Here is a 461,373-nt window from a genome sequence, read left to right on the forward strand (position 1 = left end):
GAACGCGAAATCGGCGGCCAGGCGTTCGGAGTAGTCCAAAAGGGTTTCCAGGTCGTCAGGTCGTTCGACCTCTCCCTCCAATATGGGCAGCGAGGAAACGAACGGTTGGCGCTTCCAGTCGGGCGTGAAGAATTGCTTTTCGTTGCTGCCGTGCGGGTCGTGCATGGCGCCGACGTAGCGGGCCTTGCCGTTGAAGCACCACACTTGGTATTCCCATTCGATGTCGTCGAGCAGTTCTTCCGCGAATACCTTGCGCGGGATGTCGCTGTACCAGCGCTCCAACATAGTCAGCGCGAAATCGGTGTCCAGCCATTGCGCGCATGCTTCGCGCGTAGCCTGCATGTCTGCGGCCGCCATATCGTTCACCATGCTCATCATGCCCGAACCGTGGTTCGCCTTCAGCACGAACGAGGCGGGAAGGCCATGGAAGTCCACGTCTTCGGCGCGTTCCCACGTACGAAAGACCTGGGGAAGCACCTCCTCGCCCACGCGTTGCGCTACGTAGGGGCGTACGGCAAGCTTGTCGGCGCAGATGGTCTTCAGCGGAACCGCATCGTGAATCTTCAGCCACTGCATTTTCTCGTTGAACGTGGTCGGGTCCTGCAGGTTGGGATGCTCGCCATAGCGTGCGTAGTAGGCCCAATCGAGTTCGCGTTCCAGCAGGCTCTGGCTGCAGAGCGTGCGTTCGTTCACCGGGTGGAGATGACGGTGGATCCAATAGCGGACAAGGCGGAATAGGCGATTCAAGGCGAGGTTCTTCCTTCTAGCTGGCCTGACGGCATCCGATTATACAGCAGGCGTTTTTGCGTGGGATATAATCGGGCAGCGAAGGTATGGGTGGGCTGCGTGTGCTCACCGTTTGGAAGGACGTGAAGTGGCAGCGAACAGCGATGCGCCGTGCGAGAACAATGTGCGGGTAACGGTTCTCATTCCCGCGTACAACGTGGAAGATAGCCTGCGCGAGGGCGTGGAGTCCATTTTCGAGCAGGGCGTTTCCGATATTCAGGTGCTCATCGTGGATGATGGCAGTACCGACGGCACGCTGGAGGTTGCCCGCAGCCTTGCTGCGCAAGATACGCGCGTGACGGTCCTTCATCAGGAAAACGCCGGCGCCGCCGCTGCGCGCAATGCGGGTGTGCTGCAGGCGCGTGGCGAATGGATTTGTTTCGTCGATGCCGATGACCGCCTGCTGCCAGGCGCATTGCGCACGCTGTTGGCTTGTGCGGCTCCCGATCCGCGGGGTTGCGTGCCCGATATCGTGGTGGGTGACTTCGTTGAGGTTGATGGTTCTTCGCGCCGTCTGCGCGTGAACTTTTCCAGCGAGCGCACGTATTTCGGCCGCGAAGATCGTGCGTACTTGCTGAACATGGTGCTTTCCAATATTGAGCCCGACGGCAGCAGGGGCAGTGGCCTGGCTGGTGCCGTATGGGCGCGCATCTATCGCAGGGCCTTTCTGGTGGAGCATGAGCTCATGAGCGATGTTGCGCTGCGGCGTTCGCAGGACATCGCGTTCAACTTGCATTGCTTCGATCTGGCAACGTGCGTTGCGTGCTGTCACGAGCCCGTGTATGAATATCGCATCAACTCCGCTTCGGCTACCAGACGTCATGACCCCGAATCGTTGAAGAAGACGCTCGTGTACTATGCCGCCGTGCAGCGGTTCATGGAAGAGCACGACGCCGGATTCCTGCGCAATACGTTTTACATGGCCTGCGTCGATTGCATTCCGCCTATTTGGCGACAGATGGGCGACGAGAGCAAGCGTTCGTTCGTTGGCCTGTGTCAGACCGAGCCGTTTGCTACGGCCATTCGCGACATCGACGATAAGCCGCTCGATACGAAAACGCGTATCGAGATAGCCCTCCTGCGACGTCATATCTATTTCCCGTTGTATTGGTACGCGAAGCGAACCCTTATGTGCGCCCGTAGGGCGTAGGTCCCGTTCGCACCCAATCATCCCACCGATTAAGGGACGGTTCGCACGCTCGAATTCCCGTCTGCGATAGTGGCGTTTCGGCTGGTTACTCGGTATACTGAGCGAGTTACGCTACTTTGTCCTGGGTGGGGGTTATTATGGCGAACGCATACACTCAACCGCATGCGCGCACGCTCCGCATTGGCCTTGCCATTGCCGTTTGTCTGCTGGTCGTTTCCCTTTTCTGCATGGCAGATCCCGCCTATGCGCTCGACGACCCCGCTGATACGCAGGTGGATGCCGTTCTGGATGGCTCGTCCGACCAGGCTCCCGCAGCTCAGGTTTCTTCGCAGGGCGAAGTGGCCAACGGCGTCTCTTCGGCTGATAACCAGAAGGCGTCCGCTGCTCAAACGAACGAATCCGCTCCGGCGGCCCAAGAAGGCTCCGCGCCCGTCGCAGGTGAGAGCGATGTCTCTGCTGCAACTGCTGCCGAGACGCCGGCCGTCTCCGTAGACGAAGGCGCTAACCAAAGTGCCGCCGATTCCTCCAGCCAGCTTGCCCCGGCGTCCGATGCCGCCTCGCAGGGTGATGCTGCCGAGCCGGGGCTTGTCGTTGCTTCCGATGGCGAAACGCCCTCGTACGAAGAATCCCATGTGAATATGTATCGCCTGTACAACCCGAATTCGGGCGAGCACTTCTATACTTCCAGCGAATCTGAGGCAATGAACGTTGCCAGTGCCGGTTGGCAGTGGGAGGGCATCGGCTGGGTGGCTCCCACCACGTCGAGCACGCCTGTGTATCGTCTGTACAACCCCAATGGCGGCGATCACTTCTACACGACGTCGAAGAGCGAGCGCGATGGCCTGGTGAAGAAGGGCTGGAAGTACGAGGGCATCGGCTGGTACTCCGATTCAGAGGACACGGGGCTCGTCGTGTATCGCCAATACAACAAGAACGCCAAGACGGGCTCGCATAACTACACCACCTCCGCCTCCGAAAACGCCTCGCTCGTGAAGAAGGGCTGGAGGGCCGAGGGTGTTGCCTGGTATGCCACGAACGGCGCGAACCTGCCGTTTGCGGCGCGCTGGCTCGTGACCACCGCATGGACGGGGTCCCTGGAGCGCTACTGGATTGCCTCCGATGGCTCCATTGCCAAGTCTCGCCTGGTCACTACTTCGGAAGGTGCTGGCTTCACGGCGTATGCGAAATCGAATGGCGCGGTCGTGCGTGGCAAGTGGGACAACGGCGCTGGCTACGTCTACGTGGCCAACAATGACGGCAAGCTGGCATCTACGTCCGATGGCAACACCGGTTGGCTCGTGACCAAGGCCTACGATGGCTCCTACCAGCGCTATTACTACGACGGCGTGAAGCACGCCATGCACTCGGGCTTCTTCAAGGTCGATGGCACGCCGTATTTTGGCCTGGGCAATCAGGGCTATGTGCTGCGTGGCAAGCAGCTGTACGGCAACTATATGCTGCTAGCCGACAACGATGGCAAGATGCCCTCCAATGCCGGCTGGGTCGTTTCCAAGGATTACGACGGTGGGGTTTACCAGCGCTACTACATGAAGAGCGTGTTTAGCGGTGGCTACTACGGCGCTCGTAAGGGCTACTTCACCGTGGATGGCTCGCTGTACTACGGTATCAACGACGTGTACTACGTGCTGCGCAATGGCTATGTGGCACGTAACAACGAGCTCTACCATGCCGACAACGACGGCAAGATCACGCGTTCGTACGACTATTCGAGCGCTCAGCTGGAGATGTTCCTGCGCGCGCAGAGCAAGAGCAGCTCCACGGGCTACCTGCTCATGACCGATACCTCGGAATGCTGGTTCGGCGTGATGGTGGGGTACAAGGGCTTCTGGCAGTTCAAGTACTTCTGGCGCTGCGTGTGCGGTGCCAGCGATTATCGCACGCCCACGGGAACGTGGACCACGCAGACGCACGAGCGTTATCTCATCTGGGCGGGTGAGCCCGAGATGACGTCGCAGTGGGCTACGAAGTATACCGGCCCGTATGCCATCCATAGCATCTTGGCATCGAAGAGCGAGTTGGGTCAGCATTTGTCGCATGGCTGCATTCGCCTGGAGTGGAAGAACGCGCAGTGGGTGTACGACAACGTCCCGCTGGGTACTACCATCCACAATTACCGTCCATAACACCTGGGGTAACGGGGATAGTGTAGAATATCCCCGTTATCGAAGGGCTGTAACGGGGGAGTGATTACCACGGCTGTGCAAGGGAAGAACGCTTCACGGCCCTCGCTTCTCTTTGTCCTTGCGTTCGCTGCCGCGCTGGTGGTGGGCCTGGCGTTCTGCATCGCGAAATCGGGCTATTTCGTTGACGAAATCTATTCGTACGGCCTTTCCAACAGCTACTATTTTCCCTTCCTGAAGAGCGCCTACGATGACGACATTACCGGCAAGGTAATCGAGCGCGACGCTCTTCTGGAATACGTGCAGGTCGACGAGGGCCAGCAGTTCACATTCGATTCCGTTTTCTACAACCAGTCGAAGGACGTGCATCCGCCGCTGTACTACTGCGTCGTGCATCTGGTGTCGTCTTTTCTCCCTGGTGTGTTTTCGAAATGGATAGGCCTGGCCATAAACCTGGTCTTCTTTGGCCTTACGCTCTTCTTCCTCTACCGCCTTTCGCGGGAGCTGTTCGACGACGAGGCGGCTGCCGTTATGGCGATGCTCGCGTATGGCATGAGCCAGGCGTGCCTCTCTACGTTGGTGCTCATTCGTATGTACATGCTCATGTCGCTGCTCACGGTGCTGCTGGCCTATGTGGTCTTGCGTCTGCACCGCAGCGGAAAGCCTGCATGGTACGTTGCTCTTTTCGCCGTGGCGTATTGCGGTATGCTCACGCAGTACCTGTTCGCGTTCTATCTGGCGTTGCTTGCGGCGGCATACGTTGCCTACTTGGTGCTGCGTAGGCGGGAGCTACGACGGGCTGGTGTATTTGCGGTGGTGGTCGTCGTGGCGGGTCTTGCTATGTTGGCCACGTTTCCGGCCGTGTTCGAGCAGATGACGAACGTGACCGACCGTTTCGCGCCCGTGGAGGCCACGCCTTCGCTTGCGTATCTCGTGGCTGTTGCGTTCAAGTATCTCGCCTTGTCGTGCTTCGTGATGTGCGCTACGTCGCTGGTCCTTGTTGCGTGCGTGGCGTGGCGCATGCTTCGTGGGCATGTTGCAGCTCGCGAAGCCCTGCGTGTCGATCCGCTGGCGTGGATTATCGTGGTGCCGGCGTTTGCCGCGTACTTCCTGGTGCGCACCGTATGGGGCTATCACGATGAACGTTACACCTTCTCGGTGATTCCTCTTATGGCGCTTCTTGTGGGCATGCTCGTGGCGTGGGCGCGCGGTTTGGGCGCGTTCGATCGTTCGCGGGTCCTTGCTCCTTCGTGCTGCGCGTTGGTGGCGCTTGCGTCTCTCGCTATGAGCGTTGCGGTTGTGCCGCCGAATTACATGATGCCGCAAGACCCCGAGCGAACTGCCTTCGCCCAGGAACATGCTAGTGACCCGGTGTTGTATTTCGTGTCTACGTATCGCGATGCGGCCATGACGAATGACTACGAGCAGCTGGTGGAATACGGCTCCATTTGCACGGTGAATGCCGATGGTCCGTACGATGAGAGCCTGTCGCTCGTGAAGGATTATCTGGCCCGCTATCCGGAAGGTTCGCCTGTCGTGGTCTACATTCAGACGTATTCTACGTCGCCCGATCCAAGCGTCATGCTTGATTGGCTGTCTGGCTCGTTGGGGCTGGACGTTTCCTCGCTTGCGTATGAAAGCGATTTGTCGGAAACGTACGTGCTCGTATCGAACCAGGGAAAGGAGTAGTGGCTATGGGTGCTTATGCGAATGGCGCTGCTGCGCTTCCGGGCTTTGCGCCCGATGGGTCGCTGCTCACGCCGACTCCCATTGTTGAACTTGATGGCATGGCTTGCGACAACGAGCTTTACGTGAAGCGCGATGACCTGATTCCGTTCTCGTTCGGGGGCAACAAGGCGCGTATCGCCCAGTGCTTTTTCTCCGATGCGCTTGCGCGTGGCTGCAATGCCATCGTGGCGTATGGCAGTACGCGTTCGAATCTGGCGCGCGTTATGGCGAATGGTGCGGCGCGCATGGGCATGCCTTGCGCGGTGGTGTCGCCCGACGAGGCCGACGGATCGCGCCCTCGTTCGTTCAACGCTGAGCTTTGCGCGCGTTTGGGCGCCCAGGTACACCCCTGCCAGAAAGGCGAGGTGGCCCAGGCGGTGGAAGCCGCTCTGGACGAGCTGCGCGAACAGGGCTTTCGGCCGTATTACATCTACGGCAATCGTTTTGGGAAAGGCAATGAGGCCACTCCCGTGCAGGCGTATGTGCATGCGAGCAGGGAAGTCGCCGATTGGGAGCGCGCTTCGGGCGCCTCGTTCGACTACGTCTTCCTGGCTACGGGCACAGGTATGACGCAGGCGGGTCTGCTGTGCGGGAACGTCCTAACTGGTTCGTCGTGCGAGGTCGTGGGCATTTCCGTGGCGCGTTCTGCGGAAGCGGCTACGGAGCACATCGAGGGGTATTGCCGGGCGTATTTAGCGTCGCGTGGCGTTGACGTACCGGCCGACCTGCATAGCCGCATTTGCGTAAGCGATGGGTTCCTGCATGGTGGCTATGGGCGCGCCGATGCCGCTGAGCAGCAGACCATTCGCCATGCGTTTGCGCACGCGGGCATGCCGCTTGACGAAACGTATGTGGGGAAGGGCTTCGATGGCATGCTTCGATACCTACGTGAGCGTGACATATGCGGAAAGCGCATACTGTTCTTGCATACGGGTGGCACGCCACTGTTCTTCGATGCGCTCGATGGCTCGGAAGGCGTGGTGCGTGCATGACGCGTCATTTCCCCCGCCGTCCTCAGTTCGTGATCGTGTCGCCCCGGCAGAGCGGGGGCGGCGCCATCGTATTGCATGCCCTTGCGAAATACGCTTCCGAACTGGGTTATCGTGCGCGCGTGTTCTATCCGGGCGAGCGTAAGTACGAACCGGGTCGCAAGGCGTTCTTCTGGCGGCAGCAGATCGTGTTTACCATAACCGACGTTGCGCGCGTGGCGCTGGTGAAGCTCTTCGGCGAGAAGCCGTTCCTAAATAACCCCCTGTTCAAGGGGTATGTGAACGTGTCGGTGCGCGGTGTTGCGCGCAAGTGGTTGCCACGTGTGACCGACGATGACGTGGTGGTATATTCCGACAACATCGTGGGGAATCCGCTGCACGCTACGCATGTGGTGCGCTGGCTGCTTTACCACTATACGTACAAGGACCGCCCTGGCGTGGCCTATAGCGAAAGCGACGTGTTCTACTGCTACATGCAGCCGTTCAACGATGTGGACCTGAACCCCCAGGGTCGTCAGCTCACCACGCCGTATTACGACTTGGGACTGTACAAGCAGACGAACTTCGGTGAGCGCACGGGCACGTGCTACGTCGTTCGAAAGGGCGCCGATCGCCCCGACTTGCCTGAGTCGTTCGATGGCATCGTGGTGGATGACCTTTCCGAGGCGGAAAAGGTTCGCGTGTTCAACGAGTGCAAGTACTGCGTGAGCTACGACATGCAGACGGCATACTCCACGTTGGCGAGCATTTGCGGCTGCATTTCGGTGGTGGTGCCCGAGCCGGGCAAGACGTACGACGACTATTACGCCGAAGACTACAAGATGTACGGCGTGGCATTTGGGTTCGACCCCGAGCAGCTGGCGTATTCCGAGCGCACGCGTTCCGATGCGCTCGCGTATTACACCGCGCGCAACGAGGAGAGTCGCGCGCAGGCCCAGGCGTTCGTGGAAGATTGCAAGGAGCTGTTCTTCTCGTAGGCGTCGGGATTTCGTAGTCTATAATGTGCGGACCGATTTCTCCTTGGGGCGAAACGGTGTGTTCGACGGATGGAAGGGTGCTGTATGAGCGACGGTATGCAGGGTGTTCAAACGGGGCTTACCCCCGAGCGACCCAACGTGCTCATTACGTCGGTGGGCCGCAGGACCTACCTGGTGCGCTGGTTCCAGGAGGCGCTTGCCGGCGAAGGCGAAGTGCATGTGGTGAACAGCTCGTCGCTCACGCCCGCATTTGCCCTGGCGGACGCTGCGGAAGTATGTCCGCTCATCTATTCCGACGAATACATTCCCTTCCTGCTGCAGTATTGCCGCGACCATCGCATCGGCGCGCTGCTCTCGCTGTTCGACATCGACGTGCCCGTTCTGTCGGCCCATGCAAGCGAGTTCCGCGCGTTGGGGGTAGAGCCCATCGTGGCGCCGTTGCAGGTGGCTCGGGCGTGCAATGACAAGTACCTGGGGCAGAAGCTCGTGGCGGGCGCTGGCATTCCTGCGCTTGCCACCTACCTTTCCCTAGATGACGCCAGGCGCGCGCTTGCGGCGGGGGAGGTATCGTTTCCCCTGTTCGTGAAGCCACGTTGGGGCATGGGCTCCATTGGCATCTATGCGGCCCATTGCGAGGAAGAGCTCGAGGCCATGTATCGCCTGGTGCGCGCCCAGGTCGCCAGCTCGTATGTGAAGTACGAGTCGTGCGAGGACCCCGACCACGCCGTGCTCATTCAGCAGGCGGCGGCGGGCGAGGAATACGGCATGGACGTAATGTGCGATCTGCGGGGTGCGTTCGCTGGCGTTTCGGTGCGCAAGAAGATTGCCATGCGCTCGGGTGAAACCGACATTGCCCAGGTCATCGAGCCTCCGTGCGAGTTCGTAGAGCTTGCGCGTACGCTTGCCCAGGCGGCGCCCCATCCGGGGAACATGGATGTCGACGTGTTTGCGGTGCAAAACGACGACGGGTCGTATGCTTCGTTGCGCGTACTGGAAATGAACGCGCGCTTCGGTGGCGGCTATCCGTTTTCCCATCAGGCGGGCGTGAACCTGCCAAAGGCTTTGGTTGCTTGGCTGCGCGGCGAAGAGCCTGCGCCGGGGTTGCTGATTGCCGATAATCCGGGTTTGTACATGAAGGACATATCGGTCGTTCAGCTTGGGTAGGGGCAAGGCGTTTCCGCGGTTGTTTTATTACGGGAGCGTGTCGTTTTGGCACTCAATTTAGTTGAGTGCTAGCATGGTACAAAAATTTTAAGGCCCACTGTAGAAAAGAGGAGCCACATGTCATTCGACAAGTTTACCGACAAGGCGAGAAAGGTGCTGGTTATCGCGCAAGACGAAGCCAGGGGCCTGCATCAGCCTTATGTCGGGACCGAGCACATACTGCTCGCTCTCATCAAGGAGCAAGATGGTCTGGCCGCTCAGGCGCTCGACCGCTTGAACGTTCATTACGACGAGGCCGTGCATGCCGTGAAGCAGGTCGTGGCCATCGACCCCGATTCCGACGTTTCGGGTCATCTGGGCTTCACGCCGCGCGTGAAGCGCGTGCTGGAGAACAGCCTGCGCGAGGCCATGCAGATGGGCCAGAGCTACATCTCTACCGAGCATCTGCTGCTGGGCATCGTGCGCGAGGGCGAAGGCGCCGCAATCGACGCGCTTGGCCGCCTGGGCGTTTCGGGCGACGCTGTGCGTAGCGCCCTGAACGACCTGGTGGGCCAGTCGTCGGTGTTCGCTGGTCGCGCTGGGGTCGACCCTGGTGCGCAGCCGAAGGAAAGTGCCCTGGCCGAATACGGCACCGACCTCACCAAGAAGGCCGCCGAAGGCAAGCTCGACCCGGTCATTGGCCGTGCTGGCGAAATCGAGCGCATCATGCAGGTGCTCTGCCGTCGCCAGAAGAACAATCCGCTGATCATCGGCGATCCGGGCGTTGGCAAGACGGCCGTGGTGGAGGGCCTGGCCCAGCTCATCGTGAGCAACCAGGTTCCCGATATGCTGCGTCATCAGCGCCTGTTCACGCTCGATATTTCCAGCCTGGTTGCGGGCAGCAAGTACCGTGGCGAGTTCGAAGAGCGCCTGAAGAAGTGCATCAAGGAAGTCATCGCGGAAGGCGATATCATCCTGTTCATCGACGAGCTGCATACGCTCATCGGCGCGGGTGCAGCCGAGGGCTCCATCGACGCCGCCAGCATTCTGAAGCCGCCGCTGTCCCGTGGCGAGATTCAGGTCATTGGCGCCACCACCATCGACGAGTACCGCAAGCACGTGGAAAAGGATTCCGCGCTCGAGCGTCGTTTCCAGCCCATCACCGTGGGCGAGCCCAACGAAGAGCAGTCCATTCGCATCATGCAAGGTCTGCGCGATCGCTACGAAGAGCATCACGGCGTGAAGTTCACCGACGATGCCCTGCAGGCGGCCGTTCAGCTTTCCAGCCGTTACATTCAAGATCGCTTCCTGCCCGACAAGGCCATCGACGTCATGGACGAAGCGGGCGCGCGCATGCGCATCCGCAACATGACGCTGCCGCCCGAACTGGCGGAACTCGACGACAAGCTGCGCAAGGTGCGCCAGAAGAAGGAAGGCGCCATCGCCGATCAGGACTTCGAGCAGGCCGCCGCCCTGCGCGACCAGGAAGAGCAGTTGAAGCGCGACCGCGAAGTTGCCCAGCAGAAGTGGGAAGAGGAATCGCACAAGACGCTTCAGCAGGTTTCCGCCGAAGACATCGCCGACGTGGTGAGCATGACCACGGGCGTGCCCGTAAGCGACCTCACGGAAGCCGAGGCCGATAAGCTGCTGCGCATGGAAAGCGTGCTGCACGAGCGCATTGTGGGTCAGGACGAGGCGGTCACCGCCGTTTCGAAGGCCATTCGCCGCGCTCGCAGCGGCCTGGCCGACCCGAAGCGTCCCACCGGTTCGTTCATCTTCCTGGGCCCCAGCGGCGTAGGCAAGACGGAGCTTTCCAAGGCGCTCGCGGAGTTCCTGTTCAACAGCGAAGATGCGCTCATCAGCTTCGACATGAGCGAGTACATGGAAAAGCACACGGTATCGCGTCTCATCGGTTCGCCCCCGGGTTACGTGGGCTACGATGAGGGCGGCCAGCTTACGAAGGCCGTGCGCCAGCGTCCGTATTCCGTGGTGCTGTTCGACGAGATCGAGAAGGCCCATCCCGACGTCTTCAACATCCTGCTCGAGATCCTGGAAGAGGGTAGGCTCACCGACGGCCAGGGCCGTTCGGTCGACTTCCGCAACACCGTCATCATCATGACGAGCAACGTGGGTGCGCGTGACATCGCCCAAACGGCGCCGCTGGGCTTTGGCGGTTCCGAGCAGGCGGGTCTTTCCGATACGGAAATCAAGAGCCGCGTGACGAGCGAGCTGAAGAAGCTCTTCCGTCCCGAGTTCCTGAACCGCATCGACGAGACCATCGTGTTCAAGAGCCTCACGAAGGAGGAAATCGGCCAGATCGTGAAGCTGATGGTTGCCGACCTTCGCGAACGCTTGATCGCCCAGAACATGACCATCAACATCACCGACGACGCCTGCCGCTACATTGCCGAGCAGGGCACCGACACCACGTACGGTGCGCGCCCGCTGCGTCGCGCCATTCAGCGCCTGCTGGAAGACCCCATTTCCGACCAGGTTCTGGAAGGGAAGTGGCGTTCGGGTTCGGTTATCGACGTCAGCCTGAAGGATGGCGAGCTCGTGTTCGAGCCTGGAACCGGCGACATTCCTGCGCCGCGTAAGCGCGATAGCATCGCGCACGACGCCGAGTTGCTCATGCGCGGCTACGACCTCTCCGATACCGGTCGCGCCCTGCGTTCGGGCGGCTCGGGTTCGGGTGGCGTTCCCGCAGCCGATGGGGCAGCGAACTAGCTGATGACGAAGGCGCATGATTCGCTCATGCGCCTTCTCTTTTGCCCCGTCATTCCGCATGTTGTGGGTTTTGTCGTATCATGGGGTAACGTGCGCGGGGGTTTCCGCGCTTTGAATTGCAAAGGAGGCGCACCATGCGCAACGTAGATGCGCAGTACAACCTTGCGGGCACGATGGATCCCATTTACGCTCCCTCGGCGCTGCGCTCGCCCGAGGCTCTTATCAGCGCCATCGATTTCGATGCGCTTACTCAGAACCTCGTGGGGTTGGAAGGCAAGGTCGACAAGGAACCGAAAACCGCAGCGATTATCCTGGCTGGTGGCCAGGGTGAGCGCTTTGGCCGCGATGGTGGCAAGCAACTCGTTGAAATCGCTGGCAAGCCCGTGCTCACGTGGTCGGCTGAAGCGTTCGACGCTGTGGGCGATGTGGGTCTTATCGTGGTTGTGTGCCCGAAGGAGCGCCAGGCGGAATACCTGGCCCGCGCCATCGACCCGTTCCCCTTCGTGACGCCCGTTGTCATGGCTCCAGCTGGCGACATTCGCCAGGAAAGCGCCTTTTCCGGCTTGGAATACGTTGACGATCGCTTCGAGTTCGTAGTGCTGCACGATGGCGCCCGTCCGCTCATCAGCCCCGAGCTCATCGCGCACACTATCAGCGTGCTGAAGGGCAACGTCGACGCCGATGGCGCCGTGGTGGCCCATCCTTCGGTCGACACGCTCAAGGTCGTGGAAAACGGCGTGATCATGGGTACGCCCGATCGCACCGTGTTCTGGAATGCGCAGACGCCGCAGGTGTTCCGTACGGGCATCTATCGTCGCGCCCATGCTTCGGCGCTGTCCGACGGTTTCGTGGGCACCGACGACGCCTCGCTCATCGAGCGCTTGGGCGGCAAGGTGCTCGTGGTGGAAGGCAAGCGCGACAACATCAAGCTCACCGTGCCGGAAGACTATCTCATGTTGGCTGCAGCCGTGCATACCATGCTGCGCGAAAGGGCGGGTGAGCAGGAATAATGTCTATTCCCAACCTGCGCATCGGCCTGGGCGCCGATACGCATCAGCTGGTGGAGGGCCGCGATCTCATCATCGGCGGCGTGAACATTCCCTACGAAAAGGGCCTGCTGGGGCATTCCGATGCCGACGTGCTGGCTCATGCCGTTGCCGACGCCGTGCTGGGCGCTGCCCGCGCGGGCGACATTGGCAAGCTCTTCCCCGATACCGACGCTGCGTATGCCGGGGCCGATAGCATGGTGCTGTTGGCGAAGGCCGCCGAGCACGTGCGCGAGCTTGGCTTCGAGATCGTCGATGTCGATAGCGTCATTTCCGCGCAGGCTCCCAAGATGTCGCCGCATCGCGACGCCATGCGCGCCAACTTGGCCAAGGCCATGGGCATCTCCGTGGAAAACGTGGGCGTGAAGGCCACCACAACCGAGCATCTTGGCTACGAGGGTCGCGGCGAGGGCATTTCTGCCCAGGCTACCGCTCTGCTCGCGCGATGTAACTAGGTGCCGCCCACAACGCATGCTGCTACGCTCGCCCCGTTATGCGGGGCGCTGCCATTTCGTGTGCGTTCTTCCGATTGGGTATTCGCTATGATGTTCAATCGGCTATCATGCTTTCCACAGGAACACGAAGGATAGGCTCGTAGATGATCCGCATTTACAATACGAAGACGCGCGAGAAGGAAGACTTCCAGAGCGCTCAGCTGGGCAAAGTGCACATGTACGTGTGCGGCCCCACGGTTTACAACTACATTCACATCGGCAATGCCCGCACGTTCATCAGCTTCGACGTCATTCGTCGATACCTTTCGTGGCGTGGCTTCGATGTCACGTTCGTGCAGAACATCACCGACGTCGATGACAAGATTATCAACAAGGCAAACGAAGAGGGCCGCAGTGCCGCCGAGGTCGCCCAGGAATATACCGAGGCGTTCATCGCCGACATGCATGCCATGGGCGTGCTCGACCCCGACGTGCGCCCGAAGGCCACCGAGGAAATTCCCGCGATGATCGAGCTTGTGCAGAAGCTCATCGATGCTGGCTGCGCATACGAGGCCGAAGGCGACGTGTACTTCAGCGTCCGCAGTTGGGAAAAGTACGGCGCCCTTTCTGGCCGCGACGTGAACGAGCTGGAAAGCGGCCATCGCGACCTGCGCACCGAGGGTATCGGCGATCGCAAGCGCGATTCGCTCGACTTCGCCGTCTGGAAGGCCGCCAAGCCCGGCGAGCCCGCGTGGGAATCCCCCTGGGGCATGGGCCGTCCCGGCTGGCACATCGAGTGCTCGGCCATGGCCAAGAAGTACCTGGGCCTTCCGCTCGACATCCATGGTGGCGGCGCCGACCTGGTGTTCCCGCATCACGAAAACGAGACGGCGCAGAGCGAAGCCGGTTATGGCGAGACGTTCTGCAACTACTGGATGCACAGTGGCATGCTGCGCATCAATTCCGAGAAGATGAGCAAGTCGCTGGGCAACTTCCTGTTGCTGCGCGACGTGCTTGCCACCACGAAGCCCGATGTTCTGCGCATGCTCATGCTGCAGACGCACTACCGCAGCCCGCTCGACTTCTCCCAGGACCGCCTGGATGAAGCCGAAGCTGCCCTCGAGCGCATTTCGGGCCTGGTAGCGCGCCTGGATTGGGCTATGAAGAACGCCCAGGACATCCCCAGCCCGCTCGATACGCGCACCATCATGAAGCGCACCAAGGAAATGCGCAACGAGTTTATCGTCACCATGGACGATGACTTCAATACCGCTGGCGCTCTGGGCGTGCTGTTCGCCTTCGTGGGCGAGCTCAACACCCAGCTGGGCGACAAGACCTGCTCGCTTACCGACGTGCCTATCCTGCGTGGCGCCCATACGGTAATCATCGAGCTCATGAGCGTGTTCGGCATCATGCTGGGCCAGGAGGAAGAAGGCTCCGACTTCCCGCAGGAAGTTGTCGACCTTTCCCGCGAGCTTACGGGCTACACGGGCGCGAATCCCAAGCAGGCGGTCGACGTGCTGCTGGCCGCTCGTGCCGAGGCGCGCAAGAATCGCGACTTCGCGCTGGCTGACAAGGTCCGCGACGGTCTTGCGGGCCTGGGCTTCACCATCGAAGACACGCCCCAGGGTGCGCGCGTTACGTATAACGCGTAACTGAACAGGCTTGGTTGCATGCTTCACGACCTCGGATTCTTCCGGGGTCGTTTTGCGTGTGGTGGGGTAGGCGTAGAGAACGCGTGATGAATGCGCGGCCTAGCGTATGGGCGTCCTTTCAGCTCGTTATAATGAGCCAATTAAGCGAAATTTTCGGCGAAAGGGATGCTCCATGGCCTACATCTTCGAAGAACCTTCTCGTACTTTCAATGCGTACCTGCTCGTTCCCGGTTACTCATCGTCCGAGAATCGTCCCGAAAACGTGAGCCTGAAGACCCCGCTCGTCAAGTTCAAGAAGGGCGAAGAGCCCGCCATCAGCCTGAACATCCCCATGGTGTCCGCCATCATGCAGGCTGTCTCCGACGACGGCATGAGCGTTGCCCTGGCCACCGAAGGCGGCATGAGCTTCATCTACGGTAGCCAGACCATCGAAGACGAAGCTGCCATGGTTGCCCGCGTGAAGGACTACAAGGCCGGTTTCGTAACCAGCGATTCGAACCTTTCCCCCGACATGACGCTTGCCGACGTGGTGGCCCTGAAGGAGCAGACGGGCCATTCCACCATGCCCGTTACCTCCGATGGCACGGGCCATGGCAAGCTGCTCGGCGTTGTCACCGAGCGTGACTATCGCCTTTCCCGCATGAGCATGGACGAAATTGTGCGCGACTTCATGACCCCGCGCGAAAAGCTCATCGTGGCTCCCGCCGACACCACGCTGAAGAAGGCAAACGACATCATCTGGGACAACAAGCTGAACTCCCTGCCCATCGTCGACGAGAACGACAACCTGGTCTATATGGTGTTCCGCAAGGACTACGATTCCCACAAGAGCAACCCCAACGAGATGCTCGACGCTCATAAGCGTTACATGGTAGGCGCTGGCATCAACACGCGCGACTACGCTGAGCGCGTTCCCGCCCTGGTAGAGGCTGGCGTCGACTGCCTGTGCATCGACAGCTCGGAAGGCTTCTCCGAGTGGCAGGCCCTCACCCTCAAGTGGATCCGCGATCACTACGGCGACAGCGTGAAGGTTGGCGCTGGCAACGTAGTCGACCGCGATGGCTTCCGCTTCCTGGCAGAAGCTGGCGCCGACTTCATCAAGATTGGCATCGGCGGCGGCTCCATCTGCATCACGCGTGAGCAGAAGGGCATCGGCCGTGGTCAGGCCACGGCTACCATCGAAGTTGCCAAGGCGCGCGACGAGTACTTCGAGGAGACGGGCATCTACATCCCCATCTGCTCCGACGGTGGCATCGTGTACGACACGCACATCACGCTGGCCCTGGCCATGGGCGCCGACTTCGTCATGCTGGGTCGTTACTTCGCCCGCTTCGACGAGGCTCCCAACAACCGCGTCATGGTGAACGGCAGCTACATGAAGGAATACTGGGGCGAGGGTTCCGCCCGCGCTCGCAACTGGCAGCGCTACGACCTGGGCGGCCAGAAGAAGGGCATGACGTTCGAAGAGGGCGTCGACAGCTACGTGCCTTACGCTGGCAGCCTGAAGGACAACGTGAACGTTACGCTGTCCAAGGTCAAGAGCACCATGTGCAACTGCGGTGCGCTCACCATCCCCGAGTTCCAGGACAAGGCAAAGCTCACCGTGGTCAGCGCTACGTCCATCGTGGAAGGCGGCGCGCACGACGTTCTGCAGAAGGACAAGAACCCTTACGTTACGAACGTAGGTTAATCGCTGTATTTCGCGATTCGCAGGGCGTCTCCTACGGGAGGCGCCCTTTTTTTGCGCTCGCAGCTGCATTGGCGGACCTGAGGGCGTAATTCGTCCCCGTTCCGCTCGTTTTCGGCGTTGTCGAACGCTCACCGTTCCGAATTGAGGCGCATTTTGCGAGTCATTTGCTTCCGTTGGGAGGCTGAATCGTAAAATGGGCAAAATCGAGGGTCGTTTTTGCAAAAATGCGCCGTTTTGCACATGAATCATCGCGATTTGGGCTCTTTGAAGGGGGTAACGGAGCTACTTCACGCTTCTGGGTCGGTATTTCCTCAGGTCGGCTTTTGCCATGCGTGATTCCAAGCGCTGAAAAATGTGTAAAAGGCTGCATTTTTTACATTTTGCCGCCTGAATTTGCCCAATTGCATGGACACGTGGGTGTTGGGGCAGTGGGGCGAGCCCGTATACGTATGCTTTGCCCGCGCTCCTCGCCATCTGGGCTGGTCGTACGTAACCGGCCACGCCGCCGAGTTGCGACCAGGCGTAGACGCGCATCCTTGGCGATGGTTCTGGCCCCTGCTAGCGGGTGAGGTGGAGAATTTCTTCTCGGCTTGAAACGTTCAACTTGCGGTAGATGTTATGGATGTGCGTGCGAGCGGTGTTGGGGCTAATGAACAGCACTTTTGCGACATATGCTCCCGTATGGCCCTTGGCGAGGTAATGCAGAATCTCGGTTTCGCGGCGCGTGAGGTTGTGCGCTTGGGCGATAGCGTCGATATGCTCCTCGCTCGCTTTGTGGGCGTCCGGCAGGTCGTGATTTGGGTCTTGTCCGTGTTCGGGCTGTGCGTCAGGCTCTGCATCTGCCTTGTTGAAAACGCCCTGCGATTGGACGGTGGTTATGGCGTACAGCGCGGTGACTACGATGGCGAGCGTGTTCATGTCGGAATCGGCGATCATCTCTCCTGCACGCACGCCAAGGAACGATGCGAGCGCGAAAAGCGAGAGGGCAAGGAGGAACACGGAATCGCTGGGAAATTCTCCGGCGTGCGCAATGGCGCAGATGATGCCAAGGGTCAAGATCGCTACGAACATGTACAGCAGCATGGTCATGACGGCGTTTAGGACGGAGCCGCCAAGTACGGCAAGCGTAATGCTGAAGATGGAAAGCGTGCTTACTGCGATGAGCGGAATAACGCGTTGGTAGAGAACGCGAATAAGCGGGGCATTGCGCGTGAGTAAGACGCAGCTAATGACGATGGCTGCTGCGATAAGCGTGCCCACAATGTACGTATCGTACATCTCCATGAACACGGTGCGCATGGAGCCAGTGATAAAGGCGCAAAGGGCGAGCCCTAATGCAGGCGCAGCGGTTACATGAGCGAGCGAAGGAAGGTGCTCCGAGAACGCCGGCTGGCTGGTTGCCTGATGCGAGCGAAGCGCATACGGCAACAGTGCAGCGGCTATGACGCAGGCCGCAAATGCTCCCAGGGCGATTTCGACGGGTGCGTAGTACTCGAATGCGTGAATTGCCGCGCAGATAACGGCCGCTGATGCGGCGGTGATGAGCGCTCGGCTGAATGACAGGCGCTTGAGGATTCTGCCCCACGTAAGGCAAAGCAATACGCTTCCTAGGCTGCAGGTGAGAGCGGTAGCAATGCAGGTGAACGCAATAGCGTTGCTCGGCAGCGCATCGAATACGCTGGAAGCGATGAACGAGGCGGAGCCGATGACGTAGAGGAGCGCACCCGTGGGGCGTGCGACGGCATCGGGAATGCGGCGCCCGCGAAACGCCAGGAGCGCCACGATCAGCGCAAGGACGAACGTGCATGCGAGCAGGATTTGCGCGAACGACCCCACGAAGGCGGTGGTTCCTGGAAGTCGCTGGAAAGGCAAGATTGCGGGGGAATAGAGCTGTATGGAGGCGACGAACGCTGCCATGCCACCGGTAATGAATACTGTTTCGCGACGCAGGGCGCGCGTGTTGTTGTGGTCCTCGGTCACTTCTATCTCCTCCTGACGGCAGGGTAGCATACCCGTGAGGGGCGTTGGCGGCGCTTGCCAAATTGGAACGGGTTGTACACTTATGACCTGGGGGTTTCGTAAAAATACGTAAAAACGTTGAGAGTTCGTAATGGCCCAATCGCAAGCGAAATAAACATTTTTTCGGATGGCAGAGGGTGCTGTGGGCGCGGAATATGTTCCCTGGCTCGCTCGAAGAGGTGGCGGGCTTGTCCAAAGATCCATTGGAGGGAAATATGGCACTTTCACGTCGTAGTTTTCTAAAGGGCGCTGCGGGCGCGGGCGTAATGGCTGCAGCAGCGGCCGGCATGGCAGGTTGCGCTTCGCCGAAGACGAGCTCCACCAAGAGCGGAAGCTCTGCGCAGGCGACGCGTCCCGACTATTACATGTGCGATAGCGATTGGCTGGGCGAAGCCCCGGAAATCGCGAGCAGCGAAATCACCGAGACCAAGTCTTACGACGTCGTCGTCGTTGGCGGCGGCCATTCCGGTACGCAGGCCGCGCTGGCTGCGGCTCAGCTGGGCGCCAGCGTTTGCGTCGTTGAGACGCACGAAGATGGTTCGATCGTCTATCGTGGCGACGACATCTGCAGCTACAACAGCGAGCTGCTGAAGAGCTGGGGCTTTGGCCCGTACGATCTGGAAGAGATCGTCAACGAGTACGTGCGCCGTGCAAATGGTCGCTGCAACACCGATGTCATTCGCTCCTTCGTGTACAACTCGGGCGAAATGATGGACAACCTGGTAAGCATCGTTCCCTCTACGAGCACGATCTTCGATCGCGATGGCGGTCAGTGTATCGTTCAGACGGCCTACGATAAGCCCGATGGAAGCTCGTATCCCGTCGAGATTGCTGGCTACAAGATGTGGGCTAGCACCGTGCAGACCATCGGCACGGAAAACGAGCAGCCGGTTGGCAAGCGTCAGCTCACTGGCATCAGCCGCCTGGCCGAAATCGAATGGTACTCCCGCGAAGCGGCCGAGGATCTGGGCGCTGAATGGCATTGCGGCTGCACTGCCTCCAAGCTCGTTCAGGATTCCAACGGTGCCGTGACGGGCGTTATTGCCAAGAGCAGCGCGGGCGGCTACGTCGAATTCGACGCGACCAAGGGTGTCATTCTGGCAACGGGTGACTTTGGCGCCAACTACGAAATGGTCTGGGAACTCTGCAGCGAATGTGCTGAAAATGCCATGCGCCACGGCGTTGAGAAGACCGACCTGATTGGTATGACCGACTGCGATGGCAGCGGCCACAAGCTGGGCTGCTGGGCTGGTGGTGCAATCGAAAGCCATCCCCGTCCGGTTGCCGGCAATGCGCCGATGATCTCCTTTGGCCCCTGGGGCTCCACGCCCTGCCTGTGGCTGAACTGCAAGGGCGAACGCTTCATGAACGAGGCTTTTGCTGGCCTGGTTCTGGCTCAGTCCATCCGTCAGCCTGTCGATGCGGATGCCGCCATGCAGGGCAACTTCGCCATCATGGACGCTAACTACATGAACTACATCCAGCGCGCTGGCCTCGACCACGGTGCTCCCAACTGGGGTTTCCCCGAGGGCGTCGAAGAGTTCGACACGGCCATGAAGAACGCCGATGTGTCCGCAGGCGTCGTGAACGTTCGCGGTCTGGAAATCGCGAACCGCACGAGCCCCATGTACAACGACGTATACGTGGGCGCTACCGCCGAAGAGGCGCTGAAGAACGCCGGCCTCACGGGCGATGCCCTGACCACGGCCCTCGAATCCCTCGAGCGCTACAACGAGCTGTGCGCCGCCGGTGCCGACGCCGACTACGGCAAGCCCTCTGACGTTATGCTCCCCATCGAGCAGGGCCCCTTCTACGTTGCCACCCAGGGTACGACCTCGCTGTACGGTCCTGGCCTCAACACGCTGGCCGGCCTGTGCGTGAATGGCAACTACCAGGTTCTCAAGGCCGACAAGAGCGACGTCATCGAAGGCCTGTACGCCGTGGGCAACACCATGGGCGAGCGCTACGGCAATGCCTACAACTGCCCGAGCGCAGGCAACAACATGGGTAACGCCATGACCAGTGGCCGCGTTGCGGGTAAGCACGCCGCCAGCAAATAGCAATTCCGCATAGCCGCGCAATTCCCCTCCCAGGCGTTGGCTGTCATAGGATCGAAAGCGCCCGGTCTCTGCAGGACTGGGCGCTTTCGCCATTCTCTGCCTTCGATTGTGGGTTTCGGGGTGGGTGCGCCTATCGTGTTCAAACATGCGTATAATTGGGAAAACTATCGACCAGATGCACGAAGGAATGCACATGAAGGAATACAATCCGCGCGAGATTGAGCCCCGTCTGCAGCAGGCGTGGGCCGATGCAGAGCTCGACAAGGTAAACGAGAGCGCCGACAAGCCCAAGAAGTACGTGCTCGAGATGTTCCCCTATCCTTCGGGCGATATTCATATGGGCCACGTGCGTAACTACTCCATTGGCGACGTGGTTGCTCGCTACAACCGCATGCGCGGCTTCGACGTGCTGCATCCCATGGGCTGGGACGCCTTCGGCCTGCCTGCGGAAAACGCGGCCATCAAGCGTAATTCGCATCCCGCCACCTGGACGTATGCCAACATCGAAACCCAGAAGGCCAGCTTCAAGCGTATGGGCTTCAGCTACGACTGGGACCGCACCGTGGTTGCGTGCGACCCCGAGTACTATCGTTGGGGTCAGTGGATCTTCGAGCAGTTCTGGAAGCGCGGTTTGGTCGAGCGCCGCAACTCTCCCGTGAACTGGTGCCCGGGTTGCCAGACCGTTCTGGCGAACGAGCAGGTCATCGAAGGTCGTTGCTGGCGTTGCGATAGCGAAGTGGAAAAGCGCGACCTCACGCAGTGGTACTTCAAGATCACCGACTACGCGCAGGAGCTGCTCGACGACCTCGATCAGCTGGAGGGTTGGCCCGAGCGCGTAAAGCAGCAGCAGGCCAACTGGATCGGTCGCAGCGAGGGCGCGGAAGTTCAATTCGCCCTGTGCGATGCCGATGGCAATGAAACCGACGATCTCATTACCGTGTTCACTACGCGCGCCGACACGCTGTTCGGTTGCAGCTTCTTCGTGCTGGCGCCGGAATATCCGCGCGTGGCCGAGCTCGTGGCGGGCACGGAATACGAAAAGCCCGTTATGGACTTGGTGGAAGCCTCGAAGAAGGTAACCGCCGTGCAGCGTGCCCAGGGCGATCACGAAAAGCATGGCGAGTTTACCGGCCGTTACGTGGTGAACCCCATCAACGGCCAGAAGGTGCCCGTATGGGTTGCCGACTACGTAGTGGCCGATTATGGTACGGGTGCCGTCATGGCCGTTCCCTGCGGCGACCAGCGTGACTTCGAATTCGCGCGTAAGTACAACCTGCCCATCATCCCCATCATCCTGGGCGACGACGATCCGCTCATGGAACAGCTGGCGGGCGAGAAGAATCGTGTTGTCACCGAGGTTCCGTGGGAAGAGGCCATGGATGCTGAGGGCACGCTCGTGCAGAGCGGCCCGTACACGGGTATGCGCGGTGGTAAGCATTCCGAAGGCGAGGCCGCCATCGTGGCCGCGCTGGAAGAGGCGGGCCGCGGCAAGCGCAAGGTGGAATTCCGCCTGCGCGACTGGCTCATTTCTCGCCAGCGTTATTGGGGCAACCCCATTCCCGCCATCCACTGCCCGGAATGCGGTGTCGTGCCCGTTCCCGAAGAGGACCTTCCCGTGCTGCTGCCGAAGGACATCGACCTGGCTGCAGGCGAGACGCTTGCCTCCCATGAGGAATTCTGCTCTTGCACGTGCCCGAAGTGCGGCGGTCCCGCCAAGCGCGAAACCGACACCATGGACACGTTTACGTGCAGCAGCTGGTACTACATGCGCTATACCGACCCGCACAACCAGGATGCTCCCTTCGATTCCGCGAAGGCGAATCGCTGGATGCCCGTCGACCAGTACATCGGTGGCATCGAGCACGCCATCCTGCATCTGCTCTACAGCCGTTTCTACACGAAGGTGCTGCGCGACTGCGGTCTGCTGAATTTCGATGAGCCCTTCACGAACCTGCTCTGCCAGGGCATGGTGCTCGACGAGCATGGCGACGTCATGAGCAAGAGCAAGGGCAACGTCATCGCTCCCGAAACCATGATCGAGCGCTATGGCGCCGACGCCGTGCGCGCGTACATCCTGTTCATGGCTCCGCCCGAGAAGGAGCTGCTGTGGAACGAGGATGGCCTTGCCGGCGTGCATCGCTTCCTGGTGCGCGTGTGGCGTCAGGTACACGACCTGCTGGGTATCGCCGGCGAGGAAACGCTGTTCGACCCCGAGGCCGTAAACGATAAGAAGGCTCCGGCACCTGCCGATGCCGCCAAGACGCTGCTGCGCGAGCGCCATCGCGTGGTGGGCAAGGTCACCGACGACTTCGAGCGCACGAACTTCAACACGGCCATCGCCGCCATCATGGAGCTTTCCAACGCCGCGGGCGCGTTTCTGCGCGTTACGAACGCCGAGCAGCGTGCAGCGGAATACGCTGACATGGCTGCTGAGGTAGCAAGCGTGCTCGTGCGTCTGCTGGCTCCCGTTGCGCCCCACTGGGCCGACGAGCTGTGGCAGACCGCCCTGGGCAACGAGGGCTCGGTGCATCGCGCCGAATGGCCCACGTTCGACCCCGAAGCCGCCAAGGCCGACGAAGTCGAACTTGCCGTGCAGATCAACGGCAAGGTGCGTGCGCGCATCAACGTTGCCGCCTCTGCCGCCGAAGATGACATTCGCGCGCAGGCCCTCGAGGCTATTTCCGCCTACACGGAAGGCAAGAACGTGCTGAAGGCCATTGTCATTCCGGGTCGTCTCGTGAATGTGGTCGTTAAATAAGTGCGTTTGATTAGGTTCGTTTTCAAACTCGTATTCAGGATCGTGGGCGCCATCATCGCGGTGGCGCTCGCCGTTCTTCTCGTGCCTAATGCATGGGAATACGCCACGCAGGTGGGAAAGCTGCGCGAAAGCGATGCCGTGGAGGCGTCTGTGCAGGCGGGCACTGCCACGTATGACTGTATTTTCGTGCTGGGCGCGGCGGTGCAATCCGATGGTGAGCCTTCCACTATTTTGCAGGATCGCCTGGATGTGGCCATCGCCCTGTACAAGGCGGGCGTGGCCCCGAAGATCATCATGAGTGGTGACGACGAGAGCGATTCCTCGTATGACGAGGTCATGAACATGAAACGCTATGCCGTCGAGGCGGGCGTTCCCAGCGAAGACGTCTTCTGTGATCATGCGGGCCTGAATACCTACGACAGCATGTACCGTGCGAAATACGTGTTCGGCGTTTCCTCCATGGTTGTGGTTACGCAGGAGTACCACCAGTATCGCGCGCTGTTCGATGCCAGTTCCTTTGGCATGCAAGTCGTGGGCGTCTCCAGCGACCTGCATAGCTATGCAAAGCAGACGTACTTCGACGTTCGCGAGGTGTTTGCGCGCATCAGCGATATGGGCAAGGTGCTTACCAATCAGCAGGCCACGCGTCTGAGCGAGCCCGTGAGCCTTAGCCAGTCGGGGGATGTTACCAGCTGGTAGTGGTTGCCCTTTCGGGCTGCGGCTATGGAAATTCCCGATATCCAGTTGGCGTCGTGTCGCAATCGACCGCTTTATCACGCGAAAGTGCTACCATACTCATTCAAACAGTGAAAGCGGCGAAAGGAATCGGCCATGTTGAATACCACGATGCAATCGCTGGGCGCGGCCCCGTCGGCTATCCGCACGCTCTTCGCGTATGGTGCCGAGCGCAAGAAGGTTATTGGCGCAGATAAGGTGTTCGACTACAGCATCGGCAACCCCAGCGTGCCTGCTCCCGAGGAAGTGGGAAGTGCCTTGGTCGAGCTCGGTCAGGCCGACCCGGTTGCCATTCATGCGTACACGCAGGCTGCGGGCGATCCCGACATCCGCCAGCGCATCGCCGATTCTCTGAATCGCCAGCATGGCACCAGCTACGACGCCTCGAATCTCTACCTTACGTGTGGCGCGGCTGCGGCTATCAGCATTTCCCTGAAGGCCATCATCGAGCCAGGCGACGAAATCATTGTCATCAGCCCGTACTTCCCCGAGTATCGCGTATGGATTGAAACCCATGGCGCGCGCATTGTGGAGGTTCCCGCGCGTCTCGATAACTTCGAAATCGACCTTCCCGCGCTGGAGGCCGCCATCACTGCGCATACGAAGGCAGTTATCATCAACACGCCTAACAACCCGGTGGGTGTTGTGTACTCGCTGGAGAACCTGCAGGGCCTGGCTAGTGTGCTTACGCGCAAGAGCGAGCAGAATGGCCGCCCCATCTTCCTAATTGCCGACGAGCCCTATCGCGAGCTCGTGTATGGCGGGCGTGAAGTGCCTTGGGTGCCCAGCATCTACGACAACACGATTGTCTGCTATTCCTGGAGCAAGTGCCTCTCGCTGCCGGGCGAGCGCATTGGCTACGTGCTCGTGCCGCCTACGGCAACCGAGCATGTGGCGCTTACGCAGGCCGTTTCCGGTGCCGGCCGTGCGCTGGGCTTCATCTGCGCTCCCGCGCTTTTCCAGCGCATCATCGAGCGCTGCGTCGACCTGCCTGCCGACATTGCCACGTACGAGCGCAATCGTCAGATTCTCTGCGATATCCTCGATGAGTTCGGTTACACCTACATCGAGCCGCAAGGTGCGTTCTACCTGTGGGTGAAGGCTCTTGAGGACGACGCGCAGGCGTTCAGCGACAAGGCAAAGGAGCATGAGCTTCTGTTGGTGCCCAGCGATAGCTTCGGCGTGGGCGGTTGGGTGCGCCTGGGCTACTGCATCGCGGAAGAAACGATCCGCAACTCGCGCGAGGCCTTTGGCGCGTTGAAGCGCGACTACGAATAGTTCGCCTTTTCGTTGTATAAAGAGCGACCCCGTTGGCGCAGGCCAGCGGGGTCGTTTTGCTATCGAGCCATATTTGCCAGGTTGGCGATGAGGTCTTGCGCGCCCTGGACTGCGGCGTCGAAGCCGTTTGCGGCGGCTTCTCCGAATGCCTGTCTAATTGAATAGCCCAGATTCTCGAAGAGATACGGGTTGAACTGGATGACGTACACGAGCCCGAAGATGAGCAGGACCAGTATCACGATGAGCGCGATGCGGCCTGCGTACGACTTGCGCGCGGTGTTTTCCGAGGAGAACGTGCGTGCGTTCGTGGCGGGTTGCGCGTAGCCGTAGGCGTCGACCCCAATGGGCTCCATGACCTCCGTGCCGCTGCGCGTGACCGGGGTGGCGGCGGGTGCGCTCTGGGGCATGTTGGTGGTTGCCTGGGGCGTCATGCCACTTGTCCATCCCGCGGGACGTTCGCTGGCCCATTCGTCTTGCCCGAAGGTGTCGGGCCGTGGCGCAGCGGGGATGTCGAAGCCGCTCAGGTCGGGTTCGCCTGGGTCTGCCTGGGAAAAGACGGAGGGGTTGGGCGGAGCCGCCGCGGCAAGGATCTGCGTCTTGTCGGCATCGACCATGCCTGTGGCGACGGCATAAGACGGGTTGGGTGCGATGACGGCCGTTTCGTCGCGGTTGATTGAAGCGGGCTCGATGGGCGGGATGTGCGCCAGGCGAGATGCCTTTGCAACGGGGTCCATCATTTGCGTTGCCGCGGGAGCCATGGTTTCCTGCGCCCCTGCTTCCGAAAGCGGCTCGGGAATGTTCTCGATGCCGCTCCATGCGGCCTGCGCCCCGAGCTCGGAGGGTGGGACGATTTCCTTTCCGCAGTTCATGCAGAAGCGCGCCCCTTCATCCAGGGGCGTACCGCAAGCGGGGCAGAAATGCGCGGCCATTCGTTCTCCGTTTCGATTGGCGTGTCGGTCGTTGTTATACATGGCTTTCTATCTTACGTGCCATAACGGTTTCGGAAAAACTCTGTACCGAATCGTCACGAACCGTGCGTCACGTTTTCAAAACTATGGAGGCGTTTCTGCCTGGTATGATGGCTTTAGTGGTCATATGTACAGGGGGTACATTCATGCATCGTATTCATGATGCGGCCGTGGCACGTGCTCTTTACGCGCGCGTGCTGGCTGCCGTCCTTGCTTTGTGCCTTTCGTTTGGCGGGGTGGCGCTTGCGGGATGCAGTAGCGCCGATTCGTCGAGTGGGTCTTCCGAAGCGCAGCAGACGGTTGCTACGCAGTCTTCGGGATCGTCGTACTCTGCCGAGCAGGCGGATCCTTCTGCGCAAGCAGGCGAGCGCCTGGCTGCGCCCACCGAATGGGATGAAGCGGCTTCGCCCGATTACTATCGCGTTGTTGGCCCCGCGGTCTGCGATTACGCGGCGGAAGAGGGAGTGGCGACGTATCAGGGCCTCGATTCCCATTCGCGTGCTGGGGCCGTGTACACCGTGGTCACGTATTCTATGATGGAGGCTGGCCTGGCGCGTGAGCGTCAGGACATGAGCGATCTGCATCCTTCGGGGTGGCAGCAGAACCAGCAGGTGTCCATTCAGATGCCTGATGGCACGACCTACAACGGCTATTTCTACAATCGCAGCCATCTGCTCGCGAAGTCGCTGGGCGGTAAAGAGGCGCTTGAAAATCTCATCACGGGCACGCGCACACAGAATGTGGGCGCCAACGATCAGACGTCCACGCCGGGAGGTATGGCATACGCTGAAACGAAGGCGCGGGATTGGCTGGAAGCTCATCCCGAGGGAACGGTGTATTATGCGGCGACGCCCCTGTACGTGGGCGATGAGCTGGTAGCTCGTTCGGTCGTCGTGGACATTCGCTCCTCGGATGGAAGCATCGACGAAGAGGTCGAAGTCTACAACTGCGCAAAGGGGTATGTCATCGATTACGCCACGGGCGCGTATGCATCCGATGGTTCTGCGCCCGAACCGGCTGCTAGTGAGGGGCAGGGGTCGTCTTCCGGCTCGAGCGAAAGCGCGCAGCAGGAGCAATCTGCGCCCGCCGAATCGAGCGCGCAGCCGGAGCAATCAGCGACTTCCGAAGCGCATGACTACGTGATGAATACCAACACCCATAAGTTCCACTACCCGGATTGCTCTTCGGTGAAGAAGATGAGCCCCAAGAACAAGCAGGAAGTGCATTGCACGCGCGATGAGCTCATCGCGCAGGGTTACGAGCCGTGTAAGAACTGTCGACCCTAGGAAAGATTGGCTTCTCGCTCCAGCAGAACCACGTTCTCCACATGGTCGGTGTGGGGGAACATGTCAACGGGGCGGATGCGCTTCGGGCGATACCCGAACTTGCGTAGGTATTCCACGTCGCGCGCCTGCGTGGTGGGATTGCACGAGATGTAGACGATGCGGCCGGGCGAAAGCACGTTCACGGCGTCGAGGAAGTCTTCGCTGGCACCTGCACGCGGCGGGTCCATCATGAGCACGTCGACGGTGCGGTTCTGCGCAGCGCATTGCTTCATGAATGCGCCCGCGTCGGCGGTAACGAATTCCGCGTTCTTGATGCCGTTATGCGCGGCATTGGCGCGTGCGTCGCGAATGGCGGAATCAACGCTGTCCACGCCGATGACCTGCGCGCGGCCGGAAGCGGCTGCGGCAATGAGCCCAATCGTCCCCGTTCCGCAGTATGCGTCGAGCACGGTAATGCTATCGTTTCGGCTGCCTTCGGCGTTGTCGTCCGCCAGACCCGCGAACTGTACGGCGGTGCGGTACAGGACTTCGGTTTGCTTGGAATTGACCTGGTAGAACGAGTGCGAGGAAATGCGGAACGAAAGGCCGCAGAGCGTGTCGATGATGAAGCCCGGGCCGTAGATGGTGTGTTCCTCTTGCCCCAGGATGACGTTTGTCTGGCGCAGGTTCACGTTCTGCACGATGGTGGTAATGGCGGGGCAACGGCGCTTTAGCTCGCGTGCGAAGTTCTTCGCTCCGGGGAACTGCTTGCTGTTGGTGACGAGCGTGACCAACAGCTCGCCGCTTTCGTGGCCTACGCGCACGATGGCGTGGCGCATGAATCCCGCGCCACTGTCTTCGTTGTATGGCTCAATACCGTACTTGCCCATGATGGCTTTGATGGCCGCAACAACCTTACGGCCGATTTCGTTTTCGACGGCGCAGGTATCTGCGGGAATGATGCGGTGCGAATGTGCAGCGTACATGCCGCAGAGAACCTCGTGACGTCGCTCTTGTCCCCCTCGCCCGCCTTTCTGCACGCGTCCAGGTGCAAAGGGCGAGGTGATCTTGTTGCGGTAGTGCAGGGGCTCTTCCATTCCGGCAATGGGGTCGAGCATGCATGATTCGTCGGCTAGGTCGCTGAACAGGTCGACGATGCGCTTCTGCTTGTTCGCCAGCTGTTCCGGATAGGGCACGTGGATGGCCGAGCATGCGCCGCATTCGGCGGCAACGGGGCAGAGCTGCGACTTTGGGCCCTGCGCGTGCTTGTTATTACGCGCTTTGCTCGTGGGCTTCTTGCCCATCTTCGCCTGAGCGTTGGCTTTGGCGTGGCGCGTTTGTTTCTCGCTGCGCTTCTTGTCGCCCCGTGCGGGGGCGGGGGAGTGCTTGCGATGGGATTGCTTGTGTTCGTGTTTCGCGTTCATGCGGCTATTGTGGCATATTTTGCGCGAGCACGTTCGGGGCCCATAGTTATTGCAGGAAGATGGAGCGAAGCGTGTCCTCTTCAGCCAGGCCTACGCCACACACGTCTTCCAGGAAGCCGGCAAAGTCGCCGAAGTTCCCGTCGATTGCCTCTATTGCGGCGGCGATGTGCTCGTAACGCGCTTCGAGCAGGGGGCCCATGCGGTGCGTCATGCTGGGTTCAACGCCGCGATCGCGTGCGTCCTGCAGGATCTTCGCGCGATAATCTGCCAGGCCGGAATTCGAATCCATGTAATCGGCCAGCACCGTTTCCTCGGGGATGCCGAGCGCCAGCAGCACCACGGCCGCCACGACGCCCGTGCGGTCCTTTCCGTTCGTGCAATGCCATAGGACGGCTTGGTCGCCTGCTTCCAGCAGGACTTGGAAAATCTGATGCCAGCGAGGCGCCATGGTGGGGCTTACCATCTTGCGGTAGAGCGCACATGCGTCGTACAGGTCGGGGCTCCAGGTACCGCGTAGAAGCTCCTGCCAATTGTAATCTTCCAGCGTGATGCTCAGCGCGCTTACTGGCATGAGGGGTACTTCCAGGTGCGTGACGCCGGGTAGGTCGGGGTCGGGATTGCTATTGCGTTCCAGGCCCGTGCGCAGGTCGATAACGGTTCCCACGTTGTAGTATCCAGCTAGCAGGGCACGTTCGTTTGCGTCGGTGGCGCCCAGCGCGGCGCAACGGTAGAGCTTGCGCGGCTTGATGATGTAGCCGTCGCTCGTGGCCATTCCGCCCAAATCGCGGAAGTTCATTATGTGCGGTAAGTCTCTCATATGCTAGTGCAATACTACCACATTTGACCAGTTAGGGCGCACATTTGCCGCTTCCTTTTTCTGCTGAAAATGTGTTCCCATCTAATCTCCACAGCAGTATGATGGGTCCAATATGTTTGCCTGGGAAAGGGGGCTGCTATGCAGGGAACCAGCGAACTCACACACGCCATTGGGCGTACTCCGCTCATTCTACTTCGTAGCTTTTCCGAGCAAGTAGGGGCTCGGGTGCTTGTGAAGTACGAGGCGGCAAATCCAGGCGCATCGCTGAAGGATCGCGCCGCGCTCTGGATGATCAATCGTGCAGAACGCGAGGGCATCATCGCCCCTTCTCGTAGCGTTCTCATCGAACCCACCAGTGGCAATACGGGTATTGCCATCGCCATGATCGGCGCCGTGCGCGGCTATCGTGTCATTCTGGTCATGCCCGAATCCATGAGCGTGGAACGCCGCAAGCTTGCGGCCGCCTATGGTGCGGAAGTGGTCCTTACGCCTGCCGAACTGGGCATGCAGGGCTCCGTCGCCAAGGCGGAAGAGCTGCGCGATTCGTTCCACTCTGGCTGGATCGTGGGGCAGTTCACCAATCCGAACAACCCATTGGCTCACGAGCGCACTACGGCTCCTGAAATCTTCGAGCAGCTGGGCTTCGACCCCGATTACGTGCTCGCGGGTGTGGGCACGGGTGGCACCATTTCGGGCTGCGCGCATTACTTCGCGCAGAAACATGCCCGCACGAAGTGTTATGCCGTGGAACCGGCGGAAAGCCCCATCATCTCGCAGGCGCTTGCCGGGGAAGAGCTTACGCCGCATGCTCATGGCATTCAGGGCATTGGCGCCAATTTCATTCCCGAAACGCTCGATCTGGGGGCCTTGGCGGGTGCGCTTCAGGTTCCCACCGAAGACGCCATCGAGGCCGCCCGCAGTACCGCGCGCGACGAAGGCCTGCTTGTGGGCATTTCCACGGGCGCGAACCTGGCTGCCGTGCTCGAGCTCATCGAGAGCGATCGCGAGGCTCGTGGCTCCACCATCGTCACGTTTGCGGTCGACACGGGCGAGCGTTATCTGTCTACCGACCTGTTCCACGGGTTGGGGTAGTTGCGTGTCCGCGTCAAAGGAAACCACGCAGGTTCGCTTCGCGCGCACCATCCAGGAAAAGGGGCTTGCTGGCCCCGATACTCCCGTGCTGCTCATGGTGTCGGGTGGCTCCGATTCCACGTCGCTTGCGTACTTGGCGGCCGATTTGCATCGCCAAGGGGGTTTGGGCCAGCTTGCCATATTGCATGTGAACCACAATCTTCGCGGCGAGGCATCCGACGGTGATGCGGAGTTCGTGCGGTCCCTGGCCGGCGCCCTTCGCATTCCGCTGTTCATGGTGCAGGTCGATATTCCCCGCCTGGTGCAGATGACGGGCGACAACATGGAAGCCGTCGCTCGTCAGGAACGCTATCAGGCTGCCAACGAGGCGCTGGAAAGCCTGTGCCTTCATGTGGGCGCGCCGCTTTCCGAGGGGCGCATCTTCACGGCGCATACGCAAGACGACCGAGTCGAGAACTTCTATATGCGCTCCATCGTGGGAACGGGCCCGGGCGGGTTCCGCTCCATGCGCTATCGCAACGGCTCCATCGTGCGCCCCTGCCTCGACGTTTCGCGCGACGATCTGCGTGCCTACCTGGGCATGCGTGAGCTCGATTCCGCCGAGGACGAAAGCGTCGTCCTGGTGCGCGACCCTCAGGGCAACCTGTGGCGCGAAGATGCCACCAACGCGCACACCGATCGTTTTCGTGCGTACGTGCGCCACAAGATCGTGCCCGTTGCCAAGGAGCGCAACCCGCGTCTGCTCGACACGCTGTGCCGCTCCATGAACCTCATTGCCGACGAGGACGACATGCTCGAAGGCATGGCGCTCGACGTGCAGAATCGTTTCGTTTCCTGGCTCAGCGAATCGTCCGAGCCGCGTTATTCCGAAGGCTGCCTTCTGGGGCCCGGTATGGCGATTCAGCCGAAACCCCTGGTAAGGCGTTGCATTACAAACGTCCTGCAGCTTATGCTGGGCGACGAGGTCCGCGTGGAATCCACCTCCGTTCAGGCGGTGTGCCAGGCGTATGATGGCCAGGCCCCGGTGTCGGGGTATACCGCCAACATACAGGGTGACCTCGCCGTTTCCGCAAACAAGCGGGGTGTACGCATCGAGCCAATGAGCGCGTTTCGCGCGCGCAGGAAGAGGTAGTAGTGGAAATCGTTCTTGCTTCGGGAAGTCCTCGTCGTCGCGAGATCCTGAAGAGGGCGGGCGTAACGTTTCGCGTAATCCCCAGCGAGGCCACCGAAGAGCTTACCGAATCCGAGCTCGCCGACCCGTCGAAGGCGGCTCGTACGCTTGCCGACCGCAAGGCCGGTTCCGTGGTTCAGTTGCTTCTGGCGGTCCCGCGTCCGCTCAACCAGCCCGTGGCCGTCATTGGCGCCGATACCATGGTCGTGAAGGACGGACGCATCTTTGGTAAGCCCCGCTCGCTTGAAGAGGGCACCCACATGCTGCAGCAGCTTCAGGGTGCAACGCACCAGGTCATTACGGGCGTTTCCGTATGGATGCTCAGCCCCGACGAAGAGGGCCACGTGTCCATTGCGCGCCGTGCGTTCTCCGAGACCAGCGAAGTCACGTTCAAGCCGCTCTCCAGCCAGGAAATCGCCGATTATCTGGCTTGCGGCGAAAGCTTCGACAAGGCGGGCGCCTACGCCATCCAAGGCGAGGGGGCCAAGCTCGTTGCCGGCTACGAAGGCGATTACGACAACATCGTGGGGCTTCCAGTTTCCACGTTGCTGCACCTTGTTCCCGCGCTTGCCGAATAGCGTTTAGCCGCAGGTCCGCTACGTGGCGTGTCCAGCGTGTAAATAACGTGCTCAATAGCGTGCCGTTACCTGTTTGTCGAGTTAGGGACTGGGGGGATTTGCTACACTCAGAAACCGAGTGTAGTTTGTGGCGCCGTGCGCTTCTGCTCATGGCGTAATCAGGAAGAGGTAATGGCTTTGTCGTTCCAGGATATCCATGAAGATGTAGACCGCATTCTGTTCACGGAAGAAGATCTGCACAATCGAATTTGCGAGATGGGTCGCCAGATTACCGCCGACCACGAAGGCGAGAGCCTGCTTGTCATTTCGGTGCTGCGTGGCGCCGCCATTTTCATGGCCGATCTGGTTCGCGAAATCGAGCTTCCCCTCGAAATGGATTACATGGCCATTTCCAGCTACGGTAACGGCGTGAAGAGCTCCGGTATCGTGCGCATCCTGAAGGATCTTACCTCCTCGGTGGAAGGCCGTCACGTGCTCATCGCCGAAGACATCCTCGATAGCGGCCTTACGCTCAGCTACCTTATCCGTAACCTGCAGGCGCGCAACCCAGCCTCCATCGAGGTTGCCACGTTGCTGCGCAAGAAGACGCTCCAGCAGGCGAAGATCGACTGCCGTTATGTGGGCTTCGAATGCCCCGACGAGTTTATCGTCGGCTACGGTCTCGACTACGCCGAACGCTATCGCAACCTGCCTTACATCGGCGTTCTGAAGAAGAGCGTTTACGAGAAATAGCCCGAACTTCCATTCGGACAGCAAGGAAGTACATACCACATGCCAGATCAGAAACCGCCTATTAAGCCCAGTTCCAGGACGACCGTCGTCTGGACGATCCTCATGGTTCTCATTTTCCTGTTCCTGGGTTCGCAGCTCACGGGTATTGGTCATCAGGCGGAAACGCGCCAGACCGACACCCTGAAGACGAGTGAGTTCATCGCCGCCGTGAACGAGGGCCGCGTGCAAGACGTCACGTTCGATGCAGGGTCCGACACCGTTTCCGGCACGTACTATCCCGCGGCAACTGCGGGTGGCACCACCAGCGAAGCGTACAACACGGCTTTCCAGGCGCTTTCCTCGGCTCTGGGTACGCTGCACACCAACGACGAGTCTTCCATTTCCAACACGGTCGAAACCAACGCGCTCGACGTGCAGAATCTGGGCACGGAGCGCAATTACACGGCAACGTGGGTGGGCCAGGATTCGCTGGGCGAGCTCATGGCCGCCCATCCCAACATCAGCTACCAGGTTACGCTGCCTTCCGGCCTGCTTTCCGGCCTGCTGTCGTATCTGCCCATGATTCTCATCGCCGTCTTCTTCGTTTGGATGTTCTACCAGATGAACAAGGCGAATAGCTCTCAGATGTCCTTCGGCAAGACGAAGGCGAAGATGGCTTCCGAAGAGCGCCCCGACGTGAAGTTCGACGACGTTGCTGGCGTCGACGAGGCCGTCGAGGAGATGCAGGAAATCCGCGACTTCCTGGCCAACCCGAAGAAGTACCAGGACATTGGCGCGAAGATTCCCCGTGGTTGCCTGCTGGTGGGTCCTCCGGGTACCGGTAAGACGCTGCTTGCACGTGCTGTTGCCGGTGAGGCGGGCGTTCCCTTCTTCAGCATTTCGGGTTCCGACTTCGTGGAAATGTTCGTGGGCGTGGGCGCAAGCCGCGTGCGCGACCTGTTCAAGCAGGCCAAGGAAGCTGCTCCCGCCATCGTGTTCATCGACGAGATCGACGCCGTGGGTCGCCAGCGTGGCACGGGCCTGGGCGGCGGTCATGACGAGCGCGAGCAGACGCTCAATCAGCTGCTCGTGGAAATGGACGGCTTCGAGGCCAACGACTCCGTGGTCCTCATCGCGGCCACCAACCGTTCCGACGTACTCGACCCGGCCCTGCTGCGTCCCGGCCGCTTCGACCGCCAGATCGTGGTTGACGTGCCCGACGTGCGTGGCCGCGAGAAGATTCTGAACGTTCATGCGAAGGGCAAGCCTATCGCGCAGGACGTCGACCTGCCCAAGATCGCCAAGCTCACGCCTGGCTTCACGGGTGCCGACCTGGCAAACCTTCTGAACGAGAGTGCCCTTCTTACCGCTCGTCGCAACAAGAAGGTCATTTCCATGGAAGAAGTTCAGGACAGCATGGAACGCGTCATCGCCGGCCCCGAACGCAAGGGTCGCGTGATGGACGACCAGACGAAGATGACCATCGCCTTCCACGAGAGCGGTCATGCCCTGGTAGGCCATACGCTTCCGCTGGCCGATCCGGTGCACAAGATCAGCATTGTCAGCCGCGGTCGCGCCCTGGGCTACACTCTGTCCATTCCCAAGGAAGACAAGGTGCTGAACAGCCGCAACGAGATGATGCAGGAACTGGCCGTGCTTCTGGGCGGTCGCGTCGCCGAGGAAATCTTCTGCGACGACATCACCACGGGCGCCAGCAACGACCTCGAGCGCGCTACCAAGATGGCTCGCCAGATGGTCACGCAGTACGGCATGAGCGCCGAGCTGGGTACGCAGATCTTCGGCCAGCCGAACCACGAGGTGTTCCTGGGTCGCGATTATGGCAACACGCAGGACTACTCCGAGGAAACGGCTCGTCGCATCGACGACGAAGTCGCACGTCTCATGAAGCATGCGCACGATACCGCCTACGAGATTCTCTCCAGCCACAAGGAGCAGATGAACCTCATGGCATCCGTGCTGCTCGAGCGCGAGACGATCGACGGCGAAGCCTGCCAGGCGCTGCTCGACAACGAGTGGAGCGCTTACCTAGAGCACGAGCAGAGCGAAGCCGGCAAGGCCGAACGCGAGCGCGCGGCTACCACGGTCGTTGCGCCCGAAGAGGCTCCCGCTCCCGTTGCCACGCAGACGCAGACCCCGCAGCCTCCCGCCCAGCCGGGTTCGGGCGCTCCGGGCGTGCCGTATGCGCCGAAGCCCCAGCATCCGCATGCGGGCGAGGGTTCCGATTCGCCCTCTTCCAACAATCAGTAGTTCTTTTTCAAGTGAGGTACGCCTGTGATTTGGCGTTGTGGTTCTTTTAGCTTCGATTCCAGGATGCCCGTCGTCATGGGCATCCTGAATGTCACTCCTGATTCCTTTTCCGATGGTGGTTCGTATGCCAATGCGGAAGAGGCCATTGCCGCCGGCCTGTCCATGAAGGAAGCCGGCGCGTTCATTATCGACGTGGGCGGCGAGTCCACGCGTCCCGGTTCCACGCCCGTGAGTCCGCAGGAAGAGCTCGATCGCGTTCTTCCCGTCGTGCGCGGCTTGGCTCGGCAGGGCGTGTGCGTAAGCGTCGACACACGCCACGCGTCCGTTGCGCGTGCTTGCGTGGAAGCGGGCGCTGCCATTATCAACGACATCTCGGGCTTCAGCTCTTCCGACATGGTGCGCGTGGCCCAGGAATGCGAAGCGGGCCTCATTGTCATGCACATGCAGGGCGAACCGGCTACCATGCAGCAGTTTACGCAGTACGATGACGTGGTTGCCGAAGTGCGCGACTATCTTGAACAGCGCTGCCGCATGCTCGAAGAGGAGGGTATTGCGCGCGATCGCATTGCCATCGATCCCGGTCCGGGCTTCAGCAAGACGCCCAAGCAGACCATCGAACTCATGCGCAACCTCCACGAGTTCGTGCGCACGGGGTATCCCGTCGTGGCTGCCCCCTCGCGTAAGAGCTACATTGGCTACGCCTACGGCATCGAGGATCCGCGCGACCGCGACGAAGCGAGCGTCGAGGAAGCCCTCATGGCCTGCGAACTGGGCGCAAGCGTTGTTCGCATGCACAACGTGCCCCTTACCGTGGAAAAGCTGGCGGCCATTCGACCCTACGTTTTGCTGGGACTGGGCTGCAACGTGGCGCTCGTGGGCGAGCGCGGCCAGGAACAGGAAGCTAAGATTGCTCAGCTCAATCAGGCGATTTCGTCTATCTGCATGATGCCCGACACCCAGATGATCGACTGCTCTAGCTTCTACGCCAGCGAGCCTGCGTATCTGGAAGACCAGGATGCATTCGTGAACGCGGTCGTTCTGCTGCGCACGGGTTTGGCGCCGCGTGATCTGCTGCAGTATTTGCATGCCGTGGAGGATAGCCTGGGTCGCGTGCGCACCGTGAAGAACGGTCCGCGTACGTGCGACATCGACATTCTGGATTATCAGCTTTACGTGTCCGACGACGAGCAGCTTACGCTGCCGCATCCGTTGCTCACCGAGCGCGATTTCGTGGTGAAGCCGCTCCTCGAGCTGCTGCCACGTCATATTCTTTCCGATGGCACGCCCGTTACGCTCGACACGGTAACCGTGGGCGCCGCGCAGAAGATTCGCTAGTCGCGTATTTCATCTGAATAGAGGAAACAAGAAGCGCAGGGGAGGCCTTCGCCCCTGCGCTTCAGTAACCCAGTGTGACGTTGCGGTTTTTGGGGAGGATTTGGAACGTCGCATAGGCTGGGCTTCCATAACTCTAAACCCAAGCGTATATTATACACAAAATGGCACCTCATGTATAGCATTACATTGCGGCTATGCGTCTATTGTGCGCGTTCTCGCAAGCTTGGCTAAACGGAGTAAGCTAGGTGAGCATTACACAACGATAAGTAAGATAGGGGTATTGTGGCGGAAGAACGAAACGATCTGTTTGACTCGGCGTCGAGCACGGGAGCGCCCGTAGGGCAGGATCCGAAGAATCCGGGGCGTGACGACAAGGTCAATCGCATGGGAAGCGCCAGCATTCCGCGCTTGATCACCGAGTTTGCCATCCCTAGCATCATCGGCATGGTGGTGAACGGGGCGTATAACATCATCGATTCGATCTTCCTGGGTAGCGCAATGCACGAAACGGGCCAGGCCGCGGTTACCGCCGCCGTGCCCATCATGATCGTCTTCATGGCCATTTCCATGCTCATCGGCAATGGCGGCAATGCACTTGCCGCGCTTCGCATGGGCGAGGGCGATCGTCAGGGCGCCGAGCGCAGCCTGGGCAACACCGTCACGCTCTCCCTTATCGTGAGCGCAATCGTTGCCTTGCTCGCGTTTGTCCCGCCGTGCATCAACGGCCTGCTCTCCATTTCGGGCACTACGACCGAGGTGTGGGAGTATTCCAAGACGTTCATCCAGATCATTTCGCTGGGCTTCTTCCTGCAGTGCATCGGCATGGGCGTGAACAACTTCATTCGTACGTCGGGCAATCCCAATCGCGCACTGGGCACCATGATTATCGGCGCCGTAGTGTGCGTCATCTTCAACTACCTGTTCGTTATCGTGCTGGGCTGGGGCATTGCCGGTAGCGCATGCGCCACGCTTGCGGGCCAGGCGGCAAGCTGCGTAAGCGTGCTCTGGTTCTTTATCTTCACCAAGAACGTCCCCATGAAGCTGCACAAGCGCTTCATGAAGCTCGAGCGCCGCACGGTTCGCCTGATCCTGTCGCTGGGCTTTGCCAGCTTTGCCATTCAGGCTGCTGCTGCCGTGGTCAACTTCGTGCTGAACAACCTGCTGGTGAAGTATGGCGCGCAGAGCGCTCTGGGGCAGGACGCGGCGCTGGCCAGCATCGGCGTGGTAAGCCGCGTGGCCATGTTCACAATCTTCCCGCTCATTGGCGTGGCCGTCGCGCTGCAGCCGCTGCTGGGTTACAACTACGGTGCTCACCTGTTCAAGCGCGTGCGCACCACGTTGTTCCAGGGCATGCTGGGTGGTACCGTTATCGCCGTTGCCATGTGGGCTGCCGTGCATCTGTGGCCCAACCAGATCGTGGGCGCATTCGGCTTGGAAGACCCCGAGCTCATCGAGTTCACCGTCTTCGCGCTGAAGGTGCAGCTCATCTTGCTGCCGTTCGTTGCGTTCCAGATCATTGGTTCCAACTACTTCCAGGCCACGGGCCAGCCCGTGAAGAGCGCGTTCCTCTCGCTCACGCGTCAGGTGCTGTTCCTCATTCCGCTGTACATTCTGCTGCCCGAGCTGCTCCCGCAGATCATGCCGCAGTATTCTGGCCTTGACGCCCTGTACTTCGCGGTGCCCATGGCCGACTTCCTGGCCATCTTCACCACGGTAATTTTCATGCTTGTCGAGCTCAGGCGCATGAAGCGCTTGGAGTCGGGCGAGCTCGAAGCTGCCGCCTTCTAATCGACGACGACAATAAGGATGCACCATGAGAGCTGAGCGCAAGAACGGGTTTTCGTATTTTGCCTTGGCTCTTATGGTGCTTGGGTCTAGCTTGGGAGGCATGGCCCAAACGGGCATGAACACCGCGCTTCCCTCCGTGATGACCGACCTGGCCATCACCACCGATGTTGCTCAGTGGCTGGTGACCGTATTCCAGCTCATGCTGGGCATCGTTATGCCACTCGTGGCCTTTCTTTCGCGGCGATTCAGCACCAAGGCGTTGTTCGTTGCCAGCTCGCTGCTCTTTTCGCTTGGCAGCGTGGTAATCGCTCTCGCTACGCTCTTCCCCGTAGTCTTTCTGGGGCGCGTCCTCCAAAGTATTGCCGTGGCCATCATGCTCACCATGGTGCAGGTGGTGGTCTTCAAGAAGTTCCCGCGCGAGCGCTGGGGCACCATCATGGGGTTCGTGGGGCTGGCCATGGGGTTCGCTCCCAACATTGGCCCCACCATCATGGGCGTGCTCATTCAGGCGTGGGATTGGCGCGCAGCCTTCTGGTGCTTCGCTGGCATTTCGGCGCTCATTGCACTCCTATCGTGCTTCGCCATGCATAAGAGCAGCACCCAACATGGCGCGTCGGGCTTGGATGCGCTCTCGCTCATTGCCTCCACGTTGGCATTCGGCGGCCTGCTCATGGGCGTCTCGAACATTTCCTCGTTCGGCATGGGGTGGCAGTGCATCGTTCCCTTGCTGGTAGGCGTCGCGTCGATGGTGTGGTTCGTGCATCGCGAGTCGAGGGTGTCGAATCCGCTGCTTTCTCTCGAGCCGTTCAAGAACCGCGATTTTACGCTGGGCACCATCATGACCTGCCTGCTCTTCAGTGCGTTCATTGGCGTTACGCTCGTGTTGCCCTTGGAGCTGCAGAGCGTGCATGGTCGTTCTGCGCTCGAAGCGGGCATGTCGCTGCTGCCCGGCACGGTTGCCGCGTTCATCATGAACCCGGTGTCGGGTATCCTCTACGACCGCATTGGTGCGCGATGCGTAACGTGCGTGGGCTCTGCCCTGCTCGTGATTGGCACGCTGGGTATGTATGACCTGGGCAACATGGATTCTCTGGCGCTGGTTATGGCGTGGCAGGCAGTTCGGGCCTTTGGCATCAGTTCGCTTATTCAGCCGCTTACCACGTGGAGCGTGCGTAATTTGAGCGAGTCCATCGTCGCCGATGGCACAAGCGTGAGCAATGCTGTGCGCCAGATTGCGGCTGCGTTTGGTACGAGCATCATGGTGCTGCTCATGGCCATTGGTGGCGAGGTGGGTTCCGTTACGGCATTCGGCGTGAATTGCGCTATCTATTTCTCGCTAGCCTGTTCGCTCATTCTGATGGTGATGTCTTTCGCCCTGGTGAGGAAATAGTTTGACGATTGTAAACCTATAACGAAAAACAGGTTTACAATACCGCTTCACTCTACTAAAGTGAACCGCGTTCGCTAATAGAGAGGAAGAAGAGAACATGCAAACTCGTTCATCGGCCGTATCACGTACGCGTTCCATTGCGTTTGTCGGGCTGTCGGTTGCCCTGCTGACGGTATCCGCGTGGATTACCGTTCCGCTCGGCCCCGTACCGTTCACCATGCAGACGTTCGTCATCGTTTTTCTGCTGCTTGCGCTGAAGCCGAGCGAGAGTCTTTCGGCTATTGCCGCATACTTGGTGCTGGGTGGTATCGGCCTGCCCCTGTTTTCGGGGATGAAGGGTGGCATGGCCGCACTGCTTGGCCCTACGGGCGGCTTTCTTTGGAGCTTCTTCGTTGCTGCCGCTGTGGCTATCGTGTTTTTGCGCGTGACGGGCAAGCGCTCCATCGTGTTCGAATACGTTGCCGCGGCAATTTACCTGGTAATTAGCTACGCGATGGGCTGGTTCTGGCTCATGACGTCTACGGGCATGACGCCCGAGGCTGCGTTCGTAGGCGCCGTCGCACCGTTCATCGTTATCGACATCATCAAGATCGTGCTTGCCGTTCCCGCTGCGCATGCCGTGCGCAAGGCTGTTACCGACAAGGTGAAGCCCCAGGTTCAGGCTGCATAGTTTTCGATTGATGCTCAACAGTGCCAGGTGGCAGGGGTGTCGCCGGTGCTGAGCGGATGGAATGCCCCGGGCATTGCCGAGTGGAATAGCTCGGGCCCCGCGCGTTCGCTTCGATTGCTTTTACACAACCTCCCCTCTCTTTTATGCGGAAAGGGGAGGTTGTCGTATGTCTGGGGTGCCTTAGGCGATGCCGAGTTAAGGCTTCGATGCGGGTGAGGATGGGTGTTCGATGCGAGCGAAGGGCGAGTTGGGCAAAAACGACGACTGAAAGTGAAAAAATTCGTCGTCGTACAGGTTCCTTGGGGCCGGGCGGTTTCATCTCAAAGATGCAACCTGGGGAAATGGATTGGGAGGGGGTCGGCAAGCCCGAATTTTGCCGCTCAAATCGCAGACTTCGCCCCGATATTCCTCGTCAAGCCTGTACGACGACGAATATTTGCAATATTTTCCGTTGATTTTGCCAAAGAAGCTCCCGGAGCGTCTTTGGCGCGCATCCGTTCAATCGTTCCATCAGCGCAGGGGAGGTTGCTTACAGCTCTGCCTTTGCCTGGTAGATGAGGCGGAGGCCCTGGAGCGTGAGCTCGGGATTCACGTCGGTTACGGTTTGCGACAGGCTCGACATGAGATAGCCGAAGCCGCCGGTAGCGATGACGGGCGTTTCGGTGCCGAGTTGCTTCCAGATACGGCGCACCATGCCGTCGATAGCATCTACCTGGCCGTATACGACGCCAATCTGGATGGCCTTCACCGTGGAATTGCCAATGGCGCATCCCGGGTCGGCGAGCTCGACGTCGGGGAGCAGGGCCGTGCGGTTCACCAGCCCCTCGATGGACGTTTGGATGCCCGGGGCTATGGCGCCACCTAGGAAATGTCCGTTTTCGTCGATGACTTCGATGTTCGTTGCAGTGCCCAGGTCGAGCACGATGGCGGGGCTGCCATAGAGCGCGCGTGCGGCTACGGCGTCGGCCAGACGGTCGGCACCAGGCGTGCCGCCGTATCCCGAAGTGTCAATCATGTCGGCTACCACGTTTGCGTCAACCGACACGACAGGGCAGTGGCACAGCGTTTTTCCAACGGTGTGCCACAGGCGGTTCAGGCTGGGAACCACTGTGGCAAGGGCAATGCCAGAAATCTGGCGCGCTTCGATGTCCGCCATTTGGAACAGGCCGTTCAGCGCCACACGCGCCTCGTCGGAGGTCTGTTGGGCATCGGTCTGCACGCGCCACATATGCAGCAACTCTTCACCCTCGTATACACCGAGAACGGTATGCGTGTTGCCTACGTCGATGGTAAGTAACATGTACGTGTCAGCCCCTTAGCGGTTCGAAATTGTATTTTGGGTGATATGATAATACGAGCTCAAGAAAAACTTCTGTTCACCTTCCGATTCGGCACGTGTCCTATCGGCGAACATAGTCAAGGAGCAGCCCATGAACGATAACGCAGCGCGCATCCTCGTAGTAGACGACGAGCAGACCATCACCGATTTCGTCGGATACGCACTGAAGAAGGAAGGGTTCGAGCCTGACGTGGCAAGCAATGGCGAAGACGCCTTGGCCATGGCGGGGAAGAACGACTACGACCTGTTCATTCTCGACATTATGCTTCCCGGCATGGACGGCTACGAACTATGCCGCCGCCTGCGCAGCAAGACGAGCGCCCCGGTGCTGTTCCTCTCTGCGCGAGACACGGAACTCGACAAGGTCGTCGGCCTGGAAATTGGAGGCGACGACTACCTGAGCAAGCCGTTTGGCCTGCGCGAGCTCGTGGCGCGCGTGCGCGCCCTGCTTCGCCGCGGCACTGGCCAGATGGAACAGAGCCATGCCATTACGGCAAGCGGTATCACGCTCGACGAAGATGCTCACACCGCTGTGGGCGAATCGGGCCCCATTGATCTCACGCCGCGAGAGTTCGAATTGCTGGCCGCGCTCATGAAGCACGCGGGTAATGTGGTCTCCCGCGAAGACCTGCTGCGTGATGCGTGGGGCTGGGAATACCTCACCGAAACGAAGACGGTCGACACGCACATCAAGCGCCTGCGCGATAAGATCTCCCAGGCGGGCTACGACGCCGCCATCGTGGAAACGGTGCGCGGTTACGGGTATCGCTTCCGTGCATAGGGGCGCCTCACGAATAAACTCTCAACATATTTCGCGTGCTTCGTCACGCTGATCTGCATATTCGCTTGCGCGGCCATTCTTGTCATCGCGAGCGTGTACGGCGCCATCGATGCGTTTACGTTCAGCCTTATCGTGCCGCTGGCGCTGGCGATCTTCATGTTCTCGCTTGTGGTGGGTCACTTCATGGGACAGCCGCTATCCGATTTGCGTGACGCCATCAAGGCGTACCGCGCGGGAGATGCGAACGTGAATTTCCGCAGGCGCGGGGCGCTGCGCGAAGCCGATGACTTGGCCGTCGACTTCAAGGACCTACTCGATTCCTCGTATGCCCAATGCGCCGACTTGTCTCGCAGGGAAAAGCAACAGGTTCAGTTCGTGGGCGACGTCGCTCACGAACTGCGCACGCCGCTTACGGCCATCCATGGCAATGCCGAGCTCCTATCCGATCCCGACCTGCCTCCCGAGTTGCACGATAAGTTCTGCAACACCATCATTCGGGAAACGGAACGCCTTACGCGCCTTACGAACGACTTGCTCTCGTTGCAGCACATCGAAGGCGACAGCCATGTGCTTAACTTCAAGCGCATCAACTTGAAGCCGCTTGCCCAGGAAGCGGTGGATGCCCTGGCTCCGGTGCTGGCCGACCGACAGGCGAACGTCGAGATCACGGGCGAAGCGCCCGATGTGCTGGGCAATTGGGATCGCCTGAAGCAGGTCGTCTCGAACCTGGTGGACAATGCGAGTCGCTTCGTGGAGCCAGGTGGCCACATCCGCGTGGAACTGTATGGCGTGAAGGGAAATTCCGTCATCGCCGTGAAAGACGACGGTACGGGCTTCGGCGACGTGGATCCGAAGATGCTATTTGAGCGCTTCTATCGCACCGACTTCAGTCGCGCCCGCAACACGGGTGGCAGTGGCTTGGGCTTGGCCATTGTGAAGAGCGTTGTGGAGTCTCACGACGGCACGGTCGAGGCATACAATCTGCCCGAGGGCGGTGCGTGCTTCATCGTGGCCATCCCCAGCGTGGGCAGCGCCTCCTAACCGCTCACCGTTGAAACGTTCCGCGCGTCTCGCGTGCCGGCGTACAGGGCATCACCCCTATCGTGCCATTTTTGGAGGCTTCGGTAGTTTGTGTGACAAGGGGCTAGCCTAGGCAGCAACGCTCTTCGCTCCCTTCACGCCCTTCTTCCTCGCCTTCACCGGGCGACCCGGGAGCTGGGGCTGGCAGTCGCCGCACCTGAGCATGAGCAGGGCCACGAGGTTGTCGGTGTTGCGGAAGCCGTAGCCCATCCTCACCGTCACCTTGATCTTGTTGTTGATGGCCTCTACGCGCCCGTTGCTGATGCCGAGCTCGACTGCGGCGATGATGTCGTCGCGCCGGCGGCGCACCTTCTTCTCCACGGCGACGACCTTGGCGATCTTGCAGTAGGCGGCCCTGTGCATCCAGTCGTCGAGCAGCTCGGCGGCCTCGGAGCCGTCGGCTGCCCGGAAGACGGCCCGCAGGTCCTCCTTGAGCTCCCAGGCCCTGACCAGCCGCGAGCCGGCCCTCTTCTTGAGCGCCTCGAGCCTCGCCCTCTGGCCGTCGGTGAGGTCCTCGGGGTTCTTCACGAGCGCGTAGCGGCTGCCCTTGATGGAGGCCGCCTCCTCCTCGAGCGCCCTGACCTCCTCGGGCGGCAGCTCGCCTTTGGCAGGCCTGCCGCGCTTGCCCTCGGGCCTGGGCCTGGCGGCCCTGGCGGCGGCCCTGGCGGCGTTCCACTCCTCGCAGCGCACGGCGTCGAGCGCGTCGTTCATCCACTGGACCACGTGGAAGGGGTCCATGACCCACCTCGCGTTGGGGCAGCGGCGCTTGACCAGCTGCCTTATCCACCTCGCGCCGTCGGCGGTCACCACCTCTATGGCGCGCCTCTGCTCGCGCGTGAGCTCGTCGAGGAACAGGTTGAGCACGTCCTTGCCGGTGCCCTCGTGCGCCCAGATGAGGCAGCCGCGGTCGTGGTCGACGACCACCGTGACGTACTTGTGGCCCTTCTTGTACGACGTCTCGTCGATGCCGATGCGGCGCACGCCGTCGAACCTCGAGGCGCCGCGCGCGGCCTCCAGCTCGGCGTAGACGCGCCTGCACACGCCGCCCACGCTGTGCCACTCGACGCGGGCGAGCTCGGAGACCGCCGAGGCGGTGCAGCGGACCGCCAGCCACGCCACCCAGTCCTCGAAGTCACGCGTGAAGCGCGCCCCGTGCCGCGCCCAGGGGACGGCCTCGGTGCGCACGCCGTGCTCCGGGCAGCGCACCCTGCAGGGCGCGTACTCCAGGTAGCAGGCCGAGCGCGCCAGGTCCATCGCCCTCCACAGCCTGGGGGCCCCGCGGTTCGCCATGTCGTAGAAGTCGCAGGCCCTGCCGCATACGGGGCAGCGGCGCTGCTCGCGCTTGTAGGGCCGGACGCTCACGACGATGCGCTCGGCCTCGATGCGCGCGCCCAGGACGACCGTGCGGGCCAGACCGAGGGCGAGAAGTAGTAGACTCTTCATGCGTCACACCTCTTCGGTTGTCTGAATTTGGCTTAGCAATCATAGGCGGATGACGCGGAAACGGCCCCTCCCGGGGCCGTTTCAGTTCCAGATCGTTGTTTTCGCCCGCTGAGCTGGGCCTATGCCGGAATCTCTCCCACAGAAACCACCGAAGAGCCCATTTTTGCCATATCCGTTCTGCTTTTGCGTCGTTCGCGGCAACCACGTCAGCGCCGTCGCGCCCCTGAGATACAATGCGCCTAGGTGAAGTCCGCGAGAGAAAGGCGCTGCATGCTGACCGATATCGAAATCGCCCAGGCGACCAAGGCTCGTCCCATTACCGAGATTGCCGATGTGGCCGGTGTTCCCCGCGAATACCTGGAGCTTTACGGCAATACGAAGGCTAAAGTCGATTACAACCTGCTGCGCGATTCACAGCATGAAGATGGCAAGCTCGTACTCGTTACCGCCATCAACCCCACTCCTGCGGGCGAAGGCAAGACCACCACGACGGTGGGCCTGGCCGATGCCATGAACCTTATTGGCAAGAAGACGGTCGTTGCTCTGCGCGAGCCGTCGCTTGGCCCGGTGTTCGGCATCAAGGGCGGCGCTGCCGGCGGTGGCTATGCCCAGGTTATTCCCATGGAGGACATTAACCTGCATTTCACGGGCGACTTCCATGCCATCGGCGCTGCGAACAACCTGCTTGCCGCACTGCTCGACGCGCACATCCACAATGGCAACGAGCTCGACATCGACACGCGCCGCATCACGTGGAAGCGCGTCGTCGACATGAACGATCGTCAGCTGCGTCACGTGGTCGACGGCTTGGGCGGCAAGGCGAATGGCGTGCCGCGCGAAGACGGCTTCGACATCACGGTGGCCAGCGAGGTCATGGCCATCTTCTGCCTGGCTACCTCCATCACTGACCTGAAGGAGCGCCTGGGTCGCATCGTGGTTGGCTACAGCCATGCTGGCGAGCCCGTTACCGCGCATCAGCTGCATGCCGAAGGTGCTATGGCGGCGCTTCTGAAGGATGCGCTCAAGCCCAACCTGGTCCAGACGCTGGAAGGCACGCCTGCATTCATCCATGGCGGCCCGTTCGCAAACATCGCGCATGGCTGCAATTCCATCATGGCCACTCGCATGGCCATGGCCCTGGGCGATTACTGCATCACCGAGGCCGGCTTCGGTGCCGACCTGGGTGCCGAGAAGTTCCTGGACATCAAGTGCCGCCTTACGGGCCTGAAGCCCGACGCGGTGGTCGTCGTTGCTACGGTGCGCGCGCTGAAGAATCATGGCGGCGTTCCGAAAGACCAGCTCAACGATGAGAATCTCGAGGCGCTCGAGGCTGGCCTGCCCAACCTCCTGCAGCACGTGGAAAACATTACGAAGGTCTACAAGCTTCCCTGTGTGGTTGCCATCAACGCATTCCCGACCGACACGAAGGCCGAGCTCGATCTGGTCGAAGCCAAGTGCAAGGAACTGGGCGTGAACGTGGCGCTTTCCGAGGTGTGGGCTCAGGGCGGCAAGGGCGGCACGGCGCTGGCCGAAGAGGTCGTGCGCCTGTGCGAGCAGCCCAACGACTTCTCGTTCAGCTACGAGCTGGAAGGTGGCATCGCCGACAAGATCCGCACGCTGGCCAAGCGCATCTACCGCGCCGACGACGTGGATTTCACGGCCGCTGCGAAGAAGGAAATCGCCGAGCTCGAGCGCCTTGGTTTCGCCGACATGCCCGTATGCATGGCGAAGACCCAGTACAGCTTTAGCGACGACGCCTCGCTGCTGGGCGCGCCCCGCGGCTTCCGCATGACAGTGCGCAACGTGAAGGTCAGTGCAGGTGCGGGCTTTATCGTCGCGCTCACGGGTAGTATCATGACGATGCCCGGCTTGGGCAAGCGTCCCGCGGCGTTCAATATCGACGTCGACGAGACGGGCAAGATTACCGGTCTGTTCTAAATGCATCCGCGTAGCTACGTGGTCATATGAGGTATGGGAAGCGGGAAGGTTCTGCCTTCCCGCTTCTGTAAGGTGGGGAAATGGTCGACACTACGTTTATCGACAAGTTGGCGAGCGCCGATCCTACGCCCGGCGGTGGTGGGGCCTGCGCATATTGCGGCGCCCTGGCTGCGGCCCTGGGCTCCATGGTGGGAAACCTTACGGTTGGCAAGCCGAAGTACGCGCAGGTGGAAGAGCGCGTGAAGGAAACCCTTGGCGAGCTCGAAGCGCTGCGCGTTCGCTTGCTGGAGCTCATCGACGAAGACGCCCGCGCGTTTGCGCCTCTGGCTGCGGCGTATGGCATGCCGCGCAGCACGCCCGAAGAGCTTGCCGAGCGCGACGCTGCGTTGCAGTCGGCACTCGTGGGCGCAACGGAAGCGCCGCTTGCTATCATGAACGCGTGCGTGCGTGTCATCGAGCTGTGTGACGTCATGGCGCATGATGGCAGCCGCCTGGCGGTCAGCGATGCTGGCGTCGCGGCGGCGTTTGCCCGCGCGGCGCTTATGGGGGCATCGCTCAACGTGTATATCAACGCGAAGTCTCTCGCGGATGCTTCCGCGGCGGACGCCTATCGCGCTCAGGCCGACGCGCTCATCGCGGAATACGCCGCAAAAGCCCAGGCAACATTCGATTACGTTGCGCAGGAGGTGCGCTAGCATGGCTCGTATTCTTTCCGGTAAGGAAGTCGTCCAGGCAATGGCCCCTGGCTTGAAGGAACGCGTACAGGGGTGCGTCGAAGCTGGTGCGCAGCCTACGCTCGCCATCTTGCGCGTGGGCGAAAACCCCAGCGACCTTAGCTACGAGCGCACGGCATGCAAGCGTGCCGAGGCGCTTGGGGTGGGCATTCGCTCCATCGTGCTTCCCGCCAACGTAACGAACGACCAGCTTCTTGATGCGATTGCACAGGTAAACGCCGATGAATCCATTCATGGCTGTCTTATGTTCCGTCCGCTGCCTGCCGGGCTCGATGAGGCGGCAGCGTGCGCGGCACTCGATGCGCGCAAGGATATCGATGGCATCTCTCCCGCATCGCTCGCGCGCGTGTTCACGGGTGCGGGGTATGGCTTCCCGCCGGCAACGGCCCAGGCCTGCATGCACGTGCTCGACCATTATGGCGTGCAGCTGCATGGCGCCCGCGTCGTGGTGGTGGGGCGCAGCCTGGTCATTGGCAAGCCCGTGGCCATGATGCTGCTCGCGCGCAACGCCACCGTCACCATGTGTCATTCGCGTACCGAGGACCTTGCGGCTCGTTGCCGCGAGGCCGATGTCGTCATTTGCGCGACGGGGCGTGCGAAGGCGTTCGGAGCGGAATGCTTCGCGCCTGGTCAGACTATCATCGACGTGGGCATCAACTTCGACGAGGCGAGGAATCTATGTGGCGACGTCGACTTCGACGCGGCCGAGCCCATCGTTGGAGCCATCACGCCCGTACCCGGCGGCATTGGCACGGTTACCACGTCTACCACCATGGAGCACGTCATCCATTCGTGCGAAAGCGCGCTCGGAATCGCGTAATCCTGCGGCTTGCGCGCGTGGCGGTACCTTGCGCGCAAGCTGTTATTCGTTTGAAGACGGGTCGGGGGCGCTACAATAGCGGCATGAACGATGAACTCGCATATACGTGCACGTGCGCCGATCTGGAACAGACGGGCGCCCTGGCTTCCCAGCTCGCCCCGCTTCTGCGCGCGGGCGACGTCGTCATGCTCAATGGCGATCTGGGTGCTGGCAAGACCAGTTTCGTCCAGGCCGTTGCGCGTGCCCTTGGCGTCACCGATGACGTCACGAGTCCCACGTTTACCATTCAGCTTACTTACGAAAGCGGTTCGCTCGTGCTAAATCATTTCGACCTGTATCGTCTCGACGATGCCGATCAACTCTACGACCTTGGCTATTGGGAAACGCTCGAGGGATGTGGCGTCTCCTTCGTGGAATGGGGCGAAAAGTTCCCCGACGAGGCGCCGGAAGACTACCTGGAGCTGCTGCTTTCCGCAAATGGCAAGGGCGGCCGCGATTATCGCGCCATCGCCCGCGGCAAGCGCGCGAACCAGCTGCTGTTCAACTGGGTGCAGGCTGCCCCGGATGCCTGGCATCGCCTGGGCGAATAGCGTTTCGCTGGGCTAGCGTGCTTTTGGGAAAGATACCGATGAAACCTACGTACATCCTCGCATTCGATACGGCAAACGAAGTCATCGCCCTGGGCTTGGGCGTTCTGCATTCCGAAACCCGTTCGGTGGAGTGCGTCGCCTCACGTCGCATTCCCGCGCATCGCGCTTCGAACACGCAGTTGCTGCCCGCCATCCAGGAGCTTCTGAACGAAGCGGGCGTTTCGCGCGATGGCATTGCATGCGTTGCCTGCGGCCGTGGGCCGGGAAGCTTCACGGGCGTGCGCATCTGCATTGCCTCCGCGAAGGGCGTGGCTCAGGCTCTGCGCGTGCCGCTCGTGGGCGTATCCACGCTCGATGCCATCGCCTGGCAGCTTCAGGCGGCGGGCCATCGCGGCCGCGCGCTCGTGCTAGCCGATGCCATGCGCAAGGAAGTCTATCCCGTTCGCTATGAGCTTTCTGACCAGGCTGCCGAGCGCCTGGAGCCCGATACCGTCGTGAAGGCGCAGGCATTCGCCGAATCCCTCGCGCACGGTGACGGTGTGCTCATTGCGGGCGACGCGCTCGAAAAGTACGCCGAGCTGTTTCAGGATGCGGGCTCTCTTGCCCCACGCGAGCTTTGGACGCCCGAAGGCGCGGGCCTGCTTGCGGCTGTGCAGGCGGCCTGGCAGGCGGGTACGGTCGATCCGTTCGATGCTGTTCGTCATGACCCGGCGCTGCTTCTGCCGGTGTACACGCGTCTTTCCGATGCGGAAGAGAACGAGCGCGTCCGCCTGTCTTCTTCCGAGCCCAAGAACCTGCGCACGGGCGTGCAGCATGCTGGTGCGCACGATGGGGAAGCGCAGGAGATCGAATACCGCCCCCTCGACGCCGCTCATGCCGCCGACGTTGCCCGGTTGGAAGCTACCGCCATGGGTACCGATGCCTGGAACGAGCATTTGGTCGTCGACGAGCTGCCCCGCAAGGATCGCAGCTGGTGGGCTGCGTACGATACCAGCGGCACGCTGGTAGGGTATGCAGGCGGTTGGATTACCGATGGCCAGTTGCAGATCCTGAAAATTGCGGTGGACCCCGCGTTTCGTCGTCGCGGCATTGCCCGCGTGCTCATCGCTCGCGTGGCCAGCGATGCGCGCGACCTGGGGGCACGTACGTGCTCGTTGGAGGTGCGCGCAAGCAATGCGGGTGCGCAGTCGTTCTACGCCTCGCTCGATTTCGCGCCCATTGGCACACGTCCGCATTACTACAGCGACCGCGAGGATGCGGTCATCATGGAAGGCCCGCTTCCGCTTGAAGAGCGTGACGTAGCGGGCATGACGTTGCGCGTCGACGCTGCCGCCATGCAGGATGCCCCTGCGAATGTGGCGCATCCGCTGATTCTGGCTATTGAGTCGTCGTGCGACGAGACCGCTGCGGCCATCATCGACGGCAAGGGCGAAATCCTGGCCGATACCGTGGCCAGCCAAATTGACTTCCATGCGCGCTTCGGCGGCGTGGTTCCCGAAATCGCAAGCCGCAAGCACGTTGAGGCCATCTGTGGCGTGGTGCAGGTGTGCCTGGAAAGTGCCGCTGCCCGTTTGGGCGTGCCTGCGCTCTCTCTGGCCAACATGGATGCTATTTCCTGCACCTATGCCCCTGGCTTGGTGGGTGCGCTCGTGGTGGGCGTTGCCTACGCCAAGGCTGCCGCGTGGGCTGCAGACGTGCCGTTCGTGCGCGTGAACCATCTGGAGGGGCATCTGTACGCGAACAAGATCGCCACGCCTGACATGACGCCTCCCATGGTGGTTTCGCTCGTCTCGGGCGGGCATACCATGCTCGTGCACGTGCGTGACTGGGGCGATTATCGCATTCTGGGCTCCACGATCGACGACGCCGTGGGCGAAGCGTTCGACAAGGTGGCGAAGGCCCTGGGCCTGGGCTACCCAGGCGGCCCCATCATCTCGAAGCTCGCCGCCCAGGGAAATGCGAAGGCCGTTCGCTTCCCGCGCGCCATGATGCATTCGGGCGACCTGCGCTTCTCGCTTTCGGGCCTGAAGACGGCCGTTATTACGTATATCAACCAGCAGCGTGCCGAAGGCGCCGAGTTGAACCTGCCCGATATTGCCGCAAGCTTCCAGGCTGCGGTTATCGACGTGCAGGTGGCGAAGGCGGAAACTGCCCTGCGCGAAACGGGCGCCAGGGAATTCTGCCTGGGTGGTGGCGTGGCCGCCAACCCGGCCCTGCGTGCTGCCTATGAGCGCATGTGCCGCAAGCGCGGCGTGCGCCTTACCATGCCGCCGCTTTCCGCATGCACCGACAATGCTGCCATGATCGCCCTCGTTGCGCTCGATCGCTTCAACCAGGGCAAGACGAGCGGGCTCGATGCCGACGCCTGCGCCCATACGAACCTGGAAGAGCCTTACTAGGAGCCTACTATGACCGATTCGAAATCGCATACCATCGATACGGCTACGGGGAAGGAAGCTCCCGCGGAAATCTCCGAGGAGCGCGTGCTGAACATCTTCACTGAAATCGCCGAGCAGTACGAGCGCTTCAATCGCTCGTCTAGCTTCCATCAGGACCATAAATGGCTCGATCGCCTGGTGGAGCTTGCGCCTATCACCTCGAGCTCGCGCATACTCGACGTAGCGGGTGGCACCGGCGAGGTCACCTTCGCCATCTGTCGCAAGGCGCACCCTGCGCACATTCTTCTCACCGACTATACGCCCGCCATGCTGGAAGTGGCCAAGCGCCGCATTGCCGCGGGTGACGCACGTAGCGTGAACGTCGACACCCAGGTCGTTGACGCCCAGGTCGTTGACGCCCAGAAGATGCCGTTCGAGGATAATTCCTTCGATGTGGTCACCATGGCCTACGGCATTCGCAACATGCCCGATCGCATGGCTGCCCTGCGCGAGATTCGCCGCGTGCTCGTTCCCGGCGGCACCGCATGCATTCTGGAATTTTCGACGCCGCCGCGTCCTGTTGAACGTGCCTTCTACAACCTATATCTGAAGTGGGGCATTCCCGCTTGGGGGCAGCACTATACGGGCAAGCGCGAGGACTTCGTCTACCTGGCCGATTCTATCAAGGCTTTCCCCGCGCAAGAGGAGTTCTGCGATATGCTGCGCGCGGCTGGATTTGGCCACGTGGCATACGAAAACCTGGCCTTCGGGGCGGTTGCCATCCACACGGCGGTGAAGTAGCCGCCTTTCCTGTGTGCATTCCGCCGTGTCCGCTGGTTCAATGCTAGAATGTGCGCTACGAATTCACCAGGAGGACGCCCATGCTGTTGTGCGCTGAATACGTGTTGCCCATCACGTCCGACCCCATCGAGGCGGGCGCGGTTCTTATTTCCGAAGGCCGTATACGCGATATAGGCCCGGTGGAGCAGCTGCGCGCACGTTATGCGAACGAGGAAATTCGCGATTTCGGCCAGGCGGCCATCCTTCCCGGTTTTGTAAATGCCCATTGCCACATGGAGTACACGGTGCTCCGCGGCATGATGCACGACGAGCCGTATGCTACGTGGATGGGTCGCGTCAGCGCCCTTTCCAGCACGCTCAACGCGGCCGATTTGTACGACTCCACGCTCATTGGCGGTCTTGAGTCCATCGCATCCGGCATTACCTGCGCCGCAAACATCGCTTCCTCCGAACCCGCCGTGCGCGCCATGAACGACCTTGGCATGCGAGGCATAGCCTATCGCGAGGTGGGGGCCATGGACGGCCGTCGCGTGAACTACGCAATGCGCCAGGCCATCGAAGACATCGAGTCGTGGCGCGGCATGGTCGATGGCGATCTGCTGCAGATTGGCATCGCCCCTGCTCCGCTCTACGAATGCCATCCGCGCGTGTTCACGGAAGCTGCCAAGTACGCGGCCGACACCACGCCGCTTGCCATGCACGTTGCCAGCAGCCGCGAGGAATACGCCTTCATCAAGTACGGTCGCACGCCGTTTTCCGTCGACGCCATGAAGCGTCGCGGTTACATGGAGGTTCCGCCCTGGCTGCCCACGGGTGCTACGCCCGTCAACTATGCTCTGAACTGGGGCGCCTTCGAAGCCGAAAACGTTACGGTCGTGCACGGCGTGCACGTTCGCTGGGATGACATCCAGAAGTTGCGCCAGTATGGCGTGGGCGTGGCTCATTGCCCGCGTTGCAATGCGAACCTGGGCATGGGCGTTGCGCCCATCGAGGAGTACATGAAGGCCGGCATGGCCATTGGCCTGGGCACCGACAGCCCCGCTGCCACCGATTCCACCGACATCTTCGCCGAGATGCGCATTGGCATGATGGTCCAGCGTGCGGTCAGCTCGGAAACCAACTGGTTCATCTCTTCGCACGACCTGCTGGAAATGGCCACCATTGGCGGTGCGCGCACCATGCACATCGACGATCAGGTTGGTTCGCTGGAAGTGGGCAAGATGGCCGATATCATTGCCGTCGACCTTTCGGGCTCTCACTCCACGCCCACCAACGACCCGTGCGCGGCAGTGGTGAACACCGCTACCCCGAACGACGTGCTCATGACCATGGTGGGCGGCAAGGCCCTGTACGACCAGGGCAAGTGGAACATTCAAGCGCCGTTCGGCTCGAGCGTCGCCCAGATGATCAAAACGCGTACGCGCCTGCGCAGGCAGTGCGCCGACACTTTGTAAGAAGGAAGTACCATGGCAAAGAAGCAGAAGATGTCTGCCAAGCAGCGCGAGGCACGGCTCGAAGCGGCCCGCGCGCGCGAGGAAGCAGCTCGCCTGAAGAAGGAACGTTCCGAGCGCTTGAAGCGTATCGGCATCGTTATTGTGTGCATCATTCTCGTTCTCGCACTTGGCGTGCCCACGGTTGCCCTCAGCTTCCTCTCGGGTGGCGCTGCGTAGTCGAATACGGTAGAATTTCACGTTTGGTAACGGTAGGCGCGAAAGCGTCGCACGGTAGTAAGTAAGAGGTTTTTCATTGTTTGGAATTGGTGCAAACGAGCTTCTGCTCATTTTGCTCTTCGGGTTCCTCATCTTCGGGCCCGATAAGCTTCCGGCAATGGCGAAGACCATTGGTCGCGCTATCGCCAAGTTCCGCAACGCTCAAAACGAAATGAGCGATGTCATCAAGAAGGAAGTCTACGATCCCGACGCCGAGGATCCGTTCAAGAATCCCCTCGACGCCATCAGCAAGATCGAGAACGACGTCAAGAAGGAAGACAAGGGCGAAAGCTTTACGGCTCGCAAGGCTCGCTACGACAAACAGCGTGCCGCGCGCAAGGCCGCCGAGGAGCGCAAGGCTGCCAATGAGGCCAAGAAGGCCGCCGAGGCTGCGGGCGCAACCGCGGTAGCAGCGGAAGCTGCGCCCAAGGAGGAGGCCCCGAAGAAGGCCGCTCCCAAGGTTTCCGCCGACGAGCTGTATGGCACGAAGCCCGTTGCCAAGCGCCCCGTGCGCAAGGCCGCGTCCAGCGATGCCAAGGCTCCCGAGCCCGTTTCGGCTCCCAAGAAGAATGCAACCGCCGGCAGCAAGGCCGAAGCCAAGCCTGCCACCAAGGAAGAGAAGGGGGAATAAGACATGCCTATCGGTCCTGCGCGAATGCCCCTCTTCGATCACCTGGGCGAACTGCGTATGCGCTTGGTTCGCATCGTGGTCTGCATGCTTATCGCCGTATGCGTTTTCTACATGGCAACTCCTACGTTGTCTCAGTTCCTGCTTGCACCTGTAGCTGAATACATGCCCACCGACGCCAATGGCAACGTGACCATGATCGTCCTGGGTGCGTTCGATGCCTTCGCGGTGCGTTTCACCATTGCCCTGTGGGCGTCGGTTGTTGCCTGCATGCCGGTTATCATCTGGCAGCTGCTGGCCTTCTTCCTGCCCGCGCTGAAGCCCAACGAGCGCAAGTGGTTCATCCCCACGTTTGCCATTGCCTGCGCGCTGTTCGTGTTCGGTACGGTGTTCTGCTACAACATCATCCTCGACCCGGCGTTCCAGTGGCTTACCGACCAGGCGGCCGGCTTCGCCACCATCACGCCTCAGGCCGACAAGTGGGTTGACATCATCATCAAGTTCGAAATTGGCTTCGGTGTCGCGTTCGAGCTTCCCCTGGTGGTGTTCTACCTCACCATCTTCGAAATCGTCCCGTATGCCAAGCTGCGTTCCCTGTGGCGCGAGGTGTACATCGGCCTCATGGTGCTTTCCGCATTCATCACGCCCGATGCTTCTCCCGTCACCATGGTCCTTCTGTTTGGCGCCATGCTGGCTCTGTACGAGCTCAGCCTGCTGGCATCCCGCCTGGTGCTGGGTCGCCGCATCAAGCAGCAGAAGCTCGAAATGGAACAGCAGGCCAAGGAAGACGCCGAATGGGAAGCCGAATGGGCCGAACGTCAGCGTCAGCGCAAGCTCGAGCGTGAGTCGGAAGACTAGGCCATGCACGAGCTGGGCATGATGACGGGCGTCGTCGACGCCGTTTCCGAAGCCGCTCGCAACGCGGGTGCTACCCGCGTGCTGGAAGTGAACCTTTCGGTGGGCGAGATGACGGAAGCCATCGAGGATTGCCTGGTCTTTGCTTTCGAAGCGCTTACGGAGGGCAACGAGCTCATGGAAGGTTCCAAGCTGAACCTCACCATGGTGCATCCGCACAGTAGGTGCCTGGAATGCGGCGTCGAATTCGATCACGACCGCTTCCACATGACCTGTCCGGAATGCGGTTCCATCGCAACCGAGCTGCTTGCGGGGCGCGATTTGCAAATCGACAACATTGAGGTCGATATCCCCGAAGAGTAGCAATCGCTTCATTGCCATTGTGGGTCGTGCGCGTAAGCGCGCGGCCCTTTTTGCGCTTGCAGCCGTCTGATGCGCGCTTTCACACAATCTTGCGTATTCGTGTGCAGGGTTGTGCCATAATAGCGCCTGAAACAACGTCGAAGGAGCGCATGTCATGCATATCGATATGAAGCAGCCCATTCTGGACAAGAACGATCGTCTTGCGCAGGAAAACCGCCGTCTGTTCGCGGAGAAGCGCGTGTTCGTGTTGAACATCTTGGCAAGCCCCGGCTCGGGCAAGACGTCTACCATCCTTGCCACCATCGAGGCTCTGCGCGACGAGTTCAACATCGCCGTCATCGAAGGTGACATTGCCAGCAGCGTCGATTCCGAGAAGATCAAGGCCCAGGGCATCGCCGCCGTGCAAATCAACACGGGCGGGGCGTGCCACCTGGAAAGCGACATGATCAAGCGCGCGGTCGACGTGCTCGACCTGGACAATCTCGACCTCATCCTGCTGGAGAACGTGGGTAACCTGGTATGTCCTACCGATTTCGACCTGGGCGAGAACGCCAAGGTCATGATTCTTTCCGTACCCGAAGGCGACGACAAGCCGCTGAAGTACCCGGGCGTGTTCCAGGTATCGCAGGCCGTCATCCTGAACAAGGTCGACACCATGCCCGTGTTCAATTTCGACGAGGAGGCGTTCGACAGCCACATCGAGCGTTTGAACCCCCAGGCCCCTGTGTTCCGCATCAGCGCCACCACGGGCGATGGTGTGGAGGAATGGGCCGAATGGCTCGCCGAGCAGATTCGCGCGCTGTAGCCTGCTAGGCTGCGCGTAACCCCGCATATGCAAAAGGCGCCGTTGGGAGAGAACCAGCGGCGCCTTTGTCGTTACGAGAGGGGCTTCCAGACGCGCACCGTGCACGTCTGGTTGGCGTTGCTTTCGGTGTCGACCTCGTTGATTTGGCTGATGGTGACTACGCGGTCGTGCGTGCCGCTCACGGCTAGGTAATCGCCCCAGCTGGTGGCTCCGCTGATGATGCCAAACGTGCAATACGACTTCGAAGCGAAGTTGATGGCGACCACCGATTGGCTTGACTTCACGATGAGCCAATCGCCGCACCACGCGGGGGGTGCCAGGGGCGTACGCCCGAAGCGGAACCACGAAGCGCTGTCGTAATTGCCGTTGGGGTTGGTTGCGGGCGTGTACGTGCCTAGGTTCGCAATGCCGTCGCCATAGCTGTAGATGGCTTCGAAGCAGAACGAGAAGCGGTCGTTGCCATAGCCAACTTCGACGGGCTGCATGGCCGAGGGGAGCGTGATGCTGTCATCCACTTCGCCCGTGGAGCCGTTTACGTGAACGAGCTGGAAGTACGAGGTCCCATCGGGGTGGCGGGGCGTGATAACCACGCCGTCGCTGGCGCCGTAGAGGGGTGCGGCCATGCGACCCGTGCCCTCGTATACCGTCTGAGTGCTTTCCTGGCCGAATTGCGCGCGCTTGAGCTGAGCAGTGCCCGTCTTCTCGTTGTCGGCACCTGCAGGGGGCATAACAACCCAGTACGCATAGCCGTCGACGGCTGCGATGGAGGGCGTTTCGGTAGAGGAATCGCCGCTATCCACGACATGGGCCGTGCCCACCGAATTGGAGGAGCTGAGCGTGGCCGTAAGGATGCGCCAGGTTCCTTCGAAGATGTTGGCTTCCGTCCATACCAGACCCGATGACGTGCCGCGCACATCGTAGATCTCGAAGCCGTCGGAGGCGCCATTAGCCGCTTCGACAACCGTTTCCAGGTTGCCGCTGGAAAGCTTCATGACGCCAATCTGCGTAAGCGGGGAAGCGGTTTCGGTGGGGATGAGGCACGTGGCGATGGAGTCGTCGTTGCACCACATGAGCGTGCCGTAGGGGAGCTCGTATTCGCCTACTTGCTCGAAGGCGTTATTCAGCTCGATTTCCGCGTAATCGTCGAGCGTGGAAACGTTGCTTGCGGGTACCGAAAGCGTTGAGATGGTGCTGGATGCGGCGTTTCGCTGCTGGATGAGCGTGTTCGCGCCAAAGCCCACGGCTGCGACCGCGCCTACGCCGATGGCGCCGTACAGAAAGTGACGCCTGGTGAGTAGCGTGCCGCTTGCGCCTGCGTGGTTGGCCTTGCTTGCGCGCGGGCGCCCGGTTCCTCGTGCGGAGCGGTGGCTGCCCATGCCGCGCACGGATGCGCTGGGGGGAGTGGTGTTGCGAACGCGAGTTCCCCGCGTTCGGGTGCTGGGGCGCGCGTAACCCGTGGTGCCCTTACGCCGCGACTGCGCGGAAGGCCTGTTCGCGGGCCGACGTTGGCCGGGTCTGCGGTCCATGCGCTCCTTCATCCTCTTGCAGGTGTATCATTTCACGTTTATTGTGTCATTTGACACGGGGTTTCAGCGGTGTTTAAGTGCAATTGCTACAATAAACGCATTCGCATGTTACGTACATGGCATATTCCGCTTAGAACTCCTGTTCAAGTTGCCATAAGCGCTAAACTATCGGAAAGAAGAGGCATACATGAGCAACAACGAAACGCGACGCATTCTACTCGTGGAAGACGAAAAGGCGATTCGTGATGCAGTGGCGGCGTACCTGGAGCGCGAAAACTACTGGGTAACGGCTGCGGGCGATGGCCAGGAGGCCCTCGAGGAATTCAGCAAGCACCACTTCGACCTCGTTATTCTCGACCTCATGCTTCCGCGCGTTCCCGGTGAGCGCGTCTGCCGCGCCATTCGCGACAACTCCGACGTGCCCATCATCATGCTCACCGCAAAGGGTGAAGTGGAAGACCGCATCATCGGTCTGGAACTGGGCGCCGACGACTATCTGGTGAAGCCCTTCAGCCCCCGCGAGCTGGTTGCCCGCGTTCGTGCGCTGCTTCGTCGCGTGCATTCCGACGTGGAACCCCAGCGTGAGGTTCTGGAATTCGGCGACCTCACCATCGACGTATCGGGCCACAAGGTGCTCGTGCGCGGCGAGGAAGTCGACCTCACGGCTAGCGAGTTCAAGCTGCTCACCACGCTGTCCCGTTATCCCGGCCGCGTGTATTCCCGTATGGAGCTGGTGGAAAAGGTGCTCGGCTACGACTTCGAAGGCTACGAGCGCACCATCGACTCTCACGTGAAGAACCTGCGCGCGAAGATCGGCGATAATCCGCGTAACCCCACCTGGCTGCACACGGTGCATGGCGTGGGCTATCGCTTCGAAGATCCCACCAAGCAGAGCCAGTAAGCTACTGCAACAGGGGGAGGGCGCATGCGCGAGTCTCGGTCGGGCAAGCATAAGAGGCGCTGGGGAAATCTTACGTATACAACGCGCGTAACCGCAGCGTTTGCCTTGGTCTCGGCCATGACGGCTCTGGTTGCCTTTGGCGTGCTCTCGTTCGTGTGGGAACAGCATTTCCAGACCTACACGCGCGAGAACATGCAGCGCATCGCCTCCACTACCGCTTCGGCCATTGGGTCGAAGTACGAACAGAGCAACGATTGGTACAATGGCGCGCTCACGCCCGCTTCGTCTGCAAGCGAGCTTTCCAATGGCGTGGGCGTGCAGGTGCTCGATTCCGCGGGTGCCATCCTCTACGACGACTCGCGCACTACCGATAGTGCCGAGCAGATCTCCCTTGCTCCCACCAGCAAGGATTCCATGGCGCAGGCCACCATTTACGCCAATGGCCAGGAAGTGGGCACCGTGCGCGTTTGGGTGTACGGTTCAAGCACGCTTCTTACCCAGGCCGACCAGGAATTCCGGAACAAGAGCTACCAGGCTATGGTGTTCTCCACCGCGCTTGCCGTGGTGCTAGCCCTGTTCCTGGGCTTCGTGTTTGCACGTGGCCTGGTCCAACCCATCCGGCGCATCGCCAAGGCCGCCAAGTCGTTTGGCGATGGCAACCTTTCGGCGCGCACCGAGCTGCATGGCGACGACGAAATTGCCAAGCTGGGCGAAACGTTCGACGCCATGGCGGAATCGGTTGAGAAAGACCGCCAGCTCGAACGCCGCCTCACCACCGACGTCGCGCACGAGTTGCGCACGCCCCTCATGGCCATTCAGTCTACGGTGGAGGCTATGGTCGATGGCGTATTTGCGGCCGACCAGGAACGCCTGGAAACGGTGAACTCCGAAGTTCAGCGCCTTTCCCGCCTGGTAGATGCCATCCTGAAGCTTTCGCGCCTGGAAAATCGTTCCGTAAGCACGAATATGCAAATCGTGAATGTGGGCGATCTCATCCAGAGCATCGTTTCCACGCACGAGGCCTTCGTGGCCGATTCGGGTCTGGAACTGCGCTATTCGGCCGACCCCGACGTCTACGTCTATGGTGACCCCGATCTCATTCGCCAGGCCACGGCAAACTTCATCTCGAACGCCGTGCGCTACACGCCTGAAGGCCACATTACCGTTACGGTGAGCAAGGGTGACGAAAACGCCGCCATCGCCGTGGCCGACACGGGCATCGGCCTTTCGCCCGAAGAAGCCAAGATGGTGTTCAGTCGCTTCTGGCGTGCCGACGCTGGGCGCAACCGCGCTCAGGGCGGTCTGGGCGTTGGCCTTTCCCTGGTGAAGGAAATTGCCGACATCCACGAAGGCTGGGTCCGCGTGGAAGGCGAAAAGGGCGTGGGTTCCACGTTCACCATGTACATTCCGCTCTTCAGTGAGGAGCGCGTGAAATCCTACAAGCAGCGGATGAAGCGCTCGTTCGAAGCGCATAATGAGGAAGCAGAATCCGGGGAAGAGCCCCGCTAGACCATTCTGAAAGGAAAGCACGTTCATGAACCCCATTGACATCAAGCCCGATGCACAGGGCAAGGTGCGCGATCTGTACGACCTGGGCGATAAGCTCCTGCTTGTGGCAACCGACCGCATTTCCGCGTTCGACTACATCCTTCCCGACGAGATTCCCAACAAGGGCAAGGTGCTCACGCAGCTTTCGTGCTTCTGGTTCGAACTGCTTTCCGATGTGGTAGACAATCACCTCATCAGCGCCGACGTGGCCGATCTGCCCGAACAGTTCAAGCCCTGGTCTGAATACCTCGATGGCCGCTTCATGCTCGTGCGCAAGGCCGAAATGTTCCCCGTGGAATGCATCGTGCGCGGCTATCTTACCGGTAGCGGCCTGAAGTCCTACCAGGCCGACGGCACGGTGTGCGGCATTAGCCTGCCTGCCGGCCTCACCGAAGCCTCCAAGCTTCCCGAGGCCCTGTTCACGCCTTCCACGAAGGCTGAAATCGGCGGTCACGACGAGAACATCAGCTTCGAGCAGTGCGCTAAGCTGGTGGGCGACGAAGCTGCTCAGGACCTGCGCGATCTTACGCTTGCCGTGTACACGAAGGCCGCCAACCACGCGGCAGAGCGCGGCATCATCATCGCCGATACCAAGTTCGAATTCGGCGTCATCGACGGCAAAGTCATCCTGGCCGACGAAGTGCTCACGCCCGACAGCAGCCGCTTCTGGGGTGCCGACACGTACAAGGAAGGCGAAGTGCAGCCCAGCTTCGACAAGCAGTTCGTGCGCAACTGGCTCAACGCCAATTGGGATCGCACGGGCGAGCCGCCGCATCTGCCTGCCGACGTCATTCAGGCTACCAGCCAGAAATACACGCAGGCTTACGAGCTCATTACGGGTCGTTCGCTGTAAAATAGTCAACTTGCAGGGCCGCCGCGGGCGCAATGCCGTCGCGGCGGTTTTCTTGCATGGTAGTTTGCAATATCCATCGAGGAGAACCCATGTCCCAGCGTAATCCCATGAACGAGCGTTATCAGAACGCCGACGAACATAAGGGCAAGACCCGTCGCAGCGCGGCATCCGCCAAGCCGGCAACCAAGGCCGCATCGAGCGTTCGCATCGAAGGCGCGAAGAAGCCCGAGAAGACGGGCCTGTTTGGCCAGAAGAAGCGCCCGCAGGAAAGCGCAGAATCTCGTGCTGCGTCGCGCGAAGAGCGTGCGCGCTACTACGATCCGGCTACGCCCGAATACAAGAAGTGGCGTCGCTACTGGTGGGTTTCCATTGCCGCTGCGCTTATCCTCACCATTCTGTCGTTCGCGCTGCAGATGTGGCTGCCCGCCGACCTGGTATGGGTGAGCTATGTTTTGCTGGGTCTGGGCTATGCGCTGCTCATCGTGTCCATTGCCATCGACGTGGTGAAGGTGCGCAAGATTCGCAAGAACTATGCCGCGAACGCCGCCGGCTCCCGTTCCAAGGAAGCCACGCGTCAGCGTAAGGCTGCCAAGGCCGCTGCGAAGAAGGCCGAGGAAGAGCGCGCCGAGCGCGAGGCTCTCGACGCAGCCAAGCGCGCTGCTGCCAAGGAAAACCGCACGAGCCCTCTGGGCGGCCTGAAGGCCAAGTTCGCCAAGAAGGATTCCGCCGAATAACGGTTTCGCTCATAGATGCATCGAGCCCGGTTCTCGCAAGCGCGAAGCCGGGCTCTCTCTTTTCTGGTCGCCCTTGACCCATCTTCTGTTTTCCCTACGCTGCGATTTGCGCAAGGGGCGTGGCATTTGCTAGGGGCGGTATACTCTTGCCTAGTAAAGTGGCAAACAAAGGATGGTCATGAAACTCGTTTCGTGGAATGTGAATGGCCTGCGGGCGGTGGCGAAGAAGGGCTTTGCGGAGTCGTTCGAGCAGCTTGATGCCGACGTGTTTGCCCTGCAGGAAACCAAGCTGCAGGAAGGCCAGATCGACCTGGAATTCCCTGGCTATACCAGCTATTGGAGCTATGCCGATCGCAAGGGCTATTCGGGCACTGCCGTGTATTCGCGCGTCGAACCGCTCCAGGTGCTGCATAGCATGGGTCGTCCCGAGCTCGACGCCGCAGGTGAGGGGCGTATTTGCGCACTCGAGTTCCCGGCGTTTTGGTTCGTGTGCGTATACACCCCCAATGCCAAGAACGAGCTTGCGCGCCTCGATGGGCGCATGGAATGGGACGACGCGTTCCGCGAGTTCTGCAAGGGCCTGGAAGAGGGCACCACGCCCGAAGGTCCCCATACCGCCGAGCCCAAGCCCGTTGTGATGTGCGGCGATTTCAACGTCGCTCACAACGAGATCGACCTGAAGAACCCTGGCCCCAACCGTGGCAAGGCTGGCTTTTCCGACGAGGAACGCGAGAAGTTCACCACGCTGCTCGATGCGGGCTTCGTCGATACCTTCCGCATGCTGAACCCCGACACGACGGGCGCCTATTCATGGTGGAGTTACCGCTTCCACGCGCGTGAGAACAACGCGGGGTGGCGCATCGACTATTTCCTGGTGAGCGAGCAGTTGCGCGACAAGGTGCGCATGGCGCTCATTCATTCCGATATTTATGGCAGCGACCATTGTCCCGTGTCGCTGGAACTCGACGCATAAGGAGACTACGTGAGTAACGAACTCGATATTTCGGGCAAGTCTATGGACCTGAAGAAGGTCGAGGAGGGCGTGCGCCTCATTCTGGAGGGCGTGGGCGAGGACCCGAATCGCGAGGGCCTGCTGAAGACGCCGGAGCGCGTGGCGAAGATGTACGCCGAGTGCTTTGCCGGTCTTGCCGCCGACCCGGCCGAATACTTCGAGACCACCTTCGACGAGCATCACGAGGAAATGGTCCTCGTGCGCGACATCCCGTTCTATTCCATGTGCGAGCATCATCTGGCGCCCTTCTTCGGCAAGGCGCATGTGGCGTATATCCCGGCTAGCGACGGCCGTATCTGCGGTATTTCGAAGCTCGCGCGCCTGGTGGATGCCTTCGCGCGCCGTCCGCAGGTGCAGGAGCGCCTTACCAGCCAGATTGCCGATACGCTTATCGAGCAGCTCCATCCGCAAGGCGTCATCGTGGTTATGGAGGCCGAGCATCTGTGCATGAGCATGCGCGGCGTGAAGAAGCCTGGTTCGAAGACGACGACCAGCGCTGTGCGTGGTGCGTTCGAAAAGAACCATGCCACGCGCGCCGAGGCGCTTTCCCTTATTTTCCGGTAGTAGCAGTTCAACGAAAGGAACTTGTACATGCGTTGCGTAATTTCCGTACTCGGCAAAGACCGAAGTGGCATTGTGGCCGCCGTTTCCGCGGTGTTGTCCGAATGCCATGCGAACATCGATGACATTTCCCAGACCATCCTGTCGGGTATCTTCAGCATGACCATGATGGTCACGCTCGATACCGATACGGCAGATTTCAACGAGGTCCAGGAAAAGCTCGCCGCGACTGCCGAGGAGCTTGGCGTGCAGATTACGCTGCAGCGCCAGGACGTCTTCGACTTCATGTACAAGATCTAATGTCTGCTCGCGCGGACATGGTCTCGTGGGGGCCGTATAGTGCTGGCCGTGCGCACGTGTTCCGTGCGTATGGCCAGTTCATTTCTGGAAACGAAGCGGGTCTGTTCGTGGTGCTCTCGGGCGCGGATTGCACCGATGCCGCGCGCGAGGCGCTTGCCAAGTCCGCTCAGGCCCTTGGGTATGGCGCCGACGGCGTCACGTTCGTGAGCGTTGCTGGGCAAGAACTGTCGGGCGATGCGCTGTACGAGGTAGTCGAGGGGCTCGACCCCATTGCGCTGGTGTGCGCGGGGGAGGAAGCAACTCGCTTGTTTTCCCAGGCGTACCGCCTTCAGGCTGCGCCCCATGCTGCGCAGCGCGTGCAGGGTAGGGAAGTCCGCCTGCTTCCGCAGATAGCCCAGAACATGGAAACGCCCCAGGGTAAGCAGCTTGTTTGGCATGCGCTGAAGAGCCTGCCTCGATTGGACGCATAGCTGCCAGGCGCAGATAAGCCACGAGCCCCTCCATTCCTGCCTGAGAATGGAGGGGCTCGTTCGTCTGGGGAGAAGGGTCCCAGACGGTAAAAGAGCCGCTTGCGCGGCCCCCTTACCAGACGAGAAAGCATTAATGCTTTTGGAAGAGTGACTACACTATAGGCCATATATTATTCTCCGTCAAGAATAGATGTCGAAAAAAATAATGATGTTGTGGGAAAAGGCGAGAAACCAAGGTTGAGTAACGCTCGATTCGCTCTCGTAACCGCAAAGAATGCAAATGTCTTGGGAAAAAGTGACGCCGCACGGTGTAAGAGTTTGTAGTAACGTGGTCATATTGTGCAAACCGAACTGCCAATTCTCCGCTATGGGAAAATTGGGACGTCTACAGAACTGCAATTATGCAAGGAAGGCACGTATGAACACTTCATTTGTTGCACGTGCGGCAAGCGCTGCGGCCCTTTCGGTCGCATGCCTGTTCGGTCTGGCAGCCTGCTCTTCGTCGAGCAGCTCCAGCGACTCGATTGCCGCCACGGTGAATGGAACGGAAATCTCCGAGCAGACCATCACCGACTACATCGAATCGTTCCGCTCTTCGCAGTCCCTGGAAAGCGAAGAGGACTGGGGCAACTGGATGGCCTCTTATAGCCTCGACCCCTCGAGCGTGCGTTCCGAGGTTATCGACTACTTCGTTCAGAAGGAACTGAAGGTTCAGGCTGCCGCTGAAAATGGCGTCGAGGTCACCGACGACGAAGTCAACGAGCAGGTCGAGAAGATGAAGGCGAACTACTCTTCCGACGATGCGTGGCAGCAGGCCCTTTCCTCTGCCGGCACCACCGAAGACCAGTATCGTGACAGCGTGCGTACCGCCATGCTGGAAAGCAAGCTGAAGGAAGTCGTGGTAAGTGACGAGGACATCGAGCCTACTGACGACGAAGTGCTTTCCATGGTCAGCCAGTACGCCTCTGCGTTCTCGGGTGCTAAGCGTTCCTCGCACATCCTATTCAGCAGCGACGATGAGGCTACTGCTCAGCAGGTGCTCGATCAGATCAACAATGGCGAAATCTCCTTCGAGGATGCCGCCAAGCAGTATTCCACCGATACCGCTTCTGCGGAAAACGGCGGCGATGTGGGTTGGGACCTGCTGAACTCCTTCGTTACCGCTTACCAGACGGCACTCGACGGTCTTGAGGCTGGCCAGGTGAGCGGCCTTGTCACCAGCGACTACGGCATCCACATCATCAAGTGCACCGAGGTGTACACGGCTCCCGACGAGGTAACGAGCCTCGATCAGGCCCCCGAGGCTCTGGTGGAGTACGTGCGTGCCATGGTGAAGAGCAGCAACTCCAGCACGGCCTACAACAACTGGCTGTCCGACTACAAGGATAAGGCCGACATCTGGACGGCCGACATGCCTTCCGGCCTGCCGTACGACCTGGATATGTCGAAGTACCAGACGGATGACAGCACGAGCACCGATAGCTCTTCGAGTACGTCCACCGATTCCTCTAGCACCGATAGCTCTGCCACCACCGATAGCAACAGCACCGACGCCTCGTCTACGGATAGCTCCACGAGCACCGATGCTTCGACCTCCTCGACGGACAGCACGAGCTCTTCTAGCTCGTCTTCCTCGAGCACCGATAGCTCTTCGAGCTCGTCGACGACCACCAATTAAGCGATACTCCATATTCGCACATGCAACGACCCGGGTTTTCGCCCGGGTCGTTTTTTTTTTTGCGCGCTTGGAGAGCACGGGACGGCGGCTCCTCTCCCGGCCCAGGCATGCCCATATGCCCCGAGCGCTCAGTTGCGACCCGATTTGTCCGGGTGCCAGGTCCCAACAGGTAAAGTGGGACAACCGAGGAGGCTTCTGCCGGCGGGGAACAGAGGCGAAGCCGAATGTTCCCCGTCCGGGCATCGGCCCCAACGGGCAAAGCGGCGCAATCGCGATAGCTTCTGCCGACGGGAGGAACGGAGGCGAAGCCAATCGTTCCGCCCGTCGGGCAATGGGTCCCAACCGAATTTCTGTGCGGATTGTTTCTCCCGTTGTCCCAGGGGCGTAAAACTGCTACCATACCCAATTGCACCTCACGGAGGGGTGGCAGAGTGGTTGAATGCGGCGGTCTCGAAAACCGTTTTACCCGTAACCCGGGTAACGAGGGTTCGAATCCCTCCTCCTCCGCCATGGTAAACACGCAGGTCCGGCAACGGGCCTGCTTTTTTATTCCCTCGGGACGGGGGGATTCGAACCGATGAGGTGAAAACGCGTTTAGCGCATGCCCCAGTGGGGCATGCGTGGCGTTTTGCCCGACCGAGCCTGCGAGGGAGGGGTCGGCGTTCGCACAGCGAACGCAGGAATCCCTCCTCCTCCGCCATGGTAAACACGCAGGTCCTATTTCTAAACGGGCGTCAGAACGAAAACGAGCAAAATACGGGTCGTTTTTGCAAAAATGTCGTCGTTTACACGGTAATCTTGGCGCTTTTGGCTCTCCAACGGAGCGAAAGGGGGCGTCCCGCCCTTTTGTATCGGTATTGTCCCTGGTCGCTATTTCCTATGCAGAATCTCGGAGAGCTGCAAGCGTGTAAACGACGACATTTCTTACATTTTGCCGGCTGAATTTGCTCGTTTACGAGGTGCGCGGCCGTTTGGGCGGAAAGGATTCGAACCGATGAGGTGAACAGCGAACCCGGATACGCCCAAGCCGACCCCGAAGAGCCTACCAGCATGACGCCATGCGAATGGGAGGGTGGCGGAGGGGGATCGCTTCTATGCTGGTGATTGTCGTCCTGCCGGGGATGCCCGCAAGGTCACTGTGAAAACACTAATAGGCGCTGTACCCGGGGTTGTCCGCGGAGAGCGGGAGGCGAAGCCTCACGCAAATCCGCGGACAACCCCGGGCAGCGCAAAGTGAAAGCATGAACCAGCGAGCGCACGAGCGTAGGGCAAGGCCCGTGTGGGGCCTTGCCCTACGCGAGCAGCGGAGCGGGTGACCTGAAGGGCATCCCCGGCAGGACGACGCGATCGGGAAATAAAAAAGCAGGCCCCTTTCGGAACCTGCTCGAATTTCATGGCGGAGAGATGGGGATTCGAACCCCAGATACCCTTTTGGGGCATACACGATTTCCAATCGTGCTCCTTCGGCCAGCTCGGACATCTCTCCATAAACCGAATGGCTGCCTGTAAAGCAGCGAATACGAAGTATACAGCATTCGATGGCCGTACGGCAAATGCGTTTTTCGTCTTCGCCGTTTATTCAAAACCCCACGTGTGAAATGCCCTATACTACTAGCAGCATAGAACCCCGCACCGTGTCGGGAGCCCGAAAGGAGAGGCGTTATGGCCGATAGAATCGTTGAAGATACGCTCGAGAGCATTCCCGAAATCCCTGAGCGCTTGCAGGCCGTGCTCATCGCCTCGCTGAAGGAGGCACGCGAGCGTCTGGAAAAGGGCGAAAGCGTCGTTCCCTTCACCGCCCTTGCCGTGAAGGAGAACCTGTTCCTGGAATCGCATCCTGCCGACGATACGCAGCAGTGCTTCAACCTGGCTCGTCATACCGTGCAGAACGTGCGCGGCGCCGATGCCTATGCGCTCTGCTACGACGGCTACGTGGAAACCGACGACGGCACCAAGGATGCTCTCATTGCCGAGGGTGGCATGGCGGGCGAGCCCGAGGGCTATGCCATTGGGTATCTGTACGAAGAGGCCAAAGAAGAAGGCGCCTTCCCGAAGGTGACTTCCCAGCCTGTCTACATTGGCCCTGCTCCGAACTTCATGATGCTCACGCCTGACGTGCCGGCGGAACCTGCCACGGAAGCCGAGGCGGCCGAGGCGGAGGCTACGGACGCTGCGGAATAGCGCGTGAATCGCGTCATGGCGGCTGGGGTGACCCAGCCGCCATTTTTATGCAAGCTTTTCGCGACTTTTTTAGTGTCGCGGTGTCACTGCGTTCGTTCATGCTGCAAGGCAACGTTCGGGTAACGCGCTGCAGGTTTTGTGAAAGGGCGCGTACGTGTGCTTGCGCGTGCAATATGCGTTTGTTAGTATGACAAAGCTATTCCTGCTTCGGGAAAGGAAAGAATGCCCGAAGCCGTAAGTCCACAGGAGGAGGTGAGCCGATGAAGGCTTATGAATTGCTGTATTTCGTCGCTCCGTCGATCGACGAAGAATCCCGTACCAACGTTTCCACGCGTATCGCGAACACCATCGCCGAGGGCAATGGCGTGATCGATGAGACCGAGGAGTGGGGTAAGCGCAAGCTTGCGTACGAAATCGATGGTCTGACCGAGGGTGACTACACGCTCGTCAACTTCCATGCAGAACCCGAACACATTGCAGAGCTGAATCGCGTGCTGGGCATTACCGATGCCGTGAAGCGTTTCATGATCGTGTGCCGCGCTGACCGCGACTAAGCAAATTTGTTCGGAGAGGGCTTGCCCTCTAAGCAAGGATAGGAAGAGACTATGAGCATCAATCGAGTTGTTATCAGCGGCAATCTCACGCGCGACCCCGATCTTCGCCAGACCAGCAGTGGCATGGCGGTTCTGGGCTTCGGCGTGGCGGTAAACGATCGTCGCAAGAACCCGCAGACTGGCGAGTGGGAAGACTATCCCAACTTCGTCGATTGCACCATGTTCGGTTCGCGTGCCCAGAGCATTTCCGGTTTCCTGCACAAGGGAAACAAGGTTGCCATCGAAGGTAAGCTTCGCTGGAGCCAGTGGGAACGCGATGGACAGAAGCGCAGCAAACTCGAGGTCATTGTCGACGAAATCGAATTCATGACCCCGCGTGGCGATAACGGCGGCTATAACAATGGCGGTTACAGCAACGGTGGCTACAGCCAGCCTGCTGCTGCACCTGCGCCTGCGCCCCAGCCAGCGGTGGATGCTTCGGTCTACGATGAAGACATCCCGTTCTAGGGATCACGAAAGAGGTATGTAATGTCTGATTACGTGAAGCAGCCTCGTCGTAAGTACTGCCAGTTCTGCAAGGAAAACACTGAGTACATCGACTACAAAGATACCCAGATGCTGCGTAAATATGTAACCGACCGCGGTAAAATCAAGCCTCGTCGCGTCACGGGTGCCTGCACCCAGCATCAGCGCGACATCGCGAACGCCGTGAAGCGCGCCCGCGAGATGGCTCTCATGCCGTACGCCGTGCCGTCCATCAGCGGCCGTGGCGATCGCCGCAATCGCGGTTAGTTCGAAAGGATAGCCATGAAAGTAATTTTGCTTCAAGAGCTGAAGGGGAGGGGAGTCGAAGGCGACGTCATCGAAGTTGCCGACGGTTTCGCCAACAACTTCCTGCTCCCGCAGAAGGTGGCTGTCAAGGCCACGAAGGGTAACCTGAAGCAGCTGGAAATGCGCCGTCACAACATCGCCAAGCGCGAAGAGACCCGCACGGCTACCGCCAACCAGCTGAAGGAAACCCTCGACGGCACCACCGTTCAGATCGACGCCCGCGTGGGCGAAGAGGGCCAGCTGTTCGGTTCCGTTACCGCTCAGATGATCGCCGACGCCGTGAAGGAACAGCTGGGCGTCGAGATCGACCGTCGTCTGATCGACCTGAAGGTTCAGATCAAGACGGCTGGCGAGCACGAGGCCACCGTTGCCCTGCATCGCGACATCAAGGCCACGATCAAGATGATCGTTGGCGACCCCGAGGCCATCGCTGCTGCCGCTGCCGCAGCTGGCATCATCGAGGAAGCTCCCGAGCAGGAAGCCGCTGAAGAGGAAGCTGCCGAAGAGGCCGCTGAATAGTTCAGTAAAAAAATCTTTTCCACTGTCGCAGACGGTGGAAAATGTGGAAAACCCCCGAAGGCACAGGTTATGCCAAGGGGGTTTTCCTTTGCCGTTGTGGAAAACCAAAGAAGCGAATTCGACCATAAAAACGCCACTTGAACAGCGGTTATATTGGGTTGGAATCTGGTGTACTATAACGGAATTGCACGAAGAAGAAGGAACTAGGGAGCACGCATGCCCGATTACAATGAACCGGCTCTTTCGAAGGGCGGATCGAAGGAAACCCCGCATAACATCGAAGCCGAGCAATCGGTTCTTGCTGCGTGCATGCTCAACCAGGAAGCCATCGACGAGGTGGCTTCGAAGCTCATTCCCGAAAATTTCTACCGTCCCGCGCATCAGATCATTTTCCGCAGCATGTGCGAACTGCATGCGCGCAATCTGCCCATCGACCAGATTTCCCTTGCCGAGAATCTTCGCGCTTCGGGTCAGCTGGAAGCTGCTGGCGGAAAGTCGTACCTGGTCGATCTTGCCGACAACACCTTCGCGCTCACGAACTGGATCATGCACACCGACGTGGTGAAGCGCACCTCCATCTTGCGCGACCTCATTCGTGCGTCGGCTCAGATCACGGCCATGGCCTACGACGCTCCCGACGATCTGAACGAGGTCGTCGAAGGCGCCGAGAAAACGCTGTTCAGCGTAACCGAGCAACGCGTGTCCTCCACGTTTTCGCCTATTACCACGCTGCTCACCGAAGCGTTCGATGACATTACGAAGCTGGCCGAGCAGAAGACGCATATGGCGGGCGTGCCCACGGGCTTTACCGATGTCGACAACCTGTTCCATGGCTTCCGTGGCGGCGACTTGGTCATTCTTGCCGCACGTCCTGGCGTTGGCAAAACGTCGTTCGCGCTGAACCTTGCCACCAATGCGGCGAAGGCGGGCTTTCCCACCACGTTCTTCTCGTTGGAAATGAGCGCGTCCCAGCTCGTTCAGCGTATCTTGTGCGCGGAAGCGCGCATCAGCTTGGAAAAGGTGCGTGGCGGCTTCCTGGGCGAATCCGATTGGCAGGCCCTGGCCGATGCCATTACCCGCCTTTCCAGCGTGGAACTCTACATCGACGATACGCCCTCGCTTTCCATTCTGGAAGCTCGCGCCAAGGCGCGCCGCGAGCTGCGCAATAAGGACAAGGGCCTCATCATCGTCGACTACCTGCAGCTCATGAACCCGCCTCAAGCCCGCAAAGACGGCAACCGCGCCGTCGAGGTTGGCGAAATCAGTCGAGGCCTGAAAGTTCTGGCCAAGGAAATGGACATGCCCGTTATTGCTCTGTCGCAGCTTTCTCGTGCCGTTGAGCAGCGTGGCAAGAATAAGCGCCCCATGCTTTCCGACCTTCGTGAATCGGGCTCCATCGAGCAGGACGCCGACATCGTTATGTTCATCGACCGAAGCATGGACGAGGTGGAGGCCGAATCCGATGAGCGTCCCGATCTGGGCACGGCAAACCTCATCGTGGCCAAGCACCGTAACGGTTCCACGCGCGACATTACGCTTTCCTGGTCGGCCGAGAACACGGCATTTGGCAACTACATCGACGATAGCCGATTTGGGGGCATCTAAATGGGACCGGTGCGCTAAACTCTTACCATGAGCAAGCGCATTACATGGATCCACACCGCCGACCTTCACCTGGGCGCGCCCTTCAGGGGGCTGCGTGCGCTTTCGCCCGCTTGGGCCGATCGCATGGTGGAGGCTATTCCCGAGGCGTTTGATCGTCTTATCGACCTGGCCATTCAGCGCGAAGTTGATTTCATGGCCATCGCGGGCGACATTTTCGATGCCGCGCAGCCGTCATATCGCGACGTGCTGCACTTCGCCGACGGCATGAAGCGCCTCTCCGATGCCGGCATTCCCGTGTATTTCTGCACGGGCAATCACGATCCGTATACCAGCTGGAAAAACTCCTACGTGCGCCTTCCCGAAAGCGTGCACATGTTTCCCGCATCGCAGCCAGGGTTCTTCTTGTACGAGCGCGACGGCGAGCCCCTGTGCGTGCTGGGGGGTCGTGGGTACTACAATCAGACGGTTTCGGCCGAGGAGAACCTGGCTGCGGGCATTACGAAGGCTGCTGCCCAGGCGGCTCTAGGCGTGGAAGCCCCCTTCGGCGTGGGCGTGCTCCATACGGGCTTGCATCTAGACAACATCAAGGCGCCCACCGATCCGCGCGAGCTTCGCGCCGCAGGATTCGACTATTGGGCGCTGGGCCATATCCACCAACCGTACTTCGACACGCCAACCGATCCCCATCTGGTCTTTTCCGGATGCATTCAGGGTCGCGACATCAAGGAGACGGGGCCGCGCGGCTGCTATGTGGTCACGCTGGAAGAGGGTGCCCCGAACCAGGCGGAGTTTGTTCCCCTGGCCAGCGTGGTGTGGCAGAAGCTCACGGTGGACATTTCCGAATGCGCCACGCTCACCGATTGTCATGACGCCATCATGCGCGAGCTGTTTACGGCGAACGGCCACGCCCAGTGCGAGGAAATGGTCGAACGCGTAACGCTGGTGGGCAAGACGCCCCTGCATCACATCCTGCGCCAGCCTGGCGTGGTGGAAGACCTGCGCCAGCAGATCAACGATGGGTACCCCGTCTTCTTCTGCGATGCCCTCATCGACCGTACGAGCCAGCCCATCGACCGTGCCGCCTTGGCGGCGGAGGGGCTGTTCCCCTCGGCGCTGCTCGCGCAGTCCGCTCGAATGGAGGATTCCGCGAACGACCAGGTTGATTACCTGCAGCGCGAATTCCTGGCGCATAGCCTGCAGCTCCCCTCGTCGTGCGTGCGGAATATTGACCGGCTCATACGCGAAGCCGAAGAGGAAGTGCTCGATTTGCTGGGAGGTCCCAACGATGACTAACCGGCTGGGAACGCATTATCTGAAGCGTGTGATTATGGATGCCTATGGCGCCTTCGCGCGGCGCGAGGTGGGCTCGTTTGTTCCAGGGCTGAACGTGGTGTTCGGTCCGAACGAATCGGGAAAGACCACGTTGGCCTCGGCCATTGGCGGCGTGCTGTTTGGCTGGCCCGACGCGCGTACCGAACGCAATACCTATCGTCCCGCTCATTCCGAGCGTGCCGTGACGCTCGAGTTCGCCGAAGATGGCGGCCCCGATGTCGTTCGCTGCACGCGCGTGCGTAATGCCGAGGGCATCAAGCCCGATCCGCACCCTTCAATCATTTGCGATATCGACGTTGAAACGTACGGAACGATCTTCTCGCTCGACTCCGATGAGCTTCGCAGCTTGGGGCATGTGGGAGACGTAACGTCGCGCCTGCTCACTGCAGGTGCTGGTACGGCATCCTCGCCGGCGGGCGCCGTGCGCGCCCTCAACGCATCGCTTTCCGATTACTTTTCGCGCGCTGCCGCGAAGGGCAATTCCATTGCCAACATACAGGCACGTCTCGATGAGGTTCGTGCGCAAGTGAACGAGGCCCAGGCCCAGGCTGCGCGCTATCGTCGCGAAGACGGCGAGATGGCCGAGCTTGCCAAGCGCCGCGTCGAGTTGCAGCGTGCCGTCGTTCGCTTGAACCAGGAGATCGAGTCGATTACTGCCCAGCGCGAGGCGCTTCTCCATGCTCAGGACGAATCCGAACGGCTTTCCGCCGACCTTGCCGCGCTTGATGAGCAAATGTCCCAGTTAGAAGCCGAGGAAGCGGAGCTCGAGGCCCGTCGTGGCGAGCGCTACCTGCGGCTCGATGCCGTGGAGGAACGCACGCTGCGCGAATCGCTCGACGACATGGCCGAAGAGCGGAATCGCCTGGAACATGGCGTTGCTTTGGCGAAGCAGGACTACGCGCTTTCGGTGGCGGGGCACGAGGCGTTGGAGGAAGCCGATGACGTGAAGCGCCTCCAAGAGCGCGCTACGCGCCAGAAGCGCCTGCAGGTCGCCCTTTCCGCAGTATTGCCCATCTTGTTCGCCGTGGCGGGTACCTACGTGTTCGTGCGCGGTCGTCATATTTCCAGCCTCTCCATCACCGTGCTTGGCGTTGCGCTGGTGTTTTCCGCCGTCATTATGGCGCTTGCCGCCATCGTCATGCTCTTCCGTCCCAATCGCATGGAGGAAGACGTGGAAGCACGTTTGCGCGACTCTCAGCTGGTCATGCAGAAGGACAAGCGCAAGCTTCAGGTGAGCGAAGAGGCGCTGTCCGAACATAACCGCAGGGTAGACGAGTTCCTGGCCGAAGCGGGCATGCAGCGCGCTCGGGGTAGCTTGCGTCGCGCCCGGGCCTTGCTCGACGAGACGGGCGAGCTGCGAGCTCAGGCCACGCTGCTCGACCAGCGCCGACAGTCCATCGAATCTCAGCGCGCCTCGATCCAGAAAGCGCTTGATCGCTGCTCGTCCGATAGCCAGAATGCCTTTTCCGCGTTGGGACAAGAGGGCAGCGCTCCGCTCTCCGTCATCGATGAGCGCCTGCGTTTGCGCACCGAACAGCGCGATGCGCAATTGCGCACGATGGAAAGCGTCAATGCCCGGTATGGCGAGCTTTCCGCCACGTTGGGGCAGGCGCGTCATGCCAAGGCGTTTGACGAGGCGAAGCTTGCCCAGAACATGTTGCGTACGCGCATGCAGGATGCCCTGGAAGATTACGCGCGTCTGCTTCTGGCGCGTCGCATGCTGGAAGAGGCCATTGCCTCATGGGAGGGCGACAGCCAGCCAGCGGTGTACCGCCAGGCATCCGAGCTGTTCTCGCTCATGACCGATGGCGCCTGGTCGCAGGTGCGCATCAGTCGCGAAGGCGCACTCGAAGCGGTGCGCGCGAACGGTGAGCCATGCGCCATCGAGGTGCTTTCTCTGGGCACCTGCCAGCAGTTGTACCTTAGCCTGCGCATCGCCCTGCTTATGACGGCTCGCAATGTGGGCGTGAACGTGCCCATCGTTGCCGACGACATCCTGGTGAATTTCGATGCGTCGCGCAGGAAGGGGGCGGCCCGTGCATTGGCGCTTCTGGCAACGCGCAGGCAGGTCATCGTCCTCACGTGCCACAGGGAAGTTGTAAGGCTTATGCAGGATGTCGCCAGCGATGCTCATGTGGTCGAGCTGTCATATATAATGGGCGATTGTGCATAGCGGGTTAGGCACGCGGCGTTATCAGCCCAAACGCAGGTGTTTGGGGCGCTCGCGAAACGCATCCCGCATTTTCTTCTGAGGAAAGGAAGTATCATGCCCAGCACCGTGCTCGTCGGCGCCCAGTGGGGCGATGAAGGCAAGGGCAAAATCACCGATCTCATCTCGCGCGATTTCGATTACGTCGTTCGCTACCAGGGCGGCAACAACGCCGGCCATACGGTAATCCATGGTGACAAGAAGCTCGCGCTGCATCTTATTCCTTCGGGCGTTATGTACGAGGGGATCACGCCGGTTATCGGCAACGGCGTCGTGGTCGACCCGCGCGTGCTCGTCGATGAGATGGCGAAGCTCGAGGCGCAGGGCATTTCCTGCGAGCATTTGGTCATTTCCTGCGATGCGCACGTCATCATGCCCTATCACATCGACCTTGATGGCGCTTCCGAAATGCGCTTGGGCAAGAACGAAATCGGCACGACCCGCCGCGGCATTGGCCCCTGCTATCAGGACAAGGCCGCCCGCACGGGCATCCGCATTCAGGACCTGCTCGACGAGCATATCTTCCGCCAGAAGCTGGAAACGGCGCTCGAGCTGAAGAACCAGATTCTGGAAAAGGTGTACGGCATGGCTCCCTACACGGTCGACCAGATCTGCAACGAGTACCTTCCGTATGCTGAGATTATTCGACCCCATATGGCCGAGACCGCTCAGCTGCTGAACTCTGCGCTGGCCGAGGGCAAGAACATCCTGTTCGAAGGCGCGCAGGCAACTCTGCTCGACATCGACCATGGTACGTATCCGTTCGTTACCAGCTCCAGCTGCTGCGCTGGCGGCGCATGCATCGGCACGGGCGTGGGCCCGAAGGCTATCGACCGCGTCATTGGCATTTCGAAGGCCTACATCACGCGCGTGGGCAGCGGCCCGTTCCCCACGGAGCTGTTCGACGAAGACGGCGAGGCCCTGTGCGAAATCGGCGGCGAGTACGGCGTTACCACGGGTCGCAAGCGTCGCTGTGGTTGGTTCGATTCGGTTATCGCTCGCTACGCGGCCGATTGCAATAGCCTCACCGACATGGCGCTCACCAAGCTCGACGTGCTTTCCGCGTTCGACACCATCAAGGTGTGCGTGGGCTACGAGGCCGACGGCAAGACGTACGATTATTTCCCCATGCAGCAGTCGGCGCTTTATCCCAACCACGTGAAGCCCATCTACGAAGAGCTTCCCGGTTGGAAGGGGCAGGACATCACCGGTTGCCGTTCCTTCGAGGAGCTGCCCGAAAACGCCCAGGCCTACGTTACCTATCTCGAGGAAAAGGTTGGCGTGCCCATGAGCATCATCGCCGTAGGCCCCGACCGTGACCAGACGATCTTCCGCGGCTGGCAGTCGAAGTAATTGAAACGGCTTCGTTTCCCTGCGGAACGAAGCCGTGTGGTATGTTCACCTATTATCGTGAATGAAAGAAGGAGCTAACAACATGAACATCGTGGTACTGGGTTCCGGTGGACGCGAGCACGCCATTTGCTGGGCGCTTGCTCGTTCGCCGCGTTGCAGCACCCTGTATGCTGCTCCCGGCAATGGTGGCACGGCCCAGGTAGCCGAAAACGTTTCCGGCCTCGACATTACCGATGGCAATGCCTTGGTTGGCTTCTGCCGCGATCACGATATCGATATGGTGGTCATTGGCCCCGAGGCTCCGCTCGTAGCGGGTGTGGCCGACGTGCTGCGCCAGGCGGGCGTGCTCGTGTTTGGCCCCAGCGCTCAGGGTGCCCAGCTCGAGGGTAGCAAGACGTATAGCAAGCGTTTCATGCTGGACAATAACATCCCCACGGCCGCGTATGGCACGTTCACCGACGCCGCTTCGGCCGAGCAGTACGTGCGCGACATGGGCGCTCCCATCGTGGTGAAGGCCGATGGCCTGGCCGCGGGCAAGGGCGTTATCGTGGCGGGCGACGTGGAAACCGCCGTCGATGCCGTGCGCAGCTGCTTCACCGGTGCCTTTGGCGAGGCTGGCAGCCGCGTCGTCGTCGAGGAATGCCTTACGGGCCCCGAGTGCTCGCTGCTGGCGTTCGTTTCCGGCGGCAAGGCCTTCTGCATGGCCACTGCGCAAGACCACAAGCGCGCCTACGATGGCGACCTGGGCCCGAACACGGGTGGCATGGGCGTGTACTCTCCTGTGCCCATCGTTACCGACGAAGAGCTCGCTGCCATGACGAAGGTCATGGAGGATGCTGCGGCTGCTACGGCGCGCGAGCCGTTTGAGCAGGATTACCGTGGCGTGCTCTACGGCGGCTTCATGCTCACGCCCCAGGGCCCGAAGGTCCTGGAGTTCAACGCCCGCTTCGGCGATCCCGAAACGCAGGTCATCCTTCCGCGTCTCCAGGGCGACCTGGTGAGCATCATGGAGGCCGTTGCCAAGGGCGCTCCTCAGGAAATTGAACTTTCCTGGCGCGAGGAATGGGCCGTGTGCGTGGTTCTGGCCAGCCAGGGTTATCCTGGCGCCTACGAGAAGGGCAAGGTCATTCTGGGCATTGACGAAGCCGAGCAGCTTCCGGGCGTTACGGTGTTCCATGCGGGCACCACGTTCAACACCGATGGCGAGCTGATTACCAACGGCGGTCGCGTGCTGAATGTCGTTGCCCTGGGCAGCTCGTTCGAAGAGGCGCGCGAGCGTGCGTACGAGGCATGCGACTGCATCAACTTCGAGGGCAAGCAGCTGCGCACCGACATTGGCGCGAAAGCCGCAGCGGGGCGCGCTTCCTGGGACTAGCCCGCATCATAGGGGGGTACTCAGAGTAATTGAGGGGACGCGTATGCGTCCCCTGTGTGTGAAAAGGATTGGCAATGCTCGAAGAACGAATTCTCTCACGTGTCATTCGTGGATGCATGGATGACTTCCTGAAACTCTCCCCGTGCAAGGAGCACGACATTCCGGGCCCTCAGCCGGGTAAGCGCTATATGCTCTATATGCATATTCCGTTCTGCGAGCGCCTGTGCCCGTATTGCTCGTTCAATCGATTCCCCTTTGCCGAGGATCGCGCAAAGCCGTATTTCGAGAACCTGCGCACCGAAATGCGTATGCTTGCCGACAAGGGCTACGACTTCGATAGCGTCTACATTGGCGGTGGCACGCCCACCATCATGATCGACGAGCTTTGCAAGACGATCGACCTGGCTCGCGAGATGTTCTCCATCAAGGAAGTCTCCAGCGAGACGAATCCGAATCACCTCATTCCGGAATACCTGGAAAAGCTGGAAGGTCGCGTGCAGCGCCTTTCCGTGGGCGTGCAGAGCTTCGATAATGGGCTGCTCAAGCAGATGGGGCGTCTGGAAAAGTACGGTACCAACGAAGAGATCTTCGAGCGCATCAAGGTTGCCTCGCCGTACTTCCAATCCATGAACGTTGACATGATCTTCAACTTCCCCGCGCAGACCGAGGAAATGCTCATTACTGATCTGGCCTACGTGCTGGAAAGCGGTGCGACGCAGACCACGTTCTATCCGCTCATGGCATCTCCCTCGGTGGAACGCTCGCTTGCTGCTACGGTGGGTGCGGTAGATTATAGCCGCGAGGCTCATTACTACGACATCATCTGGCATGCCCTTACCGAAGGTGGCTTTGACATGTCGAGCGCCTGGACGTTCGATCGCTCCGCGGGCGACATGATCGACGAATACGTGGTCGACTACGAGGAATACCCTGCGCTTGGTTCGGGTGGCATTACGTATCTGAATGGCAAGCTGTACGTGAACACCTTCAGCGTTACCGATTACAACGAGCTCATTCCTGCGGGCAAGCTTTCCGTGAAAGACGAGCAGACGTTCTCGCTGCACAATCGCATGCGCTACCGCTTTATGATGCAGCTCTTTGGCCTGCGCCTCGACAAGAAGCAGTTCAAGGAGGACTTCGGCATGTCGGTCGAGCGTGGGTTGCCGGCCGAAATGGCCTTCATGTCGGCCGTGGGCGCCTTCGACGTCAACAACAGCGACGAGATCACGCTTTCCCCCAAGGGCCGCTACCTGCTGGTTGCCATGATGCGCCAGTTCTTCATCGGTGTGAATAACCTGCGCGACCAGGCGCGTGCCAAGCTTACCGGCTTCGAGCGCGATCTCATCTTCGGCGACGGCAAGAATTGCGCCGCCGCTCCCGAGATTTCGGTGGGTTCGCCTCTTCTCTAGCGCTGGCTTCAATAGGGTTGCCTTTTGCGGCGTAACGGTTATCCGTTACGCCGTTTTCATTTTTACCCGTATGAATTGTGCAGATTTCGTGATAATCTGAACGGTAGCATCCAGGTGGGGTGAAGGGGGTAGGGATGGACGTTGTCGTCTTGTCGCGGTTCCAGTTTGCGTTCACCGTGGCATATCACTTCTTGTTTGTGCCGCTATCCATTGGCTTGGGCCTGATCATGGCGCTTGCGCAAACGCGCGCGTATCGTTCGGGCGATGCAGCCGACCAGGCTTCGGCGCGTTTCTGGGTCAGGCTCTTTACCACCACGTTTGCAGTGGGCGTAGCTACGGGCATTACCATGGAATTCGCCTTCGGCACCAATTGGGCCGACTACTCGCGCTTCGTGGGTGACATCTTTGGCGCGCCCTTGGCGGCAGAGGCTTTGTTCGCCTTCTTTCTGGAAAGCACCTTCCTGGGCGTGGTGCTCTTTGGTCGTGACAAAGTATCCCCGAAGTTCTATCTAGTCGCGTCGTGGCTGGTGTGGGCTGGGTCACTGCTTTCGGCGTTGTGGATTCTCATTGCCAATTCGTGGATGCAGACTCCTGCGGGATATGAGATCGCCGCCGATGGCAGCAAGGCCGTTCTCACCGATTTCTGGGCTGCGGCGTTCAATCCCTCGGTGGTGGCGCGCTATGCACACACCATCATCGCCCTCATCATCATGGGCGCATTCGTGGCCATTGCCATCGGCGCTTACCATATGCGCAATGGCAAGGGTGACTTCGGGAAGAAGACCCTGGCAACGGGCACGGTTGTCGCCATCGTCGCCTGCGTTCTCATGATCCCCGCGATGCATCAGCAGGCTGTGGTGGTTGCCAACGAGCAGCCCGAAAAGCTTGCCGCCATGGAAGGTCAATATGAAGAGGGCCCCGTGGGAATGTACGTCTTCGGCTGGGTCGACGAGGCAAACGAGACGGTGGTCGGCATCGAGGTTCCCATTGGGGGCATGACGTCCATTCTGGCGTCGGGCGACCCTTCCACCTCGTATATTGGTCTTCATCAGGTGCAGGCTAAATATGGCGAGACGGCTCCCGTGCAAATCGTCTTTCAGGCGTACCACCTCATGGTTGCCATGTTTGGCGCGATTGGGGTGTGGATCATTCTTTCCCTGGTGGCCACCCTGCGCGTTCGCAAGGGCGCGGAACCCTCACGCGGGTTACTCAAGGCGCTCATGTTTGCGCCGTTGTTTCCGTTTGTCGCCATCCAGACGGGTTGGATGGTAACCGAAGTCGGCAGGCAGCCATGGATCGTTTGGGAGGAGCTGCGAACCGCTGATGCGATCTCCCAGTCGGTTGACGCCACGCAGCTGCTCATCACCATCGCCCTGTTCGTCTTGGTGTATGCCTTCATTTTGGTGATGTACCTGCGCGTTGCTCTGGGCATCATCAAGGAGGGTCCCGTCACCGCCGCCATAGAATCGTCCGAGGCAAAGGGGGCGAACTAGCCATGACGTTCCTTCAAGTTCTCTGGTTCATTCTCATCTTCGTTCTCATCGCGGGGTACTTCGTGCTGGATGGCTTCGATTTGGGCGTGGGCGTGCTTTACCCATTTCTGGGCAAGAGCGACGGCGAGAAGGCGTTGCTACGTCGCGTTATCGGCCCGGTTTGGGATGGCAACGAGGTTTGGCTGCTTACGGCGGGTGGCGCGTTGTTTGCCGCGTTCGCGCCTGCGTATGCATGCACGTTCTCGGGGTTCTACCTGGCCATCATGCTGGTTCTGTTTGGCCTGATCGTGCGTGCCGTGTCCTTGGAGCTCTACGCTCATGACAAGGGCAATGCGCATATCTGGGATGCCCTGTTTTTCGTGGGCAGCTTGCTTCCGGCGCTTTTGTTCGGCGTGGCCGTGGGAAACGTCATCGAGGGCATCGTTTTGAATGCCAATGGCGACTATACGGGCGGGTTCTTTGCCTTGCTCAATCCGTTTGCGCTGGTGTGTGGCGTGCTGGGCCTTGCCCAGTGCTTGCTTCAGGGCGCGGCGTGGATTGCGCTGAAGACGCAGCCTGGCAGGTTGCATAGTCTCGCCGTCGCGTTGCGGAAGACGCTTGCGTTGTCTGTGTTGGTGGTATTCGGCCTGGCAACTCTTGCGTACTTTACGCTTGGCGCCTCGGCTGCAGCGGGTAGTGTTCCTTTTGCCGCGCGTATCGCATGCGTCTGCGTAATCGTGTTGCCCCTCGTGGCGTGCATGCTTCTGCGCAATGCGAGCGACCTTGTCCAGTTTGCTCTTTCGAGTCTTGCATGCGTGGGGCTGGTGGCCCTGACCGCCACGACGTTGTTCCCGAATATCGTTCCGGCAACCGATGCAGCGTTGTCCATCACAGTGGAGAGTGCGGCTTCCAGCGACGCTGCGCTGGGTGCCATGACGGTCATCACGTGCATTGGCCTTCCGCTGGTCTTGCTTTATCATTTCCTTGTGTATCGTTCGTTTGCCGGTCGCGTTTCCAGTGATGACGCGGCGGAATGAGCCTCGATGGGACAATGATTCATGGATAAGATACTCGTGCTTGTGCGGCATGGGAAAGCGCAAACGCGAAACCAGGACATACCCGATGAACAGCGCGAGCTTACCGAAGCGGGAAGGCGCGCCTTGCGTGCGCATATGCCGCTTGTAGCCCGTCGTTTGGATTTCGAGGGCGTGGTTCTGGAGCCCGCGCAAATCTGGACGAGTCCCGCCGAGCGTGCGGTGGGCACGGCCGAAGAGCTGCTTGCTTCGCTGCAGAACGAGGGCTTGCCCATCGAGCCAGAGATGCGCCCTTGCACGTCCTTGCTGGGGCAGAACGAGGATATGTTCCTGGAGGAGCTGCGCAACACGTCATCGCGCGTGGTGTATGCCGTGGGCCATAACCCCATGATCGAAGACATCGCCGAGCGCCTGACGGGCGTTCATCTGCCTTTCGCTACGGGTGGTATGGCGGCAATCCGCATTTCCTGGTCTGCGCATGCCGCTGTGGAACAAGAGCCCGATACGCGTTTGCTGTGGTTCGTGCAGGGTCCCGAGGCAAAGCGCTGGAAGACGCTCATCGAGATGGAGCACAAGCTGAAGTCCGCAAACGAGACGGTTCACAAGCGGCTTATCTCGTTTTTGGCCGACCCTTCCGATGTGGAGACGATGCACAAGTTTCGCGTGTCCATCCGCACGTTTCGCAGTTTGCTTGCGTTCGTGCGCCCCTTCCAGAAGAAGGGGCAGAATGCGTCCATGCAGGATGATCTGCGCGAGGTTGTGCGGCTGACGTCGCGTCTGCGCGAGCTTGACGTGCTCTATGCGGAGCTTGCCGAACAGGAGGGCATAGACCAGGGCCTGCTGAGCGCGGTGAACATCCAGCGCAATGACGAGCGGGGCAGAGTGTATCGCCAGCTCCACGGCAAGAAGGTGCGCAAGCGTCTTAGCCGCGTATCGGCAGAGGTGAATCGTATCGAATGGAAGCGGCAGTATTCGTGGGGCGGTCTTCCTGCGGGTATTGTGCAGAAGCGCTTCAATGGCATGGTTTCCGATATCTATGCACGGTTGGGGGCTCTGCATATCGAAGACGCTGAGGAAACGCATACGGTGCGCAAGCGCGCCAAGCGCGTGCGCTATGCGGCCACCCAGTTTGCCGACATGCTTACGGCCGACGCCGCGGATGTGTCCGTTGCCATGGAAGAAGTCCAGGATAGCCTGGGCGCTTTGTGCGATGCCCGCGTGAATGTCGAGATCGTCGACGACTTTCCCGTGGTGGGGCTTTCGGAAAGCGCATTGCGCGACCTTATGGAGTTCTATGAGAAGAACCGTCGTTTCGTGTTAGCGTCCACCGGTGGCATAGAGGATGCTCCGCGAGGGTAGGGCGTTGCCGTTGCTCCCTTGTTCATGGGCGCGTAGATGCTGCTAATCGTGTGCGCTTCGTGAACGAAAAATCCCGCTTGACCGACTGCGGGGTGATGGGTATAATTTCAACTCGCGCTTCGATGAGGCGTCACATAACTGGTCGGGTAGCTCAGTTGGTAGAGCAGGGGACTGAAAATCCCCGTGCCGAGGGTTCAAGTCCCCCTCCGACCACCATGATCGTGCAGGCCCCAGCAATGGGGCCTTTTTCACGTCCGTAAACCCCGTAGGGACTTGAACCCTGCGAAGGGCGAACGCGCCAGCGGCGCGTTCGGGGCCGAGCGCCGCGACAGCGGCGGGCGAGGCCTGCGGGTTCCGAAGGAACGCGCCCAAGTCCCCCTCCGACCACCATGATCGTGCAGGCCCCAGCAATGGGGCCTTTTTCACGTCCGTAAACCCCGTAGGGACTTGAACCCTGCGAAGGGCGAACGCGCCAGCGGCGCGTTCGGGGCCGAGCGCCGCGACAGCGGCGGGCGAGGCCTGCGCGCGATTTGGGCAGAATCGGCCGGCAAAATGTAAAAAATGTCGCGTATTACACATTGGTCGGCACCCGAGCTGCCGCATGAAAAAAGCGACCTGGGGAAACGCTGATTCGGGTATGGGGGATGGCGTCATTCGGTCCATCAGAGAGACAAAACAGGGGTTATTCGTGTGTAAAACGCGACATTTTTGCAAAAACGGTCCTCGATTTTGCCCATTTTGCCTTTGGCTCCTGCCTGGCTGCTCCGTTTGAACAAACAAGTCCCCGTTCCTACTCAACTTGTAGTATCTTTGCCGCGGAAATACCGAGTTAGGAGACAATTGTTTATAATAGGCGCACCTGTAGATGCAAGGATAGGAGTTATTACATGCAGGCAGGATACTTTTCTACCGCATGGGCGGATATCAAGTCCACGCAAGGGTGGTTCGGCAAGATGTGCTTGCTCGCGCTGCTTCAGTTCGTGCCGGTATTCGGCCAGATCGTGCTGCTTGGCTATGCGTATGGCTGGGCGCGTGATATCGCGTGGAACGTGCATAAGCCGCTTCCCGCGCGCATTTTCGCAAACGAAGACGGCAAGCTGTACCGCCGCGGTTGGTTCCTTTTCCTGGTTGCGCTGGTGATTTCGCTCGTCCCCATGGTCTTCCTGATCATCTCGGACGTACTTTCCGCCACCTCTTCGGTTGCGTCGTACGCGTCCTATGGCGTTAATGCCGGCGCCGGTGCCGCAGCAGGCTTTTCCATGCTGTTCTACCTGATTTACCTGGTGGCTACGTTCGCCGCTATGTTCTTTACCTGGGTGGGCTCGATGCGCGCTTCCATTTACGACAACATCAGCGCGGGTCTTCAGTTTGGCCAGATCTGGAAGATGATGCGTCGCGATGGCGGTGGCCTCTTCCGCATCTTCGGCATGAACCTCATCTTTGGTCTTATCTTCGGCATTATCCTGTTCGTCCTGAGCATGATCGTGTTTGCAATCTGCTTCGCATCGGTTGCGCCTCAGATCGCTTCCCTGGGCGGTTCTCCGTACTACGATTACTCGTATCCGTATAGCGTTACGGGGTCGAACCAGTTTGCTGCCGTTCTGTCTGCCATTCTGCCTATGCTGGGCATTCTGTTCGTGTTCATCATCATTCTGGTGTACATTTGCTGCGTGTTCGATTCGTTCATGGCCATCCTCACCGCCCGTGCGCTGGGCTATTGGACGCGTCAGTTCGACGTTGCCCAGTGGGGTGCTCAGGCCGACCCCATGCCCTTTGAGGCTCAGCAGCAGGCTCCGTACCAGACGTACCAGCAGCCCTATCAGGCTCAGCAGCCTCAGGCCCAGCCCGTGCAGCAGCCCCAGGCTCAGCCCACGCAGGCCGCTCCCGTTGCTCAGCCGACCCAGCCTGCAGCCGCTCCCGTGGCACAGCAGGAAGCCCCGGCGGCGCAGCCTGCTCCTCAGGTTGCTCCCACCACGCCCGTGGTTGCTACGGCTCCCGTGGTGGTTCCTGCTCCCGAGGCCCCGGCAGCTCCTGCGCCTGAAGCTTCGGCTGCGGAACCTGCCGCCCCTGTCGTCGAGGCCCCGGCCGTTCCCGCTCCCGCAGCGGAAGAGGCGAGCGCGCCGGCGCAGCCTCAGAGTGCTCCTGCCGAAGGCGAGTCCAGCGAAGGCAGCGCTCCCACGGCGTAAGCACCCATAGGCACATTGCCCTCATAGCGTTCAACGCCCGCATGCCTTGGGTATGCGGGCGTTTTTGCATGCGGCGGCATCGGAATTGCTTTTGTTGTGATTCGTTTTCGTTCCACAACATATGGTGTTCGCATGTGAAGACTGTTTGGTGCGTCTCTGAATAATGCTCTGGTCATTCGGGTCGGCTAACCGTTAACGCTACAGTTTCCGAAGTTGCTAAACGCCGACTACACATGCACCCTAAATGAAAGAAGAGTCGACGCATGAAGGTACTGTACGCTAAGCACGTGCGGCCAGCGCAGCGTAATCGCCTCGTGGCGATGCTGGCAGCCTGTATTCTTGTTTGCGGTTTGGTCTTTGCCTCGACCACGCCGTCTTCCGCGCATGCCAACGCGTCCGCGGGCATTCTGAACAATGGGCTCGATGGTATTACCATCGACATCAATTCCGATCCGTATGCCTATTTCGCCACGAAGCGTTCAGGCGAATATGCCTATGGCACGCAGGGATGCGCTTGGTTTGCCAGCGCGCGCATCTGCGATCTTACCGGCATCGACGTGACCATTTGGAGCGGCAGCAATTGGTATTACTCAAAGTATGCCGACTATGGCTTTTCGACCGGAACGTCGGTTCCCACGGGCAAGGCGCTTGCGTGCTTTACCGATCACGTGCTGGTTATCGAAAATGTTTCGGGTGACACTTACACCATTAGCGAAGGCGGCATGAGCAGTGCCGGTTCCGAACATGGCTACTGCCAAATTACCACTATGAGCAGGGAAGACCTGGAATCTGCGAGTACGCGTGGTTATGGCAGCTTCTTGGGGTACGTGTACTTGGGCGTGAACTTCCCCTCGTGCGAATCGGGGTCCATGTTCCGCCTGTACAATCCCAATTCCGGCGAGCATTTCTATACTGCGAGCTCGTCCGAGCGCGACAATCTGGTAGTGTGCGGCTGGACGTACGAGGGTGTTGCCTGGAACGCTCCTTCGAGCGGCTACGAGGTGTATCGCCTGTACAACCCCAATGGCGGCGATCATCACTACACCATGAGCGCGGAAGAACGCGACTGGCTGATCGGGCTTGGCTGGCGCTATGAGGGTGTGGGTTGGCATTCCGACACCGCGCAGACCACGCCGCTCTATCGCCTGTACAACCCCAATGCCGAAACGGGTTCGCATCACTACACCATGAGCGTCGAAGAGCGCGACGGATTGGTTGCGCTTGGTTGGAACGACGAGGGTATTGGCTGGTACGGTCTGTAGCCACGATGGCGAAGCTACGGTATCGGGCTGTTTGCCAGGGTTCGTGGAGCCCCGCGCTCGATGTTGAATTATGATATTCACGTTTGTTGGTGCTAGGGGTCCGCGCATTGCGCGACGCTGGGTGCGGGAAGGAATGGTATGGCCGCCAAGCCCATTATCTGGATAATTTCGCCTTGCTATAACGAAGAGGACGTCCTTCCGTATTCGCTCGAGACCTTTACACGCAAGATCGACGAACTTGTAGAACGCGATCTCATCTCTCGTCAGAGCCGTGTATGCTTCATCGACGACGGCTCGCGCGATAATACATGGCGCCTTATCGAGGAGGCCTCGCAGGCCGACCCGCGCGTGATAGGAATCAAGCAGAGCCGCAATCGGGGACATCAGAACTCGCTGCTCTGCGCAATGATGGAAGCGCGTGGCAAGGTGGATGCGGTGGTGACCATCGACTGCGATGGCCAGGATGACGTCAATGCTATCGACGAGATGGTCCTGCGGTTCCTCGATGGCGACGATGTCGTATATGGCGTGCGCTCGAATCGCGATTCCGACACGCGTATGAAGCGCGGATCGGCGCAGTTCTTCTACCGTCTCATGAATGCCATGGGCGCTGAAACCGTATACAATCACGCCGATTATCGCCTGCTCAGCGCACGGGCCCTCGACGGGCTTGCCGAATATGGCGAGGTGAACCTATACCTGCGAGGCATTATGCCGCTTGTGGGACTGCCCCATAGCACGGTTGAGTACACGCGCGACGAGCGCGTTGCCGGCGAGAGCCATTACCCTCTTAGGAAGATGCTCCACCTTGCCTTCGATGGCATCACGAGCTTTTCCATCAAGCCCGTGCGCATCGTGTCGATGCTCGGCATCATCTTCAGCCTCGTTGGCCTTGTGGGCGTCATCTGGGCAATTGCATCCTTTTTCCTGGGTTCCACGATTTCCGGCTGGTCTTCGACGGTGTGTATCATTTGCACTATTGGCGGCATCCAGCTTGTGAGCGTTGGCATTATCGGAGAGTATCTGGGCAAAGTGTATCTGGAGGTCAAGCGCCGTCCCCGCTATCTGGTCGAGCGACGTACGTGGGATTCAAGCGCGCGCGAGTATAGGGGCTAGTCATAATGCAGGGAGGTTCGCGTAAGGGCACGAGCGTACTCTGCCGCTTGAATTCCGTTTTCGAGTCGCGCGTTGTGGACGTCGCGCTTCCCGTTATCTGCACGTTGGTGTACTTGTCGTTCGCCTTGTCGCTGAGCGCGTACGAAACGCCCGACGAGCCCCTTCGCGAGGCGCTTTCCCTGTTCATCCTTCAGAATGGAACGCTTCCGCTGGGCCCCGAACCTTCTATCGTCAATCCTATCTGGGGCTTTTCATACGCGTATACGGCATATGGCCCTTCGTTGGTGGCCGTTCCATTTCTGGCGATTGCCTCCTTGTTTACCCACGACCTTATCGTGCTCACCATCGTCGTGCGTTTGGTGAACGTCTTGTGCGGTGGCATATGCATATGGGTGACGCTTCGTATCGGGCGGCGTCTCTTCGATAGTCCCGTGTATGCCGTATTGCTTGCCGTGTTCGTGGGTTTTACTCCTCAATTCGCGTTCATGTCCTCGTATCTCAATAACGACGTTCCTTCGGCGCTTGCGTGCGCCGTGATCATCTTGGCTTGGGTGCGAGGTCTGCAGGACGGATGGGATGTGAAGACCTGCGCGCTGCTGGGTCTGGGAATCGGTCTGTGCGCCATTACGTATTACTTTGGCTTCGGGTTCATCGTCCTTTCCATCGTCGTGTATGGCGTGAGCGCGTTTCGCGCGCATGCGCGGGAGCAAGTTTCCGTGAAGCGTCTGCTTGCGCTTGCGTTGCTGGTTTTCGCCGTGGCGATGCTCGTAGGCGGCTGGTATTACGTGCGCAACGCGTTTATCTACCAGGGCGATATCTTTGGATTCGGGCCCCGCAACGAACTGGCGGAGGCGTGCGCGCAAGTGGGCTTCAAGCCAAGCGACCACGTAACGCCGCGGAACCTGGGTTGGTCCGTGGGGCAGATGCTGTTCGAGCCGTGGGGCGAAATCATCTGGTGGAAGTGGACGTTCTACAGCTTCTTCGGTTTGTTTGGCTATATGAAGCACATGCTTCCCAATGCCATGTACGGCGCATATGGTGTTGTTGTCTTGCTTGCGATTCTGGGAGTGGCGGGTTCCAAAACGATCGCCGTGCGGGGAAGGCTTCTGCTCCCGCTTGCGCTTGTGGCAAGCGTGCTCTTTGCGGTGGCGTTTGCGGTTTACTATTCTTGGTCGGCTGATTACGAGCCGCAGGGGCGCTATCTTTATTCGGCATTCGTTCCGGTGATGATCTTTGCCGTATGCGGCGTTCGTCTTGCGTCTCGAGGGCTGTCTTGGCTGGTCCGTGCAGTGTCGAGCCGATGGGCGCATCGTGCCGCGGAGGGCGTTGACGCCATCGTGCGCGTTGCACTGCCACTCGTCGTTGCGGTGCTGTATGTCGTTCTGTTCGCTCTTGCCGTGCACGTGGGCCTTTCCCATTGCCTTCTTGGCGCCGATTTCAATACCGATCTTGCTCCGTTCGCGCAGGGGTTCTAGGCGATACGCGTAGGGTTACGCCGTATGGTTTGGAGCCTGTCTCCATACGTCGCACTTTCGCGCGCTGGAGTGCCTTGCAATGCTAGAATGGCAGGCAGTATCTACATTCTGGCGAAGGAGAATAGCGCATGGCAGACGTAACGCCCGTCGTAGGCATCATCATGGGCAGCAACAGCGATATGCCCACCATGGAAGCATGCATGAAGCAGCTCGACGAATTCGGCATTCCCTATGAGGTAAAGGTGGCAAGCGCTCATCGCAAGCCGCTCGAAGTGCACGAATGGGCGTCCACGGCCGAGGAGCGCGGTATCCGCGTGATCATCGCCGCAGCTGGCAAGGCTGCTCACCTGGGTGGCGTCGTTGCCGCTTACACGCCGTGCCCCGTCATTTGCGTCCCCATGAAGACGAGCGATCTGGGTGGCCTGGATAGTCTGCTCTCTATGGTGCAGATGCCCAGTGGCGTGCCCGTTGCTTGCGTTGCCATCAACGGCGCCAAGAACGCCGCCATCCTCGCGCTCCAGATGCTGGGCACGGGCGATGACGAGCGTCGTGCGCAGATGGCTGCCTACAAGAAGGACATGGCAGATGCCAGCTAAGCTGCTCATGGCCAACGAGGCGTTCGCGTATGCTGCCCTCGAGGCGGGCGTGAACGTCGTAGCGGGGTATCCGGGCACGCCGTCCAGCGAACTCGTGGAAACGGTGGCGAAGCTGCATTCCGCGGGCGTTGCGCAGGGCGTGCACGTGGAATGGTCCACCAACGAAAAGGCGGCGCTCGAGCTTCTGGCTGGCGCGTCCATGAGCGGCGCGCGTTGCCTGTTTACGTGCAAGCAGATGGGCATGAATGTTGCCAGCGATGCGCTCATGAGTTTGAACTACGTGGGCATTCGCGGGGGCCTTGTGCTGTTCGTGGCCGACGATCCCGGTCCTATTTCCAGCCAGACAGAACAAGACACGCGTCGCTACGCGAACTTTGCGAAGGTGCCCGTGTTCGACCCCAGTACGCCCGATGAGGGCTATGCCATGATGAAGGAGGCCTTTGAGGTTTCCGAAAAGTATGGCACGCCCGTCATCGTGCGCCCCACTACGCGCGTGAATCATGCGAGCACGTTTTTCGACGTGCCCGCGGAAACGCATGCACGCCCCATTCCCGAAGGCGGTTTCCAGCGCAGCGACAAGTGGATCATCTTTCCGCGTCGCGCCTACCAAGCTCATGGGGAAATCAACGAGCGCCTTGCCGCCATTGCCGAAGAGCAGTCTGGGGGCGCGTTCAACCAGATGGAGCAGCGGGGGAGCGCTCCCGTGCGAGGTATCGTTGCCGGCGGCGTAAGTAGCGCGTACGTGCGCGATGCGCTTGCCATGCTGGAGGGCGAAGCCCAACATGCGGGTAAGCCTAGCCCGGAATATCGCTTTCTGCATGTGGGCACGCCGTTTCCGTTCCCCGAAGGGAAGGCGCTGCAGTTTGCAGAGGGCCTGCAGGAAATCATCGTCTTCGAAGAGCTCGATCACGTGCTCGAAGACGAGTTCCTGAAGCTTGCGGGCAAGCATCATCTACCGTATGCCGTGCATGGCAAACTCGATGGTCGCACGCTCGATCGTGGCGAGAATGGCATCGACGACGCGCTCGCTCGCCTGCGCGCGTTCCTCGCGGCGGACGATGCGCGCCCCGAAGAATCCCCGATGGAAAGTGCGAACGAGGCGCCTGAGGCCATTCAGCCGCCCATGCGCCCGCCCGTGTTGTGCGCGGGCTGCCCGCATCGTGGCGCGTTTTATGCCGTGAAGCGTGCGGTGGGGAAGCGCCCTGCCGTGTTCTGCGGTGATATCGGTTGCTATACGCTGGGCAATGCGAAGCCGCTTGAGGCCATCGATACCTGCCTGTGCATGGGTGCGGGCATTACCATGGCGCAGGGTTTTGCCGTGGCCGAGCCTGATAGGAAGTGCATTTCGTTCGTGGGCGACTCCACGTTCTTCGCCAGTGGCATTACGGGTGTCGCGAATGCGGTCTACAACCAGCACGACATTACCGTGTGCGTGCTCGACAACGCCACTACGGCCATGACAGGTTCCCAGCCGCATCCTGGAACGGGGCAAACGCTCATGGGGCCAAAGACCAAGCCCATCAGCATCGCCGAGGTGTTGCATGCGCTGGGCGTGGAATGCATCGTGCGGGCGAATCCGCTTTATGCCGAAGAGGCTATGGAGGCTGCGCGGGAAGCTATTGACTTTCCGGGGCCGTCGGCCATCATCTTCGAATCGCCTTGCATGCAGCTCGTGCGTCCCGAAGCGCCTGCCACGGTAGACGAATCGGCGTGCATTGGGTGCAGAAAGTGCCTTACTACGCTTGGATGTCCTGCTATGACCTGGCGTGATGGTGTAATGCGCATCGATGCTACTCTGTGCTATGGATGCGGTCTGTGCGTGGATGCCTGCCCCGTGCAGGCTATTGCTTCCCCCGTGCGCGAGGCTGGCCAGGTGCCCTTCGCCGCATTTCGGAAGGGGGCAAAGTAGCATGCTTAACGTGCTTATTGCTGGTATTGGCGGCCAGGGCTCGGTGCTCGCTGCGAAGATTCTCGCCCAAGCCGCGCAGAATCGCGGCTGGCAGGTGCGTACCGCCGAAACCATCGGCATGGCGCAGCGAGGCGGCAACGTAACGTCGCACATTCGTATGGGCAGTAATGGCGAGGCGATTCACTCCTCGCTCGTGGCGCATGGCCAGGCCGACCTTGTCATTGCGCTCGAACCGGGCGAGGGCGTGCGCGCTCTTCCGTATTTGGCGCCCAATGGCCTTATGGTTTGCGCTTCCACGCCTATTCCCTCCGTGGCTACCAGCTTGGCGGGCGATGTCTATCAGGCGGGTGAGCTGCTTTCCCACTTGCGCTCCCATGCGGCCCATTTCGTGCAGGTCGACGAGGCTGCCATCTGCGATGCGGTGGGTAGCCGCAAGGTGGCGAATGTGGTCATGCTTGCCGCTGCCGTCATAAGTTCCCGCAGCTGTCAGGCGGGGCTGGGCGATGCCATTGACCTGGACGAATTGACGCGCGCACTGGAAATGTGCGTGAAGGAGCGCTTTATTGCGCTAAACTGTTCCGCAATTGAACTGACGAACCAGGCGCTTTCGGGCGTCGAATAGACCAAGGCGATGATCAGGCTATGCAAATGACCTCCGACCAGTTCGCGTTGCTTGCCAAGCAGCTCGAGAACCTCAAAGATCGTTCCGCGTTCTATGCGAAGAAGTTCGAGGGCATCGATCTGGCCAGCATAAAGACCCAGGCCGATTTCGAGAAGCTTCCCTTCAGCGAGAAGGCCGACTTGCGCGAGGCGTATCCGCTGGGACTGGCTGCCGTGCCGGAAGAGCAGATCGTGCGCATCCACAGCAGCAGCGGCACCACGGGCACTCCCGTCATCGTTCCCTATACCGCCAAGGACGTGGACGACTGGGGCGAGATGTTCAAGCGCTGCTATGAAATCGCAGGCATCACGAACCGCGATCGCATTCACATCACGCCTGGCTATGGCTTGTGGACTGCTGGTATCGGCTTCCAGAATGGCGCCGAGAAGCTGGGTGCCATGGCCATCCCCATGGGCCCGGGCAATACGAACAAGCAGATTCAGATGATGATCGACCTGAAGTCCACGGTTCTGTGCGCCACGGCCAGCTATGCCCTGCTGCTTGCGGAGGAAATCGAAAAGCGTGGCATTCAGGACCAGATTCACTTGCGCAAGGGCGTTATCGGCAGCGAGCGCTGGGGTGCCAAGACGCGCGAGCGCATTCAGGAAATCCTGGGCATCGAACTCTACGACGTGTATGGCCTTACCGAAATCTACGGCCCCGGCATTGGCATTAGCTGCCCGGAAAACGATGGCATGCACGTGTTCAACGACTACGTGTACGTGGAAATCATCGACCCGGAAACGGGCGAGGTGCTTCCCGATGGCGAGTGGGGTGAAATCGTGCTCACCACGCTGCAGAAGGAAGGCGCTCCGCTTATTCGCTTCCGCACGCACGACCTTTCGCGCATCGTGCCCGGCACGTGTGCCTGTGGCCGCGAAGACGTGCGACTCGACATCATTTCGGGGCGTTCCGACGACATGATGAAGATTCATGGCGTGAATGTGTTCCCCAGCCAGATCGAGGAAGTGCTCTCCGCGTTCGACGGCGCTTCGAGCGAGTATCAGATTCGCATTTCGCACCTGGACGGCCGCGACACCATGCGTCTGTATGTTGAGGCGGTAAGCGGCGAAGTCGACTTCGCGCAGCTGGGCAAGCAGATTGCCGCCGAGGTGAAGAGCCGCATCGGCTTTACGCCGCTGGTGAAGATCGTCGAGCTGGGCCTGCTGCCTCGCAGCGAGAAGAAGAGCAAGCGCGTGTACGACGAGCGCTACGAATAGCGAATCTTCCATATGCGCTAAAGGGGCGGCTGCGCGATTGCGTGGCCGCCCCTTGCTATGTGCGCATTTTGACAAGGTATTCCCTTTTTCGCGCCGTATTGTATAATACCCCTAACACTTTAGCACTTTACCGTACTAAAGTGGCCAGGTCAGAAACCTGTTATCAATAATCCGCTCAGAAAAATGAGCGGATTTGGAAGAAGAGCGACCAGTATACTGGTGCATGGGCCAAGCGAAAGGTGGGGATGACATGAATTACGTCACGCCGGCGGGATTGCGCGATGTTATGCCCGAAGAAGCGCTGCAGCGCGAACAGATCAACAGTCGGGTTCAGGCGTTGTTCTCGGAGCATGGCTACGCGCCCATCGAGACCCCGTCCCTCGAGCGCATGGATGTCCTGCGCGCCGCGGGGCGCATTCCGTCTCTGCCCTTCAAGCTCTTCGACGCTTCGGGCGATCTGCTCGCCCTGCGTCCCGACGTGACCATGCAGGTGGCGCGCATGTGCGCAACGCGTCTGCGCGGTCAGGCGGGCCCTTTCCGCTTTCGCTATACGCAGCGAGTGTTCCGCGAGGCCGATCAACAGGCCGCTTCGCGCGAGCTCACGCAGATCGGCCTGGAATGCCTGGGCATCGAGGGGCCGCAGGTTGACGCTGAAATAGTGGGGCTGTTCGCATCGGCGCTGCGTTCTGCGGGGCTCAACGAGTTCAAGATTGCGCTTGGCACCGTGGGCGTCCTGCGCGCGCTGCTGGAAACCTGCCCTGCGGATGGCGCCTGGAAGAACCAGGTGCTCGAAGCGTACCACGCATCCGATTTCATCGAGCTCGATCGCCTGACCTCACTGCCCGAGGTTCCCACGGCGTTCGCGCGCGCCATTGCCCAGCTGCCGTTCATCCGCGGTGGGCGTGACGCCATCGAGCGCGCCCGTCAGCTTGCCGAGCCGCTGGGGTGCGCCCGCGGTCTGGCCGATTTGGCCAGTACGTTCGACATTCTGTGCGAACAGGGCATGGAAGACGCGCTGCTCATTGACTTCAGCATCATGAGCTCGTTCGACTATTACACGGGAATCGTCTTCGAGGCGTATGTGCCCGGCATGGGCGCAAGCCTGGGAAGCGGCGGCCGCTACGACGGCATGCTTGCCTCCTACGATGGCGATTCGCTTCCCGCTGGGGGCTTCGCGTTCTACTTGGAGCAGGTCATGGCCGCGCTTGCGGGGCAAGCGGGAGCCAGCCGCCCCTTGCGCATTGCCGTGCCGAAGGGCTCGCTCAATGCCGACACCATTCGCGTCTTGGCGCAAGCCGGCCTCGATACTTCCGGCTTGGAAGACCCTGGCCGTCAGCTCATCATTAGCAACCCGGGTGTCGATTACATCATCGTGCGTCCTACCGATGCTCCGGTTTTCGTGGCCATGGGCGCCGCGGATTGCGGCATCTGCGGTCGCGATAGCCTGGTCGAGGCAAGCCCCGACGTGGTGGAGCTCGTCGATTTGCAATACGGCGCATGCAAGTTCGTGGTGGCGCAGCCCAAGGGTGCAACGCCCGCAGTGCAAGAGCGCTATCGCAAACTGGGTAGCATCCGCGTTACCACCAAGTACCCCAACATCACGAAGGCGTATTACGACCGCATTGGCCAGCAGGTGGAAATCGTTCGCCTGCACGGCAATATCGAATTGGGCCCGCTCATTGGCATGTCCGACCGCATCGTCGACATCACCGCCACGGGCACCACGCTTCGTGAGAACAACCTGGAAGTGGTGGACGACGTCATGGAATCCACCGCCCGTTTCTTTGCCAACCCTTGCGCGTTCCGCATGGACGAACGCGTGTTGCGCCTAGCCACAACGTTGAAAACCAACATCGCAGAGTAGAAGGAGAGTGACCCATGCGACGTGTAGTGCTGAATGCGGGAGAAAAGTTCAATAACGGCCACCTGAAGCGCACGAGCGCCTTCAATGCCCAGGCCCTGAAGGCTGCCACCGACATCGTCGATGCGGTGCGCGAAGGCGGCGACGCTGCGCTGCGCGATTTCACCGCGCGCTTTGACGGCGTCGAACTCGAGAGCTTCCGCGTAAGCCAGGAGGCCATCGATGCGGCTCTGGCTACGCTCGACCCCAATCTGGCGAAGAGCCTCCAGCACGCCGCCGACCAGGTTCGCGAGTTCCACGAGCGTCAGCTGCAGGAAAGCATGTTCGCCGTGCGTCCCAACGGCGCGCTTATTGGCAGCAAGCTTACGCCCATCGAGGCCGTGGGTATCTACGTTCCCGGCGGTCGCGCCCTGTATCCTTCCAGCGTCATCATGAACGCCATTCCCGCCCAGGTGGCAGGCGTGGAGCGCATCGTATGCGTTACGCCTCCCACGAAGGACGGTTCGCTCGATCCGGCCGTTCTGGAAGCGTGTCGCATCTGCGGCGTAAGCGAGATCTACTCCATTGGTGGCGCTCAGGCCATTGCCGCACTGGCGTATGGCACAGAAACCATCGAGCCCGTCAACAAGATTACGGGTCCTGGCAATGCATACGTTGCGGCGGCCAAGAAGATTGTCATGGGCGATGTGGGCATCGACATGATTGCCGGTCCCTCCGAGGTTTGCGTAGTGGCCGACGAAACGGCCGACCCGAAGATGGTTGCCATCGACCTCATGGCCCAGGCCGAGCACGATCCGCTGGCCAGCTGCTACCTGGTGTGCTTCGATGCCGCATATGCCGATGCGGTGGAAGCCAACATCGAGCAGCACATGAAGCGCAGCACGCGTGCCGACATCACCACGGCAAGCCTGCGTGACCAGGGTCTCATCGTGGTATGCCCCGACATGGAAACGGCCATGGGCGCCGTGAACGTCATTGCTCCCGAGCACCTGGAAATGCACATCGCCAACGCCATGGGCCAGCTGGGTGCCGTCCGCAACGCGGGCGCCATCTTCCTGGGCGAGTGGACTCCCGAGGCCGTGGGCGACTACGTGGCCGGCCCGAATCACACGCTTCCCACTGGCGGCACCGCGAAGTTCAGCAGCCCGCTTGGCACCATGGACTTCATGAAGCACTCCAGCGTCATCCAGTACACGCGTCAGTCGCTCGCCGACGACGGTGACGCCATCGTCGCCATCGCCGACCGCGAGGGTCTGTGGAGCCACGCGGAAAGCGTGCGCCTGCGTCTGCAGGAGCTGAATCGTGGCTAAGCTGCGCGCTTCGAATTCCCTGCTTCGCGGCGTCGAGCCTTATGACCCGAAGTACCTGCCTGCGCAGGTGGGACTCAACGCCAACGAGACTACGTTCGATGTTCCCGCCGATGTAAGGCAGGCCATCGAAGGGGAAATCGCGCGCATGGCGTTCAATCGTTATCCCGACCCCATGGCCAATGAGCTGCGTCAGGCCATTGCCGAATGGCATGGCGTGGAGCCTGACCAGGTTATTTGCGGCAATGGCGGCGACGAGTTGCTGTTCGACCTGGCTTTGGCCTGGGGTGGCGAGGGCAATGCGCTTCTGAACGTGCCGCCCACGTTCAGCGTATACGCGGCCAACGCGCGCCTTACCGGCACGCAGGTCATCGATGTTCCGCGTCGGGCCGATTTCTCCATCGACCAGGACGCGGTCGTCGAACGTGCTTCGCGGGGCGATGTGGGTATGGTGGTCATCACCAGCCCAAATAATCCCACGGGCGATGTGGCGCCCCTTGCGTTCATCGAGCGCCTGCTGCAGGCCACCGATGCATTGGTGCTGGTCGACGAGGCATACATGGAATTCGCGCCGCGCGAAGCCAGTGCCGAGCCGTTGCTTGCGAAGTATGACAACCTGGTCATCCTGCATACGTTTTCCAAGGCATATCGCCTTGCGGGCGTGCGCATGGGGTACCTGCTTGCGTCGTCGGCGGTTGTGGCCGAGCTCACGAAAGTGCGTCAGCCGTATTCGGTCGATGCCGTTTCGCAGGCCATCGCGCTGCAGGTAGTGCGGCATCGCGCCTCGTTCGACGAGGGCATTGCGCTCGTTGTCGCCGAGCGTGCTCGCCTTGTCTCGGAATTGCAGGCTCTGCCGGGCGTTACGGTGTATCCGAGTGCGGCGAACTTTCTGCTCGTGCGTTTCGAGCAGGACGCCTCTACCGTGTGGGAGCGCCTGTATGAACGGGGCGTGCTTGTGCGCGACTTCAGCGCGGGCCCGCTCACCGCTGGGTGCCTGCGCATAAGCGTAGGCATGCCCCAGGAAAATGATAGGCTTATCGCTGCTTTGCAGACAATTCTGGCATAGAGAGGGGTCGATCGTGGCTGAAGGCACTCGCGTGGCGCACGTTACGCGCACCACCAAGGAAACCGATATCGATATCACCATCGACTTGGATGGCACGGGCGTTACCGACATTCAGACGGGCGTGCCCTTCTTCGACCATATGCTCGACGCGTTTGGCCGTCATGGCTTGTTCGATTTGAAGGTGCGCGCCAAGGGCGACATCGAAGTCGATGCGCATCACACCGTGGAAGACTGCGGCATCGTGCTTGGCCAGGCCATTGCGCAGGCCCTGGGCGACAAGCGCGGCATTGTGCGCTTTGGGAACAGTTTCGTTCCCATGGACGAGTCGCTTCTGCTTGCGGCTATCGATATCTCGGGTCGAGGACAATTGCACTATGCTGTCGACCTGCCCATTCAGATCATCGGCACGTTCGATACCTCGCTGGCGAAGGAATTCTTCATCGCGCTGGCTAGCAATGCGGGGCTTACGTTGCACGTGCGCAGCCTTGCGGGAGAGAACGCGCATCACATCATCGAGGCTGCCTTCAAGGCCGCGGGTCGCGCGCTGTGCCAGGCCACACGCATCGATCCGCGCATTGCCAACGTGCTGCCCTCCACCAAGGGCGCCCTATAGCGTTCGTTTTGCCAAGGAGTTCACATGATCGCGGTCGTCGATTATTGCAAGGGGAATTTGAAGAGCGTCCAGCGCGGGCTTGCTGCCGTAGGCGGGGAGGCGGAAATCGTTTCCGACCCCGCGCGTATTGCATCTGCCCAGGCCATCGTATTGCCGGGCGTGGGTGCGTTCGCCGACGCTTCCGCTTCCATGCTACAAAGCGGGCAGATGGAAGTCATTCGCGAGCGCATTGCCCAAGGCGTGCCGTTTTTGGGCATCTGCTTGGGTCTGCATCTGCTTTTCGCCGAGGGCACCGAAGGGGGCAACCCTACGGAACCTGGCTTGGGCGTCATCCCGGGTGTTGTGGATCGCATGCCCTCGCATGACGAGGCGGGCGCATTCTACAAGGTTCCCCACGTGGGGTGGAATACCATCGAACCCGTTCAAGGGGCCAATTGGGGTGACTGCCGCCTGCTTGCGGGCATTCCTGCGGGCGAGTACTTCTACTTCACCCACAGCTACATTGCCTGCGAAAACGACTGCACGGTTGCCATGACCCAGCATTCGGTTGCGTTCCCCAGCGTCGTGCAGCGTGGTAATGCGTATGGCGTGCAGTTCCACCCCGAGAAATCGTCGGATGCCGGCTTGGCCGTGCTCCGCAATTTCCTGAGCATCGTAAAGGAAGGATAGCCATGTACCTGCTTCCCGCCATCGACATTCTTGACGGTCGTGCTGTGCGCCTGGCGAAGGGTGACTACAATCGCGTGACGGTCTATAACGAGGACCCTGTTGAACAGGCCAAGCGCTTCGAAGACGCGGGCGCTACGTGGGTGCACGTGGTCGACTTGAACGGGGCGCGTTCGGGCAAGCAGGAGAATCTGGCCCTTATCGAGCGTATTGCCGAATCAACGTCGCTCAAGGTGGAAAACGGCGGCGGCGTTCGCGATATGGCTGCCGTGCAGCGCCTATACGATGCGGGTGTGAGTCGCGTGGTTCTGGGAAGCGCGCTGGTGGTCGACAAGGAGTTCGCCGAGCAGGCCATTGGCACGTTTGGCGATCTGCTGTGCGCGGGCATCGATGCGCGCGGTGGGGAAGTGGCCATCCAGGGTTGGCGCGAAGGCGCGGGCGTGCCTGCTGAAGAGCTGGTAGCCGAAGTGGCTGCCGCTGGGTTCAAGCACCTGGTGTACACCGACATTTCGCGCGATGGCATGCAGACGGGCATTGATGCATCAGCCTACGAACGTATGTCGCGCGTATTCGGCAACCCGGTCATCGCCAGCGGCGGCGTGACCAACATGGACGACCTGCGCAACCTTGCCCAGGTGGCACAGTCCATCGAGGGTGTTATCACGGGTCGTGCCGTATACGAGGGCACGCTTGGTGTTGCCGAGGCGCAATCATTCTGCGATGCCCTGTAGGGGCCAAGGTTCTGCTAGTTGCCGCGCTTCGGCGCATGGCTGTATACGGGAAGGAGCGACATGCTGGCGAAACGCGTGATTCCCTGCATGGACGTAAAAGACGGACGCGTCGTGAAGGGAGTGAACTTCGTGAACCTGCGCGATGCGGGCGACCCCATCGAGCTTGCCCAGCGTTACGACGAGCAGAAGGCCGACGAGGTCATTTTCCTGGATATCACGGCCACGCACGAGGGGCGTGCCACTACGGTGGCGCTGGCCAGCAGGGCTAGCGAAGAGCTGCACTTGCCGTATTGCGTGGGTGGCGGCTTCCGCACCGTTCAGGATATTCGCACGATGATTGCGGCGGGAGCCGACAAGGTGTCGGTGAACAGCGCAGCGGTGGAAGACCCCACGATCATTACGCGTGCGGCTGCGGCGTTTGGCAGCCAGGCCATTATTTGCGCCATCGACGCCAAGCAGGTGGCGGGCAACCCCAACAAATGGGAAGTGTACGTGCATGGCGGGCGCAAGAACACTGGCATCGACGCCGTGCAGTGGGCCCAGAAGGTTGCCGCATGTGGCGCGGGCGAGATTCTGCTTACCAGCATGGACCGCGATGGCAGCAAGGATGGCTTCGATATCCCTCTTACGCGGGCCATTGCGCGCGCGGTGGATATTCCCGTCATAGCCAGTGGTGGCGTGGGCACGCTCGAGCACTTTGCCGAGGGCATCATCGAAGGCGAAGCCGATGCCGTGCTCGCTGCGAGCGTCTTTCACTTCGGCACGTATACGGTGCGCCAGGTGAAGGAGTATCTGCGCTCCCAGGGCGTTCACGTACGCCTGTAGCCACGCGGTTCAATACATGCATATCATGAAAAAGGGCAGGCCATTGGGCCTGCCCTTCGCTTGCGTGTTGCGTTGGCGTGCTATTTCGCCTTGGCGTACCAGGCAACGCCTTCGTCGTGCCAGCCTAGGCGCACGAGCATATCGCGTTCGGTCGTGCTCGTGGTGAAGTTATGCGCGCCCGACTTGGCGTTGGGATTGTACTGGCGGTACAGGGGCACTCCCGACTCGCCTGCGCTATACCATCCCACACCCTCATAGCGCCAGCCCAGGCTCACGAGATGGTTTTTCTCTTCGGCCGAAAGGGTGTAGTGGTGGTCTCCGCCGTTCGGGTTGTACAGGCGATAGACGGCGCTGCCCGACGTGGGGGCAACCCAACCCTTGTCTTCCCAGTTCCATCCAGCCAACGTGAGGAATTCGGCCTCGTGCTGGCTTGCGGTGTAGAAGTGCTCACCCGAGTTCGGGTTGTACAGGCGGAACATGGTGCCCGAGGCATAGTTGCCCTGCAGGAATCGCATGTTTAGATCGGCTACATTCACGTCGGTGGTGTTGCCCGGAATGCCGGGAAGCTGGGCCATCGAGCTGTATTGCCAGATGCCGCAGCCATTGCTCGCCAGGCTGCTGAACTTGCCGCCGAAGGGCGTGGTGGCGTAGCCGTCTTGTCCGGGCGTGTAGTAGTCCTTGCTGTAATAGCGGGCGATCCACATCCAGTCGCTGCCCATATCGATTTCGGAAAGGTTGTCGGCCCACCACGAGCAGCTTGCATATACGCCCACTTCCCAGTAGCCGTTGCTCTGCAGCTCCTCGCGGAATGCGTCAACGATTTGCGCATAGGTGCTTCTGCTCAGGCCATTGGTGGTGTTGTCTTCCATGTCCAGATAGATGGGCAGGGAGAGTTCCTCGTACGTAATGCCCTGCTCACGGAGCTGACGCAGGACGTGCTGCGCCTCGTCACGTGCTTCGGTGGCGTTCGTGGCATACGAGTAGATGTATACGCCGAAGGGGATGTCGTTCTGTCGGACGCCGCGAATGTTGTTAGCCCATTGGCTGTCGTCTTGGGCTGAGGTGTTGTGCCCCCAGCCGCAGCGCACGATGGCGTAGCGCACGCGTGACTTGGCTTTGGCCCAGTCAATCGTCTTCTGGTGGTGGCTTACATCGATGCCGAACTTTACCAAGTCGGGAGACGTGGACTGCGCGGTGAGGCCGGAAACTTCGCCTACATCGAACGCGCCATCGTCGTCGGAGGCGCCAATGAGCTCGCCGTCGGAGTAGCGCCAGCTGTTTTCCAGGCCGTCCTCCTGGCTGGCCCATGCGGTGGAAGTGGTGGCAGCGAATACGAATGCAAGCGCGACCACGACCAGGGTCGCTTTGATGCCATGGATGATAGGTGCGTTTGAAGTGCGAGTCATATGGCCTGCTCAATGAATCTATGTAGGTCCCACTTTACCATGGAACGTATGTCCATGCATGGATTCGGCTAAGAGCGCATATGTTCGAATGGCTCGCTTCGCATGCGGGTTGCGAGCCCCGAAAAACCACCTGATGGGAGTATCGTTCTGCGGTATGATGATGCGAACGTTTTTCGATTGAAGGAGCACCCGTGGCAGTTCTATTTCCCTTTGTGTTTATCGCTTTCGTCTTCCTGCTCTTGTTCCTCAGCGGCATCTTTGTCGTTCAGCAGCAGCAGGAATACATCATCGAGCGCTTCGGGCGCTTCAACCGCACGGCCCTGCCCGGCCTGCATGTGAAGATCCCCTTCGTGGAGCGCATTGCGTCGAAGGTCGACCTTCGCACGCGTCAGACGGCCATGCAGATCGATGGCAAGACGAAGGACAACGTAACCATCACCATGACGGTGGCGGCGCAGTACCACGTGAACTACGATCGCGGTGCCGATCCCACCCAGAGTGGCGTGTTCCGCAGCTACTACATGCTGGCCGACCCCGAAGACCAGATGCGCGCCTACATCGCCGACGCCCTGCGTTCCGCCATCCCGAACTACGACCTCGACGCCGTGTTCGATAACAAGGACAGCATCGCCGCTGACGTGAACACCACGGTGGCTGCGCGTATGGTTGGCTATGGTTACGACCTCGTAAGCACCCTCATTACGTCCATTGGCCTTCCCGCCGACGTGGAAGCGTCCATGAACAAGATCAATTCCGCCCAGCGCGAGAAGGAAGCCGCCCAGGCGCTGGCCGATGCCGACCGCATCAAGGTCGTCGTCGAGGCTCAGGCCCAGGCCCAGGCCATGGAGGAGTCTGGCCGCGGTATTGCTGCGCAGCGTAAGGCCATCGCCGAGGGCATTGCCGGTTCGCTTGACGTCATTCGCGAATCGGGCGTTTCCACGACCGAGGCCAATCAGCTGTTCCTGTTCACCCAGTGGGCCGAGATGATGGGCGAGTTCGCCAAGAAGGGCAATTCCTCCACGGTGGTCCTTCCCAACGACTTCAACCAGACTTCCAGCATGTTCGAGCAGATGCTGGCAGCCAACAAGGCCGACGATAATCAGTAGGCTCGCATAGAGATTGCACGGCCGGGGTTGCGCATGCGCCCCGGCCGTTGTATTTCATGTATACCAAGTGCGAACCAGAATGCAGGAGGCATGCCGTGAACAAGGAAATCGACGCGCTCAACGTGGCCGACCTCACCTATAACGAGGCGGGGCTCATTCCCTGCATCGTGCAAGATGCCTCCACGAAGGACGTGCTCATGATGGCGTGGATGAACGCCGAAACGGTGCAGCGTACCCTCGACGAGCGTACGACCTGGTTCTTTTCGCGTAGCAGGAACAAGCTGTGGCACAAGGGCGAAGAGAGCGGCAACGTGCAGAGGCTCGTGGAGCTGCGCTATGACTGCGATGCCGATACGCTGCTTGCCCTGGTGGAGCCTGCGGGTCCCGCATGCCATACGGGCCAGAACAGCTGCTTCTATCGTTCGTTCGACCTGTAGTTGCGCATGCCCGCCAATCAGCAAGGTATTACGCCCGAAGCGGCTCTCAAGCGCCATTTCGGGTACGACGCGTTTCGCCCCAACCAGGCCGAGATCGTGCATGCCATCATGGCGGGGCGCGACGTGCTGGCCGTCATGCCCACGGGTGCGGGCAAGAGCGTGTGCTATCAAGTGCCTGCCGTGTGCCTGGGTGGGTATGCCCTAGTGGTATCGCCCCTCATATCGCTTATGAAAGACCAGGTGAATTCCCTGGAGCAGGCGGGCATTGCAGCGGCATTCGTAAACAGCTCCATTTCTCCGCTTGCCCAACGTGATACCCTGAAGGCCGTGGAAGCGGGTCTCGTTCGCCTGCTCTACATTGCCCCCGAGCGCCTGTCGCGCGATGACTTCCGAGCGTTTTGCGCCCAGTGCCCGCCAGCGTTGGTGGCCATCGACGAGGCGCATTGCATCAGCCAGTGGGGGCAGGATTTCCGGCCCGATTACCAGCACATTTCTTCGTTCGTGGAAGAGCTGCCCACGCGTCCCGTCGTGGCGGCGTTTACTGCCACGGCTACGCGCCAGGTGCGTGACGATATTCGCGAGAGCCTGCAGCTGCGCGATCCCCTGCAGATCACGGCAAGCTTCGATCGCCCTAACTTGCATTTCTCGGTGAAGCGTCCCACGGGTTCCAGCGGTCCGAAGAGCAAGGACGGCATGCTGCGCAAAATCGTGGAAGAGCACGAAGGCCAGGTGGGCATTGTCTACTGCATGTCTCGCAAGGCGGTGGAAGAGGTGTGCGATACCTTGAATAGCTGGGGGTATTCCGCCACGCGCTACCATGCCGGCCTGGGCGATCGTGAACGCCGCGCCAACCAGGAGGCGTTCGTGTACGACCGCGCCCAGATCATGGTGGCCACGAATGCGTTTGGCATGGGCATCGACAAGAGCAACGTGAACTTCATCGTTCACTACAACATATCGCTCGACCTGGAGAGCTATTACCAGGAAGCCGGCCGTGCGGGCCGCGATGGCGAGCCCGCCGATTGCATTCTGCTGTACGCGCCCAAGGACGTGCGAACGGCTGAGTTCCTCATTAACGCGGGATATGGCGAGCAGCCGGGCATCGATGGCCCCACGCGTGCCGAACTGCTCAAGCGCGCAAAGCGCCGCCTGAAGATGATGACGTTCTACGCCACCACGCAGGATTGCCTGCGCAAGTTCATTTTGAACTACTTTGACGAGGAAGCCCCAGGGTATTGCGGGAGCTGCGGCAATTGCGAGACGCAGTTCGAAGAGCGCGACGTTACGGTCGAAGCGCAGAAGATCATCAGCTGCGTGTATCGCCTGCAGCAACGGAACCGTACGGTGGGGAAGAGCACCATCGTCGACATCCTGCGTGGTTCGAAGGCTCAGAAGATGACGCTTGGCGGCTTCGATACGCTTTCCACGTATGGCATCATGCGCGATGAGGGCACGCGTCACATTCGGTTCATCCTTGATGCGCTCGTCGAGCGCGGCATTCTGGCTCAGGTCGACATTCGCGATGGGCAGTTCCAGGTGGTGCAGGCCACGCCGCAGTCGGCGGAATTCCTGCGCAGCCATCAGCGCTTCAGCTTGAAGGTTCCCAAGGAAAACGATCTCGATCGCGACCGCAAACGCATGCGCGAAGGACGTCCGGGTCCGGTGGGTACGCCCCGCAACAGGGGATATGCCGAATCTCCGGCCAACCCCGAGCTCTTCCGCAAACTCAAGGAGCTGCGCGCCGACATTGCTGCGGAAGCGGGCATTCCCGCCTACGTGGTATTCAGCAACCACACGCTTCACGATATGTGTCGCAGGATGCCCCATGACGAGGCGGAACTGCTGGAGGTGAGCGGCGTGGGCCAGGTGAAGGCCGACCGCTATGGCGCCGACTTCCTGGAGGTCATCAACGCAGCGCGTGAGTAGCGCTATTGCTTCGCGCCCTGCTCGATGACGTCGTGCAGGCTCTGGCGGTCGTATACGCCAATCTTGCGATACAAGTTCGATACGTGATGTTTCACCGTGCCGTTGGCAATGACCAGTTCCTTGGCGATGTAGGGAATGCTGCGGCCGCGTGCCAGCAGCCTGAGCACTTCGCTTTCGCGATTGGTAAGGCCGAACGCTTGGGCGATGTTTTCGCAGCGCTCGTCAAGCGAAACGGTGGCGGCGTGCACGGGAAGCGTGCGGTATAGCTTCATGAGGTCGGATTGCGTGAACACGAGCGAGCCAACGATGATGGCAATGATTGCGCAGGTGAGGATGGTGTCGTGCATCCAGTCACCGTTGGTAAGCAGGTAGACCATCATCTCGTGTGCGGCTATGGTTCCCACGGCGGTGCCGATGCGCGTGGCAAAGACGGCCAGTGCGAAATAGCGTACGGGTGGCTTGCGCATGCGGAATGCTAGGTCGGTGGATACGAGCATGACGAGCATGTCGAGTGCATAGATGCCCACCATCACCAGGCCGTTGCCCACGTTGGCCATCAGCTCGGGTGCGATTACGATCATGATCAAGCCGCACGATATGGAGGGCACGATGATGCGGTAGAGCGCCACGGGCTCGATGGAGGGCGGGAACACGATGGTGGAAACGAGCACGGCGGCCAGGAGAAGCCCTGCTGCCAGGGCCGATGCGCCGATGCTTCCCCCGCCTTGCGTATCCAGATAGGGAAAGATCGCCTGGGTCGTACCCCAGACGATGCTCAGCAGCACCAAGGGTACGAAGATGAATGCCGACGGCTTCGACTCCATCTCGAACTGGGTTTGCGCTGCTTCGCGTTTCGGTTCGTTGCGCGAAAGGTACAGGACCAGAAGCGACGCGGTGGGCATGATGGCCAGCAGCGGCGCACCCAGGGCGTTGGGAACGCTTAGAACGGCGAAGAACAGCACGAATGCGAATACGTAGGACGCCATGAGGCACCGTGCGACGCGGCCCATGGCCAGCGTGCTCCAGAATTCGCCCCACATGGCCAGCAGCAGGGCATTGCCTAGCGAAAAGCAGATGACGCTTGCGACGAACACTACGTAGGCGGACGTTCCTGAAAGCAAGCCGGCCGCAACGAGGCCCAGCGAACCGCCCGTGGCGAGAAATGCGCACACGCCGTAGCACGGAATATTGCCCACCAAGGGCATGATCTTCTTGGGCAGGAAGGCCACGGCAAGGTATCCCAGCGCGGTGGCCACCATCACGAAGGCGAGGGGTCCCGATCCTTCGGTGTTATGCAGCGGAAGCATGTTCGAGCACATGGCGATCATCCACCATGCTTGCCAGAAGCCAAGTCCGATAAACGTTAGGAGCGATCCATTCGCTCGTGGGCGTGGTGCCATACATTCCTCCCTTGCGACGGAGATAATCGATCTCTCGCGGGCGTCCCTCCCGTCCGCGCGCTGTCGCGTGGGGCACATTCTACCCCACGCGCGCGTAAAGAGGGCCCAATTCACGCAATGGCCTATGGGCCGAAACGGTTCATTTTTGGGAATGGGCTGCTCTAGCCCATAGTTTTGTATATGCGCCGATCCTATGATTCAGGGCGTGCCGCGGGGAGCGGCATGCGCATCGGCGGGAGGCCCCTGCGCTTTTCCGACATAGGAGGGAATATATGACGAAGGACATTTCTCGTCGCGGTTTTCTGACCGGCGCGGCGCTTACGGGCGTTGCTGCCGCCGCGGCATCTCTCACGGGATGCGGCAACACGAAGTCGCGCAGCGAAGAGGCTGCTGCGACGGCGGGTTCCGCCACGAGCGGCTACGAGTGGGAAACTGCTCCCGAGCCCATTACCGATATCGCCAAGACGGTTAACACCGACATCCTGGTTATCGGTGCTGGCATTTCCGGTTGCGCATGCGCTTGCGCCGCAGCCGAAAAGGGCGGTCAGGTAACCGTCGTCGAAAAGACCAGCAGCTGGAACGGCCGTGGTGGCGGTTTTGGTGCCATCAAGTCCCGTTACCTGGACGAGCTGGGCATCAAGGTCGACAAGGTCAACGCCAAGCAGCACTGGATCGCTCAGTGCGCCAGCCGCGCGAACGAAGACCTCATCGTGAAGTTCTTCAACAATTCCGAGGAAGCCAGCAACTGGCTCCTCGACAAGGCAGAGGCAGCTGGCTGCTCCGTCATGGTTGGCGCATTCTACAGCCATGACGACGTATACGCCGAGCAGCCTGGCTATCACATGGTCATGGCTCCCGAAGGCAGCGGCATGAAGTCCACGGGTTTCGTGGGTGCCGAGCTCCTCTACAACGACGCCGTGAAGGCGGGTGCGGAATTCGTGTTCGATTCCCCGGCCGAACAGCTCGTTACCGAGAGCGGCAAGGTCACGGGTGCTATCTGCAAGACCAAGGAAGGCTACGTGCAGTACGTCGCCAAGAAGACCGTCCTGTGCACCGGTGACATCGGCGGCAATCGCGACATGTGCGAAGCCTATGCTCCCATCTGCATCGACTACGGCTTCGATCGTTCCCAGTACACCCCGGTGGGCGTGAACACGGGCGACGGCCACAAGATGGGCATGTGGGCTGGCGCTCAGCTGCAGGATCTGCCCCTGCCCACGATGATGCATCCGCAGGCGTTCTGCTGGTTCCATGGCCCGTTCCTGTTCGTGAACGACAACGGCGAGCGCTTCATGTGCGAAGACACCTGGGTACAGGGCAAGTCCCTGGCCATCAACCGCCAGCCCAACGGCGAGGCTTGGTCGATCTTCGACGCCAACTGGCAGACCGACCTGGTGAACGGCCTTCCCTATGGTGGCGGCATGTTCTGGGATAGCTTCCGCCCCTATGGCAGCGACCTTTCCCTGGCTCCCGCATACTTCGAGACCCAGATCCCCACGTACATCGAGGCTGGTATGGCATATCAGGCCGATACGCTGGAAGAGCTGGCCAAGAAGATCGGCTGCGATGCCAAGACGTTCTCCGCTACCGTCGAGCGCTACAACGGCATGTGCGAAGCGGGCGAGGACACCGACTACTACAAGAAGCCGGTCTTCCTCACGCCCGTGAAGCAGGGGCCCTTCTATGCTCTGAAGGTTGGTCCCGCGCTGCTCACCGTTACGGGCGGCCTGAAGGTCAACACCGACTTCCAGTGCCTGGGCGAAAATGGCGCTCCCATCGATGGCCTGTACTGCCTGGGCAACGTGATGGGCGACGTGAACGCCGTTGACTACCCCATCAACGTGGCTGGCAACAATCATGGCCGTTGCATCACCTACGGCTACCTGCTGGGTCACGACCTGGCCAAGGCGTAAGCCGTATAAATAGTTCTCACCGCGTATCAACGCGTTGGGGAAACCCCTCCCGTGAAAGGGCGGCATGCATGTTCGCATGTCGCCCTTTCCATATGGCGCATATTGCGATGCCCTCTCGTTCTTTTGTGAAAGGGGATGCAACTCGTTCGCGTAATGCGCTACACTGCGATGCACAAATGAATACCAAAGGCTATGACGAAGACAGCGCCGCGGTACGTGCGAACGCAGAGAAGGGCCCCTTGGCTGAAAGGGCCCGGCAGCATACGCGGTGATTCCCTTTACCAGCCGCATGGGTGAACGCGCACGCAAGTAGGTCATGCCGGTAGCCTCCGTTATCGGGCGTACAAGTGGGTGGGCAGCATGTCCGCCAACCAGGGTGGTACCGCGAGAGCCCCTTCTCGTCCTTGGAAGCAAGGATGGGAAGGGGCTCGTTTCGTGAAAGGAGACATGCATGGCAGTCGTTGATGAACTCGTTGCCCTGCAAGCCGAATCGCTGGCGGCAATCGAAGCTGCTTCCGACACGGCGGCGCTCGAGCAGGTGCGCGTGAGCGTTCTGGGCAAGCAGGGTAGCCTGACGGGCTATCTGCGTGGCATGGGCCAGGTGCCCAAGGAGCAGCGTGCTGAAGTGGGCAAGACGCTCAATGTCGTGCGCAATGCGGTAGAAGGCGCCCTGGAGGCGAAGAAGGCAGACCTGAGCCGCGCCGAACTGGAGGCGAAGATGGAAGCGGGCGCCGTGGACATCACGCTTCCCGGTCGCGCGCAGCAGGTAGGCACGCGTCATCTTATCAGCCGCATTACCGACGAGATCGCCGATATCTTCATGGGCATCGGCTATTCGGTGGCCAGTGGCACCGAAGTCGAGAGCGACTACTACAACTTCGAAGCGCTCAACACGCCCGCCGACCATCCGGCGCGCGGCATGCAGGACACCTTCTACGTGGTGGATCGTTCCGGCGACACCGCGGCTGTGCGTGGCGAGAGCGACGTTCTCCTGCGCACGCAGACCAGTGGCGTGCAGGCTCATGTGATGGAGCAGCAGAAGCCGCCCATCTACATCATTGCTCCCGGCAAGGTGTACCGTCGCGACGTGGCCGACCCCAGCCACCTTCCCCAGTTCAACCAGATCGAGGGCCTGGTAGTCGATAAGGGCATCACCTTTGGCGACCTGAAGGGCACCATCGATTACTTCTGCAAGCAGATGTTCGGCGAAGACCGCAAGACGCGTCTGCGCCCGCATTACTTCCCCTTCACCGAGCCTTCTGCGGAAGCCGACGTAAGCTGCGGCATCTGCCATGGCGAAGGCTGCCGCTTCTGCAAGGGCACGGGCTGGGTGGAAGTGCTCGGCTGCGGCATGGTCGACCCGAACGTATTCGGGTATGCCGACATCGACCCCGAAGTGTATTCCGGCTTCGCTTTCGGCATGGGCGTCGAGCGCATCGCATGTCTGAAGTACAACGTGCCTGACTTGAGGATGCTCCTCGAAGGCGATATGCGCTTCCTCCGTCAATTCTAGCGGCACGAGAGGCGCTCCGGGCTACGGTCGTTGGGCATATAGCCAACTCCCTTCGCCCGTCGGGCCTCTCGCGCTCGCTAGAATTGCCGGAGTCTCCGGCAGTCGGGTCGCGGGGTTGTTTGGTCCCGCTCGGCCCTGCGGGCCTTCGGCTACGCGGGGTGCGGGGTTTCCGATCCGGCTCGGCCCTGCGGGCCTTCGCCTTTGCGGGCGCGGGGTTCGGATCCCGCTCGGCCCTGCGGGTCTTCGGCTACGCGGGGTGCGGGGTTTGGGTCCCGCTTGGCCCTTCGGGCCTTCGGCTTGCCGGGCTGGAGTGCTTGGCAAGGTAGCGGAAGGGGAGTCATCGGACTTTCGTTCCCAAAACAAGTAAACGTGATTGCTTCTGGTAAAGGAAGATGCACATGAAAGTAAGTTTGAAATGGCTGTCGCAGTACGTGGACGTGCCCGCCGATACGAAGGCGCTGTGCGACAAGCTCGATCTTACGGGCACGGGCGTCGAGGGCGTGGAAGAGCGCGCTGGCGGCTTTACGGGCGTCTACATTGGCGAAATCGTAGGCAAGGTGCCCCATCCGAACAGTGATCATATGTTCATCACGCAGGTGAACGTGGGCGAGCGTAATGTCAATGCGCAGGGCGAGCCCGAGCCCCTGCAGATCGTCTGCGGCGCGCAGAACTTCAACGAGGGCGACCGCGTTCCCGTTGCCATGATTGGCGCAGAGCTCCCCGTGGGCAAGATCAAGAAGAGCAAGCTGCGTGGCGAAGTGAGCATGGGCATGAACTGCGGTCCGCGCGACCTGGGCTTCGAGGGCGATAACTACGGCCTCATCATCCTGCCCGAAGACGCGCCCCTGGGTATGGATTACGCCCAGTACGCCGGCCTGTCCGATCGCGTGCTCGATCTGGAGATCACGCCGAATCGCCCCGACTGCCTTTCTATGGAGGGCATGGCGCGCGAGATGGGCGCCATGTATCGTGTGCCCGTGAAGGACGCTACTGAGGGCTTCGAGCTTGTCGAGTCTGCTCCGGCTACCGATTCCCTGGTGGAAGTCGAAGTGGCCGATGCTTCTCGCTGCCCGCGCTACACGGCCCGCGTCATTCGCAACGTGAAGGTGGGTCCCAGCCCCGAATGGCTGGCGGAGCGCATTACCGCTGCTGGTGCGCGCCCCATCAACAACGTCGTCGACATTACCAACTACGTGCTGTTCCTGCTGGGCCAGCCGCTGCATGCGTTCGATTTCGACAAGGTTGCCGCCAGCGGTAAGGCTCACATCGTTGTGCGCGCTGCCGAAGATGGCGAGAAGCTCACCACGCTCGACGGCGAAGAACGCGAACTCACCAACGACATGACGGTCATCGCTACGCCCGAGCGCGCCATTGCGCTTGCTGGCGTTATGGGCGGTCTGGAAACCGAAGTCTCTGAGGAAACCACCACGGTGCTGCTCGAGGCTGCCACCTTCAGCCCCGCGCATACCAGCCGCACGAGCCGCAACTTGGGCCTCATCAGCGAATCGAGCATGCGCTACGAGCGTCGCGTCGACAATGCGACTATCGCCCGCAACGCCGATTTCGCCGCTGCGCTCATTGCCCAGGTTTGCGGTGGCGAGGTTTCGGAAGGCCTGGTCGACCAGTGGCTTCAGAAGACCGAACCCCACACCCTTACGTATCGTCACGACCGTTGCCGTCAGATGATGGGTGCTGACATTCCTGCCGAGGAAGCCGTCGACATCCTCGAGCGCCTGGGTTGTGCGGTCGCGCTTTCCCAGGATGAGACGTACACGGTTTCCGTGCCCACGTTCCGCCCCGACCTCGAGCGCGAAATCGACCTCTACGAAGAGGCCCTGCGCCTCTATGGCATGGAAAAGGTGCCCGGCACGCTGCCTGGCGGTCGTGGCCGCATTGGCAAGCGCACCTGGGAAGAGCAGGTTACGGCGAAGCTGCATCTCACGATGCGCGCTAGCGGCGTAAACGAGACGCAGACGTATGCGTTCGCCAACCCCACGGACATGGAGCGCCTGCGCATGGTTCCCGCCGAGGGCGAGGAGGCCGTGGAGCTCATCAATCCCATCAACGCCGACCAGTCGGTCATGCGTCAGAGCCTTATCCCCGGTCTGCTGCGTAGCGTTGCCTACAACCAGAACCATGGCGTTGCCAACATCCAGTTGTACGAGGTGGGCAATGTGTTTGCTGCCCACGAGGGTCGCAAGCTGCCCCGTCAGCGTACGAAGATCGCCTGCGTGCTTGCGGGTGCAATGACGGCTGATGGCTGGAATGTCGCAGCGCGCCCGTTTGATTTCTTCGACGGTAAGGGCATTCTGGAAAACATCGTTCGTGAGCTGGCGCTGCCCAAGGCTCGCTTCAAGGCGCTTGACGCGGAAGCTGCTCCGTTCCTGCAGCCGGGCCGTGCGGCAGAGCTGCAGGCAGGTGGCGCTCAGGTTGGTTGGGTTGGCGAGATCCATCCCCTGGCTGCTGATGCCTTCGAGGCGAATGCCCCCGTGGTTGCCTTCGAGCTCGACCTGGAAACCCTGGTGAAGGTCGCCCGCTTCGAGCGTGAGACCGAGGCCGTTCCCGAGTTCCCGCCTGCGTCCATCGACGTGGCATTCGTGGTTGACGAGGCCGTGACGTGCGAGAGGCTCATGCAGTGCATGACGAGCGCTGGTGGCAAGCTGCTGGGCAGCGCGCATCTGTTCGACGTGTATCGCGACGAAGAGCGCCTGGGTGCTGGCAAGAAGTCCATGGCCTTTGCTCTGGAATATCGCGCGGCCGACCATACGCTTTCCGGTGAGGAAATCGAGAAGGCCCATAATCGCCTGGTCAAGAAGGTTTGCGCTGCCACGGGCGCTGAAGTTCGCAGCTAGCGAACCGTTCCATACGCCTTGTGCGCCCTGCTCCCGCATCACGGGGGCAGGGCGTTTTGCATTGGGGCATAGAAAAGGCGCTGGGGTTTCCAGCGCCTTGAATGGGACGGCTCTGCGCCGCCTCTTGCTTGTGTCGCTATGCGCCTAGTCGCAGATCTCCACGAGGGTGATTTCGAAGTTCAGCGCCTGGCCGGCGAGCTCGTGGTTCATATCGAACGTCACGATGCCGTCTTCCATGGAAACGACCTTCACGGGGAAGGGCTGGCCGCCAGGGCCCTGCATATACACGGTCTGGCCAACGGGAAGCTGGTCGGCGTTGGGGATCTGGTCGGCGGGGACCTTCTGCACCAGCTGCTCGTCGCGTTCGCCATAGGCCTGGTCAGCGGGGATGTGAACCGTCTTGGTCTCGTCCTTTTCCATGTCCTTTACGGCGGCGTCGAAACCGGGGATCATCTGGCCAGCCATGCACGTGAACTCAATGGGTTCGCCGCGCTTTACGCTGGAGTCGAATTCGGTACCATCGTCGAGCGTGCCGACGTAATGCACTTTAACGCGCTTGCCCTCGTTGCTCATGGGGCATCCTTTCTGTCTGGGGTGCGGGTTTCGTTCCCGCATGGTGGCTAAGTCTAGCGTACTTTACGCACAATGGGTACCTTGTCCCCTCCTTTGCGCATACTCGGTGAATACTCCGTGGCGACGAAAAACACTCCTGGACTTTGTGCTATATTCCCCACACTGCATAAAACAGTGCAAATATATAAAAATCTTGCATAATGAAGGAGGTTCAAGAATGGTTTTTAAAGCTGGCGTAGTTGGCGCAGCGGGGTTCGCGGGGGTCGAACTCGTCCGACGAATCATCGAGCATCCTTCATTCGAACTCAGCATTATAACGAGCGATTCCGATGCGGGGCAGTCGCTTGCAAGTGTGTACCCGGCATTCGCGGGAATTACCGACATTGCGTTCTCCCGTCACGATGACCCTGCTCTCGAAGGGCTCGACGTTGCGTTTCTTGCCGTTCCGCATACGGCTTCGCTTGCGGTCACGCCGCGCCTCATCGCCGCCGGCGTTACGGTCATCGATCTTTCCGCCGACTATCGCCTGAAAGATCCCGACCTCTACGAGAAGTGGTACGGCGTGCCCCATACGTCAACGGAGCTGCTTGCCCAGGCTGCCTTTGGCTTGCCCGAGCTGGCAGCGGGGGAACTGCAGCAGGCCGCCCAGCTTCACGCGCAGGGCAAGGCCGCGCTGGTAGCGTGTGCGGGTTGCTATCCCACGGCCAGTTCGCTCGCCGCGTTTCCCGCGGTGCATGCCGGCATCGTCGAGGGCGTCATCAACGTTCACGCGGTCTCGGGCGTCACAGGTGCGGGCAAGAAGCCTTCGTCGCGTACGCATTACTGCCATGCTAGCCAGGGCGCGGAGGCGTACGGCGTGGGAACGCATCGTCACACACCTGAAATCGAGCAGATTCTCTCGGCTCCGGGGCGCGTTATGTTCGTCCCGCACCTGGTGCCCATGAATCGCGGCATTCTCTCCACGGTCAGCATGCAGGTGGCTTCTGCCGCGAGCGATTTTACGCTTCAGGTGGCGCATCAGCTGTATGCCGATTTCTACGCTGCGAGCCAGTTCGTGACGGTGTTGCCCTTGGGCAGCCAGCCTCACACCAGTAGCGTTGCGGGCACGAACAATGCGCATATTGGCGTGGGCTATCGTGCGGAAACGCGCAGCCTGGTGGTTACGTGCGCCATCGACAATTTAGGCAAGGGTGCAGCCGACCAGGCTATTCAGTGCGCAAACATCGTATTTGGGCTGTCAGAGGGCGAAGGCCTTTCGTCTGTGGCCCTTCCCGTGTAGGAGCAAATCATGGATTGTATTGAACTTAGCACCATTGAAGACGGAAGCGTGGTAAGCGCCGCGGGCTTCCGTGCGGCGGGTTTGCATGCGGGCTTCCGCAAGAACCCGCAGCGCTACGACGTGGCCCTGCTGGAAGCCGACGAGCTGTGCGTCGTAGCTGGCACGTTCACGCAGAATGTGTTTTGCTCGGCTCCCGTTCAGGTGTGCAAGGCTCGCCTGGGCAACCGTGGGTATGGCATGGCTCGCGCTGTCGTTATCAACTCGGGCATTGCCAATGCCGCCACGGGCCCCGAAGGCCTGCGCCGTGCGCGCAAGTCGGCGCGTATCGTGGCGGGTGCGGTAGGCTGCGCCGAAGACGACGTGCTTGTGGCCTCCACGGGCGTCATTGGCGTTCAGCTTCCCATGGAGCCGTACAAGAATTACGCGGCTCAGCTGCATGAAAGCGCATCGGCGTCCGCCCAATCGGGTCATGATGCCGCGCGCGCCACCATGACCACCGATACGCATCCCAAGGAATACGCGGTCAGCTACGTAAGCTCCGCTCCGGGGCTCCAGGGCGTCACGTTCACCGTTGGCGGCATGGCGAAGGGCTCGGGCATGATCATGCCGAACATGGCTACCATGATTTCGTGCATCACCACCGACGCTCCCTTGTCGGGCCCCGTTGCCCATCAGGTCCTGCTCGACGTGGTGAACCAGACGTTCAACAAGGTCACCGTCGATTCCGACACTTCCACCAATGACACGTGCCTTCTGCTTGCCAGTGGTAAAGCTGCTCCATCTGCCATGGCCGAATTCACTCAGGATTCGCAGGCGCTGGCCGAGTTCCGCAGCGCTCTGCTTGCCGTGTGCACGTGGCTTGCCCGCGATATGGCTCGCGATGGCGAAGGCGCTTCCAAACTGGTCACGGTGAACGTTTCCGATGCGGCGAACAATGCCGATGCCGACGAAGTCGCTCGTTCCATCGCCAATTCGCCCTTGGTGAAAACGGCCATCTATGGGCATGATGCCAACTGGGGCCGCATTGCCGCGGCTGCGGGCAAGACGCATGCCGCGTTCCAACAGGAAGACGTCAACATTGCCATCATGGGCATGCCGGTGTGCCAGGCAGGCCTCCCTGTGAAGTTCAGCGAGGAAGAGGCGCTCGCGCGCTTCGAGGAGCCCGAAATTGTCATCGATGTGGACCTGGGCTCGGGCGATGCCGCTACCACGGTCTGGACCTGCGATTTCACGCACGAATACATTACGATCAACGGAGATTACCGCTCATGAAGTTTGCGAAGGACACTCAGCTGCGTGCCAATCTGCACGCCGATGCGGAAACGCTGGCCGAGGCGCTTCCCTGGATCAAGGAAGCCACGGGCAAGACCGTGGTCATCAAGTACGGTGGCAGCGCCATGGAAGACCCCGAGCTTCGCGCGAAGGTCATGAGCGATATCGTCCTGCTGAAGATCATTGGCCTGAACCCCGTGCTCGTGCATGGCGGTGGCAAGGCCATCAACAAGGCGTTCGAGCGCTATGCCTTTCCCGTCGAGTTCAAGGATGGCCTGCGCGTTACGTCGCCCGAAGCCATGGACGTCGTGCGCATGGTACTCGTAGGCGAGGTCAATCAGAATCTCGTGCGCGATTTGAACGAACACGGCAACCTGGCCGTTGGCGTATCCGGTGGTGATGGCGGTACCATCGTCGCCCGTCAGCTTGCGCCGGAGTACGGTCGCGTGGGCGAAATCGTGCAGGTGAATGTTGAATACCTGAACGCGCTCATCGAAAAGGACTACATTCCCGTGGTGGCTGGCGTGGCCCAGGGCCTCGACGGTGGCTATTACAACATCAACGCCGACGTGGCGGCTGGAGCTATTGCTGGCGCTATCGGGGCGCATAAGTTCATTGCCCTCACCGACGTCGATGGCGTGTATTACGACTACCCGAATCGCGATTCGCTCATTTCCAATATGACGCGCGACGAGGCGCGCGCGATGGTCCAGAGCGGCTCTATCGACACGGGCATGATTCCCAAGCTAAAGAGCTGCATCGATGCGCTCGATGCGGGCGTCATGCGCGCACATGTCATCAATGGCAAAACGCCCCATGCGCTCTTGCTCGAGCTGCTTACCAACACGGGCGTGGGCACGGTCATTCACGGAACCGAGGAAAGCTACGAACGGGAAATGCATCCGCTGGGCGCGTTCGCTTCCAAGCTTTCGGTTAATCAATAACGCAATCCAAGGAGGAATCCATGTCTCTGGAGGAACAGAAGCAGCTTGAGTCCGAATACGTGATGGGTACGTTCGCCCGCAAGCCCGTCTGCCTGGTGGAAGGTCAGGGCATGCACGTTGCAGACGATGCCGGTCGCGATTATCTCGACTTCATCGGCGGCATTGGCGTATGCAGCTTGGGGCATTGCCATCCTGCGGTGGTCGCGGCCGTGCAGGAACAGGCTGGCAAGCTCATGCATGTGAGCAACTACTACTACATCGAAAAGCGTGGGGAAGTGGCAAAGCTCCTTTCCGATGCGTTGAACTATGTGCCTGCGGGCGAAAGCGCATCCGCCGAACAGTGGAAGACGTTCTTCGCGAACTCGGGCGCCGAAGCGAACGAGTGCATGATGAAACTTGCTCGCCTCTATGCCCGCGTAAAGGGAAATGGCGGCACCACCATCGTCACGCTCGACGGTAGCTTCCATGGCCGCACCATGGAAACGCTTGCTGCTACGGCCCAGCCTGCCAAGCAGGAGAGCTTCCAGCCCTTGCCCGGCGGTTTCGTGCACGTGAAGCCCAACGATGCTCAGGCTCTGCGCGCTATGTTCGATCAGCTGGGTTCAGAGATCTGCGCATTCATGTTCGAGCCCATTCAGGGCGAGAGCGGCGTGCATCCCTGCGAACCGGAATATCTTCAGCTTGCGCAGGAGCTGTGCCGTGAAGTGGGTGCGCTCATGATCGCCGACGAAGTGCAGACGGGCGTCTATCGTACGGGCACGCCGTTCGCGTTCCAGCAGATGGGAATCCAGCCCGACATCGTGTCTATCGCCAAGGGCATTGCCGACGGTTTCCCCATGGGGGCATGCGCTGCTCGTGCCCAGGTGGCCGACGCGTTCAATCCCGGCGACCATGGCTCTACGTTTGGCGGCAGCAACCTGGCCATCGCCGCTGCTTGCGCCACGCTGAGCGAGCTTGCCGCGGGCACATTCACGGAAAGCGTGCCTCGCGTGGGCGCCTATCTGAAGGAACGTCTGGCGCAGCTTCCCGCCGTTACGCAGGTGCGGGGTAGGGGCCTTATGGTTGCATGCGATATCGCCCAGCCGCTCGAAGCTCCTGCGGTGGTTCAAAGTGGCCTTGCGCAAGGCTTGCTCCTGAATGCCACGGGCCTGCATACCCTTCGTTTCCTGCCTCCCTTGGTATGCTCTGAGCAGGAAATAGACACGCTTATGGAAAAACTAGGCGTGATTATGCAGATTTGTGGCTAGGGTTACTTTTTTCTGCTAAAGTACGTGCATGTTGCGTTTGAAGTCGTGTTTTATGCATACTTAAGCGCAACATGCTTAGTATTATTGGATATAGGCAACGTAAATTTTCATTTTAGGTGAATTAGGAAGTCATGAAGAAGCGCACTCAAAGGCACGAGGTTATTCGCGAAATCGTTCGCGATAATAACATTCGTACGCAGCGCGACTTGGCTGAAAAGCTCCAGGAAGCTGGTCATGACTGCACGCAGGCTACCATTTCCCGCGACATCACCGATATGGAACTGCTTAAATCCAAGGAAGGCTTCTACGTTCTCCCCGAAGACATGCGTCTTCAGCACATGGTTGTTGAACTGGTAGAAGAAGTCTACACGGCTGGTTATCTGGTTATCGTGCGCACCTTCCCGGGTGGCGCTGCAGGCGTCGCTGGCGCCATCGATAACGCTGGCCTCAATGGTTCGCTCGGCACCGTTGCCGGCGACAACACCATCATGATCGCAGCTCGTACGCCCGAAGATGCTCTGAACATCAAGGCCGAGCTCGACGGTCTCCGACGACGTTAGTCGTCTACTTCTGTTTGGGCTGAAAGCCCGCCTCCATCCCCTGTATAGCCATAGGCATATCGCTGCCTTCTATGCACTCTAGCTACCCGTATGCCCAGGTAGCACTCAAATCGTATTCAAAAAAATGAATATATGCAGCGAAAGCTGCGAAAGGATTGATTGTCATGACCAAGGAAAAAGTTATTCTCGCGTACTCGGGTGGCCTCGACACCTCCTGCTGCATCAAGTGGCTTCAGGTTGCCATGAACCTCGACGTCATCGCTGTTGTGGGCGAAGTTGGCCAGGAGCATGACGGCCTGGAAAAGGTGAAGGCGAAGGCCCTGCGCATGGGCGCTATCGACTGCATCGTCGCGGACATGCGGGACGATTTCGCCGACAACTTCCTTACGAAGGCCATTGCGGCGAACGCCATGTACGAGAACAAGTATCCGCTGCTCTCCGCCCTGTCCAGGCCCGCTATCGCAAAGTATCTGGTGCAGGCCGCCCATACGTATGGCGCAAAGTACGTGGCTCACGGCTGCACGGGCAAGGGCAACGACCAGGTGCGCTTCGAGAACAGCATCGCCATGCTCGACCCCACGCTTACCATCCTCGCTCCGGTAAGGGACTGGGAGTTCAACACCAGGCCCCAGGAAATGGAATGGGCGGCCGCTCACGGTGTGGAAGTTCCCACCACCAAGGCCTCTCCGTATTCCATCGACGATAATCTGTTCGGCCGTGCCATCGAATGCGGCATCCTCGAGGACCCCTGGGCGGAGCCTCCTGCGGACATCTACACCATGACGGTCGACCCGCAGGATGCCCCCGATGCTCCCGAGTATGTGGACATCGACTTTGAGCAGGGTGTTCCCGTAGCCATCAACGGCAAGAAGATGTCCATGAAGGACATCGTCATGGACATGAACGAAATCGCCGGTCGGAATGGCTATGGCCGCATCGACATGGTTGAGAACAGGCTCGTGGGCCTGAAGAGCAGGGAAGTGTACGAGTGCCCCGCAGCTCTGGCGCTCATCATGGCTCATAAGGGCCTGGAAGACCTCTGCCTCGAGCGCGAGGTGCTGCACGCCAAGCTCGATCTCGAGCAGAAGTGGGCGGTTTCGGTGTACTACGGCGAGTGGTTTGGCCCGCTCAAGCAGGCTATCGACGCGTTCATGGCGAACACGCAGCAGTGCGTGACGGGTACCGTGAAGCTGAAGTTCTACAAGGGCAATTGCACCGTGGTCGGCCGCAAGAGCGAGTACTCGCTGTACAACCCCTCTTTGGCCACGTATTCCGAGGGCGACACGTTCAATCACAAGGCTGCTGCTGGCTTCCTCGAGATCAACGGTCTGTCCGCGCGCAACTGGGCTGCCAATAGGGCTAAAATGGGCGCGCTGAACGATTCCACGAGCGTTTGCCAGCCCCATATCATCGACGAGGATTAATCATTTCGTCTTGCGTATGAGCAGCTGCGCTCCAGGCGCGCTCTCTCGTGGTGCGGCGGTCCGCAAACTCGCCGCCGCCCCGTAGGTCGAATAACGAGAAAAGGTAGTTTCATGGCACTCTGGTCAGGCAGGTTCGAAGAAGGCGTCGACGATTTCACGCAGCGCTTTGGCGCGTCGCTTCCCGTCGATAAGCGCATGTACGCGCAGGATATCGCGGGCAGCCGCGCTCACGCGAAGATGCTCGCGGCAACGGGCGTCATTAGCGCTCAGGACGCTCAGGAAATCGACGCCGGATTGGCCGGCGTCCTTGCCGACATCGAAGCGGGCACGTTCGTGTTCGACATCAACGACGAGGATATCCACATGGCAATCGAGGGCGAGCTCACGCGCCGCATTGGCAGCGCGGGCGCACGCCTGCATACGGGCCGCAGCCGTAATGACCAGACCATTACCGACACCCGTCTGTTGGTGAAGGACTTCTGCGTTCAGCTCATGCGGGGCAATCTCGCCCTGCGTCAGGCGCTCGTGAATCAGGCGAAGGCACATCCGGAAGTCGTCATGCCTGGCTATACGCATATGCAGCACGCCCAACCCGTTCTGTTCGCTCATCACATGCTTGCGTACTATTGGATGTTCCAGCGCGATTTCGGCCGCATTGCCGCGGCTCTTCAGGCTGCCGACGTGAACCCGCTGGGTTCTGCGGCGCTGGCGGGAACCACGTACCCGCTCGATCGCCGCATGACGGCGCAGGAGCTTGGCTTCTCGCAGGTCACGCCCAACTCGCTTGATGCCGTTTCGAATCGCGACTTCCTGCTCGACCTGCAGTACGCTTGCAGCGTCACCATGATTCACCTGTCGCGTCTGGCCGAGGAAATCATCCTGTGGTCCACGCAGGAGTTCGGCTTCATCACGCTGTCCGATTCCTATTCCACGGGTTCGTCCATCATGCCGCAGAAGAAGAATCCCGATTTCGCGGAGCTCATCCGCGGCAAGTCGGGGCGCGTCGTGGGCGATCTTATGTCGTTGCTCATGGTCATGAAGGGCCTGCCCCTGGCGTACAACAAGGATATGCAGGAGGACAAGGAAGGCGCTATCGATGCGTTCGATACGGTATGCGATTCCATGCGCTGCATGTGCGGCATGATCGAGACGATGCAGATTCACCCCGATGCCATGATGGAATCCGCGCGCAAGGGTCATATGGCTGCTACCGATGTGGCCGACTACCTGGCGAAGAAGGGCCTTCCGTTCCGCGAAGCCCATGCCGTGGTAGGCCACTTGGTATTGCTGTGCGAAAAGCGTGGTTGCCAGCTCGACGACCTTTCGCTTAGCGACTTCAAGGCCGAATGCGACCTGTTCGAGGCCGACATCACCGAACAGCTCGACCTGCCTAGCATCGTGCGCGCCCGCACTACCGAGGGTGGCACGTCTCCCCAGGCCGTTGCCGTGCAGATGCAGGCAGTGGAAGAAACCATGGCTCACGACGCTGCGCTTCTGGGGTAGGCGCAAGAGCATATTCACGTCATGTATGGGGCGTCTTGCGGCATGTTCGCGGGGCGCCCATCGTGTATCTCTTGACGTTTACTTGTGTACTTTGGCGTGCTTCTAAACGCAGATGGTAGAATAGCGCCAGCTTACCAGGAGGTTACATGGGCTCACGTGCAATGAAAAAACGCCTCGGTACGAGGAACAAACGCCGATACGCACCGCTTCTGTTCATTCTCTGCGCGCTCTTCGCGCTCGTCGTGGTCGGCGGAATCGCGGTATACACCGCAGCTGAATCGTGGCTGGAAGACCTCCCCGATTATGCCGATTCCTCGGCATATAACTATTCCCAGAAAACGCGCGTGTACGCGTCTGATGGCACGACGCTGCTTGCCGAGTTCTACGTGGAGAATCGCGAACCGGTTAGCAGCTTGGATGACATCAGCGAATTCGTGCGCAACGGCACGGTTGCCACCGAGGACGTGCGCTTTTACGAGCATAGTGGCGTCGACCTTCTGGGTATTGGCCGTGCATTGGCAAACAACCTGTTCGGTGGTTCCACCGAAGGCGCGTCTACGCTTACCCAGCAGTTCGTCCGCAATACGGTACTTGCTGACGAAGCAAGTGAACAGACCATCAAACGTAAGGTTCGCGAGGCATACATCGCGTTGAAGCTCGAGGAGATGTACTCGAAGGACGACATCCTCCTCATGTACCTGAACACCGTTAACTACGGCTCGGGTGCTTACGGCATTGAAGCCGCTGCCAAGAAGTACTTCTCCGTAAGCGCGAGCGACCTCACGCTTGCCCAGGCGGCTTTGCTCGTGGGCATTCCCCAGTCGCCTACGTACAACAATCCCATCAATTACCCCGACAATGCGCTCTCGCGTCGTAACACGGTGCTCAACCGTATGCTTACGAACGGCTATATCACGCAAGAGCAATATGACGAGGCGGTAAACGAGCCGCTTGGCCTGAACGTTTCGGAAGACGAATCCGATGACGGCATTTACGCGTATCCGTACTTCACCAGCTACGTACGCCAGACGCTTTTGGAAGACTATTCCGAGGCCGAGGTGTTCAAGGGCGGTCTTACGGTGTACACCACGCTTGATGTAACGGCGCAGGAAGCGGCCGAAGCCGCGTGTGCCGAAAAGGAAGAGGCCGTCGACGACGACTTGGAAGTCGCCCTGGTGGCGGTCGACCCCGACACGGGCTTCATCAAAGCCCTGGTAGGCGGCAAAGACTACAACGAGAACGAATACAATCTTGCTACGCAGAGTACGCGACAGCCCGGTTCTGCGTTCAAGACGTTTACCCTTGCGGCGGCCATCGAAAACGGCATCGATCCCAGTACGTACGTGAACTGCTCGTCGCCAATCACACTCGATAACTGGACGGTCGAAAACTACGATGGCGCCTCGTACGGCACGCGCTCGATCGAAAGTGCCTTTGCCATTTCGGCTAATACGGGTTTTGCGCGCTTGTGCGTCATGCTCGGTCCCGATAAGGTTGCCGAAATGGCCACGCGCCTGGGCATCGAAACCGATCTCGAAACGGTACCCTCCATCACGCTGGGTTCGCAGGGCGTTACCGTGCGCGAAATGGCCGGTGCATATGCCACTATTGCCTCGGGCGGTATCAAGCGCGATGCGGTGGCTATCGAAAAGATCGTCGATTCCGACGGCGACATCATCTTCCAGGCCGACACCACGGGCACGCGCGTCATCTCCGAGGAAGTGGCCCATGCCACGGAAAAGGTCATGGAGGGCGTTGTGACGAATGGTACGGGTACCGCAGCTGCGCTGTCCTCGGGGCAGACGGTAGCCGGCAAGACGGGTACCAGCCAGAATTGGCGCGATAGCTGGTTCTGCGGCATCACACCTCAGTATTCTGTGGCCATTTGGCTGGGTGCGCGCGAGGAGCGCCAGATGAGTTCGTCGTACAGCGCTACGAGCGTCTTCAGCTCGTTCTTGAATCAGCTCATCTCGAAGAGCGATACCGAGAAGTTCGTCATGAACAGCGCGAGCAATCCGAAGTACCGCATGCTCACGTCCGATGAGAAAGAAGCGCTTGGCGCTACGTCCAGCACCACCAGCAGCGACGATGAGAAGTCGTCGGATTCCAGCTCGTCGTCCACTTCCACGACCACGAACTCCACTACGAGTTCCTCGAGTAGCTCTTCGCGTTCGAGCTCGTCGGGTTCCAGCAGCTCGTCGTCGAGTAATGGTTCGTCAACATCGAATGGTTCGTCTTCGGGCTCTTCGAGTGATAGTTCACAATCGGGTACCGGAAGCTCCTCGAGTTCCGGTGACTCATCGGAATAATGCATAAGGTAAGGAACAACATGAATCGTGTATCTCGCTCTATTCGCGTGGCGGCTGCTGCTTGCGCCGTTGCCTGCGCGCTGGTGGTAACCGGCTGCGTAGCGCAATCGACTACCGGCGTCACCAGCGAGGCGGAGCAGAATCGCCAGTACATGGCTACGCTCAATCAGCAGGTTACCGATATCCAGGAAGATCTCACGGCATTTCAAGATGCGGTGGCGAAGCAGGATGCCGTAACCATGCAGGCCCATCTTACTTCGGTGGACAAAGTCATCGAAAGCGTGAAGAACACCGATTGCACGTCGAAGCTGCAGCCGGCGAAGGACCTCTACGTCGACGCGCTGTGCTCGCTCGACGATGCGCTTGCGTCTTACGTTTCGCTCTACACCGATGTCGCCAATGGCACGGTCGATTCCGCAACGTACGACGAACGTCTTTCCAGCGTCCAGTCGGCGTACAACGAAGCCATGGACAAGCTGAAGTCTGCTGATGACAAGATCGTTTCTATTAGCAATGGGGAAGATTCCGAATCTCATGAATAACACGCTCGAGCTTCTTGCTCCTGCAGGTAACATGGTCTGCCTCCACGCGGCTATCCGCGCGGGGGCAGATGCCGTATATCTGGGGGCTGATCGTTTCAACGCCCGAAGGGGTGCTGATAATTGAGGCTTCGGTAGTTTGTGTGACAAGGGGCTAGCCTAGGCAGCAACGCTCTTCGCTCCCTTCACGCCCTTCTTCCTCGCCTTCACCGGGCGACCCGGGAGCTGGGGCTGGCAGTCGCCGCACCTGAGCATGAGCAGGGCCACGAGGTTGTCGGTGTTGCGGAAGCCGTAGCCCATCCTCACCGTCACCTTGATCTTGTTGTTGATGGCCTCTACGCGCCCGTTGCTGATGCCGAGCTCGACTGCGGCGATGATGTCGTCGCGCCGGCGGCGCACCTTCTTCTCCACGGCGACGACCTTGGCGATCTTGCAGTAGGCGGCCCTGTGCATCCAGTCGTCGAGCAGCTCGGCGGCCTCGGAGCCGTCGGCTGCCCGGAAGACGGCCCGCAGGTCCTCCTTGAGCTCCCAGGCCCTGACCAGCCGCGAGCCGGCCCTCTTCTTGAGCGCCTCGAGCCTCGCCCTCTGGCCGTCGGTGAGGTCCTCGGGGTTCTTCACGAGCGCGTAGCGGCTGCCCTTGATGGAGGCCGCCTCCTCCTCGAGCGCCCTGACCTCCTCGGGCGGCAGCTCGCCTTTGGCAGGCCTGCCGCGCTTGCCCTCGGGCCTGGGCCTGGCGGCCCTGGCGGCGGCCCTGGCGGCGTTCCACTCCTCGCAGCGCACGGCGTCGAGCGCGTCGTTCATCCACTGGACCACGTGGAAGGGGTCCATGACCCACCTCGCGTTGGGGCAGCGGCGCTTGACCAGCTGCCTTATCCACCTCGCGCCGTCGGCGGTCACCACCTCTATGGCGCGCCTCTGCTCGCGCGTGAGCTCGTCGAGGAACAGGTTGAGCACGTCCTTGCCGGTGCCCTCGTGCGCCCAGATGAGGCAGCCGCGGTCGTGGTCGACGACCACCGTGACGTACTTGTGGCCCTTCTTGTACGACGTCTCGTCGATGCCGATGCGGCGCACGCCGTCGAACCTCGAGGCGCCGCGCGCGGCCTCCAGCTCGGCGTAGACGCGCCTGCACACGCCGCCCACGCTGTGCCACTCGACGCGGGCGAGCTCGGAGACCGCCGAGGCGGTGCAGCGGACCGCCAGCCACGCCACCCAGTCCTCGAAGTCACGCGTGAAGCGCGCCCCGTGCCGCGCCCAGGGGACGGCCTCGGTGCGCACGCCGTGCTCCGGGCAGCGCACCCTGCAGGGCGCGTACTCCAGGTAGCAGGCCGAGCGCGCCAGGTCCATCGCCCTCCACAGCCTGGGGGCCCCGCGGTTCGCCATGTCGTAGAAGTCGCAGGCCCTGCCGCATACGGGGCAGCGGCGCTGCTCGCGCTTGTAGGGCCGGACGCTCACGACGATGCGCTCGGCCTCGATGCGCGCGCCCAGGACGACCGTGCGGGCCAGACCGAGGGCGAGAAGTAGTAGACTCTTCATGCGTCACACCTCTTCGGTTGTCTGAATTTGGCTTAGCAATCATAGGCGGATGACGCGGAAACGGCCCCTCCCGGGGCCGTTTCAGTTCCAGATCGTTGTTTTCGCCCGCTGAGCTGGGCCTATGCCGGAATCTCTCCCACAGAAACCACCGAAGAGCCTGATAATTTCACGTTGGAGTCGCTTGCCGAGGCATGCGACTACGCGCATGTGCGCGGCCGCCGCATCTATCTCACGGTGAACACCGTTATCCTTCCGGGCGAGCGCGAAGCCGCGCTCGAGCTGGTTCGCCAGGCGTATCGTCGTGGCGTCGACGGCTTCATCATGCAGGACGTGGGCTTGGCCGCCGAGGTCCATCGTACGCTCCCCGAAGCCGAGATTCACATCTCTACTCAGATGAACACGCACAATGTTGCCGGCCTTGACGCCGCCGTTTCGTTGGGCGCATCTCGCGTGACGCTCGCACGCGAGATGGCCCTTTCCGAGGTGGTTAACATCTGCGCCGAAGCCGCAGCGCGCAATCTCGAGGTCGAGATCTTCGCGCATGGCGCGCTTTGCGTGTGCTATTCGGGGCAGTGTCTCATGTCCTCCATGATTGGCGGACGTTCGGCCAATCGCGGCATGTGCGCTCAGGCATGTCGCCTGCCGTACGAGCTGCATAATCGCGCGGTTCGCAAGGACCTTCCTTCCCCGGGCGAGCATCTGCTTTCCCCGAAGGACCTGTGCCTGGTGAATCGCCTTCCGGAACTGGCGCTTTGCGGCGTTTCCTCCTTGAAGATCGAGGGTCGCATGAAGTCGCCCGAATACGTCTCCGCCGTGGTGGGCGTGTATCGCTCCGTGCTCGACCGCGTGCTTGCCTGGGTCGAAAGCGGCCAGGCCGCTAGCGATGATGACGTCATCCCCGGTGAATTGCGCGCTACGCCCGAAGAGATGCGCGTGCTGGAGGAAGCGTTCAGCCGTGGCTTCACCGAGGGCTACCTCATGGGCGAAGATGATAACGAGATGATGAGCTATGGCCGCCCCAACAATCGTGGCGTGTTCATTGGCCGCGTGTCCTCCGTGGGAGATGGCTGGGTTGCCGTCGATCCCGAGGAAACCCTGCATGAGGGCGACGTACTCGAATTCTGGACCAATCGCGGTCATTTCGCGCACACCGTTTCCGGCATCGAAGCGGTGCGTGGCGGCGTGCGTTTCGCACTCGACCGTCGTGTTGGCAAGGGCGATCGCGTCTTTCGCGTGCGCAGCGCGGAAGCCCAGTTCGTAGACGTGCCCTTCGAGCCGAAGGTTGCCGTTTCGGGTTCGGTGGTCATTCAGCTTGGCCAGCCCATTTCGCTTACGCTTACCGCGCCGTCGGGTGCATCGGTGTGCGCGCAGGGTCCCGTTGCAGAGCCCGCTCGCACAAAGGCCCTGCTCGAAGAGGATGTGCGCGACCATATCGACCGTTTTGGCAATACGCCCTTCGCGCTTCAGAACCTGGAAATCCAGCTCGACGAGGGCGTGGGCATGGGCTTCTCGCAGATTCACAAGCTGCGTGCTGCCGCCGCCGAGCAGCTTGAGGAAGCTCTGCTCGCCGATTATCGCGCTCGCACGCTTCATCGCGCTCCTGCAAAGCCTCCGGTTCCGCGTCGTCCGCGTCGCAATTCCTGCCAAGTAGCCGTGTGGGCTACGAATGCCGCATGCGCTCGTGCCGCCAAGCGCGCCGGCGCCGATGCCATCTACGTGCCCGCTCTCAATTACAAGCGCGGAGAATCCCTGGTGGCTGGCCAGATTTCGGGCACCGTTGCGCAGACGGGCTATCCCAAGCAGGCCATTATCGCGATGCCGGTGGTCGACCACGATCCGCTTCCCGGCACGCGCGAAGAACGCTTGGGCTTCGATGCTTGGAAATACGTGAAGGCCGACAAGCCGGTGTTTGTCGAGAACCTCAGTCAGCTTGTGCGCGCTCATGAAATGGGTGCGCATGTCGAGGTTGGTCCGCACGTTCCCGTGTCCAACCCGCTGTCGGCCATGGCGCTTGCGCAGATGGGCGCCGAACGCGTGTGGCTCTCTCCCGAGCTCACGCTGGGGCAGATTCAGCAGATTGGCGATGAAACCGATGTTGAACTGGGTTTGTTCGTAAGCGGGGCAACCGAGCTCATGGTTACCGAGCACTGCATGCTCATGAGCCAGGGCCCCTGCAATCGCGACTGCTCGGTATGCCCGCGTCGCAAGAGCCCGCATTACCTGAAGGATCGCAAGGGCTACGAGATGCCCGTTGTCACTGACTGCACGGGGCGCAGCCATCTGTATAATGCAGTGCCCCTTGACATCCTGCACGCTGCCCCCGACCTCATTGCAGCTGGCGTCAGCTCCTTCATGGTCGATGCCACGATGATGAACGTCGAAGAGACCACCAAGGCGACGGCTCGTGCCGTGCGCGCTCGTGATATCGCCTTGAAGAGCGGCAATGCGGTGGGGAAGACGTCTGATACCACCTCGGGGCATCTGTTCCGGGGCATTTCCTAACTATGCTACAATGCATCGCTACATATAAGTGAAAGGCTATTTGATGCTACCTGCGGAAGAACAACTACGAATCATTCAATCTGGTGTGGCCGAGATCGTGCCCTCCGAGCTGCTTCTCGAAAAGCTGAAGCGTGGGGTGCCCCTGAACGTGAAGCTGGGCGTCGACCCGACTGCTCCCGACATTCACATTGGCCATGCCGTTCCGCTGCGTAAGCTCCGCACGTTCCAGGATCTTGGCCATCGCGTTACGCTCATCATCGGCGACGGCACGGCGCTCATTGGCGATCCGTCTGGCAGGAACAGCACGCGTCCGCAGCTCACGCCCGAGCAGGTGGCCGCCAATGCTCAGACGTACATCGATCAGGCGTTCAAGATTCTCGATCCCGAGAAAACGACCCTGGTTCACAACGCCGACTGGCTCCTGAAAATGAACCTCGAGGATATTCTGAAGGTAACGGGCCAGTTCACGGTTGCACGTATTCTCGAGCGCGACGACTTCCACAAGCGTTACACCAACAACCTGTCCATTGGCGTGCACGAGTTCCTGTACCCGATCATGCAGGCGTACGACTCGGTGGTCATCAAGGCCGACGTTGAACTTGGCGGTACCGACCAGCTGTTCAATTTGCTTGCCGGCCGCGAGCTCATGGAGAAGATGGGCATGGAGCCGCAGGTCTGTCTTACGCTTCCTTTGCTCGAGGGCACCGACGGCGTACGCAAGATGTCGAAGAGCTATGGCAACTACATTGGCCTCACCGACGAGGCTCCCGATATGTTCGGCAAGGTCATGAGCATCCCCGACGAGATGATCGTGAAGTACTACCGCTTGGCCTCCACCGCTAGCGTCGACGAGATTGACGAAATCGAGGCGGGCCTCGCCTCCGATTCGCTGCATCCCAATAAGGTAAAGCGCGCATTGGCTCGCAATATCGTTGCCGCTTACCACGGCGAAGAGGCTGCGGTTGCAGCCGAGGCCGAGTTCGATCGCGTCTTCAAGCAGCATGCCATTCCCGAGGACATCCCCGAGTTCGCTGCCGACCTTACGCCTAACGACGAAGGTCTGGTGTACCTGGCCAAGTTGCTGGCGGATGCCGGCCTGGCGAAGAGCGCCGGCGAGGCCCGTCGTCTCATCGACGGTGGCGGCGTGAAGATCAATGGCGAGGCTCTGCCCGCCAAGGCTTACAACGTGGAGCCGGCGAAACTGGAGGGTTCCGTCATCCAGGTTGGCAAGCGCCACTTCGTGAAACTGGTATAGCGCATACATGCATAGCAGAATGGAGGACCGGGCATACGTGCTCGGTCCTCTTGTTATTGCGCGTCAAAATAGTGCTTTACACACGTGAAAACACAACATGAGCCCCTGTCTGTGGGTGGTTTGTGAAGCCTTCCGAATACGCTTGAACGGCACCCACGGGGGAGGTACTATGCACAAGCTGCATTTGCAGCGGGGAGTTGCTTCCGAGGGCCCAGAGGGCCCGTCCGGCGGCGGCGAGCCGGGAGCTCAGCTCGAAAAAACTTTTTCGAAAAAAGTTCTTGACACGCCCCACTGGTTAGCGTAAAGTAATTCTTCGCCGCTTCGAACGGAGCAAGTTCGGAACGGCGGCGGCGGAAGCCGCCGGAGGACCTTGAAAACCGGATACTGCGATAGGAAGAATCAAGCTAGCGAGCATGTTCGCCTCCAACGGGGAGGCGAGCTCGAATTCAATTCTTAACTTTTTGAATCCATCAGGATTCGCACATACAAGATCCGACTCACACGGAGACTTGACGCGGGGTTCTCGAACCCCGCTGCATTTCAACGGAGAGTTTGATCCTGGCTCAGGATGAACGCTGGCGGCGTGCCTAACACATGCAAGTCGAACGAATAACCCGCCTTCGGGCGGTCATAGAGTGGCGAACGGGTGAGTAACACGTGACCAACCTTCCCCCCGCATGGGGATAACCGGGCGAAAGCCCGGCTAATACCCAATACTCCGGGCCCTCCGCATGGAGGGGCCGGGAAAGCCCAGGCGGCGGGGGATGGGGTCGCGGCCCATTAGGTAGACGGCGGGGTAACGGCCCACCGTGCCCGCGATGGGTAGCCGGACTGAGAGGTCGATCGGCCACATTGGGACTGAGATACGGCCCAGACTCCTACGGGAGGCAGCAGTGGGGAATTTTGCGCAATGGGGGAAACCCTGACGCAGCAACGCCGCGTGCGGGATGAAGGCCCTAGGGTTGTAAACCGCTTTCAGCAGGGAAGAAACATGACGGTACCTGCAGAAGAAGCTCCGGCTAACTACGTGCCAGCAGCCGCGGTAATACGTAGGGAGCGAGCGTTATCCGGATTCATTGGGCGTAAAGCGCGCGTAGGCGGCTGGCCAAGCGGGATCTCAAATCCGGGGGCTCAACCTCCGGCCGGATCCCGAACTGGCCGGCTCGAGTTCGGTAGAGGAAGACGGAATTCCCAGTGTAGCGGTGAAATGCGCAGATATTGGGAAGAACACCGATGGCGAAGGCAGTCTTCTGGGCCGCGACTGACGCTGAGGTGCGAAAGCCGGGGGAGCGAACAGGATTAGATACCCTGGTAGTCCCGGCCGTAAACGATGGGCACTAGGTGTGGGGGAGCCTTTCCTCCGCGCCGCAGCTAACGCATTAAGTGCCCCGCCTGGGGAGTACGGCCGCAAGGCTAAAACTCAAAGGAATTGACGGGGGCCCGCACAAGCAGCGGAGCATGTGGCTTAATTCGAAGCAACGCGAAGAACCTTACCAGGGCTTGACATGCGGGTGAAGCCGGGGAAACCCGGTGGCCGAGAGGAGCCCGCGCAGGTGGTGCATGGCTGTCGTCAGCTCGTGTCGTGAGATGTTGGGTTAAGTCCCGCAACGAGCGCAACCCCTGCCCCATGTTGCCAGCATTAGGTTGGGGACTCATGGGGGACTGCCGGCGTCAAGCCGGAGGAAGGTGGGGACGACGTCAAGTCATCATGCCCCTTATGCCCTGGGCCGCACACGTGCTACAATGGCCGGTACAGAGGGCTGCCAGACCGCGAGGTCGAGCGAATCCCCCAAAGCCGGCCCCAGTTCGGACAGGAGGCTGCAACCCGCCTCCTCGAAGCCGGAGTTGCTAGTAATCGCGGATCAGCACGCCGCGGTGAATACGTTCCCGGGCCTTGTACACACCGCCCGTCACACCACCCGAGTCGTCTGCACCCGAAGTCCCCGGCCCAACCTCGTGAGGGAGGGGCCGAAGGTGTGGAGGGTGAGGGGGGTGAAGTCGTAACAAGGTAGCCGTACCGGAAGGTGCGGCTGGATCACCTCCTTTCTAGGGAGATTCAAATACAATTCCTAATCGCAGCATCCGGTTTCCGGGGCCCTCCCCGGAGGCGGGGAGACCCGCCGGCACCTTGAGAGCTGCATAGCGTTCTATTTTGACGAATCATCAAACTAGATTCTCCTAATCGAATTTTCAATTCAATGCGGAAAAGCTAGCGGGTGATTCGCATCACGATCGCATACGATTAGATATGCAATACCCGAGATACTTTTTATATCTCATAGGATAGATTATCCGAACGATGGAAAGAAGATATCGAGGGCGCACGGTGGATGCCTTGGCACAGGAAGTCGACGAAGGACGTGACAAGCTGCGATAAGCCGCGGTGAGGCGCAAATGGCCTATGACCCGCGGATCTCCGAATGGGGCAACCCGCGCGGGTCCATACCCGCGCACCGCCGGCCGAACACATAGGCCGGACGGGGGCAACCGGGGGAACTGAAACATCTAAGTACCCCGAGGAAAGGAAATCAACCGAGACTCCGCGAGTAGCGGCGAGCGAAAGCGGACCCAGCCCAAACCCATGCATGCGTTACAGCCCAGGGGCGATGCTGCATGCGGTGTTGTGGGGCGGGACATCCAGGCGGCCCTAGACGCCTGGCGCGGTCATAAAGGGATGTTGAAGGGGAACCGGCTGGGAAGCCGGGCCGAAGAGGGCGAGCGCCCCGTACCCGAATCAGCATCCCCCGCGAGTCCCGTACCCGAGTAGCGCCGGACACGTGAAACCCGGTGCGAATCAGGGGGGACCACCCTCCAAGGCTGAGCACTCTCCTGTGACCGATAGCGAACCAGTACCGTGAGGGAAAGGTGAAAAGCACCCCGAGAGGGGAGTGAAACAGTACCTGAAACCGTGCGCCCACAAGCAGTCGGAGCATCCCTACGGGGGTGTGACGGCGTGCCTTTTGTAGAATGAGCCAGCGAGTTGCGGTGCGCGGCGAGGTTAAGGAGGAACCGAGCCGCAGCGAAAGCGAGTCTTTAAACGGGCGATGAGTCGCGCGCCGCAGACGCGAAGCCGGGTGAGCTATCCTCGGGCAGGCTGAAGCGCGGGTAAGACCGCGTGGAGGGCCGAACCCACTTCGGTTGAAAACGGAGGGGATGACCCGAGGATAGGGGTGAAAGGCCAATCAAACCCGGAGATATCTCGTTCTCCCCGAAATAGCTTTAGGGCTAGCCTCGGACGTTATCCACCGGAGGTAGAGCACTGGATCTCCAAGGGGGCTTCACCGCCTGCCGAGGGGAACCAAACTCCGAATACCGGCGGACCAGAGTCCGGGAGTCAGAGCATGTGGGCTAAGCTGTGTGCTCGAGAGGGAAACAGCCCAGACCGCCCGCTAAGGTCCCCAAGTTCGTGCTGAGTGGCAAAGGATGTGCGTTTGCCTAGACAACCAGGATGTTGGCTTAGAAGCAGCCATGCATTTAAAGAGTGCGTAACAGCTCACTGGTCAAGTGGACATGCGCCGACAATTCACGGGGCTAAGCACGGCACCGAAGCGGCGGACTAGATTTCTAGTGGTAGGGGAGCTTTCCGAGAGGGGCGAAGCAGGCGCGGTAACGCCCTGTGGACTTCTCGGAAGTGAGAATGCTGGCATGAGTAACGAGAGCAGAGCGAGAAACTCTGCCGCCGTATGCCCAAGGTTTCCTGGGGAAGGCTAATCCCCCCAGGGTCAGTCGGGAGCTAAGGCGAGGCCGGCAGGCGTAGCCGATGCACAACGGGTCGATATTCCCGTACCATCGTGTTGCCGTCACGACGATGGGGCGACGGAGAAGGATAGGCGGGCGGGGTTCTGGACGTCCCCGTGAAAGCGCGTAGGGCGCGTCGCATGGAAACCAGCGACGCATGGGGCCCGAGACGCGAGACGAAGCGAATGGGTGAAGCCGCCGAGTCCATGCTTCCTGGAAAAACCCCTAAGCAGGCACACGGTGCCCGTACCAAAACCGACACAGGTGGGCGGGTAGAGCATACCGAGGCGATCGGGAGAACCATGGTTAAGGAACTCGGCATACTGACTCCGTAACTTCGGGAGAAGGAGTGCCCCTGAGGGTGAAGGGACTTGCTCCCCAAGCCCATGGGGGTCGCAGCGAAACGGCCCAAGCGACTGTTTATCAAAAACACAGGACTCTGCGAAGCCGCAAGGCGATGTATAGGGTCTGACGCCTGCCCGGTGCCGGAAGGTTACGCGGAGGTGTTAGCCGCAAGGCGAAGCACCGAAGCCAAGCCCCGGTAAACGGCGGCCGTAACTATAACGGTCCTAAGGTAGCGAAATTCCTTGTCGGGTAAGTTCCGACCTGCACGAATGGCGTAACGACTTGGGCGCTGTCTCAACCATGGACCCGGTGAAATTGTATTATTCGTGAAGATGCGAATTACCCGCGGAAGGACGGAAAGACCCCGTGAACCTTTACTACAGCTTGGCATTGGCCGTTGGTGCGGCGCGTAGAGGATAGGTGGGAGGCTTCGAAGCCGGGGCGCCAGCCCCGGTGGAGCCATCCTTGGAATACCACCCCCGGCGCACTGGCGGCCTAACTCGCGGCCGTGATCCGGCGCGAGGACCGTGCCAGGTGGGTAGTTTGACTGGGGCGGTCGCCTCCCAAAGAGTAACGGAGGCGTGCGCAAGGTCCGCTCAGAACGGTCGGCAACCGTTCGCAGAGCACAAGAGTACAAGCGGGCTTGACTGCGAGGCCCACAAGCCGAGCAGATGGGAAACCAGGTTCTAGTGATCCGGCGGCACAGCGTGGAATGGCCGTCGCTCAACGGATAAAAGGTACTCCGGGGATAACAGGCTGATCTTGCCCAAGAGTCCACATCGACGGCAAGGTTTGGCACCTCGATGTCGGCTCATCGCATCCTGGGGCTGAAGTCGGTCCCAAGGGTATGGCTGTTCGCCATTTAAAGCGGTACGCGAGCTGGGTTCAGAACGTCGTGAGACAGTTCGGTCCCTATCCTCCGCGGGCGCAGGAGAATTGAGGAGATCCGCCCCTAGTACGAGAGGACCGGGGTGGACGGACCTCTGGTGTCCCGGTTGTCGACCAACGGCACGGCCGGCTAGCTACGTCCGGAACGGATAACCGCTGAAAGCATCTAAGTGGGAAGCCGTCTCCAAGATGAGTTCTCCTTTCGGTAAGGGCCCAGGTAGACTACCTGGTCGATAGGCCGCAGCTGCAAGCGCCGCGAGGCGTTCAGGCGAGCGGTACTAATAGCCCGAGCTCTTCTATTCACATCGCGCATATCTAGTCAAAGATCAACCGAACGCTATGCGGCACCCAGGGTAGCCGGCTCCCGCCAGCACCTGACAATCGCATAACGAGCGATTTGGGGGAACGCCCCCCATGAGCGCGACCATGGAGAGGGGGATCACCCGATCCCATTCCGAACTCGGCAGTTAAGCCCCTCCTCGCCGAAAGTACTGCGGTGTAGTCCGTGGGAGGATAGGGCGTCGCGCTCATGGGGGGCATTTCCATGCCATGGGGCCGCCCGGCTGGCATGAACTGCGCCCCAAAACTTGGACGCGATAAATAAGAACCTAGGCGGCTTGGGACTGGCTCCGGAACTCCTCCGGGGTCAGTCCCTTTAGTTTAACTTGCCTCCTCTGCGTGTTCCAGTACTCGATGTATCCCTCAAGCTCCCTCTTGAACGTCTCGAAGTCGGGGAACTTTCTGCCTCGGAAGAACTCGTCTTTCAAATGGCCGAACACCTGCTCGGTCGCGCCGTTGTCGATGCAGTTGCCCTTACGTGACATGCTCTGCACGATGCCTGCCTCCTCGAGCCTTCCGCAATACCCTATGTGCTGGTACTGCCAGCCCATGTCCGACTGCATGACCGGGTGAGCACCGTCCGGAATCTTCGGGATGAGCATGTCGAGCATCTCCTTCTGCTGCGACATGTCCGGGTGCTGGGATATGGACCACGCCGCGATCTCCTTGCTGCCGAAGTCGTAGACGGGCGCGAAGTACGCCTTGCCCCATTCCTGCTTGAACTCGGTGACGTCGGTGCCAAGCTTCTGCCACGGCCCATCTGCCTCGAAGTCGCGCCCCAGCACGTTCTCGAAGGTCTTGCCGACCACGCCCTTGTAGGAATTGTACTTGTGGTAGTCCGTCTCCCGGCGTATGCCGCAGCTTATTCCTATCTCGTGCATCATCTTGAGCACGGTCTTGTCGGCGATCGTCGCCCCTTCCTCGGCGCGCAGGCACATGGCTATCTGGCGATGGCCGCAGCCGTTTGGCGAGCGCGAGAAGATCTCGATCGCCTTGCCCCAAAGCTCCGGCCTGGTCGGCGCCTTGGCCGGCTTCGACTTGTTGTAGTGGTAAGTCGATGCTGGAACGCCCGACACGGCCAGTAGGTCCGCAAGCGCGTGCCCCTGCCCCGAAAGCTCCCTGATCACCTGGCATTTCTCCCAGGCGCTCGCTTTGCCGCTTCCAGGGCACGCAGTTTTTTTAGGTACGCCACCTCGGCCCTTAGCCTGCGGTTCTCCGCCTCCAGCTCCTGTTCGCGGCTCCTTGGTTCCGGAGGGTCACCCCCGTCTTTCCGCGGCCGCCCCTTCGGCTTGGGCCTCAGGGCCTCCGGACCGCCCTCGCGGTAGGCCTTCGCCCAATTCTTCAGCTGCGTCAGGTTCGCGATTCCGTGCTTGGACATGACCTCCTGCCTGGTCATGCCGAGGTCGACGAAGTCGCGCGCGGCGGCGAGCTTCGTCTCGTAGTCGTAACGCCTGTGCTTGGACCCCATGCCCAGAAACGCCTCCTTGCCTACCGCCCTGTACGTGTGGGTCCATTTTTCCGCAATGCTTATCGGTATGGCAAGCGCTGTCGAGAGCGACCCCTTGCCATATCCTCGGTCGATGAGCTCGACCGCCCTTGCTCTCGTCTCCAGGCTGTATCTCTTCAAAACGAAACTGCACCTCCCGAACTCGGACTTTCTTTTCCTAGTCCAAATTCGGGGGTGCAGTTCAGCACTCGCGTGCCGCCGGGCGGCCCCTTTTTGCGTTCGGGCATCGCGGTGGCTCCGGGAGTCCGCGCGTGCTCGCTATCGCCGGGCGTGTGGTGGCCCCGCGCATGACCGCTCTCGCCGGGCGCGGCGGAGGCCCCGTGCGTGTTCTCCGCCGTGGGAGAGAAGTCGGGAGCCTGCGGAAGGCCTGCGTATGCCCACTCTCGTCAGGGCGCTGGCTGGCCCTCTCGAATGGAGGGTCCAATCCGTTGGGTTCATCTGTGAGGCTGGAAATCCGGAAATCCCGCCCAGGATGCTCTGCGCATGTCTTTGCCTGTGCGGAAATAGCTAGGGTGCGTTATGTGCTCGGCCTGCTGCACTATGGCATCCGACTGCGGTTTTAGGCAAATTTTCAATAATGAGGTAAAATCTTATGGTTAAAACTGCGTTGCCAAAGGAGACTACGTGAGCGATAAGGAAGCTATCGAGCAGGCAATTAAGATTGCATCCACCCGTGACGGCATGCTGAAGAAGGTCGTTGACGAGCTTTCCGGTTCATCGCGCCGCGCAAGGCAGAACTCTGCTGCCGTTGTGGCGGGCGTTGCCAAGAAGAATCCCAGCAAGGTCGTGCCCTACGTAGACCAGATCGTTGATGCCCTGAATCGCCCCGAAGCCCAAACGCGTTGGGAATGCCTGAATGCGCTTACGGAAATCGTTGCGCTCGAGTCGCGCGTGTGCGACAAGGCCATTCCCGGTGCCGAAACGGCGCTGTTTGACGAGGACAGCGGCCCTGCACATCTGGCTGCCATGCGCTTCCTCTGCAAGCTGGGCTCCACCACGGAAAATCGTTCCGAGAAGACGTGGCCCCTTATCGACGAAGCCATACAGTGCTATCACGGTGACATCGAGTTCCAGGAAATGCTCGTTGCCGTCATCGGCTTTTCCGAAGGCAAGCTTGCCCCTGCCGTGAAGGAAGAGCTGAAGGCTCGCATGGAGTTCGATTCGAAGAACGGTAAGGGCGCGTTGAAGCATAGGGCTCAGCAGATTATCGATAACCTTTCGTAGCCCCCGCTTCGGTAAGCGGCTACCATATACGGAATTGGCGCGGTGATTTCCGCGCCTTTTTCTATTTAGCGGATATGTATGGTAGGAATAAGGGACACTTTTGCATACTAAAGTACAGAGCGAATCCGAAGGAGACTCGATGGCACAGCACACCGTTACCCTTATTCCCGGCGATGGCATTGGTCCCGAAACGAGCTCGGCCATGCAGCGCGTTCTGGAAGCTGCAGGTGCGGAAATCGAATGGGAAATCGCCGAGGCTGGCGCCCATCTGATGGAGGAGCATGGCACGCCGCTGCCCCAGAGCACGCTTGATGCGGTGAAGCGCAACAAGGTTGCCATCAAGGGCCCCGTTACCACGCCGGTGGGCTCGGGCTTCCGCAGCGTGAACGTTGCCCTGCGCAAGGCATTCGACCTGTACGTGAACTTGCGTCCCAACATCAGCATCGAAGGTGCGGGTGGCCGTTACAACGACGTAGACCTGGTTATCGTCCGCGAGAACACGGAAGACCTGTACGCGGGCATCGAGTTCGAGCAGGGCTCCTCTGAAGCTGCCGAGCTCATCGAATTCTGCGCTTCTCATAACGCGGGTACGATTCGCGAGGACGCCGGCATCTCCGTGAAGCCCATTTCCGTTACCGGTTCGCGAAACATCGTGAAGTACGCGTTCGAGTATGCCATTGCCCAGGGCCGCAAGAAGGTTACGGCGGTGCACAAGGCCAACATCATGAAGCATTCCGACGGCCTGTTCCTGCGCGTTGCGCGTGAAGTTGCCAAGGAGTACGAGGGCCGCATCGAATTCGAGGACAAGATCGTTGACGCGTTCTGCATGAACATGGTCATCGACCCCAGCCAGTTTGACGTCGTGGTGCTGCCGAACCTGTACGGCGACATTGCGAGCGACCTGTGTGCTGGTCTGGTGGGCGGCCTGGGCATTGCCCCTGGCGCGAACATCGGCAAGGAATACGCCATCTTCGAGGCCGTGCATGGCAGCGCTCCCGATATTGCGGGTCAGAACAAGGCCAACCCCACGGCCGAGATTCTTTCCGCTTGCATGATGCTCGACTATCTGGGCGAGCAGGAATGCGCCGAGCGCATCCGCTCCGCCGTGCGCGCCGTGTACGCGGAGGGCGAGCACCTTACGGGCGACATTCGCTGGGCCACGGGTTCCAGCAAGCCGGCATGCAGCACCACGGAGTTCACCGACGCCCTGATCGCTGCACTGTAGGAATGTAATCGGGGCCGCCAGCGCGGCCCCGCGTTGTTGGCAGGAGAAGCATAGATGTCACAATTGAAAGCAACCGCGCAGCTGCAAGTTGCGAACAAGGAATATCGTTACTACCCGGTGAAGGCCGTAGAGGGCGCTGAGCGCCTGCCCTACGCACTCACCGTTCTGCTCGAGAACATCCTGCGCTGCGCTCCCGATGAGGAAACGGCGCAGCTTCTGGTCGATCGTCTGGTGGAAGCTGGCACGAAGGGCCAGGCGGGCGACGAGATCGAGTTCAGCCCTGCACGCGTTCTGTTCCAGGACTTCACGGGTGTGCCCGTGTTCGTTGACTTTGCGGTTATGCGCGAGGCCTGTGCTGCCCTGGGCGGCGACCCCTCGAAGATCAACCCGCAGGTTCCCTGCAACTTGGTCATCGACCATTCGGTCATTGCCGACAAGGCGGGTTGCTCGGGCGCCCTGGAAGAGAACATCGAGTTGGAATTCCAGCGCAATCGCGAGCGTTACGACTTCCTGAAGTGGGCGCAGAGCTCGTTCCAGAACGTGAGCATCGTGCCGCCTGGACAGGGCATCTGCCATCAGCTAAACATCGAGCGCTTCGCGAAGGTCGCTATGACGCGCGAAACCGAAGAGGGCACGCTCGCGTATTTCGACACGCTGGTGGGCACCGATAGCCATACGCCTACGGCCAATGGCGTTGGCGTGCTTGGCTGGGGCGTTGGCGGCATCGAGGCGGAGGCTGCCGCTCTGGGTCAGCCCATCACTACGCTTGTGCCGCGCGTGATTGGCGTCGAGCTCACCGGCTCGCTGCCCGATGGCGTTTCCGCTATGGACCTCTCGCTGCGTTTCGCGCAGATGCTCCGCGCCGAAGGCGTCGTGGGCTGCTTCGTGGAATGCTTCGGCGAGGGCGTTTCCAACCTGACCGCCACGCAGCGCGCGTGCGTTTCCAACATGACCCCCGAATATGGCAGCACCTGCACGCTGTTCCCGGTCGACGAGCAGACGCTTGAGTACCTGCGCGTTACGGGCCGCACCGAAGAGCAGATTGCCTTGGTGGAGGCTTATGCAAAGCAGCAGAACCTGTGGAACGATGGCCGCGAGCGTTCGTATGCCAAGGTGCTTCGCATCGACCTGTCTTCGGTGGAGCGCAGCATTGCCGGTCCGTCGCGTCCGCACGACCGCATTTCGTTTGCGGGTGCGCGCGATCGCTTCCAGGCCATTTGTGCCGAGCGCAACGTCGAAGCGGGCAAGACCGTAAACGTCGACATCGACGGCGCAAGCTACGAGCTCACGCATGGCGCCATCGCCATCGCTGCCGTGACCAGCTGTACCACGGCTACCGACCCCGCCATGATGCTGGCGTGCGGCATCGTTGCCAAGAACGCCGCCCAGGCGGGCCTTGCGCCCAAGCCTTGGGTGAAGACCATTCTTGCGCCGGGCAGCAAGGCGACCGAACTCCTGCTCGAGCGTGCCGGGCTTATGGATGGCCTGCGTCAGCTTGGCTTCTATACGTGCGGCTTTGGCTGCATGAGCTGCATTGGCAATTCGGGTCCCGTTCTGCCCGCGCTGCATGACGTGGCCGATGACATCGAGCTCGCCAGCGTGCTTTCCGGCAACCGCAATTTCGAGGGCCGCATTTCTCCCGACGTGGCGCAGAACTATCTGTCGGCTCCTGCAGGCGTTATCGCCTACGCGCTTGCCGGCACGCTCGACTTCGATTTCGAGACGCAGCCTCTGGGCGAAAACGCACAGGGCGAGCCCGTGTTCCTGAAGGACATTTGGCCTACCAATGCCGAAATTGCCGCATTGCAGCAGCAGGTTGTGAATCGTGCGCTGTTCGACGATGGGGCAGAGGGCCTGTTCGAGGGCGACGAGTCCTGGCGCAGCCTGGGTCGCGAGCCGAGCGACCTGTTTGCGTGGGATGATGCTTCTACGTACGTGCGCCGTGCGACGTACTTCGATGGCATGACGGCGAACCCTGTGGCTCCCGAGCCGGTGCGTGGTGCTCGCGCCATCGTCAACCTGGGCGACTTCATCACCACCGACCACATTTCCCCGGCAGGCGCCATTGCCTCCGATTCCGCGGCTGCCCGCTACCTGCGCGAACGTGGCGTGGACGAGGCCGACTTCAACACGTATGGCAGCCGTCGTGGCAACCACGAGGTCATGGCGCGCGGCACGTTTGCGAATGTGAAGCTCGCGAACCTGCTTGCCGAAGGCCGCAAGGGCGGTTGGACGCGCGATATGACCGACGACGCCATCAAGCTCATCTTCGACGCCTCCGAGGCCTATCGCGAGGCTGGCGTGCCCCTGGTGGTTCTGGCTGGCAAGATGTATGGCAGTGGTTCGTCGCGTGACTGGGCTGCGAAGGGCCCCATGCTCCTGGGCGTGCGTGCTGCGTTTGCCGAGAGCTTCGAGCGCATCCACCGCAGTAATCTTATCGGCATGGGCGTGCTTCCCCTGCAGTACGAAGAGGGCCAGAGCACGGCTTCGCTGGGGCTCGATGGCACCGAGACGTTCGACATCGACGAGATCGACTTCAGCCAGGGCCTGCCCAATCCCGCGCATGTTGGCGTGCATGCCACCAAGCCGGACGGAACGGTCATCGACTTCACGGCGCTCGTGCGCATCGATACGCCCACCGAAGGCGAGTACTACTATCACGGCGGCATTCTGCAGTACGTGATTCGCAATCTGGCCGCACAGTAGGCGTTGCGCTCGCGCGGCTGATTGTCCAAACGAAAACGAGACGGGGCGGGCCTAGTGCTCGCCCCGTTTGCGCTGGTATACTATCGCGAAATGCAAGTGTATGAGGGGATGTAACCGTGGATAAAGACCAGATGGACGAATTCTTCAGGATGGTAGGCTTTGTGCCTCCCCAGGAAGGTGCCTCCCATGCTTCTTCGGCCGAGGAGAAAGCCTCTGACGCCTCTTCGCAGGGCGCATCGAAGAAGCGCAAGGCATCGCATGGGCAGAGGAATCCCTTTGCATCCGATGGCAAAGATGGCGAAGGCCTTTCCAGCGTGTTCGAAGCCATCAAGCTGCCCAGTTGGCGCAAGCGCACGCTGATTATTGCGATTCTCGTGCTGATCCTGGTCATTGCTGGTGCGTACTGGTGGTTCCATCCACCCATCAACATCCACTCTGCCGACACCTGGACGTTCTTGGTAGTGTTCGTGCTGCTTCCGGCGTTCATCACCTTCCGCGCGCTTTCGGCCTCGTATAAGGCGGGCTCGAACGCGCGCCCGAAGAATGCGGGCAAGGCTAAGCGCTTCAAGTGGCTTTCCTGGATTCCCGTTGCCGTCTTTGCGGTTGCAGTGCTGGGTTGGGCCGCGTCGTACAGCATTTGGCCGGGTAACGCTGAGAAGTACTCGAGTATCCTGCAGATTCAGGATACCGACTTCGCCACCGACATTCAGGAGCCTGATTACGACACCATCCCCGTTATCGATCGAGATAGCGCCGTGCTCCTGGGCAACCGCACGCTGGGTGAGATTCCCGAATACGTGAGTCAGTTCGAGATTTCCAGCCTGTATTCCCAGATCAACTATCAGGGGCGCCCCGTCCGCGTGAGCCCGCTGAATTATGCCGACCTGTTCAAATGGTTCTACAACAAGGACACGGGAATTCCCGCCTATGTAATCGTTGATATGGCCAGCCAGAATACCCAGGTGGTACGTCTGTCTTCGCCTATGTACTACTCGGAAAGCGAGCCGCTCGAGCGCAATATCGACCGCTACGTCCAGCTGCGCTACCCGTTCTACATGTTCGAGGAGAAGAGCTTCGAAATCGACGAGGACGGCACTCCCTGGTGGGTGTGTCCCGTCCAAACGCGCACCATTGGCCTATTTGGCGGCGAGACCATCGATCGCGTGGTGCTGGTGAACGCCAGCACGGGAGAATGCCAGGATTGCGCCATCGACGAGTGCCCCGAATGGGTAGACCGCGCCTATCCCAGCAATCTGCTCATCCAGCAGTACAACTGGTATGGCAGTCTGCATAATGGCTGGCTGAACAGTTGGCTCGGGCAGAGCGGCGTGGTGCAGACCACTCCGGGCACCGATGGCGAGTTGGGCTACAACTACATTGCCAAAGACGATGACGTCTGGGTATACACGGGTGTCACCAGCGCTACGAGCGACAACGCGATTGTGGGCTTCGTGCTCGTGAACCAGCGTACGGCGGAGGCGCACTACTACAGCGTGGCGGGCGCCACCGAGGAAAGCGCGATGAGCTCGGCGGAGGGCCAGGTGCAGAACCTGCAGTACAAGGCTACCTTCCCGCTGCTGCTGAACATCAATGGCCAGCCTACGTACTTCATGGCCTTGAAGGACGCCGCGGGCCTGGTGAAGAAGTTCGCCATGATCGACATCCAGCGCTACCAGAACGTAGCCGTGGGCGACACGGTGGAGGAATGCCAGAAGTCGTACAAGGCCCTGCTTGCCACCAATGGCGTGACTACGGGCGACGATTCAGTTGCCAGCGAGGTTACGGGTGTGGTGCGCACGTCCATGCAAGCCGTCATCGATGGCAACTCTCACGTGTACTTGTCGCTCGAGGACAGCTCGCTTATCTTTGACTGTCCGCTGCCCACGGTCATGAATGCCGTGATCGTGCGCCAGGGCGATACGGTGACGATTTCCTACATCGAGGGAGATCCCACGTGCACGGTGGAATCGCTCGAGGTGAAGAGCGCTGAAGCCGCGTCGGCTGCGGTGGGGCAATCTTCCTCGGTGTCCTCGTCGACTGTTGATGCGAGTTCGAATCAGCCTGTCGCAGAAGCTGCATCGGCCGATGCTGGCGGCAGTGCTTCTGCGTAGCCCCAATGTGGAGGACGCGTGCGCTTCCTTGCATTCGCCGTGTGAGTCTGGCATAGTGTAACGGCTGCAGAAATGCAGTAGCAATGAACAGTAGTTCCGCTGCCAGAGACAGCAGGCACCGCAAGGTTTAATCGCGTAAGCGGCCCGCCGAGGTGGTTGTAAAGCACAAGCTTTCACGACCCCCTGCGCTCTCTGGTGCAGGGGGTCGTTCTTATTCGTGCGACCTTCCCCTGGGGTGGAACCCGGAATGGGAAAGAAGGAGGTGCACAATATGCCCAACGCACAGAATGTCGAAACGCTCGCAAAGATCAAGGAAGAGCTCGAAGGCGTGTCCGCTCTGTGGGTCGTCGACTACCGTGGCCTGAGCGTGAAGGAGGCGCAGCAGCTGCGTCGCTCCATCCGCGAAGCCGGTGCTCATCTGACGGTCTACAAGAACAAGCTGGTGCGCATCGCCCTGGCCGAGTCTGGTCTCCCCGAAATGGAGGACATTCTCGCTGGCCCGAGCGCATTCGTGTTCGCTGATGGCGATCCGGCTGCTGCCGCGAAAGCTATCAAGGAGTTCGCCAAGGATAACGAGAACCTCGTAATCAAGGGCGGCATGATGGACGGTGTTCAGTACAGCGCAGAACAGGTGGAAGCTATCGCTTCTCTGCCTTCTCGCGAGGCTCTCATCGGCCAGATCGCTGGTCTTATCTCCGGCGTTGCTCGCGGTCTTGCCGTTACCATCAACGGTGTGCCGTCTGGCTTGGCTCAGTCGATCAAGCAGGTCGCCGAGCAGAAGCCCGCTGCTTAGCAGCACCCTGCGGCGCCCGCGCCGCGTAGCAAGAATGTATGGCCGGAAGAACCCGGCCCCTTTGAAAGGAAACTAACATGGCTGTGACCAAGGAAGAAATCATTGAGGCTCTGAAGGAGATGTCCCTCCTCGAGGCTAGCGAACTCGTGTCCATGATCGAAGAGACCTTCGGCGTGTCCGCTGCTGCTCCCGTGGCTGTTGCTGCTGCTCCTGCCGCTGATGGCGCTGCTGCTGCCGACGAGAAGTCCGAATTCGACGTTGTGCTCGAGGGCTTCGGCGACAACAAGATCGCTGTCATCAAGGTTGTCCGCGAGCTCACCGGTCTGGGCCTGAAGGATGCCAAGGAAGTCGTCGAGGGCGCTCCCAAGGCCATCAAGGAAGGCGTTGCCAAGGAGCAGGCCGAGGAAATGAAGGCCAAGCTGGAAGAAGCCGGCGCTGCTGTAACCCTGAAGTAAATTCGCTTCTTGCGAATTGCGGGAGCCGTCCCTTATGGGGCGGCTCCTTTTTTGCGCCGTTCGCGGGTTTATACGAACCGCTTTCAAGAACGTGCGCATTCTTTCGTCTGAGCTAGTGTGGAAGCCTCTATTTCTTCCCCGTTATAGGGAAGTGTTTTTACCGTTCTCCACGCTTTTTCCGCTTGATTTTGGCTCGATTCGACCTGCTTCCCATACGAACTGCGCTTATGCTAAAGGTGTGAAAATGGGATATATGGTGTATCATTAGAAACCACAAGATATGGTGTGTGGTCGAAATATGAGCGACAATATTTATTGTTTTGTGCTCACGTGCGAAAACGTAAGGAGCGCTAAAGTCAAGCCTTGTGAACAATAAAAATTAGATGCAAAACTATGTTCAGACAAGAAATGAAGCAGAAATACGAAAGGGGTTTGGGCATATGAAGGTTATCAAGCGCAATGGCTCTGAGGTCGCTTTCGACGTCACGAAAATCGTGAACGCCATATCGAAGGCGAATAGTGAGGTAGTGCCGGAAAACCGTCTTACGCACGATCAAATTATCGCCGCAGCAAACAACGTCACCACCGAATGCGACGTCTGCGGTCATGCCCCTGCTGTCGAGGAAATCCAGGACATGGTCGAGGACCAGATCATGGCCCTTGGTGCGTTCGAAGTCGCTCGCAAGTACATCATCTATCGCTACGTGCAGGGCTTGAAGCGCACGTCCAACACCACCGACGACAAGATTCTCTCGCTCATCGAATGCAACAACGAGGAAGTGAAGCAGGAGAACTCGAACAAGAACCCCACCGTCGTCTCCGTCCAGCGCGACTACATGGCCGGCGAGGTTTCGAAGGACCTTGCTCACCGCATGCTTCTTCCCGCCGACGTGGTCGACGCCCACGAGAAGGGCATCATCCACTTCCACGACTCCGACTATTACGCGCAGCGCATGCATAACTGCGACCTGGTGAACCTGGAAGACATGCTGCAGAACGGCACGGTTATTTCCGGCACGCTCATCGAGAAGCCCCATAGCTTCAGCACGGCCTGCAACATCGCCACCCAGATCATCGCCCAGGTTGCCAGCTGCCAGTATGGCGGCCAGAGCATCTCGCTTGCGCATCTGGCCCCGTTCGTTGACATTAGCCGTCAGAAGATCCGTCGCGCTACCATCGACGAGCTGAACGAGCTGGGCGTGGAGCCTTCGCCCGAGCGTTTGGATGCCGTGGTCGAAGGCCGCGTGCGCGACGAAATTCGCCGTGGCGTGCAAACCATCCAGTACCAGGTGGTTACGCTCATGACCACCAACGGCCAGGCTCCGTTCATCACCGTGTTCATGTACCTGAACGAGGCACGCAACGAAACCGAGAAGCACGACCTCGCCATGGTCATCGAGGAAATGCTGCGCCAGCGTTTCCAAGGCGTGAAGAACGAGGCGGGCGTGTGGATTACCCCCGCGTTCCCCAAGCTCATCTACGTGCTTGAAGAAGACAATATCGACGAGGGCACGGAATTCTACTACCTCACGAAGCTCGCAGCGAAGTGCACGGCCAAGCGCATGGTGCCCGACTACATCTCCGAAAAGAAGATGCGCGAGTACAAGCTTTCCAAGGGCGAAGTGGAAGGCGAAGGCGATTGCTATACGTGCATGGGCTGCCGTTCCTTCCTTACGCCCGACCGCTCGGGCAATGGCTACGACAACGTGGCCAATGCGAAGAACTACGACCCCACGAAGCCGAAGTACTACGGTCGCTTCAACCAGGGCGTGGTCACCATCAACCTGGTCGACGTTGCGCTTTCCAGCGAAGGCGACTTCTCCAAGTTCTGGGCCATCTTCGACGAGCGCCTGGAACTGTGCCGCAAGGCCCTTATGTGCCGTCATAACCGCCTGAAGGGCACCACGTCCGACGCTGCCCCCATCCTGTGGCAGTATGGCGCTCTGGCGCGCCTGAAGAAGGGCGAGAAGATCGACAAGCTCCTCTATGGCGGCTATTCCACCATTTCGCTGGGCTACGCTGGCCTGTACGAGTGCACGAAGTTCATGACGGGCAAGTCGCATACCGACGCCGAGGCCACGCCGTTTGCGCTGGAAGTCATGCAGCACATGAACGACAAGTGCGCCGAATGGAAGGAAGCCACCGACATCGACTTCAGCCTGTACGGCACGCCGCTGGAATCCACCACGTACAAGTTCAGCAAGTGCCTGCAGCGTCGTTTCGGCATCGTTCCCGGCATCAACGACAAGGGCTACATCACCAACAGCTACCACGTGCACGTGGCCGAAAAGATCGACGCCTTCACGAAGCTGAAGTTCGAGAGCAAGTTCCAGAAGCTTTCGCCGGGTGGCGCCATCAGCTACATCGAGGTCCCGAACATGCAGGACAACCTGCAGGCGGTGCTCACGGTCATGCGCTACATCTACGACAACATCATGTACGCGGAACTGAACACCAAGAGTGACTACTGCCAGGTGTGCGGCTACGATGGCGAAATCCAGATCATCGAAGACGATGGCAAGCTGGTGTGGGAATGCCCGAAGTGCGGCAACCGCGACCAGAACAAGCTCAATGTGGCCCGTCGTACCTGCGGCTACATTGGAACCCAGTTCTGGAACCAGGGTCGTACCCAGGAAATCAAAGACCGCGTTCTGCATCTGTAGAACCGCTTGAATCTACAAGGGAACGAGGCGAATGGTCGTGCGATCGTTCGCCTCGTCTTCTCTTCGCGCAGGGAGGCAGCCGTGAATTATGCAGCCATAAAATACTCCGATATCGCCAATGGGCCTGGCGTCCGTACCGTGCTGTTCGTTTCGGGGTGCACGCACCATTGCGCGGAGTGCTTCCAGCCCGAAACCTGGAGCTTCTCCTTCGGTCGCCCGTTTACCCAGGAAGTGGAAGACGAAATCATCCAGAGTCTGAATGAACCCTGGGTGGCTGGCATCACCGTTCTGGGCGGCGAGCCCATGGAGCCGGTGAACCAAGCGGGCCTCCTGCCGTTCCTGCAGCGCGTCAAGCGCGAATGCCCGGGGAAGAGCATCTGGGTCTACACAGGCGATGTGTACGAGAACCTCCTTTATGGTGGCAGGAACTGTCCGGAAACGGCCGACTTGTTCGATTGCATCGACGTCCTCGTCGACGGACCCTACGCGAAGGACCTGAAGGATATCTCGCTGCGCTTTCGGGGTAGCAGCAATCAGCGTATCATCGACGTGCCCGCGTCGCTTGCCTCGGGTGAGGTAGTTCTCTGGGAAGACGACCCGCAGTTCGCCTCGCACAAGATGGTCTAACGCAGCTGCGTGTCTCTTGCGCCCGCGTCTTGCCGTAAGGCCAGATGCGGGCATCGTTTATTCTGTCCGCTTCTTGTATCGCGTTGCCTGGTGCGCCCATCGAGCCATATAATCAAAGCTCGAGTTAGGGAACCAAGGAAGGCTACTCGTGAATACACCCCGTCCATTTGCCGCGATTTCGCAGATGCTCGACGAGCGCAAGCGCAACTCCGCGCCGCGCCAGCCGGGTCCACTTCGTCGTCGTATTGATGCGTGGGGCGAAAGACTGCTGGGTGTCGTATCCAATCGGTCGTTCGCGCAGGAAGCCGAATACGAAAGCCATCAGACGAAGCTCGATTACGTGTGGAACACGGCGGGTCTGGCTTCCTGGGGCGTTATCTTCCCCCTGCTTACCATCATCGTTACGCAGTTGGTGGGCAGCGAGCAAGCTGGTATGTTCTCGCTGGCGTTCGTGGCCGCGCAGTTGCTCATGTTCCTGGCGAACTACGGCGTTCGCACGTATCAAGTCTCCGACCGCGACGAGGAACACTCCTTTGCGGAATATCAGATTCAGCGCGCCATAACGTGTCTGCTGGCCATAGTGGCTGGTTCGCTCTTCTGCGATTTCCATGGCTATGACGAAGCCATGCGCACTATGGTTATGGCCGTTGTGGTGTATAAGACCGTTGATGGCTTCGCCGACGTGTACGAGGGTCGACTGCAGCAGATGGACAAGCTGTATCTGGCGGGCATTTCCCAGGTGCTTCGTTCGGCGGGCGTGTTCGTGGTGTTCGCGCTTCTGCTGCTCATTACGCACAGCCTGCAAGTAGCCAGCATTGCCATGGCCATCGTGGCGGTGGTGTCCCTCGTGCTGTTCACGGCACCGCTTGCCCTGCTCGAAACGCCCACGTCGAATCGTAGGAGCTTTGCGAGTATCGGTCGCCTGTTCACGAAGTGCTTCCCGCTGTTCTTGGCGCTGTTCCTCTATGCGCTCATCGACAACATTCCCAAGTTCATGATGGAGGGTACGCTCTCCTACGACAATCAGCTGTATTACAACGCTCTGTATTTCCCGGCCCAGGCCATTCTCATTACGGTGGGCCTTGTGTACAAGCCGCTGCTCGCACGCATGGCCGATGCATGGAACGACCTCGATCGCCGCAAACGCTTTGACTTCTTCATCGTTGCCATGCTGCTCATCGTCTTGGCTGTTACCGTGGTGGTTTTGCTGTTCATGAACTGGCTGGGCATTCCGCTGCTCACCATTCTGTACGGTCTCGATTTCGAGCCGTATCGTTCCATGGGCCTGCTCATGGTCATTGCCGGCGGCATTACGGGTGGCATCGACTTCCTGTATCAGGTTATGACGGTCATGCGCCGTCAGAAGTCGGTCCTGCGCCTGTACCTCATCACCTTTGCCTTCTCCCTGGCCATTCCTTATATGCTCATTCACGTGAGCGGCCTGCGTGGCGCTATCATGGGCTATCTCATCGTCATGGCGATCTTGCTTGCGCTGCTCGTGCTGGAATACGTGAGCGTGCGCCTTATGTACAAGCGCCACCCCGAGGACGACCCCACGTATTTGGCTGCAAAGGCGCGTGCGCGTCGTAATGCCGAAGGGGACACTGCGCGCCCTGCCGATAACGAGCCCGATACGCTGGATGTTGAACGGGCGCCGGAGTCGCATGGCGAATCCGTGCCGCATTCCGTTCGCCGCGAGGCGCGTACGGATAGGCCCGCTCATGAAGCTCCGCGTCCGCGTGCACGCGCGCAGCATGCTGCTCCATCGGATGGAACGCAGGAATTTTCCCCGCGTGAAGCTGCGCGTCTCGAGCGCATTGCACGTGAGGGTGGGGAAGTCGATCCGCGCTTCAGGGCGCGCCGGGCATTGCGCGACCGTCAGTCTCGAAGGGATTCCGAATAGTGGCTTCCGAACTGCATAACGAAATGACCCGATGCGCTCGCATTCTGGGTTCCGAAGGCGTTGCCGCGCTCGCGTCGAGCTGCGTAATGGTGCTTGGACTGGGCGGCGTGGGCTCGAGCTGCGTAGAGGCGTTGGCACGAGGCGGCGTGGGCAAGTTCATCTTGGTCGACCACGACGTGGTGGATATCACGAACATCAATCGCCAGGCCATTGCCTTTCATAGCACCATCGGCCGCAAGAAGATCGATGTCATGCGCCAGATGGTGCTCGATATCAACCCGCAGGCTCAGGTGGAGGTCGTCGACTCGTTCGTTCTTGCCGAAAACCTGGATGCGCTGCTCGATGAGCATGCCGTCAAGGCCGATTTCGTGGTAGATGCCATCGATACCATTTCCACGAAGCTTGCTATTGCGGCGGCTGCCCAGGAACGCGACATCAACCTGATCAGCGCCATGGGTGGTGGCAACAAACTGCATCCCGAGTACCTGCGGGTGGCCGACATCTACGACACGGTCAATTGTCGCATGTGTCGCATCATGCGCAAGGAATGCCGTAAGCGGGGCATCTCCCATTTGCGCGTGCTGTATTCGTGCGAGGAAGCCGCGGCGGCCACGGCTCGCCCAGGCACGGAGCGTGGCGAGCGTTCGGGGCTGGGTACCATGCCGTATTTTCCGCCCATCATGGGTCAGATGATTGCCGGGTACGTCATTCGCTCCATTGCCGGCGTGGAATCGCGCGAGGACGTGCTGGCGCGTCGGAAGTAGCTTGCCTGCATTGCGCGTGATGACGCGAGCTTGCGACTAAGGAGGGTTCATGCAATACGTCGACATGCATTGCCATCCGTCGTTTCTAGACGCCATGAGTCCATTGCTGGAACGTGCTTCGCGCAATCACGTGGGTATGTTTGCGAACACCGTCTTGCCTTCGGAATATGTTGACGCCCGCGATTCCGTGGAATCCTTTCGGGGGATGCGCCTGGGTTTGGGCCTTCATCCCTGGTGGGTGGCGCAGGGGAAGGCGGACGACCGGGAAGTGCGCCTCTTCGAGGAGCTGGCGCCCCAATGTCGCTACATCGGCGAGATAGGCTTGGATTTTGGGAAGCGTTTCGCAGGGGAGCGCGAAGAGCAGGGTATGGTCTTCCGCCGCGTGCTTGCCGCGTGCGCGCAGCCGGGTGTTCCGCATGTCATATCGTTTCATTCGTCCTCTGCGGCAAGCGTGGTCATGGACGAGGTCGAGCGCGCGGGCTTATCCGATGCCATACGCATTTTCCATTGGTTCTCCGGTTCGTCCGACGAGCTCATGCGTGCTCGGCGCTCTGGCTGGTATTTCAGCGTGGGGGAGCGCATGCTTGCCACGAAGCGCGGACGAGCGTATTTGCAGGCTATTCCCGAAGACCGGCTGCTGCTGGAAACCGATCTTCCCTCATCGCCGCAGAGCAAGATGGATTATGATGGGTACTACCGCAGTTTGGCTGGCGTGGCACAGGTTGTTGCCGCCGAACGCGGCGAACGTGTTGTGCAGCGTGCGCTGGAGTCCAGCTGTAAGCTGCTTGAATTGGATGTGATGAACGATGACTGACGAGAACAAGAGCGAAGCGATGCCCCAGACCGAGGACGAGGCCCTGGCCGAGGAAGCGCGTAAGATGGCGCAAATCAGCAGCGAATACGTGGCCATGACCGACGAACTTGCCGAGCTGAATGCGCTCGAGGCGTTTGTGGACGCCCATGATGCCAGCGAGTTGGGCGGCGTATACGGTTCCATGCTTGGCATGTTGGGCAATCGCAAGTAGTCGTGCGTGTACGTACTATTTAGCGCGCGCAACGAATAGTTACTTGCGCGCGCTAAAGCGTGCATGCTAGTATGACCCCATTCACAATTGAATAGCCAAACCGTTGAAGCGGAAGTAACGGCGAATATGCTTTCACAGAGAGCCCGCGATGCTGGAAATCGGGTAAAACACAGTTCGTCAAATGGACCGCTGAGGGCGCGGTGAACGGCCTTGGCCAAGTAGCACGCGACGTGTGGGCATACGTTAGTTGCCGGGAATGTGTTGGCATTCTGCAAAGTGCGCGGCCCAGGTCGCGAATCAAGGTGGCACCACGGATCTATCGATTCGCCCTTGATGGAACATAGGTTCCGTCGGGGCGTTTTTTATTGCCCCGACGCGCTCGCCTCCAACAAGGTGGGCATGGCGGAAGGAGGCTTCCATGGGTGTTGCTGAAGTACCTGATATCGCGGATGGCGTGCGCAATGGTCCGCCTAGGGGGCAGGCGCGCCTGCGCGTTGCACCTTCGCTCGAGGAGGCGCAGGCGATAGCGCGCGAGCAGGGCGTTTCGCGTGTTCCCCTTGCGGCGGAATTGCTTTCCGATGCGTATACGCCGCTTGGCGTGCTTTCCAAGCTCAAAGCGGTTTCGCACCACTGCTTCGTATTGGAAAGCGTGGCGGGAGGCGAGAAGCGCGGTAGGTATACGTTTCTGGGGTTCGAGCCTTGCATGGCAATTGCCTGCAAGGATGGCGTGATGGTCATCGACGGCCAGGCGCACGCCACCAGCGATCCCGCTTCCGAATTGCGCGCCATCTTGCACGCATATCGTACGGCGCGCGTCGAGGGGCTGCCGCCGTTCGCTGGCGGCTTGGTGGGCTATTTCGGCTATGACTACCTGAAGTACGCGGAGCCCACGTTGCGACTCGATGCGCGTGACACCGAGAATTTTCAGGACTTTGATCTCATGTTGTTCGATCGTCTGATTTGCTTCGACGACGTGAGGCAGAAGATCATCCTTATTGCTCACGCCGATTTGTCGTGCGGTGATTCCGGGTATGCCGAGGCGCAGGGCGCGCTGGCGGAAATGGCGCGAATCATCCAAGATGGCGCGTCTGCGACCGAGACTCCTGGTCATGTGCTCGGGCCGGCAAAGGCGCTGTTCGACGAGGAATCCTACTGCGACATGGTGCGCAGGGCCCAGCGTTACATTCGCGAGGGCGACATCTTCCAAGTGGTGCTCAGCAACCGTTTGGAGGTTCCATACGAGGGAAGCCTGCTGAACGCGTATCGCGTGCTGCGTGCCATAAATCCCTCTCCGTACATGTTCTATTTCAGCGGCAGCGATATGGAAGTCGCGGGCGCGAGTCCCGAGACGCTTGTGAAGCTGGAGGATGGCGTGCTACATACGTTTCCCCTGGCCGGCACGCGTCCTCGGGGAAAGACGCCCCAAGAGGATCGTATGCTCGAAGAAGAGCTGCTTGCCGACGAGAAGGAGCTTGCGGAGCATAACATGCTCGTTGACCTGGGGCGTAACGACCTGGGCAAGGTGAGCGAATTCGGCTCGGTGGAAGTGGAGCGCCTGCATTCCATCGAGCGTTACAGCCACGTGATGCATATCGGCAGCGTGGTGCGAGGCCGTTTGCGTGAAGGGTGCGATGCCCTGGACGCCATCGAGGCTGTGTTGCCGGCGGGTACGCTATCGGGCGCACCCAAGATTCGCGCGGCGCAGATCATCAACGAGCTCGAAGACAACAAGCGCGGCATATACGGTGGTGCGCTGGGGTACTTGGATTTTGCGGGCAACATGGACGTGTGCATTGCGATCCGCATCGCCTACAAGAAGAACGGGCGTGTGTTCGTGCGCAGCGGCGCGGGCATCGTGGCCGATAGCGACCCGGTAAAGGAGTACCGCGAGTGCGTGAACAAGGCGGCGGCGGTCGTGCGTGCCCTGGAGGATGCGGAGGAGCTGCGATGATTCTGCTTATTGATAACTACGACAGCTTTTCCTACAACCTGTTTCAGATGCTTGGTGCCATCGAGCCTGACATTCGCGTTGTGCGCAACGACGCTCTTACGGTGGAGGAAATCGCCGACTTGCGTCCCGCGGGAATCATTCTGTCGCCGGGGCCGGGTCGTCCGGAAGATGCGGGCGTGTGCGTTGACGTAGTGCGCGAACTGGGTCATTCCATTCCCATATTGGGCGTATGCCTGGGTCATCAGGCCATTGCCGTTGCTTGTGGCGCACGCGTGGGATACGCCTCCACACTCATGCATGGCAAGCAATCGGTTACCGCGTTCGATGTGGCATGCCCTCTGTTCGCGGATGTTCCCGCGTCAGCGCCCGTGGCTCGGTACCACTCGCTTTCCGTGGACGAGGACACGTTGCCGCATTCTGTGCGCGTAACGGCTCGCGCGGACGACGGGGAAGTGATGGCCATTGCCTGCCAGGATGCTCCCGTGTGGGGCGTTCAGTTTCACCCTGAGAGCATCATGACGCCCGACGGCGCCTGTATGCTTGCCAATTTCATTCAGCTTACGAAGACGGCTTGCCCGCAAGGAGGAAACCATGATTAAGGAAGCCATCGAGAAGATCGTCCGCAAGGAGGACCTGACGTACGACGAGGCATATGCCGTGATGAACGAGATCATGAGCGGCGAAACGTCGGCTACGCAGAATGCCGCGTTCCTGGCGGCGCTTTCTACGAAGAGCGCGAAGGCAGAAACCATCGACGAAATTGCCGGGTGCGCCGCCGCGATGCGCGATCACGCAACGCCGGTTCCCCATCCTGGCATGGAAGTGCTGGAAATCGTGGGAACGGGCGGCGATCGCAGCAATACGTTCAACATTTCCACCACAGCGGCACTGGTGGTTGCGTCGGCGGGCGTGAAGGTTGCCAAGCATGGCAATCGCGCTGCATCGAGCAAGTCGGGCACTGCCGATTGCCAGGAGGCGTTGGGCGTGAACTTGCAGCAAAGCCCGGAAAAGGCGCTTCAGCTGTTGGACGAGGTGGGCATGTGCTTCTTCTTCGCGCAGATGTACCACGCTTCCATGAAGTACGTTGGCTCGATTCGACGCGAACTGGGATTCCGCACTGTGTTCAACATTCTGGGTCCGCTTACCAATCCGGCGCGTCCTGAATACTTTCTGCTGGGCGTGTACGACGAGTACCTTGTGGAGCCCATCGCGAAGGTGCTCGACGCCATGGGCGTGAAGCGCGCGCTCGTGGTGTACGGCTCCGATCGCATGGACGAAGTGTCGGCAAGCGCGCCGACCGTTGCGTGCGAGCTGAGGGATGGCTACTATCGCACGTCCCGCATTGCGCCCGAGGATTTTGGCCTGGAGCGGTGCCGCAAGGAAGACCTGCTGGGCGGAACGCCTCAGGAAAACGCAGCCATCACGCGCGCTATCCTTGCGGGCGAAGCGGGTCCCAAGCGTAACGTGGTGCTGTTGAATGCCGGTGCGGCCTTGTTTGCGGCCGGGGCGGTAAGCGATATCGACGAAGGCGTGAAGCTTGCGGCTCATCAGATCGATAGCGGCGCTGCGCTGGAAACGCTCGATGCGTATATCCGTGCGAGCAATAACTAAGCGGTGCGCCATGACGAGCGTTTTGAACGAACTTGCGCAGGCGGCTCGAGAGCGTGTTGCCGTGCAGCAGGAGGCGCTGCCGATAGGGGAGTTGCGTTCCCGTGCTCGTTCGCTAGCGTGCGCAGACGGGTTTCCCTTTGAGCGTGCGTTGTCCGGGCCGGGCATGTCCTTCATCTGCGAATGCAAGAAGGCATCTCCCAGCAAGGGCCTTATAAGCGAGAGCTTTCCGTATCTCCGGATAGCGCGCGAATATGAGCAGGCGGGGGCCAGCGCGCTTTCGGTGCTCACCGAGCCAACGCGTTTTCTGGGGAGCGATGCGTATCTGAGCGAGATTGCCGCCACCGTGGCCGTGCCGTGCTTGCGGAAGGATTTCACGGTCGATGCCTACATGGTTTACCAGGCGAAGCTCTTGGGCGCGCAGGCGATCTTGCTCATCTGCTCGATTCTCGACGACGGTCAGCTGAAAGAGTTTATCGCCTTGGCGGACGAGCTGGGCATGAGTGCGCTCGTGGAGGCCCATGACGAGCGCGAGGTAAATCGCGCATTGCGGGCGGGTGCGCGTATCGTGGGCGTGAACAATCGCAATCTTGTCGATTTCAGCGTCGATTTCCGCAACTGCCTGCGCCTGCGCGACATGGTTCCCCCCGAGGTGCTGTTCGTGGCCGAAAGCGGCGTGAGTGAACCGAGCCAGGTGAGGGAGCTCGAGGGGCATGGCGTGAATGCGGTGCTCGTGGGCGAGGCGCTCATGCGCGCGGCTGACAAACGAGCCGCCCTGAGCGCATTGCGGGGTGAGCCCCTATGACGCGTATCAAGATGTGCGGCTTGCATTCCCGTGCCGACATCGAGGCCGTCAACGAGGTGCTTCCCGAATACGCGGGGTTCGTATTCGTGCCAAACTCCCATAGGGGCGTCACGCTTGACGAGGCGCGCGCGTTGAGCGCGTTGCTCGACGAAGTGATATGCCCCGTCGGGGTGTTTCTCGATGCGCCCGTTGCATTCGTTGCCGCAGCGTGCGACGTGGGGGCGATTCGCATGGTCCAACTGCATGGGCGTGAGGACGAGGCATATGTCGCGGCGCTTCGCAAGCGCGTGTCCGCCCCCATCATCCAGGCGTTCGTCGTACGTGATGCCGCGGATGTCCAGCGCGCCCTTGCCTGCAGTGCCGATTACGTCCTGCTCGATGCCGGGCGAGGCGATGGCAGGGCGTTCGATTGGTCGCTCGTGGCCAACGTGCAGCGTCCGTTCTTCCTGGCGGGCGGCCTCGATTCCGGAAACGTTGCCCAGGCCGTTCGGGCCGTGCGCCCATTCGCCGTGGACGTGAGCAGCGGCATCGAAACGAACAAGACGAAAGACATACGGAAGATGCGCGCATTTGCGATGGCAGTGCGCGCGGAAGGAGAGTTGTAATGAGCGATGCGAAGGGGCGCTATGGCGTGCATGGCGGGCAGTACATGCCCGAGACGCTCATGAACGCCGTCATCGAGCTCGAGGAGGCGTACGAGCATTACAGGCAGAACCCGCAGTTTCAGGAGGAGCTTACGGCGCTGCTCAATGGCTATGCCAACAGGCCTAGCTTGCTGTATCCCGCGCGTAAGATGACGCAGGATTTGGGCGGGGCAAAGGTATATCTGAAGCGCGAGGACTTGAACCATACGGGTGCCCACAAGATCAATAACGTTTTGGGCCAGGCGCTGCTCACCAAGAAGATGGGCAAGACGCGCATGATTGCCGAAACGGGTGCGGGGCAGCATGGTGTGGCTGCCGCAACGGCGGCGGCGCTGCTCGGCCTTGAATGCGTGGTCTTCATGGGCAAGGTGGATATCGAGCGGCAGGCTCTTAACGTGTACAAGATGCGCCTGCTTGGCGCGAAGGTCGTATCGGTAGAAACGGGTACGGGCACGTTGAAGGATGCTGTGAGCGAGGCCATGCGCGAGTGGACGGGTCGCATGGCGGATACGCATTACTGCATTGGGTCCACCATGGGCCCTCATCCGTTTCCCGCCATGGTGCGCGATTTCCAAGCCATTATCGGGCGCGAGATCAAGCAGCAGCATCTGCAGGCCGAAGGCCGCCTGCCTGATGCCGTGGTGGCGTGCGTGGGCGGTGGAAGCAATGCGGCAGGCACGTTCTACGACTTCATCGACGATGAGGACGTGGCACTCTATGGCTGCGAGGCGGCGGGGCGTGGCATCGACACGTTCGAGACCGCGGCAACTATCTCCACGGGTAGTTTGGGCATCTTCCATGGCATGAAGAGCTATTTCTGCCAGGACGAATACGGCCAGATCGCGCCCGTGTACAGCATTTCCGCGGGGCTTGATTACCCGGGCATTGGGCCCGAGCACGCGCATTGGCATGACGTGGGTCGCGTGACGTACGTGCCCGTAACCGACGATGAGGCGGTCGATGCGTTCGAGTACCTTTCGCGCATGGAGGGAATCATTCCCGCCATCGAGAGCTCTCATGCGCTGGCGTATGCCATGAAGCTCGCGCGGCAGATGACGCCTGATCAGAGCATCGTCGTTACCGTATCGGGGCGTGGCGACAAGGACTGCGCGTCGGTTGCGCGCTATCGAGGGGAGGATATCCATGAGTAACATCGCGCGAGCCTTTCAGGACGGCAAGGCGTTCATTCCGTTCATCACCGCGGGCGACCCATCCGTGGCCGTTACCGAAGAGTGCATAAGGGCCATGGCGCGTGCGGGCGCCGACCTTATCGAGATAGGCATTCCGTTTTCCGACCCTACCGCCGAGGGGCCGGTCATCATGGCCGCCAACGAGCGCGCCCTGGCGGGCGGCGTCACAACTGACGACGTGTTTGCCATGGTCGCGCGCTTGCGTGAAGGGGAGGGCGGCCCTGCCGTGAGGGTGCCGTTCGTGTTCATGACGTACGCGAACGTCGTATTCAGCTATGGGGTGGAGCGCTTCATGGAACGCGCCGCGCAAGCGGGCGTTGATGGCCTTATCCTTCCCGACGTGCCCTTCGAGGAGCGCGGCGAGTTCGCCGATCCGGCGCAGCAATGTGGTCTTGACCTGGTGTCGATGGTGGCACCGACCTCGAAGGACCGCATTCGCACCATTGCGCGCGAGGCGTCGGGGTTCGTGTACGTGGTCTCCTCGCTGGGCGTTACGGGTATGCGCAGCGAGATCACGACCGATGTGGGGGAGCTTGTGTCTCACATTCGCGAAGTTTCGGACGTTCCGGCAGCGATTGGCTTCGGCATTTCTACGCCCGAACAGGCGCGTTCCATGGCGCAGGTGGCCGACGGGGCCATCGTAGGCAGCGCGATCATGAAGATCGTGGCGGCGCGTGGCGCTCAGGCTCCTGTCGAGGTGGAGGCGTACGTTTCGCGCATGGCGCAAGCCGTGCACGGGGCCAGCGACGCTACGCCTGGCGTCTAAATACGCGTCACGCCGAAAAAAGTGTATGCGTGGGCACTTTGCTGTGGTAAAGTGCCCCTATGCATCACGAACAGGGACATAGCGCGAACATTTGCCGCACGGCCGCATATGCCGTGGCGTATCGCTATTCCTATTCCTATCGATACCTGTAGCGTACGGGTCCCGGGCCACCTGGTTCCATCCTGGCCGAGCGGGGGTCGTGCGCGCCTGCAAGGGCGGTCTGCCCATTTGTCGTGTCAACTCTTTGGAAGGAATACTCGTGATAGCGAAACTCCTCATGATCGTCGTCTTCGTTGCCATCGTGGTGGCGATTGGCATATACACGCGCCATCATGCGAAGAGCGTTGATGGCTTTGTGCTGGGCGGCCGCAACGTGGGCCCGTGGCTTTCGGCTTTCGCCTATGGAACCAGCTACTTCTCCGCCGTCATCTTCGTGGGATATGCAGGCCAGTTTGGCTGGAAGTTTGGTATCTCCGCGTTTTGGATTGGCCTGGGCAATGCGTTTCTAGGCAGCTTGCTGGCCTGGTGGGTGCTTGGTCCGCGCACGCGCGAGATGACGCAGCGCCTGAAGGCCGCCACCATGCCCGAATTCTTTGGCAAGCGCTATGGCAGCAAGGCGTTGCGCGTAGCAAGCGCGGCAATCATCTTCGTGTTTCTCATTCCCTACACCGCTTCCGTATACAACGGCCTATCACGCCTGTTCACTATGGCATTTGGCATTCCCTACGAATGGTGCGTCATAGGCATGGCTGTGGTTACGTGCGTCTATGTGGTGCTGGGTGGCTACATGGCCACCGTGGTGAACGACTTCGTGCAGGGCTGCATCATGCTCGTGGGCATCGTGGCCGTTATCGTGGCGGTCATGCTCTCGAATGGCGGGTTCAGCCAGGCAGTCATTTCGCTTTCCCAGGTGCAGGCCGACGCGAGCGGCTTCCAAGGTGCCTTCACCAGCATGTTCGGTCCCGACCTGTTCAACCTGCTGTGCGTCATCGTGCTCACCAGCTTGGGCACGTGGGGATTGCCCCAGATGGTGCAGAAGTTCTACGCCATCAAGAGCGGCCCCGCCGTGAAGGAGGGCGCCATCATCAGCACGCTGTTCGCCGTGGTCGTGGCGGGCGGCAGCTACTTCCTGGGCGGCTTCGGGCGCCTGTACGAGGGCGACATCGCCTTTGCCGCAAACGGAACGCCCATTTACGACTCCATCATGCCCACGATGCTTTCCAGCTTGCCCGACGCGCTTATTGGCCTGGTGGTGGTACTGGTGCTTTCCGCGAGCATGTCCACGCTTAGCTCGCTGGTTCTCACGAGCTCCAGTACGCTCACGCTCGACCTGATCAAGGGTAACGTGGTGAAGAAGATGTCCGATGCGGCCTCGCTCACGTGGATGCGCGCGCTCATCGTGTTCTTCGTCGTGATCTCTGCCGCCATCGCGCTCGTGCAGTATCACAGCACTATTACGTGGATTGCCCAGCTCATGGGCATTTCCTGGGGCGCGCTTGCCGGCGCCTTCCTGGGCCCGCTGCTGTGGGGCCTGTTTAGCAAGCGCATTTCCAAGGCGGCGGTATGGGCGAGCTTCATTTGCGGCGTGGGTTTGACCACGGCGAATATGATCGTTCCGTTCATGGGCTCTTCCATCGTTGCGGGCGCGGCGGCCATGCTGCTTTCCATCATCATCGTTCCACTGGTAAGCCTGGTCACTCCCGCCGTTCCGTTCGAGGTCATTCCGCCGCGTGCGAGCGCCGCCATCGATCGCGAATATGCGCACGAGCTTGCTGAGGGCGGCCAACCGGCATTCGATAGCGCCGAGCCTCTGGAACGCTTGTAGGACGGGTTGCACTCGGGCTTGCCATTTCCTGGTTGCAGACGCGATGCGGGGCGCGGTTCGCGCTGCGCCTCGTCCGTTCTGGGGTATAATCCCCTCTGGAAAGACGCGTCAGACGACGGGAGGGTTGCACGATATGCTGCTTATTCGCACCGATGCGAATGCCGACGCCAGTATCGGGGTAGGGCATGTCATGCGTTGTGCCGCCGTTGCCGAACAGGCCATAAACGCGGGCGAACGCGTGTTGTTCCTGGTCTCCACCGAAGAGTCGGCCGTTATCGTGGAGTCCTTTGGGTTCCCCTGCGAAATGGTCGGGGGCGACCCCCATCTGTTCATGCGCGTCGACGCCATCAATCTTGCGCGCGTTGCGCGTGACGAAGACGCTTCGGCCATCCTCATCGACTCGTATGCCGTTACCAATGGCTTCTTTGACGAGCTAGCCAACCTTCTGGCCGCGCGCGATACGAAGGTTGCCTACATCGACGACGCCTTTACGTTCAAGGAAGGCTTTACGTCGCATCCGGCGCCCATTCAGGCCGACGTCGTTATCAATTACGGTTTCGCATTTACGGAAGCGCAGTATCGCAATGCGTACGAGGGCCTTTCCACCATGCTGTGCATTGGGCCCGAATATGCGCCCGTGCGCGCTTCGTTTGGGCAGGCGCGTTCTGGCGACCATGTGCGCGATGACGTGGAAACCATCTTGGTTACCTGCGGCTACGCGAACCCCGATGGTATCTTGGAAAAGCTTGCCGAATGCTGCCTGCAGGCACATGAAACCGCGCGCGTGCAGGTCGTGCTGGGTGGCGACGCTCCCTTTTCGCTGGGTTCGTTCGGCGCGCAAGTTGCCGGTCGCGTCCACTTGCTGCGCAACGCCCAGAACATGCCCGAGCTCATGCGCTCGGCCGACATCGCGCTTTCCGCCTCGGGGCTTACGCTCTACGAGCTTGCATGCATGGGCGTTCCCACGGTTGCGCTTCCCACCGCGGAAAACCAGGCGGGCCACGCCCTTGGCTTCCAGGATCTGGGTTTGGGGCCGCATGTGCCGCTCGACCGTCCATTCGACTTCGACGGAATCACCGCATCGCTTCGTGAATTGGCTTCGAGTGCCGCCCTACGTACCCGTTTTTCGCACGCTGAGCAACGGGCAGTTGACGGATGGGGCGGCAAACGCATCTTTCAATGCATCACGGGCGGTATCAATTAGTCCTTTGCTATAATTAATAGCTACTTGGGGGCGCAGTTTGGGGCCTATTGCATGGGCTCCATGTTGCGAAGGGTATTGCCGTGCCAGAAGCTGTGGGTCTATATACGGCGAAAGATAGCGTGACGGGTTTGCTGAGCGAGCCCGCCTTTCGTTCTCATACGGCCGCGTTCATTTCCCAGATGGAAATGCCCGGGTCGCATTGCCTTATTGTGCTCAATATCGGCAATTTCAAGGCCATTAATAGTCGTCATGGCTATATGCGCGGCGATGAATGCCTGCGTACCATGGGCGAGGTTCTCCGCAGCATTTTCCCTGATGCCATACTGGGTCGTTTGTATGCCGACCATTTTTGCGGAATCGTTCGCAACGAGCGCATCGAGCAGGCCATTGTGGCCATTCATTCCCATATGGCCTGGCATTACGAACGCACTTCCCTGGGAATCATCGCGGGCGTCTACGTTCTCGACAACCCGGCAGTAAGCGAAAAGCAGGCTATCGACCGCGCTCTCTTTGCGTGCCGGAGTGTGAAAGATCGCTTTGGCGTTCACCTTCGTTATTTCGACGACGAGCTTGCGCAGAAGCTGAGCCGCGAGGGGTACGTGCTCAACAGCTTGGAAGATGCCATCGCGGCTAACGATCTCGAGGTGTACTACCAGCCCATCGTGCGCGTTATCTCGGGGAAGATATGTGGGATCGAGGCGCTTGTGCGTTGGCGTAGTCCTCTGCATGGGATGCTTTCGCCTGCAACGTTCATCCCTACGCTCGAGGCGAGCCGATTCATCCATAAGCTCGATGCCTTCGTCGTGAACACGGCGTGCGATGAGTTCCATCGTATTCGCGAGCTCGTTCCCACGGCAAGCGTTTCGGTCAATCTGTCGCGCTTGGACTTCGAACTATGCGACATTTTCGAAATCGTTGATTCCGCCGTACGCAGGAACGGCATGGACCCATCCGATTTGGATATCGAAATAACCGAGAGCGCGTTTTCCAGCGATTTCACGCTCGTGCATGAGGGAATTGATCGCTTTCGTCGCGCTGGCTACAAGATCTGGATGGACGATTTCGGCAGTGGATACTCGTCGTTATCGGCACTTACCGCCGTTCCGTTCGACACGGTGAAGATCGACATGAGCCTTATTCGCGATATCGACAAGAACCCGGCTACGCGAACCGTGCTTTCCCAGGTCATCGGCATGGTGAAACGCCTGGGCGCGCACACGCTCACCGAGGGCGTGGAAACGGAACGCCAGCTTGAGTTCCTGAGGTCCGTTGGCTGCGAGAAAGCTCAGGGCTATCTCTTCTCGAAGCCCGCTCCCATAGGTGAAATCGTCGAACTGGTTCAAACGGGCGGGATCGAAGCGGAAACGGATGTGGAAAGCGGCTACTTCAGCGATATTGGTCGCGTGAGCCTGGCGGGTGGCTTGGCCGACGCCATGGCCGCGTCTGACATGCTCATTGCGGGCACGGTGCCGCTTGCCGTGGTCGAAGTCGATCGCGGTCGCGTGCGCGTCATTTCCCAGAACCGTCCGTTCGGGGGCTTTCTTGCGGCGTTGGGCGTGCACTACTTCGAGGACCTTATGAGCGAAAATCGCGAATTCGGCAGCGTGCTGCGCGATCGCTTCTTGCATACGGCGCTCGAGGCGAAGACCGAGCAATCCGACCGTGCCGTTGAGTTCAATTTCGGGGGCGAGCTGTGCGCGTTGAGCGTACGCCATGTTGCTCAGGCGAATCATCTGGACGCGTACCTTGTGCGCGCCGTGAACTTGACGCGCTTGGATTCCGCTGACAGCTGGGACAACCAGGTTACCGTTCGTTCGTTCGTGTATAGCCTGTTCGAGCGCATAGACGTCATCGACCTTGCCACGGGTGAATTCGACAACATTCGCTTCATGTCGGAAATCGACAAGAATCCCTTTGCGCGCGGGAAGGTTTCAATGGCCATTCAGGTCGTTTCGGAAGGGTATGTGCATCCCGATGAGCGCCAGCTGTTCGCAGCGTTTTTCGAGCTGAAGACCATGCGTCGGCGGCTGCGTTCCAATGGCGGGATCATCTCTCTCATTTTCCGCATGCGTCTGCGCATGAAGGGGTATCGCTGGATGCGCGCCGTCATTACGCCCATTGCCGCTTCGGGCGATCAGCGCGTTGCCGTATGTTTCAAAGTAGTCGGCGTTCCCAATGTCGACCAGGGCGTTTCCTCCATTGTTGGCGGACTTGCCACCACCTCGCTGGTGGATGCCGTTTTGAGCGCTACCGAGACCAAGGTTTTCTGGAAGGACGAGCAGCGCAGGTTCCTTGGTGCGAACAGGGCGTTTATTGATTATTACGGTTTCGGAAGCGTAAAGGACCTCATTGGCAATACCGATGAGGATATGGGGTGGCATAGCGATCCCGGCCCGTTCAAATCAGACGAGGAGCGCGTCCTGGAAGGCGAGTGCATTCACGATGCCCATGGGTTCTGCATGGCGCATGGCCAGGAGCGGGCCATTGTCGCGAGCAAGATGCCCGTATACCAGGGTGGCCACATCGTTGGCCTTCTGGGGTACTTCTCGGATATTACCGACCGCGTTTAGTGTGGGAAGCGCAAGCCGCAGACGAATTTCGAATACGAGAGCGAATCGGTGGTGCGCACGAGCGCGCCCGTGTTGGGTGCGTGCACGTAGGGGAGTCCGCCGTCTGCGAGTGCAATTCCGCAATGACCAGGGCGGAAGAGGATGTCGCCTGGCTTCACGTCGGTAAGGTTCACGATGGCGCCCCGCGCATGCGCCAGTTCGTAGAGGGATCCGGTGTAGTGGGGCATGCCTTTGATGCCTGCTTGTGCAAACGCCCAAATCACCAGGCCAGAACAATCGAAGGTGTCGGGTCCGGCGGCGCCCCATACGTAGGGGCAGCCCACGCGCGAGAGCGCATAGTCGATGATGTCGGGGAAGGGTTCGATGTTGCGCGGATTGCCAATGATGTCGACGGGCCAATCGGCGCTGGCCATAGCCTGCGCCTGGGCGACTTCCAGCAGCTCCTTCGCCTGGGCGTCCAGGCTATCGTAGAGCGACTGGAGCTCGGCGGTCTTCTGCTCCGCCTCCGTCTTGATGCGGTTCGCTTCGTCCATCTTCGAGCGGGCGATCTGCTCCTGCTCTTCTTTCTTCCGCTTGGCTTCCTCGTTTTGCGCACGCAGATCCTTCGTTTCCTGCACCATGTCGGCGTCGGCCTTGTTGATGTAGTCGTACATGTCGATCTGCGTGACGAACTGCTCGAAGGTGCTTGCGCCGAAGAGCAGGTCGTATATGCCCGCCAGGCCGGTCTTGTATTCCAGGCGCATGCGATCACCCATGCGATCCTGCAGCTCGCCTATGCGCTTGTTGTTCACACCGATGAGTTTCTGGGCCTCGGCGACCTCGCCTTCAGCCGCCGTGTGCTCTTCCAGGGCCTTCTGGTAGTTGTCGGCGGCCGTTTCCACTTCGCCGCGCATTTGGATGATTTGCTGTTGGATGTCGTATTGCTTCGTTTTGAGCTCCGTCAGCTCATCGGCGTGGGCAAGGCGTGGTAGCGCGCACCCCAACGCTCCCGCAGCAGCGAGAGCGCCCATACCAGCTACCACGCGTCGGCGCCCTGGGTTAAATGATATGTAACTTGTATCATTCATGGAAGGCCATTGTATCGCGCACTCCATGCACACGCAATTGAGGGCGATGAAGCCTAATCAAGTTGTTACGTGGCTTATGCTCGTGCGTCGAAGAAGCCCTTGACCTTGGCAAGCGCGTGGGCGAGCACGCGCTGCTCTTCGTTGGTGAGGCCATTGAGCGCCTCGGAGATCATGCGCTTGTGGAAGAGCAAGTGGGCGCGATACGCCTTGCGCCCCTGCGTGGTAAGGGAAAGCAGGACCTTCCGGCGGTCTTCCTGCGAGCGTTCCCTGCGCACGTACCCCAGCTTTTCCAGTTTGTTTACGGCGGTGGTGAGCGTGGCGAGCGTGACGTCGAGCCGCGTTGCGCAGACGTTCATGGGATTTCGCTCGTAGAGGCCCACGGCTACGATAGTATGGATATCGGTGATGGTGAGCCCTTGGGTATAGCGGTTATCCAAGGCGCGTTCCTCTATGCGCATGACCGATTGGAAGGTCCCCGAAAACAGGTCGTCCAATTCCAGATTGTGCGCGGCCATGGCCGGATATGCAGATGATGCCATAGATGGTCCCACCTTCATTGCCGTGGGCGTTGCATGTATCCGCTTGCAACGCTGTGGGGCATTGGATAATTTTGTTAGAGTTTCAAAGTATTTTATCGCATCGTAGGCATTGCGCGCATGCTGCACAATACGACCATGCGCGAACGATGCGTGAAGGAGGCATACGTGGGTTGCACGGTTATTGGATGCGGCAAGGCGCTCCCGAAGCTATCGGTGAGCAACGATGATCTGGCGAAGATCGTCGACACGAGCGACGAATGGATCGTAAAGCGCACGGGCATCCACGAGCGCCGCATCGCCATTTCGGAATCGAGTACCGACCTTGCGTCGGCGGCATGCTCTGCTGCCTTGGGTGCGGAAGGTGGCTCCATCGAAGCCTCTTCCTGGAATCTTGGCCAGGTTGATCCCGAAAGCATCGACTTGCTCATCTGCATGACCATCACGCCCGATGCCACCATTCCGTGCCAGGCCTCGCTCATCAAGATGCGCCTGGGCCTTTCGAATGCGGTCGCCTTTGACCTGAATGCCGCTTGCTCGGGGTGCGTGTACGGTATCACCGTTGCCGAGAACATGATGCGTGCATCGCAGAGCGCGCCGGGGGCGTGCAATCCCATTCGTCGCGCGTTGGTGGTGGGCGTCGAGCGTCTGTCCCGCATCGTCGATTGGACCGACCGCGCTACGTGCGTGCTGTTCGGCGACGGCGCTGGCGCGGTGCTGCTGGAATGGAACGAATCGCGCAAGGGCATCATCAGCTCGTTCTTGAAGAACACCGACGACGTGGAGCTCACGCTCTCCCGCGCCAACATGTTCAATCGCGCCCTGTTCCCGTTCGACGAGGCGGGCGTTGCCGCGCAGTCCAATGATGCGGCTTACGATTGCGCCATTCCCGTTACGGAGTACATTGGCATGGCCGGACGCACCGTGTTCAAGTTTGCGACGGCGGCCATGCGCGAGGCCATCGACGCCGTGCTCGAGCGCGGCGATATGACGGTCGACCAGGTGGCGCGCATCGTTCCGCATCAGGCGAACGAGCGCATCATCGCGCACGTCGCCAAGAAGATGGAAGCCCCGCTCGACCTCTTCCAGGTGTCCATCGGCTCAAGTGCCAACACCAGTGCCGCAAGCGCGCTCATGGCGCTGTGCGACGCCTATTGCCAGGGTCGCATCGCGCAGGGCGACAACGTCGTCATGGCGGGCTTCGGCGGTGGCCTTACCTCCGGGGCGGTCCTGTTCGAGGCGTAGGGCGCCTGCATGCCTGCGCAAGACGCGCTGGTGGGGGCGTGGTAAAATGGGGCGCATCGCGGCCAGGCAGTCGCATATCGTAGCTGAAACGGAAAAGGATAGACATGCAGTGTCCTCGTTGCGGAGCAAGGAACAGTAAGCAGGCAGAGCGCTGCCATGCATGCGGTATGCCGCTCATGCAGACGGGCGGGCGCGTCGTGCCCGTTCAGGTGCATCATAATCGCAGCCGCTTAGCCGATCGCCAGATGCGGCCCCAGGGTGGCGCCTATTCGGCGGTTCCCCTGTACGAGCGTCGCCAGCCCTGGTATCAGAAGGCCCTCATCTTCGTTGTCGCCGTTGCGGTAATCGTGGGCGTCATCTTCGGCGTGTATTCGGCCTTCCAGGCATTTCAGAACGACAAGGTGAGCCAGGCGGCCTACGACGCGGAACACGTGAAGCAAACGGTAAAGGTCACGTTCGACGTGCCCGAATACAAGGCGGGTTCCTCTTCGGTCATTCCCATTCGCGTGCAGGGAACCGATATCGATGGCAACGCCGTCGACGAGCTGCACCTTATGACCTTGGCCGACAACACCGTTGAGCTCATGCCGGGCACGTATTCGTTCGTTCCTGCTGGCTCGCCCGTTACGGCTGCCGGCATTACCTACGCCGTCCCCGCTGCGGTAAATGTATCCGCTACTTCCAGTGGGGTCACCGTTGGCTCCACCGAGGGTGCAACCGTGTCCTTGTCGTATTCCGCCATCCAGCCCATCGACGCCACCGACGATCAGATTGCGGCCATCAAGCAGTGGATGACCGAGGCCTCGCTCGAAGACGCCACGATTCAGAAGTACGTCGATGCCATCACCAATGCGCGTACCACCGCGCAGGAGGAAGAGGCCGAGGCGTCGGGCAGCATTGTGGAAACCGATTACTTCACGTTCACCATTCCCTCGCTGTGGCGTGACGAGGTGAGCACCAAGACCACCAAGAACAACGGTCTTCCCACGGTAACCGTGTATCTCGATGGCTATAGCAGCCTGGAGCTCATGACGGTTACCTGCGTGAAGGATGGCGGGGAAAGCGACGAGGAAGACAACGTCGACCATATCGCCGGTACGGTGCAGGGGAATGGCTATCGCGTGGAGGTGTGGACGACGAACTGGGCGTACTACGCATCGCTTATGGCCCAGGGCTCGGTTGACCCCATTGTGTCGACGAGCGTGCTGGATGATCTGGTGCGGCTTTCCTCGGGTGGCACTCTTACCTATGAAGATGTCTCCGAGATGAGCAAGAGCGCCATTGGCACGCCCGACATCGAATTCGTGTCGGATAACGTGCTTGCAACGCTGAAAGCCACGGGCGCTGTGGACAGCTCTTCTTCCAGTTCCAGCGACGAAGACGACTACGTCACCACTACGACCACAACCACAACGACGACCAAGCGCTCCAACTAGGCGTTCCCTGCGGGAAACATTGCGGGACGGTTACAGCTGCGTGTGCACGCGGCGGTTGCCGTCCCGTCTTGCATCATGGCTATCTTCATGGAGTACAATGACCCCGATACAAGTCATTGGCCGCTGCGATTATGCAGAATGGAGTGCAAAACGTGAAACATACCTTTGATGTGACGGGGATGTCGTGCGCCGCATGCTCGTCGCGCGTCGACAAGGCTACGCGCAAGGTTCCGGGCGTTGCCGATTGCGCCGTGAACCTCTTGAAGAACAGCATGGAAGTCGAATATGATGCCGATGTGGCTCCCGAGCAGGTGTCGGCTATCGACAATGCCATAGCCGAGCAGATTTCCAAGGCGGGGTACGGGGCTATCTTGCGTGAGGAGGCTGTGCCTGCGCCGGGCCGAAAGAGCGCCGCGCGCGTTGCCCACGAGCGCCAGGAGAAACTTGCCGCCGAGCAGGAACTGCGCATGCGTGTGCGACTTATCGTGTCCGCGCTTTTCTGCGTCCCACTGTTTTACCTGGCTATGGGCCATATGTTTGGCTGGCCGTTTCCCGCTGTGTTTTTGGGTGACGAGCATATGATGGTTGTCGCGCTTACCGAGCTTTTGCTTGTCGTGCCCATTGTGTTCGTGGGTCGTCCGTTCTTCAGCGGCGGCTTTCGAAGCCTGTTCCACCTTTCGCCCAACATGGATGCGCTCATTGCCATTGGGGCCACCGCCTCGCTGGGGTACAGCATCGTGAAGGTGTACGGCATGGCGCTTGCAATGGGTGTTGGCGATATGGAAGCTGCTCACCAGGCGTTTTCGGGGCTCTACTTCGACTCCGCTGGCATGATTCTTACGCTTATCACGGTGGGAAAGTACTTCGAGGCCCGTGCGAAGGGTCGCACGACGGATGCCATTTCGAAGCTTATCGACCTTGCCCCCAAGACGGCACGCGTCTTGCGGAATGGTTCTGAAGTCGAGCTTCCCGTCGAGCAGGTGGCCGTGGGCGATGTGCTCGTGGTGCGCGCGGGTGAGGCCGTGCCGCTCGATGGCGTGATGCTGGAGGGCTCTGCTTCCATCGATGAGTCGGCGATTACCGGCGAAAGCGTGCCCGTGGACAAGGTTCCGGGCGATATGGTGACGGGCGCCACCATGAGCAAGTCGGGCTACTTCACCATACGCGTCACGAAGACGGGTGACGAGACGGTGCTGGCGGGGATTATTGCCCTGGTCGACGAGGCCACGAGTTCGAAAGCCCCCATTCAGAAGACGGCAGACAAGATCGCCGGCGTGTTCGTTCCGGTGGTTATCGCCATTGCCCTTATCGTGTTCGTGGCATGGATGGCGCTGGGCGCGGGGGTTTCCATGGCGCTCAATTACGCCATCAGCGTGCTCGTCATTTCCTGCCCCTGTGCCCTGGGCCTCGCTACGCCTACCGCCATCATGGTGGGTACGGGGCGTGGTGCGCGCAGTGGCATTCTGGTGAAATCCGCCGAGGCTCTTGAAGCGGCGGGTAGCGCCCATACCGTGGTGTTCGACAAGACGGGCACTATTACGGCGGGCACGCCCTCGGTTGTGGGAGTCCATCCCATGGGGGTGGACGAGGATGAGCTCATGACTCTGGCGGCCGCTCTTGAAGCCAAGAGCGAGCACCCGTTTGCGCAGGCCATTATGGCGTATGCCGACGAGCGGGGTCTTTCGAAGTCGTATGCCGTGGAGTTCGAGCAGATTCCCGGCGGCGGCGTGGCGGCTCTCGTTGATGGCAGGTCCGTCTGCGCGGGCAATGCCAGTCTTATGTCCAATCGTGGCATTGCCGTCGAATCGGCCGATGACGTGGCACGACAGTATGCCGATGAGGGCGCAACGCCCTTGTTCGTCGCCTGCGACGGCGTGTTGGCGGGAATTATTGCAGTGGCCGATCGCATCAAGCCCACGAGCGCGCATGCCATTTCCGAACTGAGTGCGATGGGCGTGCAGACGGTCATGCTTACGGGGGACAACGAACGTACCGCGGCTGCCATTCAACGTCAGGCAGGCGTGGATCGCGTCATTGCCGGCGTGTTGCCGGCTGACAAAGAACGTGAGGTCGCACGCCTTTCCGAAGCTGGTCACGTAATCATGGTGGGCGATGGCGTGAACGATGCCCCGGCCCTTGCCCGCGCCGACGTGGGCATCGCCATCGGCAACGGTACCGACATCGCCATCGACAGCGCCGATGTGGTGCTCATGCGCAGCGACCTTATTGACGTGGTTTCGGCCGTGCAGCTTTCGCGACGTACGTTGCGCACCATTCGTCAGAACCTGTTCTGGGCGCTCATTTACAACGTCATTTGCATTCCCATTGCGGCGGGTCTGTTTGCCTGGGCGGGTTTGGTTATCAACCCCATGATTGGCGCGGCGGCCATGGGCTGCTCTTCCATCTTCGTGGTGGGCAATGCCCTGCGCATGCGTGCGTGGCGACCGCGATTTGCCTCGCCTGTAGTCACGCAACCCGCAGATGGGGAAGGTGAATTGGAACCATCCGGCCAGAATGACGAGCCGGTGAAGGAGCAATCTCGTTCGAAGGAGATACACATGGAAAAGAAGTTCAACGTCGAGGGCATGATGTGCCAGCACTGCGTCGCCCACGTGAAGAAGGCCCTTGAGAGCGTTGAGGGCGTCACGTCGGCCGATGTCGACCTCGATGCGAAGACCGCCGTTGCGCACCTGTCTGCCGACGTTGCCGATGACGTGCTCGTGACCGCCATCGTGGACGCTGGCTACGAAGCTGTCGTGGCCTAAGCAAGCTTGGTTTTTCCCTCGCGCGGCGCTGAGAAGTGCCGCGCGAATACTGTGAAGACGGTTGCGTTCTCCTGGGGATATCCCTACCATACGTAAATAGTTAGATTATCTAAGGAATTAGATTCCGAAGGAAAGGAAGATGTTCATGGCTACCATCGACGTCATCAAAGAAGTGCTCTCCGACAACCTCGACATCGATCCCGAGACGGTTACCCCGGAGTCCACTCTGGAATCCCTGGGTATCGATTCCCTCGACATGGTAGAGATGACCTGCGACATCGAAGAGAAGCTCGACATCGAGTTCGGCGAGCCCGAAGGCCTGGATACCATCGGCGCCATGGTGGAATATATCGACTCTCTGAAATAAGGCGCGCGTATGAATACTCGCGTAACTGAGCTTTTGGGCATTCGCGTGCCCATTATTCAGGGCGCCATGGCTCGCATCGCCGATGCGAGCCTTGCGTCTGCCGTGAGCGAAGCGGGCGGCCTGGGCATTATTGCCTGTGGCGGTGCGCCCCTTTCCTGGGTGGAAGAGCAGGTTGCGGCCGCTCGCGCCAAGACCAGCGCCCCCATTGGCGCCAACGTTATGCTCATGGACCCGCAGGCTGCCGATCTGGCGAAGCTCCTGGTCGATCTGAAGATCGACGTTATCACCACGGGTGCCGGTAGCCCGGCTAACTACATGGAAATGTGGAAGGAAGCTGGCATTAAGGTCATTCCCGTTGTGGCCAGCGCTGCGCTTGCCCGCCGCATGGAGCGCCTGGGTGCCGATGCCGTTGTGGCGGAAGGCACCGAATCGGGTGGACATGTGGGCGAGCTGACTACCATGGCCCTTATTCCCTCGGTTTGCGAAGCGGTGGACATTCCCGTTATTGGCGCTGGTGGCATTGCCGATGGCCGCGGTCTGGCGGCTGCGTTCGCCCTGGGTGCCGAAGGCGTGCAGTGTGGCACGCGTTTCCTTACGGTCGAGGAGTGCACCGTTTCCGATGCGTACAAGGAAAAGATCCTGGGTGCCAAGGACGCCGACACCGTTGTTACCGGTCGTGGCTCGGGCCATCCCGTGCGCTGCCTGAAGAACAAGTTCGCGCGTACGGCGCGCAAGCTCGAAGTCGACCCTTCGAAGGGCGCCGAACTCGAAGCCATGTACGTGGGCAGTCTGCGTCGCGCCGTTGAGGGCGATGTGGACAATGGCACTATCATGGCTGGCCAGATTGCCGCTATCGTGCACGAGCGCGAGACTGCGGCTTCCGTCCTTGCGGAAATGATGACCCAGGCCGAAGAACTGTGCGGCCTTACGCTCGAAGAGCGCGCCGCGAAAAGCGCCGAACGCGCTTTGAACCGGAAGTGATTTCATGGAACTGAACCAGACGCTGTCATGCGTGTTCATGTGCTCGGGTCAGGGCTCTCAGAAGCCTGGCATGGGTGCCGACCTCATTGACGTGCCCGAAGTTGCCCAGGTGTTCGATTGCGCCAGTGACATACTCGGCGTAGACGTGCGTAATCTGTGCACGCAGGCCCCGGCAGAAGAGCTCAACGAGACGCGCAATGCGCAGGCTGCCATCGCCACGCTGTCCATTGGCATTGCCACGGCGCTTATTGCCCGTGGCGTGCAGCCGCAGGCGGTGTTGGGCTTTTCCCTGGGTCAGATTAGCGCGCTTGCCATTTCCGGCATGCTTTCGGTGGAAGACACGTTTCGCCTGCTGGCGGTTCGTTCCGAGGTCATGGCGAAGGCAGCGCAGCAAAACGAGGGCGTTATGAGCGCGTTCATGAAGGGCACTCCCGAAGAGGTCGAGGAGGTGTGCGCCAGCTGTGCGCAGGGGCAGGTGTTGGTTCCCGCCAATTACAACAGCGCAGCCCAAATCGTTGTCTCCGGCGAAGTTGCCGCCGTCGAGCGCGCGGAAGCCGCCTGGAAGGAGCGTGGCTACAAGGCCCGCCGTCTTGCCACGTCGGGAGCGTTCCACAGTCCGCTTATGCAGCAGGCTGCCAGCGAATTCTCCGCGTACCTGGAAACGGTTCAGTTCTCCGATCCTCGCGTGCCGCTCATCTGCAACACCGACGCCCAGCCCTTGAAGGCGGCCGATGCGCCGGCGCATCTTACCGCGCACCTTACGCATCCGGTGCGCTTCATGCAAAGCGTGCAGGAGCTTGCCGCGGCGGGCGCAACCAGCTTCGTGGAAGTGGGCTTTGGTGGAGTGCTGAATAATCTGGTGAAGCGCATAGATCCCAACCTGGATCATGTGTGCGTGCAAGATAGGGCCAGCATGGAAGCCCTCATCCAGAACCAAGCTTAGATACAAGCGGGCGTCGGGCCGAACCGGCGCCCGAATTTCTGGGAGTACTCAGAGCGCCCGCGGTAGCCCTGGGCTATTTGCGTGGGCGTAGATATGAAGGAGTAGGAATGCAAGAACAGGAAACCCCCATTACCCGTTCGGCTATCGTAACGGGTTCGGGTCGCGGCATCGGTCGTGCCATCGCCCTGGAATTCGCCTCCAGGGGATACAACGTATGCGTGAACTGCTCGAGCGAATCGTCTCTGGAGAGCGCGAATGACGTGGCTTCCGAGATCGAGCGCGATTTTGGCGTACGTGCCATCGTGGCCGTTGCCAACGTTGCCAGCATGGAGCAGACCAAGGCCATGGTTGACACGGTGCTTTCCGAGTTCGGTCGCGTGGACGTGCTGGTGAACAATGCCGGCATCACGCGTGATGGCCTGATCATGCGCATGAAGGAAGAGGATTTCGACAGCGTTATCGCCGTGAATTTGAAGGGTGCGTTCAACTGCTGCAAGGCGGTTTCCCGTGCCATGACCAAGCAGCGCTACGGTCGCATCATCAGCCTTTCCAGCGTGGTGGGCGTATACGGCAATGCGGGGCAGGCCAATTATGCCGCTTCCAAGGCGGGCATCATCGGCCTTACCAAGTCCCTGGCAAAGGAGCTTGCCGGTCGCGGCGTCACGGTGAATGCCGTGGCTCCTGGCTTCGTGGAAACGCCCATGACCGATGCCCTCACTGAAAAGCAGCGCACGGCTATTATCGACCGCATCGGCTGCGGTCGCCTGGGCCAGCCCGAGGACGTGGCGCATCTGGTCGCATTCCTTGCTGAAGAAGAATCGAGCTATATCACCGGCCAGGTGGTATGCGTGGACGGAGGTCTTTCCGAATGAGCGAACTGAACACCGCAACCCGTCGACCCGACGGTTCCCATCGCGTTGCCATTACGGGCATGGGTGCCGTTTCCCCCGCGGGCATTGGCATCGACGCCCTGTGGGATGCGCTCATGGAGCGTTCTTGCTGCATCGCCCCCATCCAGCGCTTCGATACCGAGGAATACCCCGTTCATAACGCAGGCGAAGTGCGCGATTTCGACGGCACCGAGCATGGCCTTACCAAGAAGGAGGCCCGTCGCTTCGAGCGCTTCGTGCAGTATGCCATCGTGGCGAGCGATGAGGCTCTTGCCATGAGCGGCATGAAGATGGAAGAGGAAGACGCCTCGCGCGTTGCCGTCATCTTCGGTTCGGGCATTGGCGGCATCGACGAGCTGCAGAAGGGCTTCCACGACCTGGAGAACAAGGGCCCCAAGCGCGTGAGCCCGCTGTTCGTTCCCACCATGATTAGCAATATTGCCGCAGGTAACCTGGCTATTCGCTACGGCATGAAGGGCGAGTGCCTTGATATCGTCACGGCGTGCGCCACGGGTGCCCACTCCATTGGCACGGCTGTGCGCGATATCCGTCATGGCTACATCGACGCGGCCCTGGCTGGCGGTGCCGAAGAGGCTATCAGCCCCATTTGCATTGCGGGCTTCAGCAACCTGGGTGCGCTTTCCAAGGAAGAAGATCCCACGCAGGCGTCGTTGCCGTTTGACGTGCGTCGCGGCGGCTTCGTGGCTGGCGAAGGCGCAGGTGCCGTGGTGCTCGAGTCGTTCGAACACGCCATCGCGCGTGGCGCCACCATTCTGGCGGAGGTCACGGGTTATGGTTCCACGGGTGACGCCTACCACATGACCGCTCCCGACCCCAGCGCCGAAGGCATCATGCGCGCCATGAGCATGGCCCTGCAGGAGGGTGGCTTTACGCCTGCCGACCTGGGTCACCTGAATGCCCATGGCACGGGTACGGCGGCCAATGACAGCACCGAATCGAAGGCCCTGCTTGCCCTGTGCGGCGAAGAAGCGGGCAAGAAGGTGCCCGTCACCAGCGTAAAGGGATGCATTGGCCATACGCTGGGCGCTGCGGGAGCCATCGAGGCCATCGTTTGCGCGCTGTCCGTCATGCGCGATGCGGTTCCGCCCACGTCTGGCTTCGAGCAGCCCGACCCCGAATGCCCCGTAAACGTGGTTTCCCAGCCCATGCAGGGCTACGAGCAGAAGGTTGCCCTCACCACCTCTCTGGGCTTTGGCGGGCATAACGCGGCTTTGGCCATTTCGCCGTATAAGGCATAATGCGCATAGCGCAAAAGGAGTGTACAAGATGGATATCACCTTTCCCGCAGATGCGTCTGTAGTCAAGAGCGTACTGCCGCATCGCGAGCCGTTCGTGTGGGTTAGCCGCGTACTCGAATGCACGCCGTGCGAGCATGTGGTCGCCGAGCTGGATGTCGACCCCGAACTCGAGCTGTTCAAGGGGCATTTCCCCACGCATCCCGTGCTGCCGGGCGTCATCCTCATGGAGGCCCTGGCGCAGGCTGCGTCGTTCTGCGTGCTGGCTGGCCGTGGCATCGAGGGCACTGTGGGCTTTCTCACGGGCATTGACAAGGCCAAGTTCCGCCGTCAGGTGCTGCCGGGTGAAACGGTGCGCCTAGAAGGCACGATCGTAAAGGCTGGCTCTCGCATGGTGGTGGCCGAGGTCGTTGCCACCGTCGATGGGGAAGTGTGCGCCCAGGCCACGCAGAAGTACGTGCTTGCCACTGCTCAGCAGGCGTAACGCACGGAGGGGGTTTACATGGAGAACTACTATACCTATGGGCGATCATCGGTCGCTTCCAATGCCGATGCCGCAGATGCGTGCAAGGTGCTCTATCGCCTGGACCGCATTACGGAAGAGGCGCCTGCGACGATTCCCGTCGCCCTGGTCATGACGCATGGGAAGGATGCGCGTACGGTGCTGCAGGACGTGGCTTCCGCCGGTATGCAGCCTTGCGCCGTGTACACCGAAGACCATAAGGCGGCTTCGTACCTTCGCTTCGCCGAAAAGCGCGTATGTCTGGGCGAGAAGTACTCCGACGAGCTCTTCTCGAACGCCTACGCCGTCTTGGGCGCAGCGCTTGAAGCTGAAGCTCAGGTCATCTTGCTGTGCGAGGAAGCCCTGCCTCTCGCCACGGTCGACGCCTTCCTGGCGCGTGCGAAGCGTCACGGCATCAGCGTCTACGCCACCGAAGACGTGACGGCCAACTTGCTGGGCTGGAAGCTTTGCGAGACCGAGCGCGATTTCGTGGAAGACGAGCATTGGTGCACGTGCCGCAACTGCAAGCTCACGTTCGCGGAGTCTTCGCTGGCGAAGAGCTATTACACGTGCCCCTCGTGCGGAACGTACTACCGCCTTTCCTCCACGCAGCGCATCAACGACCTGCTCGACATGGATAGCTTCGAGGAGTGGAATGCCACCTGCACGGAAACCGACCCGCTCGATTTCCCCGGCTATCAGGAGAAGCTGGAAAAGCAGCGCGAGAAGACGGGCCTCGACGAAGCCGTGCGTACGGGCAGTGGCCGCATTGCTGGTCTTCCGTGCGCCATTGGCGTCATGGAGGCGGGTTTCTTCATGGGCTCCATGGGCTCGGTCGTGGGCGACAAGGTATCGAAGCTCTTTGATCGCGCTACCGAAGAGGGGCTTCCCGTTATCGTGTTCTGCGCCAGCGGCGGTGCCCGCATGCAGGAGGGTCTGGTGTCGCTGATGCAAATGGCCAAGGTCAGCTGCGCGGTGGAACGCCATTCGCGTGCCGGTTTGCTCTACATTTCCATCATCACCGATCCCACTACGGGTGGCGTGACGGCTTCGTTTGCAACGCAGGGCGATATCATTCTTGCCGAGCCTCATGCCCTCATCGGCTTCGCTGGCAAGCGCGTTATCCAGGACACCATTCGCCAGGAGCTTCCGAAGGGCTTCCAGACGGCCGAATTCGCGCTGGAGCATGGCCTTATCGATGCCATCGTCCCGCGTGATGAGCTGCGTCGCACGTTGGCCCAGTTGCTGGCCATGCATCGTGCAACCACCAGCTCGGTGGAGCCTGGCACGCCCACGGAGATCCTTACGTATGGCAGCGTGAAGGACGCGCTGGAGACGGGTCGTAATTCGTATAACCACGTTACCTACGGCCGCGTTCCCGTAACCGAAATCGAGGAGCCCGAACCTGGGTTCTTCGATGCCCTTCGCAAGAAGCTGGGCATTCCCGAATTGCAGGAGGCGCTGGGTGCGCGCGATGCCGTGGCGTTTTCCGATGGCGTGCCCCTGTACAAGGAGCCGAGCCCGGTGGCCGATGCCACGTTGTCGAGCGAAGAGCCGAATGCCGCTTGGAAGAGCGTTCAGCTTGCCAGGAACACGCATCGTCCCACCGCCATTTACTACATCCGCAACATGATCGATGGCTTCATCGAGCTGCACGGCGACCGTGCCTTTGGCGACGACGGCGCCATCGTGGGTGGCATTGGCTGGCTGGGTGGCCAGGTCGTGACCGTTATCGCCGAGGAAAAGGGCGAGAACCTGAAGGAACGCATCGCGCGTAACTTCGGCTGCCCGCAGCCCGAGGGCTACCGAAAGAGCCTGCGCCTTATGCGCCAGGCCGAGAAGTTCGGGCGTCCCATCATCTGCCTGGTTGATACCCAGGGCGCGTTCTGCGGTGCGGAAGCCGAGGAGCGTGGCCAGGGCAACGCCATCGCCGAGAACCTGCAGGCCATGGCTGGCTTGCGCGTTCCCGTGGTGAGCGTGCTGCTGGGCGAGGGTGGTTCCGGTGGCGCGTTGGCGCTGGCGGTTTCGAATCGCGTGGCCATGCAGGAGCATGCGGTGTATTCGGTGCTTTCGCCTGAAGGCTTCGCGTCCATCCTGTGGAAGGATCGCTCGCGCGCTGCGGAAGCCGCCGCGGTTATGCGCATGAACGCGAACCAGGTTTACGATATGGGAATCATCGATGCGGTGCTTGCCGAAGGCGATGCCCCGGCGCATGAAAATCCCGAGCAAGCTGCACGTGAGCTGCGGCATTACTTGAAACGCAGCCTGAACGACCTCGCCGATCTTACCCCCGACGAGCTCGTAGCGCAGCGACAGGAGCGTTTCGCGAAATTCTAGAATCCTTGGCGTCATGTTCGTAGTAGCATGGCGCCAATACTTTTTACGACCGAAAGGAATCCCCATGCCCATGCATGTTGTCTGCCTCGACCTTGAAGGCGTGCTCGTGCCCGAAATCTGGCAGGAATTCGCCAAGGCGCGCGAAATCCCCGCGCTCATGAAGACCACGCGTGACGAGCCCGATTACGATAAGCTCATGGCCTATCGCATCGACATCCTGCGCGAGGCAGGCCTGGGCCTGGCTGATATCCAGGAGACCATTAGCGGAATGGATCCGCTTCCCGGTGCTGCCGAATTCCTGGACGAGCTGCGCTCCATCGCGCAGGTCATCATTGTGAGCGATACGTTCGACCAGTTCGCGCAGCCGCTTATGCGCAAGCTTGGCTGGCCTACCATCTTCTGCAACACGCTGCAGGTAGACGAGGCGGGCATGCTGTGCGGCCATGTTATGCGCGTGCAGGATTCCAAGCGCACCACGGTACGTGCGCTGCAGAGCTGCGGCTTCGAAACGCTTGCCAGCGGTGATAGCTATAACGACCTGGGTATGATCGAGGCGAGCAAGGCGGGTTGGCTGTTCTGCGCCCCCGAAAGCATCAAGGCCGAGCACCCCGAGATTCCCGCGCTGGAAACGTATGACGAGCTCCTGGCCGCCATTCGCGAGCAGCTGGCGTAGGCGTAGCTAGCGTAAGTTGTTTCGCTTGTCCTTGTAGAGCCGTTCGTCGGCAAGTTGGCATAGCTCGTCGACGGTGGTGGGCCGTCCGCCGAGCGACATGGCGATTCCCACCGACGCGCTCACGTACAGACCCGACTCCCAGTCGACGCAAATGAGCCCAATTCGATCGATGATGCGCTGCGCCATTTCGTGCGCAGCGTTTTCATTGGACAGGCCACGTGCGGCGATGATGAACTCGTCTCCGCCCAGGCGTGCCGCGAAGTTGCTGCCGTCGTTGAGCGTCTGGTTCATGAAGTCCCATGATTCTTCGTTCATGCCAATTTCCTCGCGGAAGGCGGCGCTCACGGCGGCGAGCGTTGCGTCTCCGCGTTTGTGCCCGAAGCTGTCGTTGACGTTTTTGAAATCGTCCAGGTCGAAGGCAAGGAAAGCCACTCGTTCGTTCTGCGCGTCACGAAGGATGCTGCTTGCGAGCTCGTAGAATGCGGGCCGGTTGAGCATCCCCGTAAGCGAGTCGAACGTAGATTGCACTTTGAGCTCTCTGCGACTTTCCTCGAGCATGCGTGCCGTTATGAATCGCTCCATTTTCTCGCGTTGGAACATGAAGTGCAGAATGAGCGCGCCTGCTAGGAAGATGATGACGTTTACGGCGTCTCCCGCGGCAAATACGGGCTCCTTGGTAACGAACGAAGAAATGACCAGGATGCTGCCGAATAGCGCAAGTCGAAAGCTCATGATGACCATGGTTTCCATGAACACGATGGCTACGATGACCATGATGACCAAGAAGCTGGTCGCCACCATGGCGGGGTCGACCACGCTGGCCGCTACGCCGAAGGCGAGCAGGTTTGTCATGATGCCGTGGGAAAGCGTACGAATGATCCGGTTGCCGTCGTCGCCCATTGTCTCGAGGTCGAATTTTCTGATGCGCAACGACGCAACTTCGCAGACGACCGACAGCGCGGCGAAGAATGCGTATACGGGGAAGAACGCGGTGGGGAAGACGCCAATGCCCGAGAAGAGAGTCAGTGCAGCCATGATGGCGAGAAACCACGTGTTCAGGTGATATCCCGCGTTGAAGTTGTTGATGGAGACGTCACGGAGGGTCTCGCGGAAGATTCGCCGAGAATAGCCATAGTGGTTGAATTCTTCGAGCGTCATCCGCAGGTCCCCCTAATGATGCTTTTGGTGTGCCATTTCCTACACTATACTCCCTTTTCCGCATGCCCACCGATCTTGCCATCCTTTTGCCATATTGCATTTGAATGTTTAGGCCCTTGCCGCTCGGCTAAATGTAATAAATTGACCAGCGACGAATGGGGCAAAGACTGGTACATTTTTATCCAACTAGATATGCGCATGCGGTGGATTGCGGCATGAAATAGGGGCTCGTGCCCAGTTCGTGTGTGCCTTCGCTGGGAATAGGGAGACCCGGCGGCCATCGAGGAGGGAGTCTACATGGCTTTTATGAAGCGTTCGTATGGCGGTGTACAGCCTTATATCCCTTGCGGTTTACTGCGCATCAGGCTCCCGTTCATTCATTTCAAGATTTCACCTCCCGAAATCGTTACGGGTCTCATGAACGCGTGCACCAGCTATGGCGCGCTTGCCGTTCTCATCACCACGTTGGGCCTCGACCCGGAAGTCGCTTGGGCGCTCGTGGTGTTCGAGACCATGATGTATACGCTGAATTGGCTGCTGGGCGAACCGTCCATCTGCGGCTGGATTACGCCCGCCATGGCTATCGTCATTGTGTACCTCGAAGGGTTCGATCCGGGCGTCGTGCGATTGCAGGCGCTTACTGCCGTTCAATTGGAATTGGCCGCGATGTTCATATTCTTGGGCCTCACGGGGCTTTCGAAGAAGCTAAACACCCTGGTTCCGCCAGGGGTCAAGGCGGGCATCGTGTTGGGCGCTGGCGTCAACGCCGTGTATGCGCGCCTTCAGCAGGGTGGCGCCGTAGACACCGTTACCGTGGGCTGCATGGCCGGTCTCATCGTCGTGTTCTTCCTGATGTTCAGCCAGCGCATCCGTAGCCGCATGGAGAAGAACCGCGTGCTGCAGGTGCTGGGCAACTACAGCTTCCTGTGGGCCGTCTTGGTCATGTTCATTGCGGGTGGCATCTCCGGCGAGTTCAATTACAACTTCAGCGGGCAAATCTTCAAGGTGCCCGACTTCGGCGCCCTGTTCATGGCGGTTTCCCCGTTCTTCATTGGCTGGGCGGCTCCCACTATTTGGATCTCCAGCCTGCCCATCGCGCTCATCGCGTGGGTCATTGCCTATGGTGACTTCATCACCGTGCAGCAGCTGGGCATGCAGGCGCAGCGCGAAGACGAGTATATCGAGTTTGATACCAACCGCACCAATGTCATCTGTGGTATTCGTAATCTGGTGCTGGCCCTGTTCGCTCCGTACCCCGCACTTGCCGGCCCGCTTTCCGCTCCGTATTGCGTTGCCACGTACCAGCGCTACAAGGTTTCGGGTCGCCAGGGTATGGACAGCATCTACGACGGGTCGGGCACGAACCTCATCTTCACCGTCATTGGCCTGTTCATTTATCCGCTGTACGAAGCCGCTGCCGCGGCGGCGGGCGCTATGCTCGTGGTGGTGCTGTGCATCCAGGGCTTCGTATGCACGCAAATCTGCTTCGATTTGGCCAACGACAAGCTCGACCAGGGCGTGGCGGGCATGATGGCCGGCTTCATCCTAGCCCGCGGTGGCGGCGTCGGCTTGGTGGCTGGCATTGCGTTGTACCTTCTGCTTGCGAGCAATTCCAAGATTCGCGAGGACTATCGCGGCAACAAGGAAAAGCAACGCTTGGAGGACGAGGAAACGGCACGTCAGATTGCTGCGCTCGAAGAGCGAAGGCGGCGATTCCAAGCGGGCGAGCAGCAAGAGGAACCAAGCGCTCGCGAGTAGGCGTATCGTGAAACGCATCGCATGATCAATCCTCCCAGTGGGTCGCGCACCGCGCGTTCCTGCTGGGAGGATTTTCATGTGGTGGGCGCGTGTCGTGCATTTCGCTGTGCTCAACGTGAATTGCATGTTTCGCGCGTGTACCGTTTCGCATGGTTGTGATAATCTCGCAACCGTTTATGCACATTTCTGCAAGGATGGAAGGAAAGGGACTGCAGTGGCGGAAGATAAGACGATTATTCCCACGATGGGAGCGAAGGATAGCGAGGATGCGGTATACGACGCCCGCACTCTTGGCGCTCCCAAGATGACCGTGTTCGGCTTGCAGCACATGTTCGCCATGTTCGGCGCGACTATTCTGGTCCCCACGCTCACGGGTCTCTCCGTTTCCGCAACGCTGTTGTTCGCCGGTTTGGGTACGCTGCTGTTCCACCTGCTCACGCGTGGTAAGGTGCCCGCGTTTCTGGGTTCCTCGTTCGCGTTCATTGCCGGCTATGCGGCCATTGCCCCTGCAGGGGAACCCGAGCTGCTGCCGTACGCCTGCCTGGGCGTTGCGTGCGCCGGCCTGCTCTACCTGGTGCTTTCCGCGCTGTTCAAGGTGTTTGGCGCCGCGCGCGTCATGCGCTTCTTCCCGCCGGTGGTAACGGGCCCCATCGTTATCTCCATCGGGCTTACGCTTGCGTCTTCGGCCATCGCCAACTGCTCCACGAACTGGCTCGTTGCCGTGGTGGCCATCATTGTGGTCATCGCCTGCAACATCTGGGGCCGCGGCATGATCCGCATCATCCCCATCCTGCTGGCCGTTATCGTGTCCTATATCTTCGCCGCCATCCTGGGCGAGGTCGACTTCACTCCCGTTGCCGACGCTGCGTGGTTCGGCCTGCCCGTGCTGTATGACAACACGGTGTTCTCCCTGTTCACCAATGGCATGGATTCCGGCCTTGCCATCACCGCCGTCATCACGATCATGCCTCTGGCCTTCGCCACGATGATTGAGCACATCGGCGACATCTCGGCCATTAGCTCTACCTGCAATCGTAACTACATCGCCAACCCCGGCCTGCACCGTACGCTGCTGGGCGATGGCCTTGCTACCATTCTGGCGTCGCTGTTTGGTGCTCCGGCCAACACCACGTATGGCGAGAACACGGGCGTTCTGGCGCTCACGAAGGTGTTCGACCCGCGCGTCGTTCGCCTAGCTGCTCTGTTTGCGATCGTCTTCTCGTTCTGCCCGAAGTTTGCTGCGGTTATCGAGGTCATGCCCGCGTGCGTCATCGGCGGCATTTCGCTCATTCTGTACGGCATGATTTCCGCTGTGGGCATTCGCAACCTGGTGGAAGCCCATGTCGACTTCACGCTGAGCCGCAACGTCATCGTGACCGCCCTCATCATCGTGCTGTCCGTGGGCATCGCCTACAGCACGGCGGGTGCCATCGTCATTCCCGCGGGCTCTATTACCATTTCGCTTTCCGGTCTGGCCATTGGCTCGCTCGTGGGCATCGTGGTGAACATGGTCCTGCCCGGCAAGGAAACGGTGTACGGCATCGACGGTACGAAGGTGCAGGGGCATGTGGAAAATGCTGCCGTAGCCGATGACCTGCCGCTTGAGGGCCCCACGGTCGAGGAGGTCAAGAACGTCGCGGAGCATATGACGCGCTAGTCCTTCTCCGGCTTTTAGCTCTTTCACCCCGCCTTTTGCCAGTCTGCAAGGGCGGGGTGTTTGTGTATCTTGCGCACGTTCACCGTCATTGCTTTCGGCCTCGGTTATATTCTCTACAGGGGGGAATGAGGTTAGTGCATACGCGTAGAGGCGCGTAATGGTAGAGAGACGAGGGTCGCGGTGGCGGCAGAAGAACAGGCTCATTCGAATAAGCCGTACGTATTCGAACATTTCAGGCTCGGTTATGTCGGTTTTGCCATTCCCTGGGCTTGGGTTTTCGAACTAGCTCATCGCCGTACGTCTGCTTCCTTTTCGTACGATAACGCGGCCGTTCTCTTCCTTATGCTCGCTGCGGGCATGCTCTTCTTCGTTGCGCTGCGCAAGCTTTCGAAGGGCGGCGTCGAAAAACTCCTTCACTGGCCCATGGCCATTCTGGCGGCCATTTCCATCGTGCTTATCAGCTTGCCCCATCTGGGCGTAACCGTTATTCCCGATGTCGTGGGGTTTGCCGTAGCTGGCGTCGCCGGTGCGTTTATGTATCTGTCTTGGGTGCCGTTCTACTCGAGCGTCGACTTGCGCTCTGCCGTGGCCTGCGCGTTTGCCTCCATGGTCGTTTCTTCGGTGCTGAAGTTCGCACTCGATGTCATGCCGCTGCTTCTTGGCAATGTGTGCCTTATCGCGTTGCCGTTGTGCTTGCCCTACCTTCTGAATCAGGCTTCTGCCAATATGCCGCCGAAGGATACGCCGCTCATCTACTTTGGTTCCGCGCGTCAGTCGTTCCCGTATTTGGTGCTTCTTGGCGTGGCCGTGTGCGCGTTCGTCATTGGCGTGGCGCCCGCCGTTTCGCCCAATGCGGTAACCGAGCCGGTTGCGCTGTATTCCTTTGCGCAGCAATCCATTAGCGTTCTTGCGGCCTTGGCTGTCCTGTGGTGGGTGTTCGCCTATCGCGGCAAGTTGCATTTCACCAATACGTGGCGCGCCATCGTCATCATCGTATCCACGGCGCTGCTGTTCCTGCCCAACATCGATTCCGAGCTTGCGGGTTGGGCGCTCGTGCTCGTAGGCGTGGCGCAGGCCATTCTGGTGGCAGTGCTCTGGTGCATGCTTGCCGACGTGGCCCATCATAGCTCCGCAAATCGCTTCACCGTTTTCGGCTTCGCGTGGGTTTGCTATGCGCTTCCTCTTGCGTTGGGGCGCCTGGCTGGCGGGGTGCTTGCGAATCTCGATAACGTGGTGTTCGTTATCGCACTGCTGTCGTACGCCCTTACCGTTACGGGCATCCTGTCGCTCAACGAGCGCAACTTCATCGAAAGCCAGATCTTCCGCGATCTCGATATGCCGGAAACGGGTCATTCCATGTATGCCAGCATCGACGAGGGCTGCGAGCATCTTGGCGCCCGATACAAGCTTACGGGTAGGGAAGTGGAAGTGCTCAAGCTGCTGTGCAAGGGCCGTTCGAAGAGCTATATCGCCGAAACGCTCGTTATTTCCGAGAACACGGTGCGCAGCCATGCGCGTCATATCTATCGTAAGCTCGACGTCCATAGCAAGCAGGACGTCATGGACATGATTTCCGAGAAGAGAAACTAGCTGTTGCGTACAGCATCCTAGAAATGAAAACAGCCTCCATAGGGAGGCTGTTTGCGTGTGAATGGTGCCCGAGGCGGGATTCGAACCCGCATGTCTTGTGGACAGCGGTTTTTGAGACCGCCGCGTCTGCCATTCCGCCACTCGGGCGCAGAATGCGATTATACCTGAAAGCCCCTGGCCCGCAAGTGGGGAGGCGGCTTCCATCATTGATTCACGGGGTTGCGCAACGGCGACCGTGGTGCCGTGCGCGTCTACGTGCGGTTATGCAGGGCGATTCAAGAGCTCGCGTATATTTTGGGAAGAATGGCACAGTTGCAGTCACATATTTAAGAATCCCTTAAGCTATATGTAGATAGCGGTAGCATTTCGATGAATTAGAGATATCCCGTTCATTTGCGCGGCATCATAGACGAACGATGTTGCTACAATGCGAATGAATGGATTTAGGTAGGGGCGATGTCAGGCAAAAAAGAAACTATGGGCAAGCACGCGGCAGCACCTCAGAGCCCGCAAGACGCTTCCCAGACACAGCAGATTCCTCCGGTTCAGCAAGCGCAGCCGGGTGCATTCAATTCCGCGTTCCAGGCGGCAGGTGTTTCCGATCCGAAAGTGGGCAAGGGCTTCAACAAGCGCCTTGCTATGAGGGTCGGCATCGTTATTGCTGCCGTGTTGCTGGTGGTCTACATTGCTGGCGCTTTCTTCTTCTCGGGGCATTTCTTCCCGAACACCACGCTTGGTTCTCAGGATATCTCCCTGAAGTCCACGTCGGACGTTGCCGAGGTTGCTACCGACATCGGAAGCGACTACTCCGTTACCGTTACGGGCGATGGCCTTTCGTTTACGGTGTCCTCTTCGCAGGCTGGCCTCGAAGTCGACGGCCAAGAGGTTGCCGAGCAGTCCATTGCCGATAACAACATCTGGCTGTGGCCCATCGAGGTCTTCCGCGCGCACGACGAAAGCGCCAACCTGTCTTCCGAGTACAGCGAGAGCGGTTTGGGCGATGTCGTTCGCCAGCAGGTGGAAACGTTCAACGCCACCGCTACCGACCCGGTGAACGCTTCGGTGCAGTATTCTTCGGCTTCGGGTCAGTTCGAGGTGACCGCCGAGAAGGCAGGCACGAAGCTCGACGTCGATGCCGTTATCCTGAAGGTCAACGATGCCGTGCTCGATATGTCGTCTTCGGCCGTGCTGGGCACGAGCGAGCTTGTGCAGCCCACCGTGCTTTCCAGCAACCCCGCGCTTACGACAGCTGCCGATACGGCGAACAGCTACCTTACGGCCGATATCGAGCTCGTTTTGGGCACCACGGCCATCCATGCCGCCGACATTGGCGCGAACGAGATTTCCCAATGGGTTGTCATTGGCGACGACCTTGCCGTCAGCTTCGACGAAGAGGCCATGGATGCCTGGGTCGAAGAGCTTGCCGCCAGCTTGAACACCGTGGGCACCGAGCGTACCTACACGCGTCCCGACGGTCAGACGTTCACCGTTTCGGGTGGTACGTACGGTTGGACGATCGACGATGACGCCATGGTCGCCGACGTCGAGGATGCCATTCGCAATGGTCTGGTGGGGCAGCTTACCGTTGCCACCACGCTCGAGGGCTACACCTACAATGGCTCGGGCGTGCAGGACTGGGGCGCATATGCCGATGTCGATATCTCCGAGCAGCACGTTCGCTTCTATAACGAAGCAGGCGAGCTCGTGTGGGAGGCCGATTGCGTTACCGGCAAGCCCGACGGCAGCCACGACACCCCCACGGGCGTATGGCGCGTGCTGAACAAGAAGACGAATTACACGCTTACGGGCGATATCTCGGTGGCTACGGGCCAGCCGGAGTACGAGACCAAGGTGTCGTACTGGATGCCCTTCACGTATTCGGGCTGTGGCTTCCATGACGCCACGTGGCAGTCTGCCTTTGGCGGTACGCGCTACAAGGATGGCTATGGCTCCCATGGCTGCGTGAACCTGTCGCTTTCCGATGCGGCGTCCCTGTACGACATCATCGCCGTCGGCAATGCCGTAGTGGTTCACGAGTAGCGTAAGCGGTATACAAGAGGGTATGATGAGGGCCGCGTCTGCGGCCCTCGTTTTCGTTCTGGAGGGGTTATGCTCGATGTGCGCATGCTGAAAACGTATTTTGGCTACGTGGTCCCATCCACGCTTGCCTTCGTGCTCACAGGCGTGTACAGCATCGTTGACGGCTTTTTCGTTGGCCAGATGGCGGGGGACGTGGCCCTTGCAGGCATCAATGTCGCCTGGCCCATCGTTGCGCTCGTGATGGCCCTGGGTACGGGCATTGGCATGGGTGGCGCGGTGGTGTCGTCCATTCGCGCGGGCGAGGGGAATGAAGTGGCATCCCGTCGTGCCATCGGCTGCGCAATCGCCCTTCTCGTTGCGGTAACGCCCGTTGTGATGGCGGTGTTGCTCTTGGGAGGGCAGCCGCTGCTGTGGGTTATTGGCGGCCGCGAAGAGGTTCTGGTGCAGGCGCAAGCCTATCTTTCCGTTATTGCCTGGGGTTCGGTATTCCAGATGGTCGAGGGTGGCTGCGTTCCTCTTGTGCGCAACATGGGGCACGTGAAGTTCGCCATGGTGGCGCAGATGGTGGGCGGCCTCGTGAACGTGCTGGGTGACTGGCTGCTCGTGATGGTCCTGGGCTGGGGCATCGTGGGGGCTGCTGTTGCCACGGTTTCGGCGCAGGCGATCGCCTCCGTCTTCTTCATTGTCTTCTTCCTGCGTGGCGGGCGCTTGTCTCGTGCCGACTTGGGTGTCGACCGCAGCATCGTGGGACGCATGTTCAAGATCGGATTCGCTCCGGCGGCGCTTACACTTCTGCCCGAGGTGACGACCGTTGTCATGAACATCGCCACCGTTACGTATGGCGGCGTTACCGCCCAGGCGTCGTTCGCCATCATGTCGTATACCGTGGTTGCGGTGCAGTGGGTCATCCAGGGCGTGCACGATGGATCGCAGCCCATCATCAGCTTGTGCTATGGGTCGGGCGATGCGCGTAGCGTTCGCCGCCTGCGCCATATCAATTACGTGCTTGCCATCTTGGTTGCGGTGCTTGGCTGGGTAGGGTTGTATATGTCGCGTTGGCAGATTGCCGCGCTCTTTGGCGCGTCGCCCGAAGGCGCTGCCGTCTTCGCCCATGGGGTTACGCTCTTCGCGTTGTGCCTGCCGTTTTACGCAATCGCCCATGTGGTCGTCTCGTTCTTCTATGCCGTGGAACATGCGCGCGGGTCGTTTGCGCTCATCGTGGGTGAAGTGGTCCTCATGGTTGCGTTTCCCATCGTGCTGCCGCTGTTCTGGGGGCTCGACGGGGCATGGATGTCGGCGTTGTTCTGCTACGCAATCCTGGCCGTCATGGCGCTGGGCCTTATGCATGCGGGTCGTGACGCCTTGCGCGAACGTCTGCTCAGGCAAAAGCGTTTACATGATGAAAAAGAAAACGAGGTCGTGTGAATCGTCTAATTCGTCTTGCGTAATCCGATTTGCTATGGGACAATACCTCAGCATTCGGGCGATTGGCGCAGCGGGAGCGCAAATGCCTTACAAGCATTAGGTCGCAGGTTCGAATCCTGCATCGCCCACCACGAATCACGTCCGCACCGGTTTCGGTGCGGGCTTTTTTGTACCCAAAATCACGTTGCGATTGTGTCATGCGGGCGGGTTTTCCACATCATCTGGCATCTGAGGGTAACGGATTTGGACAGTTGATGGGGATTGTTTGGCTCTGTGTGTGGAAAAAGTGGATAGAAAAACACGCGGGGTAAAATGAAAAGCGGAGATGATATAAATGTTAAATTTTGCCCTCAATGACATTGTTTTGTACGGCTCGAATGGCGTTTGCAAGGTGGATGCCATCGAGGAACGCGATATGGGAACCTATTACATCTTGCGTCCCGTTCACAAGTCTCATACCAAGCTCATGGTACCTGCGAACAACGAGCGTTTGCTCAATCGCATTCGCGCTATTCCTTCGGAAGCCGATGCCAAGCAGTCTATCAAGGCTGCCCTCAGCGCAGAGCCCTGTTGGATTTCCGATGCCAATGCGCGCAAGGAACGCGCGAAGGAGATTCTGGAAAGCGGCACCGAATACGAGCTGCTCATGCTTGCGCGTAGCTTCTACCTTCACAAGCAGAAGGTGCTTGAGGCCGGAAAGAAGGCCACGTCGAGCGACAATGGTATTCTGCGTTCTGCGCAAGAGCGCGTGCGCGACGAGTTTTCCGTCGTGTTCGGCATCGAGCCGGAAGAGGTTGACGAGTTCATTTTCGCCGAAGCCTAAATCGCTTGTCCCATAGCTTTGCAGCCCCGCATGCGTCAAGTCGTCGCATGCGGGGCTTTCGTATGCGCGTCTGGGCGTATTACGCCTGCTGGTGTGCTAAAGTGAAGACATCCGATACCCGAGGTTAGGGGGCTGTCATGTACCATTCGATCCTCGTTCCGTTCGATAATTCCGAACATGCGCGCAATGCGTTGAAATCCGCTCTCGAGATTTCGAAGCTGGAAGACGATTCGCGCATTACCGTGCTTTACGTAGTGGATATGCCCGATTTCGGCGACCCCACCTTTGCCATGGCTGTTCAAATGGCGGGTGTAACGAGCCCCTCTGCTGAAACGACGCTGGAAATGCAGCGTGAATTCTACGAGAAGAAGCGCGAGTCGCTCATTGCCACGGTTGCCCCCATTGTGGGCGAAGCCGATAACGTGGTGTATCGTACCGGTTCGGGCAAGCCCCAGGACGTCATTTCGGATATGGCTAATAACGGCTCCTTCGACCTGGTGGTCATGGGTTGCCGTGGCTTGGGCGCGCTGCGCGGTGCGCTGGGCAGCGTAAGCTATGCCGTGCTGCGCTCGGTTGACATTCCCGTTCTCGTGATGAAATAGACTTATGCCGAAACCTGCATACGACATTATTATCGTGGGCGCAGGTCCCGCGGGCATTTTCTGTGCCCTTTCGTTGCTGGAAGCTCGTCCCCAGGCGCGTATCGTCATGGTGGAAAAGGGGCTTCCCATTCAGGAGCGTGCATGCCCGAAGGAGAAGGTTGGACGGTGCGTTGGCTGTCAGCCATGCCGCATTACCACGGGCTTTTCGGGCGCGGGCGCCTTTTCCGACGGCAAGCTTTCGCTTTCGTGCGAGGTGGGTGGCAGCTTGCCACAGCTCATTGGCGAGCAGCGTGCGCAGGATGCCATTTCCGTCGTCGATGGCATGTACCTGTCCTTTGGCGCGGATGAACACGTCGAGGGTCTGGGCGCCACGCATGAGGTCGCTGATATTCGCCGTCGCGCCATTAAGGCGGGCCTGAAGCTCGTCGATTGCCCCATCCGCCATTTGGGAACCGAGCAGGCGCAGCAGCTGTATGGTCGTATCCAGCAGGCGCTGCTCGATGCGGGCGTGGAACTGCGCTTCGAATGCGAATGCACGCGCTTGCTCATCGACGATGGCGTGTGCAAGGGCGTTTGCGTTTCATCCAGCGCGGGCGAGGAAGAGCTTCTCGCTCATAAGACGGTCGTTGCCACGGGCCGCAGGGGAGCCGATTGGCTCGATCGCATCTGCCGCGAATACGGCATTGCGCACGAGCCCGGTCCCGTTGACATTGGCGTGCGCGTGGAGGTACGCAACGAGGTCATGGAAACGGTGAACAACGTGCTCTACGAGAGCAAGCTCATCGGTTATCCGAACCCGTTCCGCAACAAGGTGCGTACGTTCTGCCAGAATCCCGGTGGCTTCGTGAGCCAGGAAAACTACGATGGCGGCCTGGCAGTGGTGAATGGCCATTCCTATAAGGCGCGCAAGTCGCCGAACACGAACTTGGCCATTCTTTGCTCCATGAACTTCCGAGAGCCGTTCGACCGGCCTATCGCGTACGCCCAAAGGGTGGGCGAACTTACCAACATGCTGGGTGCTGGGCACATCTTGGTGCAGCGCTATGGCGACATCCTCGACGGAAAGCGCACGTGGCCCAACGAGCTTGTGCGCGCCAACGTGCGTCCCACCTTGCCCGATGCACAAGCGGGCGATATTACCAGCGCCATGCCGTATCGCGCCATGACCAATATCCTGGGGTTCATGAAGTCGGTCGACGAGGTGGTTCCCGGGTTTGCGGCCGAGGAAACGCTGCTGTATTCCCCGGAGCTGAAGTTCTACAGCAATCGCGTGAAGATGGACGATTCGTTCGTTACGAATGTTGGTGGCCTGCATTGCCTGGGAGATTCCAGCGGCTGGACGCGCGGACTCATGATGGCGAGCGTGATGGGATACCTGATGGGCAAGGAGTTAGGCGAACATGTATAGCAATGTGAATTTCGACTTGGGCGGCAACTGCGTGCGCGTGCTCGATCAGACGCGCCTGCCGAACGAGGAGGTGTATCTGCATCTCTCGACTCCCGAGGAATGCTACGACGCCATCGCGCGGCTGTGCGTTCGCGGGGCTCCTGCGATTGGCATTTTCGCGGCGTTCGCGATTGCCCAGATAGCGCGCAATGAATCGCCTTCCCATGAAGATGATGCCGTCTTCTTCGCGCGCATGCGCCAGGTTTCGGAATACCTGGCGAGCAGCCGCCCCACTGCCGTGAACCTGCGCTGGGCGCTGCGTCGCATGGAAGGCGTCATGGGTGCGTGCGAGGGGCGGGGCCGCGAGGATACGCTTGCTGCGCTGCAGGCCGAGGCGCTTGCCATCCAGGCGGAGGATGCGTCTATTTGCGAACGCATTTCCGAACTGGGCCTTTCGCTCTTGGAAGATGGTTGGGGGCTCATCACGCATTGCAATGCGGGGGCCATCGCAACGAGCGCATATGGTACGGCCTTGGGCCCCATGCTTCTGGGCGCACAGCGCGGCATGCAGTTTCACGTGTACGCCGACGAAACGCGTCCGTTGCTCCAGGGGGCGCGCCTTACCACCTACGAGCTGAGCAAGGCGGGGGTTGATGTCACGCTCATCTGCGACAACATGGCCAGCATCGTCATGTCGCAGGGAAAGGTGCAGGCGTGCCTGGTGGGCTGTGACCGCGTGGCTGCCAACGGCGATACCGCGAATAAGATTGGCACGAGCGGCCTGGCCATCATCGCGCATCATTACGGCGTGCCGTTCTATGTGATGTGCCCTACGAGCACCATCGATATGTCGTGTGCAAGCGGCGGCGACATTCCCATCGAGGAGCGTAACGGCGACGAGATCAAGACGATGTTCTATTCTCGGCCCGTGGCTCCGGCGAGCGTTCCCTGCTATAACCCGGCGTTCGACGTGACCGACCATAGCCTCATTACGGCCATCGTTACCGAAAAGGGCATCTGCCGCGCGCCATACGACCAGAGCTTGGCCGCAATCATGAAGGGGTAACGCCATGAGCAAGCTGCGCTATCTGGTATTCGCATGCGGCATCTGCCTTGCGCTTGCCGTGTTTGCCCTGGGCATTCTGCTCGTAGGGTACCAAGCGTGGGATGCGAAGCACGTCGTTACGCTCATGGTCCTGTTTGTGGCGGCCGTGGTTCTTGGGTTTCTTGCTTACCGCGAGGCGCAGCGTAGGGACTAGCGTTTGCCGTGGCGGCTGCCCCTACCACCATCCATGCGATTCTTCGGGTAGCTCTACGAGCTCAACTTCGAGCAGTTTTCCGTTTGCGATGAGCGCGGTCATGCAGCTGGGCGCGCTGCCTCCGCGCGGTCGCGAGGTGCTTCCCGGGTTCAGGTAGCGTATGTTCCCGATGGTCTGGTCGCGCGGGATATGCGTGTGTCCATGAACGACGACATCGACGTTGTCGGCGGGGATGCCGATATCCTCGGGGCGATGCACGATGAAGAACGTGACGCCGCCGATGGTGGTCGTCACGCTAAAGGGCAGGTCGAGCGACCAGTCGTTGTTGCCGCTCACGGCCGTGATGGGGGCTATGGTCTGCAGTTCCCAAAGAACGCTTTCGCGTTCCACGTCGCCTGCGCAGATGATGCGCTCGCAGCCTCGAAGGGCCTCGTGCAGCGATTCGGGCACGTGTCGGTGCAAATCGCTTACGATTCCTATCTTCATATGCGGCCTTCTTCCCATGCTGTTTTTGCGTCATCGGTCTTTCGCTGTATTGTAGCGTGATACCGTAATATCCTTATTGATTACAGAGCACTCTCATTGCATCGAGCGGAAGGTGGGCACGGCGCCATGGCTGAATACATCGAAGGTAAACGACCGGTCATCGAGGCGTTGCGCACGCGCGTCCCGGTGGAACGCGTCTTGTTGGCCGACAACGCTCAGCGCGATGGCCTGGTGCAGGACATTCTGCGTAAGGCGAAGGCCGCTGGCGTGAAGGTCGATATGGTTCCCCGTGCGCAGCTCGACAAGCGTTCCGAGCGCGGTAGCCACCAGGGCGTTATGGCCCAGGCAAAGCCCTTTCCCTATGCGGGCCTTTCCGATGTGCTGGCACATGCCGAAGGCCAGGCCAAGCGCGGTAACGGGTCGGCCCTGATCGTTCTGCTCGACCATATCACCGATGCGGGCAATTTGGGCGCCATTGCTCGTTCCGCCGAAGTGGTGGGTGCCGCCGGCATCATCATTCCGAACAAGCGATCCGCGCGCGTGACCGCTGCAACCTATAAGAGTTCTGCGGGTGCCATTGCCCATCTGCCCGTTGCCCAGGTGGCCAACGTGAAGCAGGCGCTCGAGCGTTGCAAGGAGAATGGCTTTTGGGTGGCTGGCGCTTCCGAGAAGGCCGATCAGACCATTTGGGATAGCAACATGAAGGGTAAGATCGTGCTCGTCATGGGCAACGAGTCCGAGGGACTTGCGCGCCTCACGCAGGAATGCTGCGACTTCTTTACCGCGTTGCCGCAGGTGGGTAAAACGGCGTCGCTGAACGTCGCCCAGTCGGCCACGGCCATTATGTACGAATGGCTGAGGCAGAATCAGTAGGCGGCATAGGTTTTGGGGCAGTCGCATTTTGTGCGGGCATGCGGAGGTATGAGTGAAGCATCGCAATAAAATTCTCATCGTTGATGGGTACAACATTTTGCGTAGCGGAAGTCGGTATCGCCATCTGCGCGAATCGGAGGACTTCACCTATGAAGTGCTTAATCGCGTGCGCGAGGCCCTTATCAACGATGTGATTGCCTACATGGGGCGCGACTATCGCGAGGCGGTGGTCGTGTTTGACGCTGGCCAGAACAGCGAGTCCGAAGGTCGCGAGGAGCGCGTGGGCGGCGTGCGCGTGATATTCAGCCCTGCAGGCCGAAGCGCCGATTCCGTTATCGAGAAGATTTCTCACGATGCCCGCGAACGCGGCTGGGAGGTCATGGTGGTCACGAGTGATGCCACCATCCAGGATACGGTGTTTGGCCTGGGCGTTGATCGCATGAGCGCTGATGGCTTTAGCCGCGAGGCCGACCTGCTCGACGAGGAAACGCGTCAGGAAGCCGGCCCCGTCGTGTCGCGTAAGAACACCGTTGCGGGCCGCATAAACGCCGACACGCTTCGCAAGCTCGAGCAGCTGCGCGATTCCATGTAGGCTACGGGGCCGCATGCGCCTATTTTCCCTGGGTTGCCATTTCTGCCGTGTAGAAGACGTGCCCTGTAAACGAGCCCGCCGCGTACATGGTGCCTTCCGTGGAGATGGTATCGTTCGACGGCGTACCGCTTAGGCTTCCGTCTTCGTGAACCGCTCCCATGCAATCCGCGGGCGACCATACGGTTTTCTCCTGGTGGGTCGTCTGCTGGATACGGTAGTTTCCTTCCGAATTGATTTCCGGCTGGCATTCCGCGTCTACGCGAATGAGTTTGCCCTCGGGGATGACGCCCCGAACAAGAATCTGGTAGGTATCGCTGGTCTGAATGGCGCCTGCGTTCAGCCCTTCGTGCGAGATGTACGTGGGGATGACAACCTGGTAGGTCCCGTTTTGATGGGTTCCGTTATCGTTGCCGTCCGACGGGTCGAGTCCAGGGTCTTGCCAGGTTCCCTGCGTCGTGTCGTAGGTGACCGTGATCTTTCCGTATTGCGAGTGTGGCCCCTGCTCCCATGCTCCCGTTTCCGAGTTGAAGAATTGCGTTGCGGGGGCCTGTTCGCCGCCTTCGGCGAGTGCGTGGGAAGGCATGAATGCGCCTAGGGAAAGGCATACTGCCAGCGTTCCCGCTCCTGCCATATGGGCGATGCGCTTTGCTCGGTGTTCCATTTTGTTCCTCCTTGGTTGTGCTATTGGGCATGTAGGGTGAATTCGAATGACATGGGGTTGGTTTCGCCGTGCGTGCGTACGTCCAATGCGGTGAACGACAGGCGCGCGGCGTAGGTTCCTTCGGGGATGGTTCGAGAAAGGGTGATCGAGTCTATTTGCTTGCCGGGCGCTATGAAGCAGCCCCAATCGACGACGTTTCCCGCTTCGTCTCGCACGATGGGATTGAAGACGCATTCGCCGTCTTCGAAGCTTCCGCTTCCGTCAAGGTCGACGTGGATATGGGGTGCCATGTCCACGGCGTTTCCTGCGGGGTTTGCCAAGGTAACGTGCTGCGTGGTGGCGTTTGCCTGCCATGTTGTCTGGTCTTCGCTAGGCGACTGGAAGATCGTTGAGCTTCCAATGGCGGCATGTGTTTGCGCGGATGCGGCTTTTCCTTCTGCTTGCTCGGCAAAGGGCGCGGGTGCGTTGGCGGGCGAGGGATCTATGGCGATGGTCCCCGCCCAAAGAAGGAGCGCGATGCCCAGGCAGATGCACCCGATGGTGCGTATTCGTTTCGCCGTGTTGTTCATTATTTCCTCCGTAGGCGCGTTTGCTTCGGCTTGGGGTCTCTTCGCGCGGCGCGTTGGGCGGCACGTGCCACGGCAAGCGTCATGATCATGCATGCGACGATGGCGCATACCGCTCCTGCCGCATTGTCATGCGTAGGTGGGGAAGCGTGGGCTGGCTTTGGGAGTTCCCTTGGAATGGGCGCTTCGGGTGGTTTTGGCTCGTTTTCCACGTTGAGCGTGACCTCGCTTGCTAATTCGCTGGCCCCTTCCATGCAAATGAATCCCTGGTCGTTTACGGTGAAGCACGTTCCCTGCGCGGCATCCTCGCTTATGAGCCAACCGGGTGGGGCTTTCGTTTCCCGTATGCAATACGAGCCATGCCCCAGGTGTTCGATGTAGGCCACGCCGTTAGCATCTGTTTCCAGTTGCATTGGCTCCGTGGTTGCGTCCTCGCTTGCAATCGAGAATGTTGCTCCTGCAAGTGGCTTGTCCGTTTCCGAGCAGGTTTTCAGGATGCGCAATGAGGTGGGTTCGTCGGTGGTTGCTGCGGGGGCGACCGTTGTGGTTTCGTGCTGGCCCTCATTCGTGAGCTCTACGGGGTGCTCCTCGGGGTCGAGTGCGTATCCGTTCGGGGCTTTGGTTTCGTAGAACCGATATGACCCCAGGTAGAGTTCGTCTGAATGTGCGGTACCGTCTTCGCCGCATGTAAGCTGGGCCACTATATCGCCTTCATGAGCGCGTATGGTGCCGTCGGGCGTTGCTATGTCGCTTGCGGCGCATATGTTGTATTGCGCCCCGGCGATGCCCGTACCCGTTACGTCGTCGCTCTTCGAAAGGGCAATCGTCCCCTTTGCCGGTTGGTTCGCAATGGTGATTACCAGGGGGTTGTCCCAGGTGCGCGACGTGCTGTCCACGGTGAAGGGCACGGGGTCGGGGTCGAGGATGTAGCCTGCGGGCGCCTGTATTTCCTTCAGCGTATACGTGCCGTCGTGGAGCATCATGGGCAGCGTTGCCTCTCCAGAGTCATTTGTGGTCCACGTGTCCATGGTGGTTGGTTCGGGGTAATGCGCTTCGTAGGTAACGAGGCATCCACTCTGGTCGTAGAGCTGAAACGAACAGGGTAGGGGAATGGGCTTGCCTGTTTCGCCGTCGATCTTCACCACCTTCAAGGGCGATTGGGGCACGGTGTCGGTGACGAGTGCGGGCGCGTCGTATTGCCTGTTGGCGCCTATCGTGATGCGCCAGTCGGGCACGGTGGCGATGGTTGCCCCTGCGTGCGCTTCGCCGAATGCGCGCTGTACTTCGCTGGGAATGACTTCGTGAATGCGGTACGTTCCGTACGCGAGTGCCCCAGCCCAGCTTGCTGGCGTGGCCCAGCCGTTGGCGGCTTCATTGCGCGTGGATGCCAGGCCGTTTGCATCGACGGTGATGGTGCAGACGGCATCGCCTTTTTTCACCAGGGCATTGCCGGGCTCTGGTGAGGCAACGTCGTGGCCGTTCTCGTTGATGATTTGGAATTGAACTCCTGTCGCCAGCTCGTCGATGCCCGCTTCGGATGCGACCTTTTTCACGAGCCTGAAATCGCCCCGTTGCACGCTGTCGGGTTGGTCGAATGGGGCGTAGCATGCGATATCGGTCGATGTTGCATTCGTGTTGTCGCTGGTGATGCGCACGACGTGAAGTGGTGTGGCATGTCCCGCGCCATCGTCGAGTGCGTACCCCGCAGGAGCCTGCACCTCTTGGATGGTTATGGTGCCCAGGGGCACGATGGGTTGCTTCTTGGCGTTGCGATAAAGCGCGTCGCCTTGCTTCAGGTATGAGTCGCTGAAATGAACTTCTCCTCGTTCGTCGGTTTCGAACGTCCAGGATCGGATGGCGGTGGATGGAAGATTTCCCTGGTCGTAGTAGCCATCGTAATAGCGCACGGTGAAACGTGCCCCCGCCAAGGAGCCTGCGCCTTGCGGATGGCTGCCCGTTTGGGGGTCCGTTTTGCGCAGAAGCAGGTCGATGGGGTTTCCCAATGGTTCGTCGGTAATCACGCCTCCTGTTCCCGCTACGCGTGTGGTGGTGTTGGGCGTAACGGTTACGCGAAACTCCCTTCCGCTCAGTGCGTATCCCCTGGGCGCCTTCGTTTCCCGTACGGTGTACGTGCCGCAGAGCAGATCGCCCGAACGTGCGTATCCCCGTTCGTCGGTAACGAGCGTCGTGGCATGATTGCCCGAGGCGTCCCGCACTTCGAATTCGGCTCCTTGTAGGGAATAGCATGCATTCCCGCCGGTAATTGATGCGTTCGACGATTCCTTTTGCAGCTCTATCCTGCCGCGTGGTGCGATGCGCACCTTGTATAGGCCGGCGCCTGCCTGGTAGCGCCCACCACCAAGCGAGCTTCCTCCGTCGGGGCCCTTGAAGCCGGGCGTAACGAGTCCGATGATGATGTAGTCCTTCTCGACGGCCATGAGCCGCAGGCGTATGGGCGTGTCGTCGTTGTAGTTGTTCCCCGCGATGACGTCGCCCGTAGAGACTGCTCCGCGAAAGGGAGAGGATGCGTGGCAACACAGTAGTGTGACCAGGGGGTAGATGTACGAGTTGGTTTCGCCGTTCCAATACAGGGACCGATTTCGCTCGCGTAGTTGCGTGCCTATGCTGTAGGCCCAGGCGGGAACGGTGGCGTCGTTGTTTCCCTTCCAGCCGCGTACGGGCAGTGACGTGCAGAAGCTCATGTACTTCCAGCCTGTGGATTCGCCGATGACGCCGTCTTTCCCGAAGGCGTACCCGCTGTAGAGCGCAGCGTCCACGTCGTCGAGCGTGCGGCCGTCCTTGATGGTGTCGTAGAACTCGTCGTCTTCGTTGCCGCCTGCGGCCTTGATACGATAGCCGTATTGCGTGATCCACTTCGCCGCTTCGTGCTCTGCTGCGCTCAGGTCGCCTTGTTCGTCTATGCGAGTGTAGTTTGTCTGCCCCGTGTAATCCCATCTGTCGCCGGCATGGTACGTGCGTGCATCGAAATCGGCGAGCTCTACGTTGGGGATGGATTGCCAGGCGCCCGATACGCCCTTGCCGTCACCCTCGGCGCCCCACGCCTTGCCCGTATCGTTGCCAATGGTTACGTCGAGCGAGGCGATGGAAAGGGGGCTGCCCGCTACGTGGAGCGTGCCCGTATCGGGGTCGTATGAATAATTGCTCCGCGGCAGGGGAGTGGGTGCATCGTTTACGCGTATAGCCAGGTTGTCCGCGGTGATGGCATGCGCTTCGTCATGGGGCATAAGGGGTATGTCGATCTGCGTATCCACGATGGGCGTTGCCACGGTGGCTTCGGCGAATGTCGCCGTAACATCTGCTTCGTTACGCACGCGAACGTCGACGTGACCCCGCGTGAGCCCTTCGGTGGGGTCGTGCGCTACCACGAGTTGCACCTGCGTTTGCCCCTCGGCGTCTATGACGTGCTTGGGTACGTAGGCAATGCCCGTTGCGAAATCGAAGGAAGCGTCGTCTATAGTGCGCCCCGTGTCGTCGGCGTGCGCGCATACGGCATCTACGATGGTGTCGCCTCCGCAGAGAGCCTGCGGTGACGCATAACATATATAGTAGTGAGAACTTGGGGCGGTTTGGTAGATGGGCATACGGTATACCTGTTGTGCAAGCACGTAATCGAGGAGGGCGTCATCGCCGCGGTCGAACGCATCGTCGAGCGTGAATCCGTCCCAGAGGGCGCCCTTGTCTACCAGCGTGTATTTCACGAGCGCGTATGCCCCGGTTTCAACCAGTTCGTCGGCTGTTCCGGCTAGCAGGCTTTGCAGTGGGTGTTCGTCGGCTTCGGTAAGGGGGCGGCTTTCGAGCCGCGCATGCTCTTGCAGGAAGGTGCCAATGGGTTCGTGCGCTGCGCGTGACGTTTCGTTTGCGTATGCCTGGGAGCGCGCGAGGGGCGGAATGCTTGTGGGCAGGCAGAGCGTCACGGCAAGTAGGGCCGCCATGCAGGGGTAGATTCGCTTGCGCATGGTTTGGGGCGCGCGCATGCACCCTCCTTTCGCGAGTAACGTTGCCTGCGAAAGATGGTGGGGAAACGCACGTGCATTTCGTGATGAGAAAGGTCGCGCAAAAGTCGCGGTATCGTGGCGCGATCCATGCGCTATAATCGCGGTCGAGCTTACGGCGCCTATTTATTGACTAAGCTCCTTCTTTCCAGAATAATTCCATAGCTTAAAAAAATATTTCTTGACTCTTGACAGCGGGGCAAGTATTCTATTTCGTTGCAACTTTTTGCAAAAAGACGGATTTTCTTTAAGGAGGAAAAGCCCCGTGGCGAAAGCAGAAACAACCGCTCCCACCAGCCTTTATAGGAGCCGCAGAAGCTTCGCGAAGATTCCGTCCGTTATGGACGTGCCCAACCTCATCGCCATTCAGACGGAAAGTTTTGATTGGTTCACGAAAGAGGGCCTCGACGAAGCATTCAAGGACATTTGCCCCATCGAGAGCAACACCAAGGACATGCGCGTCGAAATTGGCGGGCATAGCTTTGGCGAGCCGAAGTACTCGGTCGACGAGTGCAAGCGCAAGGATGTGAGCTACCAGGCTCCTCTGTTCGCCGAAGTTCGCTTCACGAATCTCGAAACTGGCGAAATCAAGGAACAGGACGTGTTCATGGGCGACTTCCCGCTCATGACCCCGCGCGGTACGTTCATCATCAACGGCACCGAGCGCGTCGTCGTTTCCCAGCTGGTTCGTAGCCCTGGCGTGTACTTTGGCGCCGAGCGCGACAAGACCAGCAACAAGACCGTGTACAACGCGAAGATCATTCCTTCCCGTGGTGCATGGCTGGAATTCGAAACCGACAAGCGCGACATCCTGTCCGTGCGCATCGACCGCAAGCGCAAGCAGCCCGCTACGCTGCTCGTTCGCGCTCTTGGCCTGGCCGAGACGCACGAGGAAATCGTCGAGCTGCTTGGCGATTCCGAAATGGTGCTCCGCACGCTCGACCGCGACCCCGCCACCACGCGCGACGAGTCGCTCATCGAGCTGTACAAGCGCTTCCGTCCGGGCGAGCCGCCCACAATCGATTCCGCCCGTACGCTGCTCGACGGTCTGTTCTTCAACCAGCAGCGCTACAACCTCGCACGCGTTGGTCGTTACAAGATCAACAAGAAGCTGGGCTTTGATTCCGAAAACGATTCCTCCACGCTTACCAAGGAAGATATCCTCGCGTCCATGCGCTACATCGTGGCGCTGCACGACGGTGAAGAAGGCTATGTCACCGACGATATCGACCACTTTGGCAACCGCCGCATCCGCACGGTTGGCGAGCTGATTCAGAACCAGTTCCGCATCGGTCTTTCCCGTATGGAGCGCGTCGTCCGCGAGCGCATGAGCATGCAGGAGCCCGATGACATCACGCCGCAGAGCCTGATCAACATCCGTCCTATCGTGGCGGCCATCAAGGAGTTCTTCGGCTCTTCGCAGCTGTCTCAGTTCATGGACCAGTCCAACCCCGCAGCAGGCATTACGCACAAGCGTCGTCTGTCCGCTCTGGGTCCTGGCGGTCTGTCCCGCGAACGCGCTGGCTTCGAAGTTCGCGACGTTCACAACTCTCACTATGGTCGTATGTGCCCCATCGAGACGCCTGAAGGCCCGAACATCGGTCTTATCGGTTCTCTGGCTACCTACGGTCGCGTGAACTCCTACGGCTTCATTGAGTCGCCGTATCGCCGCGTCGAAAACGGCAAGGTTACCGACGACGTCGAGTACCTCACCGCCGACGAAGAGGAAAAGCACACCATTGCCCAGGCCAACGAGCCGTTCGACCCCGAAACGCGCGTCTTTGGCCACAAGGTCGACGGCAAGTTCGTTCCCGCAACCCGTATTCTCGCCCGTACGCGCAATTCGCGTGGTGAGTTCGGTGACCCGAGCGAAGTGCCCGTCGATATGGTCGACTACATGGACGTATCTCCGCGTCAGATGGTATCTGTCGCTACGTCGCTCATTCCCTTCCTGGAACATGACGACTGCAACCGCGCCCTCATGGGTTCGAACATGCAGCGTCAGGCAGTGCCCCTGCTCAACCCGCATGCTCCGCTGGTTGGTACGGGCATCGAGCACCGCATCGCGGTTGACTCCGGCGAAATTCTGGTAGCCCAGAACCCCGGCATCGTCGACTACGTCGACGGCGAGGTCATCAACGTGCTCACCGACGACGGCGAGTACGATGAGTACCTGGTTCCCAAGTTCCAGCGCTCCAACCAGGGCTACTGCATGAACCACAAGCCCATCGTCCGTAAGGGCGACCGCGTCCAGGCCGGCGACGTCCTGGCCGACGGCCCCAGCTGCGATACGGCTGAGCTGGCCCTGGGTCAGAACCTCATGATCGCCTACATGCCCTGGGAAGGTTACAACTACGAGGACGCTATCATCATTTCCGAGCGCGTCGTCGCAGAAGACCTGCTCACGAGCATCAACATTAGCGAGTACGAAGTCGACGCCCGCGACACCAAGCTTGGGCCCGAGGAAATTACCCGCGAAATCCCGAACATCAGCGAGGATATGACGAGCGACCTCGACGCCGACGGCATCATCCGCATTGGCGCCGAAGTTCACCCCGGCGACGTCCTGGTGGGCAAGGTTACCCCGAAGGGCGAGACCGAGCTCACGGCCGAAGAGCGCCTGCTGCGCGCCATCTTCGGCGAGAAGGCTCGCGAGGTTCGCGACACGTCCCTGAAGGTGCCCCACGGCTCCGGTGGCCGCGTCATCGACATCCAGCGCTTCAGCGCCGAGAACGGCGATGAGCTGGCTCCCGGCGTCAACGAGCAGGTTCGCGTGTTCGTTGCCCAGAAGCGTAAGGTTCAGCAGGGCGACAAGCTGTCCGGTCGTCATGGTAACAAGGGTGTTATCTCCAACGTTCTTCCCGTGGAAGACATGCCCTACCTGGCTGACGGCACGCCCATCGACGTCATGCTCAATCCCCTGGGCGTACCTTCCCGTATGAACGTTGGTCAGCTGCTCGAATGCCACCTTGGCTGGGCTGCCAAGTGGGGTTGGTCCGACGAAGAGAATTCCGACGATGCCGTCGACCATTCCATCTTCGTGTCCACGCCTGTCTTCGACGGCGCAACCGAGGAAGAGATTGCCGACGTCATCCAGAAGGCGAACCGCAACCTCATCAACATCCATCGCAAGAAGTACGGCGACATGGCGCGCGAGGAATTCGTTCCCCAGCTGAACTCGTTCGGCAAGACCACGCTGTACGACGGTCGTACTGGCGAGCCCTTCCGCGAGCCCATCACCGTCGGCTTCCCGTACATCCTGAAACTCGGCCACATGGTCGACGACAAGATCCACGCCCGCTCGACTGGCCCTTACAGCCTGATCACGCAGCAGCCTCTGGGTGGTAAAGCCCAGTTCGGTGGCCAGCGTTTCGGCGAGATGGAAGTGTGGGCCCTGTACGCATACGGTGCTTCCAACGTGCTGCAGGAAATCCTCACCATCAAGTCCGACGACACGATCGGCCGCGTGAAGAGCTACGAGAGCATCGTGAAGGGCGAAAACCTTCCCGCCGCGGAAGTGCCCGAGTCCTTCAAGGTTCTCGTCAAGGAAATGCGTTCGCTGTGCCTGAACGTCGAGCTCGAAGGCGAGCAGGGCGTTATCGACGTCGCCGAGACGCACGAGCCCGAGGACGACGACTCCAAGGTGCTCGCCGGCATGGTGGCGGATGCCAAGAAGACTGAAAGCGAAGAGGATGGCGCGCTCGATGCAATCGCAGCCGACCTTGCCGAACTGCTTTCCGATGATCTGAAAGACGGTAATGATTTCGATATCACCAGTGAAGGGGAGGAGCGCTAAATGACTGAGTACGATGTGAACAACTTCGACGCACTGCGTATCTCCCTGGCTAGCGCGAAGGACATTCGCGTATGGTCCCACGGCGAAGTGAAGAAGCCGGAAACCATCAACTACCGTACCCTGAAGCCCGAAAAGGACGGCCTGTTCTGCGAGCGCATCTTTGGTCCCACGAAGGACTGGGAGTGCGCCTGCGGTAAGTACAAGCGCATCCGCTTCAAGGGCATCGTGTGCGAGCGCTGCGGCGTTGAAGTCACCCGCAGCAAGGTTCGCCGCGAGCGCATGGGCCACATCGAGCTCGCTGCTCCCGTGAGCCATATCTGGTACTTCAAGGGCAGCCCCAGCCGCCTGGGCTACCTGCTCGATATTCCTCCGAAAGACCTGGAGAAGGTGCTCTACTTTGCGAGCGCCATCGTAACCAGCGTCGACAAGGAAGCACGCGAGGCCGACGAAGCCGACCTGCGCGACGAGCTTGAAGCCGATCTTGACGAGCTGGATGCCGAGCGCGATCGCCTGGTAGAGGCCACCCGTCGCCTCTCCACCGACTACGTGCCCGAAGAAGACGACATCATCGACGACATCGATGACGACGAGCGCATGACCCCCGAGGAAATCGAGGACGAGCTCGCCGACATCTATGAGGAGTTCAACGAGCGCAAGGCTCTGCGTTCGGAAGCCTTCGAGGCCTTCATGAAGATCGAGCCCAAGCAGCTCGTTCCCGACGAGGCTCTGTATCGCGAGATGCGCCTGAACTACAGCGATTACTTCAAGGGCGGCATGGGCGCCGAAGCCGTGCGCGACCTGCTCGATGGCATGGATCTGGAATCCGTGGCCGAAGAGCTCGCTGAAGTCATTGCCACGGGCAAGGGGCAGAAGCGCGCCAAGGCCGTGAAGCGCCTGAAGGTCGTTGACGCCTTCCTGAAGAGCGACAACAACCCCAGCGACATGATCCTCGACGTTATCCCCGTCATTCCGCCCGATCTGCGCCCCATGGTGCAGCTCGACGGTGGCCGCTTCGCTACGAGCGACCTGAATGACCTGTATCGTCGCGTCATCAACCGTAACAACCGCCTGAAGCGTCTGCTCGACCTCGGTGCCCCCGAGATCATCGTGAACAACGAGAAGCGCATGCTCCAGGAAGCCGTCGACAGCCTGTTCGACAACGGCCGTCGTGGTCGCCCCGTCACGGGCCCCGGCAACCGTCCGCTGAAGAGTCTCTCCGACATGCTGAAGGGCAAGCAGGGCCGCTTCCGCCAGAACCTGCTGGGTAAGCGCGTCGACTACTCTGGCCGTTCCGTTATCGTCGTTGGCCCTGAGCTGAAGCTGCATCAGTGCGGCCTGCCCAGCCAGATGGCTCTGGAGCTCTTCAAGCCCTTCGTAATGAAGCGCCTGGTCGAGCTTGAGTACGCTGCCAATATCAAGGCTGCAAAGCGTGCTGTCGATCGTCATGCCAGCTACGTGTGGGACGTGCTCGAAGAGGTCATCACCGAGCATCCCGTGCTGCTGAACCGCGCACCTACCCTGCATCGTCTGGGCATCCAGGCGTTCGAGCCGGTGCTGGTGAACGGCAAGGCCATCAAGCTGCATCCGCTCGTATGTACGGCATTCAATGCCGACTTCGACGGTGACCAGATGGCTGTGCATGTGCCCCTGTCCTCTGCCGCCCAGGCCGAGGCCCGCGTGCTCATGCTTTCCGCCAACAACATCAAGTCGCCTGCTCATGGTCGTCCGCTGACGATTCCCACGCAGGACATGATTATCGGCCTGTACTACCTCACGGCCGCCCGCGACAACTTCCCCGGCGAGGGTCGCATCTTCGCAAGCTTTGCCGACGCCCGTCATGCATACGATGCGCATGCCGACGTCGACCTGCAGGCCAAGATCGTCGTGCGTCTCGACCGCGACACCGAAGTTGCCGAGAAGTTTGGCGAGCCCGTGCTGCGCAAGGCAGGCGAGCGCATCCAGACCACCATCGGCCGCATCACGATCAACGCCGTGCTGCCCGACGACTATCCGTTCCTCAACTACGAGCTGAACAAGTCCGAGGTTAGCCGCCTGATCGAGGACTGCTGCCGTCGCTACACCACCAGCGAGATGGAGCCCATCCTGGACGGTCTGAAGGCCAACGGCTTCCACTACGCTACGCGCGCTGGTCTTACCGTTTCGGTTTACGACGCCACGGTGCCGCCCAACAAGGGCGAGATCCTGGCCAAGGCCGACGAGGAAGTCGCTCGCATCGACGAAGACTACGAGATGGGCCTGGTAAGCGACGAAGAGCGTCACAAGCAGGTCGTCGATATCTGGACCGATGCCAATGAGGCCGTCGGCGATGCCATGGCGAAGAACTTCGACCACTTCAACCCCATCTACATGATGGCGTTCTCTGGTGCTCGTGGTAACATCAAGCAGATTCGTCAGCTGGCTGGTATGCGTGGCCTTATGTCCGACCCGAAGGGCGAGATTATCGACCAGCCCATTAAGTCGAACTTCCGCGAGGGCCTGTCCGTATTGGAATACTTCGTTTCCTCGCACGGTGCCCGTAAGGGTCTGGCCGACACCGCACTGCGTACGGCTGACTCTGGTTACCTCACCCGTCGTCTGGTCGACGTTGCCCAGGACGTTATTGTTCGCGAAATCGACTGCGGCACGCACGAGGGCGTTCCCTATCCGCTGCATAATGCGAAGGGCGAACTCGACGAGAACCTCATCGGTCGCTGCCTGGCCGTTGCTGCCGTAAATGAAAACGGCGAAGTCATCATGGAGGCCGACGAATACATCAACGGCATGGAGGACATGAAGAACCTCGTTGCCTCCGGTGTGAACGAAGTCACCATCCGCACCATCATGACCTGCCATGCCGAGCATGGCGTGTGCCAGAAGTGCTACGGTTGGGACCTCGCAACGGGTCGCCCCGTCAACATCGGCACGGCCGTTGGTATTATCGCCGCTCAGTCCATTGGCGAGCCTGGTACGCAGCTTACGATGCGTACGTTCCACTCCGGTGGCGTTGCTGGTGACGACATCACGCACGGTCTTCCCCGTGTTACGGAGCTTTTCGAAGCCCGTAAGCCCAAGGGCCAGGCTGTGCTCGCCGAAATTGCCGGCACCATGCAGGTTCGTGGCGACAAGCAGACGAAGACGATCACCATTCACGACCAGGATGGCAACATCCGCGAGTACGTGGTATCCGCTCGCGCCCAGCTCATGCCGGGCCTGAACGACGGTGACGAAGTCGTGGTTGGCCAGCAGCTCACCCGCGGTTCCGTGAACCCGCACGACCTGCTCCGCCTCACCGACCCGAACACCACGCTGCGCTACATCGTGTCTCAGGTCCAGGACGTATACGTGTCCCAGGGCGTAGACATCAACGACAAGCACATCGAGGTTATCGCACGTCAGATGCTGCGTAAGGTTGCCGTGCTCGACGCTGGCGATTCCGACTACCTGCCGGGCCGCCAGGTCAACCGCTACGAGTTCGAGGGCGTTGCCAACAAGCTCGTACTGGAAGGCAAGGAGCCTCCTACGGGTCAGCCGCTGCTGTTGGGCATCACGAAGGCCTCGCTGGCCACCGATTCGTGGATGTCGGCCGCATCGTTCCAGGAGACCACCAAGGTTCTTACCGACGCTGCCATCGAAGGCAAGACGGACAACCTGGTTGGCCTGAAGGAGAACGTCATCATCGGCAAGCCCATCCCGGCTGGTACGGGTCTGAAGCGCTATCGCAACGTGGGCCTTACCTACAAGGGTCGCCCGGTTCACATGGGTGGCACCGACACGCTGCCCGAGTACGCTCCCGACGAGCTGCGTACCACCGAGGAACTGCTCCCGCAGCCTCAGGATTGGTCGCTCGACGGCGACAGCTACCTGAACATGGGTGGTAGCTACTCCAGCTACTTCAACAGCCTGGGTGCTAGCCGCACCAAGCAGCTGTCCGACGAGGAAGCGCGCCTGTACATCTACGACGATCTGGGCGTGTCGCAGCGTTGGGCCAACAAGTTCAGCGAAGCGGGCATCGAGACGGTTGCCGACCTGGTTGGCTACACCGAAGACGACCTCATGCGCATCGAGGGTATTGGCGCCAAGGCCATCGAAGAGCTGAAGACGGGCCTGGAAGCCCACAACCTGCTGCGCGTCATCGAAGACGACCTGGTTGCCTCCAGCGACGACATGAGCCAGCTGCTCGACATGGTGTTCTCGCCCGACGACACCATCCTCATCGGCGGCGATCAGCCTGCCACCTTCAACACCGAAGGCGAGGATATGCTGGGCGAGGCTCTGCCTCCGCGCTCTTACCAGCGCAACCTGGAAGAGCTCGACGCTCTGCTGGGCGGCATCGGCGATCTGAACCTGCACATGGGCGAGTCCGAAGAATCGGATGACGCTCAGGATGCGCAGGACGACGCGGAATAACCGCTCATAACATGCGTGAGATGGGGCGCAGTTCATCTGCGCCCCATTGCTATGCGATGAAGGAGAACTCATGTCTTCCAAAACGTTCGTACCCGAAGGCGAGGTAGCACCCGCCAGCCAGATTGGCGCCACCATCGAGGCGCTTGCGGCTACCATTGCTGCCAGGCGTAATGCGGGTGAGGAAAGCTATACGCATGGTCTTCTTACCGGAAAAGACGATGACGTCTTGAAGAAGGTCATGGAAGAATCGGGCGAAGTGGCGCTTGCCGCCAAGGATGTCGCTCGTGCCAGCCAGGAACAACGCGACGCCGAGGTCGACCATCTGCGCTATGAAGCCGCTGATGTCGTGTATCATCTTCTCGTCGTTTTGGAGCGTTACGGAATCGATCTGGATGAGTTCGCGGCTGAACTCAATATGCGCATGCGCGAAGACGAGCGCCCTGCGGGTGCCGTGCGCCTTCAGCCCGAACATGTGAAGCGAGGGAAATAGTGGCTAAGCTCTTTGGCACAGATGGCGCACGTGGTGTCGCCAATACTGAATTGACCTGCGAAATCGCTTTTAAGCTGGGGCAGGCTGCCGTTGCGTACCTGGGTACGTCCATCGTCATGGGACGCGATACGCGCCTTTCGGGCGACATGCTCTCCGCTGCGCTGGCTGCCGGCATCACGAGCGCGGGTGGTACGGTGCTCGACGCGGGCATCATTCCCACGCCTGCCGTGGCCTTCCTGGTTCGCGAACTGCATGCCAATGGTGGCGTCGTCATTTCCGCATCGCATAATCCGCCCGAGTACAACGGCATCAAGTTCTTCGACGCCCAGGGCTTCAAGCTGCCCGTGGCGCTGGAGGCCCAGTTCGAGCAATACGTCGCGGAAGGTGGCTTGGACGTTTCCCAGCGCGCCGCGGGCGACGCCGTGGGCGTGGTCCTTCCCGTGGAAGACGCTGCCGAGCTGTACATTCAGCATGCCGTGAAGGCTATGGAGCGTCAGGGCGTTCGCTTCGACTCGTGGAAAATCGCGCTCGACTGCGCTCATGGCGCGTCCTCCGTTTCCTCCGCCGAGGCGCTGCGCCGTCTGGGTGCCCAGGTCACGGTAATCAACGACGATTTCTGCGGAACTGACATCAACGTGGAATGCGGTTCTACGCACCTTGCTCCGCTCAAGCAGCTCGTTGCCGAAATTGGCGCCGACATCGGCATTGCCCACGACGGAGATGCCGACCGCGTGCTGTTCGTGGATGCCCAGGGCAACGAGATCGATGGCGACATGGTGGAAGCCGCCTGCGCCATCGACTTAGCCAATCGTGGCAAGCTTGCGGGCAATACCGCGGTATCCACCGTCATGTGCAACCTGGGCTTCGTGCACGCCATGCGCGATGCGGGTATTCAGGTGCTGCAGACCGCGGTGGGCGATAGGCATGTGCTGGAAGCCATGCGCGAGGGTGGCTTCGTCATTGGTGGCGAACAGAGTGGCCATACCATCTTCCTGGAGCATAACTCCACGGGCGACGGCCTTATGACGGCCTGCCAGTTCGTTGCCGTCTGCGAGCGCAATGGCAAGACGGCTGCCGAAGCCGCTTCCGTCATGCGTCGCTTCCCCCAGGAGCTTGTGAACGTGCGTGTTGCCGACAAGGAGGCTCTTGCGGGCAACGCTGCGATTGCGGCAGCCATTGCTTCTGCCGAAGAAGAGCTGGGCGATGCGGGCCGCGTGCTCGTCCGTCCGTCGGGTACCGAGCCCCTTATTCGCGTTATGGTGGAGGCTGCCGAAGACGCCGAGGCGGCACGCCATGCCAAGGCCATCGCTGTGGTTGTCGAAAGCGAGCTTGCGTAACGCAAGGAAAAACGTATCTTTAGGCGCTCCGTTGCCCGTGTGGCAGCGGAGCGTTTCTTTATGCGAGCGGTATCATGTATGGTTGACGCGTTGGGGTTCCGTATTGCTCGCGTGTCAATTGGCGCCGAATTACTTATTCTTCGTTGACAATAATCATAAACAGAAATAATATTTCCGTCATTGAATAATCGATGTTGTTGGTTGGAAAGGGAAGGTTCGTATTGATGAAGAAATATAAGGGTCTCATTTCCGTGGTGCTGGGTGCTGCGCTCGTGGCCGCGCTGGCACTCGCGGGCTGTGCTTCGAACAACGCCAGCTCCAATGCTGGTTCCTCTTCGAGCGACCAGGGTACCGAAAGCACGCATGAAGCTGTGACGCTGCAGATCTTCGCGGCGAATTCTCTTTCCAAGGCCATGGAAGAAGAAGAGGCGCTCTACACTCAGACGCATGAATGGGTGACGTTTGCCGATACGCAGTACAAGTCTTCGGGCGAGCTGAACGAGCTGCTCGAGGGTGGCGCTACGGCCGACATTCTCATCAGTGCCTCCAAGAGCAAGATGGACGCCGCCGAGCAGGCTGGCTACATCGATGCCACCACGCGCTTCGATATGTTCAAGAACGACCTGGTCATGGTTACTTCCGAAAGCAATACCGAGATCACGAGCTGCACCCTTGAGGACATCGCCGCTGGCAAGTACAAGATTGGCGTGGGCGATGAATCGGTTCCTGCTGGCAACTATGCCTGCCAGTCTCTTTCCACGGTGGGCTGCTACACCGAGCCCGACGGCTCCACGGGCAAGGATGCCTCTGGTACGGGCGGTGAATTCTCGGGCGCCCTGGCGGCCGATGGCATGGTTTCGCTGCAGACCAGCGTGGGTAACGTATGCAAGCTGGCTCAGTCCGGTGACGTGGACATTGCCTTCGTGTACACCTCCGACGTGTATCGCTTTGGCGGCGTGAAAGTCGTGGGAACGGTTCCCTCCGACACGCATAAGAACATCATCTATCCCGCTGCCATTACTTCGATGGCTTCCAATTCCGCAGAGGCTCAGGCGTTCCTCGATTGGTGCGTCACCGATGCCGACGCTCTGGAAATCTGGCAGAAATGGGGCTTCGAACTCGCTGCATAATGTAGTAACCTACATACGGTTTTGAAGATGGGGGCTGGCGTATGCTGGCCCTCATTTCTGATAGGAATGGTAATGACGATACGAACACGCTTGCTTTCCCTGGTAATGGCCGCGGTGCTTGCCGCGTCCTGCGTTGCGCCGATGCTTGCGTATGCCGACGACGATTTGGGGGATGTCGACACGCCGCGCGTTTCCGTCACATCGCAGCAGGCAACGGACTCCTTCGAGGGCGTGACGGTTTCGGCCGACAATGCAGCGGCAACGCTTGATGGATGCGATTTCGCGCTGTCCGATTTCAAGCGCGCCCAGACGGGAAGCAATCGCGATATCGATGGCGCATATTGCGGTTATGCCTTCTACGAAGGTTCGAGTGCTTATTCGGTGGTGTTCATTGCAATGTCCGATTACGCGGTCGTCTACCTAAGTCCGGAAGCGGCCCAGCAGATTGGCTATGGCGATTCGTCGGGCGATGCGGCGGCCTCGCTGCTTTCCCTGCTGTGCGCACTCGATAGCGCGAATGCATCAGGTGGGGCAACGCTTAACGCCGATGTTACGTGTTATGTCACGACTGAGACGCGCTATGTGGTCGACGGTGTGGCGTTCACGTTCAATCAGGAGCTTTCGGACGGGCGTTTCTATGCGTGCGTGATGGGGGAGGACGGAAGCGACGTCACCGACTCCAGCAACGCGCGCTATGCGAAGCCCACGCATGCCTCTTTCGCCAACGTTGTTGCGTCCGACCAGGCAACGATCGTCGCGCAGCCCTCAATGTGGGAATCTCTTGGCACGTTCCTCTCTACGCTCGACTATTCGCCGCTGTGGGTTACGCTGCGCACTACGCTCACGGCCATCGTGTTCATCTTTGTGCTGGGCCTTGCCGCGGCGTACTTCTGCCTGCGCATGCCTTCGCGCGTGCGTGACATCTTCGACGCCATCTTCACCATCCCCATGGTGCTACCGCCCACGGTGTGCGGCTTTCTGCTACTGCTTTGCCTGGGAAACAACACGGCAGTGGGGCGCTGGTTCATCGACATTGGCTTCCCACTCATCTTCAGCTGGCCGGCAACGGTCATCGCCGCGGTAGTTGTGGCCTTCCCGCTCATGTACCGCAGCGCGCGTGGTGCCTTCGAAAGCCTCGATCCGAACATGCTTGATGCGGCGCGTACGCTTGGCTGGAGCGATGCTCGCGTGTTCTTCCGTCTTATGCTGCCGCTTTCCTGGAGCAATATCGCCTCGGGTACCGTGCTCGCGTTTGCTCGCGCGCTGGGCGAATTCGGCGCTACGTTGTTCCTGGCGGGCAATTACCTGGGCGTTACGCGCACCATTCCCATCGCCATCTACTTCGAGTGGATGAACGGCAACACCGACGTGGCCATCTTCTGGACCATCGTCATCATGATCTTCAGCTTCGTTGTCATTCTGTTCATCAACCTGTAGGATAGGCATACTACGCGCTACCGGAAGGGGGCGGCTGAATAATGAGCCTTGAGGTCGATATTCGCAAGCGATACGGCTCGTTCCAGCTCGACGTTGCCTTCCAAGCGGGGGACGAGACCTTTGGCCTGCTAGGTGCCAGCGGCTGCGGCAAGAGCTTGACCATGCGCTGCATTGCGGGCATTGATACGCCCGACGAGGGTCGTATCGTGGTGAACGGCACGACGTTCTTCGATAGCGCGCAGGGCATCAATCTGTCGCCGCAGAAGCGCAAGACGGCGCTCTTGTTCCAGAGCTACATGCTCTTTCCGAACCTTACCGTAGAGCAGAACGTTGCCGCTGGCGTCGATCGCAGCTTACCGCCCGAGGAACGAGCGCGCATTGTCGAGGCCGAGCTCGTGCGCTTCGACGTCATTGCGTTTGCCAAGCGCTATCCGTCTCAGCTTTCCGGTGGTCAGCAGCAGCGCGTGGCGCTTGCTCGCATGCTTGCGGCGCGTCCGGGAATCCTCATGCTCGACGAGCCGTTTTCGGCGCTCGATGCACATTTGAAGACACTGCTCGAGCAGAGCCTGGTGGGTCTGTTCGATTCGTTCGACGGCACCATCATCTACGTAAGCCACGATATCGACGAGGCGTTGCACTTCTGCGATCGCATTGCCGTGGTCGAGGCGGGGCACATCATGGAAATAGACGCGGGTCGCGAGCTCATCGACGATCCGAAGAGCCTGGCCGGCATCAAGCTGTCGGGGTGCAAGAACGCCCTTTCGTGCGAGCGCGTGTCCCCAACGCGCCTGTTCTGCCCTTCGTGGGGCATCGAGATCGATGCCATGCGTCCCATTCCGTCCGATATCAAGGCGTTTGGCGTGCGCGCATTTCGCCTGGAGCGAGCTTCCGAGCCTGGCCCCAATGTGTATCGCGTGCGCGTAGACCGCGTGAGCGACTCGCGCTACGATCGCTCGGCCTTGCTGCGCTTCCTAGATCGCGAGGAGGGCGCACAGGAGCTGGTGGGCGAGAACCAGGAGGAAATGCGCTACTTGCATCAGCGTCTGTTCTGGCGCGTCGACACGCTGAAGGAGCCACGCGATTCTTGGCCCGAGCTGGGCGAGGAGCTGCTCATTCGCATCCCTCCCGAAAGCCTGTATCTGGTAAGCCGCTAGAGGTGTCCGCGTTGCCGTGTGGCGGGTTGCCGTTCGCGGTTAACCGTACGGTATAGCCGCTTGATTATGCGTTTTCTTCGCCTATAATCTCACGGGAGAATAGAGACGAGAAAGGTGAGCCTATGAAGGATAACCATGGGCGCACAATCGATTATCTGCGCGTGTCGCTAACCGACCGCTGCAATCTGCGTTGCATCTACTGCATGCCCGCCGAGGGCATCGCCCAGGTGCCGCATGATGAGATTTTGCGTTACAACGAAATCGTCGAGTTAGTTGAAGCTGCAGCTCAGCTGGGCATCAAGCGCGTGCGCCTTACGGGTGGCGAGCCCCTGGTGCGCAAGGGCGTCGTAGACCTGGTCCGCGACATTTGCGCCATTCCCGGCATCAAGGACGTATCGCTTACCACGAACGGCATCCTCCTTGGCCGCATGGCTGAAGACTTGCGGGCGGCAGGCTTGGGGCGCGTCAACATCTCCCTCGACACGCTCGACGAGGAAACGTATCGTCGCGTTACCCGCGGTGGCAACATCCACCAGGTGCTTGAGGGCATCGATGCCGCGTTGCGTGTGGGATTCAACCCCGTGAAGGTGAACGCCGTTGCCGTGCGCAGCATGAACCAGGATTATTTCGCGTTTGCGCGCATGAGCGTCGATCGCCCGTTGCACATGCGCTTCATCGAGTACATGCCCGTGGGCGATTCGGCGGGTAGCTGCGGGTCTGGTTGGGGCCCCGAAGACGTGGTAAGCGTGGACGAGATCCGCGAGAGCATCAATGCTGCGGCCATTGATGCTGGCATGGAGCCACTGCGTCCCGTGGAGGATTCCAGCAAGCCCGAAGGTGGCGGCCCTGCTCGCTATTGGGAATTCCCCGGCGCAAAGGGCACGGTGGGGTTCATCTCGCCGCTGTCGCGCCATTTCTGCGGCGACTGCAATCGCCTGCGGCTCACGTCTACGGGTGGTATTCGTCCCTGCCTGTTTTCCGACGAGGAATACAATGTGCGCGATGCCGTGCGTTACGGCACGAAGGACGACGTTCGGTCGGTACTCATGCAGGCGCTGGGTGCCAAGCCCGAAGAGCATCACGAAGGCGACCACGCACGCGCCACGGAAAAGAACATGAACGCCATCGGCGGCTAGGCATGAATGCATGCCCTTGTGGGCGATGGTTCGATACGAAGCAATTGCGAATGGAGCAAACAATGGAACTCACTCATATCGATGAGCAGGGTCAGGTACGTATGGTTGACGTAAGCGAAAAGCCCGATACGGTGCGCATTGCCGTAGCCGAGGGTTTCATTTCCATGAAACCCGAAACGCTCGAGCTCATCGTGGAAGGCAAGGCTGCCAAGGGCGACGTGCTTGCGTGCGCACGCGTGGCGGGCATTATGGCTGGCAAGCAGACCAGCTCCATCATTCCCATGTGCCACCCGCTGCTCATTACGAAGTCAAAGGTGGAGTGCACTCCCGTGCGCGCGGGCGAGCGTGCCGATGGTCGCGTGGGCATTCACATCACCTCGACGTTTGGCGTTACCGGCAAGACGGGCATCGAGATGGAGGCCCTTACCGCCGCCAGCGTGGCCTGCCTTACCGTGTACGACATGTGCAAGGCGGTCGACCGCGGCATGGAAATCATGGACGTGCGCCTGCTCAAGAAGGACGGCGGCAAGTCTGGCCTGTGGGAGCGCGCATAGTTTTTCTTCTTGCGAATGTTGCCTCGAATGGCGCGCCCTGGCTGTTCTGTCTGTACGTACGCTGTAGAGATGGGCAGCTGGGGCGCGTAGTGCGTTGCCCTGTGCTACACTAGGCAATTGCGTTTTGTGCATACGCGCACGCAAAGCATCAACGAGTATTCGAAGGGAGTGCTATGTCAGGGCATTCTAAGTGGGCAACCACCAAGCACCGCAAGGCGGCCCAGGACGCCAAGCGTTCGGCGCTGTTCGGTAAACTTTCCCGCAACATCACCGTTGCGGCTAAGGAAGGGGGCGACCCCAACCCCGACAACAACGCATCCCTGGCGGCCGCCATCGAAAAGGCGAAGGGCTATTCCCTTCCCAAGGATAAGATCAAGACCGCTATCGACAAGGCGTTCGGCACCGGCAAGGATGCCGCTTCGTACGAGTCGGTAATCTACGAGGGCTATGGCCCCGCGGGCATCGCCATCTACTGCGAAGCTCTTACCGACAACCGCAACCGTACGGCTGCCGACGTTCGTAGCGCCTTCACGCATGCGGGCGGCAACCTGGGTACCAGCGGCTCCGTTGCGTTCATGTTCGAGCGCAAGGGTCAGATCATGGTTCCGAAGGAAATCGAAGGCGGCAAGAAGGAGGGCATGAAGCCCAACGGTACCGCCGGCGATGAGGAAGAGTTCATGATGACCGTCGACGAAGCCGGCGGCAAGGACTACGAAGACGCCGACGACCAGTGGATCGTCTACACCGCTCCTTCCGACCTCATGGCCGTGAAGAAGGCGCTGGAGGCTGCGGGCGTTGAAACGCAGGGCGCCGAATTCATCATGGAGCCCACCACGCCTACGCAGGTGAGCGCTTCCGACGCCAAGAAGGTCATGCGTCTGGTCGACCGTCTGGAAGAGCTCGAAGACCTCCAGAGCGTGTACCATACCATGGATATCACCGACGAAATCGCCGCTGCCCTGGAAGAGGAATAGCGCTACATTCGTCGCTGCTTGAAGGCACTCACGCGCATAGGTTCGCGTGGGTGCCTTTTTCATTTCAAAAATGTTGAATTCGTAGCTTTCGAATGTAGGGGCGGAAATTGAATCGCCCCAGGTAGATTGCGTTTCCGATGCATTTGTGCCGTGCGGTTATGAATTCGCGTCCGATTTGCAATCCACCTGGATTGCCCCTCCCTGCGCGTGATAAGATAAGGCCACCGAAGCATTACACGCACTATAAACCAACTACAATGCTCAAGGGGTCTGTTCAGGTGTCTAGCCAAGCGCATATCGTCGATTTCGAAACTGCGAAATCCGCATCCCGCGCACGTCGTGGCTACAAATCCTCCGTTGCCGCAAATTCGGGTGCACGCGCCCGCTTCGTTTCGGGCGAAGACTATCGCGCTTCCGCCGAAGAGCGTCTTCAGGCGCGCATGTCGGCGCGTGGCGGCAAGAGTGCATCCCGTTCTGCTCATCGCAGCGCTTCCCGGCGCAGCCAGGAAGCCTCCGAGCCGGCCCAGACCCATCCTAAGCAAAGCGCATTTCAGAAGCATCGTCATGATGCGCGCAAGAAGAAGGCATCGCGTGCCTTCGATCGCTTCGTGCAAGACCAGCCTGCAACGCCAACGGAATCGGGCCCTCGTGCGGCCGTGTACCGTGGCCAGATGGGCTCTACGCATCGCAAGTCGGCGCGCATGCAGAACGAGCGTTCTTCGATGCAGCGAGCCAATTCGGCATCTGCGCGCAAGGCGTCGCATAAGGTGCGCATGGCCGTGGCCGTGCCGCTCACGGTCGTGGCATGCGTAGTTGCCTGTGCCGCATTCCTGTACGCTCCGGCGCGCGATTACTACACGGCCGTTCGCGATCAGGCGAAGATGGAGGCCGAGTACGTCATCGTGACGCAGGAGAACGAAGAGCTCCAGTCCGATGTAGCGAACCTTTCCACCGACGAGGGCATGGAAGATGCCGCGCGGCAGGGCTATGGCATGGTGCGCGAAGGCGAAACGTCCGTGCGCGTATCGGGGCTTTCCTCAGATAGCGCGTCCATCGATGTTTCGAGCCTTACTCCTTCAAGTGATATCAAGGCTCCCGATACCTGGTATTCGGGGGTGCTCGACGTTCTATTCGGCTATTCGGGATAGGAGCAGCATGGGTCGCTATGCAGCTATTGATATCGGCACGGTCACGTGCCGTTTGTTTATCGCGGATGTTGACGAGGGCGGATTGCACGAGCTGGTGCGCCGCTCTTCCATTGTGAATCTGGGCGAGGGCGTTGATGCGACGGGCGTATTGAAGCCCCAGGCCATGGAGCGTGTGCGTGCATGCGTGGCCCAGTACCAGGAGATTATCGAATCGTACGCTTCACCCGATTGCCCCATCGCCCTTACAGCTGTGGCTACGTCTGCGTCGCGCGATGCGGAAAACGCCGACGAGTTCGCACGTATCCTGGCGGGGGAGGGCGTGCAGCTTTCCGTTATTCCCGGTACGCGCGAAGCGGCTCTTTCCTTCATGGGCGCCTCGTGTGATTTCGCGGGCGAGCGCTTGCTGGTGGTTGATTCTGGTGGTGGCTCAACGGAGGTCATCGCGGGCGTTGGCGGCGAAGATCCTCTGGTGGCGCACTCGTTCGACATTGGCTGCCGTCGCGTGACCGAACGCCTTCTGGCGGGCGATCCGCCTACCGGCGAAGAGCTGCAGGCGGCGCGCGAGCTGTGCCAGCGTAACTTCCAGCCCTTCTTCGACCGCCTTGCCGACAGGGGCTTCGTGCCCGAGCGCATGGTGGCCGTCGCGGGTACGGCTACATCGGTCGTTTCCGTGCATGAGGCTATGGACCCATACGATTCCTCGCGCGTGCATGGCTATTGCGTATCGCGTGATGTGCTGCAGGTGGAAACGCGCCGTCTTGCGGGCATGACGCTCGAACAGCGCCGCACGGTTACGGGCTTGCAGCCCGACCGCGCTCCCGTCATCGTGGCGGGCATGGAAATCCTTGGTCAGGTGCTTGATTGCTCGGGGCTGGGGTCGTTCACGGTGAGCGAGTCCGACATCCTGCAAGGCATCATCATGGCGGCATCTTCGGGGCGCATGTAGCCTATCTGCTATCATGTCCTAAGCCCAAAGGGCGTTCTCATAGGGGAGCGTGGCGGAATTGGCATACGCAGCGGACTTAAAATCCGCCGCCGCAAGGCTTGTGGGTTCGAACCCCACCGCTCCTACCACTTACTTGTGCGTTAACCCCACGCGGTGGGGTTCGAACCGATGAGGTGGAAACGCGTGAAGCGGGGGCCGCAGTGCGGCCCCCGTAGCGTTTCGGTCGAGCGCGTAAGCGCGAGACAATGATTTTCGCGAAGCGAAAATAAGGAACCCCACCGCTCCTACCACTTACCTGTGCGTAAACCCCATGCGGTGGGGTTCGAACCGATGAGGTGGAAACGCGTGAAGCGGGGGCCGCAGTGCGGCCCCCGTAGCGTTTCGGTCGAGCGCGAAAGCGCGAGACAATGATTTTCGCGAAGCGAAAATGGGGAACCCCACCGCTCTTACCACTTACCTGTGCGTTAACCCCACGCGGTGGGGTTCGAACCTGCGTTCATCCCAATCGTCTGTGGGGTTAATGCGCCGTATTCGTGCACATGTGGATATATGCATTGTTTTGTATCCTATAATGCATTTTACGGGTTAGGCGATGCATGGGCATCGAAGTATTCAAGTGCTTGTTCCTGCGCTCGCATTGCGCCTTAACGTGTTATTTGCAAGGTGAGGGGTCGGGCACCGCATACGCCCGAGGAAGAGTTTCGCATCGTGAAGCAGCAGCCATCCGTTCGCGAGTTCGACGAATTTCTCGCAACCGTCGATTACGAATCCACCACGTTCGGGGAATATCTCGATCATTACGCCGACCAGGTGGGGGATCTTGTGAATACCTTCATTCCCGAAGGCACCCATCCCGACATGAACCGGTATCTGTATGGTCCGCTTTCCCGCTACAGCGAGAACGGCGGTAAGCGTCACCGTCCGCTCATTTGCTTTGCCGCGTGTCGCGCCGTTGGGGGCGATGTGAAGCGCGCCGTAAGCGCGGCCGCCGCCATCGAGCATTTCCATACGGCCGCCCTCATTCACGACGATATCGCCGACGAGGCGGAACTGCGTCGTGGCGTGCCCTGCCTGCACCTTACCGAGGGCATGGGCCTGGCCATCAACGCGGGCGATTTGGGCCTTACGCTGGTCAATGGCACCGTTGCGTTTGATCCGAACCTCGACGATTCCACGAAGATCCGCCTCATCACCGAACTCACCGAGATGACGCGCCGCACCATCGAAGGCCAGGCGCTCGATATCGGTTGGGCGCGCGATGGTCGTTACGACATCACGCCAGAAGATTACCTGGTCATGGCTACGCATAAGACGGCGCATTATTCGGGTGCCGTGCCGCTGGCCATTGGCGCCATCGTGGGCGGTGGCTCCGAAGCCGAAATCGAAGGCCTGCGTAATTACGGCCTCGATACGGGCCTGGCCTTCCAGATTCAAGACGACCTGCTCAACCTCATTGGCAGCGAGGAATCCACCAAGAAGGACTTCCGCAACGACATCACCGAGGGCAAGCGCACGCTGTGCGTGGTGCATGCGCTCCAGAATTCTCCGAAGCGCGACAGGCTCGTGGAGATTCTCAGCTCGCACGAGAAGGACCCTGCCATCCTGGAGGAAGCCGCTCAGATCATGCAGGATTCCGGCAGCATCGATTACGCGCGTGCTTATGCGGAAAACCTCACGAGCATCGCGAAGAATCGTCTGCTCGAGATTCTTGGCCCTTCGTCGGCGCGCGATCTGCTCATTTCGATGGCCGACTGGTTCGTCAACCGTTTGAATTAGCCCCTTCGTTCATAGGGAACGTATGAAAGCACGCCCCAGGCATGTTCTTGGCATGTCTGGGGCGTTACAATGCGGGTATGGATACAATGCAAAAAAACGACACGGGCGCTGGTGTTCTCGACGTTCAGCAGAAGCTCGCGGAATTGAATTTTCTGGCAGATAGCCAGGTCACCGGTACATACGACGACGCCACTGGCGTCGCCGTTTCTGCGTTTTGCCAGGCCAATGGCCTGCCTGCTACTACCCAGGTGAACGAGAAGGTGTGGGCTGCGTTGCTCGACGCCACGTTCCATCTGGGCGATCGCACGCTGTACCTGCGCATGCCCTACTTCCACGGCAACGATGTCAAGCAGCTCCAGAATGCGCTGAATGCCCTGGGCTTTGCCTGCAACGACGATGGCATCTTTGGCGCATACACGGAACTCGCCCTGCGCAAGTTCCAGCTGAACATGGGCCTGCCCTCCGATGGCATCGCTGGCGCGTTCACGTATCGCGCCGTGCATAATCTGCATCATTCCTGGGAAGGCAAGCCTGGCCCCCAGGCGGCCGTGCATCTGGGCTTCGCCCGCGCTTCCGATGTGCTCGAGCGCAATGCGCTCTGCTTGTTCGGAACCGATTCGTTCACGCGTTCCGTAGCGGCGCGCATGTCGAACCTGGCCCTTGCCACGAATCCCGCATCGAAGATCGTGAGCGCCGATTCCCTGCTCGTTGCCCCCGATGAGGACATGCTCCTCGTGCAAATCGTGGTGGGGCAGGAAGGCGCCCAGCAGAGCGTCCCCTTCGTTACGTTTGACGAAGAGGAAACGCTTGGCCTGCGTTTGCGCACCGCCATGGGCGCTGCCACGCAGACGCCGCCGCGCATCGCCATCAGCCTGCCCTCTGCGCAGTGGCAGGATGCTGGCGAAGGCCGCTCTGCGCAGCACTATGCCATCGCCCTGCTTGATGCCATTTGCGCTGCGCTTTCCCTTGAAACCGAGTAATAAACGCAGGAAGAAGGACGGAATGGAAGCTTCCGCGATTATATTGGCCGCGGGTGAAGGCACCCGCATGAAGTCGCGTCACCCCAAGGTAAGCCACAAGCTCCTGGGGCGCCCGCTGGTGCGTTGGGTCGTCGAGGCCGCGCACGATGCCGGCATTGGCCGCATCGTTACCGTGCTGGGTCATGCGCGCGAGGTTGTCGAGTCCATCGTGGCCGACACCAATATCGTCATTCAGCAGGAACAGCGTGGTACGGCCGATGCCGTTATGGCCTGCGCTTCGGAATTCCAGGGCGTCACCGGCTCGCTGCTGGTGCTTTCGGGCGACAGCCCGCTCATCACGCCCGAAACGCTTTCCGCTTTGGTTGCTGCACGCGAGCAAGACGATGCTGGCGTCGTGGTTCTTACCATGCAGCCTGCCGACCCTACGGGGTACGGTCGCATCGTGCGTGATGCTGCGGGTCAGGTAGAGCGCATTGTCGAGCAGAAGGATTGCACGCCCGAAGAGGCGCTTATCGGCGAATGCAACTCGGGCTTCTACTGCTTCGATGCGCAGCTGCTGTTCCAGGCGCTTTCCAAGGTGGGCACCAACAACGCCCAAGGCGAGTTCTATCTTACCGACGTTATCGAGATCGCCCGTAACGAAGGCCGTTCTGTTCTGGGCTTCTGCGCGGCCGATTCCAACGAGTGCCTGGGCATCAATACGCGCGTACAGCTGGCGCAGGCGTCGCAGGTCATGCAGCGTCGCATCAACGAGCGCCATATGCTGGCGGGCGTTACCATGACCGATCCTTCCACCGTGTGGATTGGCCCCGATGTAAAGCTTGCCCAGGACGTCGAGATTCTTCCCATGACCACGCTTCTTGGCGCGGTCGAGGTTGGCCCCGACACGGTTCTGGGCCCGAATACGCGCCTCACCGATACCACCGTTGGCGCTGGCTGCGTCATCGATGAGACGGTTGCCGTGGAAACGGTTATCGACGACGGTTGCACGTGCGGGCCGCGCGCGTACCTGCGCCCCGGCACGCATTTGTGCGAAGGTGCCAAGGCTGGTACGCACGTCGAAATCAAGAAATCCACCATTGGCCCTGGCAGCAAGGTTCCGCACCTGAGCTACATCGGCGACACCACCATGGCCGGCGGCGTGAACATTGGCGCTGGCTCCATTACCTGCAATTACGACGGCGAGCGCAAGTGGCCCACCGTTATCGGCGAGAATGCGTTCGTGGGTAGCGACACTATGATGGTGGCCCCCGTTACCATCGGTTCGCATGCGCTCGTGGGCGCTGGTTCGGTCATCACCGAAGACGTGCCCGATTGCGCGCTGGCCTTGGGCCGCGCCCGCCAGGTCGTGAAGGAACAATATCGTGCTCCCAAGCAGGAGCAATAGTAATAGCATCATTAGCTATGGGGAAGGTTGAAGCAATGGCTAACATCATCGACATGAAAAAGCAGATGAAGCTCTTCTCGGGGTCGGTGAATCGCGAGCTTGCCGAGCAGATCGCCAACGAGCTCAAGATGGACCTCGGCAACGTGAAGCTCGAGAAGTTCGCTAATGGCGAAATCTACGCTCGCTACCTGGAGAGCGTGCGCGGTTGCGACGTCTTCATCGTGCAGAGCGTTGCTGGCGAGCACATCAACGACGCGCTCATGGAGCTGCTCATCATGATTGATGCGGCAAAGCGCGCCAGCGCCCGCACCATTTCCGCCGTAATCACGCACTACGGCTACGCCCGCCAGGAGCGCAAGGCCGCTCCGCGTGAGCCCATTACCGCACGTCTGGTTGCCGATATGCTGGAAGCCGCCGGTGCTACGAACATGATTTCGGTCGACCTGCACCAGAACGCCATCCAGGGCTTCTTCGAGATTCCCGTGAACCACATGACGGCCATGGGCATCTTCGTCGACTACTTCAAGAACAAGGGCTGGGATCCCGACGAGGTGTGCGTCGTTTCCCCCGACGTGGGTCGTGCGAAGGCTGCCAAGAAGTTCCAGACCAAGCTTGATAGCAGCATCGCCATCATGCACAAGGACCGCCCGCGCCACAACCAGAGCGAGATCACGGCCCTCATTGGCGATGTCACTGACAAGATTTGCATCATCAACGACGACATGATCGATACGGCTGGCTCGCTGGTTGCCGCTGCCGACACGCTGAAGGCGAAGGGCGCCCGCGCGGTATACGCCTGCGCTACGCATGGCCTGTTCAGTGGCCCTGCCTACGAGCGCATCGCGAACTCTTCCATCGAGGAAGTCGTGGTCACGAACGCCGTGCCCGTTCCGCTCGAGCGCCAGAACGGCAAGATCAAGGTCCTCTCGGTGGCGCCTCTGTTCGCCAAGACGATCAAGAACGTGTTCGAATACGGCAGCGTAGCCGCTCTGTTCGAATAGCATTTCCCACATAGCCGGTTTCAGCGGAGCGTCCCCCTGTGGGGCGCTCCGTTTTTCGTGGGTGGACCGTTCGCTAGCTTATCAGGCTATTTGCGACTTGGTGAGTTATAATCGGATGCATTAACGGCGAACACGAATGGGGGAGATAGCCGTGGCAGGGTCTAGCATCGAAAAACTGTATGGCAAGAAGAAGTGCCAGGCGGCTTTTGCGCAGGGCATTCCGGCGAAGAAGCTCATCGATCAGCTCTCCGAAATGGTCGAAGACGAAGATTGCTTCGCTCAGGTGTTTAACGATGTCAGTTCCCAGCTGCGTAACTTCGAAGACTACGCTGGCCTGGAGGAATGGGCGCAGAAGATCGCCGCGTACAACGATCTGCGCAAGAAGGGCGCTCAGGTGCGTTTGCGCACGGCGGCCGACGCCTACGCTCTGATCGAGTACGAACGCGCCGCTCGCGTGATGACGCAGGGCACCTCTTATAACCCCGACGGCTCGATGGCCGAAATCGTCGATGCGGCCGCAGGCAAAGCGCAGGGCTGCACGTCGGAAATCGGCACGACTGAGGGCGGCATCGACCTGCAGTTCGTCTTCGACGAGGCTACTGCTCCGCGTGCTGCCGCCGTGCTGTACGCGTACCTGTGGAGCCCCGATTCCCTGAAGATGCTCGAGGGATCGTTCTGCTCGTGCACGCTGAATACCATCGATGCCTTGCTCGAACTGGGTGCCGAAGATGGTGCTGCCAAGCAGCTTGCCCTGCTTACGTACCTTTCGCATACCATTGGTAACTTCATGCCGGGCACGAATGCGGGTGGCAAGGGCCAGTTCAATGCCATGCGCGCCGAGCAAGAGCGCGTGCAGGGCTATTGGGACCTCACGCTCATGTGCATCAAGGCCTGGTATTCCAATATGCAGAACCCGCTTGGCTTCCCGCTGAAGAGCGGCGAAGCGTGGTGGAAGAGCTTTGGCGACTGGAATGGCTTCATCGACGCCAACTACCTGCAAGACTACGTAACGGTTGGCGAAGATGGCATCTATCAGGTTGTTCCGTTCTACGAGGGCCACAGCCTGGCTGCCCCCACGCCGCATGGTCCCGAGGTCGCGAAATGCATTCAAGCAATGAATGTGCGAATTATCGCGCGCGGTCTCCGCATGCGCTATGCTCTTTCCCAGCGAAATGCGAAGAGCGGCGATTTGAGCCTGTTCTTCAATTACCAGAAGAAGTAGGAGATTCATGTATTTGGTGGTTGGCCTGGGAAATCCTGGCGAAGAGTACGAGCATACGCGACATAATGCGGGCTTCGACACCGTCGATTGCCTTGCCGATTCGGCAGGGGCTCGCTATTGGAAGACGGAATGCGGCGCGCTCACTGCGAAGGGCTCCCTCGCAGGCGAAGACGTCCTGTTTGCCAAGCCCCAAAGCTACATGAACACATCGGGTGGCCCCGTGAAGCAGCTGTGCGCTGCCCATGGCGTGAAGCCCGATCACCTCATCGTCATCCACGACGATCTCGACATCGAACCTGGCAGCATTCGCGTGAAGTTCGGTGGCGGGCATGCGGGCCACAATGGCCTGCGGTCCATCTGCGACAAGCTCGGCACGCGCGATTGGTTCCGCGTTCGATGCGGCATTGGCCGCCCGCCTGGACGCATGGCCGTGGCCGATTACGTGCTCTCGCGTCCTCGCAAGCAGGCGGAAGACGAGTTCCGGGCAAGCGTGGAAACGGCGGCCCAGGCGGTTCCCTTCCTCATTGCGAACGGCCTGGAAAAGACGCAGCAGGAATTTAATTAGCTCATTCGGGGCGGAAGCGAAGCGGTTCGTTTCCGCCCCGCTTCTTTTGCTCCGCGCCCTCCCGCGTGGCAATGCCGCCCGCTTTGTGGGAAAATGGAAGCGAAACACGGTTACGCAGTTAGGTATACGCATATGACGGCTCGATTTTGCATTCGCACGGCCGACGAGGCCGCGGTCTCGGTATTGCAACGCACGCTCGATATCCCGCGGTTCATGGCGCGATCCATGGTTGCCCGCGGCATTTCAACGCCACAGCAGGCTACCGATTTTCTTTCCCCCTCGCTTGGGCGCGACTGGGCTAATCCGTACGCCATTCCCGGCATGAAGGAAGTGGCCGATGGCATGGAATCGGCCTTGCGCACGCACCGTCGCATTCTGGTATTCGGTGACTTTGACCTCGATGGCGTATCCGCCACCGCCGTGCTTACGCGTGGTCTGCGCGCATTGGGTGGCGATGTCGTGCCGTTTATTCCGCGTCGCAGCGACGAGGGCTACGGCCTTACCGACGCCGCCATCGAACGATTCATGCAGTTCCGCCCCGATGTGGTCATCACCGTCGACTGCGGCATCGCATGCCGCGAGGAAGTGAAGACGCTTCAGCATCGTGGGGTAGAGGTGTTCATCACCGACCATCACGAGCCGGCCGATTTGGTGCCCGTGGACGTGCCAGTGTGCGACCCGAAGATCGACGACGCGTGTGGCCAGAGCATGTTGGCGGGCGTGGGCGTTGCCCTGAAACTCGTGCAGGTGCTGGGTGCTCGCTTCGGCCAGCCGCATCTGTGGCGCGAGTATACCGACCTTGCCACGCTGGGTACGGTTGCCGACCTGGTTCCGCTCGTGCGCGACAATCGCGCCCTGGTGGCCGATGGCGTGTCGCGCATGAACGAGGCGCCGCGCCCCTCCATCGCCGCCTTGCTGGCGTGCGCTGGGGCGCTTGAAGCCCCCATCGCTTCCACGTCGCTATCGTTCAGTATCATTCCCCGCCTGAATGCGGCGGGGCGCATGGGTGATGCCGCTGCTGCGCTCGACCTGCTCTTGGAAGACGATTTCGACAAGGCGAGCCAGCTGGCGTCGGCCCTTGAAGGCATCAACGACCAGCGTCGCGCCATCGAACTCGAGCTCACGGAAATCGCCACGTTGCAGGCGCAGGAGTCCTACCATGGCCAGCGCGCCCTGGTGGTTGCCGGCAAGGGCTGGCACGAGGGAGTAAAGGGCATCGTGGCCAGCCGTCTGGTGCGCTCGTATGGCGTTCCCGTCATTTTGTTCACCATCGACGACGATGGCGTTGCCCGCGGAAGTGGCCGTAGCGTGGGCCAGGTCAACCTGTTCAAAGCCGTGGAAAGTACGGCCGATATCCTTACGCGCTTTGGTGGCCACGAGGCTGCGGTGGGCGTAACGCTTCCCGCGGATAGCTTAGACGCATTCTCCGAGCGCTTGTGCGCGTACATGGATTCGCTTCCCGAAGATAACTTCCATCCGCGCATCGACATCGATGCTTGCGTCGACTTGGACGAGCTCACGTTGGAAAACGTTGAGAAGCTGCAGCTCATGGCTCCCTTTGGCCAGGAAAACCGTCAGCCTCGACTGCTTGCGCGCAGCGTGTCGCTTGCTCGCACGCGCGCGGTGGGCGCCGACAAGAACCACTTGTCCACCATGCTCACCGACGGTCGCAATTCCTGTGCGGGCATTATGTTTCATTGTCCGAACATTCCGCAGCTCATGCATTGCGGATGCGTGGTCAACGCCGCGTTCGAGGTGCAGATCGACACATGGCGTGGTCGTCGTTCCGTGAAGGCCATGCTTTCGTCCATTTCCCCCGTGGAAACGTGCCGCGCGCTCGAGGCGTGCATTAGCCCCGATCACCGTAGCTATATGGATGGCCTCTTCGCCATCGACGAGGAAAGCGACGCATTCGGTGCCGCTCCGGAAGACGATGCCGAAGCCGATCAGATGGAGGCCGAACGCGAGCGTAATCGCCAGACGTGGGAGGAGCTCGCCCAGAGCGATCCCGATGCCCTGCGCAGGGCTATTGTCGAATCGTTCATCGGCGAAGGCAACGAACTGTTTGGCTCGCAGCGTCAGGTGCTCGATGCCCTGAAGGTCGGAAAGTCCACTATGGCCGTCATGGCCACGGGCCGTGGCAAGTCGCTTGTGTTCCAGGTGCACGCCACCATGTGCGCCCTTGCGAAGCACAAGGCCAGCCTGTTCGTGTATCCGCTGCGCGCGCTCATCGCCGATCAGGCGTACCATATCCGCCAAGCGCTTCAGCCGTTCGGCGTGAATGCCGAAGTGCTCACGGGCGAATCGGCGCCCGAAGAGCGCGAGCAGATTTTCCAGGGTCTGGCGAATGGCTCAGTTGACCTGGTGCTCACCACGCCCGAGTTCCTGTCTTTCCATGCCGACGAGTTCGCCCAGAGCGACCGCATCGGTTTCGTGGTGGTCGACGAGGCGCATCACGTGGGCCTGGCGAAGGCGGGCAATCGCGATGCGTATGCGAATCTCGATGCTGCCATTCGGAAGATGGGCGATCCCGTGGTGCTTGCGCTTACCGCAACGGCTCCTGAAAGCGTGGCCGCCGATATCAATCGCGTGCTGAACGTGGGCGAGCACGTGTTCGACCGCACGGAGCGAGAGAACCTCCACCTCGACGACCAGCGCAACATCAAGTTCCGTGACCCCTACGTGGCGAACCTCATTGCCACGGGCGAGAAGACGGTCGTGTACGTCAATTCACGCCAGCAATCGGTGGCGCTCGCCCGAACGCTGCGGAAACTCGTACCCAGCATGGCGCCGTTCATCGGCTTCTACAATGCGGGGCTTTCCCGTTCCGATCGCATGCATGTCGAGGAGATGTTCCGTACGGGCGCTCTTTCGGTGCTCATTTCCACGTCGTCATTCGGCGAGGGCGTGAACATTCCCAATATCCGTCACGTGGTCCTGTATCACATGCCGTTTAACGAGGTCGAGTTCAATCAGATGAGCGGCCGTGCGGGTCGCGATGGCAACGAGGCCTGGGTGCATGTGCTCTTTGGCGCGGCCGATGCCGGCATCAACGAGCAGATTCTGGGCGATGCCACGCCCAGCCACGATACGCTAGGTGCGTTCTATCGCGTGTTGAAGCGCATGGGCGACGCGCATGGCGAATCCTTCTTCCAGATTTCCGACGCGCAGCTGGCCGACGAAGTCGCTGCGTTCGATCCGCGCGTATGCGTTTCCGCGGCGTCGGCCTCGTGCGCCATTGCGGTCTTCCGCGAGCTGGGCCTCATAGAAACCGACAGCGCTGCCGAAGCGGGGTACCAGCGCTCGATTCGCATTGTTCCGGCCGATGGAAAGGTCGAGCTCACCGATAGCGTGCGCTATCGCGAGGGCCTCGACGAGATCGGCATCTTCCGTTCCTTCTGCGAGTGGGTCATGAGGAGCAGCGTTGCCGTGTTGCGGCAGCGCATTGCGCGACCCATTCTTCCCGACGAGAAAAGCCAGGGGTAGCGTATGAACGAAGCAAGTAAAAGCAACGATAGCCAGAAGGATATTCCCGAGGGCGAGCGCCTTCTGGGCGAGGCGCGCGAGCCCAATGGTGGTGCCGCTCGTTTTACCGATGGCTCTGATGGCCTTATCGGCCGCCCTCGTGCCTGCGAGCTTTCCATTGGCGATACGGTTGGTCTTGCCGACCCGGCCATGGTTACCGAGAATCGCACGCCTGAAGAGCGCTTCGCGTATCTGCAGGAAACCACGCGTTCGTATCTTTCGCAGGAAGACGAAGACCTGCTCGAGCGCGCATTCTTGTTTGCCCGCGATGCCCATGCGGGGCAGTGCCGCAAGAGCGGCGAGCCCTTCGTGTCGCATCCGGTGGAAGTTGCCATCGTGCTGGGCGATTTGCGCATGGATGTGGAAACCATTGCCGCGGCCTTGCTGCACGACGTGGTAGAGGACACCGAGGTCACGAAGGAAGACCTTGCCGAGGCCTTTAATGAGCCCATCGCCGAGTTGGTCGATGGCGTTACGAAGATCACGCGCATCGAGGTCGAGAACCTCTCCGACGAGCAGGCTCAGACCATCCGCAAGATGTTCGTCGCCATGAACAAGGACATCCGCGTCATCGTGATCAAGCTGGCCGACCGCCTGCATAATATGCGCACCCTTTCCGCTTTGCGTGAAGACAGGCGCATCTTCAAGGCGCGCGAGACGCTGGAAATCTATGCGCCCATTGCGCACCGCATGGGCATTAGCCAAATCAAGTGGGAACTCGAGGACCTGGCGTTTTTCTACCTCGAGCCCAACAAGTACAAGCAGATTTCGCGCATGGTGGCGGAAAGCCGCGTGGAGCGCGAGGAATATCTAGGCAATGTCATCGACATTCTGCGTGGCGAAATGGACAAGGTGCATATCAACTGCTCGGTTATGGGGCGTCCGAAGCACCTGTATTCCATCTATCGCAAGATGACCACGCGCGGCAAGGGCTTTTCGGAGATCTACGACCTCATTGCCGTGCGCATCATCGTCGATACGGTAGCGCAATGCTATTCCGCCCTGGGTGCGGTCCACAGCCTGTGGCACCCCATGCCTGGGCGCTTCAAGGACTACATTGCCATGCCGAAGTTCAACATGTACCAGAGCCTGCATACCACGGTCATTGGCCCGGCGGGTCGTCCGCTGGAAGTGCAGATTCGCACCGTTGAAATGCATCGCATGAGCGAATACGGCGTTGCCGCTCATTGGCGCTACAAGGAAGGCTCCAGCAGGGGAGACGCCAATTTCGACCAGCAGCTTGCCTGGTTGCGCCAGATGGTCGACTGGCAGGGCGAGACGCAGGACTCGCGCGAGTTCCTGAAGTCGCTGAAGGTCGACCTGGCTCCCAGCGAGGTGTTCGTGTTCACGCCCCAGGGCGACGCGATGCAGCTGCGTGCGGGCTCCACGCCCGTCGACTTTGCGTATGCCGTCCATACCGAAGTGGGCAACCATTGCGTGGGCGCGAAAGTGAATGGCTCCATCGTGCCGCTTTCCTACGAATTGCAGATGGGCGATCGCGTAGAGGTGCTTACGCAGAAGAGTGCTGGCCCCTCGCGCGACTGGATCGACCTGGTGAAGACGCCGCGTGCGCGCAGCAAGATCCGCGCGTACTTCACGCGCGCCTCCCGCAGCACCGACGTGCAGGAAGGCCACGAGCGTCTCACGCGCGAAATGCGCAAGCACGGCCTGGGCATTTCCAGCACCAATGGCGTGCGCGCCCTGAAGGCCGTGGCTGCCCAGATGGGCTTCAACGACACCGATGACATGCTCGTTGCCGTGGGCACGGGCAAGGAAAGCACGCAGGGCATCGCGAACCGCCTGCTGAAGATCCTTGCGGACAAGGGCAGCGAAGAGGTAGACGAGAAGACCCTGGGGAAGTCCGATTCTTCCACGGGCAAGTTGCCGCCCATGCTTACCTCGGTGCGCCATCCGAAGACCAAGAAGCAGTCGAAGCCCAGCAACGGCATCATCGTGAAGGGGCTCGATGGTGTGCTCGTGCGCCTGTCGCGCTGCTGCAACCCCGTGCCTGGCGACGACATCGTGGGCTTTATCACGCGCGGCCGTGGCGTGTCCGTGCATAGGCGCGATTGCCCCAACGCCACCAGCCTCATGGAGCATCCCGAGCGCATCATCGATGTGGAATGGGAAAACTCGCCCCATGGCAACACCACGTACAAGGTCGAGGTGCACATCGACGCCCTCGATCGCATGAACCTGCTGCGCGACGTGGTGGCCGTGCTTTCCGAGGCAGGGGCCAACGTACTTACGTCGTCTACGGCATCGCATCGTGACAGCATGGTGGAAATGCGCTTCCTGTTCCAGGTGGGCAGCGTTTCCTCCATCGAGCGCATCCTCACGAAGCTGAAGGATGTCGAAGGCGTGTTCGATGCGCATCGTATGATGCCGAAATAGGTTGCGCGCAAGCGCATGAAAGGAAGCTCATGGCGTTTAGCTACCATAAGGGAAACGAATCGTACGCAGTGAAGGGTGGATGCATTGACGTCCGCTATGTGGTGTTGGGTCCCATTGCGAACAACACGTACCTCATCGACGATGGGGAAGGGGGCGTGATTGTGGTCGACCCTTCGGCCAAGCCCCAGGCCATACTCGATGCCTGCAAGGGCTCGAAGATCTCGGCGTACTTCGTCACGCACTGCCATTGGGATCACGTGGGCGCACTGGCCACACTGGTTGACCAGGCTCCCGCTCCGGTGTATTGCGGTCGTATTGATGCCCCCTTGGTGGAGCGCGGGCAGCGTGCCTACGGTATGGAGATCGCCGGCTGCCCCGTGAGTAACCGCTTGGAAGACGGCGAATCGTTCCAGGTGGGCGGCGTTACGTGGAAGGCCATTCTCACGCCAGGCCATACGCCGGGCGGCATGTGCTATCTGGCTACGCACGGCACGCACCCGGGCGCCCCCGTGCTGCTTTCGGGCGATACGTTGTTCTGCGGCAGCATTGGCCGCACCGATTTCGAGGGCGGCAGCATGAAATCCATGCGCTCCTCGTTGCGCAAGCTCGGCAAGCTTTCCGACAAGACGATCGTGCTTCCCGGCCACAATGACGTAACGACCATTGGCAACGAACGCCGTCGCGTGCTCGAGGCGTTCTAAAACGCATTCCCATTTTTAAGCCGTTTTTAAGCGCGCGGCGGGATGCTGTCCCGTAAATTGCCTGGTATCAATGTGATGGCGGTAAAAGCAAATACGTTACAATGTGAACCTGCTTGTGAATACTGCCAGAGGAGAAGTGGATGGCACGCAAACAGAAATACGATTACTTCAAGGCGTTTGAGAGGCAGGCAGACCTTGCTTTGCAGGAAGCCGATTTGCTCATCGACGTAATCGAGAACTTCACCACGGCCGAAGCGGTGCGTGAGGTCATTCCGAAGGCTCATGAAATCGAGCATCGCGCTGACGAAATCAACCATGAAACGTACATGGCCATTGCCAAGTCGTTTATCACGCCCATCGATCGTGACGACATTCTTGCCATCGCGGGTGCGCTCGACGACGTCATTGATGACATCGAGGACATCATCAACCTGTTCTACATGATGGACGTGCACTTCATGCACAAGGACATCATTGGCGTGGCGCATCTGCTTCGCAAGAGCTGCGAAGCCCTGAAGCTCGCCATGAGCGAATTCCCCGACTTCCGCAAGTCCGCGGCGTTTTCGCAGGCCATCATCTCGGTCAACGATTTCGAGGAGCAGGCCGACGAGCTGCACGAGGAACTCATGCACAATCTGTTCACCGTCGATGCGGAAAACCCCATGCGCGTGGTCGTGTGGAGCCGTATCTTCCTGAAGCTGGAAAACTGTTGCGACGGCTGCGAGCACGTGGCCGACGTGCTCTCCACGGTGCTGCTGAAGAACGTATAGGCGCGCCTGAAAAAACGCTAGCGAAGGTGAAGCCGCTCCCGCCACGTGGGGCGGCTTTCTTGTGCCTGCTTGCGGCGCTGTGCCTCGTCGGCGAGGTTCTCGGGCGTGCGGCGCTTGTAGCGAATGGTGCGCACGGGCTGCGCCACCACGTCGGATACCGTTTGCGTGAGATCGTGCGCGGGAGTGGTATGCCAGCCGAACGCCATGGATCCAAAGCGGATGCCCATGATGAGCAGCAGGCAGATGATGGGCGACCACTCGTCGAGGATGTGGAAGCTCTTCATGACGGCGAAGATGGCGGTGCCCACCAGTGCGGCGGTGCCGTAGAGCGAGCCGGGGCGGAAGGCGTTGATCTGCTTGTTCATCATGATGTCGCGCATGACGCCGCCGCCGATGGAAACCACGGTGCCCAGTACCACGGCGGGTACGATGCCCAGGCCAGCGGAAAGGCCCTTGCCCGCGCTGATGATGGCCCACATGCCCACGGACAGGCCATCGACGATGTCGATGACGGGGTTCAGGTAGGTGGTTAGGCGCCCGAAGTAGAACACGATGAATGCCGTGATGACGCAGGCGATGATGAGTTCGGGGCGTTGGAATGCGTAGATGCCGTAATCTTGCAGCAGGATATCGCGCAGGATGCCGCCGAACAGGCCCATGATGATCGCGATGATCATGGTGCCGAAGAGGTCGTACTGGGCTCGCGACGCGCTCATGGAACCCGAGATGGCGCCTGTGATGGTGGCGAGCATTTCGAACCAGAATGGAATGGCGAGCACGACTTCGAGCACTGAAACCCCCTTTGCATACGTAACATCGTGCTGCCATCATACCCGCATGGCATGCGGTCGTACCAGCTTGCCGCCAAATCGCGAAGTACCTTCACGACGACTGGTTACGGCTTGTTTGTGCACTTTAGTCTGAAAAAGTGCCGCAGTCTGCAGACGGGTCCTTCGATGCTGGTATGATGTGGGTCGTCGAAGGTCGATCAGAAAGAACCAGATGGCTTTAATCGTAGCTAAATTCGGAGGCACTTCGGTTGCCTCTCCCGAGCGCATCAAAATGGTGGCGCGCCGTCTTATTGCCATGAAACAGGCTGGTAACGACGTTGTTGCCGTGGTGTCCGCCATGGGCAAGACCACCGACGAACTCGTCGGGCTGGCCTCGTCGCTTTCCAGCAACCCCCCTGCGCGCGAAATGGACCGCCTGCTTTCCACGGGCGAGCAGGTTTCCATGACGCTTCTGGCCATGGCCATCGAAACGCTGGGCTATCGCGCCATGAGCTTTTCGGGCCGCCAGGCGGGCATCGAAACCAATACCGAGCACGCCAAGGCGAAGATTCGCCTGGTGCATGCCGACCGCATCAAGAGCGCCATCGAGTCGGGCATCATTCCGGTAGTCGCCGGCTTCCAGGGCATCGACCAGAATGGCGATATCACCACGCTTGGTCGTGGCGGAAGCGACACCACCGCGGTTGCCGTTGCCTATGGCATTGGCGCCGATATGTGCGAAATCTATTCCGACGTCGACGGCATCTATACCGCCGACCCGCGCGTCGCTCCGCGTGCCAGCAAGCTCGATGTCATCAGTTACGAGGACATGCTCGAGCTTTCCAGCGCCGGTTCCGGCGTGCTTCAGAGCCGCGCGGTGGAATTCGCGCGCAAGTACCAAGTTGTCATTCATTCCCGCTCGGCGTTTTCCGATGCGCCGGGCACGTTGGTCAAGGAGGCCGATCCTATGATGGAACAGGCGGTCATTACGGGTATCGCCCATGACACGTCCGAGGTGAAGGTAACCATCCGCGATGCGGACGACACGCCCGGCATTGCCGCCAAGGTGTTTTCCTCGTTGGCCACGAACAACGTCAACGTCGACATGATCATCCAGAACGTCTCGGAAGACGGCCATACCGACATGACGTTCACCTGCCCCGAAGCCGACCTGCCGCGCGCCCGTTCCGTTGTGGAGCGCCTGCTGCCGAAGATTGGCGCGCGTGAGTACCTGGTCGACGAGAGCATCGCGAAGGTCTCCATCGTGGGCACGGGCATGAAGTCCAGCCCGGGCGTTGCCGCGAAGGCGTTCACCACGCTCGCGGAAAACAACGTGAACATCGAGCTCATCTCCACGAGCCCCATTCGCCTTTCCGTGGTTGTGAATGCCGAGCAGGTGGAGCTTGCCGTACGTTGCCTGCATACCGCGTTCGGCCTCGATGCCGATAGCGTGTTCGAGGAGACCATGCTTTCCGCCGAGGAGATTGCGGCCAAGAAGAACAAGGGTCGCTAGGCCCCTTTCAGAATTGCACGATAGGTTACGAAGGAGCGAATGTACATGGCGTGGACCAAAGAGATGCCGGCTAATCCCGTAGTTGCCGTTTGCGGCGCAACCGGCGCAGTGGGGCAGGAATTCCTGAAAGTCCTTCATGATGTTAATTTCCCCGCTTCCGAGGTACGCGCCTTGGCAAGCGCCCGTTCTGCGGGTAAGGAAGTTCCCTTTGAGGGTTGCGGCCTGCAGAAGCCGGGCAACCTGGTCGTGCAGGAAATGACCCCGGAAAGCTTCCAGGGCGTCGACATCGCGTTGTTCTCCGCAGGCGCTAGCGTGTCCAAGCAGCTGCGCGAGGCCGTGGTTGCCGCCGGCGCCGTCATGATCGACAACTCGAGCGCCTTCCGCATGGACGAAGACGTGCCCCTGGTGGTTCCCGAGGTCAATCCCGAAGACGTGGCCTGGCACAATGGCGTCATCGCGAACCCGAACTGCTCCACCATCGAAATGGTTGTTGCCCTGAAGCCCCTCGCCGAAATCGCTCCCATCAAGCGCGTGGTGGTTTCCACCTACCAGGCTGCCAGCGGCGCGGGCATGCCCGCCATGCTCGAGGTGCAGGAGCAGACGCGTCAGTACCTGGCCAACGAGCCCATGAAGGCCGAGGCATTCGCTCATCCCCTGGCGTTTAACTGCATTCCGCGCATCGACGTCATGCTCGAAGACGGTTCCACCAAGGAAGAGTGGAAGATGGTCGTGGAAACGAAGAAGATCATGCATGCCCCGGAAGTGGGCGTAAGCGCCACGTGCGTGCGCGTGCCCGTCATTCGCTGCCATGGCGAATCGCTGAACGTCGAGTTCGAAGCTCCCGTGTCGGTGCAGGCTGCCTACGACGCCTGGAAGGCTGCCCCCATGATCGAGGTCATGGACGATCCCGCTCAGGACGTGTACCCCATGCCTGGCGCGCTTGCCGGCACCGATCCGGTATACGTGGGCCGCGTGCGCGAAGACGCCTCCGTGCAAAACGGCCTGAATTTCTGGCTCGTCATGGATCAGATTCGCAAGGGTGCTGCGCTCAACGCCGTTCAGATTGCTCAGCTGCTCCTGCCGTAGGCGTTTTTTCATAGCTCTACTCAAGCCCTGTCGTCCATACGGCGGGGCTTTTCGTTTTCTCGCCCCCTTTATGTGCCCAAACTTGGAAAACCCCGCCAAATAGCTGGGCAAAGAGCGGTAGAATTGAAACATAACGAGTGCTATAGCGTTTTGGCGAGAATGGGGCAAGCCAAGCGACACCTCACCCGCCGACTTCAATACGAGGGAGGAACGCCGATGATGGAAAAGAAAGCACATCTTTCTGGGGGGATCGACGTACCCGGGCTCATGGGTCCGGAAGCTCAGGCGCGCATGGCGGCACGCTGCCCGTACATGCAGAATCGTGAATTATCCTGGCTCACGTTCAACGAGCGCGTTCTCGACCAGGGCGCTGACGAAACGGTGCCGTTGCTCGAGCGCCTGCAGTTCGTCTCCATCTTTTGGAGCAACCTGCAGGAGTTCTTCATGGTGCGCGTGGGCAGCCTTACCGATCTGTCGCTCCTGAAAAAGGAAATTATCGACACCAAATCGAACATGACGCCTAGCGAGCAGCTCGACGCCATCTATGCGCGTTGCCACGAGCTGTATCCGCAGCAAGAGCGCATCTACAACGAGGTCCAAAGCCAGCTGGCCGAAGCTGGCGTGCGTCATCTCTCGTACGCCCAGCTCGACGACGACCAGCGTGCCTACGTCACCGATTGGCTGAAGACGAACGTCTCGCCCTTCCTAAGCCCGCAGATCATCAACGCGCGTCATCCGTTCCCGCATTTGGAGAACGGCGCGCTCTACATCGTCGTGCGCCTGGTGGAATCCACCACGAAGAAGAAGTCCGACATGACGAAGGAAGAGCGTCGCGCTCTGAAAGAGCAGCGTAAGAAGGTGAAGAACCAGGGTGCCGAAGGCGTTACGCTGGGCATCATCCCGCTTCCCGCGAAGTCCCCGCGCCTCATCAAGGTGCCGGGCGAGGGCGTGAACTACGTGCTGCTGGAAGACGCCATCGAGGCAAACGTGGCCGACGTGTTCTCCATGTACACGGTGAAGCACACCAACGTCATCTGCGTAACGCGCAATGCCGACCTTGACGCCACCGAAGGCGCCGACGAACGCGAAGAAGACTATCGCGAGCACATGAAGAAGATCCTGAAGCGCCGTGGTCGCTTGGCTCCGGTGCGCCTGGAGAGCAAGCGTAAGCTGTCTTCCACGGTGGGCGAGTTCCTCATGTCGCGTCTCGGCCTGAAGCCGCATCAGTGCTTCGTTACCAGCGTCCCGTTGAACATGGGGTTCGTGTTCGGCCTGCCGGGTATGGTCGACGACGTAACGCGGTCCCAGCTTACCAGCGTTCCGTTCACACCGTGCTGGCCGGGGCAGTTCAAGCGCTCGCGTCGCATCATCGAGCAGGTGCAGGAACGCGACGTGTTGCTCTCGTATCCGTATGAGAGCATGGATCCCTTCGTACAGCTGCTGCGCGAAGCCGCTGCCGACCCCGACGTAGTGTCCATCAAGATCACGCTGTATCGCCTGGCAAGCCAGTCGCACTTGGCGGAGGCGCTTATTTCCGCAGCGGAAGTGGGCAAGGAGGTTACGGCACTGTTCGAGCTGCGTGCCCGTTTCGACGAGAGCAACAACATCGAATGGTCGCAGCGCTTCGAGGAAGCGGGCTGCAACGTCATCTACGGCTTCCACGACTATAAGGTGCATAGCAAGATCTGCTGCATCACGCGTCAGACGGCCGACGGCCTGCAGCACATTACCCAGCTGGGCACGGGCAACTACAACGAGAAGACGGCCAAGCTCTATACCGACTTCAGCTACATTACGGTCGATCCGCGCATTGGCCGCGACGCCGTGGAGTTCTTCCGCAACATGGGCCTGGAAAACGCGTCGCGTAACTACGAAACGCTTTGGGTTGCTCCGTTGCAGATCAAGCAGAACATCATCGATGGCATCGACGAGCAGATCGAGCTCGCGCGTGCAGGGCAGAAATGCGGCTTGTTCTTCAAGACGAACTCCATCACCGATAAGCAGGTAATCGAAAAGATCGCGGAAGCCAGCCAGGCGGGCGTGCCCGTTACGCTGCTGGTGCGTGGCATTAGCTGCCTGGTCCCGCAGGTGCCCAACCTCACCGACAACGTGCGTGTGGTTTCCATCGTGGGTCGTCTGCTCGAGCATAGCCGCATCTACGGGTTCGGCCCGCGCGAGAGCATGCGCATCTACCTTTCCAGCGCCGACCTCATGACGCGCAACATGGACAAGCGCGTGGAAATCGCCTGGCCCGTGGAGGACGAGGAATGCCGCCGACGTGTGTTCGCCTTCATCGACGCCTGCATGCACGACAACATGAAGCTGCGCGAGCTGCGCGCCGACGGCACGTACACGCCGTTGCGTGCCTTCTTGGGCGAGGGCGATACGCCGTATAACGCCCATGAGGCGCTCATTCAGGCGGCTGCTGCGGAATCGAAGGCCGCTCACGAGGAAGAGCTTTCGGGCAAGACGGCGTTCGAGAAGCTCAGCATGCAAGCGCAGGAATCGCGCCGTGCGCAGGTTCGCGCGCGTCAGGCCAGCAATCTCGAGGAAATCTATCGCGAGGCGCTCAACCACGAGGTCGTCAGCGAAAACGATGCGTCGCTCGAGCCGTACGTGAAGGCTGCCGTTCAGGCGGTTTCGGCCATCGAGGGCGTTGACGCGGCAACCATGGTGCCCGCGGTTGCTGCGGCCATTGCCGCCGCCATGCCAGCGGCGCAGGCTGCCAACGATGCGGGTCAGAAGAGTCCCAAAGACGAAGAATTCGACGGGGAAGCGTCGGAATAGGCCGAACAACGAGAGGCGGGGCGCCGTTCATCACGGCGCCCCGTTAGTTTGGAGCGCATTCGCACATGCGCGGAGGGAGTGCAGGCATGCTGGATAAGATCGACTTCAACGTGGCCCCCATCACGAAGGAAGAGTACAAGCCCATTCACGACGACCTGATCAAGAAGCTCGTCGTGCTGCAGCAGGAGGCTCACAACAAGGGCATTGGCCTGGTCGTGCTGTTCGAGGGCTGGAACGGAGCAGGCAAGGGCGGTCGCATTTCCGATTTGCTGTACTATCTCGACGCGCGCGCCACGAACGTGTGCGTTACCGAAAGCTTCGACCCGAAGGAGGCCAAGCGCTTCCGCAAGAAGGGTTACGATTCCACGGGCTTCTATCCCCTCATGCAGGAGTTCTGGAAGGAGTTGGGGCCGCGTGGCAACATGACGTTTTACGACCGTGGTTGGTATGCCAAGGGGATGGAGCATCTGTCGGGTCATGCGCACGGGTCCATGCGCAATCTGGGGAAGGCGATCAGCGACGAGCAGCTGATGCGCTATGCCGAAACCACCAAGGCGTTCGAGCGCCAGCTGGTCAACGACGGCTACATCGTGGTGAAGTTTTTCCTGCATATTGGCAAGAAGACCCAGCGTCGCCGCCTGCGCGCGCTTGCCTCGAACGAGGCGACGGCCTGGCGCGTGGACGACAGCGAGCTCGAAGCCACGAAGCACTACGACGACGTCTATCAGTTCTTCGATAGGATGCTTCCGCTCACCAATTACGATTTCGCACCCTGGGTGGTGCTGAACGGGGAGGACAAGCGACGTGCGAACCTGGGCATCGTGCGCACGCTGGTGAACGCGCTCGATGAGGCGGTCCATTCCGCGCCCGATCCCGAAGCAGCCGCTGCTGCCGCGAAGGCCGCGGCGAACTCGGCGGGTGGCAATGCCCAGGCGCAGGCCGACGAACGCGAGCGCACCCCCGAGCAGCAGGCGGAAGTACGTGCTGCCAACGAAGCGCAAGCCCAGGCCCAATCGGCATTGGCTCCCGCTTCGTCGCGCTTCACCATCGTGAGCGATCATCCCACCCTGAAGGGCGTCGACTATCATCTGCGCTTGGATCCTGAACAGTATCGCACTCAGCTGAAGCAGGAGCAGAAGCGCCTGTACAACCTCGAGCTGGAAATGTACCAGAAGCGCGTGCCACTTATCCTCATGTACGAGGGGCAAGATGCTGCTGGCAAGGGCGGTTCCATCAAGCGCGTAGCGCAGGCGCTCGATGCTCGCGCGTACACGATTTTCCCCAGTCCGGCGCCCACCAAGCCCGAGCTCATGCATCCGTTCTTGTGGCGCTACTGGACGCGTCTGCCCAAGGCGGGTCATGTGGGCATTTACGACCGCAGCTGGTATGGCCGCGTGCTCGTGGAGCGCGTGGAGGGGTTCGCCTCGCCTGCGGAATGGGCGCGCGCGTACGATGAAATCAACGAATTCGAGCGTGACCTCACCAAATGGGGTGCTATCCTGCTTAAGTTCTGGGTCGAAATCGACCGCGAAGAGCAGATGAGGCGCTTCCAGGCCCGTGCCGACGATCCGAACAAGCAATGGAAGATCACCGAGGAAGATTGGCGCAATCGCGACAAGTATCCCCAGTATTGCGAGGCCGTGGAAGACATGTTCAGACTCACGTCTACCGAATTCGCCCCGTGGATCATCCTGGAGAGCAATGACAAGCGTTACGCCCGCGTGAAGGCGCTGCGCATCATTAATGATGCGCTCGAAGCGCGTCTGCACTAAGCCGTGGTCGGGAGGTTCGAAGTGAGTGAGCAGGTAAACGAGGACAATCAGAGCAAGAAGCGCAAGCGCGCTATCTGGCGCGTTGTGTTCTGGATTGCGCTCGTCGTGTTCGTGGTGGCGGCTGGCGCGCTTGCCTACATCATGTGGGGCTACTGGTCGGCCAGCAAGACGTACGACGACATCGCGTCGAACGCGTTCAAGGCCGAAAGTCAGGACGTCTCGGAGCTTTCGAAGCTTACCGTCGATTGGGATTACCTGCGCTCGGTGAACCCCGATGTCGTGGCGTGGGTCTACATTCCCGATACCGAAGTGAACTATCCCGTGGTGCAGGGTAGCGACAACGAAGAGTACCTGCACAAGGACTTTGGCGAGGGCGAGGGCTTTGCTGCGCGTGGCGGCACGATCTTCCTGGATGTGGCCGACAAGAACGATATGTCCAGCCAGAACAACGTGCTCTACGGGCATCACATGCGCGATGGCTCGATGTTCGCCGTGCTTTCCGATAGCTATATCGACCAGGACTTTTTCGATGCGCATCGCACCATCTACGTGCTTACGCCCACCAGGAACTACAAGTGCAGCGCCTTCTCGCTCGTGCTCACCGATGGGTGGGATGCCATCGTGGAAACCGACTTCACCACGGCTGATGGATGCGCCCAGTACGTGCAGGACAAGATAGAGCGAAGCGTGGTCGAGCCCACGGGTGGCTTCCCCAGTGCCACCAGCGTTACGAAACTATTCTCGTTTTCCACGTGTGACTACCAGGAAACCAATGGTCGTGCTGTATTGTTTTCGCAAGTAGTCGAAACTGCCGTTCCAAATGCGGATAATAGCGGTAGTGAAACCAATCAAGACGCAGCGGTCATACAGAACGCTGCGAAGGAGGGTGCATGAGTATAAGCGTCATGCCGGGCGAGCGTCCGGACAGGCTCGAGGAGGCCTGCGCGGTTTTCGGTGTGTTTGCCCCCGGTGAAGACGTAGCACGTCTTACTTGCTTTGGCCTGCAGGCCCTGCAGCATCGTGGCCAGGAAAGCGCTGGCATCGCGGTGGGCGATGGCGAAACGGTCATGGTGTACAAAGATCTTGGCCTAGTCACTCAGGTGTTCAATGAAAATGCCCTGTCGGCGTTGCGTGGAAACGTGGCCGTGGGGCATTGTCGTTATGCCACGGCGGGTGGCGGTGGTTGGGAGTGCTCTCAGCCCCATATCTCCGCCATCGATGACGTGCTCATCGCGCTGGCCCACAATGGCACGCTCGTGAACACGGGCGCCGTGCGCGCTCGTCTGGTGGGCGACGGCGTCGACCTTCGCTCCAACACCGACAGCGAGGTTGCAGCAAAGGTCATCGGCCAGGAAACGAAGCGCACGCACCATCTGCGCGACGGCATTCGCTCCATGATGCAGATCCTGGAAGGCGCATACGCCATGGTGGTGGCAACGCCCGTGTCGCTGTATGCCTTCCGCGATCCGAACGGCATTCGCCCGCTGTGCATTGGCAAGCTTGCCAATGGCGGTTGGGTCGTCGCCAGCGAAACGTGTGGCCTCGACATCGTGGGCGCCGAATACGTGCGCGACGTAGAGCCGGGCGAAATCGTTCGCTTCTCCGCCGATGGCATGCATAGCGAGCAGGGCGTTCCTGCTGGCAAGCGCGCCTCGTGCATCTTCGAATACGTATACTTCGCACGCCCCGACAGCGTTCTCGACGGCCAGGGCGTATACCAGTCGCGTCGTGACATGGGCCGCATTTTGGCCCAGGAAGCTCCTGTCGATGCCGACTTGGTCATGGGCGTTCCCGACTCGGGCCTTCCCGCTGCCAGCGGATATGCTGCGGAAAGCGGCATCCCTTACGCCGACGGCATCGTGAAGAACCGCTACGTGGGCAGGTCGTTCATTCAGCCTACCCAGGCCATGCGCCAGAATGCCATTCGCATCAAGCTCAATCCGCTGCCCAGCGTCATTGCCGGCAAGCGCCTTATCGTCATCGATGATAGCATCGTGCGCGGCAACACCAGCAAGAAGCTCGTGGCTATGCTCAAGGAAGCCGGGGCCGCCGAGGTTCATTTGCGCATTGTGTCGCCCGAGGTCATGTGGCCTTGCTTCTATGGCATCGATACCGACACGCAAGACCAGCTCATCGCCGCAAATATGACGAACGAGCAGATGTGCGAGTTCATCGGCTGCGACTCCCTGGCGTTCATTTCGCTTCAGGGTCTGCATAGCGCCATTCATGCGAACCACCCTGGGTTCTGTGATGCCTGCTTCTCGGGCGACTACGTCACCGACATCCCCGCGCCCCTTCAGGAGAAGGGCTTTTTCGAGAAAAATCGCCGCAAGTTCAGTTCTATCAGTTAGGAGCTTACACGTATGACGGAACGAATCACCGTGAGCGCCGCCCACGCCGATGATGCCCCCGCAATGCCCAGCTGGGTTGCCGAAGACACGGTCACGTACGCTCAGGCGGGCGTCGATACGGCCGAGGGCGCTCGTGCGGTCGACGCCATCAAGGAAGCCGTGCATGGCACCTATCGCCCTGAAGTCGTGGGCGACATTGGTGGCTTCGGCGGCCTGTTCTCCATTGCCGCGGCGAAGGACATGGAAGACCCCCTGCTGGTTTCCGGCACCGACGGCGTAGGCACGAAGCTCCAGGTGGCGAAGCTGGCCGAAAAACATGATACGGTGGGTATCGACCTGGTGGCCATGTGCGTGAACGATATTCTTGCCACGGGTGCGGAACCCCTGTTCTTCCTGGACTACATCGCCATTGGCAAGCTGAAGAGCGAAGCCGTAGCCGAAGTGGTTAGCGGTATTGCCGAAGGCTGCAAGCAGGCCGGATGCGCCCTTATTGGCGGCGAGATGGCTGAGCATCCGGGCGTTATGGATCCCGATGAATACGACCTTTCCGGCTTCTGCGTTGGCGTGGTCGATCGCCCGAAGATGCTCGACCCCGAGCACGTAAAGGTGGGCGATGTGCTGCTGGGCCTTGCTTCCAGCGGTCTGCACTCCAACGGCTATTCGCTGGCCCGCAAGGTCTGCATCGAAGGCCGCACGCACTACGAGGTGCGTCTGCCGCGCCCCAGCCTGGGCGGCAAGAGCGTGCAGGATGCCATGCTTGCCCCCACGCGCATCTACGTGAAGCAGGTTCGCGCTGCCGTGGAGGCAAATCCCGGCGCCGTGCATGCGCTGGCCCACATTACGGGTGGCGGCATCACCGAGAACCTGAATCGTGCTCTTCCCGGCAACGTTGATGCTCTGGTGAAGGTGGGCACGTGGGATATGGAGCCTATCATCCCGTTCGTGTGCCGTGCCGCGAAGCTCGACGAGACCGAAGCGCTCAAGACGTTCAACATGGGTCTGGGCATGGTGCTCATCGTCGAGGCCGACCAGGCCGACGCCGTGAAGGCGTCGCTGGAAGCTGCCGGCGAGCGCGTCTTCCGCGTGGGCGAAATCGTGGAAGGTACGGGCGTCGTGCAGTACGAAAACAAGGAAGCCCTGTTCCCCGAGCTGCCTTCCGATGAAGAGCAGCCCTCCGTGCCGGGCGCGCCTTCCCCCGAAGAGCGCACGAGCCAGCGCGATACGTTCTACGAAGAGGAAGATGGGGAATAGCCATGGCCGAGCCCCTGAAGATTGGCGTTCTCATTAGCGGAAGCGGCACGAATCTGCAGGCGATCATCGACGAGATTGCCGCTGGCCGCCTGAACGTGCAGGTCGTGAAGGTTATTTCCTCGCGTCCCGATGCGTATGGCCTGAAGCGTGCCGCCGAGGCCGGCATTCCCACGGTGTCGCTGAATCGCGATGTGTACGCCGACCGTGCTGTCGCCGATTCGCTCATCGTTTCGGAATTCCGCAACGCAGGGGCCGAATACGTGGTCATGGCTGGCTACATGCGTATGCTTGGCCCCATCGTGCTCGACGCGTTCCCCGACCGCGTGCTGAACCTGCATCCCGCATTGCTGCCCAGCTTCAAGGGCGCGCATGCCATCCAGGATGCGTTCGACGCGGGCGTGAAGGTTACGGGCGTTACGGTTCATTTCGCGAATGCGGAATACGACAAGGGCCCCATCATCGCTCAGCGCGCCGTTCCCGTGCGTGAAGACGATACGGTCGACACTTTGGAAGAGCGCATTCACGAAGTGGAGCATGAGCTGTATCCCTGGGTGCTTGCGCATCTGGCCGCAGGCGATATTACGGTTGCCGAAGACCGTAAGGTGCATATCGCGAACGCGTAGGCGCTTCGCTTCTCGCATCGCTTCGGGCGGTGGGGCATGGCCATTCGGCTACGCCCTGCCGCCTTTTTCTTTTCTTGCTTGACGTGGCGTCGGGAATGTCTATCCTTCAACAGGAATAGTAATTCTGCGAGGAGGTACGTTATGCGTGAAGAGGCGTTGCTGCAGATTATCAAAGCGTTGCAAGCGGGCAGGGTGCCGCAGCTTGGCGTGGAGGATTTCCCGTGCTTTGGCGCGCAGGCTACTCAGGGCAATCCGCACATTGCGCCGCAAACTGCCCAGGACATTGCCCAGGGGCTTACCGCGGCCGACATCCCCACGTTCGAGCGCGCGCTTGCCGCCATGCGTGAGGGCGAGCTTGCCTGGCTTGGCTTCAAGGTGGTCTACGACGGCGCTGCTGCTCAGGCGAATACCGACAACAACGTGACGAAGAAGTACGGCGAGCTGGGCTCTGCCACGGCGCAGGGCGGCGTATTCTTCTGCAGCGATGCGAAGGAGATTGTGGCTTCGTGGGAATACTCCCCGCGCGATACCTTCCAGATGAAGGACGTCACGCGTGGCCCTTCCATGCATACCGAGCAGTTCGAGGGGCTTACCTGGTGTTCCGTGCCTCTTTTTGGCAGCGTCCGCGTGTGGCTGCTGGGTGCCAGTGACGTGGCCTCTGAAGTGGCTGCGCTTGCCGACCATGTGGGTTTCCAGGTTACGGTCGTCGACGACGATGCCGCTTACCTGAACGAGGAGCGTTTTCCGCTTGCCGAGCGCATCCTGGTTGGCGACTTCAGCGAGCTCGATGGCATCGATGCTGCGCCCACCGATTACGTGTGCGTGCTCACGCGCGGCCATATGCATGACCCCGAGGGCTGTCTGTGGGCTACGCGCCACAATGCGCACTATGTGGGCATGATGGGCTGTGCTGGCAAGAACAACACCGTGTATGAGCTGTGCGTTCAGAACGGCATGACCGATGCCCAGTGGGAGAGCGTCAAGCGCCCCATCGGCCTGAAATTCGGTGCGAAGACCCCGGCCGAGCTGGCCATCGCCATCGTGGCAGAGCTCGTGGACGTGCGCTATCGCGAGCGCTACAGCGAAGAGGCACGCAATAAGCACGAGGCGAGCCTGGGCCGCTAGGCAGGGCATTTATGCGTGCATGAAAAAGGCCGCTCCGAATGAACTGCACCCCCGAATTTGGACTAGGAAAAGAAAGTCCGAGTTCGGGAGGTGCAGTTTCGTTTTGAAGAGATACAGCCTGGAGACGAGAGCAAGGGCGGTCGAGCTCATCGACCGAGGATATGGCAAGGGGTCGCTCTCGACAGCGCTTGCCATACCGATAAGCATTGCGGAAAAATGGACCCACACGTACAGGGCGGTAGGCAAGGAGGCGTTTCTGGGCATGGGGTCCAAGCACAGGCGTTACGACTACGAGACGAAGCTCGCCGCCGCGCGCGACTTCGTCGACCTCGGCATGACCAGGCAGGAGGTCATGTCCAAGCACGGAATCGCGAACCTGACGCAGCTGAAGAATTGGGCGAAGGCCTACCGCGAGGGCGGTCCGGAGGCCCTGAGGCCCAAGCCGAAGGGGCGGCCGCGGAAAGACGGGGGTGACCCTCCGGAACCAAGGAGCCGCGAACAGGAGCTGGAGGCGGAGAACCGCAGGCTAAGGGCCGAGGTGGCGTACCTAAAAAAACTGCGTGCCCTGGAAGCGGCAAAGCGAGCGCCTGGGAGAAATGCCAGGTGATCAGGGAGCTTTCGGGGCAGGGGCACGCGCTTGCGGACCTACTGGCCGTGTCGGGCGTTCCAGCATCGACTTACCACTACAACAAGTCGAAGCCGGCCAAGGCGCCGACCAGGCCGGAGCTTTGGGGCAAGGCGATCGAGATCTTCTCGCGCTCGCCAAACGGCTGCGGCCATCGCCAGATAGCCATGTGCCTGCGCGCCGAGGAAGGGGCGACGATCGCCGACAAGACCGTGCTCAAGATGATGCACGAGATAGGAATAAGCTGCGGCATACGCCGGGAGACGGACTACCACAAGTACAATTCCTACAAGGGCGTGGTCGGCAAGACCTTCGAGAACGTGCTGGGGCGCGACTTCGAGGCAGATGGGCCGTGGCAGAAGCTTGGCACCGACGTCACCGAGTTCAAGCAGGAATGGGGCAAGGCGTACTTCGCGCCCGTCTACGACTTCGGCAGCAAGGAGATCGCGGCGTGGTCCATATCCCAGCACCCGGACATGTCGCAGCAGAAGGAGATGCTCGACATGCTCATCCCGAAGATTCCGGACGGTGCTCACCCGGTCATGCAGTCGGACATGGGCTGGCAGTACCAGCACATAGGGTATTGCGGAAGGCTCGAGGAGGCAGGCATCGTGCAGAGCATGTCACGTAAGGGCAACTGCATCGACAACGGCGCGACCGAGCAGGTGTTCGGCCATTTGAAAGACGAGTTCTTCCGAGGCAGAAAGTTCCCCGACTTCGAGACGTTCAAGAGGGAGCTTGAGGGATACATCGAGTACTGGAACACGCAGAGGAGGCAAGTTAAACTAAAGGGACTGACCCCGGAGGAGTTCCGGAGCCAGTCCCAAGCCGCCTAGGTTCTTATTTATCGCGTCCAAGTTTTGGGGCGCAGTTCAGAAGAGCGGCCTTTCTGTTGCGCTTGGGCGCTTGATCCTAGTGGTGGAACAGGCGCATGCCGGTGAAGCACATGACCATGTCGTACTTATCGGCCGTTTCGATGACATTGTCGTCGCGGATGGAGCCACCGGGCTCGGCCACGTAGCGCACGCCGCTCTTGCGAGCGCGCTCGATGTTGTCGCCGAAGGGGAAGAAGGCGTCGCTGCCTACGCTCACACCGTCGAGCTTGGCAATCCATTCGGCCTTTTCCTCGGCGGTGAGCACTTCGGGCTTCACCTTGAACGTTTGCTGCCAGGTGCCTTCGGCCAGCACGTCCATGTATTCATCGGACGTGTACACGTCGATGGCGTTGTCGCGCGCGGGGCGCTTGATGCCGTCGACGAACTGCAGGCCCAGTACCTTCGGATGCTGGCGCATCCACCAGTTGTTGGCCTTGTCGCCTGCCAGGCGCGTGCAGTGGATGCGGCTCTGTTGGCCAGCGCCCACGCCAATGGTCATGCCGTCCTTCACGTAGCACACCGAATTGCTCTGGGTGTACTTCAGCGTGATGAGCGACAGGATGAGGTCGTTCTTGGCCTCGCGGGAGAGGTCCTTGTTCTTCGTGACGATGTTGTCGAGCAGTTCGTCATTGATCTCGAAGAAGTTGTGTCCCTGCTCGAACGTGATGCCGAATACGTCCTTGTATTCCTGGGTGGCGGGCACGTACGCGGGGTCGATCTTCACGACGTTGTAGCTGCCCTTGCGCTTGGTGCGCAGGATTTCCAGTGCTTCGGGCGTGAAGTCGGGGGCGATGATGCCGTCGGAGACCTCGCCCTTCAGGAAGGCGGCCGTGGCGGCGTCGCACGTGGTGCTCAGCGCGGCCCAGTCGCCGTACGAGCACAGGCGGTCGGCACCGCGAGCGCGGATGTATGCGCAGGCGGCGGGGGTGAGCTCGGCATCTTCGTCTACGAAGTAGATCTTCTTCTCCAGGTCGGTGAGCTCGGTGCCCAGCGCCACGCCGGCGGGGGAGACGTGCTTGAAGCTAGCCGCGGCGGGCAGCCCCGTGGCATCGGAAAGCTCCTTCACGAGCTGCCAGGAGTTCAGCGCGTCCAGGAAGTTAATGTAGCCGGGGCGGCCGTTCAGCAGCTCGATGGGCAGGTCGCTGCCGTCGCGCATGAAGATGCGCGCGGGCTTCTGGTTCGGATTGCAACCGTATTTGAGTTCGCATTCCTGCATGACGTGTTCCTTCCCTTAGTCGCCCAGGTTCTTGTTGAAGATGGTCACGTCGCCGTGCACGTTGGCGTACAGCGATACCTTGTTGTCGGCGTTCAGCGCGTTCCACACCTCTTCGGGGGTGGACAGGTCGACCTCGATGGGCTCGCCGGCGAACGTGGGCAGCGGGTTGCCGTCGCCCTGGTAGGTGCTGATGAAGTAGCCCTTGCCTTCGCTGGCGCCTTCGTAGGCGAAGAACTCGCGCAGGCAACGGCCGCTCTTGTGCTTCAGGATGGACATCTCGAAGGTGCCGTTGTCGTACATGATGGCGGAGATGCGCGGCGTGTAATTCGGCTCGTCGGGCTCGTACTCGCGCGTGGCCAGTGCGGCGCGGAAGTCGCCGGCATTGGCGATGGTGTCGGTCTGGTCGCCGTTGGTAACGACGAGCGCACCGTCAATCTTGCGGACGGGGTGGTAGATGATCAGGCTGGGGTCGGTGAGCTTCGCCGGGTCGTGCGCTTCGGTGCGGATGCCGTCTTCGGTGACGGTGAAAACTCGGTTACGCGAGTTCTCGCTGCGTCCCATGATGAAGTAGTAGACGACGTCGTTGCCGACGACGATGCCGCGCCCCGGATAAGGGTTGCTCTTCAGGAGTTCGGTCAAAGATGCCATAGCTGCCTTCCGTCCGTGTGTGGGCTGATTGCAGCAAGTATAGCCCGAGCGTGATGCCGCACGCGCCCGTGTGGGCGCGTATGCGGAAAAACGCCACTCTGCGTGCTCGAATGGCTAGCGGGCGACCTTTGCCTTTTCCTTGGCGGTGCGCCAGGTTTCGATGAGGCGGCGCATCGAGCCGATGTCGTAGGCCACGGCTATGCCGAAGAATACCAGCAGGCCCATGCCGATGCTGGCGCCCAAACCGGGCATGAGGAACATGATGAGCGGCCCGAAGAAGATGATGAACGGGATGAGCAGAATGCTCGAGCAGCCGCGCACTTCGCGTCCTATGGCGAACAGTATCGTGGCGATGAGGTAGACGAACATGCCCGTGGCCAGGCCGCCCATGGCGGCGCAGAGCCCTAGGATGCCAGCCTTCACGGCAAGCAGGATGCCCGAGCGCTTCAGGTCTTCCTTTGCCTCGGCGGCTTCCTCGGCGGCCGTCTTCGTGGGACGTTGCGTGAACGTGCTGGTGAAGTCCACGAAGTCGAACGGGTCGCCGGCCTGCCCATTGCGGTTGGCGCCAATGTTGTCCCAGCTGGTCCAAACGTACGTGAATGGCTGTCCCGCGAAGGGATTCTGGCCTGCGAACGGGTTTTGCTGTGTGCCCTGCGCGCCTCCGTAGGGGTGCTGATAGGTGCCCGCGTAGCCAGCGCGGGGGCCGTATTCCGGGTCCCACTTTCGAGACAGAAGCACGTCGCGCGCTTCGTTGATGCGCTTGGTGGCGTCTTCGGCCGACTTCTTCTTTTCGGGGTCGGTGAACTTGTCGGGGTGGTTTTCCCTGATCTTCTGTCGATGGGCCTGCTTGACCTCATCGTCGCTGGCTCCGTCGCGGAGCCCCAGTATGTTCAGTGCTTCGGATTTTTTCATGCTAGACACCATACGAGCCGATTTGCCTGTTTGCCTCGTGGTTCGTGATGTGTCAACGGGGCGTAACCGTTCCGATAGTATATCGGGTCTGTCAATGGTGATTATTACGAAACGATGAATGATGTGTGATGTCAAAGCGCGGGTGGGCTATCCTGATGCAATGCTAAAGAGTACGCAAGCTGAATGGACGGTTATGCCAGAGGAAATGAAGCAGGGGAATCAAAGCGAGGGACAATTGGAATCGCAGTCGCAGGACGCAGCCGCTGCGTTTAGCGCGAACGATGCGCAGGAGCAGCCCGTCGAGTCCCCTTCGGCTTCTACCGGCGCGCCCGAGCCCCCAGCCGATTGGCGTGCCGAAAACCAGCCGGCCCCAGGGGCGTTCACCGATGAATTCCGCCTTGGCAACGACGAGCCCGTGTCGCTGAGCCCCGTTATGAAGGCCGCCTGCCTGGGTCTGGGCATATTCCTGGGCATTTTTAGCTTCATCATCCTGTTCATGGTGGGGTCGAATCGCTACGTCCGCTTGCAGGTCGTGCGCTATTGCGTCATCGGCATGGTCGTTGGTTTCTTCATCGACCTCATTCTGCTGTATAGCATGGGTTCCGTTACCGATGTTTCCTCGTTGTACGCTTCGCTCGGCTTTGGCGGTGCGTCTGCGGGTGGCTCTTCGTCGGGCAGTAGCGTGTTCTAGTGGAATTCGCCGTTCGCTTTCAGGCGGATGGTAGAATGCCAAACGACAATCTGTGAGATAACGACCGTCTGCTGCAGACGGCGCGCAGCGTGCATCCGCGCCGCGCGAATGCGTAGAACAAGGAAGGCGCCACCATGGCAATCCAGAAACCCGAGGGAACCGAAGACCTGCTTCCTGTCGACGAGCGCTTTTACCGCCATTTCGTGGATACGGCCGCGCGCGTGTTCGGCCGCTACGGGTACGAGCCCATCGAGACGCCCCTGTTCGAGCAGACCGAGCTGTTCGTGCGCGGCATTGGCGAGTCCACCGACGTGGTGGGCAAGGAAATGTTCACCGCCATTTCGGGCAACAACCTGAAGACGCTGCTGGATGGCGGGAAGATTCGCTCGAAGAGCCGTCTTTCCCTGCGCCCCGAGGGCACGGCAGGCGTGGTGCGCGCCATCGCCCAGCATGGCCTTGCTCCGCAGGGTGGTGCTCCGGCGAAGCTCATGTACGCGGGTCCGATGTTTCGCGCCGAACGTCCTCAGAAGGGTCGTTTGCGTGAGTTTCACCAGGTAGGCGTTGAGTGCATTGGTGCCGATGCGCCGTCGATCGACGCCGAGGGCATCATTATGCTCATGCGCTTCTACGAGGAGATTGGCCTTCCGCGCGAAAACATGCGCTTGCTCATCAACTCCATGGGCGACGAGGCATGCCGCCCCGCGTATCGCGAGTCGGTGCGCTCCTACATCATGGAGCACGCCAGCGATATGTGCGAAGATTGCCAGCGTCGCGCCGACATCAATCCGCTGCGCGCGTTCGACTGCAAGGAAGAGGGCTGCAGCGCCATTATGGCCAATGCCCCGAAGATTCCCGACGCCCTGTGCGACAGTTGCAAATCGCATTACGAGCAGGTGAAGGCTTACCTGGACGCCGCTGGGATCGAATACATCGAAGACCCCACGCTCGTGCGCGGTCTCGACTACTACACCCGTACCGTCTTTGAAATCCAGGTGGATATCGAGGGTATGGGCTCGCAGAGCGCCATTGGCGGTGGCGGCCGCTACGACGGCCTCATGAAGGAGGTCAGCGGCAAGGAGGCTCCTGGCTTCGGCTTCGCCATTGGCTATGAGCGCTGCAAGATCGCGCTGGAGGCCGCGGGTGTGGAAGTGGCCAGCCAGAAGCAGACCGACCTGTTCATCGCGTGCGTCGACGATTCCACGCGTGCCGCTGGGTTCATGCTTGCGCAGCAGTGCCGCGATGCCGGTCTTGCCGTGGAAATCGACCATCAGAATCGTAGCCTGAAGAGCCAGTTCAAGCTGGCTGACAAGCTGGGCGCCGCCAAGGTGGCCGTGCTTGGCCCCGACGAGGCCGCCAATCGCCAGGTGAGCTTGCGCGACATGGCTACGCACGAGCAGCAGCCCGTGGCGTTCGACGAACTGGTATCCGCGGTTCGCGCGTAGGGGAATTCTGTCGTCCGCATAGGCAATTACGACTATTCCGCGCATTCGCGGTTTGCGTCGTGCCTATGCGCTACAATGCTTTAGTTTGCGAATAGTCCCGCGCGGGTTGGCCGCGCGATTCGGATTGGTAACAAGGAGCATTAGGCAAGATGGCAGATTTCAAGAACGAATACTGCATGCACACCCACACGTGCGGCGAGCTGCGCGCTGCGGATGTCGATGCGCAGGTCGTGCTTACCGGTTGGGTATGGCATAACCGCGATCATGGTGGTCTTATCTTCGTCGACCTGCGTGACCGCGATGGCTACACGCAGTGCGTCTTCGACCCCGATTGCGTGACGGCCGACGAATTCCACATTGCCGAGCATCTTGGCCGCGAGTTCGTCATCGAGGTCAAGGGCACGGTGCGCGCACGTGGCGAGGGGAGCGTTAACCCCAACATGGCCACGGGCGAAATCGAAGTGCTCGCCAACGCCATCAAGGTGCTGAACACCTCCGTTACGCCTCCGTTCTCCATTGAAGACGGCATCGAGACCGACGAAACCACGCGCATGAAGTGGCGCTACATGGATCTTCGTCGTCCCGAGATGTACAAGTCGCTGTTCCTGCGCCACACCGTGGCCCAGGCTATGCGCGGCGCCCTGAACGCCCGCGGCTTCCTGGAAGTGGAAACGCCCATCCTGGCGAACTCCACGCCCGAAGGCGCTCGCGACTACATCGTTCCCAGCCGCCCCAATCCCGGCAAGTTCTACGCACTGCCCCAGAGCCCGCAGCAGTTCAAGCAGATGCTCATGTGCGGCGGTATCGAGCGCTATTACCAGATTGCCCGCTGCTTCCGTGACGAGGACCTGCGCGCCGATCGTCAGCCCGAGTTCACCCAGGTCGACATCGAGATGAGCTTCGTCAATCGTGACGACGTCCTGCAGATGATGGAAGACGTCATGGCTGAGGTTCTGGCTGCCGTGGGCGTGGAGCACGAGTTCCCGCTGCAGCGCATGCCCTGGAAGGAAGCCATGGATCGCTTTGGCTGCGACCGCCCCGACACGCGCTTCGGCATGGAGCTCGTCGAGCTCACCGACATCGTGCGTGGCTGCGGCTTCGGCGTGTTCAGCAAGGCCGTGGAGGCCGGCAACATCGTAAAGGCCATCAACGCGAAGGGCGCTGGCGACTGGAGCCGCGGCGACATCGAGAAGCTGGCCGACGTGGCTGCCGCCAATGGCGCAAAGGGCATGGCCTGGATCGCCTACACCACCGACGGCAAGGAAAAGAGCCCCATCATCAAGTTCCTGGGCGAGGAAGTGCACGAGGCCATCAAGAAGGCCATGAACGTGGAACCCGGCGACCTGCTCCTGTTCGCCGCCGACACGTTCGCCATCGCGAACGCCGTGCTTGCCGCCCTGCGTCTGCACATGGCCGACCTGCTGGGCATCGACCGCAGCGGTCACGCCCTGCTGTGGGTCGTCGATTTCCCCATGTTCAACTACGACCCCGAGGAAAAGAAGTACGCTGCGGAGCACCATCCGTTCACCATGGTGCCCGAGGAAGACATCGAGAAGATCGAAACCGCTCCTCTCGAGGTTGGCAGCTACAGCTACGACCTGGTTATGGACGGCTTCGAGGCAGGCGGCGGTACCATCCGTGTGCACAACGCCGAGCTTCAGAAGCGCATCCTGCGTCGCGTGGGCGTTTCCGAGGAAGACCTCGAGGTGAAGTTCGGCCACCTGCTGCACGCACTCGAGCTGGGTGCTCCTCCGCATGGCGGCATCGCCCTGGGTCTCGACCGCCTGTGCATGCTGCTGGCTGGCAAGGACAGCATCCGCGACGTCATTGCCTTCCCGAAGACGAGCAGCGCCGCCGATCCCATGACGGGTGCTCCCAACGTGGTTTCCGGCCGTCAGCTCAAGGAAGTGAACCTGCGCATCCTCTAATGGTTGCCGCATAATGCACCAAGCAAGGCGTCTCCCTTCGGGGAGGCGCTTTTTCGTGTAGTTGGGACTTGCGTGCTACGGATTATGCTCTGTTTGCGGGTGGGGTGTTGCGTAGCGTGCGTGCCGTGCCTAGGCAGCGTTCAGGCTATCGATGATTTCCTGCTTGCTATGCACGTTCAAGAGCGTGTAGATGCGCTTGAGGTGCGTACGCACGGTGTTCTCGCTGATAAAGAGCTTCTTTGCGATGCTGGGTGCGTCGTATCCGTGCGCCACGAGGTTCAGCACTTCGATTTGGCGCGTGGTAAGGCCATGTGATGCCCCCAGGCTTTCTGCCTTTTCCTTCAGGATGTCGCGCTCCTGTTCGGCCGATTGCTCGGCGATAGCGCGTTCGGGCGTATCTGCGCCATCCTTTTGCTTGTGCAGTACGAAGAACATTACGAGCGAGCAGGCGTATAGCAGAAGGAATGCCAGTACCAGGGGCTGCGCTGCCATGCTGGCGAATGCGCTTTGCAGCGACCCAATGAGAATGCTGCCGATGCCCTCGGCCAGGTAGAGCACGCCCGCCATGAGGCCGTATACGAAGTCGATAGGCAGGTTGCGCTGCTGCGCGAGGGTGATGCTCTGCATGGGCACGACCATCGAGAACACCACGAAGAACGCGCTGCTCAGGAAGGAGAGCATGGGGTGCAGGGGGTCGGGCACCACGGCGAAGAGCAGCATGGTGGTTGCGATGATGGGGAAGACCACCGTGTAGGTGGCGGTGATGGACGGATCCTTCTTCAGGGCGATCCAGCAGACGCCCATGATGGAGGCGCTCACGATGTTCTGCAGGTGAATGAGCAGGGCCTGTTGGGTGAAGTCGAGCGGCTCGGTGGGTGCGCCTCCGTTCGCGATGCCCGAGATGACCGCCGCGATAAGGCCGATCATGGCGATGCAGAGCAGGGGCTTGAAGAGCGGTTGCGTGCTTTCGCGCGTAGGTGCGGTGGCGGGGGCAGCCTTGCTTTCCGTTTCGCTGCTTTCCTTTACGCAGTACAGCAGTACGAGGGTGGCGAACGCCATGACGAATACGGCGAACAGGATGCCTTCGCTGGGCGTTGCCAGATAGAGCGAGAAGGGCGCGAATGAGAGCGCCGAACCGAATACGAGTACCTTCTTGGCCGATGGCGTTCCTATGCTAGCGAAGACGCGAATCCAGCATAGGAAGAGCAGTGTGGTCCCCGCGCCCAGGCATGCGCCTGAGGCGAGCGCCAGGCCGAAGGCCGGGGCGAAGACCTGCCCAAGTAGAAGAATGAGGCCCGCCGAGACGGCAAGCGTTGCGGAAAGCAGCACGTTTTTTTCGGCAATGCGCTTGCCGCGTGCTCCTACGGCTGCAATGACGAAGAAGGTGAGTATGTTGGTAATCGACAAGGCGATGCGCCAGGTGTCCGATGCGTCTGCGCCCAGCAGCGTGCGGGGCAAAAAGGTGAACCCCCAGAGCGAGAACGAGTTGAGCGCGAGAAAGCAGGCATAGCCCGCAACGGCCGCCCAGAACCGCGGTTTGCTTTGCAGCATATGAATCCCTCCAATAGACGCACGACGCGTCTTTCCCTCGCATGCAGCGCGCAAGCGTGCATGCGTGCGCGTAACCTCCCTCTGGAAACGCGTGCTCCGATTATCGCATATGCGATTCGCTCCGTCTGGCAAGTGGGTGACAATTTGCGTTTTCCCAGGTGGTGCTTTCACATGGATTGGGTGATTCTGGAAAGCATGGACAACGGGTGAAGAAATCGTGGTGAGCGGTGGTCTAGCATCGGGGTCACGTTAGCGAGGCGTAATGGGAGTGCCTCGCACTTGTGTCCTTGAGGAGGGAACAAAGGTATGGAACAGATTTCAAGAAGGGGATTTCTCACGGGCGCTGCCGCTGCCATGGGTGCAGCTGCCGCCGCTGGTGCGGGCCTTGCGGGCTGCTCTTCGCCGAACGCGGGTGGCAAGTCTTCGGGCTCCGCTGCCGCTGAGTCGATGACGGCTGATTCCGCTAAGAAGGTAAAGTGGAGCTTCGAGATTGCTCCCGACATGCCTGCCGACAGCGAGATTTCCCAGACGTACACCGCCGACGTCGTCGTGGTTGGTTCGGGCGTGAGCGGCATGTGCTGTGCCGTGTCCGCTGCCGAATCCGGCTGCGACACCATCGTGGTTACCGCTGGCACCAAGGCAGTTGGCCGTGGTGGTTCGAACCAGGCCATCGGCTCTAAGTACCAGAAGCAGATGGGCATCGAGGATAGCCCCGAGCTGCGCCGCGAGCAGACCATGATCGAGCAGCTTGCCGCCACCATGTTCTGCGATATGCGCAAGTGGGCTCGTTGGGAGGCAAACTCCGGTGCGTTCATGGACTGGATGATCGACAAGATGGCCGCCAAGGGCCTGTCTTGCTCGCTCGAGCCTGCGTACTACGATCCCGACGGAGTTATGTCTTCGCCCGCTGCGTCGCATAACTTCTTCAATGCAGATCAGCCCATCGGCGTGTTCTATGGCGCTCCGCTGATTGCGCAGGCCTACGCTGACACGTTCACCGACGACCTGGGTGGCAAGATCTACTTCCAGCACAAGGCATACTGCCTGGTGCGCGAGAACGACAACAAGGGCCGCGTTTCCGCCGTCATCGCCAAGGATTCCAGCGGCAACTTCGTGAAGTTCGAGGCCAAGAAGGCCGTTGTCCTGGCTACGGGCGACTTCTCGAAGAACGAGGACATGATGGCTCGTTACTGCCCCTGGCAGTACGAGAAGATGAAGGACCAGCTGATGTTCGGCGAGCCCGACTACGACGTCGAGATGAACTACAGTGGCCTCATGGACGGCATCGGCCAGCGCATGGGCCTGTGGGTAGGCGCCGCCTGGCAGCGTACGTTCCCGAACCCTTGCGCCATCAACAGCGCGGGTCTGGGGCCGGCTCTGTGCGTCGTCGACAACTTCCGCGGCATCAACCTGGCTTCCGACGGCAAGCGCTTCATGAACGAGAACACCAACTTCGCCTACTGCGCGTATGCGAAGATGCAGCTTCCCGACCAGACCGCGTATGGCATCTGGGATACCGCCTATGCGTACACGCAGGAAGAGTGGGAAGGCCTGGGCTACACCGTGGGCGAGGCAAACGGCATTCCGAAATCCACGCCCGAGCAGATGATCGCCATGTGGGATAAGAACGTCGAGTCTGGCAGCTACGTGAAGGCTGACACCATCGATGAGCTGCTTGCCAAGCTGGACGGTCTGGATGCCGCCGAGGCCAAGAAGAGCATCGAGGCCTACAACAAGTACGCCGCTCAGGGTCTTGACGAGGAATACCATGTGAATCCCGAGCTGCTGCATCCCATCGCTACTGGCCCGTTCTACGGCTCCAAGACCGTGGGCGCCACGTTCCTGTCCACCATGGGCGGTCTACGTACCAACGCCGACCTGCAGGTGTGCGAGGAAGACGACACGCCCATCCAGGGTCTGTACAACGTCGGTTCGATGATTGGCGACTTCTACGCCAACTCTTACAACTTCGGGTTCCCCGGCCAGAACTTGGGTGCAGCGTGCGGCTGCTTCCCCTGGCTGCTCGGTCGTGATTTGGCCAAGCTGTAGGCTGTAGCCTGCGGGTTGGAACCATCCCCTCCCAGGAACGGGGTCGCGCATGGTGCGCGGCCCCGTTTTCTATTGGAAGTGCTTGGCATTTTGCCTGATGGTAGAATTGCTGTGCGGGCAGTGCGGCCCGCTTTGGTTTATGCGCTTGCGTGCTTGCTTTCGCCGCGCGCGGGCCTTTTCGTAGGAGGGGATATGCTCAAAGCTATTCAGGGTAGTAAGCGCCTTGTGGTGGTGGCGTTGCTTGCGGCCGTTGCGTTCGCGGTAGCGTTTTCGGTGCGTTCGCAGTGCGCGTATGCCGACGAGCCATTGCCCGATGGTTCATCCGATGCCATCGCAATCGATTCGGGTTTGCCGCTCATGGGCAACGACTACGTGTGGTTTGGCAAGGAGGCTAGCCTGTACGGCGAATCGATCAAGAACGATTTCGTGGGCGCTGGCAAGACGATGGTCATTACCGATTGCCAGATTCAAGGTGGCGTTCGTGCTGCCGGTAGCGTTGTCGACGTTATGGACACCCAGGTCGCCGAGAACGTGACCATTGCTGCGCAAAACGCGAACCTCACTCAGACGCGCGCCAACGCCATCGTCGTTGCGTGCAATACGTTCACGTTCGATGGCTCGTGCTCCGAGCTGTATGTTTTTGGCGGTTATGCCTACATCGACGGCACGGTGACGGGTGACGCTACGGTTGTGGCCGACAGGGTGGAAATTGGGCCCAATGCCAATATTCAGGGTACGTTGTACGTTGAGGCGCGCGTCGATCCGGTGGTGAACCAGGGAGCCCACGTTGGCGCTACCGAGTTCACGCCTTCCCGCAAAGATGCGATGTTCTTGGATGGCCTAACCGCCTTTGCGACCGCGGCTTCTGCGTTCGCGGTGTTCATGGCGATTGTGGGGCTTATCGGCACCATTATCGTTTCTCTGCTGGCGGAATGGCTGTTCGGCCGCCATACGGCTGCTGCGGCTCGTCTTTTGCGCGAACGCACGGGAGCCATGGTAGGTACGGGCATCGTTGGCGCCATTGCTGCGCCCGTTGCGATTGTGTTGCTGTGCGTATTCGTCGTTACGCTTCCGGTGGCTGGCGCGCTTGCGTTGGCTCTGGTTGCCATGACGGTGGTTGCCGAGGGGTTTGCGGACGCCTCCATCTTCAAGCTGGCATTCCCCCGCATGGGTCGCTTCAAGGTTGCGCTTGCGGGTGGTGCCATCATGGCCGTGCTGGGCGTCGTGCCCGTTGTGGGCGGCATCGTGCACGTGCTGGCGTTCATGTACCTTCTGGGCTACGCGCTGCAGGCCGTCTACCTTGCGCGACGCGAGAGCAAGGGCAAAGGCGGCGATGCCGGTGCATCAGGTGCGCCCAGCCCAGTTGCAGAGTAAGTGCTTTTGTCTGCGCCGCGCGTGTCGATGCCGATACGCGCGGCGATGAGATTGCAGGTTGTCGGGGTTCGCACTGTGTGTGGGCCTTTTGTCGGGGAAGAAGCGGTAATATTCACGCATCTCGATGTAATGTGGCGTTCCTATTCAATTAAACCGATATAAAGCGTGAATATTTCAAAACCGTATTGCAAAGCGGGCAAAACAGATGCAATATACGCCTCACGAGAACGGCGGCATTCGCGTTGTGCCCTCCTTTCGCCCAATGCGGCCGAGCCTTTGCTATCTCTCACATTACCCGAGCAGAGGATATTCCGTTCGACTACTAAGCGTCGCTTTGCGGCGCTTTTTGTTTTCTCGCAAAGGCTATGTGCCATTTGCCGCCCAATCGGCTTGCTGGGCCTGAGCTTCAGGCAGGAACGTGCGTCCGACTAGGGGCGATCTTGCGCTATGGGCGAGAATCTGCGCCCGGGGTTATAGGTAGAACTGTGCGTCCGGCTAGACCCATCTCGTTTCCCTTGGGTCCGCGCATGTGGGGCTTGGACCGATGTGTGGCCGCATTCTACCTGGCGCTCACCATGCAATTGACGGGCTATGCCAGTTTGGCGGTAGATGCCCATCGGTTTTGTGGGTCTTGAATGGGGGTGCATGCGATCCGTACGCAAGCGCTCCCAATCGATGGCGTGCGTCTGTTTGGGGGTAGGGCGAGAAGCGTGTTTGGACCGCCCTCGAGCGCTTCAAGGTCTGCGCTGCCGCAAATTGGGCAAAATCGGCCGACAAAATGTAAGAAATGTCGCGTTTTACACGCTCGATGGTGCTCGTTCTTTTGTATGCAAAATAAACGACCTGGGGTAATGCTGGTGCGAGAGCGAGAGAAGGCGCCGTATGCCCTTTCCGGAGGGCTCTATACCCGGGAATTACGTGTAAACGGCGACATTTTTGCAAAAATGACCGTCAAATTTGCCCAGTTTGCATTTTGGCGGCCGTTTGGCTGCTTCAATGCGTGCGTTTGGGCAAAACTGGCCGCCCTTTTGTAAAAAATTCGTCGTTCTGAACATTATTCGGGCGGGTTTGGCCCCGTTTTGCCCCTCCTGGGCGCCAAAGGGCCGGCCCTCGATGTTCAATCGCAGAGTTTCCCCAGGTCGCGATTTTTGGCGCAATGCGCAGCCGGCTCTCTGATGTTCAGAACGACGAATTTTTTACATTGCGGCCCTCGATTTTGCCAAAATCGCGTTTTGCCCGGGCATAAAGGTCGATTTTGTCGGGCGGTGCGAACTGACCGTCTTGGTTTTGCCTCGATATCGGGTTCCGGTCGGGTGAGCCGCCCAGTGCACTGGCATGGGCGGAACGCACTGGCATGGGGTGTAACGTACCGGCATGGCGCGCAGTGCGCCATGCCGGCGCCGCCTCATGCGCTTAGGCGCTCTAGCAGCTGCGTTATTGGGGGTGTCGCTGCGCCCAGCCCGTGGCGGCCTATGCGCTCCAGAAATCGCGTACGAGGGAGTGGCGATCGGGTTGGGACGTCTTCTTCAGGATGTTGTGCACGTGTACCTTCACCGTGGAAAGGGCCAGGTTCAGGTCGCTCGCGATGTTCTGGTTATCCTTGCCCATGACGATGAGGCGGATGACGTCGCGTTCGCGCTTCGAGAGCCCGTTCTTCTTGGCGTAGAGCGGCAAGACGCGCGCGATTGATTCTTCCATGGCTTCGTCTTCGCGTTCGGGCGGGGCGTCGTAGCGCAGGCGAAGCGTTTCGTTCGCAGCGCGCATCGTCGTAACGGCCAAAGTGAGGAACAGCATGTTTTCCATGGGGTTGCGCTCGCTGAAGAACCACATGTCATTGGGTAGGGTAGAGGGGTCGAAAATCAGCTGGAAGTAGACGTTTTCCAGCACGATGCCCACGGTGCAGGCAAGCGAGACCCAGTAGGCCACGCGATGGCGCCTTAGGGCGGCGCGAAGCACTTCGTCGCCCGTTGCGTACCAGTATGCGATTACGCCCGCCATCCAGAACAGGAGCACCTCGCGCATGCTGTAGAAGCAGAACTCCCGTGCCTGCACGTTGCCGATTGCATTGAACGCGATCAAGCTGGCCAGGATGTACGCCACGATGGGCGCGGTGACGAGCACGCGGTTCACCTTGCCCAAGTAGCTGCAGATGGCAAGCCAGAGGAACAGGAACATCCCCGCTCCGCTGATGATGGTGGCCTGCGGGTTGCCCACGTCCCAGAACGAGGAGGCGTTCAAGATGGCGGTGGGCGTGATGAAGTCGTCCTTGAACACCAACGACACGTCGATGAAGTAGAAGACGAAGCAGAGCGTTAGGAGGAGGAACGACTTGCGATGCGAGACGAAGTACGCCGAAAGACTCGTGGCGGAAGCCATCATGTAGACGAACATCACGCCAAGCGTGTAGTAGAACAAAACGGAAAGCATCGCGTTAGGCTCCTCTCTTGCAACCTCTCGTAACGAATGCCGTTTAGCGTGGTTCATTCTATACCCTAACCGTTTTGGGCGCGCGGTGCCTTTTGCTCGCATCGACGAGGTGAGCTGCGGTTTATGCGTGATGTAGCCGCATGCCGAAAGATTTAGTCACGAAATACATCCGCGTAGAGACTTCTCTAGACCTGTGCGCGTTCCCCCTGCAATGCCAAGGTTGCCGTATCGACGTTGCGTCGATGGCGAGCGAGTGCCCGCGTGCGTGCGAGAGCCAGGGCGCAAGCTCGTTGAACCCGAGCAAAGGAGGAGATATGTCTGAGGTTGCGGCAAGCGCTCCGGTCGGCGTAGACGAGCCGGTCGGGAAGAAGGGGCGGGGCAAGCGGAAGTTCAGTTTCCCCTCGGCGTTTACCATTCTGTTTGCGGTTACGATCATCGCGGCGCTGTGCACGTACTTCGTGCCGGCGGGCCAGTATAGCAAGCTGCTGTATGACAGCGACACGGGCATGCTGCAGATGACGGCCCCGTCGGGCGAGGTAGTGGAGCTGGACGCCACGCAGGAAACGCTTGACGAGCTGGGCGTGAAAATCGACATCGACCAGTTCACGTCGGGCGCCATCACGAAGGCCGTAAGCATCCCGGGCACCTACGAGAGCCTGCCGCAGAATCCCTTTCCATTTACCGATATCCCGTACGCCATGGTCTATGGCGTTATCGACGGCATAGACGTGATGGTCTTCATCCTGTGCCTAGGCGGTCTCATTGGCGCGGTGAAGGCAACGGGCGCATTCGAAAGCGGCCTTACCGCACTCACGCGCAAGACGAAGGGCCGCGAGTTCCTGCTGGTCTTTGGCGTGTCGTGCTTCATGATCTTCGGCGGCACGATGTGCGGCCTGGAAGAGGAGGCCGTTGCGTTCTATCCCATCCTGGCACCCGTGTTCATCGCGCTTGGGTACGACTCTATCGTGACCGTGGGCGCCATTTTCATGGCAAGCTCCGTGGGCACGACGTTCTCCACGGTCAACCCGTTCTCGGCGGTCATTGCATCGAATGCCGCCGGCACCGTGTTCACCGAGGGCCTGTGGGTGCGTCTGCTGGGCCTGATCGTGGCGTCGGTGGTGTATCTGCTGTACCTGCACTGGTATAGCAAGAAGGTGAAGGCGAACCCCGAGTTCGGCTATGCCTACGAGGACAGCGCCAAGTTCAACGCCATGTGGAAGCTGGAAGAGGACGCGGGGGAGAAGCACGTCTTCACCGCGCGCAAGAAGATCGTGCTGTGCATCTTCGTGGCCGCCTTCATCATCATGATTGTGGGCGTCATGAGCCTGGGCTGGTGGTTCCCGCAGATGGCCGCCGAGTTCGTAACGCTCGCCATTGCCGTGATGCTCATTGGCGGCTGCGGCAAGCAGGGCATCGGTGAGTCCAAGATGGTAGAGGCCTTCAGCGCCGGCGCGTCCAGCCTGGTGCCCGTTGCCCTGATCATCGGCCTGGCACGTGGCGTGAACTACGTTTTGAACTCGGGCCTTATCAGCGACACCATGCTCTACAGCGCCAGCAACGTGGTTGCGGGCATGAGCGGCCCCGTGTTCATCATCGCGCTACTGCTCATCTTCTTCGTGCTGGGCTTCGTGGTTCCCTCGTCGAGCGGTCTGGCCGTGCTGAGCATGCCCATCTTCGCGCCCCTGGCCGACACGGTGGGCATTCCCCGCTGGATCATCGTTGCCGCCTATCAGTTTGGCCAGTACGCGATGCTCTACATTGCTCCTACCGGCCTGATCATGGCAACGTTGCAGATGCTCGACATGAAGATGTCGCATTGGTTCCGGTTCGTATGGCCCATGATGGTGTTTACGCTCGTGTTCGGCGCCGTGCTGCTGAGCATTTGCACGATCGTCTTCGCCGTGTAGCCATCTACCCGCAGTAATCGTCCTTTGGCGCCATTCCGCATGGGGTGGCGCCTCTTTTATGTATGGGGGCAATGTTTCGATTGTGTTACATGACGACGCGCTCTACGTGGAGTTATTTAGGTAAAGAAACGCTTTTGCGTGCTGGAGCGGGAGCGCGCGCAAGGGCGTCGGTACAATTGATACTCCGCGGGAGCTATAGACGATTGCGTCCGCGTTAGACGAGAACCGGTTATGCAAGGAGATGTATGTCAACAGTTAAGTTCGGCGCGCACGCTCATGCGGATGCGCGTATCGGCGAGTTTGTGACGAAATTCCCTCGCCGTGTAGAGGCTACGCCGCCGGGCATGTGCCCCGTTGCGGTCGTTCAGTCGTTGCTGCAGACTTTCGCGGTCCAGACGTGCGGAAAGTGCGTCCCCTGTCGCGATGGTCTGCCCCAGCTTGCGAAGCTGCTCCAGTCGGTGCTGGATTGCCAGGCTTCCCCCGAAGACCTGGAGCGCATGCGCGCTCTGGCGGAAGTCGTTGCCGATTCGTCCGACTGCGCCATCGGCTATCAGGCTGCCCGGTCCTTGCTGGAGGGCATGGAGCTGTTCGCGGACGAATTCGCCAGCCATGTGAATGAGCATCGCTGCCTTTCCGATGTGGAGCAGACGGTACCCTGCGAAACGCTGTGCCCCGCGCACGTGAACGTACCTGCGTACGTTGCGCTGGCGGGCGAGGGCGATTTCGCTGGCGCCATTGGCATGATCCGCAAGGACAACCCGTTCCCCACGGCCTGCGCCTACGTGTGCGAGCATCCGTGCGAGACGCGTTGCCGCCGCAAGCTCATCGACGCTCCCATCAACATTCGCGGCATCAAGAAGTACGCGGTCGACAATATGGCCGCCGACAAGGTGCCCACGCCCAAGCGCAATCCCGATACCGGCCGTAGCGTTGCCGTTATCGGCGGTGGTCCCGCTGGTATGACCAGCGCGTATTACCTGGCGCTTATGGGGCATAAGGTAACGGTGTTCGAAAGCCACCCCGAGCTGGGCGGCATGATGCGCTACGCCATCCCGCCGTACCGCTTCCCCCGCAAGCGCCTAGACGAAGATATCAACGCCATCCTTTCCGTTGGCAACATCGACGTTCGCTACAACACCACCATCACCGCGGAAAGCATGAAGGACATCGCGGAGTCGTTCGACGCCGTGTACGTGGCCATTGGCGCCCAGACGGGCCGCACGCTTTCCATTCCGGGTGCCGAAGGCGCCCGTGGCATCATCCCCGCCATCGACGCGCTTGCGCATGCGGGCCTGCCCACGTTCCCCGACATGGAGGGCAAGAACGTAGTGGTCGTAGGCGGCGGCAACGTTGCCATGGACGCGGCTCGCTCGTCGGTGCGCGCCGGTGCCGCCACCGTCACGGTTGCCTACCGTCGTAGGCTCGAGGACATGACGGCTCTGGAAACCGAAATTCACAGCGCCATCGAAGAGGGTGTGGAGATGCTCATGCTCCAGTCGCCCGCTTCCGTGGAAACCGACGACGAGGGCAACTGCGTGGCCCTTATCACGCAGCCCCAGATGATCAGCGCCGTGAAACGCGGTCGCCCCGCACCCGTGGCTGCCAACAAGCCAGAGGTGCGCATTCCCGCCGATCTCATCTTGGTCGCCATCGGCCAGGACATCGTGTCGGCTCCGTTCGAGGAGTTCGGCATGAAGGCCAACCGTGGCTGCTTTGCCGCTAACGCCGAACTGCAGGCGGAAGGCTTCCAGAACGTATTCGTTGGCGGCGACTGCCAGACGGGCCCCAAGACCGTCATCATGGCCATTGCCGCAGGCAAGGTTGCCGCGCGCAATATCGACGAGTATCTGGGCTTCCATCACACGCTCGATTGCGGCGTGGATGTGCCCGTCGCGGCTCCCAACGACCTTACGGAATATGGTCGCGTGGACGTCGTGGAGCGCCCCGCGCGCGAGCGCAAGCATGATTGGAATGCCGTCGAGGTCGAAATGACCAAGGAAGAAGCCGTGCAGGAGTGCGGCCGTTGCCTTCGCTGCGATCACTTCGGTTGCGGCACGCTAGTGGGAGGACGTGTTGAAATTGACTAATCTCGTTATCGACGGCCAGCAGGTTTCCTGCTCGCCCCATGACACCATTCTCTCTGCTGCCCACAAGGCCGGTATTCGCATTCCCAAGTTGTGCTTCCTGCGGAACACGAACAACATTGCCTCGTGCCGCGTGTGCGTGGTGGAAGTGGAAGGTGCAAGCCGCCTGGTCACTGCCTGCAATACGCCGGCCGAAGAGGGCATGGTCATTACCACGAACTCCCCGCGCGTCATGGCTGCGCGCCGTACCGCCCTGTCGTTGATTCTCGCCAATGGCGGCAAGAACGCGCTCGAGGCCCGTGACGGCCAAGCTACCGAATTCGCGCGCGTATGCCGCGAATGTGGCGTGGAATCTTCCGAGTTCCAGGTGGCCCCGCAGGCTGAAGCTCCTGTGGTGGAGGGCAACCCCTTCCTGTCTTACGACCCCAGCCTGTGCATTCAGTGCCAGCGTTGCGTGGGCGCTTGCAACAAGCGCGCCGGCAATCATACGCTCGTGGCGGGCAAACAGGGCGTTCGCTCGACCATCGAGGCGCCGTTCGGCCCCAACTGGAAGGCAACCGATTGCGAATCGTGTGGCAACTGCGCCCAGGCGTGCCCCACGGGCGCCCTTTCGATGCGCCGCCGTGCTGGTTACGAAGAATCCCAGGTTACGCGCACGCGCACTACGTGTCCGCATTGCGCGGTGGGCTGTCAGCTCGACTTGGTGGTGAAGGATGGCCGCATCGTGGACGCCGAGCCCGCTAAGGGGCCCAGCAACCAGGGCCTGCTGTGCGTGAAGGGTCGTTCGGGCAGCTTCGATTTCGTGAGCTCCTCCGATCGCCTCACCATGCCGCTCGTGAAGGATCCCGCTACGGGCGAGTTCCATGAAACCAGCTGGGACGAAGCGCTTTCCATCGTGGCCGACCGCTTCGGCGCCATTCGCGATACGCATGGCGGCAAGGCGCTGGCGGCATTTGCCTGCTCGCGTTCTACGAACGAGGATATCTACCTGTTGCAGAAGATGGCGCGTACCGCCTTCCGAACTAACAACATAGATAACTGCGCACGTGTTTGACACGCTCCCACGGTCGCCGGTCTGGCGACGACGCTGGGTTCGGGAGCCATGACGAACACGATTCCTGACATAACCGATAATCCCGATGTCATCTTGCTCGTGGGTTCCAATCCCGAGGAGGCTCATCCGGTGCTGGGCATGCGCATCCGCCAGGCGGTGGAGCGCGGCACACGTCTTATCGTGGTCGATCCGCGTGAAATCGGGCTGGCCTCTATGGCGGACGTGCACCTGAAATTGCGTCCGGGCACCAACGTGGCGTTTTCCAACGGCATGGTGCATGTGATGATCGAAGAGGGGCTGGTTGACCGCGCCTTTATCGAGCAGCGCACCGAAGGCTTCGAGGAGCTTGCCGCTATGGTGGCAAGCTACACGCCCGAACGTGTGGCTGAGATCTGCGGCATCGACGCGCGTGACCTGGTGCAGGCGGCGCGGCTGTATGCCACGGCCGGCACGGCGCCCATCATCTACTGCCTGGGCGTGGCCGAGCATTCCACGGGCACCGAAGGCGTCATGTCCATGTCGAACATGGCCATGGTGTGCGGCAAGCTGGGTCGTCGCGGTTGCGGCGTGAATCCCATCCGCGGTCAGAACAACGTGCAGGGCGCCTGCGATATGGGCGCTTCGCCCAACGATTTCACGGGCTATCAGAAGATCGCCAACGAAGACGTCGTCAAGAAGTTCGAAGATGCGTGGGGCACCGAACTGCCGCATTGGCAGGGCCTGCGCTCCACCGAAGTGTTCCCCGCGGCTATCGCTGGCGACGTGCGTGGCCTGTTCATCTTCGGCGAGGACCCGGTGCGCACCGATCCCGATACGCATCATGTGATCCGCGCGCTCGAATCGCTGGAATTCCTGGTGGTGAGCGAGCTGTTCATGACCGAGACCGCCAAGTACGCCGACGTGGTGCTGCCTGGCGCCGCCTATGCGGAAAAGGAAGGCACGTTCACGAATACCGAGCGCCGCATTCAGCGCGTGCGCAAGGCTGTGGGCGCCCCCGGTCAGGCGCGTCTGGATACCGATATCTTCATCGATATCATGAATCGCATGGGCTATGCGCAGCCGCAGCTTACGGGTGCGCAGATTATGGATGAAATCGCGCAGCTCACTCCTTCGTATCATGGTGTGAGCCATGAACGCCTGGACGGCGCTGACGTGGCGGGTCGCGGTCTGCAGTGGCCGTGCCTGGCGGGCGATCATCCGGGTACGCCCATCATGCACGTCGATACGTTTGCGCGCGGGCGTGGCACGTATTCCACGGCCGAGTACCGTCCCTCGGCGGAGCTGCCCGATGGCGAATTCCCTCTGGTCATGATGACGGGCCGTGTGCTGAACCAGTACAACGCGTGCGCTATGACGGGCCGCACGCCGGGCCTGAACGAAATCTGCGACGAGTCGTTCATCGAGCTGAACACGCAAGATGCGGCGGCGCGTGGCATTGCCGATGGTGATAGGGTGCGCGTAAGCTCGCGTCGCGGCGAAATCACGTCAGTCGCGCGCGTTTCCGGCAAGACGAACCCGGGCGAAACCTGGATGCCGTTCCACTTCCAGGACGGCAACAGCAACTGGCTTACGAATGCTGCTTTGGACAACGTGTGCGCCGTACCCGAGTTCAAGGTCTGCGCCATTCAGGTGGAAAAGGCTTAGGGCCTGCTTCCATAGTCGTAACGCAAACGGGTGCGAGCAATCAGCTCGCACCCGTTTTTTCTTGCGCGTTGCAAAGTGCTTCTTGCGTCTGTATAACGTAGTGGTGAATGTTGGGCCTGGAACGTATAGGGGGTGTCTTATGAAATGTGGAATTCTTCGCTCTGCGATAATGGCGTTTGCATTGATGCTGTTCACCGATGATTTCCTGCAAGATGTGAGTGAGGTCCCCGTCCAGGAGCGAAATCTGTTCGAGTAAGCCCATAAGATAGGGCGCGTAATACGAAACGAGGCGCGATGGCCGGGTGAGCCTTCGCGCCTCGTTTTTCGTTTTGTGCGGGAGGATTATCCCAACGTGCGCATGTTCCCTTCGCGCTTGGTGATGCCGCGTGCGTCGAGCAGCTCCAGCAGGGGAACGGCGTACTTGCGCGTGGTGCCCAGCGCGTCCTTCAGGTCGGCTACGCTGGCTTCGCCATGTTCTTCCAGGTACGTGCGCACGGCCTGTGCACACTTCTGAATGGCCGTCTCGCTGAAGAACAGGTCGGCGTCGAGCTTCGTTACCTTGCCGTCGCGCTTCAGCTGGTTCAGGGCCTTGTCGCCCATGCGCGGGTCTACTCCCGCCTGCGTGAACAGGTCGGTGCGCAGCGGGGGCGTGGCGAATTCTGCATCGAGCACGGCAAGCAACGCGGTTGCGGCGTCGTCGATGGCGGCTGCTGCGGCGCCTTGGGCGCTGGGGTGGCCAATGTGGCCGCCGGAATGCGTGGCCTTGCCTGCGGCTTCGGCCTCGCGTACGAGCGCGGAAAAGCAGCTGGCAGAGCAGCGTGGCGCACTCTGGCGACGCAGGTCTTCGGATGCAATGCCAATGGCCTGCGGGTTCTTCGCGTGGAATGCCAGCAGCGCGCGTTCGATGGCGCTTACGTGCTTCTGCACGACGCGGCGCGTGGTGTACAGCGTGTCGCCTTCCGCTTGCAACGTCACGAGCTTGCGGGCCGCAGCGGTGGCTTTCAGGCATTCGGAAACGGCTTCTGCGGGCAGGCCCAGCCCGCGTGCCAGCGAAGCGGCGCTTGCGGGGAATTCCTCGCGTTCCACCGCAGCTTGCACGGCCGTGGCAATGTCGCCGTCGCGTAGCGCGTCGAGCATGGCGCGGTCGACGTCGGTAAGGTTCGTGCGCCTACGCGGATGCGCCATCAGGATGCGGCCACCGCCGGCTACCTGCACGGGCGAGTACGTGCGCACGATGAATCGGTCGCTGCTGGCAACGGGCAGGGGCTCTTCCAGGCGAATCTGCGCGTACGTGCTCTCTCCCGAGGCCAGCGCCTTCTTGCCGTCGCAGAACAGCACGCGTCCCAGCACCTCGCGGGTGCCGTGCGCCACGTGCATGCGCGCGCCCGTTTCCAGGGGCTTGCCGGTTTTGGCGGTGTCGAGGTAGGTGAAGAACGCGTCGAAGCGGTCGCTCGTGGCCAGCGTGCCAGGTTCGGCCAGGAAGTCGCCGGGGGCGATCTGGCTGGTGGAAAGGTCGGGCAGGTTCAGCGCCACGCGGTTGCCGGCGCAGGCTGCCTCTACGGGCGTGTCGTGCATCTGCACCGAGCGGATGCGGCTCGTCTTGCCACTGGGAAGCACTTCCACGGAACCGCCTACGCGCGCCTCGCCGCTCCACAGCGTGCCCGTGATCACGGTGCCCGCGCCCTTGATGGTGAACACGCGGTCTACCGGCAGGCGCAGGGCGCGATGCTGACGTGCGGGTTCCACGCCCGAGCATGCGCGCTGGATGGCGGCGCGCACCTCTTCCACGCCCGTGCCCTCGACGGAGCTCACGGGGATGATTTCTGCCTGAGCGTAGGGCGTATTCTGCAGGAACGAGCGAATCTCGTCGCTCATGAAGGCGATCCAGTCGTCGTCGACCAGGTCGGCCTTGCTCAGGGCCACGACGCAGGCGGGGACGCCCAGCGTTTCCAGAACGGCAACGTGCTCGATGGTTTGCGGCATGATGCCGTCGTCGGCGGCGATGACCAGCAGCGCCACGTCGATGCCGGTGGCGCCCGCGATCATCTGGCGCACGAAACGCTCGTGACCAGGCACGTCCACCACGCCCATGGTGCGGCCGTCGGGCAGTTCCAGCTGGGCGAATCCAAGCTCGATGGTGATGCCGCGCTTCTTTTCCTCGCGCAGGCGGTCGGGGTCGGTGCCCGTAAGCGCCAGCGTGAGCGACGATTTGCCGTGGTCGATGTGGCCGGCGGTGCCCAGTACCAGATGGGGTGCGTTTGCCATGGCTTATTCTCCTAGGCGATCGAAGTAGGCCGAAACGCCCTGGGCGATGGCCTCGATTTCATCGTTGTCAAGCAGCGTGCGCGCGTCGAATAGAAGACGTTCGTGGGAAAGGCGTGCCACGATGGGTACGGGGCAGCGCTTCACCAGGTATTCGTCGGCGCCCTGCGCGTCGCCCCGCAGGAAGCGCACTTCCACGCAGAACGTGGGGATGTCATACATGGGCAGCGCGCCGCCGCCGGCACGTGAGGTTTCGGGCACGATGTCCACTGCGATATTGCCGGGGTGTACCGTCGCCAGCAGCGCGCTCTTCAGCTGCTCGGCGCGCTCTGCCACGGATTCGGCGCTTTCGGTGAGCATGCGCAGCGTGGGGATGCGCGTCTTGGCGTCGTCGCCCAGGTACAGACGCAGCGTGGCTTCCAGCGCGGCAATGGTCATCTTGTCCAGGCGCAGCGCGCGGGCAAGGGGGTTCTTTTTCAGGCGGTCGATGAGTTCTTTGCGGCCGCAGATGATGCCTGCCTGCGGGCCGCCCAGCAGCTTGTCGCCGCTGAACGACACCAGGTCGGCGCCAGCCTTCAGCGACTGGGCCACGGTGCTCTCGGCGCGCTTGCCGAAGCTTTCCTCCAGGTGCTCGAATGCGCCCGAGCCCTGGTCTTCGTATACCATGATGGGCTCGCCTTCGCGCTTCGCGTTTTCCGCGTCGGCCAGGGCGCGCAGCTGTTGGATGCTCACTGTCTCGGTGAAGCCCTGGATGAGGAAGTTGCTGGGGTGCACCTTCAGCAGCATGGCGGTGTCGGGCGTGATGACGCTCTCGTAGTCCTCGATGTGCGTCTTGTTCGTGCAGCCCACGTCGATCATGCGCGCGTTCGACATCTCCATGATGCTGGGAATGCGGAACGAGCCACCGATTTCCACGAGCTCGCCGCGCGAGACGATGGCCTCGTGCCCGCGGGCAAATTCGGCGAGCACCATGAGCACGGCTGCGGCGTTGTTGTTGACGGCGATGGCGGCCTCGGCGCCCGTGAGCGCGCAGACCAGACTTTCGTAGTGGTCGTGCCTGCTGCCGCGGGCCATCTTGTTGATGCTGTATTCCAGGGTGGAGTAGCCGGTGATGGCGTCGTTTACGGCGGCCACGGCTTCGGGTGCCATGACGCTGCGGCCCAGGTTCGTGTGGATGACCACGCCCGAGGCATTGATGACGCGGCGCAGCGAGGGGCGCTGCAGGGCAAGCGCGGCGCGGGCGGATGCGTCGGCCACGGCCTGCAGGGTCACGACGGGGGTTTCCCCGTTCAGGATGCGCTGGCGCAGCCCGTCGATGCTCGAGCGCACGGCGTCGGCGGCAATGGAATGCGGAACCAATTCCAGCATGGCCTTCATGTAGTCATGTTTCAGCACTTCCTCTACCTGGGGAAGTGCGCGTAGGAGTTCGCGGGATGCGTTTTCCATGAACGGCTCCTTCTGCATTTTCGTGGGCTGTTCGCCGTGCGTTGTGCTGATTGCAAATATAAGCATCGTAGCGCATTGGCGCAGGTGCGTCTTTGTTATTTAGGAAACGGTATGAACCCTTCCCATTAGTCCGCGCGGATGTATAATCACCGCAGCAATGCGATGCCCGACGTTCGGGAATTCTGCAAATCGCATGCCATGTTTTGCCTGCGCGCCATTTCTGCTGGCGTCGCAAAAGCCGTCCGACGAGAACGGCTGTTTTTCCATACCCCCCATTTTTTGCGTTAGGCGCTGCTGGCGCTCGTGCGTTGCGCGCCGGAAGGAGAAGCACATGGTAGACCGTCATCCTATGTGGAAAGACCTCGGAATGGATCTGGAAACGCACGATCAGCTGTGCGCGGTATTGCCCACCGCGTTTGGCGACGTGTACCTTTCCCAGGAAAACCGTCCCGAGGGCATGGCGTTCTGGGACATGGTGGTTGCCGACGTTCATGGCATTCGCCCGGCAGAGCTCATCGAGGAGCAGAAGAAGGGCCGCAAGGTATTCGGCACCTTCTGCACGTACGTTCCCGACGAAGTGGTCGTGGCGTGCGATGGCATCGTGACGGGCCTGTGCGGTGGTAGCCAGTTCTGGGTGCCGGAAGGCGAAAAGCACCTGCCTGCCGACGTGTGCCCGCTCATCAAGGCTAGCCTGGGCGCTCGCTTGGGCAAGACGTGCCCGTTCTTCCGCATCGTCGACCAGATCGTGGGCGAGACCACGTGCGATGGCAAGAAGAAGATGTACGAGATCATGGCCAAGGACGTGCCCATGCACATCATGGAGCTTCCCCACATGAAGCGTGATGTCGACGTGGCTCGCTTTGCCCAGGAAATCGCCCTGTTCGCGAAGAACGTCGAAGAGGTTACGGGCAACGAGCTCACGGCCGAGAAGCTCGCTGAGGCCATCGACATCATCAACAACCGCCGCAAGGCGCTGGCCCGCGTGTACGAGACGCGCAAGGACCCCGACACCATTCCCATTTCGGGTACCGACGCTCTGCTCATGATGCAGATCGCCTTCTTCGACGACCCCGTTCGCTGCGCCGAGATGGCCAACAAGCTGGCCGACGAGCTGGAGCAGCGCCTGGTCGACAAGGTAAGCGTGTTCCCCGCAGGCACCAAGCGCATCCTGCTCACGGGCACGCCGCTGGCCATTCCCAACTGGAAGCTGCACCACATTATCGAAACCTCGGGTGCCGCTATCGTGTGCGAGGAAAACTGCACGGGCACCAAGTTCTTCACGAATCTGGTCGACGATTCCGCAACCACTCTGGAAGGCCAGTTCCAGGCGCTGGCGGAACGCTACATGAAGATCAACTGCGCCTGCTTCACGCCGAACGAGGCGCGCATCCAGGAAGTCATTCAGCTGGCCAAGGACTACCACGTCGACGGCGTGATCAACCAGAACCTGAAGTTCTGCACCACGTTCAAGGTGGAAGCACCTGCCCTGGAAGACGCTCTGGAAGAGGCGGGCATCCCCGTGCTCAACATCGAAACCGATTACACCGACAACGACGCCGAGCAGCTGCGTACGCGTATTGGCGCGTTCGTGGAGATGCTGGGGGAATAGTCAGTGAGCAGTCTGGTCGAGCGCATCGAAGCCGTGCGTCGCGAAAGCGGCGGGGTGGTGGACGTCTATGTGATGTTCGATAGCCATACCGACGCCATGGCCATGCACGAAGCCGCGCGCAGCCAGGGCCTGCATACGCGCATATCTACGGCGCCGCGCGCAATCAAGGCGTCGTGTGGAGTAACCGTGCTCGTATCTGCCAGCGAAGCCGTTGCGCTAGAATCGTTGGCAGGCGAGCTCGGTTTGCCCTACGAAAGTTTCAATCCGCTCCCGCGCCAATTCGACGCGCGACGCGATACGTATTGCTAGTAGTTCGTGCGGTGTGCGAACGGAAAGAAGGTTTGCATGGAACTGAAAGTTGATGCTCGCGGCGATGCGTGCCCCATTCCCGTGGTGAAGACCAAGCAGGCGCTTGGCACCATCGACGAAGGCGTGGTGGAAGTGCTCGTCGACAACGAGACGGCCGTGCATAACCTGGAAAACCTGGCGAAGAGCCAGAACTGCGAGTTCGCCTCCGAGCAGCAGGCCGAAGACCTGTTCGTGGTGAAGGTCACCAAGACGGCTGGTTCCGCTGCTGCCCCGGTTGCGCCTGCTGGCCAGGCGGGCAAGCGCGTGGTCGTGCTTTCCGGCGAGCATATGGGCCAGGGCGACGACGTTCTGGGCGGCAACCTCATGAAGGCGTTCGTGTTCGCGCTTACCCAGCAGGATGCCCTGCCCGACACGGTGCTGCTGTACAACGGCGGTGCGCATCTTTCCTGCGAGGGCTCCCCGGTGCTCGACGACCTGAAGGCCCTTGCTCAGGCGGGTACCGAAATCCTTACGTGCGGCACGTGCCTGAAGCATTACGGCATCGAAGACAAGCTTGCCGTGGGCGAGGTCACGAACATGTACGTCATCGTGCAGAAGCAGCTCGAGGCGGGCGTCGTCGTTCGTCCGTAACGTGGTGCAACTGTGATCTATTTCGATAACGCGGCTACTACCATGCAGAAACCGCCCGAGGTTGCTCGGGCGGTTGCCCAGGCCATCAACCAGTTTGGTGGCGTGGGCCGTGGCGCTCACGATGCCGCGCTTTCCGCCGATATGGCGGTCTACATTGCGCGCAAGCGCATTGCCCAGCTGCTGGGCGCCCCCAGCGCCAAGCATGTGGCGTTCATGCTCAACGTCACCGAGGCGCTCAACGCGGTCATCTCGGGCCTGCTGCGCGCGGGCGATCATGCGGTAACCACGGCGGCTTCGCATAATTCCGTGCTGCGCCCGCTTTACCGCAAGCAAGACGAAGAGGGCGTGGGCCTATCCATCTTGCCCGTTGCGCCCGATGGCTCCATCTCGTACGAGGAATTCGATGCGCTGTTTACCCCGCAGACCAAGCTGGCGGTGGTCACGCATGCCAGCAATCTTACGGGCGACGTGTACGACATTGCCCGCATGGCGCGCATCGCGCACGAACACGGTGCGCTCATCTGCGTCGATGCTGCCCAGACGGCGGGCGTGTATCCGCTTTGCATGGCAGAATGCGGCGTCGACATCCTAGCCTTCACGGGGCATAAGGGCCTTATGGGGCCGCAGGGCACGGGTGGCCTGTGCCTGGCAGAGGGCATCGACCTTCCGCATTACAACGTGGGCGGCAGCGGCACGCATAGCTATGATCGCCAGCATCCGCTGTTTTTGCCCGAGCGCTTGGAGGCGGGTACGCTCAACGCGCATGGCATCGCGGGCCTTTCCGAGGGCGTTGCCTTTATCCAGAACGTGGGCGTAAGCGCCGTGTGCGCGCACGAAAAGGCGCTTGCCCAGCGGTTTGCGCAATCCGCGCGCGCTATTTCCGGGGTGCGCCTGTATGGCGGCGGTGCCGCCGATTCCGTGGGCATCGTTGCCCTGAATGTGGCCGATGTCGATTCGTCGGTCGTATCCGACGTGCTTTCCCGCGATTTTGGCATTTGCACGCGTCCGGGCGCCCATTGCGCTCCTCTTATGCACGAGGCCCTGGGTACCAGCGAGCAGGGTGCAGTGCGGTTCAGTTTCGGATATTTCAATACGGAAGCGGAAGTCGACGAGGGCATTCAGGCGTTGAGCCAGATTGCCGCCTCGATCGCCTAGCATTCCGCTGCAAGAGTAGGTGAATTGCATGCCTGTTGCGCAGAAGCGCCAGAAGACCCCGAAAGTCGTTATCACGTTCGCATCCACGGGCGATGCCATGGCGGCCGAGGATGCCGCGCGCACGCATGGCCTGCCTGGTCGCATGATTCCGGTTCCCAGCGAGATTTCCGCAGGTTGCGGGCTTTCGTGGGCTGCCGATGCGGCCGATGAGGAGGCGTTGCTCGCGGGCATTGCCGAACATGGCGTGGCCCACGAGGGCGTGTTCCACGTAGATTTGTATTAGGAGAGCCATGTACGCAATTGGCATTGACATTGGCAGCACTGCGGCCAAGGCGGCCGTGCTGCAAGACGGCGCGTTGGTCTATACCGTGGTGGAGCCCACGGGCTTTTCCAGCGTGGAGGCATCGGAGCGGCTTTCGGCGCGTCTTGCCGAAGCGGGGTTTCCCACAGACGGCGCCGCTTCGGTGGTGTCCACGGGGTATGGCCGCGTTGCCGTGCCCTACGCAAGCAAGAACGTCACCGAAATCACCTGCCATGGTAGGGGTGCGTCGTTCCTCTTTGGGGGAAACGGCCTGGTGATCGATGTGGGTGGCCAGGACACGAAGGTCATTTCGCTGGTGGATGGCAAGGTGCGCAAGTTCCTCATGAACGACAAGTGCGCCGCTGGCACGGGCAAGTTCCTGGAAATCATGGCCGATCGCATGGGCGTCAGCCAGGAGGAAATGGCCAACCTCGCCCGCGCGGGCCAGCCTACGCCCATTTCCAGCATGTGCACCGTCTTTGCGGAAAGCGAGGTCATCAGCCTCATTGGCAAGGGCGAACCGCGCGAGAACATCGCCAATGGCGTCATCGAATCGGTTTGCTCGCGCGTTGCCACGCTGGCGGGCGGCATGGCGGGGCAAGATTGCTATCTTACGGGCGGCTTGTGCGAAAACGCCTACGTGGTCGAGCGCTTGTCGTCGCATCTTTCGCGTTCGGTTTCCACGTGCCCCGAAGCGCGCTTCGCGGGCGCCATTGGGGCGGCTCTGTCGTAAGCGTGGTGCGGGCGTTGCGCGTGGCTATTTGCTCTCGTCTCGAGTACAATCATGCGCGTGTCATTTAACGGGAAGGATCGTTCATGGTGGAAAAGGATACGAAGAGCGCGCTCGCACTCGTTCCGTTCCTGACGTTTATCGTCATTTATTTGGGGGCGGGGATTATCCTGCAGGCGCAGGGCGTCGAGATGGCGTTTTACCAGTTCCCTGCGGTTACCGCCGTGTTCGTGGCGGCAATCGTCGCCTTTATTCTGTTCCATCGCCATGGCATCCACGAGAACTTTGCCACGTTTGCGCGTGGCGCAGGGAGCGAAGACATCATGACCATGCTCATGATCTTCCTGCTTGCGGGCGCGTTTTCCGAAGTAGCGGGGGCCATGGGAGGCATCGAATCCACGGTCAACCTGTGCGTTTCGTTCTTGCCTCCGGCGTGGCTCGTCGTGGGCATGTTCGTGATTTCGGCATTCCTCTCCACGGCAACGGGCACCTCCATGGGCACGCTCGGCGCACTCGTGCCTATTGCCCTGGGCATCGCGAATGCCGCTGGGCTCGACCTTTCCATCGTGGTTGCCTCGTGCATTGGCGGTGCCATGTTCGGCGACAACCTGTCCATGATTTCCGACACCACCATCGCCTCCACGCGCACGCAGGGCGTAGAGCTGAAGGACAAGTTCCGCGCGAACTTCTTCTGCGCGCTGCCCGCAGCGGTGCTCACCATCGTTCTCATGCTCGTTTTCGCGCCTATCGCCGCTACGGGTGCGGCAGAAGTTGGCAGCTACGATTTGCTGAAGGTGCTGCCCTATGTGCTGGTTCTGGTGCTCGCCCTGGTGGGACTGAACGTGTTTCTGGTGCTCGTTTCGGGCATCGCCGTGGCTGGCATCATTGGCATCGCGTATGGCGACCTTACCGTCCTGACCTTCTCCACCGAGATCTGGCTGGGCTTCCAGAACATGATCGAGGTGTTCATCCTCTCCATCTTCATTGGCGGCATTGCCGAGCTCACCAAGGAACATGGTGGCCTGAACTGGCTTATCGACAAGATTGGTGGGGCCTTGCGCGGCAAGCGCTCGGCGCAGGTGGGGCTGTGCGCCCTGGCCGGTCTTACCGATGCTGCAACCGCCAACAACACCATCGCCATTCTGGTGGATGGCGAAGTGGCGCGCGATATCAGCCAGAAGTATCGTATCGACCCGCGTCGTACCGCATCCATTCTGGACACCTTTACGTGCATCGTGCAGGGGCTCATTCCCTATGGTGCGCAGTTCCTGCTCGTGGTAAGCCTTACGGGTGGTGCGGTGAACATCCTCGATGTGATTCCCTACAACTTCTACCTGTTCCTGCTCGCCGTCTTCACGTTGCTCTCCATCTTCATTCCCGCGTACGAGAAGCTTACGCTGAAGGGCGAATGGGACTGGGAAGCGGGCAAGCCCGCAGGGGAGTAACCTGGGGTTTCCTAGCGAAGGAAGATCATTCCAGCCGGGCCGGCCATGACCTCGCCAATGCGCGCGGCATGACGGCCCGTTTCGTTGAAGAAGGCTTCGTCGAATGTATCTGCTTCTTCGGGGGCTACGGATACGAGCAGGCCACCCGAGGTTTGCGGGTCGCAGAGGACGCCCATGCGGTTGTCGAATTCGATTTCGTCGAGCGTGCCGCGCTTCACGAATGGTTCCGCCCAGCGCACGATGTTGAACGTCTTGCCGGGGCGGCAGTAATCGCTCGAGTGCTTGTACACGTTGTTGAACAGGGGAATGCTCTCCCAGTTCAGGCATGCGGACACGCCGCTGGGCTCCAGCATCTCGTGCAGATGGCCCGCCAGGCCAAAGCCGGTGATGTCGGTGGCGGCATGCGGATGTATTGCGCGCATGGCTGCGGCGCCCGCCTTGTTCAGTTCCATCATCGACTCGATGACGGGCCGCATGGTCTCGTCGGTCTCGCGACCCACGCGGAATGCCGCGTTCATAATGCCCGTGCCGATGGTCTTCGTGTAGAACAGCACGTCGCCTTCTTGGGCGCCGGCATTGCGAATGATGCGATCGGGGCGCACCGTGCCAAAGACCGACAGGCCGTACTTGGGTTCGTCGTCGTCGATGGAATGCCCGCCCACGGTGAACGCGCCGGCTTCGCGAACCTTGTCGCTGCCCCCGCGCATGACCTCGGCCACCACATCGGTTCCCAGGGAAACGGGGAAGGCCAGGATGTTCAGCGCGGTAAGCGGCGTGGCGCCCATGGCAAACACGTCGGAAAGCGCGTTGGCTGCGGCGATGGCCCCGAATTCGTACGGGTCGTCGACCACGGGCGTAAAGAAGTCGAGCGTGAGCACGGCGGCCGTGTCGTCGTTGATCTTGTACACGGCTGCATCGTCGCTCGTGTCGAAGCCCAGAAGCAGGTCGGGCGAGACGACGGGTGCAATCTTTTCCATTATCGTTTGGAGGTCTCCCGGACTCCATTTCGCGGCTCAACCGCCCTTTTGCGTGAGCTTGGTGAGCCTGATGCGCTCGCCTTCCTTGAATACGGGTTGGGGAATGCTGCAGCTTGCGAATTGTTCCATGGGGACACCTCCTTTCGTCGGGCATGAGTATAGCCTACGGCTCCCGCAAAGGATATGTGGGAATCGCTTTCAAACTGTGATATCACGGTTTCATCTTCGCTAATTGAGGTACAATCATCCCGCCGTCACGGAGATGGATGGGTCCTGGTGGGCCCCGCGGCCTTCAAAGCCGTTGTGAGGCACGCAGAATGTCTCGGGTGTGTTCGATTCGCACACGTCTCCGCCATTTTCTTTTCTTTCCCTTCAACTTTGTGTAGTACTACCATTGGTGTACCTTGGTGTCGTAGATGTTACGGGGCTGCCCTTACGTCCTGGTGAAGGGGCAGTGGTGGTATGGTCTCAGTAGGAAATCAGTAGTTGTGGTCAACCGTGGATAGGACGGCTTATCGTGAGTAACGAACAGTACAACCAGAATCCTGGTGCGCCGGTTCCCCCTGCAAGCGCGAATTCCCAGCCTCAGTCTGGGTATGCGCAGCCCGTGCAGCCGCAGCCGAGCCAGCAGGCTCCGCAGCAGCCGGCTCCGGCAGCGTATCAGAGCGGCTTCCAGACGGGGCAATCGTCGTACCAGCAGCCCAGCGCTCAGCCCGCTTCCGCCCAGCCCTATGGCGCGCAGCAGGCTCAGCAGACGGCGCGCCAGCCCTTCGCGGCAGCGCAGCCGCAGCAGGGCTACCAGCGGCCCGCGGCGCAACAGCCGTCCGTTCAGTCGCACGTGGGCAATCAGAAAACAGGCGGAGGGCGCACCTTCGGAGTTGCGTTTGCGGGGGCTGCATGCGCATGTGCCGTGGCCGCCCTCTGCTTGTTCGGGTACAACGCCGTAACGGGTGGTTCCGTGGGCAGCACCACGGTAACGCTGGGCTCCACGTCCAGCTCCACTATCTCGGCTTCCGACGACGATGCCACCTTGGCCGAAGCAGTTGCCGAAAAGGTTCTGCCTTCGATCGTGGCCATCGACGTCTATACCGACACGTCGGGAATGGGCAGCCTGCTGGGCTCGTCCTCTTCCAGCTCTTCGCTCACCCAGTCTTCGCTGGGTAGCGGCGTGATCATCTCCACCGATGGCTACATTCTCACCAACTATCACGTCATCGAATCGTCCGACGCCCTGAAGGTCACGGCCAATGGCGAAGAGTACGATGCCAAGGTAGTGGGCTACGATTCCACCACCGACCTGGCTGTTATCAAGATCGACGCAACCGACCTCACCGCCATTGAAATTGGCGATTCCTCTTCGCTGAAGGAAGGCCAGTGGGTTATGACGGCTGGCAGCCCGTTCGGTCTGGAGCAGTCGGTGGCAACGGGCATCGTTTCGGCCACCAATCGCACCATCACCGTGAGCAATTCCGATAGCTCGTATTCGGGCACGTCTTCGGCAACCGTTTACACGAACATGATCCAGACCGACGCGGCCATTAACCCCGGCAATTCCGGTGGTGCCCTGGTCGACGAGAATGGTGCTCTCATCGGCATCAATTCCGTGATCGAGTCGTATTCGGGCAACTACTCGGGTGTGGGCTTCGCCATTCCCGTGAACGACGCCATGAACATTGCCTCCCAGATCATCGAGGGCAAGACGCCCACGCATGCCTATCTGGGCGTAGGCCCCGTTTCCGTCACCAGTACGCTGAACCAGCGCTACAAGCTGGGTGCCGATTCCGGCGCGTACGTTAACTCGGTGGTGTCGGGCGGTGCCGCGTCTAATGCGGGCATCCAGGTGGGCGACATCATCACCAAGGTGGGTGACACAGCGGTAACCGATTCCTCTACCCTCATTGCCGCCGTGCGTTCGCATAATCCCGGCGATACCGTAACCGTTACGTTCCTGCGCGACGGTAGCGAGCAGACGGTAGAGGTCACGCTTGGCTCCGACGAGGCCACCAGCCTCTCTAGCAGCAGTTCTTCCAAGAACGGCTATGGCTGGGGGCAGAGCAGCAGCGATACTTCCTCTTCGGGGGAGGGCAGCGTGGCGGCATAGCGTCATAAGCTCTTTGCGTGAAAACGGGGAAAAGGCCGCAGAACATGCGGCCTTTTCTTTTGGTTCACGGTAATATAGGGCAAATCGAATGAGAAGGGTGAGTGAGCCAATGTCCGATTACAAGTACAATCGCGTCCTGCTGAAGCTTTCCGGCGAGGCCCTGATGGGCGATACGGGTTATGGTATTGATCCGAAGGTCGTCGAAGAGCTAGCCGAGCAGATCAAGCAGATTGTCGACGATGGCATCGAAGTGGCCGTTACCGTCGGCGGCGGAAACATCTTCCGCGGTCTGGCTGGTTCCGCCGAGGGCATGGACCGCTCTCAGGCCGACTATATCGGCATGCTTGCCACCTGCATGAACGCGCTTGCCCTGCAAGACGGCTTCGAGCGCGCGGGCATTCAGTGCCGCGTCATGAGCGCTATCGAGATGCGCCAGGTTGCCGAACCGTACATCCGTCGTCGCGCCATTCGCCACCTGGAAAAGGGCCGCGTCGTCATCTTCGCCGCTGGCACGGGCAACCCGTACTTCACCACCGACACCACGGCCGCCCTGCGCGCGCTGGAAATCGGTGCCGAATGCCTTATGAAGGCCACGAAGGTCGACGGCATCTACGACGCCGACCCGAAGACGAACCCCGATGCGAAGCGCTTCGACCACATTTCCTACCTCGACGTCATTTCCAAGGAACTGCACGTTATGGACACCACGGCCACCTCGCTGTGTATGGACAACGCCATGCCCATGCTGGTGTTCGATCTTACGGTTCCCGGCAACATCGCTCGCGTTCTGAAAGGCGAAAACGTCGGCACGACGGTAAGCTAACGTGTAAAATACTAGCTAGTGATTATCGGTACAGGCGGGCAAGGCGGGGGCCTTGTCACCGCTGTTCTTGAAGGGATACTCATGGTAGAAGACATCATGCAAAGCGCCGAGGAGCGCATGAACAAGGCAATCGACTCCCTGGAAAATGCGTTCGGCAACGTCCGCACGGGCCGTGCCAACGCTATGGTGCTCGATCGCGTTCGTGTGAACTATTACGGCGTTCCCACGCCCGTCAACCAGATGGCTGCCATCAAGACGCCCGACGCCCACATGCTCGTCATCGAACCATGGGACAAGGGCACCCTGGGTGGCATCGAAAAGGCCATCGCCGAAAGCAACATCGGCATTACCCCCAACAACGACGGTTCCTGCATTCGCCTGGCGTTCCCCCAGCTTACGGAAGAGCGTCGTCTCGAGCTCGTGAAGGACTGCAAGACGTACGCCGAGGAAGCGCGCGTTGCCATCCGTAACGCCCGTCGCGATGCCAATGCTGCCGTGGAAGCCGAAGTGAAGAACGAGGGTCTTCCCGAGGACGAGCAGCGTCGTGCCGAAGCCGCCATCCAGAAGCTCACCGACTCCTACGTGGCGAAGGTCGAAGAGCACTTCAAGAAGAAGGAAGCCGAGGTAATGGCTATCTAGCCATACGTGGTGCATTCCTTGAATAAAGAATTTAGCGAAATATTCCCCGATATTCCCGCCGATATCGATGCTTCCGGCTTCGATGAGGCGCGCGTGCCCCAGCATGTTGCCGTCATTATGGACGGCAACGGCCGCTGGGCGAAAAAGCGTATGCTCAACAGGCTCAATGGCCACAAGGCTGGCATCGAGGCCGTGCGCGAGACCATTCGCTGCGCGTCCGATATCGGGGTTCGCTACCTTACCATCTACTCGTTTTCCACGGAAAACTGGAAGCGCCCCCAAGACGAAGTCGTGGGGCTCATGAACCTGTTTGCGAAGACGATGCTCGCCGAAGTCGATGGGCTCGACGAGGAAAATGTGCGCGTCATGACCATTGGCGACACATCGGCTTTGCCGGAGGACACGCAGCACGCTTTCGCCGAGGCGTGGGAGCAAACGAAGGACAACACGGGCATGACGCTCGTGGTGGCCGTGAACTATGGCTCGCGCGCTGAAATCACCAGCGCGGTTCAGGCGGTCGTGAACGAGGCCCTGGCCCAGCAGGAAGCTGGCCTGGAAGTTGCCGCCGTTACCCCCGAGGCCATTGCATCCCACCTGCATACCGCTTCCATCCCCGACCCAGACCTGGTCATTCGCACGAGTGGCGAAATGCGCCTTTCGAATTTCCTGCTCTGGCAGATCGCCTATTCCGAGTTCTATTGCACGCCTGTGCTCTGGCCCGATTTCAATCGCTACGACTTCCTTCGCGCGATTTTGAACTTCCAGGGTCGTGCCCGCAGGTACGGGGGAGTGTAGCGTGTCGAGTAACTCGTTCGAGGCCGAAGAGCAGACGCGTGGGCAGCGCGCGCGGCGTGCGGTGAGCAATGCTCCGCACAAGGCCAAGCAGGTTGCCTACGAGAAGACGCCCGATCGCTTCAAGAACGCTACCAGCCTGCAGGTGCGCTTCCGCACGGGCGTAGTGTACGTGCTCGTTTCCATCCTTGCCGTGCTGGCAACCGACATCACTACCGTTGTGTACCTGTCGCTTGTGTCGGGCATTTGCGCAGGCGAGTTCTATTACATGATGCGTGCTGACGCGAAGCTTCCCAACGAGACCATTGGCGTGGTGGGTGCCGTGGCGTACCCCGTTGCCATGTGGCTCTGGGGCCTTACGGGCATTGCCCTGGTTGCCGTGCTGCACATGATGGCCCTGTTCATCTGGTATGTGTACTGGATGCGCGCTCGCGTTGGCGACGTTGCCATCAGCTTCTTCGGCGCAGGCTATACGGGCATGCTGCTTTCCAGTCTTATCCTTTTGCGTCATTCCGTCCCCGACCCCTGGGGTGGCGTCATTCTGCTCGTGGTGTTCTGCAGCATCTGGTTCAACGATGCCGCTGCATACCTGTTTGGCAGCAAGTTTGGCAAGCACAAGCTCGCGCCGCGTACCAGCCCCAAGAAGAGCTGGGAAGGCCTCATCGCCGGCCTGGTGGTGTCGGGCGGCGTGTGGTGCGTTATGTCATTCATTCCGGGTGTCACCATGCCCATTCCCATGGCCATTTTGTTTGGCGTGCTGTGCGGTGGTGCCGGCGTGGTGGGCGACCTTGCCGAAAGCCGTATCAAGCGCAATGTGGGCGTGAAAGATTCCGGCACTATCATGCCTGGTCACGGTGGTCTGCTCGACCGATGCGATTCGTTGTTCTTTGCTTCGGTGGCAGCGTATATCTTGCTTCTTATTGGAGGTTGCATTCCCTATGTCGCAGTGTAAGCGTATTGCCGTTCTTGGTTCTACCGGCTCCATTGGCGTTCAAACGCTCGATGTGGCAAGGCAGCACGCTAGCGAACTGCGGGTCGTAGCTCTTGCGTGTGGCAGGCGCGTCGATACCATGATCGAACAGGCGCGCGCATGCGGCGCCACGTATGTGGCATGTGGTCTGGAAGAAGCTCCCGAAGTTTCCGCCGACCTTACCGGTCTTGATTATGCGGTGGGTATGGATGCGGTTGTCTCCCTGGTTCGCTTGCCCGAAGTTGACATTGTGGTGAATGCCCTGGTGGGCGCTGCTGGCCTGCGTGCGAGCTACGAAACGCTGCGTGCGGGCAAGGTGCTTGCGCTGGCGAACAAGGAATCCCTGGTGGTTGGCGGCGACCTGATCATGCCGCTTGCCGCGCAGGTCGATGCCCAGCGTCGCGCGAGCGGCGTTGCCCCTGCTGTGGGGCCCGCGGGTGCCCTCATGCCCATTGATAGCGAACATGGGGCCATCTACCAGTGCCTGCTGGGCGAAGAGCACAAGGAAGTCAGCTGCCTATGGGTAACGGCATCCGGTGGCCCGTTCCGTGGCCGTACGCGCAACGAGCTTGCAGACATTACGCCTGCTCAGGCTCTGGCGCATCCCACGTGGAACATGGGCCCGAAGATCACCATCGACAGCAGCACGCTCATGAACAAGGGTCTCGAGGTCATCGAGGCGCATCATCTGTTCAACATGCCCTACGACCGCATCAAGGTGGTCGTGCAGCCGCAGAGCGCCATTCATTCCATGGTGGAATTCACCGATGGCAGCGTGAAGGCTCATCTGGGCACCACCGATATGCGCATTCCCATTCAGTTTGCGCTCAGCTATCCCAAGCGCTGGGAAGCTCCCGTCGAGCCGCTCGATTTCACGAAGCTGGGAAGCCTGGAGTTCTATCCGGCCGACACCAAGACGTTCCGCTGCCTTGAGCTTGCCCGCATGGCGGGTACGGCGGGTGGCACGCTTCCGTGTGCCATGAATGCCGCCAACGAAGTTGCCGTTGCGTCGTTCTTGGCAGGGGAGTGCAGCTACCTGGGCATTGCCGAAACCGTCGAGCGCGTCATGGATGCGCACGCGAACGCTGCCGTGGAAAGCTTGGAGCAGCTTGCGGCCGTAGACGCCGCGTCGCGCGAAGCGGCGCGCGGATTTATCGCCGCGCAGTAGTTCTTGCCAGCTGCCGTTGGCCCTGCTGCTTGGGCTGCTAGATCTTCGCCGCGGATGTATCGGTGCGGAAATTGCCACTTACGTTTTTCCGGAAAAACGTGCCATTTGGCATGATTTGCAGGCTGAATATCGTCTGAGTCTTTTGTGAACTGGGAAAACGTTCATGCGCTTGCATTGGCTGGGGGCAACCGCTTTCAGCGATGCATTGCCTCTAGCGCGGGCCTCGTCTTTAGCTCATACCCCAAACGAAAGGACCCCCGATGCTATCGCGTCGGGGGTCCTTCTGCGTTAGTGATTATCGTTGCGCTACGGCAGGATGAAGCTCAGAATGCCGGACTGCAGGAACACCAGGCAGCAGAGCACTACCAGGAAGCCCACGCTCCAGGGCAGAACGCTCTTCATGATGTCGGCTTCGCGCTCGTCGGTGGCAACGGCGGCGATGGCCAGCGACTGCGGGCTGATCATCTTGCCCACGACGCCACCCATGGTGTTGGCAGCCAGGAACAGGTCGGGCGTAACGTTCGCCAGGGCCGGGTTCGCCTGGGCTGCAGAGTACTGCAGGCTCGAGAACAGGGCGTTTGCGCTCGTGTCGCTGCCCGTAACGGCGGTGCCAACCCAGCCGAGCAGGGGAGAGATGAACGCGAACGCGGGGCCTGCGCCTGCCAGGAACTCGCCGATGCTGATGGTCTGGCCGCTGAAGTTCATCACGTAGGCCAGGGACAGAACCAGCACGATGGTAAGGGCGGAGAAGCGCATGCGATAGCACGTCTTGCCCAGTTCCTGCACGGCTGCGCCCATCGACATCTGGTAGCGGCCCTTTTCGTTGAAGATCGTGTAGATGAGAGCCGAAATCATGCCAGCAACGAGCAGCATGGTGCCGGGCGTGGAGAGCAGGTTGAGAGTGAACGTGGTGCCCGGGTCCTTGCCGGCAGCGGAAAGGATGGTGCCACCCGAAATGACGGGCCAGGCGATCTTGATGTCGGTGGAGGAGAGCAGCGAGGGAATGCCCAGCTTGCAGATGCCGAATACCAGAACGACAACGATGTAGGGAACGAGCGCCATGAAGATGCGGGTGCCGTTCAGCTCGCTAGCGGCTTCTGCCGTTACGGGCGGCAGACCGAAGTCCTTGCGCACTGCTTCGACGCCACGGGGCTTCCAGAAGCGCATGAACGCAACGAGCGCTGCCATGGACACGAGTGCGGCTACGACGTCGGTGAGCTCGTAGGCGAAGTGGTTGGAGCACCACCACTGCGTGATGGCGAAGGAGCCACCCACGACCATGGCGGGAATCCAGCATTCACGTGCGCCGCGCTTGCCGTCGAGGATGATGACGAGCAGCAGCGGTACGGACAGTGCGAACAGGGGAGCCTGATAGCCAACGATGGCGGCAACGTGCTGGGCGGTAGCGCTTGCAACGGAAGCATCGCCACCGGCAACCATGTTGCCAGCCGTGGTGATGGGCGTTGCCACGGCGCCGTACGCAACGGGAGCCGTGTTGGCCAGCATAACGGCCAGGGCGGCACGCTTGGGCTTTACGCCCAGGGCAAGAATCATGGTTGCCGTAATGGCGATGGGGGCGCCGAAGCCAGCCAGGGCTTCCAGCAGACCGCCAAAGCTGAAGGCGATGAGCATGGCCTGGATGCGGATGTCGCCGCCGCCAACCTTGTCGAAGAACCTGCGCAGGTCCTCGCTGCGGCCCGAGCGGACCGTAACCTCGTAGAACCAAACGGCAAGAAGAATGATGTATACGATGGGGAATGCGCCGAACGCAGCACCCTGCGTGGCGGAAATAAGGGCGTAGCCAATGGGCATCTGGAATGCCACGACGGCAACGATGAGGGCCGCGACCAACGCCACAGCGGCCGAGATGTGAGCCTTTGCCTTTACCCCAATGAGCATGACGAAGAACGTAAGCAGGGGCACGCAGGCTACAAGAGCGGAAAGGCCCAGATTGCCTGCAACCGGATCGGTTAACGCTTGAAACATAAACAAACTTTCTCGAAAACTGCACTACCACGCGCAGCAGAGGGGGCGTTGCGCGTGGGGGTAATACTATCGTTAGCCCTTTTTTGCAACCCACTCTTTGCGGTCAGCGGTGGAAATCGTCCGATGTGCGTTACCACACATTTTCAGTTTTGTGTAAAGAATCTGGAGAGTGGAGGAATTATGTCGCTATTCGGAGAGTAAGGAAGTCGCATTACCTGCATAGGAAATAGGTGCCTGTGGGCTTATGAAAAGCATGGATTACGCCCTCTGCGACCCATTCAATTTGCTCGCATATCATGCTCTATCAGAAGTGGAAATAATATCTATCTGGGTAATCAATAGTAGCACCCTTCGTGCTATCCCCTTTTGGGGACGCGCGTGAGAAAAATAATACCGTTGATGCGATTCCCCCTTTCGTTACCTTGCCGTATAAATCCCTTCGACACTTTTGGGCGCACTATGCCGTGGTGCGCTTTGAGTGGAAAGAGAAGGTAAGACGAGAAGAAGCAAAGGAAGGGAAAGCATGGATCTAACGAGACGTAGCTTTTTCAAGGCCTCTGCGCTGGCGCTAGCCGGCTCTATGGCCTATGAGCTCTCGTCAGCTTCCGAAGCATTCGCCATGGATGCCGACGATAGCTGGAAACTCGTGAACACCGAGGAATACACCAACATCTGCTGCTATTGCTCTGGCGGCTGCGGTGTCATCTGCTCGGTTCGCGACGGCGAGCTCATCAACATCGAGGGTGACCCCGATCATGTCATCAACGAAGGTGGCCTGTGCCCGAAGGGTGCGACCATGTTCCAGCTCATCAAGGTCGTTGACGACAAGACCGGCGAGATCATCCCGAACCCCAATCGCGTGTACAACCCCATGGTGCGCCGCCCGTACTCCACGGAGTGGGAAGAAATCACCTGGGAAGAGGCAATCGACGAGATCTGCCGCCACGTGAAGGATACGCGTGACCAGTACTTCATCGAGAAGGATGAAGACGGCAAGACGGTCAACCGTCTGGAGGCCATTGGCCACCTGGGCGGCTCTCAGCAGAATTCCGAGGAAGAATACCTCATCCTGAAGTTCATGCGTTCGCTTGGCCTGGTGGCGGTTGATAACCAGGCTCGAGTTTGACACAGCTCTACGGTTGCCGGTCTGGCACCTTCATTCGGTCGTGGCTCCATGACGAGCCACTGGGAAGACTTTGCTAACGCTGATGTCATCCTCACCTGCGGTTCCAACAACGCAGAGAACCATCCCGTTTCCATGAAATGGGTCAATCGCGCCCTCGATGCTGGCGCGAAGTGGATCGTCGTCGACCCGCGCTACACGCGTTCGGCCGCCCTTTCCGACTTGTACTGCCCCATCCGCTCCGGTACGGACATCGCCTTCTACGGCGGCATGATCAACTACATCCTGGAGCATGACAAGTGGCAGCACGAGTACTGCCTCAACTACACCAATATCTCTTACCTGATCAATCCTGACTTTAGCTTCGATCCCACCACGGGCGAGTTCACGGGCTGGGATGAGTCCTCGAAATCCTACGTCACCACCACGTGGGGCTATCAGACGGATTCCGAGACCGAATGGGACACCTCCGAGACCGGCACCTACAGCTGGGTTTCGAAGGACGGCGTGCCCCACTTCGACACTCCCACGCTGAAGACCCCCAAGAAGGACCCCACGCTGCAGGATCCCAACTGCGTGTACCAGGTGATGAAGGAGCATTACTCCCGCTACACCATCGACACCGTTGCCAGCATCTGCGGCATGGACGCCGAGACGCTCGAGCAGGTTTACGAGCTGTACACCAGCACGGGCGAAGCCGGCAAGGCCGGTACCATCCTGTACGCCATTGGCCAGACGCAGCATCACTACGGCGCTAACAACGCTCGCGCGATGTGCATCGTCCAGCTGCTGCTGGGCAACATCGGCGTTCCTGGTGGTGGCCTGAACGCCCTGCGTGGCGAGCCGAACGTACAGGGCTGCACGGACATGTGCATCATGCCCGCCGACCTGCCCGGCTACCTGCATTGGCCCGACGCGGACAGCACGCCCACGCTGGCCGACTGGTGCGCTCACGAGACCTACTCCGACGGCTACTACACCAACAAGCCCAAGTTCATGGTGAGCTTCCTGAAGAGCTGGTTCGGCGAGAACGCCACGTTCGACAACGATTATGGCTATGGCTGGCTGCCCAAGGTCCACAAGCCCGGCAACTGGACGAGCATCCGTACCTTCGAGCACATGGCCGAGGGCACGATGAAGGGCTACTTCGCCCTGGGTCAGAACCCGGCTCACTCCGGTGGCAACACCAAGTCCATCCGTCAGAGCCTGGCGAACCTGGATTGGCTGGTGAACGCCGACATCGTCATGACGGAAACTGGCAGCTTCTGGGATGCGCCCGACATGGACGCCACCAAGATCGGCACGGAATGCTACTTCCTGCCCGTTGCCTCCATCGTGGAGAAGCCCGGTACCATCCTGAACTCCGGCCGTCTGATGCAGTGGCGCCAGAAGGCCATCGAGCCGCAGGGAGATACCAAGACCGACCTGCAGATCATGAACCTGCTGCACAAGAAGATGGTCGAGCTCTACGACAAGGAAGGCGGCGTCTGCCCCGAGCCCATCACGAAGGTCAAGTGGGACTACGAGACCGATGGCGAAGCGGACTTCCGCAAGGTTGCCTGGGAGCTCAACGGCTATAACGTGGCCACCACCGACTTCGACAAGAATCAGCCCGACCTGCTGTCCGGCTTCGCGAAGCTGGCAGCTGACGGTTCCACCGCCTGCGGCATCTGGATCTACAGCGGCTTCTACAACAACAACGATGCTCCGCTCGACCCGGCTCAGCAGCCTGTGGCACGTCGTGGCCAGGACGACCCCGGCAACATTTATCTGCATCCGAAGTGGGCATTCAGCTGGCCCGCAAACCGCCGTATCATCTACAACCGCGCGTCTGCCGACATGAACGGCCAGCCGTGGAACCCCGATAAGGTGGCCGTGAAGTGGGATAGCGCAAGCAACTCCTGGATCACGAACGACGTGCCCGACTTCGGTGCTACCAAGACCGACGCCAGCGGCGCAACGGTTCAGGTCGAGCCGAACAACAAGGCATTCATCATGCGCTGGGAACAGAACGCGTGTCTGTTCAGCAGCGGCATGAAGGACATGCCCCTGCCCGAGTTCTACGAGCCCTATGAGAGCCCCACGGACAACATCCTGAACGGCCGCAACGAGTCCCCGATGATTCAGTTCGCGGAGGACCCGAGCGTCAAGCGCGGCGATCGCAGCGAGTATCCCATCGTTGCCACCACGTACTCCGTCACGGAGCACTGGCAGACCGGTGGCCAGACGCATTGCTGTCCTGCGCTGAACGAAGCTCAGCCGAAGCAGTTCTGCGAGATCAGCGAGGAGCTGGCAGCCGAAAAGGGCATCAAGAACGGCGACATGGTTCGCATCTGGAACAACCGTGGCGACATCAAGATGTACGCGATGGTTACCCGTCGTCTGGTTCCGCTGCAGGTTAACGGTGAGACCGTGCACGAGATCGGCATGATCCACCACTGGGGCTGGGCCAACACCTTCACGGGCAGCGATCTGACCAACGATCTGACGCCCAACGTTGGTGACCCGAACAGCTTCATTCCGGAATACAAGGCGTTCCTCGTGAACATCGAGAAGGCATAAGGAGGGAAACGATAATGAGCGACAAGGCTATTCTGTTTGACTCGTCCAAGTGCACTGGCTGCAAGGGCTGCCAGGTGGCTTGCAAGACGTGGAACAATCTCCCTTCCAGCCTGGAATACAACGCCGGCGAGTTCACCGGTTCGCTGCAGAACCCCATCGACCTGAACGGCACCACGCGCCGCATCGTCACCTACAACGAGGCGGACAATGGCAAGAAGTATGGCGTGAACTGGGCATTTGGTCAGCGTGCTTGCATGCACTGCGACAACCCCAGCTGCGTTTCCGTATGCCCCAGCGGCTGCCTCTCGGTGGACGAGTCCACTGGCTTCGTCACCGTTGACGAGGACAAGTGCATCGGCTGCCAGTACTGCCGCAGCGCCTGCCCGTTCGACGTACCGCGCCACACGGGCGTGAACGTCGTGGGTGGCGGCATCGTGGTGAACAAGTGCACCGGCTGCGTGGACCGCATCAAGCAGGGCCGCCAGCCCGCTTGCGTGACCACCTGCCAGCCTGGCGCGCTGCAGTTCGGCGACCGCGACGAGATGCTCGCAATTGCGCACGAGCGCGTTGAGAAGCTCAAGGCCAAGGGCTTTGCGGATGCCCGCGTGTACGGCGAGACCGAAGTGGGCGGCACGCACCAGATCATGGTGCTGAAGTACCCCATCTCGCAGTACGAGCTGCCCGAGAACCCCGAGCGCAACGGCCTGGTCGACGCCCTTGGCTTCATGAAGCCGCTCACGGGCGTGGGCGCCGCCGCTCTCGTTGCCGGCCTGGGCCTGTCGTTCCTCACGGGCGTTGGCTACAAGCGTCACGAGATGCGCTATGACGAGAAGGCTCACGACGTCATCGACGTCGAGACCGGCGAGGTTATCAAGCACATCGACAAGGAAGCTGGTGAGCGATAATGGCAACCAAACGTTATATCAAGCGCCATTCGCTGCAGACGCGCGTCACCCATGGCATCGTCGTGTTCAGCTGCATCTGGCTCATGATCAGCGGCCTGTTCGTGTTCGTTCCCGCACTTGCCGCGTGGAACCCCGGTCTGGCCCAGGGCATGCGCATCAGCCACCGCGTGGTGGGCTGCATCTTCATCCTGGCTCCCATCGTGAGCGCCATTGCCGCTCCCGGCGGGTTCAAGGAGTTCCTGGCCAAGTACTTCACCAAGTGGACCAAGGAAGACGTCGAGTTCGTCTTGAAGTTCGTGCCCTACATGCTTGGGCCGAAACGCGTCCACATGCCCGACCAGGACGAAGTGAAGAGCGGTCAGCGTATTGCCGATGGTATGCTCATCCTGGGTGGCATCCTCATGGCCATCTCCGGTGTGGTTCTGTGGCTGGGCACGAGCGTGTTCAACGTCGATGCGGGTACGCTGCAGGTCATGCGTTTCATCCACGACCTGTTCTTCCTGCTGCTCGTGATTTTCGTCGTCGCCCACATCTATCTGGGTGCTGGCGTATTCCAGCCCTATCGCGGTACCATTAAGCTGATGTTCGGCAAGGGCGAAGTCGCCGAGTCCGACGCTCTGTACCACTGGGGCTTCTGGGCCCGTAAGGAAATCGAAGACGGCAAGAACGTCGTCGTTCGGGAAGAGAAGTAGTTTATGGATCTGAAGCTTGTTCACGAAGCCGTAGAGGCATATGCCAACGATGCCGAGGCGGCAGACCGGGCACGGCTTGAGTTCTTCGAAGGGCTCTTCGCGATTCAGCAGGAGCAGGCGGACCTCGTAGCTGCGGAATGTGGCTACGAGGCGCCCGCCGCCGAAGACGCCGGCGCCTGGTACTGGGAAGGCGAGGCCGCTCTGGCCCATGCCCCCATCTCCATCGACGCCGCGTCGTTTTCGGGCTTTGCCGCGAAGGTCGCCGCCTACATGGCCGAGCACGCGGGTTTTGCCGAGCAGGCAGCCGCGGCGCTCGCTGCGTACGACTGGGAAGCGTTCTGCCAGAAGGCCGACCTTTCCCTGGCGGGACGTGACCCCATGGCGTTCCTGGAGGACTTCCTGGTGCGCATCGACGAGTTCGACGTTCCCGCCGAACTGCCCGCCAATGTGGCGGCGCTCGTCGTTCGCGCTGCGTTGCGTCCCTATCTGCAGGTTGCCCAGGAAGCCGTCATGGCTGCTCTGGGCGACGAGGTGAACCGTCGTGCGGGCGATGCCCCCGTGGCTTGCCCCGTGTGTGGTACGCCCGCCGGTGCCTCCATCGTTCACGATGGTGGCGCGCAGGGTGCCAGCGGCCGCGAGCAGTTCTGCTCGTCGTGCGGCTGCCAGTGGCCCTACGAGCGCATTCGCTGCGGCGTGTGCGGCCAGAAGAACCAGGGTCACCTGCATTACTTCCACATCGAGGGCGATTCGGCCCATCGTCTGCAGAAGTGCGACGATTGCGGCCAGTACGAGCGCGTGGTGTTCCAAAGCGACATCAAGACCGCTCCCTGCATGGATGTGGAAGACGTGGTCATGGCGCGCCTCGATCATGTGGCGCTCGACCCGCGCTTTCGCGTAGAGAAAGAGGCATAGCGTATGCGCATTCTGCATATCACTGCTCAAAAGCCCGATAGCACGGGCAGTGGCGTGTATCTTGCAGAACTCGTTCGCGGGTTCGCTCGCATGGGGGCGGAGCAGGCCGTTGTGGCCGGCATCGCTCCCGGCGAGCGCCCCTCTTTTCCGCAGGGCGTGCTCTTCCGCCCCGTGGTGTTCCAAACCGAAGAGCTTCCGTTCCCCGTGGTGGGTATGAGCGACGTGATGCCGTACGAGGCCACGCGCTACCGCGACCTCACGCCGCTTATGGTCACCCAGTTCAAGGACGCCTTCAACCGGGCGTTCGATGACGTGCTGGAAACCTTCCAGCCCGATTTGGTCATTTGCCACCACCTGTATTTGGTGTGTGCTGTCATGGCGCATCGCGATTGGTCGTGCCCCATTGCGGCCGTGAGCCACAGCACCGACATTCGCCAGATGCGCCAGATTCCGCTCGAGCGCGACTACATCCGCGCGGGCGTGGCGCGCCTCGATCACGTGCTTGCCCTGCACGACGCCCAGGCCAACGACATCGTCGAGGTCTATGGCATTCCGCGTGAGCGCATCACCGTGGTGGGTACGGGCTACAATGCCCAGGTGTTTTCGCCGGGTGACGCCAGGCGCCGCTCCGACGGCACGCTCCGCATTGCCTACGTGGGGAAGATCTGGAGGAAGAAGGGCGTATCGCAGTTGCTCAACGCCCTCAACTGCCTCGATAGGAACTGGCTTTCGGAATCCGACGAATACGACCATGTGGAGGTCCACTTGGTTGGCGGGTATAGCGACAAGGCGGAATACGACCACATCGTCGCGCAATCGCATTCCTGCTCCGCCGAAGTTGTCTTCGAGGGGAAGGTATCGCAGGACCATCTTGTCTCGCTGTATCGTTCGTCCGACGTGTTCGTGCTTCCCTCGTTTTACGAAGGCTTGCCCCTAGTGGTCATCGAAGCGCTCGCTTGCGGTTGCACGGTTGTGGTAACCGATCTTCCGGGCATTCGTCCGTGGCTCCAGGCCTCGCTGCCCGGTGCGCCCGTGCTGTACGTGAAGCCTCCGCGCATGGTGGATGTCGATACGCCGTACGAGGGCGACCTTCCCGAATTCGAATACGATTTGGCGGCCGCTCTGGCCCAGGCGGCGGCAATGCCGCATGCCGCATTCGACACCACGGCCGTGTCATGGGATGGGCTGTGCGCTCGCATCCGTGACGTGTTCGCGTAAATTGACTTTCCCCTGGTCCGCTCTGCTGCAATGCGCTATTATGTGCGCAGTTTCTGCTCAGCAGTGCTTTTACTTTAGGAGCGGCCATGCAGGCCATAGATGCGTCTCACGATATTAACCAGCAGGAAGACCGTGCGTGCACGAACGTGTTCGCCGATGGTTCCCGCACCTCCACATCCACGCTTCTTCAAACCGAAAACGCCGTACGCGTCTTCGTGAATGGCGAACTTACCATGCGCCTCATGTGTTCGGCTGACCATCTGATCGAGCTCGTTTTGGGTCGCATGCGCACGGAGGATATGATCTCCTCGGTCGACGAGGTGGACCAGATCATGGTGTGCGAACACGCAACGCGCGTGCTTGTGTATCTGAAGGACCGCGAGGCCAACGTCAATCACGAGCACGTGGATACCGTTGCCACGTGCTGCACGTTCAACAGCAATCTGAACAGCATGTTCGTGAAGGACGAAGAGCTTGTTCCGCTCGAGCCCATTCCCTGGACGGTCGACCAGGTGTTTGCTCTTTCGCGCAAGTTCGAAGAGGATACGCCCGCGCATCGCGCCACGTATGGCGCTCATAGCTGCTATTTGGCCCAGGGCGAAGAGATTCTTTATTGCTGTGAAGACCTGGGCCGTCATAACGCATTCGACAAGGTGGTTGGCTGCGCCATGCGCGACGGGGTGGACCTTACGAAGTGCGTGGTGTTCACCAGTGGCCGTGTGCCCACCGACATGGTGGCGAAGGCCATTCGTGCGCATATTCCCATGCTTATTTCGAAAGCCGTTCCCACCGACCTTACGGTTGAGATGGCGTGCGCGTACGACCTTACGCTTATTTGCAGCGCTCATTCCGATTCGTTCCGCGTGTTCAACGACCCGTTGGGCGTTGCCTCTGCCGATCGTTCGTAGCGCGGCGTTTCGCGAACGGGGGATGGAGGCCTGTTCGCGTTGCTAGCATGGGGTTTGCCTTTGGCTTGCGTGAACAAACCTCCGTCCCCTGTTCACGCGCCTAGCGCGTTTCCTCGAGCATGTCCATGAGCTCCTGCTTCGAGCTCACGCCGAGCTTGCGGTAGATGTGCGTGGTGTGCGTCTTCACCGTACCCGTGGTTACGAATAGGGCGTCGGCAATGTAGGGCAAGCTGCGTCCGCGCGCCAGATAGCGGTATACCTCCGCTTCGCGCTTCGTGAGCCCGTTTGCTTCGCAAATGCGCGTCATGCGCTCTTCTAGGGCGTCCTTTGCGTTCGCTTCCTCTTGCGCTGGTTCCGCTGCTGGCACAGCGGGGGTGCTTTCGGGGGCTTCGTGTGCGGTTGACGCGAGCGTTTCCGTTTGGGCGATAAGCATGAAGAACAGCAGGAGCATGCTTGCGCCGCAGATGACGGAGAGCGTGGGAATGTCGCCGGGCAGCATTGCGGGCAGCTGCTTTCCCATGAGGTGTCCGCAGAGCACGACGCCTGAAATGAGGGCCTGGCCCACGGCGAATGCCAGCAGGGGAGAAAGCCCCTCTTCCTGGATGCTCTGGGTGATGACGACGTATACGATTACCTGCAGGAAGAACGCTGCGCCATTCGTGAACATGCCGCCTACGCCAAAGGCGCTTTCCCCGAACACCAGTATTCCCATCAGGCCTACCGCGGTGAACGACAGCGTAAGGCGGTAGAGGCTGGGCACGGATAGGGTGTCGTCGGAATAGGCAAGCGGCACAAGTGACATGGTAGCGATGAGCGCGCAGATGATGGTGGCCATGCTGAAGAGCGTGGTGGCAAGCTCGTACGATGTTCCCATGAGGAACGAGCTCACCAGGTTGCCTACGAATGAGGCAGCTATCAGGATGGCGATCTGGCGCCAGGGCAGAAGGCGGGTCTCCCACGCGCCTGCACTTACTTCGCCCGGCATTTTCCCTGCCTGCGTCGTGGTGGGGAAGACGTCGAACGTTTGGGCGTGACGGGCACCCGCATCGATCCTCCAGAGCAGCCAGGACCCTATGGGCAGCAGCACGATGATGATGTCGTCGATGGGCGAGGGGATAAGGGGCACGACCAGGTATTCCAAGTATGCGAGCAGGAATGATATAACCACCAGCGGCCGCGTTCGCTTCGTTCCCAGGCTGAATCGGGCGCCCCATGCGCAGCTGAGCAGGGTAACGCTTATGCCGTCGATGGCGCCGCAGATGATCATGAGCCCCTGCAGGTTGGCGTTAAGCGCAAACGATACGCCCACGGAGGAGGCGCAGGTGGCAAGGGCCGCTGCCAACAGCACACCCCGGTGCACGCGAATCGTTCGCAGGCGCGAGATAACGAGGAGCGTTATGGCGAAGAGGACGACTACGCCTTGCGACGCGAAGAATCCATTCTCGAGGCCTACGTTCGTAGACGAATCGAATTGCGAGGGAAACATGGCGGGGCTGAGGTAGCAGAGAAAGCCCCACGCCCATAGGAAAGAGGACCCCACGCCTACGCGTAACGTCTCTAGCGCGCCTTCCCACTGGGTTGGCGCATGCGTCTCTTTCGATTGCATGTGCTCGAATCCTCCCGCAATGCGATGGCGCTGCCGTGCGACCGTCGCTTTGTCCTTCGCCCATAGTAACGCATTGGCTTTGTCGGGGTTGGACGAACGCGCTGAATTCACCTGCGAGTTTATGGTTTTCTACCCTTTCGGTAGATGCGTCAAGCCCTCCCCGAGGGGCATGATGCGGGCAGTGGGCACGGGGAGGTGCCCAAAGGACAAGGAGGGAAGAATGAACCAAGAGAACAACAACGAGCAGACGGGCGTGAGCCGTCGCGGATTCCTCACGGGCGCTCTGGCAGCGGCTGGCGTAGCCGCCATGGGCATCACGGGATGCTCCAGCCCGAAGGGTGCCAGCGAGAAAGCCGCCGAGACGACGACCACCGCTGCGTCGGGGACCATGCAGACCACCGACCCCAGCAAGGCCGTTTGGCCCGTTGTAGAAGAGATTGAGGTAGGTGCTGCGGGCGAAGGTCAGATTGCCTTCGTTTCCGAGACCATCACCGACTTCGTTGCCGAGCATGACGTTGACGTCGTGGTGTGCGGCCTGGGCCCCGCAGGCGATGCCGCTGCGCTGGCGTGCGCAGAAGCTGGCCTGAACACGGTTGCCGTGGAAAAGCAGTCCAAGGGCAACTATAATTCCGCCACCATCGGCGGCCTGAACACCAAGGTGCATCAGCATTGGGGCATGACGTACGACACCGATGCCTTCCTGGCCGACGCCATGATCGATAGCGCCTTCCAGGGCGACATGACGTTGTATACGCATTGGATCGAGAAGTGCAGCGAGGCGGTGGACTGGTACATCGGGCATTTCGACAACCAGAATCTCGATGACTACAAGCTCACGTTCGCCGCGGGCGATTTCCCCGATTTCCGCGAGCAGTACGATAAGACCTCGCTGTCTCGTTCGTGGAACACATCCATCAACCTGCCGTATCCTGCTGGTGAGCTTGCGGGCATCCTGGCCGGCATCCTGGAGAAGGCGGGCGTCAAGATTCGCTACAACACTCCTGCGTGCCAGCTTGTTCAGGATTCTTCGGGCAAGGTTACGGGCGTTATCGTGAAGAGTAGCGATGGCTACGAGAAGTACAACTGCGCCAAGGGCGTGGTGCTCGCAACGGGCGGTTACGAGTTCAACAAGCAGATGCTCAAGGAGCGCTGCCGTCCGCGTAGCGTGCCCGGTTCCTGGCTCACCGGTGCGTTTGGCAACACGGGCGATGGCCACCAGATGGGCTTGGCCGTTGGTGCGGCGGAAGATGAGTTCCCGCAGGCCATCATGCTCGACCCCGAGCAGCTTATGCCCTACATGCGCGTGAACAAGCTGGGCAAGCGCTTCACGCCCGAGTACGAGCCTTATGGCCACTTGGCCTTGGCCATCCAGGCGCAGCCCGAGGCATATGACTACTACATCGTGGATAGCGCCCTGGCCACGAAGATCGACAAGATCTGGACGCCCAGCTCTTCTTGCTATGGCCCCAAGGAAGTGTGGGTTGCCGCTGCAACGAGCCCCAACGCCGTGCAGGCTGACACCATTGAGGAGCTGGCGAAGAAGATTGACGTGCCGGCAGATGCTCTCGTTGCCACGGTGAAGCGTTGGAACGAAATGGCCGCTGCGGGCAAGGACGAAGACTTCAACTTCCCGGGCGACATGATGATGACGCTCGACACGCCTCCGTACTACGCCACCAAGGAATTCGCCGACGGCCTGTGCACGGCGGGCGGCCTGCTGGTGGATACCGAGTGCCGCGTGCTTGACCACGACCGCAACCCCATCGAGGGTCTCTTCGCCGCGGGCCTCACGTCGGGTGGCATGTTCTACAACACCTATCCGCATAATCTGAACTGCTTCTCGCATACGCGCAACTGCCTGATGGGCTACACCATCGGCCAGGTGCTCGGCGCCTAGTACTTCGCCTTCCATATGCGGCCCGCCCCCTCCCAGGGTCGCATGCCGGGCCCGCTGCCTCCCGCAGCGGGCCTTTTGCGCGCGCGGGGCGTGGGTGAACGGGGGACGGAGGTTTGTTCACGCGATGAGCAGGGGCTTTGCGTGGGCGAAACCGTGAACTATCCTCCGTCCCCTGTTCACCCGTCCCTTGTTCGCGTTCTGCGCGTGCCGTATCATCGTGCCAAACGCCATTCGGAGGTAGGGGAGCGCATGGGTTCACAGGGAAGCAAGATGCGTCGTCCGAGCGTTCGTCGTGCTGCGCCAGGGGTCGATTCTGGTCGCTCTCTGGCCTTGGGCCTTGCGGTGATTGCGGTCCTGCTGGTGCTTGCCGTTGCCGGCATTGTCGTTACGTGCACCCAGCAGCCCAACGACCAGCCTGCGGACGGGGTTGTCACCGATGTTCGCGATGAAAGCGAGCCGCTTGAAGGCGATGATGACGACGATGCTGCCGACGAGGACATCGTCTCCCAGTACCTCTTCGCACAAGGCCTCGACGCCACGCATGTTGCGGCCATCATGGGCAATATTCGCCAGGAAAGCGGTTTCGAGCCCAATGCATGCGATGGGAAATACTATGGCCTGTTCATGCTAAGCGGCGATCGCTTTGAATTCCTGTACGCGTATGCGCAGGCCAAGGGCACAGCATGGAGTGACACGCGTACGCAGATCGAATTTGCCTACGGCGAGTTGTCGGGCGGCGGGGAGGCGGCCGATTACGCTGCCGCCTTGGATATGTACCTTGCGGGGTATGGCACGGCGCTCGATGCTTTCAAAGCGTACGAGAGCGTAGACGACGCGACCGAGTACTTCGCCCTTGCCTACGAACGCTGCGTAGGGGGCAGCGACTATAGCGCCATCGCCAGCGAGCTGACCAGCGGCAAGTACACATCTCTTCAGCAGCTTTCCAAGCGTCAGTTGTTCGCGGCGAGCTATTACGAGGGCTTTACTCAGAGTGAATAACGCCCAGCGTGGGGCGGGCATACGCTGGGGCGCATAAAGTAAGGCGCCCAGCCGAGGAACGCCGGGCGCCTAGGGGGTTTATTCTGTTGTGCGCGCTGCTAGAGCAAGTGCTGCATCATGGCTGCCTGCACGTTTACGCTGCGCATGCGTGCGAAGGGGCGCATGGGGCCCGTGCCCTGTATACGCGGAATGGGACCCGTCTGGGCCATATCTGGCTGCTTCGCATTCATGCTGCGATACCCACCCTCGCTTGAGAGATATGGGCACAACGGCTCTTGTTTTAGATTTCCCTTACCCGCAAACACTCGTTTGGACGATAGGAACATGGGAGCCCCTCTCCACGCTGCCAACCCCAACTACCGTGCCTATGCCAGCTTGGATTGCTGCTGTTCCTGTTCCATGGCATTGAGTTGATCGATGTAGTCGATCACTTGGGTTCCCAGCGGGGTTACGACGTAGCCGCTTCGTGCGCGGTACTTCTGAATGCACCCAACCGCAACCAATGCCTGCATGAGTGGGTTCAGCTTTCCTTTGCTGACGTGGAAGAGTTCGGCAATCTCTTCCTGGCTCTCGCGGACTCGCTCACCATCCACCGTACCTACCTGTAGTTTGCTCAAGAGCTGAAGCAGGCGATAGGTGTCTGACGTGAGCAAGCCCACGAGGGTGTGTGTTGCGTTTAAGTGCTGCATTTGATTCAGATTATAGTCATTAGTGCAAAAAAGTAAACTCATAAAGTACAGAAAAATAGACCAAAGCGAATAGAAGACGTTGCCGACCCGAGAAAAATAAGGCGGTATATAGGTCATGTGTTAGAGGTTGGCTAGGTTTATCGGCAACGGGAACGTAACAGCGCGTCGGCCAGCCAGGGCGGGGACTGCATCAACTGGATTACGGTATCGTGGGCTTTTGCGACTGCTTGGGCGCGTGGGCATGCGGGCTTCTATAATGGCAAGGCATAGCGATTCGCCCCGTATGCGGGCTTGAAAGGATTACGTGCATGGATGTCTTGCTGATGATTCTGTATTGCGCGATTGTGCTTGGCATTCTCGTCGTGATACATGAGGGCGGCCATTTTCTGGCTGCGCGCGCATTTGGAGTGCGCGTCACCGAGTTCATGGTTGGTCTGCCTGGTCCGCGCGTGGGCTTCATGTTCAAGGGCACGCGCTTTGGCGTGACGGCTGTGCCCCTGGGTGGTTACGCTCGCGTTTGCGGTATGGAAGCGGGCGAAGAAAGCCCGCATTTGGCGGGCACGTTGGCCTTCGTGCGCGAGCGCGGCGTTGTGAAGATGGAAGATGTTGCCCAAGAGCTGGGCATTTCCGACGACGAGGCGTATCACGCGCTCGACGAGCTTTCGGAATGGGGAACCATCGCGGGCCCGCATGGGCGCGACAAGTACAACACGTATCGCACGTTGTCGTCGAAAGCGGCGTGCGATGGCGGCTCGTACAAGGAAGGCGATCCTCGTCCGCCGCTTAGCGACGTGGAAGCGTTCCTGAACGAGGAACGCAGCAAGCAGTATCGTTCCCTGCCGTTTTGGAAGCGCTGCGTCATTCTGCTGGCCGGTCCGGGTGTGAACTTGTTGTTTGCCCTGCTCGTATTCGTGATCGTTTATTCGTTCGTGGGCGTTGACGCCACGAATTCCGCGGGCGAGACCGTGCATATCCAGGTAGATCCACTGCGTGCCATCATGGCGGGGCTCAGCTACATCGGCATGGTCATCATGGCCGTTGGGCAGCTATTCAATCCCGTAACGGCCGCTCAGACGGTTTCCGATTCCACGAGCGTCGTGGGTATCGCGGTGCTCTCGAAGAGCGCGGCCGAAGCCGGCCTTATTTCGTTCTCCATGTTTACGGCAATGATTTCCGTATCGTTGGGAATCATGAACATGCTGCCCATTCCGCCTTTGGACGGCGGTCGCTTCGTGGTGGAAATCTACCAGCGCATTCGACGTCGCAACGTGGGACAAACTGCCATCAATCGGTTGAGCATGGTGGGCATGGCCCTGTTCATGCTGCTGTTCGTGGTCATGCTCAATCAGGACATTCAACGGTTCATTTTCGGGAATTGGGGGTAATCGGTGAAACCTTGTCAGCAAACGCGTCGGGTTATGGTTGGGTCGGTGCCCGTGGGCGGGGGCGCTCCGTGTGCCGTGCAGTCCATGGCGTGCATGCCCGCCGACGACGTGCAGGCCAATCTTAGCCAGATTCAGCGTCTGGCCGATGCGGGCTGCGAAATCGTGCGCGTTGCCATTCCGCGACGCAATTGTCTCGACGCGTTCCAGCGTATCTGCGAGGAGTCCCCGTTGCCCGTGGTGGCCGACGTTCATTTCGATGCGCAGATTGCCATCGAAGCGGCTCGTAGGGGAGCGGCGAAGCTGCGCATCAACCCCGGTAACATCGGTGGCCTTGCCAAGACCGATGCCGTCATCGATGCCGCAGGCGAAGCGGGCATTCCCATTCGCGTGGGCGTGAATGCCGGCTCGCTCGACGATGCCCTTGCCGAGCGTGACGACCTTACGCTGCCCGAAAAGCTCGTGGAGAGCGCCGCGGGGTACGTGGAGTACTTCGAGGGCAGGGGCTTTACCGACTTGGTGGTTTCGGCGAAGGCCAGCGACGTTCCCACTACGGTGGCGGCGTACCGTCTGCTTTCTCGCCGCCTGCCCCAGGTTCCGCTGCATATTGGCGTCACCGAAGCGGGCACGCTTTTCCAGGGTTTGGTGAAATCCGCTTCTGGCCTGGGCATTCTTTTGGAAGAGGGCATTGGCGACACCATGCGCATTTCCCTTACCGACGACCCGGTGCAGGAAATCCATGCCTGCTGGTCGTTGCTCTCGGCGCTGGGCTTGCGTCGTCGCAGCCCCGAATTGGTAAGCTGCCCCACGTGTGGCCGCTGCCAGGTGGACCTCATCGGTTTGGCCAAGGAAGTCGACGAGCGCCTGCGCAATGTGGCGAACCCCATCAAGGTGGCTGTTATGGGCTGCGTGGTGAATGGCCCCGGCGAGGCGGCCGATGCCGATATCGGCGTGGCATGCGGGGCAGGGCAGGGCGTCATCTTCAAGGGCGGAAGCACCTTGCGCAAAGTTCCCGAAGACCAGATCGTCGAGGCGCTCATGGCCGAAATTGCCAAGCTTCCTCAGAAGTAGACGCTTGCCGGGCTCTCACGTTCGCTCATTCGTTGAAAATGCTAGGCGCGCCGTGTGTTTGCGCTAATATAGGCGCGTTGTAGACAGATAGGATTCCAGATGACTCAGATTATGCGCATGAGCGCGCTGTATGCGCCCACGCTTAAAGAAGTTCCCAACGATGCCGACATCGTCAGCCACCAGCTGCTGCTTCGTGCTGGCATGATGCGCAAGAGCGCAACGGGCCTCTATAGCTTCCTGCCGCTGGGCTGGCGCGTCATCAAGAAGATCGAGAACATCGTGCGCCAGGAAATGGACGCCATCGATGCTCAGGAAATCATGATGCCCGAACTGCAGCCTTCCGAGCTGTGGCATGAGAGCGGCCGCTGGGACGACTACGGCCCCGAACTCATGCGCATGGAAGACCGCCACGGCCATGGCCTGTGCCTGGGCCCCACGCACGAGGAGCTCATTACCGACCTGGTGCGCAACGAGCTGAAGTCCTATAAGCAGCTTCCCCTTACGCTGTACCAGATCCAGTCGAAGTTCCGCGACGAGATTCGCCCGCGCTTCGGCCTCATGCGTAGCCGCGAGTTCATCATGAAGGATGCGTACAGCTTCCATGCAAGCCAGGAATCGCTGCAGCAGACGTACGACGACATGAGCGATGCCTACGCCCGCATCTGCGAGCGCCTGGGCCTGGACTTCCGTCCCGTGCAGGCCGACTCGGGCCAGATTGGCGGCAGCGTGACGTGCGAATATCACGCGCTGGCCGACGCTGGCGAAGCCGAGCTTGCCAGCTGCACGTGCGGTTGGGCGGCGAACAGTGAAGTTGCCGCTTGCCTGCCGCATCCCACGGAGTACGCGGAAACCGAACTGAAGAAGATCGAAACGCCGGGCGTGCATACCATTGCCGAACTCGCTGCGTTCCTGAACTGCCCCGAAAGCTCCACCGTGAAGGCCATGGTGGGCAAGGACGCCGAGGGCAACCCCATCGCGCTGTTCGTGCCGGGCGACCATGAGCTGAACGAGCTCAAGGCCGAACGCGTCATCGACGGCTTCGCGCTCATGTCCGACGAGGAGCTCGAGGCAGCTGGTCTGCCCAAGGGTTCCATCGGCTGCGTGGGCCTGCCTGCGGGCGTGCGCATCGTTGCCGATAGCAGCCTGCAGGGCATTGCCCATTGGGTGGTTGGTGCCAACGAAGACGGCTTCCACTATGTGGGTGCCGAGCAGGGTCGCGATTTCACCGTGGACGTATGGGCTGACCTGTGCACGGTGCGCGAGGGCGATACCTGCCCCGAGTGCGGTAAGCCGGTGAGCATGTGCCGCGGCATCGAAGTGGGCCAGGTGTTCCAGCTGGGCACGAAGTACAGCCAGAACATGGGTGCCACCTACCTCGACGAAAACGGCAAGGAACAGCCGTTCATCATGGGCTGCTATGGCGTGGGCGTTTCCCGCTGCATGGCCGCCATCGTGGAACAGCATAGCGACGAGTACGGTATTGCCTGGCCTGCAAGCGTTGCTCCTGCGCACGTATGCGTGCTGCCTTTGGTGGTAGGCGACGACGTGGTGCAGCCGGTGGCCGAGCGCGTGGCGCGCGAGTTGGCCGAGCTGGGCGTGGAAGTGGTTCTGGACGACCGCAAGGAACGCCCTGGCGTGAAGTTCGCCGAAGCCGACCTCATGGGCTGGCCGCTGCAGATCGTGGTGGGCAAGCGTGGCGTAGCCAACCAGGAACTGGAGTTGAAGGTTCGCTCCACGGGCGAGAAGTCCACCATCTCCTTCGACGAGTACGCCGAGGCCCTGGCGTTCGCCAAGCGCGCCAGCAAGCCCATTGCGTCCTTCCTCGAGCAGGCTGCCAATGTAAGGATGGAAGCGGCCGTTACCACGGTTCGCTCCCGTACGAAGTAGATGACGTTTTCCAGCTTGGGCGCTGCCTACGGCGCATATAAGGATTCCCAGGAACACCCCGCCCCCGAGCTTTTGGCCCCGGCGGGCGGGTGGGAGCAGCTTGCCTACGCCATTCGCTTCGGCGCCGATGCCGTGTACTTGGCTACCGACAAGTTCGGGCTGCGCAAGCGTGCAACAAACTTCAGCCTGGAGGATTTGCCGCAGGTCGTGGGGTATGCCCACGACCATGGCGTGCATGTGCACGTTACGGTGAACGCCCAGATGCATCGCGCCGACTTCGATGATCTGCCCCGCTATTTGCAGGCTATTGACGAAGCGGGCGCCGATGCGGTGCTGGTAAGCGATTTGGGCGCGCTGCGCATGGCGCGCCAGTACGCTCCGCACGTGCAGATTCACGTGAGCACTCAGGCAAGCGTCTCGAATGCCCAGTCGGCCCTGGTGTGGCACGAGCTGGGCGCGTCGCGCATCGTGTGCGCTCGCGAGATGAGCCTAGCCGACATCGCCGCCATGCGCGAGGAGCTTCCGCGTGAGCTTGAGCTGGAAGTGTTCGTGCATGGTGCCATGTGCATGGCCATTTCTGGTCGATGCCTCATTAGCGATTACCTTACCGGTCGCAGCGCCACCGATGGCAATTGCACGCAGCCCTGCCGCTGGAAGTATTCCCTGGTGGAGGAAAAGCGCCCGGGTGAGTTCTTCCCCGTGGAGGAAGACGAGCGTGGCAGCTACATGCTGAACGCCAAGGACATGAACATGCTTGCCCATCTGGACGAGCTGCGTCGCATCGGGGTCGATTCGGTGAAGATCGAGGGTCGCAACAAGCGCGCCTTCTATGTTGCCACGGTGGTCAACGCGTATCGTCAGGTGCTCGATGGCGCCGACCCAGCCGCATTCGCGGGCGAGCTGGAAACCGTATCGCACCGCCCCTATGGTACGGGCTTCTACTTTGGCCCCGCGCATCAGACGCCCGAGAGTGATGCGTACATCCGTCCGTACGATTGGGCGTTCGATGTGCTTGAATGCGAGCCCAAGGGTGATGTTTGGCGCGTGGTGGGCCTGTGCCGCAACCGCTTCTGGGAGGGCAGCGAGCTCGAGGTGCTTGCCCCGCACGAGCCGGTGCGCACGTGCCTAGCACTGAACGTGTGCCATATGCCCTATGAAGAGGTTACCATCGACGAGCGTGAACGGCCGCAGTGGCAGCCGACTTCTCCGCAGCCGCTTGAGATGCCCGTGAACTGCGCGAATCGCACCATGGAGCTTTACGCGTTCGATATTCCGTTCCCCGTGGAGCGTCATACCATCTTCCGCATTCAGCGGGCAAGTCGCACCACCAAGTAGCTTCTGCGCAACTACTCGCTCCATTTGCTGCCTGCCTTGCTGCATGTCGCAAATGAATGCACTCAATTGCGGTATCATTTCCCCTATATCCATCTAGGGAGAAAGGGATGCTGTATGGGAAAGCGTGCCGAGGAAGCGTTGGATATTGCCACGATTGACGACCTGAAGACGTACCTTCGTGTGAGTCACGCGGCGTATATGCAGGTTGGGGTGTATACGTACTACCTCACCGATGTCAATTCGCACGCATGGCGCGTGCAAGACACCAACGAGCTGAACGAGAAGGCGCATTACGTCGATTGCTCCGATTTGGTTCCCACGATTGATGAGTTCCTGCACGTTCCCTTTACGGAAGAAGGCGAAAGCATCGAGGATCTGTTTGCCGATGCCACGTTCTTCGCGAGCGAAGGCTCGGTCAAGGATTTCGACTAGCGGCCACCTGCCAGGCCGGGGCGCGCGTGCGCCCCGGCTTTTCTATTTTCGGTTCGCGCGCTGTTCACGGGCAAGATGGCTGCCGAGCATATTGCGGGTAAGAGCGCGTAGTAGCCAGGTAGGGCGAATGCCACTTCGGTAGTGTCCCTCCCACGCTGCCGTATGCGCATGAAAGATGGGCCGGACGGTTTCGACCGCCCGGCCCATCGCATTGTTTGGGGTGGGGAAGAATGCTATTCCGCAGATGCGGGCTGCATGTTCTTCTTGAATTCGTCCCAGGTGGCGACCTTGGTTTTCTTGATGTCCTTCAGCGCGGCGTCCCAGCGCTTGGCATTTTCCGCGGCGGGAAGCGTGGCCTTGAACGCGTGCGTCATGAGCGGCTTTTCAGGTTTGCGCAGGCCTGGGATAACCACGAGCAAGGGGATCATGGGATACTCCTTGCGGCTGCAGTATGCGCAGAGGACGAAGAGGTCTTCGTTGTTGGCGCGTTTCCAGCTTGCATCGCCGAGGAGCTTCGCGAGTTCGTTTTCCTCGATGATCATGTCGTGCGCGGCTTCGCCCTTGTGCTCGCGCGCCCAATCGATGAGTGTGTTTGCAATCAGTTTCTGGCGGTCTGTCAGTGTTTCCATGAAAGCCCCTTTCGATTGATGCTTCCATGATAGCGCAACCATTGCTCAACGACGCGTAGGTTGCTGCGGACGTAGTGCTATAGTTGCCCTCGAAAATCGATTTAGCTAGGAGGCATAATGCTTCAACCCAACGATGAGCTGCACGGCTTTCGCGTCGAGCGTACAGAATCGCTTGCCGAAATCGATGGCGACGCCATTGTCATGCGACATGCGAAAAGCGGCGCTCGGCTGCTGTACTTGAAGAACGAAGACACGAACAAGGCGTTCTCCATAGCGTTTGGCACGTCGCCCGTCGACGACACGGGCGTGTTCCACATTCTGGAGCATTCCGTGCTTTGCGGTTCCGATCGCTTCCCCGTGAAAGAGCCGTTTGTGAACCTGCTGCGCACGAGCATGCAGACGTTCCTGAACGCGCTTACGTTCCCCGACAAGACGATGTACCCCGTGGCTAGCACGAACGAGCAGGACCTGCTCAACCTCATGGACGTGTACCTGGATGCAGTACTGCATCCGGCCATCTATTCCGACAAGGCTATCTTCGAGCAGGAAGGCTGGCATTACGAGCTGGAGCCGCGCGAGGATGGCACCGAGCGCCTGTCGTACAACGGCGTGGTGTTCAACGAGATGAAGGGTGCCCTTTCCGACCCGGAAAGCGTGCTGTATCACGCTGTCAACCGGGCGCTCTTCCCGGGCACGTGCTATGAGTTCGAAAGCGGCGGCACGCCTCGTGCCATCCCCCAGCTTACGTACGATCAGTTCCTGGATACGCATGCGCGTCACTATCGCCTGGATAACTCGTACATCGTGCTGTACGGCAATGTCGACGTCGATCGTATGCTGGGCTTTTTGGACGAGCGCTATCTGAGCTGCTGCGAACCGCGTACGCAAGAGGCGCCCAATCCGCGGGGCCATGCCGATTCGCGAGTTTCTCTCGACAACGTGGTGAAGATGACGACGTCGCCCGATAACGCCTGCGTGGGTCTTGCCTACGTGGTGGGGGAGTCGCATGATTTCGAGCGCGTGCTGGCGTGCGACATCCTGCTGGACGCCCTGATGGGTGGCAACGAATCGCCCATCAAGCGTGCGGTGCTCGACGCTGGCCTGGGCGGCGACGCTACGGGCTATCTGCTGGACGCCCAGGCGCAACCAGGTGCCATGTTCGTCCTGCGCAATGCGAAGCCTCAGGTGGCGCAGAAGTTCATGGAGGTTATCGAGACCGAGGCGAAGCGCCTGGTAGAAGAGGGCATTCCGCGCGATGTGCTGCAGGCTTCTCTTGCCCAGATGGCGTTTTCCCTGCGCGAGCGCGATCGCGGCATGGCCGATGGCGTGGCGCTTGCCATGAGCGCGCTTTCCGGCTGGCTGTACAGCGATGACGATGTAACGACGTACCTGCATTACGAAGAGCCGTTGGCGCATATGCGCGAGGGGCTGAAGGGTCGTTATTTCGAAGACCTGCTGGAAAGCCTGGTGCTGCGCAGCGACCACAAGGCGCTCGTGGATTTGCAGGCTACGTCCGAAGAGGGTGCTGCTGCCGAGGAAGCCAAGGAGCTTGCCGAGCGCGAGCAGGCTATGGGCGAGCAAGACCGAGCACAGGTGCATGCCGACGTCGAAGCGCTGCGTGCTCGTCAGGAGGCTCCCGATTCCCCCGAGGCGCTCTCCACGCTGCCGCAGTTGCACGTGAGCGACATTGGGCCCGCGGTTCCCGATCCGGAAACGGTGCGGTGCGACGACCTACCGCTGCCGTATCTGTATCACGACATTCCCACGCGCGGCATCAACTATCTGTACGCCTATTTCGGCATGAATGGCCTTACCTGGGAAGACATTCCTTACGCTGAGGTCATGGCGCAGCTGCTAGGCGTGCTGGGTACCGATACGCGCTCCGCCGCTCAGGTGGACGTGTGGACGCGCGAGCATTTGGGCGCACTGCGCTTCTTCGCGGAAGTGCACGTGAACAGCAAGGATCCCGAGGACATCACGCCGCGGTTCGTCGTTTCCGCAAGCGCCCTTTCAGAAGAGCTCGATTCCCTTGCATCCATTCCGCGCGAAGTATGGGAGCACACCGACTTCAACGATAAGACGCGCGTGCGCGACGCGCTCGTGCAGAAGCGCATTGACATGGAGCAGGCGTTCATGGGCATGGGCCACACAAAGGCCGCCTCGCGCATTTCCTCGTACCTGTATACGTCGGGCGTGCTCGACGAGCAGCTTCATGGCGTCGACTTCTACCTGTTCCTGAAGGATTTGCTCGAGCATTTCGATGAGCGCTTCGAAGAGTTGGTGGCTCGCCTGAATGACGTGCGTGAGCGCGTGTTCACGCAGGCAAATTGCACGATAAGCTTTACGGGCACGCCGCAGGAGCTTGGGGCGTTTGTCAGCGCCGCGGGAACGCTTGGCCTGCCGGAAGGTTCGCGGGAATCCGTGCTGCAGATCCCCGCGCCCCAGGTGCGCCGCGAGGCGTTTATCACGCCAGGCGATGTGGTGTATGTGGGCAAGGGTGCCAATCTCCGCGATGTCGCCCCGTATGGCGGCGCGTGGTCGGTGCTTTCGAATGCGCTTTCGTTCGACTACCTGTGGAACGAAGTGCGCGTGAAGGGTGGCGCTTATGGCTGCGGGTTCCGCCGCATGCCCATTGGCTATGCCCGATTCCATTCGTTCCGCGACCCGCGAATCGATGAGACGCTCGAGCGCTACGATGCGGCTGCCGATTGGCTTGCCGAATTTGATCCGTCCGACGACGAGATGGAGGGCTACATTGTGAGCACCGTTGCGGCACACGATGCGCCTACGAAGCCGCGCATGGTGGCACGTCGTGGCGACGCGTGCGTGTTTGCCCATCGCGCCCCCGACTTCCGCGAGCAGATGCGCGCGGAAAAGCTTGCCGTTACGCCCGAGGTGCTTCGCGGCTATGCCGACGCGTTGCGCGTGTTGGCGGACTCATCCGCCATCTGCGTTTTTGGCAGTGCCGATATTATCGACAAGGCGAAGACGAAGTTCGATCAGCGCATCGAGCTCATGTAGGGGAGTGGGCTATAGCCCGTTAGATGGTCTCGTATGGAGGACCCCAACCGGATGGTTCCGGTTGGGGTCCTTGGCGTTGGCGGCTTACTGGGCGGATTCTGCCTTCTTTGCGGCGTTCCACAGGTCGTTGAGCGCTTGCGTGTCGTAGTCGTCGATGCGCTTGCCGCTGGCATGGGCCGTGGCTTCCATGTGCTCCCAGCGGCGCTGGAACTTGTCGCAGGTGCGTCGCAGACACGTTTCGGCGTCGAGGTGCTCGCGACGTGCCACGTTTACCAGCGCGAATAGGATGTCTCCGAATTCGAGTTCCGCTTCGGCCGAACGTGGTTCGGCTGCCTTGAACTCGGCGATTTCCTCTTCGACCTTTGCCCAGACGTCTTCGGTGGATTCCCATTCGAAGCCCACGCTCACCGTCTTGCGCGATACCTCTTGGGCGCGCATGAGGGCAGGTTGCTCGCGCGAGGCGTCTTCCAGGAGTCCGCGAGGTGCGTTCGGGTCCAAGCCAGCGGCGCGGAGCTTTTCGGCGCGTGCCGCATCCTTCAGCTTGCGTTCGTGACCCTTGATGACATCCCAGAGGTCCACGACTTCGTCTGCCGTTTGCGCGGAGGCCACTTCCTCTTCGCTGAGCCCGGCGGCTTCCATGGCCGCCTGCGCGCCGAAGACGTGGGGGTGACGGCGGACGATCTTCTCGTTCACGTCGTGCGCCACGTCGTCGATGGTGAACTCGCCTGCGTCTGCGGCTATCTGCGCTTGCAAGACGACTTCGAGTAGCACGTCGCCCAGTTCCTCGCGCATGTGGTCGGCGTCGCCCTCATCGATGGCCGAGACGGCTTCGTAGGCTTCTTCGATCATGTTCTTTGCGGTGCTCTGATGCGTTTGCTTCAGGTCCCAAGGGCAGCCGCCGTTGGGATTGCGCAGCGTGGCGATGGTTTCCACGAATGCATTGAACTCGGGGTGGTTTGCTGCGGTAGCGGGGTTGGGGACGGGTTGGGGCGTGCGAGTTGCTTCTTCGGACATGGAGCCTCCTTAGGCGAATTTCATGCCTTGTATGATACGCGAGTTCGGAGTTGTGAAGCCTGCTCAGTGTGCGATGCGGCGACTTGTGAAGAAATTACAAACGACGCTTGACCGATTTTTTGGGTCTGTTAATATAAGCAACGCTTCACGGGGCATTAGCTCAGCTGGGAGAGCGCATGGCTGGCAGCCATGAGGTCAGGGGTTCGATCCCCCTATGCTCCACCAAATTGCCAACAGGTCCAGAAATGGGCCTGTTTTTTTATTCCCTCAGGTCCGTGTCGGACGTGCATAGGGGGATCGAACCCCGAGAGGGCGAAAGCCGTTAAGCGTTCGCCCCAGTGGGGCGAACGTAGGCTTTCGGGCGGAGCGCGTAAGCGCGAAGCCGGAATGCTGCGCCGCAGGCGCAGCATGCGCGTCCCCCTATGCTCCACCAAACACTCAAAGGGACCCATTTCATGGGTCCCTTTTCGTTATTCCGCACAGTGCACCCCACCTAGCCCCTTGCGCTCGGCCTTACGTAGCGTCAGTACGCTACGGCCTCGCGGCGGGGCTATCTGGGGCACCCTGAGCGGAATTCTCCAGCGCATAGGGGGATCGAACCCCGAGAGGGGTGCACAGCCCAGTGGGCTGTGCACAAAGGAGCGCGAAGCGCGACGTCCGCAGACGCAAGCGAAGCGCCGCGGCTGCCGCGTCCCCCTATGCTCCACCAAACACTCAAAGGGACCCATTTTGAACTGCGGGCTAGTATCCGTACGAGAGGAGCTGCCATCCGCCGTCGCTCGTGCGGGCAAGCCACCACTGGTAGTCGGTGTACTCCGTGTCTAGGTTCCAGGCGGTTGGTTCGGTGCTGCTCGTGGGGGAGTGGAAGTCGGAAACGAGTTCGCAGACCTGCGTGTAGTTCTTGCCCTCGTCCAGGCTGTTCAGCCAGGCAAGATTCTCGGGCGTGTTGCATGCGTCGCCGGCGTAGCGCAGGGAATGTAGCTCGCAGCCCGCGAACGTGGCGAATTCGCATTTGGCCTGAACGGCAGCCTCTTCAAGCTCCTCGCGAGTGTAGAGGCTGGAATTGCCGAAGTCGTAGGACACTTCGGGAGCTACCTTGCCGGCCTTGTATTCCTCGAAGGTGATGCCCTGTTCCGTGATTTCCTTCGCGATGGCCGGATCGTCTACGTAACGGATGTGCCAGGGCTCGTAGCCGTAGCCCGTGATGTGCTCGTCGCCTTCCAGGTAGCGCAGGATGAAGCCGTGCTCGGCGAGTTTGGCGTGTATCTTCTGCCAGATTTCGGGATACTGCACCATGTCCTCGTTCTCAGTGACGTCCTGGCCGTCGACGATCAGGTACAGGTCGAGCGCGAGGCCGGTGTGATGCTCGGAGTATCCCGGCGTGGCCACGGTCTTCTTCGCGTAGTCGGCGCCGTACTTTTCGGTGAAGTCGGCCATGATGCGTTCCTGCTCGGCCACGCTACGTCGTGCCGAATCAAGGTCAACGTGCACGTCTTCCTTCTCAAGGTCTGCCTTCAGCTCCAGGTAGGCGTCGTAGGCCTTCTTCTCGACTTCGACGTCGTCGCCTACCGTATTGGTGAAGTGCACGGTTTCGAGGGCGTCTTCCCAGCCGTCCGGCAGGGCGTTGAGCTTGTTCACCAGGGCGAGGTAGTCGATTCCCTGGGATTGTTGGGTGGTGCTCGATGCGGTTGACGAGGGTTGTGTCGACTGAGGGGAGCTCGACGTCGAGGTGGCATTGCCTCCGCATCCGGCGAGCATCGCGCACACCGCAACGCAGAGTATTGCAATCGCTAGCTTTGGCTTCATGGCTGGCCCTCCTGTTTCGCTTGTTCGGAAAGCCGGCAGGGGCTTGCTGGTTCCGCCTGCCTTGCCCCTGCGGCCCTCGCGTGTTCCCCTATGCCTTATCGCCCCAGATAACAATGCGTTCCTCTGGCGCTAGGTACATGCCATCGCCCTCGGTAACACCAAGCCGTTCATACGTTGCGTCGAGCATTTGGAGGCTCACGTTGACGCGCAGGGCGCTAAGCGGATGGGTATCGAGAACCGATTGCTGCATTGCTCTTGGCGAGAGAACGCTTGCCCACATGTTCGAAACGGTTGAGAAGTATTCGTCGTAGTTGAACCCCTCGGTTTTCGAGGCGAGCTCGAGGCATGCCTGCACGCCGCATAGGTCGGCGGTCGCTTCTGCGGCAACCATGTCGCCGGATACCATCTGGCCGGGTGCGACTTCGATTTGCGAGTAGCGCAGGGCGAGCGTCGAGGATTTCAGCACGAATTTGTCGATGTCGCCTTCGGTGTAGACGGGGCTGGGCGTTCCGTATGCGTCAAGCTGCGAGCCCATGTAGTCGAAGCCGTGGCTGATTTCGTGCGCGATGGTCCAGCCGGCGGTGCCTATCAGCTCGCTTTCGGTCATGTCGTCGGAATAGATGAGGCTCGTTATGAAGCCGGGCATGATGTTGATGGAATTGCTCATCGAGTCGTAGAACGCGTTATTCGTGGTGGGGCTTATGGCATACCACGGCGAGGCCGCAATGGCGGGCTGCCCGATGAGCTTGTTGTCGTATGCTTCACGATAGCGCTTGCACTTCAGGTAGTTGGAGAAGAGCGTTCCGCCCTGATCGGTGGGGGTGAGGTTCAGACCGCTGTAATCGTAGTATCCGCCCGTGGGTTCCAGCACGTTCAGGGTCATGTTGTCGAGTTTCTCAATGACGCGTTGCTTGGATTCCTCGCTCATCCACGAGGTGCTGTTGGCGAGGTCCTTGTATTCGTTCACGAGGTTTTGCGCAAGATTGCCGAGGCGGGTTTTCGCCTGGGCACTCAACGCATTCTCGACGTATGCCTCGGCGGCGACGTTGGCAAGCGTGTCGATGCTCGTGCATGCGTTGTAGGCGAAGGTGTCGGCATCGGGTGCGGTTGCTCCGTACTGCGCGAGCACTTCGTTCATGGTGCTTGGGTCGCGATAGGGACGTGTTTCCTTGAGGATCGCTCCCTTGGCCACCGTCTTGATGGCGTCGAGGTTGTCGGCAGTCCACATGCCATCGAAGGCCGTGAGCCACTTCTTCGTGACGACGTACGTTTCGGAGCCGCCTTTGCCCATCTTGTCGATGACGGCGCGCATGGGGAAGTTTTGCGAAAGGGCGCACAATTCGTCGAGCGTGCAATAGCTATCGCGTGCTGCGTCCGCCATTGCACCGTAATCGGCCATGACGTACGTGCTGGGGCTGTCGACGTACTTGCCGTGGGCCTTTTCGAAGGCGACGATCGTCGAAGCTGCCGTTCCCGCGTTCTGTTGTTCCATTCCCGTGCTCATGAAGTCGATTGTGGGGTATATGGCAAGCGTTTGCATGGCGCTATCCAGGCTTTGCTGGGTCTGCTGGTCGTCGGATTCCTGGTAGTACGTGCCGCCATCGGTGAGGACGTCGCATAGAACGAGGTTCGGGTTGATAGCGACGATGTTCGTGGTGCGCGTGTCATTGGTGGAAATGTTTGCCTGGATGAACGGGTCGAAGGGGAAGTCGCTGCTCGTGATGAGCTCGTTCATTTCGTCGATTGAGGTAACGGCATCGATGCGATCGAGATAGGGCTGGATTTCCGAGATTCCCGCAGCCTGCAGCGCTTCCGTGTCGGCTGCTTGGTTGTAGAGGATGCGCAGCTGCTCGATGTCGTGGCCGGTTGCGGATTCGTTCTTGACCAGGGAGGTGATTGCGGTTTGCAATTCGCCCGCGTGGTCCGTTATTGCCGAGCTGGGGTTTTCCTGGTGGCTCGAGAGGTAATCGTAGGCGTAGTGTGCATACACGTCGTCTTTCGCGCTGGGCTGCTCGCTTGGCAGGTTGCCCTGCAGGTTCGTAGTGATCCAGGGCTTTCCCGCAAGGTTGCTCGAGGCGGTGGATGACGTATCGGTGCTTGTGCTTGTTGAGGTGGTGGTGCCGTTGCATGCTGCGAGCGTCGTGGCCATTGCCAAGGCGAGCGCCAATGCGGTTATCTTCTCGAGTAGTTTCATGGTTCCCTCCTTGCCGTTGTCTGACGGCGTGCTGCCTGTTCGGCGAGCAGCGATTCCGCTCCCTGTTGCGGATGCGTAAATGGTATCATCGCAGACCTATTTCACGGAAGGCGGCGCGGCAAGCGTTGCGTATGCGTTGATGGGCTTATAATGCGAGCATGACTGATGAAAGCAACAGAGCTCGTATGAGCGGTATTCCTGAAGGCACCATGTACGATCTTCTGCGAGGCAGGGGAGGCTCTGGTGCTGGCGGCAGCGGCGGTGGCGGTTGCGGCGGCTGCTTGATACGAGCCATGTTGATCATTTTGACCCTGTCCGGATTTGTTTTCGTCGTTGCTATGGTCGTGCTCTTCGTGATCATGGTTGGCGGGGTGCTTTTTCGTTAGCGATATTCGAATCGCTGCGTTTGCAAGCGGACGTCGGGGTCGTAGGGGCATGTCGGCGTCCGCCTGTCGTTTCTGTGCGCATGTCAGCGCTCGCTTTTATTGGCAAGCCCGTATTGCCTTCCGGAAACGAGAATGGACGCGGGAGCTTACGTCTCCGCGTCCATTCTTCGTTTGAGCTATTCCCTCATGGGGCGTGTGCTTCTATGTCCTTTCCGCGATCACGCCCCGTTGAGTCTCATGCCCTCTTCAAGGGGCTACTTACAGGCCGTACCAGGCAGTGCCCTCGTCGTGCCAGCCCAGCTTCACGAGGTTCTTGTGCTCCTCGAGGCTGGTGGTGTAGTTGTGCGAGCCCGACTGGGCGTTGGGGTTGTACTCGCGGTAGAGCTTGACGGTCTTGGCGTCGTCGGAGTACCAGCCGATGCCCTCGTACTTCCAGCCGAGCGAGACCAGCCAGTCGCGCTCCTCGGCGCTCATGGTGTAGTGGTGGTCGCCGCCGTTGGGGTTGTACAGCCGGTGCACGGGCGTGTTGCTCGTGATGGGTGCCGTCCAGCCGGTGCCCTCGTACTGCCAGCCAAGCTTCACCAGGCCGTCGCGCTCCTCGTCGCTGGCCGTGTAGAAGTGCTCGCCGCCATTGGGGTTGTACAGGCGGTGCATGGCAACGGAAGTGGGATTCGTTTCGGTCCACTTCGCGTAGAGCGTCACGCCTTCCGTTACTTCATCATCGAAGTTGTAGGCCTGGGTGCAGGCCGCATCGGTGAACCAGCCGCCGAAGTCGTAGCCTTCAGCCGTCGGGTCGTTCGGCTTCGTTGCCTTTTCGCCGTACTTCACGACCTGGGTATCGGGCGCCGTGCCATGGCCGTTGGCGTTGAATGTCACCTCGTAGTCCCAATTGGCATACAGGGCCAGGTTGCTGGTAACGCTATCTTCCCCGAAGGCCCACAGGGTTCCGTTCGTGGTCCAGCCGGCAAGCGCCTGACCGTCCTTGTGGGGAGCCTTTGCGTCGGCATCAGACTGACTGATGTGGGTGCCGTATTCGACTTCCTGCGTTCCCAGCTGCGTGTTGCCATCGTAGTACGTCACGGTGTAGGTGCGAGGCACTACCTGCGCGTACAGGTAGGTGTTTTCGCTCACTGCCGTATCGAAGTCGAAGGATTCGGCGTTCGAGAAGTCGGGGGTAGTGGTTCCGTCTCCCTTGAACCAGCAGGACTTATCGCCTTCGAGGAGTGTGTACTGCGCTTGCGTGCTGTCGTCGGCAAGGGCGTATACGTCCTCCGTCGGGTTATACGCCGTGGTTCCGTCTTCGATGGAGTAGCTGGCCACATCGGGGGCGATATCGACCGTGGGACTATATACCAACGTATAGGTTACGGTGCGCAGCGTGGGAGGATTGATCTTGTCTACCCACTTGGCGTAGAGCGTCGTGTCTGCCGTAATCGCCGTGTTGGACAGGCAGGGCTTCGTCAATTCCTCGTCGGTGAACCAACCGGCGAATTCGGTGGTATTTGCAAGATCCCCTGAAAGCGTTGGCGTCTTTCCATCGAGTCCGTCAATCGCGTGTCCGCATTGGATTTCCTCGTCAGACGGAAGGCCGACGTTTGGATTGCCCGAAAGGGTGCCAGCATTGTACGTTACGTCTATGCGCTCCTGAACGAAGCCGCCCATGACGGCAAGGTCGGAAGCGGGCATCGTGACCTTGTAGACATTGTCGCTCACTTGTTCCGGTTCGAAGGCTTCGCCGACGGACGCATCCGTATCGGAAACGGCCAGAACCGGAATTGCCCAGATTTCGCTCATGCCGAACTTAGCTGCCGGGGATACCGTCATTTCGACGGTCTCTCCATAGGCTGCCTCCGTGTAGAAGTACAGGTAGTTTTCGTCATCGAGATATTGTTCGTCGGTAGCGGGATCCCCAAAGTAGATGTAGCTGCCGGTTGCGGGCGTGATCACCTGCTGCGTTCCGCCATCTGCGTCGGGTGCCGTCTTGTTCACGACGGCCATGGTGGCAATCGTGTACTTGACGGGGGCCCACTTGGCGTACAGCGTCATGCTCGCGCTAACGGGCTCGCTGAAGTCGTAGGGATTATTGCCTTCTTCGTCCGTGCACCAACCCTCGAACGTGTAACCCGTGAGCGTGGGTGCCGTCGGGACCTTTACCGATGCGGTCGCGTCGGACGTAAAGGTCTGCGCATCCGGCTGCCCCTGGGCTGCCGCGGGCGCGTTATCTGGTTCGTTCATGTCGAACGTCACGGTATACACGTTGCGGTACTCTACGTGGTTCGCGTTGTTCTTGCACACGCGCTTTTCTACGCCAGGATCATTGGAGGGAGTCCACTCGCCCCAGTTATGGCCGGTCGGCGGGATGATGACGTCGTCCTCAGCGGCTTCGACGGAGCCTTCCGCATCCAGGAAGTACTTGCCGCAATCGGAACACCTATAGTGCTCAATCCATCCGTACGCGTCTCCGCCGGTGCAATCCGTCGGGGCCTTCGCGTCGTAGTGCGTCAGATTGTGCTCGGTGGCCGTGACGGTAAGCCAGTCGTAGTCGCCGTCGCTCGTTAGAGGAACGACCTGGTCACCGTCGTTGTTTACGACGAATGGGCGCACATGGTAGACGCCCGGCTGCGTGAATTGGACATCGCCGGTACCCTCATTGACAACGATGCCCTCTGATTCCAGTTCGTAGCTTTCCCAGCGTACCTGCGTATCGATCTTCTTGCCGGTCTTGTTGGTTACCACGTAGTTCATCGTGTCGTTCAGGTTGATGGGCGTGCGGTAGAAGCCGGCATAGCCGCCTGATGCCGAGATATGCGGATTGTCAAGGCCGGTATTCACGATGTCGATTCTCACGACGGGGGTGAGAGCCGGGTTGTCATTCGTGGGCACGTTGTTCAGGTTCGTTAGATCCTGGCCGTTGGGGCTTTCGTTCGTAACCTGGGTTACGCCATCTTTGATGACCCACCTAATGTAGATGCTTTGGCTTTCCGCGTTCGACTTGGGTGCGAGCGTACGCGTTTCGCTGTCGTAGAGGAACTTGCCTGCCGCGCTCTCGCTGGCCAGGGTCTTGTTGCTGTAGACAGCACCCTTCTCGTCGCAGAGCTGCCATTCGCCCCAGTCCGACGTGAATCCGTAGAAGGGCACGCTGTACCTGTTGTAGCCTTCGACGGTAATGGAGTCGAGATCCAGCATGTTCTTGTCGTACAGAACGTAATTCGCCTTCGGCGTCTTGACGGAGGCTAGGTTGTACAGAGGATACGTTGAGGCAACGTGCGAGGTCGTCTTGTCGGTTTTCGACTCCACTTTGCCCGGGGACTCGTAGAAGAAGTTCTGCTTGGAAAGCGCGGGGACGTCAACGCCGTAGTAGTCGCGAGCCGTTTCGGCTACGTTGCCCCAGTGAATCTCTTCGCTCTTTTCCCAACCCCATGCGGTGCTATGGGTGGTGTACGTGCGGTCGTTCGAAATATCGTAGCTATCAACCTGGTTGTTGTTGGTTACGCGGCAATACAGGTCGTCAGTTGCTGCGCATCCGTAGGAGGGCTTTTCCGAATCGTTCGTGTCGAACTTGATGACCATGGACTGCTTATCGTAGTCGCTGGTATTGATTCCACCGATGCCACCAAAGGCGGAAGAGGAATAGAAATCGCCGCTCATGGCATAAATGGCAACCTTGTAGCTCAGGACAGCGGGCTGCTGGTAGGTCTGAGCGTACGTGGTGGTTGACGTTTCCTGCTCGACGGTCGTTCCCGTGTGCGCGGGAAGCGAGATGGTGGTCTCAACGGCCTTGCTTACTTCCTTGGACTCGCTATGACCCTGCTCGGCTCCGAGCGCTCCGCCCATCTTCCAGGCGGTGCCCCAGTCGAGGCCCATCGACATGGATTCCGACGAAGTGCTGGTGGACGAGCCGCTGCCAAAGGTGTCGTCCGACCAGAAGCTCGTCTCCGAGCTGGATTCGGTTTGGCTCAGGCCGATGCCCGCGCCGATGTTTTCCGACAGCTCGAAGGATGCAAGGCCAGACAGGTTCGTGGTGGTTGTTTGCGTGACGGAATCTCCCAGCACGGCAGAATGCAGGATGTCCTGTGCCGAGCCATTGGTGATCACGGAATTGTTCGCGGCCCCGGGGACGACGTCGCCCGTGGGGGTAGGTCCGCTTACGTACTGAAGACCCGTTGCGGCTACGGGAACCGGCTGGAAGTCATAGAACACGATGCCGAATGACACGTAGTCGAAATTCGCCGAGCTGCCCTTGCAGTTGACGGCGGTGACGACATTTGCGAAGCCAGGCATCGCGTCGTCCGAATCGAGGCCTTCAAGCCTTGTCTCGCCAGCTTCATCTGCATCAAGGAATTCTTGAACCGAGAGGGCTCCCGTGGTGTTTTGGCAATCGTAGAGCGACTGGGCCATCAGATTGCGTGCGTCGTTTAGCTTCGAGATCCTCTTGACGCCCGAAACGCTGAGCTGGTCATATCCGCGTTTACCTGCGTGGGACCCAGTCGTTTGCTCGAGCTTGCTCTTGAGGCTGTAGGTGCTCCAGACTTCGTCCTTGTACTTGGTTTCGCCCCTGTTCATGTTGAAATAGGCGTCGAAGCCGATCTGCGACATATTCTCTCCGATGGGTTCTTCCCCGTAGAGGTCGACGAGTTGGGTTGCCTGATCGCGAAAGACGCTGGCTGCGATACCGCTCCATTGGGGCATCAGTTTCGTCTTCACGATGTCCTGCAGGTTGTTCGTGCTGAGCGTGAGCGTCGTCTTGCCGGAATCACTGCCCAGGGTCTCGTAATTGAACGTGTCGTTAAGCGTAAACGACTTGATTTGCGTATTGCTGCCATCGGTGTACTGCTGAGATGTTGCTCTCATTTCACCGTATGAGACGTTATCGCCCCATGCGGCAAATGTTGGCGTCACCGTTAGGGCGAGGACGCACAACACGCAGATGAATGCCCTTAATCGCTTCTTCATGGCTGCCCCTCTCTTTTGACCCGTTACCCCAGCGCTCTGACCAAGTGCGCCATGCTTGGATGCTGCCGACGCGATGCGCCGGAGAGCGCAAATGCCCCATTGTCTCTGAATGATACTCGCGGGGTTTTATATGCGGAGAGGGAAGAGGCGGAATGTTACTTTACCGATGACATTGTTGGAGCAACCTCGCGAAAGTGCCTGGAGCGCCCCATTTTGGTTGCTGGTTCGGGTTTGCGTGGTGGTTCGGGTTTGTGATGGGCTGCGTCGTGTGACGGGGTGTGCCGTGGGGCGGTGATCGCCTGTTTTCTATAAAAGAAGCTGGACTGGAAACGTGCGTTTCCAGTCCAGCTATTGAGTGTGTCTTGTTTGCTCTAAGGCGCTTTTGCGAGGCGCGGGTTGGTTTCCGCTGCGTTCCATGACAGCCCCTTTCCCTAATCTACCGATGGTGTAATTATGATGTAAAAATACTACTTCGCGTATAGCAATTAGGCAACGGAGCGTGGATTTGGCGGGGCGGCTGGGTGCTTGTTCCTGGATGGGGCGAGCTTTCCGCATGCGTGCGCGTCTTTCCGTTTGCCTGTCCCTTTTGCGGGACTGGTGCAAAACTGTAAGCGAGTAACGTGCAACCTATCATTTCGTTGAGAGAAGGAGATGGCGATGTACGAGCCCTCGAAGCTTCTCAAATCGTTCTATGTTGCGGGATTTCAGTACTACGACGGAGCGCTCGTGCTCGACAAGCTCAAGCCGGGCACAAAGCTGAAGATGGTCCCGGCGCCCGACAATCCGTACGATCCTAACGCTATCGAGTTGCGTTACAAGAAAACGAAGCTTGGATTCGTGCCGCGCGTCGACAACGGCTTGCTTTCCGTTTTGGCGTTTTACGGCCACAAGGGCGTTTTCGAGGCACGCGTGCTCCAGGTCGATCCCGAGGCGGCGCCCCAAGAGCAAGTGCGCGTTGGCGTGTATGTTGTCGATAACAGGTAGATAACAATCGGCGGGGGAGATATGACTGCACAGGTTTTTCTTGTTGGGTTTGCGTTGGTGAAGATTATCTATCAGGGGCTGCTCGACGCTTTGTCGGATGTTCAAAGGAAGCGCCCGCTTCCTGAGGAAGTGGGCGACGTGTATGACGCCGATAGATACAACGATTATTTGTCGATTGTATCCGACGAGAGAAAGGCGTATCAGCTATATCGCCTTGTTGACGTAGCCATTCTGGTGATAGTGCTCATTTCGGGGTTCTTTGCTGCTGTTGATGACTTCGCATGCGGAAATGTCTACCTAATCGCTTTTCTTTCGTTCCTGCTGTTTCGCGGGGTTTCCGCAATAGAAAAAACTATTCTTTTGTATCACGTTACATTTCGGATTGACGAAAAATATGGTTTGAACAGGCAGGATAAAAAGGGTTTCGCGAAAGACACCTTATATGAGGAGGTATCAACTTCGATCCTCGGCCTCGTCATTGTGTTCATCGTTGTTTTTCTTGGCGAGAGTCTTCCCGAATGGACTAATGGCTTTACTGTTGGGCTTGTTCCGGCCTTTTGGGCTGCCGTGTCAATTGCCCTATGTATTAGCACTTTTGCCATTTTCGCGTCTGCCGTCTCCGTATTCGTGATGATAAAGAAGTACTCGTTTAGTCCCCTCCCCGAAGGGGAGTTGAGAAGCGATATAGAAAAGCTTATCGAGGGGCCGAAGAAGGTCAGGGAAATATACGTCTATGACGAGTCTTCTAAATCCACGGGCAAGAATGCATTCGTGGTACGCATTCTCTGGCTGCGGTTTATTGGGATTGCAGACAACTGTCTTGAGAGTGATTCTCGCAGGGAATTGCTCGCGACTCTTTCTCACGAGGTGGGTCATCTAAGGCAGAAAAGAAATGCCTGGGACTTTGCTTTGTACGGAACCATTTGTCTACTATTTGTCGCTGTTGTGTTGCTCATCATTCATCCGGAGCCGATATTGCTTCTTGTTGATTGGACCCAGCAGTCATTTGGCCTTACGGCTATGAATTACTTTCTGGTTTTTGCCGTGTTCAGCGAGCTCGTAACGCCAATTGTTTGGGGCGTAGGGGTGCTTCGTAACTGCGGGAGCCGTTCGCATGAATATGATGCCGATCGCGAGGCCGTGCGCAATGGCTATGGCCCCGAGTTGGAAACTAGCCTCAAGCGCTATGTGCGAGACGATCTTATGTGCGTTAACCCCCATCCCGTTATCGAGATTCTGGAATACGATCATCCGGGTCTTGCTAATCGAATTAGGGCGATCCGGGAAGCTGGAGTTGGTTATTCGCAGGGTCTTTAGTCTTCCCCCAAGCCCCTTCTGGCTTTTCGTGCGTCGCAACCCTATATCCTTCGCTCTTACCCTATGAAGGTAGTCACCCTGTTATGACCTGCGCAAACGCAAGAATTACCCCACGGGGGTACTAGGCGGGTGAGCGGGGGAGTAGCAACATCAGTCGCACCGTTAAGTCAGCAAGAGTGGAAGGAGAGCTGATGGCGGAAAAGGACACGTCTGCGCAACAGGAGCAGACGACCGACGGTGCGCTGGAGGGTCAGCCGTCGACGGCTTCGAAACGCAATAAGTGGGTTGTCCCCGGCGTAATCGTTGCCGTAATCATCGTGCTGGGAATTGGGTTTGGCGTGTGGCACGAATCGCCTACGTTCTGCAACGCGGTTTGCCACGATCCCATGGACCCCTATGTTGAAAGCGTGACGAATGGCCATGTGGGTATGGCCGCCTACGATCACGTGCAGGCGGGCAAGAACTGCCTGAGCTGCCACCAGCCGAAGCTTACCGAACAGGTGAGCGAGGTCATGATCTGGACGAGCGATGCGTTCACCACCGACGAAGAGGGCTGGCTTGCTCCTTCGAAGGACTTCGCAAGCGAGGAGTTCTGTGCGCGCAGCGGTTGCCATGACATGAGTGAGGTTATCAGCAGCACCTGGGGCTTCGAGGGTAATGCTGCGCAGTACAACCCCCATTCGAGCCATCAGGACCAGGCCCTGGAGTGCGGCGACTGCCATAAGGCGCACAGCACGAGTGTTCTGGTTTGCAACGATTGCCATGCGCTGAATGCGCCTGAAGGCTGGGAGGGTTAAATGAGCTCGCTATCTCGACGTAGTTTTTTCAAGGGTGCGGGCGTGGCTGCTCTTGGCGTGGCCGCTTCCAGCGCACTTACCGGCTGTGGTAACAGCCAGACGGTTTCCGAGAACGCCGCTAATCTGAGCGCGGGCGAGTCGGGCACCCCTTCGTGGCTGGGCCAGGCTCCCGTTATCGCGGAATCTGAAATTACCGAAACCATCGATACCGAGGTTCTGGTCATCGGCTGCCGCACGGGTGGTCTGCCGGCCGTTATCTCCGCCGCGGAAAACGGCGCGAAGGTTCTTGGCATCGACCGTGTCGCCAAGGTTTCGAACCCGCGTGAGGACATCGGCTCCATCGATTCCAAGCTGCAGCTCGCGTCTTTCGATGAGTTCCCGCAGTTCCGCATCGACAAGATGGAAGCCATGGAAGACATCGTGCGCTATGCCAACGGCTTTGCGCGCTACGACCTCATCAAGCTCTGGGCCGATGAATCCGGCGCCTGCGTAGACTGGCTGACCGACATCGTCGAGCGCGACGGCCGTATGGTCATGAGGTTCGAAGGCGGCCTTCCGCCCGAGTCCGAGGCGCGCGACAAGGCGTACGCCACGGGCCACAGCCCCGAAAAGACCGAGCTGGTGGCTGATGACAAGGACTTCTCGTTCGGCGTGTCCCTGAAGGAATATGCCGAAGAGCAGGGCGCCGAGTTCCGCTGGAGCACCGAGTTCGTCAAGCTCGAGCAGGACGAGAACGACCGCGTGGTGGGTGCCATTGCCCGCGACGTGAACGATCGTCATTACATTCGCATCAATGCTCCCAAGGGCGTCATCATCGCCACGGGCGGTTATGGCAACAACCTGGAAATGATGCAGGCGCGCCAGCCCTGGAACCAGGACCTGCGCATTCCCGTGCCCGCTCGTGGTGGCAACCCCACGGGCGACGGCATCAAGGCCGCGCTGTGGGTTGGCGGCAAGATGGACCCGATGGGCGCTGCCGTCACGTTCAACCGCGCATGCTGCCGTCCCACCGAGACCGCCGGCATGGGCAACCAGGACACGGCTTCCAATGCTAACGGCGCGAACTGGTTCTGGTTCGGTGAGCAGCCGTTCCTGAAGATCAACCTGAACGGCAAGCGCTTCTGCAACGAGTCCGGTCCGTACGACTACATGCTGCACTCCGCGTGGATGCAGCCGCATCACACCTACGTTGACATCTGGGATTCCGATTATGTCGAGAAGGTTCGCCAGATCAACGAGGTCGGTTGCTGCCGCCTGTATCCGTTCGACAATGGCGCTCCTTCCAACATGCCGATCCAGGCCATCCAGGGCATGTTCGAGAAGTCGATCGAGGCTGGCTTCATTCAGCGTGCCGACACGATGGAAGAGCTCGCCGAGATGCTGAACCTGCCCGTCGAGGAGACGGTTGCCACGTGGAAGCATTACAACGAGATGGCGTACGCGGGCAAGGACACCGACTACAACAAGGAGTCCTACCGTATGCTTCCGCTCGACCAGCCGCCGTATTACGGTGTGCGCACGGGTGCGTGGTTCCTGGCGACGATCGACGGCGTCATCATCGACACGAACATGCATCCCGTTCGCGAGGACGATTCGCCGATTGAGGGTCTGTACATGACCGGCGACGCCTCGGGCGGCATGTTCGCCGTGAGCTACCCGAACCTGTTCACGGGCTTGGCATGCGGACGCACGATGACGTTTGGTCGTCGCGCAGGCATGCTTGCCGCCACGGGTCAGGCGTAAGCTGATTCTATTCGGGTCGGTTCCCATGTGGGAGCCGACCCGATTTTGTGTGCTATGGTCACATGCATACGTATGAGGGTGTGGAGTTCGGTATGTCGACTGAAAGCAAAGAGAGAGTGGGGGCGGCTCTGTTTGATGCCGCCTTTTGGCGCGTTACGGCTGCGTTGACGTGCCTCGTTTTTTCTGTTGGGCTTATGAACCAGGTCGTGTTTCCTCTTTTCGACCCGACCTTCATGTTTGCACGCGATATTTCCGTTACGGCGAATGCGCTGTTCATGGTTGTTGTTGCCCTGCTTGCGGTATTCAAGCCGCGCGTGTTGAGGCTCGAGCGTGTGGCGGAAGTGGCGGTTGCCGCCTGCCTGATCATCGGTGCGATTGCTCTGTTGCCTGCGCTTGCGATGTCCAACGCCCCGTTGCTCGTTGTTTCGTCGTGCCTGTTTGCGATGGGGCGCGCAGGGGTAACGATTATGGTGGGCCTTGCGGCGACGGGCTTTAGCGCCCGAAAGGCGTCGGCGTGCATCGGGATTGCCTTTACGGTTCGCCTTGCCCTCGAGCTGCTGGTTTGGCAAGCTCCAGTTGTTGCGGGCGTGACGCTCTTCCTGGTCCTGCCTCTTGTGGCATTTGCCTTGACGATGGGCATCGCCCGCCCTCTACTTTTGGAGATTGCCCAGTCCGAGGCGCCTGCAGACGTCGCAATTACCCAGCCGACGACCTTCCTGCCGCTTGCGAGCCAGTTCTTCATCTGCTTGATGCTCTTTTCGATGGCCTTTGGGTTCGCCTTGCGCTTTGGCGAGGTTGGCGGCGTTCCCATTGCCAACATGATTGGGGTTTTCCCCGTTGCCCTGCTGACCGTTTACTCGCTGGCATGCAAGAGGAGCTTTAGCGCCGATCTTGTCGTGCAGATCTCGGTCTTGCTTGTTGCTGCGGGCTTCTTCCTGGCCACCGCTTCTCCCGCGACGTCGTACGTGACCGCCAATGCGTTGCTCTCTACGGGTAATACGCTGTTCGAGATGGTTGCTTGGCTTGTCCTGATTATGCTTGCGGGCCGCAATCGCAAGAACGCCCTTGCGGTGTTTGCCTGGGGACGTGGCCTGGGTGGTTTCGGCACGCTTGTCGGCGCCGCCATCGGAATGCTGAGCAACATGTTCGTCGACGTCAACCCTGGGCTGTTCGTTTTCGTTCCGTGCGCCCTTATGCTCGTGGTCGTAGGGTATGCGCTTATTGGCATGCGTTCGTTTAGTTTTTCGAGTGCCATCGAGGGCGTTACCGAGACCCCGAGTCGCTCCGAGATGACCGCCGTGAGCGACGCTTCCGCCTCCGAGATTCCGCTTTCCCAGAAGTGCCGCGGGGTGGCGGAGGAGTATGGGCTGTCTCCCCGCGAGCTTGAGGTGCTTGAGTTGCTGGCCGAGGGCCGCGACCGCGCCTACATCGAGGAGGAGCTCGTGATTTCTCGCAACACCGTAAAGGCGCACGTCAAGCACATTTACGCCAAGCTCGATATTCACTCCCACCAGGATCTTATTGCGCTCGTTCATGGCGACTAGCTCTCCCTTTGCGCGAGAGCCTCGTTGTATTGCGATAGCCCGCGCGGGTTCGTTTGGCGAACTGGCGGGCGTTTCTGGGGTCCGTTGTCGCACTGCCGTTAGCGTGTTGGCTTCGTTTGCCAGGCTGGCGGGTGCGTCATGGTCCGTTGTCGCACTGCGCTAGTGCGCGCGGCGTCGTTGGCCTTTGTCTGCGCGAAGTTGCCAAGCCGGGCGTGATGCGTTTTCCTGTTCATCTTGCGGCTGCTGCGCTGGCTAGTGCGTTCGTGCTGTGGCTAGGTTGTGCGCTGCGTCGTTTGCAAACGCATTTGCATGGCTTCAACCACGACTTATTCGCCCTGTTCCTCGTTGTTGACCCTTGGGAAGATGTCCCAGTTGAAAAGCGTGTCCCTGAGCGATCGGCGTTCGGCGATGTGCTCGCGTTTCGGGGTTGGCATGCGCTTCCCGAGCGCTCGTGCAACTTGATGTGCGAGCTCGTCGAACGCGCCCTCTTGGTTCACTTGCAAGCGCGTCGCTGTGATCATGTGGATGTTCTTGTGTTGTAGCATGTTGCGACGCACGGCGTCTTGCTCTTGTTTTTCCGACGCCGTGTGAAAGCGTGCGCTGTCGTATTCCATCCCGACGCGTTTGCCTTGCCAATATAGGTCGCAGTCGAAGTAGCGCCTCCCAACGGCGAGCTGCTCCTTCAGCGAGAGTTCGATGCGCTTGTTGAGCTGGGGGAGCGGTATGCCGTAGCCGCCGAATCGCGGAGGCATGCACAAGAGCATACAGAGCGCCGTCTCTCGCGGTGACGCCGCATTGTCCACGGTCCACTTGAGGAATTGAACCGTCTTTGCTCTTGTGTTTGGCTTGAATAAACGTTCGGCATATGCCTCTATTTTGTCCACGCTCGTAATGGGTGGCCTTTTGCAAAAACCCAATTCGTCAATGTTGCCTATAGCGTAACTGCCGCACATTTCCATTGCGAGCTTTACCGCTTTTGCGGTTGTCGTTTTCGATGCTAGCTGGATGAGGCAAAGCTCGGGGGAGGCGATGAAGAAGTTCTCTTCTAGCTGGTAGAACGATCGCTCGGGAAGTTGCCTGTCACAAACATGTTCTATTGCGTTGGCTAGATGCTTTCTTTGCTTGAATGTGACCATGATATCGAGTTTGTTCAAGGCTAGGTCAGGATGTTCTTTCTCGAATTGCATTAATAGTTTTTGACTTGGGCTACTGTATGCAAGCGAATGGACGCGTGCGGGAACGAGAACGATAGGGGCGAGGTGTCCAAGTTTTCTCCAGATCCAAAAGGCGGAATTGTGGCTAATGAAAAGACGTTCCATGGGCTTGTCTCCTTGCTTAATGCAAACTGAGCAGAATTCGGCGTTTCGATGTAAGAAATGCTGTCGTTTACACGTGAATACGGTGCCATTTGAGGACCTGGTGCTTTTACGCAGGCATCTGGAGGTGCGATAAATGCCATTTGCCCAGGTCGATACTTGGCAAGACTGCGAGGGCGGCGGGCGTGACGTGTAAACGGCGACATTTTTTCATTTTCACCTTCGATATTTGCTCATTTTGCTTTTGGCGTCTTGTTTTGCTTCGGCGCGGCTTCGTTATTCGGTGCCTTGGCATTGTTCTTTTTGCTGTGCGTGCCGAACGCTTTGCATTTTGGTTGGGGTGCGAGCTGGTTTTGCATTTTGGAGGTTCGCGGTTCCAGTGCGATAGGTATTTGGTCGCGCCAATCGTGCGGAATCGTCGCCTGAATGATGCGCAATCGGTGCGTGATGGAGGCGTTACTGCCGTGGAAGCTGCTTTGCATGTTGACGTTTTGAAATGGTACCCAAAGTGTCGTATTTGCTACAATTGAGGTAGCTGGCCTAGCGAAGGGGGTTCCGATGGGTTGTTCATTGTTTGAGCATCAGTTGGAAAGCGCCATGAGGGATGCTATTGGCGAAACGGGGATTCGCGTCATCAAAGGCGTCGATAAGATTGCCTCCAGGCAAGGGGGCGAAAATGCCATCCACAACTACCAGCTCTTGGGTAAGCGCGCCCTCATCGTGCTTGGCGCGGTGTTCGTGGGAGTGCAGGTTGTTACTTCTGTTGCCGGGCTCGTGATCTCGCGTAGAAGCGAAGAGCGTCGCATCGAACGCGTGGTGCGTCGCGTGCTCGAAGAAGAGCGCCAGCAAGCCGAATCCGAAGTTGAGTAAACGCCCTCTTCTCGCGTGTCTGGTTTGGAGCGTTAAGTTGGGGCGCTGACTTGGTCGTGATGGCCCTCGCATGGCTCGCGCGGCGAGCTAGGCGCTGCGCTTCGCGCGCGATTGCCGTACGAGGGGCGCGAAGTGTGGGGGACGAAATGTCGTTGTGAGGACCTCGTTTGAAATACTGAAGCGAGACGTACGTGCGCTGGTGAAGAACCCTATCGCCTTGCTGGTGGTAGGTGCCCTCCTTGTGCTGCCCGGCCTGTATGCGTGGTATTGCATCGTGGCAAATTGGGACCCGTATTCGCACACGGGCAATATCCCCATTGCCATCGTGAACGAAGACGAAGGCGCGACTCATGACCTGGCGGGCGACATCAACATTGGCCAGCAGGTCGTGGGCGAACTCGAGGATAACGACAGCATTGATTGGCGATTCTACGACAGCAAGGAAGAGGCGCTCGAAGACACCGAATATGGCTTGGTGTACGCCACGATAGTGCTCCCGAGTGATTTAAGCGAAAACCTCGTTGGAATCTTCGACGGCTCGGATGAAAAGCCCACGATTTACTATTACCCCAATGAAAAGTACAGCGCCGTCGCTACTAAGGTAAGCGACTCCGCTGCGCAGAAGCTGGTGCTCAAGATCAACCAGGGGTTTTCCTCTACGGTGAATAAGAAGATCTTGTCGTCAGCGCAAGATCTGTCGAACAAGGTCAGCGCCCGGGCTGATGAGACGCATCAGTCGGTCGTGCAGGAAATACAGTCCATCCAAGCTGATCTTGATACGGCAATCTCCTCGCTCGACGATGCGTCGTCAACCATTGCGGGTTGGCGCAAGGCAGCGCAGGAAGCGCGGGATTCCCTTGAGACAACGTCCGAGCTGCTGCCGGATGTAGCCTCTTCGCTCGATGATGCGGGCGCCCGGTTGAATGACCTGCGCTCGGGCTTGGGCAATTACGAGAACCGTCTTTCCACTAACGTCCTGTCGTCCGCCGCGAGCGTGTCTTCCATGTCGAGCCAGGCGGCCACGTCGCTCGATAATGCGAAGGAAGACCTGTCTCGCGTAAGCGAGGACCTGCAGCGCATCATTGACGTTGCGTCGGGCACGGGCGACGAGGAGCTCAAGAGCGCAGCTGAGGGCCTTTCGATTGCCGTCGACCTCATAGGCGGCGCGGTGGATGGGGCGGACGCGCGTGTTGCGGAAATCAATGGCACCATTCAGCAGACGGTGGATGGCGTGACGGACGCCACCAACCGCATACACGGTGATGCCATGCCCAAGCTCGACCAGGGCGCCACCGACCTCTACTTGTCGCTGACGAGCCTATCCATTGCCCTTAGGCAATTTGAGCCGCAGGTAGAAAGCCTGTCTAACGTGCTGTCCGAAACGGATGCCGCGCTGAGCACGGCCGAGACGTCGGTCTCCGATGCCAAAATCCTGCTGGGGACAATCCGGGATAACCTGGACGGCACCATGCAGGACATTGGGGCCATTGGCAAGGCGCTCGAGGTGGAAAAACTCACGGAGCTCCTTGGCGTCGACGTCGAAAACGCGGGTACGTTCATCTCGACACCCGTGCAGATGTCCACCGCCAAGCTTTATCCCGTTTCGAACTACGGCACGGCGGTTGCCCCGTTCTACACCAATCTGGCCTTGTGGATAGGATGCTTCATTTTGGTGTCGCTTATGAAGGTCGAGGTCATGGGCTTCTCGGAGGCATCGGCGCGGCAGCGCTACTTCGGGCGCTGGCTGCTGTTTGTCATTCTGTCGCTTCTGCAATCGCAGGCGATTTGCGGCGTCGACATCCTGCTGGGCATCGATTGCGGCAACCCGGTGCTGTTCATGCTGTCCGGCGCGGTGTGCTCGTTCGCGTATATGAATCTCATCTACGCGCTGGTGAAGACGTTTCGCAACATCGGCAAGACGTTGTGCATCTTCCTGCTGGTCATGCAGGTGCCGGGTTCGTCGGGCATGTATCCCATCCAGATGATGCCTGACTTCTTCCAGTTCATTCACCCAGCGCTCCCGTTCACGTATGGCATCGACGCCATGCGCGAGGCGCTTTCGGGGCTGTACGGATCGGCATACGTCCTTGACTTGCTTGCCCTGCTCCTCATCGTGCCGGGCTCTCTCTTTATTGGACTGGGCCTCCGTTCCCTCATGGCCAACCTGCTCGTCATGTTCGACGACGAGATGCGCAAGACGGGCTTTTTCGCGAGCGAGGATTACGAAGGTCGCATGAAGCGCCACGGCATGCGCGGACTTATGCGCGCGCTCATGGCCCACGACGAATACGCGGAGGACGTGGAGAATCGCGCCCGCCGATTCTATCGCCGGTACCCGCGCATTCGCAGGCTGGGCATTACGGCGCTTTGGGCGATTCCCCTTAGCGTACTTTTGGCCATGCTGCCGCTGAACGTTGTATTTGGCCTGAGCACCGATACGAAACTTGCGGTGCTTGTGGGCATGCTCGTGTTCCTATTCGTCGTGCAAATGGGCCTTATCGTGCAGGAGTATACGCACTCCATGGTGAAGGAGGAGATGCATCTGCTTGGCCAGGACGCCCAGTTCGATCGCGAGCTCGAGCTGCCTGCAGCGGGCGAGCGCACGGGCGTCGTTTCCGCGGCCGAGAAGGTGCGGGCGAAGTCCTCACGGCGTGGCCCCACGCGCGACATCTTCATCACGGACCTGCGCCTTGGGTCCAAGAGCGTCATCGGCATCGTGGTAACCGTCTTGCTGGTGCTCACTCCCTCCATCTACGCGTGGTTCAACATTGCCAGCAGTTGGGATCCGTATGGGGCAACGGGCGGGCTGAAGGTTGCCGTGGCCAACGAAGACGAAGGTTACAAGGGCGATTTGCTGCCCATAACCATCAACGTGGGCGATACCGTGGTTTCGCAGCTGCGCGGCAATGCGAGCTTCGACTGGGTCTTCGTGGACGACGAGGAAGCGGCGAAGGCGGGCGTCGAGAGCAGCGAGTACTATGCTGCCATCGTGATACCTTCCGACTTCAGCGCCAACTTGCTTACGTACCTTACGGAGGACAGCGCGTATCCCAGCGTGTTCTACTACACCAACGAGAAGGAAAACCCCATTGCCCCCATCATCACGCAGAAGGGCGCCGACTCCATACAGGAAAGCATCCGCGTCAGCTTTACCGAGCGCGTTGACCAGGTTTCGCTCGGTGTGGCCTACGACATCCTGAGCTATGTGAAGAACCCCCGCATGAGCGATTACGTCTCGAAGATGAGCCGCCACCTGGACGACGCGACCGCCGACGCGAAGAGCGCGGCAAAGCAATTGGGGACGTTGGCTGGCCTTATGCGCACGACGTCGAGCATTGTCGACCTGTTGGGCACCACGCTTGACGGGCTGCAGGAATCCGCTGGTACGGCGAAGGGCGCGCTGGCCGACGCGGAATCGGGCGCGCAGAATGCGTCGGAGTCGCTCGAGGAGCAGATTGGCATCGTTCGCGATACGCTTAACGGGAATACGGTGAACGTAGACAAGGTGACCGCCGCCGTGGATGTTGCGTTTGACCTGCTAACGGTTGCCGCTGACGCGGTGCCGGATCTTATCCAGGAGCGCATCGACCAATTCCAGGAGCTCATGAACAAGAGCGGCGTAAGCGAGGCGGAAAAGCAGCAAACCCAGGTGCTCATCGAGAGCCTGAAGGCCGCAAAGGAGCATGCCGAGTCAACTGCTCGCTCCGTGGCCGAGGCGCAGCAGAAGACCAACGTCATCATCGACAACGCCCAGGCGGATGTCGAGGAGGCGAAGCGTCTCTTCAACGAGGAAATTGCCCCGGCGGATGACGGCTTGCGCTCGTCCATTTCCGACGCTGCGGCATCTGCGAAAAGCATTGTTTCCGACCTCGATGGCGTTGTTTCCGGCCTAAACGAAAGCACGGGAGGTTTGTCGAATCAGCTTGGAACGCTGGGAGATGGCCTTTCGGATGCGTCTAGCAAGCTGGATTCCGCGGCAACGCGCGTGAGCGACGCCAAGCAACGCGTGTCCGATGCGCTTGCCTCGGGTGACGTGAAGAAGGTCGAGCAAATCATCCTGGGCAACGACGCCGAAACGCTTGCGGCGAGCCTTGCCTGCCCCGTTCAGCTCCAGCGCGAGTCGATGTATTCCGTTTCCAACTACGGCTCGGCCATGGCGTCGTTCTACACGGTCCTGTCGCTGTGGGTGGGCGCCCTCGTCATGATCTCCACCATGCGCGTGCACGTCGTGGAGGAGCGTCTGGAGGAGCTGCGGAAGCGCTATGGGAAGCTGCGCCCGCGGCATGAATTCTTCGGACGCTACGGCATCTTCTGCGTCATTGGCCTGCTTCAGAGCTCGCTCGTATTGCTGGGAGATCTGATGCTGCTGCATATCCAGTGCGCCAATCCGGTAGGATTCTTCCTTCTGGGGTTGTTCGTGGGGCAGATGTTCTGCCTGATCGTCTACACCATCACCGAGCTCTTCGGCGACGTGGGCAAAGCCGTGTGCGTCATTCTTCTTATCATGCAGGTGGCGGCTTCGGGTGGCACGTTCCCCGTGGAGATGTTCGATCCGATTCTCATCGACGTCGCGTCGTACCTGCCCTTCACCTATGCCATGACCCTGCTGCAGGAATGCGTTGCGGGCCCGCTGCTGGTGAATGTGGTTGTCGGCGTCGCGGCGCTCCTCTTCATGGCGGGCGCCATGCTCGTGCTGGGGCTTCCGTTGCGCCGTCCGTTCAGGAAGACGAACGCGTTCTTCGAGGAGCAGCTCGAGAAGACGGGGTTCATGTAACGCCGCGTTTGCAGTGCTTTGCCTGGTCGCGGACGCTTTGCTCCGCATGGAGGTTTGCTTGGTGCTGCAATGGGCTCGGTCCCGGGTGTTACAATGCGGAATCGAAACACGTAATGCCATATGCAAGGAGTCCGCATGAACGTAAACGAGGCGCTCGAGCACGCTAATTCATTCTTTATCGCCGATTTCATCTATGCCGCGGGCGATGGCGCCATGCGGTCCGAGCGCATGAAGAACGAAGAGGCCATCCAGCAGCTCGTTGCCGCGTACTTCGAGCAGGAGAACCCTCCGTTCTCGTTCGACATCGTGCTGGAACTCGCCGATCGCAACCGCGATCTGTGCGACAACCTGGGCGTTGCCTACAATGGCGACCGCGGCCTGAACCTTCCGCGCGGTCTTTCCGACGAGACTACCATTGCGGGCATCGCTGCCATGCAGGGCAACACCGTGAAGCGCGTCGCTAAGAAGCTGCAGGGCATCGACGCAGTGGGGCAGGGCTATCGTCTGGCGCCCATGGGTGGCACCGTCATTGGCATCGACATCGAAACGACCTCGCGTAACCCCGACCGCGGCTACATCATCGACGTGGGTTGGGAAACGATGGAAATCGCCGAGGGGCAGACGCCCGTCGACCCGCATACGGCGCGTTGCGGTCTTCCCGCCCTGTACGAGCAGGTTGGCGTGCCTCTGTCGGAAGTGCATGGCATCACCTGGCCCGACGTTGCCGACAAGAAGCCGTTCCGCGAGGACAAGGAGCTGCAGGCGCAGGTGCTCGCCGCGCTTGAGTCGCATCCGTACATGGCCCACAATGCCGCTTTTGAAGATGCGTGGTTCCTGCTGAACCTGCCTGGCTATGCCGAGGGCCGCAAGGCGGGCCGCATCATCCCCGTTGACACGCGCGAAATCTGTCGCGCCATCGACACCGACGCCGCTTCCATCTCGTTCAAGCAGCGTCCGTATGCGCTGGAAAGCTGGGCGCGTCGTCGCGGCACGCTTGCCGCCGACGAAAACGAGCGTCATCTGGGCCTGGACGACACCGAGCTCATGATGCGCACCGTGGTTGCCGAACTGAGCCGCGCAGCCTTGTTGAAATAAGCATGGGGTATCCGCCTGCGTTGCGGGCGGATGCTACAATGTCTGAGCAAATATTGGCAAGGTAGAATGCGCCGGGCGCGGCGCGGGCGGCAGTGCGATGCCGCCTGGGGAAATGCGGGTGCGAATCCCGCGCTATACCAGTAACCGTAAATGCCGTCGAAGGGCCACCTCGCAGGCGTGCGAGCCTTCGGAATGGGCGAAGTCGGAATACCCATCTACCATATAGAGCCCTGGAAGGAAGGTCCCATGGAAGGGAAGCTCTCTCGTCATGCTCTGTTTGGAGCATTCTTTGCGGTAGCACTTGCGTGTTCCGCCCTCTTCGGATTCTCGGCGGTGCCACAGGCGTACGCCGATGATTCCACTCAGCTTGTTGCGCAAGGTTCGGTTGCCGCCAATCTGCCCGATGCGGAAAAGCAGGCAACGCTGCTCAATAACCTGATCGAGCGCTTCGCCGCCACCGGTGGCGATGAGGCTATCACGAACGACACCTATTATGCCGCGCTCGCCCAGAACGTTCTGGGACTGCATATCAACATCGACGTCGAAAGCATTGAGAAGAGCGTCGTCGAGTATCTGGAAGGAACGCCGGAGGATAAGATTTCTGCGGGCACGCTTGCTAAATACATCACGGCGATGCATGCGGGCGGCGTAGACTGTGACTCGATGGAGTATGGTGGCGAGACGTATAACCTCATCGACCGCATGAACACGGCAATGGGTGAAAGCAGTCTCGGTATTTACAATGCCGTTTGCATCCTGCCCGTATATACCTTTGGGTATGACATGTCTGGCGCGAAGTATACCGACGATGAGTTCACCCAGGCGATTCTTAACGCGCAGCAGGCTAACGGGCTGTTCGGTTCCGAGTATGCGGGCACGCTCTACACCGATGTGACCACGTCTTCTCAGGCTCTGTTTGCGCTTGAGCTCGTGCGCGACGACAATGCCGCCGTTGCGACGGCTGCCCAGAAGTGCATCGATGCCATCACCGGCCTTCAGCAGGCAGATGGCAGCTTCAATTACGAGCCTGATGAGGTGTACGCCTCCACGCACGTCGACTCGACCGCCCTCGCAGTGGTTGCCTTGACCGCCTGGGGCGTTGACGTGACGAGCGCCACGTACACCACGGCTAATGGATCCACGCCGCTTGGCTTCCTGATTGCTTCTGCGAACAGCAATCTTGACATCATGGTCGACCCCAACATCTACAACGAGCCCATGTCCGCATCGTCCACGCTCCTCGCTCTTGCGACGATCGATGCTAAGGGCACCGCAGGTGCTTCGGTGAATCCGCTGGATGTGAAGTACTCCATGTTCCGCCTGTACAACCCGAATTCGGGCGAGCACTTCTACACGAAGAGCCCCTCTGAGCGCGAAAACGTCGTCAAGGCGGGTTGGACGTATGAGGGCTGTGGTTGGGTGTCTCCCGACTCGAGCAGCGCCCCCGTCTATCGCCTGTATAACCCCAATGGCGGCGACCATCACTACACCGTTAGCGTCGAGGAGCGCGACTGGTTGGTGGGGCTTGGCTGGCGCTACGAGGGCATTGGCTGGTATAGCGACACCAACGAGACCATTCCCGTCTATCGCCAGTACAACCCCAACGCCGACACGGGCTCGCATAACTTCACCACGAGCGCCGAAGAGCGCGACGGTCTGGTAGCCCTGGGCTGGCATGACGAAAGCATAGCCTGGTATGCCGTCAAGTAACGAAGCGCAGCAATTGGAAACGACCGACGAGCGCATCGCTCCCGGTGCGCCTGCCTGCGAGGAGCATACTCCTGCGCGGGTGGGCGCGCCCGTTATTGCGGGCATCGCATTGGCCGTCGTGCTGGTGCTTGCCTGCGTTGGCGGCGCCGTGTTTGCGTCGGGTTCGGCATTTCAGGCGTCGCAGGGGCAGGAAGACGCTACCGCCCAGCAGCAGTCGTCTGGCGCCGCGGAGGCGGGCCAGAATCAGGCTGCGTCGCAAGAATCCGCTTCTCAGCAGGGTGAAGGTGGCCAGCAGGAGGCAACCCAGGAGGCATCTGCCGAAGGCGAGAACGCCGAGGCCCAGACTCAGGGGCAGGAGGCTGCATCCGATGCCGCGGGCGCCTCGTCGCAGTCGGCGGGATCGTCGGAATCGGCTGCCGCGCTCTCGGGTGGGGCAGCTCCCGCAAGCCAGGAGCCCGCTGCCCAGCAGCAAGCGGCAGCTACCGTCACGGTGACTCTCACTATCGATTCCTCGAACGCGCACGCGTACAACAGCGATTATCCGTCTTCCATGGGTAGCAAGACGCTTACGCTGGAAGAGGGCGCAACGGTGTGGGATGCCCTGAATGCCATGGGCGTGAGCGTGCGCGGTAGCTCCACGTACGTTCGAGCCATTAACGGGCTTTCCGAATTCGATTGCGGCAACTCAAGCGGCTGGATGTACAAGGTGAATGGCTCGTTCCCCACGAAGACCTGCGGTAACTACGTGCTTTCTGATGGCGACAGCGTGCTGTGGGCCTATACCTGCACGATGGGCGACGTGTAATGCGGAATCCCTTCGCCGTATGCCACCCTGGCGTAACGCTTGGCTACCTTGCCTTGGCCATCGTGCTTTCCATGGCGATGGTGCACCCCGCTTATACCGCCTTGGCCGCTGTTGGGGCGCTTTCCGTGGCAATCTACACCCGCGGATGGCGCCCCAGCGTGCGTATGGTGGCCTACCTTGCGCCGTTCTCGTTGCTCATCGCCACGCTGAATGCCTGCTTCGTGGGCTCGGGTTCCACGGTGTTCTGCCAGGTGCTGGGCGTTACCTTCTATGCCGAATCCTTCGCGTACGGCTTGTGCATGGGTGGCATGTTCACCGCCATGTGCCTTTGGTTTTCCGTGTTCGGCACGGTGCTCGACAGCGAGGCCATCTTGGGGTCGCTGTCGAATCGCGTGCCCGCCATTGCACTTATCATCAGCCAGATCATGCGCCTGGTGCCCCAGTTCGTTGCCCGCGGCAGGGCCATTGCCGATGTGCAGCGAGCGGTTTCCGCCGTCCATGGGCAAACGCCGCGCGACGCCATGAGAATCGTTTCGGTGCTCATGGGGTGGGGCATGGAGGATTCTCTCGTACGCAGCGCTAGCATGCGCGCCCGCGGTTATACGCGTGGGGGAGGGCGCACGGTGTATCGCCGTTACCGCTTTCGCACCTTCGATGGCGTGCTGCTTGGCATTGTCGTTTTGCTTGCTGCCATGGTGGGCCTCTCGATGGCTCTGACGGCCGCCACATTTCATTTCTATCCAATCATTTCCGGTCCCGCTCCCTGGTGGGGCGTGTTGGCCTACTGCTTGCTGATGCTCGTTCCGTTCGCGTGCGCGGGCAGGGAGGGGTTGCTATGGCATACGCGGTAGAAGCGCGTGACCTCACGTTTGCCTACCCGCTTTCCGAAGCCGGTTCCTATGGCGATCCGGTGTTTCGCAATCTGAGTTTCCAGGTTGCGGAAGGGTCGTTTTGCCTGCTTTGTGGCGCAACGGGAAGCGGAAAGACCACGCTGCTCTCGCTCATGAAGCCCGAGATTGCCCCCGTTGGCCGCATGCAGGGCGAGCTGGAGGTGCGCGCAGAGGGCACGGGGTTCGTGTTCCAGCATCCCGAAGACCAGATCGTCTGCGATTCCGTATGGCATGAGCTGGCGTTTGGCCTGGAGAATGCGGGCATGGAACCCAACGAAATGCGTCGTCGCGTGGCGGAAGTGGCCCATTACTTCGGCATCGAGGCGTGGATGCATCGGCGCACCGCCGAGCTTTCGGGTGGGCAGATGCAGCTGCTGAACCTGGCCTCGATCATGGCACTTCGACCGCGCTTGCTGCTGCTCGACGAACCTACGGCTCAGCTGGACCCTCATGCCCAGCGGCTGTTCGTCGACCTGCTTGCTCGCATCCATCGCGATTTGGGCGTCACCGTTATCGTGTCCACGCATGTTCCCGAGCTTTACGAGACGTGCGCCACCAATCGACTGTTGCTTTCCGATCTTGCCCCGTTGGCGCAGGCTCCGGCGTTGGGCGTGCGCGAGGGCGCCGACGATGCGCAGCCGTGCGTATGCGTATCGGACATTCACGTTCGCTATGACAAGCGGGAGCCCTGGGTGCTGTGTGGTGCGGATCTGAACGTGTATCCTGGTCAGGTGCATGCCATCGTAGGGGGTAATGGATGTGGGAAAAGCACGCTGCTGCGAGCGATCGCCGGCGTCCTTCGGCCTGCGCGCGGAAAGGTGACGAACCTCATGATGCGCGAGCAAGCCTTGCTGCCCCAAAACCCCAAGATGCTCTTCGTGTGCGACACGGTCGCCGATGAACTGCATGAATGGCATGAGCGTTGCGGCTATGGCGGGGAAGAGGAGCACGACATGGCGCAGCGGTTCGGCCTGGATGGCGTGCTCGACCGGCATCCCTACGACCTGTCGGGCGGACAGCTTCAGCATCTTGCCCTGGCTAAGCTTTTGCTGTGCAAGCCGCGGCTTCTCCTTGCCGACGAGCCTGCGAAGGGCTTGGACGCCCATGCTCAGGCTCACGTCGTGCGTACGCTGCGTGATTTGGCGGCTGAAGGAGCATGCGTGGTGCTCGTAACGCATGACGTGGATTTCGCTCGCGTGGTAGCCGATCGGGTGAGCATGCTCTTCGACGGGCAAGTGGTTTGCACGCAGAGCGCCGATCGCTTCTTCGCGGATAACCTCATCTACACGCCCCATGATCAATCGCGCCTGTTCGGGGCCATGCAATCGTAATGCGCGTGGGTGTGGAAATAGCCTGCCTGGTAGCGGTGCCCCTGTGCTTGGGTGCCTGTGCCGTTGCGGGCATCGAGCAGGTTGCCTTGCTGTCGGGCCTGGTGGTTTTGGCGTCGCTGGCGCTGTTCTTCGCCCAGTTCGAGCGCAGCCGCCCCCGCTTGCGCGACGCCATGCCCATTGCGGTGCTTTCGGCGCTTGCCGTGGCGGGGCGCATCCTGTTTGCTCCCTTGCCCGACGTGAAGCCCGTTTCCGCCATCGCCATCATCGCGGGTGCGTCCTTCGGGCGCACGAGCGGATTCATGGTGGGTGCGCTTACGGCGCTCGTGTCCAATTTCTTCTTTGGGCAGGGCCCCTGGACGCCCTGGCAGATGTACGCATGGGGGCTCGTCGGGTATCTGGCGGGCGTGCTTGCGCAGATGGGGTGGTTCAAGCGCATGCCCGTCGTGCTGGGGTACGGGTTCGTTGCAGCGCTGCTGTATGGCGCCATCTTGAACCTCTGGTCGCTTATTGGTTTTTTCCATCCGCAGACCTTCGCCGAGGGCCTCGCCATCTACGCCGTCGCCGTTCCCCTTGACGTTCTACATGGCGTGGCGACCGATGCCTTCCTGCTGGCGTTGTACGCGCCCTGGAAGGGCAAGCTCGAGCGCATCAAGCGCAAGTACGCGCTCGCCGAATAGGCGGCACTGCGGGCCCTATGGGCGCTGTGCCGTTACTGCTGGTCGATGAGGTCGAAGAGCTCCTCGCGCGATTCTATCTTCAGCTTGCGGTAGATGTTGCGCACGTGCGTCTTCACGGTGTTGTCGGATACGTAGAGCGTTTGGGCGATCTTCGCGTACGAATGCCCGCGGGCGAGCAGAGCGAGCACTTCGGTTTCTCGGGGCGAGAGGGCGCCCGCCTTTGCCAGGCGTTCGGCATTTTGCGCAATGGAGGCCGAGATATTGGGCGTTGCTTCTCGCTCGGCCTCTTCGTTACTTTCCTTTGCGTCATCGGTGGCTTCCTGCGGTTTCACGGGGCTGTTAAGGAATGCCAGCGCAGCAAGGTACACGATGAGCACGATGCTGTTTAGAATGCGCCCTGCAGTGCCGATTTGCGGAATGATGAGCGCTCCCAGCAACATGGCCGCGGTGGCGCACAGAAGGAAGGTGCCCGCAACGCGCAGCGTGGACTTGGGCGTGCTTGCGGCCTTGCAACATGACGTCCAGGTCATGATGAGGAACAATGCAAACGCCGCTTCCTTGAGCGATGACGAGATAAACAGTGCACCGCCTCCCAGCTGTTCCAGGTAGGGGCAGAGCAGCACGATGGCGGCTGCGATGGGCAAGCCCGTGCGATCCATGACGTGCGCAGCGCGTACGCCTGCCTTCGCGAATGCCACCGCGCAGACGATGCTGATGGCGGCGCTGCCGCAGAGCGATGCCGCGAAGAGCATGCCGGTATCGAGTTCGATTCCCGCATAGAGCGGGTTCCAGATAAGCCCCAGCACGAGCGCCGAAAGGGTAGTGCCTGCCAGGGGTCTCCACGTGCGCGAGATGACGTATGCCACGCGGTCGTCGGGAGCGGCAAGTGCTTCGTCGTCCTTGCCTTCATTGGGCTTCAGGGGCAGCAGGGCAGCTGCCGAGGCAAAGATGCAGCTGGCGGAAAAGAGCGCGTACGATGCCTGGTTGGGCAGGAACGCGCTGGTGCCGTAGAGCGCCACGCCCACAAGGACGCTCGTGGCCGAGGCTTGGAACGCCGTGCGCGAATCCTCCTGCGAAAGCGTGAGCGCCCATGCGCCTGCAAGCACGGTGCATCCGATGCCCATGACGAGCCCGCTTACGGAGGCGAAGCGCCCGTCAATTTCTATGGCGGGGATGGCCAGCAGGAACAGTAGCCCGATAACCGAGCAGGCGAGCGCGGAGAGTATGACGATGTAGCCCTGGGGGTTCTTCCAAATGGCGTGCGATATGCTGCGCGCTTGCGCCACGAGGGCCACGGCGGCGATGATGACGCCCGCGAGGGCGCACGCTAGGAAGCCGGTATGCGCGATGCGGCCGAAGAGTTCGACAATGGGGCTTGCATTGTGAACGGTAAGAAGCCCGACGGCAAAGAGCGGTCCGGCGCCCATGAGCGTGCAGGCTCGTTTAAGCAAAGCGTTGTTCAATGGAATGGTCTCTCCTTTATTTCCCCTGCGTTCTATTATGCCATGCAATTTGGCCTCAAAATATTTTTCACCCTTTTCGGTGATGCCGTCTGACGTGGCATTACTGAATTTCGGCGATATTTCTTTCGCCCAATGCGGCCTATGGTGTGCCCATGTTTGTAAGCGCGGGATTGCTCCCGCAGTCTTTGCAAGAGAGGGATACTATGGTAAACGAACAACTTACTCGTCGCGATGCGTTGAAGCTTGGCGGCCTCACGGCTCTGGCGGGCGCGGGCATGGCCGCAATGGCCGGCTGCTCTTCGCCGAAGAGCAAGACCGCCGAGGCAACTGAGTCTTCCACGGGCGAAACCACCATTCTGGAAGCCGACGGCTCCGTAAGCGCTCGCAGCCACTATCAGTGGTTGGGCAGCGAGCCTGAAATCGACGAGTCGCAGGTTACCGAAGTCGTCGATGCCGACGTCGTCATTCTGGGTTCCGGCCATTCGGGAACGCAGTGCGCTCGCACCGCAGCCATGGCTGGCGCCAAGGTCGTGGTTCTGGAAAGCCAGACCGAGGCGAACCAGTTCTACTACGGCGAGGACATTGGCACGTTCAATTCCCAGTACGTGCAGAACATGGGCTATGGTCCCTATGACGAGATGGAAATCCTGGCTCAGCTGCAGCGTACCGCAGCGTATCGCCTGAACAGCGAGCTGTGCCTGAACTACATTCGCAACTCCGGCCCCATGGCCGACGAGTTTATCGCTCTGGTTCAGGAACGCCAGCCCGAACTGCTGACCAACATGAACATCCAGCAGCCGTGCACCGACTTCTGGACGGACAAGAGCCAGCCGCAGGACATGGGCAACTACAAGACCTACGTTGGCACGTTCTGCATGCGCTCCGAAATTCTGGACGAGGTTGCCACGGGCGTGGGTGCCTATTCCACCATCGGTGACTGCGAGACGCTCGTTCGTCAGTACGCCGAGGAACTGGGCGCTGAGTGGTACTTCGGCACCACTGCAGTGAAGGCTATCGTGGAAGACGGCAAGGTGACGGGTGCCTACGGCAAGACCACCGACGGCAACTACATTCGCTTCAATGCCAGCAAGGCCGTTGTCATCGCCATGGGCGCATTCCAGAACAACATGGAAATGATGAAGGAGTTCTACCGTGAGTCCTGGGAACTCCAGGCCAAGGATGGCGTGGACGCCTTCAGCGACCCCACCGACGAGAGCGCCACGCGCGACACGGGCATGGGTCACAAGATCGGCTGCTGGGCGGGTGGCCGCATGGAGGCTGGCCCGGCTGCGTCGCTGGCCAACGTTTCCGCGCCTGGCCCCTTCGGCTTTGCCCCCACGCTGTATCTGAACAGCCAGGGCAAGCGCTTCATGAACGAGGCCGACTTCAATGCCATCGCCGCTCAGGTTCAGCGCCAGCCCAAGGGCCTGTATTGCGCGCTGTACGGCGCCAACTACGAGGAGATCGTAAAGCGCGGCGGCACGAATCATGGTGGTACCGACTTCGGTCAGGAAACTTACGTGGCTCAGTGGAAGGAAGACATGACGCACGTCGTCGAGGCGGGCGCGGATGGCTACCTGGTACGTCACGGCTGCCTGACCGAACGCGCTAACATGGCCCAGACGCGCATGTATGGTGCTAACGACCTGAAGACCCTGGCGGGTTACCTGGGCTACGAAGGCGAAGCCGTGCAGAACTTCGTTGACTCCGTTGCGGCGTACAACGAGCTGGTTGCCAGCGGCGTTGACACGCAGTACGGCAAGAAGAGCGACTTCCTGCTGCCCATCGAGGCTCCGTACTATGCCGCCGTCGACACGAGCGTTGGCACGGGCGCAACGGCCCTGACGCTGGCCGGCTTGGTTACGGATGGCAACTACAACGTCCTGGGCGACGACGACGAGCCCATCGAGGGCCTGTATGCCATCGGCAACTGCTGCGGTCAGCGCTTTGCCCTTACGTATCCCGGCATCCTGGCTGGCAATTCCATGGGCCAGGCTATGACCAACGGCTACGTCTGCGGCAAGATCGTGGGCAACCTGTAAGGCATTTTCCCTCCCTGGGACGCGTTTCCCCCTCCTATTTCTCTAGCGTCCGATGGAAAACGGGACGGTGGCCAAAGAGCCATCGTCCCGTTGTTTGTTGCGCATATGTTGTTGGCCCTACCGCCAGGGATCGCGTTCGAAGAGCGGCTCGCGTTGCGGCGCGTCGTGCAGGTCGGAATACGGGTCGTATCCGTCGTCGTCTTCGTTGATGGCCCGGATGGGCTGGGTTTTCTTCGGCTTCGGAGCCGTATGCGCATCGGCTGGCACGTGCGCCGGCTGCTTCTTTTCCTCGTCCATGAATGCCTCTCCTTGAATCTTCGGGCATGAAAAAGGGCGCCGGTTCAACCGGCGCCCCCAGTGTACTTGTTTTCGCCCGATTAGACGAACGCGCGCTGCGGTGCGTTGGCAATTTGGTCGATGACCGCGTCGAGAGCGCCCTGCACGTCGTATTCCTCTACCTTGCCGGCGTCGCACTTGGCGGCGAATTCCGGATCGATGGGCAGCGTGGCGTATGCGGGGATGCGGTACTTTTCGGCCACTTCCTTGCCCTGGGGCTTGCCGAAGACGTACTGCTTCTCGCCGCAGTGCTGGCAGGTGTAGTAGGCCATGTTCTCCACCAGGCCCAGAACGGGGACCTGCATCTCGTGAGCCAGATGCACGGCCTTGCCCACGATCATGGCAACGAGCTCCTGCGGGGCCGAGACGGTGACGATGCCGTCGACGGGCAGGCTCTGGAACACGGTGAGCAGGACGTCGGAGGTTCCCGGAGGCATGTCCACGAACATGTAGTCGATTTCGCCCCAGTTCACTTCGTTGAAGAACTGCTTGACGGTGCCGGAGACGACCGGGCCGCGCCATGCCACGGGCATGTCTTCTTCGGGGAGCATGAGGTTGGTGCTTACCATCTTGATGCCCGTCTGCGTCTGGCAGGGCAGGATGCCGTCCTTGTCGGCGGTAAGCGGATTGGTAACGCCGAAGGCCTTCGGAATGGAGGGGCCAGTGACGTCGGCGTCGAGGATGGCAACCTTCTTGCCACGCTTCTGGGCTTCGCTTGCCAGCAGGCAGGTGACCAGGCTCTTGCCTACGCCGCCCTTGCCGGAAACGACGCCGATGACGTGCTTCACCGTGGAACGCTTATTCGGCATGAGCACCTTGGGACCGGTGCTCTCTCCGCCACCGCATCCACCAGCAAGCATCTTCTTTTCTTCTTCGCTGAGAGGAGCTTGTTCAGCCATGGATACCTTCTCTCGTCTTGCTCCTGATATGCTGAGCGGCATCGTAGCACAATGGCGCTTGATTTAAGCCCAGGATGAATTGAATGGTGGACTAATCGGGGGATATTGTCTTTTAGGGCGCGATGCAACCGTATTGCCAGGTTGAGAAAATCTGTGGCTTCGCATGGGCAGGGAAGCAATGCTTCGTGCGATTTATTACACTATGTTGATTAACTATGCACACGGCACCAAAGAAGGAGCGTATATGTGCGGCATTGTGGGGTATACCGGCAGTCAGCCGGTTGTCGATAGATTGATCGAGGGGCTTCGCCGCCTGGAGTATCGCGGATACGATTCCGCGGGCATCGCCGTTCAGGCGGGCGACGGCACCCTTTCCGTTACACGTCGCGTGGGCAAGGTCAGTGGCCTGGCCAGCGCCGTTTCGAACGTGCATCCCGAGGCCACGTGCGGCATTGGCCATACGCGTTGGGCAACGCATGGCGTTCCCAGCCAGCAGAATGCCCATCCTCATGTATCCTGCGACGGCTCTATCGCCGTCGTGCATAACGGCATCATCGAGAACTTCGCCGAGCTGCGCGAAGAGCTCATCTCCCGTGGTCACGAGTTCCGCAGCACCACCGACACCGAGGTCATCGCTCATCTGGTGGAAGAAGCCTACGAAGGCGACCTGCTGGAAGCGGTGCGCGCCGTCACGGTGAGCCTGGTGGGCAGCTATGGCCTGGCCGTTACCTGCGCCCAGGAGCCCGGTCGCATCGTGGTTACGCGCCGCGATTCCCCGATTGTTCTGGCCCATGGCGAAGATGGCAGCTACGTGGCGAGCGACATCATTGCCGTCATTCGTGCCAATCGCGATGTCGTGGTGCTGGGCGACGACCAGTTCGCCGACATGCGTCCCCAGGGCATTGCCTATTCCGACGCGCAGGGCGAGACCATCGAGCCCAATGTCATGCACGTCGATTGGGATATCGACGTCGCCGAAAAGGGCGGCTATCCCGATTTCATGCTGAAGGAAATCCACGAGCAGCCTCGCGTGGTGCGCGATACGCTTGCTGGCCGCATGGTCGGTGGCGCGCTGAAGATAAGCGAGCTGGGCATGTCCCTGGAAGAACTGCAGCTCATCGACCGCGTCTACGTGATTGCCTGCGGCACCAGCTACCATGCGGGCCTGGTTGCCAAGCAGCTCATCGAGGCATGGGCGCGCATTCCCACCGAAGTCGAGGTTGCCAGCGAATTCCGCTACCGCAATCCCATCATCACGCCCACCACGCTCGTGGTTGCCGTGTCCCAGTCGGGCGAAACGGCTGATACGCTGGCCGCCATCCGCGAGGCGCGCATCAAGGGTGGCAAGGTGTTCGGCATTACGAACGTCATTGGCAGCCCCGTTGCCCGCGAAAGCGACGGCGTCATCTACACGAAGGCCAACAAGGAAATCGCCGTGGCTTCCACGAAGAGCTTCCTGGGCCAGGTGGTCAGCCTTACGCTGCTTTCCATGGTGTTGGCGCAGGCCAAGGGCAAGTTCACCCAGGCGCAGACGCGCCTGCTCTTCGGCGAGCTGGCCGATACCGCCGAGCAGATCGAGCGCATTCTGGCCGACACCACGGCCATCGAAGAAGCCGCCCTTGCCTGCAAGGACGCGAACGATGCGCTGTTCATCGGCCGCGGCATGGGTAGCGCCATCAGCTACGAGGGCGCGCTGAAGCTGAAGGAAATCAGCTACCTGCATGCCGAGGCATATGCCGCGGGCGAGATGAAGCATGGCCCCATCGCCTTGCTTTCGAAGGGTTTCCCCGTTATCGCCGTTGCCACGCAGAGCCCCGTATACGACAAGGTCATTTCGAACATCCAGGAAAGCCGCACGCGTGGCGCCCTGGTTGTGGCGGTGGCCACGGAAGGCGACGAGGAAATCCGCAAGCATGCCGACTACGTAATCTACGTGCCGCGCGTGCGCGATGCCTTCAGCGCCATCACCGTTTCCGTGCCGCTGCAGCTGTTCGCGCGTGCCATCGCCGTGGCCCGTGGCTGCGATGTCGACCAGCCGCGTAATCTGGCGAAGTCGGTTACGGTCGAATAGGCGGCGCGTAGTGGAGCAGCAGTCTCAGAACGCGAGCCCGGAACATCAGGCTGAACAGGCTGATCAAGTCGATCAGGTCGATCAGGCTTCGGAGCCTGCGCCCTTCGACGAGGGCGTGGGCCTGGGTGTTGACATCGTGCGCATCGACCGCATGCGTGCGGTTCTGGAGCGCTCTCCGCGCTTCAGGACGCGCGTGTTCACGGAAGGCGAGCGTGCGTACTGCGACAAGACGAACCAACCCGAAGTGCATTACGCCACGCGCTTTGCCGCAAAGGAAGCGGTGCTCAAGGCGCTTGGCACGGGCTTTTCAAGGGGCATCGCACCCGCCGACGTGGAAGTGGTGCGCCTGAAGACGGGGCGCCCGCAGGTTCGCCTGCACAGGCGTGCCAAGGAAGTGGCCGATGAGCTGGGTGTTCGCGAGCTTCCCATTTCGCTTTCGTTTACGCATACCGATGCCGTGGCCTGCGCCATGGCCATTACGCTGGAATCCGACCGCGCGACCGCGCGTCGTACGGATCCCATGGACGAGCTGGCGAAGCAATTCAAGGAAACGCGGTCCCTGCTCGACGATATTCCGGTGAAGCGTCCCAAGACGCGCATGACGCCGTTTGGCAGGCAGGCGGTGGCGCAAGACGATTCTGGCGAAGGTGATGCGTAGTGAAGCAGTACACCCAGAAGACCATCAACGACTTGCTGCCGTTTCCCGAACCGCAGATGAACAAGTATTCGCGCGGCAAGGTGGTGCTCATCGTGGGCAGCGCCTCGTATCCGGGCGCCGCTGCGCTCGCTTCCATCGCCAGCCAGCGCGCGGGTGCCGGATACACCGAGGTGTTCGTGGACGATAGCGTGGTTGCGCAGGTCCAGGCCACGCACTCCTCGTTGGTGGTGCGTTCGTGGGACATGTGGGACTCTTCTAGCCTGAAACCCTCTACGCCCGAGCATCCCCTGGCTTACGTCATTGGCAGCGGCTTCGATACGAACGACCCGTATGTGGGCAACATCCTGCGTCGCCTGCTGAAGAACGCCAAGGCGCCTGTTCTGATAGACGGCGGCGCGCTGAAGCTCATGCCCGCGCGTAAGATGCGCGACATGTGCAAGCAACGCTACCAGGAAGGGTATCCCACCATCGTCACGCCCCATGGCGGCGAGGCGAAGGTCTTGGCCAGCGTGTTTGCCCTTCCCGTAGACGACCAGGAGGAACTAGCGCTCACGCTTTCCCAGGCGTACGGTGCAATCACCGTTCTGAAGGGGCCCGATACCTATATTTCCGATGGCGACCACGTGTACAGCATGACGGAGGGTACGTCGGCTTTGGCCAAGGCGGGTACGGGCGACGTGCTCGCTGGCATCATCGGTGCATTTCTGGCCCAGGGGCTTGGCCCCATCGAAGCGTGCGTGCTAGGCACCACGTTGCATGCCCGTGCGGGCAGGTTGGCCGCCGAGGAGCTTACGAGTATTTCGGTATGCGCGGAGGACGTGCTCCGATTCATTCCCCCGGCAATCAAGGATATGTCCGGCGGCAGGGTTTCGTAGCCACGCGCCGGTATTGCAGATAGGAAGGAAATAGACGTGACGGAAGAGAATCCGAGTCTATTCGACAGCGCAACGGCGGCGGAAACGGTAAGCGATCCTGCTGCTCGCATCGAAGCGCTGCGTCGTGAAATCGAGCATCACACGTACTTGTACTACGCCAAGGATGCCCCCGAGATTTCCGATGCTGCCTTCGACTCGCTTATGCGGGAACTGCGTGAGCTCGAAGCTGCGCACCCCGAGTTCTACGATGCCAATTCGCCCACGCAGCGCGTGGGTGGCTATGTGGGCGAGCAGTTTGCCCCGGTCACGCATGCGGCGCGCATGTACTCCATCGACGATGCCATGGGCTTGGAAGAGCTGGAAGCATGGCTGGATCGCCTGCAGGAGACGCTTGGCCGCTTCGTGCCGCTGTGCTGCGAGCTGAAGATCGACGGCAGCGGCATCGCCCTCACGTACGAGGATGGTCGCCTGGTGCGCGCGAGTACGCGCGGCGACGGGACTACGGGCGAAGATATCACGGCGAACATCCGAACCATTCGCGATGTGCCTCTGCGCCTGCGTGACCAGGCTCAGGCCATGCTCGCCGACCCCGAGGCCGCTATCGAGCTGCGCGGAGAGGCGTACATGCCGAAGAGCAGCTTCGAGAAGCTCAACGCTGCTGCCGCCGCGAACGGGAAGGACGGATTCGCCAATCCGCGCAATGCCGCCGCCGGTAGCCTGCGCCAGAAGGACCCGAGCATCACGGAGCATCGCGACCTGTCCACGTTCATCTACGCTACGGCCAGCAATGCCGCGTTTCGCATGGGTGGCCAGTTCGAGCTTTTGGAGTGGATGCGCGAGGCGGGCTTCCACGTGAATCCTGACGTGGCGCTGTGCTCCACGCGCGAGGAAGTGCTTGCGTTCTGCGAGAAGGTGCTGGAAAAGCGCTCGTCGCTGCCGTACGACATCGATGGCGTGGTGGTGAAGGTCAACGAATTCGCCATCCAGGACGCCATGGGCTTTACCGCACGTGCCCCGCGTTGGGCCATCGCATACAAGTTCCCGCCCGAGGAGAAGACTACGCTTTTGCGCGACATTACCGTGCAGGTGGGGCGTACGGGCGCGCTTACGCCCGTGGCCGAGCTGGAGCCCGTGCGCATTGCGGGTTCGGTAGTGGCGCGCGCCACGCTGCACAACGAAGACGAGGTGCGTCGCAAGGACGTGCGCGTGGGCGACACGGTCATCGTGCGCAAGGCGGGCGACGTCATTCCCGAGGTGCTGGGTCACGTGCCTTCGCTGCGTCCGGCTGATGCGCAGGAATGGAGCATGCCCCAGACGTGCCCCAGCTGCGGAAGCCCCGTGGTGCGCGAGGAGGGCGAGGCCGCGTATCGTTGCGTGAGCATCGATTGCCCTGCTCAGGCGCATGAGCGCTTGGTACATTGGGCGAGCCGCGGCGCCATGGACATCGAGGGCTTGGGCGACGAGGTTATCGGCCGCCTTTTGGAATCGGGCCGCGTCACCGACGTTGCCGACTACTACAACCTAAGCGAATACGACCTGGCCACCTTGGACATGGGTCGCGTGAATAAAGACGGCGAGGCCATTCACCTGGGCCCTGTGGTGGCGGCCAAGATACTTGCCGAACTGCAGGCCAGTAAGCAGCGCGGCCTTGCGCGCGTGCTGTTTGGCTTGGGCATTCGCCATGTGGGCAAGACCACTGCCGAATCGATTGCCCAGGCGTACCCCTCTATCCAGGCATTGCGCGATGCCTCCGAAGAGCAGCTTGCCGCCATCGAAGGCATTGGCGCCATTATCGCCAAGAGCATCTACCTGTTCCTGCGCACGCCGCAGAACGAGCAGGTCATTGACCGTCTTTTGGCCGCTGGCGTGGTTATGGAAGAGCAGCGCGTGGATAGCGGCAAGCCCCAGACGCTTGCCGGCCTCACGTTCGTGCTCACGGGTACGCTCTCTCAGAGCGGCATGTCCCGCACCGATGCGGGCGCTGCGCTTAAAGAAATGGGCGCCAAGGTAAGCGGCAGCGTAAGCAAGAAGACGAGCTGCGTCATTGCCGGCGAAGCTGCTGGCAGCAAGTACGATAAGGCCGTTTCCCTGGGGGTTCCCGTTATCGACGAGGCCGCGTTCCTGCGTATCCTAGAAACGGGCGAGGCGCCCGAAGGGGTAGGGGAAGCGTAGGGCCATGGCGGCAGGCCAGGAACATAACCAGGGCGAAACCGCAGGGGCGCAACGTCCCGTGCGCCCCAAGAAGCGTCGTCTCGACGAGTTGATGATTGAGCGCGGTCTCTGCGACGACGCAGAAGAGGCGAAGCGCCTGGTGATTGCCCACGAGGTGAAGGTGGGCGACGAATACGCCACGAGCGCTGCCGCGCGTATTGCGCCAAGTGCCGATATCTGGGTCAAGGATCGTTCGCGCTACGTTTCGCGCGGTGGCTACAAGCTGGAGGGCGCGTTGCGTGCGTTCGACCAGTCGGTACAGGGGGCGTCGTGCATCGACATGGGCTCTTCTACCGGAGGCTTCTCCGATTGTTTGCTTCAGGCGGGGGCGGCCAGCGTGACTTGCGTTGACGTGAACTATGGCATGCTTGCTTGGAAAGTACGCAGCGACCCGCGCACCATCGTGCGCGAACGTACGAACATCCGCACGGCAACGCCTCAGGAACTGGGCGCGCCCTTCGACATTCTGGTGGCCGACCTCAGCTTTATTGGGCTTGCCAGCCTGGCGCCCTCCTTCGCGCGCTTGTGCCATCGTGGCAGCGTGTTCATTGGCTTGGTGAAGCCCCAGTTCGAAAGCGATCATGACGAAACGGAGCATGGCCTGGTAACGGACCCGGCGGTGCGCGAGCGAACGGTCGAGGAAGTGCGTCAGGCGCTGAGCGACAACGGCTTCGACGTTACTGGCGTTATCGAATCGCCCATCCGCGGAAAGCGCGCGGGCAACATCGAATACCTCGTGCGCGCCGTGTTCGGTCAATAGCGCAATTCCAACCGTTCGCGCGTCTGCATTTTGTAGACTCGGTCGTTCTCCGTGTTGTTTACTTTAGCCGACTAAATTATTCCTGGCGGATGGCTATACTTGTGTGCTAAAGCAAGTTCGCCGCCACGCGGCAGGGCAGAAGGAACGCGTATGCAGATCACACCAGCCGAAATCGCCGAAACTCTGGCAATGGTCAGCCAGCAACACCTCGACATCCGCACCATCACGCTTGGCTTGAACCTTCGTGCGTGCACGCATGAGGACATCAACGTCATGGTGCGCAAGGTGTACGACCGCATGACCACCGCCGCCGAAAAGCTCGTCCCCACGGCCGAGCAGCTGGAACGCGAATTCGGCATTCCCATCGTGAACAAGCGCATTTCCGTTACGCCCGTTGCCGAGATCTGCGGCGCCGTTACCGCCCAGGACCTTACGCCCATTGCCGAGGCCATGGACAAGGCGGGCAAGGAAGTGGGCGTCGACTTCGTGGGCGGCTTCTCCGCCCTGGTGCAGAAGGGCGCTACCGCTTCCGATACGAAGCTCATGAACTCCATTCCGCACGCCCTAGCCGTTACCGATAACGTGTGCAGTTCGGTGAACGTCGCCTCTACCCGCGCGGGCATCAACATGGACGCCGTCTGGAAGATGGCCAATACCGTCATCGACACCGCCAAGGCCACGGCCGACCGCGACTGCATTGGCGCAGCCAAGCTCGTCGTGTTCGCCAACGCGGTGGAGGACAACCCGTTCATGGCGGGCGCCTTCCATGGCTCTGGCGAGGCCGATGCCGTGGTCAATGTGGGCGTTTCCGGTCCTGGCGTGGTGCGTAACGTGCTCGCTAACATGCCGGAGGACGCTTCCATCACCGAAATCGCCGAGGCCATCAAGGCAACGGCATTCAAGATCACGCGCGCGGGCGAGCTCATGGCGCGCAATGCCAGCGAGCGCTTGGGTGTCCAGCAGGGCATCCTGGACCTTTCCCTGGCTCCCACGCCCGCCGAGGGCGATAGCGTGGCCGAAATCCTCGAGGCCATCGGCGTGGGGCAGTGCGGCGGCCCGGGCACCACGGCGGCTCTGGCCATGCTCAACGATGCGGTCAAGAAGGGTGGCGTCATGGCGTCCAGCAGCGTCGGTGGCCTTTCGGGTGCGTTCATTCCCGTGTCGGAAGATGCTGGCATGATTCGCGCTGCTGAATCGGGTGCGCTCTGCCTCGAGAAGCTCGAGGCCATGACCTGCGTATGCAGTGTGGGTCTGGACATGATTGCCATTCCGGGCGACACCACGCCGGAAGCCATCTTCGGCATCATCGCCGACGAAGCCGCCATTGGCGTCATCAACACGAAGACCACTGCCGTGCGCGTCATTCCCGCCATTGGCCGTAGCGCCGGCGAGACACTGGAGTTCGGCGGCCTGCTGGGTTCCGCTCCCATCATGCACGTCAACGAGCATGCGGGCAGCGTTTTCGCGCATCGTGGCGGTCGATTCCCTGCGCCGATTAATTCTCTGAAAAACTAATCTACGGAGCCGTATGGCCGTCTGACGAATTACAATGACTCGAGGAGGGGTTCGAGTTATGTCAGATTCCAAACGTAATAACAATGCGCGTCCGCACGTGAAGCAGCGTGCGGCGCGTGATGCTTCGCTTGAGGCGCGTGGTCGCCAGCGTTCTTCGCAGCGTACTGCGCGCGAGCATGCCCAGCTTGCCGCCGAGCATAGCGCTGAAATGGAGCGCGAGCGCGTGCGCCATCAGCGTGCCGTCGCCGAGCGTCAGAAGCAGGCCACGTCTGCCAACCGCGTTCACGTCAGCGATGTGGGCGGCGTGACGCATGCCGTTTCCGATCGCCATCAGCGCGCCAATGCGGGCAATACGGGCAGCAATCCGCGTATCGATACGTCATACGCAAAGCGGGCCCATACCGGCAGCTTCACGCCTGCCGTGCGCGAAGAGCGTGCGGGGTCCTATACCGTCGAGGGGAAGGGGCTTGGCTCCGTGCGCGCAGGCAAGCGCGCTCCCAAGGCGGCTATCGTTGCATTGGCCGTGGTTTTGGCTGCCATTCTGGGCTTCGTCATGTACCAGACTTCCTTCGCTCCCGTGCCCGTGGTGGTGAACGGGGTGGAAATGTCCGTTGCGCGTACCGATACGTACGATCAGGTCGTGCAGAAGTCGGGCATTCAGGTAACGCCGGGCAGGCTGCTTGCGGTCGATGGCTCGGTCATCGACGACGCGGGCGGTGCGCCCTATGCGCTTGCCGTGAATGGCCAGGACGTCGATGCGAATGCGCGCATTACGCCCAACGACGTCATCTCGGTAAGTGACGGCGGCGATACCACGGAAGACTATACCGAGTCTACTCAGACCGTTGCCGCCGAATGGGTGGACGACGGCTCCAAGGGCGCTGTGCACCAGGTTGTGAGCCAGCCCGCCGACGGTGTCGTGGCAACGCGCACGGGTTCCATTTCGGGCATTACCGTGGAAGGCGTTACCGTTCAAGAAGTGCAGAATGCCGTGCTTTCTCGCTATAGCATCAACACTGGCGGGGAAAAGGTCATTGCCCTTACGTTCGACGATGGCCCCTGGGACGAATGGACGAGCGAGATCCTGGACATTCTGGATGCCAACGATGCGAAGGCCACGTTCTTCATCGTGGGCGAGCGCATTGGGGAGGCCTCGAATGGCCGCGACCTTATCATGCGCGAGTACAACAGCGGGCATCAGCTTTGCACACACACGTTCGACCATGCCAAGGGCAGTGGCAAGGGCGTGAACATCAGCTACATGTCAGCCGAAGAGCAGATTGCCGAAATCGAGAAGGGCCGTCAGGCAATTTCCGACGTAACGGGCGTGGAGGCTAGTCGCGTGGTGCGTTGCCCGGGTGGCAACTACACGCTTGAAAGCGCTCAGATTCTGAACGAGTACGTAACGTACGACATCGGTTGGAATATCGATACGCGTGACTGGTCGAAGCCGGGCGCGCCTGCAATAGAAGACGCCATCTTGTCGGCCGATTCGGGCAACATCATCCTCATGCACGATGGCGGTGGCGATCGTTCGCAGACGGTAGAGGCGCTTCGCTCCGCGCTCCCCAAGCTCAAGCAGCAAGGGTACCGATTCGTTACCATCGACGAACTGCTTTCCTACCATAAGGGGTAGTTTCGCGGGAAAACGCACCTTACCAGCCTTTTTGAATGCCGTCCCTCGGGGCGGCATTTCGTTTGTCCACGATTGACCGTGTGCGGGAGTCGTGAGAGCGGTTGCATGCTGGGCGTAGGGTCATTACAATGTTTTTATACAGATTGTCAAATATCGTGCATGTTGTATAAAACACGACCATGCGCATGCCAATGAGGGGGATTATGTCTGAACCCACGACCGCGGGGTTTCCCGTGGATGCGGCCGAGGCCCGTACGGACCGTCGCTCCGCCCGTACCCGTGCCGCCCTCCGCGAGGCGCTCATTCAGCTCATCAACGAGAAGGGCTATGACGCCATCACGGTGGGCGATTTGTGCGAGCGGGCCGACATCACGCGCGGCACGTTCTACAACCACTACAGCGACAAGGACGCGCTTCTCGTGGCTTGCGAGGACGAGATCATCGCCGAGCTGGAAGCCATCCAGGCGCGCATGAATGGCCTCGACCTTGTGCAGACCACGATTTGCGTAAAGCGCAAGAAGCCCATTCCACTGCTGGTGAGCCTCTTCGATTACCTACGTAGCCAGGCGTATTTCCTGGGCGCCGTCATGGGCCCTCAAGGCGACCCGCGCTTCGAGCGCAACCTGCTCACGCGCGTGCGCGAGATACTCATGGGGTCGGTGCTTCACGAGCGCTACCGCAAGAACCCCACGCCCTTCGTGAACTACTACGTTACCTTCTACGCGTCGGCCTATCTGGGCGTCGTGAAGGAATGGATCGAAACGGGCATGCGCGAATCCTCGGAGGACATGGCGGTTATCGCCCAGCGCTTGCTGTTCATCAAAGCCGGCGAATCGATCAAGCTGTAATCAATCGGCCCCAGGCCGTTTAAAAGGAGACATCTTATGACCAAGGCAAACGAGAACGACCAGATGCGCATCGGCGTCGACGTAGGTTCGACTACGGTAAAGCTTCTGGTTCTGAACCCGCAAGACGAGACGGTGTTCTCGGTGTACCGCCGCCATCATTCCGACGTGCGCGCTACCATCGTGGATATCATCGACGAGGCGTTGGAGCAGGTGGGCGATGTGCCTGCCACTATCGACATTACGGGTTCGGGCGGCCTTCTGCTTTCGCAGTGGCTCCAGGTGCCCTTCGTGCAAGAGGTCGTGGCCAACAAGACGGCCATCGAGCGCATCATTCCCGCTACTGACGTTGCCATCGAGCTGGGCGGCGAAGACGCGAAGATCATCTACCTGGATGGTGGCATCGAGCAGCGCATGAATGGCACGTGCGCAGGTGGCACGGGCGCGTTCATCGACCAGATGGCCACGCTGCTTGACACCGACGCATCGGGACTGAATGAAATGGCCAGCCGTCACACCATCATCTATCCCATCGCCAGCCGCTGCGGCGTGTTCGCCAAGACCGACGTGCAGCCCCTGCTGAACGAGGGCGCCAAGAAGGACGATATCGCCGCGAGCGTACTGCAGGCCGTGGTCATGCAGACCATTTCCGGCCTGGCATGCGGTCGCCCCATCCGCGGTAACGTGGCGTTTCTGGGCGGCCCCCTGCATTACCTTTCCGAGCTGCGCCAGCGTTTCATCGAAACGCTCGAGCTCACCGACGAGACCACCATCATTCCCGAGGAATCGCATCTGTTCGTGGCCCGTGGCGCTGCGTTTGCGTCCGAGGAGAACGAGGAAGTCGTTTCCCTGGGCATTCTGAAGCAGCGCATGGCCGATTTGGGCGATGTGCAGGGTAGCGAAGTGCCGCGTTTGGAGCCGCTGTTCAGCAGCGAGGAAGAGCTGCAGGCGTTCCGCGAGCGCCATGCGAAGGCAGCCGTTCCCAAGGGCGAACTGTCTGAGTACCGCGGCGAGGCCTACCTGGGCATCGACGCTGGCTCTACCACGCTGAAATCCGCCCTTATTGGCAAAGACGGCCAGGTGCTGTACAGCTTCTACGCCAACAACAAGGGCGACGTGCTGGGTACGGCGCGCCGCATGCTGGGCGAGCTGGAAGAGCAGATTCCTCGCGACGAGCAGGGCAATGCGCTGGTCACCATCGGTCACACCACCACTACGGGTTATGGCGAGGCATTGCTGCTGGAGGCCATTCAGGCCGATAGCGGCGAAATCGAGACGGTTGCGCATCTGCGCGGCGCCCGCGAGTTGAACCCGGATGTCGACTTCATTCTGGACATTGGCGGCCAGGACATGAAGTGCATGACGGTGAAGAACGGCGTCATTGAGCACATCATGCTCAATGAGTCGTGCAGTGCTGGCTGCGGTAGCTTCATCGAAGCGTTTGCTACGTCGCTGAATCTTTCCGTGCAGGATTTCGCGCAGGAGGCCCTGCATTCTGCCGCTCCCGTCGACCTGGGCAGTCGCTGCACCGTGTTCATGAACAGTCGCGTGAAGCAGGCGCAGAAGGAAGGTGCCACCGTTGCCGACATCAGCGCTGGCCTTTCCTATTCGGTCATCAAGAACGCGCTGTTCAAGGTTATCAAGCTACGTGACGCCAGCGAGCTTGGCGAGCATGCCATCGTACAGGGCGGCACGTTCCTGAACGACGCCGTGCTGCGTGCGTTCGAGAACCTGGCCGGCCACGATGCCATTCGCCCCGACATTGCGGGTCTCATGGGCGCTTGGGGCGCGGCTCTGCTGGCGCGCGATCGCGCAGCGGGCAAGGGCACCAAGATGCTCACGCCGGCGGAAATCGACCAGCTCGAGGTAAAGCACAGCACCGTGCGTTGTGGCCTGTGCTCGAATAACTGCCTGCTTACCATCAACGACTTTGGCAAGGATCCCGAAACGGGCCGTCGCCGTCGCTTCATCACGGGCAACCGCTGCGAGCGTGGCGCGGGCGCGAAGACGAAGAGCAAGGACGTTCCGAATCTGTTCGAGTTCAAGAACGACCTGTTGTTCAATCGCGAAGTTCTTTCCGCCGATCAGGCGAAATATGGCACCGTGGGCATTCCCCGCGCGCTGAACATGTACGAGAATTACCCGTTCTGGCATAGCTTCTTCACCACGCTGGGCTATCGCGTAGAGCTTTCCAGCGCCAGCACGAAGGAGACGTTCGAGGCGGGCATCGAGTCCATGCCCTCCGAAAACGCCTGCTATCCTGCGAAGCTTTCCCATGGCCACATCATGGAGCTGCTGGAGCGCGACGTCGATTTCATCTGGATGCCCTGCATTCGCTGGGAGCGCCAGGAAGACGAAGGTGCGAACAACCACTTCAACTGCCCGATTGTCATGAGCTATTCCGAGGCGTTGAAGCTCAACATCGACGAGCTGCGTACGAGCCGTACCGATTTCCTGAATCCGTTCATTCCCTATGACGACAAGGAAGCCCTGAAGAAGCGCCTGTGCGAGCATCTTTCGAAGAACCGCAAGCGCGAGCTGGAAGCGCGCGGCATTGCCAATGTGGCCGTGCCCACGCGCAAGGAAATCGACGAGGCCGTCGACCGCGCTTGGCAGGTCGACTTGGACTTCAAGAGCACCATGCGCGCCAAGGGCGAGGAAACGCTGCGCTGGCTGGAAGAGCATCATGGTCATGGCATCGTGCTGGCGGGTCGTCCGTACCATATCGACCCGGAAATCAACCACGCGCTGCCCGAGCTCATCACGGGCTTCGGCATGGCCGTGCTCACCGAGGATTCCGTAGCCCATCTGGGCAACCTCGAGCGTAATCTGCGCGTGTACGACCAGTGGATGTACCATACGCGCCTGTACAACGCCGCTCGCGTGGTTACGCAGCGCTCCGACCTCGACCTGGTTCAGATGATGAGCTTCGGTTGCGGCCTGGACGCCCTTACCACCGACGAGGTCGAAGAGATTTTGGAAGGCTCGGGCAAGGTATACACCCTGCTCAAGATCGACCAGATCTCGAACCTGGGTGCTGCGCGCATTCGCATCCGCTCGCTCATGGCTGCCCTGGAGCAGCGTGCGGGCGACGACGAGTTCGCGCACGAGGAAGAGGGCATGGACCCCTCGATCGACGAAGCGCATATGAACCGCGATGCGGCTCGTGCCGAGCTTTCCCAGGCCCGTGGCGCGTGCGTCACCGATGGCTTCGAGTTCAAGACACATCGCAAGACCGCATCCACCGAATTCCCGCGTGTGGAGTTCACCGAGGAGATGCGTGAGACGTATACCATTCTGGCTCCGCAGATGAGTCCGATTCACTTCGAGCTTTTGGTACCGCTGTTCCGTGCCAACGGCTACAACCTGGAACTGCTGCCCGCCGTGGACACGGGTGCCGTGGAAGCGGGCCTGAAGTACGTGAACAACGACATCTGCTATCCGTCTATCCTGGTTACGGGCCAGATTATGGAAGCTGCCACCAGCGGCCGCTACGACATGGACAAGACGGCGTTCATCATCACTCAGACGGGTGGTGGCTGCCGTGCCACGAACTACATTGCGCTCATCCGCAAGGGCCTGCATGAGGCTGGCCTCGACCAGGTGCCCGTGGTTTCGCTGGCGTTCAACAACACCGGCGAAGTGAACTCGGGCTTCAAGATTACGGGCAAGATGCTGCTCACCGCCATCCCCGTGCTGGTCATTGGCGACCTGCTCATGCAGATGCTCTATCGCACCCGTCCGTACGAGGCCGAGCCTGGTAGCGCGAATGCCCTGTTCCGCAAGTGGATGGATTACCTGGTGGAGCATGAGACGTCCATGAGCCGCCGTCAGTTCAACCGCGTCATCGAGCAGATCGTGCGCGACTTCGACGAGCTGCCCTGCGTCGATTTCGGCAGCAAGCCGCGCGTGGGCGTGGTTGGCGAGATCCTGGTGAAGTTCCATCCCACGGCCAACAACGACATCGTGGGCACCATCGAGGCGGAAGGCTGCGAGGCGAACGTGCCCGGCCTGGTGGACTTCTTCCTGTTCGGCATGCTGAACCCGGCGGTTCGCCACAAGGAGCTTACGCCCAACCTGAAGAAGTACCTGGGCGCACGCTCGCTCGTTACGTTCGTGGAGTCTCAGCGCAATCCCGTACGCAAGGCCCTGGCTGCCAGCAAGCGCTTCGAGCCCATCATGCGCATCGAGGACATTGCCCGCGGCGCAAGCGATATCATCGACCTGGGCAATACCATGGGCGAGGGTTGGCTGCTCACGGGCGAGATGGTGGAACTGGTGAACGAGGGCGTGCCGAACATCGTGTGCACGCAGCCCTTCGCGTGCCTGCCCAACCATGTGGTTGGCAAGGCCGTCATCAAGGAGATGCGCCGCCAGTACCCGCAGAGCAATATCGTGGCCGTCGACTACGACCCGGGCGCTTCCGAGGTGAACCAGCTCAACCGCATCAAGCTCATGATTGCGGTGGCCAAGGAGAACCTGAAGGAAGAGCGTGCCAAGAAGGCTGCCGAAGCGGGGGAGTAATCCAAAGGCCGTAAGCTGATGATGGAATGGGACCTGCCTGATGGCAGGTCCCATTGTTATGTGGGTGTTATGACTTGAAGTGCCTCAAGGGCTGTCGAACCATGGGCTTACCCAATGAGCGAGATGATTTCCTCGCGTGAGTGCGCGCCCGTTTTCTGGTAGATATGGCGGGTATGCGTCTTGATCGTATTCTCCGACAGGAAGAGTTCGGCCTCGATTTCGGCGCGCGTCTTGTTCTGTCCCAGCAGAGCTAGAATTTCTGCCTCGCGCTCGGTGAGCTTGTAGGTTTCTGCGAGCTCACGGCAGCGGCGTTCGTAACGCGCTCGTTCGCCGATGACGCGTGCGCCCGTTTCCAGCGAGATGCCGCACGCGCCCCAGTCCTCGTTCACGGCCTTTTCGCGCCTCCAAATGAGAACGCAAAGCGCCAGCAGTACGATGCAGATGGTCGCGATGGCATATAGGAACGCTTGCTCCGTGTTGAGCTGCAGCGAATGAAGCGTGTTCTTCGATAAGACGCTAATGAGTATGGCCGCTTCGCTGCATGCACGTGCGCAGGCAAATGGACGCAGACTGGGCACCTCGTAGCGATGGCAGATGGTTGCCATGATCATCAAAGCGAATATGGTGAAGCAGACGTACGCGAGTTTTCCCAAGAAGGATGCCACGAGATTGAACGGTTGGATCGTAATGGGGATAAGCAGAACCGCCACCACCGCAATGGGGAAGGTGATGCGTGCGAATTGGCGATAGTCGATCGTGTGCCTTTGGATGGTGCCGATAAGCAGGGTGATGCCCACGATGCACGTTGCGGTGATGCGGAACATCGACCCTCCCACGCCCTGCGTTTCCTGCAGGCCGGAAATGCTCGAGATGAGCGCGGCTATCGTCATGAGGGCGATAAGGCGCTTGGGTAGGGGGTAGCGCACGTTTTCCGCTGCGGGCTTTTCAGGCGGAAGGGCACTTTGCGAAAGCCATGCGCAGAAGAGCGAACAGAGGGGCATTAGCGAGATGGTGAAGATTGCCACTGGCTGACGCAGATTCCCCACGAAGAAGGAAAGCACGTAGGCCCCGATGCAGCATCCTGCGGAATAGACCAGCAATTGCGTGGTGCTCATGCGGCTGTATATCTGCGCCCAGAAGCAGAAGAGCACGGAGCCGCCAACGGCGGTGAGCGCACTCAGCACGATGATGATGGCTGGCGGGAGGTGCATGGGGAACACGTAGAGCGCCATGAGGAGCGTACCCATGCAGGAAAGCGCGCACGTCGTTACCGCCATGGGCATATGGCGTGAGAACGATTGCAGGCGGGGCGCAAATATGGCGAAGAGGGCGAGCGATCCCACGTCGCCAATGCGCATGCCAAAGTCGAAGAGCGTGCGCTCGGCTTCCCAGTCGGGGTTCGCCGGGTAAATGGAGGAAATGTGCGTAAGGCAGAGCCACGTAATGAAAAAGGCCAAACCCAGGAAGCGAAGGGGGTACATGTGAGCGCCCGTTTCCTCGTTTTCGGGGAAGAAAAACGGGGCGTTCGTAGCCTTATCGCTTGCCTGCGCCTGCTGTTCGTCTGCCATTGCAATCGCCTCCCTAAAATTGCGATTGTTATTGTATCAAACCTAAAAGGCCTGGTTAATTAACGGGTGATATACGGGTGAAACCCATTTCGCCCAAGAGCCCCATCCTTCACCCGTGCATGTGCGTCCGCGTGGGAATACAAAGTACGTGCGCGGTACAACTCGTCTTGCGGGACGGTATACCGCGCGGAGAAAAAAGGCAAGTGGATTACAGGTAGACACAGGAGGGAAGTAATCTATGGGCAAACATGAATGCCTAGAGCCTACGCGTCGCGGCTTTCTGAAGGCCGCTGGCGTGAGCGCACTGGCTGCAGCTGGTGCATTTGGTCTTGCGGGTTGCTCTTCGCAGGCGTCGAATACGGCTGCCGTGAAGAACGCGGGTGGTGTTGGCAGGTTCAACGCCGACCTGTACACGGACGTGTTCCCTGTGAAGACGCGCAACATCCCCGTACTCGACCTCGAGAGCGATCTCACCCGTACGGGCAACGTTGCATTCGAGATGCGCGACATCCCCGAGAGCGAGATTGTCCGCACCGAGGAAACCGACGTTCTGGTCGCTGGCTGCGGCCTGACGGGTTCCGTTGCTGCTCTGTCCGCTTCCGATGACGGCACCACGCAGGTGCTCTGCATCGAGAAGATGGACGTGGGTCGCGGCATGTTCGAGGGCATGGGCGTTGTTGGCGGCAAGAAGATGGAAGAAGCCGGCAACATCGTCGACAAGGCCGAGATGATGGACGTCATGCGCTTTGCCGCTCAGTACCGCGTGCCGGTTGACCCCATCAAGCTGTGGGGCGACCGCTCTGGCGAGGCTGCTGACTGGCTGCAGGAGAAGTTTGACGAAGGCGAAGGCCAGATTCAGACGTACTTCAAGGCTGGCACTCCCGCATCGCACGGCTATGCTGCTCCCCAGACCGAAATCGCCTTCAAGAGCGAGCAGTGGTCTGAGCAGACCACCAAGAACGCTGGTGGCGCCGGCATCATGATCGTTGCCGACCTGGCCAACACGTTCAGCAAGCGCGCGAATGCCGATCTGCGTTACAAGACGGCAATCGTGAAGCTCGAGCGTGAAGACGGCGGTCGCGTAACGGGCGCCATCTGCAAGGATGAGTCCGGTTACTTCCGCGTAAACGCCAGCAAGGGCGTCATCCTGGCAACGGGCGGCTTCGAGGCCAACCCCACGATGCTGAAGTCCTGGTGCCGTACCGAAGACGTGACCAACTATGCTTCCTGGGCTCCCAACACGGGCGCGACGGGCGACGGTCAGCTGATGGGTCTTGCCATCGGCGGTCAGATGGACCCCCTGCCCGCTGCAGTCATGAACTTCGACTTTGGCAACCCGACCGGCTTCTACAGTGGCGCTACGGGCCTGAGCCCCTTCCTGGGTGGCATCATGATCAACGAGAAGGGCGTGCGCTTCTGCGCCGAGGACCTTCCGTTCCAGGCTCGTTCCAACGCCATTAGCGCTCAGCAGGGCTGCGGTGCCCGCACCTGGCGCCTGTCCAGCTCCACGCAGCTGGCTTCCCTCGAGGACGCCGCTCGTGAGAAGGCTCTCACCGCTTTTGACGGCCTGATCGAAAAGGGCTGGGCGTTCCGCGCCAGCAGCCTTGCCGAACTGGCCGAGAAGATTGGCTGCGACGCCAAGACGCTCGAGGACGAGTGCGCTCGCTTCAACGCGTTCAAGGATGCCAGCAAGGACGACGACTTCAATCGCAACATGGCCAAGGCCACCAAGATTGAAGGCGACGAGTTCTTTGCCATGATCCATCAGTCCACCATTCTGGCGACGGTATCTGGCCTGGTAGTTGACTACAACTGCCACGTTCTCGACTACGACAACAACGTCATCGAGGGTCTGTATGCCGCAGGTGGCGCTTCGGGTGGCTTCTTCAGCGGTAACTACCCGCGTCACATCTTCGGGCCTTCGGTGGGCCGTTGCGTCACCTTTGGCTACGTGTCCGGCGAGCATGCTGCGAAAGGAGAATAAGCAATGGCAGAGGAAATGACCTCTCAGGAGCAGCCTCAGAAGAAGGTTCATAAGAAGGGCATCGTGGCGGGCGTTATCGTTGCCGTCGTGATCATCGCCGGTATTGGCGCTTTCGCGTGGCACAACACGCCTTCCTTCTGCGGTACGGTGTGCCATGACAGCATGGGCGAGCATCTTGCCAACTACGAGGGCACGGACGCTTCCGAAGGTGCCGGTCTTGCGCACCTGCATGCAAGCGCAAATGTGACCTGCCTCGATTGCCACAAGGCTGAGCTCGATGTGCAGCTGGCCGAGCTGGGCTCCCAGCTTACGGGCAACACCGACAACCTGGGCCTTGCCGATCGTTATTACGTGGACAACGAGACCTGCCTCTCGTGCCATGGCGATAGCTACGAGGCTCTTGCCGAGAAGACGGCTGGTCTGGGTGACTACAACCCGCATTCTCAGCCGCATGGCGAGATGAACTGCAACGAGTGCCATAAGGGCCATGCTTCGCAGGTGGATACCTGCGGCGAGTGCCACAGCAATGGCGGTCAGAGCATGAAGGCATAAGTCGAAATCGGCAATGCATTCGAAGGGCGGTTCGCGCAAGCGAGCCGCCCTTTTTCGTTTGACCTTAGATGGGGAAGTCCGAATCCGGCGGCTAGTCCGCCGGATTTCTTTTTGCGGTAAACGCGTGCACGGTGACCTTGATGATTGCGACGGTTGCGGCCATGCGCTCGCTTATGGCGAAGTCGCGGCCCGTTTGGTGTTTCATGAGTAGAGCGATGGCGTGGGTTTTCTCGGCGGGGTCGACTACGACTTCGGCAACGCCGCGTCCCATGAGCGATGCATACGCTGACCCGTATTTGCAGGGTACGTCCCCGCCTGAAATGATGCCATGGTCGGAATCGATCTCAACGCCTACATGGGGGTTCCTCTCGATAAGGTCGAGCTTGTGCCCCGCTCGTGCGCTGTGCGCGTAGAGCGTAAGCTTCCCATCTGCGTATTCGTATCCATAATGCAGGGGTACGACGTAGGGGTACGCGTCGTCGAAGAGCCCCAGGTGCATGATGCGGCCCTCGTCGAGGATGTCCCGCACGCCGGATTCGCTTGTGACTTCTCTATCGCTTCTGCGCATGATTCCACCTTGCACGTTCTTCTAGAGGTACTTGCCCGTGATGCTTTCGGGTGAGTTGGCGATTTGCTCGGGCGTGCCCGTTGCCACGATGGTGCCACCTGCATCGCCTCCGCCCGGGCCCAGGTCTATGACGTAGTCGGCGTTGGCGATGATGTCGAGGTCGTGTTCGATTACCACGACCGTTGCGCCCGCGTCGAGGAGCTGCTGTAGCACCTCGAGCAGCACTTCAATGTCCAGGGGGTGCAGGCCGATGGTGGGTTCGTCGAATACGAACAGCGCGTCCGATTGGCTTTTGCCCATCTCGCTTGCAAGCTTCAGGCGCTGCGCCTCGCCGCCCGAGAGCGCGGGCGTCGATTCGCCGATGGTGAGATATCCCAGGCCCAGGTCGTGTAAGACCTGCAATTTCTGCAGCGCCTTCTTTACGCCGGGCATGCCGGAGAGCACGTCGATGGCTTCGTCGACGGAAAGCGCCATGAGGTCGGGGAGGCTGGGGCCGCCCTGTTCGCTCAGGGGGATTTCCCTGGCTGCGGGGGCGTAGCGGCTACCCCGACAATCGGGGCATTGGATGTCCACGTCGGGTAGGAACTGCACGTCAAGGGAAATCGTTCCCGTTCCGTCGCAGGTGGGGCAGCGAAGTGCGCCCGTGTTGTACGAGAATGCGCCCGCCTTCAGGCCACGTGCCTTCGCTGCGGGCGTAGCGGCGTAGGCGCGTCGAAGCGTGTCATGTACCCCGGAATACGTTCCCACGGTGGAGCGTATGTTCACGCCGATGGGCGTGGCGTCGATGAGGTTCGCCCGCCTAATGCCCTCTGCGGTGATATCGAGCACATGGGATGGCATCTTCGCGCCATCGATGAGCGCCTTTAGGGCGGGAACGAGGCTTTCCAGGACAAGCGTCGTTTTGCCCGATCCCGAAACGCCCGTTATGGCGGTAAGGCGTCCCATGGGGAAGTCCACAGAAAGCGGCTTCACGGTATGGATTGCGTCGGTTTCCAGGTGAATGGCCCCGTGCTCGAAGACGTCGACGCGGGAAGGGGCTGCCTTGCGCCGTACTTCGCGCGTGCCTGCCAGGAATGCGCCAATGCGGGAAGCAGACGCAGCGGCGACTTCGTCCACCGTGCCCTGGGCGATGACGTTTCCTCCCTTGGCGCCCGATTCGGGCCCTATCTCGATGAGGTGATCGCATTCGCGCAGCACGCGTACGTCATGGTCGACGAGGATGACGGAGTTCCCGTCGGCAATCAGGTCGTCCACTACGCCAAGCAGACCTTCCACGTTGGAGGGGTGCAGTCCGATGGAAGGCTCGTCGAGCACGTAGAGCACGCCGTTGGTGCGGTTGCGCACGGCACGCGTGAGCTGCACGCGCTGGCGTTCGCCCGTGGAAAGCGTGGAAGAGGCGCGGTCGAGGGAAACGTAGCCAAGCCCCAATTGCTCAAGGCGTTCGATGGGCTCGCTCATGCCAGCCAGGATGGATTCGGCCATGGGGCGCATGTCCTGGGGCATTGCCGCCGGTATGGTGGCTATCCAGGTGGTGAGTTCGTCGAGCGTGAGGGCGGTTGCCTCGTCCAGGCCCAGGCCGCAGAGCTTCGGGGCGCGTGCCGCGGCGGAAAGGCGCGTGCCCTTGCAGTCGGGGCAGGGGCCTTCGGTAAGGAACTTCGCCACGCGCTTCAGGCCCTTTTCGTCCTTTACCTTCGAAAGCGCGTTTTCCACGGTGTATATGGCGTTGAAATACGTGAAGTCCATTTCGCCTGCAGTGCCCGATTTCTCGTTGTAGTACAGCAGGTGCTTTTTCTCCGCCGGCCCGTGATACACGATGTCGCGCTCTTCTTCGGTAAGCTCGCAGAAGGGAACGTCGGTGCGTACGCCCATTTCGCGGCAGACGTCCTTCATGAGCGACCACATGAGGCTGCCCCAGACGACCACCGCGCCTTCGCCGATCGTCTTCGTCTCGTCGGGTACGAGCGTGGATACGTCCACGGTGCGCACGACGCCCGTTCCCGAACAGGTGGGGCAGGCGCCCGTTGAATTGAACGCAAGGTCTTCCGCCCCGGGGCCGTAGAATTCTACGCCGCAGGTGGGGCAGGTGATTGGCTGCTCGAGCGCAACGTTGAGCGAGGGCGGCGTGATATGCCCGTTGGGGCATACGTGGCTTCCTAGGCGCGAGAATGCCAGGCGCAGGTAGTTCAGCAATTCGGTGGACGTGCCGAAGGTAGAGCGCACGTCGGGGATGCCCGGACGCTGGCGCAGTGCCAGAGCCGCGGGGACGTGGCGAACTTCGTCGACGGCCGCATGTGCCTTTTGGGAGATGCGGCGCCGCGTGTAAGTGGAGAGGGCGTCGAGATAGCGACGTGACCCTTCGGCGTAGAGCACGCCCAGGGCAAGCGATGACTTGCCGCTGCCGGAAACGCCTGCGATGCCAACGGAACATCCCAGGGGGATGTCGACATCGATGTTCTTCAGGTTGTGCACGCGCGCCCCGCGCACGGAAATGTGGTCGGGTGCGGGCGTATGTTTTCTGCTTCGTTCCATGAGACTATTATGGCATGCCCTTATGGGAAAGGGATGGTGCGTTGCCTAATGGAAGGACGCTCGGTCCTGCGCGTACGCGTGCTCGCTGTCGTTACCGCGGGTCTTCCGGCGTATGCCAATCGCAGGGGTCGGGTTCGGCCATGGCGCGGATGCCCGCGATGATGATCTCGATGCCGTCGTGGAATGTTTCCTCGGAATAGGCTCCTGCGGCGGTTTCCCGCCACGTTTCGGCTGTTTCCTCGTGGGGGAGCTTGCTGCGATGCTGCACCTCGTCGGTTTCGCCCAAGATGAACCCGCCCATGTACGCGTCGATGATGCGCCATGCCTTGCGCAGGATGGGCGCGGGAATGCCCTGGTCTTCGTGCAGCTTGTAGACGCGCTGGATGTGCTCTTCCATGCCGGGGTCTGCGCCCGTTGACTCTACGGTATGCAAATGTGCCGTGGAATGGTTCAGGTACATTTCCCGAATCGAGCTTGTTGTGCGACGGATGGTGTCGTCCCAGCGTTCCCCGGGGATGGGATGCGTGTCCACTTCGGTGAATGCCAGGGCTAGTGCGGCAACTTGGATCTCGTCGACGGAGCCATAGTAGCGATAGAGCGCCATGGCGGTTACGCCAAGCTCCGCGGCAAGCTTGCGCATGGATACGTTTTCGATGCCGATGTGGTCGGCAAGGCGTAGTGCCACGTGCGCGATGCGCTCTCGGCTCAGTTGCTGTGTCTGCGGGGAGGATTTCAAAGTGAGCTCTTTCCTGGGGTGATGCTGTGCAAGAAGAATTGTATTGCATTTCCGTTGTATACAGTGTACACTCTGCGTGAAGTATACGGCGTATACTTCTTTGGGAACCGTAAAAAGAAACAAGGAGGGGGATCCCATATGTCAGAGAGAAACGTCAGTCGTAGGAACTTCGTTGGCGCTGCGGCGCTGGGCGCCATGGCCATGGGTGCTGCCGCTATCACCGGTTGCTCGGGTGGCGCGGCGAAGAGCAAGTCGTCGGAAAAGGCTGCCTCGACTACTTCCGGTAACGCTGCGGGTGATTACCAGAACATCTATTCCGACGGCGTGAACCTCATGCCCGCGCGCAAGGCCACCTGCCCTGGCCCCCGTGGCCCGGTTGCATTCGAATCCAACGTGGATGCAAGCGCCATCAAGCGTGACGAGAACTTCGATGTCGTTGTCGTGGGCGCGGGCGTAGGCGGCCTCATTGCCGCCCTGAAGGCGGCCGATATGGGCGCAAAGGTCTTGCTACTGGAAAAGATGACGCGCGGTCGCGGCTGCTTCGAGTGCTTTGGCGCCGTGGATGCCAAGGTGCAGAAGGAAGCTGGCACGCAGATCGATCGCGCCGTGCTGCTCGACGAAATCTATCGTTCTGCGTACTACCGCATCCGCCCCGATGCGCCGCGTACGTACGTGGAGCGCTCCGGCGAGGCCACGGACTTCTGGCAGGAGATGCTGAATAAGGGCGCCAATGGCTTCGTCATCACTCCGGTTGCCGAGGCGCCGGCTACGAACGGCTTCCCGGCTATGACCCAGTTCATTCCTTCCGAACTGGGCTTCTACGATAGCCCTGCGCTACCTGAGACGGCTTCCGTGCGCAGTGGCCTTTCCGGTATCTACGTGTGCCTGGAAATGCAGGACATCGCAAAGAGCGCCTATCCCAACAACATCGACATGCGCTTCAGCACGCCTGCCGTGCAGCTCGAGCGTGACAGCGACGGTCGCGTGACGGGCGTTATCGCACGTGATGACAACGGCTACTTCCGTGCGAATGCCTCTCAGGGCGTCATCCTGGCGACGGGCGGCTACGATGCCAATCCCGAGATGATGGAAGCCTGGACGCGTCCCGAGGATTACGCGAACTCCAGCTGGTGGAATCCCTGCTGGGGCACCACGGGCGATGGCCATATGATGGGTCTTGCCGTGGGCGCTCAGATGGACCCCATTCCGCATCCCGTTATGAACTTCCGCTGGGGCACTCCCTCCAGCTTCGCTGACTTCCGCACGTGGAATGCCGTCTACCTGGGTATTCTGGTGAATGGCCGCGGCCAGCGCTTCGTGCGCGAAGATGGTCCTTTCCAGGTTGTTTCCAATGCTCAGAACGCGCAGCCTGCGTATGGCAAGAACTGCTGGTACATCTTTGACGATGGCATGAGCGAGGGCCTGGAGGACGGCGGCTTCGAAGAGTTCAAGAGCAAGGGCTGGTTGTACGAGGCCGATACGGCCGAGGAACTGGCCAAGGCATGCGGCATCGACCCCGAGGGCCTGAAGGCAACGCTCGAGCGCTATGCTGGCTTCTTCGCGAACGGCCGCGACGAGGACTTCGATCGCGACCTTACGCAGACGGCTCCGTTCACCGGCGGCAAGCTCTATGCCTTCACCACGAACAGTAACGTGCTGGCTACCACGGGCGGTCTGTGCATCGACGGCAACTGCAGCGTGCTCGATGTCGACGACGCTCCCATCCCGGGCCTGTTTGCGTGCGGCAATGCCTCCGGTAGTTTCTTCGCCGGCAATTACCCGCGCCACATTCCCGGTACGTCCATCGGCCGCGCCATCACGTTTGGCTTTGTGGCCGCGGAAAGCGCCGTGAATGGCACTATCGGCGAGGCCCCCATCGTAGATGGCAATGCTCCCGATCTGTTCGCCTATGGCGAGGGCAATGCCGTGGGCGAAGACGCCCGTACCGAAGCCGAGGCGTTGGGCCTGTGGGACAAGTACAACCCGATTCATGGTTCCAGCACCGATTACACCGACACTCAGCTTGGCGGTAATGCCATGAGCTGCAACAACTGCCATGAGTATCGCGCCGGTGGCGAAACCGTCGCCGACAACATGAAGTGGCTGAGCGAATAATCTCCCTCCCATTACGCTCAACCACATCCCTCCCGTTCGAGAGCCTGCTCATTGCGAGTGGGCTCTCGGCGTAGTTAGCCTCATCGCGCCATGCGCATGTGCGCGTGGTGCGATTCTCGCTATCGTTGTGGGCGGTGTGCGTGTGCCATGGTGTATGCTGCTAGCCACTACGAAGAACGAGTGAAGGGGTTGGCGCATGTCGGGCGTTCTCTACATTTGTCCCACGCCGTTGGGCAATCTTGGTGACATGACGCAGCGGTCCCTCGATGCGCTGCGCGCCGCCTCGGTGGTATATGCGGAAGATACGCGCGTTACGGGCAAGCTGCTTTCCCTCTTCGACATTCACACGAGCGTGCAGCGCTGCGACGAGGCGAGTATCCAGGCGCGTGCTGGCGAAGTTGTCGAGCGCGTCCTGGCGGGCGAGACGGTTGCGTATTGCAGCGATGCGGGCATGCCCGGGGTTTCCGACCCTGGTCAGCGTCTTATCGCCGCTGCTCGCGAGGCTGGCGCCCCCGTAGAGGTGCTTCCTGGCGGCACTGCGGTTGCCACGGCCTATGTGGCTAGCGGCTTTACGTGTCCACGTTTCTACTTCGGCGGGTTCTTCCCGCGTAAGGAGGGCGAGCGCGAACGCGTGCTCCAGGGTCTTGCCACTCTTGACGCGGTGCTGCTGTTCTACGAAAGCCCCCGTCGCGCGGGTGAGGCGCTGCAGGCCATCGCGCATGCCTTTCCGCATCGTCGCGTTGCCCTGTGCCGCGAGCTCACGAAAGCCCATGAAGAGGTGCTCGTCGACATTGCGCCCCAGGTGGCGCAGGAGATCGTGCGACGCACCCAAGAGGGCGAAATGCGCGGGGAATGCGTCATCGTCATCGATGCCCCCAACGACGAGGAGCGCGCAGATGCCCACGCCAATGCGGCGCAGGACGCGGCAAGCCGGGCTGCCGAGCTGCTTGCCGAAGGCACGCACACGCGAAAGGACATCACGAAGGCCCTGCAGAGCGAGTATGGCCTGAAGCGCAACGAAGCATACGCCATCGTTTTGGAGGCGGGTGCGTGATAGAGGATACCCTGCGATTCGTGGACGAGTTCGAAGTCCGCGTCGTCCGCAAGCGCGTGAAATCGCTACGTATTCGCGTGATGCCGCCCGATGGCCATGTGCAGGCAAGCGTTCCGGTGCATATGCCGTTTTCCCATGTGGAGCAGTTCATACGCTCCAAGCGTTCGTGGATCGTGCAACAGCAGGAAGCGCTGCGTACGTCTCCGCAGACCACGGCTGCGCTGGCAACGCCCGAAGAGGTACGGGAGTGGCGTGCGGTGGTGAGCGCGTTCGTGCCTCAGCTCGTGGCCCGGTGGGAGCCGATTATGGGCGTTCGCGTAAAGAAGCTTGCGTATCGCAACATGAAGAGCAGGTGGGGAAGTTGCCAGCCCTCTACGGGGCGCGTCTGCATCAACGTACGCTTGGCGCTGTACCCTCCCGAGTGCCTTGAGTATGTGGTGGTGCACGAGCTGTGCCATCTGCTCGAGCCGAGCCACGGCCCGCGGTTCCACGAGCTTATGGATGGATTCCTGCCCGATTGGCGCACGGCGCGTGACAAGCTGAAGGCGTAATGGCGCCCGTGGGGGAATTGCGTTCGTCTTTGGACAGCTAAAGACGAACGCGCCGGCAGTAGAGCTCTGCCAGCGCGTTCTAGATGATGTAGATTGTGTCCGTGGCTAGGCGATTATTCGTACCACTGATTTAGGTGGCAGTCGCTGCGCTCGCCAAAGGAGTCGCACGACCAGCCGCCCGAAATGCCGTCGAGGTCGTCATCGGAAAGCTCGTAGCCTTCTTCCTTAGCCAGCTTCAGCAGCTCTTCGGGGTTCTTGCACGCCTTCGCCTTATCGCGCAGCTCCGGGCTGAGGTCTTTGAAATCCATCCCTCTTCCTTCCTCTTGGGTGAGCCGGGGCGAAGACGGGCATTCATTCTGCCGTGTCCGTCGTGGAAACCCCTTCTTCACGACCAGCATCGCCTGTTCATTGTATGCATGCGCGGAAGTCCCCACGTCGCTCTCTTGCGGCCCGTTGACTGTTTGTTTGTTTTCGGTAACCTGCGTTTACCTGGCGGGCGTTTCCATCTGGCGCTTGCGGGCTGCTTGTGGGCTAGGCGATTCAATGCGCTTTGTATGCCTGCTCATTGGGAGGCCGTTATGATATCGGACATGTGTCATTCATAAGCAGTACATACATCCTTCATGGGTGTTTTACCAGGTGAAGTAGTTATTCTTGCTGTATTGCCCTTGCGGGGGCGTCATGCTTCCAATCTGTTGATTGGGGGCGTGAAATGCGCTTCGGTATAATGGGCCGAGCTTTGCGTTCTACCGTGGAGCAGGTGGTGGCACGACGCCGCCACGGAAAGGCATGGTACATGACACCAGAAACGCACGACAAACCATGCGCGAGTGCGCGTATGGCCGCGTCAGCGGCCCATCGCGTGTCCTCGCGTTTCTCGTTCGGCCGCAGCCGAGCGGCGCATGCGGGCCAGTCCGCCTCTCGCGTCGCGTTTTCCATTCTCGTTTCATGCGCGCTCGTAGCCGGCACCACTCCGTCTGCCGCTTTCGCCGACGATACCGCCACTTCGGACGTGGATACGTCTGCCGAGAATCTTTCGAACCTGCAGAAGCAGGTCGAGTCTTCGGCCAACGAATACAACAACGCCATTCAGAAGCTCGAGGACCTTCAGGCGCAGATGGAGCAGAACCAGCAGCGCATCGACGAGATCAATGAGCAGCTTCCCGAACAGGAAGAGCGCAGCGCCGATGCCTTTCGCGTGCTGTACATCCTGCAGCAGGAGAGTGGCGGACTTATCGAGATGATCCTCTCTAGCGAGGATTTCTCGGAATTCATTCGCAATATCGACTATCTCGATTGCCTACACGACCATAATGCCAACGAATTGGCCAAGCTCACTTCTATGAAGGAAGAGCTCGAAACCACCCAGGCCGAGCTGGAGGAGCAGACCGAACAGGCCGAAAGCGAAGCCGCCCGTGCCGAGCGTGCGCTTTCTCAGGCCCAGTCGGCCCGCCAGGAAGCCCAGGAGAAGGCCGAGGCCATTGCCGCTCAGCAGGCTGCCGAGGCTGCTGCCGCAGCTGCAGCAGCGGAGTCCGCGTCGAGCGAGGCCTCGAACGAAGCGGGCGTTGACGCGCAGAACCCCGCCGTCGACACCTCTAGCCAGGATACTTCGGGAAACGTGAGCGGTTCCGTTTCTTCGGGTTCGGTGGATTGGTCTGCCGACAAAACGTCGTTCGTGAACCAGTGGGCTGGCCGTATCGACGCATATCTTTCTGGTACGCCCCTGGCGGGTCAGGGAACGGTGTTTGCCGAGGCTGCATGGGATTATGGCGTCGATCCGCGATGGTCGCCGGCCATTTCGTACGTGGAAAGCTCCTGTGGCGCGTATTGCTTCAGGTCGTATAATGCTTGGGGATGGGGTTCTTCCAGCTGGGGTAGCTGGGATGAGGCCATTCGGGCCCATGTTTCGGGGCTTGCCCGCATTTATGGCAGCACGCTCACGTATAGCGCGGCCCAGAAGTATTGCCCACCGAATTCGACGGGTTGGTACAACAACGTGTTGGCACAGATGAATCAAATCTAGTCATGAAGCGGGGGATGGGGTGCATAGTTGCTCTATCCCTTGTTGCACTGTGCTCTCTTGCGCCTGGCCTGGCATGGGCTGATTCCGATTGGTACGAGACGGCTGCGCCCGTTTCCGAATCCGAAATGACCGAGCTCCAAAAGCAGGTAGAGCAGACGTCGGCTGCGTACGATGAGGCTACGGCTGCCGTCGAGGCTCTGCAGAGTCAAATCGACGAGAATCAGAAAATACTTTCGCAGGTGCGTCGCGAGCTCGATGCCCAGAAAGACGATAGCGCTGCGGCTATGCGCCTCATGTACAAGATGCGCCGCAACGGATATGGCCTCGTGGATCTGCTCGTGAATGCCGAGGACATTGGAACTTTCATCGACAATTGGGAATACCTCGACAGCATCGAACGGCACAATTACAACCTCATCGAGCATTATTCCCAGTTGAAGGCCACGTACGAGGAAACCGAAGCCGAGCTATCGCGCCAGAAGGCGGAAGCCGACCAACGCCAGAAGGATGCTGCGGACGCGCTTTCCGCAGCTGAGGCAGCGCGTGAGGAAGCGCAGAATCGTGCCGCGAAGGCAGCCCAGGAAGAGGCGTCCAAGCTGGCAGGTGCGGGCGTCATCGACAACAGCGTCGATTGGTCGGTGGGGCGTGATGCGTTCGTGGAAACCTGGACGCAGCGCATCGACGCGTATCTGGCTGGCACTCCCATGGCGGGCACGGGACGGGCTTTTGCCGAGGCGGCGTGGCAGTATGGCGTGGATCCACGCTGGTCGCCTGCCATTACCAACACGGAAAGCAGCAACGGCGTGCATATTCCCGGCGGCTATAACGCTTGGGGTTGGACGGATGGCAAGGGTGGCTATCGCACGTTCAGTTCCTGGGAGGATGGCGCTCGTCAGCATGTTGCCTATTTGGCCCGTTCGTATGGCTACACCATCACCGTCTCGCATGCGCAGAAGTACTGCCCGCCCAACTATGAGTGGTGGTACAGCAACACACTTGCCAACATGATGAAAATCTAGGTTTGTGCTCGGTACGGTCCAATTGCCGCTATACTCGTTTACTTGCAGAAAAGAATATGCCCGCTTGGCGGGTCTAAGGGTTAGTCGAAAGAGAGCACCCATGTCGAAAGGCACTTTCAGCATTACCACGCCAATTTACTACGTGAACGCCGCCCCTCATCTGGGCACGGCTTACACCACCGTCGGCGCCGACACGCTTTCCCGCTACAAGCGCATGGATGGCTACGATGTCGCGTTCGTCACGGGTATGGACGAGCATGGCCAGAAGGTGGCCGATACCGCAGAGGGCAAGGGCATGACGCCCCAGGCCTGGTGCGACAGCATGGAACCCGCCTTCCGCGACACGTGGGATCTGCTCGACATTAGCTACACCGATTTCGTGCGCACTACGCAGGACCGCCAGACGCGCACCGTCCAGAAGTTCTGGAATGATCTGTATGAGGCTGGCTGGCTGTACAAGGGCAGCTACGAGGGCTGGTACTGCGTACACGAGGAAACCTACTACGCGGAAAGCGACCTGGAGAAGAACGAAGACGGCGTGTACGTCTGCCCCGATTGCCATCGCCCCGTGCAAACGGCCAGTGGCGAGGAGAACTGGTTCTTCAAGCTTTCCGAGATGCAGGAGCCTCTGCTGAAGTTCTACGAGGAGCATCCCGATTTCATCCTGCCGCAGACGCGCCGCAACGAAATCGTGAAGTTCGTGGAAGGCGGCCTGAAGGACCTCTCCATTTCCCGCTCCACGTTCGACTGGGGCGTTCCGCTGCCGTTCGACGAGGGCCATGTGGCCTACGTATGGGCCGACGCCCTGCTGGCGTACCCCACGGGTCTGGGCTTTGCCGACCCCGATCGCGCAGGCGAGTTCGATAGCCGCTGGCCCTTCCAGTACCACTTCGTGGGCAAGGACATCACGCGCTTCCATTGCGTCATTTGGCCCGCCATGCTCATCGCTGCCGGTTGGCCGCTTCCCGAGCACGTGTTCGGCCATGGCTTCCTGCTCACCAAGGGCGAGAAGATGAGCAAGAGCAAGGGCAACGGCGTTATGCCGAAGGACCTGGTGAAGGTATTTGGCGTCGATGCGTACCGCTATTACTTCATGAGCGACGTGCAGTTCGGTCACGACGGCAACATCTCCATGGAGCGCATGGTGCAGGTCTACAACGCCGACCTGGCCAACACCTGGGGCAACCTGTGCTCGCGCGTGTTCAACATGACGGGCAAGTACTTCGAGGGCAAGGTGCCCGCAGCTCCCGCGTCTGCTGCCGAAAACCCGCTGCGCGAGGTGGCCGACGGCCTGTATGAACGCTACAACGCCTGCATGGACCAGGTGGACTTCACGGGTGCCGCTGCTGCCGTTCAGGAACTGGCCGGCCTGGTGAACCACTACGTCGAGGATTCCGCTCCATGGAATCTGGCGAAGGACCCGGCCAAGGCCGACGACCTGGCTGCCGTCATCTACAACGCACTCGAGGCATGTCGCATCATCGCCCTGTTCATGGCGCCGTTCATGCCCAACACGTCCAACGAGGTGTTCCGTCGCCTGTCGCTGGGCGACATCACTGCCGTAACCGACATTCAGGCCGCCAGCGCCTGGGGCCAGCTGCCCGTCGGCAATGCCGTCGAGAAGGGCGATCCGCTGTTCCCGCGCCTGGCCCTCGACGAGATCGATCTCAACCTGGAGTAGTCTATGACCGAAGCCGACCCCGTTTTCTACGACACGCTCTTCAGGAAGAAGCGCAAGAACGGTACGTACAAGATCGTGCCGGCTCCCCAGCTGGAAGGTGCTGTAGCCGATACGCACTGCCATCTGGGCATGGTGAGCCATTGCGACCTTTCCCTGGCGCGTGCCGCGGTATACGGGGTCGACTTTCTGTGCAACGTAACCGACATCGTGGAAGATGCCGGCTCCACGTATGCAGGGCTCGATGGCTGGAAGATGGGCGCCTCCGCCTGGCTTACCGAAATCGCCCCCGATCGCTTCGTCTCGCTGCCGAAGATTCGCCTGGCATGTGGCTGCCATCCGCATAACGCGAAGGGCTACACGGGCTTCACCGACGAGAAGCTGCAGGCGAAGCTGCGCGACCCCCGCACCAGCTGCCTGGGCGAGGTGGGTCTCGACTATCATTACGACCTTTCCCCGCGCGACGTGCAGCGTCGCGTGTTCCGTCGCCAGATTCAACTGGCGCATGAATCGGGCCTGCCCCTGGCTTTGCATATTCGCGAAGCGCACGATGATGCACTTGCCATCATGCAGGAAGAGGGTTTTCCCGCTGCGGGCACCATCCTGCACTGCTGCAGCTTGTCTGCCAGCGAACTTGAACCCTGGATCGAGGCAGGCTGCTACATCGCGTATGGTGGCGCCATCACGTTTGCGTCGTCCGACGATGCGCGTGAGGCCGCAAAGCTCGTACCCGAAGACAGGCTGCTTACGGAAACCGATTGCCCGTACATGACTCCCGTGCCGCTGCGTGGTGAGGAAAACGGCCCCGAATACATCATCTTCACCGCCGAGCGTCTTGCCGAAGTGCGTGGCATCGAGCCCGGCGAAGAGCGCCGGAAGTTCTTGAAGACCCTGCACGACAACGCCTTGGGCCTTTTGGATAGGAAGCCGACGGAATGGCAGAACGCACGATAATATGCGCTTCGCCTCGCTTAGCGGGGCGTTCTGCGAGCGCCGTAGCGCTGGCAGAAGGGCTGCTATCCCAGCGATTTCCCCAAGACACGCTTACGCGCATCGATTTGGCTCGCCTCTCTATCGCCCCTTGCGTGGGTTGCGATGCATGCCGAACGGCAGGTTCGTGCTTCCAGCATGACGACATGGACGGCCTACTTGCTACGCTTGCGCGTACGGATGAGCTGTTCATCGCAAGTCCCGTGTACTTCGCTGGCCCGCCTGCGGGGTACAAGGCGTTTCTCGATCGCCTGCAGCCTTTGTACTGGGGCGATGCACGTCACGGCAGGCGTAGGCCCGCGCACTTGCTTGCGGTGGGCGAAGGCGGCGATCCCTATGGCTGGGAGCCCCTTGCCGTCTGCACGTGTTCGGCGCTTCATGTGGCAGGCTTCAGCCTGCAGCGCAGCGTTGGATGCATTGGCGCTCATGCGCCGCTCGAAGAGTACGTTCACGAATGGCTCGGCATGCGTGATGGGGAAGAGCCCCTTCCGCCCGATGCCACTTCCGCGAAAGGAAACGAACATGGCCGATAAGCTTTCACCCCTGGCGAGCGTTTCCGCTACGCGCGACGTGCTCGATGCTCATGGCCTTGCCACCAAGAAGGCCCTTGGCCAGCATTTTCTCATCAATGATGGCGTGGTCTCCAAAATTTGCGACCTTGCCGAGCTCGGTTCGAACGATGTGGTTCTGGAAGTGGGCCCAGGCATTGGCACGCTCACTATCGCGCTGCTTCGCAAGGCAGGCACCGTCATTTCCGTCGAACGCGATACCGACCTGCCCGCCGTGCTCGCCCGCACGTGCGCTCCCTATGCATCCGCAATGACGTTTTACCTGGGCGATGAGGCCGAGGAGCGTCCTGTGCAGGGGGAGGGCGCGGTCTTCTCGCTTATCAGCAAGGATGCCTTGGAGCTGCAACCCGGCCAGCTGCCCGCTCAGCCGAATAAGCTCGTGGCGAACCTGCCCTATGCGGTTGCCGCCACGCTCGTGCTCGATGCGTTCCAGCGGTATGACTCCCTTGTCAGTGCCACGGTCATGGTCCAGGCGGAAGTCGCCGACCGCATGGCTGCGCATCTTGGCACGAAGAACTATGGCGGCTTCACCGTGAAGCTGGGCCTGTATGCCCGTCCCGCTGGCCGCTTTTCCGTGTCCCCGGGTAATTTCTTCCCGCCGCCGCGTGTGGATAGCAGCGTGATTCGCCTCGACCGCGTTTCCCTGGACGAGCTGGGCATTACCGAAGAGGAGCGTCGCGCTACGGCCGTCATGGCAGACGCCGCCTTCGCCACGCGCCGCAAGACCATCCTCAACTCGTCGCGTACGTACTTCTCGGGTCGTGCTGCGGCGTCGGGGGAGGGCGTTACGCCCGACGACCTGCGTGAGGTATTTGCCCAGGCGGGCATCGATGCTTCGCGTCGTGGCGAGTCCCTTTCGCTTCAGGAATTCATCCAGCTTGGTCGCGTTGCGCACGAACGTGGCATAGCGTAATCGCGCAGGGGTAACACCTGTCGCCAATTGTGAAACATCGGTTAAGATTACCTGCTGGGTATCATTCATCTGCGCTTTGATTGACGCGCGTGATAGAGTGTCGCTTGCCGTCTTTTATACGATATGACGCAAGGAAGTACGAATGGAACTAGAACAGCAGGTTAAAGTAGTCGATTCCATCCACCAGAAGCTCGATGAGTTCGTTGGTCAGCGCCTTTCGGTTCGCGCAAACATGGGTCGTTCGAAAATTGTTGAATCTGAAGGCGTGCTGGTGCAGGTTCACCCGCAGCTCTTCATTATGGAAGTCGATCGCAAGCGCGGTCGCACGTCTCGCCAGTCTTACCAGTACGTCGACGTCCTCACGGGCACCGTCGAGCTGAGCCAGAATGGCGAATCTCTGTTTGGATCGCTTATCGAATCTATCGCTGGCGACAACGAGGAATCCCCGCTTCCCATGATGGAATCCGCTCAGGTGGAGAACTAATTCATAAGTCTCTTTTCGCTTGACATGCAGCAGGACAATGGGCAAAATACCATCTTGCTGAACCAATGGGGATGTAGCTCAGTTGGGAGAGCGCAGCGTTCGCAACGCTGAGGCCGAGGGTTCGATCCCCTTCATCTCCACCATTGATCATGTAGGCCGCCCGCGTTATCGCGGGTGGCCTTTTTCGTATTCGCGACAGGGAAATCGAGGATGAGCCGTGATACATCAGATTACCGACCCAACCGATGAGCGCGTGAGGCCCTTCGCGGGTATGCGCGATGCGCAGCTTCGAGGCGACGAGGGCGTAGGCCCCGGACTGTTTATTGGCGAGTCGGCAAATGTCATCAATCGAGCTCTCGATTCGGGCGTAGCGCCCCATTCCCTGTTCATGGAGCAGAAGTGGGTTGACAAATCTCAGGAGCTCATCGAGCGCTTCGAAAGCCTGGGCGCGCCCGTGCTCGTTGCTGACCCGGTGGTGTTCAAGGCCATTACGGGATATGACGTCACGCGTGGTGCGGTGGCGTGCCTGTATCGCCCCCAGCTTCCCTCCGTGGACGAAGTGCTTGCCGGGGCAACGCGCATTGCCGTGCTCGAGGACGTTATGAATGCCACGAACATTGGGGCTGCATTCCGCTCTGCGGCCGCGCTGGGCATTGATGCCGTCTTGCTTACGCCTTCGTGCCACGATCCGTTCTATCGTCGTGCTGCGCGCGTTTCCATGGGCACGATCTTCCAGGTGCCGTGGACGCGCATTGGGCGCAAGCACGAGCAATGGGCAGCCGAGGGCATCCCTCTTCTGGAAAGCTATGGCTTTCAGACTGCTGCCATGGCGCTTTCCGATGACAGCATCTCCCTGGGCGACGACCGTCTGAACCAGTGTCCGAAGCTCGCCATCATCATGGGCACGGAAGGGGAGGGTCTGAACCCCGAAACCATCGCCCGAGCCACCTTCACGGTGAAGATTCCCATGGCTCATGGGGTCGATAGCCTCAATGTTGCTGCCGCGAGCGCCGTGGCTTTTTGGGAGCTTAGAAAACGCTATTAGTGGTACCCCATTTTTGCGGGTGATACAAAATATGCATTGCCCGAAAAAGCAGCCGATTCTGGCCCGGAGCGAAAAATTATGCGACAAACAGGCAAACTAAACGTTGTGTCTTAACCCACGTTTTTGTATGATTACGCGGTCAGGTCAAGAATCCCCCTTAATGGGTGATGTCTTGACGAGGGGTTTTACCTTACAGTGCGGAGGCGTGGAAGCGTGCACTTGCAGCTGCACCTTCCAACTGGAGGTAAACAGAGAAGCATTTGGAAGGAGGTTAGGAATGAGCGAGGAGACTAAGGGATCCACCACGGCCGCGACTCAGCAGGCAGCTGCAGAGCCTGCTAACAAAAAGAAGAAGTGGCCTATCGTGGTGGGAATCATCGTCGTTGTGATCGCTGTCGCGGGCATTGGCTTCTGGAACTGGCATAACCAGCCGAGCTTCTGCAACGCAGTGTGCCACACGTCGATGGATGCCTATGTTGCCACGTACGACCAGGAGGCTAACACCACCGGCGTCGACAAGTACGGCAACGAGGTATCGAACACCAATGCGATGCTGGTTGTGTCGCACAAGGAGCAGGGCGTAAACTGCCTGGGCTGCCATGTGCCCACCCTGTCGCAGCAGCTCACCGAGGTCGGCGAAACCATCACGGGCGATTACTATTACCCGCTGGAGGAAGTCGGCACCGAAGAGCTGATGGTGAACTCGGGCCACGCAGAGGGCACGGGTGATGAGTTCTGCCTGAAGAGCGGTTGTCACGACATTACGCGTGAGGACCTGACGGAGCTGACGTCCGACATGGACTTCAATCCGCATCGTTGGCAGCACGGCGAGATCGCTTGCAGCGAGTGCCACAAGTCGCACCGCGCGTCGGTATTCTACTGCACGCAGTGCCACTCTGAGGCTGCTGCTAGCATGCCCGACGGCTGGCTGACGTACTCTGATGGTCAGAAGGCGCTTGCTACGGCTGAAACGCTGTCGTAACGTCTGCCTAAGAGGCACCAAACGTTATTCGCTAGAGGGGTTTAGCGGATAACGAGCAATACGAAGGGACTTACCGGTTCGCCGGTAGGTCCCTCGTTGCGCTTTTGGGGGTATTGTCACTTCTGGAATGTCAGGGGTACCGCTCTGGTACCATTTGGTATTCTGGGTGACCGTTTTGAAACAGGTGGGAAGGTAGTTCATTGAACGCTAAAACGAAGAAGCGCATGATCGTCGTCACGGGCGTAATCGTCATGGTGCTCATCCTCATTCTTGCTATCGTGGGCGGCAGCACGGCTGCCAAGACCATCAGCCTCGCCGATGCGGCGAGCGGTCAATACGTTGATCAGCGTGTGCAGGTAACCGGCAACGTCGTGGAAAACTCGTACACGACTACCGGCAACGTGCTCACGTTTTCTATCTACGATCCCGATAGCGAAGATGGCTCCACGCTTTCTGTGAGCTACGACGGCGCCGCTGCTTCCACGTTCGGTAACGACGTGACCGCCATTTGCACGGGCAAGATTGGTGACGACGGTGTGCTGTACGCCAGCGAGATGGTCACCAAGTGCCCCTCCAAGTACGAGAGTGGCACCGAGGCCCTTACTGTCGATCGCATGATGGGCTATGGCTCCGACATCACCGGCACCACCGTTCGCGTGACGGGCAAGATTCAGGCGGGTAGCCAGAACGCTGCCGGTCAGGGCGATCGCTTCGTGCTCGAAGATGCCGATACGGGCGCAACTGTTTCCGTGCTCTTCGACGGTGCCGTTTCCGAAGAGACGCTTGCCGATGGCGCTTCCGTTGTCCTTACGGGCAATCTCACCGAAGATGGCAAGTTTTCCGCAACGAACGTGGCCCTGGCCGAATAGCCACGTCCGGTAAGAAAGGTTCTATCTATGGCATTCATTGGTTTGATGGGGCTGCTGGTTGGCTTTGCGGGCATCATCGTGTCCGTGGTCTGCCTAATCGCCGGCGTCGCCCTTCGCTCCCGCAATCCGCAGGGTGCGGGCGAGATGCTGGTATGGGGCGGTCATGTGGCCGTGATCGTCACGTTCCTGGCGCTCACGTTCTGCTGTGGCCTGCTCGTGTACTGCTTCCTTACGGGCGATACGAGCATCGAATACGTCGTTGGTGCGCAGAGCAAGCAGACGGGCATTCTGGGAACGCTGTATCGCATTTCCGGTCTGTGGGAAGGCCGCGAGGGCTCGCTGCTGTTCTGGGCATGGCTCATCTCGCTGTTTGCCTCCGTCATGTCGCTCCGCAACATGAAGCGCACCGAAAAGCTCGATAGCGTGGCGCTGGTCGTCATCCAGCTGGTGCTGGCTGGCTTCGTAGGCATTCTGCTCTTCTCCGAAGACAACTGCCCGTTCGTTGCCATGGCGGAAAGCTACTTCGATGCCGATGGAAACCTTACGGGCGCGGCTGCGCTGTGGGGCATGAACACGCTTCTGGAGCACTGGGCCATGGCCATTCATCCGCCTGCGCTGTTCATTGGCTATTCGGGCCTTACCGTCCCGTTTGCCTATGCCGTGGCCACGCTGGTCATCGGCGATAGCAGCGATGCCTGGGTACGTCGTTCGCAGCGCTACACCATGGTTGCCTGGTGGATGCTGGGCATCGGCATTGGCCTGGGTTCCGTGTGGGCTTACGTCGTGCTTGGCTGGGGCGGCTACTGGGGCTGGGACGCCGTGGAAAACGCCAGCCTTCTTCCGTGGCTCGTGGGCGTTGCGCTCATCCACAGCCTTACCATCTACCGTCAGCGCGGTGCGTTCAAGCGCTGGTCCATCATGTGCGCGTGCATTACGTTCGCGTTCGTTATCACGGGTACGTTCATTTCCCGTTCCGGCCTGATCGAATCGGTGCACGCCTTCGAGGGCGACCCGGTTTCCCTGGCGCTGTTCGGCTCGCTCATCGTGCTTTCGCTCCTGGCTGGCATCGTGGGTCTGGCGCTGCGCTGGAAGCGCTTCGCCCCCAAGAGCGCTGCCGACGAAGCGGTGGACTCGCTCGCTTCCCGCGAAGCTGCCTACTACTTCAATAATGTGCTCATGCTCGTCTTTGCCATCCTGGTGTGCTATCTCACCGTGGCAAGCGCGCTGCCCAGCTGGATGCCCTTCGGCGGCACCAGCGTGAGCACGGGTACGTTCAACGCCGTGGCGCGTCCGCTCGGCGTGTTCTATCTGGCCGTGCTGGCCGTATGCCCCCTGCTGGGCTGGACGGTCACGCAGCGCAGCGCCTTCCTGGCGAAGGCCAAGGTGCCCGCTATCTGCGCTCTGGTGCTCTTCGTGGTGCTGGTGGTCTACTCGTTCATGTACCTGTTCCCCAGCTACGATGCCATTATCGACGCTGGTGGTAGCGCGGGCATGGGCTTGGCTGCCGAAGGCCCGGGTTGGTACTACAAGGGCCTTACCATCGTGGGCTTCCTGGTTGCCAGCATCCTGTTCTTCAACACGCTGTTCCTCATTGGTCGCACGTGCAGCGCCTACGCCAAGGCTCACGGCACGAACCCTGTGGCATCGATCTTCAAGATGATTGGCGGCAATGCCTCGCGCATTGGCGGTTACACCGCTCACCTGGGCATGGCCGTTATCCTTATTGGCCTCATCTGCTCTTCCATGTACGTCACGGAAAAGACGGGCTACATTACCTATGACGAGGAATCCGACACCGCCGAAGAATTCACCATCCAGGACTTCACGCTGAAGTACACGGGTAACGAGATCTTCGAGGGCGATAGCGGCAACGATATCTACTACGTCGTCGAATTCGACGTGTATCGCAATGGCGAGTATATTGGCCATGTTGCCCCGAGCATGCAGCTGGTGGAAAGCACGCAGCAGACCAAGTCGAACGCCGCGGTGATTAGCTTCGCCGAGGAAGACCTGTTCGTGGTGTACAAGGGCGTGAACAATGCAGGCGACTACAGCTTGGATGTTCGCGTGAACCCGCAGATCAGCTTGGTATGGGTTGGCTTCGGCATGCTCATGCTCGGTTCCGCGATTGCTGCCCTGGGTCGTCGTACCCGCAAGCAGATGGCGGATGAGGCACAGCCGGTTTCCCTGCCCAACAAGGAGGATTAGGGTGGAAGACGCCCCTCACGCCGCAATTGAACTTTCCCATGTCAGCAAGGTATTTGGTCAGCGAAAGGCCGTCGATGATCTTTCGCTGACCGTTCCCGCCGGGGCGTTTCTTTCCATCTTCGGCCCGAACGGAGCGGGGAAGACCACGCTTCTGCGCATGCTTGCCACGCTCTCGCGTCCTACGCGTGGTCGGGCGAGCCTTTCCGGCATCGACCTGAAGGACGATCCGGATGCCGCGCGTGAGCATATTGGCCTCATCTCGCATAACTCCATGCTCTATGGCGACCTTACGGCCGAGGAGAATCTGCTCTTGGCCGCACGCCTGTATGGCATCGTGAACGCGCAGGAACGTGTGGACGAAATGCTCGAGGCCGTGGAGCTTTCGCATCGACGTCTCGATACCGTGCGTACGTTTTCCCGCGGCATGACGCAGCGCCTTTGTATCGCGCGCGCCCTGCTGCACGATCCCGACGTCGTGCTGCTCGACGAGCCGTATTCCGGCCTCGATCCGCACGCAATGGAGATATTCGATAGCCTCATCGAACAGGTGCGCAGCGGCCGTACGTTCGTCATGGTGAGCCACGACCTGCGCAAGGGCTTCGGCGTATGCACGCATGCCCTGGTTATGGCGAAGGGTCGCAAGGTTGCCTATGCGCCCAAGGAGGACATCGATTTCCAGGCGTTCGAAGAGCTGTACAAGAAGACGGTAGGGATGGGGGTTTCCTAATGGCCGTTTCGATCCGCAAGCCGTCTACGTTCCAGCAGTACCTGAACCTGCTGGGGAAGGACCTGCGCCGCGAATTTCGCACGCGCGAGATGCTCACCGCTATGGGCATCTACGCGTTTCTGGTGCTGGTGGTGTATGGTGCCGCTTTGGCTCAGACGGCAAATACGTTCGATATTCTGCAGATGAGCGCGGGCCTGCTGTGGGCCCTCATCGTGTTCACTTCGCTGCTGGGCTTGAACCGCAGCTTCGCGCACGAGCAGGAGAATGGCTGCCTCGAGGGCATCTTGCTGGTGCCGCTCGATCGTAGCGTGGTGTTCCTGGCGAAGGCCACGAGCAACCTGCTCTTCCTGCTGGCAGTGGAAATCATCGTCCTGCCGCTGTTCTATTTCTTCTTCCTCACCACTACCACGCCAGCCGATACCTGGCCCATGCTATTCCTGCCGTTGCTGGTGGGCACCATTGGCATTGCCGGCATCGGCACGCTGCTCGCCACCATCACGGTGAATACGCGTGGCAAGGACGTCCTGCTGGCCGTGTTGTTCATTCCGCTGATCTATCCGCTGCTTTACGCCTGCGTGTCGGCTACTACGGTCGTCATCGCCGGCGGCGACGTGGAGTCCATGTTCGTGCCTGCTCTTGCCCTGGCGGGTGGCTACGACGTGGTCATGGTTCTGCTTTCTTGGGTGCTGTACGATTTCGTGATCAGCGCCTAGGGTGATTGTTGTAACGCTACGCGTTTAGAACTACGACAAAAGGAAAGGTATGACTAGTAAAACTACGAAAAGCCCCCGCGTGGGTGGATGGTGGGATGGCATTGCCCCCGCTATCACGCTCGTTGGTGCGCTGCTGACTACCGCGGGTTTCGTGCTGGCATTTACGCTGGCCGGGCCTGTTAACGGTGCTGCCATCGACGGCGTCGAGGTCATCGGCGGCCAGATGGTTGCCAACCAGCTGCTCTTCTCGCAGAAGATCTTCTACTTCCACGTACCCACTGCCATTGCCAGCTTCGTTGCCCTGGCGGTTGCCGCGTACTACTGCGTGCGCTTCCTCATGACGCGTGACGCTGGCTACGACCTGCGTGCCAAGGTTGCCACGGAAGTCGCGCTCGTTTTCGTCATCGCCGTTATGGTCACGGGCGAGATGTGGACGCGCTTCGAGTGGGGCGTCTGGTGGACGTGGGAGCCTCGCCTTACCACGTATCTCATCCTCATGCTGCTGGTCATTGCGTACTTCGTGCTGCGCGCTTCCATCGACGATCCCGAACGTCGCGCCGTGTTCGCCAGCGTGTTTGGCCTAATCATGTTCGCGGACGTTCCCGTGTGCTTCATGATCACGCGCCTCATTCCCTCCAGCGTGCATCCCGTTATCTTCCGTACCGATTCGGGTCTTTCGCCCGATATGCTCGTGCCGTTCCTGCTTTCGCTGTTCGGCATGCTGTTCGTCACGTATGGCCTGTTCCGTCTTCGCGTACGCGCGGCGGAGCTCGATGCCCGTGCCGAGCGAATCAAAGAGCAGCTTGACGACTAACCCGAAGGAGCAATCATGAATCCCATTCTCGAACAGATCTACGCGACCATCCTTCCTTCCGCCCCTTATGTTATTGCGGCGTATGCGCTCGTTTGGCTGGCGCTTTTGGTGTACGTTGTACTCATCACCGTCCGTCTGAAGAAGACCGAAGCTCAGATGGCCGTGCTGGAAGAGGCGTTGGCTGCCAAGGAAGCCGATGCCACCGACAGCATCACCAAGAAATAGCTTTACCAAGAAGGAAGTCGTTACATGAAGGCTCTTATTCCTGCAGCTGGCATGGGTACGCGTTTTCTGCCTGCCACCAAGGCGGTTCCGAAGGAAATGCTGCTCGTCGTCGATCGTCCGGTAATCCAGTACGTCGTCGAGGAAGGCCTGGCCTCCGGCGCCGATGAAGTGGTTATCATCAACAGCCGCGAGAAGAAGGCAATCGAAGATCACTTCGCTCCCGATCCCCAGCTCGAGGAAACCCTGGTGGGTCGCGGCAAGAAGGCCTACGCCGAAGCTGTGCATCATGCGGGCAATCTGCCCGTGAGCTTCGTCTACCAGGACGAGCCCCTGGGCCTGGGTCACGCCGTGCGCTGCGCTGCCGAAAAGACGGGTGACGAGCCCTTCTTCGTGTTGCTGGGTGACGTTATCGTTCCCGGCAACGACATGCTCAACCGCATGAAGGCCATTTCCGACGAGCACAACGGCGCAAGCGTCATCGCAGTGCTTCCCGTGCCCGACGATCAGGTAAGCCGCTTTGGCGTCATCGATGGCGTGGAAGTCTCCGAAGGCGTTTGGAAAGTCAATGGCCTGGTGGAAAAGCCTCCTGTAGAGGAAGCTCCTTCGAACCTCACCGTGTTCGGTCGTTACCTGCTTTCTCCGCGCGTTATGGAGCTCCTTGCAAGCGTGAAGCCGGGTGCGGGCAACGAAATCCAGCTTACCGACGCTCTCGATGCCGTGCTGGCCGAAGAGGAAATGTACGCCATGGTCATCAGCGACGACGAGGGCTTCGATACGGGCACCGTTGCCACGTGGCTCGACACGAACAACCGCCTCTACGCTCGCAAGAACGGCTAGTTGGTCGCTACATAGCTTGCTCAGCAAGGCTCCGCCGCTTGGTGGGGCCTTGCTTCTTTTATGCCTCCATCTGCGATTACAACTAGCGGTGTTGGGCTGGTGATGCGGTGCGCGTTCGGGTTCGGGATGAACATGGCATAGCGGGTGCATTTCTACTCGGAGACTGCGTCCCGCCGTTAGGCGGACGTCAAATTGAAAATGCGCAAATCCGAGGTTCTATTTTGCAAAAATGCTGACGTTTACACGCTGTAGCCTTCGTTTTCCCTGCCGAATGGGGCGGGGAAGGGTTCGCCTGTGCCCTCATAGCGACGTTGCTCCAGGTCGTCATTGCTCGTATGAGGGGCGAAACATAGATCGACGTGTAAACGGCGACATTTCGTGCATTTTGTCGGCTGATTTTGCTCAGTTTGGCGGCGATGCCTATCTTGGGATTCGGGCGAGCGATTTTCATGCTCCGTGGACGGAGGGGGCGTTGGTTGTACCTCGTTCATAGTGAAGTGATTCGGGGGCTTTGAGGGGCATATCACGCCTTCATCTCGTTGATGACCCATAAGGTTTCAAGCACGTCGAGCGCTCGATAGAAGCCGTGAGAAAAGAGAATGGCCCGAGCCAGTAAGGGAGTGGGCTCGGGCCTGCAAGGAGGGATGGTGCTTACGCACCCGCTGCCCGGTAGGTTAGGGAGGAGGGAGAACCGGACAGCTTCAAACTTTAGGAGGGATACCTTTCGTCTGATGACCCAATTATAAAATGCGGGAATGCAGAAACCACGACCTGGGCGTGCGCGTTTTATGAATCGCGTATCGGGATAGTAACAGGCCTACCCCAAGGGCGTTACAAACGGCGTGCTGCCTGCCCTGACGGCTCGATTTCGTTGAGTAGCTCGGTTGGGGCGTGGTCCATTTATCGGGGCGCTGCGGGGTTGGGGCGGTATACTTACATGAACGATTTTTCGGCCAGCTGCGCTTCGTGGCATGCATGGCCATCGAATAGTGAGGAACATCATGGCGGATATCCAATTGCGCTTCCACAAAGACATGCTCGTCCTTTCCGGTTCGCTATCCCATGCGTTTGGAATCCAGGGGTTCGACGAAGCGCAGCAAATCCTGCTTCCCGTCATCGAGCCCGAAGTGGTCGAGGAGACCTTGCGCCTGCAGCTGGCCACGGGCGTGCCTTGTCTGGTTGCTCCCACGGGTGCCATCACGCGTGCCCGTCTGGCTCACGTACGCGCCTCGGAAAAGGATGCCGAAATCGCCCAGGCTGCGTTGCGTATTGCCTCGGCATTCAAGCCGCAGCATCTTATCGCAAAGATCGGCGCTACTGGCTTGCCCATCGACCCTTCCAGCAAGTCTTCGCTCGTGGCGAATCGCGACCAGTATGCCCGTGCGGCCACGGTGCTGGGGGAGGAGGGCGTCGATGCCTTCTTCCTGGACGGCATGGCAAGCCTGGACGACATCCGTTGCGCGCTCATGGGCATTCGCAAGGAATGCTCCACGCCGGTGTTCGTGTCGGTGGATGCCGCCGAGGATGGCACGTTCGCGGGTGGCCGCGAAAGCGTCGAGGATGCAGCGCGCTTGGCCGTGGAGTTCGAAGCTGACGTGTTTGGCTTCCGCGCCTCCGCGGCACCCGAAGCGCTGTGCTCGCTGGCTCGTCGCGTCGCCGATGCCACGCCGCTGCCGCTACTGGTGCAGTTCGATGTGCCCGAGCCTCCTGCACGCCGTGCGACGCTCAACCCTGGCCCCTTCGATTCGCCCGATGGCATGGTTGCCATTGCGCGCGACCTGCGTGCCGCTGGCGCTCAGTTCCTGCGCGCTACGGGGAAGGCCACGCCGGCTTACACGGGCGCGCTTGCCGCTTCCGTGGCTGGCCTCGACTGCGTAAGGTAGGTGCGTATGGCCATTCGCCAGCCCATTAGCAATATCAACCGCAGCGACGATTACGGCGCGTTGCAGCGTGTGGTTTCCGAGCTGTACAGGCATACCGATATGGTGAGTCGCATGGACGTGGTCGTGCTGGTGGAATCCTACGACCTTCCTGCCGATTTGCAGGAAATCGTGTCGCTGCTGCCTCCGGGCTACTATACGCGCGAGCGCTTGTGCGACCAGCTGAATTCCGCGATTTCCGGCCATGCGTGGGGACAGGTGTACGGAACGGTGGAGTAGGGCGTAGCGTTCGCCCCTGAAACGAGAGGCGGGCAGACCATATGGCCTGCCCGCATAAAGCCTCACCCCCGCCCTAAGGATGAACCCACCTCAGAAAGGTGGGTGCCCGCAGCTTGTTTCCTGGCTTTCGCGCCAACGGGCGCGAATCTCCATTTCGCAAGCAATCTAGAGCTCCCTAACAAAATGCATCGGTCCATCGCAATATTACGGGGATCGAAGGTGAAGCCTAGTTAGAATATAGCATCTTGAGCGCCGAAATAAAGGCTTGATATCTTCTCCGTAATGTGGTGAAGTAATGGTATACGCGCGATATCCTTTAAAGCGTTTCCCCAGGAAAACGCTACTATCGAAATCTGCTTTCTGCCATTTCTGGCCGACGCGTCATGCCTTCTTCCGCGCCAGGACGCAACCTCCATCGCGATACGCTATCATATTGCGGAATTCGCCAACGAAAGGAATGCCGCAGATGACGCAGACTGCTCCCAAGGTCTCCATCCTCGTGCCCATATACAACACGGAAACGTACCTCGGAACATGCCTCGATTCGCTCGTAGGCCAGACGCTGAAGGACATCGAAATCATCTGCATCAACGACGGTTCCACCGATTCCTCGCTGGATATCATGCGCGCCTACGCCGCGAAGGATGCGCGCGTGCGCATTATCGACAAGCAGAACACGGGCTACGGTGACTCCATGAACCAGGGCCTTGCCGCTGCGCGTGGCGAGTACATCGGCATCGTCGAGCCCGACGACTTCGTTTCGAAGCGCGCTTTTGCCGCATACGTGAAGGCTGCCGAGCGGTATGGTGCCAGCGTGGTGAAGGCGAATTACCGTGAGCATAGCGAAGGCTCGTGGCGCGATCCCCTTGCCGTGGTGTATGGCCAATTTGCCTACAACGTCCCGTTTTGTCCGGCTGACAACCCCGCGATCGTGAACACCACGCCGAGCATTTGGGCGGGTCTGTATCGTCGTGATTTCATCTTGGGGCAGGGGATAAGCTTCAGCCAGACGCCTGGCGCCTCGTTCCAGGACGCTTCGTTTGCCCATCAGTGCTGGATCGCCGCCCCGCGCGTCGTGCTCCTTCGCCAGGGCTACCTGCATTACCGCACCGACAACCAGGCAAGCTCCTCCAAGTCGTCTGCCAAGGTATTCCAGGTTTGCTACGAATACCAGCGTACGTTCGATTTCCTAAGGAACCGCGGCCAGGACGCGTATCGCGCCTTCGCTCCGGCCCTGAACGCGGCACGCTGGAATGGCTACAAGTGGAACTACAATCGCATTTCCGCCGACAATCATCTGGCGTTTGCCCAGCAGTGGGCGCGCGAGATGGTCGATGCCCGCGAGGAGGGCATGCTCGACCTGTCGCTGCTGCCAGCGGTCGATGCGGAAAACGCCCAGCTTCTCATGGGCGATGCGCAGGAGTTTTGCAATCGCTTTCCCGACGAAATCGCCTAGCCGTTACTTGTGTTTAATGGCCGCAAACACCCGTGTTGGCAAGCGGGCCGCGCCCGTTTTGGGTTACTCTAAATGCTTATGTATGGCGTAGATAGCAAGAGGTAATCAGTGAGTCGCAAGAAGAAAGATTACAACGTGCCGCGTGGCGCCAATCGAATGCAGGGCAATCCCTACGCCCAGAATCCCTATGGCGGGTACGGTAATGGGGCGTACGGCGCGAATGGTGGCTATTCCGCGTATCAGAATGGCGGATATGCCCAACCGCATCAGGCGTACGGTCGCCCGGTGAATGCCCAGACCCCGTATTCCCAGAACCCGTACGGTCAGCCTCAGTACGGCAGGAACCCGTATACGAATAACACGCAGGGCCAGCCTTACGACTACGCTTCCAGCGCACGTCGTCAGAATGCCCAGCAGGGTCAGTACAACCCCTATACGCGCCAGGCCCAGCAGAACGCCTATCAGGCGGCCATGGGTGGCGCTCCCCAGAACGCATATAACTACCAGGGCTATTCCCGGGCCGCACAAGATCAGCCCGTCCACGGCCGGCATGCCAAGGGCGCAGGCGAGGCATATGGCTCCCATGCCAGCATGCCCTCTGCCACGGGTGCCATTGGCAAGCGCAAGATGAAGCGCGGTAAGAAGATCGCCCTCATCATTCTGGGCGTCATCTTGGCTCTCTTGCTGGTTGTGGGGGCGGCATTCGCTTGGTACATGAGCTCCATCGATAGCGCCATGAAGCTCGATGACGCCGATGGCGTCAACGCCGCGCTTACCGACACGGCCATGGATGAGCCCTTCTACGTGCTCCTTCTGGGCAGCGATTCGCGCGAAGGCTCGTCCACGGAATCGTATAACACCACCAACGCGTCCGACGTGATCATTCTGGCGCGTGTGGATACCACGAACAAGCAGGTCACGCTCGTGTCCATTCCGCGCGATACGGCATGGACGGATAGTTCGGGCAACACCGTGAAGCTCGACCAGGCCTACCAGGAAGGTGGCGCCGCTACGAGCATCAAGGCGGTTGAGGGCATTACCGGCGTGAAGATCAGCCATTATGCCGAGATTCGTTTTGCCGAGTTCGAGGAGCTCATCGATTCCCTTGGCGGCATCGACGTGAACGTGCCCACTACCGTTTCCTACGCCGACGCGCTTACGGGCGAGCAGGTCACGGTGGAGGCTGGCGAGCAGACGCTCAACGGGCAGGAAGCGCTCATCTTCGCGCGCGCCCGTCACGATTACGCCTCCGACGAGGAATCGAACAGGCAGAAGGCCGTTCGTCAGATCGTGGGCGCCATCGTCACGAAGATCCAGTCGAAGTCGGCTACCGAGCTCCCCGGCACCATCATGAAGATTGCCTCGTGCGTGGGAACCGACCTCAATAGCCAGGAACTGCTTCAGCTTGCCCTGGCGTTCAATGGCGGCGTTACCATGTACAGCGGAAGCGGCCCCTCGGCGGGCGATTATGATTCCGCCATGGGTGGCCTGTGGTTCTGCTACGATGACCCCACAGGGTGGTCGAAGCTCATGCAAGTCGTGAACTCGGGAGGCGATCCCTCTTCCGTAAGCTATTCGGGCGACGTGGTTACGCTGCCGGGCTCTACGGAGGAAGTGACGGTCTCCTAAGAGGATAGACGAACGGGGCTGGCGCAATGCAGGGTTTGCGCCGCAAGGGTCCCGTTCGTTGAAATGGGAAAGGAATAGGGGAATGAAGAGGAATGTTGCGAAAGCGCTAGCGCTTGCCCTGGCTCTGTGCCTTGGCGTGTTTGGCCTGTCGGGGTGCTTCTGCTCGAAGCAGGAGACCACTCAGGAAGAACCGACCTCGAATGTGTCGGATAGCAAGCCCGAAGTGGTTGTTCCCACCGAACCGTTCTACGTGCTCGTGGTGGGCGACGATAGCCGCACGGGTACCATCGAGGCGGAGAAGGAGAACCAGTCCGATACCGTCATGCTGGTGCGCGTCGACCCCACGACGTACCACATCACCATCGTTTCCATTCCGCGCGATACCACCACGAACATCAACGGCACCGACACGAAGTTCGACCAGGCGTATCAGTATTACGGCATCGAGGGTACCGTTCAGGCCGCCGAGGACCTTACGGGCGTGAAGATCTCGTACTACCTCGACATGGGTTTCGTGGGCTTCGTCGACTTCGTTAACGACATCGACGGCGTCGACGTTACTGTGCCTATGACCATTTCCCTCACCGACATCATCACGGGCAAGAAGATCACCGTCGAAGAGGGCGATCAGCATCTGAACGGCAACGAGGCCCTGGTGTACGCTCGCGTGCGCAAGGCGTACGGCGACGACATGGAGGCCATTCGCCAGACGCAGGATCGTCAGGTTCTGCAGAAGCTCATTACCAAGGTGAGCCAGATGCCCGCCGACCAGGCGAGTGCCGTCGTGCCCGTGTTCGTTTCCGCGCTCACCAATACCAACATGGATTCTGAAGTGCTCGCGAAGCTCGTCGAGAACTTCTGCAATAACAGTGGCTCCATCACGTTCGATTCCACGAGCGGTCCGTATCAGGGCAGCATCGTGAACGACATCTGGCTTATCCCGCGCGACGAGGAAGCGTGGGCCGAGCTCATGGCCGTGGTGGATGCCGGCGGCGATCCTGCCACCGTTATCGCCCCCAAGAACGTCAACTAACGCAATGCGCAGTCCGCAGGCCGTCTCATCAGCGAAGACGTATGTGGGCTGCGCTGTTGTGTGGTAGACTTACCGGGTTGCATTAGCTGGATGGACACAGATTGATAAAAACACTCACCAATATCCTGAAGGACAACTGGGAATGGCGTACGCAAATTGGCCATCTCGCTGTCTTCGAACTGAAGAAGCGCGCGCGTGGCGCCGTGCTCGGATGGGCGTGGCTCGCCATTAAGCCCATCGTCTTCGTAGTCGTGTTCTGGTTCGCCCTTGAAGTTGGCCTGCGTGCAAGCAGCACCACGTCGGGAGCGTATCCGTACTTCGTATGGCTCGTCGCGGGCCTTATCCCGTGGTTCTTCATGTCCGACATGACCAATACCGGTTCCGACGTACTGCATAGGTATCCGTACCTGGTCAACAAGGTGAAGTTCCCGCTCAGCGGCATTTCCACGCTGTATACGCTTTCCACCTTGCTCATCAATTCGGTGTTGTTCGTGATCCTCATGGTCATATACACGGCGTACGGCATGCCCTGGGACATCTACCTCATTCAGGTTCCCATCCTGCTCGTGCTCATGTCGGTGTTCTGGAACATGGTTTCCATCATGAACTCGCAGCTCTCGGGCATGAGCAAGGACTTCGGCCAGCTCATGAAGGCACTGAACAATCCGTTCTTCTGGCTTTCGGGCATCCTGTTCAACATGCAGATTCTGGGTCCTGCGGGCTTTGGCTGGGCGGCCGATATCATGCTGTTCAACCCCATTACGTTCTTCGTTACCGCATTTCGCGATGCGCTCTGCGAAAAGGTCTGGTTCTGGGAAGACCCGGTCTTCTTTGGATGTTTCTGCATCGTCTTCGTGGTAACGCTTGTCGTGATGGTTCTGGTGTATCGCCACTTCAACGAGGAGGTGTCCGATGCCCTCTAGCGCCGAGGAAAAGCTTCATCAGGTGCGCCTCGTACGCGATGCGCACAAGACCACCAGCGACGAGACTGCTATCCGCTTCGAGCACGTTACCAAGCAGTACAAGCTGTACAAGAACGAACGCAGCCGCTTCCTGGGTATCTTCAATACGAAGTCACGCTCCCTGGTAGGCGTGGTGAATGCTAACGACGATTTGTCCTTCGAGGTGAAGAAGGGCGAGGCCGTAGCGTTGGTGGGTCGCAATGGTGCTGGCAAGTCCACCGCCCTGAAGATGATTACGGGCGTAAGCCATCCCACAAGTGGCATCATTACCGTGAATGGCAGGGTAAGCGCCCTGCTCGAGCTGAACGCTGGCTTCGATGGTCAGCTTACGGGTCGTGAGAACCTGGCGCTTCGCAGCCAGGTGCTCGGCATGACCAAGGCGGAGTTCCACGAGGTGGAAGAGCAAATCGTCGAGTTCGCCGAACTGGGCATCTACATTGACCAGCCCATGAAGATGTACTCGAGCGGCATGAAGGCCCGCCTGGGCTTCGCGTTGGCTGCCACTATCGAACCCGACATCCTCGTAGTCGACGAGGCGCTTTCCGTGGGCGATCGCAAGTTCCGCGCGAAGTGCATCGAGCGCATGTCCGACATCATGTCGAACAAAGATGTGACCATCATGTTCGTGACGCACGAGTCTAAGGCCGCCCAGGAATTCTGCACGAGGGGCATTGTTCTGGAACAGGGCAAAATGATGTACGATGGTGACATCGAGGACGCTGTCGATTACTACAACAACGAAATCATTCAGCTGCCCGACAATGGCAAAAGCGCGCCAAACGCATCAGCGTAAAACACGTAGGGGGAGCGCGGGGTGGCCCGCGCTCGTTGGTTTTAGACGATACGCATTCGATAGATAGAGGACGTAATGGTTTACGCGGCAATTCTCGCAGGCGGTTCGGGCACCCGTATGGGCAACCCCAATAAGCCCAAGCAGTTTTGGATGATGGGCGATCGCCCGGTGATCGTGCACACCATCGAGAAGTTTTGCCTGGTCGACGAGTTTCAGAAGATCATCGTGCTGTCTCCGGCAACATGGCTGCAGCAGACGCAGGACATTGTGAGCCGCTACCTGGGTGCATTCCAACATCGCATTGACATCGTTGCGGGCGGCGCCGAGCGCAACGACACCATCATGAATGCCATCGACCATATCGAGAAGGCGTATGGCATGGACGACGACACCATTATCGTCACGCACGATGCCGTGCGTCCCTTTGTCGATTACCGCATCATCGTGGAGAACATCGCTGCAGCACGCGAGCATGGTGCTTGCGATACGGTGATTCCCGCCACTGACACCATCGTTCATAGCGTCGACTCCAGCATGATTGCCTCCATACCGAATCGCGCGGAATACTATCAGGGCCAGACGCCCCAGTCTTTCAACGCCAAGCGCCTGAAGAAGCTCTTCCTGGAGCTTTCCGACGACGAAAAGGCCATCCTCACCGATGCGTGCAAGGTGTTCGTTCTGAAGGGCGAAAAGGTTGCAATGGTGCGTGGCAGCGAGAGTAATATCAAGCTCACGTACACCAGCGACATGCGCATAGCCCGCGCCATGATGGAGCAGGAAGAAGAGGGGCATCATGCTTAATTGCGTGTATCGCCTGGTTTCGCCGCGCACCATCGAGCCCGTGCAGGTCGATGTGGCGGTTGGCCCCGAAGATGTCGTCGTGCGCCCCACGCACCTTTCCATCTGTAACGCCGATCAGCGTTACTTCCAGGGGCGTCGCTCCGCGCGTGCCATGGCCAAGAAGCTGCCTATGGCGCTTATCCACGAGGGCATTGGACGCGTGGCCTGGAGCGCCGATGGCGTATTTGAACCTGGTCAGCGTGTGGTCATGCTGCCGAACAATCCCGTGGAGACCGATGACGTCATCAAGGAGAACTACCTGCGCAGTAGCCAGTTCTGCGGCAGCGGCTACGATGGCTTCATGCAAGAGCTGGTAGTCCTGCCTGCTTCCCGCGTCATTGCTCTGCCCGATTCCATCTCCGATGAAGTGGCGGCGTTTACCGAGCTGGTGAGCGTTGCCGTTCATGCGGTGTCGCGGTTTGGCGAAATTGCCCACGTGCGCCGCGAAACGGTGGGCGTATGGGGCGATGGCAACGTGGGATTCATCGTGTCTCTCGTCTTGCGTTCCATGTACCCCAACATGAACATCGTGGTGTTTGGGCGCAATGCCTACAAGCTTGCCGACTTTACGTTCGTGGACCAGACGTTTCTTACCACCGATGCGGCGCATGCGCCGCTCATCGACCACGCTTTCGAGTGCTGCGGCGGTGATGGGGCAGCGTCGGCCATTGGGCAGATCATCGATACCATCAAGCCCGAGGGAACCATTTCCCTCATGGGCGTTTCCGAGAACCCCGTTCCCGTGAATACGCGCATGGTGCTGGAAAAGGGACTGCGCATGTTTGGCAGCAGCCGAAGCGGTCGCCTGGATTTCGAGCGCACGCTGCAGCTGTACCGCGAGCATCCGCAGATTGCCAGCTATCTGGAGTCCCTGGTGGGTTCGGTAAACGACGTCGCTTCCATTCGCGATATCGCGCACGCGTTCGACGCCGATGCACGTAAGCCCATGGGCAAGACCATCATGCGTTGGAACATGTAGCCCGGTTTTTTGCTTGAAAAGCAGCGGCGTCGCAGCCTTTGGGGTGCGGCGCCGCTTTCGTTATTTTGGGTGGTTACTGGAAGGCGCGTTCGTTGAGCTTGAAGTGGCTGCGCTTCGATTCCAGGATGCCGTCGTCGCGCATTTTCGAAATCTCGTTCGACATGGCGCTTCTGTCGACTCCCAGGTAGTTCGCGAGCTGCTGGCGGTTGAACGGGATGTCGAACTCGTTGCTTCCCGCGCGTTCCGACTCATGCGAAAGATACGAGAGCAGCTTGCCGCGAATGGACTTTGGGGTGGTGTGGAACAGCTGCTGGGAAAGCCCCAGGCTGCGTCGGGCGATCATCGTGGTGAGCTTCAGCGAGAGATGACGGTGGTGTGGACACGCGTGGGGGCAGGTGGAGAGCACCTTGCTCGCATTGAGGAACATGATGCGCGAGTCTTCCTGCGCGATGACGTCCACCATAAGGGGTTCGTTGGGTATGGCCGCCTGTTCTTCGCAGAACAGCTCGCCGGTCGAGCAGGTGCGCATAACGCGCGCGTCACCCCATATGTCCACGTTCTCGATGTAGACGCTGCCTTCTAGCACGAGCCCGATTTCGGACGTCATGTCGCCCATGTGGAATACGTATTCGCCGCTTCGGTAGGTTTTCATGTGGGATCCCAGGCATCCCAGCATCGAATCGATGTCCTCTTCGCTCGTGCTTCCAAAGAGCTCGGTGCGTCTGAGCGCGGGCGTTTCATTCATGATGGTCCTCTTCTCGTGCGGGCGGTGGGGCGTTTGGCCCTAGGTTCGTGAAGATTGCTTGTTGCGGGATATCATATCCGCTCATTGTTGTAATCGCAACATACTTTTTCGGTAGGCGCAGATACTCTGCAGGAAGAAGACGATTAGTGAGGAGCAACGGTGATTCGAAAGATTATCGAAATTAACGAAGAGGCATGCAATGGTTGCGGCATTTGCGTGGATGCCTGCCATGAGGGTGCCATCGAGATCATTGATGGCAAGGCTCGTCTGGTACGTGACGATTTCTGCGATGGTTTGGGCGATTGCCTGCCCGAATGCCCCATGGGCGCCATTTCGTTCGTGGAACGCGAGGCTGCTGCGTATGACGAGGCGGCAGTTGCAGCTTCCAAGGCGAAGCAGGCTGCGTTTGCCGCGGCGGCTCATCGCCATGCAGGTGGCGGCTGTCCCGGTTCGGCTATGCGAACGTTCGACCGGTCCGCGCAGGCGGCTGCAAGCGCACCTGCGGCAGCTGCGGCGACATGCGAATCGCAGTTAACGAATTGGCCCGTGCAGATCAAGCTCGCACCTACGCGTGCGCCGTATTTTGATGGGGCAAACCTGCTTATCGCCGCAGACTGCTGCGCCTATTCGTATGCGGCGTTTCACCAGGACTTCATCCGCAATCACGTATGCGTTATCGGCTGCCCCAAGCTCGACATGGTGGACTACACCGAAAAGCTCACGCAGATCATTGCGAATAACGACATCAAGAGCGTTGTCGTAACGCGCATGGAGGTGCCGTGTTGCGGTGGCCTGGAGCATGCGGCGGTGGAGGCCCTGAAGGCGAGCGGCAAGTTCCTTCCTTGGAGGGTCGTTACGTTTTCCCTGGATGGCCGCATACTCGAATAACGCTTCGACTCATCGTGTTAATTGCGAAAGGAGCCATCCCGTGGGATGGCTCCTTTTTCGTGTTTCGCCATGCCTACTTTTCGTCCTGCGAAAGATAGGCGATGTACTCGTTCCCCCAGGTTTCAAGTGCGGAAAGCACGTTCTTGAACTTCATGCCCACATCGCTTAGTTCGTATTCCACGTTGGGCGGTATTTCGGAATGGACGCGGCGGAGGACCAAGCCATCGTTGACAAGCGTTTTGAGCTGACGGGAGAGCGTCGTGTGCGTCATGCTTTCGGGCATGCGCCGTTGCAGTTCGTTGAAGCGCACGGGGCCGTCTTGCAAGAGGTGAAGGATGTAGAGCGACCATTTTCCGCTGAGGACCTTTTGCGAGGTCACGTACGGGCACTTTCCAAAGAGTTCGTTCTGCTGCATGTTTGTCCTTCTAGGTATCGTAAATGATACTGGTATCAAAAAATATCGTACTTGCTTAGGCGAGACTACACTTGTTAAATGGTCCCTGCAACTGGTAAGAGCGAATACGAAAGGCATGCTCATGGAAAAAGCTCTCGACTATTTGGCGAAAAGCGGAACGTTCTACCTGGCTACGGTAGACGGCGATGTTCCCCAGGTTCGCCCCTTCGGCGCGGTATGCGAGTTCGAAGGCAAGCTGTACATCGTCACCAACAATCAGAAGGACGTGTACAAGCAGATGAAGGCTAATCCGCATGTTGCGGTAAGCGGCATGGTCGAGGGCACGTGGATTCGTCTGCGTGGCGTTGTGGCGGAAGACGAGCGTCGCGAGGCTCGCGTTGCCATGCTCGAGGCAAACCCGTCGCTCACGGCCATGTACTCGGCTGACGACGGCCTCATGACCGTCTTCCGCTTCGAAGAGGGAACGGCTACGGTGTGCTCCTTCACCGATGCTCCCGTCGAGTACGCGCTGTAGGATTTCAGCTTACATAGCGCGTGGTGCATGCGCATGACGCCTAGGCGCCCGCTTCCGGCAGGAAGGCGGGCGCTTTTGCCGTTGCGGCATCCTGCGTAGGGGATGGCCTGGTCGTAGTATCATCTATCCAAAAGGGGAGGGATGATATGAGGACAACGCAGCTTGAGTACTTCAAGTCGGTGGCTCGTACGCTCAGCTTCACGCGTGCGTCGGAAGAATGCCATGTTGCGCAGCCGGCCATTAGCCAGCAGATCAAGGCGCTCGAGGACGAACTTGGGTTTCCGCTGTTCGTGCGCTCCACGAAGGGCGTGCAGCTAACGGCAGCAGGTAGGGCATACTACCACGATACGCTGGGCGTTATCGATGCACTCGACAAGTCGGCCAAGCGTGCGCGTGCCATCGCGGAGGGCTCTGCGGGCGTGCTTACGGTGGGCGTGGCCAATTCCGGCCAGACGGCTTACTTCGATGCCCTTCGCGGCTTTATGGCCAGCTATCCCGAAGTCGAGCTGCGTCTGGCTCGCTCGCGTTCCCTTACGCAGCTTCAGGAGCTGCATGATGGCGTCTACGACATCATGGTTACTGCGGTGAGCGAAAGTGCGAAGGCAGTTTCCTATGCCGCGGTAGAGGTGAACGAGCTGTGCATCGTAGCGAGCGCCAATCATCCCCTTGCCAACGCGAAGGGGCTCGTTCCTTCCGATTTGCTTTCCTTTCCGCACATCATCGCCGATTGCGAGAACCAGGCTCTCGTGTACCAAACGTATCCGTATCTGGAAGGCTCTCCGGAAACGCCGCTCGTGCGCGCCGAAGACCAGGACATCGCCCTGGCAGACATGATCATGGGCTTGGGCGTGGAGGCTATGCCCGTTCATGTGGCCCAGGATCTGGGAGCTGATTCCTGCATTCTGGATGTCGTGGGGTATCATGCGAGCCTTGCCGTGGGATGGGCGTATCTTGCGAGCAACGACAACCCTGCGCTCGCCAAATTTCTCGAGTTCTTGAACTAGCGCGTCACATCGGTCTATAAGCCTTTCTTATCGATTCCCGTAAAACCGATATTTCACGAATGGCCTCCCGCGGAATAGGGTAGGGCCATATTGGAAACACGGAGGGAAAAGAGGGAACTATGGCTGAAATCTCACGCCGTAATTTTCTGACGGGTGCGGGCCTTGCGCTTGCCGGCATCGCGGGAGCGGGTGCGCTTTCTGGGTGCGCTCAATCCAAGGGCTCTGCCGATAAGGCGGCTTCCGCCGAAACGAGCGAAATCAAGACGGCTGACGAAACGCGCGACGCCGATATCGTTATCGTGGGCTCTGGCGCCTGCGGTTGTTTTGCCGCATACGAGGCCGCAAAGCAGGGCGTGAAGAACATCCTGGTCGTTACCAAGTCGGGCAACGCAACCGACTCTAACTTCAACGAGATCAGCGGCACGTGCGCCGTCGAGACCGAGGGCACGCGTTCGATTGGCCAGACGTTCACGCTCGTCGACCTGTACAAGCACATGATCGCCTATGCCCATTGGACGGTGAATGCCAAGCTGCTGCGCAAGTGCACCATGCTGCTGACGGAAGATATCGACATTCTTACGAAGATGGGCGTCGAAACGCAGATCTTGGGCGATCGCTACAACGTTGGTTTTACCGACGTGCATGGCTTCATGACTCCCGATAAGGGCCAGCCCATCGAGCAGTACCTTACGGGCGAGGGCGTTGAGTTCCTGTATGGCGCTCCCGCAACGCACATCCTCATGGAGGACGGCGTGGCCAAGGGCGTGCAGTGCGAGCAAAAGGGCAAGGTCATCAACGTGAATGCCAAGGCCGTGCTCGTGTGCACGGGTGGCTACATGGCCAACGAGGAAATGCTCACTGAGATCTACGGCGGTGTCGAAATCGCCAACATGGGTTCGAAGAACAACACGGGCGACGGCCAGAAGATGGTGCTCGAGGCTGGCGGTATGGAAGATCGCATCCATGGCCTGGGCATGAACGACATCTACGGCATGAACAAGAAGTCGACGCTTTCCGTGTTCAACGCTAACCCCCTCATGCAGCTTGCCTTCTATGGTGGTCTGGTAACCGATCCTTCTGGTAAGCGCTTCCTGGACGAGTACATGCTGGCTCAGCAGCCCATGAGCGGTGGCGGCGAGGCCACGCTGCATCAGAAGCGCTACTACGCCATCTTCTCGGGCAACGTGGTGGATTCCATGGCAACCCAGAGCTACTACGCTTCCATTGGCTCTCCTGCCGTATGGACGTCTGCCATGACCATGTTCAATGCTCCCATCCCCGACCTGGAGAACAACCTGAAGAAGGGCAAGGACGAAGGCTGGATCTACGAAGGCAAGACCATTGACGAGCTGGCCAAGGCTGCGGGCCTGATCGACCTGCCTGAAACGGTGAAGAGCTACGATGCCATGGTTGCCGCCAAGGACGATACCGAGTTCTACAAGCGCGAAGAGTTCCTGTGGCCCGTGGAAGATGGCTCCAGCGTGTACTACGCATTCGAGTACAACCCGAGCGCCTTCAACACGTTTGGCGGTGCACGCACCGACGATGATTGCCGCGTCCTCGATGTTGACCTCGAGCCGATTCCCGGTCTGTATGTTGGCGGCGTCGAGAACGGCAGCCTGTTCTGCACGCCGTACTATGACTGCGGCGGTTCCTGCTCGGGCCTGTCCATGGCTTCCGGCCGTATTGCCGCCCAGCATATGGCGGAGTACATCAAGCAGGCGTAAAGCGTCTCGTCTCCTGCTTGAGTGCTTGCATAGCGCACCGCGGCATTGTGCCGCTGCGTCATAGCCGAATGGGAACCCTCCCTCCCATTCGGCCAGCGAAGAAAACGCGCCCACCTCTGCAGCGGTGGGCGCGTTTGCGTGTGCATGCAAGGCAGAAGCTAGCCCTTCCAGAAGTCCCGCTTCAGGTTCTCGCGGTTTTCCTGGTTCGTCTTCTTCAGGATGTTGTGCACGTGCGCTTTGATGGTGCCCAGCGCCAGCGTGAGCTCGTTGGCGATGTTCTGATTATCGCGGCCCAGCAGGATGAGGTGCAGCACCTCGCCTTCGCGCTCGGAAAGGCCGTAGCGTCTGCAGTAGACGGGAAGCAGCTCTTCGATGTGATGTTCGATAGGCACGTCCTCACGTTGGGGCGGTCGTTCGAATCGAATGGCGAGCGTGTGCGCGGACCCGCGTATGGAAAACCAGGCAAGCACGAGGAGCATGACATTCTCGCTGAAGTTACGTTCGGAAAGGTACAGCGGGAAGTCGGACGTGATGAACCCTGGGTCGAGCACAAGGATAACTATGGTGTCTTCGCAGAGTATGCAGAGTGTCAGCAGGGAACAGGCAATGAAGGGCTTTCGGAATCGCTCGAGGCGCATGACCTCTACCGGGTCGGTGGCACGCTTGCGACGGTAGATGCCGTAGAGCGAGATGAAGATGAGGAATACCTGGCGCATGGAATAGTACAGGTACTGACGCCAGGGGCCTTCGGGCAGTAGGAAGAGCACGGCTAGACTTCCCGCGAAGAACGCCACCAGTGGCCCGAATAGCAAAGTGCGGTTACGCACGTCTAGGTAGTCGCAGACGATGAGCCAGAGGCATTGCAGGAAACCGCCTCCAACAATCATTTTCAGGATTGGGTAATTGATGGCGTAGTACTGGGTGGAGTCGAAGACGAGATTCTGCGACAGGAACTCTTCCTGGAAGATGAACGATACGTCGAAGAGGTAGAGCAGGAACATGCCCGCCGCGTACAGGAACACCTTGCGATGGCATACCAGATGCGCGGAAACGCATACGGAGGCGGTAAGCGCGCAAATGACCAGAAGCGTGAGCGTGTAAACGAAGAAAACCAGGCTCAAGATGCATTCTCCCCAAACGATGCAGTCTATTGAGGGAGAGTTTATCGCATGCGCGGGCGTTTAAACCACCGAACTTTACCGCGATTGTCCATTCGAGCGCAATCCCAGCTCAGGTGCTGGGTTAATTTGGGTATAGGCGTTCCGTCGCCAAATTAATCCCGATTATTTCTTTTCATTTCTCCGGTCATTTTCGAATCTGTGCTCAGGAGGCATGCATCGTCCCATGCGATGCGCTTCGCAGCGGCGGGAGAGAGCCGCTACGGGGGCCAGGTACTCAATGAGAAAGGGAGTACGCAAATGGTAAAGGACTATCTGGATACCAACGACTTCACCAAGGAAGAGCTGCTCGACATGGTCGATCTTGCCATGGCCATGAAGAAGAGCATCAAGGAAGCGGGCACCTACCCGCAGCTGCTGAAGAACAAGACGCTCGGCATGATCTTCCAGCAGGTATCCACCCGCACCCGCATCAGCTTCGAGACCGCCATGACCGATTTGGGCGGCCATGCGCAGTTCTACGGCCCCGGCACCATTCAGCTGGGCGGCCATGAGTCCATCGAGGATACCGCTCGCGTCATGGGCAGCCTGGTAGACATCATGATGGCCCGCGTCGACCGCCATAAGGACGTGGTGAACCTGGCTAAGTATTCCGCCGCGCCCGTCATCAACGGCATGAGCGAGTACAACCATCCCACTCAGGAGCTGGGCGACCTGCTGACCATGATCGAGAACCTGCCCGAGGGCAAGAAGATCGAGGATTGCAAGCTCGCCTTCATCGGCGATGCAACGCAGGTGTGCGTATCGCTCATGTTCATCGCCTCGAAGATGGGCATGGACTTCGTGCAGTTCGGGCCGAAGGGCCATCAGATCACCGACGGCGGCCTGCAGGTGGAGAACAAGGTTGACCTGCTTGCCATTGGCAAGGCCAACTGCGAGGTTTCCGGCGGCACCATCACCATCTCCGATGACATCGAGTGCATCAAGGGTGCCGACTTCATCTATACCGACGTGTGGTACGGCCTGTACGACGAAGAGGTTGAAGGCGCCAGCTACATGGACATCTTCTACCCGAAGTATCAGGTGACCATGGACATGATGAACTTCGCGAATCCGAACTCGAAGTTCATGCACTGCCTGCCCGCCACGCGTGGCGAGGAAGTCGTCGACGAGGTCATGGACGATCCCGAGCGTTCCCTGTGCTGGGTGGAAGCCGAGAACCGCAAGCATTCCATCCGCGCGATTCTTGCAGCGCTCTGTCCCCAGGCCCCGGTCAACGAAGCGGTGGCCGCCGAGGCCGCACGGGAAATCGACGCCGCCCTTGCCAAGTTCGGCAAGGCCGCTCGCGCCTAGCAACGATGCCTGCCATGCGGCGGGTAGTCCCCGCCGCATTCTAGAAAAGGGGAGCCATCATGGCTGAAAAGAAATTTTCGTTTGCAAGCGTTATTCTCACCGTAATCTGTGTCGTGTTCGTGGCCGAGGCGGCGGCGCCGGCGTCGGCAATTGGCAACCAGCAGTTCTTCTGGTGGGTGTTCCTGATCATCACGTTCCTGCTGCCTTACGGCCTTATCTGCGCCGAGCTGGGTACCACGTACGAGGGAGACGGTGGCCTGTACGACTGGGTGCGAAATGCCCTAGGCGATAAGTGGGGTGCACGCGTCAGTTGGTACTACTGGATCAACTTCCCTCTGTGGATGGCGAGCTTGGGAACGCTGTTCCCTGACATCATCACCATGTGCTGTGGGGTGGAATTCGACGTGGTGGGCAAGCTTGCCATCGAGCTTGCGTTCGTGTGGGTCGTCGTGTTCCTGTCGTTCTTCAAGGTAAGCGATTCCGAGTGGATTCTGAATGGCGGTGCCGTGCTGAAGGTGCTCATCGCCGTTACCGTGGGCGTTATGGGCATCTGGTTTGCATTGACGTATGGCTTTGCGAACGATATGTCCGCAGAGACTTTCCTGCCCGATCTGACCAGTTTTAACTCGATTCAGTATCTGTCGATTATCCTGTTCAATTTCATGGGTTTTGAGGTAGTTACAACGTTCGCAAGCGACATGAAGAACCCCAAGACCGACATTCCGAAGGCCATTATCCTGGGCGGTATCGCCATTGCGGCCATCTATCTGTTTGCGAGTTTCGGCATTGGCGCGGCCATTCCCGCCGAGGAAATCGACCCCGATTTTGGCATGATCGTTGCCGTCATGACCATGGTGGGCGAGAACTCCTGGCTGTTCATCGTCATCTCGCTCGTGTTCCTGGTGACCCTGTTCGCGAACATGACCAGCTGGTCGTTCGGCGTGAACTTCGTGGCCGAGTATGGCGCCAAGCACAACAACATGCCTGCCGTATTCGCCATCGAATCGAAGAAGACGGGCATGCCTGCCGGTGCCGCTATCGTCAATGGTGTGGTCGCCACGCTTGCCCTGCTCATCCAGCTCATTCCCATCGAGGAGATCTCCACGGGCCTGTTCTGGTCGATCTTCAGCATGAACGTGTGCTTCCTGCTGCTGGCCTACATCCCCATCTTCCCGGCGTTCCTGAAGCTGCGTAAGGTCGATCCTAATCGCGAGCGTACCTATGTCGTGCCCTTCAAGGGCGCCCTCCTGAAGATCGCCTGCGTCGTTCCTGCCATCGAGTTGGTCCTGGCCATCATCGCCACGGTCGTGCCGTTTGGCGCCATCGCCGAGGGTACGGTTGGCTTCGTGGAACTGTTCCCGCTCATTGGCGTTGTCGTGGGTATCGTGGCGGGCGAGGTCATGCGCGTCGTGTGCGCCAAGAAGCGCGAGCGCGAGTTTGCAGGCCTTACCCCCGAGCTTTCCGAGAAGTGGCTTGCTAACCCCGACGTTGCCGATCCGGCCGAGCTTGCCTAGCGGTTCGTTTACCCGGCGCGGGTTCCCGCGCAGCCTGGGCGGGGCGTTCCTCCTTTCGCCCCGCCTTCTCTCAAAGAATGAAAGAGGTCTTACCATGAAGACTATTTCCGAATCTGTATCCATCCCGAAGGCCGACGGCTTCCGCATGCCTGGCGAGTTCGAGCCCCAGAGCCGCGTATGGATGGGCTGGCCCCATCGTACCGATACGTGGTCGTTTGGCGCCAAGCCCGCCCAGCGTCAGTATGCTGCCGTGGCACGTGCCATTGCCGAGTTCACGCCGGTGACCATGTGCGTGAACCAGGTAGACTACGCGAACGCCAAGGCGGTGTTCGAAGAGGACGAGAACATCCAGGTCGTGGAAATGACCACCGACGACGCTTGGTTCCGCGACACCTGCGCCACCTTTGTGGTGAACGATGCCGGCGAGGTTCGTGCGAATCACTGGCACTTCAATGCGTATGGCGGCTTCGAGAACGGCTTGTACTTCCCCTGGGACAAGGACGAGCAGATTGCCGTGAAGGTGGCCGAGTTGGCGGGTGCGCGTACGTATCGCCCCGATGACATGATTCTCGAGGGCGGCTCTATTACCGTCGACGGCGAGGGTACGGTCATCACCACCGACATGTGCCTGCTCGACCCTGGTCGCACGGCAAGCGCCACGGGGCTGGAGCCTTGGAGCGAAGAGCTGCGCGCCTATATGGAAGATCACCTGAAGGCATATCTGGGCTGCGAGAAGGTCATCTGGGTGAAGGACGGCATCGACCCCGAAGAGACCAACGGTCACATCGACGACGTTGCGACGTTCATCAAGCCTGGCGTGGTTGCGTGCATCTGGACCGATGACCCCGATTACCCGTTCTACAACGAATGCCATGCGGCATACGAGACGCTTTCGAACGCCGTGGATGCGAAGGGTCGCAAGCTGAAGGTCTACAAGCTTCCCATGCCCGTGAAGCCGCTATTCATGACCCAGGAAGCATGCGATTCCATCGACATTGACGAGAATGCCGAGCCGCGCGTTGCCGACGAGCCGCTCATTGCCTCGTACATGAACTATTTGGTAACCAACCACGGCGTCATCGTGCCCCAGTATGGTGATGAGAACGATGACCTGGCCGTTCGTACGCTGCAGGATATCTACGATGCCGAATGGGGCGAAGGCGTGTACAAGGCCGTGGGAGTGAAGAGCGAGCAGGTTGTCTACGGCGGTGGTAACATTCATTGCATCACGCAGCAGCAACCGTCGGGAGGTAGGTAAGTCTATGGCTTTCGTCGATAACGATACGCGCGTCGTCGTGGCGCTGGGTGGCAATGCGCTGGGAGATACGCCCGAAGAGCAGATCGAGCGCGTGCGCGCTGCCGCGCCTGAGTTGCTCAACCTCATCACGCAGGGCAACGAGATCATCATCACCCATGGCAATGGCCCGCAGGTGGGCATGATCCAGAAGGCCTTCACGTACGCCCATCAGGTGGACGAGAAGATTCCCATGCTCGACCTGCCTGAATGCGGCGGCATGAGCCAGGGTTACATCGGCTACCACCTGCAGCAGGCCCTGGGCGTGGCGCTGCACAAGGCGTACAAGCGCTGGCACGTGGCGTCTGTGGTTACGCAGACGGAAGTCGACCCCGACGACCCCGCGTTTTCCAACCCCACGAAGCCCATTGGCGCCTTCCTTACGGAAGAGCAGGCCAAGGCTGAAATGGCGGCGCATCCCGAGCAGAAGTACGTGGAGGACTCCGGCCGCGGTTGGCGTCGCGTGGTGGCTTCCCCCGATCCGAAGAAGATCGTGGAAGCGGAATCCATCCTGAATCTGCTCGACAACGACTTCATCGTCATCTGCACGGGTGGTGGCGGCGTTCCGGTAGTACGCGACTACAACGACAAGGGCGCCTACCGTGGCGTTGCGGCCGTTATCGACAAGGACCTGGGCGGCGAGCTTCTGGCCGAGGACTGCAAGGCCGACGTGCTCATTCTGCTCACCGCGGTCGACCATGTGGCCATCAACTTCGGCAAGCCCGACCAGGTGGACCTGGAGGGCATTTCCGTGGAGGAGGCCGAGCGCTATCTGGAGGAGGGCCAGTTTGGCAAGGGCTCCATGGAGCCGAAGGTTCGCGCGGGCATTCGCTTCGCGAAGAGTCGCCCCGGCCGCGTGTGCATCATCGGCAGCCTGGACAAGGCTGGCGACGCCATGGCGGGGAAGAGCGGTACGCGCATTCACCTGTAATGCGTTCAGTCGCTAGAAAGTAAGAAGCGGGCAGGTCGTATGGCCTGCCCGCTTTGCGTTTTAGCCCGCAATGCGCGCAATGAGCGCGTCGATCTGCTCGTCGGTCATGCCGCTACTGTGCAGGTAGTACCTGGCAGGCTCAACATAGTCAATCGATTGGAGGTTGGCCTGGTCATCGACATTAGCCAGGTATCTGAGCATCCCGTCGAAATTCAAATTCCTGATGGCATCGTAGCGATCGGGGTCGCTGTCTTCCGTGATGCCGTAATAGTTTGCGTACGACGCCATGTAATCGGCGGCAAGCTCGTCGTATGAGGCGCCGCAAAGCGCTTCAAGCAGGAGGCATACGAAGCCAGTGCGGTCCTTTCCTTCTACGCAATGCACCAGATAGGGTCCGTCGTGTTGCGTCATCTCGATGAGCCCCTGGGCAAGCGTTTGCTTGAATTCGTCGGAGGAGTAGTTTGCGGTTAGGTTGAGCAGGGCGACGTTGCCCACGCTCCGCAGTTCCATGAAGGGCGTGACGTCTATGCCTTGCTCCTCGTCGAGGGCGGCGTATTCGTCTACTTTGTCATCGTTGTCGGAAAGGTCGAGCACGAACTGAACGCCAGCTTGTTTGAGCAGGGCGCTTGCGTAAGGCGCACGATTGCACTCGTTGTCTATGGGCGACGCCGATCGGTAGAGCACGTTGGGCGCAAGCGTGCCTCCCGCGCAGGCGCGAAAGTTCGCGAAGACTTCGTCGCTTGCGTAGTCCGTTCGGTCGTTCGTGTACGCAACGTCGTGGGCGATTTGCACCGTGTGGAAGGCGTCTGCAGTGTTGAGCCTGATGGTTGCGGTGTCGCCCTCGGAAAGCCCCGAAGCCTCCCAGAGCGAGTCGCCGAAGGACAACGCGGCCCGAATGGTGGAATAGCCGGGATAGCCTACCAGAAGGGGGTCTCCGATGTTTGCGTAGTACCCGTTGTAGTAGGGGATGCCAGTCAATTCGCAGCCGTTTGAGAAGACGATGTCTACGCTATCGCCGAACGCGAAACCGCAGGCATTGAAATCGTCGATGCTGATGGAGAAGTTGATGCCTCCAAAGTCCTGGTCCTTCGAGACGACGAGGCCTTCCAGCAACCCTGGGGCGGAATTAACGTATTGCGCGCTTGGCGCCTGTTCAAGAGGTTGGTCCGTTGCGTCTTCGCTGGGCGCTGTGGGGCTTTGCTGGCTGGGGGAGCAGCCGAAGAGCATGGCGCTTGTCAGCCCAAGCGTGCAGATGATGGCGAATGCAAGGCGATGCGCTACGGGCGTGCGTTCGTTCGTGATGGCGTTCATACGGACTCCCTCGTCTGCGGGCATGTTTGCATCATCATACGCTCTTGCTGTGGGATGGTCGAATGCGTTTGCGCTGCATGAGCGCGTGGTTGCGGTCCGCGGTGCGCGCGTGGTTTCGGCGTATGGATTTGCGCATGCCCTAGGTTCTACGCACTCGGGGGCGTAGAGTGGTCGCAATTATTCTTACGACGGAGGAGCGCCCTATGAAAGCCCTGGTTGTTGTGGACGTGCAGAATGATTTCGTATCTGGTTCGCTGGGTACGAAGGAAGCGCAGGAGATGCTTCCGCGTCTTATGAAGAAGGTCGAGGCCTTCGAAGGCGCCCTGTTCGTGACGCTCGATACGCATGGCGAGGACTATCTGCAAACTCAGGAAGGCCATAACCTGCCCGTCGTGCATTGCGTGCGCGGAACGTGGGGATGGGAACTGCCCGACGAGCTGAGCACCCTTACGGATGCCAAGGGCGCCGCGGTGTTCGAAAAGCCGTGTTTCGGGAGCGTGCAGCTCGCGGAAGAGCTGGTGAAGCTGCATGCTTCCGAGCCCCTGGAGAGCATCGAGCTCGTGGGCTTGTGCACCGACATCTGCGTGGTTTCCAACGCCCTCATGATCAAGGCCGCCTTGCCCGAGGTTCCCGTTTCGGTGGATGCGTCGTGCTGCGCAGGCGTTACGCCCGAAAAGCACGAGGCTGCTTTGGCTGTGATGGAAAGCTGCCAGGTAGCGGTAACGCGATAGCGGAATGATTGATGTACGCCCGAAGGGGGCGGTTCCTTGCGGAGCCGCCCCTCATTTTGCTATGCGTTTACTGGTGACTAGCTTTCCAGGTCGGCCAGAATCCGTTCTTGATGCTTCCTTGCGCTCTTGTACATGGCATAGAGCATGACTGCGATGCCGACGAATACCGCGAGGGCAAGAGGGAGTGCGATTAGGACGTCCGTGACCCAGAAGACCTCTGAAATGCCCACGAGCATGATTTCGGCGAGGATCTGCGTGACGAACAAGATGATGCCCGCCCCAACTCCGCCTACTGCGGCGATGCCGACTGCGGTGCTGGCGGGAAAGGTGTCGACGTTTACGAATTTCGGGTAGCCCATGATGCCCTTCTTCGTTTGCGCAATCGTTGCGTACATGGCGCAAACGACGACGATCAGGCAAAGCGCCATGCAGATGGGGCTGATGTAGAGGAAGGGCGTGCGGTCGAGATCGTGCATGCTTGCCGCGGTGTCGAGCGATAGCATGAAGTACGACAAGATGAGGTTGAGCGCCAACATGAGGTGGAATGCGCGCTTGTTGATGCGGTTTGCCTCCATTTCCTCGCGTTCGTCTGCCATGACGAAGAATTCTTTCCAATGCTTGATGGCATTCATGGTTACCCCTCCTGGGTCCAAAACAAATCGTTGAGCGTTACGTTGAGTTCCTTGCAGATGGCGATGCAGAGGTTGAGCGTGGGATTGTAGCCACCGGCTTCTATGAGGCCAATGGTTTGACGCGTGGCCCCAACCTTGGCTGCAAGTTCGGCTTGGGAGAGGCCTGCTCCGACGCGCGCTGCTTTCATCTTCAAATTCTTGTTCCCATCCATAAGGTCCCTCCTTTCGCATTGCCATATCTATCGTTCATGATGTAAGAAATATATTGCATAAATGAGATGATGTCAAATATATCTTGCACAATGTTTGGAAAATCAGTCATAACGTTATAGAGGCATCACATTGGTTGCCGCTATGGAAAGGGCGTGGGGTTGTTTATTCGCGGTACAGGATTTTATGCTCGCGCAAGGAGATTGGGTGGTATACTCTCTCCAGCCTAATTAGCCGCGGCCCTTTGGGGCATTCCGTAGTGCAGCGGAACGCGGGATATGTTCATTGCACCGGGCGTGCGGGGTGGCTGCCGTTGCGTCGACTACAAGAAAGGTGCAATGGTTGGCCATGGCTGAATCTACTTGCACGAATACCTGCAAACGCATTTGCGAAAACGAAACCGCAAAGAAGCTGGCGAACGACCTTGGCGTTGATAATCCGTTGATGGTGTCCGACCAGGGGCCTGCGCCCGTTGAGGGCGACACGGGTGGCATTATGTCCGTGAACATTGCGCCGAAGAAGGGCATGCGCAAAGCTCCCGTCGAGCAGGGCGTCATTCACCTGAACGCCGATTATGGCGTGGAGGGCGACGCACATGCGGGCGATTGGCATCGCCAGGTTTCGTTCCTTGCCGAAGAATCCATCCAGGTGGCACGCGATAATGGGCTCGATGTGGGCTATGGCGATTTTGCCGAGAATATCACCACGAAGGGCATCAACATCAAGCAGATGCCGCTTGGTACCTTGCTCGAGGTGGGGGATGCCCTGGTCGAGGTTTCCCAGATCGGGAAGATCTGCCATACGCGTTGCGCCATCTATTACCTTGCGGGCGATTGCATCTTCCCACGTGAGGGCGTTTTCGGCTGGGTCGTAAAGCCTGGTGACGTGCGCGTGGGCGATGAAGTGCGCGTGGTGAAGCTGGGCGATGGCACGGTTAATCGCGCCCTTTCCGACAAGCCGCTGTAGCCTACTCGCTTCGTTCTGGTTCCAGATATGCCCGCATGCGCGCGTTGACGTGCACGCGGGCATTTTCGTAGCGCATTATTTCTTGGGATAGCTGCCTTTACGCGTGCTCATGAGCGCTTATCAATTATTTCTATTACGCGAAAGCGAGCGGCATGCGTATGCTATTGAGGTGTTCGCGTAAGCGTTTTCCCCAGGTTCGAAAGGCTTGATATGACGTATCGGAAAGAAACGGAATGCGTGCAGGGTGGTTGGCAACCGGGAGACGCCCAGCCGCGTCAGGTTCCCATCTACCAGAACACCACGTGGCGCTATGCCACGAGCGAGCATATGGGCCGCTTGTTCGACCTGCAGGAATCCGGGTACTTCTATACGCGCCTTCAGAATCCCACCAATGATGCCGTGGCAGATAAGATTCGCCAGTTGGAGGGTGGTGCAGCGGCCATGCTTACCAGCTCGGGGCAGGCTGCCAATTTCTTTGCGCTCTTCAACATCTGCGAGGCTGGTAGCCATATCGTTGCGAGCTCGGCTATCTATGGTGGTACGTATAACCTCATTGCCGTCACCATGGCCAAGATGGGCATTGAGAGCACGTTCGTTTCCCCCAGTTGCACGAAGGAAGAGCTGGAAGCCGCATTTCGTCCGAATACGCGCGCGGTCTTTGGCGAAACTATCGCCAATCCAGCGCTTGCCGTTCTGGATATCGAGCTGTTTGCCCAGGTCGCTCATGAGCACGGGGTGCCGCTTGTCGTGGATAACACGTTTCCCACGCCCGTCAATTGCCGTCCGCTCGAGTGGGGCGCCAACATCGTCACGCATTCCACCACGAAGTACATGGATGGCCATGGTGCCGCGGTGGGCGGCGCCATCGTCGATGGGGGCACGTTCGATTGGATGGCCCATGCGAGCAAGTTCCCTGGCTTGTGCACGCCCGACGAAAGCTATCATGGCGTGGTGTATGCGCAGGACTTCGGCAACGAGGGTGCGTTTATCACCAAGGCGACGGCGCAGCTCATGCGCGATTTCGGGTCCATCCCCTCGCCTCAAAATGCCTTCATTCTGAATCTGGGCTTGGAGAGCCTGCATGTGCGCATGGCCCAGCATTGCAAAAACGGCGAAGCAGTGGCCCAGTACCTCGCATCGCATCCGAAGGTTAGCTGGGTGCGCTATTGCGGCCTGCCAAGCGACCCGTATTACGCCTTGGCGCAGAAGTACTTGCCGAACGGCGGTTGTGGCGTAGTGAGCTTTGGGGTTGCCGGCGGCCGTGCGGCTGCCGAAAAGGTTATGGGTGGCTTGAAGATGGCAAGCATCGCAACGCATGTGGCTGATGCGCGTACATGTTGCCTGCATCCCGCGTCGAGCACGCATCGCCAGATGAGCGATGCTGAGCTGGAAGCGGCTGGCGTAGCCCCCGATCTCATTCGCCTCAGTTGCGGCATCGAGGCAGCCGAGGATATCATTGCCGATATCGACCAGGCCCTTGCGCTTCTGTAATGCCGTTTTCGACCGCCCCGTTGGCTTTGCCTGTCGACGGGGCGGTCTGCCGTATGCGCTTCATGCGCGTAAGCGGCTTGTTTGTTTCCGCTCTATTGGAAGGTGAGCATCATGCCTATTCGCATTCCCGATGCGCTGCCCGCAACCGACCTGCTTGCACAGGAAAATATCTTCGTGATGACCGAGTATCGCGCCATGCATCAGGACATTCGTCCTTTGCGCGTGGTGCTGCTCAATCTTATGCCCACCAAGGTTGCCACGGAAACGCAGATTCTCCGACGCCTCTCGAACACGCCGCTGCAGGTGGAGATTACGCTGCTGCGCATGGCGAGCCATGCTGCGAAGAACGTCTCGGAACAGCATCTCGATACGTTCTACCGTACGTTCGAGCAGATCGAGCATGAGCACTTCGACGGCATGATCATCACGGGTGCGCCGGTGGAGCGTCTTGAATTCGAAGACGTGGACTACTGGCCCGAACTTTGCCAGATCATGGAATGGGGTGCGACGCATGTGCATTCGACGCTTCATATCTGCTGGGGTGCGCAGGCGGGCATGTTCTTCCACTACGGCATTCAGAAGCATGAGCTTGAACAGAAGATGTCGGGCGTGTTCAGGCATCGTCGTATCGTGGATAAGGTTACGACGCCCCTGCTGCGTGGCTTCGACGACATGTTCTGGGCGCCTCACTCGCGTTACACCGAAGTGCGCACGGCCGATATCGAGGCTCATCCGAAGCTCGATTTGCTTGCCGTTTCGGAAGAGGCGGGCGCGTATCTTGCGAAGAGCTCCGACGATCGCAACATCTTCGTGTTTGGCCATCCGGAATACGACCGCTATACCCTGGGCAATGAATATGAGCGCGATGTTGCCAAGGGCATGTTCCCGCAGGTGCCTAAGCATTATTATCCCAATGATGACCCTGCTCAGCCGCCGTATTCGTTCTGGCGGGCCCATGCTCAGCTGCTGTACACCAACTGGCTGAACTACTACGTGTACCAGACCACGCCCTACGATGTTCGCTTGGCTGGTGGCAAGGAGGACCGCGCGCTGTAGGGGCCTGGGTGCATCGTGCGCTATTGAGTCGCGTCGATGCATGCCCCTCGAGGGAGCCCTTGCAAGAAAGAGGCGCTGAGGTCGCGCAAGGTCGTAACCATTGCCTTCCACTCTGTGCGTTTGCACCCCCTTTCCTGTACGATAACAGCGAGGGTTTTGCATGATGGCCGCTATAAGCGGAGATCGTAGGCGTCTACGGTTGGGCTCGGTAATCATGACGGTGGGGGTGACGGCATGACATGTAGGACGATGAGGGCCATTCTGGTTTCGTTGTTCGCGGTGGTGGCGCTTGCGTTCGCGATTGCTCCAGCGCTTGCATATGCAGACGAGGCAACTCCTGTGTATCAGACGCTCGACGAGTTGTCGGGCAAGCGCATTGCCTATGTGAATGGCAGCGTGTACAACCAGGCCGTTCAGGGCCGCATCGACGGCACTACTGAGGAATTCTATCCGTCGCTTGCCGAATGCGTTGCTGCCGTGGAGGCAGGCAAGGCCGATGCGGCGGTTCAACTTTCGTATTGCTGCCAGCTTGCCGTGAACAGGCGCCCGGGTACGGTGACGCTGCTGCCCGATCCGGTCGTCTCTGTGTCCGAAGGGTTCTTCTTCCCGCGAGGCTCGGCTCTTACCAGCCAGTTCAACGACGTCATCAAGCGCTTTTCCGAAGATGGGACTCTGAAGGAGCTTGAGGAGAAGTGGGTCGCGGCAGACGATTCGGGCAAGACCCTGCCCGAACAGGACTGGGACGCGCCTAACGGCACGCTGAAGTTTGCGACTTCGGGCGTTATTGAACCCTTCTCATACGTTGGCCAAGGCGGGCAACCCAAGGGCTACGACGTTGAGTTGGCCCTGCTCATCGCTCGTGAGCTTGGCTACCATTTGGAAGTGACCACCATTCCTATGGATTCCATCTTCGCTGCAGTGGACACGGGCAAGGCCGATTTCGGCGGCACCCTCACGAACACGCCCGAACGCGCCGCCGTATGCGACTTCAGCGAACCCGTCATGCCCACCACCATTTCGGTCATCGTGAAGTCCGAAGAGTCGGCTGAATCCGCGGGGCTCTTCGGCGGAATCGCGACTTCTTTCCAGCGGACCTTCATCGAGGAGGACCGCTGGATGCTCGTCCTCTCTGGCCTGGGCGTTACCATTCTCATTAGCGTGTTCTCCGGCGTGCTTGGCTTGCTGTTGGGGTACGCCACCGTGCTGGCGCGACGCAGCGGGGTGCGCTGGGTTGGCAAGCTCGTGGATGGCTACCAAGCGCTCATGGGCCGAATCCCCATCGTGGTGGTGCTCATGCTGTTCTACTACGTGGTGTTCGGCTCCGTAGACGTTGCGGGCGAGCTCGTGGCGGTTATTGCGTTTACCCTGGCGTTCGGAGCCACCGCAGGTGCAACTATGTGGACGGCCGTGAAGGGCATCGACGTCATTCAAGAGGAAACGGGACTTGCGCTGGGCTACACCCGCCGGGAAGTGTTTTCCAAGATCGTCTTCCCGCAAGCTCGTCAGCAGTTCACGCCGCAGCTTATGGGGCAGTTCGTGAACTTGGTTAAGGACACTGCGATTGTGGGCTATATCTCGGTAACCGACCTTACGCGTGCGAGCGACCTCATTCGTGCCCGTACGATGGATGCGTTCTTCCCGCTCATCACGACGGCGGTTATCTACTTTCTGTTCTGCATGCTTCTGGCTTACGTGCTGCGCAAGATTACCGCGAGGCTCGATGTCACGAAACGCCCTCGCGAGATCCAAGGAGTCGATGAGAGATGAGCCTCATAGAGATAAAGCATTTGCGCAAGGAATATGGCGACGTCGTGCCCCTGAAGGACGTAAACGCTACCGTGGACGAGGGCGAGGTCATCTCCATCATCGGGCCTTCGGGTACGGGCAAGTCGACCCTCATTCGATGTCTCAACCGCTTGGAGACGCCTACCTCGGGTCAGATCATTGTCGATGGCATTGACATGTGCGCGCCCGACGTAAACCTGCCCATGATGCGCCAGAAGATGGGCATGGTGTTTCAGAACTACGCCCTGTTTAATCATAAGCTCGTCATCGAGAACCTGATGATGGCGCCCATGGACCTGCTTGGCATGTCCAAGCAGGAGGCCTACGACCAGGCGCTCGACCTGCTGAAGATGGTTGGATTGAGGGATAAGGCGCTCAGCTGGCCGCATGAGCTTTCCGGGGGGCAACGCCAGCGTGTGGCCATCGCACGCGGCTTGGCCATGAATCCCAAGATTCTCCTGTTCGACGAGCCCACGAGTGCTTTGGACCCGCAGATGGTATCCGAGGTTCTCTCCGTTATCACCCGGCTTGCCGAGCGGGGGCTTACGATGCTCGTGGTCACGCATGAGATGCGCTTCGCTCGCGACGCAAGTACTCGCGTCTTCTACATGGACCAAGGTGAGCTTTGGGAATCGGGTACGCCGAAGCAGATCTTCGAGAACCCTCAGCGACGCAGAACGCGCGACTTCGTTTTCCGCGTGCGCAATTGGAATTGGGAAATTCACAGCATCGACTACGACTACGCCGCCATGATGTCGTCATTCGAGGACTTCTGCGCGCGTCAGTTCCTGGGGCATCGCATTATGTATGCATGCAAGCTCGTGCTAGAGGAATCCACTTCAAGCATCCTTATTCCATTGGCGAAAGAGTATGGACTCGTCGATCCACGCATCGCCTACGAGCTTTCCGTAGGGGAGGGTGGCGAGCAAGCGGACTTGCGCGTTGACGTGGGTGAGCTTGCCGCTTGCGGTGTCAGCGACGAAGAGCTTAATGCGGTTGCCGACGATATTTCGAAGCGTATTTTGGAGAGCGCGATCTCGCGTTACTACGTGGACGAGTCCGGAGCGCCTCATTACGTAATTGGCTAGGACCATGCCTCGTAGGATCGCGTTGCCTTTGGCCTAACTTTGAAGATCGGCGCAGTCGTTTTCCGAAAGGACCTCTATGCCTGCGTCTATGAGTGCTTGAGCTGCCTTGCCCATTCCGGGTACGAGTGTGCCAGAAAACGTGCCATCGTAGATGAGTCCCTTACCGCACGAGGGGCTCTTACTCTTCAGGATGGCTTGCGTGCAGCCGTGTTCGCGCGCTATGCGTACCGCTTCAGCCGCACCTGCTTCGAAGGCTGCGGTTCTGTCGATGTCGTCTGCGTCTACGACGCGACCGCTGGGTTGCAGTTCGGCGCATGCGCGTGGCGTGGGTAGGCCCGCCATGACTTCGGGGCAGATGGGGATGAGAGTGCGCGTGTTGGCTAGCTTTCGTACGGCGGGGCAAGGGTAGTCCTTGCCGTCGTAGCGACACGGTTCGCCCATCAGGCATGCGCTTACGAGTAGGGGCGGTAGGTCGTTGCTCGTCATGCGTTCGGTCGAGATCCTTTCGTGCAGGCACTCTTGTCGTTGGGTTGCCTGCTTGGCCCCCGGGCGGCCTATAGCTGCTTCTTCATGCGCAGTGCCGCGACCAGCTGAAGCGCACCCAGGATGAAGTAGATGATGGACAACCCATTGGGGATGAGCACTAGTTCCGTGATGGTCCAGATAAGCAGCATGATACCCGCAATGGCGCACCAGGCAATCCAGGCGGATTCGTTTCCTCGGGATTTCACTGCGAGCGCGATGATGTTCGGCACGCCGTTCACGAGCAAGAGCGCTAATCCTGGCCAGAAATGGCTCGTGAAGAACACGTCGTGGAAGGGGAATGGGTCGTAGATCGACAGTGGCATCCAGTCGTTCCAGCTAAGGGGCAGCGAGACGAGCGCACTTGCCATCATCCACGCTCCGCACAGCGGTGCGAGAATGCCATTGAGCCAATTCATGAAATAGCTGAACTTTCGTGCCATGACGACCTCGTTTCTAATCCAGGTTCCGAACGCTCTTCGAAAGTGCGATAACCATTGCAATTGCGATGATAAACAATCCGTCAATCGAGAAGAAGACGGGCGTGCTCGTGGCTTCCGCGATGCCGCCGCCCAGTGCCGTGCCAATGGGAATGGCCAGCCCGGTCATGGCGGTGAACAGGCCCATGACGCGGCCGAGTTTTTCTTCGGGAATGCCCTTCTGAAGTAGCGTCATGAGCGGGGCATTGAACCAAGCGCACGCAATGGCAAGCGCTCCCATGCAGGTGAGGAACCACCAGTAGCCATCGCTGGGGATGAATCCCGAGACAAATGCGCCTGCGCCCACAATGAATGCAGCGACAATGATGATGCGCGCGAGCTTGTGTTGCGGGTTGATTGCCATGAGTACGAGCGCGCCTACGAGCATACCCGTGCCGAATACGGCTGCGAGCAGGGAAGCTGCAAAACCGTCGCCCCCAAAGTGGCTGGAAACCATAAGCGGAAGGAGCGAATCGATGGGGCCGTATGCAAGCATGCCCAGCGCCACGGCAACCGTGAGGATGAGCAGGCCGGGTTGCACGGCTAGTGCCGAGGCGCCTTCCTTCAGGCTCTGCCATGCGCCTGCTTTTTCATGCTTCAGATGCTTGGGAAGTTTTGCCAGGAACATCGTAATGACGGCGACCGTTGCGCCGATGCCGCCCAGTAGGATGGAAGCCTGCAAGCCGAATGACGTGTATAGCAGAATGCCCAGCGCAGGTGCTGCGATCATCGAGATGCTGCCCAGGAGCGAGTCCATGCCATTGATGCGCATGAGGTGGCGTTCGGGTACGAGCAGAGGCATGGTCGCATTGAATGCGGGGCCTCGGAAACCTGCAGTGATGCCGAATGCCGCGCAGAACAGGCCGATGGCCATTACGCTGGGTCCTGCAAGGGCGATCCATGCCGCGATAGCCAGGCCGCTTGCCGCGAGAATGGCGTCGCAGGCAATGATGATAGCCTTGCGGTTGTACTTGTCGGCTATCACGCCACCGAAGGGCGAGAGCAGGCCCATGGGTAGGAAGGCCAGTACGTACATGAAAGCCAGAACGGAGGGTGAGCCCGTGGTTTCGGTAACGTACCAGATGCCCGAATAGCTTGCGGCGTTGCCGGCAAAAGCAGAAACGGCATACCCTCCCCAAATGAGGGCGATGCGCGGCAGCCAATCGCTCGGCAATGCATGTCCGCCTGTTGCCAGGTTGGCTTCCTTTGCCGATTGCTTGCCGGTGTCGGTGCTTTTGTTGACGGTCTTTTCGCTCATGCTGTTTGCTTCCCGTGTGGGCGCGCATTATGCGCGCTTTGATTCAACCCCTAGTGCGATTCTACTCTGCTATCAGCGGATTCTCTGTGTGCTGTGGGAAGTCGTGACATTTGTCATGGACGATTGTGATTTTATTCACTGACGCACGGAATTGCGGCGGCGCACAATGAGCTTGTTGCTGGTAGATGGAGGAAAGTGCCATGGAAAGTAAGAATCTAGACGCCATTCAGACGATTGCCAAGATCTGCAGGGTGGTTAGCATCATCGTGTTCGCCTGCTGCCTAGCTGGTGGCATCTTGTGCGTTGTCGGCATGGCTTGCGTGGGTACGCCTGACCTTATTACGGTAAATGGCGTTACCGTGCATTCTATCGTCGACCTTTCCGCCGATGTAAACCTTGGGGTGGTATATGCATCCTTGCTCACGGGCCTTGTCTTTTGCATCGCAGGCTGCGTTTTGGGCAAGCTTGCGAAGCGGTATTTCGACCATGAATTGGCAGCGGGTACGCCGTTTACGTTCGAGGGTGCGAACGAGATAATGCGCCTGGGCATCTTCACGGCTGTCATTCCCCTGGGCGCGCAAATTATTGCCCATGTTGGCTGCTCTGCCATGGCGCGTTACTTCGAGGGCGTTACCTGTCCTTCCGTCGAGGTGTCTACCTCGTTTATGTTTGGCGTGGCGCTCATCGTAATGAGCGTGATCTTCCGATATGGCGCCGAGCTGCGCGTGCAATCATAATAAACGGGAACCGAACGAAGGTTTTTCTCGAGCTCGTTTTCGCCCAAGAGAGGGCAGGATAGATGCATTACCGTAATGCAGCATGCTATAATGCATTACGGTAATGCATTCCTTTTTTTTGGGGTGGTTGGCATGGACGCAACATTGAACGTTCGTATGAGCACGACGCTTAAAGAGCGTGGTGATAAGGTTCTTCGCCAGAATGGCATTAGTACGTCCATGGCAGTTCGCGCGCTGTGGCAGGAATTGGCTTCTACGCGCGAGCTACCTGCGTTTTTACGCGAAGCCTCTTCCAATGCCCAGGAGGTCGCTTCGAGGAAACGGGCTCTCGAATCGCTGGCAGGCATCGCTCAGGGGTCGTTGACGAATTGCACCGACGACGAGCTCGATGCGTTGGGGATGGCCCGCTATGAGTAGGGTCCTCATCGATACGAATATCTGGGTTGATATCGTGCTGAATCGCCCGAATCACGTTGCGGAATCGAAATGCGCCGTCATGGCTTGCTTCGATCAGGGCGATGAGGTGCTGGTTCCCGCTACGTCACTCAAGGACATCTTCTATTTTGCGGCAAAATCGGCGGGCGCCGATGCGGGCTATGCGGCTGTTGGGTTGGTTTTGGAAATAGCCACGATTGTCCAAGTTGACGAATTGGTCTGCAGGAATGCCCTTTCGCTGGAACGTCCCGATTACGAAGATGGCATAGTCTCCGCGTGCGCGCTTGCCGAGCAGGCGAGCGCCATCGTTACGCGTGATGCCGCTTCTTTCAACGACCTTCCCATCCCCAAATACTCCCCAGCGGAATTCCTGGCAGTGCGGGGGTATGAACCGGTATCGGTGTAGTTGCGCGTTGCGTCAGCGCACATCATGACATTTGTCATGGGTGGTAGTGATTTCCCTCACTGGTGTGGGGTTTTGGCACGCGGCACAATAACCGTAGTAATCAACGGAGGAAGGATTTGCTATGGCGATTGTGGACGTTCGCAACCTCGTGAAGCGATACGGGGACGTGCTTGCGCTCGATCACTTCAATCTGAAAATCGAGAAGGGCGAGGTCTTTGGCTTGCTGGGGCCCAATGGCTCGGGCAAGACGACGGCCATCAACTGCATCCTGCAGCTGCTTACGTATGACAAGGGCGAAATCGAGCTGTTCGGTAAGCCCATGAAGCCTACCAGCTACGACTTGAAGCGCCGTATTGGCGTGGTTCCCCAGGACGTTGCCGTATTCGAAGAGCTTACCGTGCGCGAGAATATCGACTACTTCTGCGGCCTGTACATCGCCGACGCTTCGGAACGCAAGCGCCTGGTGGACGAGGCAATCGAGTTCGTGGGGCTGCGTGAATACGTGAAATTCCGCCCCCGCAAGCTTTCCGGTGGCTTGAAGCGCCGCCTGAACATCGCCTGCGGCATTGCGCACAAGCCCGAGCTCATCTTCTTCGACGAGCCCACGGTGGCCGTGGATCCGCAGAGCCGCAATTCCATCCTGGAGGGCATTCAGCGCCTGAACGCCGAAGGCGCCACGGTGGTATACACCTCGCACTACATGGAGGAAGTCGAGCAGCTCTGCAACCGCATCATGATCATGGACCGCGGCGAGTCGCTGGCGGCGGGCACGAAGGACGACCTGGTGCGCATGGTGTCTACGGGCGAGAAGATCGAGATCGAGGCTCCCGATCTTCCGGGTGGCACGCTCGATGCGCTGGGCGGGCTTTCGTTCGTGCGCCGCGTAACGCATGACGGAGCGACCATTCACGTGCTGTGCGATAACGGTCCCCATAACCTGGCGAGCATTCTGGGCGTGCTGCAGGAGCGTGCCGTAGTCTTCGGGCGCGTGTACTCCGAGCCTCCTACGCTCAACGACGTGTTCTTGGAAATTACGGGCAAAGAGCTGCGCGACTAGGGGCGAGGCCAATTCTGGTGGCGCATTTGCTCCTTGTTTCGCGCGCGGCGCGGGCCAAAGCCCGCTTGGCGCGAAGGCGGCGCAACTGCACTCGCCCGAATCGCCCTCGCTGACCTTAGTCCTGAAGGAGAGGCTGAGAAACGTGATTAATACATTCAAATACACGGTGCTGTCGATATTGCGGGAACGCAGCGTCGTAATCTGGGTCATTCTGTTTCCGTTGGTGCTGGCGACGCTGTTCAATGCCATGTTCTCGGGGCTCGACGATGCCGCCTACGACCTGCCCGTCATTCCCGTGGCCGTTGTTGACGAATCGGAGGGCCAGGCCGGCGATGCGTTCGATGCCACCATGGATGCGCTTTCCGATGGCGACGATGCGCTGCTCAGCGCCACGTACGTCGATTCTGTCGATGAGGCGCGCGCATTGCTGAAATCGGGCGACACCATAGGCGCCATCACGCTTGACGCCGAGGGCTATCCCAGCCTGGAGCTTTCCCCGAGCGTGGGTGACGTGGGTACCTCTATGGAGCAGGTCAAGCGCACCGTGCTTGCCGACGTCATCGACGATTTCTGCCGGTCGCGCGCGGCCGCCGAGGACATCATCGCCAACGACCCGGCGGCGCTAGCGAATGCCGACGTGGTGGATTCGTTCTCGGATCACAGCGCGTATACCCAGGAGCTGGCGATCACGCATAGCAAGACCAGGGAATCCGTGCGCTACTTCTATGCGCTGCTGGGGTTTGCGGCGCTCATGGCCGCGATGGTGGGGCTCAACGCGGTTTCCCGCGTGCAGCCGAATATCTCTCCGCTTGGAGCGCGTCGTGCGCTCAGCGGCACCAGCCGCGCTCGCATGCTCGTTGGCTGCATCCTTGCAAGCTGGGTCGTGAGCTTCTGTGCGCTGCTCGTCGCCTTCGCCTATATCCGCTTCGTTCTTGGCGTCGAATTCGGCGGTCGCGAAGGGGAGTGCGTGCTTGGCTTGGCCGTTGCCGCTCTTATGTCCACCTCTCTGGGTGCGCTTATCGGCGCCATTCCCGGGGTTCCCTTTAGCGCCAGGGGTGGTATGCTCACGGGCATTACCTGCCTGTTGTCCCTGTTTGCGGGCTTGTATGGAACGCCCTCCATGCATCTTGCCGACCAGATTGCTCACGATGCCCCTTGGATGGCGCTGGTGAATCCGGCAAAGCAGGTAACCGACCTGTTCTACAGCCTGTACGTTTACACCGACCTGACCCCGTTCTTCCAGACGATGGGCGTTCTGCTGGTGGCAACTGCCGTCTTCGCCCTCGCTGCTGGACTGCTCATGAGGAGGCAGCGCTATGCAAGTCTTTAAGGCCGCACTCAAGACGTTTTTCCGTCACCCTATTTACCTGCTTATCTATGTGGTTTGGCTGTCGTGCATGGGCCTGTTCATGGGCATGAGCGTGAACGACGTTGCATCCGACGAGTACATCGAACGTCCTACCGTTGCCGTGATCAACCGCGATGGAGGCGAGCTCTCGGCAGGCTTGGAATCGTTCGTGCACGATAATTCCGAAGCCGTTGACGTGGAGGATAGCGAGCGAGCGCTTCAAGATGCCGTAATGCAGGAGCGTGCGAACTACATCCTGATCATTCCGGAGGGCTTTTCGGATGATTTTGCCGCCCACGCAGGCGACGTTGATGCCATACCTCAGCTTCAGACGGTCGTGAGCACGCAGTCGGCCGAGGTCACGATGATGGATAACCTGGTAGACGAGTATCTGAACGTTGCCCGTTCCTATACGCTGGCGCTTGCGGACGGTACGCAGGCCAATGTGGTCGAGCGAACTGACGCTGCCATGGAACATGCCGCCGACGTGGCCGTGGTGCAGGTGGCCGATGCCGCGCCCGTTTCGAATGGCTTCTTGCTGTATCTGCAGTTCGCAAGCTATACCATCCTGCTTTCGATCTCCATCTGCTCCGCCGTGGTCATGTCGCGCTTTGGCCGCGAGGAAACGCGTCGTCGCATTGCCTCGTCGCCCGTTCCCCAGCTTTCCGTTAGCGCGCAAATTGCGGCTGCATGCTTCGTCATCATGTTCGTGTGCTGGGCGTTCGTGACCGCGTTGGGGCTGGCAGTCTTCGGAGGCAAGCTTGCGGGCGTCGGGGCCGATGTCATTGCAAGCGCCCTCGTCTCGCTGTTCTGCTATTCGCTCTTTGGCCTGGCGTTCGGCTTCTTCTTGGGGCAGATTACGAACAACGAGCTGGTGATGAACGCCGCAACGAACATCATCGGCCTCATTATCTCGTTCTTGGGTGGCGTTTGGATCTCGCTCGACTTAGTGGGTGAGCCCATCCTGACGATTGCCAAGTTCACGCCTTCGTACTATTACAACGAGGCGCTCCACGTGGCGTTCGATGCGACTGGTGGCGGCTTCGTGCCGGCGGTGCTTTCGAACCTGGGCATTGTGTGCCTGTTCGCCCTGGCAGTATTCGCGGTCGGCATGGCGATTTCTCGCCTGAAGGTTGGTAGAATGGGCGTATGGAACAGCTCATCGACAAAGGCCTCATCGCACTCTGCTGTCTAACGGCATTCCTTACGCTCGCCATTGATGCGTTTACCTTCGGGGGGTTCCTCGTCGCGCTTGCGGTCTCCGCGCTCGGCGAGGTACTCCCTCGTTACGTCCGCATTGCGCTTGCCGTGGGCTACTGCGCCGCGGCGCTTGCGTGCCCCCAGCTCATCGCCTTCCTGCCGCTCATCGCCTACGATTGCATGCGCGATGCGCTGTGGCCAGTGCGACTGGCCTGGGCGGTCCCGCTGCTGGCTGGCCTTCGTGCCTGGTCGGCGCTGCCCTGGGCCATCGTGGTGCTCATGTGCGTGGTTTCCGCCGTACTGGCGCGGCGCACCACGTCGCTTGTCGTAGAGCGCGAGCATTTTCGCGTGCTGCGCGACGATGCGCGCGAGGCTTCTATGAAGCTCGAAGCGCGCAATCGCGACTTGCTTGAGGCGCGTGATCTTTCTGCTCAGGTGGCCACGTTGGCCGAGCGCGGTCGCATCGCTCGCGAGATTCACGATAACGTGGGGCATCTGCTCACGCGCGCCATCATGCAGGTCGAGGCGCTCAAGGTGGTGCACGAGCAGGAGCCTGCGCTGGCGGGGGAATTCGATTCGGTTGCCGTCACGCTTCACGAGGCAATGAAGACGGTTCGCTCGAGCGTGCACGATTTGCGCGACGAGGCCACGGACCCTCGCAGTCTCATGCAGGCTGCGCTCGATGGGTGTGGCGTTCGGGAATCGCATTTGGAATACGACGCCAAGGCACTTCCGGCCGATGTGGCGCGATGCTTCGTTTCCATTGTGCGCGAGGCGTCCACGAATACGTCCAAACATAGCGATGCCACGCGCATAGACGTGCACGTGCGTGAGCTTTCCGGCTTGTTTCAGCTGGTCGTGCAGGATAATGGTACGTCTGGTGAAGCCGCGGCTGGCGCGGGCTCGGGCATGGGCTTGCAGACTATGGACGATCGCGTGCGCGCGTTGGGCGGAACCCTGCGCGCGGGGTGGCAGCAAGATGGTGGCTTCCGCGTTTTCGCGACGGTTCCCCGGCAGTAGCGTGGTTGACATGCCGCGCGGATGGAAAGGACATTCGGCTAGATGATTCGAGTCATCGTTGTTGACGACGATCCGTTCGTGTGCGCTTCCCTGAAGACGATTCTTGGGGCGCAGCAGGATATCGAGGTCGTGCAGGTTGGCTCCTCGGGCGAGGAGGCCATTGCGCTGTATGGGGAACATGCTCCCGACGTACTGCTCATGGACATTCAGATGGCTCAGGGCGACGGCCTGAGCGCTGCTGAGCGTATCTTGGCGGATCACCCCGATGCGCGCGTGCTCTTCCTTACTACTTTTGCCGACGACGACTACATCGTTCGCGCGCTGCATCTGGGCGCGAAGGGCTATCTCATCAAGCAGAACGTGACCGACATTGCGCCCGCCGTGCGTGCCGTTGCCGCAGGTCAGAACGTGCTGGGCGATGAAGTTGTTGGCCATATCACGCGCGCGTCGAACGGCCATCCCTCGGGCGAGGCGCTTTCCAAGTTGGGGCTTACCGAACGCGAGGTAGAGGTGGTTGAGCTTGTTGCCCAGGGACTCGACAATCACGAGATTGCTGCCCAGCTGTTCATGGGGGAAGGCACGGTTCGCAATCACATTAGCTCTATCCTGCAAAAGCTCCAGTTGAAGAACCGCACGCAGATCGCCGTCATGTACTATCGCTGCGCCGAGTAATCGGGGTTTTGGCTTCTTGCTGATGACGGTTCCCAGACCCTTGTGCTGCTGTATACTGAGACAACTGTTTACTTAGGGTCTTGAGGGTAAGTTAGAATGGAAATCCGCAAAGTCCGCTTCATCGAGCCAGGTGCGCCGCCGTATCGTCGGTCGCTCTTGAACCTGTTTGTCTACGATCGCTATATCCGCAACCCGTCAACGGGCCTTATGACGTTGGCCACCATCGTGCAACGTCAGGTACCCGATACGCTCATGTATAGCGAGTCGATTTCGAAGGTTCGGTGGGACGACTGCTACGACGCGGATGTCGTCTTCATTGGCGCTTTTACTTTTGCGGCTCCGCGCGGATACGCCATTGCCGACAAGATTCGCCGTCACTCCAAGGCCGTCGTGGTCATAGGTGGGTTGCATGCCACGGCATGCCCCGAGGAAGCGGCAAAGCATGCCGATTACGTGTTGCTGGGAGAAGGCGACGAAACGATCCTGTCGTTCCTGGATGCCCTGCGGGCGGACCAGGTACCCTCCTTCGATGGCATTGCGCGCTTCGACGAGGACGGCGTGCTGCACGATGCCGGCATGCCCAAGCCGCCGCACGACATCGACACCATTCCCAATCGCCATCTGGTGTGGAACTACCACAAGATGGCTGGTCACAATACGTTGTGGGGCCAGGTGCATGCGTCGCGCGGATGCCCGTACAACTGCGATTACTGCGCGCTTGTTCGCCTGTATGGCCGCAGGGTGCGCACGCGCAGCCCGCAGAACGTGGTGGAAGATATTAGGCAGTGCATCGCCTTTCACGACGAGGGGCGCCATCGCATTGCCACCATGCTCTGGCTTACCGACGACAACTTCTTCGCCGATAGGGAATGGGCCCTTTCGGTGCTCGATGCCATCATCGAGAGTGACATCGATTACCGCTTCACCATTCAGGCGCGCTACGAGGTGGGCCTAGATGACGAGATGCTCGAGCGCTTGGCCAAGGCGGGCTTCGTGGAGCTGTCGCTGGGCATTGAGTTCATCGACGACGATTCCTTCCAGGAGTTCCACAAGCGCAGCACCACCAGCGAAATCGAGCGGGCCATCGCGAACATCCACGCGCACGGCATCCGCGCGCGTGGCCTGTTCATTTTCGGCGCGCCGGGCGACCGTCCGGGCGTGGGGAAGGCGGTGGCCAACTTCGCCATCGAAAACGGCATCCAGGGCATGCTGCTCCAGTCGATGTACTTCATTCCCGGCACGCCGGTCTACGATCGCTTCAAGGGCGACTTGCTGCACACGAACTGGGAGAAATGCGTGGGCAACGTGGTTCATCGGCCGCGCGACATCACGCCTCGCCAGCTGCAGCGCGAGATGATCATCTGCAGCAAGACGTACTATTCGTGGCGTCGCCTGTTCCATTCGCTCGCTCATCTGCCAGAAGAACTCGCCCGCGAACAGCACGCGACCGTGGCATCGATCGCGTGCTGTTCGCGGGCGAGTTCTTCTGGCAGATGAGCGAGCGTTCGCGCTACCGTCGCGAGCTGCGTAATCTACCTGACGCGTAAGCTAGCCTTTTCGATTGGGTGTTGTTGTTCGTTGGCGTTGTCGCGGATGAGCGAAATGAGCGCGTCTTGCGAATCGATGGCAAGCTTCGCGTAGATATGCTTGGTATGCGTTTTGGCCGTGCTGGGCGAAATGAAAAGCATCTTGGCTATATAGGGGCGACTGTACCCCTTTGCCAGATATTCGAGCACTTCGAGTTCGCGGGGAGTGAGCCCGTACTTCTCGGCGAGCGTCGCGATGGAAAGCGTGTTCTCCTTCAGGCTCTTTGAATCGACCGCATTGGCTCCGCCGGATGGCATGGGATGGTAGCGAACGATGTGGCGCGCGATTGCCACGGTTGCTACGGCAACGATGATTCCCAGGTTGAACAATTCGATGATGGCGAGCGTATCGCCGGAAAACAGCGGCCCTTGCATTTCCCCGGCGAAGGAAGTGACGACCCATGCCGTAAGGTAGAAGGGGATGATCTGGAAAGAGTATTCGATCAAAGCGAACGACGTAGGGGCCGTCTTCGTCATCTTTCGGTACGAAGAGAGCTGGAACATGTTCTGGGCGATCCAGACGACTTCGGTCATTACTACGAACACGCGCGTCATCGAGGCGACGTCCTGGGAGTAGAAGCATATTGCCGCAAGGATGGAAACGAGGAGGGGCATCGATATGATTGAATACGATGATGCCCTTCCATCGAAGAAGAACCAAGATCCGATGAGGCCTATTGCAAGCGTTGCAATGCAGAGGGCGGCGATGGGCATTTCGAAGAGGGTTATGGGTTGGGCAAGCGACGATAGCCCCACGACCGATCCCAGGAAGAGGCCGTATAGCATGCGCGAACCGAAAAAGAGCAAGCGCGTGCGCCTTACCGCGTCTGTTGACGTGCGCGAAATGGCGTCAGACTCACGTACGTTGTCGTAAGAGTGGCTCGAATCGTCGTTGGAAGATACGGATGTTTCCACGACGATGTTCAAAATGCAGGATGCGAGCCCAATCGCAATGGTGAGGATGAGGGCGCATGGACCGTCAAGGCAGAACGACATCATGAAGATGAGCATGGACAAGGCGATTGACGCAGCGGCAATCTTGGATGACTCCGAATCGTCGCTGAGCGATATATGCGTGTTCCACTGGAAGTTAATGGCAAGCGTGGTGATTCGTCCGATTGTCGCGTAAGCCAAGAGCAGTCCGCTTGGGGGTATCGTGCCAGATGCCTCGTTTTGCCAGAAGAGCAAAACGAGTCCGCCCCATATCAGCATGAGGCAAAGCGTTGCTATCGATATGCCCGTTCGGACGGTCTGATCATTCATTGGCTTAACAAGCAGCGTCATGAGCAATGCTATGATGGCGCATATGGCAAATGAAGTAGAGTCGATGTATGACACTCCGGTTATGGAGCTGATTCGATCGGACAGCGAAAGCATGAGAACGCTCAACGCGCATGCTTTGCCAGTGGTGATTAGGATGATGCGCATCGAATTGCGCATGACAGTGGTGCTCATGTAACGTTCCCTCCCCTTGGTTAGTTTAGCGAGGGTCGACGCTTCCTTCAAACGATCCTACCTGGGAAAAGGGCAAAATACCACCTAAGGTGGTAGCGCATTTGCCCCCTGGGGAGTGAATACTTATGCCCATGGCGCTCCTAGAGTTTCACTTGGCCAAAAGGTCAAATGGATTTTAGGAAGGGATACAAGAATGCTTGAAAATGTTTCACGCAGGAGCTTTCTGACTGGCGCGGGAATGCTTGCGGCGGGTAGCGCGGCAGCGGGTCTCATGGGCTGCTCTTCGACCGCTCACGGAGCCAAGAAGTCTTCGGATGCGCAGGACGATTCTGCCGATGCCGCCACGACGGCGGAACAGCCTTGGCAGAAGGCGCCTTCGCCCATCAGCCCGGATCAGGTTTCCGAGGAAATCGATTGCGAGGTTCTGATTCTGGGCCTTGGTTCGACTGGCGTTCCTGCCACGGTGTACGCTGCGGCATCCGGCGCGGATGTTGTCGCCCTTACGGCTACTGGCACGCCCGAAGGCGAGGGTGCGTATATTGGTGCTTACAATTCTCCTCTCAACGAGAAGTATGGCATTGAGTATGATGCTGCCGCTCTTCGCGCCTCCTATGCATATTGGGGTCAGGGTTCCAACAACGGCGATGTGACTGGCACCATTTGGGATCGCTCGGGCAAGGCCGTGCATTGGTTTGCCGAGTATTGCAAGGATGTTTGGCCTTACGAGTGCGGCCCCGATAACGAAATCGACGAGGGCATTCATAAGCGCACGACCGCTACGCATATGGTCTACGTGTTCCCCGATCCGAACGAAACGCAGGAACAGTATCGCGTGTACAGGGGGTTCCCCAAGTTCCTGAAGGCCGCTGTGGACAAGGCCGAGAGCAAGGGTGCTCGCGTTTACTATTCCACCCCTGCCCAGCAGCTCATTCGCGAAAATGACAACACCGGTCGCGTGACGGGTGCATATGGCCTGAAGGAAGACGGTAGCTACATCAAGGTGAACGCCTCCAAGGGCGTCTTGCTTGCTACGGGCGACTTCCATCAGAACGATGCGATGCTTCAGGATTGGCTTCCCTGCATGACGGGCGATCTGACTTCGCGCAATCCCTACGGCGCCGCTCAGGGCGATGGCCAGAAGATGGCTTGGTGGATTGGCGCTGGCAAGGACACGGGCCCGTTCGACATTGGTCTGTGCTGGCCCCATGACTTCGAGTTCGTTGAGAACTCTCCTTCTCGTTGGGGCACGAAGCCGTGGCTTCGCGTAAACATTGCCGGCGAACGCTACACGAACGAGACGCTGGCTACGCATGAGTGGTATTCCACCAGTCCCATGTGCCTCGCCGATGTGAAGCAGCCGGGTCATACGGGTTATCAGATTTGCGACAGCAAGTTCGGTCAGATTCTCGATGGCGATGAGAGCGAAATCGCAATTTTCAACGACTGTGTCTCTCGCGGCGTCATCTATTCCGCCAATACGCTCGAAGAGCTGGCTGACAAGGTTGGCTTCACGAATAAGAAGCGCTTCCTCGAAACCGTTGCTCGCTACAACGAGGTGTGCGCTGGTGGGAGCGATATCGACTTCGGCATCCCCGCGGAGTTCCTTTCGAAGACCTCGGTCACGGAACCCCCGTTCTACTGCATGCATCGCGAGGTTCTCAAGCAGTGGACCGACGGTGGCGTAAATACCAATCGCTATGGCCAGGTGCTCGACGATGATCGTGAGCCCATCGAGGGCCTGTATGCGGCTGGCAACATCCGTTCGGGCCTTTGCAGCACGCATTACCTGTGGAAGTCGTTCGGCAGCAATAAGCTCAATGCCGTTACCGGTGGCATGCTGTGCGTGAAGCACATGCTTGGCACGTGGGACGAAGACTTCGAAATCTAGGACAATACCTTCCCTCCCTTTCAATGAAGGCCCAGCTTCTCCCGCTGGGCCTTCGTGTTGTTGCCTATAGCTTCACCAGTCCGCACTTCGCGCCGTAGGCGTATATGGCGCAGGGGCCTTGCAAGGGGAAGTCGGCCGTTGCCTCTTGCTCGGGGTAGAGGCGCTTGATGCGCACCAGGTCGTCGCCCACGGCCGCAATGAACGATAGGTGGTCGTCCTTCGTCATGGGGTGGGGGATGGTTACATGCTGGCGGCCATCCATGGTCTCAACGCTGGCTTCGAGGGTGCCTTCATCCTGCTTGGCGGGAAGCGGGTCGAGCGGGTTGCCGCAGCAGCCTACGACCGCCTCTCCCATCGACCAGACGATGTTTCCGCAGTCGGGGCATGCGTAGAAGACGCTGCGTTTCGCGTTCGCCGATGCATTTTCGTTCGTGGTGTCCTTCCAGCGCTTCAGCGTGGGCATGACGGCACCCATGAACGAGACGGCCTCTTCCTGCGTGTAACCCGTGGCCTCCATGAGATAGGGAACGTTGCGTTCGATGAGGTCGTCGAGGCCAGGGCTCGTGAACTCTCCGTCTTTGTAGCACCAGGCGCAGTAGTCACGGTTTTCCGATCCGTCGGCGTTCGTGCCGAAGGGCATGTTCGGAACGCTGAAGGGCGTGCCGCAGCATTGGCAGGCAGGTTCGTCGGGAAGGCCAAGCAAGTCTACGACGGGAATACCCAGTACGCTTGCAAGCAGCTTTCGCATGTCGATGCTCGGCTCGCTATCGCCGTTTTCCCAGCGGCTCACGGCCTGGCGGGTTACGTACACTTTCGCGGCGAGCTGCTCTTGCGTATATCCTGCTTCTTGGCGTGCGGCTTTCAGTGCTTCGCTCGGTGTCATGATGCTCTCCTTTCCCTGTGTTGCTTCAAGCATACGGGCGGGAGAGGGCGAAGTCACGCAATGAATGATTGCGTTCGCCTGCACGCCCTTTAACGGAAAACGCCTCCCGGCTCGTGCGAGCGGAAGGCGTTCGTGTGGTGCGCTATGCGTGCGGCGTCCTACGAGTCGAAGAACTCCAGGCCGTTGTCGAGCGTGAGTCGTTCGGTCATGGGGTAGTCGAAGATGAGGCTCTTATCGGCGCCCTCCAGGTACTCCACGAATTTGGCGGCTTCCCACTTGGCCATGGGCAAATCGTGCATGAGGTAGTTGCCGCAGTTCTCGGGCTGGGCACCGGGCACCTCGCCTTCGAAGTCGCGCATGTACTTGAACGATTCAAGGATGATATCGAACATGTCGCGCGAGGAGGGGTGGCCCTTCACGATGATGTAGAAGCCGGTAAGGCAGCCCATGGGGCCCCAGTAGACCAGCTTGTCGTTCCATTCGGCGTGATTGCGCAGGTAGGTGGCAATCACGTGCTCCATGGTGTGCATGGCGGCAGGGGCAACGGCGGGTTCGGCGTTCGGCTTCTTCACGCGAATGTCGAACGTGGTGACCGTTTCGCTACCCAGCGTATCCACGCGGCTTTCGAAAATGCCGGGGACGATGCGATTGTGGTCCACGGAAAAGCTCGGGATCAGATCCATGCTTGTGTCCTCCTTCGAATTGAATCGTGTTCCTGTTGCATAGTAAGCCGTAAGTGGGCTGTTTGGAACGAGAAGTTACGAAATCGGCGGCAATTCCAAGTGTTTGGCTAGGAATTACCGCCGAGATAGCGTGTGCTTACATGTCGAACAGCGTCATGCGGTCGCCGTCGGAAATAACGATGCCCGGGGAAGGCAGCTTGGCGACGACGAAGTGCGAGGCGTCCGCTTCCGCTCCCAGGAATTCCGCGGGTTCGCCCACGGCGATGATCTCGCGACCGTTCTTGCAGGTGAAGGCAACCAAGCCCTGGGTGTTGTTGGTGGTCTTCGTCTTCAGCAGCGAGGTGTTGAACGTGATCATACGGTTGTCGTTGGAAAGCAGCGTGACGTCCTGATCTTCGGAGAGAATGATGGCGCCGATGAGCGGGCTGCCCACGTAGATGGCGTTCTTCAGCTTCTTGCGGTTCTGCTTGGTCTTGTAGCCAGCGAGCGCCACGCGTGCGGCGCGGCCATTGCGGAACAGGTAGAGCACATCGTTGCTGTAGTCGCCCGGGTCGAGCACGTGGATGATGTTCTCTCCGTCTTCCAGCTCTAGCTCGGTGGGCAGGAAGGTGCCCAGGTCGGCCGATTTCGTGTCGGAAAGGGTGCTGACCTTCAGCTTGTAGCACTGGCTCTTGTCGGTGAGCACCATGAGCTCGTTCTTGTTTGCCGACGGGAATTCCAGCCACACGGAGTCGCTGTCCTTGTACTTTAGGTCGGCGCCGGAACGAAGCACGCGGTCGGTGAGCTTCTTCAGGTATCCTTCCTTCGAAACCATGATGGTAACGGGGTAGTCCTCGATTTCGGGCTCCAGGGAAACCTCGACGATTTCCTCGGCGGCCACGATGCCCGTCTTACGCGGCGTGACGTACTTCTTGTTGATGGCGGCCAGCTCGTCGTAGATGACCTTCTTGACGTTCTTGTCGCTGCTCAGGATCTCGTTCAGCTTGGCGATTTCCTCGTCGAGCGTTTCGATGTCCTTGGTGCGGTTCAGGATGTACTCGCGGTTGATGTTGCGCAGCCTAATGTTTGCCACGTATTCGGCCTGCACCTGGTCGATGTTGAAGCCCTTCATGAGGTTGGGCACAACGTCAACTTCCAGCTCGGTGTGGCGGATGATGTCCACGGCCTTGTCGATGTCGAGCAAGATGGCTTCCAGGCCGTGCAGCAGGTGCAGCTTCTCGGTCTTCTTGTTCAGGTCGAACTGCACGCGGCGACGTGTTGACTGCACGCGCCAGGCAACCCATTCGGTAAGGATCTCACGCACGCCCATGACCTTGGGGTAGCCGTCTACCAGCACGTTAAAGTTGCAGCTGAAGGTATCCTGCAGCGTGGTCATCTGGAACAGCTTGCCCATCAGCTGCTCGGGGTCGGTGCCGCGCTTCACGTCGATGGCAATACGTAGACCGGAAAGGTCGGTCTCGTCGCGGATGTCGGAAATCTCGCGCACTTTGCCTTCCTTGGAAAGCTTGATGATGCGGTCGATGATGACGTCGGTCTTGGTGGTGTACGGAATCTCGTAGATTTCGATGATGCGCTCGTCGGGCAGGTAGCGCCAACGGGAACGCAGCTGGAAGCCACCCAGACCCGTGTTGTACACGCGCTCCATTTCCTCGCGCTTGTAGATGAGCTCGCCGCCCGTGGAGAAGTCGGGGGCGGGCATGCTCTGGAACAGGTCGTAGTCGGGGTCCTTCAGGAAGTGCATGGTGGCATCGCAGACTTCGTTTAGGTTGAAGCCGCAGATGTCGCTTGCCATGGCAACGCCAATGCCCTTGTTTGCGGAAACGAGCACGTTGGGGAATGCGGTGGGCAGCAGGCGCGGTTCTTGCATGGCGCCGTCGTAGCTGTCCACGAAGTCCACTGGGTCCTTGTCGATGTCCTTGAAGACCTCGGCGCAGATGGGGGAGAGCTTTGCCTCGGTATAACGCGAGGCCGCGTAGCTTAGGTCGCCCGAATAGTACTTGCCGAAGTTGCCCTTGGACTCCACGAAGGGCGTGAGCAGAGCTTCGTTGCCCGAGGCCAGACGCACCATCGTCTCGTAGATGGCGGCGTCGCCGTGCGGGTTCAATTTCATGGTCTGGCCCACGATGTTGGCGCTCTTCTGGCGGGCGCCATTCAGCAGGCCCATCTTGTACATGGTGTAGAGCAGCTTGCGGTGCGAGGGCTTGAAGCCGTCGATTTCGGGGAACGCACGAGACACGTTGGTGCTCATGGCGTACGGCATGTAGTTGACCTCGAGCGTTTGGGTGATGGGCTGTTCCAGCACCTCGGAATGCAGGCCGATGACGTTCGGGTTGTCTACGTGCTTCTTTTTGGGAGTGGATTTCTTCTTGCTAACAGCCATGACGCCTCCTTACTGCAGATCCAGCTGGTCGAGATACTCTTTGCCGTGTTCGGCGATGTGCTTCTTGCGACCCGCATCGTCGTTGCCCAGCAGCAGGTTGAACATGTGCTCCATCTGCTCCACGTCTTCCGGAAGCACCTTGATGAGGCGGCGCGTATCCGGGTTCATGGTGGTGAGCCACATCATGTCGGGGTCGTTCTCACCAAGACCCTTGGAGCGGTTGATCGAGCACTTCTGGTCGCCGATTTCCTCCAGGATCTTGTTCTTTTCCATGTCGGTGTAGGCGAAGTACGTCTTCTCCTTGCAGTTGATCTCGTACAAGGGCGATTCGGCGATGAAGACGTAGCCCTCGCGAATGAGCGTGGGCACCAGGCGGTAGAGCATGGTCAGGATGAGCGTGCGGATGTGATAGCCGTCGACGTCGGCGTCTGTGCAGATGATGACCTTGTTCCAGTTCAGGTTTTCCAGGTCGAAGGTGCCCAGGTTCTTCAGGCGCTTGTCGTTTACCTCTACGCCGCAGCCCAGCACGCGCAGCAGGTCCATGATGATTTCCGACTTGAAGATGCGCGGGTAGTCTTCCTTTAGGCAGTTCAGGATCTTACCGCGAACGGGCATGACGCCCTGGAACTCTGCATCGCGCGAAGTGCGGCAAGCGCCCGCTGCAGAGTCGCCCTCTACGATGTAGACTTCGCGGCGCGTGCGGTCCTTCGAGCGGCAGTCGATGAACTTCTGCACGCGGTTGGCCATGTCGGTCTTCTGCTGCAGGTTCGTCTTGATGCTCTGGCGCGTCTTTTCCGCATTCTCGCGCGAGCGCTTGTTGATGAGCACCTGCTCGACGATCTTGTCGGCCTGCGTCTTGTTCTCGATCAGATAGGTTTCCATCTGCTCTTTGATGAAGGCGGTCATGGCCTGCTGGATGAACTTGTTGTTGATGGCCTTCTTGGTCTGGTTCTCGTAGCTGGTCTGCGTCGAGAAGCAGTTGGTCACCAGTACCAGGCAGTCCTGAACGTCTTGCCACTTGATGGTGCTTTCGTTCTTCTTGTACTTGCCCGCCTTCTTGATGGCTCCGTCGATGGCGCTGGTGAATGCGCTGCGCGCTGCCTTCTCGGGCGAGCCGCCGTTTTCCAGCCACGAGGAGTTGTGGTAGTACTCCTGCAGCTGCATGCCGCGCGAGAAGCAGAAGCATGCGGTGATCTTCACGTTGTAGTCGGGCAGGTCGTCACGGTCGCGACCGCGGCGGTTCGTTTCGATGAAGAACGGCTCGGTCAGGTAGTCGTGATTGGTCTTTTCCAGGATGTAGTCTTCGATGCCCTTGGGGTAGCAGTATTCCTGCTCCTCGAAACCATCGATGCCCTCTACGCGCAGGCGGAACGTGACGTTGGCGTTTACCACGGCCTGACGGCGCAGCGTTTCCTCGAACCATTCGCGCGGAATGTCGATGGCGGTGAAGACTTCCAGGTCGGGGCGCCATTTGATGGTGGTGCCCGAACGTTTCTCGTCGGTGGGCTCTACGTTCAGGGCCTTCTTCTTCGAGCCAATGACCTTGCCCTTTGCGAAGTGCAGGTCGTATTTGTTGCCTTCACGCCATACGGTTACGTCCATGTATTCGGAAGCGTATTGCGTGGCGCAGGAACCCAGGCCGTTGGTGCCCAGGGAGTAGTCGTAATCGCCGCCGTCGTTGTTGTCGTACTTGCCGCCGGCATAGAGTTCACAGAACACCAGTTCCCAGTTGAATCGCTTTTCGCTGGGGTTCCAGTCGAGCGGGCAACCACGGCCGTTGTCCTCTACCTGAATGGAGCCATCTGCGAATTTGGTAACCGTGATGAGGTTGCCATAGCCCTGGCGGGCTTCGTCGACCGAGTTGGACAGGATTTCGAATACCGCATGCGCGCATCCGTCGAGGCCGTCGGATCCAAAGATGACCGCGGGGCGCATGCGCACGCGCTGCTCGTCTTTGAGCTGGCGAATGCTGTCATTGCCATAGCTTGCCGTGCTTTTTGCCATAGTGTCGCTTTCGTATCGAGTGTGATTCTGTGCTGGCGGCGCCGATTGCGTTTGACCAGACGCACGCGCCGCAAATCAATAATGATACTCAAAGCTGCTTCGTTGGGTAAATAAAATACACTTCTCCCATACGCCACGGGGGAGAACGCCCTGATTTTGGAACGCTCGAGTATTGCCCTTCTGCATCAAATCTTCATATGCCATTTCATCAAGTTAGGCTAGACTAACCACAAAAGCGTTACCGGGAATCATGCGTGCTTCTGATTCCCAATTCTCTGTTCGACCTACGGGTATTGCATGCTACGGGGTCCTTGGTTTTGTCTTGCCTCGCCGCGTGCAAGAAAGGGTGAGATGGATATGTCGTATTACGATTCGGTACGAGATAGGTCTGTTGTCCAGATGGTGAGGGATGCCCTCGCGTGGCCCGATAACGATGTCGTGGCCATATTCCCTTCGGGGGAGCTCACGCGAGATGTGCTCGCGCAACGCTGCGACGCCTTGCGCGACGAGCTCGTGGGAAGGGGCGTGCGGCCGCAATCACGTGTGGCCTACGTGGGAAATCCCGATGCGTGCATCATGATTGCCCAGTTCGCGATAGCTTTGGCGGGCGGCGTGCCCGTGCCTCTGCCCGAGCGCAGCTCCCAGGATGCCTGGGCAGACCTTGTTAGCGTAACGGGCGCTTCATTCGTCGTGTGCGAGACGGGGCGGCGCGATAGGGTTGCCAGCATGATGGAGGATCGAGGGCTTGTGCTCCCCGTCATCGAGGTTGCTCCCGATGGAACCCTGGTGAGCCCCCTGGGTGCTCAGCCATGCAGCGATTACGAATGCACGCCTTCCGACTTGGCCGAAGTCGTGCTGAGCTCGGGTAGCACGGGAACTCCGAAGGCGTTCGCCTTCACCCAGGACGTGGAATACTATTTCGTCTCCACGTGGTTGCAGATATATGGCGAGCGGGAAGGGGGCCGCTTCCTTTCCGTGGGCCTTTCCGGTTGCATGCACTCGCTGCTTTCGTGCCTGCTGCGTCGCGAAGTGTTTGTGGCCTATGCGGCTCCCATGACGGCTGCCGATTTCGCGCGGACCATCGAGCGTCATCGCATCACCGATGCGTTCGTTCCTCCGTTCATTTTGGATGATCTAGCCGATCTCTATATCGAGGGCGATATCGACTTCTCGTCGCTGCAACGCATTGCTTATGCGGGGCAAGCCATGCCTGCTTCGGAAAAACAAGCCATTGCGCAGAAGGTGGATTGCGAACTCGTTCAATTCTACGGGAATACGGAAAGCGGCCTTCTGGCCTGCTTGGGTCCCGACGATCACCGTTCGGGTGATGTGGGTATTCTTGCTTCGGCGGGCGTTCCCTTCTCCAACTTGGGCACGTGCATTCAGGTGTGGGACTTCAATACGGGCGAGCCGCTGGGCGCGGGCGCTATCGGGCGGGTCATGGTGCGCGGTCGCGGCGTCACGCGCAGGATCATGGGCGCTGACGCCGATTTCATGGTCGTGGATGGGTGGCGCGATACGGAAGACGCTGGCTACCTGGATGAATCGGGGCGCTTGTACGTGAAGGGGCGCGCGTGCGATGCCCTTGCGGGGCGCGATGGCGTCCTGTTCGCTATCGACATCGAGGGGAGCGTTCTTTCCCATTCGGCCGTGTCGGCTGGGTCCGTCCAGGTGGTTGCCGATGCTGCCGGAGCCAAGCATGTCTTCGCATGGGTTGAACTGGCGTCGGGTGAAAACCTGCAGCCCGAGCTCTTTGCGATCGGGCTCGCGCGTGATTGCGGCATTTCGGAATCCCTGGTTCATGTGACGGTGCTTGATGAGATTCCGCGCTTGCCCCGTCCTCCGTACAAGGTTGACAAGTCATTGCTGAAGGGCGAGGCCCTTGCGGTTTTGAATGGAACGATGAGCGCTACGGCGTAGGAAGGGTGATTTGCATGTCGTTACGCGATGGCGTCATCGATGGCGATCTTCAAACGTATTATCGATCGTTGCTCGAGGAAGCGGGTGACGATGAGGTCTTCGTGACCCAATCTGGCAGCTATTCGGGGGTGCAGGCGCTTGGGCTCTGCGAGGGCATTCGCGACGAGCTCATTCGCCGCGGGTTCAAACCGAACGAATACTGCGCATATGGTGGCAGCGATGATATTGGCATGGTTGCAGCGGCGTTTGGCATTGCGCTGGCAGGCGGTGCCTCGTTCGGGCTGCAGAATTACGTAGGTGCCGATAGCTGGACGCGCTTCATTCGCGATACGGGCGCGCGGTTCGTGGTATGCGAGTCGTTCATCGTCGAAAAGCTGCGCGATCGTCTGCTCGAGGCTGGATGCGAAGTTGAATTCATCGAGATAACGGCCCAAGGTAGCATTCTGGCGCCTACGGGGAGCGAAGCCTTCGAGGACCGTCATGTTTCCTACGACGATGCTTCTGTCGTGCGGTTTACGGCGGGGCGTGCGGGGGCGGCCCAGGGTATCGTGCTTTCCCATAGAGCGCAGTTCTATTCGCTCGCGAAGATGGCGGCGGTCTATGGGCAGCGAGAGCGGGGACGCTACTTGCAGCTTACTCCCACGACCGACGTGCAGGGCATTGGCATGTTGGTTGCGGCGCTCTTCCGGCGCGAGACGGTCATCATCTATTGGGGCAAGCCAACTACCGAGGGCATCGTGCGCGCCATGGAGCAGCACCGCATCACCGATCTGTTCTTGCCCTCTTCGCAGATGGTGAAGCTGGCGCGAAGCGATGCGGCTGCTATGGCCGACCTTTCGGCACTGGATCGTTTCGTGTACGGTGGCCAGAAGGTCAGTGCCGAGGACATCATGGATGCGTACGACTTGCTCGATTGTGACTTTGCGCAGATTTATGGCTCAACCGAAACGGGTTTGCTCATGTGGCTTTCCCCCGAAGACCATCGCAAGGGCGATTCGAAGGTGTTCGATTCGGCTGGCGTGAAGGTGCCTTTCGCGGGCACGGAAGTCATCGTGCAGGATCCGCGCACGGGCGAGGAGATGCCTCCGGGCGAAGTGGGCCACGTGGTTACCAAGAACCCCAGCGTATGCGTGCAAACGCTGGGCTATGACGCCCCTGTTGAAGTGGTTGATGGCTGGCGCGATACGCTGGATCAGGGGTATTTCGACGAAGAGGGGTACTTGCATATTGTAGGCGTCTCGCGGGACGTTATCTTGTACCGCGGATTCGTCATGTACGCGTTCGACGTGGAAAAGGTGCTTCTGGACATGGATGGCGTGCGTGCCGCGGTGGCTCATCCCATTTCCGATGCTGCCGATGGCGAGCACATCTTCGTCTGGGTGGCGCTCGACGAGGGCGTGCAGTACACCGAAGAGCAGCTGGGGAGCGAGCTCGAGGTCGTGCGCGGTCCCTGGTATCGTCCGTCGCGCATTCAAATTGTCGACGAGATTCCCGACCGAGACGCGTCGGGAGCGTACGATAAGCAGAAGCTGAGAGAACGTGCAGAGGCGATCATGGCCCAGTAAGGGCGAGCGTTCGTGGAGAGGCTCCTTCGGGAGCCTCTTTTTTGCGTTACCTGGCGAAATAACGGCTGTGATTGCGGGTGGTGGCAAGCGTTTGGGCGAATGCTTGACAGTTCATTCTTACGTGTGCATACTGTGTATGTAGCGTATATACACTATACCCGGTGCGAGACGTCAATCCGGGCAGTGCGCGAGCGGCGTGTCGCTAGCGCGCAGGCGTTTTCAATGGCGCCGTGAAAAAGGAGTAATTGGTTTGGATATTGTCATTTCCAATGCAAGCGATAAGCCCATCTACGAGCAGATCGTATTTCAGCTGAAGGATGCCATTCTGTCTGGTGCGCTTGAACCTGGTTCTTCGCTGCCGTCTATGCGCATGCTGGCCAATCGTCTTCATGTGAGCGTGATTACCACGAAGCGGGCATACGCGGAGCTCGAGGCCCAGGGGTTCATCGATACCGTGCAGGGCAAGGGCAGCTTCGTGGCAGGGGCGAATTTGGAGCTCCTGCGCGAGGAGCGCTTGCGCAGGGTGGAAGAACATCTTGCCGCAGCGCTATCGGATGCGCGCGTGGCTGGGGTCGATGTTGCGGAATTGCACGACATGCTCGATGCGCTTGCCGTGGATGAATAGATGCGAGAGGGTAAGAGGGTGAGTAAAGATGCCTAACCTAATCGAAGGTGCGGGCCTGACGAAGCGATACGACGGGTTCACGCTCGATAACGTGAGCATATCGGTGCCCGAAGGGTACGTTGTGGGCCTTATTGGCAGCAACGGCGCGGGCAAGACCACCATCATCAAGGCGCTGTTGGGCCTGAATCGTCTTGATGGGGGCAAGGTGCGCGCTTTCGGCGAAAGCCCCAAGGGCGGGGCGTGGAAGCGCCGCGTGGGAGTCGTGTTCGATACGTGCGCGTTCGTTCCCACGATGCATGTGTCGGATATAGCGAGTATTGGCAAGGCGGCGTATGCGAACTGGGATGGTCCGGAGTTCAACAGGCTTTTGAACGAGTTCGATATCTCCCCCAAGAAGAAGATCGAAACGCTGTCGCGCGGCATGGGGATGAAGCTATCCCTTGCCTTTGCGCTGGCGCATCATCCCGAGCTGCTTATCTTGGATGAGCCTACCGCGGGCCTCGACCCCATTGCCCGCGACGAGGCCTTGGAATATCTGCGTGAGTTCATGAATGATGAGGGGCGTGGCATTCTCATCTCCAGCCACATTACGTCGGATTTGGAAAAGATCGCCGATCGCATCGTTTGCGTTGATGCGGGGCGCGTGATCTTCTCCAAGGAAAAGGATGACATTTGCGGCAGGGGCGGCGTTGCTCGTTGCGCCGAACGTCAGTTTGCGGCGATTGGCGAAAGCGGGTTCCTGCCCCAGGACGAGTTGTATTACCTGCGGCGCGATTACCAGATCGATGTATTCGTGCCTGACCGCTTTGCGTTCATGCAGGTGTTTCCCGATACGCCGTGCGATCCGATTTCGCTCGACGACTACATGCTCTTGATGTTGAAAGGAGGCGCGCGATGAAAGCGATGCTCGCTTCCGATTTTGCCCAGGTAAAGCGCTTTGTTTTGCAGACGGCTGCCATATGCGCCTGCGTTATCGTCATCATGATCGTCTCGTGCGACAGCCTGATGATGGGCGTGTCGATGGGCGCAGCGGCCATTGCGGTGATGTTGCCCTGCCTCATGACGTATTCAGTGCTTAGCTATGACGAGATGGCCGGCTGGGCGAGGCTGCGCGAGACGCTGCCCTTGTCCAAGCGCGATATCGTTTTCGGTCGCTATGCGGGTGTGCTTGTGGCATCGTTGGCTTCCCTCGCGTTTTCGGTGGCTGTTGCGCTTGCCGCATATGCCGTGATTCCCGCAACGGGGCTTGGAGGGTCCGCATTCGATGCCCAGGCCATGGTTGGGGTGAGTCTTCCCGCGATGGCAGGCCTTGCGGGGGTTGGCGGCATGTCCATCGCTCTCGTTATGCTCTCGGTGATACTTCCCATTGCCATGCGGTTTGGGGTCACGCGTTCCGTGCGCATTCTGCCGCTCGTCTTCGTGTTCGGATTCTGCGCGTTCGCCGGCTTCATGCAGTCGAAGTTCACGCTGGATTTGCTTATGGGCATGACGCCAGTTGTGGCGGGTCTCTCCCTTGCAGTGGGTGCTCTTGCGCTGTTTATCGCAAGCGCGCTGGTTGCTTTGAGGCTCTACGGAGCTCGTGAGTTCTAGCCCCGTTCCCTCCTAGGCGCATGTTTGGCAGGGCCCGTGCATCGCACGGGCCCTGCCTGCGTTATCTGTCGCTGAACTGCGTCGTGGACTGCTATTCGCTTTCGGCGGGTTGTGGCTCGCCTTGGGACTTCTGCTCGTCGTTAGCGGGGAGAGCCATGGTTGCCTGCAGTTCGCCTTGCGCGATCGCTTCCTGAAAGCGGGCGTAATCAGCTTCGTTCTGCGCGGCGTATGCGCGCGAGAACTTTGCGATGGCCTTGTCGAACTCGTCGGTCGTGCCAAGGTACCCCGCGATTCCGAAGCGGTCTCCCGTGCGCGCATGCGCGTGGGCGAGCGTGCGTCCGCAGGCGCGTGCGTAGACCGCAAGGTGCTTCGCATCGATGCGCTCCAGATCGACTGACCCCTTGCCGTCCCACAACTGGCGTACGTAGTAATCGCGCTTCTTTCCGTCGACTCCGGGAAGGCGGCACCAGCCAAGCAGGATGTCGCTTGCCGTTTGCATGGCGCGCTGTCCCTCTACGACGCGTTGGCCATGCTGTTCGGCATTGCTCTTGCCGCAGAAGCGCTCGAGCACCGATTCCTGCGCTTCCTTGATCTGCAGCACCAAGGGGTCTTCGCAGTCTGCGCCCTGCATCACGATGATGAACGCGCGTGTGCCTACGCTGCCTACGCCAACTACTTTAATGGCGGAATCGATTCCGTGGTATTGCCTGATGAGCATCTGCTTGTCGGGGGATAGCGTCTTTCGGTATGCCGCGAGCACGAGCTTGACGATCTTTTCCGTATCGAGCAGCTTGATCCAGGGAGCCGATTTGGCGGCGCTCGCCATGTCGCGCAGTGGAATCACGATGGGGGGATTGCTGATGATGCGCAGCTTTCCATCGACGACTTCGGTGAGCTTTGCAACGGCTCGCGTGCTGTTTTTGCTCTTCGCCTTGCCGATGGCCTTGGCGGCTTGCTTCTTTTCCTTCTTCGTCATCTTGTCTTCGAAGGCCGACGTGACTTCGTCGATGTCGATGTGCGCATACCATACGTCAAGGTTGCCCATCGCGGCGAATTCGAGCATGCTCTCGCGGTATCCGCGCACGCTAGCAAGCACGGCTTCCTTGCGTTCCTTTTTGGAAAAGCCACGGTCGAGGCCGCAAATCTCCACGCTGGCGGCCATGCGCTTGACGTCCCATTCCCAGGGGCCGATGGACGTCTCGTCGAAGTCATTGATGTCGAAGACGGTGCGTCGTTCGGGGCTGGAGAAGAGCCCGAAGTTCGAGATGTGGGCATCGCCGCATGCCTGCACGTTGATGCCGGTGGCTGGCGTGTTTGACAGGTCGGACGCCATGATGAGCGCGCCACCCCGGTAGAACGTGAACGCGGATACTCCCATGCGCTCGTAGCGAAGGGGGAGGAGTTCCTGCAAGCGGGATTCTCCCTGTTCTTTCAGGAGGGCAACGGGGTCGGGGCGGTCTTCGGGGGCGCTCCATGTGGCGTGGGAGCCAAGGGGCACCGTTTCGCGGAGAGCCTTACCCGCCGCCTTGCGCTCCTCGGGTGAGCGTTCGTCCGTCTTGTACAGCGTCTCGGCTACGATTTCGCGCAGCTTGGTTTCCGTGCTCTTGTCGATGAACATAGACGACCGCCTTTCGACTGCCCCTGAAGTTCTGCCCCATGAACTTCCCTCCGCCTATTGTACGCGCATGGGTAACAATTCGTCGCGTGCTTTTCGGCACGCTGCTATGCGAAGAAGCGTACGTGCTCGAGCAGGAATTCCTTTGCCCGTTGCATATCGTTTTCATTGGGGTGCCGTTGCGATTCCATGATGCGCGCGACGCCCGCGTCGTCTAGATAATGCGGGTCGTCGTGGGGCAGGGCGCGACGCTTTTCGATATTGTGCGTGCCCACCTTGCCTTGAGAAAGGAATACTCCCAGGCAGGTGTTGTGCTTGTCCACGTCGGCGGTTACGTTGGCGCGTACCTTGTTTCCGTAGACGCTTTCCGGGTAGCCGCCGAACGTGCCGAATGCCAGAATGCGTTTGCCTGCCATGTCCTCAAGCAGCTTGGCGTTCAGCGGGTCGAAGCGCGATTTGAAGCACCAGAAGCAGATGATGACGTTTTCGGTGCGTACGGCTTCGCCCTTGTCTCGTTCGTGTACGCGATATCCGTGAAGCTCGAGCTCGTCTTTTACTGCGTTGGCAATCTTGCGTGTGTTGCCCGTACGGGACGATACGAGCATCGTGATGTTCTTGGCCATGCTACCTCCTAGATACGAGCATGACGTTAGCATCGTGCGGAGGGCAATGATGTTGTTGCTGCAACATATGCGGGATATACATTGCTCGAGGCGCGGTCGCTGGCGTGTGGCCTATTGGTGTTCGGCCTGCCGGACTGCCGAGCAGATGATATCGGCTACGCGCGTGAACAGGGCTTGATCGATGTCTTCGTATTGCATTACAAACCGTGCCTTTCCATCGTGCGTTAGGGTCCCGGCCAGATCGTAGCGTTCGAGTGGCATAAGCCCAACCCCCATTTCAGCCGCGTGCGCAGCGATTTCGTTGCCGTGTGCGTGGGTTTCGATGCCTAGCACGAAATGCAGTCCCGAATTGCATTCCTCGTAGGATAGCCGTTCTGAAAGGGCGCTGTTGCGTAGCGCGTCGACAAGCCGATCGCGCGTGGCGCGCGCCTTGTTGCGATAGCGATTCACGTGCCTTTCGTACGCGCCCGATTCGAGCAACTTCGCTAGGGCGATTTGATCGATGGCTCCCACGGTGGAGGAGAAGCAGCGCATGAGTTGTTCGAGTCGATCGTTCAGGCTGGCGGGGAAGACGCCGAATGCAATGCGTACCGAGGGTCCCAGGCTCTTCGAGAACGTGCTCAGGTAAATGACCTTTCCTTCTGCGTCGATACTGCGAAGCGCAGGAATGGGCTTGCCCGAAAGGCGAAATTCGCAGTCGTAGTCATCTTCGATGATGTAGCGTTCCTTATCGCGCGACGCCCAGCCCAGCATTTGGTATCTTCTCGACACCGATGTGACACGTCCCGTGGGGAATTGGTGGGAGGGCATGATGTGCACGAGCGAGGCGTTGCTTGCCTCGAGGCTTGCGTAGTCCATGCCCTCGTCGTCGAGGGGAACGAAGGTCGTGGGTACGCCCATCGTGTCATAGATGCTCGCAAGGCGTTCGTACCCTGGCGATTCCAGCGCAACGCTGCCGCTTTTGCCGCAGGTGAGCGCAATGAGGCTGTAGAGCATGGGCGCTCCTGCGGTTACGATGATCTGCTCGGGGAGTGCGTCGATCCCGCGGTAGCGCGAAATCCATGCCGCGATGGCTTCGCGTAGCCGAAGCGACCCGCGGGGCGGCTGGGCAGCGAAGAGCTGGGATTCGGGTTCGTTCGCCAAGACGTTGCGGAGCGTTTTTTCCCAAAGGCGGCAGAAGGAGCTGTCTGCCGTAGTGCGTGCAAGCGAAAAGTCGGCGAGTTCGTACGTGGCTGGAGATGGTGGCGTGTGCGGGAGCGTGGTTGCTTTTGCGTGCACGTGAGGCGTGATCTCCTGAACGTAGAAACCGCTCCGTTCGCGTGAGGCTATGTACCCCTCTGCTTTCAGCTGGCGATAGGCCCCTTCGACCGTGATGACGCTCACGCCCAGGTTCTTGGCGAGCGCGCGCTTGGAGGGGAGGCGTGCTTCTGGGCAGAGCGTGCCATCGAGAATATCGTCGCGAATGTGGCGATAGAGGCTTTCGTAGAGTGGTAGGCCATCATGGTCATCAAGATTGTAGGTGAGCATTGAGTCTCTCTCTGGTCATAGCGAATCGCGAAATCTGGTCTTATTCTGGCTATATAAATCGATTCAAAACTGAATATGTTAGTAATACCAGATTACCTGTAGCCTTGCATGAAACAATTCTCGGAGGAAGGATTTTCATGAACAGGGAACGAATCGGGCTCAATAGGCAATTGGCCCAGATGTTGAAGGGTGGCGTCATCATGGACGTGACTACGCCCGAACAGGCGCGCATCGCCGAAGCGTCGGGTGCGTGTGCGGTCATGGCGCTCGAGCGCATTCCCGCCGATATTCGTGCGGCGGGTGGCGTTTCGCGTATGAGCGACCCGAAGATGATCAAGGGAATTCAGGAGGCTGTGAGCATACCCGTTATGGCCAAGGTGCGCATCGGGCATTTCGTGGAAGCCCAGATTCTGCAGGCTATCGAAATTGATTACATCGATGAATCCGAAGTTCTCACGCCGGCTGATGATACGTACCACATCGACAAGAACGCATTCGACGTGCCCTTTGTCTGCGGGGCGCGCGATTTGGGCGAGGCGCTTCGTCGCATTTCCGAGGGCGCGACCATGATTCGCACGAAGGGCGAGCCTGGCACGGGCGATGTGGTGCAGGCGGTGCGCCATATGCGCCTCATCAATCGCCAAATTGCGCAGGTTGCAGCGCTCGAAAAGGATGAGCTTTATGACGAGGCGAAAAAGCTCGGCGTTTCCGTTGATTTGCTATGCGAGGTGCACGATAGCAAGCGGCTGCCCGTGGTTAATTTCGCCGCAGGTGGTATTGCCACGCCGGCCGATGCGGCACTCATGATGCAGCTTGGCGCCGAGGGCGTGTTCGTGGGTAGCGGCATCTTCAAGAGTGGCAATCCGGCGAAGCGCGCCGAAGCCATCGTCAAAGCGGTTGCGAATTATGCCGATGCCGAGCTAATAGCTGCGCTTTCGGAAGATCTTGGCGAGGCCATGGTGGGCATCAACGCCGATGAGATTCAGCTCATTATGGAAGAGCGAGGGCAGTAATGGCGAAGCGCACGGTGGGCGTTCTGGCGGTGCAAGGCGCCTTTGTCGAGCACGAGCGCATTCTGAAGCGTCTGGGCGTTCAGGTCGTTCAGCTTCGTCAGGCATCGGATCTTCGCAAGGGCTTTGATGCGCTGGTTCTGCCTGGTGGCGAGAGCACGGCGCAAGGCCGTCTCATGCGCGATTTGGGAATGCTCGAGACGATTCGGGGACTCATCGAAGGTGGTATGCCCGTTCTGGGCACGTGTGCAGGGCTGATATTGCTTGCAAAGCGCATCGATACGCAAAATGGCGACGGTTCAACCGTCGATGCTCAGCATAATTCCACTTGGCTTGCTACGCTCCCCGTTACCGTTCGGCGCAATGCGTACGGTCGTCAGCTGGGAAGCTTTCGCGTGGTGGAGGAGTGCGCGGGGTGCGGACGCGTGCCCATGACGTTCATTCGCGCGCCGTTCGTTACGCAGGTCGAGGTTGGAGTCGAGGTGCTTGCCACGGTGAACGAACATATAGTTGCCGTGCGATATGCAAACCAGATTGGACTGTCCTTTCACCCCGAATTAGACACTAACGAAGCGCTTCACCAGGCATTTCTTTCGATGTAGCGCCTGTGTGGCTTGGAGTCGCGAGTGCGGTGCCCGCTAGAACCCCTGTGGGGTGGGCGCACGCACTCGCCGTCTTGTTATGGTATTGAATAGGTAACCTTTATCGATTCGCTTGGATGGGTGCGGTCGTCCCTCGTACAATGTCCATGTCCGTTTCCATGCTCGTTTCATGGTCGAGCGGACGGGGTACTCTTGGGGGAGAGGATTGGCCCATGAAGTCGATTAGGCCTTTTGCCATTCTGGTATGTGCGATTGTTGCTGCATGTTCGCTTGCGGGCTGTAACGGCAATGCTGTGGATTCCAATGCTGCGCTTTCAGGTGATGCGTCTTCGTCGGCTATTCCCGTCGAATACCGCGAGGCTCTTTCGGGTGAGGGCCTCGTATCCACGTTCATTGGTTCGAATGTGACCGACGCCAAGGTTGCCAGCGACGAAGATGCGGAAGCGGTTGTGGCAAGCCTTGTGGAACGCATGGGCGGCGATGACACGACCAACCTGGAGCTCGTGCAGCTTATCCCCGTTGAAAATGGCAATTCATACTACATTTTCCAGCAGCAAGCCGGAGGCGTGATGGTCTACGGCGCAAGCGCCAAGCTCATCGTGAATGCAAATCACGACGTAGTTGGCCTGGTGAGCGACATTCTGCCCCATGCGAAGACCCCGTCTTTGGAAGAGGTGGCCGTAACGCAGGAGGAAGCGGAGAAGGCGGTCGTGGACGTGCTCGCGCAAAATGGGGTGAATGATCCCAAGGCGGTAAGCGAGTATACCGTTCAGACCATCGTTCCCATTTCGGAGGATGCCGAGCAGACCATGCTTGCATGGGTGGTGTACGTGAATGTGGGGTCGAGCAAGGGCGCCGACCAATCCTGGCTTGCGAGCTATGTGAACGTGGGTGGCGACTACATGTACAGCGTGCCCGTTTCCGAACCCAATAACCCCGAAGCACTTAGGGCGGAATCGACAGAGTTCGATTTCGATGCCTACGATCAGAAGGATATGACTTTCACGGTTGAAAAGGATGGAAGCCCCGCCCAGGTGACGGTTCCCGTGCTCGTGGACAAGCAGACGGGCGCTGTGGCGTTTTTGGGTGATGCGAAACGCAAGATTCTGTGTGCCGACTATGCTCAGTTCAACGATGATGGCAAGGTTGCGTCGCCCTTCGAGGACGATGACGTGTCCCTCAATGAGATGGACGTTGCCGTGTACGAGAATTTCCTGCGCATTTGGGATTTGTTTGCCCAGATGAGCTGGAAGGGGCCCGATGGCGTGGGTTCGCCTACTCTGCTTCTTATGAATGCCGTTACCAGTACGGGAGAGCCTGACGATAATTGCTACTATCTGGGCGCTCGGGGTGGATGGGAGTCGTTTGCGTTTGGCCGTTCCAGCAATAATGGTCTAGCCACCGACATCGTTGCGCATGAGTTCGTTCATTGCCTAACGGGCACCACCATGACCACCAATCTCTATTACAACGAAACGGGCGCCATCAACGAGTCGATGAGTGACATCCTGGGCAATCTTACGGAAATGGAGCTTGACGGCGACGAGGGTGCTTGGGTTATGGGCGAAAAGACCTCCGAGGGTGGCATTCGCGACTTTGCCAACCCGAATAGGTGCGCTCAGCCTGCATACCGTTGGGATGTCTACTATATTCCCGGAGTGGCGCCTGCAACGGAAATGAATGACATGGGCGGCGTGCATATCAATTCGTCGCTCCTCAACATCGTTTCATACAAGTTGAACGAAGCGGGCATGACCTGCGACGAGCAGTTTACCTTCTGGCTCAACGTAGCGCTTGCCATGGTTCCGACCACTGATTACGCCCAGATGGCCGAGCTTTTGCCGTGGGTTTTGGAGCAGACGGGGTATGGCCAGTATGCGGATGCTCTCAATCGCAGCATTGCCGATGCGGGCTACACCGCGCAAGAGAAGCCGTCCGCCCTTCCCGATGGCGCGGGCTCGGTGGAGTTCGCTTTCCCCAATGTCGATGCGGCTGGCCAGGGGCAGGTGCGCGCCACATTCGTGAGTACGGACAAGGTGGATAGCGATGACGACTCCTCCGTTTGGGGTGTTCCCGAGGCGGAAACGGGCGTCGTGAGCGCATCGCTTCCGGCAGGTGATTACTACGCCGTGGTTTGGGTGGGCGACGATCCCGATAATGCGGATAGCTCGGTGTACAACAGCGGCGGATGGGCGAGCGTCGACGAGTATGGTGACGTTTCGGAGAAGGGTGAGGCCATTCACGTCGAAGAGGGCCAGTCCGTGACGCTTACCTCCAAGGGGCTTGAATAGCGGCGCATGGCTAGTGCTTGCGAGCCAAACGGCCGAGCAGCCTATCTATCGCCCACAGTACGTAGCCAAGCACGATGAACGCCACGAGCATTGCTCCGCAGAATCCCACAACGCCTTCAACGCCCGAAATGCCTGGGTCTAGGAACGTGTAGGGGTACATGCTGATGTCCGCCGTCGTGCCTCCGCCCATGTAGATGCCGAAAACGCCTACCGCAATCATCGTGAAGGCAAGGTACGCTGCAACGAGCGAGAGCCATGCGAAGGGTCCCCAGATGGGGAGCTTGCCCTTTACGTCGAAGAGCGCCCAGTCCAATAGCGCCATGAGCGGCACGATGTAATGCAGTACAACGAGGTGGAACACGAGCTCGCCATCTTGGAACATCGCATCGAAGAGCATGAAGTGGGCGATGAGCATGGTAACCAGCAGCGAGATGGTTGCCGTGTACTTCGCCGTGGGAGCGAGGGTGATGGCTGCGTCGTCGTTGATGTTCTTGGTGAGCCAAACGGCCGCGCAGCTGAAGTAGCCCAGCGCGAAGATATTCGAGACGTTCGTGAACATATGCGGGAAGCCTTCCTTGTACGACCCCGCAAGAATGCCCGAGCCATCGAGCAGTCCGTAGATAGCGCAGGCGATGAGCGCGAGCTTCCATATGATCGAGAATGTCTTGCTTGTGTTGCGCATGACGTTTCTCCGTTCCGAACAAATGCCTCTGTGGTGCATTGTACGAGCGCACGGAACGTGTTTTGCCAACCGAAATATGCTTGTAGGCTGCTTGTTAATCGACGCGTGTCAAATACATCACGCCTGATGCGGAGTTGTTTTTCGGATGACATATTGGCTTGGCTGCGCATTGCGCTGGCCGTTGCGATGGGATGCTGCGTTCGCTTCGAAATGCTCCATTTGGTCGCCGTTGGTAACGCGTGAGGGACAATCGGGCAATTGTGACTCTGTCGGTAACGATATTTTTATAATTGAACTATCGTTTCGTGCGTTCCTATTAGGGAAAGGAAAGCTGTTATGGAAACCTATTACAATCCTGCCGATCTGGCCAACTTCTCTCCTGATGGCGTGGGCGCTCTCTCTCCCGAGCTATGGGACAAGTACATGGCCTACTATGGTTCCGTGTTTCAGGATGGGGCGCTGACGGGACGCGAGAAGTCGCTCATTGCGTTGGCGGTGGCAGCTGCGGTTCAGTGTCCGTATTGCATCGACGCATATACCAATGCGTGCTTGCAGCAGGGTTGCAGCCAAGAGGAAATTGGCGAGGCGTTCCATGTGACGAATGCCATTCGCGGCGGTGCGGCGCTTGCGCACGCCGTGCAGGCGGTCAAGATCATCGAGGATCAGGAGTTGTAGCGGGTAGGGGGTAGTAGCTTCGGCGACGTTGTGCGGTTGGCAATCGCGGCTCATTCGATGTGATTGCTCTTCGGCCTGCATGACGTCGCCGGACTCTCTTGCTTGCTTGTGGGGAAAGGGGCAATTATGTCGGAGAAGAGCATTCTTTCGATATTGCGTGATGCGGCGCCAGCGTTTTTCACGATGGTGCCTCCCGAACATCGCATGACGAACGAGCCCCTTACCACGTTGCAAATCAACATTGGCTATGTGTGCAACCTTGCGTGCAGGCATTGCCACCTGCAGTGCGGCCCCAAGCGCACCGAGGTTATGAGCCGCGAGGTCATGCAGGCGTGTTTCGATGCGTATGAAACTGGTGGCTTCACGTCGGTGGATATCACGGGTGGCGCCCCCGAGATGCATCCCGATATGGAATGGTTCCTGCGCGAATGGCAGGCGCGTGGCGTTCGGCCCATTGTGCGAACGAACCTGTGCATTCTCACCGACCCTCGCTACTCTCACTTTGTGAACTTGTATGCCGAGGTGGGGGCCCAGTTGTTCGGCTCTCTTCCGTTCTATAGCGCACGCAATGTCGACAAGATTCGTGGCGACGGCACATTCATGGCCTCGATTGAGGCATTGCGCATGTTGAACGATGTTGGCTTTGGCGATCACGACGGACAAGGCGACACTCATACCATTACGCTCGTCTTCAATCCCGCCGGGGCAACCATGCCTCCCGACCAGGCTTCCATGGAACAGCAATTCCATAGGAACCTGGCACGCGATTTCGATGTGCATTTTTCCAATTTGGTGGCTATCACCAACAACCCCATCGGGCGTTTTGCCGAAGCGCTGAACCGCAAGGGGAAGCTGGAGGGTTATTTGCATCGTCTGGTGGATGCGTTTAACCCGGCTACCACCGAGGGCATGATGTGTCGTGACCAGATAAGCGTCGACTATGCGGGTAGGGTATACGACTGCGATTTCAATCAGGCGCTGGGCTTGGAAATCGTGGGGAAGAAGACCATCTTCGACTTCGCACGAGAGCGGCAACCTTCGCGTCGCATCGTATTTGCCAATCACTGCTATGCCTGCACGGCTGGCGCGGGCAGTAGTTGAGGTGGTGAAACGGCTTAGGTCTAAGCCCGGAAGCGTCTCTCGTGCAACGCTGTAATGAGCGAAGGAAGGAAGCGGTCCCGGGGGACCGCTTCGCGTATGCGTGGATGCGGATTGGATGTCTGGGGTGGGCAGTCTAGCTATGCGCCAGATCGTAGAGCTTTTGGATGTTTGGGGGCAGCTTGTCGGGCATCATGGACTGCGGGGCATCTTCGCTGCCCTCGGCGATGGCCGTGTCGTAGTACCAGCACTTGAATTCGAGCATGGCAAGCGTCTTTTGCAGTCGTGCCATCTCTTCTTGCACTGCTTCGCGCCTGCGTTCGAAGAGCTCCTTGCGCTGCGCGTACGTTTCGGGGCCTTCCGTACACCATTGCATGAACAGCTTGATGTCCTTGATTTCCAGTCCCGATGCCTTCAGACACTCGATGACGCGCAGTGCCTCCAGTTCTGTTTCGCCAAACTTACGAATGCCGTTCTTGCGTTCTATGGTGGGGAAGAGGCCCTCCTTGTCGTAGTAGCGCAGCGTGGATATGGGAAGGTCGAACATTTCGGAAACCTGGCCGATGGTGTACATGATGTCTTCTCCAATTAACTTCTTGACCTAAAGTTAGGTTCATGTCTTAGGGTGCACATAGTAACATAGTCACGTATGGTTTCAACTGAAAGGGAGATCCGCCATGATGCAAGCAGAACAGCTCGAGCTCGTTCAGGATTGGGACAAGGTATTTCCGCGTAACGAGCGCGTTGAGCATTGCAAGGTAACGTTCGTCAATCGCTATGGCATTACGTTGGCTGCCGATTTGTACAAGCCGAAGGGTGCCGAGGGAAAGCTTCCCGCCATCGCCGTGAGCGGCCCGTTTGGCGCTTGCAAGGAACAGTCGAGCGGCCTGTATGCTCAGGAAATGGCGGCTCGTGGCTTCTTGGCGATCGCCTTCGACCCCTCGTTTACGGGCGAAAGCGGTGGCGAACCCCGGCGCATGGCATCGCCCGACATCAACACCGAGGACTTCTGCGCGGCCATCGACTACCTGAGCTGCCGTGACGACGTCGATGCCGAGCGCATTGGCATCATTGGCATTTGCGGTTGGGGCGGAATGGCCATCAACGCCGCGGCGCTCGACCCGCGCATCAAGGCGACTGCCGCAATGACGATGTACGATATGACGCGCGTCACCCGCGAGGGCTATTTCGGAAGCGCCGACAACAAGGAAGCGCGCGACCAGCAGCGTGCGGCTTGGGCGGCGCAGCGCACGGCCGAGTATGCGTCTGGCTCCTACGAGCGCGCTGGCGGCGTTGTCGACCCGCTGCCCGAAGATGCTCCGCAGTTCGTGAAGGATTACCACGCGTACTACAAGACTCCGCGTGGCTATCATGAGCGTTCGGGCAACTCGACTGATGGTTGGAACGTCATCGGCACGGTCTCGTTCATGAACCAGCCCATCCTTTCCATGGCAGGCGAAATTGACACGCCGGTTCTGCTCGTCCATGGCGAAAACGCCCACTCCCGCTACTTCAGCGAGGGTGCGTTCGAGCTGCTTAAGGGTGACAACAAGGAGCTCATGATCATTCCTGGTGCGAACCACGTGGACCTCTACGATAACTATGAAGCCATTCCCTTCGATAAGCTTCAGTCGTTTTTCGAGGAGGGCATGTAGGGTTATAACGTGCGATAGACGCGAAGAGAGGAACTATGACGAAGAAGATCGTGCAGACGGCTGGGCGTTCCCAGCTAGGCGAGTTCGCTCCCGAATTCGCGCACTTCAACGATGACGTGCTGTTTGGCGAGAATTGGAACAACCAGGATATCGACGTGAAGACGCGAAGCATCCTCACGGTTGTTGCGCTGATGGCACAGGGTATTACCGACTCGTCTTTGACCTACCATTTGCAGAATGCGAAAAATCACGGCGTGACTCAGGCCGAGATTGCCGCCGTTATCACGCATGTTGCGTTCTATGCGGGGTGGCCTAAGGCGTGGGCCGTATTCAATTTGGCGAAGAGCGTGTGGAATGTGGGCGAGGGCGACCTACCGTACGACGATGCTGCCATGAGGGCGCATGCGAAGGAAATGCCGTTCCCCATTGGCAAGCCGAACAATGCGTTTGCGCAGTACTTCGTGGGGCAGAGCTATCTTGCGCCGATATCTACCGAGCAGGTGCCTGTGTTCAATGTGACATTCGAGCCGGGTTGCCGCAACAACTGGCACGTGCATCATGCGAACGCGGGTGGTGGCCAGATGCTCATCTGCGTCGCGGGGCGTGGCTACTACCAAGCTTGGGGCGAGGAACCTGTGGAACTTACGCCTGGTTCCGTGGTGAACATCCCGGCTGGCGTGAAGCACTGGCATGGTGCGGCGTCTGATTCGTGGTTCTCGCACCTGGCCATCGAGGTGCCGGGCGAGGGCGGAAGCAACGAATGGCTCGAACCCGTATCGGACGAGGAATACGGGAAGCTGGCATAAGTGATCTCTGAGCCGAGCGGCGTGTTCCGCTCGGCTTTCTTAGTGTTTGGCGTCGTTTCCGCCGTCGACCTGCATCTTACCGATGAAGAAATAGCCTATCTGGAAGAGCCTTATGTGCCCCATGCCATCGTGGGCGTGATGGCTCAGAACAAACCCGCAGACTCGGCCAAGGAGCATGTGTGGCTCGCTAATGCGAAGTATCTAAAGGAAGAGGTCGATAAGTAATCTGCTCTCTTCTGAATTCGAATGGATTGGGAAGGGGCGGGTTTTCCTATCGCGCCTGTTCGATTGCTTTGGCGAAGGCATGGGGGTCATCGACGCTCAGGCCGATTGCGCGAACGCTTTTCGTTCCAAGCATCGTATGCACTTCGATGGGGCGCTTGGCCACAACCCAGATGTTGGCTTGATAGAAGGTTCCGTAGTTGAGCTTGTCGTTCTTCGCAAACTCCGAAATGTCGCTTTCCGAGAAGACGATTCTATCTACGTCCGCGAGCCGAATCGTTGCATGCATCTGGATGCCGCATTCCAGGCGTACCGCGGTGCTGCCCACTGTTATGGGGCGTAAGATTCGTGCCCTTGCGTCGCCAGCGAGCCACATGGCGGCATAGACCGAAAGCAGCGTGATGATGATCGCAGCTGGAACGCTCCATCGGGATACGAGCAAATGAACTGCGATAATCTCAACGGGGAAGGCGAGTGCCAACCCAAGTATGGCGTTCATGTAGCCACCAGCGTTGTGGTAGCTAAAGCACGTTTCCCCGGGAAGGGCGAGTAGTCTTTTGCGCCAGGAGAGGAGAGCATAATACCAGACGCTCAGCTCCGCTGCCGTCATGCTCGCGGGCGTGTCTTTGCGGACAAGGTAGAGCATCGTCGCTCGGAACCATGCCATGGGGTCTGGGCTCTCCGCTTTCGCGCTTCTGAAGAGCATGACGAGCTTTCGGCACTCTGCAGCAGCTATAGCCAGTTCAACAGGAATCAAGCCAGTGAGGAGATACGGCAATATGCCTGCGTATGGCGAACCGAGTGCAAAGGCGCTGAGGGCGTAGCCAGCCCAGATGGCGGGAATAATGCAAAGGAGCGAGAGCTTTCTGGGGCGTATGACGAGAAAGTAGAAGATCAGCGGTATGCCCACCATGAAGTCGAGTGGGAGAGCGATTTCCTCTATGTGCGCGGGAATCAAGCTTGCGGATGCGATGCCGTAGGCGTACAGCGCGAGAGCCACTATGCAAAACGCGAGTAAGGCCGTCCTCTGTCTGCTTGCTGTGTTCATGCGCATTCCTTTCGGGAAGAGCGAATGCGAAAAGCCTCTCGACTGCGATACCGGGAACAGTATAACCGTTCGGTACCCTAGGAGCGCCATGGACTGACAGGCTTAGCGGCTTTCTATCGAGGTGATGGCTGCGGGCGCGGCGCAGCGGACGAGAAGCTCAACCCTAAATAGCCCATCAACAGATTATTGGCCCCCAAAGCGGGTAGGGCGAACAGAAATCGTTTCGGAGCGAGTGCATGGGGAATCCAATGCGTGTCCTCAAGGTAACCCCTTGGCAACATGGTTGCTGCCGCTGGGCTGTATGGCGATTGGCGGGAAAGGGCGCTTTGTATAATCATGCGAGAAGCGGATTACCGCACATATCAGCGATAAGCGCGTGGCACGGATGTGGGCTGGCGCGCAAAGGAGGGGGAGCGTCATGTGCTTCAGGCCAAGTCCCGTAAAGCGAGAAAACACCGATCAGAAAACCTGTCAGACATGCGGCATGCCCGTTGATTCTGATGCGACTACCTGCCCGTATTGCGGAGATCCCATTCCGCAGAATCCGCCTGATGACTACAGTGATATCGACCCATCGCATAACACCCGAATTATCTAGTCCACCAAGGTGGCGGGTTG

General features: G+C 60.0%; 369 protein-coding genes, 9 tRNA genes, 3 rRNA genes, 1 riboswitch and 1 other annotated feature (1 of these 383 running past the window's edge). Of the genes, 310 read left to right on the forward strand and 71 right to left on the reverse strand.

The genetic code is table 11. The features are described 5' to 3' along the window. Window positions 1–747: the 5' portion of an ATP-grasp fold amidoligase family protein gene (locus tag AAY81_RS01350; protein WP_066660482.1), read on the reverse strand. 144 nt of this gene lie to the left of the window's left edge; 747 of the gene's 891 nt are visible here — the first part of the coding sequence; its start codon is at window positions 745–747; the stop codon falls past the left edge of the window. Between the two features lie 127 nt (window positions 748–874). Here AAY81_RS01350 and AAY81_RS01355 point away from each other — a divergent pair, with 127 nt between their 5' ends. From AAY81_RS01355 to AAY81_RS01405, 11 genes are all read left to right on the forward strand, one after another. Then, window positions 875–1,936 carry a glycosyltransferase family 2 protein gene (locus AAY81_RS01355; RefSeq protein ID WP_066660489.1) on the forward strand — a complete coding sequence of 354 codons (1,062 nt, stop codon included), beginning with the start codon at window positions 875–877 and terminating at the stop codon, window positions 1,934–1,936. 137 nt (window positions 1,937–2,073) lie between these two features. Continuing rightward, window positions 2,074–4,080, forward strand: a complete 2,007-nt coding sequence (locus tag AAY81_RS01360) for a L,D-transpeptidase family protein (protein ID WP_066660491.1) — start codon at window positions 2,074–2,076, stop codon at window positions 4,078–4,080. Window positions 4,081–4,140: 60 nt separating this feature from the next. Further along, window positions 4,141–5,766, forward strand: a complete 1,626-nt coding sequence (locus AAY81_RS01365) for a glycosyltransferase family 39 protein (RefSeq protein ID WP_066660493.1) — start codon at window positions 4,141–4,143, stop codon at window positions 5,764–5,766. 5 nt (window positions 5,767–5,771) lie between these two features. Continuing rightward, window positions 5,772–6,797, forward strand: coding sequence for a 1-aminocyclopropane-1-carboxylate deaminase/D-cysteine desulfhydrase (locus AAY81_RS01370; RefSeq protein WP_082867793.1), 1,026 nt, complete (start codon window positions 5,772–5,774; stop codon window positions 6,795–6,797). Beyond that, a complete protein-coding gene (locus AAY81_RS01375; RefSeq protein WP_066660495.1) occupies window positions 6,794–7,771 on the forward strand; it encodes a hypothetical protein in 978 nt (325 codons plus the stop codon). The genes AAY81_RS01370 and AAY81_RS01375 overlap by 4 nt, the downstream gene beginning before the upstream one ends. Window positions 7,772–7,855: 84 nt before the next feature. After that, a complete protein-coding gene (locus AAY81_RS01380; protein ID WP_205630837.1) occupies window positions 7,856–8,935 on the forward strand; it encodes an ATP-grasp domain-containing protein in 1,080 nt (359 codons plus the stop codon). A 117-nt stretch (window positions 8,936–9,052) separates the two neighbouring features. Beyond that, entirely contained in the window at window positions 9,053–11,641 is a 2,589-nt protein-coding gene (locus AAY81_RS01385) for an ATP-dependent Clp protease ATP-binding subunit (protein ID WP_066660501.1), read from the forward strand. A gap of 134 nt (window positions 11,642–11,775) precedes the next feature. Continuing rightward, window positions 11,776–12,651 carry a 2-C-methyl-D-erythritol 4-phosphate cytidylyltransferase gene (ispD, locus tag AAY81_RS01390; RefSeq protein ID WP_066660503.1) on the forward strand — a complete coding sequence of 292 codons (876 nt, stop codon included), beginning with the start codon at window positions 11,776–11,778 and terminating at the stop codon, window positions 12,649–12,651. Beyond that, window positions 12,651–13,142, forward strand: coding sequence for a 2-C-methyl-D-erythritol 2,4-cyclodiphosphate synthase (gene ispF / locus AAY81_RS01395; RefSeq protein WP_066660505.1), 492 nt, complete (start codon window positions 12,651–12,653; stop codon window positions 13,140–13,142). Before ispD ends, ispF begins: the two co-directional genes overlap by 1 nt. Before the next feature lie 143 nt (window positions 13,143–13,285). Beyond that, on the forward strand, window positions 13,286–14,776 hold the full coding sequence (gene cysS, locus AAY81_RS01400; protein WP_066660507.1) for a cysteine--tRNA ligase: 1,491 nt from the start codon (window positions 13,286–13,288) through the stop codon (window positions 14,774–14,776). Between the two features lie 172 nt (window positions 14,777–14,948). After that, window positions 14,949–16,466, forward strand: a complete 1,518-nt coding sequence (locus tag AAY81_RS01405; RefSeq protein WP_066660510.1) for an IMP dehydrogenase — start codon at window positions 14,949–14,951, stop codon at window positions 16,464–16,466. Between the two features lie 558 nt (window positions 16,467–17,024). Here AAY81_RS01405 and AAY81_RS01410 read toward each other — a convergent pair. Continuing rightward, window positions 17,025–18,446 (reverse strand): helix-turn-helix domain-containing protein, encoded by a 1,422-nt coding sequence (locus AAY81_RS01410; protein WP_066660512.1) that lies wholly within the window; start codon window positions 18,444–18,446, stop codon window positions 17,025–17,027. A 254-nt stretch (window positions 18,447–18,700) separates the two neighbouring features. Between AAY81_RS01410 and AAY81_RS01415 the strand changes: the two genes are divergently transcribed. The 4 genes from AAY81_RS01415 (at window position 18,701) to AAY81_RS01430 (ending at window position 25,316) form a co-directional block, all read left to right on the forward strand. Then, window positions 18,701–20,545: an FAD-binding protein gene (locus tag AAY81_RS01415; protein ID WP_066664751.1), complete on the forward strand. Its 1,845-nt coding sequence runs from the start codon at window positions 18,701–18,703 to the stop codon at window positions 20,543–20,545. Between the two features lie 193 nt (window positions 20,546–20,738). Further along, the gene (gene leuS, locus AAY81_RS01420; RefSeq protein ID WP_066660513.1) at window positions 20,739–23,303 is read left to right on the forward strand and encodes a leucine--tRNA ligase; all 2,565 of its coding nucleotides are present in this window, start codon (window positions 20,739–20,741) and stop codon (window positions 23,301–23,303) included. 6 nt (window positions 23,304–23,309) lie between these two features. Next, window positions 23,310–24,002, forward strand: coding sequence for a SanA/YdcF family protein (locus AAY81_RS01425; RefSeq protein WP_240480604.1), 693 nt, complete (start codon window positions 23,310–23,312; stop codon window positions 24,000–24,002). Window positions 24,003–24,134: 132 nt separating this feature from the next. Next, the gene (locus AAY81_RS01430) at window positions 24,135–25,316 is read left to right on the forward strand and encodes a pyridoxal phosphate-dependent aminotransferase (RefSeq protein WP_066660514.1); all 1,182 of its coding nucleotides are present in this window, start codon (window positions 24,135–24,137) and stop codon (window positions 25,314–25,316) included. 59 nt (window positions 25,317–25,375) lie between these two features. Here AAY81_RS01430 and AAY81_RS01435 read toward each other — a convergent pair whose 3' ends face one another. Further along, entirely contained in the window at window positions 25,376–26,245 is an 870-nt protein-coding gene (locus AAY81_RS01435) for a zinc ribbon domain-containing protein (protein ID WP_066660515.1), read from the reverse strand. Between the two features lie 185 nt (window positions 26,246–26,430). Here AAY81_RS01435 and AAY81_RS01440 point away from each other — a divergent pair, with 185 nt between their 5' ends. Next, on the forward strand, window positions 26,431–27,570 hold the full coding sequence (locus tag AAY81_RS01440) for a DNA/RNA non-specific endonuclease (RefSeq protein ID WP_066660517.1): 1,140 nt from the start codon (window positions 26,431–26,433) through the stop codon (window positions 27,568–27,570). On the opposite strand, the gene rlmD is transcribed toward AAY81_RS01440, so the two are convergent. Together rlmD and AAY81_RS01450 are read right to left on the reverse strand one after the other, a co-directional pair. Continuing rightward, entirely contained in the window at window positions 27,567–28,973 is a 1,407-nt protein-coding gene (gene rlmD / locus AAY81_RS01445) for a 23S rRNA (uracil(1939)-C(5))-methyltransferase RlmD (protein WP_240480605.1), read from the reverse strand. The genes AAY81_RS01440 and rlmD overlap by 4 nt on opposite strands. Window positions 28,974–29,019: 46 nt before the next feature. Further along, window positions 29,020–29,790, reverse strand: coding sequence for a tyrosine-protein phosphatase (locus tag AAY81_RS01450; RefSeq protein WP_082867795.1), 771 nt, complete (start codon window positions 29,788–29,790; stop codon window positions 29,020–29,022). Between the two features lie 138 nt (window positions 29,791–29,928). Here AAY81_RS01450 and cysK point away from each other — a divergent pair, with 138 nt between their 5' ends. The 9 genes from cysK (at window position 29,929) to AAY81_RS01495 (ending at window position 40,793) form a co-directional block, all read left to right on the forward strand. Beyond that, window positions 29,929–30,882: a cysteine synthase A gene (gene cysK / locus AAY81_RS01455; protein ID WP_066660523.1), complete on the forward strand. Its 954-nt coding sequence runs from the start codon at window positions 29,929–29,931 to the stop codon at window positions 30,880–30,882. Window positions 30,883–30,886: 4 nt separating this feature from the next. Further along, window positions 30,887–32,014, forward strand: coding sequence for a tRNA lysidine(34) synthetase TilS (gene tilS, locus AAY81_RS01460; protein WP_066660525.1), 1,128 nt, complete (start codon window positions 30,887–30,889; stop codon window positions 32,012–32,014). Between the two features lie 2 nt (window positions 32,015–32,016). Then, window positions 32,017–32,631, forward strand: coding sequence for a Maf family protein (locus tag AAY81_RS01465; protein WP_066660528.1), 615 nt, complete (start codon window positions 32,017–32,019; stop codon window positions 32,629–32,631). 171 nt (window positions 32,632–32,802) lie between these two features. Next, the gene (gene hpt / locus AAY81_RS01470; RefSeq protein ID WP_177168527.1) at window positions 32,803–33,363 is read left to right on the forward strand and encodes a hypoxanthine phosphoribosyltransferase; all 561 of its coding nucleotides are present in this window, start codon (window positions 32,803–32,805) and stop codon (window positions 33,361–33,363) included. 39 nt (window positions 33,364–33,402) lie between these two features. Further along, entirely contained in the window at window positions 33,403–35,610 is a 2,208-nt protein-coding gene (gene ftsH / locus AAY81_RS01475; RefSeq protein WP_074777316.1) for an ATP-dependent zinc metalloprotease FtsH, read from the forward strand. A 24-nt stretch (window positions 35,611–35,634) separates the two neighbouring features. Continuing rightward, complete coding sequence (folP, locus tag AAY81_RS01480; RefSeq protein WP_066660530.1) at window positions 35,635–36,945, forward strand: dihydropteroate synthase; 1,311 nt, start codon at window positions 35,635–35,637, stop codon at window positions 36,943–36,945. 282 nt (window positions 36,946–37,227) lie between these two features. After that, window positions 37,228–38,733, forward strand: coding sequence for an MATE family efflux transporter (locus AAY81_RS01485; protein ID WP_369677324.1), 1,506 nt, complete (start codon window positions 37,228–37,230; stop codon window positions 38,731–38,733). Window positions 38,734–38,758: 25 nt separating this feature from the next. Continuing rightward, window positions 38,759–40,123, forward strand: coding sequence for a DHA2 family efflux MFS transporter permease subunit (locus AAY81_RS01490; protein ID WP_066660534.1), 1,365 nt, complete (start codon window positions 38,759–38,761; stop codon window positions 40,121–40,123). Between the two features lie 97 nt (window positions 40,124–40,220). After that, window positions 40,221–40,793, forward strand: coding sequence for a biotin transporter BioY (locus AAY81_RS01495; protein ID WP_066660536.1), 573 nt, complete (start codon window positions 40,221–40,223; stop codon window positions 40,791–40,793). 529 nt (window positions 40,794–41,322) lie between these two features. Here the strand turns inward: AAY81_RS01495 and AAY81_RS01500 are convergent. After that, window positions 41,323–42,093, reverse strand: coding sequence for a type III pantothenate kinase (locus AAY81_RS01500; protein WP_066660539.1), 771 nt, complete (start codon window positions 42,091–42,093; stop codon window positions 41,323–41,325). A gap of 130 nt (window positions 42,094–42,223) precedes the next feature. Between AAY81_RS01500 and AAY81_RS01505 the strand changes: the two genes are divergently transcribed. After that, window positions 42,224–42,913: a response regulator transcription factor gene (locus AAY81_RS01505; protein WP_066660542.1), complete on the forward strand. Its 690-nt coding sequence runs from the start codon at window positions 42,224–42,226 to the stop codon at window positions 42,911–42,913. A gap of 93 nt (window positions 42,914–43,006) precedes the next feature. Further along, window positions 43,007–43,954, forward strand: a complete 948-nt coding sequence (locus tag AAY81_RS01510; protein ID WP_240480606.1) for a sensor histidine kinase — start codon at window positions 43,007–43,009, stop codon at window positions 43,952–43,954. A gap of 108 nt (window positions 43,955–44,062) precedes the next feature. Here the strand turns inward: AAY81_RS01510 and AAY81_RS01515 are convergent, their stop codons facing one another. Next, complete coding sequence (locus AAY81_RS01515) at window positions 44,063–45,436, reverse strand: ISL3 family transposase (protein ID WP_066660379.1); 1,374 nt, start codon at window positions 45,434–45,436, stop codon at window positions 44,063–44,065. A gap of 270 nt (window positions 45,437–45,706) precedes the next feature. Here AAY81_RS01515 and AAY81_RS01520 point away from each other — a divergent pair, with 270 nt between their 5' ends. The 12 genes from AAY81_RS01520 (at window position 45,707) to hypB (ending at window position 57,057) form a co-directional block, all read left to right on the forward strand. After that, window positions 45,707–47,374 carry a formate--tetrahydrofolate ligase gene (locus AAY81_RS01520; protein WP_066660548.1) on the forward strand — a complete coding sequence of 556 codons (1,668 nt, stop codon included), beginning with the start codon at window positions 45,707–45,709 and terminating at the stop codon, window positions 47,372–47,374. An 80-nt stretch (window positions 47,375–47,454) separates the two neighbouring features. Then, on the forward strand, window positions 47,455–48,069 hold the full coding sequence (locus AAY81_RS01525) for a cyclodeaminase/cyclohydrolase family protein (protein WP_066660550.1): 615 nt from the start codon (window positions 47,455–47,457) through the stop codon (window positions 48,067–48,069). Between the two features lies 1 nt (window position 48,070). Next, a complete protein-coding gene (locus AAY81_RS01530; RefSeq protein WP_066660552.1) occupies window positions 48,071–48,928 on the forward strand; it encodes a bifunctional 5,10-methylenetetrahydrofolate dehydrogenase/5,10-methenyltetrahydrofolate cyclohydrolase in 858 nt (285 codons plus the stop codon). 83 nt (window positions 48,929–49,011) lie between these two features. Continuing rightward, the gene (gene tsaE, locus AAY81_RS01535) at window positions 49,012–49,518 is read left to right on the forward strand and encodes a tRNA (adenosine(37)-N6)-threonylcarbamoyltransferase complex ATPase subunit type 1 TsaE (protein ID WP_066660553.1); all 507 of its coding nucleotides are present in this window, start codon (window positions 49,012–49,014) and stop codon (window positions 49,516–49,518) included. Window positions 49,519–49,556: 38 nt separating this feature from the next. Further along, window positions 49,557–51,917 carry a tRNA (adenosine(37)-N6)-threonylcarbamoyltransferase complex transferase subunit TsaD gene (tsaD, locus tag AAY81_RS01540; protein WP_066660556.1) on the forward strand — a complete coding sequence of 787 codons (2,361 nt, stop codon included), beginning with the start codon at window positions 49,557–49,559 and terminating at the stop codon, window positions 51,915–51,917. Window positions 51,918–51,926: 9 nt separating this feature from the next. Next, the gene (locus AAY81_RS01545) at window positions 51,927–52,697 is read left to right on the forward strand and encodes a ubiquinone/menaquinone biosynthesis methyltransferase (RefSeq protein ID WP_066660559.1); all 771 of its coding nucleotides are present in this window, start codon (window positions 51,927–51,929) and stop codon (window positions 52,695–52,697) included. Between the two features lie 80 nt (window positions 52,698–52,777). Further along, on the forward strand, window positions 52,778–54,151 hold the full coding sequence (locus AAY81_RS01550) for an amidohydrolase family protein (RefSeq protein ID WP_066660562.1): 1,374 nt from the start codon (window positions 52,778–52,780) through the stop codon (window positions 54,149–54,151). A 12-nt stretch (window positions 54,152–54,163) separates the two neighbouring features. Continuing rightward, window positions 54,164–54,367, forward strand: coding sequence for a CASC3 protein CASC3 (locus tag AAY81_RS01555; protein ID WP_066660565.1), 204 nt, complete (start codon window positions 54,164–54,166; stop codon window positions 54,365–54,367). A 76-nt stretch (window positions 54,368–54,443) separates the two neighbouring features. Then, complete coding sequence (locus AAY81_RS01560; protein ID WP_066660568.1) at window positions 54,444–55,037, forward strand: Sec-independent protein translocase subunit TatA/TatB; 594 nt, start codon at window positions 54,444–54,446, stop codon at window positions 55,035–55,037. Window positions 55,038–55,040: 3 nt separating this feature from the next. After that, the gene (gene tatC / locus AAY81_RS01565; protein WP_066660576.1) at window positions 55,041–55,892 is read left to right on the forward strand and encodes a twin-arginine translocase subunit TatC; all 852 of its coding nucleotides are present in this window, start codon (window positions 55,041–55,043) and stop codon (window positions 55,890–55,892) included. 3 nt (window positions 55,893–55,895) lie between these two features. Beyond that, window positions 55,896–56,252, forward strand: a complete 357-nt coding sequence (locus tag AAY81_RS01570) for a hydrogenase maturation nickel metallochaperone HypA/HybF (protein ID WP_066660578.1) — start codon at window positions 55,896–55,898, stop codon at window positions 56,250–56,252. Between the two features lie 154 nt (window positions 56,253–56,406). Continuing rightward, window positions 56,407–57,057, forward strand: a complete 651-nt coding sequence (gene hypB, locus AAY81_RS01575) for a hydrogenase nickel incorporation protein HypB (RefSeq protein ID WP_066660580.1) — start codon at window positions 56,407–56,409, stop codon at window positions 57,055–57,057. 71 nt (window positions 57,058–57,128) lie between these two features. Here hypB and AAY81_RS01580 read toward each other — a convergent pair whose 3' ends face one another. Then, window positions 57,129–58,433, reverse strand: a complete 1,305-nt coding sequence (locus AAY81_RS01580; RefSeq protein WP_082867796.1) for a twin-arginine translocation signal domain-containing protein — start codon at window positions 58,431–58,433, stop codon at window positions 57,129–57,131. Window positions 58,434–58,770: 337 nt separating this feature from the next. Between AAY81_RS01580 and AAY81_RS01585 the strand changes: the two genes are divergently transcribed. From AAY81_RS01585 to AAY81_RS01630, 10 genes are all read left to right on the forward strand, one after another. Beyond that, window positions 58,771–59,484, forward strand: a complete 714-nt coding sequence (locus AAY81_RS01585) for a response regulator transcription factor (RefSeq protein WP_066660583.1) — start codon at window positions 58,771–58,773, stop codon at window positions 59,482–59,484. A 24-nt stretch (window positions 59,485–59,508) separates the two neighbouring features. Beyond that, on the forward strand, window positions 59,509–60,993 hold the full coding sequence (locus AAY81_RS01590) for a sensor histidine kinase (RefSeq protein WP_066660585.1): 1,485 nt from the start codon (window positions 59,509–59,511) through the stop codon (window positions 60,991–60,993). 25 nt (window positions 60,994–61,018) lie between these two features. Next, window positions 61,019–61,885 carry a phosphoribosylaminoimidazolesuccinocarboxamide synthase gene (locus AAY81_RS01595; protein WP_066660587.1) on the forward strand — a complete coding sequence of 289 codons (867 nt, stop codon included), beginning with the start codon at window positions 61,019–61,021 and terminating at the stop codon, window positions 61,883–61,885. An 89-nt stretch (window positions 61,886–61,974) separates the two neighbouring features. Next, window positions 61,975–62,619, forward strand: a complete 645-nt coding sequence (locus tag AAY81_RS01600; RefSeq protein WP_066660589.1) for an ABC transporter permease — start codon at window positions 61,975–61,977, stop codon at window positions 62,617–62,619. Window positions 62,620–62,797: 178 nt separating this feature from the next. After that, window positions 62,798–63,592 carry an exodeoxyribonuclease III gene (locus AAY81_RS01605; protein ID WP_066660591.1) on the forward strand — a complete coding sequence of 265 codons (795 nt, stop codon included), beginning with the start codon at window positions 62,798–62,800 and terminating at the stop codon, window positions 63,590–63,592. Between the two features lie 42 nt (window positions 63,593–63,634). Next, window positions 63,635–64,195 carry a GTP cyclohydrolase I FolE gene (folE, locus tag AAY81_RS01610; RefSeq protein WP_066664768.1) on the forward strand — a complete coding sequence of 187 codons (561 nt, stop codon included), beginning with the start codon at window positions 63,635–63,637 and terminating at the stop codon, window positions 64,193–64,195. Window positions 64,196–64,222: 27 nt separating this feature from the next. Continuing rightward, complete coding sequence (locus AAY81_RS01615; protein WP_066660593.1) at window positions 64,223–64,492, forward strand: ACT domain-containing protein; 270 nt, start codon at window positions 64,223–64,225, stop codon at window positions 64,490–64,492. After that, window positions 64,492–64,962 carry a hypothetical protein gene (locus AAY81_RS01620; protein WP_066660595.1) on the forward strand — a complete coding sequence of 157 codons (471 nt, stop codon included), beginning with the start codon at window positions 64,492–64,494 and terminating at the stop codon, window positions 64,960–64,962. Before AAY81_RS01615 ends, AAY81_RS01620 begins: the two co-directional genes overlap by 1 nt. A 418-nt stretch (window positions 64,963–65,380) precedes the next feature. Further along, complete coding sequence (locus AAY81_RS01625; protein ID WP_066660597.1) at window positions 65,381–66,640, forward strand: peptidylprolyl isomerase; 1,260 nt, start codon at window positions 65,381–65,383, stop codon at window positions 66,638–66,640. Between the two features lie 417 nt (window positions 66,641–67,057). Next, window positions 67,058–67,150 (forward strand) — tRNA-Ser (locus AAY81_RS01630). An 884-nt stretch (window positions 67,151–68,034) separates the two neighbouring features. Here the strand turns inward: AAY81_RS01630 and AAY81_RS01635 are convergent. Then, window positions 68,035–68,126: transfer RNA gene (locus AAY81_RS01635), tRNA-Ser, on the reverse strand. Window positions 68,127–68,302: 176 nt separating this feature from the next. Between AAY81_RS01635 and AAY81_RS01640 the strand changes: the two genes are divergently transcribed. From AAY81_RS01640 to hisF, 30 genes are all read left to right on the forward strand, one after another. After that, entirely contained in the window at window positions 68,303–68,821 is a 519-nt protein-coding gene (locus AAY81_RS01640; protein ID WP_066660600.1) for a hypothetical protein, read from the forward strand. Window positions 68,822–69,081: 260 nt separating this feature from the next. Beyond that, window positions 69,082–69,375: a 30S ribosomal protein S6 gene (gene rpsF, locus AAY81_RS01645; protein ID WP_066660603.1), complete on the forward strand. Its 294-nt coding sequence runs from the start codon at window positions 69,082–69,084 to the stop codon at window positions 69,373–69,375. Between the two features lie 51 nt (window positions 69,376–69,426). Then, window positions 69,427–69,882 (forward strand): single-stranded DNA-binding protein, encoded by a 456-nt coding sequence (locus tag AAY81_RS01650; RefSeq protein ID WP_066660606.1) that lies wholly within the window; start codon window positions 69,427–69,429, stop codon window positions 69,880–69,882. A 21-nt stretch (window positions 69,883–69,903) separates the two neighbouring features. After that, window positions 69,904–70,167, forward strand: a complete 264-nt coding sequence (gene rpsR / locus AAY81_RS01655; protein ID WP_066660609.1) for a 30S ribosomal protein S18 — start codon at window positions 69,904–69,906, stop codon at window positions 70,165–70,167. Between the two features lie 15 nt (window positions 70,168–70,182). After that, window positions 70,183–70,725, forward strand: coding sequence for a 50S ribosomal protein L9 (gene rplI, locus AAY81_RS01660; RefSeq protein WP_066660612.1), 543 nt, complete (start codon window positions 70,183–70,185; stop codon window positions 70,723–70,725). A gap of 216 nt (window positions 70,726–70,941) precedes the next feature. Next, window positions 70,942–72,330, forward strand: a complete 1,389-nt coding sequence (gene dnaB, locus AAY81_RS01665; RefSeq protein ID WP_066660618.1) for a replicative DNA helicase — start codon at window positions 70,942–70,944, stop codon at window positions 72,328–72,330. A 27-nt stretch (window positions 72,331–72,357) separates the two neighbouring features. Next, entirely contained in the window at window positions 72,358–73,623 is a 1,266-nt protein-coding gene (locus AAY81_RS01670; RefSeq protein WP_066660620.1) for a metallophosphoesterase family protein, read from the forward strand. Beyond that, window positions 73,616–75,835 carry an ATP-binding protein gene (locus AAY81_RS01675; protein ID WP_066660623.1) on the forward strand — a complete coding sequence of 740 codons (2,220 nt, stop codon included), beginning with the start codon at window positions 73,616–73,618 and terminating at the stop codon, window positions 75,833–75,835. Before AAY81_RS01670 ends, AAY81_RS01675 begins: the two co-directional genes overlap by 8 nt. Window positions 75,836–75,928: 93 nt before the next feature. After that, complete coding sequence (locus AAY81_RS01680) at window positions 75,929–77,224, forward strand: adenylosuccinate synthase (protein ID WP_066660626.1); 1,296 nt, start codon at window positions 75,929–75,931, stop codon at window positions 77,222–77,224. Between the two features lie 82 nt (window positions 77,225–77,306). Then, window positions 77,307–78,599, forward strand: a complete 1,293-nt coding sequence (purD, locus tag AAY81_RS01685) for a phosphoribosylamine--glycine ligase (protein ID WP_066660628.1) — start codon at window positions 77,307–77,309, stop codon at window positions 78,597–78,599. Between the two features lie 74 nt (window positions 78,600–78,673). After that, a complete protein-coding gene (locus AAY81_RS01690) occupies window positions 78,674–80,008 on the forward strand; it encodes a coproporphyrinogen III oxidase family protein (protein WP_066660629.1) in 1,335 nt (444 codons plus the stop codon). A gap of 134 nt (window positions 80,009–80,142) precedes the next feature. Next, window positions 80,143–81,501: a cytochrome ubiquinol oxidase subunit I gene (locus AAY81_RS01695; protein ID WP_066660631.1), complete on the forward strand. Its 1,359-nt coding sequence runs from the start codon at window positions 80,143–80,145 to the stop codon at window positions 81,499–81,501. A 2-nt stretch (window positions 81,502–81,503) separates the two neighbouring features. After that, window positions 81,504–82,517 (forward strand): cytochrome d ubiquinol oxidase subunit II, encoded by a 1,014-nt coding sequence (gene cydB / locus AAY81_RS01700; protein ID WP_066660633.1) that lies wholly within the window; start codon window positions 81,504–81,506, stop codon window positions 82,515–82,517. 21 nt (window positions 82,518–82,538) lie between these two features. Beyond that, window positions 82,539–83,873 (forward strand): CHAD domain-containing protein, encoded by a 1,335-nt coding sequence (locus AAY81_RS01705; protein WP_066660635.1) that lies wholly within the window; start codon window positions 82,539–82,541, stop codon window positions 83,871–83,873. A 140-nt stretch (window positions 83,874–84,013) separates the two neighbouring features. Then, window positions 84,014–84,089 (forward strand) — tRNA-Phe (locus tag AAY81_RS01710). A 671-nt stretch (window positions 84,090–84,760) separates the two neighbouring features. Then, window positions 84,761–86,059, forward strand: a complete 1,299-nt coding sequence (locus AAY81_RS01715; RefSeq protein WP_066660638.1) for a DUF4013 domain-containing protein — start codon at window positions 84,761–84,763, stop codon at window positions 86,057–86,059. A gap of 263 nt (window positions 86,060–86,322) precedes the next feature. Next, complete coding sequence (locus tag AAY81_RS10575) at window positions 86,323–87,321, forward strand: CHAP domain-containing protein (protein ID WP_205630838.1); 999 nt, start codon at window positions 86,323–86,325, stop codon at window positions 87,319–87,321. Between the two features lie 138 nt (window positions 87,322–87,459). Continuing rightward, window positions 87,460–88,437 carry a glycosyltransferase family 2 protein gene (locus AAY81_RS01725; RefSeq protein WP_066660640.1) on the forward strand — a complete coding sequence of 326 codons (978 nt, stop codon included), beginning with the start codon at window positions 87,460–87,462 and terminating at the stop codon, window positions 88,435–88,437. 5 nt (window positions 88,438–88,442) lie between these two features. Further along, window positions 88,443–89,912, forward strand: a complete 1,470-nt coding sequence (locus AAY81_RS01730) for an ArnT family glycosyltransferase (protein ID WP_066660641.1) — start codon at window positions 88,443–88,445, stop codon at window positions 89,910–89,912. Between the two features lie 128 nt (window positions 89,913–90,040). Continuing rightward, window positions 90,041–90,508, forward strand: a complete 468-nt coding sequence (purE, locus tag AAY81_RS01735) for a 5-(carboxyamino)imidazole ribonucleotide mutase (RefSeq protein ID WP_066660643.1) — start codon at window positions 90,041–90,043, stop codon at window positions 90,506–90,508. Continuing rightward, complete coding sequence (gene iorA / locus AAY81_RS01740; RefSeq protein WP_066660645.1) at window positions 90,498–92,417, forward strand: indolepyruvate ferredoxin oxidoreductase subunit alpha; 1,920 nt, start codon at window positions 90,498–90,500, stop codon at window positions 92,415–92,417. The genes purE and iorA overlap by 11 nt, the downstream gene beginning before the upstream one ends. Window position 92,418: 1 nt before the next feature. Next, window positions 92,419–93,039, forward strand: coding sequence for a 2-oxoacid:acceptor oxidoreductase family protein (locus AAY81_RS01745; protein WP_066660647.1), 621 nt, complete (start codon window positions 92,419–92,421; stop codon window positions 93,037–93,039). A 20-nt stretch (window positions 93,040–93,059) separates the two neighbouring features. Beyond that, entirely contained in the window at window positions 93,060–94,298 is a 1,239-nt protein-coding gene (locus AAY81_RS01750) for a phenylacetate--CoA ligase family protein (RefSeq protein ID WP_066660649.1), read from the forward strand. 250 nt (window positions 94,299–94,548) lie between these two features. Next, the gene (gene hisZ / locus AAY81_RS01755) at window positions 94,549–96,162 is read left to right on the forward strand and encodes an ATP phosphoribosyltransferase regulatory subunit (protein ID WP_066660650.1); all 1,614 of its coding nucleotides are present in this window, start codon (window positions 94,549–94,551) and stop codon (window positions 96,160–96,162) included. A 14-nt stretch (window positions 96,163–96,176) separates the two neighbouring features. Next, a complete protein-coding gene (gene hisD / locus AAY81_RS01760) occupies window positions 96,177–97,469 on the forward strand; it encodes a histidinol dehydrogenase (RefSeq protein WP_082867798.1) in 1,293 nt (430 codons plus the stop codon). Then, complete coding sequence (gene hisC, locus AAY81_RS01765; RefSeq protein ID WP_143117376.1) at window positions 97,462–98,532, forward strand: histidinol-phosphate transaminase; 1,071 nt, start codon at window positions 97,462–97,464, stop codon at window positions 98,530–98,532. Before hisD ends, hisC begins: the two co-directional genes overlap by 8 nt. A gap of 13 nt (window positions 98,533–98,545) precedes the next feature. After that, on the forward strand, window positions 98,546–99,145 hold the full coding sequence (gene hisB / locus AAY81_RS01770; RefSeq protein ID WP_066660654.1) for an imidazoleglycerol-phosphate dehydratase HisB: 600 nt from the start codon (window positions 98,546–98,548) through the stop codon (window positions 99,143–99,145). A gap of 24 nt (window positions 99,146–99,169) precedes the next feature. Further along, the gene (gene hisH / locus AAY81_RS01775; RefSeq protein WP_066660656.1) at window positions 99,170–99,814 is read left to right on the forward strand and encodes an imidazole glycerol phosphate synthase subunit HisH; all 645 of its coding nucleotides are present in this window, start codon (window positions 99,170–99,172) and stop codon (window positions 99,812–99,814) included. Between the two features lie 2 nt (window positions 99,815–99,816). Further along, a complete protein-coding gene (gene hisA, locus AAY81_RS01780; RefSeq protein WP_066660658.1) occupies window positions 99,817–100,542 on the forward strand; it encodes a 1-(5-phosphoribosyl)-5-[(5-phosphoribosylamino)methylideneamino]imidazole-4-carboxamide isomerase in 726 nt (241 codons plus the stop codon). 60 nt (window positions 100,543–100,602) lie between these two features. Next, window positions 100,603–101,367, forward strand: coding sequence for an imidazole glycerol phosphate synthase subunit HisF (gene hisF, locus AAY81_RS01785; protein ID WP_066660660.1), 765 nt, complete (start codon window positions 100,603–100,605; stop codon window positions 101,365–101,367). 80 nt (window positions 101,368–101,447) lie between these two features. Here the strand turns inward: hisF and AAY81_RS01790 are convergent, their stop codons facing one another. Beyond that, window positions 101,448–102,773 (reverse strand): glycoside hydrolase family 25 protein, encoded by a 1,326-nt coding sequence (locus tag AAY81_RS01790; protein WP_066660663.1) that lies wholly within the window; start codon window positions 102,771–102,773, stop codon window positions 101,448–101,450. A 191-nt stretch (window positions 102,774–102,964) separates the two neighbouring features. Between AAY81_RS01790 and AAY81_RS01795 the strand changes: the two genes are divergently transcribed. From AAY81_RS01795 to recQ, 3 genes are all read left to right on the forward strand, one after another. After that, entirely contained in the window at window positions 102,965–103,879 is a 915-nt protein-coding gene (locus tag AAY81_RS01795) for an SPFH domain-containing protein (protein WP_240480607.1), read from the forward strand. A 95-nt stretch (window positions 103,880–103,974) separates the two neighbouring features. Further along, window positions 103,975–104,316 (forward strand): phosphoribosyl-AMP cyclohydrolase, encoded by a 342-nt coding sequence (gene hisI, locus AAY81_RS01800; protein WP_240480608.1) that lies wholly within the window; start codon window positions 103,975–103,977, stop codon window positions 104,314–104,316. A gap of 6 nt (window positions 104,317–104,322) precedes the next feature. Next, window positions 104,323–106,242 (forward strand): DNA helicase RecQ, encoded by a 1,920-nt coding sequence (gene recQ, locus AAY81_RS01805; protein ID WP_066660671.1) that lies wholly within the window; start codon window positions 104,323–104,325, stop codon window positions 106,240–106,242. A 2-nt stretch (window positions 106,243–106,244) separates the two neighbouring features. Here the strand turns inward: recQ and AAY81_RS01810 are convergent, their stop codons facing one another. Then, window positions 106,245–107,642 (reverse strand): helix-turn-helix transcriptional regulator, encoded by a 1,398-nt coding sequence (locus tag AAY81_RS01810; RefSeq protein ID WP_066660673.1) that lies wholly within the window; start codon window positions 107,640–107,642, stop codon window positions 106,245–106,247. A gap of 272 nt (window positions 107,643–107,914) precedes the next feature. Between AAY81_RS01810 and AAY81_RS01815 the strand changes: the two genes are divergently transcribed. The 3 genes from AAY81_RS01815 to pheT all read left to right on the forward strand — a co-directional run bounded on the left by AAY81_RS01815 (window position 107,915) and on the right by pheT (window position 113,920). Next, window positions 107,915–109,555, forward strand: coding sequence for an FAD-dependent oxidoreductase (locus AAY81_RS01815; protein ID WP_066660675.1), 1,641 nt, complete (start codon window positions 107,915–107,917; stop codon window positions 109,553–109,555). 451 nt (window positions 109,556–110,006) lie between these two features. Then, the gene (pheS, locus tag AAY81_RS01820; RefSeq protein ID WP_066660677.1) at window positions 110,007–111,068 is read left to right on the forward strand and encodes a phenylalanine--tRNA ligase subunit alpha; all 1,062 of its coding nucleotides are present in this window, start codon (window positions 110,007–110,009) and stop codon (window positions 111,066–111,068) included. Window positions 111,069–111,466: 398 nt separating this feature from the next. Next, window positions 111,467–113,920, forward strand: a complete 2,454-nt coding sequence (gene pheT / locus AAY81_RS01825) for a phenylalanine--tRNA ligase subunit beta (RefSeq protein WP_066660679.1) — start codon at window positions 111,467–111,469, stop codon at window positions 113,918–113,920. Between the two features lie 144 nt (window positions 113,921–114,064). Here pheT and AAY81_RS01830 read toward each other — a convergent pair whose 3' ends face one another. Further along, window positions 114,065–114,493 (reverse strand): FKBP-type peptidyl-prolyl cis-trans isomerase, encoded by a 429-nt coding sequence (locus AAY81_RS01830; protein ID WP_066660682.1) that lies wholly within the window; start codon window positions 114,491–114,493, stop codon window positions 114,065–114,067. 217 nt (window positions 114,494–114,710) lie between these two features. Here AAY81_RS01830 and argC point away from each other — a divergent pair, with 217 nt between their 5' ends. The 9 genes from argC (at window position 114,711) to AAY81_RS01875 (ending at window position 125,573) form a co-directional block, all read left to right on the forward strand. Beyond that, window positions 114,711–115,772: an N-acetyl-gamma-glutamyl-phosphate reductase gene (argC, locus tag AAY81_RS01835; RefSeq protein ID WP_066660685.1), complete on the forward strand. Its 1,062-nt coding sequence runs from the start codon at window positions 114,711–114,713 to the stop codon at window positions 115,770–115,772. A 9-nt stretch (window positions 115,773–115,781) separates the two neighbouring features. Next, a complete protein-coding gene (gene argJ, locus AAY81_RS01840) occupies window positions 115,782–117,044 on the forward strand; it encodes a bifunctional glutamate N-acetyltransferase/amino-acid acetyltransferase ArgJ (RefSeq protein ID WP_066660688.1) in 1,263 nt (420 codons plus the stop codon). Next, on the forward strand, window positions 117,041–117,988 hold the full coding sequence (argB, locus tag AAY81_RS01845) for an acetylglutamate kinase (RefSeq protein ID WP_066660691.1): 948 nt from the start codon (window positions 117,041–117,043) through the stop codon (window positions 117,986–117,988). Before argJ ends, argB begins: the two co-directional genes overlap by 4 nt. Window positions 117,989–118,008: 20 nt before the next feature. Then, a complete protein-coding gene (locus AAY81_RS01850) occupies window positions 118,009–119,235 on the forward strand; it encodes an aspartate aminotransferase family protein (protein ID WP_066660693.1) in 1,227 nt (408 codons plus the stop codon). Between the two features lie 131 nt (window positions 119,236–119,366). Beyond that, window positions 119,367–119,795 (forward strand): arginine repressor, encoded by a 429-nt coding sequence (locus tag AAY81_RS01855; RefSeq protein WP_066660696.1) that lies wholly within the window; start codon window positions 119,367–119,369, stop codon window positions 119,793–119,795. A gap of 164 nt (window positions 119,796–119,959) precedes the next feature. Then, window positions 119,960–121,219 (forward strand): argininosuccinate synthase, encoded by a 1,260-nt coding sequence (locus AAY81_RS01860; RefSeq protein ID WP_066660699.1) that lies wholly within the window; start codon window positions 119,960–119,962, stop codon window positions 121,217–121,219. A gap of 111 nt (window positions 121,220–121,330) precedes the next feature. Then, window positions 121,331–122,722 (forward strand): argininosuccinate lyase, encoded by a 1,392-nt coding sequence (gene argH / locus AAY81_RS01865; RefSeq protein WP_066660702.1) that lies wholly within the window; start codon window positions 121,331–121,333, stop codon window positions 122,720–122,722. Window positions 122,723–122,883: 161 nt separating this feature from the next. Then, window positions 122,884–125,031 carry a transglycosylase domain-containing protein gene (locus AAY81_RS01870; RefSeq protein WP_066660705.1) on the forward strand — a complete coding sequence of 716 codons (2,148 nt, stop codon included), beginning with the start codon at window positions 122,884–122,886 and terminating at the stop codon, window positions 125,029–125,031. Window positions 125,032–125,051: 20 nt separating this feature from the next. After that, entirely contained in the window at window positions 125,052–125,573 is a 522-nt protein-coding gene (locus AAY81_RS01875; RefSeq protein ID WP_143117375.1) for a hypothetical protein, read from the forward strand. A 156-nt stretch (window positions 125,574–125,729) separates the two neighbouring features. Here AAY81_RS01875 and AAY81_RS01880 read toward each other — a convergent pair whose 3' ends face one another. Further along, window positions 125,730–127,103: an ISL3 family transposase gene (locus AAY81_RS01880; protein WP_066660379.1), complete on the reverse strand. Its 1,374-nt coding sequence runs from the start codon at window positions 127,101–127,103 to the stop codon at window positions 125,730–125,732. A gap of 171 nt (window positions 127,104–127,274) precedes the next feature. Here AAY81_RS01880 and AAY81_RS01885 point away from each other — a divergent pair, with 171 nt between their 5' ends. The 5 genes from AAY81_RS01885 (at window position 127,275) to rrf (ending at window position 136,361) form a co-directional block, all read left to right on the forward strand. Further along, complete coding sequence (locus tag AAY81_RS01885) at window positions 127,275–129,605, forward strand: U32 family peptidase (protein WP_066660711.1); 2,331 nt, start codon at window positions 127,275–127,277, stop codon at window positions 129,603–129,605. Window positions 129,606–129,648: 43 nt separating this feature from the next. Next, window positions 129,649–130,860 carry a tyrosine--tRNA ligase gene (tyrS, locus tag AAY81_RS01890; RefSeq protein ID WP_066660714.1) on the forward strand — a complete coding sequence of 404 codons (1,212 nt, stop codon included), beginning with the start codon at window positions 129,649–129,651 and terminating at the stop codon, window positions 130,858–130,860. A 540-nt stretch (window positions 130,861–131,400) separates the two neighbouring features. Further along, window positions 131,401–132,906, forward strand: a 16S ribosomal RNA gene (locus AAY81_RS01895). A 257-nt stretch (window positions 132,907–133,163) separates the two neighbouring features. After that, a 23S ribosomal RNA gene (locus tag AAY81_RS01900) occupies window positions 133,164–136,133 on the forward strand. A gap of 114 nt (window positions 136,134–136,247) precedes the next feature. After that, window positions 136,248–136,361, forward strand: a 5S ribosomal RNA gene (rrf, locus tag AAY81_RS01905). The 16S, 23S and 5S rRNA genes sit together here, the layout of an rRNA operon. Window positions 136,362–136,439: 78 nt before the next feature. On the opposite strand, the gene AAY81_RS01910 is transcribed toward rrf, so the two are convergent. Both AAY81_RS01910 and AAY81_RS01915 read right to left on the reverse strand, forming a co-directional pair. Then, the gene (locus AAY81_RS01910; RefSeq protein ID WP_066660717.1) at window positions 136,440–137,297 is read right to left on the reverse strand and encodes an IS3 family transposase; all 858 of its coding nucleotides are present in this window, start codon (window positions 137,295–137,297) and stop codon (window positions 136,440–136,442) included. Continuing rightward, window positions 137,294–137,797, reverse strand: a complete 504-nt coding sequence (locus tag AAY81_RS01915) for a helix-turn-helix domain-containing protein (RefSeq protein ID WP_066660721.1) — start codon at window positions 137,795–137,797, stop codon at window positions 137,294–137,296. Before AAY81_RS01915 ends, AAY81_RS01910 begins: the two co-directional genes overlap by 4 nt. Before the next feature lie 561 nt (window positions 137,798–138,358). Here AAY81_RS01915 and AAY81_RS01920 point away from each other — a divergent pair. From AAY81_RS01920 to AAY81_RS02025, 22 genes are all read left to right on the forward strand, one after another. Further along, window positions 138,359–138,901 (forward strand): hypothetical protein, encoded by a 543-nt coding sequence (locus AAY81_RS01920; protein ID WP_066664775.1) that lies wholly within the window; start codon window positions 138,359–138,361, stop codon window positions 138,899–138,901. A 139-nt stretch (window positions 138,902–139,040) separates the two neighbouring features. Continuing rightward, window positions 139,041–140,126 (forward strand): isocitrate/isopropylmalate dehydrogenase family protein, encoded by a 1,086-nt coding sequence (locus AAY81_RS01925; protein ID WP_066660723.1) that lies wholly within the window; start codon window positions 139,041–139,043, stop codon window positions 140,124–140,126. 54 nt (window positions 140,127–140,180) lie between these two features. Beyond that, a complete protein-coding gene (gene acnA, locus AAY81_RS01930) occupies window positions 140,181–142,832 on the forward strand; it encodes an aconitate hydratase AcnA (protein ID WP_066660725.1) in 2,652 nt (883 codons plus the stop codon). 116 nt (window positions 142,833–142,948) lie between these two features. Further along, window positions 142,949–144,943: a Tat pathway signal sequence gene (locus tag AAY81_RS01935; protein WP_177168515.1), complete on the forward strand. Its 1,995-nt coding sequence runs from the start codon at window positions 142,949–142,951 to the stop codon at window positions 144,941–144,943. A gap of 84 nt (window positions 144,944–145,027) precedes the next feature. Then, window positions 145,028–145,164: a sequence feature (ribosomal protein L10 leader region), on the forward strand. Between the two features lie 50 nt (window positions 145,165–145,214). Beyond that, window positions 145,215–145,736: a 50S ribosomal protein L10 gene (gene rplJ / locus AAY81_RS01940; RefSeq protein WP_066664777.1), complete on the forward strand. Its 522-nt coding sequence runs from the start codon at window positions 145,215–145,217 to the stop codon at window positions 145,734–145,736. 77 nt (window positions 145,737–145,813) lie between these two features. Beyond that, the gene (gene rplL, locus AAY81_RS01945) at window positions 145,814–146,191 is read left to right on the forward strand and encodes a 50S ribosomal protein L7/L12 (protein WP_066660726.1); all 378 of its coding nucleotides are present in this window, start codon (window positions 145,814–145,816) and stop codon (window positions 146,189–146,191) included. A gap of 440 nt (window positions 146,192–146,631) precedes the next feature. Then, complete coding sequence (nrdD, locus tag AAY81_RS01950; RefSeq protein ID WP_066660729.1) at window positions 146,632–148,854, forward strand: anaerobic ribonucleoside-triphosphate reductase; 2,223 nt, start codon at window positions 146,632–146,634, stop codon at window positions 148,852–148,854. 81 nt (window positions 148,855–148,935) lie between these two features. Then, window positions 148,936–149,481: an anaerobic ribonucleoside-triphosphate reductase activating protein gene (gene nrdG, locus AAY81_RS01955; protein WP_066664779.1), complete on the forward strand. Its 546-nt coding sequence runs from the start codon at window positions 148,936–148,938 to the stop codon at window positions 149,479–149,481. Between the two features lie 148 nt (window positions 149,482–149,629). Then, the gene (locus tag AAY81_RS01960) at window positions 149,630–151,384 is read left to right on the forward strand and encodes a lipopolysaccharide biosynthesis protein (RefSeq protein WP_066660734.1); all 1,755 of its coding nucleotides are present in this window, start codon (window positions 149,630–149,632) and stop codon (window positions 151,382–151,384) included. Further along, window positions 151,384–152,148 (forward strand): tRNA threonylcarbamoyladenosine dehydratase, encoded by a 765-nt coding sequence (locus AAY81_RS01965; RefSeq protein ID WP_338030601.1) that lies wholly within the window; start codon window positions 151,384–151,386, stop codon window positions 152,146–152,148. The genes AAY81_RS01960 and AAY81_RS01965 overlap by 1 nt, the downstream gene beginning before the upstream one ends. Before the next feature lie 49 nt (window positions 152,149–152,197). Next, window positions 152,198–152,962, forward strand: a complete 765-nt coding sequence (locus AAY81_RS01970; protein ID WP_066660736.1) for a TatD family hydrolase — start codon at window positions 152,198–152,200, stop codon at window positions 152,960–152,962. After that, the gene (locus AAY81_RS01975; RefSeq protein ID WP_066660738.1) at window positions 152,955–153,173 is read left to right on the forward strand and encodes a hypothetical protein; all 219 of its coding nucleotides are present in this window, start codon (window positions 152,955–152,957) and stop codon (window positions 153,171–153,173) included. Before AAY81_RS01970 ends, AAY81_RS01975 begins: the two co-directional genes overlap by 8 nt. Before the next feature lie 418 nt (window positions 153,174–153,591). Next, the gene (gene trpE / locus AAY81_RS01980) at window positions 153,592–155,124 is read left to right on the forward strand and encodes an anthranilate synthase component I (RefSeq protein WP_177168514.1); all 1,533 of its coding nucleotides are present in this window, start codon (window positions 153,592–153,594) and stop codon (window positions 155,122–155,124) included. Continuing rightward, window positions 155,121–155,723, forward strand: coding sequence for an anthranilate synthase component II (locus tag AAY81_RS01985; RefSeq protein ID WP_066660741.1), 603 nt, complete (start codon window positions 155,121–155,123; stop codon window positions 155,721–155,723). Before trpE ends, AAY81_RS01985 begins: the two co-directional genes overlap by 4 nt. Continuing rightward, the gene (trpD, locus tag AAY81_RS01990; protein ID WP_066660742.1) at window positions 155,716–156,735 is read left to right on the forward strand and encodes an anthranilate phosphoribosyltransferase; all 1,020 of its coding nucleotides are present in this window, start codon (window positions 155,716–155,718) and stop codon (window positions 156,733–156,735) included. Before AAY81_RS01985 ends, trpD begins: the two co-directional genes overlap by 8 nt. Before the next feature lie 10 nt (window positions 156,736–156,745). Further along, the gene (trpC, locus tag AAY81_RS01995; protein WP_066660745.1) at window positions 156,746–157,537 is read left to right on the forward strand and encodes an indole-3-glycerol phosphate synthase TrpC; all 792 of its coding nucleotides are present in this window, start codon (window positions 156,746–156,748) and stop codon (window positions 157,535–157,537) included. Beyond that, the gene (locus tag AAY81_RS02000) at window positions 157,534–158,142 is read left to right on the forward strand and encodes a phosphoribosylanthranilate isomerase (RefSeq protein WP_066660747.1); all 609 of its coding nucleotides are present in this window, start codon (window positions 157,534–157,536) and stop codon (window positions 158,140–158,142) included. The genes trpC and AAY81_RS02000 overlap by 4 nt, the downstream gene beginning before the upstream one ends. Further along, on the forward strand, window positions 158,142–159,332 hold the full coding sequence (trpB, locus tag AAY81_RS02005; protein WP_066660749.1) for a tryptophan synthase subunit beta: 1,191 nt from the start codon (window positions 158,142–158,144) through the stop codon (window positions 159,330–159,332). The genes AAY81_RS02000 and trpB overlap by 1 nt, the downstream gene beginning before the upstream one ends. Next, window positions 159,325–160,137: a tryptophan synthase subunit alpha gene (gene trpA, locus AAY81_RS02010; RefSeq protein WP_066660751.1), complete on the forward strand. Its 813-nt coding sequence runs from the start codon at window positions 159,325–159,327 to the stop codon at window positions 160,135–160,137. Before trpB ends, trpA begins: the two co-directional genes overlap by 8 nt. 259 nt (window positions 160,138–160,396) lie before the next feature. Further along, complete coding sequence (locus AAY81_RS02015; RefSeq protein WP_066660753.1) at window positions 160,397–161,962, forward strand: sodium:solute symporter family protein; 1,566 nt, start codon at window positions 160,397–160,399, stop codon at window positions 161,960–161,962. Window positions 161,963–162,095: 133 nt separating this feature from the next. Further along, window positions 162,096–163,166, forward strand: coding sequence for a PseG/SpsG family protein (locus tag AAY81_RS02020; protein ID WP_066660756.1), 1,071 nt, complete (start codon window positions 162,096–162,098; stop codon window positions 163,164–163,166). 119 nt (window positions 163,167–163,285) lie between these two features. Further along, window positions 163,286–165,736: an EAL domain-containing protein gene (locus AAY81_RS02025; protein WP_066660759.1), complete on the forward strand. Its 2,451-nt coding sequence runs from the start codon at window positions 163,286–163,288 to the stop codon at window positions 165,734–165,736. On the opposite strand, the gene AAY81_RS02030 is transcribed toward AAY81_RS02025, so the two are convergent. Both AAY81_RS02030 and AAY81_RS02035 read right to left on the reverse strand, forming a co-directional pair. Beyond that, on the reverse strand, window positions 165,733–166,746 hold the full coding sequence (locus AAY81_RS02030; protein WP_169815777.1) for a C40 family peptidase: 1,014 nt from the start codon (window positions 166,744–166,746) through the stop codon (window positions 165,733–165,735). The two genes, AAY81_RS02025 and AAY81_RS02030, sit on opposite strands and share 4 nt — an antisense overlap. Window positions 166,747–166,877: 131 nt before the next feature. Continuing rightward, complete coding sequence (locus tag AAY81_RS02035) at window positions 166,878–167,342, reverse strand: MarR family winged helix-turn-helix transcriptional regulator (protein WP_082867805.1); 465 nt, start codon at window positions 167,340–167,342, stop codon at window positions 166,878–166,880. Between the two features lie 117 nt (window positions 167,343–167,459). Here AAY81_RS02035 and AAY81_RS02040 point away from each other — a divergent pair, with 117 nt between their 5' ends. The 11 genes from AAY81_RS02040 to thrH all read left to right on the forward strand — a co-directional run bounded on the left by AAY81_RS02040 (window position 167,460) and on the right by thrH (window position 180,734). Next, a complete protein-coding gene (locus tag AAY81_RS02040) occupies window positions 167,460–168,584 on the forward strand; it encodes a beta-ketoacyl-ACP synthase 3 (protein ID WP_240480609.1) in 1,125 nt (374 codons plus the stop codon). Window positions 168,585–168,688: 104 nt separating this feature from the next. Then, window positions 168,689–170,020: a zinc ribbon domain-containing protein gene (locus tag AAY81_RS02045; protein ID WP_143117364.1), complete on the forward strand. Its 1,332-nt coding sequence runs from the start codon at window positions 168,689–168,691 to the stop codon at window positions 170,018–170,020. Between the two features lie 152 nt (window positions 170,021–170,172). Further along, window positions 170,173–172,785, forward strand: coding sequence for a heavy metal translocating P-type ATPase (locus AAY81_RS02050; RefSeq protein WP_074777276.1), 2,613 nt, complete (start codon window positions 170,173–170,175; stop codon window positions 172,783–172,785). A gap of 145 nt (window positions 172,786–172,930) precedes the next feature. After that, on the forward strand, window positions 172,931–173,152 hold the full coding sequence (locus tag AAY81_RS02055; RefSeq protein WP_066664791.1) for an acyl carrier protein: 222 nt from the start codon (window positions 172,931–172,933) through the stop codon (window positions 173,150–173,152). A gap of 9 nt (window positions 173,153–173,161) precedes the next feature. Continuing rightward, a complete protein-coding gene (locus tag AAY81_RS02060; protein ID WP_066660768.1) occupies window positions 173,162–174,133 on the forward strand; it encodes a nitronate monooxygenase in 972 nt (323 codons plus the stop codon). Between the two features lie 4 nt (window positions 174,134–174,137). Further along, the gene (locus AAY81_RS02065; RefSeq protein ID WP_066660771.1) at window positions 174,138–175,076 is read left to right on the forward strand and encodes an ACP S-malonyltransferase; all 939 of its coding nucleotides are present in this window, start codon (window positions 174,138–174,140) and stop codon (window positions 175,074–175,076) included. A 107-nt stretch (window positions 175,077–175,183) separates the two neighbouring features. After that, the gene (gene fabG, locus AAY81_RS02070) at window positions 175,184–175,948 is read left to right on the forward strand and encodes a 3-oxoacyl-[acyl-carrier-protein] reductase (protein WP_066660773.1); all 765 of its coding nucleotides are present in this window, start codon (window positions 175,184–175,186) and stop codon (window positions 175,946–175,948) included. Beyond that, entirely contained in the window at window positions 175,945–177,225 is a 1,281-nt protein-coding gene (gene fabF / locus AAY81_RS02075) for a beta-ketoacyl-ACP synthase II (RefSeq protein WP_066660776.1), read from the forward strand. Before fabG ends, fabF begins: the two co-directional genes overlap by 4 nt. Window positions 177,226–177,253: 28 nt before the next feature. Continuing rightward, entirely contained in the window at window positions 177,254–177,706 is a 453-nt protein-coding gene (fabZ, locus tag AAY81_RS02080) for a 3-hydroxyacyl-ACP dehydratase FabZ (RefSeq protein ID WP_066660779.1), read from the forward strand. A gap of 18 nt (window positions 177,707–177,724) precedes the next feature. Beyond that, entirely contained in the window at window positions 177,725–180,061 is a 2,337-nt protein-coding gene (locus tag AAY81_RS02085; RefSeq protein ID WP_082867807.1) for an acetyl-CoA carboxylase carboxyltransferase subunit alpha, read from the forward strand. Between the two features lie 64 nt (window positions 180,062–180,125). Next, a complete protein-coding gene (gene thrH, locus AAY81_RS02090; RefSeq protein WP_240480610.1) occupies window positions 180,126–180,734 on the forward strand; it encodes a bifunctional phosphoserine phosphatase/homoserine phosphotransferase ThrH in 609 nt (202 codons plus the stop codon). A 6-nt stretch (window positions 180,735–180,740) separates the two neighbouring features. Here thrH and AAY81_RS02095 read toward each other — a convergent pair whose 3' ends face one another. Beyond that, a complete protein-coding gene (locus AAY81_RS02095; RefSeq protein ID WP_066660781.1) occupies window positions 180,741–181,892 on the reverse strand; it encodes a GGDEF domain-containing protein in 1,152 nt (383 codons plus the stop codon). Window positions 181,893–182,189: 297 nt separating this feature from the next. Here AAY81_RS02095 and AAY81_RS02100 point away from each other — a divergent pair, with 297 nt between their 5' ends. The 3 genes from AAY81_RS02100 (at window position 182,190) to AAY81_RS02110 (ending at window position 186,897) form a co-directional block, all read left to right on the forward strand. Then, the gene (locus tag AAY81_RS02100) at window positions 182,190–183,650 is read left to right on the forward strand and encodes a solute carrier family 23 protein (RefSeq protein ID WP_066660783.1); all 1,461 of its coding nucleotides are present in this window, start codon (window positions 182,190–182,192) and stop codon (window positions 183,648–183,650) included. Between the two features lie 214 nt (window positions 183,651–183,864). Next, window positions 183,865–185,307, forward strand: coding sequence for a uracil-xanthine permease family protein (locus AAY81_RS02105; RefSeq protein WP_066660785.1), 1,443 nt, complete (start codon window positions 183,865–183,867; stop codon window positions 185,305–185,307). A gap of 180 nt (window positions 185,308–185,487) precedes the next feature. Continuing rightward, window positions 185,488–186,897: a helix-turn-helix domain-containing protein gene (locus tag AAY81_RS02110; protein ID WP_066660788.1), complete on the forward strand. Its 1,410-nt coding sequence runs from the start codon at window positions 185,488–185,490 to the stop codon at window positions 186,895–186,897. Between the two features lie 62 nt (window positions 186,898–186,959). Here AAY81_RS02110 and AAY81_RS02115 read toward each other — a convergent pair. Next, window positions 186,960–187,044: transfer RNA gene (locus AAY81_RS02115), tRNA-Leu, on the reverse strand. Window positions 187,045–187,374: 330 nt separating this feature from the next. On the opposite strand from AAY81_RS02115, the gene AAY81_RS02120 reads away from it, so the two are divergent. From AAY81_RS02120 to AAY81_RS02155, 8 genes are all read left to right on the forward strand, one after another. Next, complete coding sequence (locus AAY81_RS02120; protein ID WP_169815778.1) at window positions 187,375–188,937, forward strand: L,D-transpeptidase family protein; 1,563 nt, start codon at window positions 187,375–187,377, stop codon at window positions 188,935–188,937. Between the two features lie 84 nt (window positions 188,938–189,021). Next, a complete protein-coding gene (locus AAY81_RS02125) occupies window positions 189,022–190,362 on the forward strand; it encodes an MATE family efflux transporter (protein ID WP_240480627.1) in 1,341 nt (446 codons plus the stop codon). A 56-nt stretch (window positions 190,363–190,418) separates the two neighbouring features. Then, window positions 190,419–190,493, forward strand: a tRNA-Val gene (locus AAY81_RS02130). A gap of 203 nt (window positions 190,494–190,696) precedes the next feature. Further along, window positions 190,697–191,185 (forward strand): CarD family transcriptional regulator, encoded by a 489-nt coding sequence (locus AAY81_RS02135; protein WP_066660794.1) that lies wholly within the window; start codon window positions 190,697–190,699, stop codon window positions 191,183–191,185. 137 nt (window positions 191,186–191,322) lie between these two features. Next, window positions 191,323–191,787, forward strand: coding sequence for a universal stress protein (locus AAY81_RS02140; RefSeq protein WP_066660798.1), 465 nt, complete (start codon window positions 191,323–191,325; stop codon window positions 191,785–191,787). Between the two features lie 4 nt (window positions 191,788–191,791). Continuing rightward, entirely contained in the window at window positions 191,792–193,195 is a 1,404-nt protein-coding gene (locus tag AAY81_RS02145) for an NAD(P)/FAD-dependent oxidoreductase (protein WP_066660800.1), read from the forward strand. Then, window positions 193,188–194,240: an S-methyl-5-thioribose-1-phosphate isomerase gene (mtnA, locus tag AAY81_RS02150; protein WP_066660802.1), complete on the forward strand. Its 1,053-nt coding sequence runs from the start codon at window positions 193,188–193,190 to the stop codon at window positions 194,238–194,240. The genes AAY81_RS02145 and mtnA overlap by 8 nt, the downstream gene beginning before the upstream one ends. A gap of 4 nt (window positions 194,241–194,244) precedes the next feature. After that, window positions 194,245–194,433: a hypothetical protein gene (locus tag AAY81_RS02155; protein WP_066660805.1), complete on the forward strand. Its 189-nt coding sequence runs from the start codon at window positions 194,245–194,247 to the stop codon at window positions 194,431–194,433. A 21-nt stretch (window positions 194,434–194,454) separates the two neighbouring features. Here AAY81_RS02155 and AAY81_RS02160 read toward each other — a convergent pair whose 3' ends face one another. Further along, complete coding sequence (locus AAY81_RS02160) at window positions 194,455–194,919, reverse strand: metallophosphoesterase family protein (RefSeq protein ID WP_066660808.1); 465 nt, start codon at window positions 194,917–194,919, stop codon at window positions 194,455–194,457. A gap of 126 nt (window positions 194,920–195,045) precedes the next feature. Here AAY81_RS02160 and rlmB point away from each other — a divergent pair, with 126 nt between their 5' ends. Then, window positions 195,046–195,792, forward strand: a complete 747-nt coding sequence (gene rlmB, locus AAY81_RS02165) for a 23S rRNA (guanosine(2251)-2'-O)-methyltransferase RlmB (protein WP_066660810.1) — start codon at window positions 195,046–195,048, stop codon at window positions 195,790–195,792. A gap of 52 nt (window positions 195,793–195,844) precedes the next feature. Continuing rightward, the gene (locus AAY81_RS02170; RefSeq protein ID WP_066660813.1) at window positions 195,845–196,384 is read left to right on the forward strand and encodes an NYN domain-containing protein; all 540 of its coding nucleotides are present in this window, start codon (window positions 195,845–195,847) and stop codon (window positions 196,382–196,384) included. A gap of 19 nt (window positions 196,385–196,403) precedes the next feature. On the opposite strand, the gene AAY81_RS02175 is transcribed toward AAY81_RS02170, so the two are convergent. Genes AAY81_RS02175 through AAY81_RS02185 form a run of 3 tightly spaced genes read right to left on the reverse strand, consistent with a single transcriptional unit; the run spans window position 196,404 to window position 201,606 of the window. Next, entirely contained in the window at window positions 196,404–197,045 is a 642-nt protein-coding gene (locus AAY81_RS02175) for a hypothetical protein (protein ID WP_066660816.1), read from the reverse strand. Between the two features lie 20 nt (window positions 197,046–197,065). Beyond that, window positions 197,066–197,614 (reverse strand): hypothetical protein, encoded by a 549-nt coding sequence (locus AAY81_RS02180; RefSeq protein ID WP_066660818.1) that lies wholly within the window; start codon window positions 197,612–197,614, stop codon window positions 197,066–197,068. Further along, window positions 197,614–201,606: a SpaA isopeptide-forming pilin-related protein gene (locus tag AAY81_RS02185; protein WP_066660820.1), complete on the reverse strand. Its 3,993-nt coding sequence runs from the start codon at window positions 201,604–201,606 to the stop codon at window positions 197,614–197,616. The genes AAY81_RS02180 and AAY81_RS02185 overlap by 1 nt, the downstream gene beginning before the upstream one ends. 283 nt (window positions 201,607–201,889) lie before the next feature. Here AAY81_RS02185 and rpoB point away from each other — a divergent pair, with 283 nt between their 5' ends. From rpoB to AAY81_RS02300, 23 genes are all read left to right on the forward strand, one after another. Further along, window positions 201,890–205,420, forward strand: a complete 3,531-nt coding sequence (rpoB, locus tag AAY81_RS02190) for a DNA-directed RNA polymerase subunit beta (RefSeq protein WP_066660822.1) — start codon at window positions 201,890–201,892, stop codon at window positions 205,418–205,420. Further along, on the forward strand, window positions 205,421–209,827 hold the full coding sequence (locus AAY81_RS02195; RefSeq protein ID WP_066660824.1) for a DNA-directed RNA polymerase subunit beta': 4,407 nt from the start codon (window positions 205,421–205,423) through the stop codon (window positions 209,825–209,827). It abuts the gene before it with no gap. 70 nt (window positions 209,828–209,897) lie between these two features. Next, window positions 209,898–210,317, forward strand: coding sequence for a phosphoribosyl-ATP diphosphatase (hisE, locus tag AAY81_RS02200; protein ID WP_066660825.1), 420 nt, complete (start codon window positions 209,898–209,900; stop codon window positions 210,315–210,317). Further along, on the forward strand, window positions 210,317–211,654 hold the full coding sequence (gene glmM, locus AAY81_RS02205) for a phosphoglucosamine mutase (RefSeq protein ID WP_066660827.1): 1,338 nt from the start codon (window positions 210,317–210,319) through the stop codon (window positions 211,652–211,654). The genes hisE and glmM overlap by 1 nt, the downstream gene beginning before the upstream one ends. A 224-nt stretch (window positions 211,655–211,878) precedes the next feature. Next, window positions 211,879–212,784 carry a molybdate ABC transporter substrate-binding protein gene (locus AAY81_RS02210; RefSeq protein ID WP_066660829.1) on the forward strand — a complete coding sequence of 302 codons (906 nt, stop codon included), beginning with the start codon at window positions 211,879–211,881 and terminating at the stop codon, window positions 212,782–212,784. Window positions 212,785–212,856: 72 nt separating this feature from the next. Then, window positions 212,857–214,221, forward strand: a complete 1,365-nt coding sequence (gene modB, locus AAY81_RS02215; RefSeq protein WP_240480611.1) for a molybdate ABC transporter permease subunit — start codon at window positions 212,857–212,859, stop codon at window positions 214,219–214,221. Window positions 214,222–214,262: 41 nt separating this feature from the next. Continuing rightward, window positions 214,263–215,375, forward strand: coding sequence for a sulfate/molybdate ABC transporter ATP-binding protein (locus tag AAY81_RS02220; protein WP_066660832.1), 1,113 nt, complete (start codon window positions 214,263–214,265; stop codon window positions 215,373–215,375). Between the two features lie 122 nt (window positions 215,376–215,497). Continuing rightward, window positions 215,498–216,511 (forward strand): GTP 3',8-cyclase MoaA, encoded by a 1,014-nt coding sequence (gene moaA, locus AAY81_RS02225; RefSeq protein WP_066660834.1) that lies wholly within the window; start codon window positions 215,498–215,500, stop codon window positions 216,509–216,511. A 62-nt stretch (window positions 216,512–216,573) separates the two neighbouring features. Further along, window positions 216,574–217,065 (forward strand): cyclic pyranopterin monophosphate synthase MoaC, encoded by a 492-nt coding sequence (gene moaC, locus AAY81_RS02230; RefSeq protein ID WP_143117363.1) that lies wholly within the window; start codon window positions 216,574–216,576, stop codon window positions 217,063–217,065. A 173-nt stretch (window positions 217,066–217,238) separates the two neighbouring features. Continuing rightward, the gene (locus AAY81_RS02235; RefSeq protein WP_066660838.1) at window positions 217,239–218,039 is read left to right on the forward strand and encodes a YebC/PmpR family DNA-binding transcriptional regulator; all 801 of its coding nucleotides are present in this window, start codon (window positions 217,239–217,241) and stop codon (window positions 218,037–218,039) included. 278 nt (window positions 218,040–218,317) lie between these two features. After that, complete coding sequence (locus AAY81_RS02240; protein ID WP_066660840.1) at window positions 218,318–219,187, forward strand: FtsB family cell division protein; 870 nt, start codon at window positions 218,318–218,320, stop codon at window positions 219,185–219,187. A 7-nt stretch (window positions 219,188–219,194) separates the two neighbouring features. After that, on the forward strand, window positions 219,195–220,133 hold the full coding sequence (locus AAY81_RS02245; protein WP_066660842.1) for a Ppx/GppA phosphatase family protein: 939 nt from the start codon (window positions 219,195–219,197) through the stop codon (window positions 220,131–220,133). 43 nt (window positions 220,134–220,176) lie between these two features. Continuing rightward, window positions 220,177–220,261 (forward strand) — tRNA-Leu (locus AAY81_RS02250). A gap of 535 nt (window positions 220,262–220,796) precedes the next feature. After that, on the forward strand, window positions 220,797–221,909 hold the full coding sequence (locus AAY81_RS02255; RefSeq protein WP_420838407.1) for a polyprenyl synthetase family protein: 1,113 nt from the start codon (window positions 220,797–220,799) through the stop codon (window positions 221,907–221,909). A gap of 86 nt (window positions 221,910–221,995) precedes the next feature. Beyond that, entirely contained in the window at window positions 221,996–222,889 is an 894-nt protein-coding gene (locus AAY81_RS02260; protein ID WP_240480612.1) for a peptidoglycan-binding domain-containing protein, read from the forward strand. Between the two features lie 22 nt (window positions 222,890–222,911). Next, window positions 222,912–224,276 carry a bifunctional UDP-N-acetylglucosamine diphosphorylase/glucosamine-1-phosphate N-acetyltransferase GlmU gene (gene glmU, locus AAY81_RS02265; RefSeq protein WP_066660854.1) on the forward strand — a complete coding sequence of 455 codons (1,365 nt, stop codon included), beginning with the start codon at window positions 222,912–222,914 and terminating at the stop codon, window positions 224,274–224,276. A 35-nt stretch (window positions 224,277–224,311) separates the two neighbouring features. Then, entirely contained in the window at window positions 224,312–225,277 is a 966-nt protein-coding gene (locus AAY81_RS02270; RefSeq protein WP_205630839.1) for a ribose-phosphate diphosphokinase, read from the forward strand. A gap of 151 nt (window positions 225,278–225,428) precedes the next feature. Then, window positions 225,429–226,499, forward strand: coding sequence for a DUF6994 family protein (locus tag AAY81_RS02275; protein ID WP_074777251.1), 1,071 nt, complete (start codon window positions 225,429–225,431; stop codon window positions 226,497–226,499). A 7-nt stretch (window positions 226,500–226,506) separates the two neighbouring features. Further along, window positions 226,507–227,064, forward strand: a complete 558-nt coding sequence (gene pth, locus AAY81_RS02280) for an aminoacyl-tRNA hydrolase (RefSeq protein WP_066660856.1) — start codon at window positions 226,507–226,509, stop codon at window positions 227,062–227,064. A 132-nt stretch (window positions 227,065–227,196) separates the two neighbouring features. Beyond that, a complete protein-coding gene (gene recJ, locus AAY81_RS02285; RefSeq protein ID WP_066660862.1) occupies window positions 227,197–230,550 on the forward strand; it encodes a single-stranded-DNA-specific exonuclease RecJ in 3,354 nt (1,117 codons plus the stop codon). Window positions 230,551–230,553: 3 nt separating this feature from the next. After that, window positions 230,554–232,983, forward strand: a complete 2,430-nt coding sequence (locus AAY81_RS02290) for a RelA/SpoT family protein (protein ID WP_082867811.1) — start codon at window positions 230,554–230,556, stop codon at window positions 232,981–232,983. Between the two features lie 29 nt (window positions 232,984–233,012). After that, window positions 233,013–233,684, forward strand: a complete 672-nt coding sequence (locus AAY81_RS02295; RefSeq protein WP_066660864.1) for an MBL fold metallo-hydrolase — start codon at window positions 233,013–233,015, stop codon at window positions 233,682–233,684. 140 nt (window positions 233,685–233,824) lie between these two features. Next, on the forward strand, window positions 233,825–234,454 hold the full coding sequence (locus tag AAY81_RS02300; RefSeq protein WP_066660867.1) for a DUF47 domain-containing protein: 630 nt from the start codon (window positions 233,825–233,827) through the stop codon (window positions 234,452–234,454). Between the two features lie 17 nt (window positions 234,455–234,471). On the opposite strand, the gene AAY81_RS02305 is transcribed toward AAY81_RS02300, so the two are convergent. Then, a complete protein-coding gene (locus AAY81_RS02305; protein ID WP_066660870.1) occupies window positions 234,472–235,245 on the reverse strand; it encodes a trimeric intracellular cation channel family protein in 774 nt (257 codons plus the stop codon). 211 nt (window positions 235,246–235,456) lie between these two features. On the opposite strand from AAY81_RS02305, the gene AAY81_RS02310 reads away from it, so the two are divergent. The 11 genes from AAY81_RS02310 to AAY81_RS02360 all read left to right on the forward strand — a co-directional run bounded on the left by AAY81_RS02310 (window position 235,457) and on the right by AAY81_RS02360 (window position 249,193). Further along, window positions 235,457–236,737, forward strand: a complete 1,281-nt coding sequence (locus AAY81_RS02310) for an aspartate kinase (protein ID WP_066660873.1) — start codon at window positions 235,457–235,459, stop codon at window positions 236,735–236,737. Window positions 236,738–236,782: 45 nt separating this feature from the next. Then, complete coding sequence (locus AAY81_RS02315; RefSeq protein ID WP_082868007.1) at window positions 236,783–237,823, forward strand: aspartate-semialdehyde dehydrogenase; 1,041 nt, start codon at window positions 236,783–236,785, stop codon at window positions 237,821–237,823. 219 nt (window positions 237,824–238,042) lie between these two features. Then, window positions 238,043–240,610, forward strand: coding sequence for a polyphosphate kinase 1 (gene ppk1, locus AAY81_RS02320; RefSeq protein ID WP_420838408.1), 2,568 nt, complete (start codon window positions 238,043–238,045; stop codon window positions 240,608–240,610). Between the two features lie 86 nt (window positions 240,611–240,696). Further along, window positions 240,697–242,382 (forward strand): polyphosphate--AMP phosphotransferase, encoded by a 1,686-nt coding sequence (locus AAY81_RS10075; RefSeq protein WP_074777249.1) that lies wholly within the window; start codon window positions 240,697–240,699, stop codon window positions 242,380–242,382. 21 nt (window positions 242,383–242,403) lie between these two features. Continuing rightward, window positions 242,404–243,276: a class B sortase gene (srtB, locus tag AAY81_RS02330; protein WP_169815780.1), complete on the forward strand. Its 873-nt coding sequence runs from the start codon at window positions 242,404–242,406 to the stop codon at window positions 243,274–243,276. After that, window positions 243,273–244,733, forward strand: coding sequence for an amidophosphoribosyltransferase (purF, locus tag AAY81_RS02335; RefSeq protein WP_066660876.1), 1,461 nt, complete (start codon window positions 243,273–243,275; stop codon window positions 244,731–244,733). Before srtB ends, purF begins: the two co-directional genes overlap by 4 nt. Before the next feature lie 12 nt (window positions 244,734–244,745). Then, complete coding sequence (gene purM / locus AAY81_RS02340) at window positions 244,746–245,984, forward strand: phosphoribosylformylglycinamidine cyclo-ligase (protein ID WP_066660879.1); 1,239 nt, start codon at window positions 244,746–244,748, stop codon at window positions 245,982–245,984. A 2-nt stretch (window positions 245,985–245,986) separates the two neighbouring features. Next, window positions 245,987–246,607 carry a phosphoribosylglycinamide formyltransferase gene (purN, locus tag AAY81_RS02345; RefSeq protein WP_066660882.1) on the forward strand — a complete coding sequence of 207 codons (621 nt, stop codon included), beginning with the start codon at window positions 245,987–245,989 and terminating at the stop codon, window positions 246,605–246,607. Window positions 246,608–246,748: 141 nt separating this feature from the next. Beyond that, on the forward strand, window positions 246,749–247,732 hold the full coding sequence (locus AAY81_RS02350; protein WP_066660886.1) for an XdhC family protein: 984 nt from the start codon (window positions 246,749–246,751) through the stop codon (window positions 247,730–247,732). A gap of 19 nt (window positions 247,733–247,751) precedes the next feature. Further along, window positions 247,752–248,339, forward strand: a complete 588-nt coding sequence (locus tag AAY81_RS02355; protein ID WP_156501477.1) for a helix-turn-helix domain-containing protein — start codon at window positions 247,752–247,754, stop codon at window positions 248,337–248,339. Continuing rightward, the gene (locus tag AAY81_RS02360) at window positions 248,336–249,193 is read left to right on the forward strand and encodes an IS3 family transposase (RefSeq protein WP_066660717.1); all 858 of its coding nucleotides are present in this window, start codon (window positions 248,336–248,338) and stop codon (window positions 249,191–249,193) included. The genes AAY81_RS02355 and AAY81_RS02360 overlap by 4 nt, the downstream gene beginning before the upstream one ends. A gap of 76 nt (window positions 249,194–249,269) precedes the next feature. Here the strand turns inward: AAY81_RS02360 and AAY81_RS02365 are convergent, their stop codons facing one another. The 3 genes from AAY81_RS02365 to AAY81_RS02375 all read right to left on the reverse strand — a co-directional run bounded on the left by AAY81_RS02365 (window position 249,270) and on the right by AAY81_RS02375 (window position 252,008). Then, on the reverse strand, window positions 249,270–250,448 hold the full coding sequence (locus tag AAY81_RS02365) for a phosphoribosylaminoimidazolecarboxamide formyltransferase (protein WP_066660889.1): 1,179 nt from the start codon (window positions 250,446–250,448) through the stop codon (window positions 249,270–249,272). 15 nt (window positions 250,449–250,463) lie between these two features. Continuing rightward, window positions 250,464–251,096, reverse strand: coding sequence for an IMP cyclohydrolase (locus tag AAY81_RS02370; RefSeq protein ID WP_066660892.1), 633 nt, complete (start codon window positions 251,094–251,096; stop codon window positions 250,464–250,466). Window positions 251,097–251,210: 114 nt separating this feature from the next. After that, complete coding sequence (locus AAY81_RS02375; protein WP_066664815.1) at window positions 251,211–252,008, reverse strand: DnaJ domain-containing protein; 798 nt, start codon at window positions 252,006–252,008, stop codon at window positions 251,211–251,213. 160 nt (window positions 252,009–252,168) lie between these two features. Here AAY81_RS02375 and AAY81_RS02380 point away from each other — a divergent pair, with 160 nt between their 5' ends. From AAY81_RS02380 to aspS, 3 genes are all read left to right on the forward strand, one after another. Beyond that, a complete protein-coding gene (locus AAY81_RS02380) occupies window positions 252,169–252,699 on the forward strand; it encodes a hypothetical protein (RefSeq protein ID WP_156501478.1) in 531 nt (176 codons plus the stop codon). A gap of 134 nt (window positions 252,700–252,833) precedes the next feature. Next, complete coding sequence (gene hisS, locus AAY81_RS02385) at window positions 252,834–254,141, forward strand: histidine--tRNA ligase (RefSeq protein WP_066660904.1); 1,308 nt, start codon at window positions 252,834–252,836, stop codon at window positions 254,139–254,141. A gap of 149 nt (window positions 254,142–254,290) precedes the next feature. Next, a complete protein-coding gene (gene aspS, locus AAY81_RS02390) occupies window positions 254,291–256,069 on the forward strand; it encodes an aspartate--tRNA ligase (RefSeq protein WP_066660924.1) in 1,779 nt (592 codons plus the stop codon). Between the two features lie 129 nt (window positions 256,070–256,198). Here aspS and AAY81_RS02395 read toward each other — a convergent pair whose 3' ends face one another. Further along, complete coding sequence (locus AAY81_RS02395) at window positions 256,199–257,620, reverse strand: LuxR family transcriptional regulator (RefSeq protein WP_066660942.1); 1,422 nt, start codon at window positions 257,618–257,620, stop codon at window positions 256,199–256,201. Between the two features lie 306 nt (window positions 257,621–257,926). Here AAY81_RS02395 and AAY81_RS02400 point away from each other — a divergent pair, with 306 nt between their 5' ends. Together AAY81_RS02400 and AAY81_RS02405 are read left to right on the forward strand one after the other, a co-directional pair. Further along, the gene (locus AAY81_RS02400; RefSeq protein WP_066660951.1) at window positions 257,927–259,669 is read left to right on the forward strand and encodes an FAD-dependent oxidoreductase; all 1,743 of its coding nucleotides are present in this window, start codon (window positions 257,927–257,929) and stop codon (window positions 259,667–259,669) included. 192 nt (window positions 259,670–259,861) lie between these two features. Further along, window positions 259,862–261,043, forward strand: coding sequence for a hypothetical protein (locus tag AAY81_RS02405; RefSeq protein WP_066660957.1), 1,182 nt, complete (start codon window positions 259,862–259,864; stop codon window positions 261,041–261,043). Between the two features lie 1,470 nt (window positions 261,044–262,513). Here AAY81_RS02405 and AAY81_RS02415 read toward each other — a convergent pair. Next, the gene (locus tag AAY81_RS02415; protein ID WP_066660964.1) at window positions 262,514–263,470 is read right to left on the reverse strand and encodes a helix-turn-helix transcriptional regulator; all 957 of its coding nucleotides are present in this window, start codon (window positions 263,468–263,470) and stop codon (window positions 262,514–262,516) included. A 314-nt stretch (window positions 263,471–263,784) separates the two neighbouring features. Here AAY81_RS02415 and AAY81_RS02420 point away from each other — a divergent pair, with 314 nt between their 5' ends. The 3 genes from AAY81_RS02420 to fdhF all read left to right on the forward strand — a co-directional run bounded on the left by AAY81_RS02420 (window position 263,785) and on the right by fdhF (window position 270,159). Next, entirely contained in the window at window positions 263,785–265,377 is a 1,593-nt protein-coding gene (locus tag AAY81_RS02420; RefSeq protein WP_066660967.1) for a YfcC family protein, read from the forward strand. A gap of 245 nt (window positions 265,378–265,622) precedes the next feature. Then, window positions 265,623–267,464, forward strand: a complete 1,842-nt coding sequence (locus AAY81_RS02425; RefSeq protein WP_066660969.1) for an NAD(P)-binding protein — start codon at window positions 265,623–265,625, stop codon at window positions 267,462–267,464. Further along, window positions 267,457–270,159 (forward strand): formate dehydrogenase subunit alpha, encoded by a 2,703-nt coding sequence (gene fdhF / locus AAY81_RS02430; protein ID WP_082867815.1) that lies wholly within the window; start codon window positions 267,457–267,459, stop codon window positions 270,157–270,159. Before AAY81_RS02425 ends, fdhF begins: the two co-directional genes overlap by 8 nt. Before the next feature lie 342 nt (window positions 270,160–270,501). On the opposite strand, the gene selB is transcribed toward fdhF, so the two are convergent. The 3 genes from selB to AAY81_RS10355 form a co-directional block, all read right to left on the reverse strand. Then, a complete protein-coding gene (gene selB, locus AAY81_RS02435; protein WP_066660971.1) occupies window positions 270,502–272,424 on the reverse strand; it encodes a selenocysteine-specific translation elongation factor in 1,923 nt (640 codons plus the stop codon). 3 nt (window positions 272,425–272,427) lie between these two features. Further along, window positions 272,428–273,867: an L-seryl-tRNA(Sec) selenium transferase gene (gene selA, locus AAY81_RS02440; protein ID WP_066664817.1), complete on the reverse strand. Its 1,440-nt coding sequence runs from the start codon at window positions 273,865–273,867 to the stop codon at window positions 272,428–272,430. 99 nt (window positions 273,868–273,966) lie between these two features. Beyond that, window positions 273,967–274,134, reverse strand: a complete 168-nt coding sequence (locus tag AAY81_RS10355) for a hypothetical protein (RefSeq protein WP_156501479.1) — start codon at window positions 274,132–274,134, stop codon at window positions 273,967–273,969. A 64-nt stretch (window positions 274,135–274,198) separates the two neighbouring features. Between AAY81_RS10355 and AAY81_RS02445 the strand changes: the two genes are divergently transcribed. The 7 genes from AAY81_RS02445 (at window position 274,199) to AAY81_RS02475 (ending at window position 280,046) form a co-directional block, all read left to right on the forward strand. Continuing rightward, complete coding sequence (locus AAY81_RS02445) at window positions 274,199–275,476, forward strand: double-cubane-cluster-containing anaerobic reductase (RefSeq protein WP_066660977.1); 1,278 nt, start codon at window positions 274,199–274,201, stop codon at window positions 275,474–275,476. Between the two features lie 3 nt (window positions 275,477–275,479). After that, window positions 275,480–275,785 carry a putative Se/S carrier protein gene (locus AAY81_RS02450; RefSeq protein WP_240480613.1) on the forward strand — a complete coding sequence of 102 codons (306 nt, stop codon included), beginning with the start codon at window positions 275,480–275,482 and terminating at the stop codon, window positions 275,783–275,785. Window positions 275,786–275,821: 36 nt separating this feature from the next. Further along, on the forward strand, window positions 275,822–276,415 hold the full coding sequence (gene yedF, locus AAY81_RS02455; RefSeq protein WP_066660980.1) for a sulfurtransferase-like selenium metabolism protein YedF: 594 nt from the start codon (window positions 275,822–275,824) through the stop codon (window positions 276,413–276,415). A 12-nt stretch (window positions 276,416–276,427) separates the two neighbouring features. Further along, window positions 276,428–277,570 carry an aminotransferase class V-fold PLP-dependent enzyme gene (locus AAY81_RS02460; protein WP_066660983.1) on the forward strand — a complete coding sequence of 381 codons (1,143 nt, stop codon included), beginning with the start codon at window positions 276,428–276,430 and terminating at the stop codon, window positions 277,568–277,570. 28 nt (window positions 277,571–277,598) lie between these two features. After that, the gene (locus AAY81_RS02465) at window positions 277,599–277,853 is read left to right on the forward strand and encodes a putative Se/S carrier protein (RefSeq protein WP_066660985.1); all 255 of its coding nucleotides are present in this window, start codon (window positions 277,599–277,601) and stop codon (window positions 277,851–277,853) included. A gap of 7 nt (window positions 277,854–277,860) precedes the next feature. Next, window positions 277,861–278,604, forward strand: coding sequence for an acyl-CoA dehydratase activase (locus AAY81_RS02470; RefSeq protein WP_066660987.1), 744 nt, complete (start codon window positions 277,861–277,863; stop codon window positions 278,602–278,604). An 83-nt stretch (window positions 278,605–278,687) separates the two neighbouring features. Further along, window positions 278,688–280,046, forward strand: coding sequence for a Na+/H+ antiporter NhaC family protein (locus AAY81_RS02475; protein ID WP_066660989.1), 1,359 nt, complete (start codon window positions 278,688–278,690; stop codon window positions 280,044–280,046). An 11-nt stretch (window positions 280,047–280,057) separates the two neighbouring features. On the opposite strand, the gene selD is transcribed toward AAY81_RS02475, so the two are convergent. Continuing rightward, complete coding sequence (gene selD, locus AAY81_RS02480) at window positions 280,058–281,152, reverse strand: selenide, water dikinase SelD (protein ID WP_082867816.1); 1,095 nt, start codon at window positions 281,150–281,152, stop codon at window positions 280,058–280,060. Between the two features lie 129 nt (window positions 281,153–281,281). Here selD and AAY81_RS10360 point away from each other — a divergent pair. The 7 genes from AAY81_RS10360 to dxr all read left to right on the forward strand — a co-directional run bounded on the left by AAY81_RS10360 (window position 281,282) and on the right by dxr (window position 287,516). Beyond that, window positions 281,282–281,378, forward strand: a tRNA-Sec gene (locus AAY81_RS10360). A gap of 162 nt (window positions 281,379–281,540) precedes the next feature. After that, window positions 281,541–283,124: a S1C family serine protease gene (locus tag AAY81_RS02485; protein WP_066660995.1), complete on the forward strand. Its 1,584-nt coding sequence runs from the start codon at window positions 281,541–281,543 to the stop codon at window positions 283,122–283,124. 109 nt (window positions 283,125–283,233) lie between these two features. Beyond that, window positions 283,234–283,947 carry a UMP kinase gene (pyrH, locus tag AAY81_RS02490; protein ID WP_066660998.1) on the forward strand — a complete coding sequence of 238 codons (714 nt, stop codon included), beginning with the start codon at window positions 283,234–283,236 and terminating at the stop codon, window positions 283,945–283,947. An 81-nt stretch (window positions 283,948–284,028) separates the two neighbouring features. Continuing rightward, window positions 284,029–284,586, forward strand: coding sequence for a ribosome recycling factor (gene frr, locus AAY81_RS02495; protein WP_066661001.1), 558 nt, complete (start codon window positions 284,029–284,031; stop codon window positions 284,584–284,586). An 18-nt stretch (window positions 284,587–284,604) separates the two neighbouring features. Continuing rightward, window positions 284,605–285,381, forward strand: a complete 777-nt coding sequence (locus AAY81_RS02500; protein ID WP_066664823.1) for an isoprenyl transferase — start codon at window positions 284,605–284,607, stop codon at window positions 285,379–285,381. Between the two features lies 1 nt (window position 285,382). After that, a complete protein-coding gene (locus AAY81_RS02505; protein ID WP_240480614.1) occupies window positions 285,383–286,330 on the forward strand; it encodes a phosphatidate cytidylyltransferase in 948 nt (315 codons plus the stop codon). Continuing rightward, a complete protein-coding gene (gene dxr, locus AAY81_RS02510) occupies window positions 286,317–287,516 on the forward strand; it encodes a 1-deoxy-D-xylulose-5-phosphate reductoisomerase (RefSeq protein WP_066661004.1) in 1,200 nt (399 codons plus the stop codon). Before AAY81_RS02505 ends, dxr begins: the two co-directional genes overlap by 14 nt. A 306-nt stretch (window positions 287,517–287,822) precedes the next feature. On the opposite strand, the gene AAY81_RS02515 is transcribed toward dxr, so the two are convergent. Then, complete coding sequence (locus AAY81_RS02515; RefSeq protein ID WP_066661007.1) at window positions 287,823–289,502, reverse strand: L-lactate permease; 1,680 nt, start codon at window positions 289,500–289,502, stop codon at window positions 287,823–287,825. Between the two features lie 523 nt (window positions 289,503–290,025). Here AAY81_RS02515 and AAY81_RS02525 point away from each other — a divergent pair. The 6 genes from AAY81_RS02525 to fdhD all read left to right on the forward strand — a co-directional run bounded on the left by AAY81_RS02525 (window position 290,026) and on the right by fdhD (window position 297,822). After that, window positions 290,026–293,187: a molybdopterin-dependent oxidoreductase gene (locus tag AAY81_RS02525; RefSeq protein WP_143117335.1), complete on the forward strand. Its 3,162-nt coding sequence runs from the start codon at window positions 290,026–290,028 to the stop codon at window positions 293,185–293,187. Window positions 293,188–293,201: 14 nt separating this feature from the next. Then, entirely contained in the window at window positions 293,202–294,092 is an 891-nt protein-coding gene (locus AAY81_RS02530) for a 4Fe-4S dicluster domain-containing protein (protein ID WP_066661013.1), read from the forward strand. Then, window positions 294,092–294,784, forward strand: a complete 693-nt coding sequence (locus AAY81_RS02535; protein ID WP_066661015.1) for a formate dehydrogenase subunit gamma — start codon at window positions 294,092–294,094, stop codon at window positions 294,782–294,784. The genes AAY81_RS02530 and AAY81_RS02535 overlap by 1 nt, the downstream gene beginning before the upstream one ends. Window positions 294,785–294,787: 3 nt before the next feature. Further along, window positions 294,788–295,696, forward strand: coding sequence for a formate dehydrogenase accessory protein FdhE (locus tag AAY81_RS02540; protein WP_066661017.1), 909 nt, complete (start codon window positions 294,788–294,790; stop codon window positions 295,694–295,696). Window positions 295,697–295,699: 3 nt separating this feature from the next. After that, the gene (locus AAY81_RS02545; RefSeq protein WP_066661019.1) at window positions 295,700–296,914 is read left to right on the forward strand and encodes a glycosyltransferase family 4 protein; all 1,215 of its coding nucleotides are present in this window, start codon (window positions 295,700–295,702) and stop codon (window positions 296,912–296,914) included. A gap of 86 nt (window positions 296,915–297,000) precedes the next feature. Then, a complete protein-coding gene (gene fdhD, locus AAY81_RS02550; protein ID WP_066661021.1) occupies window positions 297,001–297,822 on the forward strand; it encodes a formate dehydrogenase accessory sulfurtransferase FdhD in 822 nt (273 codons plus the stop codon). 100 nt (window positions 297,823–297,922) lie between these two features. Here fdhD and AAY81_RS02555 read toward each other — a convergent pair whose 3' ends face one another. Continuing rightward, on the reverse strand, window positions 297,923–299,428 hold the full coding sequence (locus AAY81_RS02555; RefSeq protein WP_066661023.1) for a helix-turn-helix transcriptional regulator: 1,506 nt from the start codon (window positions 299,426–299,428) through the stop codon (window positions 297,923–297,925). Window positions 299,429–299,648: 220 nt separating this feature from the next. On the opposite strand from AAY81_RS02555, the gene AAY81_RS02560 reads away from it, so the two are divergent. After that, window positions 299,649–301,325, forward strand: a complete 1,677-nt coding sequence (locus AAY81_RS02560; RefSeq protein WP_066661025.1) for an FAD-dependent oxidoreductase — start codon at window positions 299,649–299,651, stop codon at window positions 301,323–301,325. A gap of 249 nt (window positions 301,326–301,574) precedes the next feature. Continuing rightward, the gene (locus AAY81_RS02565) at window positions 301,575–302,324 is read left to right on the forward strand and encodes a phage tail tip lysozyme (protein WP_156501480.1); all 750 of its coding nucleotides are present in this window, start codon (window positions 301,575–301,577) and stop codon (window positions 302,322–302,324) included. 365 nt (window positions 302,325–302,689) lie between these two features. Here AAY81_RS02565 and AAY81_RS02570 read toward each other — a convergent pair whose 3' ends face one another. Then, the gene (locus AAY81_RS02570) at window positions 302,690–303,130 is read right to left on the reverse strand and encodes a hypothetical protein (protein ID WP_066661028.1); all 441 of its coding nucleotides are present in this window, start codon (window positions 303,128–303,130) and stop codon (window positions 302,690–302,692) included. A 191-nt stretch (window positions 303,131–303,321) separates the two neighbouring features. Between AAY81_RS02570 and AAY81_RS02575 the strand changes: the two genes are divergently transcribed. The 5 genes from AAY81_RS02575 to AAY81_RS02595 all read left to right on the forward strand — a co-directional run bounded on the left by AAY81_RS02575 (window position 303,322) and on the right by AAY81_RS02595 (window position 309,120). Beyond that, entirely contained in the window at window positions 303,322–304,398 is a 1,077-nt protein-coding gene (locus AAY81_RS02575; RefSeq protein WP_066661032.1) for a site-2 protease family protein, read from the forward strand. A gap of 3 nt (window positions 304,399–304,401) precedes the next feature. Beyond that, window positions 304,402–305,466 carry a flavodoxin-dependent (E)-4-hydroxy-3-methylbut-2-enyl-diphosphate synthase gene (ispG, locus tag AAY81_RS02580; protein WP_074777196.1) on the forward strand — a complete coding sequence of 355 codons (1,065 nt, stop codon included), beginning with the start codon at window positions 304,402–304,404 and terminating at the stop codon, window positions 305,464–305,466. A 99-nt stretch (window positions 305,467–305,565) separates the two neighbouring features. Then, a complete protein-coding gene (locus tag AAY81_RS02585) occupies window positions 305,566–307,353 on the forward strand; it encodes a proline--tRNA ligase (protein ID WP_066661035.1) in 1,788 nt (595 codons plus the stop codon). Continuing rightward, the gene (locus tag AAY81_RS02590; RefSeq protein WP_082867818.1) at window positions 307,354–308,688 is read left to right on the forward strand and encodes a peptidase U32 family protein; all 1,335 of its coding nucleotides are present in this window, start codon (window positions 307,354–307,356) and stop codon (window positions 308,686–308,688) included. Between the two features lie 114 nt (window positions 308,689–308,802). Beyond that, on the forward strand, window positions 308,803–309,120 hold the full coding sequence (locus AAY81_RS02595; protein ID WP_066661038.1) for a CDP-alcohol phosphatidyltransferase: 318 nt from the start codon (window positions 308,803–308,805) through the stop codon (window positions 309,118–309,120). 233 nt (window positions 309,121–309,353) lie between these two features. Here the strand turns inward: AAY81_RS02595 and AAY81_RS02600 are convergent, their stop codons facing one another. Further along, window positions 309,354–309,749: a hypothetical protein gene (locus tag AAY81_RS02600; RefSeq protein ID WP_066661040.1), complete on the reverse strand. Its 396-nt coding sequence runs from the start codon at window positions 309,747–309,749 to the stop codon at window positions 309,354–309,356. A gap of 117 nt (window positions 309,750–309,866) precedes the next feature. Between AAY81_RS02600 and AAY81_RS02605 the strand changes: the two genes are divergently transcribed. Beyond that, window positions 309,867–312,770, forward strand: a complete 2,904-nt coding sequence (locus AAY81_RS02605; protein WP_066661042.1) for an insulinase family protein — start codon at window positions 309,867–309,869, stop codon at window positions 312,768–312,770. An 84-nt stretch (window positions 312,771–312,854) separates the two neighbouring features. Here the strand turns inward: AAY81_RS02605 and mazG are convergent, their stop codons facing one another. After that, window positions 312,855–313,784 (reverse strand): nucleoside triphosphate pyrophosphohydrolase, encoded by a 930-nt coding sequence (gene mazG / locus AAY81_RS02610; protein WP_066661044.1) that lies wholly within the window; start codon window positions 313,782–313,784, stop codon window positions 312,855–312,857. A 149-nt stretch (window positions 313,785–313,933) separates the two neighbouring features. Here mazG and AAY81_RS02615 point away from each other — a divergent pair. Continuing rightward, window positions 313,934–314,009 (forward strand) — tRNA-Ala (locus AAY81_RS02615). Between the two features lie 516 nt (window positions 314,010–314,525). On the opposite strand, the gene AAY81_RS10080 is transcribed toward AAY81_RS02615, so the two are convergent. Continuing rightward, window positions 314,526–315,590, reverse strand: a complete 1,065-nt coding sequence (locus tag AAY81_RS10080) for a M15 family metallopeptidase (RefSeq protein WP_082867819.1) — start codon at window positions 315,588–315,590, stop codon at window positions 314,526–314,528. An 88-nt stretch (window positions 315,591–315,678) separates the two neighbouring features. Then, window positions 315,679–317,784, reverse strand: a complete 2,106-nt coding sequence (locus tag AAY81_RS02625; RefSeq protein WP_066661047.1) for a M13 family metallopeptidase — start codon at window positions 317,782–317,784, stop codon at window positions 315,679–315,681. 158 nt (window positions 317,785–317,942) lie between these two features. Here AAY81_RS02625 and AAY81_RS02630 point away from each other — a divergent pair, with 158 nt between their 5' ends. Continuing rightward, window positions 317,943–318,170 carry a hypothetical protein gene (locus AAY81_RS02630; protein WP_143117332.1) on the forward strand — a complete coding sequence of 76 codons (228 nt, stop codon included), beginning with the start codon at window positions 317,943–317,945 and terminating at the stop codon, window positions 318,168–318,170. A 258-nt stretch (window positions 318,171–318,428) separates the two neighbouring features. Here AAY81_RS02630 and AAY81_RS10085 read toward each other — a convergent pair whose 3' ends face one another. Then, a complete protein-coding gene (locus AAY81_RS10085; protein ID WP_082867820.1) occupies window positions 318,429–323,123 on the reverse strand; it encodes an InlB B-repeat-containing protein in 4,695 nt (1,564 codons plus the stop codon). A gap of 657 nt (window positions 323,124–323,780) precedes the next feature. Between AAY81_RS10085 and AAY81_RS02640 the strand changes: the two genes are divergently transcribed. The 5 genes from AAY81_RS02640 to AAY81_RS02660 all read left to right on the forward strand — a co-directional run bounded on the left by AAY81_RS02640 (window position 323,781) and on the right by AAY81_RS02660 (window position 329,508). Further along, on the forward strand, window positions 323,781–324,107 hold the full coding sequence (locus AAY81_RS02640) for an HIRAN domain-containing protein (RefSeq protein ID WP_066661050.1): 327 nt from the start codon (window positions 323,781–323,783) through the stop codon (window positions 324,105–324,107). 21 nt (window positions 324,108–324,128) lie between these two features. Further along, window positions 324,129–325,424, forward strand: coding sequence for a M48 family metalloprotease (locus tag AAY81_RS02645; RefSeq protein ID WP_066661052.1), 1,296 nt, complete (start codon window positions 324,129–324,131; stop codon window positions 325,422–325,424). Between the two features lie 191 nt (window positions 325,425–325,615). Next, window positions 325,616–326,221 carry a cytochrome c3 family protein gene (locus AAY81_RS02650; protein ID WP_066661053.1) on the forward strand — a complete coding sequence of 202 codons (606 nt, stop codon included), beginning with the start codon at window positions 325,616–325,618 and terminating at the stop codon, window positions 326,219–326,221. Beyond that, complete coding sequence (locus AAY81_RS02655) at window positions 326,222–327,964, forward strand: FAD-dependent oxidoreductase (RefSeq protein ID WP_066661055.1); 1,743 nt, start codon at window positions 326,222–326,224, stop codon at window positions 327,962–327,964. A gap of 233 nt (window positions 327,965–328,197) precedes the next feature. Beyond that, entirely contained in the window at window positions 328,198–329,508 is a 1,311-nt protein-coding gene (locus tag AAY81_RS02660; RefSeq protein ID WP_169815781.1) for a LuxR C-terminal-related transcriptional regulator, read from the forward strand. A gap of 326 nt (window positions 329,509–329,834) precedes the next feature. Here the strand turns inward: AAY81_RS02660 and AAY81_RS02665 are convergent, their stop codons facing one another. Then, window positions 329,835–330,827 carry a hypothetical protein gene (locus AAY81_RS02665; RefSeq protein ID WP_066661057.1) on the reverse strand — a complete coding sequence of 331 codons (993 nt, stop codon included), beginning with the start codon at window positions 330,825–330,827 and terminating at the stop codon, window positions 329,835–329,837. A gap of 230 nt (window positions 330,828–331,057) precedes the next feature. Then, window positions 331,058–331,306: a hypothetical protein gene (locus AAY81_RS10365; RefSeq protein WP_074777192.1), complete on the reverse strand. Its 249-nt coding sequence runs from the start codon at window positions 331,304–331,306 to the stop codon at window positions 331,058–331,060. Between the two features lie 76 nt (window positions 331,307–331,382). Here AAY81_RS10365 and AAY81_RS02670 point away from each other — a divergent pair, with 76 nt between their 5' ends. The 8 genes from AAY81_RS02670 to AAY81_RS02705 all read left to right on the forward strand — a co-directional run bounded on the left by AAY81_RS02670 (window position 331,383) and on the right by AAY81_RS02705 (window position 342,976). Continuing rightward, window positions 331,383–331,694: a hypothetical protein gene (locus AAY81_RS02670; RefSeq protein WP_066661058.1), complete on the forward strand. Its 312-nt coding sequence runs from the start codon at window positions 331,383–331,385 to the stop codon at window positions 331,692–331,694. Between the two features lie 154 nt (window positions 331,695–331,848). Then, window positions 331,849–336,468 (forward strand): YhgE/Pip domain-containing protein, encoded by a 4,620-nt coding sequence (locus AAY81_RS10090; protein ID WP_074777190.1) that lies wholly within the window; start codon window positions 331,849–331,851, stop codon window positions 336,466–336,468. Between the two features lie 135 nt (window positions 336,469–336,603). Then, window positions 336,604–337,563 (forward strand): 3'-5' exonuclease, encoded by a 960-nt coding sequence (locus AAY81_RS02680; RefSeq protein WP_066661059.1) that lies wholly within the window; start codon window positions 336,604–336,606, stop codon window positions 337,561–337,563. Window positions 337,564–337,655: 92 nt separating this feature from the next. Next, a riboswitch (adenosylcobalamin-variant (AdoCbl-variant) riboswitch) is annotated at window positions 337,656–337,738 on the forward strand. A gap of 71 nt (window positions 337,739–337,809) precedes the next feature. Beyond that, a complete protein-coding gene (locus tag AAY81_RS10580; protein WP_205630840.1) occupies window positions 337,810–339,273 on the forward strand; it encodes a hypothetical protein in 1,464 nt (487 codons plus the stop codon). Continuing rightward, window positions 339,260–340,078, forward strand: coding sequence for a DUF4430 domain-containing protein (locus AAY81_RS02690; protein WP_074777187.1), 819 nt, complete (start codon window positions 339,260–339,262; stop codon window positions 340,076–340,078). Before AAY81_RS10580 ends, AAY81_RS02690 begins: the two co-directional genes overlap by 14 nt. Further along, the gene (locus AAY81_RS02695; RefSeq protein WP_066661063.1) at window positions 340,078–340,929 is read left to right on the forward strand and encodes an energy-coupling factor transporter transmembrane component T family protein; all 852 of its coding nucleotides are present in this window, start codon (window positions 340,078–340,080) and stop codon (window positions 340,927–340,929) included. The genes AAY81_RS02690 and AAY81_RS02695 overlap by 1 nt, the downstream gene beginning before the upstream one ends. Then, window positions 340,914–342,299 (forward strand): ABC transporter ATP-binding protein, encoded by a 1,386-nt coding sequence (locus AAY81_RS02700; RefSeq protein WP_066661066.1) that lies wholly within the window; start codon window positions 340,914–340,916, stop codon window positions 342,297–342,299. Before AAY81_RS02695 ends, AAY81_RS02700 begins: the two co-directional genes overlap by 16 nt. Beyond that, complete coding sequence (locus AAY81_RS02705; protein ID WP_066661068.1) at window positions 342,299–342,976, forward strand: DUF6580 family putative transport protein; 678 nt, start codon at window positions 342,299–342,301, stop codon at window positions 342,974–342,976. Before AAY81_RS02700 ends, AAY81_RS02705 begins: the two co-directional genes overlap by 1 nt. Before the next feature lie 32 nt (window positions 342,977–343,008). Here the strand turns inward: AAY81_RS02705 and AAY81_RS02710 are convergent, their stop codons facing one another. Beyond that, window positions 343,009–344,439, reverse strand: a complete 1,431-nt coding sequence (locus tag AAY81_RS02710; RefSeq protein ID WP_074777171.1) for a LuxR C-terminal-related transcriptional regulator — start codon at window positions 344,437–344,439, stop codon at window positions 343,009–343,011. A gap of 203 nt (window positions 344,440–344,642) precedes the next feature. Here AAY81_RS02710 and AAY81_RS02715 point away from each other — a divergent pair, with 203 nt between their 5' ends. Further along, window positions 344,643–346,481: an FAD-binding protein gene (locus AAY81_RS02715; protein ID WP_066661074.1), complete on the forward strand. Its 1,839-nt coding sequence runs from the start codon at window positions 344,643–344,645 to the stop codon at window positions 346,479–346,481. Between the two features lie 117 nt (window positions 346,482–346,598). Here AAY81_RS02715 and AAY81_RS02720 read toward each other — a convergent pair whose 3' ends face one another. Together AAY81_RS02720 and AAY81_RS02725 are read right to left on the reverse strand one after the other, a co-directional pair. Further along, window positions 346,599–346,778, reverse strand: coding sequence for a hypothetical protein (locus AAY81_RS02720; RefSeq protein ID WP_066661076.1), 180 nt, complete (start codon window positions 346,776–346,778; stop codon window positions 346,599–346,601). Window positions 346,779–346,858: 80 nt separating this feature from the next. Beyond that, window positions 346,859–347,716: a P-loop NTPase gene (locus AAY81_RS02725; protein ID WP_066661077.1), complete on the reverse strand. Its 858-nt coding sequence runs from the start codon at window positions 347,714–347,716 to the stop codon at window positions 346,859–346,861. A gap of 244 nt (window positions 347,717–347,960) precedes the next feature. Between AAY81_RS02725 and glmS the strand changes: the two genes are divergently transcribed. From glmS to AAY81_RS02770, 9 genes are all read left to right on the forward strand, one after another. Further along, entirely contained in the window at window positions 347,961–349,787 is a 1,827-nt protein-coding gene (glmS, locus tag AAY81_RS02730) for a glutamine--fructose-6-phosphate transaminase (isomerizing) (RefSeq protein WP_066661079.1), read from the forward strand. Window positions 349,788–349,797: 10 nt separating this feature from the next. Continuing rightward, window positions 349,798–350,445, forward strand: coding sequence for a holo-ACP synthase (gene acpS, locus AAY81_RS02735; RefSeq protein ID WP_240480615.1), 648 nt, complete (start codon window positions 349,798–349,800; stop codon window positions 350,443–350,445). Continuing rightward, window positions 350,445–351,320 carry an NAD(P)H-hydrate dehydratase gene (locus tag AAY81_RS02740; RefSeq protein ID WP_066661082.1) on the forward strand — a complete coding sequence of 292 codons (876 nt, stop codon included), beginning with the start codon at window positions 350,445–350,447 and terminating at the stop codon, window positions 351,318–351,320. The genes acpS and AAY81_RS02740 overlap by 1 nt, the downstream gene beginning before the upstream one ends. Before the next feature lie 36 nt (window positions 351,321–351,356). Continuing rightward, the gene (ligA, locus tag AAY81_RS02745) at window positions 351,357–353,492 is read left to right on the forward strand and encodes an NAD-dependent DNA ligase LigA (protein WP_066661084.1); all 2,136 of its coding nucleotides are present in this window, start codon (window positions 351,357–351,359) and stop codon (window positions 353,490–353,492) included. Between the two features lie 4 nt (window positions 353,493–353,496). After that, window positions 353,497–354,291, forward strand: a complete 795-nt coding sequence (locus AAY81_RS02750) for a TlyA family RNA methyltransferase (protein WP_066661086.1) — start codon at window positions 353,497–353,499, stop codon at window positions 354,289–354,291. Window positions 354,292–354,441: 150 nt separating this feature from the next. Then, a complete protein-coding gene (locus AAY81_RS02755) occupies window positions 354,442–355,806 on the forward strand; it encodes a PFL family protein (RefSeq protein WP_066661087.1) in 1,365 nt (454 codons plus the stop codon). Window positions 355,807–355,864: 58 nt separating this feature from the next. Beyond that, window positions 355,865–357,442 carry a polysaccharide deacetylase family protein gene (locus AAY81_RS02760; RefSeq protein ID WP_169815782.1) on the forward strand — a complete coding sequence of 526 codons (1,578 nt, stop codon included), beginning with the start codon at window positions 355,865–355,867 and terminating at the stop codon, window positions 357,440–357,442. 203 nt (window positions 357,443–357,645) lie between these two features. Further along, complete coding sequence (locus AAY81_RS02765) at window positions 357,646–358,290, forward strand: TetR/AcrR family transcriptional regulator (protein WP_066661088.1); 645 nt, start codon at window positions 357,646–357,648, stop codon at window positions 358,288–358,290. A 36-nt stretch (window positions 358,291–358,326) separates the two neighbouring features. Then, window positions 358,327–362,811 carry a 2-hydroxyacyl-CoA dehydratase gene (locus AAY81_RS02770; protein WP_066661089.1) on the forward strand — a complete coding sequence of 1,495 codons (4,485 nt, stop codon included), beginning with the start codon at window positions 358,327–358,329 and terminating at the stop codon, window positions 362,809–362,811. 107 nt (window positions 362,812–362,918) lie between these two features. Here the strand turns inward: AAY81_RS02770 and AAY81_RS02775 are convergent, their stop codons facing one another. Further along, entirely contained in the window at window positions 362,919–364,379 is a 1,461-nt protein-coding gene (locus tag AAY81_RS02775; protein WP_082867825.1) for a helix-turn-helix transcriptional regulator, read from the reverse strand. A gap of 238 nt (window positions 364,380–364,617) precedes the next feature. Between AAY81_RS02775 and AAY81_RS02780 the strand changes: the two genes are divergently transcribed. Next, on the forward strand, window positions 364,618–366,363 hold the full coding sequence (locus tag AAY81_RS02780) for an FAD-dependent oxidoreductase (protein WP_066661091.1): 1,746 nt from the start codon (window positions 364,618–364,620) through the stop codon (window positions 366,361–366,363). Between the two features lie 3 nt (window positions 366,364–366,366). Then, window positions 366,367–366,915: a cytochrome c3 family protein gene (locus AAY81_RS02785; protein ID WP_082867826.1), complete on the forward strand. Its 549-nt coding sequence runs from the start codon at window positions 366,367–366,369 to the stop codon at window positions 366,913–366,915. 91 nt (window positions 366,916–367,006) lie between these two features. Here AAY81_RS02785 and AAY81_RS02790 read toward each other — a convergent pair whose 3' ends face one another. The 3 genes from AAY81_RS02790 to AAY81_RS02800 all read right to left on the reverse strand — a co-directional run bounded on the left by AAY81_RS02790 (window position 367,007) and on the right by AAY81_RS02800 (window position 370,697). Further along, complete coding sequence (locus AAY81_RS02790) at window positions 367,007–367,483, reverse strand: pyridoxamine 5'-phosphate oxidase family protein (protein ID WP_066661092.1); 477 nt, start codon at window positions 367,481–367,483, stop codon at window positions 367,007–367,009. Window positions 367,484–367,504: 21 nt separating this feature from the next. Further along, window positions 367,505–370,012, reverse strand: a complete 2,508-nt coding sequence (locus AAY81_RS02795) for an excinuclease ABC subunit UvrA (protein ID WP_066661095.1) — start codon at window positions 370,010–370,012, stop codon at window positions 367,505–367,507. Between the two features lie 91 nt (window positions 370,013–370,103). Beyond that, on the reverse strand, window positions 370,104–370,697 hold the full coding sequence (locus tag AAY81_RS02800; RefSeq protein WP_240480616.1) for a TetR/AcrR family transcriptional regulator: 594 nt from the start codon (window positions 370,695–370,697) through the stop codon (window positions 370,104–370,106). A gap of 189 nt (window positions 370,698–370,886) precedes the next feature. Here AAY81_RS02800 and AAY81_RS02805 point away from each other — a divergent pair, with 189 nt between their 5' ends. The 3 genes from AAY81_RS02805 to AAY81_RS02815 all read left to right on the forward strand — a co-directional run bounded on the left by AAY81_RS02805 (window position 370,887) and on the right by AAY81_RS02815 (window position 374,468). Continuing rightward, the gene (locus AAY81_RS02805) at window positions 370,887–372,863 is read left to right on the forward strand and encodes an FAD-dependent oxidoreductase (RefSeq protein WP_066661098.1); all 1,977 of its coding nucleotides are present in this window, start codon (window positions 370,887–370,889) and stop codon (window positions 372,861–372,863) included. 196 nt (window positions 372,864–373,059) lie between these two features. Further along, window positions 373,060–373,917 carry a 16S rRNA (cytidine(1402)-2'-O)-methyltransferase gene (gene rsmI, locus AAY81_RS02810; RefSeq protein ID WP_066661107.1) on the forward strand — a complete coding sequence of 286 codons (858 nt, stop codon included), beginning with the start codon at window positions 373,060–373,062 and terminating at the stop codon, window positions 373,915–373,917. Beyond that, window positions 373,914–374,468 carry a M48 family metallopeptidase gene (locus AAY81_RS02815; RefSeq protein ID WP_066661110.1) on the forward strand — a complete coding sequence of 185 codons (555 nt, stop codon included), beginning with the start codon at window positions 373,914–373,916 and terminating at the stop codon, window positions 374,466–374,468. The genes rsmI and AAY81_RS02815 overlap by 4 nt, the downstream gene beginning before the upstream one ends. 113 nt (window positions 374,469–374,581) lie before the next feature. On the opposite strand, the gene AAY81_RS10095 is transcribed toward AAY81_RS02815, so the two are convergent. Then, window positions 374,582–374,776 carry a Nif11-like leader peptide family natural product precursor gene (locus AAY81_RS10095; protein WP_066661112.1) on the reverse strand — a complete coding sequence of 65 codons (195 nt, stop codon included), beginning with the start codon at window positions 374,774–374,776 and terminating at the stop codon, window positions 374,582–374,584. 530 nt (window positions 374,777–375,306) lie between these two features. Between AAY81_RS10095 and AAY81_RS02825 the strand changes: the two genes are divergently transcribed. The 26 genes from AAY81_RS02825 to AAY81_RS02955 all read left to right on the forward strand — a co-directional run bounded on the left by AAY81_RS02825 (window position 375,307) and on the right by AAY81_RS02955 (window position 400,415). Then, window positions 375,307–376,491: a coiled-coil domain-containing protein gene (locus tag AAY81_RS02825; protein ID WP_156501482.1), complete on the forward strand. Its 1,185-nt coding sequence runs from the start codon at window positions 375,307–375,309 to the stop codon at window positions 376,489–376,491. A gap of 2 nt (window positions 376,492–376,493) precedes the next feature. Next, window positions 376,494–377,510 (forward strand): coiled-coil domain-containing protein, encoded by a 1,017-nt coding sequence (locus AAY81_RS02830; RefSeq protein ID WP_143117330.1) that lies wholly within the window; start codon window positions 376,494–376,496, stop codon window positions 377,508–377,510. A 100-nt stretch (window positions 377,511–377,610) separates the two neighbouring features. Continuing rightward, complete coding sequence (gene metG, locus AAY81_RS02835; RefSeq protein ID WP_066661121.1) at window positions 377,611–379,191, forward strand: methionine--tRNA ligase; 1,581 nt, start codon at window positions 377,611–377,613, stop codon at window positions 379,189–379,191. A gap of 3 nt (window positions 379,192–379,194) precedes the next feature. Then, window positions 379,195–380,142 carry a TatD family hydrolase gene (locus AAY81_RS02840; RefSeq protein ID WP_082867829.1) on the forward strand — a complete coding sequence of 316 codons (948 nt, stop codon included), beginning with the start codon at window positions 379,195–379,197 and terminating at the stop codon, window positions 380,140–380,142. Next, the gene (locus AAY81_RS02845) at window positions 380,124–380,711 is read left to right on the forward strand and encodes a flavodoxin family protein (RefSeq protein ID WP_066661122.1); all 588 of its coding nucleotides are present in this window, start codon (window positions 380,124–380,126) and stop codon (window positions 380,709–380,711) included. Before AAY81_RS02840 ends, AAY81_RS02845 begins: the two co-directional genes overlap by 19 nt. Next, window positions 380,701–381,660, forward strand: a complete 960-nt coding sequence (rsmA, locus tag AAY81_RS02850; protein WP_066661123.1) for a 16S rRNA (adenine(1518)-N(6)/adenine(1519)-N(6))-dimethyltransferase RsmA — start codon at window positions 380,701–380,703, stop codon at window positions 381,658–381,660. The genes AAY81_RS02845 and rsmA overlap by 11 nt, the downstream gene beginning before the upstream one ends. 142 nt (window positions 381,661–381,802) lie before the next feature. Further along, window positions 381,803–382,144: a Veg family protein gene (locus tag AAY81_RS02855; protein ID WP_066661125.1), complete on the forward strand. Its 342-nt coding sequence runs from the start codon at window positions 381,803–381,805 to the stop codon at window positions 382,142–382,144. 67 nt (window positions 382,145–382,211) lie between these two features. Further along, window positions 382,212–382,287 (forward strand) — tRNA-Ala (locus AAY81_RS02860). 74 nt (window positions 382,288–382,361) lie between these two features. Further along, entirely contained in the window at window positions 382,362–383,189 is an 828-nt protein-coding gene (locus AAY81_RS02865; protein ID WP_338030602.1) for a TrmH family RNA methyltransferase, read from the forward strand. A 277-nt stretch (window positions 383,190–383,466) separates the two neighbouring features. Further along, the gene (locus AAY81_RS02870; protein ID WP_066661127.1) at window positions 383,467–384,171 is read left to right on the forward strand and encodes a cytochrome c3 family protein; all 705 of its coding nucleotides are present in this window, start codon (window positions 383,467–383,469) and stop codon (window positions 384,169–384,171) included. A 200-nt stretch (window positions 384,172–384,371) separates the two neighbouring features. Next, window positions 384,372–385,040, forward strand: coding sequence for a cytochrome c maturation protein CcmE domain-containing protein (locus AAY81_RS02875; RefSeq protein ID WP_066661137.1), 669 nt, complete (start codon window positions 384,372–384,374; stop codon window positions 385,038–385,040). A 27-nt stretch (window positions 385,041–385,067) separates the two neighbouring features. Further along, window positions 385,068–387,248, forward strand: coding sequence for a heme lyase CcmF/NrfE family subunit (locus AAY81_RS02880; protein WP_066661148.1), 2,181 nt, complete (start codon window positions 385,068–385,070; stop codon window positions 387,246–387,248). Between the two features lies 1 nt (window position 387,249). Next, window positions 387,250–387,975 (forward strand): ABC transporter ATP-binding protein, encoded by a 726-nt coding sequence (locus AAY81_RS02885; RefSeq protein WP_066661151.1) that lies wholly within the window; start codon window positions 387,250–387,252, stop codon window positions 387,973–387,975. Continuing rightward, window positions 387,975–388,688 (forward strand): heme exporter protein CcmB, encoded by a 714-nt coding sequence (locus AAY81_RS02890; RefSeq protein WP_066661153.1) that lies wholly within the window; start codon window positions 387,975–387,977, stop codon window positions 388,686–388,688. The genes AAY81_RS02885 and AAY81_RS02890 overlap by 1 nt, the downstream gene beginning before the upstream one ends. A 49-nt stretch (window positions 388,689–388,737) precedes the next feature. Further along, the gene (gene ccsA, locus AAY81_RS02895) at window positions 388,738–389,502 is read left to right on the forward strand and encodes a cytochrome c biogenesis protein (RefSeq protein WP_066661155.1); all 765 of its coding nucleotides are present in this window, start codon (window positions 388,738–388,740) and stop codon (window positions 389,500–389,502) included. Window positions 389,503–389,517: 15 nt separating this feature from the next. Beyond that, on the forward strand, window positions 389,518–389,727 hold the full coding sequence (locus AAY81_RS02900) for a CcmD family protein (RefSeq protein WP_066661158.1): 210 nt from the start codon (window positions 389,518–389,520) through the stop codon (window positions 389,725–389,727). A gap of 24 nt (window positions 389,728–389,751) precedes the next feature. Continuing rightward, complete coding sequence (locus tag AAY81_RS02905; protein ID WP_066661159.1) at window positions 389,752–390,564, forward strand: UTP--glucose-1-phosphate uridylyltransferase; 813 nt, start codon at window positions 389,752–389,754, stop codon at window positions 390,562–390,564. A 1,001-nt stretch (window positions 390,565–391,565) separates the two neighbouring features. Next, a complete protein-coding gene (locus AAY81_RS02910) occupies window positions 391,566–392,447 on the forward strand; it encodes a homocysteine S-methyltransferase family protein (protein WP_066661160.1) in 882 nt (293 codons plus the stop codon). 6 nt (window positions 392,448–392,453) lie between these two features. After that, entirely contained in the window at window positions 392,454–392,723 is a 270-nt protein-coding gene (locus AAY81_RS02915) for a hypothetical protein (RefSeq protein WP_066661161.1), read from the forward strand. Window positions 392,724–393,189: 466 nt separating this feature from the next. Then, window positions 393,190–394,179: a glycosyltransferase family 2 protein gene (locus tag AAY81_RS02925; RefSeq protein WP_066661162.1), complete on the forward strand. Its 990-nt coding sequence runs from the start codon at window positions 393,190–393,192 to the stop codon at window positions 394,177–394,179. Window positions 394,180–394,287: 108 nt separating this feature from the next. Then, a complete protein-coding gene (locus AAY81_RS02930; protein WP_143117328.1) occupies window positions 394,288–395,808 on the forward strand; it encodes an LCP family protein in 1,521 nt (506 codons plus the stop codon). A gap of 82 nt (window positions 395,809–395,890) precedes the next feature. Next, complete coding sequence (locus AAY81_RS02935; protein ID WP_066661164.1) at window positions 395,891–396,841, forward strand: LCP family protein; 951 nt, start codon at window positions 395,891–395,893, stop codon at window positions 396,839–396,841. A gap of 101 nt (window positions 396,842–396,942) precedes the next feature. Then, entirely contained in the window at window positions 396,943–397,764 is an 822-nt protein-coding gene (locus AAY81_RS02940) for an ABC transporter permease (RefSeq protein WP_066661167.1), read from the forward strand. Further along, window positions 397,754–398,596, forward strand: a complete 843-nt coding sequence (locus AAY81_RS02945; RefSeq protein WP_066661170.1) for an ABC transporter ATP-binding protein — start codon at window positions 397,754–397,756, stop codon at window positions 398,594–398,596. Before AAY81_RS02940 ends, AAY81_RS02945 begins: the two co-directional genes overlap by 11 nt. 75 nt (window positions 398,597–398,671) lie before the next feature. After that, the gene (locus tag AAY81_RS02950; RefSeq protein WP_066661171.1) at window positions 398,672–399,397 is read left to right on the forward strand and encodes an IspD/TarI family cytidylyltransferase; all 726 of its coding nucleotides are present in this window, start codon (window positions 398,672–398,674) and stop codon (window positions 399,395–399,397) included. After that, the gene (locus AAY81_RS02955; protein WP_066661174.1) at window positions 399,390–400,415 is read left to right on the forward strand and encodes an alcohol dehydrogenase catalytic domain-containing protein; all 1,026 of its coding nucleotides are present in this window, start codon (window positions 399,390–399,392) and stop codon (window positions 400,413–400,415) included. The genes AAY81_RS02950 and AAY81_RS02955 overlap by 8 nt, the downstream gene beginning before the upstream one ends. Window positions 400,416–400,488: 73 nt before the next feature. Here the strand turns inward: AAY81_RS02955 and AAY81_RS02960 are convergent, their stop codons facing one another. Beyond that, window positions 400,489–401,160 (reverse strand): Crp/Fnr family transcriptional regulator, encoded by a 672-nt coding sequence (locus AAY81_RS02960; protein WP_066661177.1) that lies wholly within the window; start codon window positions 401,158–401,160, stop codon window positions 400,489–400,491. A 159-nt stretch (window positions 401,161–401,319) separates the two neighbouring features. Between AAY81_RS02960 and AAY81_RS02965 the strand changes: the two genes are divergently transcribed. Then, a complete protein-coding gene (locus tag AAY81_RS02965; protein ID WP_066661186.1) occupies window positions 401,320–402,048 on the forward strand; it encodes an ATP-binding protein in 729 nt (242 codons plus the stop codon). A 73-nt stretch (window positions 402,049–402,121) separates the two neighbouring features. On the opposite strand, the gene AAY81_RS02970 is transcribed toward AAY81_RS02965, so the two are convergent. Further along, the gene (locus tag AAY81_RS02970) at window positions 402,122–402,463 is read right to left on the reverse strand and encodes a winged helix-turn-helix transcriptional regulator (protein ID WP_066661189.1); all 342 of its coding nucleotides are present in this window, start codon (window positions 402,461–402,463) and stop codon (window positions 402,122–402,124) included. Between the two features lie 121 nt (window positions 402,464–402,584). Here AAY81_RS02970 and AAY81_RS02975 point away from each other — a divergent pair, with 121 nt between their 5' ends. From AAY81_RS02975 to AAY81_RS02985, 3 genes are all read left to right on the forward strand, one after another. Further along, a complete protein-coding gene (locus tag AAY81_RS02975; protein WP_066661190.1) occupies window positions 402,585–402,977 on the forward strand; it encodes a pyridoxamine 5'-phosphate oxidase family protein in 393 nt (130 codons plus the stop codon). A gap of 146 nt (window positions 402,978–403,123) precedes the next feature. Then, complete coding sequence (locus AAY81_RS02980) at window positions 403,124–403,981, forward strand: LysR family transcriptional regulator (protein ID WP_066661192.1); 858 nt, start codon at window positions 403,124–403,126, stop codon at window positions 403,979–403,981. Between the two features lie 119 nt (window positions 403,982–404,100). Then, window positions 404,101–405,708, forward strand: coding sequence for an FAD-dependent oxidoreductase (locus tag AAY81_RS02985; RefSeq protein ID WP_066661195.1), 1,608 nt, complete (start codon window positions 404,101–404,103; stop codon window positions 405,706–405,708). 158 nt (window positions 405,709–405,866) lie between these two features. Here AAY81_RS02985 and AAY81_RS02990 read toward each other — a convergent pair whose 3' ends face one another. Beyond that, complete coding sequence (locus AAY81_RS02990; protein ID WP_066661199.1) at window positions 405,867–406,829, reverse strand: helix-turn-helix transcriptional regulator; 963 nt, start codon at window positions 406,827–406,829, stop codon at window positions 405,867–405,869. 297 nt (window positions 406,830–407,126) lie between these two features. Between AAY81_RS02990 and ptcA the strand changes: the two genes are divergently transcribed. From ptcA to arcC, 4 genes are all read left to right on the forward strand, one after another. Beyond that, window positions 407,127–408,179: a putrescine carbamoyltransferase gene (gene ptcA, locus AAY81_RS02995; RefSeq protein ID WP_066661201.1), complete on the forward strand. Its 1,053-nt coding sequence runs from the start codon at window positions 407,127–407,129 to the stop codon at window positions 408,177–408,179. Window positions 408,180–408,238: 59 nt separating this feature from the next. Then, complete coding sequence (locus AAY81_RS03000) at window positions 408,239–409,693, forward strand: APC family permease (protein WP_066661208.1); 1,455 nt, start codon at window positions 408,239–408,241, stop codon at window positions 409,691–409,693. A gap of 94 nt (window positions 409,694–409,787) precedes the next feature. Next, window positions 409,788–410,951: an agmatine deiminase gene (gene aguA / locus AAY81_RS03005; protein WP_066661210.1), complete on the forward strand. Its 1,164-nt coding sequence runs from the start codon at window positions 409,788–409,790 to the stop codon at window positions 410,949–410,951. A gap of 4 nt (window positions 410,952–410,955) precedes the next feature. After that, window positions 410,956–411,918, forward strand: a complete 963-nt coding sequence (gene arcC / locus AAY81_RS03010) for a carbamate kinase (protein WP_066661212.1) — start codon at window positions 410,956–410,958, stop codon at window positions 411,916–411,918. A gap of 60 nt (window positions 411,919–411,978) precedes the next feature. Here arcC and AAY81_RS03015 read toward each other — a convergent pair whose 3' ends face one another. Next, window positions 411,979–413,229 carry a tyrosine-protein phosphatase gene (locus AAY81_RS03015; RefSeq protein WP_066661214.1) on the reverse strand — a complete coding sequence of 417 codons (1,251 nt, stop codon included), beginning with the start codon at window positions 413,227–413,229 and terminating at the stop codon, window positions 411,979–411,981. Window positions 413,230–413,432: 203 nt separating this feature from the next. Here AAY81_RS03015 and AAY81_RS03020 point away from each other — a divergent pair, with 203 nt between their 5' ends. Next, complete coding sequence (locus tag AAY81_RS03020; RefSeq protein WP_066661217.1) at window positions 413,433–413,960, forward strand: cysteine hydrolase family protein; 528 nt, start codon at window positions 413,433–413,435, stop codon at window positions 413,958–413,960. A gap of 77 nt (window positions 413,961–414,037) precedes the next feature. Here the strand turns inward: AAY81_RS03020 and AAY81_RS03025 are convergent, their stop codons facing one another. Further along, window positions 414,038–414,592: a hypothetical protein gene (locus AAY81_RS03025; protein ID WP_066661218.1), complete on the reverse strand. Its 555-nt coding sequence runs from the start codon at window positions 414,590–414,592 to the stop codon at window positions 414,038–414,040. A 2-nt stretch (window positions 414,593–414,594) separates the two neighbouring features. Then, on the reverse strand, window positions 414,595–414,804 hold the full coding sequence (locus AAY81_RS03030; protein ID WP_066661219.1) for a helix-turn-helix transcriptional regulator: 210 nt from the start codon (window positions 414,802–414,804) through the stop codon (window positions 414,595–414,597). A 346-nt stretch (window positions 414,805–415,150) separates the two neighbouring features. On the opposite strand from AAY81_RS03030, the gene AAY81_RS03035 reads away from it, so the two are divergent. From AAY81_RS03035 to AAY81_RS03055, 5 genes are all read left to right on the forward strand, one after another. Beyond that, a complete protein-coding gene (locus AAY81_RS03035) occupies window positions 415,151–415,768 on the forward strand; it encodes an MOSC domain-containing protein (protein WP_338030603.1) in 618 nt (205 codons plus the stop codon). Between the two features lie 210 nt (window positions 415,769–415,978). After that, window positions 415,979–417,259 carry an O-acetylhomoserine aminocarboxypropyltransferase/cysteine synthase family protein gene (locus AAY81_RS03040; protein ID WP_066661221.1) on the forward strand — a complete coding sequence of 427 codons (1,281 nt, stop codon included), beginning with the start codon at window positions 415,979–415,981 and terminating at the stop codon, window positions 417,257–417,259. Window positions 417,260–417,370: 111 nt separating this feature from the next. Further along, window positions 417,371–418,315 (forward strand): homoserine O-acetyltransferase MetA, encoded by a 945-nt coding sequence (metA, locus tag AAY81_RS03045; RefSeq protein WP_066661223.1) that lies wholly within the window; start codon window positions 417,371–417,373, stop codon window positions 418,313–418,315. 234 nt (window positions 418,316–418,549) lie between these two features. After that, a complete protein-coding gene (locus tag AAY81_RS03050) occupies window positions 418,550–420,082 on the forward strand; it encodes an ABC transporter substrate-binding protein/permease (RefSeq protein ID WP_082867834.1) in 1,533 nt (510 codons plus the stop codon). Next, a complete protein-coding gene (locus tag AAY81_RS03055) occupies window positions 420,079–421,188 on the forward strand; it encodes an amino acid ABC transporter ATP-binding protein (protein ID WP_066661228.1) in 1,110 nt (369 codons plus the stop codon). Before AAY81_RS03050 ends, AAY81_RS03055 begins: the two co-directional genes overlap by 4 nt. Before the next feature lie 33 nt (window positions 421,189–421,221). Here the strand turns inward: AAY81_RS03055 and AAY81_RS03060 are convergent, their stop codons facing one another. From AAY81_RS03060 to AAY81_RS03070, 3 genes are all read right to left on the reverse strand, one after another. Continuing rightward, on the reverse strand, window positions 421,222–421,674 hold the full coding sequence (locus tag AAY81_RS03060) for a 2-thiouracil desulfurase family protein (RefSeq protein ID WP_066661230.1): 453 nt from the start codon (window positions 421,672–421,674) through the stop codon (window positions 421,222–421,224). Between the two features lie 68 nt (window positions 421,675–421,742). Next, entirely contained in the window at window positions 421,743–422,153 is a 411-nt protein-coding gene (locus AAY81_RS03065) for a hypothetical protein (RefSeq protein ID WP_066661237.1), read from the reverse strand. A 13-nt stretch (window positions 422,154–422,166) separates the two neighbouring features. Continuing rightward, complete coding sequence (locus AAY81_RS03070) at window positions 422,167–423,447, reverse strand: MFS transporter (protein WP_082867835.1); 1,281 nt, start codon at window positions 423,445–423,447, stop codon at window positions 422,167–422,169. A gap of 200 nt (window positions 423,448–423,647) precedes the next feature. Here AAY81_RS03070 and AAY81_RS03075 point away from each other — a divergent pair, with 200 nt between their 5' ends. The 9 genes from AAY81_RS03075 (at window position 423,648) to AAY81_RS03115 (ending at window position 431,819) form a co-directional block, all read left to right on the forward strand. Beyond that, window positions 423,648–424,184 (forward strand): hypothetical protein, encoded by a 537-nt coding sequence (locus tag AAY81_RS03075; RefSeq protein WP_066661239.1) that lies wholly within the window; start codon window positions 423,648–423,650, stop codon window positions 424,182–424,184. Between the two features lie 132 nt (window positions 424,185–424,316). Continuing rightward, on the forward strand, window positions 424,317–424,601 hold the full coding sequence (locus AAY81_RS03080) for a type II toxin-antitoxin system RelB/DinJ family antitoxin (RefSeq protein ID WP_169815783.1): 285 nt from the start codon (window positions 424,317–424,319) through the stop codon (window positions 424,599–424,601). After that, window positions 424,594–425,025, forward strand: coding sequence for a PIN domain-containing protein (locus AAY81_RS03085; RefSeq protein WP_066661243.1), 432 nt, complete (start codon window positions 424,594–424,596; stop codon window positions 425,023–425,025). The genes AAY81_RS03080 and AAY81_RS03085 overlap by 8 nt, the downstream gene beginning before the upstream one ends. Window positions 425,026–425,146: 121 nt before the next feature. Continuing rightward, window positions 425,147–426,082 carry an ABC transporter ATP-binding protein gene (locus tag AAY81_RS03090; RefSeq protein WP_066661245.1) on the forward strand — a complete coding sequence of 312 codons (936 nt, stop codon included), beginning with the start codon at window positions 425,147–425,149 and terminating at the stop codon, window positions 426,080–426,082. A gap of 142 nt (window positions 426,083–426,224) precedes the next feature. Continuing rightward, complete coding sequence (locus AAY81_RS03095) at window positions 426,225–427,412, forward strand: ABC transporter permease (protein WP_066661246.1); 1,188 nt, start codon at window positions 426,225–426,227, stop codon at window positions 427,410–427,412. Next, the gene (locus AAY81_RS03100; RefSeq protein WP_066661247.1) at window positions 427,399–428,625 is read left to right on the forward strand and encodes an ABC transporter permease; all 1,227 of its coding nucleotides are present in this window, start codon (window positions 427,399–427,401) and stop codon (window positions 428,623–428,625) included. Before AAY81_RS03095 ends, AAY81_RS03100 begins: the two co-directional genes overlap by 14 nt. Continuing rightward, window positions 428,580–429,650 carry a sensor histidine kinase gene (locus AAY81_RS03105; RefSeq protein ID WP_066661248.1) on the forward strand — a complete coding sequence of 357 codons (1,071 nt, stop codon included), beginning with the start codon at window positions 428,580–428,582 and terminating at the stop codon, window positions 429,648–429,650. Before AAY81_RS03100 ends, AAY81_RS03105 begins: the two co-directional genes overlap by 46 nt. Before the next feature lie 42 nt (window positions 429,651–429,692). Beyond that, complete coding sequence (locus tag AAY81_RS03110; RefSeq protein WP_066661250.1) at window positions 429,693–430,322, forward strand: response regulator transcription factor; 630 nt, start codon at window positions 429,693–429,695, stop codon at window positions 430,320–430,322. A gap of 96 nt (window positions 430,323–430,418) precedes the next feature. Next, on the forward strand, window positions 430,419–431,819 hold the full coding sequence (locus AAY81_RS03115; protein WP_205630841.1) for a B12-binding domain-containing radical SAM protein: 1,401 nt from the start codon (window positions 430,419–430,421) through the stop codon (window positions 431,817–431,819). 35 nt (window positions 431,820–431,854) lie between these two features. Here the strand turns inward: AAY81_RS03115 and AAY81_RS03120 are convergent, their stop codons facing one another. Next, window positions 431,855–433,171 carry a helix-turn-helix transcriptional regulator gene (locus AAY81_RS03120; protein ID WP_169815784.1) on the reverse strand — a complete coding sequence of 439 codons (1,317 nt, stop codon included), beginning with the start codon at window positions 433,169–433,171 and terminating at the stop codon, window positions 431,855–431,857. Between the two features lie 19 nt (window positions 433,172–433,190). On the opposite strand from AAY81_RS03120, the gene AAY81_RS10515 reads away from it, so the two are divergent. Then, the gene (locus AAY81_RS10515) at window positions 433,191–433,367 is read left to right on the forward strand and encodes a hypothetical protein (protein ID WP_169815785.1); all 177 of its coding nucleotides are present in this window, start codon (window positions 433,191–433,193) and stop codon (window positions 433,365–433,367) included. A gap of 189 nt (window positions 433,368–433,556) precedes the next feature. After that, window positions 433,557–435,251 (forward strand): FAD-binding protein, encoded by a 1,695-nt coding sequence (locus AAY81_RS03125; protein WP_066661254.1) that lies wholly within the window; start codon window positions 433,557–433,559, stop codon window positions 435,249–435,251. A 64-nt stretch (window positions 435,252–435,315) separates the two neighbouring features. Here the strand turns inward: AAY81_RS03125 and AAY81_RS03130 are convergent, their stop codons facing one another. The 4 genes from AAY81_RS03130 to AAY81_RS03145 form a co-directional block, all read right to left on the reverse strand. Further along, window positions 435,316–436,134, reverse strand: a complete 819-nt coding sequence (locus AAY81_RS03130) for a zinc ribbon domain-containing protein (protein ID WP_066661256.1) — start codon at window positions 436,132–436,134, stop codon at window positions 435,316–435,318. A gap of 158 nt (window positions 436,135–436,292) precedes the next feature. Then, window positions 436,293–436,817, reverse strand: a complete 525-nt coding sequence (locus tag AAY81_RS03135) for an S-ribosylhomocysteine lyase (protein ID WP_066661258.1) — start codon at window positions 436,815–436,817, stop codon at window positions 436,293–436,295. Window positions 436,818–436,953: 136 nt separating this feature from the next. Next, window positions 436,954–439,197 carry a DNA gyrase subunit A gene (locus AAY81_RS03140; RefSeq protein WP_066661260.1) on the reverse strand — a complete coding sequence of 748 codons (2,244 nt, stop codon included), beginning with the start codon at window positions 439,195–439,197 and terminating at the stop codon, window positions 436,954–436,956. Between the two features lie 9 nt (window positions 439,198–439,206). After that, window positions 439,207–441,201: a DNA gyrase/topoisomerase IV subunit B gene (locus AAY81_RS03145; protein ID WP_066661261.1), complete on the reverse strand. Its 1,995-nt coding sequence runs from the start codon at window positions 441,199–441,201 to the stop codon at window positions 439,207–439,209. Between the two features lie 351 nt (window positions 441,202–441,552). Here AAY81_RS03145 and AAY81_RS03150 point away from each other — a divergent pair, with 351 nt between their 5' ends. The 5 genes from AAY81_RS03150 (at window position 441,553) to AAY81_RS03170 (ending at window position 446,901) form a co-directional block, all read left to right on the forward strand. Continuing rightward, a complete protein-coding gene (locus tag AAY81_RS03150) occupies window positions 441,553–443,121 on the forward strand; it encodes a class I adenylate-forming enzyme family protein (protein WP_066661262.1) in 1,569 nt (522 codons plus the stop codon). A 14-nt stretch (window positions 443,122–443,135) separates the two neighbouring features. Continuing rightward, on the forward strand, window positions 443,136–444,686 hold the full coding sequence (locus AAY81_RS03155) for an ANL family adenylate-forming protein (protein WP_066661270.1): 1,551 nt from the start codon (window positions 443,136–443,138) through the stop codon (window positions 444,684–444,686). Between the two features lie 250 nt (window positions 444,687–444,936). Then, window positions 444,937–445,311, forward strand: a complete 375-nt coding sequence (locus AAY81_RS03160) for a GntR family transcriptional regulator (RefSeq protein WP_066661272.1) — start codon at window positions 444,937–444,939, stop codon at window positions 445,309–445,311. A 28-nt stretch (window positions 445,312–445,339) separates the two neighbouring features. Continuing rightward, window positions 445,340–446,209 (forward strand): ABC transporter ATP-binding protein, encoded by an 870-nt coding sequence (locus tag AAY81_RS03165; protein ID WP_066661274.1) that lies wholly within the window; start codon window positions 445,340–445,342, stop codon window positions 446,207–446,209. After that, window positions 446,206–446,901, forward strand: coding sequence for an ABC-2 transporter permease (locus tag AAY81_RS03170; protein ID WP_066661277.1), 696 nt, complete (start codon window positions 446,206–446,208; stop codon window positions 446,899–446,901). Before AAY81_RS03165 ends, AAY81_RS03170 begins: the two co-directional genes overlap by 4 nt. A gap of 91 nt (window positions 446,902–446,992) precedes the next feature. Here the strand turns inward: AAY81_RS03170 and AAY81_RS03175 are convergent, their stop codons facing one another. The 3 genes from AAY81_RS03175 to pdxR all read right to left on the reverse strand — a co-directional run bounded on the left by AAY81_RS03175 (window position 446,993) and on the right by pdxR (window position 450,666). After that, the gene (locus AAY81_RS03175) at window positions 446,993–448,519 is read right to left on the reverse strand and encodes a DUF2252 domain-containing protein (RefSeq protein ID WP_066661279.1); all 1,527 of its coding nucleotides are present in this window, start codon (window positions 448,517–448,519) and stop codon (window positions 446,993–446,995) included. 104 nt (window positions 448,520–448,623) lie between these two features. Further along, the gene (locus AAY81_RS03180; protein ID WP_066661281.1) at window positions 448,624–449,139 is read right to left on the reverse strand and encodes a flavodoxin family protein; all 516 of its coding nucleotides are present in this window, start codon (window positions 449,137–449,139) and stop codon (window positions 448,624–448,626) included. Between the two features lie 111 nt (window positions 449,140–449,250). Next, a complete protein-coding gene (gene pdxR / locus AAY81_RS03185) occupies window positions 449,251–450,666 on the reverse strand; it encodes a MocR-like pyridoxine biosynthesis transcription factor PdxR (RefSeq protein ID WP_066661284.1) in 1,416 nt (471 codons plus the stop codon). Between the two features lie 137 nt (window positions 450,667–450,803). On the opposite strand from pdxR, the gene pdxS reads away from it, so the two are divergent. From pdxS to AAY81_RS03200, 3 genes are all read left to right on the forward strand, one after another. Continuing rightward, window positions 450,804–451,679, forward strand: a complete 876-nt coding sequence (gene pdxS / locus AAY81_RS03190) for a pyridoxal 5'-phosphate synthase lyase subunit PdxS (RefSeq protein WP_066661287.1) — start codon at window positions 450,804–450,806, stop codon at window positions 451,677–451,679. Further along, on the forward strand, window positions 451,679–452,278 hold the full coding sequence (gene pdxT, locus AAY81_RS03195) for a pyridoxal 5'-phosphate synthase glutaminase subunit PdxT (protein ID WP_066661289.1): 600 nt from the start codon (window positions 451,679–451,681) through the stop codon (window positions 452,276–452,278). Before pdxS ends, pdxT begins: the two co-directional genes overlap by 1 nt. 212 nt (window positions 452,279–452,490) lie before the next feature. Further along, the gene (locus tag AAY81_RS03200) at window positions 452,491–454,569 is read left to right on the forward strand and encodes a M4 family metallopeptidase (protein WP_066661293.1); all 2,079 of its coding nucleotides are present in this window, start codon (window positions 452,491–452,493) and stop codon (window positions 454,567–454,569) included. A 10-nt stretch (window positions 454,570–454,579) separates the two neighbouring features. Here the strand turns inward: AAY81_RS03200 and AAY81_RS03205 are convergent, their stop codons facing one another. Then, window positions 454,580–455,251, reverse strand: coding sequence for a Pr6Pr family membrane protein (locus AAY81_RS03205; RefSeq protein WP_066661296.1), 672 nt, complete (start codon window positions 455,249–455,251; stop codon window positions 454,580–454,582). A gap of 336 nt (window positions 455,252–455,587) precedes the next feature. On the opposite strand from AAY81_RS03205, the gene AAY81_RS03210 reads away from it, so the two are divergent. Continuing rightward, entirely contained in the window at window positions 455,588–455,926 is a 339-nt protein-coding gene (locus AAY81_RS03210; protein WP_066661297.1) for an arsenosugar biosynthesis-associated peroxidase-like protein, read from the forward strand. Window positions 455,927–456,052: 126 nt separating this feature from the next. Next, on the forward strand, window positions 456,053–457,027 hold the full coding sequence (gene arsS, locus AAY81_RS03215) for an arsenosugar biosynthesis radical SAM (seleno)protein ArsS (RefSeq protein WP_066661298.1): 975 nt from the start codon (window positions 456,053–456,055) through the stop codon (window positions 457,025–457,027). A 133-nt stretch (window positions 457,028–457,160) separates the two neighbouring features. Here arsS and AAY81_RS03220 read toward each other — a convergent pair whose 3' ends face one another. Then, entirely contained in the window at window positions 457,161–457,598 is a 438-nt protein-coding gene (locus AAY81_RS03220; RefSeq protein WP_066661306.1) for a MerR family transcriptional regulator, read from the reverse strand. A gap of 103 nt (window positions 457,599–457,701) precedes the next feature. On the opposite strand from AAY81_RS03220, the gene AAY81_RS03225 reads away from it, so the two are divergent. Genes AAY81_RS03225 through AAY81_RS03235 form a run of 3 tightly spaced genes read left to right on the forward strand, consistent with a single transcriptional unit; the run spans window position 457,702 to window position 459,710 of the window. Beyond that, a complete protein-coding gene (locus tag AAY81_RS03225) occupies window positions 457,702–458,679 on the forward strand; it encodes an alpha/beta hydrolase (protein ID WP_205630842.1) in 978 nt (325 codons plus the stop codon). 35 nt (window positions 458,680–458,714) lie between these two features. Continuing rightward, window positions 458,715–459,485 carry a carboxymuconolactone decarboxylase family protein gene (locus AAY81_RS03230; RefSeq protein WP_066661310.1) on the forward strand — a complete coding sequence of 257 codons (771 nt, stop codon included), beginning with the start codon at window positions 458,715–458,717 and terminating at the stop codon, window positions 459,483–459,485. After that, window positions 459,486–459,710: a hypothetical protein gene (locus tag AAY81_RS03235; protein ID WP_066661313.1), complete on the forward strand. Its 225-nt coding sequence runs from the start codon at window positions 459,486–459,488 to the stop codon at window positions 459,708–459,710. It begins immediately after the preceding gene. 46 nt (window positions 459,711–459,756) lie between these two features. On the opposite strand, the gene AAY81_RS03240 is transcribed toward AAY81_RS03235, so the two are convergent. Continuing rightward, window positions 459,757–460,755, reverse strand: a complete 999-nt coding sequence (locus AAY81_RS03240) for a hypothetical protein (protein WP_066661316.1) — start codon at window positions 460,753–460,755, stop codon at window positions 459,757–459,759. A gap of 418 nt (window positions 460,756–461,173) precedes the next feature. On the opposite strand from AAY81_RS03240, the gene AAY81_RS10765 reads away from it, so the two are divergent. Then, window positions 461,174–461,353, forward strand: a complete 180-nt coding sequence (locus AAY81_RS10765) for a zinc-ribbon domain-containing protein (RefSeq protein WP_074777166.1) — start codon at window positions 461,174–461,176, stop codon at window positions 461,351–461,353. The last annotated feature ends 20 nt before the right edge of the window (window positions 461,354–461,373 follow it).

Origin of the sequence: Denitrobacterium detoxificans, from assembly GCF_001643775.1 — a bacterium.
Classification (GTDB): domain Bacteria; phylum Actinomycetota; class Coriobacteriia; order Coriobacteriales; family Eggerthellaceae; genus Denitrobacterium; species Denitrobacterium detoxificans.

What these genes read in the sequence shown, in the direction of transcription:
- AAY81_RS02725 (WP_066661077.1), bottom strand. Translation starts at nt 347,716, where the DNA reads ATGGCTGAACAAGCTCCTCTCAGCGAAGAAGAAAAGAAGATGCTTGCT.
- folE (WP_066664768.1), top strand. Translation starts at nt 63,635, where the DNA reads ATGGACCTGAAGAAGGTCGAGGAGGGCGTGCGCCTCATTCTGGAGGGC.
- rplJ (WP_066664777.1), top strand. Translation starts at nt 145,215, where the DNA reads ATGCCCAACGCACAGAATGTCGAAACGCTCGCAAAGATCAAGGAAGAG.
- AAY81_RS02720 (WP_066661076.1), bottom strand. Translation starts at nt 346,778, where the DNA reads ATGGACGAGGAAAAGAAGCAGCCGGCGCACGTGCCAGCCGATGCGCAT.
- AAY81_RS03170 (WP_066661277.1), top strand. Translation starts at nt 446,206, where the DNA reads ATGAAAGCGATGCTCGCTTCCGATTTTGCCCAGGTAAAGCGCTTTGTT.
- pdxS (WP_066661287.1), top strand. Translation starts at nt 450,804, where the DNA reads ATGAACAGGGAACGAATCGGGCTCAATAGGCAATTGGCCCAGATGTTG.
- recJ (WP_066660862.1), top strand. Translation starts at nt 227,197, where the DNA reads ATGACGGCTCGATTTTGCATTCGCACGGCCGACGAGGCCGCGGTCTCG.
- rlmD (WP_240480605.1), bottom strand. Translation starts at nt 28,973, where the DNA reads ATGAACGCGAAACACGAACACAAGCAATCCCATCGCAAGCACTCCCCC.
- AAY81_RS02370 (WP_066660892.1), bottom strand. Translation starts at nt 251,096, where the DNA reads ATGGCATCTTTGACCGAACTCCTGAAGAGCAACCCTTATCCGGGGCGC.
- AAY81_RS02470 (WP_066660987.1), top strand. Translation starts at nt 277,861, where the DNA reads ATGTACGCAATTGGCATTGACATTGGCAGCACTGCGGCCAAGGCGGCC.
- AAY81_RS02235 (WP_066660838.1), top strand. Translation starts at nt 217,239, where the DNA reads ATGTCAGGGCATTCTAAGTGGGCAACCACCAAGCACCGCAAGGCGGCC.
- ccsA (WP_066661155.1), top strand. Translation starts at nt 388,738, where the DNA reads ATGACTAGTAAAACTACGAAAAGCCCCCGCGTGGGTGGATGGTGGGAT.
- AAY81_RS02545 (WP_066661019.1), top strand. Translation starts at nt 295,700, where the DNA reads ATGCGCATTCTGCATATCACTGCTCAAAAGCCCGATAGCACGGGCAGT.
- AAY81_RS02100 (WP_066660783.1), top strand. Translation starts at nt 182,190, where the DNA reads ATGGCTTTTATGAAGCGTTCGTATGGCGGTGTACAGCCTTATATCCCT.
- AAY81_RS02145 (WP_066660800.1), top strand. Translation starts at nt 191,792, where the DNA reads ATGCCGAAACCTGCATACGACATTATTATCGTGGGCGCAGGTCCCGCG.
- tsaE (WP_066660553.1), top strand. Translation starts at nt 49,012, where the DNA reads ATGAACGATGAACTCGCATATACGTGCACGTGCGCCGATCTGGAACAG.
- argB (WP_066660691.1), top strand. Translation starts at nt 117,041, where the DNA reads ATGAAGTTTGCGAAGGACACTCAGCTGCGTGCCAATCTGCACGCCGAT.
- AAY81_RS01370 (WP_082867793.1), top strand. Translation starts at nt 5,772, where the DNA reads ATGGGTGCTTATGCGAATGGCGCTGCTGCGCTTCCGGGCTTTGCGCCC.
- trpE (WP_177168514.1), top strand. Translation starts at nt 153,592, where the DNA reads ATGGGTGTTGCTGAAGTACCTGATATCGCGGATGGCGTGCGCAATGGT.
- AAY81_RS02880 (WP_066661148.1), top strand. Translation starts at nt 385,068, where the DNA reads ATGGCATTCATTGGTTTGATGGGGCTGCTGGTTGGCTTTGCGGGCATC.
- AAY81_RS02830 (WP_143117330.1), top strand. Translation starts at nt 376,494, where the DNA reads ATGAAGCGGGGGATGGGGTGCATAGTTGCTCTATCCCTTGTTGCACTG.
- AAY81_RS02670 (WP_066661058.1), top strand. Translation starts at nt 331,383, where the DNA reads ATGGGTTGTTCATTGTTTGAGCATCAGTTGGAAAGCGCCATGAGGGAT.
- arcC (WP_066661212.1), top strand. Translation starts at nt 410,956, where the DNA reads ATGGCTTTCGTCGATAACGATACGCGCGTCGTCGTGGCGCTGGGTGGC.
- AAY81_RS03020 (WP_066661217.1), top strand. Translation starts at nt 413,433, where the DNA reads ATGAAAGCCCTGGTTGTTGTGGACGTGCAGAATGATTTCGTATCTGGT.
- AAY81_RS02515 (WP_066661007.1), bottom strand. Translation starts at nt 289,502, where the DNA reads ATGTTTCAAGCGTTAACCGATCCGGTTGCAGGCAATCTGGGCCTTTCC.
- AAY81_RS03060 (WP_066661230.1), bottom strand. Translation starts at nt 421,674, where the DNA reads ATGACGAGCAACGACCTACCGCCCCTACTCGTAAGCGCATGCCTGATG.
- ppk1 (WP_420838408.1), top strand. Translation starts at nt 238,043, where the DNA reads ATGGAAAAGAAAGCACATCTTTCTGGGGGGATCGACGTACCCGGGCTC.
- AAY81_RS02900 (WP_066661158.1), top strand. Translation starts at nt 389,518, where the DNA reads ATGAATCCCATTCTCGAACAGATCTACGCGACCATCCTTCCTTCCGCC.
- AAY81_RS03025 (WP_066661218.1), bottom strand. Translation starts at nt 414,592, where the DNA reads ATGAATGCCATCAAGCATTGGAAAGAATTCTTCGTCATGGCAGACGAA.
- AAY81_RS01385 (WP_066660501.1), top strand. Translation starts at nt 9,053, where the DNA reads ATGTCATTCGACAAGTTTACCGACAAGGCGAGAAAGGTGCTGGTTATC.
- AAY81_RS03120 (WP_169815784.1), bottom strand. Translation starts at nt 433,171, where the DNA reads ATGAATGATCAGACCGTCCGAACGGGCATATCGATAGCAACGCTTTGC.
- AAY81_RS02055 (WP_066664791.1), top strand. Translation starts at nt 172,931, where the DNA reads ATGGCTACCATCGACGTCATCAAAGAAGTGCTCTCCGACAACCTCGAC.
- AAY81_RS01830 (WP_066660682.1), bottom strand. Translation starts at nt 114,493, where the DNA reads ATGAGCAACGAGGGCAAGCGCGTTAAAGTGCATTACGTCGGCACGCTC.
- AAY81_RS02780 (WP_066661091.1), top strand. Translation starts at nt 364,618, where the DNA reads ATGGGCAAACATGAATGCCTAGAGCCTACGCGTCGCGGCTTTCTGAAG.
- AAY81_RS03085 (WP_066661243.1), top strand. Translation starts at nt 424,594, where the DNA reads ATGAGTAGGGTCCTCATCGATACGAATATCTGGGTTGATATCGTGCTG.
- AAY81_RS03175 (WP_066661279.1), bottom strand. Translation starts at nt 448,519, where the DNA reads ATGTTCATCGACAAGAGCACGGAAACCAAGCTGCGCGAAATCGTAGCC.
- AAY81_RS03140 (WP_066661260.1), bottom strand. Translation starts at nt 439,197, where the DNA reads ATGGCTGTTAGCAAGAAGAAATCCACTCCCAAAAAGAAGCACGTAGAC.
- cysK (WP_066660523.1), top strand. Translation starts at nt 29,929, where the DNA reads ATGCAGGGAACCAGCGAACTCACACACGCCATTGGGCGTACTCCGCTC.
- AAY81_RS01360 (WP_066660491.1), top strand. Translation starts at nt 2,074, where the DNA reads ATGGCGAACGCATACACTCAACCGCATGCGCGCACGCTCCGCATTGGC.
- AAY81_RS03230 (WP_066661310.1), top strand. Translation starts at nt 458,715, where the DNA reads ATGACGAAGAAGATCGTGCAGACGGCTGGGCGTTCCCAGCTAGGCGAG.
- rlmB (WP_066660810.1), top strand. Translation starts at nt 195,046, where the DNA reads ATGGCTGAATACATCGAAGGTAAACGACCGGTCATCGAGGCGTTGCGC.
- hisS (WP_066660904.1), top strand. Translation starts at nt 252,834, where the DNA reads ATGGCAATCCAGAAACCCGAGGGAACCGAAGACCTGCTTCCTGTCGAC.
- trpD (WP_066660742.1), top strand. Translation starts at nt 155,716, where the DNA reads ATGATTAAGGAAGCCATCGAGAAGATCGTCCGCAAGGAGGACCTGACG.
- AAY81_RS02630 (WP_143117332.1), top strand. Translation starts at nt 317,943, where the DNA reads ATGACTGATGAAAGCAACAGAGCTCGTATGAGCGGTATTCCTGAAGGC.
- AAY81_RS02290 (WP_082867811.1), top strand. Translation starts at nt 230,554, where the DNA reads ATGAACGAAGCAAGTAAAAGCAACGATAGCCAGAAGGATATTCCCGAG.
- AAY81_RS03105 (WP_066661248.1), top strand. Translation starts at nt 428,580, where the DNA reads ATGGAACAGCTCATCGACAAAGGCCTCATCGCACTCTGCTGTCTAACG.
- AAY81_RS02715 (WP_066661074.1), top strand. Translation starts at nt 344,643, where the DNA reads ATGGTAAACGAACAACTTACTCGTCGCGATGCGTTGAAGCTTGGCGGC.
- moaC (WP_143117363.1), top strand. Translation starts at nt 216,574, where the DNA reads ATGGAACTCACTCATATCGATGAGCAGGGTCAGGTACGTATGGTTGAC.
- AAY81_RS02690 (WP_074777187.1), top strand. Translation starts at nt 339,260, where the DNA reads ATGCCGTCAAGTAACGAAGCGCAGCAATTGGAAACGACCGACGAGCGC.
- pyrH (WP_066660998.1), top strand. Translation starts at nt 283,234, where the DNA reads ATGTCCGATTACAAGTACAATCGCGTCCTGCTGAAGCTTTCCGGCGAG.
- AAY81_RS02855 (WP_066661125.1), top strand. Translation starts at nt 381,803, where the DNA reads ATGGAACTAGAACAGCAGGTTAAAGTAGTCGATTCCATCCACCAGAAG.
- AAY81_RS02185 (WP_066660820.1), bottom strand. Translation starts at nt 201,606, where the DNA reads ATGCGCGCGCCCCAAACCATGCGCAAGCGAATCTACCCCTGCATGGCG.
- dxr (WP_066661004.1), top strand. Translation starts at nt 286,317, where the DNA reads ATGTCGCAGTGTAAGCGTATTGCCGTTCTTGGTTCTACCGGCTCCATT.
- AAY81_RS02060 (WP_066660768.1), top strand. Translation starts at nt 173,162, where the DNA reads ATGAATACTCGCGTAACTGAGCTTTTGGGCATTCGCGTGCCCATTATT.
- AAY81_RS01440 (WP_066660517.1), top strand. Translation starts at nt 26,431, where the DNA reads ATGCATCGTATTCATGATGCGGCCGTGGCACGTGCTCTTTACGCGCGC.
- AAY81_RS03080 (WP_169815783.1), top strand. Translation starts at nt 424,317, where the DNA reads ATGGACGCAACATTGAACGTTCGTATGAGCACGACGCTTAAAGAGCGT.
- AAY81_RS01590 (WP_066660585.1), top strand. Translation starts at nt 59,509, where the DNA reads ATGCGCGAGTCTCGGTCGGGCAAGCATAAGAGGCGCTGGGGAAATCTT.
- purD (WP_066660628.1), top strand. Translation starts at nt 77,307, where the DNA reads ATGAACATCGTGGTACTGGGTTCCGGTGGACGCGAGCACGCCATTTGC.
- AAY81_RS03090 (WP_066661245.1), top strand. Translation starts at nt 425,147, where the DNA reads ATGGCGATTGTGGACGTTCGCAACCTCGTGAAGCGATACGGGGACGTG.
- AAY81_RS03035 (WP_338030603.1), top strand. Translation starts at nt 415,151, where the DNA reads ATGGCTGAATCTACTTGCACGAATACCTGCAAACGCATTTGCGAAAAC.
- AAY81_RS01555 (WP_066660565.1), top strand. Translation starts at nt 54,164, where the DNA reads ATGGCAAAGAAGCAGAAGATGTCTGCCAAGCAGCGCGAGGCACGGCTC.
- fabZ (WP_066660779.1), top strand. Translation starts at nt 177,254, where the DNA reads ATGGATATCACCTTTCCCGCAGATGCGTCTGTAGTCAAGAGCGTACTG.
- AAY81_RS02030 (WP_169815777.1), bottom strand. Translation starts at nt 166,746, where the DNA reads ATGGGCGCTCTCGCTGCTGCGGGAGCGTTGGGGTGCGCGCTACCACGC.
- AAY81_RS02915 (WP_066661161.1), top strand. Translation starts at nt 392,454, where the DNA reads ATGGCCATTCGCCAGCCCATTAGCAATATCAACCGCAGCGACGATTAC.
- selB (WP_066660971.1), bottom strand. Translation starts at nt 272,424, where the DNA reads ATGGCAAACGCACCCCATCTGGTACTGGGCACCGCCGGCCACATCGAC.
- AAY81_RS01715 (WP_066660638.1), top strand. Translation starts at nt 84,761, where the DNA reads ATGCAGGCAGGATACTTTTCTACCGCATGGGCGGATATCAAGTCCACG.
- aspS (WP_066660924.1), top strand. Translation starts at nt 254,291, where the DNA reads ATGGCAGATTTCAAGAACGAATACTGCATGCACACCCACACGTGCGGC.
- AAY81_RS03210 (WP_066661297.1), top strand. Translation starts at nt 455,588, where the DNA reads ATGGAAACCTATTACAATCCTGCCGATCTGGCCAACTTCTCTCCTGAT.
- metA (WP_066661223.1), top strand. Translation starts at nt 417,371, where the DNA reads ATGCCTATTCGCATTCCCGATGCGCTGCCCGCAACCGACCTGCTTGCA.
- AAY81_RS01730 (WP_066660641.1), top strand. Translation starts at nt 88,443, where the DNA reads ATGCAGGGAGGTTCGCGTAAGGGCACGAGCGTACTCTGCCGCTTGAAT.
- hisF (WP_066660660.1), top strand. Translation starts at nt 100,603, where the DNA reads ATGCTGGCGAAACGCGTGATTCCCTGCATGGACGTAAAAGACGGACGC.
- AAY81_RS02700 (WP_066661066.1), top strand. Translation starts at nt 340,914, where the DNA reads ATGGCATACGCGGTAGAAGCGCGTGACCTCACGTTTGCCTACCCGCTT.
- AAY81_RS01545 (WP_066660559.1), top strand. Translation starts at nt 51,927, where the DNA reads ATGACCGATTCGAAATCGCATACCATCGATACGGCTACGGGGAAGGAA.
- AAY81_RS03075 (WP_066661239.1), top strand. Translation starts at nt 423,648, where the DNA reads ATGGAAAGTAAGAATCTAGACGCCATTCAGACGATTGCCAAGATCTGC.
- AAY81_RS02415 (WP_066660964.1), bottom strand. Translation starts at nt 263,470, where the DNA reads ATGCTTTCCGTTTTGTTCTACTACACGCTTGGCGTGATGTTCGTCTAC.
- AAY81_RS03050 (WP_082867834.1), top strand. Translation starts at nt 418,550, where the DNA reads ATGACATGTAGGACGATGAGGGCCATTCTGGTTTCGTTGTTCGCGGTG.
- AAY81_RS01530 (WP_066660552.1), top strand. Translation starts at nt 48,071, where the DNA reads ATGGCTCGTATTCTTTCCGGTAAGGAAGTCGTCCAGGCAATGGCCCCT.
- AAY81_RS02380 (WP_156501478.1), top strand. Translation starts at nt 252,169, where the DNA reads ATGCTAAAGAGTACGCAAGCTGAATGGACGGTTATGCCAGAGGAAATG.
- rpsF (WP_066660603.1), top strand. Translation starts at nt 69,082, where the DNA reads ATGAAGGCTTATGAATTGCTGTATTTCGTCGCTCCGTCGATCGACGAA.
- AAY81_RS02135 (WP_066660794.1), top strand. Translation starts at nt 190,697, where the DNA reads ATGTTAAATTTTGCCCTCAATGACATTGTTTTGTACGGCTCGAATGGC.
- rsmI (WP_066661107.1), top strand. Translation starts at nt 373,060, where the DNA reads ATGTCGGGCGTTCTCTACATTTGTCCCACGCCGTTGGGCAATCTTGGT.
- AAY81_RS03030 (WP_066661219.1), bottom strand. Translation starts at nt 414,804, where the DNA reads ATGGATGGGAACAAGAATTTGAAGATGAAAGCAGCGCGCGTCGGAGCA.
- AAY81_RS01675 (WP_066660623.1), top strand. Translation starts at nt 73,616, where the DNA reads ATGACTAACCGGCTGGGAACGCATTATCTGAAGCGTGTGATTATGGAT.
- AAY81_RS01625 (WP_066660597.1), top strand. Translation starts at nt 65,381, where the DNA reads ATGAACACTTCATTTGTTGCACGTGCGGCAAGCGCTGCGGCCCTTTCG.
- AAY81_RS03115 (WP_205630841.1), top strand. Translation starts at nt 430,419, where the DNA reads ATGGAAATCCGCAAAGTCCGCTTCATCGAGCCAGGTGCGCCGCCGTAT.
- AAY81_RS02260 (WP_240480612.1), top strand. Translation starts at nt 221,996, where the DNA reads ATGCAAAAAAACGACACGGGCGCTGGTGTTCTCGACGTTCAGCAGAAG.
- AAY81_RS01615 (WP_066660593.1), top strand. Translation starts at nt 64,223, where the DNA reads ATGCGTTGCGTAATTTCCGTACTCGGCAAAGACCGAAGTGGCATTGTG.
- mazG (WP_066661044.1), bottom strand. Translation starts at nt 313,784, where the DNA reads ATGTCCGAAGAAGCAACTCGCACGCCCCAACCCGTCCCCAACCCCGCT.
- AAY81_RS03000 (WP_066661208.1), top strand. Translation starts at nt 408,239, where the DNA reads ATGGCTGAAAAGAAATTTTCGTTTGCAAGCGTTATTCTCACCGTAATC.
- AAY81_RS02945 (WP_066661170.1), top strand. Translation starts at nt 397,754, where the DNA reads ATGCCCTCTAGCGCCGAGGAAAAGCTTCATCAGGTGCGCCTCGTACGC.
- hisZ (WP_066660650.1), top strand. Translation starts at nt 94,549, where the DNA reads ATGAATTACGTCACGCCGGCGGGATTGCGCGATGTTATGCCCGAAGAA.
- rsmA (WP_066661123.1), top strand. Translation starts at nt 380,701, where the DNA reads ATGGCCGATAAGCTTTCACCCCTGGCGAGCGTTTCCGCTACGCGCGAC.
- AAY81_RS01650 (WP_066660606.1), top strand. Translation starts at nt 69,427, where the DNA reads ATGAGCATCAATCGAGTTGTTATCAGCGGCAATCTCACGCGCGACCCC.
- pdxT (WP_066661289.1), top strand. Translation starts at nt 451,679, where the DNA reads ATGGCGAAGCGCACGGTGGGCGTTCTGGCGGTGCAAGGCGCCTTTGTC.
- AAY81_RS01500 (WP_066660539.1), bottom strand. Translation starts at nt 42,093, where the DNA reads ATGTTACTTACCATCGACGTAGGCAACACGCATACCGTTCTCGGTGTA.
- AAY81_RS01495 (WP_066660536.1), top strand. Translation starts at nt 40,221, where the DNA reads ATGCAAACTCGTTCATCGGCCGTATCACGTACGCGTTCCATTGCGTTT.
- AAY81_RS02870 (WP_066661127.1), top strand. Translation starts at nt 383,467, where the DNA reads ATGAGCGAGGAGACTAAGGGATCCACCACGGCCGCGACTCAGCAGGCA.
- arsS (WP_066661298.1), top strand. Translation starts at nt 456,053, where the DNA reads ATGTCGGAGAAGAGCATTCTTTCGATATTGCGTGATGCGGCGCCAGCG.
- AAY81_RS01875 (WP_143117375.1), top strand. Translation starts at nt 125,052, where the DNA reads ATGAATCGTGTATCTCGCTCTATTCGCGTGGCGGCTGCTGCTTGCGCC.
- aguA (WP_066661210.1), top strand. Translation starts at nt 409,788, where the DNA reads ATGAAGACTATTTCCGAATCTGTATCCATCCCGAAGGCCGACGGCTTC.
- AAY81_RS03135 (WP_066661258.1), bottom strand. Translation starts at nt 436,817, where the DNA reads ATGGATCTGATCCCGAGCTTTTCCGTGGACCACAATCGCATCGTCCCC.
- leuS (WP_066660513.1), top strand. Translation starts at nt 20,739, where the DNA reads ATGAAGGAATACAATCCGCGCGAGATTGAGCCCCGTCTGCAGCAGGCG.
- AAY81_RS02210 (WP_066660829.1), top strand. Translation starts at nt 211,879, where the DNA reads ATGAAGAAATATAAGGGTCTCATTTCCGTGGTGCTGGGTGCTGCGCTC.
- AAY81_RS02955 (WP_066661174.1), top strand. Translation starts at nt 399,390, where the DNA reads ATGCTTAATTGCGTGTATCGCCTGGTTTCGCCGCGCACCATCGAGCCC.
- trpB (WP_066660749.1), top strand. Translation starts at nt 158,142, where the DNA reads ATGAGCGATGCGAAGGGGCGCTATGGCGTGCATGGCGGGCAGTACATG.
- AAY81_RS02045 (WP_143117364.1), top strand. Translation starts at nt 168,689, where the DNA reads ATGCAGTGTCCTCGTTGCGGAGCAAGGAACAGTAAGCAGGCAGAGCGC.
- AAY81_RS01515 (WP_066660379.1), bottom strand. Translation starts at nt 45,436, where the DNA reads ATGAAGAGTCTACTACTTCTCGCCCTCGGTCTGGCCCGCACGGTCGTC.
- AAY81_RS02840 (WP_082867829.1), top strand. Translation starts at nt 379,195, where the DNA reads ATGACCGAAGCCGACCCCGTTTTCTACGACACGCTCTTCAGGAAGAAG.
- AAY81_RS02375 (WP_066664815.1), bottom strand. Translation starts at nt 252,008, where the DNA reads ATGAAAAAATCCGAAGCACTGAACATACTGGGGCTCCGCGACGGAGCC.
- AAY81_RS03130 (WP_066661256.1), bottom strand. Translation starts at nt 436,134, where the DNA reads ATGACACCGAGCGAAGCACTGAAAGCCGCACGCCAAGAAGCAGGATAT.
- AAY81_RS03055 (WP_066661228.1), top strand. Translation starts at nt 420,079, where the DNA reads ATGAGCCTCATAGAGATAAAGCATTTGCGCAAGGAATATGGCGACGTC.
- AAY81_RS03240 (WP_066661316.1), bottom strand. Translation starts at nt 460,755, where the DNA reads ATGAACACAGCAAGCAGACAGAGGACGGCCTTACTCGCGTTTTGCATA.
- argH (WP_066660702.1), top strand. Translation starts at nt 121,331, where the DNA reads ATGGCACTCTGGTCAGGCAGGTTCGAAGAAGGCGTCGACGATTTCACG.
- AAY81_RS10355 (WP_156501479.1), bottom strand. Translation starts at nt 274,134, where the DNA reads ATGGAAAAACAGCCGTTCTCGTCGGACGGCTTTTGCGACGCCAGCAGA.
- AAY81_RS02760 (WP_169815782.1), top strand. Translation starts at nt 355,865, where the DNA reads ATGTCAGATTCCAAACGTAATAACAATGCGCGTCCGCACGTGAAGCAG.
- frr (WP_066661001.1), top strand. Translation starts at nt 284,029, where the DNA reads ATGGTAGAAGACATCATGCAAAGCGCCGAGGAGCGCATGAACAAGGCA.
- AAY81_RS02960 (WP_066661177.1), bottom strand. Translation starts at nt 401,160, where the DNA reads ATGAATGAAACGCCCGCGCTCAGACGCACCGAGCTCTTTGGAAGCACG.
- AAY81_RS01920 (WP_066664775.1), top strand. Translation starts at nt 138,359, where the DNA reads ATGCTGAAGAAGGTCGTTGACGAGCTTTCCGGTTCATCGCGCCGCGCA.
- selA (WP_066664817.1), bottom strand. Translation starts at nt 273,867, where the DNA reads ATGGAAAACGCATCCCGCGAACTCCTACGCGCACTTCCCCAGGTAGAG.
- AAY81_RS10085 (WP_082867820.1), bottom strand. Translation starts at nt 323,123, where the DNA reads ATGAAGAAGCGATTAAGGGCATTCATCTGCGTGTTGTGCGTCCTCGCC.
- AAY81_RS02970 (WP_066661189.1), bottom strand. Translation starts at nt 402,463, where the DNA reads ATGCAGCAGAACGAACTCTTTGGAAAGTGCCCGTACGTGACCTCGCAA.
- acnA (WP_066660725.1), top strand. Translation starts at nt 140,181, where the DNA reads ATGTCACAATTGAAAGCAACCGCGCAGCTGCAAGTTGCGAACAAGGAA.
- AAY81_RS02985 (WP_066661195.1), top strand. Translation starts at nt 404,101, where the DNA reads ATGGCTGAAATCTCACGCCGTAATTTTCTGACGGGTGCGGGCCTTGCG.
- AAY81_RS02405 (WP_066660957.1), top strand. Translation starts at nt 259,862, where the DNA reads ATGCTCAAAGCTATTCAGGGTAGTAAGCGCCTTGTGGTGGTGGCGTTG.
- AAY81_RS02575 (WP_066661032.1), top strand. Translation starts at nt 303,322, where the DNA reads ATGGATGTCTTGCTGATGATTCTGTATTGCGCGATTGTGCTTGGCATT.
- AAY81_RS02475 (WP_066660989.1), top strand. Translation starts at nt 278,688, where the DNA reads ATGGTGGAAAAGGATACGAAGAGCGCGCTCGCACTCGTTCCGTTCCTG.
- AAY81_RS02160 (WP_066660808.1), bottom strand. Translation starts at nt 194,919, where the DNA reads ATGAAGATAGGAATCGTAAGCGATTTGCACCGACACGTGCCCGAATCG.
- dnaB (WP_066660618.1), top strand. Translation starts at nt 70,942, where the DNA reads ATGCCCGATTACAATGAACCGGCTCTTTCGAAGGGCGGATCGAAGGAA.
- AAY81_RS02565 (WP_156501480.1), top strand. Translation starts at nt 301,575, where the DNA reads ATGGGTTCACAGGGAAGCAAGATGCGTCGTCCGAGCGTTCGTCGTGCT.
- AAY81_RS01375 (WP_066660495.1), top strand. Translation starts at nt 6,794, where the DNA reads ATGACGCGTCATTTCCCCCGCCGTCCTCAGTTCGTGATCGTGTCGCCC.
- AAY81_RS02425 (WP_066660969.1), top strand. Translation starts at nt 265,623, where the DNA reads ATGTCAACAGTTAAGTTCGGCGCGCACGCTCATGCGGATGCGCGTATC.
- AAY81_RS02445 (WP_066660977.1), top strand. Translation starts at nt 274,199, where the DNA reads ATGGTAGACCGTCATCCTATGTGGAAAGACCTCGGAATGGATCTGGAA.
- tatC (WP_066660576.1), top strand. Translation starts at nt 55,041, where the DNA reads ATGCCTATCGGTCCTGCGCGAATGCCCCTCTTCGATCACCTGGGCGAA.
- AAY81_RS03110 (WP_066661250.1), top strand. Translation starts at nt 429,693, where the DNA reads ATGATTCGAGTCATCGTTGTTGACGACGATCCGTTCGTGTGCGCTTCC.
- fdhD (WP_066661021.1), top strand. Translation starts at nt 297,001, where the DNA reads ATGCAGGCCATAGATGCGTCTCACGATATTAACCAGCAGGAAGACCGT.
- AAY81_RS03150 (WP_066661262.1), top strand. Translation starts at nt 441,553, where the DNA reads ATGGATATGTCGTATTACGATTCGGTACGAGATAGGTCTGTTGTCCAG.
- argJ (WP_066660688.1), top strand. Translation starts at nt 115,782, where the DNA reads ATGGATTGTATTGAACTTAGCACCATTGAAGACGGAAGCGTGGTAAGC.
- AAY81_RS02155 (WP_066660805.1), top strand. Translation starts at nt 194,245, where the DNA reads ATGAGCAAGCTGCGCTATCTGGTATTCGCATGCGGCATCTGCCTTGCG.
- rplI (WP_066660612.1), top strand. Translation starts at nt 70,183, where the DNA reads ATGAAAGTAATTTTGCTTCAAGAGCTGAAGGGGAGGGGAGTCGAAGGC.
- AAY81_RS01570 (WP_066660578.1), top strand. Translation starts at nt 55,896, where the DNA reads ATGCACGAGCTGGGCATGATGACGGGCGTCGTCGACGCCGTTTCCGAA.
- AAY81_RS02555 (WP_066661023.1), bottom strand. Translation starts at nt 299,428, where the DNA reads ATGCAATCGAAAGAGACGCATGCGCCAACCCAGTGGGAAGGCGCGCTA.
- AAY81_RS02795 (WP_066661095.1), bottom strand. Translation starts at nt 370,012, where the DNA reads ATGGAACGAAGCAGAAAACATACGCCCGCACCCGACCACATTTCCGTG.
- AAY81_RS02910 (WP_066661160.1), top strand. Translation starts at nt 391,566, where the DNA reads ATGGCGGATATCCAATTGCGCTTCCACAAAGACATGCTCGTCCTTTCC.
- AAY81_RS02705 (WP_066661068.1), top strand. Translation starts at nt 342,299, where the DNA reads ATGCGCGTGGGTGTGGAAATAGCCTGCCTGGTAGCGGTGCCCCTGTGC.
- rplL (WP_066660726.1), top strand. Translation starts at nt 145,814, where the DNA reads ATGGCTGTGACCAAGGAAGAAATCATTGAGGCTCTGAAGGAGATGTCC.
- AAY81_RS01870 (WP_066660705.1), top strand. Translation starts at nt 122,884, where the DNA reads ATGAAAAAACGCCTCGGTACGAGGAACAAACGCCGATACGCACCGCTT.
- glmU (WP_066660854.1), top strand. Translation starts at nt 222,912, where the DNA reads ATGGAAGCTTCCGCGATTATATTGGCCGCGGGTGAAGGCACCCGCATG.
- AAY81_RS03220 (WP_066661306.1), bottom strand. Translation starts at nt 457,598, where the DNA reads ATGTACACCATCGGCCAGGTTTCCGAAATGTTCGACCTTCCCATATCC.
- AAY81_RS02605 (WP_066661042.1), top strand. Translation starts at nt 309,867, where the DNA reads ATGCTTCAACCCAACGATGAGCTGCACGGCTTTCGCGTCGAGCGTACA.
- AAY81_RS02625 (WP_066661047.1), bottom strand. Translation starts at nt 317,784, where the DNA reads ATGAAACTACTCGAGAAGATAACCGCATTGGCGCTCGCCTTGGCAATG.
- AAY81_RS01580 (WP_082867796.1), bottom strand. Translation starts at nt 58,433, where the DNA reads ATGGGCAGCCACCGCTCCGCACGAGGAACCGGGCGCCCGCGCGCAAGC.
- AAY81_RS02530 (WP_066661013.1), top strand. Translation starts at nt 293,202, where the DNA reads ATGAGCGACAAGGCTATTCTGTTTGACTCGTCCAAGTGCACTGGCTGC.
- hisH (WP_066660656.1), top strand. Translation starts at nt 99,170, where the DNA reads ATGATCGCGGTCGTCGATTATTGCAAGGGGAATTTGAAGAGCGTCCAG.
- AAY81_RS03155 (WP_066661270.1), top strand. Translation starts at nt 443,136, where the DNA reads ATGTCGTTACGCGATGGCGTCATCGATGGCGATCTTCAAACGTATTAT.
- AAY81_RS02660 (WP_169815781.1), top strand. Translation starts at nt 328,198, where the DNA reads ATGTTTGCACGCGATATTTCCGTTACGGCGAATGCGCTGTTCATGGTT.
- AAY81_RS02845 (WP_066661122.1), top strand. Translation starts at nt 380,124, where the DNA reads ATGGCAGAACGCACGATAATATGCGCTTCGCCTCGCTTAGCGGGGCGT.
- AAY81_RS01490 (WP_066660534.1), top strand. Translation starts at nt 38,759, where the DNA reads ATGAGAGCTGAGCGCAAGAACGGGTTTTCGTATTTTGCCTTGGCTCTT.
- AAY81_RS01520 (WP_066660548.1), top strand. Translation starts at nt 45,707, where the DNA reads ATGCTGACCGATATCGAAATCGCCCAGGCGACCAAGGCTCGTCCCATT.
- AAY81_RS03205 (WP_066661296.1), bottom strand. Translation starts at nt 455,251, where the DNA reads ATGCGCAACACAAGCAAGACATTCTCGATCATATGGAAGCTCGCGCTC.
- AAY81_RS01505 (WP_066660542.1), top strand. Translation starts at nt 42,224, where the DNA reads ATGAACGATAACGCAGCGCGCATCCTCGTAGTAGACGACGAGCAGACC.
- trpA (WP_066660751.1), top strand. Translation starts at nt 159,325, where the DNA reads ATGAGTAACATCGCGCGAGCCTTTCAGGACGGCAAGGCGTTCATTCCG.
- AAY81_RS01810 (WP_066660673.1), bottom strand. Translation starts at nt 107,642, where the DNA reads ATGGCACCACGCCCACGAGCGAATGGATCGCTCCTAACGTTTATCGGA.
- cydB (WP_066660633.1), top strand. Translation starts at nt 81,504, where the DNA reads ATGACGTTCCTTCAAGTTCTCTGGTTCATTCTCATCTTCGTTCTCATC.
- AAY81_RS01525 (WP_066660550.1), top strand. Translation starts at nt 47,455, where the DNA reads ATGGTCGACACTACGTTTATCGACAAGTTGGCGAGCGCCGATCCTACG.
- AAY81_RS10575 (WP_205630838.1), top strand. Translation starts at nt 86,323, where the DNA reads ATGAAGGTACTGTACGCTAAGCACGTGCGGCCAGCGCAGCGTAATCGC.
- AAY81_RS01550 (WP_066660562.1), top strand. Translation starts at nt 52,778, where the DNA reads ATGCTGTTGTGCGCTGAATACGTGTTGCCCATCACGTCCGACCCCATC.
- AAY81_RS10765 (WP_074777166.1), top strand. Translation starts at nt 461,174, where the DNA reads ATGTGCTTCAGGCCAAGTCCCGTAAAGCGAGAAAACACCGATCAGAAA.
- AAY81_RS02040 (WP_240480609.1), top strand. Translation starts at nt 167,460, where the DNA reads ATGCTGCACAATACGACCATGCGCGAACGATGCGTGAAGGAGGCATAC.
- AAY81_RS02465 (WP_066660985.1), top strand. Translation starts at nt 277,599, where the DNA reads ATGCCTGTTGCGCAGAAGCGCCAGAAGACCCCGAAAGTCGTTATCACG.
- AAY81_RS02310 (WP_066660873.1), top strand. Translation starts at nt 235,457, where the DNA reads ATGGCTTTAATCGTAGCTAAATTCGGAGGCACTTCGGTTGCCTCTCCC.
- AAY81_RS01690 (WP_066660629.1), top strand. Translation starts at nt 78,674, where the DNA reads ATGCTCGAAGAACGAATTCTCTCACGTGTCATTCGTGGATGCATGGAT.
- AAY81_RS02570 (WP_066661028.1), bottom strand. Translation starts at nt 303,130, where the DNA reads ATGACCTATATACCGCCTTATTTTTCTCGGGTCGGCAACGTCTTCTAT.
- AAY81_RS01450 (WP_082867795.1), bottom strand. Translation starts at nt 29,790, where the DNA reads ATGAGAGACTTACCGCACATAATGAACTTCCGCGATTTGGGCGGAATG.
- recQ (WP_066660671.1), top strand. Translation starts at nt 104,323, where the DNA reads ATGCCCGCCAATCAGCAAGGTATTACGCCCGAAGCGGCTCTCAAGCGC.
- AAY81_RS02175 (WP_066660816.1), bottom strand. Translation starts at nt 197,045, where the DNA reads ATGGAACACCGAGCAAAGCGCATCGCCCATATGGCAGGAGCGGGAACG.
- nrdD (WP_066660729.1), top strand. Translation starts at nt 146,632, where the DNA reads ATGAAGGTTATCAAGCGCAATGGCTCTGAGGTCGCTTTCGACGTCACG.
- AAY81_RS02400 (WP_066660951.1), top strand. Translation starts at nt 257,927, where the DNA reads ATGGAACAGATTTCAAGAAGGGGATTTCTCACGGGCGCTGCCGCTGCC.
- tyrS (WP_066660714.1), top strand. Translation starts at nt 129,649, where the DNA reads ATGCTACCTGCGGAAGAACAACTACGAATCATTCAATCTGGTGTGGCC.
- tsaD (WP_066660556.1), top strand. Translation starts at nt 49,557, where the DNA reads ATGAAACCTACGTACATCCTCGCATTCGATACGGCAAACGAAGTCATC.
- AAY81_RS01595 (WP_066660587.1), top strand. Translation starts at nt 61,019, where the DNA reads ATGAACCCCATTGACATCAAGCCCGATGCACAGGGCAAGGTGCGCGAT.
- AAY81_RS01855 (WP_066660696.1), top strand. Translation starts at nt 119,367, where the DNA reads ATGAAGAAGCGCACTCAAAGGCACGAGGTTATTCGCGAAATCGTTCGC.
- AAY81_RS03015 (WP_066661214.1), bottom strand. Translation starts at nt 413,229, where the DNA reads ATGAACGCCATCACGAACGAACGCACGCCCGTAGCGCATCGCCTTGCA.
- yedF (WP_066660980.1), top strand. Translation starts at nt 275,822, where the DNA reads ATGGAACTGAAAGTTGATGCTCGCGGCGATGCGTGCCCCATTCCCGTG.
- AAY81_RS10075 (WP_074777249.1), top strand. Translation starts at nt 240,697, where the DNA reads ATGCTGGATAAGATCGACTTCAACGTGGCCCCCATCACGAAGGAAGAG.
- AAY81_RS02195 (WP_066660824.1), top strand. Translation starts at nt 205,421, where the DNA reads ATGACTGAGTACGATGTGAACAACTTCGACGCACTGCGTATCTCCCTG.
- AAY81_RS01585 (WP_066660583.1), top strand. Translation starts at nt 58,771, where the DNA reads ATGAGCAACAACGAAACGCGACGCATTCTACTCGTGGAAGACGAAAAG.
- AAY81_RS01860 (WP_066660699.1), top strand. Translation starts at nt 119,960, where the DNA reads ATGACCAAGGAAAAAGTTATTCTCGCGTACTCGGGTGGCCTCGACACC.
- AAY81_RS10095 (WP_066661112.1), bottom strand. Translation starts at nt 374,776, where the DNA reads ATGGATTTCAAAGACCTCAGCCCGGAGCTGCGCGATAAGGCGAAGGCG.
- AAY81_RS02065 (WP_066660771.1), top strand. Translation starts at nt 174,138, where the DNA reads ATGGAACTGAACCAGACGCTGTCATGCGTGTTCATGTGCTCGGGTCAG.
- AAY81_RS10580 (WP_205630840.1), top strand. Translation starts at nt 337,810, where the DNA reads ATGGAAGGGAAGCTCTCTCGTCATGCTCTGTTTGGAGCATTCTTTGCG.
- fabF (WP_066660776.1), top strand. Translation starts at nt 175,945, where the DNA reads ATGAGCGAACTGAACACCGCAACCCGTCGACCCGACGGTTCCCATCGC.
- AAY81_RS01880 (WP_066660379.1), bottom strand. Translation starts at nt 127,103, where the DNA reads ATGAAGAGTCTACTACTTCTCGCCCTCGGTCTGGCCCGCACGGTCGTC.
- AAY81_RS01815 (WP_066660675.1), top strand. Translation starts at nt 107,915, where the DNA reads ATGACGAAGGACATTTCTCGTCGCGGTTTTCTGACCGGCGCGGCGCTT.
- AAY81_RS01600 (WP_066660589.1), top strand. Translation starts at nt 61,975, where the DNA reads ATGTCCCAGCGTAATCCCATGAACGAGCGTTATCAGAACGCCGACGAA.
- AAY81_RS02935 (WP_066661164.1), top strand. Translation starts at nt 395,891, where the DNA reads ATGAAGAGGAATGTTGCGAAAGCGCTAGCGCTTGCCCTGGCTCTGTGC.
- AAY81_RS02790 (WP_066661092.1), bottom strand. Translation starts at nt 367,483, where the DNA reads ATGCGCAGAAGCGATAGAGAAGTCACAAGCGAATCCGGCGTGCGGGAC.
- AAY81_RS02590 (WP_082867818.1), top strand. Translation starts at nt 307,354, where the DNA reads ATGACGTTTTCCAGCTTGGGCGCTGCCTACGGCGCATATAAGGATTCC.
- AAY81_RS01850 (WP_066660693.1), top strand. Translation starts at nt 118,009, where the DNA reads ATGTCTCTGGAGGAACAGAAGCAGCTTGAGTCCGAATACGTGATGGGT.
- mtnA (WP_066660802.1), top strand. Translation starts at nt 193,188, where the DNA reads ATGTATAGCAATGTGAATTTCGACTTGGGCGGCAACTGCGTGCGCGTG.
- AAY81_RS02695 (WP_066661063.1), top strand. Translation starts at nt 340,078, where the DNA reads ATGCGGAATCCCTTCGCCGTATGCCACCCTGGCGTAACGCTTGGCTAC.
- AAY81_RS02420 (WP_066660967.1), top strand. Translation starts at nt 263,785, where the DNA reads ATGTCTGAGGTTGCGGCAAGCGCTCCGGTCGGCGTAGACGAGCCGGTC.
- ispF (WP_066660505.1), top strand. Translation starts at nt 12,651, where the DNA reads ATGTCTATTCCCAACCTGCGCATCGGCCTGGGCGCCGATACGCATCAG.
- AAY81_RS03100 (WP_066661247.1), top strand. Translation starts at nt 427,399, where the DNA reads ATGCAAGTCTTTAAGGCCGCACTCAAGACGTTTTTCCGTCACCCTATT.
- AAY81_RS02645 (WP_066661052.1), top strand. Translation starts at nt 324,129, where the DNA reads ATGACTGCACAGGTTTTTCTTGTTGGGTTTGCGTTGGTGAAGATTATC.
- AAY81_RS02755 (WP_066661087.1), top strand. Translation starts at nt 354,442, where the DNA reads ATGCAGATCACACCAGCCGAAATCGCCGAAACTCTGGCAATGGTCAGC.
- AAY81_RS02300 (WP_066660867.1), top strand. Translation starts at nt 233,825, where the DNA reads ATGGCACGCAAACAGAAATACGATTACTTCAAGGCGTTTGAGAGGCAG.
- modB (WP_240480611.1), top strand. Translation starts at nt 212,857, where the DNA reads ATGACGATACGAACACGCTTGCTTTCCCTGGTAATGGCCGCGGTGCTT.
- pdxR (WP_066661284.1), bottom strand. Translation starts at nt 450,666, where the DNA reads ATGCTCACCTACAATCTTGATGACCATGATGGCCTACCACTCTACGAA.
- trpC (WP_066660745.1), top strand. Translation starts at nt 156,746, where the DNA reads ATGACGAGCGTTTTGAACGAACTTGCGCAGGCGGCTCGAGAGCGTGTT.
- AAY81_RS01620 (WP_066660595.1), top strand. Translation starts at nt 64,492, where the DNA reads ATGTCTGCTCGCGCGGACATGGTCTCGTGGGGGCCGTATAGTGCTGGC.
- AAY81_RS02395 (WP_066660942.1), bottom strand. Translation starts at nt 257,620, where the DNA reads ATGCTGCAAAGCAAACCGCGGTTCTGGGCGGCCGTTGCGGGCTATGCC.
- AAY81_RS02350 (WP_066660886.1), top strand. Translation starts at nt 246,749, where the DNA reads ATGCGTGAAGAGGCGTTGCTGCAGATTATCAAAGCGTTGCAAGCGGGC.
- ptcA (WP_066661201.1), top strand. Translation starts at nt 407,127, where the DNA reads ATGGTAAAGGACTATCTGGATACCAACGACTTCACCAAGGAAGAGCTG.
- AAY81_RS02035 (WP_082867805.1), bottom strand. Translation starts at nt 167,342, where the DNA reads ATGGCATCATCTGCATATCCGGCCATGGCCGCGCACAATCTGGAATTG.
- AAY81_RS02125 (WP_240480627.1), top strand. Translation starts at nt 189,022, where the DNA reads ATGCTGAAAACGTATTTTGGCTACGTGGTCCCATCCACGCTTGCCTTC.
- AAY81_RS02270 (WP_205630839.1), top strand. Translation starts at nt 224,312, where the DNA reads ATGGCTAACATCATCGACATGAAAAAGCAGATGAAGCTCTTCTCGGGG.
- AAY81_RS02905 (WP_066661159.1), top strand. Translation starts at nt 389,752, where the DNA reads ATGAAGGCTCTTATTCCTGCAGCTGGCATGGGTACGCGTTTTCTGCCT.
- AAY81_RS02980 (WP_066661192.1), top strand. Translation starts at nt 403,124, where the DNA reads ATGAGGACAACGCAGCTTGAGTACTTCAAGTCGGTGGCTCGTACGCTC.
- AAY81_RS02020 (WP_066660756.1), top strand. Translation starts at nt 162,096, where the DNA reads ATGCTGCTTATTCGCACCGATGCGAATGCCGACGCCAGTATCGGGGTA.
- AAY81_RS01705 (WP_066660635.1), top strand. Translation starts at nt 82,539, where the DNA reads ATGGATAAGATACTCGTGCTTGTGCGGCATGGGAAAGCGCAAACGCGA.
- rpsR (WP_066660609.1), top strand. Translation starts at nt 69,904, where the DNA reads ATGTCTGATTACGTGAAGCAGCCTCGTCGTAAGTACTGCCAGTTCTGC.
- AAY81_RS02315 (WP_082868007.1), top strand. Translation starts at nt 236,783, where the DNA reads ATGGCGTGGACCAAAGAGATGCCGGCTAATCCCGTAGTTGCCGTTTGC.
- AAY81_RS02245 (WP_066660842.1), top strand. Translation starts at nt 219,195, where the DNA reads ATGGGTCGCTATGCAGCTATTGATATCGGCACGGTCACGTGCCGTTTG.
- pheS (WP_066660677.1), top strand. Translation starts at nt 110,007, where the DNA reads ATGGCAGTCGTTGATGAACTCGTTGCCCTGCAAGCCGAATCGCTGGCG.
- pheT (WP_066660679.1), top strand. Translation starts at nt 111,467, where the DNA reads ATGAAAGTAAGTTTGAAATGGCTGTCGCAGTACGTGGACGTGCCCGCC.
- AAY81_RS02535 (WP_066661015.1), top strand. Translation starts at nt 294,092, where the DNA reads ATGGCAACCAAACGTTATATCAAGCGCCATTCGCTGCAGACGCGCGTC.
- hisE (WP_066660825.1), top strand. Translation starts at nt 209,898, where the DNA reads ATGTCTTCCAAAACGTTCGTACCCGAAGGCGAGGTAGCACCCGCCAGC.
- AAY81_RS01670 (WP_066660620.1), top strand. Translation starts at nt 72,358, where the DNA reads ATGAGCAAGCGCATTACATGGATCCACACCGCCGACCTTCACCTGGGC.
- AAY81_RS02655 (WP_066661055.1), top strand. Translation starts at nt 326,222, where the DNA reads ATGAGCTCGCTATCTCGACGTAGTTTTTTCAAGGGTGCGGGCGTGGCT.
- AAY81_RS02750 (WP_066661086.1), top strand. Translation starts at nt 353,497, where the DNA reads ATGGCGGCAGGCCAGGAACATAACCAGGGCGAAACCGCAGGGGCGCAA.
- AAY81_RS01605 (WP_066660591.1), top strand. Translation starts at nt 62,798, where the DNA reads ATGAAACTCGTTTCGTGGAATGTGAATGGCCTGCGGGCGGTGGCGAAG.
- AAY81_RS10515 (WP_169815785.1), top strand. Translation starts at nt 433,191, where the DNA reads ATGAGCAATGCTATGATGGCGCATATGGCAAATGAAGTAGAGTCGATG.
- AAY81_RS01745 (WP_066660647.1), top strand. Translation starts at nt 92,419, where the DNA reads ATGCTTAACGTGCTTATTGCTGGTATTGGCGGCCAGGGCTCGGTGCTC.
- AAY81_RS02295 (WP_066660864.1), top strand. Translation starts at nt 233,013, where the DNA reads ATGGCGTTTAGCTACCATAAGGGAAACGAATCGTACGCAGTGAAGGGT.
- AAY81_RS01750 (WP_066660649.1), top strand. Translation starts at nt 93,060, where the DNA reads ATGCAAATGACCTCCGACCAGTTCGCGTTGCTTGCCAAGCAGCTCGAG.
- AAY81_RS02950 (WP_066661171.1), top strand. Translation starts at nt 398,672, where the DNA reads ATGGTTTACGCGGCAATTCTCGCAGGCGGTTCGGGCACCCGTATGGGC.
- AAY81_RS02680 (WP_066661059.1), top strand. Translation starts at nt 336,604, where the DNA reads ATGAACGTAAACGAGGCGCTCGAGCACGCTAATTCATTCTTTATCGCC.
- AAY81_RS03180 (WP_066661281.1), bottom strand. Translation starts at nt 449,139, where the DNA reads ATGGCCAAGAACATCACGATGCTCGTATCGTCCCGTACGGGCAACACA.
- AAY81_RS02600 (WP_066661040.1), bottom strand. Translation starts at nt 309,749, where the DNA reads ATGGAAACACTGACAGACCGCCAGAAACTGATTGCAAACACACTCATC.
- pth (WP_066660856.1), top strand. Translation starts at nt 226,507, where the DNA reads ATGTATTTGGTGGTTGGCCTGGGAAATCCTGGCGAAGAGTACGAGCAT.
- glmS (WP_066661079.1), top strand. Translation starts at nt 347,961, where the DNA reads ATGTGCGGCATTGTGGGGTATACCGGCAGTCAGCCGGTTGTCGATAGA.
- AAY81_RS01695 (WP_066660631.1), top strand. Translation starts at nt 80,143, where the DNA reads ATGGACGTTGTCGTCTTGTCGCGGTTCCAGTTTGCGTTCACCGTGGCA.
- AAY81_RS01985 (WP_066660741.1), top strand. Translation starts at nt 155,121, where the DNA reads ATGATTCTGCTTATTGATAACTACGACAGCTTTTCCTACAACCTGTTT.
- AAY81_RS02770 (WP_066661089.1), top strand. Translation starts at nt 358,327, where the DNA reads ATGACCAAGGCAAACGAGAACGACCAGATGCGCATCGGCGTCGACGTA.
- AAY81_RS02085 (WP_082867807.1), top strand. Translation starts at nt 177,725, where the DNA reads ATGGAGAACTACTATACCTATGGGCGATCATCGGTCGCTTCCAATGCC.
- purF (WP_066660876.1), top strand. Translation starts at nt 243,273, where the DNA reads ATGAGTATAAGCGTCATGCCGGGCGAGCGTCCGGACAGGCTCGAGGAG.
- moaA (WP_066660834.1), top strand. Translation starts at nt 215,498, where the DNA reads ATGAAGGATAACCATGGGCGCACAATCGATTATCTGCGCGTGTCGCTA.
- AAY81_RS02180 (WP_066660818.1), bottom strand. Translation starts at nt 197,614, where the DNA reads ATGAACAACACGGCGAAACGAATACGCACCATCGGGTGCATCTGCCTG.
- AAY81_RS01380 (WP_205630837.1), top strand. Translation starts at nt 7,856, where the DNA reads ATGAGCGACGGTATGCAGGGTGTTCAAACGGGGCTTACCCCCGAGCGA.
- AAY81_RS02650 (WP_066661053.1), top strand. Translation starts at nt 325,616, where the DNA reads ATGGCGGAAAAGGACACGTCTGCGCAACAGGAGCAGACGACCGACGGT.
- iorA (WP_066660645.1), top strand. Translation starts at nt 90,498, where the DNA reads ATGCCAGCTAAGCTGCTCATGGCCAACGAGGCGTTCGCGTATGCTGCC.
- AAY81_RS02595 (WP_066661038.1), top strand. Translation starts at nt 308,803, where the DNA reads ATGGGAAAGCGTGCCGAGGAAGCGTTGGATATTGCCACGATTGACGAC.
- AAY81_RS01415 (WP_066664751.1), top strand. Translation starts at nt 18,701, where the DNA reads ATGGCACTTTCACGTCGTAGTTTTCTAAAGGGCGCTGCGGGCGCGGGC.
- AAY81_RS01790 (WP_066660663.1), bottom strand. Translation starts at nt 102,773, where the DNA reads ATGACTCGCACTTCAAACGCACCTATCATCCATGGCATCAAAGCGACC.
- AAY81_RS02140 (WP_066660798.1), top strand. Translation starts at nt 191,323, where the DNA reads ATGTACCATTCGATCCTCGTTCCGTTCGATAATTCCGAACATGCGCGC.
- AAY81_RS03200 (WP_066661293.1), top strand. Translation starts at nt 452,491, where the DNA reads ATGAAGTCGATTAGGCCTTTTGCCATTCTGGTATGTGCGATTGTTGCT.
- AAY81_RS03145 (WP_066661261.1), bottom strand. Translation starts at nt 441,201, where the DNA reads ATGGCAAAAAGCACGGCAAGCTATGGCAATGACAGCATTCGCCAGCTC.
- AAY81_RS01970 (WP_066660736.1), top strand. Translation starts at nt 152,198, where the DNA reads ATGCAATACGTCGACATGCATTGCCATCCGTCGTTTCTAGACGCCATG.
- cysS (WP_066660507.1), top strand. Translation starts at nt 13,286, where the DNA reads ATGATCCGCATTTACAATACGAAGACGCGCGAGAAGGAAGACTTCCAG.
- AAY81_RS10080 (WP_082867819.1), bottom strand. Translation starts at nt 315,590, where the DNA reads ATGAAGCCAAAGCTAGCGATTGCAATACTCTGCGTTGCGGTGTGCGCG.
- AAY81_RS03070 (WP_082867835.1), bottom strand. Translation starts at nt 423,447, where the DNA reads ATGAGCGAAAAGACCGTCAACAAAAGCACCGACACCGGCAAGCAATCG.
- fabG (WP_066660773.1), top strand. Translation starts at nt 175,184, where the DNA reads ATGCAAGAACAGGAAACCCCCATTACCCGTTCGGCTATCGTAACGGGT.
- AAY81_RS02585 (WP_066661035.1), top strand. Translation starts at nt 305,566, where the DNA reads ATGACTCAGATTATGCGCATGAGCGCGCTGTATGCGCCCACGCTTAAA.
- AAY81_RS02560 (WP_066661025.1), top strand. Translation starts at nt 299,649, where the DNA reads ATGAACCAAGAGAACAACAACGAGCAGACGGGCGTGAGCCGTCGCGGA.
- AAY81_RS01680 (WP_066660626.1), top strand. Translation starts at nt 75,929, where the DNA reads ATGCCCAGCACCGTGCTCGTCGGCGCCCAGTGGGGCGATGAAGGCAAG.
- AAY81_RS02890 (WP_066661153.1), top strand. Translation starts at nt 387,975, where the DNA reads ATGGCCGTTTCGATCCGCAAGCCGTCTACGTTCCAGCAGTACCTGAAC.
- AAY81_RS01405 (WP_066660510.1), top strand. Translation starts at nt 14,949, where the DNA reads ATGGCCTACATCTTCGAAGAACCTTCTCGTACTTTCAATGCGTACCTG.
- AAY81_RS10365 (WP_074777192.1), bottom strand. Translation starts at nt 331,306, where the DNA reads ATGCAAAGCAGCTTCCACGGCAGTAACGCCTCCATCACGCACCGATTG.
- AAY81_RS01725 (WP_066660640.1), top strand. Translation starts at nt 87,460, where the DNA reads ATGGCCGCCAAGCCCATTATCTGGATAATTTCGCCTTGCTATAACGAA.
- AAY81_RS03065 (WP_066661237.1), bottom strand. Translation starts at nt 422,153, where the DNA reads ATGGCACGAAAGTTCAGCTATTTCATGAATTGGCTCAATGGCATTCTC.
- AAY81_RS02805 (WP_066661098.1), top strand. Translation starts at nt 370,887, where the DNA reads ATGTCAGAGAGAAACGTCAGTCGTAGGAACTTCGTTGGCGCTGCGGCG.
- AAY81_RS02365 (WP_066660889.1), bottom strand. Translation starts at nt 250,448, where the DNA reads ATGCAGGAATGCGAACTCAAATACGGTTGCAATCCGAACCAGAAGCCC.
- hypB (WP_066660580.1), top strand. Translation starts at nt 56,407, where the DNA reads ATGCATATCGATATGAAGCAGCCCATTCTGGACAAGAACGATCGTCTT.
- AAY81_RS02095 (WP_066660781.1), bottom strand. Translation starts at nt 181,892, where the DNA reads ATGACGCTCGAAGAATTCAACCACTATGGCTATTCTCGGCGAATCTTC.
- AAY81_RS02775 (WP_082867825.1), bottom strand. Translation starts at nt 364,379, where the DNA reads ATGGCAGACGAACAGCAGGCGCAGGCAAGCGATAAGGCTACGAACGCC.
- AAY81_RS02355 (WP_156501477.1), top strand. Translation starts at nt 247,752, where the DNA reads ATGAAAAAGGCCGCTCCGAATGAACTGCACCCCCGAATTTGGACTAGG.
- AAY81_RS03225 (WP_205630842.1), top strand. Translation starts at nt 457,702, where the DNA reads ATGATGCAAGCAGAACAGCTCGAGCTCGTTCAGGATTGGGACAAGGTA.
- AAY81_RS02540 (WP_066661017.1), top strand. Translation starts at nt 294,788, where the DNA reads ATGGATCTGAAGCTTGTTCACGAAGCCGTAGAGGCATATGCCAACGAT.
- AAY81_RS01435 (WP_066660515.1), bottom strand. Translation starts at nt 26,245, where the DNA reads ATGGCCGCGCATTTCTGCCCCGCTTGCGGTACGCCCCTGGATGAAGGG.
- hisD (WP_082867798.1), top strand. Translation starts at nt 96,177, where the DNA reads ATGCGACGTGTAGTGCTGAATGCGGGAGAAAAGTTCAATAACGGCCAC.
- AAY81_RS02765 (WP_066661088.1), top strand. Translation starts at nt 357,646, where the DNA reads ATGTCTGAACCCACGACCGCGGGGTTTCCCGTGGATGCGGCCGAGGCC.
- AAY81_RS02665 (WP_066661057.1), bottom strand. Translation starts at nt 330,827, where the DNA reads ATGGAACGTCTTTTCATTAGCCACAATTCCGCCTTTTGGATCTGGAGA.
- AAY81_RS02825 (WP_156501482.1), top strand. Translation starts at nt 375,307, where the DNA reads ATGGCCGCGTCAGCGGCCCATCGCGTGTCCTCGCGTTTCTCGTTCGGC.
- hpt (WP_177168527.1), top strand. Translation starts at nt 32,803, where the DNA reads ATGGCTTTGTCGTTCCAGGATATCCATGAAGATGTAGACCGCATTCTG.
- AAY81_RS01640 (WP_066660600.1), top strand. Translation starts at nt 68,303, where the DNA reads ATGGCCGATAGAATCGTTGAAGATACGCTCGAGAGCATTCCCGAAATC.
- hisA (WP_066660658.1), top strand. Translation starts at nt 99,817, where the DNA reads ATGTACCTGCTTCCCGCCATCGACATTCTTGACGGTCGTGCTGTGCGC.
- AAY81_RS02220 (WP_066660832.1), top strand. Translation starts at nt 214,263, where the DNA reads ATGAGCCTTGAGGTCGATATTCGCAAGCGATACGGCTCGTTCCAGCTC.
- AAY81_RS03165 (WP_066661274.1), top strand. Translation starts at nt 445,340, where the DNA reads ATGCCTAACCTAATCGAAGGTGCGGGCCTGACGAAGCGATACGACGGG.
- AAY81_RS01975 (WP_066660738.1), top strand. Translation starts at nt 152,955, where the DNA reads ATGACTGACGAGAACAAGAGCGAAGCGATGCCCCAGACCGAGGACGAG.
- purM (WP_066660879.1), top strand. Translation starts at nt 244,746, where the DNA reads ATGACGGAACGAATCACCGTGAGCGCCGCCCACGCCGATGATGCCCCC.
- ispD (WP_066660503.1), top strand. Translation starts at nt 11,776, where the DNA reads ATGCGCAACGTAGATGCGCAGTACAACCTTGCGGGCACGATGGATCCC.
- thrH (WP_240480610.1), top strand. Translation starts at nt 180,126, where the DNA reads ATGCCCATGCATGTTGTCTGCCTCGACCTTGAAGGCGTGCTCGTGCCC.
- AAY81_RS01925 (WP_066660723.1), top strand. Translation starts at nt 139,041, where the DNA reads ATGGCACAGCACACCGTTACCCTTATTCCCGGCGATGGCATTGGTCCC.
- AAY81_RS02925 (WP_066661162.1), top strand. Translation starts at nt 393,190, where the DNA reads ATGACGCAGACTGCTCCCAAGGTCTCCATCCTCGTGCCCATATACAAC.
- purE (WP_066660643.1), top strand. Translation starts at nt 90,041, where the DNA reads ATGGCAGACGTAACGCCCGTCGTAGGCATCATCATGGGCAGCAACAGC.
- AAY81_RS02785 (WP_082867826.1), top strand. Translation starts at nt 366,367, where the DNA reads ATGGCAGAGGAAATGACCTCTCAGGAGCAGCCTCAGAAGAAGGTTCAT.
- AAY81_RS02000 (WP_066660747.1), top strand. Translation starts at nt 157,534, where the DNA reads ATGACGCGTATCAAGATGTGCGGCTTGCATTCCCGTGCCGACATCGAG.
- metG (WP_066661121.1), top strand. Translation starts at nt 377,611, where the DNA reads ATGTCGAAAGGCACTTTCAGCATTACCACGCCAATTTACTACGTGAAC.
- AAY81_RS03125 (WP_066661254.1), top strand. Translation starts at nt 433,557, where the DNA reads ATGCTTGAAAATGTTTCACGCAGGAGCTTTCTGACTGGCGCGGGAATG.
- AAY81_RS02975 (WP_066661190.1), top strand. Translation starts at nt 402,585, where the DNA reads ATGGAAAAAGCTCTCGACTATTTGGCGAAAAGCGGAACGTTCTACCTG.
- argC (WP_066660685.1), top strand. Translation starts at nt 114,711, where the DNA reads ATGGTTTTTAAAGCTGGCGTAGTTGGCGCAGCGGGGTTCGCGGGGGTC.
- purN (WP_066660882.1), top strand. Translation starts at nt 245,987, where the DNA reads ATGGCCGAGCCCCTGAAGATTGGCGTTCTCATTAGCGGAAGCGGCACG.
- AAY81_RS02120 (WP_169815778.1), top strand. Translation starts at nt 187,375, where the DNA reads ATGGGCAAGCACGCGGCAGCACCTCAGAGCCCGCAAGACGCTTCCCAG.
- AAY81_RS03040 (WP_066661221.1), top strand. Translation starts at nt 415,979, where the DNA reads ATGACGTATCGGAAAGAAACGGAATGCGTGCAGGGTGGTTGGCAACCG.
- ftsH (WP_074777316.1), top strand. Translation starts at nt 33,403, where the DNA reads ATGCCAGATCAGAAACCGCCTATTAAGCCCAGTTCCAGGACGACCGTC.
- AAY81_RS01430 (WP_066660514.1), top strand. Translation starts at nt 24,135, where the DNA reads ATGTTGAATACCACGATGCAATCGCTGGGCGCGGCCCCGTCGGCTATC.
- AAY81_RS02640 (WP_066661050.1), top strand. Translation starts at nt 323,781, where the DNA reads ATGTACGAGCCCTCGAAGCTTCTCAAATCGTTCTATGTTGCGGGATTT.